This is a genomic window from Kluyvera intermedia (assembly GCF_034424175.1).
Taxonomy (GTDB): domain Bacteria; phylum Pseudomonadota; class Gammaproteobacteria; order Enterobacterales; family Enterobacteriaceae; genus Kluyvera; species Kluyvera intermedia.
The window spans coordinates 3,619,764-4,081,136 of the sequence record NZ_CP139986.1; the positions used below are offsets into that span (position 1 = coordinate 3,619,764).

Genomic DNA, 461,373 nt, shown 5'->3' on the forward strand with positions numbered 1-461,373 from the left:
CCTTCCTGCAATGGCTGCTTAACACCGCAAAATCGGAGCAGGTTGACGCCATTATTGTCGCCGGTGATATCTTCGATACCGGTTCGCCGCCGAGCTACGCGCGCGAGCTGTATAACCGATTTGTGGTCGATCTCCAGCAAACGGGCTGTCATCTGGTGGTACTGGCGGGTAACCATGATTCCGTCGCCACGCTGAATGAATCCCGGGATATCCTATCGTTCCTTAACACCACGGTGATTGCCAGCGCCGGTCATGCGCCCTTTATCTTAAATCTGCGCGACGGCACGCCTGGCGCAGTATTTTGCCCGGTTCCGTTCTTGCGTCCGCGCGACATTATCACCAGCCAGGCGGGACTTTCCGGTCAGGAAAAACAACGCCAGGTGCTGGAAAGCATCACTGATTATTATCAGCAGCAGTATCAGCAAGCCTGCGAACTGCGTGATGACCGCACGCTGCCGATTATTGCCAGCGGCCATCTGACAACCGTCGGCGCCAGCAAAAGCGATGCGGTACGCGACATTTATATTGGCACACTGGATGCTTTTCCGGCACAAAACTTCCCACCTGCCGACTATATTGCGCTGGGACATATTCACCGGGCGCAGAAAATTGGTGGCAGCGAGCATATTCGCTACAGCGGCTCGCCTATCTCCCTGAGTTTTGATGAAACCGGCAAAAGCAAAAGCGTTAACCTTGTGAACTTCAGCGACGGCAAACTGGCTGAGGTCACGCCGCTCACCGTCCCGGTTACCCAACCGCTGGCGGTAATCAAAGGTGATTTTGACAGTATCAGCGCCCAGTTAGCCGAATGGCGTGATGCCGAAGCCGAACCGGCAACATGGATTGATATTGAAATCACCAGCGACGAATACCTTCACGATATTCAGCGCAAAATCCAGACCATCACCGATGACCTGCCGGTAGAGGTGCTTCTGGTGCGTCGCAGCCGCGAACAGCGGCAGCGTATTCTGGCAAACCAGGAGCGTGAAACCCTGAGCGAACTGAGCGTCGAAGAAGTTTTCCACCGCCGACTGGCGCTGGAAACACTGGAGGAACCGCAACAACAGCGGTTGCAAACGCTGTTCAATGAAACGCTCCACGGTCTTGGCGAGGAGGAACAGCTATGAAAATTCTCAGCCTGCGCCTGAAAAACCTCAACTCACTCAAAGGTGAGTGGAAAATCGATTTCACCCAAGAGCCGTTCGTCAGCAATGGTCTGTTTGCCATCACCGGCCCAACAGGTGCCGGGAAAACCACACTGCTCGACGCCATCTGTCTGGCGCTCTACCACGAGACGCCGCGCCTCAACACGGTTTCGCAATCACAAAACGATCTGATGACCCGCGACACCGCCGAATGTCTGGCAGAGGTTGAGTTCGAAGTTCAGGGCGTTGCCTACCGCGCTTTCTGGAGCCAAAACCGCGCACGCAACCAGCCGGACGGCAATCTGCAAGCGCCGCGCGTTGAGCTGGCGCGTTGTGCCGATGGGCAAATTCTGGCCGATAAAGTCAAAGATAAGCTAGAGATGACCGCCTCTTTGAGCGGGCTGGATTATGGCCGCTTTACCCGCTCAATGTTGCTGTCACAAGGCCAGTTCGCCGCCTTCCTCAATGCCAAACCGAAAGAGCGCGCCGAACTGCTTGAAGAGCTCACCGGTACCGAAATTTACGGACAAATTTCCGCACAAGTCTTTGAAAAACATAAACAGGCGCGCGGGGAGTTAGACAAGCTTCAGGCGCAGGCCAGCGGCGTGGTGCTGTTAAGCGAAGAGCAGCAACAGACGCTACAACAGAGTTTGCAGGCGCTTACTTGCGAAGAAAAACAGTGGCAGCAGCAGCAGATTGTCGCGACACAACATCAACAGTGGCTGGCGCGCCAGGCTGAGTTGACCCAGGATGCGCAAAAAAATCAGCAGGCGCTGACTGAAACTCAGCACGCCCTTGAGGCGGCACAGCCTCAGCTAGCCGTTCTACAGCGCGCACAGCCCGCTGAGGCACTGCGTCCACGCTGGACGCAGATGCAGGAACAAGCTGCCACCGTGGCAAAAACTCACCAGCTTATAGAGCAAGTGAATACTCGCTTACATGATGCTAGCCACCTGCGCGACCGGATCCGTTACACCGCAGAGCGCCAGAGCGCAACGTTACAGCGCACGCACAGTGAGTTACAGCAGTGGTTGCAAGATCATGACAACATTCAGCGCTGGCACGGTGAACTGACCGGCTGGCGCGGTGCCTTCGCCCAGCAGGCGCGGGATCGCGCGCAGCTACAAACTCATGAGCAACGGCTACGCGAACGGGAACAACAGTTGGCCCAATTGCCGCCATCCACCTTAACGTTGACCCAGGATGAAGTAGCCGAGCACGTTGCCCAGCATGCCGCGACGCGCCCTCTGCGTCAGCAGCTTAGCCGCCTGTATCCACAGTTTATGCCGCTGCAAACGCGCCGCCAGCAGCTTATCGATGCCGGGCTTGTGCGCCAGCAGCAACTGGAAAAACTGACGACCGATCTCACTCAGCTTCGTCAGGTGTATAAAGACAAAAAGCAGCAGTTGAGCGATGTGAAGGCCATCTGTGAGCTTGAAGCGACAATTGTCCGCCTGGAAGCGGAACGTGCGCGTTTACAGCCGGGGGCACCTTGCCCACTGTGCGGTTCCACCAGCCACCCTGCGCTGGCGGAGTATCAGGCCCTGGCGCCCGACGCCAATAAAGCCCGCCGTGATGCGCTGGAAAAAGAGGTCACCCGTCTGGCGGAAGACGGCGCTACCCTGCGTGCGCAACAAGAAGCGCTGCAAAAACAGCAGCAAAAAGAGAATGATGAGCTAGCATCACTTTCTCAGCAGGAGCAAGCACTTACATCACAATGGCAGGAAACCACACAGCGCCTGGCGATAACGTTACAACCTGCCGATGACATCAGCGGCTGGCTGACCGCCCAGGACGAGGCCGAACAGCAGCGCTATCAGCACAGTCAGCGGTTAACGATTGAGGGGCAGATCCGCGAGCTTCAGACGTCAAACAAACAGTTGAGTGACGAGCTGGCACAGCGTATTACAACGCTCAAGCAAGCGCTGACGGCTTATGACCTGACGCTGCCCGTCCCCGGTGAAGACGGCGCCTGGCTTGCCGCTCGCGAAGCGGAAATTCTGCACTGGCAGCAACAGCAAAAACAAAGCCAGGAGATTCAGCAACAGTTGTCGCAGATCCAGCCACTGCTGGAGACGCTGCCAGTGGCGAAAATACCCGATGACGGAGGCCAGGCCAAGCTTGATGGCTGGCAGCAGGTGCATAACGACTGTGTGTCGCTTGAGAGCCAGTTACAGACACTACAACAGCAGAAAATTCAGGAAAATAAACGTTTAACGCAGGCTGAGCAGGACTTTGACCGAGCGCTGACCGATTCCCACTTTAGCAGCCGGGAAGACTTCCTGGCCGCACTGCTCGACGGTGATGAACGCCAGCGGCTGGAGCAACTCAAGCAATCGCTGGAGACGCAGCATCAGCAGCGTATGACGCTGACCGCTCAAGTGCAGGAAGCGCTGGCGCGTCATCTAACGCTGCGTCCGGAAAGTTTACAGGCTGAACTGTCGCTCGACGAGGTGCAGGCTTTACTGCTACAACTCGCCCGCCAGCTCCGTGAAAACAGCGAACGTCAGGGCGAACTGCGCCAGCAGTTAAAGCAGGATGATGAGAATCGCCATCAGCAACAGTCGCTGCTGTTGGCTATTGAGAAAGCTAACGCCACCCTGGAAGACTGGGCGCATCTGAATGCGCTGATTGGCTCTAAAGAGGGTGATAAGTTCCGTAAGTTCGCGCAAGGGTTAACGCTGGATAATCTGGTGTGGCTGGCTAACGAACAGCTCAGCCGCCTGCACGGTCGCTACCTCCTCCAGCGAAAAGCCAGCGATGCGCTGGAGTTGGAAGTGGTCGATACCTGGCAGGCGGATGCCGTTCGCGATACCCGCACGCTGTCCGGGGGCGAAAGTTTCCTCGTCAGCCTTGCGCTGGCGCTGGCGCTGTCGGATCTGGTCAGCCATAAAACACGTATCGATTCACTGTTCCTGGATGAGGGCTTCGGCACTCTGGATAGTGAGACGCTAGACACGGCGCTTGACGCGCTGGATGCGCTGAATGCCAGCGGCAAGATTATTGGCGTGATTAGCCACGTTGAGGCGATGAAAGAGCGTATTCCGGTACAGATTAAGGTGAAGAAGATTAACGGATTGGGGTATAGCCGGTTAGATAAAATATTTAGCGTAGAGTGATGTTTCCCTCACCCCGACCCTCTCCCAAAGGGAGAGGGAGAAAAGCGGCACCGCGCACCTTGGATTAAGGTGAAAAACAACGCCGAACAGTCCCCTCTCCCTCTGGGAGAGGGTTAGGGTGAGGGCCAAATCACGCGGGCCACAACCACGCGGCCCCGCGCACACCGCTGGAATCTCCATGCAGCGCTTTGCGAATCGGCGTTTCACACTCTGCGCCAAATACCCACGTTTTCACCAACGATGGCAACGTGTGATACAACCGCTCAACGTTGCTCATCCCGCCGCCTAATACAATCACGTCCGGGTCGAGGATATTAATCACGTGCGCCAGCGACTTCGCCACTCGCTGTTCGTAATGGCTGAACGCCTGCTCTGCCATTGCATCTCCCTGCGCGACCTTTTGCATAATCTCGCTACCTTTTAACGGCTGACCGCTTAATCGGTGATAATCCGTGGCAAACCCGGTACCGGAAATAAACGTTTCAATACAGCCCTGTTTACCGCAGTAGCACGGGACTTCCGCCCGATAACGCAACTCTTCATCATTCATCCACGGCAGCGGATTATGTCCCCACTCGCCCGCCGTGCCGTTACCGCCAATATGCACACGCCCGTTAATCGCCACGCCTGCACCACAACCGGTACCGATAATAACCGCGAACACCGTCTGTGCCCCTGCCGCCGCACCATCGACCGCTTCAGACACAGCAAGGCAATTGGCATCATTCGCCAGACGCACTTCCCGATTCAGGCGACGGCTCAAATCTTTGTCAAACGGCTGGCCGTTAAGCCAGGTCGAATTCGCGTTCTTAACCACGCCGGTATAGGGCGAAATCGAACCTGGAATGCCCATTCCGACCGTGCCGGTTTGCCCGGTTGCCGCTTCAGCAAGAGAGACAAGATGGGCAATATTCTCAATAGTTTGCAGGTAGTCACGCGGTGTCGGCAAGCGGTGGCGATAAAGCTCCTCACCGGCGTCGGAAAGCGCAATCACTTCTGTCTTCGTGCCACCTAAATCGATCCCAATTCGCATTCATCGCTCCTGTTTAAATCAATGCAAGGTCAGAGACAATTCGTTATCATTGCCCGCTGATTTAACGATAACACCGTGGAAATTATCATGCTGTGGTTCAAAAATTTAATGGTTTATCGTCTTAGCCGCGACGTCTCCCTACGCGTGGAAGAGATGGAAAAACAGCTCGCTGAGATGACCTTCACCCCATGCGGCAGCCAGGATATGGCCAAAACCGGCTGGGTATCGCCAATGGGTTCACACAGCGATGCGCTGACGCATGAAGTCAATGGTCAGATCATCGTCTGTGCGCGTAAAGAAGAGAAGATCCTACCCTCCCCGGTGATTAAACAAGCGCTGGAAGCCAAGATCCAGAAGCTGGAAGCCGATCAGGGTCGCAAACTGAAGAAGACGGAAAAAGACTCCCTGAAGGACGAAGTGCTGCACTCTCTGCTGCCGCGCGCGTTCAGCCGCTTCAGCCAGACAATGATGTGGATCGACACCGTTAACGATCTGATCATGGTCGACTGCGCCAGCGCCAAAAAAGCGGAAGATACGCTGGCACTGCTGCGTAAAAGCCTCGGCTCGCTGCCGGTGGTTCCGCTGACGCTGGAGAATCCGATTGAACTGACCCTGACCGAATGGGTGCGTTCCGGCACGGCAGCACAGAGCTTCCAGCTGCTTGATGAAGCGGAACTCAAAGCGATCCTTGAAGATGGCGGCGTGATCCGCGCGAAGAAACAGGATCTGGTCTGCGATGAGATTGCCGTGCACATTGAAGCGGGCAAGCTGGTCACCAAACTGGCGCTCGACTGGCAGCAACGTATTCAATTCGTGATGTGCGACGACGGTTCGATCAAACGTCTGAAATTCTGTGACGAACTACGCGATCAGAACGAAGATATTGACCGTGACGATTACGCCCAGCGTTTCGATGCAGACTTTATCCTGATGACCGGCGAACTGGCAGCGTTAATTAAGAGCCTGGTCGAAGGGTTAGGCGGCGAAGCCCAGCGTTAAGCTTACGTTTCCCTTCCTGCCATAACAGGAAGGGAATCTATTACAGATAGCGGCACAGATAAGAAGTGGGTTCGGCAACCTCAAGATTAAACTCGCTGTGGCCCGGCACGTTAAACACTTCCCCGGCGCTATAAACTTTCCATTCAATTTCACCCGGTAACAGCACATTCAGCGCGCCGCTAATCACGGTCATCTCTTCTGGCTGGGCGGTACCGAAGGTGTATTCGCCTTCTAACATCACGCCGACGCTAGCACGACCCGTGCTGCTGCTGGTAAAACCGATAGATTTCACTTTTCCTTCAAAATAATCGTTGCTCTGAAGCATAAACAGGCCCTTATTGTCTTATCGTAAAAAACCAATATAGGGTTGCGAACAGAAGCCTGTCACGCAAAATCATACGCTTAACACAATAATTCTGCGGCCAGCCTGGCGACCAGCACATTCGATAAGAGAACCGGAACATCCAGCGCTTTTTGTAGTAGATCCCGGTGGCGTTGGTGATAGCCAAGCGAATCCAGCACCAGGACGTCCGCCCCCTGCTCCAGCAGTGAACCGCCCGCTGAAATCAGATGTTCATCGCTATCGCGGACGGGGTTTGCTAGCGCGTAGTAAGGTGAGTTTGGCAACATCTGCCATTTTTCTTGCTGGGCACTTAAAATAGCTTCTACCGGAACAAGTACCCCGACCTGATGCCCTTCAACAATAGAAGCCACCAGTGGCGGAATAATCCGCTGAGGCTCTAACAGCATCGCATTACGTGCCACCATGCCACGCAGTTTGAACGTATTCAGTAAAAGAATGACGTCATAGGATTGATTATCAAGTACCTCGATCACCGCCTGCAGGCTGTGTTCGACTTTCAGACGAGAAACTTCGACAAACTGGTTATCTTTTAACAGGACTAATAAGCGCTCTTCACCGGGTTCTGGTGCGTACTCTTCCATCACTTCCGCACGACTCATTTTCCCCAATAAGGTCATGTGGGTGATTTGATCTTCCCTGATGTGCTCGGTTAAAAGCGGCAATACTTCACTGACGGGCACTACCCCAATCGTTAGAATCGCCATCGTTGCACTCATGTTATCTACCTTGCCTCGCAATTGTTCACTTTACCAATAGCCACCTGGATGGATGAAAAATACCGCTCAAAAGCGTAGCAGCGGATCCTCCGGCCTGAATGTAAAGATTCCAGTTATTTCCAGCACTCTCCTGATATAACTTAATTTTAACTTTTACATAACATTAATGATAAGTGATAAATGTGATTTATGCCCAAAATAGCCATGATTAATTTATGGCTATATCGGCAGTCAATGCGGGAAGATAAGCGAGATTTGGCAAAAACAGGAGGTGCCCCCTGCTAGCTGGCGGTCACCAGAGACAGGGAGTTAAGGATAAGCGTCACCACTTCGTCAGGCGTCGCAGAGGCGTCAACGATATAGTGGGCCGTTTCACGGTAAAGTGCATCACGCTGGGCCAGCACTTCGGCCACCTCTTCGCTTATCGGCTTACCGGTGAGCGTTGGACGCTGTTCCGCCTCAGGAAAAGCTTCCAGTCGACGGGCTAATACCGGCACCGGCGCATTCAGGTAGACCACAATGCCATTTTGCCGCATAAACTGACGATTTTCCGCCGCGAGGATGATTCCGCCACCGGTGGCGACGACCATTCCCGGCTGCGTAACGGCGATCAAGGTTTGCGTTTCACGGGCGCGGAATCCCGGCCAGCCTTCTGCGGCCACAATATCCGCGACGCTCATACCTGATTGCTGCTGTAAGGCAAGGTCGGTATCCACAAAGCGGAAATTGCAGGCATGGGTAAGCGCTTGACCTATCGTTGTTTTTCCGCAGCCCCTGGCTCCGATAAGAAAAATAGGCTGTGTCATTACCTGGAATTCCCCCTGATGATGCGAATGTGCGGGACGAGCATTTGAAGCGTGGATCATATCACCAAACTAGTACACACGTAAGTGTAAACTTAAGATTACAAGAAGATCGCTTTAAGATATTTACCGCCATCTCAGGCTGATAATAACTCACCTCAAAGCGTAAAAAAAAGATGCCACATGGCGTTGCGCTAACAGTACATGAAACTATCTGGCTTTGACAAGCTGGATGACGCCGCAAAAGGTAACACACTCTGGTGACAAAAATCCTGTCAAGCGCGCTTCACCGCCAACAACCACTTATCCAGTTCTGCGGCAAACTGCTGGCGATCGCGCTGGGAAAGCGCACTGGGGCCGCCGGTCTGAATACCGCTGGAGCGCATAGTGTCCATAAAGTCGCGCAGGGTTAAGCGCTCGCGGATAGTTGCGTGGCTATAGCGCTCACCACGCGGGTTCAGCGCCGCACCGCCTTTTTCCAGCACTTCTGCGGCCAGCGGAATATCGGCAGTGACCACCAAATCCCCCGGCTGGCAAAGACGGACGATTTCATTATCGGCAACGTCAAAGCCCTGCGGCACGACCATGGCACGTATGTAGCGCGATGGCGGCACACGCAAATACTGGTTAGCCACCAGCACCAACTCAATCTGCGTACGGTCTGCGGCGCGATATAGCACCTCTTTAATCACATTAGGACACGCATCCGCATCCACCCAAATCGTCATCACGACTTCCTTCTACACGGGAACGTTAAGCGAGATTATACGGTAAGCCGCCGCGATGGCGTAATAAAGTGCACACCCGTTGAACCACACTCATGGCCCTTTACTGCAAATTGAGCGAATTTGCGTGTATAACAGTAAACTACGTATAAAAACCGACAGAGGGAGAGACGTGATGGAGAAGAAAATTGGCTTCATTGGCTGCGGAAATATGGGCAAAGCCATTCTTGGCGGCCTGATTGCTAGCGGCCAGGTACTTCCTGGACAGATTTGGGTCTATACCCCATCGCCGGATAAAGTCGCCGCACTGCGCGATGAGTATGGCATTAACGCTGCGCAAAGTGCGCAGGAAGTGGCACAGGTGGCGGATATCGTCTTTGGCGCGGTCAAACCCGGTATTATGGTGAAGGTTCTCAGTGAAATTGCCTCCAGTCTGAACAAAGACTCACTGGTGGTCTCCATTGCCGCTGGCGTGACTTTAGAGCAACTGGCGCGTGCGCTGGGCCATGACCGTAAGATTGTTCGTGCGATGCCGAATACCCCTTCCCTGGTGAACGCTGGGATGACCTCAGTCACGCCGAATGCGCTGGTCACGCCGGAAGATATTGCCGACGTATTGAATATTTTCCGCTGCTTTGGTGAAGCAGAAGAGATTGCCGAAGCCATGATCCACCCGGTTGTTGGCGTGAGCGGTTCCGCCCCGGCCTACGTGTTTATGTTTATTGAGGCGATGGCTGACGCCGCCGTGCTGGGCGGTATGCCGCGCAAGCAGGCTTATAAGTTTGCCGCGCAAGCGGTGATGGGCTCCGCGAAGATGGTGCTGGAAACCGGGAAACATCCGGGCGAATTGAAAGATATGGTCTGCTCACCGGGTGGCACCACCATTGAAGCCGTGCGAGTTCTTGAAGAGAAAGGCTTCCGTTCTGCCGTCATCGAAGCGATGACAAAATGTATGGAAAAATCTGAGAAGATGAGCAAGTCGTAAGCGCTGTGACCCGGCAATGGCGCCGGGTCAAACTGACTTACCATAGAATGGAAATTAACTTTTCTTCAAACAGGTACTCATAAAGGTTTTACGCTCGTCGCCTTTTAAGGTCTTCTGAGCCGCCTGCGCGTTACAATCCTTCATCTTTTGTTGCTGTGGTGTCAGTGTTTTACCGTCGGCAGCAGCACCTGCACCTTTAAGGCAGGTACTCATATACGTTTTACGCTCATCACCTTTAAGCGTTTTGGCGGTCGCCTGTTGGTTACAGCTGCTCATACGCTGTTGCTGAGGGGTCAGGGTTTTCTCCGTCGCCGTCGCTGTCGTCGCCGCAGAAGCTGAAGCCGCAACAAACAGACCACAAAGCAGAGTCACCATTAATGTCGTTTTCATTACACCATCCTTTCGTGAGAAGTCACCGTAAGTCTGGTCTCAGAAAGACATTAAAACAACCCGGCGTCGTGAATTCGCCGCCGGATTAGCGTGATTACAACCCTAAAGCCGCTTTCATGGTGTAATACAGATCGGTTTGATCGGTAAGCCCCACCACGTTCGCCGCATGCGGGCCATAAGCCGCAATGCGCAGCTGTGTCCCGGTATGTTCCATCGACTCTTCTTCCGAGTTACCGTAGCTCATCACCATCACCGCACCGTCTTTGGTATTCAGTGCCTGAGTCAGCCCCGGCGCTTTGCTATCCGGTGGGATGATCTGGCTGGAGTGAGCGTGGTCGGCGGTCACGATAACCAGGGTGTTGCCGTCTTTTTTGGCAAATTCCAGCGCCTTTTGTACCGCTTCATCCAGGTCGACCGTTTCACCAATCTGTCCACACGGATTGGCCGCGTGATCCTGCTTGTCGATTGACGCCCCTTCCACCTGCAGGAAGAATCCTTTCTCATGGGTGCTCAGCAAGGTGATGGCCTTATCGGTCATCTGCGCCAGCGTTGGCACACTTTCATTGCGTTTCGGATTTGGCGTGCAGGTGACGGTCGCTTTATCGATATTGCCGTGGTACGAGGCCTTTGGCCCTTCCCAACGCACGGGCATATTACCGTCGGAGAACAGTCCCAGCAGCGGTTTATCCTGATTTACCTGAGTGATAGCGGCAAGCGTTGTGGCATCGTTCACCAGTTGATACCCGCGCGCTTCGGCCTGCTCGCGCAATGTCTTGCCCTGCCATTCACCCGCCGTCGCCGCTTCAGCGAAGGTTTTCGCCCCACCGCCTAACGTGACATCAGCACGCGCATTGAGCAGCTGTTCGGTAATGGATCCCTTGCCGCCTTTTTCCAGCGCATTGGTTGGGCATTTTTCTGAGGTGACGCTTGGGCCATAACATTTGCGCGAAGTGACATGAGAAACCAGTGCCGCAGGCGTGGCGTCCTGCAGTTCTGCCGTCGAGACGTTACCGGTCGCCAGACCCGCTAATTTAGCCAGCTCGAGGATTGTCTGGTGGTCTTTTTCGTGGATATCCACCCCCAGCGCGCCATTATAGGTTTTCACCCCGGTGCTCCAGGCCGTTGCCGAAGCCGCTGAGTCAGTGACATAGTCCGGTTTACCGGTTTTTTTATCCAGCGCGTAGTGGGTGTACTGACCGGTCAGCGGCAGTGCATCAATCCCTTTAAAGAAACCACCAGCACCTTGTGCATAGTTACGCGCGGCGGTAATTTCCGAATCCCCCATCCCGTCACCAATCAGCAAAATAACGTTCTTTGCCTGCTTATTATTTAACGATACGCGAATGGCCTCGGTTTGATCCGCAGATAAACGGCGAGCGCCGCCCTGCTGGGTTATATCCCCAAGCGCTGCGCGGTTATCGAGAACGGTCATATCGCTGTCGGCATGTGCAACTGACAGACTTAACAGAGGTAATATTGCGGCAAAAATTGCGCTGTATTTCACTTGAGATTCTCCATGTATAAATACCTAAAAAAGGAAACATGGAGACTGTAAGAAAAAAGCGTGACAGTTTAATGACAGCGCCAGAGGCTGTTTTACCTACTGATTTTCGTAGGTGAGAAATAACCGTTTAACATGGTTATATAATAATTCATTATTATGATCGACATCATGTTCCGCAGGTTCCAGCTTATTCAGCGTCGCCGCAATATTGCTCTCTAACGTTTGTTGGGATTCCTGCTTCATATGCTGCAAAAGCGTCGTGACCACCACTTCCAGCGCATCAACCTGAATGCGTAATGCATTGGCTTCATCTTCCTTCTCTGCCAGTTTCACCAGCAGTTCAGCAATGAAGTTTTTCATCGCACGTTATCCTTGTATGACAGATGGGCAGGGAGTCGGCCCCGAAATAAATAGACCGATAAGCACTCCGGTTCTATTCCCCTAAAGCAAGGGGGATAGAATTACAATATCCAGACAATTCTGCAATACCAACAGGTAAAAATATAATCCCCATGATTTTCATGGCATTGATTTCTTGAAAGGTCATCGAAACGTTTTGCTGGCAAAATATTGCTATTACTTATGGATAATAATGCTGACCAGAAGGAATAATGGTATCAACATTATTCCCTCCTTTTACGCAATATTACTGACGAACGGGTCGAGTCCGACGCAGCATCACCGCTAATTGCCACAGATTGATCAGGACAATCACCGCCGTCACAATAAAGACCCAACGGAATCCAGCCATCGCCGATACCGACGCGCCAATTAACGGCCCAATGACATTGCCCAGATACATAAACGACTGGTTGTAACCAAAAATGCGCCCGGTAACGCGCTCACTAATATATTTGAGCAACAGGGTTTGCACGGCAGGTAGCATTGCGCCATCGGCAAAGCCAAGAATAAATCGCAGAATGCCAAGCTGGAGCGGCGTGGTGACAAACGACATGGCGAAAAAGAGCACGACGGCAAAGATTAAGGTAGCGACTAAAATACGCGCGGTACCAATACGATCGCCGAGTTTACCCAAACGAGGTGCCGACATCAGCGCGGAGACACCCGGTACGGCGGCAATCATGCCGCTTAAAAATGCAATATTGCCCGTGTCGGGCGACATCGACTGAATAAATAACGTCAGGATAGGGCTGATGGATCCATTGCAAAGCTGAATCACCATTGTCGTGACAAACAGACTTATCACAAGGCCTGGATAGGGCAGCGAGGCAAATACCGCTTTACCGCTGAGCTTCTCGCCTTTATTCAGCTGTGGTCGTGGCCCCTCTTTAATTAAGAATAGCGTGACCATAAAGCTGACCAGCAGCAGAAAGGCGGTGATAAAAAACACCATCCGCAGCCCAACATGGTCAGCAAGAAATCCCCCGAGCAACGGCCCACCAATCACCCCGGTAATCTGCGCAGTTGAGAGCGTGCTCAGCGCCCAGCCACTGCGTTCACGCGGCACCTGTGAGGCCACCAGCGCCATCGCATTGGGAATATAGCCGGAGGTTAACCCCATGATCGCGCGCAAGATAAACAGTTGCCAGACATTGGTCGCAAAGGCCTGCAGCAAAATCGCAATCGCCATTCCGAGCGAAGCCCGTAAGAGCATCAGTTTACGGCCTTTACGGTCAGCCAGGCTGCCCCACATCGGAGAGACCACCGCCGATACCAGGAAAGTGACGCTAAACGTTAAGCCTGACCACATTGAAAGTGATTCATGCGAGGTCACCCCCATCTGCGCAATATACAGGGGTAAAAACGGCAAAATTTGACTGATCGCCAGGCCGGTGAAAAAACAACCGAGCCAAACGGAAATAAGATTAACCTTCCAGGATTCCATCACGAGATATCGTAAATTCACTTTGCGGAAACAAGTCCACAGGTTAGCAAGTTGCCGTTTACGCGGTATTGTCAGAGATGCTTAATCCATTATTTCAGAATTTTATCGGTCACTTACGACTCATTCGTGATTAACATCACACAGTGACGGCATTAATGCAGTGAATTATGCTTATCCGTCGCACGTTAATCGTGCCATTCGATATGGAAAAGGCAGATGCGCTGCAATACCCGTGATATGTTATGTGCTTTGCATTTAGAACAGATGGAATGAGAAATGGCAAAGTTGCGGGTTGGCATTGTTTTTGGTGGAAAATCAGCGGAGCACGAAGTCTCCTTGCAGTCCGCGAAGAACATCGTAGAAGCGATTGATAAGACGCGTTTTGACGTCGTATTGTTGGGTATCGATAAGCAGGGGCAATGGCATATCAGCGATGCCCAGAACTACCTGTTTAATGCCGAGGATCCTGCCCGTATCGCATTACGTCCTTCCGACACCACCCTCGCCCATATTCCGGGTAAAGAACACCAGCAGATGATCGACGCTTCCAGCGGTAAACCCCTTGAAGCGATCGATGTTATCTTCCCGATTGTTCACGGCACACTGGGCGAAGACGGTTCCTTACAAGGCATGCTGCGAATGGCCAATCTGCCGTTTGTCGGCTCTGACGTGCTGGGCTCTGCCGCCTGTATGGATAAGGACGTCACCAAACGTCTGCTGCGCGATGCCGGGCTGTCGATTGCCCCCTTCGTCACCCTGACACGCCGCAATCGCGACAGCTTTACTTTTGAAGAAATTAAAACCACGCTGGGGCTACCGCTGTTTGTGAAGCCGGCCAATCAGGGCTCTTCCGTCGGCGTCAGCAAGGTTAACGATGCCGCGCAATATCAACAAGCCGTGGCGCTGGCATTTGAGTTCGACCATAAAGTCGTGGTGGAACAAGGTATTCAGGGGCGTGAGATTGAGTGCGCGGTGCTGGGCAACGACTTCCCGCAGGCCAGTACCTGCGGCGAGATTGTGCTGAACAGCGAATTCTACGCCTACGACACCAAGTACATTGATGACAATGGGGCGAAAGTGGTCGTTCCTGCGGCGATCTCCGCCGAGGTGAACGATAAAATCCGTCAGGTTGCTGTCGATGCTTACCAGACACTAGGCTGTTGCGGTATGGCGCGTGTTGACGTGTTCCTGACGGCTGAAAACGACGTTGTGATTAATGAAATCAATACGTTGCCAGGCTTTACCAACATCAGCATGTATCCAAAACTGTGGCAGGCTAGCGGTCTGGATTACACCTCGCTGATTACCCGCTTGATTGAGTTGGCGCTAGAGCGTCATCAGGCGGATAAAGCGCTGAAAACGTCGATGAACGGTTAACAAACCCCCCGGCGTCGCCGGGAAGCGAATTACGTTTCCTGGCGACGAATAATAAACCCAGCCAACCAGAAGCTAATAACCCAGGTCACCATCCCCACCGCATAAGTTTGCCAGCCTTTCGCCTCGAATCCGAGCAGGCCAACAATCCCGTTAAGAATAAAAATCAGACCGATCGCAAACGCGTAGTAGTGCCAGTCACGGCGAATTTTGGCAGGCAGGTTCATAGCAACTCCCGAAGAAAAAAGTGATGATGCCATAAACCGCCATCCGCGTCTGTGGTGTAAACAGCAATTAGCGAATGTTAAAAAATTTTCCACGGCGGGGGTGAAACCAGGACTATTCCTGCTCAAAATTTACCATAAATCCGATGTTTGCCTAGGCAGTCCAGTGCCACACTGACTCCAGTATCACGAAATCGTCTGTGTTCACGTTATCCTGGAGGTCTCAATGACCGATTTCACCTTATCAAAGCTCATGTTCAGCAAAAAAAAGGGGACGTCCTCCACCTCTGGCAATCTGGCCTATGCGCTTTTCGTTCTGCTCTGTTTTTCGGTGGGTGCGCAGCTGTTAACGCTGGTGCTGCATGCACCGGGCGTCTATGAACACCTGATGCAAATGCAGGACACCGGTCGTCCACGCGTGGAGATGGGTCTGGGTGTGGGAACGCTATTTGGCGTGGTGCCATTCCTGGCCGGATGCGCCATCCTGGGCATTGTTTCGCTGATGCGCCGTCTGCGTCATCACGATTAATTGAGTGCCATGCATTTAGCCCGACGTTCATCAACCCGTTTGGCAAACCATGCGGTGGTTAATTTACGGGTGATCTTCGGGCTTTCCAGTTGTATACCCGGCAACATCTCTCTTGCCAGCGGTTTCCCCGCTTTCTGCTCAGCAATTTTATAGACCCCTTTGTATAACGCGGTCTTTTCAAAGGCCAGGCTGTCGCCCTGACGAAGCTGACGGTGGATTTCAGCGTCACTCATCGATAACTTGCTTGCCAGTTTTCTGACCGCCGTTTCAGTACTGCCCGGTTTATCGCTCCCGTAAAGCACCACGTCACCGTCGAGTGCCAGTTTTACCCCAGTGGCTTTACTGACCGCATACTGGAATGCCGCATTGCGGCTGGCATACCAACCGGCGTTAAAATCAGCGAAACGATAAATAGGCGCGCTGTAATTAGCCGGGTAATTGAGCAGATGATAGGTGCCAAACCAGAGTCCCCCACGTAGCGTAAACACTTCCTGGCGAACGGTGCCATCCATCTTCCATGGATAGTTGTCCTGATGATCTTCGGCAAACGCAATACTGACCTGCATCGGGCCGCCGGTATGTACCGGATTCAGAGAGCCAAAGAGCTTTTGCCCCATCGGCACCATATCGATGAAATCGTCAAAGATGGCACTAAGCTGTTTTTCCGTTTTCACGTTATCCAGCCGCTCGCTATAGCTTTTGCCGTTCGGCGAATTGATTTTCAGCGCGGTGTGGACAAGAAAGACCGGGATATGCATTTTCTCAGCACGACGGTCAATTTCCTGCCAGGCAATTTTACTTAACCCAGGGACTGCCGGGTCGGCCCGATAGTTCGATTCCTGTTGTGCAACCGCCAGCACCGAACAGATATTCTCCTCGGTCGGTGCCAGCTTCTGGCTGTCAAAGGTTTTCGCCAGCGCCTGCGCCCAGGCCTCTTTATCCTTCACGCTGGCAGGCATTTTTTGCCGCACGACGCTTGCCACATCCACCGGTTTTTCCCCTGCTTTCATTTGTGGTGCCTGTTGGCTGGTACAGGCGCTTAAAAGCGCACCGGCCAACAGCGCAAGGGGTAAAGAGCGATAACGCGTTACGGCAATCGCCATGAGCTATCCTTATCAAAATAAACGGTTATCGCTTAGCTCTGCGGCTGAACGATTTCATCTTGTAGGTCTTTATTATCCAGTTCGCGTTCAAAGCTGCGCAGACGTTTGTAGATGGACATCAGTTCCACCAGCGTAGTCCAGGAGCTGATGAGATACTGGAAAGAGCCTCGCACCTGACCAAAGACGTTGGTTATCTGCGTCATCAGGCCGAGCGTAATGGTACCGGCAACAATCGATGGAAACAGCAGGAACAAACCGAAAACGTTATCCACCTGCAGGTACAGAATGCGGGCAATATTAAAATACATATAGTGGAAATAGAGACGGAAATAGTTCTGACGTACCGCGCTGAACAGTTCGCGCAACGTAGGCGGCGTGGCACGATTCGCGTCATCCTCACCGTAAACCAGCTCTTTACGATACGCAGCTTCAACGCGCTGATTCTTAAAATTCAAGCCAGGCAGTTTAATCCCTACCACCGCCAGCAGACCTGTCCCCATCAGCGACCAGACGATGGCTGCAATCACCAGACCATAAGGCACATGACCGATAATCGGTAGATTTGGGACGTGCGCGGAGAGAGTCACCAGCACAGGGAGGAATGCAATTAACGTCATAATCGCGTTAATAAAGCTGGTACCCATGTCTTCAAGCGTGGAGGCAAAACGCATGGTGTCTTCCTGCACACGCTGCGCGGCACCTTCAATATGGCGTAGCTGCTGCCAATGCGCGGTGTAGTATTCGTTCATTGCCGTGCGCCAGCGAAAGACATAGTGGCTGACAAAGAAGTTATTCAGTACGCCAATGACAACAGCAATTAATGCAATCCCGAGGAAAATGCCGATTTCCTGATAGAACTGGTTAATCGAAACTTTGTTCGGCGAGGCCAGCGCGGTTTGGATCAGGTCATAGAACGGTGCATACCAGGCGTTGATCGCAACCCCGACTTCCACCATAAACCAGGTCACAAAGATAATCAGGGCGGTACCAAGAATTGACCAGTATTGCCAGCGGTGCGGGCTGCGGATAAACCAGTAGCCAGCGAACAGCGCTACGCACACCAGGTAATAGGCATAAAAAACCAGATAGTTCAGTGACCAAAAGCGGCGTGCACTAATCGGTACATCGTTGCCCGCTACAGCAATATGCAGCAGCCAGCTACCGCCGCCCGCCTGCCAGAAAATAACGGCAACCAGTGCCCAAATAAACACCGAGAGAAAAAACGGCCCCGGTTTTGGGAAAAAAGACTTAAACATAGTGCTCTCCTGCTAACTTCTTATGGTTTTGTTTAGTGCTGTGACAACAGAATACCGCTACGGATCATTTTTACCGTAAAGAGGTATTAGGCAATGTTACCGGGCAATCAGACCGGAAAATGTCGGCAGAGTTCGCCGGGGTCTACATTTGTATCATACGCGTTGGATCACAAAAGCGTGTAATCAGCTGAATGAATAATCATCGCATTTACGCCCGGTTACGTTTTTCCCGCTATGATACCGTTTAATGGTGCTGCACCTGGTGCCGAATAGTTATATTTTTAGTATAAATACGCGTAACTCTCCCATTTCAATTCATGATGGATGCCTCCGTTGAAACGTAGTCTGCTTTTTTCTGCCGTGCTCTGCGCGGTGTCATTGACCTCGGTGCAGGCCGCTCAGCCTCTTACCACCCCCACGTTTGCATCCGATATCGTTGACCGGTATGCCAATCATATCTATTACGGTAGCGGCGCAACCGGTATGGCGCTGGTGGTCATTGATGGCAACCAGCGTGTATTCCGCAGCTTTGGCGAAACACGTCCCGGCAATAATGTCCATCCGCAGCTCGATTCAGTCATCCGTATCGCCTCACTCAGCAAACTGATGACCAGCGAGATGCTGGTAAAATTACTCGATCAGGGTGTGGTGAAGCTAAACGATCCGTTAAGTAAATACGCCCCGGCAAACGCCCGTGTTCCAACGTATAACGGTACACCGATTACGCTGGTGAATCTGGCGACCCACACCAGCGCTCTGCCCCGCGAACAGCCCGGCGGTGCAGCACATCGTCCGGTCTTTGTCTGGCCGACTCAATCGCAGCGCTGGAGCTATCTCTCCACCGCCAAATTACGTGTGGCACCGGGTTCACAAGCGAGCTACTCCAACCTGGCTTTTGACCTACTGGCAGATGCGCTTGGGAATGCGGCGGGTAAACCCTATCCGAAGCTTTTTGAAGAACAGATTGCCCGTCCGTTGGGAATGAAAGACACCACCTTTACGCCTTCGCCTGATCAATGCGGTCGTCTGATGGTGGCCGAAAAAGGTGCCAGCCCGTGTAACAACACGCTGGCGGCCATGGGCAGTGGTGGGGTCTATTCAACGCCAGGCGATATGATGCGCTGGATGCAGCAGTATCTTTCTTCTGATTTCTATCATCGTAGCAATCAGGCTGACCGTATGCAGACGCTGGTGTACAAACGTAGCCAGTTGACGCGGGTCATTGGAATGGACGTCCCCGGGCATGCCGATGCGCTGGGACTGGGTTGGGTCTACATGGCACCTAAGAACGGTCGTCCGGGAATTATTCAAAAAACGGGCGGTGGCGGTGGTTTCATTACGTACATGGCAATGATCCCACAGTCCAATGTCGGTGCATTTGTGGTTATTACCCGCTCGCCGCTCACACGCTTTGTGAATATGAGCGACGGTATCAATGATCTGGTCACCGAGCTGAGCGGTAATAAAGCCGCCATTATTCCAGCGTCTTAATAATCGTAAGGCAAACGCGTAATACCGACGAGTTTGCCTTTTTCCATTTTGATATAGTCACCTTTTCGCAATGCGGACAGCACTTCAGCAATGACCGAGCGCGAAATACGCGTCCGTTGCTGGATGAAATTCAACACGCCAATACGGGTGCGGATACGTTCATCCCAGGCCATCATCATCAATAGCGTTGAGCGGATCTGGTGATAGTGATTGGTACCAATCAATTGTTTGTCCCGTAGCTCAAGCATTCGCGTCTGCCAGGTCATCCAATAAAAGGCTTCTCGCCACAAATGGTAGCGTTCAAGACAATGCAAGGTATCTACGGCAGGCAGGTAATATCCCCGGCACTCGGTTTCAGCAATCAGCATATAGTCGTTCTTTATTTTATTGACTGCGGCGGCAAGACCAAAAATGGCAGGGTTTTGCACGATGCCATACAACATATTGCTCTCATTGCGATGTAGGGATACTGCGCCGTGCTGAATAACAATAGTAATATCGTTAAAAGCACCGTCAGGAGGAATAAACGCCTCACCCGCGGTCAGAGTGAATCGCGTCCCTTGTTGAGATAATTTTTTATCGAGAGTAAAAAACTCGCTGAGCGGTTTACTCAAATGCGGCATGTTATGCAATCCTTGCAAAAAATGCTCGTCATCATGACGAGCATTGATAAAAAGGAAAAACAGGGAAGTTGCCTTCCCTGTATCCAGGGGGGATTACCAGGTGTATTTCACACCGGCATTTGCCGCCCAATCCTGATCAACATCACCACCACCGACGTAGTTAACACCGGTGTAGGCGCTGAAGTTCTTGGTAAAGCTGAACTGGCTACCCGCGCCTACACGTACAGCGGAACCTTCAACGCCGTTATCAATGTTATCGCCATTGATGTTGGAGTCGTTGTTGGAATCGTCATAGACGTAAGCCAGTTTGAAGTAAGGCGTCATTGCCTGGTCACCGAAGTTGAAGGTGTAACCAGCATCAACACCCAGTTCGTAGCGCAGGCTATCGTAATCCTGATCGCCAACTTTCATGCTGTTGCTCAGGCGATAGCTATCACCTGACTGGAACAGACCAGAAACAGCACCGTACGGCGTTACGTAACCCGCGTCGTTCAGTTTCAGGTCATAACCCAGTTTCATACCAAAGCCCCATGCATCAGCAGTGGTATCGCCATCGACATAATCGCCGTTGCTCATAGTCGCGGTCAGGTCGTTGTTGAAACGGCTATAGCTCAAGTTGCTGTCGAAGAAGATGTTGTTTGCAAAGCGAGCAGAAGAGTAGATATAGGCAGACTGGCTGTCTTGATCCACCTGACCAGAACCGTCGCTCATGTCACCTTTAGCAAAGCCAGCAGCAGCACCGACGATCCAGTTAGCGTTGTTACCATCAACTTTAGTATCCAGACCTACCATGATGCCGTTAACGTCCTGATCGTAGCTGATCGTGCCGTTATCGCCATTGAAGCTACCACCGAAGTAGCTCACCCATGCACCACCATTGTCTTGCAGGCCATGACGGGCAGAGTTCAGACGGGTGTTCAGGGTATCCTGTTGCAGGTTCCAGACGTTGGTGTTAGCAGACGGAATGCTCAGTGCCATATTGGCGTAGTCGGTCAGCTCCATCTGGCGCAGAACAACGGTGTTACCTTCCTGCTGTGCCTGGTAGGTGTATGCACCCAGGTCAGCACGGTTAGCGGCACTGAAGGTCGCAGTAGAGTTCGCATCGTTGACATAGATAAGTTCTTTACCTTTATAGTCAGAGATGTGGCCTTCGCCAGTAGAGTTGTTGATACGAACTTTGTAGTTACCGGACGCCGCAACAACGTTGTCAGCGGTATCATCAACGCTGAATTCCTGATCGGAGTTATTGGTGTTGCCGTTACCATTGACGGTCAGATGACCATCTGAATTCATGGCAATAACACCATAACCGTAGGTCGCATTGGACTTGTCAGTTGTGTTGGTATGGCCGTTCACCAGGTCAGCATCTAACACATAGTCGCTGCTATTGATGTTGAATACGCCACCATTAGTCAGTTCCATGGTATCAGTGCCGAACGCATTGGCTTCATAAGCGCCCGCGCCGATGCTGAATTCACCGCCGTTAGATACGGTGATGGTGTTAGCGTACAGGTATGCCGTTTCGTTGTTCAGATCAACAGTAGAGTAAGAATCTACGGTCAGGTGATCGGTCGCAACCTGGCCACCAGAGCTCAGGTTCATTGCTGAACCGTTGGTCAGGGTGATGGAGTCAGACAACAGTGAAGAACCGTTTGCTACGTCAACCTGAGAACCGTTGTTTACGGTCAGGGTATCGATATTTGATGCATTAACGGTATTCCACTGAGAACCATTGTTCAGCGCAACGTTAAGTACGCCGCTCTGGAAGGTCTGGTCATCAACAACGTTGCCCCACTTATCGTAGGTAGAGTTTGGTTCAAGGCTGTTCACCGCGACGTCATACATATCGGCAGTACCGATTGCGTTGTAGCTAAATACCGCAGCACCGGTCCACTTGCTACCGTTGTCCAGGGTGATGTTCAGCTCATCAACATTCAGGCTATCATCTGCCCAGCCGCCGTTGGTGCTGAGGAAATCGCCGTTGTCGTCATATTTACCGTTTGGATAGAAATTCGCATTCCAGGTACTAGAGAAAACAACATCACCGGTCAGCGTTGAATTGCTGAAAGCCACATTGTTTTTCATCGCATAGTTGGATGCGGAGCTGTCGTTGAAGGAGAGCGCAACATCGTTTGCGCTACCATCGCCATTGTAATCACTTGGCTCTTCAGAGTTGCCGTAGAAACCTGTATTTTCCAGCGGAGTGTAAGAGCCAGAGGTTACAGTGGAGTCAGTTACAACAATGTTGTTGTCCCAAGTATGGGCATCGATGGTGTAATCCACATTAGAAGTATCGCCCTGTGACAGCGCAATACCTGCAACACGGGAGTTATCAGTAATATTAATATTACTTTCAACATCCAGAGTCACCGCAGAACCTAAATATGCGTAGTCCGCCGTACGATAATCTTCTGACTTCGCTTTACCATCAGCGTCCAAATAGTTGTCGCTGAAATAGAAATATTCGTAATCATCATCAATGGTTGAATTAGCAACGTTCAGTGTGAATACGTCACCATCATGCCATGTGTAATCAACGTCGGTGCCATTAGTCCAGCCGTAACCTTCGTGATCGTAAACTTTCTGAGAGGTAATCATACCGTGAATAGTTGAATTTTTAACAGTCAGCGTATTATCCGTGCTGTCCGTATAGTCATTATTCAGGTAGTAAGTTGAAAGAACACCGTTTACAACGTCGCCGTTGAAGTTATTGTCGTAGTCACCATCTGCCGCATTATCATAGACATAACCATAATATGAGACATAGTCGGTATGGTCAGCGTTTGTCCAATCGTTCCAGCTGAACGCAGTAGAGGCGTCATCATGATAGCCGAAGGTATCGTATGTGGTCGCATTTGCCTGAGAAGCGATAGCCAAAGTGCAGGCCAATGCTAATTGTGATACTACAAGTTTCTTTTTCCAGGAGTGCATTTGTCATCCCTCCTCGGGGACGTATATATGTTGATCCATCAATTAACAATGCAATAAGAACATTAATACTCTGCGAGCAGAATTATGCGACGTTCCTGGCAAATGGTTCAATTGTAGTTTAACAAAAGTTCGATTTAGTACTTTTTAAATAATATATTACGTTTTGGCAAGGAATATTAAACCATACAATACATGGGGTTACTTAAATGAATCAATAAATAACACCGTTATAAACATATAAACAAAGAGTGGTAAATTCATACCGCCGATGATTTTTTCCAGACTAAAAAAACATTACTAAAAAACATAAAAACACCACCAATAATTAAAACCAAAATACTCAGATAATATATACACATAATCTATTAAACTTTCTTTCGTATTAGTTTAATTAATCAACGATGAATACCGTGCCGGTTTTCAGTGAATTTCCCACTCGGGACGCCAATAGCATAACCACCACTTTAGTAAAACATTCGCCCCATGATTCAGTTACAATAACGGCCCTTGTTTCACAAACATCAGGCATACCATGACAGACTTAATCCATCGCCCCCGTCGCCTGCGCCAATCTCCCGCGCTGCGCGCTATGTTTGAAGAGACAACACTGAGCTTAAACGACCTGGTGTTGCCGATCTTTGTTGAAGAAGAAGTCAACGATTACAAAGCCATCGAGGCAATGCCCGGCGTAATGCGTATCCCAGAGAAACATCTGGCACGTGAAATAGAACGCATTGCCAATGCCGGTATCCGGTCGGTGATGACTTTTGGTATCTCTCACCATCTCGATAGCACCGGCAGCGATGCCTGGAAAGAAGACGGGCTGGTGGCGCGAATGTCACGTATCTGCAAGCAAACCGTACCGGAAATGATCGTCATGTCCGATACCTGCTTCTGCGAATACACCTCTCATGGCCACTGTGGCGTGTTGTGCGATCACGGGGTTGATAATGATTTAACCCTGGCAAACCTTGGCAAACAGGCTGTGATTGCCGCTGCGGCAGGCGCAGACTTTATTGCACCTTCCGCCGCTATGGACGGTCAGGTACAGGCGATTCGCCAGGCGCTGGACGCGGCCGGTTTCACTGATACCGCCATCATGTCCTACTCCACCAAGTTTGCGTCATCCTTCTACGGCCCGTTCCGTGAAGCTGCGGGAACCGCGCTGAAAGGCGATCGTAAAACCTATCAGATGAACCCGATGAACCGCCGCGAAGCGATTCGCGAGTCGCTGCTGGATGAAGCCCAGGGCGCTGACTGTCTGATGGTCAAACCGGCGGGCGCGTATCTGGATATCCTGCGTGATATTCGCGAACGCACTGAGCTGCCAATTGGCGCCTACCAGGTCAGCGGCGAGTACGCGATGATCAAGTTTGCCGCTCAGGCAGGTGCAATTGATGAAGAGAAAGTCGTGCTGGAAAGTCTGGGAGCTATCAAACGCGCAGGCGCAGACCTTATCTTTAGCTACTTCGCACTCGATTTAGCCGAGAAGAAAATCCTGCGTTAATCTCATCGCATGTAGCCCGGCCAAGCGCAGCGCCGCCGGGAGCGGCTCGCTGCAAATCCCGGCGGCGCTGCGCTTGGCCGGGCTACACCTCTTCCCCAAAACATCACCGAACCGCCATACAACCGACACATCCCCCTTCTACTGTCACAGAAAGACACAGGAGGAGCCGCTATGTTTAGTCTCGACACTGTCATCGATGACCTGTGGCCTCAGGCGAGGCCGACCCCGTGGCAAAAGAAAATCCTCAAAAGATTGATGCATGAGGAAGAGTTCCAACAATTCGCGGCGCGTCACTCCCATCTGAAGGGGCTGGATACGGTCGAACAGATACTCGAACATCTGAATATTCATTGCGCAATTCCAGTCCATTGTCTGGAACAGATCCCGGAACATGGCCCACTGGTTATTATCGCCAACCACCCTACCGGCACGCTTGATGGGCTGGCTTTGCTCTACGCCGTCTCCCGCGTCCGCCGCGATGTGAAAGTCGTGACCAACCGAATGCTGAACCACCTCGAACCGCTAAAATCGCTGTTTATTCCGGTCGATAATATCAATGGTCGCACGGCCAAATCTGCGCTACAGAAAATGGACAGCCAACTGCAAAGCGGCGGCGTGCTGATCTTCTTCCCTGCTGGCGAAGTCTCGCGGCTCACCCGTCGCGGTATTCGCGATAAAAAATGGCACTCCGGCTTTATTAAACTGGCCGCCAAATATCGCACACCGCTGCTGCCTGTCTGGATTGATGCCCGCAACAGCGCCCTGTTTTACGCCAGCGCGCTAATGTCGCCAAATCTGCCGCTGTTGCTATTGGTGCAGCAGATGTTCCGTCGTCGCAACGGAAATTTACCGGTGACAATAGGCCAGCAAATTGCCTGGTCATCCTGGTTTACCCCGCAGGCGACACCCCGTGAGATGGCCGATAAATGCTACCGTCACTTACAGTTACTGGCGAAAGGAGTGCCGGGAGTCTTTAAAACCGAGAGCGCCATTGCCCGCCCTGAACCTCGCGCGTTACTCAAGCGTGAACTCAATCAGGCGGAATGTCTGGGCCAAACGACGGACGGTAAGGTTATCTATCTGTGGCAACGTAATGGTCAAGAAGACGCACCGTTGCTGCGCGAACTCGGACGTCTGCGAGAAGTCGCCTTCCGCGCCGTGGGCGAAGGCAGCGGCAAACGTCGTGACGTTGATTCCTATGATGACGACTACCTGCACCTGATCCTGTGGGATGAAGAGGATCTGGAAATCGTGGGCGCTTACCGTTTTATGCCCACCGCCATGCAGCGAGAAAAGCGCGGGCTTGCGGGGATCTACAGTGCCAGTCTGTTTCATTACGACGCGCGCATGGACGATATTCTCCAGCACGGTATCGAACTGGGACGCAGCTTTATTCAGCCGCGCTACTGGGGGCGTCGCGGGCTGGACTATCTGTGGTCAGGCATCGGCGCGTATCTGGCGCGTTATCCACACTATCGCTACCTGTTCGGCCCGGTCTCTATTTCCGGTGGTTTACCGCCGGCGGCTCGAGATCTGCTGGTCGCCTTCTACCGTTTGTGGTTCCCGGCAACGCACCCGCTGGCAGAATCGCGCCGCCCCTATCCGGCATCGTTACCGGACGTGCTGGCGCAATTCGGCGGTGAGGATTATGGCGAAGATTTAATCCGTCTGAAATCGCTGCTCGGCAACCTCGGCTGCGGCATTCCCCCACTCTACAAACAGTATTCGGAAGTATGCGAGCCGGGCGGCGTGCAGTTTATCGATTTTGGCAGCGACCCGGATTTTAACAACTGCGTGGATGGCCTGGTGTTGGTGGATTTAACGTTTCTTAAAGCTAACCGTTATCAACGGTATATTGGAGTGCATTTAACTATCCCGCAATCAGCATAAATGCCTCACCAGCCAACAAATATGCCCGAATGTAGCCCGGCCAAGCGCAGCGCCGCCGGGACTATCCCGCAATCAGCATAAATGTCTCGCCAGCCAACAAATATACCCGAATGTAGCCCGGCCAAGCGCAGCGCCGCCGGGATCTCACCCAGCACGATAATAGGGTTTATCCCCCAGAATCGTCGCCCGATGCATAATCCGCCGCTGCGGCAGATAATCAGCATTCGCATAATGCTGCGTCACACGATTATCCCAAATCGCCACATCATTCGGCTGCCAGCGCCAGCGCACCTGAAACTCCGGTTTGGTGATATGCGCAAACAGGAAGCTCAGCAGCGCCTCGCTCTCCTTCTCCGCGACATCGACAATTCGGGTAGTAAATCCTTCGTTGACGAACAGCGCCTGCTTACCGCTTACCGGATGGGTTCGCACTACCGGATGCAGTAACGGCGGGTTCTTAGCCACTGCGTCCAGCCAGCGCTGATGCTCTTCTTCGGTTTTACGGTACTTGTATTCCTGGAATGATTTACGGAAATCATGTTCAGCATGCAGACCGCTCAGTAGCGCTTTAAACGGCTCGGAGAGCGCATCATAGGCCGCAATACCGCTGGTCCACAGCGTATCCCCGCCGGTTGATGGCAGCTCTTTCGCCGCCAGAATCGCCCCGGCGGGTGGCGTGTCGATAAAGGTCACGTCGGTATGCCAGTTGTCGTTATCCGGCGGGTTATCGTCATGGGTATCCAGCACGATAATCTCTTCCACGCCCGGTGCATGCGGGTAAACCGGGTGGATGTGCAGGTCGCCAAAACGCAACGCCAGCGCGCGCTGCTGCTCCGGGGAAATCAGTTGTTCGCGCAGGAACACCACCTGATGACGCAACACCGCGTGATACAGCTGTTCAAACTGGTTATCGCTCAGTGGGCGGGTAAGATCCGCACCGCTTATCTGCGCGCCGATATACGGCCCCAGCGGGGTAATGGCCAGACGTTCACTCATTGTACTTCTCCATGCCAGGGGGTCAGACGGCGCTGTAGCGCACGCAGCCCTAATTCCAGACCAAAAGCGATAATCGCGATCACCGCAATCCCTGCCAGCACCACGTCAGTGGCTAAAAACTCCCCGGCGGATTGCACCATAAAACCTAACCCCCGGGTGGCAGCGATAAGCTCAGCGGCCACCAGCGTTGACCAGCCCACTCCTAAGCCGATGCGCAGCCCGGTTAAAATCTCCGGCAGCGCGCCGGGCAAAATCACCAGCCACAATACCTGTGCTCGATTCGCCCCCAACGACTGGGCCGCGCGGATCCGCACCTGCTGAGCACTTTTCACTCCCGCCAGCGCCGACATAGCGACAGGTGCAAAAATCGCCAGATAAATCAGCAAGATCTTCGAGGTCTCACCAATACCAAACCAGATAACCATCAGCGGCAGATAGGCCAGCGGCGGCACCGGGCGGTATAGTTCGATCAACGGGTCGAGGATCCCGCGCACCGTCGGGCTTAATCCCATGGCAATGCCTACGGGAATCCCGACGATCGTCGCCGCCAGCAGTGCCACGACGATCCTGCCAAGACTTGCCGCCAGATGCTGCCACAACGTGGCATCCATAAACCCTTGCGCGCTGGCAATGGTCAGCAGTTTTTGCAGCACCTGTCCAGGTGCGGGCAGAAACAAGGGATTGATAAGCGCTGCCGCCGTCACTGCCCACCAGATAGCCAGCAGCACCGCAAGCGTTGTCAGACTCAGCGTCAGATGACGGGAGAGCGGCCAGCGCAGCTTGAACGTGCGCTGGCGCGGTTTGTCGTTAATCACCACGCTCATGAGAAGGCCTCCCGTTGTTCAAACACCCGGCTCAGCACGTACTCGCGCTGTTCAATAAAGCGCGGGTCGGATTTAATGCTGCGGCAATCTTCCCCGGCAATAAAGCGACGGGCGAAGTCAAGCGGCAAGCGCTCCAGCACCCGTCCCGGCCCCGGCGACAGCAGTACCAATTCGGTCGCCATAAAAATGGCTTCCTCGATGTCGTGGGTAATCAGCAGCACCTTTTTGCCCGTTTCGTGCCACAGTTTCAGCAGCAGAGTCTGCATCTGCTCGCGGGTAAAAGCATCGAGCGCGCCAAAGGGCTCATCCAGCAGCAGCAACTGCGGATTAGCCGCCAACGCGCGAGCAATACCCACTCGCTGGCGCTGGCCGCCGGAAAGTTGCCAGATAAACCGCTTTTCAGCCCCCTCCAGCCCCACCTTTTTCAGCATCTGCGCCGCGATGTCCCGGCGCTCCGCTTTATTCACACCGGCAAGCTGTAAGCCCAGCGCCACGTTGTCCTGCACATTACGCCACGGCAACAGCCCTTCATTCTGGAAGACCACGCCGCGATCGGCCCCCGGGCCTTCAACACGCTTACCGTCAAGAGTGATGCTGCCGTGCTGATAAGGCACAAATCCGGCCACCAGGTTCAGCAGGGTGGTTTTGCCACACCCGGACGGCCCGAGCACCACCAGCAGTTCACCGCTGTCCAGCGTGAGATTGATATCCGCCAGCGCTGGTTTACCGCCGTAGTCGGCAAAAAGATGCGAGATTTGCAGCATCACGGCCCCCTTATTTCACAAAACGGTCGGTGACATACTGGCTGTAGTCGGTTGCCACATCCGGCACTTTGCCCTGCTCTTTGAGGAACTGTGCGGTATCGACAATCGCTTTGTTAACCGGGCCATTCAGCGCCTGCGCCTGCTGCTCGGCGGTAAGGTAGGTATTGCCTTTCACCAGCCCCGGCACGTCCGCTTCGGGTACGCCGCTCAGGCGTGACAGCTTGCTGATGTTCTCTGGCTGCGCCAGCCATTTATCCGGGTTATCGATATAACCCCGTTGGGCATCAATGGCGCTTTTAGCGAAGGCTTTTACCACCTCAGGATGTTTTTCCGCGAAGTCTTTACGCACCACCCAAACGTCCAGCGTTGGCGCGCCCCACTCACCGACTTTCGCCGAGTCGGTCAGCACGGTGCCGTCTTTTTCCAGCTCATTAACCGCTGGCGCCCAGACATAAGCCCCGTCGATATCCCCACGCTGCCAGGCGGCGATAATCGCCGGTGGCTGGAGGTTAAGAATCTGTACCTGACCGGGCTTAATTCCCCAGTGTTTTAGCGCAGCCAGCAGGCTGTAGTGAGTGGTCGAGATGAACGGCACAGCGATGCGTTTACCGATTAAATCTTCCGGTTTGGTGATGGCTTTTTTCACCACCAGCGCTTCGGAATTACCTAACTGTGAGGCCAGCAGGAACACTTCAATCGGCACCTTTTGACTGGCGGCAACCGCCAGCGGGCTTGAACCGAGGTTACCAATCTGCACGTCGCCGGAGGCCAGCGCTCGCACGATGCTGGCGCCGCTATCAAACTTGCGCCAGTCCGGTTTAGCACCGCTTAATTTTTCGAAGGTGTTATCCGCCTGCGCCACCTTGGCCGGTTCGGCTGAGGTTTGGTAGGCGATAGTGACGTCCACGGCCTGAGCCTGGAAAGTTAACAGCGCCAGCGTGGCGGCGATAAGGGTGAAACGCGATGCGATTGCCATAATGTCCTGCTCCCATGTCTTGTTATGGGTGCAGTATTTCCGGCGCGGGGTATTTGATAAAGGAATTAAAAATGCTTGTTAATACCAATTCGTTTTTAGAAAAAAAGTGGCAAAAGATAGTTGGGGGATGGGATTTCTCCCGGGTAAACCCGGCGGCGCTGCGCTTGGCCGGGCTACATTTATGCGTATTTGTAGCCCGGCCAAGCGCAGCGCCGCCGGGGAAATACAGAATCAACAATGCGCTTTCAGCGCCGCAATATCCTTCGGTGTCGTGCGACAGCAACCGCCAATCAGCTTCGCCCCCGCCGCCAGCCACTGCGGCAGATAACCCTCAAGCGTGGCACAGGCTTCGCCGTGATGATGCCAGGTTTTCGTCACCGCATCATAATGCTCGCCTGAATTGGGATAAACCACCAGCGGCAGCGGCGTCTGGCTGTGCAGATACGACAGCGCATCCGTGGTGTTTTCCAGCGCGATACAGTTAACCCCTACCGCCACAATCTGCGGATAATCCGCCAGCAGCGCCAGCACATCGCACAGCGGCGTACCATCGCTAAGATGCTGCGAGTCACGCAGGGTAAATGAGAACCACGCCTGCGCCACCGGATACTCCGCCAGCAGTTGCGCCAGCGCGCGAATCTCAGCGAATGACGGCAGCGTTTCACAGGCCAGCAGATCGACACCCGCCTCCAGCAGCGCTTCCACGCGCGGACGGTGGAATTCCTGAAACACCTGCGCGCTGCGTTGATAATCACCGCGATACTCCGAACCGTCCGCCAGGTACGCGCCATAAGGCCCGACCGATCCGGCAATCAACAACCCTTTCGCCGTCGGATTTTCCGCCAGATAAGATTCGCGCGCCTGGCGAGCCAGTTCGACGCTTTTGCCAATGAGCGATCGCGACTGCGCTTCATCCAGCCCGCGAGCGGCAAAGCCATCCGGCGTTGCCTGATAGCTGGCGGTAATCGCCACCTGCGCCCCGGCGCGGAAGTAGTCGAGATGCACGTCGTAAATCAGCTGCGGGTTTTCCATCAGCACTTTTGCCGACCACAGGCTGTCCGTCAGATCGCAGCCGCGCGCTTCCAGCTCCGTCGCCATCGCCCCGTCCAGCAGGACAAAGGGATGTTCAGCCAAAATAGCGGTTAAAGGATTATTCTGCGGCATGCTGCGGCTCCTGTTGGGTTTGACGTGAACGCGTTAAGAAGTAGGCACCATAACACAGCGCCACGAACGGCAGCCCGCACCATAGCGCAATACGCTGCGACGGATCAAAGGCCAGCCCGACGCAGGCCACCAGGCACAGAATAAAGCCTAATATTGGCACCAGCGGATACCACGGTGCGCGGTAGTGCAGTTCGCTCAGGGCTTTCCCCTGTTGAAGATGACGACGGCGGAAGACAAAGTGCGAGGCGCAGATGCTAATCCACACCGCCACCACCGCAAAACCGGAAATCGCCGACAACGCCACGAATACGGTATCCGGTGCCACAATACTGGAAAATAGCGCCAGTAAACCGCCCAGCATACTGACCGACAGCGCCACCAGCGGCACGCCATTTTTATTCAATTGCGAGAAACAACGCGGCAACGTGCGCTCGTTGGAAAGCGACCACAGCATACGCCCGGAAGCATACAGGCCGGAGTTTGCCGCCGACAAAATCGCGGTCAGAATAACGAAGTTAAAGATGTCCGCCGCATACGGAATACCGACCTTTTCAAACACCAACACAAACGGACTTTTCTCCACGCCCGCCTGCTGCATCGGGATCAACGCCGCCAGCACAAAAACGGTGCCGATAAAGAAAATAATCAGCCGCGCAATGGTGGTGCGGATCGCCACCGGAATCACTTTATGCGGATTTTGCGTCTCACCGGCAGCAATGCCGATAAGCTCGGTGCCCGAGAAGGCAAAGTTCACCGCCACCATAGTCATCAGGATCGGCAAGCCACCGTGCGGGAACCAGCCTTCAGCGGTAATGTTGGCGAGACCCGGCGCGGGTGAGCCGTCCTGCATCGGAATAAAACCAAATATCGCCGCGCCGCCCAGGACGATAAACGCGATGATGGTAATCACCTTTACCAACGAGAACCAGAACTCCCCTTCAGCAAAGAAGCGGGTGGAGATAATGTTTAGGCCAAAAATCAGCACGCAGAACAGTAAGCACCATGTCCACACCGGCACCTGCGGGAACCAGTACTGCATACAAAATCCGGCGGCGGTAAAGCTGGAACCAAGCGCCACGGTCCAGGTCAGCCAGTAGAGCCAGGCCACCGTATAGCCCGTTGCCGGGCCAAGATAGCGTGCGGCATAAACGTGGAAAGCGCCGGTTTCCGGCATTGCTACCGACAGTTCGCCGAGGCATTGCATCACCAGCCAGACCACCAGTGCGCCAATCAGATAGGCTAAGAGCGTACCCGCCGCGCCGGTGGTGGAGATGATATAGCCGGTATTGAAAAAGAGCCCTGTGCCAATAACGCCACCCAGCGACAGCATAATCAGGTGACGGGTTTTCATGGTGCGCTTTAGTTGCCCACCTTGTTGTGTTGTGTCTGTGGTTTGCATTATTACCTTCTAAACGTATGGACATCTAAACATCCAAATCAGAGGGAAGTTATACAATGATTGTCGAGGGATTGCAAAGAAGGGGGAGTACCAGAAATGGGGGATTGGCAGCAAGAGCCCCTCACCCTAACCCTCTCCCCAGAGGGGCGAGGGGATCGTTCGGCGTCGTTTGTGAGTGGGCAGTTCAGCCAGAAGCCTGCACCGCTTTTCTCCCTCTGTCCAAAGGAACGAGGGGATCATTCAGCGTCGTTTGTGAGTGGGCAGTTCAGCCAGAAGCCTGCGCCGCTTTTCTCCCTCTCCCCCAGAGGGGCGAGGGGATCGTTCGGCGTCGTTTGTGAGTGGGTAGTTCAGCCAGAAGCCTGCACCGCTTTTCTCCCTCTGTCCAAAGGAACGAGGAGATCATTCAGCGTCGTTTGTGAGTGGGCAGCTCAACCAGAAGCCTGCGCCGCTTTTCTCCCTCCCCCCAGAGGGGCGAGGGGATCATTCAGCGTCGTTTGTGAGTGGGTAGTTCAGCCAGAAGCCTGCACCGCTTTTCTCCCTCTCCTCAAGGGGCGAGGGGATCATTCAGCGTCGTTTGTGAGTGGGCAGCTCAACCAGAAGCCTGCGCCGCTTTTCTCCCTCTCCCTTCCAGGGAGAGGGCCGGGGTGAGGGTACAACGCGCACCCAACCCACTACCAAAAGACCTTATTCCGCGAAGAACCAATACCCCTGATTAATCAGGCCAGTCAGCTCAACAATAAACGCCGGGTTTTGCAGCGCCTCACCAAAGTAGGTTTTATCCAGCACGGTGTAACGGCTCAACACATCCGCCGCCTGCGGGGAGCAGGTTTCCAGACGTTCGCTGTTAATAAAGAAGCTGCCGCCCACATTCAGTACACGCAGGCCGTTCAGGCGGCGCAGAGTCTCGCCATCTTCCAGCGCTGCCGCCACTTCTTCCGGTTCAAACGGTGGCTCAGCTGGCGCAATATCCAGCTCATGGCGCGGCGTTGAGGCAAAGCTACCGAACCACTGCTTGAAATCATTCGGCTGGCGGATCATGTCGATCATCAACGTACGCAGACGCTCAAGTTCATGATCTTCAACTTTCCCTGCATGTTCACGGCAAGTGAGATCAGGATCGGTGTAATACTTCTCACCCAGATCGTTTTCCAACACGTAGTCGGCAAAACTGCTGATAAGCTCTCGACCGTTCGGCCCACGGAAACCGACGGAGTAGTTCAGCGTAGCTTCGTAAGTAAAACCGTCATGTGGGAATCCTGGCGGGATATAAAGAATATCGCCCGGCTCCATTTCCACTTCAATAATCGGGGTAAACGGCTCAACGTGCAGCAGGGCCGGATGCGGACAGTGCTGTTTTAACGGCAGCGCATCGCCCACACGCCAGCGGCGACGCCCCATCCCCTGAATAATAAACACATCGTAGGGGTCGATATGCGGCCCCACACCGCCGCCCGGTACGGAGAAGGAGATCATCAGATCGTCCAGACGCCAGTCCGGCAGCACACGAAACGGTGTGACCAGTTCCGCAGCAGGCTCATGCCAGTGGTTTACCGCCTGCGCCAGCAATGACCAGTTTTTCTCACCCAGGTGGTCAAAACTTTCAAACGGCCCATGGCTTGCAGACCAGACACCGTCGTCATGGCTTACCAGACGGCTGCTAACTTCCATCTCCATCGTCAGACCGGCCAGTTCATCCGGGGTAATCGGGTCGACGAAGTTTGGGAACGCGTTTTTTAACACTACCGGCTGCTTTTGCCAGTATTTTTCTAAAAATTCTGGCCAGTTAAGATTCAGTTGATAAGCCATGTTTCATACCATCAGTAGAGAAGTGAGCGCGATTATAAGAAGCAACCCGACAGCGCGCTTTGTGATGAATCAATTACGGGTACGTACTGATGAATGACATGCATAGCGTATTACCGTTTTAGCGGACAACTTCAGGCCACCACCACGCGGTTTCGCCCCTGCTGTTTCGCTCGATACAGCGCGGCATCGCTGCTGCTAATCAGCTCAGCGCTGATATGACCTGTGCTTTGAATATTACAGACCAGCCGCGACGCGTCCCAGGTCATCACCCCCAGACTAATGGTTAACATGCAGTCAATTGAGCTGCTTTCATGTTCAATCCCGAGCGCCTGCACCCGCTCACGCAGACGCTCGGCAACGGCCTGAGCGCCCTCGCCGTCGGTATCCGGCAATATGACCAGGAACTCTTCTCCCCCATAGCGGCTCACGCAATCCGCCGGACGCAGGCCCCCTCGAAGTGCTTCAGCGACGGAACGCAGCACCTGGTCGCCCGCCTGATGGCCGTAGGTATCGTTATAACGCTTAAAGAAATCAATATCGGCCATACACAATGAGAGTGAAGTGCCTTCACGCTGAGCACGGGTAATTTCATCATTAAGCCGTTCATCCATATAGCGCCGGTTAAACAGGCCGGTCAGATGATCCCGCTCGGCATATTGCAGCAACGTTTGGTTAGCGCTAGCCAGTTGCTCCTCTGCCAGTTTGCGGTCGGTGATATCCATCCACGCCGCAGAAATGCCCGCCACGCTGCCGCCAGCGTCATGCACTGGCATCGGTTTGATATAAAAATAACGCCCGTGGAGAAACACCTCCTGGCTGGTAATCTGATGACCGCTATCCAGCAAAATAAAATCCTGCTGCAACAACGAGTGCCATTCCGGCACAATCTCGGCGAGAGGTTTCCCTATCAGCGTTTCTTCTGTCTCCCCCAGCAATTCGCCCATCGCCTTATTCGCTCTGGTCAACTGGCCGCTGCGATTGATAACACACAGCGCCAGCGGCGTATTCTGGTAGATAGATTCGAGTTGCAGCACGCGTTCGCCAAGCAAAGAGATATCGCGATCGGTGCCGCGATAACCCGTTAATGTTCCGTGCTCATCAAACAGCGGGATCCCGCTGGTTTCGAGGATCACCACGCTACCGTCCGCGCGCAAATTACGGTTTATCAATCCTGAGAAGGGTTGTTTCGACGCCAGGATATCTTCGAAGCTTTTTTTCAGCCGTTCCGTTTCCCCGGGAGCCATAAAGTCGAACGGCGTACGGCCCAGCACCTCTTCTGGCGTATAGCCAAGCTGGTTTTTCACCACCTCCGAGACCCAGACATATCGGCTTTGGGCATCCACTTCCCACACCCAATCGGTATTGTGATGCAAAAGATCCGCCAGACGTGCCGAATTATCCCTTTCCTGCCGCGTAAACTGCTTATCCATGGCCATTCATCCTTTTCCTTAGCCGGTCACCCAGCTTAATGCACAATAAATAGCCAATTCGTCAACGACGATATAATGACTCATTATCCATTCATCGCTTATTCTTTAACGATTCGTGCTGCTGAACTATTCTTATAACAAAAATAAAGGAGGCTTGCCTGTGATTTCAATTGAATATTTATGTCCTGATTGTGCAACGGTAATAGTCATATCCAATATTGAAAAAATCAAAAATTCGCAAGATGAATACCCGCTTAAGTGTCCTGCCTGTGGCGGTCACATCAGTAAAGACGCGCTAATCACATTCGCGCGTCAAAAAGCACAGGCAATGATTGATGAAGCGTTATCACAGCTAAAAAAGACGGTGCTTTAATTTAAAAAAGAGAGTCCCATTAAATTACCATTCGCTAGATAAAGAATATTACACGTCATCTATTAAGTATTATTTCACCATATTCATTAACTATTGCTAATCCATTAATCCGGCTACTTAAAAATATGCTGAATGTTTTGAAAAATTAACAGCTAGCGCTGTACAGGTCGCCTTGCTGCGGACAATAAAAACGGATGGCCTTCTGGCTCATCCGTTGGGTTAAATCAGACACGCCCCAGCTAGGCTAACGCAGCCACTTCCATCATCACCGGATGAAAACGGCGTTTAAAGTAGACCAGTCCGTGCCCCTCTTCTTCCGCCAGCGCAATATTCTGGATCTCCACCAGATAAACCAAATGGCTACCGATGGTCTGTACCTGGCGAATTTCCCCTTCCAGACTCGCCAGCGCATTGCTCAAAACCGGTTGCGCTAACGCGCCATGCTGCCAGCCAGTGAGGCTAAAACGCTCATCCATAGCCATGCCGGTCATTCCAGCAAAATGACGCGCCATGATCTCCTGATCGTGGTTGAGCACGTTAATACACAGCTTGCCGTTCCCCTGAAATACCGGGTTCATCGCGCTATTGGCATTGATACACACCATCACCGACGGCGGCGAATCCGTCACCGAACAGACCGCTGTAGCGGTGATGCCGCAGCGCCCGGCTTCACCCTCGGTCGTGACAACGTTTACAGCAGCCGAGAGGCTGGCCATCGCATCGCGAAAACGCAGGCGTTGTTCATCTAATTGCATTGTGACCTCCCACTGCCTATGACTTCAGCAGCTTATCCAGCAGATTAATATCAGCGTTATTGTGCAGGTGCGGCACCGTCCAGCCATTCTGGTCGTATTCAGACAAGCAGCGATCGACCATCGCCATCATTTTGTCCATGTTGCCCGAGGTCTGCGCCTGACGCAGACATTGCAGACGGATCTCATCCTGGCTACCGGAGTAGTTAATTTCATACAGCTCGTGACGGCCGCCAAACTCGCTGCCGATGGCATCCCACATCAGCTTTAAGATCTTGATACGTTCTACATGATCCATACCGTTAGAGCCGCGTACGTATTTCGCCAGGTACTTGTCTATCTGCGGGTTATTCAGATCGCGGGCGCTCGACGGCAGATAAATGAGGCCGCTGGTGACGTTACGTTCGATGATATTTTTGATCTTGGCATAGGCCATCGGCGCCATCACACGATAGGTTTGCAGCGCGGCATGATCCGGCAGATACGCCCCGTTGACCCACGGTGTGGCTTCCGAGCACATGGAATCGCTTAGCGCCCAGAACATGTTGCGCCAGGCTACCACTTCGCCAAGATCCGCCTGCACACCGCGAAACTCAGATGTCCCGGTACATTCCAGCGATTTCTTCAGCAGGCCGGTGATGAAATCAAGCTTCACCGCCAGACGTACGCAAGCCTGTAACGGATACATACGGGCAAAACCGCCTTCCATCGTCCAGCGACGGCAGCGATCAAAATCGCGGTAGATCAGCACGTTTTCCCACGGGATTAAGACCTTATCCATCACCAGGATCGCATCATTTTCATCGAAGCGGCTGGAGAGCGGGTAGTCGTAAGGCGAACCGGTCGCCCCCGCCACCAGCTCATAAGATGCGCGAGAAATCAGCTTCACGCCTTCGGCATCCATCGGTGCGACGAACATCAGCGCGAAATCCGGGTTTTCGCCCATGACCTGCGCGGATCCAAAGCCAATCATGTTGTAGTGGGTCAGCGCCGAGTTAGTCGCCACCACTTTTGCACCGCTGACAATAATCCCGGCATCGGTCTCTTTTTCCAGCTTGATGTAGACGTCTTTCACTTCATCAGCGGGCTTATGACGGTCGATAGGCGGGTTGACGATAGCGTGGTTAAAGTACAGACCCGTTTCCTGAATACGCGAGTACCAGTGGCGAGCGTTCTGCTCGAACTGGCCGTAGAACGCCGGGTTCGCGCCCAGCGCGCTGCCGAAGGCAGCTTTATAGTCCGGCGTGCGTCCCATCCAACCATATGAGAGGCGTGACCATTCTGCGATGGCGTCGCGCTGCTGACGCAGGTCGTCGGCACTTTTCGCCACGCGGAAGAATTTGTGGGTGTAGCCACCGCTGCCGGTATCGGTATTCCAGCACAGCTTGTCCTGCATTTCCGGTTTGTGCAGCGCGTCGTAAAGCTGGCCGACGGAGGCCGCGGCGTTACGGAATGCCGGGTGGGTTGTCACATCTTTGACACGTTCACCGTAGATATAGATCTCACGGCCATCCTGCAAGCTTTTCAGATACTCTTCACCGGTTAACGGGCGCTTGGTGTCTGCACGGAAATCTTCAGGTTTCATTAGGCTCTCCAGTATTCATCGGATTTGGAATTGTTAATTTTATGTTTTGTTCTTGTTTCGTAATTGAAGCGCTTAACGGAGGATCGGTGAAGAGACTTTTGGGTCAACGGCGGGTACTTTTCGGGCGGGGTTGCGTTATGTGATCTGGGTTGGGTTTGGTGCCGCTCCCGGCGGCGCTTCGCTTGGCTGGGCTACATAAGGTTTGGTGCGTGTTTTCCCCTCTCCCCAAAGGGGCGATGGGGAAAACCAGAACGGCGCCGCGGCTGAAAACCGCACGGTCGGTTCCCTCTCCCCTCTGGGGAGAGGGTTAGGGTGAGGGGGCATCTACGACACCGGTACTTTTTGTGCGCGAAACACACTCGGCGAGCATCCAACTAAGCGGTTAAAAAAGCGGGCAAAATAAGCCGGATCCTTAAACCCCAGCTGCCAGGCAATCTCACTCACCGCGCTGTCGGAAAACAGCAGCAGCCGTTTTGCCTCGCGCAGTTGACGGTCGAAAATCAGCCGCTTTGGTGGTCGGTTGGCAAAGCGGCGGCAGATATCGGTCAACCGCGATTCAGTAAGGTGGAGTTCACAGGCGTAGTCCGGTACCGTCCAGTGCCGATGGTAGTGAGTGTCGATCATCTGGTTAAAGCGCTGAAATAGCTTCAGTTCGCCACGCACCCCGCTCCCCGCATGATCGTCGAGCGAAGCATTACGTAATAGCAGCGTAAATACCGCCTGCGCCAGCAGCACCAGCGTATGTTCGCGCCCCGCCAACTGAGAAGTTGATTCACGCTGTATTAACCGCCAATAGTGCGCCAGCGCCGCCAGCTCTTCCGGTTTGTCCGCTAGCGATAAGCACATTCCCGGCAGACCAAACGCCTCTCGGGTGCCGGGATACAGCACTTCCAGCAGGGGCCAGATAAGATCTTCTCTTACCGTGAGTACATGCCCGTCACTGTCCGACTCGGTAATAAACGCATGTGGTACCGACGGTGGCGTCAGCACGAACAGCGGGGCCTGAACCGAATAGCGATGGTCATCGAGCTGTAGCTCAATCTGTCCAGTATCGAGAAAGTGCATCTGGAAAAACTGATCGTGGCGATGCGCCTGCATATCGCGGCCAAAAAAATCGGCCATTCTGGCAAACGACTGATAGTGAACGTCTTTACTGCCCAGACTCTCTTCATACTCGGTACTAATATCGATATTGGTAATCGTCTGCTGGCACATGGCGGCCTCCTCTACGGCGTCGCCCGCGGACGGGAGGATTTCATCGGGATCAGCCAGACAATCACCGCCCCCACCACCAGCAACCCGGCGACAAACCACAAGCCGCTGTTAAAGCTGCCGGTGACATCTTTAAGCCAGCCGATCATAAATGGGCTTAATGCCGATCCGATGTTGCCGGTCGCATTGATCACCGCAATACCTATCGCGCGAGCGCGCAGACTAATCGACTGATCCGGCGTCGTCCAGAAGATCACCATCGCACTAAATGAGCCGGTTGAGGCCATCACGATCCCCAACAGTTGGATCAGACTATGATCGGTCGCCGAAGCCAATAACCACCCCGCCGCCGCAAACAGGAACGGCAGCGCCGTATGGTGTTTACGCTCCTGATATTTATCTGAATGACGACTCCAGTAAATCATCCCCAGAATGGTACAAATCTGCGGCACGGCGGCCAGCAGGCCGATGGTGATATTGCTGCTACCCTCATTAAAACTTTTAAGGATCTGCGGCGTCCAGATGCTAATTGCACTGAGCGTGTTGGTCAGACAAAAATAGGCTAGCGTGTACATCATGACAATCGGAGTGAACACCTCACGCCACAGGCTACGCTGTTGCATCGCATGGTGGCTGATAGCGCCTTCCGGCTGAACCAGCGTCAGGCGGTCGTTATCCATCATCTCCTGTAAGCACTTTTTATCCTCGGCGGTCAGCCATTTGGCCTTCGCCGGGGAGTCGTCCAGCCAGTACCAGACCATCACCCCCAGCAGCACCGCCGGGAAGCCTTCCAGCAGGAACAACCATTGCCAACCGTGCAAATTGAGTATGCCGTCCATTGATAAGATGTAGCCGGAAACTATCGAGCCCAGCGCGGTGGTCACCGGCATGGCAATCATAAACAGCGCATTGGCGCGGGCGCGGAAGAATGCGGGAAACCAGTAGGTCAAATAGACCAGAATACCGGGCAGGAAACCGGCCTCGGTAATGCCTACCAGCATGCGCAGCACGTACAGACTTTTGGGGCCGACGGCAAACATGGTGGCGGTAGAGGCAATCCCCCATAGCACCATGATGGTGGCAATCCAGCGCCGCGCGCCGACAATACTGAGCATCACGTTGCTGGGAATACCGAAGATGACATAGGTGGCGTAAAACAGCGTGGTGGCGAGACCGAACATGGTCGCGTTGAGGCCGAGATCGGCCCCCATCGTCAACCCGGCAAAACCGATATTGATACGGTCTAAAAATGAGAAGATAAACAGCACAAACAAGAACAGCACCAGACGGCGAAACAGCTTGTTGATAACCGACTGCTGACCCGCCGTCAGCTGCTTATGCTGCTCGGCGGGGTTGTGCTGCTTAGGGATAGCAGATGATGTGTCGCTCATTATCCTTTCCTCTGATGGGAAGTTTTGTAGGGTGAGGCAGGTTTTGCCCGCGGCGCTTCGCTTACCGGGCCTACAGTAGGCCGGATAAGCGCAGCGCCATCCGGCAGGAGTTAATAGACGCCGGAAGAACCCAGCGACGTTTTTTGCGCACCAAAGCGTGCCGCCAGCGCTTCCGCTCCCCGCGCCAGTAGCGTGGTATCCACGCCCACCGCGACAAACAGCGCGCCCAGTTCCAGATAGCGTTTCGCCAACGCTTCATTCGCCATCAGGATCCCCGGCGCTTTACCCGCCGCACGTATCTGGACGATGGCGCGTTCGATCGCCGCCTGCACTTCCGGGTGCTGCGGGTTACCGGCAAAGCCCATATCGGCGCTAAGATCCGCCGGGCCGATAAATACGCCGTCTACGCCATCCACATCCAGGATCTGCGCCAGATTGCTCATCGCTTCCCGGGTTTCAATCTGTACCAGCACGCACATTGCGTCATTGGCCTGATGGAGATAGTCCGGAATACGATTCCAGCGCGATGCTCGCGCGAGCGCACTGCCCACGCCACGGATACCTTGCGGCGGATAACGCGTTGCAGCCACTGCCGCACGCGCCTCATCGGCATTCTGTACCATCGGCACCAGCAGGGTTTGCGTGCCCACATCCAGCAACTGTTTAATCTGCACCGCATCATTCCACGACGGGCGCACCACCGGCTGGCTCAGGTATGGCGCAATCGCCTGGAGCTGAGTCAGCACGGTCTGAACGTTGTTCGGTGCATGTTCGCCATCAATCAACAGCCAATCGAAGCCTGCACCGGCTAACAGCTCGGCGCTGTAGCTGCTGGACAGCCCTAACCACAGGCCAATCTGTGGACGCCCGCCCTTGAGCGCATCTTTAAAACTGTTCTTAATCATCAGTTATCCTTTATACAAATCGGCAACTGATGGAGCCCATGTTGCCGTAGTCGACGTGGAAGGTGTCGCCTTTGCGCGCCGGAACCGGGCGGGTAAACGAGCCGCCGAGAATAATCTGCCCGGCTTCCAGTTGAACGTCGTACGGTGCAAGCTTATTCGCCAGCCATGCCACGCCGTTCGCCGGATGGTTTAGTACGCCTGCCGCCACACCGGTTTCTTCAATCACACCGTTGCGGTAGAGCAGCGCGGAGATCCAACGTAAATCCAGTTCGTCGGGCTTGATGGGCCGCCCGCCGAGGATCACCCCCGCATTCGCCGCATTATCGGAGATGGTGTCGAACACCTTGCGTGGTCGCTGGGTTTCCGGGTCGATGTTGTGGCTGCGGGCATCAATCAGCTCTAGCGCCGGGATCACGTAGTCGGTGGCGTTATACACGTCGAACAGCGTGCAGTTTGGCCCGCGCAGCGGTTTTGCCAGTACAAATGCCAGTTCGACTTCAATGCGCGGAACGATAAAGCGATCGGTAGGAATATCGCCGCCATCGTGGAAAAACATGTCGTCGAGCAGCGCGCCATAGTCCGGCTCGCTAATCTGCGAGCTGGCCTGCATCGCTTTTGAGGTCAGGCCAATTTTGTGGCCTTTGAGCGTACGACCTTCAGCAATCTTCATCTCAACCCATTCGCGCTGTACGGCGTAGGCGTCTTCGATGGTGATGTCCGGGTAGTCCAGCGAGACGGCACGGATCTGCTCACGCTGTTTTTCAGCCTGATTCAGCCGCTGGGCAATCAAGGTACGGGTCTGTTTATCGAGCATAGTGATTCCTGTGGCATTGTTTTCCCCCTCACCCTGTGGGAGAGGGCCGGAATGAGGGCATCAGGCCGCAGTGGATCCCCCTCACCCTAACCCTCTCCCCATGGGGAGAGGGAACTGAACGAGCGCGTATTATTTAAGGCACGGTTCTGTGGCCGTTATTTAAATAACGCGTGCACATTGTTCTGTTTGTAATTCAGCGTCGGGTGCAGCTCGGCAAGCTCAAACGACAGCGCCAGATAGCGGCTATCCATCAGCGCAGCAAAGTGTTTTTTGATAAGCTCAAAGAGCATTTCCCCCACCTCCTGACGGCTCTCCAGACTGCGCCCGCTGCCGATTTTCAACGTCATATGCACGAAGGCGTAATCATGCTGACCGTCGGCCATTTGCCAGGTATCCAGCCAATGTGCGCGGCTACGGATGCCGCCCAGCGGGAAAATTTCCGTGGCAGCCAGCGCGGCGTTGACCTTGCTAAACAGGCCCGGTAAATCGGCCAGCTCACGGATATTGTCGGTACATTCAGCAATAAAGTGCGGCATGGCTTATGCTCCGGCTGGCAGCGGGAAGACGGCATTCACCTGCCCGGTACCCGAGCTGGCAAACAGGTCGGTGACAAACTCAACCTTACCGGCGTATTTGTCCCAGCCCAGCATCCCCAAAAGCATCACGGTGTCGTGCATATTGCCTTCGCCGTAGCAGTAGTCGGCGTACTCCGGCAGCATGGTGCAGAACTCTTTGAACTTACCTTCACGCCACAGTTTCACCACCCGTTCATCCATCTGGTGGTCGAACTCGCGGGTATAGCTGTTCATCCCTTCTTCCGCCCGCTGATCGTCGATAAAGCGGTGAGATAGCGAGCCGCTGGCGAACACCGCGACGGTACCGTCGTACTGCGCAATGGCTTTTAAAATAGCCTCGCCTAACCGGCGACTATCGGCAAAATCATGCACGGTGCAAAAAGCGGAAATAGACACCACTTTGAAATGCTTATCGCTGTTCATATAGCGCATCGGTACCAGCGTGCCGTACTCCAGCTTCAGGCTGGGAATGTTGTGCGCTTTGGCGCGCACGCCCAGCTTGACCGCTTCATCGGCAATTAAATGCCCCAGCTCCGGGTTACCGTCATAGTCATAGGTCATGTCGCGGATAAAATGCGGCAACTCATTACTGGTATAAATGCCCTTGAAGCTGTCCGCGCAGTTGATGTGATAGGCGCTGTTCACCAGCCAGTGGGTGTCGAAGACGATAATGGTGTCGACGCCCATTTCACGGCAGCGTTTACCAATTTCGATATGTCCATCAATCGCCGCCTGTCGACAACCGAAGTTTTTCCCAGGAATTTCTGAGAGATACATTGACGGTACATGCGTGATTTTTGCTGCTAACGCTAACTTACCCATATCAGACTCCCCATTTCGGGATCGGATGGTCGCCCATCGAAATACAGACGTTCTTCATTTCAGCGAACACTTCAAAGCTGTATTCACCGCCTTCACGCCCGGTGCCAGAGGCCTTCACGCCGCCGAACGGTTGACGCAGATCGCGCACGTTCTGGGTGTTGACGAACACCATCCCGGCCTCAATTCCACGCGCCAGGCGCAGCACTTTGCTGATGTCCTGCGTCCAGATATAGGAGGCCAGGCCGTACTCAATATCGTTGGCCAGGCGCAGCCCTTCCGCTTCGTCTTTGAACGGAATCAAACAGGCTACTGGACCAAAAATTTCTTCCTGGGCGACACGCATACGGTTGTCGACATCTGCCAGCACCGTGGGGCGCAGGAAGTTGCCGTTGCGCAGATGGGCAGGTAAATCGGTCGGCTTCTCCGGGCCGCCCGCCAGCAGGGTTGCGCCCTCTTCAATGCCGAGGCGAATATAGCCGGAGACTTTTTCCCAATGTGACTGGCTAATCAACGCGCCCACCTGGGTGTTCGGGTCGGTAGGATCGCCCACACGCAGGCGATTGGCGCGTTCGGCAAAGCGTTTCACGAACTCGGGATAAATACTCTGCTGGATAAAGATGCGTGACCCCGCGGTGCAGCGTTCGCCGTTAATCGAGAAGATGGTGAACAGCGCGGCATCCAGCGCACGTTCAATATCGGCATCGTCAAAAATGAGCACCGGTGATTTACCGCCCAGCTCCATCGAATATTTTTTCAGCCCGGCGTTTTTCATGATATTGCGCCCGGTGGTGGTGCCGCCGGTAAAGGAGACGGCACGCACGTCATGATGACGCACCAGCGCGTCCCCCGCGCTGGCCCCATAACCCTGCACCACGTTCAGCACGCCCGCCGGAATACCGGCTTCCAGCGCCAGCTCGCCCAGACGATCGGCGGTCAGCGGCGACAGTTCAGACATTTTCAACACCGCGGTGTTGCCCAGCGCCAGACACGGCGCGACCTTCCAGGTGGCGGTCATAAACGGCACGTTCCACGGCGACACCAGCGCGCACACGCCAACCGGCTGTACGAGGGTGTAGTTGAGCATTTTGTCGTCAACCGGATAGGTTTTACCGTTCATCTGCTGACACACTTCGGCGAAAAATTCGAAGTTGTGGGAAGCTCGCGGGATCAACACGTTTTTGGTCTGGTGGATAGGTAGACCGGTATCGGCAGTTTCCATTGCCGCGATGTCCGGCACGTTCTGGTCAATCAAATCCCCCAGTCGGCGCATCAGGCGCGCGCGCTCTTTCATCGGCAGATTGGCCCACTTCGGGAAGGCCTCTTTTGCAGCGGCGACAGCCTGATTCACTTCCGCTTCCCTGCCGGATGCCACTTCTGCCAGCACCTCACCGGTTGCCGGGTTGGTGGTATGGAAATATTCATTACCCGCAACGTTTTTACCGTTGATCCAATGGTTAATCTTTTTCATTTTGCGCTCTCCTCGCTAATAATCCGGTTCACCAGGCGACCCACGCCTTCCACTTCCACCACCACTTCATCGCCCGGTACCACGTCGGAGAGCCCTTTTGGCGTACCGGTGGCAATCATATCGCCCGGTTGCAGCGTCATAAATTCGCTGAGATAGGCAATCAAAAAGGGAATGCTGAAGATCAAATCGGCGGTCGTCCCCTGCTGGCGTAGCTCACCGTTGACGTAGGTGCGCAAGGCAAGGTTGTGCGGGTCCGGGATAGACTCTTTTGGCACAATGTTGGGGGAGATTGGGGTGAGCCCATCGCGACTTTTTACCCGCAGATTGGGGCGGTAATAGTTTTCCAGGTAATCCCGAATGGCGTAGTCGTTACAGACCGTATAACCCGCAACAAAGTCCATAGCATTGGCTTCGCTAACGTGGCGTGCAGTTTTGCCGACAACCACCACCAGTTCCGCCTCATAGTGCATGTATTCCACGTTATTCGGGCGCACGGAAGTTTGTCCGTCGCCAGTTACCGTATTGGGTGCCTTAATAAATACCAACGGTTCTTCCGGTGGCTTAAATTCCAGTTCGCTGGCGTGATCGGCGTAATTCAGGCCGAGCGCAAAAAGCGTGCCGTGGGAAGGTGAATGGGTAACGGTAGCAACGTCATTCTCTGCCACCACCGGGTTTTCCAGAGGTGGAAAGCCGTCAGCCAGAATGCGGACGCGATCGCCTGCATGCAGCGTGACGCGGGAGTGCGGCGTGCCGATAAGAATGGAATCACCCGGTTGCAGGGTAGCGAATTCACTTAACGCGCAGAGTAATTCAGCGGCGCTGCGTTGCAGGTCTGAGGTGTTCCAGTGGTCGGCCTGTCGACCGTTGATTTCGGTAATGATGGTGAGATTGTCAACGTTATCTACGCTCACCACCTCCCCCAGCGGGCAGAAACCGTCACGGCATTTGGCTTTGATCGCCGGGCGATAAAAACTGTCTTCCGGGAGGCTAACTTCATTGGCCAGTGCATATCCGGCGATATAGCTAGCCGCCTCTTCAATACGTACCTTACTCGCCGTTTTCCCGACCACCAGCGCTACCGTGGCGCCGCTTTGTACCGTTTCACCCTGCGGATAGGGAATCGGTTCACCGCTGCGGCGCACGGTATTGTGAGGTTTGATAAACCAGACTGCCGTTTTGGGCGGTGTATTGTAGGGGGCTTGCTCAAACGCCTCACGCCAGGCATCAAGCTGGCTGCGATGGTTGAGCGCCACGGCGAAAACAGTACTTTTCATGAACAGCTCCTTAGCAAAACTCTTTTCATTAACATGTTAATGACCTGTTTTATGCCTCGACTGGTCATTTAGCAAACACAAGTAGATTATTTGTGACTTAATTAACACAAATTTTACACGATTGAATTTTATATGCTTATTATCAATAAGTTAAATAAACATACGATTTTTGATGGCTCATTTTGATAAAAATATCCTGTTGATAAAAGCAACATTGCTATATTGTTCATATATTAACGATAAGATTTAGAGGGAGGCATAATGCATGATTCGTTGACCATTGCGCTGATGCAGGCGCGCGAAGCGGCGATGAGCTATTTCCGCCCGATTGTGAAACAGCACAATCTGACAGAACAGCAGTGGCGAATTATTCGTGTGCTGGTGGATAACCCCTCGATGGACTTTCACGATCTGGCCGCCGCCACCTGTATTTTACGTCCCAGCCTGACCGGTATTCTGACGCGTATGGAGCGCGATGGACTGGTGCTGCGGTTAAAGCCCGTTAACGATCAGCGCAAGCTTTACGTGTCGTTGACCAAAGAGGGGTATGCGCTGTACGAGCGCGCGCAGGCGAAAGTTGAGGAAGCGTATTTGCAGATTGAACAGCATTTTACGCCAGAGAAAATGAAGCAATTGACGGCGTTGCTGCATGAATTTATTGCTCTGAATAAATAGCCATACCACGCAGGCGGATGACCCGTGGGAGTAGGCCGGATAAGGCAACACCGCCATCCGGCGATGTGCGCGGTTACACCAGGCAGGCCTTCACTTTCACTACCGCTTTTTTAATTCCACCCGGCTCATCCCCCTGAATGCCGGATTCATGCGGTTCACCGGGGAAGAACACGGCGAACATTTCCGCTTGTAGCGTCACCCGTTGGCAGTGCTCAATATCATCACACAGTTGATAATCCTCTTCCCGATGCCATTCATCGCACTGCCGGGCGCTGTTATATAGACCGTCATGAATCGTCTCCTCACCTGCCAAAAGAATCTGTAAATCGATATAGTCCGTGTGCAGTTTCGCCCGTTTAGCCTGCGCGGGCTGAGTCTGGATATGGAGCAATTCCTGATGATGGCAGCTGATAAAATCCCAAACCTGTCCGGAATGAAGTTTAACTCCAGCGACATGTATGAGTTCCAGCGCTGCCTGCGCGTGAATAACGGCCAGTTCGATATTCCGTTTGGCGTGGATGAATTTTTACCGGCGGGGTTGGCCTGCGGCGCGATTGGCGCAGTGGGCAGTACTTATAATTACGCGGCGCCGCTTTATCTGCGCCTGATTGACAGCTTTAACCAGGGCAATCATCAGGACGTCGCGGCCTGTATGGATAAAGTGATCGCCATTATTCGTGTACTGGTGCAGTACGGCGGCGTGGCGGCAGGAAAACTGGCGATGCAGCTGCACGGGATTGATGTCGGCGATCCGCGTCGCCCGCTGCGTCCAATGACGGCGGAGCAAAAGCAGGATGCGCTGGCGAAGTTTCGCGCGGCTGAGTTTATGTAAGGCGGGAGCGGCACCTTTGCCCCTCACCCTAGCCCTCTCCCCACAGGGGAGAGGGGACAGATCGGAGCGAATCTGTTAGGACGCTCCGACTTACGCGCCCTGACGGGTCGCAGCCAACACAATCTCACGAATACAAACATACTGCGGCTGAGAATAGGCATACTCAATCGCATGCGCCACATCTTCCGGGCTCAATACTTTGCCGCCCATATCCTGCTTCCAGCTCTGATATCCGGTTTTAATATCATCATTAGTGGTATGGCTCAGCAGCTCGGTTTCAACAGCTCCCGGCGCAATCACCACCACGCGCACGTTATGTGGCGACAGTTCTTCACGCAGGTTTTCCGACAGGCCGTGAACGGCAAATTTAGTCCCCACATATACTGTGTGGTTCGGGAAAGTTTTACGTCCAGCGATGGAGCTAATGTTAATAATAGTGCCCGCTTTACGTTCAATCATCCCTTTGGTGACCGCATGAACACCGTTCAGCAGACCTTTCACGTTGACGTCCAGCATCTGCTCCCATTCGTCCGGGTTTTGATCATCAATGTTGCCCAGAAGCATCACGCCCGCATTGTTGACCATCGCATCCACCGGCCCAAACTGTTGCTCGGCTTCGGCAATGGCTGCCGCGATGGCTTGACGATCGGTCACATCCACGGAACGGCACAGAGCATGCGGCAGATTCAGCGCCGTCATACGATCAACGCGACGCGCCAGCAACAGCAGCGCATGACCGCGTTCAGATAACAGTTTTGCGGTTGCCAGGCCAATGCCGGAGCTTGCGCCAGTAATCACAACTAAAGGTTTTGATACAGGGTTCATGGGTAAGCCTCATAAATAAAATTGATGTCGCTACTTTAAAACCGAATCAAAAAGGTTAAAAATGGTTTGTTTTTTTCACAGCCATAAAGAAAATCTATGGATAAACGACAACTCAGCGCCTTCATCTCCGTGTTTGAAGAGCGCAACATTACCCGTGCGGCTGAACAGCTAAGTCTGACACAGCCTGCTCTTTCTGCCACCGTCAAAGCGCTGGAAGAGGAGTTGGGGACTCAGCTTTTTGTGCGTAAACCTCGCGGCGTCGAGGTGACGGAAGATGCACGCGCGCTTTACCCACATGCCTGCCGGATGATTCAGGATATGGCTACGCTGACTTCACGCTTTCGTAAGCGCCAGGATAAAGCGCCGCTGACCATCGGTGTTGAGCAGGATATTGCCTCGCCGTATCTGAACTCGCTGTTACAGCAGATTAGCCCAGAGATGACGGACACGCTGGTGACGCTCACCCCAGGCTGTACGGGTGATATTCGGCTGGGCTGTGAAAGCTTGCGCTGCGAAGACGAGTTGTTTATGCCGCTATTTGACGAAGAGTATGTGCTGGCATATCCAACCTTACATCCGTTAAGTGAAGCAGGAGAACTCACCGCTGAGCAACTTTATAGTTTCCCGTGGGTGATGTATCCGACCCACGATTCTCATCAGCGTTTTTTGCCGTTTTACGGGCCGTCTGCGGGTGCGCCGAGCGCTAACGCCGGGAGCTTCACGCTGGCGCTGGATCTGGTAGAAGCCGGATTTGGATTGGCGATCGCCCCCCATTCGTTGGTCGAATCACGTTGCGCTCTTCGTTCACGCGCACTGCCGGGATATCCGTTATTGCGGCGAGTTGGCATCTGTTATGCGGTGCAGGCAGTGGAGAATCCGGCGGTCAATCGGTTGCTGGAGGGATTGAACGGCGCGTAACCGTTCACCTCAACGATTCCCGGCGGCGCTGCGCTTGGCCGGGCTACGAATCTATATTGCCACCAGTTGCCTGACCCCCTGCGCCTCCATCTCGTCCCCGCGTCCGCGCTGCACAATCGTGCCGCGCGACATCACCAGATAATGGTCTGCCAGTTCAGCGGCAAAATCATAAAACTGTTCCACCAGCAAAATCGCCATATCCCCCCGGTTGGCGAGACTTCTTATCACCGCGCCGATCTCTTTGATCACCGACGGTTGGATCCCTTCCGTGGGTTCATCGAGGATCAGCAACTGCGGCTTACAGGCCAGCGCCCGGCCGATCGCCAGCTGTTGCTGCTGTCCGCCGGAGAGATCGCCGCCCCGCCGCTGTTTCATTTCGCGCAGCACCGGGAACAGATCGTAGATCTCCTCCGGTACGCTTTTGGCCTGCGAGCCGGAAAAACGCGACAGCCCCATCAGCAAATTCTCCTCCACGGTTAAACGCGGAAAAATCTCCCGCCCCTGCGGTACGTAGGCAATCCCCTGCTGTACCCGCTGGTGCGGTTTGCTGGTATTGATAAGCTTCCCCTGCCAGTGAATAGTGCCGGACTTCGCCGGGATAACCCCCATCAGGCATTTCAGCAGCGTGGTTTTGCCCACGCCGTTGCGCCCCAACAGGCAGGTAATCTCCCCCGGCGTGGTGTCAAATGACAGACCACGAAGAATATGGCTGCCGCCGTAATACTGATTTAATTCATTAACCTGTAACATATTAGCGCCCCAGATAAACGTCGATAACCTGCTCGTTGGCCTGCACGTCGCGCAGCGAGCCCTCGGCCAATACTTGCCCCTGATGCAGCACGGTGACGTGGTCGGCGATGGTTTCGACAAACCCCATATCGTGCTCAACCACCATCAGCGAATGCTTGCCCGCAAGCGTGCGAAACAGTTCGGCGATGTAATCCGTTTCCGCATCGGTGAGCCCAGCGGCAGGTTCGTCGAGCAGCAGCAAATGCGGCTCCTGCACCAGCAGCATGCCGATTTCCAGAAACTGTTTTTGCCCATGAGAAAGCAGCCCCGATGGACGATGGCGATGCGCGGTCAAGCGCAGCAGTTCCAGCACTTCGTCAATGCGGTCACGCTGCTCACCGTTGAGTTTCGCCCGCAGACAGGTCCACACCGACTTATCCATTTTCTGGGCAATTTCGAGATTCTCACTCACGCTGAGCGCTTCAAACACCGTCGGTTTCTGGAATTTACGCCCAATCCCCGCCCGGGCAATCTCTACCGGCGACAGTCCCATCAGATCGATGTTCTGATCGTAGGTGACCTTGCCGCTGTCCGGCTGCGTTTTGCCGGTGATCACATCCATCAGCGTGGTTTTCCCCGCGCCGTTAGGGCCTATCACGCAGCGCAGCTCTCCCACGCCAATGGAGAGCGACAGGTTGGTCAGCGCCTGAAAGGAGTCGAAGGTGACGTTAATATTTTCCAGTTGCAGCACCGGATCGGTGGTTTTGCGATAGCGATCCTGCGGCAGCGTCTGGGTGAACAGGGAATCAGTCATGCTTCCTCCGTTTGAGAAGACCAATCACGCCGCGCGGCAGGAATAGCGTGACGAGGATAAACATCAGCCCAAGGAAAAAGAGCCAGAAATCCGGGAAGGCGACGGTGAAGTAGCTTTTAGCACCGTTAACGATCCCCGCGCCGAGGATCGGCCCGATAAGCGTACCGCGCCCGCCAAGCGCTACCCAGATAGCCGCTTCAATCGAGTTGGTCGGCGACATTTCGCTAGGGTTGATAATCCCCACCTGCGGCACGTACAGCGCGCCCGCCAGGCCACACAGCACGGCGGAGAGCGTCCAGACGAACAGCTTGAAGCCTTTGGGATCGTAGCCGCAGAACATCAACCGGTTCTCCGCGTCGCGCACGGCGGTGAGCACGCGGCCAAACTTGCTGCGGGTCAGCATCACGCCAATCACCAACGAACCGGCTAATAGCAGAACGGTGGCGACAAACAGCGCAATACGCGTGCCAGTGGCCGATACCGGGAAGCCCAGCAGCGTGGTGAAACCGGTAAAGCCGTTGTTGCCGCCAAAGCCGGTTTCGTTGCGGAAAAACAGCAGCATTCCGGCATAAGTCAGCGCCTGGGTCATTATCGAGAAGTAGACGTCTTTAATGCGCGAGCGAAAAGCAAAGTAGCCGAACACCAGCGCCAATAGCCCCGGCACCAGCACGATCAGGCACAGCGCCCAGGCAAAATGCTGCGTCCCCGTCCAGAACCACGGCAGTTCAGTCCACGACAGAAAGGACATAAATGCCGGTAGCCCGTCGCCGGAGGCCTGCCGCATCAGATACATGCCCATCGCGTAGCCGCCCAGCGCAAAGAACAGACCATGGCCCAACGACAGCAGCCCGGCATAGCCCCACACCAGATCCAGCGCCACCGCTACCACCGCATAGCACAGTATTTTGCCCAACAGCGTCAGCGTATAAGTGGAGACCGCCAGCGGGTTATCCGCCGGCAGCAGCGCAAAAAACGGCAGTACCAGCAGCGCCACCAGCAAAAGCGTCGCCAGCAGGCCGGTCAGGCGCGGCGCACGACGCGCGAGGGTTAACGTAATAGGTTGGCTCATCAGTCAATTACCCGCCCTTTGAATGCGAACAATCCTTGCGGCCGCTTTTGAATAAACAGCACGATCAAGACCAGAATGGCAATTTTGCCCAGTACCGCGCCGACCTGCGGCTCCAGCACTTTATTGAGAACACCCAGCCCCAGCGCGGCGACCACGGTGCCCGCCAGTTGCCCGACGCCGCCGGTCACCACCACCAGGAAGGAGTCGATGATGTACCCCTGCCCCAGTTCCGGGCCGACGTTACCCAACTGCGACAGCGCCACGCCCCCCAATCCTGCGATGCCGGAGCCTAAGCCGAAGGCCAGCATATCGACGCGCCCGGTCGGCACGCCGCAGCAGTCGGCCATACGGCGGTTTTGGGTGACTGCACGCACGTTCATGCCCAGCCGGGTTTTGTTCAGCAACAGCCAGGTCAGCGCCAGCACGCCGACGACGAAGATAATCACCGCAATACGGTTATACGGCAGCACCAGATTCGGCAGTACGTTCCAGCCGCCGGAGAGCCACGCCGGGTTCGCCACTTCCAGGTTTTGCGTGCCAAACAGCACGCGCACCAGTTGGATCAGCATCAGGCTAATCCCCCAGGTCGCCAGCAGGGTTTCCAGCGGGCGCCCATAGAGATGGCGGATAATGGTGCGTTCGAGGATCATCCCCACCGCCGCGGTGATGAAAAAGGCCACCGGCAACGCCACCAGCGGATAAAGCGCCAGCCACTCCGGCGCGTAACGTTGAAACAGGCTCTGCACCAGCCAGGTGGAATAGGCACCGAGCATCAGCATTTCGCCGTGGGCCATATTAATCACCCCCAGCAGGCCGTAGGTAATCGCCAGCCCCAGCGCCGCCAGCAATAAAATGGAGCCCAGCGAAATCCCGCTGAACGCCTGCCCCAGCCAGTCGCCCCATTTCAGGCGCTGCTGTACCTGCTTGAGACTGTCCGCCGCCGCCGCACGCACCAGTGCGTCAGGTTCGTTTTGCGGTTGTGTGAGGCGGTTAAGACTGCCCTGCACCTGCGGGTCGTTAGATTCTCCCAGCAGCTTCACCGCCTGAAGACGTTGCTCTGCCCGGCTATCGGAGAGCTGGAGATTGGCGACGGCAATCGCCAGCGCGGCTTTGACGCGGTCATCCTGCTCGGCCGCCAGGCGCTGAGTCAGCATCGGCAGTTGATCCTGCTCAGCGCTATTTTGCAGCGTTAAGGCAGCGCTCAGACGCACTTTCGCATCCTCGCTCACCAGTTGATGCGAGGCCAGCGCGCTGGCAATCAACCCGCGAATGCGGTTGTTCATAAAGATTTTTTTGGTCGCGCCAATGGGCGCGGCATTGCCTTCCAGCGGCACAAGCTGGCCGCCACGCTCACTGAACAATTGCTCATGCTCATCACTCACTATCGCTTCGGTGCTCAATGCCTGAAGCAGCGGCAGCCGTGCAGCTTGCGGTGCAGCGGCCCACTGCTGGAGCAATTTTGCCTGCGCACTACGGTTCGCCTGGCCGTAGTCGGCGGCAGGCCCCGCCAGCGCCGAGGCGCTCATGAGCAGGCAGCTTAAAAAAAGAAAACGCAACGCCGGGAGTATTTTCATGGTATCCGTTCTTAGGCTGGTTACCCGGAAAAGCCGGTGATATCAACGGCTAACGGGGGCAGCCAGCCGCCCCCGCCGCGATCGTTTGACGGTTACTGACCGCCTGTTTTCACCGGCGTATCCGGCTTTTTGTCATTACCCGCGATGTACGGGCTCCACGGCTGTGCGCGCACCGGTTTATCGGTATTCCACACCACGTTGAACTGACCGTTGTCTTCGATTTCACCAATCATCACCGGTTTGTGCAGGTGGTGGTTGGTGGCGTCCATGGTCAGGGTGAAACCGCTCGGCGCGGCAAAGGTCTGGTTTGCCATCGCGGCACGCACTTTATCCACGTCGGTAGTCCCCGCTTTTTCCACCGCCTGCGCCCACATATGGATACCGACGTAGGTCGCTTCCATCGGGTCGTTGGTCACCACGGAATCGGCGTTCGGCAGCTTGTGCGCTTTAGCGTAGGCGCGGTAGTCGGCAACAAATTTGGCGTTCACCGGGTTGGTGACGGACTCGAAGTAGTTCCACGCCGCCAGATGCCCGACCAGCGGTTTGGTATCAATGCCGCGCAGTTCTTCTTCACCGACGGAGAAGGCCACCACCGGCACGTCGGTTGCTTTGGTGCCCTGGTTTGCCAGCTCTTTATAGAACGGGACGTTGGAGTCGCCGTTGATGGTGGAGATCACCGCTGTTTTACCGCCTGCGGAGAATTTTTTGATGTTGGAGACAATAGTCTGATAGTCGCTGTAGCCAAACGGTGTATAGACCTCTTCGATGTCTTTATCCTGAATGCCTTTCGAGTGCAGGAAGGCGCGGAGGATCTTGTTGGTGGTGCGCGGATAAACGTAGTCGGTCCCCAGCAGGAAGAAGCGCTTCGCGCTGCCGCCGTCTTCGCTCATCATGTATTCCACCGCCGGAATGGCCTGCTGGTTTGGTGCCGCACCGGTGTAGAAGACGTTTGGTGACATCTCTTCCCCTTCATATTGCACCGGATAGAACAGCAGCCCGTTGAGTTCCTCAAACACCGGCAGCACCGATTTACGCGACACCGATGTCCAACAACCAAACACCGCCGCGACCTTATCCTGGGTCAGCAACTGGCGCGCTTTTTCCGCGAACAGCGGCCAGTTGGAGGCTGGGTCAACGACCACCGGTTCGAGTTTTTTGCCCAGTACGCCGCCTTTGGCGTTAATCTCGTCGATGGTCATCAGCGCCACATCTTTCAGCGGCGTTTCAGAAATCGCCATGGTGCCGGAAAGGGAGGACATAATCCCCACTTTGATGGTGTCTGCGGCGTAGGCTTGCAAGGAAAAGCCCAGGCCCAAAAAGGTGGCCGACAGGGCAAATGCTTTCAGTAAAGAACGTCTTTTCATGACCAGAACCCCTAAACGATATTGAGTGATAACGGTTTTCCCATCACGCGATGGGCCTAAGGTGAAACGGGTTGTAAACGTGCCTGCTGCAGCCGGTGTAAGGTTATTTTTCGGACCTCGGCTTTACTCTGTGAGATATGCGCAGTGAGGATCCGCTGCGCCTCCTCGGTTTGTTGTTGCGCCATCGCCTGCAAGACCTGCGCATGTTCGCTGTAGGTGGCATCCACGCGATCCTCGCGGGTGAAATCCAGATGGCGGATGATCCGCATCTTCTCGGTTAACTCCACATGGACGCGGGCCATTTCAGCGTTGCCGGTGGCGCTGACCAGCGCGGTATGAAACGCTTCGTCATGGCGCGATAACGCCTTGCCGGGCGCCATCTGCGGCGCGTCACACCAGAAGGCCATTAGCGGCGCAAGGTGCGTGCCACGTATTGCCGATGGCATGGCGCACAGGCGTTTCACCGCCTCCATTTCCAGCACAATGCGAAAGTCGTACAACGATTCGAAATAGGTAAAGTCGAACGGTTTTACCTGCCAACCGCTGCGCGAATAGACCTGCACATAGCCTTCATGCTCCAGCCAGAACAGCGCCTGACGCACCGGCGTGCGGCTGGCGGACATGCGCTCGGAGATCTCCCCTTCGCTGAAGTGCTCGCCGGGCATCAGGCGAAAATCGAAAATGTCGTTTTTCAGTTCGAGATAAATGCGCTCGGCCAGTCCCACCGCGCGCTTTTTGTCTTTCGCTTGCACCATGCCGCGCTCCTTATTCCAGCCACAACAGAGCATCACCCGGGCTGACCGGGCGGCCCGGCTGGCAGCCGATCCGCTTCACCACACCCGCCTGCGGGGCGCTAATCGCCAGCTCCATTTTCATGGCTTCGACGATGATTAAGGTCTGCCCGGCTTCCACCGTATCGCCAGGTTTCACCAGCACTTTCCAGATATTGCCGTTCATGTCGGCGGTGACCGGCAGCGCGTCGTCATCTGGCATCGCTTCCATCACCGGCATCAGGCTTTCAACGACGTCCTGCTGGTCGTCGAGCTGCCAACGCTCCACTTCCACCTCAAACGCGTCGGACTGAAGCTTGCGGAACTGCGCAATATCGTCGGCGTGGGTTTGCAGGAATTGCAGATGCGCCGGGAAGTCGAACACCGTCTCTTCAATGCGCAGCGTGGCGCGGCCTTCACGGAAATCATCGCGCAGTTGGTCCAGTTCAGCCTCGCTGACCGGGTAGAAACGCACCTGGTCGAAGAAGCGCAGCAGCCACGGCTCACCGGCGCTGAACTGTTCGTTCTTGAGGAATTTGTTCCAGATAGGCAGCGTGCGCCCCACCAGTTGATAGCCGCCCGGGGAGTCCATGCCGTAGATGCACATATACATGCCACCAATGCCTACGGTGCCTTCGGCGGTGAAAGTACGCGCCGGGTTGTATTTGGAACTGAGCAGGCGGTGGCGCGGATCAATCGGCACCGCGCACGGCGCGCCGAGGTAAACATCCCCCAGCCCCAGAATCAGATAGCTGGCGTCAAAGATCGTCTCTTTCACCGCCTCGCGGCTCGGCAGACCATTGATGCGCTGGATAAAATCGACGTTGTTCGGCAGCCACGGCGCGGTGGCGCGCACGGTGTCGGCATAGCGGCTAACCGCATCTAGCGTGGCGCTGTCTTCAAAGGCCATCGGCATATGCACGATGCGCGACGGCACCGTCATCTGCGTCACATCGCCAATCTGCGCTTCCTGCTCCAGCAAGAGCGCCACCAGCGCCTGTTGGCTGATTTCGAGGCTGTTATAGCGCACCTGTAATGACCGCACGCCTGGCGACAGCTCTTTGATACCCGGGTGCGCCCGTTCGCGCAGTTGCTCCATCAGCACGTGGACGCGCAGGCGCAGCGCCAGATCCAACACATTTTCGCCGTATTCAATGAGGATGTAGTTGTCCCCGGCCTGACGGTAAACAATTGCCGGCGTGCTGGCGGTGGCGGGCAGCGACACCAGACCAGCCGCCGAGACACCGTCGCGGTCGGCCAGCGACGGCATGGCGAATTCCGGCAGGCTGGTGGTTTGCAGAGTATCGACGCTGCGATCCATCGCTTTTTCCCGCGCGACCGCGTCTTCTACGCTGATAGGGTAGAAGCGGATGCGGTCACCCGGTTTCACCTGGCCGACCTTCCACAGTTCAGCTTTGGCGATAGTCACCGGGCAGACAAAGCCGCCGAGGCTTGGGCCATCGCGGGTGAGGATCACCGGAGAGTCGCCGGTAAAGTTAATCGCGCCAATGGCGTATTCACAGTCGTGAACGTTGGACGGATGCAGCCCCGCTTCGCCGCCGTTCGGGCGCGTCCAGCTTGGTTTTGGCCCGACTAAACGCACGCCAAGGCGGTTGGAGTTGTAGTGAACCTGCCAGTCGCTGGCAAAGAATTGGTCGATGGATTGCTGGGTAAAGAAGTCCGGTGCGCCATGCGGCCCGTACAGTACGCCAATGCGCCATACTTCACCGTAAGTGGGGATAAGCGATGTCGAGAGCGCTTTCGGCTCACTCACTGGCGCAGGCGTGGTGCAGGCCGCCAGTTCTGGGCGCGAGATAGGCAGCAGGTCGGCGACTTTCAGCGTACGCCCAGCATGACCACCAAACTGCCCCAGCGCGAAGGTCGAGCGGCTGCCGAGATATTCCGGCACATCGAGACCGTTACGCACCGCCAGATAGGCACGACAGCCCGTCTGCGCGCGGCCAAGCGTCAGCGTTTGCCCGGCGCTGACCTTTACCGGCTGCCACAATGACACCGTTTCACCCTCAAGTGTCGCCTGACAATCGGCTCCGGTGAGGGCAATCAGCGCATCGGAATGGAACAGTAAAACCGGCCCTTGCAGGGTAAATTCCAGCCCGGCTGCCGATTGATGGTTACCGACAATACGGTTGGCGAGACGAAATGCGAAATCGTCCATTGGGCCAGACGGCGGCACGCCGATATCCCAGTAACCCTGACGGCCCGGGTAATCCTGCACGCTGCTCCAGGTACCAGGCTGAATCACTTCAATCACCGGCGATTGAGCGACCACGCTGTCGAGCATTCGCGTCCACGCGGTGCCGTGAACAAAGGCGTCGCTGGCGGTGATTTGCCGCAGATAATCGAGGTTGGTGGCGATGCCGTGCAAACGCGTGGCGTTCAGCGCGGTATGCAATTTTGCCAGCGCCGCGTCGCGGGTCGGCGCATGGACAATCAGCTTGGCGATCATCGGGTCATAAAACGCCGAGACTTCGCTGCCGGTGGTGACGCCGGTATCAATACGCACGTCGTCCGGGAAAGTGACGTCGGTTAACACACCGGGGCTGGGCTGGAAGTTTTTCAGCGGGCTTTCGGCATAAAGACGGACTTCAATTGCCGCGCCCTGCGGCGCCTGTGCCAGACGAGTCCAGTCAATCGATTCGTCTGCCGCCACGCGCAGCATGCACTCGACTAAATCCAGCCCGGTAACGGCTTCCGTGACCGGATGCTCCACCTGCAAACGGGTGTTCACCTCAAGGAAATAGAACGCGTCCAGCGCCGCATCATAGATAAACTCCACCGTCCCGGCGCTGCGGTAGTTCACCCGCTTGCCTAACTGCACGGCGGCATCGAGTAGCGCCGTACGCGTGTCGGCTGGCAGATTGGGCGCGGGGGTTTCTTCGACCACTTTCTGGTTGCGGCGCTGGAGTGAACAGTCGCGCTCGCCCAGTGCGACCACGTTGCCTTTGCCGTCGCCGAAAATCTGCACCTCAATATGGCGCGCCCGATCGACGCAGCGCTCAACAAACACGCCCGCATCGCTAAAGAACTGCTCGCCCAGGCGACGCACGCTCTCCCAGCCCTGCGCTAATGCCTCGGCATCGGCACAGCGCGTGAGGCCGATACCACCGCCGCCTGCGGTGCTTTTCAGCATTACCGGGTAGCCAATCTCTTGCGCCGCCGTCAGCGCATCATCCAGCGAGTTTAAAAGGCCGGTGCCCGGCGTCATCGGCACGCCCGCTTCCGCCGCCAGCTCACGCGCCCGGTGCTTTAGGCCAAACTCACCAATCTGCTGCGCGGTCGGGCCGATGAAAACAATCCCCGCCTGTTCACAAGCGTCGGCAAACGGCAGGCTTTCGGAGAGAAAACCGTAGCCCGGCCAGATAGCCTGTGCACCGCTTTGCTGGGCAGCTGCGATAATTTTGTCGATTTTCAGGTAGCTGTCGCTGGCCTTCTCACCGCCCAGCGCCAGCGCGATATCGGCCTGTTTGACGTGCTCGGCGTTTTTATCGGCGTCGGAATAAACCGCCACGCTTACGATGCCCAGACGTTTCAGGGTTCGGATGGCGCGGCAGGCAATTTCACCACGGTTAGCAATCAGCACGGTATTAAACATGGCGAGTCTCCTTGCGGGCAATCCAGTGGCGCCAGCCCTGGTATTCGGTAATGTCGGTGGCGTCATGTAGCGCCGCCGGTTCGCAGATAAAGCCTTTCACCCAGCGGCCGTCGGTCAGCTCCAGCGAGCCAATGCCCAGTGGCGCAGGAATTTCCGCGACAAACTCACCAAAGCGCGCCAATGGGATATCCCACAGTTCAACCTCAATCGCCGCGCCGCTGGCGTCACGCGCAATGCCCGGTTTGTGCGGCAGAGTGTTGGCCAACGCATACAGGCGGTAGCACGGTGCGGTGCGGGTCGCTTCGACAAATACCGCGTTGCGGGTGGTGAGCTGGAAGTTGAGCGGCATGCCGCTGAGATGCGCACCGACCACCGCCACGCGAACGTGGTGAGGGGAAGCTGCGAGCGAGCCGCTGTCCGTCAATGGCAACCCGGTTGCGCCCAGCGGCAGCGCCAGTTGTTGTTGCCAGCGGATGCCAAAATCCGCCAGCGCCCGGTCGTGCCACGCGGGGGCAATCAGGGTGATACCGGCTGGCAAGCCGTCCTCACGCCACGGTGCGGGTAAGGCCAGCGCGCTGAGATCGGCAAGGTTGGTGAAATTGGTGTAAGTGCCAAACTGCGAGTTAAAGCGGATAGGCTCCTGCTTCATCTCTTCAAGGGTGTGGATGGTCGGTGAAGTCGGTACCACCAGCGCATCCACGTCGGCCAGCGCTTGCTGGATTTTTTGCGCCAGTTCGGCGCGCAGATATTCGGCCTTAAACGCCTCCACCGCGCTGTAGTTCAGCCCGGCAGCAATAATGGTGTGAACGGTGGGCTCCATCTGTTCCGGGTGTTGCAGCATATCGCCGACCGCCGCAGTGCGTTCCGCAACCCACGGGCCTTGATAGAGTTGCTCGGCAAGCTGGGTAAAGGCGGAGAAATCGATAGGCCGAAGCTGCGCGCCACCGGCACACAATGCGTCGAGCGCTTTCTCCCAGGCAGCCTGCGCCTGGGTATCACCATAGAAATTCAGCACTTCCGGGATGGCAAATACCGGGTTGTGCGGGATGGCTGCCGGGGCGGTTGCCGGGTGACTGCGAGAGTAGGCATCTTGCGCATCCGCGCCGCCAGCGAGCGTGGCGATAGCAAACGCATCCTCGACGGTTAGCGCAAACACCGACAGCGTGTCGTTCAGGCGACACGCTGGCACCACGCCTTTTGCCGACAGCCAGCCTTTTGTCGGCTTAAGACCGACGATATTGTTAAACCCGGCGGGCACGCGCCCGGAACCTGCGGTGTCGGTGCCAAAGGCAAACGGCACCAGGCCACGGGCAACCACAGAGGCAGAACCTGAACTTGAGCCGCCGCTGACGTAGTCGGCATTAAAGGTGTTGGCGACCGCACCGTACGGCGAACGCGTGCCGACAAGGCCGGTGGCAAACTGGTCGAGGTTGGTTTTGCCAATGACGATAGCCCCCGCCGCTTTCAGTCGGGCGACGGCAGTGGCGTCTTGTTCAGCAATATATTCAAATGCCGGGCAGGCAGCGGTGGTCGGCCAACCGGCTACGTCCACGTTGTCTTTAACTGCGAACGGGATGCCGAATAACGGCAGTGAATCTGGATTATTACGGTACTGCGGCATAAGAACCGCTAACTGCGCCTGGATTTGGGCGTCGCTGGCTATCATCAGCCAGGCGTTATCCTCAGCCGACAGAGTATCAATATGTTCTTTTAATAAAGTAAAAACCGCGTCGCTATTATGTTTAATTTGCTGACGCCAGGCGGCCAGGGTATTTCCGGTCATTAATGCCATCGTTGAATTCCTGTTGGTATACAAGATGGAATTCAATTAGCAAGGTGCATGCCAATATATTAATTAATTATTTAACAATAAGTTAAGATAAATCAGATAGGCATTAATATATTCAACGCACCGTTAAAGAACTCGAACGAACAATAACGGTGCAATTCATCATAAGAAAAACAAATATCAAGATAACTGAACCAGAATATTCTTTTATCAAAAAAAACCGTAGTCGTTTGGATATTATCAACACGGATATTGGGGACAATCCGCGCATACGCCCTTTCGTCCAGTAGGTGATGCTGCCAACTTACTGATTTAGTGTATGATGGTGTTTTTGAGGTGCTCCAGTGGCTTCTGTTTCTATCAGCTGTCCCTCCTGTTCAGCTACTGACGGGGTGGTGCGTAACGGCAAAAGCACCGCCGGACATCAGCGCTATCTCTGCTCTCACTGCCGTAAAACATGGCAACTGCAGTTCACTTACACCGCTTCTCAACCCGGTACGCACCAGAAAATCATTGATATGGCCATGAATGGCGTTGGATGCCGGGCAACTGCCCGCATTATGGGCGTTGGCCTCAACACGATTTTCCGCCATTTAAAAAACTCAGGCCGCAGTCGGTAACCTCGCGCATACAGCCGGGCAGTGACGTCATCGTCTGCGCGGAAATGGACGAACAGTGGGGATACGTCGGGGCTAAATCGCGCCAGCGCTGGCTGTTTTACGCGTATGACAGGCTCCGGAAGACGGTTGTTGCGCACGTATTCGGTGAACGCACTATGGCGACGCTGGGGCGTCTTATGAGCCTGCTGTCACCCTTTGACGTGGTGATATGGATGACGGATGGCTGGCCGCTGTATGAATCCCGCCTGAAGGGAAAGCTGCACATAATCAGCAAGCGATATACGCAGCGAATTGAGCGGCATAACCTGAATCTGAGGCAGCACCTGGCACGGCTGGGACGGAAGTCGCTGTCGTTCTCAAAATCGGTGGAGCTGCATGACAAAGTCATCGGGCATTATCTGAACATAAAACACTATCAATAAGTTGGAGTCATTACCCGTCCAGTAGACCAGAATTTGATTGGAAAATTAACAACGCATAGCGAACTAAGGATATCGCTAATATTACCAGTGATGATAATGTGTATCATTTGCATTTGAGATTTGTTAACATCCCCGCCCACGATAAACCAGTCTGTGGCATTAAAATGACCTGTAAAATGTTCTTCCTGGGCAGAGATACGCGAAAAAAAATAATCCTGACTTCTTTGATAGCGTTATCCAGTCTGAGTCTGATTTCCTGCAACCAGCCTGCATCAGTCAATCTCAATAAACCATTACAGACAGCCCATATCCCTAGCGGGCAAATAATTGATTTAAAAAGCAATAAAACCATTACCCAACAAGAGCTTTTGGCTGAACTTGCGGTTGCCCGCCAGCTTATTGTTGGCGAAAAACACGATAATGCCGAACATCATCAAATTGAGCTCTGGCTTCTTCAAAACCTGCCCACCCAACGGCCACAAGGGAGCGTGCTGCTTGAGATGCTGACGGCAGACCAGCAGCCCCGCGTTAACCAGGTTAAACGCTGGCTGAAAGATGATCCCGTAGTCCGGGATGGCCGCGTTCAGGAACTGCTTAACTGGCAAAAAGGGTGGCCCTGGGAGATGTATGGCGACGTAGTCATGCAGGCATTACGTGCGCCTTACCCTCTACTCAGTGCCAACATTGACCGGGATCGAGTCATGGCGTTGTACAAAAAAAATGAATTTCCTGAAGGAAAAAAATCCACAGCACCTGCGGTACAAGGCGCTCTGCGCGCAACCATCATCGCCATGCATGAAGGCAATATTGAAGGACAGCAACTGGCGTCAATGCTCTCTATTCAGCAGCAGCGGGATCGCTACATGGCTCGCCAACTTCTCAATGCCCCGACTCCGTCGTTGTTGATTGCAGGAGGTTATCACGCGTCAAAAAGCATCGGCGTACCGTTACACGTGGAAGATCTCGCCCCTGGCACCCAGCCTGTGGTGTTGATGCTGGCAGAAAAAGGAATGAACATCACCGTAGATCATGCTGACTACGTGTGGTTCATGACGCCAGACACTGCAAAACGGTAAATCATGGATGATGAATATTCTCTACCTTCCACGCCCAGCAAAATGGAGCAGCTGGTTTATCTTTTCACTGCTGCTTCACGCACTGCTTTTCCTTGCATTTGTCTGGCGCTTTTCCGAGGTACAGGTCGCTACGCCTCCTGCCCCGGCGATAATGTTGCAATGGGCCGATAATATCGAGGCTCCTTCTTCTCCACTTCCGCTTCCGGTGGGAATAGCTCAGCAGGAATCCGCAGCGGCAGAAGAAAAGCAGCAAGCAGAGGACAGACAGCAGCGTCCCGTCACTGAAGACAGGGATGCGACCATTGAAATAACCCGGAAAAAAAAGGCATCCGACGGGGAAAAGAAAAAGCCACGTCCGCCGCGTAAGATAAAGGATCAAACCAGCGACAGTAGCCATGCAGCCGTTTCCAGTAATGCCGCACCTCAGGCCCCGGTTGAATCATCCCGTATTGCTGCGCCTTTCAACAGTGACTCAGCAAAGCGAGACAATTCCAACACGTCCTGGGAAAGCAGAGTGAAAGGCCACCTTAACCGTTATAAACGTTACCCAGGTGATGCCCGAAAACGCGCACGAACCGGCACAGTCATAGTAACTTTTACCGTTAACGCGCAAGGCACCGTTGTCAGTCATTCTCTGGCAACATCTTCGGGAACCCTTTCTCTCGATCGCGAAGCTGTTGCTGTTTTAGAACGTGCTCAACCACTTCCTAAACCACCAGCTGAAATATTAGAAGGAGGCTTCTTTAAAGTAAAAATGCCGATCACCTTTGATCTGACGGAGATTAGGGAAAATTAGTGACGCGGGTTCGCTTAACTGAAATTTTATATTGATTTTGATGCTGAAAATTTTATCAGCCTTCACTGCTATCGAAAAATCAAGAAAATGCCAAAGGGTTGTTATTAAAAAATAAACACAGATCTGATTCTTTTATTTATTACGATATTTATAAGGATATTTATGACCATTATTAAACTGGCCATCGGCTCGGGCATTTTATTGCTCAGCTGCGGCGCTTACGCAGAATCCATCAGTGAAAAAACAGGTGGTGATAAAAAAGGAGCGGCAGAATTCAGCCCGCTCAATGTTTCTATCGGGAAGACAACCAGTGAGCAGGAAGCTCTTGAGAAAACAGGCGCGACCAGTTCGCGGACTACGGACAAAAACTTGCAATCACTCGATGCAACGCTGCGCAGCATGCCCGGTACTTATACCCAAATCGATCCGGGACAGGGAGCAGTCAGTGTGAATATTCGCGGCATGAGCGGATTTGGCCGCGTAAACACGATGGTGGACGGTATCACCCAAAGTTTTTACGGCTCCTCAACCTCAGGCACTACGGCGCATGGCTCAACCAACAATATGGCTGGCGTACTAATTGACCCTAATTTTCTGGTCGCCGTTGATGTTACACGCGGTGACAGCAGTGGCTCGGCAGGCGTCAACGCCCTGGCCGGTAGTGCAAACATGCGTACTATTGGCGTTGACGATGTGATATTTAACGGCAATACATATGGCCTTCGTTCACGTTTCTCAGTCGGCAGCAATGGGCTCGGGCGCAGCGGAATGATCGCCGTCGGTGGAAAAACCGACGCATTTACTGATACAGGCAGCATTGGCGTTATGGCCGCTGTGAGCGGCAGTTCTGTTTACTCTAATTTCTCAAATGGCTCTGGTATTAACAGCAAAGAGTTTGGTTATGATAAATATATGAAGCAGAATCCAAAATCTCAGCTTTATAAAATGGATATCAGACCAGACGAATTTAACAGCTTCGAGCTTTCCGCCCGAACCTATGAAAATAACTTCTCACGCCGCGATATAACCAGCGACGACTATTACATTAAATATCATTACACACCTTTTTCTGAATTAATTGACTTTAACGTAACGGCCAGTACCAGCCGCGGCAATCAAAAATATCGCGATGACTCGCTGTATACTTTCTACAACACCTCAGCGCAAAACCGTTCTGATGCGCTGGATATCAACAATACCAGCCGGTTCACTGTCGCAAACAACGACCTGGAGTTTATGCTGGGCAGCAAACTGATGCGTACCCGCTATGACCGGACCATTCATTCAGCAGCGGGGGACTCGAAAACGAATCAGGAATCGATAGAGAACAATACCTTCGCCCCCTCCGGTCAGCAGGATATTTCAGCGCTGTATACCGGGCTGAAGATTACGCGCGGCATCTGGGAGGCTGATCTCAATCTCAACTACACACGCAACAGGCTCACAGGATACAAGCCCGCCTGCGATACGCGCGTCATCTGCGTGCCACAGGGAAGCTACGATATTGATGATAAGGACAGTGGCTTCAATCCTTCGGCGCAGCTTTCTGCTCAGGTAACACCGTGGCTTCAGCCGTTCATTGGCTACAGCAAATCCATGCGTGCTCCGAATATCCAAGAGATGTTCTTCTCTAATTCAGGAGGTGCATCCATGAACCCATTCCTGAAACCTGAACGTGCAGAAACCTGGCAGGCGGGTTTTAACATTGATACCCGAGGTCTACTGGTTGGACAGGATGCCCTGCGCTTTAAAGCTCTGGCGTACCGCAGCAGGATCCAAAACTACATCTACAGCGAGTCTTTTCTGGTTTGTTCAGGAGGTCGTAAATGCAGTATGGCTGAAGTGATTGGCAATGACTGGGGGAACATGAGCGATGAATATAGCGATAATATGTACATCTACGTTAACTCTGCAAGCGATGTTATCGCAAAGGGCTTTGAGCTGGAAATGGATTATGATGCCGGTTTTGCCTTTGGCCGACTCTCTTTCAGTCAACAGCGAACAGACCAACCCACCTCCATCGCCAGCACTTATTTTGGCGCAGGTGATATAACCGAACTGCCCAGAAAATACATGACGCTGGATACCGGCGTTCGCTTCTTCGATAACGCGTTGACCCTGGGTACTGTCATAAAATACACAGGTAAAGCTCGTCGCCTGTCGCCTGATTTTGAGCAGGATGAACATACCGGCGCAATCATCAAACAGGATTTGCCACAGATCCCAACGATTATCGATCTCTATGGTACTTACGAGTACAACCGTAACCTGACCCTGAAACTGTCGGTACAAAACCTGATGAACAGAGATTATTCGGAGGCGCTGAATAAGCTCAACATGATGCCGGGCCTTGGTGACGAGACCCAACCGGCTAATTCCGCGCGCGGCAGAACCTGGATATTCGGCGGGGATATCCGTTTCTAATGACAATTTCTGCCTGGTTCAGGCAGTACGTATTCTCTCTTATTTCAATTTTATTGTAGGAACGAAAATGACTCTTTTTACTTTATCCAAAGCACCGCTATACCTGTTAATTTCACTGTTTTTACCGACAATGGCTATGGCTATCGATCCACCTGAACGCGAACTTTCTCGATTTGCCCTAAAAACGAATTACCTTCAGTCCCCTGACGAAGGCATCTATGAACTGGCCTTTGATAATGCCAGTAAAAAAGTGTTTGCCGCAGTCACCGATCGTGTAAATCGTGAAGCGAATAAAGGTTATTTGTATTCGTTTAATTCAGATTCGCTGAAAGTCGAAAACAAATACGCAATGCCATACAGAGCATTTTCACTGGCGATAAATCAGGATAAACATCTGCTCTATATCGGGCACACCCAGTCAGCGTCCCTGCGTATTAGTACGTTTGACCTCTCTACCGGCAAACCGGTAAGGACCAGCGACAGGTTAAGTTTTAAAGTGGAAAACGCCGCAGATTCGCGTTTTGAGCATTTGCGCCATATGGTTTACAGCCAGGATTCCAATACCCTGTTTGTGAGTTATAGCAATATGCTGAAAACAGCCGGGGGCATGAAGCCTCTGCATAAGCTATTAATGCTCGACGGAACGACGCTTGCCTTAAAAGGCGAGGTTAAGGATGCTTACAAAGGTACTGCGTACGGTCTGGCGATGGATGAAAAAACGCAGAAAATCTACGTTGGCGGCAGAGATTACATCAATGAAATTGATGCGAAAAATCAGACACTGCTGCGTACCATCCCGTTGAAAGATCCGAAACCACAAATCACAAGTGTGCAGAACCTGGCGGTGGACTCCGCTTCTGACCGTGTCTTTGTGGTGGTATTCGACCATGACGATCGCTCCGGCAAAAAAGATGGACTCTATATTTTTGACTTACGCGACGGTAAACAGCTTGGCTATGTACACACCGGAGCCGGAGCTAACGCGGTGAAATACAATCCGAAATATAATGAACTGTATGTCACCAACTTCACCAGCGGCACCATCAGCGTAGTGGATGCCACTCAATACAGCATCACCCGCGAATTTAACATGCCGGTCTACCCAAATCAGATGGTGTTATCGGACGACATGGATACCCTTTACATTGGAATCAAAGAAGGTTTTAACCGCGACTGGGATCCGGACACGTTTGTAGAAGGTGCCAAAGAACGCATTCTAAGCATTAATTTGAATAAGTCGTGATGAAAGAAAGCACATGATAATAACGCCGTTCCTCCGCTAAATGGCCGGGGGAGCGGCGTTATTATATTTCAGTAGCCCTGTCGCCGGTCGCTTCTGCCGTTTCTCTTAACCGCATTTTGGTTATTGCATTTACTCCATCGCAGAATTGCCTATTTCTGTGAGCATGATCTGCCGCTTCAACCTTCCTTTAAAACGCCAACTCGATCATGAAATTAAATCAACCCTACGATCTCAGAGTTGATAATGAGAAATATTATCGCCAATATTCGCGTTATCACAACTGATGTAAACCCATGAAATATTCATGGTTTATACGTTCCACGGCGTTTACCGCTACGGAAAACGCAGCAACTTGCTGCCTCTTTAACTCACTGAACCGCATCTTTAGGCTGATGTTTGTCAGCCCCTGCGCAGGAATGATGATGATCACCAAAAAATATACTCTCTGGGCACTGAACCCGCTGCTGCTTGCCATGATGGCTCCTGCGATGGCGCAACAAACCGATGACGAATCCATCGTCGTTTCCGCTAGCCGCAATAACCGCACCGTCGCTGAAATGGCACAAACCACCTGGGTGATTGAGAACGCCGAACTGGAGCAACAGATCCAGGGCGGCAAAGAGCTTAAGGATGCACTGGCGCAACTGATCCCCGGTCTTGATGTCAGCAGCCAGAGCCGAACCAACTACGGCATGAACGTGCGTGGACGTCCGCTGGTGGTGTTAATTGACGGCGTGCGTCTGAACTCTTCGCGTACCGATAGCCGTCAGTTGGATTCGATCGATCCGTTCAACATCGAGCATATTGAAGTGATCTCCGGGGCTACCTCGCTGTACGGCGGCGGCAGCACCGGCGGGCTTATCAATATCGTGACCAAAAAGGGCCAGCCGGAAACCCAGGTTGAGTTTGAAGCGGGTACCAAGAGCGGCTTTAACAGCAGTAAAGATCACGATGAACGCATTGCTAGCGCCGTCTCCGGCGGCAATGACCATATCTCAGGGCGGATGTCGGTGGCGTACCAGAAATTCGGCGGCTGGTATGACGGCAATGGCGACGCAACCCTGCTCGATAACACCCAGACCGGCCTGCAATATTCCGATCGGTTGGACGTGATGGGCACCGGTACGCTGAATATTGATGAGACTCAGCAGCTTCAGCTGGTCACCCAATACTACAAAAGCCAGGGCGATGACGATTATGGCCTAAATCTGGGTAAAGATTTCTCGGCACTCAGTGGGGCAACCAAGCCATACGTCAGCAGCGGCCTGAACTCTGATCGTATTCCCGGCACTGAACGCCATTTGATGAGCTTGCAGTATTCCAATAGCGATTTTCTGGGTCAGGAGCTGGTCGGTCAGGTTTACTACCGCGATGAGTCACTGAAGTTCTACCCGTTCCCCAGCATGAATAAGAACAATGAATTGACCTCGTTCTCTTCATCCCAACAGGAAACCAATCAGTACGGCGCGAAGCTGACGTTAAACAGCACACCACTGGATGGCTGGCAGTTAACCTATGGGCTGGACGCCGATCATGAGCGCTTTACCTCAAATCAGATGTTCTTCGACGTGGACAAAGCCAATGCCTCCGGCGGGCTGAATAACCAGCAGATTTATACCACCGGGCGCTATCCGTCCTACGACATCAGCAACCTGGCCGCCTTCCTGCAATCGAGCTATGACATCAACGAGATCTTTACCTTAAGCGGCGGCGTGCGCTACCAGTACACCGAAAACAAAGTCGATGATTTCATTGGCTATGCGCAGCAGCAGCAAATTGCCGCGGGCACGGTCAACTCTGCCGATGCAATTCCCGGCGGTTCCACCGATTACGATAATTTCCTGTTTAATGCCGGGCTGTTGGTTCACCTCACCGAGCGCCAGCAAACCTGGTTTAACTTCTCGCAGGGCGTGGAGCTGCCTGACCCGGGTAAATATTACGGGCGCGGCGCTTACGGTAAGGCGGTTAACGGACATCTGCCGCTGACCAACAGCGTGAACGTTGATGACAGTGCGCTTGAAGGGATCAAGGTGAACTCGTATGAGCTAGGCTGGCGCTACACCGGCGACAACCTGCGCACCCAGATTGCGGCCTACTACTCTCTGTCTGACAAGAACGTGCAGGCGAATAAAGATCTGACCATCAGTATTGTTGACGATAAGCGCCGCATTTACGGCGTGGAAGGCGCGGTGGATTACTTTATTCCCGATAGCGACTGGAGCACCGGCGCTAATTTCAACGTCCTGAAAACCGAGTCGAAGGTTGACGGTCAGTGGCAGAAATATGATGTGAAGATCGCCAGCCCGTCGAAAGCGACGGCGTACATTGGCTGGGCGCCGGATCCGTGGAGCCTGCGCGTGCAGAGCACCACCTCGTTTAAACTTCGCGACGAGGCCGGTAATCAGCTTGAGGGTTACACCACTATCGATGTGTTGGGCAGCTATCAGCTTCCGGTGGGTAAACTCAGCTTTAGCGTCGAAAACCTGTTTGACCGTGACTACACCACGGTGTGGGGGCAGCGCGCGCCGTTGTATTACAGCCCGGCTTCCGGCCCGGCTTCGTTGTACGACTATAAGGGGCGTGGGCGGACGTTTGGTTTGAATTATTCAGTGCTGTTCTAAGTACAAAACCCCTGTAGAGATACAGGGGTTTTCGCGTTTTCAGAACTTCATCGCGCTTAGTTGAAGACCATCCCACCGTCAATCAGCAAGGACTGGCCTGTCATGTAGTCTGAATCTGGGCCAGCAAGATAGGATACGCAGGCGGCCACATCTTCCGGCTCGGACAACCGGCCAAGCGTAATGCGTTTAGCAAAGGTTTCTGTACCGTAGCCGAGCGGTTTGCCTGCGGCCTCAGACACCTGACGGTCGATTTCAGCCCACATTGGCGTTTTGACGATACCCGGGCAGTAGGCATTCACGGTGATCCCAAGCGGAGCAAGATCCCGTGCAGCGGTTTGAGTTAAGCCACGAACCGCAAATTTACTGGAACTGTAGACCGCCAGTTCCGGATTACCGGTATGGCCCGCCTGCGAGCAGGCGTTGATGATCTTGCCACCGTGCCCCTCTTTACGAAATGCGTCAATAGCGGCCTGAATCCCCCAGATCACCCCTTTCACGTTGATGTTATAGACTTTATCGACAATCTCTGGCGTGATCGACTCAATTGGCGTCGAAGGCGCAATACCCGCGTTATTGACGATAACGTTGAAACCCCCTAGCGCGGTGCGGGCTTTCTCGACTGCCGCAAACACCTGTTCACGGTCAGAGACATCAACCTTCACGGCGATGGCCTTGCCACCCTTACGGATGATTTCATCGGCAACGGCGCTGGCCGTCTCCTCGTTATAATCGGCGATAGCGACGGCAAAGCCATCTTTCACCAGGCGAAGCGCAATCGCTTTACCAATCCCCTGGCCTGAGCCAGTGACGAGAGCTACTTTTTGCATTTCTCTATCCTTATCGTGAGTCACAAAATCTGGCTGAGATGGAGCTGGCCCATCAGCAGCGGGTTATCACTGTAGTCGACGGGAATGGCCACCACCGCCGGGCCGTCGACATCCATCGCCGCGCGCAGCGTTGGCTCGAGCGCGTCGGCGCTCTCTACGGCAAAACCTTTCGCGCCGAAGGCGTCGGCATAGGCTTTGAAATCGACCGGGCCAAACTCCACGCCGGAAAGACGCTGGTATTTTTTCTCTTCCTGAATCGCCACCATGTTGTAGGCGTTATCCACCCAGATGATGTGCAGTACGTTGGCGTTGAGACGCACTGCGGTTTCCAGCTCCATACTCGATTGCAGGAAGCCGCCGTCACCAGACACCGAGACCACCTTGCGGCCTGGGTTCACCAGCCATGCGCCAATCGCCCACGGCAGCGCGACGCCCATGGTCTGCTGACCGTTGGAGATCATCACCTGACGCGCCCGGAAACTGTAGAGGTAGCGGGCAATCCAGATGTGGAAGCTGCCCATATCCACCGTGAGCGTCACGTCGTTATTAACGATGTCCTGCATGGCTCGCACGATGCGCAGCGGATGCAGGGCAAACTGGTTGAGCGAAGCGCCACGACTGTCGAGCAGATCGCGCTGATGCTGGCGATCGATGAGAATTTCTGACGCATGCTGGCTCAGAGAGAGCTGGCGTTCGATCCGGTTGGCGAGTAGGTTCAGGGTTTCGGCGATGTCTCCCACCAGCTCAAGATCCGGTACATAGTGACGTTCTTCATAGGCAGGCAGCACATCAATGTGCACAAGCGTAGCGTCGCCGCCGTTCCACATCGACGGTTCGTATTCCACCGGGCTGTAGCCGATGCAGATAATCAAATCCGCAAGATGGAGTAATCTGTCGCCCGCCTGGTTATTAAACAAACCGACGCGTCCAGCAAATCGGCTGAAGTTCTCCTGGTTCACCGCCCCGGCGGCCTGATAGGTGCTGGTCACGGGGATACGGCTTTTTTCCAGCAGCTTACGCAGCGCTGCGCTATTAGCGGGTTGGCTGGCCATCAGCCCCAGCAAAATGACCGGATTTTTGGCGTTTTCGATAAGCTTCGCCACATCGTTAATGGCAGATTCCGGTGCCGGGCCCATCAGCGCCGAGCCGCTGGCAGGCAAAATGGCGCCCGTGGCGGGCTGGTCAACAATATCCTGTGGCAGGCTGACGAATGCGCCTCCCGGTCTGCCATGTTCGGCGGCGCGAAATGCGTTTGACACCACTTCGGCAATCGCATCCGACGAATTGACCTCCACGGCGTATTTGGTCACCGGGCTAAACATGGCGACGGTATCCATACTCTGATGCACCTGTTTGGCTTTATCCGCCCGTTTCACCGCCCCGCCGAGAGCGACCACCGGGTCACCCTCACTGTTGGCGGTAGCAATGCCGGTTATCAGATTCGAACACCCCGGCCCTGAGGTCACCAGTGCGACCCCAGCCTTGCCGGTCAGCCGTCCGACCGCCGCTGCCATAAACGCCGCGTTTGCCTCGTGGCGCACCGGGATAATCTCGATGGAGGAGTCCAGCAGGGAGTCAAAAACTTTGTCGATCTTCGCCCCCGGGATCCCGAATACCTGCTTCACGCCCTGAGCTTCCAACTGTCCGACAACCATATCGGCGCCGTGCGCCCACTGACGTGACTGTTTCTCACTGTTCACGATAGTTCTCCTGTTAGTTTTCGACGGAACGGATCGCTGCATCAAGATTGCTGGGGTGAAGGTTGGCCTGCAAAAAAGCGCTATCGGCAGGCAGGTCAATCATCAGCTTGTGAATTTCACCGAAAGTGAGCACCCCGCTCTCCAGCTGGTAGTCGAGCAGATGGCCCCCGCCCTGGCGGTCGTCGGTGATGAAATGTTCGTGATAACCGGCCACGTTGATGCCCTGCATATGCTGCGGCGTGCGGAACCCAACCAGCACGCCTTCGCGCTGGTTAAAGCGGAACACCGGCTGGTCATCGAGCACGTCGGTCATCGCACGGTACGGTGGCTTCTGGCGTGGGACGGTGCGAGTGTGGGCATGGCGGAAATGACCGTCGATGCGCAATGCGCAGAACAGGTTATCGGAGGGGATTTGCTGGTCGATCAGTTCGTGGATCTGCTGACGGCTGACCGGCGCATTGAAGGTTTTGCGATACTGCGGCTGGAACCAGGTCATCACCGCGAACGGCGTTTTTTGCTCAGGCTTCGCGGCCCGGGCGCTACCGTCGGCGCGCAGCTGGTACACCTGACTGCTGAAGGCAATCATTTCGCCGTCCAGCTCGTTGAAGGTGCCGAGACCAAAATCACCGTGCGCCAGCAGATCGGCGATGGTGGTTTCCCCCTCGTACACGCCGCTTAGCAGCGCGCTCATTAGCGATGTTTGATAGATAACGCTGTCAGGATGCTGAGCAGAGAACCCCCGCAGGGTCTCGCACAAACTGGCCTCACAGTCACAGGCAGATGAATGCATCATGCTCGTCCTCTTCAACTTTATTTAGAAAGGTTAAATAAATGTTGACCCGATTCAGCAGAGAGTTCCAATATAGAATCCATACTGGTTTGAGACGTTTTAGATATGGAACTTCGTTATCTGCGGTATTTTGTCGCGGTTGCACGCGAGCGACACTTCACAAAAGCAGCCAAAGCGCTGGGGATTTCACAGCCCCCACTGAGTCAGCAGATCAAACGGCTCGAAGAGGAAGTGGGCACACCGCTTTTCAGACGCCTGACGCGTGGCGTAGAGCTAACCGAAGCGGGAGAAGCTTTCTACGACGACGCCTGTAAGATCCTGGCGCTGAGTGACGCCGCGCTGGAGAAAACGCGTGGCATCGCGCGCGGGCAAAACGGTAGCCTGTCGATTGGCATCACCAGTTCAAACGCTTTCCATCCCAAAATCTTCACCTTGATCCGCCAGTATCAGTTGCAGAACATGGCGGTGCAGGTTCACCAGGTCGAGGCCAATATGTCTTCGCTGACAGCGATGCTGGCGGAGGGGGAGCTGGATATCGCCTTCGTGCGGCTGCCGTGCGAGAGCAGTAAAGCGTTCGAGCTAAGCATTCTCGACCGGGAGCCGATGGTGGTGGCGCTGCATCGCGACCATCCGCTAGCGGCATGCGGCGATCTAGCGCTGGAAAAGCTCCGCGATACGTCAGTGGTGTTGTTTCCACAGGAGGTTGCACCGGGGCTGTACGACCAGGTTTACAGCTACTGTGAGCGAGCCGGGATTGACGTGCAACATGCGTTGCAGTCATCACAGCTTTCATCTTCCCTGAGCATGGTCTCCGCAGGGGGCGGATTCGCGCTGGTGCCGAAGTCGATGGCGGCCATTTCACCGCCAAATATCACCTATCATGCGTTGAGTTCGCCTGAAATCTACACGGATATTGCCCTTTGCTGGCGGCGGTTTGAACGCTCCCACACGGTGAAACGTTTTTTATCTACGATGAATGCGCAATAACGTTGCATGCGCATTCAGTCTGGAGGTTAAGCGCCTGAGAGACTGACGCTTCGCATTTTCTCGCTTGCTAATAAAAACGCGGTTACCGAGGTCGCATCGGTAATTTTCCCCTCCAGTATTAACGATTTGAACTCATCCATTTTCATCCGTTTGACGGTCAGTCCATATTCTTCATCATCAAGCTGCTGACCGGCGAAAGTGAGCTGCGAGGCGAGGTAAATGTGGTAACCCTGTGTGGAATACCCCTGCGCCAATTTCTGATATCCCACAAACTCAAGCTTTTGGGCGATAAGCCCCGTTTCCTCACGTAGCTCTCCGGCCGCAACCTCTTCTGGCGCGGCAGAGGGCGACATTTCCCAGCTCCCCTGCGGCAGTTCAAGCGTTCTTACGCCCAGCGGATAGCGGAACTGTTCAACGACAAAGATTTCGTCGTCCTGCACCGGCACAATAACGACAAAATCCCCTTTCTCAATAACCGAATAAATCCCCTCGCTACCGTCGGCCCTGCGGATACGGTCTTCTTTGAGAGACATCCAGCGGTTACGGTAAATCTCTTTGGTGGAAAGGGTTGTTATCTCATCGCTCATGGTCATTTTCCTTTGGGCTAATACAGATGCAACGCGGTGGTGCTGTGTAGGGTACGATTAACGAATCCGCATTAAATGTTTGGTATAAAGATACGTTAACTTACCTTGTTGTTAATCAAAAGTGCCAACAACCCATTATGACAAAAGGTTGTGATGTGCCTAAGTGTGAGGTTCGAATGCTAAAAGTGATTGCTGAAGATTTTATTAAACCCGAGCATATTGAAGCCGTGATGCCGTTGTACAAGGAATTGATTTCAGCCACAAAAAGGGAGCCTCTTTGTATTGCTTACGATCTGTATATCGATGAAAAAGATCCGGGCCATTTCATTTTTATCGAGGAGTGGCCCGATCGCGCAGCGCTCGATGCGCATTGTGCCAGTGAGCACTTTAAACGGCTGGTGCCCTTAATTGATAAACATCAGCGTAAAGAGGCGCAATACATACTGATGGAGAGCCGGGTGAGCGAGGATGAATGAGATCTTAGCCGTTAACCCCGCCCCTGACTAAGCTTCGTATTGTTTAGCGTTAATTATTGTGTCGCCGTGCGGTCACCGCCGTCAGTACAGCGGCGCTTAGCAGCAATATTCCGCTAAGTTCAAACGCACACTGCCAGCCAAAATGGTCAAACACCACCCCGCCTAGCGTCGAGCCGAGCGCGATAGAGAGCTGAATTACCGCCACCATCAGCCCACCGCCCGCCTCGGCATCCTCAGGCAGCGTCCGGGCAATCCACGTCCACCAGCCCGTTGGCGCGGCTGTCGCCATCAATCCCCAGAACCCCAACAGCGAAGCAACAATCCAGACACTGTGCCCTGTCAAAACTAACGTCACCGCGATACCGGCCATGAGCAAAGGAATCACTGTCAACGTCGGGTAAAAACCGGCTTTCAAAAACGTTCCGACAACCAATGTCCCGATAAACCCTGCCACGCCAATGGTGAGAAGAATGAGCGATAAAGTGGTGATATCAACGCGGGTGACCGTTTCGAGGAACGGACGCACATAGGTGAATAGCGCAAATTGTCCCATAAAGAATATTCCGCAGGCGAGCAACCCCGTTACCACAATGGTGCGACGCAACAAGCGGAAGATGGAACCGCGTGGTGCGCGGTCTTTATCGATGTCCATCGTCGGCAAGCTAGACCACTGCCAGATGAAAGCGGCTACCGCCACAGGCACCAGGCATAAAAACGCGCCACGCCAGCCGACGGTGGCACCTAAATAACTGCCCAGTGGCGCGGCTACCACGGTTGCCAGCGCGTTACCGCCGTTAAAAATGGCTAACGCTCGGGTAACCTGATGTTGCGGGACAAGTCGAATTGCCGTCGCCGCTGACATTGACCAGAATCCGCCAATAGCGATACCAATCAGCGCTCGTCCCATCATATAAATCAGATAGCTTGAGGACAGCGCGATAATCATGGCCGATACGGCCATCAGCACGGTCATTGCGAGCAGCAGAGTCTTACGATCCACATTCCCGGCAAGGGTCGAGATAGTCAGGCTGGTCACAACCGCCAGCGCCCCGGAGATAGCAATCCCCTGACCTGCCAGCCCTTCGGTGACGAGCAAATCTTTCGCTATCGGCGTCAGTAGGCTGACCGGCATAAATTCTGAGGCGATCAGGACAAAAACACACAGGGTCATGGCAAACACACCGCTCCAGTGGGCGTGTTCTTTTTGCTGGGAGGACTGGCGAGTCAACGTGGACATTGGGCTACATCTCTGATTATTTTTCAAGCGAAGGTATTACGGCAAATGGAATGCCACCCGCTTCTTACGGGTGGCATTTTGACATCACTGACCGAAGGCTTTATTTGAGGTTGGTTTTGAAGAACTGGTCAAATTTGGCAAACGGTATTTTCCCTGCGGCATTGTCGTACAGGTCAACATGGTTTGCGCCCGGGACGACCACCAGCTCTTTATGTTTGCTGCCCACCGCTTTATAGGCGTCTTCAGCAAAGTAGCGCGAGTGTGCCTTTTCACCGGTCACAATAAGCGTCGGGATGGTGATTTCATTGGCGTAGCTCAGCAGCGGCATATTCATAAACGCTAAAGGCGTGGTCGCCGTCCAGGCACCGGTGGAGTTCACGGAGCGAGAATGGAAACCGCGCGGCACACGGTAATAATCAAAGAACTCTTTCAATACCGGATGCGGATCCGCAGGCAGTGCTTCAGGCAGAATGCGATCGCCTGCGGTGACGTTGCCCTTCTCATCGACATAAATATCATGACCAGCGTGGGCGAATGTGCCCTTTTCCGCATCTTTCCAGCGCTGTTCGTTAAGATATTGCAGTACGGCACGGCGATCGGCGGTGGAGTAGCGGTCTTTGCCGTCACCCACGCCATGGCCCATCGCCCGGCTCATGTCGTACATCACGCTGGTAGCGACCGCTTTGACACGCGTGTCCATTGCCGCATCGTTTAATGCCATCCCGCCCCAGCCACAGATACCGAGTAGACCGATACGCTCACGATCGACCTCTTTTTGTAAGCCCAGGAAATCCACCGCCGCGCTGAAGTCTTCGGTATTAATATCCGGAGAGGCCACATTGCGAGGATAGCCACCGCTTTCACCTGTGTAGGAAGGATCAAAGGCCAGCGTCACAAAACCTTGCTCGGCCAGCGTTTGCGCATACAGGCCGCTGGATTGTTCTTTGACCGCACCAAAAGGCCCGCTAACGGCAATAGCCGCAAGCTTTCGATCGCCCCGATCTTTTGGCACATAGAGATCGCCCACCAGTGTTATCCCGTAGCGGGTCGGGAAGGTGACTTTACGGTGTTCGACTTTATTGCTTTGGGCAAACGTTTTGTCCCATTTCTCGACCATCGAAACAGGCAGATTTGGATTAACAGTATCGGCATAACTCATTGTTGTGACTCCGCTTAGTGATGTGCATAACAGTAAGGCCGGTATAACGGCGGTCAGTTTTCTGGTGAAGATTTTCATCAGAGTTCCCCTAAAAAACAGGTTGTGGGTACAGGTTTCATACGGACAACGCTGCGGCGCTTTGTGGCAATGGGGGCATTATAGTGAGCAGAATGAGTGCTGATTAGAGGGGGATAAATGCTAGAATTAATACCATATTGTTATGAATAGGCAGGGTTGGTGCGATGGCAAAACGGGAAAACTACAATGAGCTGTACCTGTTTATGCAGGTAGTACGGGAAGGCAGTTTTACCGCCGCCGCCGCACGGCTTGGACTGGCACAATCCGGCGTTAGCCGTTCGATTCGCGAGCTTGAAGAGCGGCTCGGTGTCCAGCTTCTGGTTCGCACTACGCGCAAGCTCTCATTAACACAGGCCGGTGAGCAGCTTTATCAAACCGCAGAATCCGGCTTTGATGCCCTGGATTCCGGGTTGGCTACACTTGCCTATTATCGACAAACGCCTTCCGGCACCGTGCGCATCAATGCCAGTCAGCATGCGATTGATAAATGTCTTCTGCCAAAGCTGGCGGTTTTCAAGCAGCGATACCCGGATATCCGCCTGGAGCTGATGAATGAAAGCCGCTTTGTCGATATTATCGAGGAGCGCTTCGATGCCGGTGTCCGGCTTGGGCCCGAGGTTGGCAGCGGCATGATCGCCGTGCGCATTACTCCCGATATGGAGATGGCCGTGGTGGGCACGCCCGATCATTTTCGCCGTTACGGTTTTCCACAGACTCCAGCCGATTTAGTCGTCCATCCCTGTATTGCCTATCAGTTTGGCGACGGCAGTCTGTATCAATGGGAAATGGTGCAGGATGATAAAAAAATAACCCACCGACCACAGGGGCAATGGGCCTTATCTGATAGCTATATGGAAGCCGAAGCCGCCCGACTCGGCCTGGGGCTGGCGTATATTCCTGTCGAACTGGTTGCCGATGATTTAGAACGCGGGGCGCTTATCCGGGTGCTGCAACGTTATAGCCTGCGTATGGAAGGGTTGTTTCTGTATTACCCTCATCGCAATGTGTCTCCTGCGCTCAGAGTGGTGATTGATACGCTGAAAATATAAACGAGGGGATGACACCGCTACCCTCGCCTACGGGCAGCGGTGTCGGCGGTTAGAATTGATATTTTAAACCCAGCATCGCAGAGGCGTCACTGTAACCCATATCACCGATATCAACAGCCGTACCGCCCCACAGGTTGAGCGCCGGAGTCAATTGCCCCTGAACGCCCAGTTTCAGTTGACCGACATTGCGCGTACCGGACATGCTGACCGCTTCACCATCCATCCGCATGCCGTATTGCTGCGTGTTGTGGATCCAGTTCGCTTCAACATAAGGTTTGAATTCACGCTGTTTCCCCTCGTCCAGCGATGAATGACCTTTCAGATACAGACGCATGCCAAGTCGCGTTTGAAGATTATCGTTACCGATATCCTGCACTCGGGTGCCGTTATCCTCGGTAAGGGTATGATTTTTCACGCCCATCCAGATAACCTGCGCCTGCGGCTGGAGATACAGTTCGCTGTGTTGAAGCTGGGCAATAGAGGCAATATAGCCGGTCTCCAGCGACGCGGTGAATCCACGGCTTTTATAAGACGCATTTGGCTGACCATTGCTATCGACCTGATTGTTAAACCAATTGTACTGAACCCAGCTATCTGCATAGAGACCGGTTTTCGCTTGCGCATTTTCAAACCAGGTACCGTATAGACCGGTGCTGTAGCCGTTGATCTCTGATTTAGATTGATATCCGGTAAGCATGGAATGGGTATTCGCGTGCTGGTTGGCATACCCTGCCATGATGCCGACATCCCAACGGTCTCGATCGCCGAATGCCCCCTGAATCAGCTCATCGCCCAACTGCACCACATAACGATTCGTTTGGGTTTTCAGCTGATTACCGCCGCTGTTAAAGCGCGTTTGTCCCCCTTCCTGGCGTAACCACAGCTTGCTGTAACCGCGCTGTCCGGTCACTGGATCGATATACTCAGTACCACCTTCGCGATCGTCAAGCGTAAGGTTAAAGAGCGTATTGGCCGCCGCCAGGTTGGCGATATAGCCACCAATTTCAGGACGCAGCGTTTTTGGCGTCGACAACGGTGGTGCAATAGGTTTACCAGGGCTGACTGGAGGTGTAACCCGCGGATTGCGAGGGTGATCGGTGGTCACCGGTGGCGTAACCGGTTTACCAGGCTTAACCGGCGGCACGGGAGGTTTGCCGGGATCCGTTGTCACCGGTGGCGTAACCGGTTTGCCAGGCTTAACCGGCGGCACGGGAGGTTTGCCGGGATCCGTTGTCACCGGTGGCGTAAGCGGTTTGCCAGGCTTAACCGGTGGCACGGAAGGTTTGTCGGGATCCGTTGTCACCGGTGGTGTAACCGGTTTGCCAGGCTTATCCGGAGTTACCGGCGGATTCACAGGCTTACCGGGATCAACCGGTGGTTTTTCCGGCGGGATGACAGGGCCGGTATATTGGTTGGTGAGATACCAATTATTCCCTTTTTGCACCAGCGAATAATCATACAGGCCAGCCACAATACGACCCTTTTGATAGAACGCGGTCGATGACGAGTTGCCTTTTACATCAATCAGTTCAATACCATTGATAACACTCGCACCTTTGCCCCCGAGGTTGGTCACGCTCACCCCGGTACTACCGTCAGTGCTTCCTGCAATATTAACCCGATCGGCCGGGGAATCATCGCCCGCCAACACGCCATTCATTTGCAGCAGGCTGTCGCTTCCCCCGGTGTAGTCACCGGCAATATTCAATTGACTGCCCTGGGTTGTGTCATCCCGGTTAAGTTGCACCGTGCCATCATTACTCAGATTACCGTTGATGGTGAATTGGCTAGACTCCGCAGTGGTCGTTGATGCGGTATCGCCGACCGTCAGTATGGCGCCACTTGCCATCGTCGTCGCACCGACCTGCCCGGTACCCGAGAGTTGGCTATTTTGCTCTACCTTGACCGGGCCGCTAATACCGCCGGTAACGTTAAGGTTACCGCCAGCAACAAGGGTATTGCCGCTATATGTATTCTGACCCGCTAGCGTTAAACTCCCCTCTCCCGCTTTGGCAAAATCACCGCTGCCGCTCATCACCTGAGCGATTGTGGAGTCATGACCGTTGGTGTCAAACGTACCGCCGCCTGCCGCGAGAGTCACCGCACGCTCGGCGGAAAGATTGAGCGAATCATTGATAGTCAGCACGCCACCATCAAAGTGTAAAGCACCTGAAGCGACCCCCAGCGCGCTATCGTCGGCAATCGCAATGGTGCCCTGCTTTATCGTTGTACCGCCGCTGTAGGTATTGCCGTCCATTGCTTCCGGCGTCATGGTCAGTACGCCCTCACCTTGTTTAATCACCTGACCGCTACCGACAATTTGTCCAACATAGCTGCCGTCATCCGGCTGGACTAAAATCAGCGTGCCGTTGTTAATGACATTATCGTTATTGCCAGTTTTAAGGCTGTTGGTAGGCAAACTTTGCGCCCGAGCTTCAACCGTTGCTCCGGCATCGTTGTTACCTTCAGGGTTGATAATAAGCTGGCCGCTGAAGCCATCATTATTCCCGCTTAATCCCAGAGTGCCTTGATCCACGGCGACCCGGTTAAATCCTTCCAGTGAACCGCTGACGTCCCAGCGACCTGCGCCCGATTTCGTTAACGTGGTGAAGTTTTTGATATCACCTCGCAGCGAATCCAGTGAGCCTTGTTGTCCATCCAGCGTTAAATTATTGGTGCCACCGCCGCCGTTGATATTGCCGGTGACTTCCGAACCCGCATAGAAAAAGAGATCGTCATCACCACGGGAAAACTGCAGATCTCCCTCAACACGTCCACCGGTGTTATTTTCAAATCGAATACCGTTACCACCGCTAGTACCGATCACATTTCCACCACCGGGGCGCTGGATAACACCATAATTAACGACATTATTTCGCGTTCCAGATTGCGTATCCTGAAACCAAATCGCCGCAGTTGCCGATGCACTAATCATCCCGTTATTAACGATGGTGTTGCCATATCCCATCACGTTAATAGCTTCGGCCATATTATTGTTGCCGTTAACTATTACCTTACCGGTTTTATCTATATTAATAACGGTGTTATTTTGCGCTTCAATAGTATTTGGCCCCGTTCCCGGATAACCACTCAATCCGCCTCGACTACCACTTGGGGAGTTGGTTACCGTACCACTGACATTAATAGCATTGTCATCACCCACACTTATTGCAGGGTTACCACCACCGTTCAGCGTAGCGTTCTGATTAATAGTAATAGCGGCGCTGTTGGTTTTTGCACCAGCCCCGAGCATCTCATTGGTCTGGTTTTCACAGGTATATCGATTACCGTTGACGGGACACGCAGCATAGCTCTGCCTGATGGCGCTAGTGAGTAGCACCGCGCTGGCAAGTAAAATAAAAGTTTTCTTTTCCATAGGAGATCGTTATTCGATTCAATGACCGAAGCATTAGTGCTAAGCATTTTGTATGATGATAGTAAAATAGACCTCCTGAACTTATTAATCCATCGGTTCTAAGCATTTTCTTAGATTTAAAAGTGTTATATGGATTTGTGATCCAAATGTAAGCAAAACTAACCGATTATATTTTTTATGTGAAAATTAACTTCCCTGCACATCACCGGATAACCATTCAATTATTAGGTATAAATGATATCCCCTCGTTATGCGGAGTTCCTATCGATAATTATATCTTATATATATAAATATAGTTGATGAATTCTAATAACAGCCGACCTTAACTACAATTTAATCTATAGCAATTGCATCTTAATATCACCGTGATATATTCAGGCCTAATTTTAATTATTATATTAATAGTATAAAAAATTAATTATTTTTGATCTAACATTATGTTATTCACTCCCATCGAGTGAATAAACGTAGAGGGTTTACCGTGATGACAAGACGTTCGTTCATTAGACAAGGGCTGGTCAGTTCCACGAGTTTGCTTGTTGCCGGAATGACCGGCATGAGCTTAAGCAACTTTGCCAGTGCTGCACTGAGCCAACAATGGCTGATGCCAGATGAAGGCGCGCCCCATGCCGCCACCTGGATGGCATTTGGCGCGAGTACAGAAATCTGGGAGCCTGACCTACTGCCGGTAGTGCAAAAGAATCTGGCCAGTATCGCCAAAACGATCGCCGCCTATGAACCCGTGCATATGCTGGTGCGCGAAGAGGATTATAATATTGCGGCCAGGCTGTGCGGGCCAAAGGTCAATCTGCAGGTTCAGTCCATTGACGATCTGTGGATCCGCGACACGGGGCCTGTGTTTGTTAAAAATAGCGCTGGCCTGCTCGGCGGCGTTGGGTTTAATTTCAATGGCTGGGGCAATAAACAAGAACATGAATATGATGCCGAAGTGGCTGAGGCCGTGACGGATGCCGCCAAAGCGACCTTTATACGCTCATCGTTGATTCTGGAGGGTGGCGGAATTGAAGTCGATGGCGAAGGTACGGCGATCATTACCGAAAGTTGTGTTATTAACCCAAACCGTAATCCCGGCGTCAGTAAAACGGCGTGTGAGGTTGAGTTGAAGCGCCTGCTGGGGCTTGAGAAAATCATCTGGCTCCCCGGTATCGCAGGTAAAGATATCACCGATGGGCATACCGATTTTTATGCTCGCTTTGCTCAACCAGGTACCGTAGTCGCCGGGCTTGAGAAGGATTGGTCATCATTTGATTATGCCGTGACAAGACGGCATCTGGATATTTTACGCACCGCCACGGATGCCAAAGGACGACGCCTGAAAGTCATCACGCTAGAGGGGCCATCGACTATCCGGCAGAGCGATGAAAGTACTGATTTTGCAGCAGGTTATATTAATTTTTATGTTTGTAACGGTGCAGTTATCGCGCCGGAATTTGGCGACAAGCGAACAGATCGTAACGCATACGCCGCCTTACAGGAGCTGTTTGCAGACCGCGAAATTATTCAGTTAAATATTGATGGCGTGGCAGCGGGAGGCGGCGGGATTCATTGCACAACTCAGCAGCAGCCCGGTTAGTTGCAGAATGCCTGTGAGTGTCGGCTTAACGCTGACACTCACAGAACTAACGGTTCATCCTGTCAGGCGAGTTTATTTTCCTTCCTGTTCAGCAATATACGTTAGTAACTTCAGACTTGATGAATAGTAATCCTCCTGAGCAGTCAGGAAACCACCTTCATTATATTGATTACCTACTGAAATATTTCTGACCGCCATCATTCCTGGCGGCAGAGGATATTCTGCAACTTCATTACTGGTGACATCTATCCAGGCCGGAGTATTCAGCGATGGCATTGTTTGCCAATAGGCCTTGAAAATTCTATTTTGTGGCAGATTTTTCTTATACCAGTTGAGATACAGTGGAATTCGAATGGCATCAAAACTAAAGCGGGCAGGCCAGTCGGTTGCCGGAGCCACACTTCCCTCTTTATTCAACATGACCCAGTCAGTCGGCAATTTATGAGGACCGAAACGCATTGTATCAAGCAGTGATAGGCCATCATCAATGAGTTTTTTCCATTTTGCGCGATGGGAATGGGTATAGAAATCCTGCCATGCTGGGAAGATGAAATATGAAGGGTTGAGGTTAATAAAGTCTTTGTGCTGGAATCCGAATGTTCCCGGCAACATGACGGTTTTATCAGCCCTTGTCACGACCGCTTTTGATAATAATGCACTTTGGATTTTCTCAGATGCTGCAATATAGTCCTGATCGTTCCAGCGTTTTCCGGCGCGTAATAATGCCCAGCCGATGAGTATATCGCCATCGGTAGCGTTATTACGGTCGCTTGATTGGTGTTGTTCTGGGTTAAATCGCCATGCAAAAAGCCCAATATCTTCACGATAAAGATTTTTTTGCGTCCAGCGCCAGAGCTGCTCAAAGGTTGAACGATCGTTGTTAATTTCAGCCAGCAGCATCCCATACCCCTGACCTTCAGAGTGGCTGATTTGCTGGTTTCCATTATCAACTACGCGCCCCTGAGCAATGAAATGTTGCTTGTAGAGTTGCCAGTTTTCGCTATTTTGAGAGGCGAAACTTGTTGCACTGAACATCGATAAAAAACATATAGTTATAAAATACAACAGCGGCTTAATGCTCACGTTATCCTCTCTCAACTTCATATCGAAAAACGAGCAAGCTCGGCTTGCCTTCTACCAGCGTAAACGCTATTTGCTCACTTCCACCTTGAGTGCGCAGCCATTCTTTCCAACACCCTTCCATGAGGGAGGCAAAACCCAATGTCCATGTCGGTAATTCATCCATTTGTCCAGCATGGGGCCACGCAATATGATTTATCGTTAATCCTTGTTCATCCACAATAATATGGACGCGTCCCCAGTTAAATCGGGCGAGCAAATGGTTAACCTCGTCTTCCAAAAGCCCCAAGGTTTCAACTTGCCGCAGCGGAAATTTCAGGGCTAACTGGTTGCCTACGTGTTGCAGGAAAATACGCCCTTCATTTCTATCTGCCGCAGAAAGAATACTGCTGCAAAGTAAGGTACTCAGGTCTTGCCAGCCAGGTACATATTGCTGCTGACGATAATATTCGTCAGTGGTGTCAGATATCGTCATGGTGCGCCTCATTTATCATCAAATGAATATTTCAAATAAAGCTGTGCATTCGCTTCTGAATATTCTCCTACGGTGTCATAGCCCAGGGCTCCACCAACCGACATTTGCGGCGACAGTTTATAATTGCCTTGTAGCTTGACGTTGTAGCTCACACCGCGTGATGTTTTTGCAGCATAGTGAGATTCTTCACCAAATCCAGCGTCGACCAGCCAATCCAGATTGTTTTGCCATTCCGATTCAGTCGGGAAATAGTCACTCTGTTTCTGAGAGTAGGCCTGATACCCCACGGCACCGGATAGCTTGTAGCTCCAGTCACCCGCGTTCCGGCTATATTCAACAGGCACAGATAAACTGATGTAGTTTTGCGGACTGAAATAGCCGCCCTGACCAAAGCTAAAGTTGCTGAGGTTTTCGGCATAGTTCATATAGTCAGCATTAATACCGACTTTAATTTCCTTCTCATCGGTATGCAGTGGACGATAATAGAAGCCCGCATTACCCATCACCGCGCTGTTATCCGCTACGTTCTCACCCTGATATTTATAGTAAGATGCACCACCGTAAGCGCCAGCATCACCGTCGTCATAACTTAAACTCAGGCCGCCACCACTTTTGACAACGGCGCCCCAGGTCTTACCGCTGTATTTGTCTTTAGTCCCCACATAAGAGAGAAGACTGTCGGTAACGGCTCGTCGTTCCAGATTAAATGTCAGTTGAGTATTCGTCGCAACGATCGGCGACCAGCGTAGCCCGCCGACCAGATTTTTCGCGCCCTCGCCGCCAAGAGGCGTGGTTCCAAGATCGGCCTGATACGAATCGCCGCTCAGTGCAACAGAGAGTTCAGTCCCCGTTTTACGCTGCTCACCGCTTGAGTTTGCCGGGAAATCATCAGGGCCATAACTCTGCGGCTGCATGATTTTTTCCTGCGCCAGGTTATAAGCATCCTGGGCATCCGTTTCTTCGTGGGTGGCCACTTCACAAGCGGCAGACGTTGGACTTTGGCACGCTTTAATTCGGGCGTTAGATTTATCTTCCAGCGCCTTACGTGCCGCACTGGCCGCCGCTTTCGAATTGTCTGCCAACGCTTGCGATGACTGCGTCGCTCGCCATGCGGCATTAGCCTGTTGCAACGCACCGGTACCAAAACGATTGCTGGCCTTGCCGGAAGTGCTACCGGCATTCAGCAGCACCGGGGTGACGGCAAATTTCAGGCGTGACTCATCAAAGGGGACGGTGGAGAAGGCTAACGATGCTTTCGTTTCGCTAAGCGCCCCTAATCCATCATCACCATTTCGATCCCTGAGACTTAAGTTTGTTTCAACCCATGAAGAGAGCTTTTCACGCGTTTCATTGAGCATCTTCGTGACCCGGGTCAGTAACTGAGGGTTCTGTGATGATGAAACCGGCGACGAACTTCCCGACGCGCTTTCCCCGCCAACCTGCCATGGCAAGCGGGTATCAATAGGGGTTTTATTGACGAACGGGTTATCCGAGATAGGAAGTCCATCAATTGTGGCATTGTTGCCCGCACTGGCGATGCCTAGCAGTTGTTGTTTCGCCTGACGCAATAACCCCAGCGCGCGTTTTGATTCGCCATTGCTGCGGGCCACACGCGCGGCAAGGAATAAATTCTCTGGCGAGTTTTTATCCTTCAGCCCTTGCATTAATGTCATGGCACGCTGGTTGTCTTTCGCCTTGAGCGCCAGATCGATTGCGCCAGTTCGGGCATCCTGATTTTGCGGGTCCTGCGAAAGCACATATTGATAGATGCTCCCGGCGTTGTCGCTCATATTGCCCGACTGATAAACACGCGCCATCGCCAGCATCAGATCTTTGTTATGCGGATCCTGATGCAGCTGAACAATCAACATATCATAGGCATCAGCGTACTGACCTTGTTCGCGCAGACGATCCGCTTTGTTGATCACCTCACCCATTTTTATATGCGTAATATCTTGCTGGGAACTCCGCGCCAACAATGCCGGGTTACTCAGGATCTGATTGGCTTCGCTCGCGAGGCCTGCGGAATTTAATACGTTGATTTGTTGCGCATAGTCACCAACGCTACCTTTAAGACCGGAAGCCAGATTATGGTGTATAACGCCGAGTGCTCGCTCCGTTTGTCCCGCTTTATATAAACTCTCCGCCAGATGTCCGGCATCGGCAGCGGAAAGCGTTTCTATCCGGCTCAGGGCTAATAATTGCTCAGCAGCACTGGCTCTATCACCTCCCGCAAGAAGCGAGTCGGCGCGCGTAATTCCCTGGTTAAACGTGGCGCGACGATTAAGCTCGCTCATCTCTTTAGTCCACTGACTACGCGGGATCCGGCTCAAGACAGTCGCGGTATCTTCCCACTTTTTATTTTCGCTAAGAAAAATTGCGGCAGCGGTCAGGGAGTCTTTACGGGGGCTGTCTGCTAACGATGAGATTATGGACAATGCCTGTGAACTATCACCCTGCTTTTGTAATACGCGGGCTAAGTCCAGACGTAGCCAGGGGTTTGATGGCTCTTTTTGCAACGCGCTGCGTAGCAGTTGTTCAGCCTGTTGGGTTTCCCCCTGACTTAATGCCTCGGCCGCTTGTCGACGAATAGGGTCAATGCTGGCAGGTTGCCCCGCCATCACCTTCTGACGAAATGCAGGCGGCATCGATTTCAGCAAATTCGCCGCATCATCCGTTTTATGTTCAGCTTTTAAAACATAATATAAGGATTGCATAACATCGGCTGAAGGTGCCTGTTCCGCCAGCGTACGATATGCCTGTTCCGCAGCAGGCAGATCGCCACGGCGGCGCAGAATATCGGCACGGAAAAGGTCAACGGCATGTCGTTCATCACCGCTGCTATTGAGCAATGGTTCGCTGGTCGCTAATGCAGAATCCCAATCTTTATTATTCGCCTGCGCTTTTGCCTGGCTTAAAATGCCGTAGAAATTCGCTTGTCCATAAAGCGTCATCCATTTCTCTTTATCCGGCCCATTTTGAGCAGCGGCACGCTTTAGATAGTCGCTGGCAGCGGTGAAATTGCCTTTGCGCATAGCAATAATCCCCAGCCCGCCAAGAGCATTGCTGTTCCCAGGATCGGCTTCCAGTACTTTCTCAAATGATGTGGTTGCCTGGTCCAGTTGCCCATTTTCAACGGTTTTATAACCGTTCGAAATAATGCTACCGGTGACGTTTTGGGAATAATGTTCTCCGATTTCACGATCGTCAGGCTGCTGTTGTAGCCAGTTTTCAAAAAGGGGACGATCGCCGGCATTGGGATGCAGCCACAGCAGCGCCTGGCGCAGATTTTTTTTCGCCTCAGGATTTGAATGCGATAGCGTTTCCAATAGCGTAATCCCATCGCGTCGGCTCTCTTCCTGATAAGTGAGGATTTTCCCCAGCGCCAGGGTAGTCGCAACATCATGAGGATGCTGCTGATGAAGCTGGCTTAAAGCGTCAATCGCTTCAGGACGGCGCTCAGGTATTGACGCCAGAGTCTGATAATACTCACTGCTAAGCGAAGATTTCGGCTGCCCCTGTTTAAACAACTCTTCATAGATAGTGACCGCAGCAGCGTTATTGTCATGGCTTGAAAGTCGACGCGCTTCGGCTAGACGACCAGGCAATACGGCGCTGGCTGAGACTTCACCTTCCAGTTGAGCTATTTTTGCGCCATCGGGATCGGCCTGACGTAATTTCGCTTTCCAGGCTGCCGCTTCTGCTTTTTTACCCTGCTGTTGCGTATAGAGCGCCATTAAATACAGCGCATCGGTGTTGCCCGGCTCAACGCTCAGTATTTTCTTTAAGGCAAGCTGAGCATCATCTGGATGTTCGCGCTCATGCCAGTACTGCGCCTGTGTAAAAAGTTGTTCGAGTACGCTGCTATTATCTCCAGCAGCATGTACGGGGAAAGATAATGGGAACAGACAGATGCTACTTAAGCCAATCCCATGAATAATTTTATTTAGTTTACGAATTTTCATTTCATATCCATCAATATGGGATTATTTACCGTCGTTATTCTGTTGCTGCCCAATATAATTTTTGAGGCGCATTCGGGACTGGTTATGCAGGTAGAAATACAATGCCAGACCAAGAAGTACAGCAAGGCCGGAGCACAGTAGTCCGAGTACCAGGAAGTGTTGGCTGGCGTACCAGAAGATTTGCAGATACCACGGCATCTGACCGGAAACGTAGTGGGTTCCGATATGCCAGCTGTGTACGCCGTCGCTTTTACCTATCACGGCGATATCGCCTTTAATCGCCGCGTTAATTTTCGGATTACGTAAATCATCAGCCAACAGCGCAAGCTGTTCATCCTGGGTAGCGGTTGCCAGAATCACACTGCGTTTCGGGGCCCATGGCGATTTAAAACTGACAAAACCTCGCCAGTCGGTAGCCGAATTTAAGTAGCGCGATACTTCTGTGTTTTGCTGGAGCCAATTACCTTGTAAATATATTTTCACTTTCTGCAGATAATTCATTGGACGGATATCAATCATCCCGTCGTTATAGTCATAAGGACTTTTGGCGAATAATGCTGACATAAAGGTATGCTGCGTCAGACTGGCGACGACTAAAACATCATTATGTTCCAATGAATCAGATTCCTGCTTGAGAATACTTTCGCCCAGAATAATGTGAACACCATGCGCGGTAACCCCAGTCGCATTCCCTTGTCGAGCCATTAAACTCAGCAAGGTATTAATTTCTGTAGCCCCTGGATGCTCAGCCATCAGCACTACGGTTTGTGACAAATCAGCCAGACGAGAATATGGAAATCCGGCGCCAACAAAATAAGAAAGATTCGGCAACTCGCTAAAATGCCAGGTATGGCTAAGATCGAGGGTTGATGTTGGGTCAATGCTGCTTTTTATGCTGTTGTCATTAAAGACCTGACAAGGTGCCTCTTCATTGGCTTTAACGGCAAAATAGAATTCAAACTGGTTATCACCATAAATCTGCCATGGCTGAATACGCAGCGTTTGCTGCTCCTGACGTGTGTCGCCCCCCACTTTATGCCATAACTTTTCGAGCAGGCCGGTACTGTTGACCGAAACATTTCGCAGAAATCGACCATTCAGCGAAATCCCTAACGCCGACTTATCTTCATCTATCCATCGGTGGGTCGGGAAGTGATAGTTGAGCTTGACTGGCACGGCGTCGCCGTCCCACATAAAGAGATCGGGGGCGGTGCGAAAGGCAATACGAATAGCCTCGTGGCTCAAACCTTCAACGTTCAGGCGGCTGTTTTGCGCGATGAGTTTACTGAATGGAACGGGATGATGCGTATCCACCCAACGATCGGCGTCATAGGCCTGGCGTTTCGGGATATGTTGCGAGGCTACCCCGACCAGGTTCGCGGCCTCTGGCAGTGAATTATGCGTCAGCACATAGGCCGCATTTTTTAGTGCATCGCCATTTTTACCGCTGACGATCAACAATTTATAAATAGGATATTGCGGGTTATCGATAATCTGCAGCGACGCCCTTTTCTCATCAACAATCTTAAGGCTGCCAATAGTATCTCCTGGATGCGCAATAATAATGGCGTTACTTTGGGGTAGTTCACCCAGGCTAACAGGGAGATTTATCCCTTTATAATCAGCGTGGTATCCCAAAAAAGTACTGATGATTGATGCAGCATCCAGTACATCAGCGGTTGGTTTACGGCTAAACACCATCGCAACCTGCTGACGCCCCATTTCAAGAGGATCGATAAACGGCCACGGGAAGCGAGAAAGATCGGGTACGGTATTGAGTCGTATCCCCTGATAATCGATTCGGCTATCCGGCTGGATCGTCAATTGATAGCGCTTTTCACTGTCTTTTTCGCACTGCAACGTCTTGCCGTTTTCCAGCGTGACGCTGATGTTATTGATAGAGACCAGCATTGGCGCAGGAATATCCAGGCTAAACGTCGCATTGTCTTCATCAACCTGGTTCAAAGGTAGCTGGGCCAGCGGTTGACCATTGAGCATCACGTTCAGGTAATGTTGCCCTTCGACAAGCGCTGATGAAGCGTGGATCGTGAGCAGCAGCTCTGCGTTTACGATGACGCGATCATTTGGCAAGGTAAACGTAAACCCGCTTTGTGGCTGATGACCATCAATGGTTAAACCGTCAGTAATTCCGGCATCCTTTAGCGTCAGGCTACCGTTCACGACGGTTTGCGTCTCGGCTTTTGCTTGATCTTCATTTTTTTCCAGCGTATCCGCCGGGATCGGATCCTCTGGAGCAGGAACAGTTTTCTCCGTGTCCGCCGGTTTACTCACCGACTTTTGTTCTCCGGGTCTTGGGAGTAACAGGCTATCGGGAAGATCAAACGCCAGGGGACTGCCGGCGAATAGACTGGCAGCCAGAACAATGATGACACTGCACAGACGTTGAGATAGACGAGTCATCATACGGTCGCCCCCGCTTTGTGTGCCTTACGTGCCAATGCTTTATTGCGGCGCCCACGCCAGAAAATACCCCACAGTCGGCCAGCACTGCTGATAACACCGCCGATTGAACGCAGCAGGCTGTCGTTTTCCTGCGGTGATTCCAGCCATGCATCCGCCCTCGCAAGGACGACGCGAACCAATTCGCGACGCTTATGCAATGCCATATCGCCAAATTGCAGGCGTAGACTTTCATCGTTTGCAAACACTTGCTTCGCGGGAATACAGACCGCTGCCGAATTTAGCAGCAGTTCAATCGCTTCTACACCTTCACCGTTAAACCCGGGCTCTGGGTTAACAACCTGCATCCCGCCCATCGAGAGATCGCGGGATAAAGTGCGTAAGCTTGCGCCGTTGGAATAATGCACGATGGCCGGAATCGCGATATCAATACGAATGCTTTTACGGATCTGTTTGGATTCGTTAGCTACGGCAATAGAGGCCAGGAGAATAATAAGGCTATAGGTTGCCCAACCGACGTTGAGTAACAATACCCAGGGCTCAATCCCCTGATGTAGCTGAGTCGCGAAACGGACAAGGCCCGCAACAACACCAGCAGCAACCAGCGCGGCGGTAATCATGTGGGGCATAACGATGTGGCTGTCAAAATACTCTTTCTCGAGCGTATCGCCTTTATCCGTCACGTTGAATTTCCCTTTGCGTGGCGAAAGGAACGTCACAATCGTTGGGATAACCAGATGGAAACACATCACGGTTTCATACACTTCGCCCCAGAACGAAAAGCGATAGCGCCCGTTGAGACGAGAATTTAGCACCGTTGCCATCACCAGATGAGGTAAGGAATAGGCAAAAATCATGCTCGCGGAAGAGGCAATAATATTGAGATTGCAGAGCAGGTATGCCAGCGGTGCCGTCAGGAAGGCGATACGTGGCAGACCATACTGGAAGTGCAAAATCGCATTGAGGTAGCAAAGGCGTTGCTGCCACTTCAGACCTCGACCAAAGAGTGGGTTATCCAGCAACAGGATTTGTGTCATGCCGCGTGCCCAGCGAGTGCGCTGTATCACGTGCAGCGTCAGACGCTCCGTTGCCAGCCCAGCGGAAAGACGCAGGCCCAGAAACGCAGAGTTCCAACCGAGTCGCTGCATTTTTAACGCGGTATGCGCATCTTCCGTCACGGTCTCAACGGCGAAGCCACCAATTTCCTCAAGTGCACAGCGGCGAATAACCGCACAGGATCCGCAGAAGAACGTCGCATTCCAGTTGTCGTTCCCTTTTTGCACCGGCCCGTAAAAGAGCATCCCTTCATTTGGAGCCTTGCTAGCCGCCGGGAGGTTACGTTCAAACGGGTCTTTCGAGTAGAAATAGTGGGGAGTCTGGATCAGCGCAAGTTTCTCATCACGCAGGAAGCTCCCGACGGTTGCCTGAAGGAAGCCGCGTGTTGCCACATGATCGCAGTCGAAAATGCAGATCAGTTCGCCGTGCGTTTTCTTCATCGCTTTATTGAGATTACCGGCTTTCGCATGAGCGTTATCATCACGGGTGATGTAACCCACATTGGCTTCGGCGGCAAATACGGCGAACTCGCTGCGCTTTCCGTCATCCAGAATATAAACTTTGATTTTATCGCCAGGATAATCAATACACTGAGCCGCCAGAACGGTATCACGGACAATATCGAGGCTTTCGTTATACGTTGGAATATAGACGTCTACCGTTGGCCACAATGAAGTGTCGTCAGGCAGAGGTTCTATTTCGCGCTCCAGTGGCCAAATGGTTTGCATATATCCAAGCAGCATAATTACCCATGCATAAATCTCAGCAAAGAATAATCCCCAGCCCAGCGCCCATTCGATCCATGAATTGAAAGTCAGCGTCGAGGTCGCACGCCAGTAGATATAGCGGGTTGCCATCAGAAGTGATAAGGCGACCAGAGTCGTTGAAACCTTCTTATTTTGGCTGCGACCTGCAATCAAAAGCACCCCAATCATTAGCAAACCAAACAAAAATTGTTTGTGCGCGGTCATAGGGGTCAGGATGATTAATGCCGACGCGGGAACGGCAATCACGATCAATAAAAATGCATAAAAAAGATTTTTCATAATCAGATAGCCGTCAAAGAGTTAGCGAAGGGTCATTGTTACCGACGAGAATATTCAGGCGAGTTGAAATCTTTTCTTCAATGCTATCGATATCGAACAATGCCGAGCTCGCTGGACGATAAGTCCGCAGCGTTTTTTGACTCGCCAGCGCCGCAGGAACCGAGCTGTCATCATGGATTTCACCTAAGACGAGATCGCCCATGCGCTCTTTGAGATAAACCTCAATGTCATGGCTCATTTCATAGCGCGGGTCGATCTTGTTAATGACATAGCAATGCTGGTTGTGATTATCCTGTGGCGTACCTGGAAAGGTGCGATCGGCTATCTTTTCTAGCAGCAGAGGGGCAATACCATCAGCCAGTAAGGTGGTAACTTGCAAATCAATAAGGCTCTGGATTTCATGCAGCGCAAGCTGTGGGCTGGTTGGCATATCAATGATAACCACCACCCCACTTTTCGCGGTAATGTCAGAGATATTTTTCCGGAAGACATCAGGTTTTTCATGGATAAGCATCTGGAAATCAAGGTGCTGTTTCCATGTCACATCGCCATAGGGGAGTAGATACAGGTTAGTATCCACTTTTAAAATAAACTGTCCCCAATCATCGGTATTATCTATATAGGGAACAAAGCCATGCGGCCCAACAAGAGTCAGATTAAAATAGTGGCGAAGGGCATTTTGCACATTCAGATCAATTAATAAAACCTTATTTCCTCGGTAAGCATAGGCGCTGGCAAGATTTGCCGCGAGGGTAGTTTTGCCACTTCCGCCCTGAGGGGAACTAATGCAAATTACTGGCATGAAGTAATCCTCTCAAATAGCATTTTTAGCTGCACATCTCGTTGTTGATTCGAGGGGACCGCAGAATCCGATGCTGGGGTTTTCTGGCTAAAGAGTGAACTGAATCTTTTACTATTCTTCAGCTCCACAGTGGTCGTATTATTTGTGTCATTGGTTAGCAAATCCTTTGGATAAACTTGTGCCGTTGACGACTCAACTGCAGTGAGTCTATTTTCAATGCGAGGAGGTGGTGTAATATTAAAATCTACTTGTGGTTGAACCGCTTCCTCTGGGGAGTTGATATTCCACGGCGGAACATCCTGGAACTCTGTCAGACCAGGCATTTGTGGATAAATAGCACCCGCAACCGCGGCGCCATGGATTCTCTCAAGAACACTCCATTTCTTTAAAATATTGTCACTATTGTATTTCGACAATATTTTATAATTAGACACTCCTGTTGCCTTCCTGAAACCTGTAATGTCGTCATAACCTTGCATGATATATCCTGTCATATCGATGGGGCGTAATGGCGAGTATTAAGGAAATCAAAAGCCCAACGCAGTACGGAATCATTCATGTCTGCTGTATTGATTCAACTTAACAATGCCGCCAGAAAATCTCTTTTGCTGTGAGAAATTATATTTGACGGATATCACAAAAAGAATTTATATCTTAGATATCAATGATTATATGAATCTAAATCTGATTTATAGTTAATTTATAGATAATTATACCACTAGACTCAATAATTACAGAATTATACACTTTGATGGCTGATGAAATCATGAACAGAAAAGACAGGAAAAGCAGCAACTTAGAAATAAAAAAATAACGTTCTACATCAATGAATTAACAGGGATCATTATGAGGCTTTACAATTTGGCATCGTAATAATGAAGGTGACACTTTAAACTGGTTTTAAGATAAAGCTTATGGCTTCATCTTGAAAAAAGCCTTAGTTGAATTATTACCATTGTCAGGTAAAGGGAATTTAAATAAAGGCTTTGATTTGGTTACGGGATAGGTATTACTTGATAGCCATTGTCTAGCTATCGTATACTTAGTATCAAACTAAATTCAAAGGTAAGATTATGCATTATCGGATTAACGAGTCGATAATTTACACTCCTGATGATGGTACGCTAAAGCTTATCGATAACAACAACCGTATCTACTCTGGTGAAATATCACTGGCTCCCACAGCTAATCGCCTACTTGCTATGTTAATTAGCCACCATGGTAGCATTTTACAGCGCGACGAATTATTAGATAATGTCTGGGATGCACATGGTTTAAGAGCATCGAACAACAGCCTTAATCAATATATAAGTGTATTAAGAAGAAATTTCTCTGACATCGGCGTTGAAGATACGGTGATCATCACCATTCCAACCGTTGGCTTTATGTTTAGTAAAGACATATCCGTAATAAGTGAAAATATACCGCCGGATATAAAAAATACACCTATAAAGAATGCGCCATTAGACACTCAGATTCCCCCTGAAGAAACCAAGGGCTCATTCTGGGAAAGACGTAAAAAGGGTATAGTTCTGTCGTTGTTAGCAGTACTAACGGTCGCAAATTTTTGGTATTTAATGCCCTCACAATCGACGGGCCCAGCCTTTGAAAAGCGCTATCTTCTCGGTATGTTAGATTCATGTCCTGTGTACACGTTTTATCAAACGCCAGAATCAAGCACACAAAGCTATATGGAACTGGTGCGCAAAAGCATGGATAAAGCCAATTTCCACTGTCGAGGTTTCAGCGAAATCTTCTTTAAGGTGGAAGATCTGGCATTACATCGGGAAAAGGCAACGATGTTTATAGCAATATGTAGTCGCCTTGAAGAAAACTCGTATTCGAATTGCCGAAGCTATTACACAAACTAAGTGGTTGAATTAATGAAAAAAATTATAGCTATCGTTATCATTGTCAATGCGGCATTTCTTCTGTGGCTCTACGTCATCTATCCACATAGCCATCGCGGGAACCTTGATATTTTTTGTGAGTCGACATTGAATATGAGTAACGATCGCAGTGGTTCAGTCTTCACGTTTGGCGGAACGGTTATCACGCGCTTTAAATCCGATTCAACAGGATATATTGGGTTACTGGGAGCAGCAGAGTATCAGGGCAAAATCTACAATGTCTCTCGAGAGGTAGGTTTTACCTATGAACCCAAAGATGATGATGGTATCTACGCTATCAAACTAGGGACTATCTCACCGATGCAAGCTGACAATATTCCCAATGAGCTTGTTGAATACAACATCACCGGGCGAGCAGGGATTATCAACAGCTATGTGTTACGCCACGCAAATGAGAATACCTGGAGCATCGGTAATATCTATACGCCAATCGTGATGTGTGTAGATAAACGGAGGTAATAAATACGTATGGGAGCATAGAAATATGCTCCTGGTGCTGGTTATTGCTTTGTAGTAAGGCTATTCATCCAGCGGGTAAACTCTTTTCCTAATGTCGGATGAGACATTGCGTGCTCGACAAAAGCTTGCGCAAACCCCAATTTATTTCCGCAATCATGGCTTTTTCCTTCCATCGCGAACGCCTCTACTGGTTGAAGACGCATCAGATCGGCAATGGCGTCTGTTAACTGAACTTCACCACCGGCTCCGGGCTGAGTATTCTTTAGCAGTGGCCAGATGGCTGGTGAAAGCACATAGCGACCCACAATAGCTAAATTAGAGATAGCCGTACTTGGATCGGGTTTTTACACCACATCCATGATCGCCTGGCTTGCCCCCGGGAGAAGCTCCGAGTTCTGACAGTTCGCAATCCCATAGCTACCCACATCACTCCAGGGTACCGGGGAGACCATAACCTGGCTTATTTCAGTTTCCTGATAATTTTTCAACATGGAAGTCAGGTTGCTGCAACGCAAATCACTCTGATATTGATCAATAATAACATCGGGTAAAATGACCGCAAAGGGTGAATCGCCAACGAATGGCTGAGCGCACAGAATAGCATCTCCCAAACCTTTGGCACTATTCTGACGGATTGCGGTAATAGAAACGTCAGAAGGACAAATGGATCTTACTTGCTTTAAAAGCTCAATTTTAGATCTTTGCTGCAAGGTATCTTCAAGTTCATAATGGCTATCAAAGTGATTTTCAATAGCCACTTTGGATGAGTGGGTGACCAAAATTATATTCTTAATTCCTGCCGCGATACATTCCTCAACCACATATTGAATCAACGGTTTATCGACCAGCATTAACATCTCTTTCGGAATTGCTTTGGTCGCAGGTAACATGCGCGTACCAAGACCTGCAACTGGAATAATAGCTTTAGTTACCGAATTCATCATATTCACCAATGGAGATAATATCTTGTATAAACATAGAGATAAGAACCAGACAAAATAGCATGAGGTTTTTGTCTGGATGTTAAGGGTGGCGGTAAGAGGCTCATAAAAATGAGGGGGGTCCCCTTACCACCGAATAAAGACGGTCGACAGAGAGTAATCTATTTACTCAGCATGCCACTCGGCCATTCATTAAATTTAACCGGGCGGCAGAAATAGTATCCCTGTGCTTTTTCACATCCCATTGATGCAAGTTTTTCTGCCACTTCTAGCGTTTCGACACCTTCAGCAATCAGCGGGACATCAAACCCTTTAGCCAGAAGTATCACCGCAGAGATAATGGATTCATTCTTTTTATTATCAAGAACATCCATCACAAAGTTTCGGTCAATTTTTAAGGCATCAAATTCAAGTTTGTGCAAATAAGAAAGACTAGAGAAGCCAGATCCAAAATCATCAATAGAGAGTGTGATTTTATTTTTACGCAGCGTGGAGATGGTTTCTTTTAACTCATGATCGCTTTTAATCATGCTTGTTTCGGTAATTTCGATACAAATATTACTGTTCATCAAGCCAGATTCAGCAATAGTATGCAGAAGATATTCGCAAAAATCAGGTTGGTTAAGTTCAATAATAGAAACATTGATATGGAGTTTAAAATCGCGAGGGCAGAACTTACTCGCAATCTGCTCCGACAGCTCTTTACAGGCTTGCGCGATAATCCAGCGCCCAAGTTGAATTATGAATCCGGACTCTTCCGCTACGGCAATCAGCTTATCCGGTCGAACCATGCCCAGCTCACTGTTATTCCAACGGAGCAAACATTCCGCTTCTCTGACAATCGTTGAATTCAACTGAATGATCGGCTGATAGACCAGATAAAGCTCTTGATTGGCAATGGCACCATATAAATGGTTTAACATACTGATGTTCGTTAACGCTTGTTCACGCAAAACGTTATCGTACATGATGGTGTTGGTATTCTCTGCCTGACGCGCCGCTTGCAAGGCAATGTTTGCGTTAGTAAAGACCGTATTCAGTTTTAGCGTATTGTCGACTGTACTGGTGGCAATACCGATATGCCCCATAAAAACAAAACCGCTGTTTTCATATTCATTCTCTGCATCTTGCATGAGGTTAAGCAGACTAGCGACATAGTTATCCAGCTGCTGTTGGTTTTTAGCTGGACAGCAGATAACAAACCGGTCAATGGTATCGCAGGCCAGCACAACATCTTCATGGAACTGACGGTTAATAAAATCAATAAATGCCTGTAAATAACGAGTGGCATAAGATCGACCTAAGTTATTAATCATTGTTTGAATGTTACTTAGACTAACAATGCCAATGGCACCCACAAAAGTCGGTTTTGTCTGTGTTAATGCAGCCAGCAACCCTTTGCGGGTAAGTAATCCGGTTTCACTGTCGATGTTAATCTGATCTTCTAGTCGCGAAAAAGCGCTATCCAGATCGGTAGACATTTTATATAAAGCACTATTAAGTGAGTTAACTTCATTAAACGACCAACCTTTGTGGTGTTCCATTTTACGGCGTTTAGCGATATCAGGAGCCTGATCAGCAATTTTTTTCAGCGGATTGACGACAACTGAAAGAATTCTATGGGCAATAAAGCAGGCCGCTAAGAAAACTAGTGCCGCGATAAGAATTGTTATATTGCGGTAGCTAGAAATTTTCCCGACCAGTTCATTTTTGGAAACCAGCACAACCATCTGCCAGCCTTTAAGGTTCAGAGAGTCCCCCACCTTGATCACTTTGCAATAATAGCTATTACCATCAACTTCAATTTTATGTATCGCACCATTATCTTGCTTTAAAAAGTCAGCGGTCGCTTTAACTACCGGGACCTGGCTCTGGGAGACTAATGGCAAATCTTCCCCAGATTGCTTCGCCAGTCCGCGGACTTTTTCACTTTGAATGAGTTCAGAGGCAGAGCTTGCGATAATCTGCTGCCTTTCATTAACCAGATAAATTAAACTGTGTTCTGTGGTGGTTAAGTTTGTCAAGTAACGACTCAAGCGGCTTAATCGTAAGTCACTAGATACCACACCAATATACTTTCCCTTACGGTCAACAACCGGGGAACTAAATGAAATACTAACGCCCGGCTCATTATCAACATCAAGATACGCATTACTCCACATAGATGTACGCGATTTATTCACCGCTCTGAACCATGGTCGTTCAAAGAGATCATAGTTTTCAACAGAGTACATTACCGAGCTGGTATCAGTGCCATCATGGAAAAAAAATAAGCGGTTGTCTGTCTCCGCATTTTTCTTGATTTTAAATGTCCAGTTGGTTTCAAGATCACGACTAAACCCTACATAATCGCCATCTACACTACCGAAAGCAATTGAACTGAGTAATGAATCCTTCGTGAACATCTGCGTCATTACTTTATACAGATAGTTGCTTATTTCCGTAAATGTTTTGTTTTTATCATCAGCATCCAGTGTTTTAATAAACAGAGTGGCAATTGAATTTGCTTGCTGAGGAATATTAATATAGTAATTTAAAGCATTCCCAACCGCTTCACCTCGGGTGTTAATAATTCGTTCACTCATCACATTAAGTGTATCGTTTTCACGATAAAACTGGATGAACAAAACACTCACTATAGTGACTGCTGCGAATAAAAAGAAAATGATGAAAATCGCTGTACGTAATGACAGCTGAAATTTTCTGAACATCATTTTTCCTCATTAAAAGTAAATGAATTTTTACCAGATTTTTTAGAGAAATAAAGATTCTGGTCAGCCTGGATCATCGCCTTTTCAACATTGCCATCACACTTAGCGATACCGATCGAAAGCGACGGTGTAAAATTCTTTCCTTCAGGGAGAGGCAGCTTCAGTTCATTAATTGTATTTAGTAAACGATTAGCCGCGGTCTTGGCACCGACATTATCTGTTTTAAATAAGAAAATAGAAAACTCGTCGCCCCCCATCCTTAGAACAACATCATGATCTCGAATATGCGATTTCATACAACGAGCACATTCCTGAAGGACACGATCGCCAAAAGCATGACCAAAGTTATCATTAACCGATTTGAAATCATCAATATCAATGGCAAATATATAGCAAATATTTTCTCGTTCTTTTAATGTACTCATATAACGGCGATTATGGACCCCCGTCAATGCATCAATCATATAGTTCCCTCGTAAAGCACGTAAGGAATAAAAATAATATATCGCTTGAATACTACGGAATAATGCCATCAACGTCGGAATAAAAATAAGTATAATTAGCTGACGTTTATATGATAACTTAGTCTCATTTAATAGATTCTTAGCCAAGATTGTGAACTTACGGTCATCCGTATTAATATCATTATAGATATGACTCTCATTAATATTATGAGATTTCAAGAATACATTTTCAGCAAAATGTTCTTCTTCATACTTGATGGCATCACTGACAGGAGATTTGAAAATATTGCGAACGTATTCATTATAGAGTCCCGACAATTCCTTTTTATAATCCGTAGCATTGTCGTTAAATCTCTGTGAAATTAGTGAATTATTTATCTCTTCAAGGTATGACGTTTTCATGAATGAGATATTGAGAATTGCTTCAATTTCACTATTCATTTTGTTGATTGTTGTGTAAAAAAGAACAAAACAAATCAAACTAACTACGAGCGTGGTGATCGTAACCAGATGATGCCAACTTACAGAGTTGTTAAATGCGTCGTTACGGCGCTTCATAATTTCACCAAATTCGATAATAAGCAGGTGTGTGATTTAGAGTATGTATTGAATAGCCATCCATACGACTAACGGGCTCATGCTAGCGACCGTTAACGCCCTTCCTGACTACATCACTACCAAGGCAGGCATAGCGACGATATGCCTCGGGATGACAGTACAGTACCACCCAGAAACACAAACAGTAATTTATATATGCAAAACCACCATTTAAGGGATTTAAATCTTTATAAGTTGTTATTTATACTTTTTAATACTGGATAATAGCCAATTAACCAGACGATGGCTCTTTTTAGAATTTGCCGTTATTCTTATACGAAAACCTTAGACAGAAAGATTTAATCAATTAATTTTAAATGAAAATTTAAGAAAACCATCACGCCATTCATGCGTCTGACAATGCGCGTGATTGGCGTGATGTCGCGAACAAATATGTTGCGAATGTGGCGATGACGCATCTGCCTGAGGTAGCGATTAAAGAACCGGTCGCCTCTGTCCCTGTCGGGGATGAACTTCGCCGTGTCGGTACAGCAAACCAGATAAAAATCTCAGGCGCTCCCGTCCAGGGCCCGCTGTTTGATTTTGCCCCAGTGATTAACCCGTTCCTGCAAACGCATCTGTTTGGCGATATTTTCGCCCGGGATAACCTCGACTGGCAAAGCCGCGAGCTGGCAACACCACCCTTGAGCGGCTATCTAAAGAAAAATACTATGATATTCGTAACATTCGCTTCTGGCACAAAGCCGACCGTCAGCCCCAATTAAATTAATGAAAACACCTAATAAACCCTAGCTAATTACCCCATCTAATCGAATAAATCACTTTGCGTTATGCTTTTCCTACTCAACGACCAAAGGATAACGTCATGCAAACTGTAAAACTGAACAACGGTATTGAAATGCCTCTGCTGGGCTTTGGTGTGTTTCAGATGTCTGATGCCGCTGAATGCGAAAGAGCCGTTATTGATGCCATCGATACGGGATACCGCCTGATCGACACCGCAGCGTCTTATCAGAATGAAACCCAGGTCGGGAACGCGCTGAAACAAAGCGGTGTCGCCCGTAACGAACTCTTCGTCACCACCAAGCTTTGGCTTCAGGATACAAACTACGAAGGCGCGAAAGCCCAGTTCGAACGCTCTTTGAATCGGCTGCAACTTGATTACGTTGACCTGTATCTGATTCACCAGCCTTACGGTGATGTCCATGGGGCATGGCGCGCTATGGAGGAACTGCAGCAGGCTGGCAAAATTCGTGCTATTGGCGTCAGCAACTTCCATCCAGACCGACTGGCCGACCTTATCGCCTTCAACAAAGTTGCCCCTGCGGTGAACCAGATTGAAGTTAACCCCTTCAACCAGCAGCTGCATGCGGTTCCGTGGAATCAAAGCCGTGACATTCAGCCGGAAGCCTGGGCACCGTTTGCTGAGGGTAAAAATGGTCTGTTCCAGCATCCCGTGTTAACGGCAATTGGTCAGAAGTACGGCAAAAGCGTGGGTCAGGTTGTACTGCGTTGGATCTTCCAAAGAGGCATCATTTCACTGGCGAAGTCGGTGCGAAAAGAACGCATGGAAGAGAACATCAATATTCTCGATTTTGAACTCAGTTTTGAAGATATGCTGCAGATTACAGCTATCGATACCGCAACCAGCGCTTTCTTCTCACACCGCGATCCTGCCAGAGTTGAATGGTTGGCCGGCCGCAAACTTGATGTTTAAGTCGCGATAAAAGAGGTATTCATTCAATGCAAAAACGTTATCTGGGTCAATCCCGACTCGAAGTCTCCGCACTTGGGCTCGGCTGCATGGGCTTAAGCCACGGTTATGGCCCGGCGACAGATACGCGTCAGGCTATCGAGCTCATTCGCGCTGCGGTTGAACGTGGCGTCACCTTCTTCGATACGGCTGAAGTGTATGGCCCTTTCCTCAATGAAGAGGTTGTCGGTGAAGCCTTAAAACCGTTTCGTGACCGCGTGGTCATCGCCACCAAGTTTGGTTTTACTTTTGGCGACGACAACAAGCAGCAGATTTTAAACAGCCGTCCGGAGCATATCCGTGAAGCGGTGGAAGGATCATTACGCCGTCTCAAGACTGATGTTATTGATCTGCTGTATCAACATCGTGTCGATCCGGATGTCCCAATTGAAGACGTTGCGGGAACCGTGAAAGACCTGATCGCTGAAGGCAAAGTTAAACATTTCGGTCTGTCCGAAGCGGGTGCGCAAACCATTCGTCGTGCGCATGCCGTACAACCTGTCACGGCGCTACAAAGCGAATACTCCCTGTGGTGGCGCGAGCCTGAGCAGGAGATCCTGCCGTTACTGGAGGAACTGGGTATTGGTTTTGTGCCCTTCAGTCCATTAGGCAAAGGCTTCCTGACGGGATCGATTAAGCCAGGAACCACTTTTGGGAAGGATGATTACAGAAGCCAAGTGCCGCGTTTCGCCGAGCAGGCGATTGAAGCCAATGAAAAGCTGGTCTCATTGCTGGGTGAACTGGCGGCAGAGAAAGGCGTGACGTCTGCACAAATCGCGCTGGCATGGCTGCTGGCACAAAAGCCGTGGATTGTGCCTATCCCTGGCACCACGAAACTGCACCGGCTGGAAGAAAACCTGGGGGCTGCCGACATCATTCTTTCACAGGATGACTCACGGCAGATAACCCAGGCGCTTGAAACGATTAAAATCGTCGGCGAGCGTTACTCTCCTGAGCACCAGGCCCGCGTAGGCCGTTAATATCTGGACGGGTCTACGGACCCGTTATTCCTGGTAGCGAAGTGCATCGATCATCAGTGCAAAAGCGGGCGGATGCTGCTTACGGCTCGGGTAGTAGAGGTAATATCCAGGGAAAGACGGACACCAGTCCTGCAGAACCTGAATAAGCTCTCCTGACTTTATATAATCCTGCACCCTGTCTTCAGGTATACAGGCGAGGCCAAAACCGGATAACGCCGCATCAATCCTTTCTGCCTGCAGATTAAATGTGACCTGCCCTTCCACTCTGACCCGTAACGGTTTCCCATCCTTCTCAAACTCCCAGTGGTAAAGTCCACCGGCAGTCGGCAGGCGCATATTGATGCACCGATGATTTTGTAACTCGTGCGGCGTTTGGGGTGCAGGGTTTGCCGCGAAATAAGACGGTGCCCCCACTACGGCCATTCTCATGTCCGACCCAATTCTTACCGCAATCATGTCCTTATCCACGCTTTCGCCCAAGCGGATCCCGGCATCAAAACGCCCCTCGACGATATCAACAAAGCCGTTATCAACCACCAGCTCAACGTTGATTTCGGGGTATTCTCTGAGGAAGGGTTTTAACTTGGGCCACACCAGACTTCGCACGGCATGCTCCCCGGCAGATAAACGGATATTGCCGGAGGCAGTACCATTCAGTTGAACAAGCGATTCCAGTTCCTGTTCAAGATCGGCAATTCTGGGTTCAAGGCAGGCAATAATTCGCTCCCCTGCTTCCGTAGGCGCAACGCTTCGGGTCGTGCGGGTCAGAAGGCGGATATTCAGCCTTTCCTCCAGGGCCTTCATCGCGTGGCTGAGTGCAGACTGAGAAACCCCCAGTTTACCCGCTGCTTTGGTAAAACTTCGCTCCCTCGCTACCACAAGAAAGATTTGCAGTTCGTTGAAGTTTTCTTTGAGCATCGGCGATTTCCTTATGGAGGCATTCCCTTCATCGCGCACTCATGAAGGGTGTTCATAGACACAATCATTTTAGCCCTATTACTGACAATAATGATAATTGATATTCTGAGCGTATCGAAAATAGGTCCGAATTATCAGAAGGTTTATCATGAAAATACTCGTTGCAGGCGCGACAGGAAGTATTGGTCTTCATGTCGTGAATAGTGCTATTGAAATGGGCCATCAGCCCGTCGCGCTGGTTAGAAATAAGCGCAAAGTAAAACTACTTCCTCGTCGAACAGATATTTTTTACGGCGATGTTTCGCTGCCAGAAACACTCACCGAATTGCCGAAAGATATTGATGCCATCATCTTCACTCTCGGTTCGGATGGTCAGGGTCGTATTGGTGCCCGCGCTATCGATTACGGCGGCGTGCGTAATATTTTACGAATATTCAAGGATACGCCTGTTCGTATTGGTTTAATGACCACGATTGGCGTGACTGAACGGCTCAGCACCTGGAATCAGCGCACTGAGGTTCATGACTGGAAAAGACGTGCCGAGCGTCTGGTCAGGGCCAGCGGTCATCCCTATACCATCGTCAGGCCCGGCTGGTTTGATTACAACAATGATGATGAGCACAGAATCGTGATGCTCCAAGGGGATCGTCGCCATGCGGGAACGCCGGAAGACGGTGTGATATCTCGAGAGCAAATCGCCCAGGTTCTGGTCAGTGCCCTGACCAACGACGAGGCAAAAAATAAAACCTTCGAGCTGGTGGCTGAACGAGGTGAAGCACAGCAGGATCTTACCCCACTGTTTGCAGACCTAAAGACTGATGATCCACAAAAAAATGATGGCGTTTTAGACATAGACAATATGCCTCTGCGTGAAGAACCTGAGTGCATTATTAACGAGCTGAATTTGCACTCAAAAAATTAACCAATTTAAAATCCTGACAATTTTGTCATATAACGGTCAGTCTAATGACAGCTTAGGTCTGTATATTTGAATATATAGACGGGGGGAGTTTCCCTGATACGAATCCAGTTTTAAACATAGATTTTAAAAGAGGTACTAGATATGAAAGCACTAATTATTACTACATTGGTCATGGGGTTTATTTCAGTGAATGCCGCCTCTGCTGCTCAGGAAATTAACCATGCGGATGGGAAAGAAAAGATCGGTGTCGTCTCAGCCAGCAATGCCTATACGCTTGATGATTTATCGAATGCGCTGTCTCGTAAGGCTGATGAGCAAGGTGCTACATCATTCAAAATTCTGTCTACAACGGGAAAGAACAGGCTACACGGCGTTGCTGAGATCTATAAGTAAATCACTCGCCTCTCGAAAAAGAGGTGTCACCGCTCTCTTACAATGAGCCTCGATTTATATTCAGAGCAAAAGACGATGGCCTTCGCGGCAATGCTGGCGGACCTTCCCAGCCTTCTCAGTTGCACCAGGCCAAGCTTCTGGCGCATCAGCAAAAGAAGCAGCTCATTGACGCGTTGATTTATAGGAATCTTACCCAGTATTAATGAATACCACTCATAGTCCCTATCCTCTCGCCTGGGATTATCAGCATTCAAAAACCCGTTAACATATCTATATCTCTTCATGTCCAACGGATCATCATGTTTAATCAACAGCCAAGTATACAGTCGGCTACAGCTAGAAAAACCGGTCTGTCTTTTTTACTCATTCTCAGCGCTCTGATGGCTGTGACCTCTTTATCAACCGACATTTATCTTCCCGCTATGCCGGTCATGGCAAAAGATTTACAGGGTGATGCAGAGCTGACAATTACAGGGTTCCTGATCGGTTTTTGTATTGCACAACTAATTTGGGGACCGATTAGCGATCGTTATGGGCGTCGTCTACCGCTGTTTATCGGCTTAGGTCTATTCATCATCGGTTCGGTGGGCTGCGCGTTATCAACAGATATTGTGCAAATTGTCTTCTGGCGTGTTTTTCAGGCGTTAGGTGCCTGTACCGGCCCGATGCTGGCTCGAGCCATGATCCGCGACCTGTTTAGCCGTACTCGTGCAGCACAAATGCTTTCGACACTCATGATCATCATGGCAATCGCGCCAATTGCCGGGCCACTAATCGGCGGGCAAATGATTAAATTCACTTCGTGGCACGCCATTTTCTGGCTGCTGGCAGTTATCGGAGCATTAATGTTGATGTCTTTATTCTGGTTGCCGGAGACATTACCTGCCGAAAAACGCTCACAAGCCTCCGTTACAAAAGCCTTTCACAACTACTATGCCTTACTAACCAACGCCAAATACATGCGTTTCACGCTGTGCCTGACGTTCTACTACGTTGCAGCCTACGCCTTTATTACCGGCTCTCCGTTTGTGTACATCACGTACTTTGGTGTAGATCCGCAGCATTATGGTTGGCTGTTTGCGGTAAACATTGTGGGATTGATGGCAGTAAGTATGGTCAACAGACGCCTGGTTCACCGTTATCCATTGGAAACGTTGCTCAGGAATGCCGTATTCATCGCCACTATTGCGGCAATTGTGCTGGCGGTTACAACCGGCCTGGGCGTAGGTGGAATGACCGTAATTGTCGGTGCTGTATTCGTGTTCTTCTCTATGAATGGCATCATCGCAGCAACATCCACGGCTTGCGCACTAGACGCAGTGCCTAATGTGGCTGGCTCCGCATCGGCGCTAATGGGCGCATTACAATACGGCAGCGGCATCATCTCTTCACTGCTTCTTGCTCTGTTCAGTGACGGTACACCATGGACGATGGGCTGGATAATTGCGTTGTTTACAGCAGCCAGCGCCTTGATGGCACTGACCGTTCAGATAAAAAAATAACCACCACACATCCACCACGCTTATGAATTTAACTCATAGCGCCTATTTAAGCAGCGTAATTATCTTTAACCGCAACTTCGTTAATCTGGGTCTATCGCGTGAATACGCAAACGGAAAGTGGCGATAGCTCATGGACATACCCCAGCCTGCAAGGCTGGGGCTTTATTGGAGGCTAACTAAATATTCTTATCGAAGAATACGTCTAACTTTTGCATTGCCTCATCAACATATTTGGGCACCCAATACGTTTCGATATGGGTAGCGCCATCGATCAGGAAGAGTTCTTTGTCCTTCGTACCGGTGGCTTTCGCGAACGCATCTTCCGTCATATAGAGCGTATCCGCTTTTGTACCGGCAATCATCAGCAGCGGTTTATTGATGAGATTGATATGGTCCGTGACGTCAAAGCTCATCAAATCTAACAGGCTGCTGGTGGTGTATTTAAACGTGGAGTTCGGGTGCGCGTGGGTTTTCCAGTAGTACTCGTAGCCCTGGCGATACAAGGCAAAAGGTAATTTAGCAATCTGTTCATCAGTGAGGTTGGCATCGCCGGAGTAAAGCACTTCTCCTCCGGCGGCTTCCTGAGCACGTGCGTCAGATGCCTGCTGAAGACGCTGCTGGATAGTATCCAGCTGTGAATCCTGCATACCGTTGCGGCGCACAAGGCCTGAATTAAACATGCTGATGGTGGCTATCGATTTAAACCGCTTGTCAGTTTCAGCCGCAACAAGTGAATACCCGCCGCCTCCGCAAATACCCAGTAGACCAAGGCGGGCGGTATCTACACCAGGATACTGGCTGATGTAGTCAGCCATGCCGTGGATATCCTCAATGCGATTAGCGGGTTTATCCACGCTGCGCGGCATCCCGCCGCTAGCGCCCTGATACGCAGCATCGGCGGTAATCGTGATGTAGCCCTGCTCGGCGAGACGCTGGGCATACAACCCGGCGACCTGTTCTTTTACGCCGCCATTAGGATGTGCAACCACCACGGTCGGGTATTTTTTGGCGGGATCGTAGTTAGCAGGGGTATAGACATTCGCAGCGATCTGGATGCCATGCAGATCGTATTTCACGGGGTGAATGTTGACCTTACCTTTGACGTTCTCAGTAATGGCACCGTCATAAACGAGTGTGAAGGAATTTTTTTTGTAATCAGCCGCATTGACTGAGGTCACCCCAGCCATTGCCGTGAGTAGCATTGCACTGATAAGCGTGAATTTCATGGTCTCTCCCGATGAGTGTCGGCCTGGTTATTCAGGCTCGCGGAATCAAATTTGCAGGCTCAGATTAGGCGGAGAGGGCTGTCAGCATCGTGACAGAAAAATAACATTTTTGTCAGGAAACGGACTGGGATGGATAAGTGTTTCTGACAGCGCTGTCAGGTAACCGTCAGCTTTATGTTGGCAATCAGAAGGCAGAATGGTCTCGCTTAAATGAGATTCACGTTCAATTTTCTGAGAAAGGAGCAATCAATGAAAAGCCAGAATGACCCAACAATGCCAGAGCGACGCAAGCTATTAGTCGCCGGAGCGGGCATTGCCGCCGCCTCACTGATTCCGCACGTATCAGCGGCGAGCCAATCATCTCAGGTAGATTCATCCAGACAAACCCGCCAACGCAATGCTGCTCCAGGCAAGCGTAAACTCGGGCAACTGGAGGTTTCTGCCGTCGGCCTGGGCGTACAGAACATGAGCCGCAAATACGACACGTCCGTTCCCTTGCGTCCCGAGATGATCAATATCATCCACCGGGCATTTGATGAAGGAGTCACGCTCTTCGACGCCGCTGAAGCCTACGGCCCGTTTGAAGTTGAAAAAATTCTCGGTGAAGGCGTCGCCCCGTTCAGGGACAAAATCGTTATCGCCACTAAGTTTGGCTGGAACATTGACCAACAAACGGGTAAGCGTCTGCCGGGCCTTAACAGCAGGCCGGAGCATATAAAGCAAGTCGTCGAGAACATGCTCAAACGCCTGCGTACCGATCGTATCGACTTACTGTATCAACACCGTGTTGATCCGCAGATCCCAATCGAAGATGTCGCCGGCGCGGTGAAAGATTTAATGGATCAAGGGAAAGTCCTGCACTGGGGGCTGTCTGAAATGGGCATCAACACATTGAGACGCGCCCATGCAGCATTACCCGTGACCGCCGTACAAAGTGAATACTCCATGCTCTGGCGCGGCCCTGAAAAGCAGGTCCTTCCGGTGTGTGAAGAGCTGGGCATTGGCTTTGTGCCATGGAGCCCACTCGGCGTGCAGTTTTTAACGGGCTGGATTGATGAGAATACCCGGTTTGCTACCGGTGATTTTCGTGCGACAGAAACGCGCTTCTCGCCTGAAAATCTGCCACACAACTTACAGCTGGTTGAACTACTGAAATCCTGGGCAATAAGAAAAAATGCCGCCCCAGGACAAATTGCTCTGGCATGGCTCCTGGCGCGTAAACCCTGGATTGTTCCCATCCCTGGCACCACCAATAAAGACCATATGCTGCAAAACACTGCGGCTACCGGTGTGTCACTGACTCTCGCCGAGATGACCGAGCTCACCCGCTCACTGGATACCATCACTATCCAGGGGCAACGTCTGCCGGATGCCGTGCAGGTTTATTCCGATGTTGAAGCACCGTTGAAAAGTTAAGAGGAAATCCCGTTATGCGCCTGTTGTTAGTCGAAGATGAAGAAAAAACGTCAACCTATCTCAACCGTGCGTTGAGCGAGTCTGGATTTACGGTAGATGTCTCTGCAGATGGCGCGGAAGGTCTTCATTACGCGCTAGAGTTCGACTACGACGCGATAATACTGGATGTGATGCTGCCGGGGATGGATGGCTACCGTGTACTTGAGGGTGTGCGAGCAGCTAAACAGACGCCGGTGCTGATGCTCTCGGCACGCGGCTCGGTCGACGAGCGAGTTAAAGGGCTTCGTCTTGGCGCGGATGATTATCTGCCCAAGCCCTTTTCGCTTATTGAACTGGTGGCGCGTATTCAGGCGCTGGTGCGTCGTCGCGCTACGGATGGCGCAGACATTACCCAACTGCAAATTCACGATCTGCATCTCGACCTGCTGGCTCGCCGGGTATTTCGCGCCGGAACACGGCTGGAGCTGACCGCGAAAGAGTTTTCCCTGTTGAGCCTTCTTGCCCGACACCAAGGAGAGATTCTGTCAAAGATGATGATAGCTGAGCAGATATGGGACATGAATTTTGACAGCGACGCCAACGTGGTTGAAGTGGCCATTAAACGACTTCGAGCCAAAGTGGATGCGCCGTTCGATATCAAGCTATTACATACCGTTCGTGGCATGGGGTATGTCCTCGAAGTCCGGTCCGAATAAATGAAGGGGATAAGCATGCCTAAACGTTCCATCTCCGTTCATCTAGCGCTGATGTTTGCCTTATCCGCGCTGCTGATTGTGTCCGTTATCGGTATCCTGCTCAGAAGCTCCTTGCATGACTCTTTGCAAAAGCAGATGCACAACGAACTGTTGTTCCGCGAATCATTAATGAGCCCGTGGATCACTGCACGAACGTCGGCTGACGGCTGGTCAACGCTTGCCAATAAATTTACCGTATTAACCAATTCTGAAGGTGAGCGCGTTCGCTACTGGATAGTGAGCGATAACCCGCGCTTTAGCATGGGGGGAACACCACCGGTAGGGGTTCAGTGGTCTTCTTTGCAGGAGGGCTTTAATAAAGTACCCGGCGCATCGGAAGGCGCATGCTCACTGTTTCTGTTAGTGAAAAAGATCCCCGCCAACGGTGACAGACCTGAGCTGCGCTATATTGTTGCCATCGACTCCACGCCATATATGGGCACACTGAATGCCTTCACCCGGACGTTGCTAATCATAGCCGCACTGGGCGTCGTGATTGTCGCCTTGCTGGGATACATCGTATCAAGGATCGGTCTTCGTCCCGTTGAAGCACTCAGTAAAGAGGCCCAGCATCTCGCGCCGGGAGACCATAGTCAGCGCCTGAATACCCGCGCATTGCCCGAAGAACTACAGCAACTGGCATCATCATTTAATGGCGTGTTAGCGCGTCAGGAAATCGCCTGGCGGCAGCTCGAAAGCTTTAATGCCGATGTTGCGCATGAACTCCGTACCCCACTGACTAACCTGATTGGTCAGACGCAGTTAGGGCTATCACGCCGACGCTCACAGGATGAACTGGAAGAGTTATTGGGCTCTAACCTGGAAGAACTGGAACGCATGACGTCTATCGTTAACGACATGCTGTTCCTGTCTCATGCTCACGCGGGCGAACATGCTTCCCAACTTACCCAGGTGTCCCTGCGAGAAGAAACCCTGAAAACAGCGGAGTATGTTGAACCCTCATTTGCGGAAAAACAGCTTTCTCTGGATGTGGAGGGGGACATCACCGCGCATATCGACCGGCGGTTGTTCCACCGCTCACTGGCTAATTTACTGGAAAACAGCGCAAGACATTCCCCCTCCAACAGCACGGTTACGGTGCGCTTAAGCAAAAAAGGTCATCAGGCCTGTGTTGAAGTTTCAAACCCGGGCGATCCGATAGCACCAGAGCACTTACACCGACTTTTCGAGCGCTTTTATCGCGTTGACACCTCCCGGGCCAGGAGTGATACCCATCATGGGCTGGGCCTGTCGATTGTACGCGCCGTCGCCATTATGCACCGGGGAGATGTCTTTGCCCGTAGTGGAAGTGGCATCAATACTTTCGGCCTCACCTTTGCGATACAAGCGGATAAAGCGGCGGGCAATGCTCAATCCGACGCTGAACCGGGACCAGGGTTAACTGACAGAATTGTCAGGGGGGCGTCAGCCTGACGTCATCATACTCTCGATAAAATCATCGCAGGCAATCCCCTCTTCATTGATAAGGACGCTTTGCATGATTAGACATTTACGTTACCTCGGGCTGTTACTGCCCCTCTTCACATTTTCATCCTGGGCAGCGGAGCAAAATCCTGCTGTCCATATCGCCCCCGCAGGAAGTCAGAACGCGGTGTATGGGCCCGCCGAGAACTTTACCGGTCGCGTCAGGGTTGATCCTCTCTTCAAACCGGATAACGACATCCCTGTTTCCGGGGCTTATGTCACGTTTGAACCCGGTGCGCGTTCCGCCTGGCATACGCATCCGGCAGGTCAGCGGCTGATTGTGACCTCGGGTGTTGGGCTCACCCAACAAGAAGGCCAGCCGGTGCAGGTTATCCGCGCCGGTGACGTTGTCTCTTGCCCGGCGGGCGTCAAACACTGGCACGGGGCTGCTCCCGGCAGCGCGATGACGCATCTGGCGATAACCGGGATTGTGGATGGCAAAAGCGTTAACTGGATGGAGAAAGTGACAGATGAACAATACCACTCCCATTAAAGCATTGGCGGCAGCGGTACTGCTGACCTTTGGTTTTGGTCTCACGGCACATGCTGCACCCGGCAACAAAGGAGCCTCAGAAATGAACCTCGAACAAGCGGTTTCAGATACGCTGTCAGCCCGCCAGCATGCTATCCCGTTGATTGCGGCATCGATGGCCAGCAGTCAGATGGATAAGCTGAATGCAGCCCTGAATCAGGGGCTTGACGCCGGGCTCACGATAAACGAAACCAAAGAGATTCTCGTCCAGCTTTATGCCTATACGGGATTCCCCCGTAGCCTGAATGCACTTAGTGAATTGATGAAGGTCGTCGAAGCACGTAAACAACGTGGTATCAAAGACCTTGAGGGTAAAGAGCCGGTTGCCCCGATCCCTGTCGGGGATGAACTTCGCCGTGTCGGTACAGCAAACCAGACAAAAATCTCAGGCGCTCCCGTCCAGGGCCCGCTGTTTGATTTTGCCCCAGTGATTAACCAGTACCTGCAAACGCATCTGTTTGGCGATATTTTCGCCCGGGATAACCTCGACTGGCAAAGCCGCGAGCTGGCAACGGTTGGCGCATTAGCGGCAACGCCAGGCGTTGAATCACAACTGCTGTCGCATACCCGAGCCAGCATGCGGGTCGGCCTGACTGCCGCGCAGTTGCGCCAACTGGCACTGGTGCTGCGTGAACATGGCGAAAGTGATGCAGCCACGCGAGCTGAAAAGGCGCTACAGCAGGCGCTCGCAAACCATTAGGAGTAGTTGGCTATGGAGCATAATCCCACTCGCCGAATGTTAATCACCGCGCTTGCCGGACTGACGCTGGCGAACGTTTCTTTTGCATCAGCTGCGACCGGAAACGCCAACGTGCAGGGTAAAAGCCGTGTTCTGGTGGCGTACTTTTCCCGCAGTGGAAATACACGGGTCATTGCGGGCGTCATTCACCGTAGCCTCAACACCGACCTGTTTGAAATCGAACCGGCAACGCCTTATCCAGAAGACTATTTCCAGACCGTAGAGCAGGCGAAAAATGAGCGTGAGCGAGGAGTCAAACCGGCATTAAAAAATAGCGTTGCAGATATCTCACGCTACGAGACCGTGTATTTAGGCTTTCCGATCTGGGGGACCAGCGTGCCGCCTGTCGTGCAAGCATTTCTCAGCAGCCACAACCTTGCGGGCAAATTACTCATCCCCTTTATGACTCACGGCGGCTACGGTAAAGGAGACAGCGACGACATCCTTACCCGCCTCGCCCCAATTGCACGTCGGGAAAAACCGCTGGTTATTGAATGCGACCAGGAGCGAAGAACCACTGAAACGGTCACCAGCTGGTTAGAGACAACACGCAGTTAATCGTCCGCATTCATGAGTCTGCCAAATAAGGGCAATCAGGGGTGCTAAATAATTAACGCTGACAACTCAGATATGATTGAACGGCAAACATAACAGAGGATGTAATCTTGAAGACAATCTTAAAAACGCTGGCCATCTGCGTCATGGCGGGTGGCCTGGTGGCTCAGTCGGTATACGCCGAGCCGCTGGTCATTCAGGAACAGGGAAGCTTTTCTGCTGGTGGCACTATCATCACCGCGCCTGGAACATTTGACGCGAAAAAGCCGCTGGATTCTGCTGGCCAAACCTACCATGGCGATCATGCGTCTGTGTTCTACCAAATCCCAGAGAATCCGCATAAATACCCTATCGTCATGCTGCACGGCGCAGGTCAGTTCTCCCGTACCTGGGAAAGCACCCCGGATGGTCGTGAAGGTTTCCAGAACATATTCCTGCGTCGTGGATTCTCAACTTATCTTGTCGATCAGCCACGTCGGGGCAGCCCGGGCGCACGACGGTAGAAGGTACGGTTACGCCTAAACCGGATGAACAGATGTGGTTCAACCAGTTCCGCGTTGGCGTGTGGCCAGAGTATTTTAAAGGCGTTCAGTTCTCTCACGACAAAGAAGCACTGAATCAGTATTTCCGTCAGATGACCCCAAATACCGGGCCGTTTGATATCAATGTCATCTCTGATGCGATGTCCGCCGTCGTGGATAAATCCGGCCCGGCAATCCTCTTCACCCACTCTCAGGGTGGCGGACCAGGCTGGTACACGGCGATGAAAAACAACAAGGTCAAAGCCATTGTAGCCTTTGAGCCCAGCAGCAGCTTTGTCTTCCCGGAAAAAGAACTCCTAGCCCCTATGCCAAGCGCGTTCGACACACTGAAGGGTGAGCCTGTGCCAATGGAGCAGTTTATGGCACTGACCAAAATCCCGATTCTGATTATTTACGGCGATAACATACCGGATAAACCTGTCGCCATGCCAGCACAGGACAGCTGGCGCGTAAGACTGGCAATGGCTCGGGAGTGGCGTGACGTGGTGAACAAGCATGGCGGTGATGTGACGGTGACGCACCTGCCTGAAGTGGGCATCAAAGGGAATACTCATTTCCCGTTTTCTGATTTAAATAATGTGCAGATTGCTGATTTGGTGAGTAAATTTCTGAAAGAAAAAGATCTTCAATAGGACGAAGCGGTATTGAACCTTCATTAATGAGGGCTTAATACAAACATCAGTTTTATCAAACCTCGAACCGGCTTATATGCCGGTTTTTTTTACGCTAACTTTCTGGCTTTCCCGTTGATGTTGAGAGTGCATGTCTATGCTGCATGAAAACACATGAGACCCATGCATCAATTTTAGTCCCAACCCCCGTGATTCACGGGCATTGAGAACAAATCGGCAGTGCATGAAAACCTATGCATTAAGTGAAGCGTGCAGGCGGGCGGGGCTGCGCACGCTGAGGGATAAAACAAGGATAAGGTGCTTTGATTGCGGTATAGCTTAGCGGTACGATAGCTGGTTCTTGTTTGAGTGAAAAGCTTCAACGTTTGCAGTGCTCGCATATTGTTACAAGACCCATGTTGTGAAACATTTTTTTAGAATGTTTCAAAAAAAACCTTACAATAAGGGATATCGGTGTCTCTACTTTGATGAGAACGACGCATAACTCAGAGGGCGGTGAAAAATAATGAAGATTAATCCCCAAGGTGTTGAAATTCAGAATCGCGATGTACAAACGCTTTTTAAATCCTTAGAACGTTCAGAATTAAAACTGGACGATGCAGAGATATTTTTAGACTTCCCAATGTATAAAGGTGATGATGATAATCTCGTAATATCTCAGATCCTAATGGTTAGCCCTTATTACGGCGTGATTGTTTTTTATTCATCCTCTGCAAATGAATATAATATTCCTCAGCTTAACAGAGATGATAAAAGCTTAGAAAGGGTGGCAGGTTTCGTTGTCTCCAGACTAATCAAAAATGATCAGCTACGCAAAGGAATGCTGGGGTTTGCATTACCGGTAAACTCATTATTATTCGCACCATTATTAAATAGCAATGACAAAAACATTGAAAATTTGCGCAACCCTATTGTTACGACGGAAAAACAACTTCTCGATACAATAGCTTCATATGAAAGTAATTTTCCTGAGCGTTTGTTTTTTGAGTCAATATCTACGATACAAGGGGCAAAAGGTTTATTAAAACCGGAAGATCGTAATGCCGAAAGCCTGCCACCTGATTCTAAAGCAGCAAGAATAACTCAAGTTGAATCAAACATTTTAATGTTTGACAGGGATCAGCAAGAAGGATATATCCCAGCATTAGATGGTCCACAACGAATTCGAGGGCTGGCTGGTTCTGGAAAAACCGTTATTTTAGCCATGAAAGTTGCCCAAACGCTTTTAAGGGATGAGACTGGAAAGGCAACCATTCTATATACTTTTACAACTAAGAGTCTCTATCAACATGTCCTAAGGCTTATTCAACGTTTCTATCGAGAGTTTCATGATGACTCAACAAACCTTGATCGCGTAACAGTCATGCACTCTTGGGGAGGGAGATCTAATGCCGGAGTTTATTACGAGGCTTGCAAAGCTTTTGGCCATGACTTTCTCAACTTCCCAGACGCCCAAGTTGAATCAAGAGGAACATTAGATCCATTTGAATATGCATGCAAAAAACTTTTAGACAATGCACAAATCACACCTTTATACGATTATGTTTTTGTAGACGAAGCACAAGATTATGGTATTTACTTCATGCGACTCTGCACTAAACTAGCGAAAAACAAGCAAGTTTGCTTTGGTGCGGATGTCTTTCAAAATATTTTCCAAAAAAGAACACCAACAGCCACGGAAATATTTGATGATGGAACTGAATTCATTAAAGATAAATTCCTTGAGGTATGCTACAGAACTCCATTAGCTATACTTGTAACTGCTCATGCTATCGGTTTAGGTGTGTATGGAAAACAAGTTCAAAAAATTGAATCAGTTCAATACTGGAACGATTTAGGATATTCAGTTACATCCAGACAATCTGGAGAGTTTCAAGAGTCGGAAAAAGTTGAAGTGTTGCGTGAATCCAAAAATTCACCAAGCTTTGCACAACAAGACACTCGAGAATTATTAGCTTTCAATTTTAGCCATAAAGATTTAGATGAAGAAATAAATAGTTTAGTTGCAGCCATAGAAAATGACATTAAGGGTGAAGGATTACTCCCTGAAGATATCATGGTGATTTGTGCCGATGATTATAATTGCCGAAATTATTTCAATAAAGTGACAAGGGTATTGAACTCTAGAGAGATATACACCAACAATGTGCACGCAGAGAAAATATCAATTCATGACTTTAAAGTCAAAGACAGAGTAACACTCACTACAATACACAAGGCGAAGGGAAATGAAGCATATTCAGTGTATATAGTCGGCTCTGATTTCTTATGCCATAACTTGAACATTAGAAACAGAAACCTTTTATTTACAGCAATGACAAGAACAAAAGGTTGGTTATCTGTTTCAGGTATTGGTGATGTTACCAGTGGGTTGAAAAGTGAAATGGAACAATCTGTTAATAATATTCCATACATACGTTTCGATTACCCAACGAAGGAAGAAGCCCAGCAAATTGAACATGATATTACTCATGTTAAGCAAGTATCGTCCAAAGATATTAGCGAGCTTGAGTTTATGCTCAGTAAATTTGGAAGCTTCGAGAACATGCAGAAGTTCATGGAGGAACAATCAGCTAAGAAGGGGAGAAAATGATTTCCTTTCAAGATGTGAGAGCAATAAGTAAATGTACTGATTTCGTTGAGACTTCAGGCTTGCTAGCAGAGTCTAATGGAAGGGTTAATTTACCTTCAAATTACGCTCCCCTATGTAGAAACCTTGCTTATAGGGAGTACTGGGAGCTGCATAAAAGTAACTTTTGGTTTCATATTAAACTCACTGACGAGAGTGTTTTTCTATTTGAAGAAAACAGCTTTAGATTTATTATGAGTCCAATAACAGTTCCTTCTATGGAAGATTACTTTCTAAGTGAATTTGGCGAGGAATGGGATAATTTAGACAGAGAAACCAAATCAAGTTACATTGATTCAGGGTCTTTTAGCGAAGGCTATCAGAATTTTGTAGTATCTGTCTCTGATCACAAAAGTTTCACTCCAGTTCGGCTAGACCAACATCCTTCACAGTACGACCCTATAAACCACCCAGCACATCATTTACATATTGGTTATGAGAATGAGTCTCGGATACCTGTAAAAAGAATTTTAACTCCTTTAGCATTTACTGCATTTATAATATCCACTTTTTATCCTAAGACGTGGAAAGAGATGCATGAATCAGGGTATATAAACAGAGATACAGTAGGAGTATATAAAAACAATCTAGATATTCTTCCGCATATTTCCCCTGAGCATTGGAATGGTGAACTAGAGGAAAGTAGGTTCTATATTTGCTAAATTTAATAAGTGCTAAATAATATATCATTTAGCACTTATTTGTAAACAGGAAGTCCGAATACCACTGTATCATCTCCCTTCTCCCCTCAATATATACAGCATGATTATAGGTTCCTCTTATATTATTTTTATCAACATGAGCCAATTGAATCTCTACCCAAGCAGATATAAATCCTTTCTCATGTAAAATAGTAGACAGCGTGTGCCTAAACCATGCCCTGTTAGCTTTCCCCCATAACCAATACGTTTGATAACTTGGTTAATACTCGCCTCACTCTCGGCTTGTTCGGATCATTCCTCCCTGGAAAAACATAACGATAATTCCCTGTCATAATCTTGAGTTCGTTAAGTAAATCTAACGCCTGAGTCGATAATGGAACAAGATGCGCCCTGCACATTTTCATCCTTTCAGCAGGAATTTCCCAAATAGCGTTATCCAGATCAAATTCTTGCCATAATGCCGCACGTAATTCGATGGTTCTCACGCTCGTAATCATCAGTAATTTCTTGGCTATCTGGACAAGCTTACTCCCAGTGTAACTCTCTAAGGCACGCACAAAATCGGGTATCTCATCAGCTTTTAGGAACGGGAAATGATTGGATTGGTGTACTTCGAGGGCACTGGAGAGATCAGCAGCAGGATTGTACTCCGCCCTACCCGTTGTAATTGCATAGCGAAACACTTCGGAGCAACGCTGCCGCACTTTACGCATTTTCTCCAACGCACCACGTTTCTCAATTTTACGCAGAACGTTTAGCAACTCTAGCGGTTTAATCTCCCCCACTGGCCTTGTGCCAACATAAGGAAAAATGTCGTTCTTAAACGCTTCCATGATGTCTGATGCGTATCCTGTCGACCATTTAGCAGATTTAAGTTGATGCCACTCTCTGGCTATCTTTTCAAAGGCGTTCTCTGACTCTGTTTGCAGGGCCAGCTTTTGCTCTTTTCGAACCTCGCTAGGGTTCTTTCCTTCTGCCACAAGTTTTCAAGCTTCATCACGACGGGAACGAGCATCGGCAAGGGTCATCGTTGGGTAAACGCCAAACGAGATCATCTTGGGTTTACCGGCATAGCGATAGCGGAACCGCCAGCTCTTGCTTCCATTAGGTTCTATAAGCAATGGCAAGCCTTGCCCATCCCCAAGCGTATAGGGTTTATCTTCAGGCTTAGCGCGGCGAATCTGCATATCGTTTAAAGGCATGTATATAGGAATCCAAGACCGAACAGGAACATATACACATTCTGTATCGGATTCTACTGGATGGTTACGGACTACGATGGACTAAAAACTAGTAAAATCGTTATAAAACAGAGTAGTTATGGATGAATACGGACGTTTGGGGAATTTGAAATGGTGCCGATAATAGGAGTCGAACCTACGACCTTCGCATTACGAATGCGCTGCTCTACCAACTGAGCTATATCGGCCCTGCAAGACGTGTTCACGAGCGTGAATCACGGGACAAAAGGTTAAAACTAACAGGGCGATGCGTCAATAGCCTGATGAATCAAGTGCCTACTTTTGCATCGCCCATTATCAATTACGCACGAATGGTATCTTCGCCGAAGCCAATCCACTTGTAGGTGGTCAGTGCTTCCAGGCCCATTGGGCCGCGCGCATGCAGTTTCTGCGTGCTGACCGCCACTTCTGCGCCGAGGCCGAATTGGCCGCCGTCGGTAAAGCGCGTTGAGGCGTTGACGTACACCGCAGAGGAATCCACTTCGTTGATGAAGCGGTTGGCATTGCTCAGGGTGCGGGTGAGAATAGCGTCGGAATGCTGGGTGCCGTGGGCGCGGATATGCGCGATAGCACCATCCATATCCGGCACAATAACCACGTTGAGATCCAGTGACAGAAACTCGTTGTCCAGTTCTTCTGGCTTAAGAGCTACCAGCTTCGCCGGGCCTTTCAGCTCGCGCATAACCGTTTCATCGCCGTGCAGCGTCACGCCGCTTTCTGCCATCTGCTGGCTTAATGCCGGCAGGAAGCTTTCAGCAATGTCCTGATGCACCAGCAGCGTTTCAACGGTGTTACAGGTACTAGGGCGCTGGGTTTTGGCGTTAACGAGAATCTTCAGCGCCGGAGCAACCTCTGCGGAATCATCCACGTAAATATGACAAACACCGATTCCGCCGGTAATTACCGGGATCGTCGATTGTTCGCGGCACAGCTTGTGCAGCCCTGCACCGCCGCGTGGGATCAGCATGTCGATGTATTTGTCCATGCGCAGCATTTCACTGACCAGCGTGCGGTCAGGATTTTCAATCGCCTGAACCGCGGCTTCTGGCAAGCCACACTCTTTTAACGCGCGCTGGATAACGCCAACCGTGGCGGCGTTGGTGCGATAAGTCTCTTTGCCACCACGCAGGATTGCTGCATTGCCGGTTTTCAGGCACAGCGCGGCCACATCGACGGTGACGTTTGGTCGCGCTTCGTAAATCACACCAATGACGCCCAGCGGGACGCGGCGACGTTCGATACGCAGGCCGCTATCGAGCAGCCCGCCGTCAATCACCTGACCAACGGGATCCGCCAACGTGCAGACCTGGCGGACATCGTTAGCAATCGCCGTGAGGCGTGCCGGCGTCAATGCCAGACGGTCGAGCATCGCTTCGCTCAGGCCGCTTTCACGTGCCTGGGTCAAATCGTCAGCGTTGGCGCGCAGAATTTCATCGCTGTGAGATTCCAGATAATCAGCAATAGTTTCCAGAACCCGATTTTTTTCACGGCTGGATAGCAGCGCGAGTTTGTAAGAGGCCTGCTTTGCCGCAATGCCCATTTGTTCCAGCATGTTGAACTCCTTAGCGGGTAATCATGTCGTCGCGGTGAACGGCAACCGGGCCATATTCATAGCCGAGGATGTCTGCAATCTCTTGCGAGTGGTGTCCGGCAATTAGACGCAATGCATCGCTGTTGTAGCGGCTTACGCCGTGCGCAATATCACGACCTTCCAGATTACGAATGCGGATCACTTCACCACGGGAGAAGTTGCCTGTCACGTTTTTAATGCCTTTCGGAAGTAATGAACTCCCCCGCTCCAGAATCGCGCCGGTGGCACCGGCATCAACAATCAATTCACCTGCCGGTGGTGCGCCAAAGATCCAGCGTTTACGGTTTTCCAGCGGCGTGTCCTGCGCATGAAAGCGCGTGCCGACGGAGATGTTCGCCATGACGTCGCCAATCACGCCTGGCAGGCTGCCTGCGGCGATGATGGTGTCGATACCAGCACGGCAGGCAACATCTGCGGCTTGCAGTTTGGTGCCCATGCCGCCGGTACCGAGCCCGGAAACGCTATCGCCGGCAACGGCGCGCAGTTCATCATCAATGCCAAAGACATCTTTGATCAGTTCAGCGTCAGGATTGCTGCGCGGGTCAGCGGTGAACAGACCTTGCTGGTCGGTCAGCAGCAGCAGTTTGTCAGCGCCCGCCAGAATCGCGGCCAGCGCAGAAAGGTTATCGTTATCGCCGACTTTAATTTCGGTGGTGGCGACGGCGTCATTTTCATTGATGACCGGAACGATGTTGTTATCCAGCAGCGCGCGCATGGTGTCGCGGGCGTTAAGGAAACGTTCACGGTCTTCCATGTCGGCGCGCGTTAACAGCATCTGGCCGATGTGAATACCGTAAATTGAAAACAGCTGTTCCCACAGTTGAATCAAGCGGCTTTGGCCGACGGCGGCCAACAGTTGTTTAGAGGCGATAGTCGCGGGCAGTTCGGGGTAACCCAGGTGCTCACGTCCGGCGGCGATGGCGCCTGACGTCACAATAACAATTCGATGCCCAGCCGCATGAAGCTGGGCACACTGGCGAACCAGTTCCACAATGTGCGCGCGGTTCAGGCGGCGCGATCCGCCCGTTAAAACACTGGTGCCCAGTTTGACCACCAGCGTCTGACTATCACTCATGATTCTCTGCCGTTAAAAAGGAAAAAAGATACCAAGCCAACGTTGTAACAGGAGTCAGGCCGCTTGCCAACTGCCAGCATTGAAAGCAGGGATTTTGTTGCGCGGGATCAGGCAGCCTAGTGAGGATTGTTGACAGCTTTATGACAGAAAAAATTAATCATACATTTTTATAATTAATCGAATATTGTCATAAATTTTTAACATGTGCGGGATAAAAACGTTCCTGTTTTTTCACAGTGGTCTTTCACAGCAATTTAAAACATAAAAACCGGGAACGAGAAATGCAAAAAACAACGCTGGCATTAACGATGATGGGTATTATTGCGTCTTCTTCAGCAATGGCCGCCGAAGTTTATAACAAAGATGGTAATAAGCTGGATGTGTACGGCAAAGTGAAAGCCATGCATTACATGAGCGATGATTCCGGCTCCGATGGCGATAAAACATACATTCGTTTCGGTTTTAAAGGCGAAACCCAAATTAACGATCAGTTGACCGGTTATGGTCGCTGGGAATCTGAATTCTCCGGCAATAACGATGAAAGCAACTCTTCACAGAAAACACGTCTGGCTTTTGCGGGTCTGAAATTAAAACAGTTCGGTTCGTTTGACTATGGTCGTAACCTGGGTGCGCTGTACGACGTCGAAGCCTGGACCGATATGTTCCCGGAATTCGGCGGTGAAGCCTCGGCGAAAACCGATAACTTTATGACCAAACGTTCCAGCGGGCTGGCAACTTACCGTAATACCGATTTCTTCGGCGTGGTCGACGGGCTGGATTTAACCCTGCAATACCAGGGTAAAAATGACCGCAGCACCTATGCTACCGCCAACGGTGACGGTTTCGGTACTTCCCTGACCTATGATTTCGGCGGCAGCGACTTCGCCATGAGCGCGGCATACACCAACTCTGACCGTACTGATATCCAACAGGCTAAATCCCTGTCACAGGGCGGAAAAAATGCAGAGTCCTGGGGCACGGGCCTGAAATACGACGCCAATAATATTTACCTGGCGATGATTTATACCGAAACGCGCAATATGACGCCGGTAAAAGGCTTGGTTTCAGCGGATCAAGGTTTTGCTAATAAAGCGCAGAACTTCGAAGCCGTGGCGCAATATCAGTTTGATTTTGGCCTGCGTCCATCCTTGGGTTATGTCCAGATGAAAGGTAAAAACCTGGATAACGGCATTGGCGACCAGGATCTGATGAAATATGTAGATGTCGGCGCGACCTACTATTTCAACAAAAATATGTCCGCATTTGTCGATTATAAAATTAACCTGATTGATGAAGATGACGTGACTAAGCGTCTGGCTATTATGACCGACGATGTGGTTGCAGTGGGTATGACTTACCAGTTCTAATCGCGTCTCCAAAAATAAGATGGCCGGATAAGGTATTACACCCTATCCGGCCATTTGCGTTTTATTGCCCGATGGCACTTCGCTTATCGAGCCTACCTATTGTAATAGCCAATAGAAAGGCCAGCACGTTGGCTGGCCTTGTTATCGGGATGATTTACGCGGTACGTTTTAACGCTTCGTTGGCAAAGCCTTTCGCCGGTTCAAGTCCCAACTCTAACGTCTTCAGCAGATCTTTCACGCGACCATGGAAACCCTGCAATGTTAACTCCAGACGTTCCACCACCTCGGGGTCTTTGATATCCACTTCCTGCCATACCCCTTCTTTGTCAAACAGTCCGAACTGGTAGCTGTAGGTGAAGCATTTTTCATGTGCTTCCATCTCCATCCACCAGCCCCAGAACTCACGCTTCTCCGGTGCAGGCTTTACATTCACGCAAACGGCCAGGCAGTCGAAAAAAAATCGGTTCTCTTCGCACTGTTCTTCGCGGATATAGGGGCCAAGCGCAGCGAACTTCTTAATCAATCTACTCTTCGGGTGTCCACTCGGTAACGTCATTGCGATCTCCTTTAGTGATGCAACTGTTTTACCAAATCAATAGAATTTATCAATATATTAACAAAATCTATTGTTGATCCACGCGGCAATTTCTTTCAGTGCCTTGTCAAAGTTGCGATACACCGGGTTAAACGGGATCGACAGTAGTTTCCCTTGCGAAGATGACGAGACGATTAAACGCGACTCTTCTTCCGGGCTGAATGGATCGTTATCCCAGAATCCCGAAAGCATTGGCGTTGGGCAGCGACGGCCCAGTAACCCTTGGGTTTTCAGCGAGTAGCGGTTTAGTTCCACACGTAGCGCTTCGTCGGAGGCGTCGTGCATTCCCAGACGGGAGGCCAGCACATCAAGATACATTTCCGGGACGCGCCCCTGATGCAGTGGGTCACTCAATAATCCATGTACGACTGGGCCCAAACAGGCGACCGCTTTCAGATTCTGTGCTTCCAGATAAGCCAGGCGCACGGCAACGTTGGCGCCAAAGCGGAAACCAAAGGCCGCCACGCGCGTATGGTCGACCCATGGGATATTCGGCAGCGCGCGGATAACGTGCTGATGTAGCAGACTGGAGTCCTGCGTCAGCTTCCATTTTGAAGAGAAGCCGATAGAGGGCATATCCACGGTCAACATCGCGATGCCAAGCGGTGCAAAGTAGTGTTCATACAGGCTGTAGTAATCCGTCTGTAAGCCATCAAGACCACCGCACATCAGCACCGTTGGGAACGGGCCGTCGCCTTTCGGCATATGCAGGAAGCCGGTAATAGGCGCACCACCGGGGATGGTAAACTCCAGTTCACGCATTTCGCCCGGCAAACGCTTCGCCGCTTCCTGATAAGCACGGTTTCCAAGCGCCTGTGCCTGTTCTGCAAGCTCATCGCCCTTCAGGTGTGGGTAGGCCGCAATGCTATACAGGTTGGACGCGTGCAGCCAGTGGCGGCCGCTGAGCGTTTCGTCCGATTCTTGCATGGCTTTCTGCTGCCAGACCATGGCTTGCGTTGACCATTCGTAAATCCAGTTCCCGCCACGGTAGCCCACGACGGTATCAAACAGCTCTTCGTCAGTACGTTCGGCCTTGCTCATGACAATCCGTGCCTGGACGTCGAGGATCTCCTGAGGCGTCACGCCTCGCCAGATCCACATCAAGCGGTTGATCATGCGGTACCAGTGCGGAACGTTCGCACCGCTCAGCGCGGACTGCATACTGGCAGTGTTACCGGTGTTGAACCGACGCACCAGCGTGGATGTTTCGGGGTGTTTAAAACGCGGCTTGAATAGCGTTTCGCTGAGATTGGCTTCTGGCATCACAAAACCTCCATGGATACGATCTTAGGACTATTGTAACGCGTGGGGCGTTAAAAAGAACAACGCCCGGCATAACCGGGCGTTGGGAGCGCATTTAATGACTGAATTAACGCCCGGAGATTGGTGGTACGAATACCACGCCCATATCCCAGGGTTGTTCAATCCAGGTATCCTGCGGGATATCAACAACATAATCGTTGACCAGTGGGCGACCCGCTGGTTTCGCGAAGATGGTGACGAAATGCGCTTTTGGGTACATTTCACGAATCGCAACGGCAGTGCCGCCGGTATCGACCAGATCGTCGATAACAATAAAGCCTTCGCCATCGCCTTCCGCGCGCTTAAGAACTTTCAGTTCACGCTGGTTGTCGTGGTCATAGCTGGAGATGCATACGGTGTCGACATGACGAATGCCCAGTTCACGTGCCAGCAGTGCAGCCGGTACCAAACCACCACGGCTAACGGCAATAATACCTTTCCATTGTTCAGAAGGCATCAGGCGTGCAGCGAGCTTGCGCGCGTGAATCTGCAACATGTCCCAAGTGACGACGTATTTTTCGCTCATGTGAAAGTGTCCCAGCCTGTGTTATACGGCTTAAAAAGTGTTCAAGGGGGAAATGGGTTGCGCGAGATTATAGAGATCTGACGCACTAAAAACCAGTGTTTAGCGGAATCACAGGCGCTTTTTACGTGGTTTGTTCTACCGCAAGACAGAGAAAGTGGTATTCTCAACCCCATCGCGCAAGCCAGGCTTGTGGTATATGTATGTGCTAACCCTTTACCTGCAAGCGACTTTTGCAGAACGCCGTAAGGAGACTCATCGTGTCTGAACTGTCTCAATTATCCCCGCAGCCGCTGTGGGATATTTTTGCCAAAATCTGTTCTATTCCGCACCCTTCTCATCATGAAGAGCAGCTCGCTGCCCACATCATTGGCTGGGCGAAAGAAAAAGGTCTGCACGCAGAACGCGACCAGGTCGGCAACATTCTGATTCGTAAAGCCGCGACGCCGGGCATGGAAAACCGTAAACCGGTTGTGCTGCAGGCTCACCTCGATATGGTGCCGCAGAAAAACAATGACACCGTGCACGATTTCGCTAAAGACCCTATTCAGCCGTACATCGATGGTGAGTGGGTAAAAGCACGCGGCACTACGCTTGGCGCAGATAACGGTATCGGTATGGCATCCGCGCTGGCGGTGCTGTCTGACGAATCCGTCGAGCATGGCCCGCTGGAAGTGCTGCTGACCATGACCGAAGAAACCGGTATGGACGGTGCATTTGGTCTGCAGTCCGGTTGGTTGCAGGGCGAGATTCTGATCAACACCGACTCTGAAGAGGAGGGTGAGATCTACATGGGTTGCGCAGGGGGTATCGACTTTACCAGCAGTCTGCCGCTGACCCGTGAAGCGATTCCGGCTGGCTTCCAGACCTTCAAGCTGACGCTGAAAGGGCTGAAAGGCGGTCACTCCGGCGGTGATATTCACCTTGGTCTGGGTAACGCTAACAAGCTGCTGGCCCGTTTCCTGGCAGCCCACGCGGCAGAGCTGGATCTGCGTCTGGTCGACTTCAACGGCGGTACGCTGCGTAACGCTATTCCACGTGAAGCATTTGCGGCACTGGCTATCCCAGCGGATAAAGTTGATGCACTAAAAGCGCTGGTTAAAACCTATCTGGACATTCTGCAAAACGAACTGTCAGCGAAAGAGAAAAACCTAAACCTGGTGCTGGAAGCCGTTACCGTTGAAGCAAAAGCGCTGACCAACGCGTCACGCGATGCGTTTGTTCAACTGCTGAACGCCACGCCGAACGGGGTAATTCGCAATTCTGACGTGGCAAAAGGTGTCGTTGAAACCTCTCTGAACGTCGGCGTCGTTTCCTTTACCGAAGATACCGCCATCATTCACTGTCTGATCCGTTCTCTGCTCGACAGTGGGAAAGATTATGTAGTGAGCATGCTGGAATCGCTGGGCGCGCTGGCCGGGGCTCAGACCCAGCCGAAAGGCGGCTACCCGGGCTGGCAGCCAGATGCCAAATCTCCGGTGATGCAGTTGGTGCGTGAAACCTATCAGCGCCTGTTCAACAAGGTGCCGAATATTCAGATTATCCACGCGGGTCTGGAATGTGGTCTGTTCAAGAAGCCGTATCCGAACATGGATATGGTGTCGATTGGGCCAACTATCACCGGGCCTCATTCACCGGATGAGCAGGTTCATATCGAAAGCGTTGGCCAGTATTGGCAGCTGCTGACGGAACTGCTGAAAGCGATTCCGGCGAAGTAAGTTTTAAGCCGTTTCCGGCGGCGCTTCGCTTGGTCGGGCTACATTTTTGCATATTTGTAGCCCGACCAAGCGAAGCGCCGCCGGGAATATCACCGAACTACCTGACCTTTTCCATCCGATAATTCACAAACGTCTCCCCACGCGCCTGAACCTCCTGCTCTGCCACGACAACAAATCCATGACGCTCAAAACACGGCCTGGCGGTGATGCTCGCTTCGACCGTTAACGTTCCTGTTGGGATCTGAACAAATAGCGCGTTAAGCAAAGCGCTGGCAACGCCCTGTCGCGAGAATTCCGGTGCGACAAAGAGCAGATCAATATAGTCGCCAATCGCGGTGATAAATCCGACGGGACGCTCGTTTACGGTTGCCACCAGCACCTGCGATTCCACCATTTTTTGTTGCCAGCGAGCCTCATCAACCTGTGCCCAGGCGGCAATCTGTGATGGTGAGTAGTGCTGGCTTGCGGTTTCACGCACCGCTCGCAGGAAAATCTGACATAGCGCCGGGAAATCACTTTCACGGTAAGAACGGATAAACATGGTTAAATTCCTAAGAGAAGCTGTCGTTCAAGCTGCGGATCCAGCAGCGTGACATGCAGACCAACGAGACGCACGCCGCGCTCAGCGCGTCTTTCTTGCCAGGATTTCCGCGCCGTGGCAATTAAGTCGTCTTTATTGAGCTTCGGCCAGACGTGCTCCTGAGTGGTTTGCTGGAAATCATTAAATTTTAATTTGATGCCCTGGCGAGCAATCAATAAATCCGGTCTGACTTTCGCCAGTCGACGCTCAAGCTCAGGATAGAGCCGTTCGATAATCGCCTCGCAGTCCGACCACTGGTGAATATCTTCTTCCAACGTACGCTCAACACCTATCGATTTGCGTTGACGATCGTTGTTGATCTCGCGTTCATCGATCCCCTGGCTACGCTCCCACAGGATCCGCCCAAATTTACCAAAGCGTTTAAGCAGCATGGCCAGGTCGCTGTTCTGCACATCTTCGCAGGTACGCAGCCCCATGCTTTCGAGCTTCGCGGCGGAGACTTTGCCCACGCCCGGAATTTTACTTAACGGCAGGGTTTTGAGAAATGCGGGGACTTCGTCTGGTGTCAGTACAAACTGACCGTTGGGCTTATTGAGATCGGAGGCAATTTTAGCCAGAAATTTTATCGGAGCGACCCCCGCCGATGCGGTCAGTGCCAGCTCATTAAATATGGTCTGGCGAATCTCCTGTGCCATCAACGTCGCCGAACCGTGGCAGTGTGGGCTGTCGCTGACGTCCAGGTAGGCTTCATCCAGCGATAGCGGTTCAATTAGTGAGGTGTAGCGGGAGAAGATTTCACGAATGTGGTGAGAGGCTTCACGATAAGCTTCAAAGCGCCCGGGTAATAACGTGAGGTGCGGACAAAGCTTTAAGGCCATTCCCGTCGGCATGGCGCTGCGCACGCCAAATTTGCGCGCTGGATAGTTCGCAGTGCTTATCACACCGCGCTGTACGCGACTGCCGCCGATGGCGATTGGAATATCGCGCAGCGCCGGGTTATCGCGCATTTCAACCGCCGCGAAGAAGCAGTCCATATCGATATGGATTATTTTGCGCATTGTTAGCCCTCACTTACCACTGGATAAGTATACAGCACAATAATGGCAAATGAGAAGGATAAGAACTCGCCCAGCGACGCCGGGCGATAGGGATACTACAAAATGCGGTTTTGCTGGCGCTGCGCCTCACGCGCCATACGTTTTTTACGCGCATCGCAGGGTTCAGGGCAGTCGCAGACTTTTTCAATACCCAGTGATGAGATCCCGCCGCAGCTACCTTGCAAGCTTTTTCGCTTCACCAGATATCCCAGCGACATGCCGAAAATCGCTAGCGCGAAAATGCCAAATGTCGCCAGAAATACTGTTAACATCATCAGCCTCCAAAGTCGTCGAGCATGATATTTTCATCCTCAACGCCTAAGTCTTTGAGCATTTTTATCACCGCGGCGTTCATCATCGGCGGCCCGCACATGTAAAACTCACAGTCTTCAGGGGCCGGATGATCCCGCAGGTAGTTCTCGTACAGAACATTATGAATAAAGCCCGTGTACCCGGTCCAGTTATCTTCAGGCTGCGCATCAGAGAGCGCAATGTTGAAGGTAAAGTTCGGATTTTCCCGCGCCAGTTGCTCAAACTCTTCTTCATAGAACATTTCGCGCAGCGAGCGCGCACCGTACCAGAAGCTGATTTTACGCTTGCTGTGTAAGCGTTTGAGCTGGTCGAAGATATGCGAACGCATAGGCGCCATCCCGGCACCACCGCCGATAAAGACCATCTCTGCCTCGGTCTCTTTGGCAAAGAATTCACCAAATGGTCCAGAAATCGTCACCTTATCTCCGGCTTTCAGCGACCAGATATACGAGGACATGATCCCCGGCGGCGCGTCAGGCGCAGAAGGCGGCGGCGTGGCAATACGCACGTTGAGCATGATGATGCCCTTCTCTTCCGGATAGTTCGCCATCGAGTAGGCGCGAAGCGTCGGCTCTTTCACATCCGAGACATAGCGGAACAAATTAAACTTGTCCCAGTCACCGCGGTATTCATCCGGTACATCAAAGTCAGCGTAGGCCACTTTATGCGGTGGACACTCAATCTGAATATAGCCACCAGCACGAAACGGTACGTTTTCACCGGCAGGAATCGCCAGCTTTAGCTCTTTAATAAACGTCGCTTTGTTATCGTTAGAGATAACTTCGCATTCCCATTTTTTCACCCCGAACACTTCATCCGGCAGTTCAATTTTCATGTCCTGACGCACGGCAACCTGACAGGCTAAACGACAGCCTTCTTTGGCTTCACGCTTGGTGATGTGCGAAAGCTCAGTCGGCAGAATATCACCACCGCCTTCTTTCACCTTTACCCGACACTGGCCACAGGATCCACCACCGCCGCAGGCAGAGGAGATAAAGATACCGTTGCTGGATAACGTGTTCAGCAGCTTGTCGCCCGCTGGGGTCTTAATCTGCTTATCCGCTTCATTGTTGATTTCGATAACCACGTCACCTGCATTCACAAGCTTTGATTTGGCGAACAAAATCAGTAGCGATAGCACCAGCACAATCAGCGTAAACATGACTACGCCTAGTAATATTTCCATGATTAACGGCCCTTATAGCTGCACACCGGAAAATGACATAAACCCTAATGCCATCAGTCCGGTGGTGATAAAGGTGATCCCTAAGCCGCGCAGTCCCGCAGGCACGTTTGAATATTTCATTTTTTCGCGGATCCCCGCCATAGCGACGATCGCCAGCATCCAACCGATCCCGGAACCAAAGCCGTAAACGATAGATTCACTGAAGTTGTAATCACGCTGCACCATAAACGATACGCCGCCGAAGATGGCGCAGTTCACGGCGATGAGCGGCAGGAAGATACCCAGCGCGGTGTACAGCGACGGGAAGTATTTATCGAGGATCATCTCAAGAATTTGAACCAGTGCCGCAATCACCCCGATAAAAGTGATGAAGTTGAGGAAGCTAAGATCAACCCCTTCCGCCAGCGCACCATCACGCAGCACCAGGTTGTAGACCAGGTTATTAATCGGTACTGCCAGACCTAACACGACGGTCACGGCGACGCCAAGACCAAAGGCGGTAGAGACTTTCTTCGATACCGCGAGGAAAGTACACATCCCCAGGAAGAACGCCAACGCCATGTTTTCAACAAACACCGCGCGGACAAACAGGCTAATGTAATGAGCCATAATCGGTTACTCCTTTTCTTGCTGTTCCGGCTTCCAGCTACGCAGCGCCCAGATCAGCAAACCGATAATGAAAAATGCGCTCGGTGCGAGCAAAAACAGGCCGTTTGGCTGATACCAGCCGCCGTTTTTAACGGTTTCCAGTACCGTGATACCGAACAGCTTGCCGCTGCCGATAAGTTCACGCAGGAAGCCAACAATCAGCAAAATCGCGCCATAACCCAAACCGTTACCAATGCCGTCCATAAAGCTCGCCATCGGCGGTGATTTCATCGCATACGCTTCCGCGCGCCCCATCACGATACAGTTGGTGATGATAAGTCCGACGAATACCGACAGCTGTTTCGAGGTTTCGTAGGCGAATGCGCGTAATAGCTGATCGACCACGATAACCAGCGAGGCGATGATCGCCATCTGCACAATAATGCGCACGCTGTTTGGAATATGGTGACGGATCATGGAGATAAACATGCTGGAAAACGCCGTTACCAGCGTCACCGCAATGGTCATCACAAAGGCCGTTTCCAGCTTGGTGGTGACCGCCAGCGCCGAACAGACGCCGAGCACCTGTAGCGCAATGGGGTTGTTAGCGATAAGCGGGCCGACTAGCACGCGCTTCATCTCTTTCATATCGCCCTGCTCAGCCATGGTTCAGCCCTCCTTCACGTACCTGTTTCAGGAACGGGCCAAAGCCCATCTCACCCATCCAGAAATTGAAACTGTGTTGTACACCGTTGGCGGTAAGCGTGGCGCCTGACAGGCCATCAACGGCATACAGGTCACCCTGCGGCGCAGCACCTTTCATCACTCTCAGCGCCGGTTGACCGTTATCATCCAGCACCCGTTTGCCAACAAACTGCGCACGCCAGTTTGGATTTTCGATTTCCCCACCCAGCCCCGGGGTTTCGCCCTGGTCGTAGTAGGTAATGCCTTTGATGGTACGACCGTCGGTATCCAGTGCCACAAAGGCATACATCATCGACCACAGGCCGTTGCCATAAACCGGCAGGACAATTTCTTGTATCTGCTGCTTTTCATCTTTGATGAGGTAGATTTCCACCACGTTGCTGCGACGTTTGATGCCCGCCGGGTCCTGGCTCGCCTCAAGCGTCACGCTCTGTTGCGGATCTTTGAGCGCCAGCCCCTGGTTAAACTTCGCCGGGTCACTATCCAGTAGTGCACCGCTTTTTAAGTCCACCAGCCGAGGCGTCACACGCGCAGCGTAGACTTCTGCCACTGCATCGGCGGACATGTTGTCATGCATCAGCCCTGCAACTGCCAGAATATTGCGCTGTTTATCCAGCGCGCGCTGTTCCTGCTGGAGCGGTTTTAGCCCCACTGCCGAACCGGCAACCACGATGGAGCAGACCAGGCAAAGCACCAGCACCACCAGCAGCGTTTTGCCGATGCTATCGTTACTTTTCATTTCAGCCACGCGACTTCCTCCGCTTAATGTTGGCCTGCACCACCAGGTAATCGAACAGCGGTGCAAAGAGGTTGGCGAACAGAATCGCCAGCATCATCCCTTCTGGATAGGCCGGGTTTACTACGCGGATTAGCACGCACATCACACCAATCAACGCGCCGTAGCACCATTTCCCTTTATCGGTAAACGAGGCAGAGACCGGGTCGGTCGCCATAAACATCATGCCAAAGGCAAAACCGCCCAGCACCAGATGCCAGTACCACGGCATGGCAAACATTGGGTTGGTTTCGGAGCCAATCAGGTTAAACAGGGTCGCGCAGGCAATCATGCCAACCATCACCCCGGCTACAATGCGCCAGGAGGCCACGCGGCCAAAGATAATCAAGGCGCCACCGAGCAGAATCATCAAGGTCGAGACTTCACCAATTGAACCCGGGATATTGCCGATAAACGCGTCCATCCAGCTCACCGGTTGGCCGCTGACAACGTTCACCAGCGATTCACCGCCGTGGCTTGCCCACTGGGATAGCGGTGTCGCACCGGAGAAACCGTCAGCCGCAGTCCAGACCAGATCGCCGGAAATTTGTGCCGGGTAAGCGAAGAACAGGAATGCACGTCCGGCCAGCGCTGGGTTTAAGAAGTTGCGCCCGGTACCTCCAAAGATCTCTTTAGCAATGACGACACCAAAGGTGATGCCCAGCGCAGCCTGCCATAATGGCATGGTAGGCGGAACAATCAGCGCGAAGAGGATGGAGGTGACAAAGAAGCCTTCATTGATTTCATGCTTGCGGACAATCGAAAACAGCACTTCCCAGAAACCACCCACCAGGAAAACGGTGGCATAGATTGGGACAAAGAACACTGCGCCCAGCATCATCATGCTAATCCAGCCGGCGTCAGGGGCAAAACTGACGCCCAGCGCTTGTGCCACGCTGTAGTGCCAGTTGGCGGCAATGACCTGCTGTAACTGTTCCGCGCCATACAATTTATGCAGTGCAGGGATGGTTTGCAGCCCCACGTTGTACATCCCCCAGAACATCGCGGGGAAGACAGCGAACCAAACGAGAATCATCATACGTTTAAGGTCGATAGCGTCACGAACGTGCGCCGCGCCTTTAGTGACATGGCCCGGCGTATAGAGCAACGTCGCCATCGCTTCGTATAGCGGGTAGTATTTTTCCAGCTTGCCGCCTTGCGTAAAGTGCGGCTCAACTTTTTCCACTAGCTGTTTTAAGCCCATCACTTAACCTTCCTGCTCAATTTGCGTTAATACACTGCGCAATACCGGGCCGTATTCGTATTTTCCCGGACAGACATAAGTACACAGCGCCAAATCTTCTTCATCCAGCTCCAGACAGCCCAACGCCTGCGCGCTGTCTGTATCACCGGCTAGAAGGTCGCGCAGCAGCACGGTCGGCAGAATATCCAGCGGCATGACGCGTTCATAGCTACCGATCGGTACCATGGCGCGTTCACCGCCGTTGGTGTCCGTCGAGAGATTGAACCGCTTTTTCTTGAAGAAATGACCCAGCGTCGTGCGGGTTATCGAGAATTTATTCCGCCCGGGCGCAACCCAACCGAGGAGCTCTTTTTCACGCCCTTCTTTTAATACGCTGACCTGAAGATGGAAGCGTCCGAGGAAAGCATGTGGCCCGGCGGCTTTTGTGCCGTTCAGCACGGAACCGGAGATGATGCGGTTTTCGCCTTCGAGTAACGTTCCCATCAGCAGTTCGTCAAGATTTGCCCCCAGGCGGGTACGAATTAAACGAGGCTGTTTAACCTGTGGGCCGCCAAGCGCAATGACTCGTTCGGTCCACAGCTGACCTTCGAGGAACAATTTCCCGTAGGCGATAACGTCCTGGTAATTCAGATGCCAGACCTGTTTGTTCAGGCTGACCGGCTCCAGGAAGTGAATATGCGTTCCGACTAATCCCGCCGGGTGCGGGCCGGTAAACTGGTTAAAGGTGACCTGCCCCTGCGAGTGCCCTCCCAGCTTGCCACCGCTGCTCTGGCAGACGTGTACTTTGCCACCCGTCAGGCGCGTCAGCAGGGTTAAACCGGCATTAAAGTCTTCGCGATGAGCCAGAATAATCGGCTCTGGGTCGGCGGCAAGCGGGTTGGTGTCGATTGCGGTCACGAAAATTGCCGCAGGTTCGCTACCGGGCGCGGGAGTTTTACTGAAAGGTCGCGTGCGCATTGCCGTCCATAAACCAGACTCAATCAACTGCGCAGTAACGGCATCACGCGATAGGGTCGCCAATTCGTCAGGAGCATAGCGACTAAACGCGACGGACTCATCGCCATCGACGTCAATCACCACCGATTGCAGGACGCGGCGCTCACCGCGATGAATGGCGCTGACCGTGCCGCTGGCTGGGGAGGTAAAGCGCACGCCGGGAATTTTTTTATCTTCAAAGAGCAGCTGTCCTTTTACAACCCGGTCGCCCTCTTTTACCGCCATAGAAGGACGTAAACCCACATATTCTTCGCCTTTGACCGCCACACGCGTGACCGCGATGTCATCAATACGTTGCTGATCGGGCTGGCCGGCAATCGGTAGATCAAGGCCTTTAGTTATTTTAATCATACTGTTCGCAGGTATCCGTTAACGACGACGTCAACGTAACGTTGAGGTCAGCGTTTTGGTTAACGAGACAAAAGAAAGGAGTGACACCGAAAACCCAATGACATTCCATGATTGGGTAAAGCGAGAAGCTAAAGCATCCTTTCTTACACTGTTTGAGAGTTACTTCATTCACATCCGAAATGCCTATTCCAGGCAGGATAATGACGTAACGAAAGTTTACCATTTTCTCCTTCCCGGATGCAGCAGTTCCGCTTTTCAGCCGGCTAAAATGCGAGCTAATACGCAAAGTACTGAGGATTCGGACAAAGATAGCTAGTGAATCATCAGCTTATCCTACACTCTGTTTTAGACGAGCCATCGGGGTCTGCGCGCAGCACAACGCACCGAGTTGTCGGGGGAATGCGATACGAAATTGTAAACGGCAAACGCTCCTCTTGCGAAAAAATGCGGTGGTGCTAAGGTGAGCGGACAAAAACAGATTTATCTGCTTTTTCTCCCTGTTGCCTCTCCTGGCACGTTAGTTATTTTTATCAAGGAACATGTTGTATGCGCAAAATCGCATTATTTATTGCGATGCTTTTAGTGCCGTGCGTTTCGTTTGCTGGATTATTGAGCAGCAGTGGCCCGACGACGCCAGTCAGCAAAGAATATAAGCAGCAAATGATGGGCTCTCCCGTTTATATCCAGATATATAAAGAAGAGCGCACTCTCGATCTTTTCGTCAAAATGGGCGAAACCTACCAACTCCTTGATAGTTATAAAATCTGCAACTACTCCGGTGGTTTAGGGCCGAAACAACGCCAGGGCGATTTTAAGAGTCCGGAAGGGTTTTATTCGGTGCAGCGTAGTCAGTTGAAACCGGACAGTCGTTTCTACAAAGCGATTAATATCGGTTTCCCAAATGCTTATGACCGTGCGCATGGGTATGAAGGGAAATATCTGATGATCCACGGTGCCTGCGTTTCGGTGGGCTGCTACGCCATGACCGATTCCGGTATTGATGAGATTTTCCAGTTGGTCACCGCCGCGTTAGTGTTCGGGCAGTCGGGCGTTCAGGTGAGCATTTATCCGTTCCGCATGACGGATGCCAATATGGAACGCCATAAATATTCGTACTACAACGAATTCTGGAAGCAACTGAAGCCGGGTTATGACTATTTCCAGCAGACGCATCGCCCACCGATGGTGTCTGTGGCTGATGGTCGTTACGTGGTGAGCAAGCCGCTCAGCCACGAAGTCGTTCAGCCACAGCTGGCGTCAAACTATACGCTCACCGAGGCAAAATAAGCGCCATTCGCCTGGCATAATCTTGTGCCAGGTTTCATTCCCCGTCAGCGGTTGAGTGGCGATTACAGTCACCACATCGTTGGCGGTGGTCTCCTTCTGAAAATCGATTTCTACATCCTGATCCAGAAGCGTTGCGACCCCAAACGGCGCGCGTCGGGTGATCCAGTACAGATTCGTTGAGCAGAACGCCATCACGTAGCGGCCATCCGACAGCAGCATGTTAAACACGCCTTTACCACGTAACTCATCCGTCAGCGACGCGATATATTTGAACACGCCTTGCATATTCCCCGGCGTGCGAGGGTAACGCTGCGTCAGTTTGTGCAGCAGCCAGCAGAAGGCTTTCTCGCTGTCTGTTTCCCCCACGGGACGAAACTGCCCGGTCTCCAATGACTTGTAACCAGAAAGCTGCCCATTGTGGGCGTAAGTCCAGTTGCGGCCCCACAGTTCACGGGTAAAGGGATGGGTGTTTTCCAGCGCCACCATTCCCCGGTTAGCCTGGCGAATATGAGCGATGACCGAGCAGGATTTGATGGGATAGTCCTGCACCAGTTTGGCGATAGGCGATTGATAACTCGGCTGCGGATCTTTAAAGGTGCGACAACCTTTACCTTCGTAGAAAGTAATTCCCCAGCCGTCTTTATGCGGCCCGGTACCTCCACCGCGCTGAACCAGCCCGGTGAAACTAAAGCAGATATCGGTTGGCACATTGGCGCTCATCCCGAGCAATTCGCACATATCACACCCCCACAGCAATCGGGGCCGAAGCCCCGTGACTCTTATGCCTTAACCATCTCTTTTTCGATAAGCATGATCAGGATATGGATAACTTTAATGTGGATCTCCTGAACGCGGTCGGCATAGCCAAAATGCGGTACACGGATTTCGATATCCGCAGAACCTGCCATTTTGCCACCGTCTTTACCGGTCAGGGTAATCACTTTCATGCCCTGCGCACGCGCAGCTTCAATCGCTTTGATGATGTTCGCAGAGTTACCGGAAGTGGAGATGCCCAGCAGTACATCGCCCGCACGGCCAACGGATTCCACATAGCGAGAGAAAACATATTCATAACCGAAATCATTACTCACGCAGGAGAGATGGCTGACATCAGAAATGGCAATCGCCGGGTAGCCCGGACGGTTTTCACGATAGCGACCGGTCAACTCTTCTGCGAAGTGCATAGCATCACAGTGTGAGCCGCCGTTACCGCAGGAAAGCACTTTGCCTCCTGCTTTAAAGCTGTCCGCCAGCAGGACTGCTGCGCGCTGAATGGCGTGGATATTGGCTTCGTCTTTCAGGAAGTTTGCCAGCGTATCGGCCGCTTCATTCAGTTCGTTACGAATAAGATCCTGGTACATGAGGATAATCCTTCAGCATTAATAAAATGGTCATCGGTAGTGTAACGGATAGCGTGAAGACAGAGAAGCAAGCACCGTTCTATTCAGCGGATGTTTGGATTATTGGTGCGCTAAAAAGCGGCAACAATGTGAGCGAGGTTGTAATTACTTTGTAAACACATTGCTAATTAAAATCACATCAACTACAACCATATCATTACAAGTGGTCAGACCTCCTACAAGACAGAGGCATTTCTTATGATGATTTTGAGTGTGGTATTAACGATTGCTTTACTCGGTGTGCTTTTCTATCACCGTGTCAGTTTGACGCTTAGCAGCTTGATTCTGCTGGCCTGGACCGCGGCGCTTGGCGCAGCCGGGCTGTGGAATCTGTGGCTGCTGGTGCCGCTTGCCATCATCCTCGTGCCGTTTAACTTTACCCCGATGCGTAAGGCGCTGATTTCAGCACCGGTATTCCGCATGTTCAGTAAAGTGATGCCACCGATGTCACGCACGGAAAAAGAAGCGATTGATGCCGGTACCACCTGGTGGGAAGGCGACCTGTTCCGTGGCAACCCGGACTGGAAAAAACTTCACGGCTATGCCCGTCCAAAGCTGACGGCGGAAGAACAAGCCTTTATTGATGGCCCGGTTGAAGAAGCGTGTCGCATGGCGAATGACTTCTCAATCACCCACGAAATGGCCGACCTTCCACCGGAGCTGTGGGCTTACCTGAAAGAACATCGCTTTTTCGCGATGATCATTAAGAAAGAGTACGGCGGGCTGGAATTCTCCGCTTACGCTCAGGCTCGCGTACTGCAAAAACTCTCCGGCGTCTCAGGCATTCTGGCGATCACCGTCGGCGTACCAAACTCTTTAGGGCCGGGCGAATTGCTGCAACACTACGGTACCGAAGAGCAGAAAAATCATTATCTGCCGCGCCTGGCGCGTGGTCAGGAAATTCCGTGTTTCGCACTGACCAGCCCGGAAGCAGGTTCTGATGCAGGGGCGATCCCGGACACCGGCGTCGTGTGTATGGGCGAATGGCAGGGTGAGCAGGTGCTGGGCATGCGCCTGACCTGGAACAAGCGCTACATTACGCTGGCCCCAATTGCCACCGTACTGGGTCTGGCCTTTAAGTTGTCTGACCCGGACAAATTGCTGGGCGGCGCTGAAGAGTTAGGCATTACCTGTGCGCTGATCCCAACCAACACCCCGGGCGTAGAAATTGGTCGTCGTCACTTCCCGTTGAACGTACCGTTCCAGAATGGACCGACCCGTGGTCAGGATATCTTCGTTCCAATTGATTACATCATCGGCGGGCCAAAAATGGCCGGACAGGGCTGGCGTATGCTGGTTGAGTGTCTGTCCGTTGGCCGCGGTATTACATTGCCGTCTAACTCTACCGGTGGCGTGAAATCGGTGGCGCTGGCAACCGGCGCTTATGCACACATTCGTCGTCAGTTCAAAGTCTCTATCGGCAAGATGGAAGGGATTGAAGAGCCGTTGGCGCGTATCGCGGGTAACGCCTACGTGATGGATGCGGCAGCAACGCTGATTACCTACGGCATTATGCTGGGCGAAAAACCGGCAGTGCTGTCCGCCATTGTTAAATACCACTGTACCCACCGCGGCCAGCAGTCGATCGTGGATGCAATGGATATCACCGGCGGTAAAGGGATTATGCTGGGTGAAGGCAACTTCCTTGCTCGTGCCTACCAGGGCGCGCCTATTGCCATCACCGTGGAAGGCGCAAATATTCTGACTCGTAGCATGATGATCTTCGGTCAGGGCGCCATCCGTTGCCATCCATATGTGCTCGAAGAGATGGCGGCAGCGCAGAATAAAGATGTGAACGCTTTCGACAAGCTGCTGTTTAAACACATTGGTCATGTCGGCAGCAACAAAGTGCGCAGTTTCTGGTTGGGTCTCACCCGTGGCTTAACCAGCCCGACGCCAACCCGTGATGCGACTAAGCGTTACTACCAGCACCTGAACCGTCTGAGTGCCAACCTGGCGTTGCTGTCAGACGTCTCAATGGCAGTCTTGGGTGGCAGCCTGAAACGCCGTGAGCGTATCTCTGCGCGTCTGGGTGATGTGCTGAGTCAGCTGTACCTCGCCTCTGCCGTACTTAAGCGTTATGACGATGAAGGCCGTAATGAAGCGGATTTACCGTTAGTCCATTGGGGTGTTCAGGATGCTCTGAATCAGGCAGAGCAGGCGATTGACGATCTGTTACTGAACTTCCCGAACCGCTTTGTGGCAGGTGCAATGCGCGTGGTTATCTTCCCGACCGGTCGCCATTACGTTGCGCCATCCGATAAACTGGATCATGCGGTAGCCAAAATTCTGCAAACCCCAAGCGCCACCCGCTCACGTATTGGTCGCGGTCAGTATCTGACGCCAAGCCAGTACAATCCGGTGGGTCTGCTGGAAGAAGCGTTGGTTGATGTGATGGCTGCTGACCCAATCCACCAGCGGATCTGTAAAGAAATCGGTAAAAATCTGCCGTTTACTCGCCTGGATGAGCTGGCGCGTAATGCCCTGGCAAAAGGGCTGATTGACCAGACCGAGGCCGCCATTTTGACGAAAGCGGAAGAGAGCCGTCTGCGCAGCATTAACGTGGATGACTTTGCTGCAGATGAACTGGCGACCAAGCCGGTAAAGCTGCCGGACAACGTGCGCAAGGTTGAAGCCGCGTAACGTTGCCTGTTATTACCCCCTAAGCGGAGCCTGGCTCCGCTTTTTTTTATCCCATTTCCGCTAAGCCACCGAACCTCCTGATAAGGTGTTACAGTTAAAAGATGCCCTGCCCTAAAGGAGCGAATCACCGTGACTGGTTTGAAAATTACCCTTTTGCAACAACCGTTAGTGTGGATGGACGGCCCTGCTAATCTGCGCCATTTTGACCGACTCATGGAAGAGATTGTTGGGCGTGACGTGATTGTCCTGCCAGAAATGTTCACCACCGGTTTTGCAATGGAAGCCGCCGAACAGTCGATGCCGGAAGAAGATGTGATTGCCTGGATGCGAGAGCAGGCGCTGCGCACCAACACGCTGGTTGCCGGTAGCTGCGCACTGCAAACCGGACTCGGGGCAGTAAACCGTTTTCTGCTCGTGGAACCGGGAGGGCACGTGCATACTTATGATAAGCGCCATCTGTTCCGTATGGCTGACGAGCACCATCACTATATTGCGGGCGACAAACGTATCGTGCTGACATGGCGCGGCTGGCGCATTCTGCCGTTGGTTTGCTATGACCTGCGTTTCCCGGTGTGGTCGCGTAACCGGAACGACTACGATCTGGCCCTGTATGTCGCCAACTGGCCCGCCCCACGCTCGCTGCACTGGCAGGCTCTGTTGACGGCTCGGGCGATTGAAAATCAGGCCTATGTGGCCGGATGCAATCGGGTTGGCACCGACGGCAATGGTCATCACTATCGTGGGGATAGCCGGATTATTTCACCGCAGGGCGAGATTCTGGCGACGGCTGAAGCTCATCAGGCAACGCGCATTGACGGTGACTTGTCACTCACCGCATTACATGAGTATCGTGAGAAATTCCCAGCATGGCAGGATGCCGATCCCTTTGCGTTGGGTTAGCGTATTCACCTTCCGGCCTGATTATCTTTCAGGCCGCATAAAATAGTCATGATATTCAACGTGATTCTAAATTCCCTTTCAGGCTAATGGCCTCCGGTTATTAAATACGTTATTGCATCAACTAATATTTATCTGGTGTGTGTACTTTCTGTTCTACACTCATAAAGTGGATAAAATTCAACAACAATGAGCGTTTACCTTAAATATGATCCAGCGATGATTTTTCTTTTTGGCTTATTTTGCACATCAGGTCGGGGTGGTTGTGTCTGCAATATCAATTGGAACAACGATCATGGAAAATACGCATTTAATTATTGTTGAAAAAAGGCTGGTTGCGCGTTTTATGGATATGTTCATTAAGTTTGGACTTATCCTGGCATTAGCCTCTTTCTGTTTTACGGTTTTCTCTCCTTTTCTGAACATGATGCTGTGGGCGATTATTCTGGCGGTCACGCTCTATCCTCTTCATCAACGCTTTTGTGCCTATATGGGAGGCAGACAAGGCTGGGCTTCAACGTTGCTAGTAGTACTGGGGATCCTGCTTATCGTCGCGCCGACGGTCATGATGGTCAGTTCGCTGGGCGAAAGCATCAGCGGCTTGCTCAGCAAAATGGGTAATGAGAACCTGATTATCCCTCCCCCTTCTGACAATATTGCCACGCTCCCGCTCATCGGCGGAAAACTGTATGCGCTGTGGCTTAAAATCTCGCTAGATTTACCGGGATTCCTTAGCACCTATCGCACACAATTCGTTGATATTGCCAAACAGATATTAAGTTTTCTCGCCAGCATGGGAGGCGGGTTATTGGGCTTTGTGGTCTCCTTTGTTGTGGCGGGGATAATCATGGCATGGGGGGCAGCAGGTGCCGTCAGCACCCGACGTATTGCGATACGTATTACCGATGAGAGTAAAGGAACGACGCTGACCAAACTCTGTACCAGCACCATCCGTGCGGTGGCAATGGGGGTTATCGGCGTAGCGCTGATCCAGGCGCTGCTTGCAGGAGTCATCATGGTGTTGGCCGGTATTCCTGCGGTGGGCATCTTCTTTATCCTGGCGCTGATTCTAGGGATCGCCCAGATCCCGGTCGTTCTGGTGACCGCACCGGCGATCGCTATCATGTGGAGCATGGGCGATCATGCTCTGGGGATGAATATCCTTTACACCGTGTTGCTGCTTATCGCCGGGATGGCCGATAACATCCTTAAACCAATCCTGCTGGGACGCGGCGTAGATGCGCCAATGCCGGTGGTTCTACTCGGCGCGTTAGGTGGGATGGCCGCCAGCGGTATTCTGGGCATGTTTATCGGGGCGACATTGCTCTCCATCGGCTATCGCATCTTTATGGCTTGGGTGAATGATGGCCTGGCGAGCGCGTCGGGCAATAGCGATGGACAATGACGGCAAGCGCTTGCAGCCAGTGATTTTGCGGAGAGTGAATCGATGCTGTTGCCCCTACTGATGGGGATGCCGGTAATTCTGTGCAATATGCTGCTACAGTCTCTGGTGTCAGTTTGGTGTATTCGCTTTTATATCAAACGCTTTCATAACAAAGAGGGGGCTTTCGCTGGCGTATTCGCGCTATTTGGCATTATTACCATTGTGTTGCTCGGTAATCTACTGCAGATCCTGCTGTGGGGGATGCTGTTTTTATGGCTGGGCGAATTTAACACGTTGCTGGATGCGGTCTATCACTCGGGCGTGAATTTCGCGACGCTGGGCTATGGTGATATTGTGATGAGCCCACAGTGGAAGCTACTTGGCCCGCTAGAGGCGGTGAACGGAGCGTTGATGATTGGTCTGTCTGGCGCCTGTATGCTTGCAGTATTACAACACCATATTCGCAAGCAGCTAACGATATAACCGGGAAGCGCGTAAAACGACGAAAGCCTGAATCATTTCTGATTCAGGCTTTCTGAATGTGGCGGAACGGACGGGACTCGAACCCGCGACCCCCTGCGTGACAGGCAGGTATTCTAACCGACTGAACTACCGCTCCACAACGTTCCCTTCGGAACGAGGCGAATATTACGGTCTCCCGGTAAAACCGTCAACGCTTTTTCTCTACTTTTGAATCGTTTGCTGCAAAAATCGCCCGAGCGCTTATTTTACCAGCAAAAAAAGCATTTCTAAGACCGCCAGAGGCAGCTCCCACCCTTTTTCTGTACCAGGTCGAGGCGTGATTCATGATTCATCAACTCCTCGTCGGTAGCGTAAACAACGCGTAGCTGGCCTTCTGTACGCACTATGCGTTGAATACCCGTGCTTCCCGCCTGCTGTTGCCCTTCGCCTTCCATCGCAAACTTGATAGACGTTTGACCACCGGTCATCGTCAGATAGACGTCTGCCAGGATCTGGGCATCGAGCAATGCGCCGTGCAGCGTACGTTTGGTATTGTCTATTTCATAGCGCGAGCATAAAGCATCGAGGCTGTTACGCTTGCCGGGGAACATCTTCCTCGCCAGCGCCAGGCTATCGGTGACTTTACAAAAAGTATTGGTCTTTGGAATACCGCGGTTGAGCTTACCAAACTCATAGTCCATAAAGCCGATATCAAACGACGCGTTATGGATGACCAATTCCGCACCACGGATGTAGTCCATAAACTCATCGGCGACGTCAGCAAAGGTCGGTTTATCCAGCAAAAATTCATCGGCAATTCCGTGAACACCGAAAGCTTCCGGGTCCACCAGCCGATCGGGTTTGAGGTAAACGTGGAAGTTATTGCCGGTCAAACGACGGTTTATCACCTCGACGGCACCGATCTCAATGATCTTGTGGCCTTCATAGTGGGCACCGATCTGGTTCATACCGGTGGTTTCGGTATCCAGAACGATCTGTCGTGTAATTGCAGTGCTCATATCAGTCATTTATGTCAGACTTGCCGTTTTACTTTCAATTGCAGATACAGGAAGTCTACCAGAGATGATTAAGCAGGTAGAAATTTTCACCGACGGCTCTTGCCTCGGTAATCCCGGCCCGGGTGGTTATGGCGCTATTTTACGCTATCAGCAGCGGGAAAAAACCTTCAGTGAAGGTTATCGTCTGACGACCAATAACCGCATGGAAATGATGGCGGCTATCGTCGCACTCGAAGCACTCAAAGAGCCGTGCACCGTGGTGTTGAGCACCGATAGCCAGTATGTGCGTCAGGGGATCACGCAGTGGATCCACAACTGGAAAAAACGCGGCTGGAAAACGGCGGACAAAAAACCGGTGAAAAATGTCGATCTCTGGAAGCGGCTTGACGCGGCGCTGGGTAAGCATGAGATTCGCTGGGAGTGGGTCAAAGGCCACGCGGGCCATCCGGAAAACGAACGTTGTGACGAGCTGGCGCGTACTGCGGCCAACTCGCCAACCCAGGATGATACCGGTTATCAACCGGAGGCTTAAGCGTCCGGTTTACGGTATTGCCGTGTCGCTCCTACGGCCTGCTGAATTCGGCCTTTGGCTTTATTTTGTCGCATGGGATTAAGCGTAAGGGGGAAAGTCCGCTTACGTGCCACAATCACCTGCAAACAGCCTAATGCAGGTAGATGCGTGCCCAGCAACGCGCCTCCCTGCTTTGCCCACGGCAGCACCTGAAAGCGGCTGTGGTGCATCACTTCAAAATTAAGTAGGGCCAGCCAGTCTAACTGCCGCGTAAGGGTAAACATTCGGCTGTTGTATGGGACTGACTTGCGCAGAACCGGTACCAGCTTGCGTAACCCCATCAGACTCATTGGGTTAAAACTGCTAATAATGAGCCAGCCGTCGTCGATCAATACACGATCAGCTTCACGCAGCAGAAGATGGGGATCGCTACACCAGGGGAGAGTATGCGCAAGCAGGCAAGCATCGACTGACTTTTCCGCAAACGGCAGGTGCAGCGGATCAGCCATCACCTGCATCGGACTGCCTTCCAGAGAAATATTCACCTGGTGAGAAATGGCACAAGCTTCGGTATTGATCTCTGCGCTCAGATTGCCCACTTTTAATAGGTGGAAGCCATACAATTTCCCCAACCAGGGTTTGAGTTGACGATCGAGAGCCTCACGATAATATTCACCCCAGGGCATTTGCGCCCACGAGACAGGCGCTGAGACTGTTTGAGGTATCCTTGCCGGTTTCATCACAACCTTCCCTACGCTTAAGAGGTAACGAATGAATCTTAACAGTATTCCAGCATTTCAGGACAACTACATCTGGGTTCTGAATGATGAAACAGGTCGTTGTTTGATTGTCGATCCTGGTGAAGCCGCTCCGGTACTAAAAGCGATTGAAGCTAACAACTGGCAGCCGGAAGCCATTTTATTGACGCATCACCATAACGATCATGTCGGCGGCGTGGCTGAACTGCATAGGCGTTTTCCGAATTTGATCGTTTATGGCCCAGAAGAGACCCGCAACAAAGGAACAACAAAAATCGTTGCTGACGGCGATCGTATTAACATACTTGAGCACGAGTTTCATGTTTTTGCCACGCCAGGGCACACCTCAGGCCATGTTTGTTTTTACAGCGCGCCCTGGCTTTTTTGTGGGGACACCCTATTTTCCGGGGGCTGCGGGCGGTTATTCGAAGGCACTGCCGCTCAGATGTATCAGTCATTGCAGCGAATTAATGCCCTACCTGAAGACTCGCTGATTTGTTGCGCGCATGAGTACACACTCTCCAATATGAAGTTTGCTCTGAGCGTTTTACCGCATGATGTGTTCATTAACGAATACTATCGAGAAGTGAATGAGTTACGTGTAAAAAACCAAATGACACTCCCCACAACTCTCAAAAAAGAGCGCAAAATTAATCTCTTTTTAAGAACGGATGATATTGATTTAATTAACGAAATAGACAAAGAAACAAAATTGCTACAATCTGAGCAGCGTTTTGCATGGTTACGGTCAAAGAAAGACAACTTCTGACACTTCTGGGTTGCGTTTTCGAAAGTTCGCCGTTATGATCGCTCGTCTTTTAAGCAACTATTGACACACACATGAAGGCAAAAGCGATATTACTCGCCTCTGTCCTGCTCGTGGGTTGCCAGGCTTCACAGCAAGGTAACGTCCAACAGCACGCACAGAGCCTTTCTGCGGCTAGTCAAGGGGAAGCAAGTAAGTTCGCAAGTCAGGCACGTTGGATGGACGATGGGACATTCGATACGCAGAATCAAGACTTGTGGGCTTATATTGGCGACGAGCTAAAGATGGGAATACCGGATAACTCCCGGGTTCGCGAACAGAAACAGAAGTACTTGAAGAATAAGAGCTATCTCCACGATGTAACTTTACGGGCAGAGCCGTATATGTACTGGATAGCCGGGCAAGTTAAGAAACGTAACATGCCGATGGAACTGGTATTACTACCCATAGTGGAGAGCGCTTTTGACCCGCACGCAACGTCTGGTGCCAATGCCGCAGGCATTTGGCAGATCATTCCGAGCACAGGGCGAAATTACGGTCTGAAACAGACCCGCAGTTATGACGCACGCCGTGACCTCGTTGCTTCCACAACGGCGGCACTGGATATGATGCAGCGCCTGAACAAAATGTTCGATGGCGACTGGTTATTAACTGTGGCAGCGTATAACAGCGGCGAAGGCCGTGTAATGAAAGCAATGAAAGCGAACAAAGCCCGTGGCAAGCCCACTGACTTCTGGTCGCTACCGTTGCCACAGGAAACTAAACTGTACGTGCCTAAAATGCTGGCCTTGAGTGATATTCTCAAAAACAGCAAACGCTACGGGGTTCGTCTGCCTAGCGCAGATGAAAGCCGAGCACTGGCGCGCGTTCGTCTGGATAGCCCAGTTGAGATTGCTCAGTTGGCAGATATGGCAGGTATGCCAGTCAGCAAGCTGAAAACCTTCAATGCAGGCGTTAAAGGCTCAACGCTCGGCGCTACTGGCCCGAAGTACGTTATGGTGCCACAAAAGCATGCAGACCAGCTGCGTGAGTCGCTGGCCTCAAGTGATATTGCTGACCTCCAGCCTACGCTGGTTGCCGACAATACGCCGATGACCAGTCGCAGCTATAAGGTACGCTCCGGTGATACGCTGTCAGGTATCGCGTCACGTTTAGGTGTGACGACGAAGGATCTGCAACAGTGGAATAACCTGCGCGGCAGCAATGTGAAAATCGGTCAGAGCTTAACGGTAGGAGCAGGCAGCAGCGCTGCGCGTCTTGCCGATAACAGTAGCATTACGTACCGTGTACGTAAGGGTGATTCTTTGTCGAGCATTGCTAAAAGGCATGGCGTTAACATTAAAGATGTGATGCGCTGGAATAGCGGTACCGGCAATCTGCAGCCGGGCGATCAGATCACGCTGTTTGTGAAAAACAGTGACCGACCTGATTCCTGATAGGTAACAAATAAAAAGGCACCGATTCCCCCGGTGCCTTTTTTATTACTTCATCCTACTTACCTGGGCTAAATTCCACAATCAGCGGATTATGATCCGAAGCTCGAGTCACCAATACGGATGCTTCATTAACGTTAAGCCCCCGGTAGAAAACAAAATCAAGCGGTCGGCCAAATGCGCGTCGACGCTGATCGTCATCAAAGCGAACCGGACGCAATGACATGTCACGCGCAAAACGATAAAGCGCATTCATGCGTGGACGGCTCCAGGCATTGAAATCCCCCGCCATGATCACCGGACCGCTGTGCTGGGCTATCTGCTCACCAATAGGCATCAGTTGCTTACTGTAAACATCAACCCCAAGACTGAAGTTAACGGCATGGATATTCACCACCATCAGCAGTCGTGAGTCGGGAAGTGGGTAAACGGTCACTAACGCCGATTTAGCCAGCCGGAGAATGGGCTCGCGTTCACGCAGCGGGCAGCAGTATACGGGCTGGGCCGCAGACAACGTCATAACGCCAGAAGGATGATGCGGCAGCGCAAAAGCAGGGACCTGATCGGCGGCCAGATAATTAGTAGTCGCAAACTTCACCAGCTCAGGAGTGGTTTGCGCTTCTTGCAGTAAGACCAGATGAGCATCTTTACCAAACTTATTCAGCACTGACAGCCATTCGGCTCTCTGCTGTTTAAAGATGTTCCACACCAGGATACGAATATTTTCATCAGTGCTTAACGGCTTACCCACCGACATTGCCTGGCTGATGCTGGTATATGCGCCCGGTGGAGGTAAAATTCGCTCCACAGGCTGTCCGGCAATATAGCGCATGGCATAGGTATTTTTTCGCACTTTATTTAATAACCTCAATAACGAAAGAACCCGCCTGCTTCCAGGAAGGTTCTTCTTTTATAGGGGCTTTTGCGCGCGGTTTCAACGCTATTTGTGATAAAGCCGAGTTAACTTTTGTAAGCCTGTGCTTACTCTTTCAGCCTTAACTCTGTGCCACCCGAGCCGTTTTATCCAAACGCCCACTCAGGCCGGTAAGCAGCAGCGCGACAATCACAATCATCGCACCAATCCACGGGGTTTGTGCCAGGCCGTAATGCTCAACCGTTTGGCCACCAATAATTGACCCTAGTGCGATACCCACGTTGAAGGCTGCGATGTTCAGACCCGATGCGACATCAACGGCCGCCGGTGTATATTGTTCCGCTTTCTGCACAACGTACACCTGCAAACCCGGCACGTTACCAAAGGCAAAGATCCCCATCACCAGAACCGTTGCCAGCGCGGCATACTGAATTGAGGCGGTAAACTGGAATACGATTAACAGTGCAGCGAGTGCGGCAAAGATAAACTTCAGGGCTGGTACCGCACCGTGTTTATCAGCAAGCTTGCCTCCCCAGATATTACCGATAGCCACTGCAATACCGTAACCCAATAAAATCAAGCTGACTGCATTCGGTGTGAAGCCGGCAAGATCTTGCATCATCGGCGTCAGGAAGGTGAAAGCGGTAAATACACCACCATAGCCAAGTGCCGTAATCGCATAGATCATCAGCAAACGCGGATGGGTTAATACCTTCAACTGTTCTGACAAACTCGCGGCTGCGCGGCTTGGGATATTACGTGGCACAAGGATCGCGCTGGCGATAATGGCAATAACACCCAACATAGAGACTGCAAGGAAAGTTTCGCGCCAACCAAAGTGTTGGCCGATGAACGTTCCCAGCGGGACCCCCGTTACCAGCGCAACGGTCAGGCCGCCGAACATGATGGCAATTGCGGAAGCGGCTTTCTCTTTCGGCACAAGGCTCGTGGCAATCGTTGAACCGATTGAGAAGAACACGCCATGCGCGAGGCCAGTTAGCAGACGCGCAATCACTAAGGTCATATAACCTGGTGCCTGCCAGGCCAACAGGTTACCGAGGGTAAACAGTACCATTAGCGCCAACAGCAGCTGTTTGCGCGGCAGTTTTCCCGTCAAAGCCGTTAGCACCGGCGCACCGATAGCCACACCCAGCGCGTAGATAGAAACTAGCAGCCCCGCAGAGGGCAGAGAAATAGATAATTGTTCAGCAATGGTCTGAACCAGACCGACAATCACAAATTCGGTTGTGCCAATAGCAAAGGCACTGATCGTTAAGGCAAGTAGCGCCAGCGGCATAATTTACTCCACATCATCAGGATTAAGATGACACGTAGTATGCCGGGATGTTTAAATAACAAAAATATTCAAAATCTCAATATAATTTTGCTTCAGGTGCAATAATGCGAGCAACATCAGATGAAATCGCTATCTTTGTCGCGGTAGTGGAAAGTGGCAGCTTCAGCCGGGCTGCAGAACAGCTTGAGCTCGCCAATTCGGCGGTTAGCCGGGCAGTGAAGAAGCTGGAATCCAAGCTCGGCGTCAGCTTACTCAACCGTACAACGCGTCAATTAAGCTTAACGGAAGAAGGCGAGCGCTATTTCCGCCGGATGCAGGTCGTACTGCAGGAAATGGCGGCGGCAGAAAATGAGTTGCTCGATACGCGTAATACTCCACGAGGCCTTCTAAGAGTCGATGCAGCTACGCCTGTCATGCTGCACTTTCTAATGCCGCTGATTAAGCCTTTCCGTGAACGTTATCCTGAGATGACACTGTCATTAGTGTCATCAGAGACGTTTATCAATTTGATTGAGCGTAAAGTTGATGTGGCTATTCGCGCCGGGACGCTAACGGACTCCAGTCTGCGAGCGCGCCCACTGTTTACCAGCTATCGGAAAATTATTGCATCACCCGAATATATTGCGCGTTTTGGCATGCCGGAGAATGCAATAGATCTTAAAGATCATCAGTGTCTGGGCTTTACCGAGCCAACCTCGTTAAATACCTGGCCGGTATACTGCTGCGATGGGCAGTTTATGGAAGTCAGCTGTGCGGTTTCATCCAACAGCGGTGAGACGGTTAAGCAGCTGTGTCTTAACGGTAACGGTATCGCCTGTTTATCGGATTATATGGTAGATAAGGAGATTGCCAGCGGGGAATTTATCGAGCTGCTGGCTGATAAACGATTGCCTGTCGAAATGCCGTTCAGCGCGGTTTACTATAGCGACCGGGCGGTTAGTACTCGAATCAGAACGTTTATTGATTTTCTCAGCGAATATATGAAGGAAAAACGGTAGCGTTGATGCTTTATGACTCATGCCAGCCTGGAGCATCTCCAGGCGAGCAGAGGGTTTTAAGAGGGTTAAAGCACTGTTAGTCCCATTGGGGGGCAAGGCCTTCCGGGCTAACCAGCCTGTCATTCATATCCAGAGATGCAATTGCTTTCTTATCTTCTGCATCAAGCTGCAAATCCAGCGCCAGCAGGTTGCTTGCCAGGTTTTCACGCTTAGTTGAGGATGGGATCACCGCATAGCCTTCACCCATCGCCCAGGCCAGAATAACCTGCGCAGCCGTCACGTTGTGCTTATCCGCAATATGAGAAATCACTTTATCTTTCATAGCCTTACCATAGGCTAACGTCATATAAGATGTGATATGGATACCTTTTTCAGAGGCCCAATCAACCACTTTACGGTTTTGCAGGTACGGTGATAATTCTATCTGGTTGGTTGCGATATTTTCTACACCAACCGCTTTTATAGCCCGCGCCATCAATGGAATAGTGAAGTTAGAGATACCGATCTGGCGGGTCAGCCCCTGTGCTTTCGCTTCCAGAAGTGCTGCCATAAACTCTTCTACTGATACAGCATCTTTCGGTGATGGCCAGTGAATCAACGTCAGATCAACGTAGTCTGTACGCAGCTTTTCCAGACTTTCTTTCAAGCTTGAAATGAGTTTTTCTTTACTCAGATTCTCGGTCCAAATCTTGGTCGTAATAAACAACTCTTCACGTGCGACACCACTTTCAGCGATAGCCTGGCCAACAGCCGCTTCGTTATCATAAATTTGTGCAGTGTCGATAGCGCGATAGCCCAGTTCCAGCGCCGTTTTTATAGAAGCGATAACCACATCATCTTTCAGACGGAATGTACCGAGACCAAATGCAGGGATTGTCATTATTTTCCTCTTTATTTACCAATATAGGTTAACTAAGAACCATTATGACGAACGCAAGGATGGGAAAAAAGATCGTAAAACGCAGAGGATTTTTGCTAAATCAGCAACAATAAAACAGCAGATACAAAAAAGCCCTGAGCTAATGCTCAGGGCTTTCAATAAGTGGCGGAACGGACGGGACTCGAACCCGCGACCCCCTGCGTGACAGGCAGGTATTCTAACCGACTGAACTACCGCTCCACCGAATTTCTTTGTCACTACCCGGATTATTCATCCCGGTTTACTGCAATTTGATGCCTGGCAGTTCCCTACTCTCGCATGGGGAGACCCCACACTACCATCGGCGCTACGGCGTTTCACTTCTGAGTTCGGCATGGGGTCAGGTGGGACCACCGCGCTGTTGCCGCCAGGCAAATTCTGTTTATCAACACGCATCTCTGCATGTCGATTTAATCTGTCTCAAGCTGAATATCGTGTCTCATCACCAACAAAACACCTTTGGCGTTGTAAGGTTAAGCCTCACGGTTCATTAGTACTGGTTAGCTCAACGTATCGCTACGCTTACACACCCAGCCTATCAACGTCGTAGTCTTCAACGTTCCTTCAGGACTCTCAAGGAGTCAGGGAGAACTCATCTCGGGGCAAGTTTCGTGCTTAGATGCTTTCAGCACTTATCTTTTCCGCATTTAGCTACCGGGCAATGCCATTGGCATGACAACCCGAACACCAGTGATACGTCCACTCCGGTCCTCTCGTACTAGGAGCAGCCCCCCTCAATTCTCCAGCGCCCACGGCAGATAGGGACCGAACTGTCTCACGACGTTCTAAACCCAGCTCGCGTACCACTTTAAATGGCGAACAGCCATACCCTTGGGACCTACTTCAGCCCCAGGATGTGATGAGCCGACATCGAGGTGCCAAACACCGCCGTCGATATGAACTCTTGGGCGGTATCAGCCTGTTATCCCCGGAGTACCTTTTATCCGTTGAGCGATGGCCCTTCCATTCAGAACCACCGGATCACTATGACCTGCTTTCGCACCTGCTCGAGCCGTCACTCTCGCAGTCAAGCTAGCTTATGCCATTGCACTAACCTCCTGATGTCCGACCAGGATTAGCTAACCTTCGTGCTCCTCCGTTACTCTTTAGGAGGAGACCGCCCCAGTCAAACTACCCACCAGACACTGTCCGCAACCCGGGTAACGGGTCTACGTTAGAACACCAGCCATTAAAGGGTGGTATTTCAAGGTTGGCTCCATGCAGACTGGCGTCCACACTTCAAAGCCTCCCACCTATCCTACACATCAAGGACCAGTGTTCAGTGTCAAGCTATAGTAAAGGTTCACGGGGTCTTTCCGTCTTGCCGCGGGTACACTGCATCTTCACAGCGAGTTCAATTTCACTGAGTCTCGGGTGGAGACAGCCTGGCCATCATTACGCCATTCGTGCAGGTCGGAACTTACCCGACAAGGAATTTCGCTACCTTAGGACCGTTATAGTTACGGCCGCCGTTTACCGGGGCTTCGATCAAGAGCTTCGCCTTACAGCTAACCCCATCAATTAACCTTCCGGCACCGGGCAGGCGTCACACCGTATACGTCCACTTTCGTGTTTGCACAGTGCTGTGTTTTTAATAAACAGTTGCAGCCAGCTGGTATCTTCGACTGATTTCAGCTCCATGGGTAAACCACTTCACCTACATATCAGCGTGCCTTCTCCCGAAGTTACGGCACCATTTTGCCTAGTTCCTTCACCCGAGTTCTCTCAAGCGCCTTGGTATTCTCTACCTGACCACCTGTGTCGGTTTGGGGTACGATTTGATGTTACCTGATGCTTAGAGGCTTTTCCTGGAAGTGCGGCATTTGTTACTTCAGCACCGTAGTGCCTCGTCATCACACCTCAGCGTTAATAAGAGTCCGGATTTACCTAAACTCTCCGCCTACATGCTTAAACCGGGACAACCGTCGCCCGGCTAACATAGCCCTCTCCGTCCCCCCTTCGCAGTAACACCAAGTACAGGAATATTAACCTGTTTCCCATCGACTACGCCTTTCGGCCTCGCCTTAGGGGTCGACTCACCCTGCCCCGATTAACGTTGGACAGGAACCCTTGGTCTTCCGGCGTGCGGGTTTTTCACCCGCATTATCGTTACTTATGTCAGCATTCGCACTTCTGATACCTCCAGCACCCCTCACAGGACACCTTCAACGGCTTACAGAACGCTCCCCTACCCAACAACACATAGTGTCGCTGCCGCAGCTTCGGTGCACAGTTTAGCCCCGTTACATCTTCCGCGCAGGCCGACTCGACCAGTGAGCTATTACGCTTTCTTTAAATGATGGCTGCTTCTAAGCCAACATCCTGGCTGTCTGAGCCTTCCCACATCGTTTCCCACTTAACTGTGACTTTGGGACCTTAGCTGGCGGTCTGGGTTGTTTCCCTCTTCACGACGGACGTTAGCACCCGCCGTGTGTCTCCCGTGATAACATTCTTCGGTATTCGTAGTTTGCATCGGGTTGGTAAGTCGGGATGACCCCCTAGCCGAAACAGTGCTCTACCCCCGAAGATGAATTCACGAGGCGCTACCTAAATAGCTTTCGGGGAGAACCAGCTATCTCCCGGTTTGATTGGCCTTTCACCCCCAGCCACAAGTCATCCGCTAATTTTTCAACATTAGTCGGTTCGGTCCTCCAGTTAGTGTTACCCAACCTTCAACCTGCCCATGGCTAGATCACCGGGTTTCGGGTCTATACCCTGCAACTTAACGCCCAGTTAAGACTCGGTTTCCCTTCGGCTCCCCTATTCGGTTAACCTTGCTACAGAATATAAGTCGCTGACCCATTATACAAAAGGTACGCAGTCACCCTGATAAATCAAGGCTCCCACTGCTTGTACGTACACGGTTTCAGGTTCTGTTTCACTCCCCTCGCCGGGGTTCTTTTCGCCTTTCCCTCACGGTACTGGTTCACTATCGGTCAGTCAGGAGTATTTAGCCTTGGAGGATGGTCCCCCCATATTCAGACAGGATACCACGTGTCCCGCCCTACTCTTCGAGTTCACAACACATGCATTTTTGTGTACGGGGCTATCACCCTGTATCGCCGGACTTTCCAGACCGTTCCACTAACACACATGCTGATTCAGACTCTGGGCTGCTCCCCGTTCGCTCGCCGCTACTAGGGGAATCTCGGTTGATTTCTTTTCCTCGGGGTACTTAGATGTTTCAGTTCCCCCGGTTCGCTTCATTACGCTATGTATTCACGTAATGATAGTGTGTCGAAACACACTGGGTTTCCCCATTCGGAAATCGTCGGTTATAACGGTTCATATCACCTTACCGACGCTTATCGCAGATTAGCACGTCCTTCATCGCCTCTGACTGCCAGGGCATCCACCGTGTACGCTTAGTCGCTTAACCTCACAACCCGAAGATGTTTCGTAAAACATTCCGCAGTTGCGAAAATTTGAGAGACTCGAACACACCGCTTATCTGTTCTTATTACGGAGAACAGACACAGTGTGTCGTTTCAATTTTCAGCTTGATCCAGATTTTTAAAGAGCAAAACTTCGCAGTGAACCTTTTCAGGTACACTCTGAAGTTTTTTTTGTTTTGTTCGCAGTAAAAGGATGGTGGAGCTATGCGGGATCGAACCGCAGACCTCCTGCGTGCAAGGCAGGCGCTCTCCCAGCTGAGCTATAACCCCATCGTAACACTAATCTCTGGATACCCTAATTCGTTTCCGGGCAAGGCGTGGTGACGCGAAGCATACTTATGTATGTGAGCGTCGCCGCAACGCAGCACGGAGGCGAATTTGGTAGGCCTGAGTGGACTTGAACCACCGACCTCACCCTTATCAGGGGTGCGCTCTAACCACCTGAGCTACAAGCCTGCAGAGATTTTTACTGCTAATTTTCATCAGACAATCTGTGTGGACACTTCAAAGCACGTTTCTTTAAGGTAAGGAGGTGATCCAACCGCAGGTTCCCCTACGGTTACCTTGTTACGACTTCACCCCAGTCATGAATCACAAAGTGGTAAGCGCCCTCCCGAAGGTTAAGCTACCTACTTCTTTTGCAACCCACTCCCATGGTGTGACGGGCGGTGTGTACAAGGCCCGGGAACGTATTCACCGTAGCATTCTGATCTACGATTACTAGCGATTCCGACTTCACGGAGTCGAGTTGCAGACTCCGATCCGGACTACGACATACTTTATGAGGTCCGCTTGCTCTCGCGAGGTCGCTTCTCTTTGTATATGCCATTGTAGCACGTGTGTAGCCCTACTCGTAAGGGCCATGATGACTTGACGTCATCCCCACCTTCCTCCAGTTTATCACTGGCAGTCTCCTTTGAGTTCCCGGCCGAACCGCTGGCAACAAAGGATAAGGGTTGCGCTCGTTGCGGGACTTAACCCAACATTTCACAACACGAGCTGACGACAGCCATGCAGCACCTGTCTCAGAGTTCCCGAAGGCACCAAAGCATCTCTGCTAAGTTCTCTGGATGTCAAGAGTAGGTAAGGTTCTTCGCGTTGCATCGAATTAAACCACATGCTCCACCGCTTGTGCGGGCCCCCGTCAATTCATTTGAGTTTTAACCTTGCGGCCGTACTCCCCAGGCGGTCGACTTAACGCGTTAGCTCCGGAAGCCACTCCTCAAGGGAACAACCTCCAAGTCGACATCGTTTACGGCGTGGACTACCAGGGTATCTAATCCTGTTTGCTCCCCACGCTTTCGCACCTGAGCGTCAGTCTTTGTCCAGGGGGCCGCCTTCGCCACCGGTATTCCTCCAGATCTCTACGCATTTCACCGCTACACCTGGAATTCTACCCCCCTCTACAAGACTCTAGCCTGCCAGTTTCGAATGCAGTTCCCAGGTTGAGCCCGGGGATTTCACATCCGACTTGACAGACCGCCTGCGTGCGCTTTACGCCCAGTAATTCCGATTAACGCTTGCACCCTCCGTATTACCGCGGCTGCTGGCACGGAGTTAGCCGGTGCTTCTTCTGCGAGTAACGTCAATCACTGCGGTTATTAACCACAATGCCTTCCTCCTCGCTGAAAGTACTTTACAACCCGAAGGCCTTCTTCATACACGCGGCATGGCTGCATCAGGCTTGCGCCCATTGTGCAATATTCCCCACTGCTGCCTCCCGTAGGAGTCTGGACCGTGTCTCAGTTCCAGTGTGGCTGGTCATCCTCTCAGACCAGCTAGGGATCGTCGCCTAGGTGAGCCATTACCCCACCTACTAGCTAATCCCATCTGGGCACATCCGATGGTGTGAGGCCCGAAGGTCCCCCACTTTGGTCTTGCGACGTTATGCGGTATTAGCTACCGTTTCCAGTAGTTATCCCCCTCCATCGGGCAGTTTCCCAGACATTACTCACCCGTCCGCCACTCGTCACCCAAGAGCAAGCTCTCTGTGCTACCGTTCGACTTGCATGTGTTAGGCCTGCCGCCAGCGTTCAATCTGAGCCATGATCAAACTCTTCAATTTAAGTGTTTGATGCTCAATAAATTAAACTTCGTAATGAATTACGTATGTTCACTCGTTGAGACTTGGTATTCATTTAGCGTCTTGCGACGTTTAAGAATCCGTATCTTCGAGTGCCCACACAGATTGTCTGATAAATTGTTAAAGAGCAGTGCAACACGGCTTTCGCTCACTGTTGCGAGGTGGCGTATATTACGCTTTCCTCTTTCAGAGTCAAGCATTTAATTTCGCTTTTCTCTGTCGGCGTTCTCTTAAGAACCCCTGCTGCCCCGGCGGCTTGCTTGCCGTTGTTCCGTCTCAGTGGGGCCGCATTATAGGGAGTTAATTCAGGCTGACAAGAGGAAAAATGCATTTTTCTTTCAACCGCTCACCTTTTCGCCTTTTTGCCGCTTATTTCTGCTTTTTGATAGCCGCAGGCAGGTCTGCCAGGCTGTTAATCACCCAGTCGGCGGCTTTTTCAGCCTCTTCCGTCACCGGTTTGCCAGTACGCACCAGTACCTTCATGCCAACATTCGCAGCAGCGGCCGCCTGCATGTCTTCAATTTTGTCGCCTACCATATAAGAAGAAGCCATATCGATATCCAGATACTCTTGCGCTGACTTCAACATACCGGGATGCGGTTTACGACAGTCACACACCTGGCGGTATTCTTCTACACTCCCCTGAGGGTGGTGCGGACAAAAATAGATGCCATCAAGATCGACACCACGGTCTGCTAATGACCAGTCCATCCATTCCGTCAGCGTCTCGAACTGCGCTTCGGTAAATTTCCCGCGAGCGATACCAGACTGGTTGGTGACCAGCACCAGCGCATAGCCCATCTCTTTTAGTTCGCGCATAGCATCGATGACGCCATCGATAAATTCAAAATTGTCGATTTCATGGACATAGCCGTGATCGACATTAATCGTGCCATCACGATCGAGAAAAATTGCGGGTATGGACTTTGCCACCGTGTCACTCCTAATAATGCATGTGCTTTTATTATCGCATGTTTCGTCTGGCAAGAAAGTGTCGATCTTATAAAGAAGATTGATTTAGCCGTCTAGATGCCTTAACATCCGTTTTGTTGACGGTCATCGCCCGTCTCTGGCAGAACAAAATGCCGTGGATAACACCTAACCGATAATAAATAATCTAATGATTAAACTTTCGAATATTACAAAAGTGTTCCAGCAGGGGCACCGTACGATACAGGCGCTGAATAACGTCAGCCTGCATGTGCCCGCCGGGCAAATTTATGGCGTCATTGGCGCATCCGGTGCAGGTAAAAGTACGCTGATTCGCTGCGTGAACCTGCTTGAGCGCCCAACCGAAGGCAGCGTAGAGGTCGGAGGCCAGGAGCTTACTGCATTATCTGAAGCAGCTTTAACTAAAGCGCGCCGTCAGATTGGCATGATTTTCCAGCACTTTAACCTGCTCTCTTCCCGTACCGTCTTTGGCAACGTCGCGCTTCCTCTGGAGCTCGATAACACGCCGAAAGATGAAATCAAACGCCGCGTGACCGAATTGCTTGATCTCGTGGGCTTGTCGGATAAACACGACAGCTACCCAGCGAACCTTTCCGGCGGTCAGAAACAGCGTGTGGCCATTGCGCGAGCACTGGCGAGCAATCCAAAGGTGCTGCTGTGCGATGAAGCCACCAGCGCGCTCGACCCGGCAACAACTCGCTCTATTCTCGAACTGCTCAAAGACATCAACCGTCGTTTGGGTTTAACCATTTTGCTCATCACCCATGAAATGGACGTGGTGAAGCGCATCTGCGACTGTGTTGCAGTAATTAGCAACGGTGAACTGATTGAACAGGATACGGTGAGCGAAATGTTCTCCCATCCGAAGACGCCGCTGGCGCAACAATTCATTCAGGCTACGCTGCATCTGGATATTCCAGAAGACTATCAGGCACGCCTGAAAGAGCAGCAAATCGCTGATAGCGTGCCAATGCTACGCATGGAGTTTACCGGTCATTCGGTCGACGCCCCGCTGCTGTCAGAAACTGCGCGTCGCTTTAACGTCAATAACAACATTATTAGCGCGCAGATGGATTACGCGGGCGGCGTGAAGTTCGGCATTATGCTGACCGAAATGCACGGTACGCCTGAAGATACGCAAGCAGCCATCGCCTGGTTGCAGCAACACCATGTAAAAGTAGAGGTACTGGGTTATGTCTGAGGCCATGATGTGGTTACTGGCGCGTGGCGTCTGGGAAACGCTGGCGATGACATTCGTGTCAGGCTTTTTCGGCTTCGTGATTGGTCTACCGGTTGGCGTACTTTTATATGTCACGCGCCCAGGACAAATCATCGAGAACGGCAAGGTTTATCGCGTGCTTTCTGCGCTGGTGAACATCTTCCGTTCCATCCCGTTCATTATCTTACTGGTGTGGATGATTCCATTCACTCGTGTCATTGTCGGAACGTCTATTGGTTTACAGGCCGCCATTGTGCCACTGACCGTGGGTGCCGCACCGTTTATCGCCCGTATGGTCGAAAACGCCCTGCTGGAAATTCCGGGTGGCTTGATTGAGGCCTCACGTGCGATGGGTGCAACGCCGATGCAGATCGTCTGTAAAGTTCTGCTCCCGGAAGCCTTGCCGGGGCTGGTGAACGCAGCAACGATTACCCTGATTACACTGGTCGGTTATTCCGCCATGGGTGGTGCAGTCGGTGCCGGTGGTCTGGGGCAAATTGGCTATCAATACGGTTACATTGGCTATAATGCGACCGTGATGAATACAGTGCTGGTATTACTTGTTGTTCTGGTTTATTTAATTCAATTATCTGGCGATCGTATCGTTCGGTCAGTGACTCATAAATAGCGTTACACACAACACAACTCAAAAGTTTAAGGATATAAGCATGGCGTTCAATTTTAAAACCTTTGCGGCAGTGGGTGCTCTGATTGGTTCTCTGGCACTTGTTGGTTGCGGTCAAGATGAAAAAGATCCAAACCATATTAAAGTCGGTGTGATTGTCGGTGCGGAACAGCAGGTTGCTGAAGTTGCCCAGAAAGTAGCGAAAGAAAAATACGGTCTGGACGTCGAACTGGTCACATTCAACGACTACGTTCTGCCGAACGAAGCGGTGAGCAAAGGTGATATCGACGCCAACGCCTTCCAGCACAAACCATACTTGGATCAGCAGATCAAAGACCGTGGCTACAAACTGGTTTCTGTTGGTAACACCTTCGTTTACCCAATCGCAGGCTACTCCAAGAAAATTAAATCTCTGGACGAACTGAAAGCGGGTGACCAGATTGCCGTACCTAACGACCCAACTAACCTTGGCCGTACTCTGCTGCTGCTGCAGGCACAGGGTTTAATCAAACTGAAAGATGGCGTTGGTCTGCTGCCAACTTCACTGGATATTGTTGAAAACCCGAAAAACCTGAAGATTGTTGAACTGGAAGCTCCACAGCTGCCACGTTCTCTGGACGATGCACAAATTGCACTGGCCGTTATCAACACCACTTACGCCAGCCAGATCAATCTGACGCCAGCGAAAGACGGTATCTTCGTTGAAGGTAAAGATTCTCCTTACGTGAACATGATCGTATCGCGTGAAGATAACAAAGACGCTGACAACGTGAAGAAATTCGTTGAGGCTTACCAGTCTGACGAAGTTTACGAAGCAGCAAACAAAATCTTTAACGGCGGTGCTGTTAAAGGCTGGTAATTTTATTCCCCATAAATAATTTCTTATAAAGACGGGCGCATGCCCGTCTTGTCATTTATGCAATCACCTGATTCAATAGCCCTCCAGGTCTACCCTTTATAGAGGAATTATTATGCGTGCTTTACCGGTCTGTTTATTAGCACTCCTGTTAGGTGGTTGCTCCATGCTAAACAGATCTCCTGTTGAACCTGTCCAAAGCACTGCGACCCCCGTCAAAACGGAGACCGCAAAACCTAAAGCGCCACGTGCGGCACCTGTCAGAATTATAACGAACGCAGAAGATCTGGTCGGTAAACCGTTCCGTGAACTGGGTGATGTTTCCGGTGATTCATGCCAGGCGACAAACCAGGATTCTCCACCGAATATTCCAACTGCTCGCAAACGCATGCAGATTAATGCCTCCAAAATGAAGGCAAACGCCGTGTTGCTACACAGCTGTGAAGTCACCAGCGGTACGCCGGGCTGTTATCGTCAGGCGGTATGCGTAGGAACAGCTCTTAACGTAAGTGCTAAATGAGCAATTTCTCATTTGAGCAAATAGGCGTTATCCGCTCTCCTTATAAAGAGAAGTTTGCCGTACCTCGCCAGCCGGGATTGGTCAAAAGTTGCAGCGGTGAACTGCATCTGGTGCCTCCCTATAACCAGGCCGATGCCGTACGCGGTCTGGAAGCATTTAGTCATCTGTGGGTGCTATTCGTTTTCCATCAAACGATGGAAGGCGGCTGGCGCCCAACCGTACGCCCTCCCCGACTTGGCGGTAATGCGCGTATGGGTGTCTTTGCCACGCGCTCAACTTTTCGCCCCAATCCAATTGGTATGTCACTGGTTGAGTTACGGAATATCCGCTGCCATAAAGAACATGTCATTCTGGAGCTGGGTGGTCTGGATTTGGTAGATGGTACACCGGTGGTCGATATAAAACCCTATCTGCCATTTGCCGAGTCTTTGCCCGATGCCCGAGCCAGCTATGCGCAGGATGCGCCGCATGCGGGTGTCAACGTCACCTTTAGTGCCGAGATAGCCCAACAACTTATTGGGCTGGAGAAACGTTATCCGCATCTTCGTCAGTTTATTACCGAAGTGCTGGCGCAAGATCCTCGCCCGGCCTATCGTAAAAACGAGGAAGAAGGGAAAACCTACGCCGTCTGGTTGCTGGATTTTAACGTTCGCTGGCGTGTGACATTATCAGGATTCGAAGTCTTTGCCCTGGAAACCCGGTAATTTCTCCGCACTCTCTTTTGACATTTCTTTCTCGCTGGTAAACTAAATCACTTTGTTTTTGTGCCAGGCCCGTTTTGAGCCTGTTCTGTCGTCCAACTGGAACCGTAACAACATGCGTACTAGCAAATACCTGCTCTCCACCCTGAAGGAGACACCTGCCGACGCCGAGGTTATCAGCCACCAGCTGATGCTGCGCGCCGGGATGATCCGTAAGCTGGCCTCCGGGTTATACACCTGGCTGCCGACCGGCGTACGCGTCCTGAGAAAAGTCGAAAAAATCGTGCGTGAAGAGATGAACAACGCCGGTGCAATCGAGGTGTTAATGCCGGTGGTTCAGCCCTCTGAACTGTGGGAAGAGAGCGGCCGTTGGGAGCAGTACGGCCCGGAACTGCTGCGCATTGCTGACCGTGGCGATCGTCCATTCGTCCTCGGCCCAACGCATGAAGAAGTCATTACCGACCTGATTCGTAACGAGCTGAGCTCTTACAAACAGCTGCCGCTGAACTTCTACCAGATCCAAACCAAATTCCGTGACGAAGTGCGCCCACGTTTCGGCGTTATGCGCTCCCGCGAATTCCTGATGAAAGATGCTTACTCTTTCCATACTTCTCAGGAATCCCTGCAGGAAACCTACGACGCGATGTATGCGGCTTACAGCAAAATCTTCAGCCGTATGGGTCTGGATTTCCGTGCGGTACAAGCTGATACCGGTTCTATCGGTGGCAGCGCTTCACATGAATTCCAGGTGCTGGCACAAAGCGGCGAAGATGATGTGATCTTCTCTGATTCTTCTGACTACGCGGCAAACATCGAGTTCGCAGAAGCCGTTGCGCCAAAAGAACCCCGTTCTACAGCCACTCAGGAAATGACGCTGGTTGATACGCCAAACGCTAAAACCATCGCCGAGCTGGTAGAACAGTTCAATCTGCCTATCGAGAAAACGGTGAAAACGCTGCTGGTGAAAGCAGTGGAAGGCAGCAAGTCTCCGCTGGTCGCTCTGCTGGTTCGTGGCGATCACGAACTGAACGAAGTGAAAGCCGAGAAACTAGCTCTTGTTGCCAGCCCGCTGACCTTTGCGACCGAAGAAGAAATTCGCGCGTTAGTTAATGCCGGTCCAGGCTCGCTTGGCCCAGTTAACCTGCCAATTCCGGTTGTTATCGATCGGAGCGTTGCAGTGATGAGCGATTTCGCCGCAGGCGCTAACATCGATGGTAAACACTACTTCGGTATTAACTGGGATCGCGACGCTGCAACACCAGAAATTGCCGATATCCGTAACGTTGTCGCAGGCGATCCAAGCCCGGACGGTAAAGGCACCTTGCTGATTAAACGTGGTATCGAAGTCGGCCACATTTTCCAGCTGGGCACCAAGTACTCTGAAGCGATGAAAGCCTCAGTGCAGGGTGAAGATGGTCGTAACCAGACTCTGACCATGGGCTGCTACGGTATTGGGGTGACTCGCGTGGTGGCTGCAGCCATCGAGCAGAACTTTGACGATCGCGGCATTCTGTGGCCAGAAGCGATTGCACCGTTCCAGGTTGCCATTCTGCCAATGAACATGCACAAATCCTACCGCGTGCAGGAGCTGGCTGAGAAGCTGTACGCTGAACTGAGTGGTCTGGGTATCGAAGTGTTGATGGACGATCGTAAAGAACGCCCTGGCGTGATGTTTGCGGATATGGAACTTATCGGTATCCCACACACTATCGTGCTGGGTGACCGTAATCTCGACAACGACGACATCGAATACAAATACCGTCGTAACGGTGACAAACAGCTGATTAAAACCGGCGACATCGTGGATTACCTGGTGAAAGCAATCAAAGGTTAATCCGGTGACACTCCCGGAGTCGGTGCTAACGCACCTCGTCCGGGCTACCAAATATAGGTCTCGTATTCTACGAGGCCTTTTTGTTAGTTATTGCAATCCTTACCCGGAACAAACTTACCTTCTTTACTGGCGGCAAGCGTTTTCACCATCGCACCGGTATCCGGATTTGGCTCAAGGGTAAAGTGCCCTTCCACCACCAACAATACCGGTTTGCTGTCGCTACCTTTCGCGGCAGCGTAATCACGTTCGAGCTGCGCGTTATTGGCTACCGCGACGCGCTGTCCAGTTGCACAATCGGTAAAGGTGGCAGCATCTGCCATATAGAAGTACATCCCGCGCATCGCCATTGGCGTCTTCGGCAGGCTGGCTTTCACCGGCTCAAGCGTATAGTTCAGCTTAGATTCGATGGGATTGCCTTCTTGGTCGAGCATCTCAAGCTTGTCACCCTTCGCCCGGTAAAAGGATTTCTCGCCCTCACTGTCGGTCAGTACCAGCTTATCAGCGGTACGAGCCCACTTACCGTAAGAACCAAATGAAGATGGCTCGCGATCCACGCCCTGATAGCGTTCATTCATGACCCAGGTGCCGTCCTTATCAAGGAACAGCGATGTTTCGATGCCTTCACAGTCGGCACACGGAATAACACCACGCCAGCTCTGCTGCATTGGCGTTAATTCAGCGGGTTGTGTCGGTTTTGAAGCGGCCATATCCGCATTGTTGCAGCCGAAAAGGCCAAACAACATCCCCGTGGCCGCAATGGCTAATATCGCTTTTTTCACCCTCAATTCCTTATTCTTATGACATCCACGTTCAGCTTAATAGCTAACTTTCCCGCGCATCGATTTCACCGAAGATTTCTGCGCTTTTGAGGTTAATCGGCGCTCTTTTGACGCCCGGGTTGGGCGCGTAGGGCGACGACTCTTCTGTTCTGTGGTTAACGTTTGAAAAAGCGCAACCAGGCGAGCGATTGCCGCTTCGCGGTTCATCTCCTGGCTACGATACTCCTGCGCCTTAATGATAATCACACCGTCAGCAGAAATTAAGTGGTGACTGGCGGCAAGAAGGCGTTCTTTATAATACTCTGGCAGGCTGGAGGCCCGGATGTCAAAACGCAAATGAATCGCCGTCGAGGTCTTATTTACATGCTGACCGCCCGCGCCCTGCGCCCGGATGGCCGTAATGGTCAACTCATCATCCGAAATACTCACCTGCCCGGAAAGCGTAATCATGCAGGCGTCTGCCACGCAGTAAAATGAATTTCCAGATTATTCTGAGCATCAGATAACCAGATAGCGCCCTCTTGAAGTGTAGCCTGTAGCGTCATGGTGCGTTCAGCGAAAGCACTCACTTTTGCCAGCTGTTCATCATCCAGATACCAGATGCTGAGGTTCTTAAAGCCCGCCAGTTTGCTTTTATTCTGCTGCCACCAGATCTCTGCCGAACGGCTGTTATACGTAAACAATGCGACTTCCTGCGATTGGCTACAGGCTTTCTTGATCCGGCGTTCGTCCGGCAGACCCAGTTCAATCCACAGGTCGATACCCAGGTGATCGTTGCGCAGCCACACTTCAGGCTCATCCTCAGACGAGAGGCCACGGGTAAACTGCAGACGCTCATCTGCATATTTAATCCACGCCAGCAGGCGCAGCATCATGCGCTCCTGAGTTTCGGAAGGGTGACGAGCCAGCGTTAAAGACGCATCCAGAAACTGGTTACGATCGATATCCGCTACATTGACCACCGCTTTATAAATTGTTGCTTTCAGCGCCATGGGGAAACTCCTGCAAAAAATGGGGCTCATTGTAGCGAAATTAGGGGCAAAAGGCTGTCCCGAATTACATCCGCCGATGCTCATCTCGCTGATAATGCTTAAATGAGTATGATATAGTCACCTTGCTAAACGGAGATTATCTTCATAGGCTTAATTGAAGCGCTGACAGGAGGGCATGTGGACAATTATTGTGAATTAATTCGTCAACGCTATGCGGAAATTGCCAGCGGTGACTTAGGGTATATCCCGGATGCGCTGGGCTGTGTGCTTAAAGTTTTGAACGAAGTTGCGGCGGATGACGCCCTTTGCGCGTCAGTCAGGGATAAAGCTGCTTATGCAGCGGCAAACTTACTGGTGAGCGATTATGTCGATGAATGATACTTATCAACCCATCAATTGCGATGACTATGACAATCTCGAGCTTGCCTGCCAGCACCATCTTGTTCTGGCGCTGGAACTAAAAGACGGTGAAGTGCTGCAAGCCAAAGCGCACGATCTGTTATCTCGAAAGAACGTCGAGTATCTGGTTGTCGATAGCGCGGGCGAACTCCGCGAATTGCGCCTTGACCGTATTACCAGCTTCAGCCACCCGCAAATCGGCACCGTGGTGGTTAGCGAGTCATAATGTCACAACGGGTAGCTTAGCTGCCCGTTCTTTTCCATCTGAGCTGTATCCCATTACCAGCATCACAAGCCCCCTCTTGCGTCACAAAATAACCCGCTGCCGCAATGAATGTTTCACCATAAAAAAGCAGCGGCGTGGTATCACGCAACCAGGGCGGTACACCGAATTCCTGCCAGATCTTCTTCAGCTTGCGTCCTCCGTTACGCCCGACAATATGCAGCTTTCCCGACGCACTAAAACGCACCGTGACCACTTCATATTTGTGCGGGGCGCGGATATCTCCGCCAGCCACCAGTGATAACTCGCCAAGGTTATCCGGCAGGGAAAGGGGGGACGCAATATCAGGCCATGTCAGCACCGTCTCAGTTTGACTGATTTGCGTTTTTACCCACCACAATTGCTGCTGGAAGCGGCGCACTTCAAAATCGCCTAAATTCAGACACGGCGAGGCATCTTCCCGCGCTAGCGCGACTTCCTGCCACAATCGTCCAAGCATCGCGCGAGACGGCATTGGCGCATGATGTAAGGATAACCAGCGCCGCAGGATGGCGGCACGCTTCGGCGCACTCATCTCTATCATCGGCGCAATGGTCAGCGCCCCTTCGTCTGACAGCAACCGCGAAAGTTCATCTGCCAGCAGTTCGTCCAGTAACTGTTCCTGTTCGCCACACAACGCTGCGCTGCGCGCCAAAGCCCTGGCAAAATGTGGCCAGCGGGCATTGAGCTGCGGTAAGACCCGCAGGCGCAGGAAATTGCGGTCGTAAGCATCGTCCTGGTTACTCTCGTCCTCGATCCACGTCAGCGCATGCTTTTGCGCCCAGGCCAGAAGGGTCTCACGCGAATCATGCAGCAAGGGACGAATCAGCCGCGTATTGCCAAACGCCGCATCGACCGGCATCGCCGATAATCCCGCGGGGCCACTACCGCGCTTGAGTGCCAGTAGCAAGGTTTCACTCTGATCGTCCAGATGCTGAGCGGTCAGCAACACCTCCCCCATCTGCAACGTCTCGCGGAATGCCTGATAGCGCGCTTGTCGGGCTTCAGCTTCCAGCCCTGCGCCACTTTGCACAAGCTGTACTCTTTCGACCACCAGCGGCACCTGCCATTCTTCACATACCCGCTGGCAATGTGTCTCCCAGCTATCTGCATTAGCGCTGATTCCGTGGTGGATATGAATCGCCCGTAGCACCACGGAAGAGTCCTGCTGTCGCCAGCAGACTAGCTGATGCAGGAGCACCGTTGAATCCAGCCCACCGCTAAATGCCACCAGAAACTGGCGGTGCGGAGAGAGTCGTTGCACAAGTGAAGGTTGAGTCATCGTCATATCATGAAAGAGAGTATCGCCCGGCACGTTACCCGCCCGGGCAGGCGCTGACAAGCCTTACTGCTGATATAACTCCAGCGGCAGGCCATCAGGATCGTTGAAAAACGTAAAACGCTTGTCGGTATACGGATCGATACGAATATCTTCACAGGCCACGCCGTGCGTGTTCAAGTGTGTGACGGCAGCGTCGATATCATCAACGCTGAATGCCAGGTGGCGCAGCCCACAGGCTTCCGGGCGGCTAGGACGCGCGGGAGGAAATGGGAACGAAAACAGCTCAATCACATACTGGCCGTTTAATGCCAGATCGCCCTTCCACGAATCACGGGCTTCACGGTACACCTCACTTTGCAGCGTAAACCCGAGGATGTCGCAGTAAAAAGCCTTACTGGCGGCGTAATCGGTCACAATAATCGCCACATGATGAATCTGTTTTAATCCCAGCATTATCTTTCTCCGTTAACCTTGTCCCAGCACGTTACCCGCGCAGACAGCTATCACGCAACCCCTTCAGGGGTTTTTAGGACTCGCACACGGTAGACGCCATTTTCATCGCGCTTCGCACCGTGAATATCGGTCTCAAAGCCCGGATAATGTCGCCCAACGGAACAGAGCATCAGCAGAAAATCGAGCACAGAGCGGCTCTCTGCGGTGATCATCTCCCCCGGCATCAACAGCGGCACGCCCGGTGGATAAGGCAGGATCATGTTAGCCGAAATACGTCCGACAAGGTCCTCCAGCGCGATGGTTTCCACCTCACCTTTAATCTGCTTTTGCCAGGCGCGGTGCGGCGTGAGTTTCATTTCCGGCAACACATCAAATGCCCGCAGCATCAGGCTTGGCAGATCGTGTTGACGGATCAAGCGGTGGATCCCTTGCGCCAGATCCTGAATACGCATATTACGATAAAAATCAGGATCTTCGGCATAGAGATCCGGCAACATATTCTTCACCCGCAGGTTGAGATCGTAGGCTCGCTTAAATTCGGTCAGACCGCGCAATAATCCCATTGCTCGGGTTTTATCAATGCCGATACTAAACAAGAACAGCAGGTTATAGGGGCCAGTCTTCTCTACAACCACGCCATGTTCGTCGAGGTATTTCGCCACTAGCGCCGCTGGGATCCCTTCGTCGCTCATGTTGCCTGACTCATCCATACCGGGAGTCAGAATAGTGACTTTGACCGGGTCGAGGAACATATGCTCGGCGTCGGCATCGCTAAAACCATGCCAATTTTCACCCGGCGACACCGGCCAGCATTTTGCTTCATCAATCTCCTCCGGCTGCCAGATATCGAAGAACCAGCTGTCGGACTCTTCGCGCAGACGCTGCACTTCTTTGCGAAAATGCAGCGCTCGCTCCACCGAACGGTTAATCAATCGCTTTCCTGCATTGCCGCGCAACATCGCCGCCGCCGTCTCTATTGAGGCCACAATCGGGTAACTTGGCGATGTGGAGGTGTGCATCATAAAGGCTTCGTTAAAGGTGTCCTCATCGTAATCACCTTTAATGTGGATCAGCGAGGCCTGTGATAACGCGGCCAACATCTTATGTGTCGACTGGGTTTCATAGATGACTTTCCCCGGTACGCGCTCACCGCTCATCCCGCTTTTACCCTGGTAGATCGGATGGAAATGGGTATAGGGCACCCAGGCAGAGTCAAAGTGAATTGAGGGCACATCGAGAGTCTGTTTGATCCAATTCGTGTTATATAGCAAGCCGTCGTAGGTCGAGTTGGTGATCACCGCATGTACCGGCCACTGCGCATCAGCGGTGTTATCAACCTTCTGTTGTAGGCTGTCGCGCGTAAATTCTCGCTTCGGAATACCGCCCAAAATACCCAGCGCATTGCGTGTTGGCTTCAACCACAGCGGTACAACGTCGCTCATCATCAGCAGATGCGCCAGTGATTTATGGCAGTTACGGTCAATCAGCAGCGTACTGCCGCTGGGTGCGGCATACATGCCAACAATTTTATTCGAGGTTGACGTGCCATTGGTGACCATATAGCTCTGCTCTGCCCCAAAGGTGCGGGCAATATATTCCTCAGCCTCAAGATGCGGGCCGGTATGGTCAAGCAATGAACCTAATTCGGTCACAGAAATAGAGACATCGGCTTTTAGCGTATTAGCACCAAAGAAATCATAAAACAGGCAGCCTACCGGGCTTTTCTGGTAGGCCGTGCCCGCCATATGGCCCGGCGTACAGAAGGTATATTTGCCTTCGGTAACATAGGTAAATAGCGCTTTGGTAAAAGGAGGGGTGATGTTATCGAGATATTCAGTGGTGTACTGGCGGATGCGTGTCGCAATATCGTCGGCCTGGCCCAGCGCATATTCAAAGAACCACAGCGCCATGCGCATGTCATGCGCACTGACATCCATGGTGGAGTGAGCATTAATGAAGGCATAGAGTGGCAGGTATTCATTGAGCTGGTTTATTTCGCCGCAGAGATCGACGCTGTATTCATCCCAGTCGAAAATAACGCCGCTAATACGCGGGTTGTGCTCAATTAATTTCAACAGGTCAGCGCTATTTTGTGGCCAGATGATTTTAAAACCTTGTGCTAGCAGCGCGGTCTCAAGCTCTTTTATCGGCTCATCTTTATAGTAAACGCCGTGTGGCCCCATAATGGCGATAATATTCATGCTTCCCTCCTGGATAATCCTGATGAAAGCATAATAGCAATCATGCCAGTGCATCGCACTGGCATGATTCTGGATCTTACATCGCCTTCCAGGCATCTCCCCACGCAATACCTGCGCCCGGTTCGTAGTATGTCGGTGCAACATTGCACCACGCACCTTCTGGCAACGGTTTACATTGGTACAGCGCGCCGTGGTTATTGACGATATCCCCCGCCTTCCAGGTCTGTCTTGCGCTCCAGGATGGATAGCTGACAGAACCGCTTTCATCTTCCCCAGTAGCTTCATCCGTGCCCGCCGCTTTAGCCTTTACATTCAAGGTATAGGTGGTGGTAGTGGATAATGAGCCATCGCTTACCGTCATGCTCACGACATACTGCGCATCTTTATCGCTTTCAGGTGCCGCAAAAGAGATAACAGCTTTGTCCTGGCCGCTCAGCGTCTGTCCATCTTGTGACATCCAGGTGTAGCTCAGTTTGTCACCATTGGCATCGGTTGAGCCTGCGGCACTGAGGGAAACCTGGCTACCCGCTTCAACTGCGCCCACCGGGCCAGCAATCTGCGCTACAGGAGCCACGTTGACGGTTGGGGCTGGCGTGGTATCTTCAGTGGTATCAGCGGCCGTATCCGCCTCGCCGTTATCATCAACCACATTCACGTTGAAGTGCTTCTGAACACACTTCGTGTAGTCGCCTTCTTTAAAGGCGCTATAAGGTGTCTGATAACCGACCAACTGACACGTATTGGTTTTACCATCTGGGGTCTCAGCGCTCCATCCCCAATCCATTTCCCAGTAGATTGGCAGAGCACCCGCACCGCCTTCATCAAACTGCTTCATGTTCTTACAACCAAGAACTTCATCGTCAGCAATCGGTACTTTAAGATAGTTGGCGAACTCTTTGTAGTAAGCAATACGATTAAGTGATTGCGCATTTTCAGCCGCACCACCGCACTCAACGCCGCCGTTAATAATCTGGATGGTTACGCCAAACCCGTCGACTAAACCATTCGCTTTATCGTGATCGTTCGGCTGCCAGGTGCCATCAATAACGTGCAGCATGGATGGCTTCGGCGGCTGTGGGTAAACAAAGAAGAAGACGGCGCTGGCCAGGTTCATCCAGGTATCAGCCACCAGCTCTGGTTTATCCAGCAGTGGTCGCACGTCACCGCCATACATGGCGTCAGAGAATGGACCATAGTTGTAGTTATAGGAGAGCTGTTTCGCTCCACGGCCAAAGTAGCTCAGATAATCACCATCTTTATCTTTACCACAAGGCCAGGTTTGTCCCTGCCAGATATCCGGGTTACACTCGCCGTTATAGCCGCCCTTCTGCCCTTCAACCCAACCCATTTCACGCAGATAGACCAACGCCTGACGCCATTCTGGAATATCACGCCAGCTTTCATGTCCACCTGTTTCCTGGGCGAAGTGCGCAAACATCGTTGCCAGAGATTTACGACATATGGCATCGCTGTCACGACCATCGGTATAGGTGCCACAAACGGCTGGGAATTTACCAATCGCTTTCAGGAAGTTAGCATAGGTGTATTCCGGTGCTCGCATGGGGAACAGATATTCCCAGTCCTTCTCGGTCAACATACTCTCAACGCGTTTGACGTTTGCAGGGTTAGCCGCTCGACCCGCTTCAATCTTCTCAACGTCGCTGTTAGAGAGCGTTTGAATGGAAGATTTGACTGAATTCATCAGCGGGAAATCGGTTAAAGCTTTTTCTTTTGCCGCGAGTTCACTCGCCTTAATGGTGGTTGCCTCGGTTGCCCCCAGCAGCGGTGCCGCATGAGCAGCCCCAAGACTTAACATAATCCCTGCGGCCACAGCGCTTAGTGAAATAATTTTAGATGATGCCATAGTTGTTCTCCTTTTCTCCTTGTTGGCTGCCTGTACTGGCTTAATGCCCGGCAGTTGTTGCAGTGTTGTCGGAGAACGACATCATTGGCTAATCACTTTCCCTCTTTTCAATCTCAGCAAACATCACATAAAAAAAGGGCCGGAAAATCCGGCCCTTAGAAAAATAAATGATGTGATAATCAGGCGTAGCCGTAGCTCATCAGACGCTGATAACGGCGATTGAGCAGATCTTCTTTGCTCAACACATCGAGATCGGCAAGATCGGCAAGAATCTGCGCTTTCAGCGATGCCGCGATGGCTTCCGGGTTACGATGCGCACCGCCCAAAGGTTCCGGGATGATGGAATCGATAAGCTTCAGCTCTTTCAAACGCGGGGCAATGATACCCATCGCTTCAGCCGCCAACGGCGCTTTATCTGCACTTTTCCACAGAATAGAAGCACAGCCTTCGGGAGAGATAACGGAATAGGTGCTGTATTGCAGCATATTCACTTTATCACCCACACCAATGGCCAGCGCACCGCCGGAACCACCTTCACCGATAACGGTACAGATAACCGGAACGCTCAGACGGGACATTTCACGCAGGTTACGGGCGATAGCTTCAGACTGACCGCGTTCTTCTGCGCCGACGCCTGGGTATGCACCCGGGGTGTCGATGAAGGTCACGATAGGCATGTTGAAGCGCTCGGCCATTTCCATCAGACGCAGGGCTTTACGGTAACCTTCCGGTGCCGGCATGCCGAAGTTGCGACGAATCTTCTCTTTGGTTTCGCGCCCCTTCTGATGACCAATGATCATCACCGGACGACCGTCCAGACGTGCGATACCACCGACGATAGCTTTATCATCAGCATAAGCGCGATCGCCCGCCAGTTCGTCAAATTCATCAAACGCCAGACGGACATAATCCAGGGTGTACGGACGCTGTGGGTGGCGCGCCAATTGGGCTACCTGCCATGCGCCGAGATCGGCAAAGATTTTGCGCGTCAGCTCTACGCTTTTTTCGCGCAGACGATGCACTTCTTCGTCGATATTAATATCCAGCTTCTCATCATGACGGCTAACCGCAGTCAAAGAATCGATTTTTGCTTCCAGCTCTGCAATCGGCTGTTCAAAATCAAGGAAATTCAGACTCATAGTATTCCTGTATTAGTCAAACTCCAGTTCCACCTGCTCCGAACCGATGAGGCCACGCAAATCGTTGAGTAAACGATCGCTCGGAGAGACACGCCAGGTTGCACCGAAACGCAACCGCGCACGTGCATCCGCCCTCTGATAGTAGAGATGTACTGGAATGGTTCCCGAACGATGGGGTTCCAGAGACTGACGGAGTCGGTTTAAAAGCTGGTCATCAATTTGCCTGTCCGTCAGCGAGATAGCAAGCCCGCGAGCGTATTTTTCCCGGGCTTCGTCAATGTCCATCACTTCGCGGGCCATCATTTTAAGGCCGCCGCTGAAGTCATCAAAGCTGACCTGTCCGCTGACGATAAGTATGCGGTCGTTTTCCAGCAGATGCTGGTATTTTTCCAGGGCTTCGGTGAATAACATCACTTCTAGCCTTCCGGATCGGTCATCCAACGTACAGATGCCGATACGATTGCCTCGCTTGGTGACCATAACCCTTGAGGCAATCACGAGCCCCGCAGCCGTGGTGACTTTACCACGTTCTGTCGGATGCATGTCTTTTAGCCGATAGCCGCCGACATAGCGCTCAATTTCTTTCAGGTATTGGTTGATTGGGTGACCCGTTAAGTATAACCCTAACGTTTCCCGCTCACCTTCCAGTACCGTATGTTCAGGCCAGGGCATACAGTTAGCATAAGACTGCTCAATCTGCTCTGGCTCTTCGGCTAACACACCGAACATATCCGCCTGACCAATAGCTTCCGCTTTCGCATGCTGATCGGCCGCTTTTAACGCATCGCCCAGCGAATTCATCAGCGCCGCACGGTGTGGCCCAAGGCGGTCGAACGCCCCGGACATAATCAATTTTTCCAGCACTCTGCGGTTAAGCTTTTTCGTGTCGGTACGCGCGCACAGGTCAAACAGCTCGCGGAAATAGCCCCCGTTATTGCGCGCTTCAATGATCGCTTCAATCGGGCCTTCACCGACGCCTTTAATCGCGCCGATACCATACACGATTTCCCCGTCCTGATTAACGTGGAAATGATATAAACCGGAATTGATATCTGGCGGCAATATTTTCAGCCCCATCCGCCAGCACTCATCCACCAGCCCTACCACCTTCTCGGTGTTGTCCATATCGGCAGTCATTACCGCCGCCATAAACTCGGCCGGGTAGTGCGCTTTCAGCCACAGCGTCTGATAAGAGACCAGCGCATAGGCTGCGGAGTGAGATTTGTTAAACCCATAACCGGCGAATTTCTCCACCAGGTCAAAGATTTTCATCGCCAGTTCGCCATCCACGCCGCGGCTCTTCGCACCATCTTCAAAAGTGCCGCGCTGCTTGGCCATCTCTTCCGGCTTTTTCTTACCCATCGCACGACGCAACATATCCGCGCCGCCGAGAGTATAGCCGGAAAGCTCCTGGGCAATCTGCATAACCTGTTCCTGGTACAGGATAATGCCATATGTCGGTTCCAGCACCGGCTTCAGACATTCATGCTGCCACTGAACATCCGGGTACGAGATTTCTTCACGTCCGTGCTTACGGTCGATAAAGTTATCTACCATTCCCGACTGTAGCGGGCCCGGGCGGAACAGGGCCACCAGGGCTATCATATCTTCGAAGCAGTCAGGTTGTAGACGTTTAATCAGATCTTTCATGCCGCGGGATTCAAGCTGGAAGACCGCAGTGGTTTCCGAGCGTTGCAGCATGTCGAAGCTTTTCTTATCTTCCAGTGGAATGGTCGCGATATCCAACGGCGGCTCACCGTTGCGTTCACGGCGGGCGTTGATCATCTCCAGCGCCCAGTTGATGATAGTAAGCGTACGCAAACCCAGGAAGTCGAACTTCACCAGACCGGCGTATTCCACGTCATTCTTATCAAACTGGGTAACCGGGTGCAGCCCCTGTTCATCACAGTACAGCGGCGCAAAATCGGTAATTTTAGTCGGAGCGATAACCACACCACCGGCGTGTTTACCGGCGTTACGGGTGACCCCTTCAAGCTTGCGAGCCATATCGATCAGCGCGCGAACTTCTTCATCTGCCTCGTAAATTTCGGGTAACTGGGGTTCCGCTTCAAAAGCTTTCGCCAGCGTCATCCCTGGGTCTGGCGGCACCAGTTTTGAGATACGATCAACGAACCCGTACGGATGCCCCAGTACGCGACCCACGTCGCGGATAACCGCTTTCGCCGCCATCGTACCGAAAGTAATAATCTGCGATACCGCATCACGCCCGTACATTTCGGCCACGTGTTCGATAACCAGATCGCGTTTCTCCATACAGAAGTCAACGTCGAAGTCAGGCATCGAGACACGTTCTGGGTTCAGGAAGCGTTCGAACAGCAGGTCAAACTCCAGCGGATCGAGGTCGGTAATTTTCAGCGCATAGGCTACCAGCGAGCCCGCGCCCGAACCACGTCCCGGCCCAACCGGTACGCCGTTGTCTTTTGACCACTGGATAAATTCCATCACGATCAGGAAGTAGCCCGGGAAGCCCATCTGGTTGATAACTTTAAGTTCAATTTCCAGACGTTCATCGTAAGGCGGGCGTTTCTCCGCGCGCTCTTTTGGATCGGGGAACAGAAATTCCAGGCGTTCTTCCAGACCTTCATGCGATTTGGCTACGAGGAAATCCTCGGTGGTCATTTCACCTGTCGGGAACTGTGGCAGGAAGTATTCGCCAAGACGCACCGTAACATTACAACGTTTTGCTATCTCAACGCTGTTTTCCAGCGCTTCCGGGATATCGGAGAACAGCTCGCACATCTCGTCTTCGCTACGCATATACTGCTGCGTGGAGTAGTTGCGCGGGCGTTTAGGATCATCGAGGGTGAAACCATCGTGGATCGCCACGCGAATTTCGTGCGCGTCAAAGTCACCGGGTTCAAGAAAACGAACATCGTTGGTGGCCACAACCGGCAGGCCGCGTGTTTCCGCGAGCCTGACCGCTGCATGAAGGTAAGCCTCTTCATCCTGACGACCGGTACGAATGAGCTCAAGGAAATAAGCGTTTGGGAAATGTGTTTCGTAAAACTCGGCGCATTGCTCAACCAATGCCATATTGCCGCGCAGTAAAGCACGGCCGACGTCGCCCATACGCGCACCGGAGAGCAGAATTAACCCTTCTTTTAATTCCACCAGCCAATCACGATCGATAATTGGCCCTGCCGCACCGTAACCGCGCTGATAGGCTTTCGAGATGAGCAGCGTCAGATTTTGATAGCCAACGTTGTTCGCCGCCAGCACCGTCAACTGGGTGAGTTCATCACCAAACAGTTCGCTCTGGACGTGAAAGTCGGCGCCAACAATTGGTTTGATACCAGCACCATGCCCCGCTCCGTAGAACTTCACCAGGCCGCAGAGGTTGGTAAAATCGGTGATCGCCAGCGCAGGCATGCCCAACGCGGCCGCCTTTTTTACCAGCGGCCCGGTTTTCGCCAGCCCATCGATCATGGAGTAGTCGCTATGCACCCGCAGGTGCACGAAACGTGGTTCAGCCATTATTAAATTCCGGTTTACTTATCTCGGTACGGATATCAGGACATCAGTCCCAATACGCGTTTGACGGGAGCAAAGCTGCGTCGATGATGCTCGGTAGCGCCATATTGCGCCAGCGCTTCAAGATGGAAAGCGGTTGGATAGCCTTTATGCTTGGCAAAGCCATACTGCGGAAGCACGCTGTCTAGCTCAGTCATTTCCGCATCGCGCGTCACTTTAGCGAGAATAGACGCGGCGCTGATTTCTGCCACGCGGCTATCCCCCTTGACGACCGCCATCGACGGCATGGGCAATGCAGGGCAGCGATTACCGTCAATCAGCACATATTCTGGCGCAATTGAGAGCCCCGCAACGGCGCGCTGCATCGCCAGCATGGTGGCGTGCAAAATATTCAGTTCGTCGATTTCGTGCGGCTCTGCGCGGCCAAGACTCCAGCACAGCGCTTTCTCCTTAATTTCGTCGAACAGCGCCAGACGGCGTTTTTCACTTAACTTTTTTGAGTCATTCAGCCCAATAATAGGGCGCGTGGGATCCAGGATCACCGCCGCCGTCACGACGGCGCCAACCAAAGGGCCCCGTCCGACTTCATCCACACCGGCAACTAAGTGGGTATGGGGGTAAACAAATTCAATCATTGTGCTAGCTCCAGCACCGCATCCGCAGCCTGTTCATCGGCATTGCAGCGAATTTGCAGGTGCAGTTCACGGAACGTGTCATGCATCGCATGGCTGGTTTTACCATTCGCCAACAGCGGCTGTAGCGCCTCAGCAAGCCGCTGCGGCTGACATTCGTCCTGTAACAGCTCTTTGACCAGTTCGCGACCGGCCAGCAGGTTTGGCAGAGAAACGTAGTCGGTTTTCACCAGACGTTTTGCCAACCAGAAGGTAAAAGGCTTCATGCGATAGCCGACAACCATCGGGCATTTTGCCAGCATGCATTCCAGCGCCGCCGTACCAGAGGCAAGGAGCGCTGCATCGCTGGCGATCATCGCTTCACGCGCCATGCCATCCAGCATATGCACGGATAGGTCGGGCGCCACTTCGGCTTTGATACGCTCAAACTGTTCACGACGTTTCGCATTCACCAGCGGCACCACCACTTCAAGGTCGGGGTACTGCTGGCGCAACAGCTGTGCGGTTTTTAAAAAGTCGGCGCTGAGCATTTCCACTTCGGCGCCACGGCTGCCAGGCAGCATCGCCAGACAGTGGACGTCGTGGGCAATGCCCAGCGTATCGCGCGCGGCGTTTTTATCGGGATCCAGCGGCATAGCATCTGCCATGGTATGGCCGATAAAGCGGCACGGGACGTTAAATTTGTCATAAAACGCTTTTTCAAAAGGCAGAAAAGCCAGCACCATATTGGTGGATCTGCCAATTTTGAAGACGCGTTTCTGGCGCCAGGCCCAGACTGATGGGCTGACATAGTGGATAGTTTTGATCCCCTGCTTCTTGAGATTACCCTCAAGAGTAATGTTGAAATCGGGGGCATCAATGCCGACAAAGACATCGGGCTTGAGATCGGTGAAGCGTTGGGTCAGGTCAGCGCGAATGTGCAGCAAACGACGCAGTCGCCCCAGCACTTCAACGATGCCCATCACTGCCAGCTCTTCCATTTCATACCAGGCTTCACAACCTTCGGCCTGCATCAGCGGGCCGGCAACGCCGACGAAGCGTGCGTTAGGCACTCGCGCCTTGAGAGCGCGAATGAGACCTGCACCAAGAATATCGCCGGAGGTTTCTCCGGCGACCAGGGCAATCGTTAAAGGACGCTGCTCTGTCATTAACGAATCAGGCCACGCGTAGAGCGGGCAAAGAAATCGCTAAATGGCTGAACTTCCGGATATTGCTTCGCCAGTTCGGCGATTTCCGGTTTTGCTTCGTCCAACGTTTTGCCACTGCGGTACAACGCTTTGTAGGCATTGCGGATCGCGGTGATAGCTTCACGGCTAAAGCCGCGACGCTTCAGGCCTTCGATGTTGACGCCAAACGGCGTCGCATGGTTGCCCTGCGCAATAACGTACGGCGGAACGTCCTGAGCAACGCCAGAACAGCCGCCAACCATCACGTGTGAACCAATAATGCAGAACTGGTGCACAGCGGTCATACCGCCAATGATGACAAAATCATCAAGCGAAACGTGTCCCGCGAGGGTTGCGTTATTCGCCAGAATACAGCGGTCACCTACGGTGCAATCATGCGCCACGTGGGCGTTGATCATCAGCAGGTTATCGCTGCCCACCTTCGTCAATCCACCGCCCTGTTCTGTGCCACGATGAATGGTGACGCTTTCGCGGATGCGGTTGCGATCGCCAATTTCCACGCGAGTTGGTTCACCAGCATATTTAAGATCCTGGTTAACTTCCCCGATAGAGGCGAACTGATAGATCTCGTTATCACGACCAATTTTGGTATGGCCGTTAACAACAACATGAGACTTCAGTACGGTACCTTCGCCAATTTCGACGTTAGGTCCCACAATACAAAACGGGCCAATGTGAGCTTTAGCGCCAATAACGGCACCGTCTTCCACAATGGCGGTAGGATGGATAAAGGCGGTTTTATCAATCATGGATTAGGACTCCCGGCTACGCGCACACATCATCGTTGCTTCGCAAACCACTTTACCGTCGACCAGCGCAACGCCTTTAAAGCGAGTCAGGCCACGGCGGGTTTTCTCGAAGGTGACTTCCATAATCATCTGATCGCCAGGCACGACAGGACGCTTGAAGCGCGCTTCATCAATACCCGCGAAGTAATACAGTTCGCCTGGCTCCAGTTTTCCAACGCTTTTAAACGCCAGAATACCCGTTGCCTGCGCCATGGCTTCCAGAATCAGCACGCCGGGTAAAATCGGCTTGCCAGGGAAGTGTCCCTGGAAAAACGGCTCATTTACGGAAACATTTTTCACTGCGCGCAGAAAACGACCTTCTTCAAAATCCAGCACACGGTCTACCAGTAAGAACGGGAAACGGTGCGGCAGAAGTTCTAAAATCTCTTCAATGTGCAGAGTATGAGTGTCAGTAGTCAAAATACTCTTCCTGTCTAAATATACTAAGGGGCAATAATAACACGGCCTGGCGGATTACAAGAATACCGACAGGCCGGAAATGAAAAGCTAAAAATGATGATTAGTCTTGATTATCGAGTTTGCGTTCAACAGCTTTTAAACGCTTGCTCATTTCACCAATATTCATCACTAGTGCAGCGGTTTTACGCCAGGCCTTATTCGGCTGGAGCGGGATACCTGACGAGTAAACGCCCGGTTCGGTAATAGGACGCATCACCATACCCATACCGGTCACTGTCACTTTGTCGCAAATTTCCATATGACCGTTAATCACGCTGGCACCGCCAATCATGCAGTAACGACCAATTTTCAGGCTACCGGCCATGATAACACCGCCAGCAACGGCGGTATTGTCACCAATCACCACGTTATGCGCGATCTGGCACTGGTTATCAATGATAACACCGTTACCGATCTGCGTATCGTCGAGTGCGCCACGGTCGATCGTCGTACATGCACCGATCTCCACGCGGTCGCCAATGATCACGCGACCCAACTGAGGGATCTTCACCCAGTTGCCACGATCGTTAGCGTAGCCAAAACCATCCGAACCAATAACGGTGCTGGATTGGATCAGGCAATTCTCACCGATCTCGACTTCGTGGTAAATGGTAACGTTCGCCCACAAGCGTGAACCGGCACCAATTTTTGTTTTTTTACCAACGAAACACCCCGCCCCAATCACAACGTTATCGCCAAGCACAACGTCAGATTCAATCACCGCGTTCGCGCCGATCGAAACGTTGTTGCCGAGCAATGCGGACGGACTGACCACCGCGCTCGGAGCGATATCCTGCGCCGGCTGTGGCGTGGTATCTAAAATTTGAGCCATACGTGCGTAAGTCAGGTAGGGATTCTTCACTACCAGCGCAGCGCCTTTGGCAAAAGGCAGTAAGTCTTGCGTCAGAACAATCGCCGACGCTTCGCAAGCGGACAGATGATCACGGTACTTGGGGTTAACCAGGAACGTGATATGACCCGCCTTAGCGGATTGCATGGACGCGACAGCGGTGATGACGATATCGCCATCACCGTGTAATTCCGCATCCAACTGCTGAGCTAGATCAGCCAGTCGAATAGAAGGCATTACTTATTTAACCTGTTTCAGTACATCAGCGGTGATGTCTTTTACATCGCTGCTGTTGAATGCAACGGCATTAGCGTCAACCACCAGGTCGATGCTCTGGCTTGCAGCAACGGATTTCACAGCAGTCTGGATACGAGTAACCAGTTTGCCACGTTCTTCGTTGGTGCGACGCTGACGGTCCTGTTCAAAGGACTGTGCTTTCTGAGAGAAAGACTGACGCTGTGAAGAGATGTCTTTTTCCAGTTTAGAGCGATCGCTACCGGCTTTCATAGACTGCAGACGCTGCATTTTAGACTGCAGGTCGCCTTCCATACGCTGAAGTTCACCAGCGCGGCCTTTGAATTCGTTTTCCAGCGTGCTGGAAACACCGGTTTTCTGTGCAACTTGCTGGAACAGGCTACCCATATTAACAATTGCAATTTTGTCTGCTGCCTGAGCAGATGCGGCCATTGCTAAACCCAGACCCGCTGCGACTAACCACTTTTTCACAATAATACTCCTTACCATCCCATATGTACCCGAAGGTACTGTTCTTTTGGTGGCCCGGAGGCCACCTGACGCTATGCCTAATGTCAGCAAAACTGCACTGAACACGCATTCCTTTGCAATGAGCAATTACCAGGTTTTACCAATGTTAAACTGGAACTGCTCGGCTTTGTCTCCACTGTATTTCTTATACGGCTGGGCGTAGGAGAAGACCAACGGCCCTAATGGGGACATCCATTGTAATGCGATACCTGCGGACATACGGATATTGCCTGGATCGCTGTAGTCTGGAACGCCCGCATTTTTCATATCTGCCGTGTTCTGCCAGTTGGTATCCCAAACGGTACCTGCATCCCAGAAGAACGACGTACGCACGGAGTTCGCGTATTTATCACTGATAAATGGCGTTGGTACAATCAGCTCAAGGCTGGCAACGGCCATGGCGTTACCGCCGACGGCGTCATCAGACTTACAGTAACCACCGGACTGGTTACAGTTATCCAGACCAGACGCACCGTAATAAACCGCTTTCGGACCGATGGTGTTGGACTGGAAACCACGCACGGTGCTAGAACCACCGGCATAGAAGTTTTCATAGAACGGCAATTCTTTGCTGCCGATCCCGTCACCGTAACCCCACTTGGTACGACCCAGAACCACCCACTGATGATCGTCATCAATTGGGAAGTAAGACGCCGTATCCATGGTCACTTTGTAGAACTCGTTATCGGAGCCCGGGATCGTCACTTTACCATTCAGGTTGACACGCGAACCGTCCGTCGGGAAGTAACCGCGGTCGAGTTTGTTGTATGTCCAACCGTAGTTGAAGGTGAAGTCGTTTGCCGAGAAACCGTTATCGTCGCTGGTTTTACCCGCCGTCTGACCGATAGAGTCCAGATAACGCCACATCGCTACCTGCGGTTCCATATTGGACAGGTCGTTATGGACATAGCCCAGACCCGCACGCAGTGAGTTGTATTCGTTAATCGGGAAGCCTAACGTGCCATCTACACCATAACTTTTGTTGGTATAGGAAGACAGGTCAGCATCATCAGCTTTAAAGTCATTGTAGAAGACACGACCGCCAAGGCTAACGCCATCAACCGTAAAGTACGGGTTGGTCACAGAAAGCTCGGTGTAGGTCTGGTAGTCGTTCTTGGTACCGTTGATACCGACAGAGTAACCGGTACCTAACCAGTTATCCTGCTGAACGCCCGCCTGGAAGCTCACGCCGCTTTCAGTACCGTAACCGATACCGAAGTTGAAGCTACCGGTGTTACGTTCTTTCACCTTGTAGACTACGTCAACCTGATCCGGGCTACCCGGTACACGCTGAGTGTCAGTGTCGACGGTTTCGAAGTAACCCAGACGGTTCAGACGATCTTTACCCTGGTCAACTAAATCGCCGCCCAACCACGCCCCTTCCATCTGACGCATTTCGCGACGCAGAACGGAGTCTTTAGAGGTGTCGTTACCTTCAAAGCGAATGTTACGTACGTAGAAACGGTTACCCGCATCGACGTTGATGTGTAACTTAACGGTTTTATCCGTATCGTTAATTTCAGGCTGTGACTGTACGCGTGGGTACGCGTAGCCGTAGCGACCAAGAAGTTTCTTAATGTTATCTTCCATTTTGGTCACTTTCGCGCCGTTATACAGCTCGCCCGGCTCGATCTTGGTCAGACCCTCAATTTCCGCTGAGTGCCCAGCCAGATTCCCCGTCACCTGCACGCCAGACAGTTTGTACTGGTCGCCTTCGGTGATGTTAACGGTGATGTAGATGCCTTTTTTATCTGGCGTCAGGCTCACCTGCGTGGAATCGATGTTGAAACGGGCGTAACCGCGATCCAGATAGTAGCTGCGCAGGGTTTCCAGGTCACCCGACAGCTTCTGTTTCTGGTATTTACGATCGCCGACCACGTTCCACCACGGCACTTCATCACGCAGCTGGAAAGTGGAGATCAGATCTTCCGTGCTGAACGCGTGGTTACCCACGATGTTAATCTGCTGGATCTTCGCGGAAACCCCTTCCTGGAAGACCAGTTTCAGGTCAACACGGTTACGTGGCAGCGGAGTCACCACCGCTTTCACGCTCGCACTGTACTTACCGACGCTGTAGTAGAAGTCTTCCAACCCCTTCTCAATGTCAGACAGTGTAGTACGGTCGAGAGATTCACCCACGCGGACGCCAGAGGCTTCAAGGTTCTGCTTAAGCATGTCATCTTTCACCGACTTGTTGCCGGAGAAGGTAATGCTAGCAATGGTTGGGCGTTCTTTGAGTTGCACCAGCAATACATCGCCGTCTCTCAGAACGCGGACGTCCTCAAAGTTGCCCGTCGCAAACAGGGCACGGATGGTATTACTGATATCGTCGTCATTGACGGTATCGCCAGGACGTACAGGCATGCTGAGAAGGGCCGCACCAACAGCAACTCGCTGCAAGCCTTCGAAATGAATGTCCTTCACCACGAACCCGTCAGCACCGTATACGGTCGCGCTGCTAAAAAGCAGCGTCGCTATAAGCAACTTTTTCATCGCCATCGTTATTATGCGTTCTTCCTAACACTCTCTTACAACCGAGAGAAATCATTGAAAAGTGCAAGCCCCATTAACATCATCAGCAATATCGAGCCGATGCGATAACTAAAGTCTTGAACTCGCTCGGATACCGGGCCGCCTTTTAGCTTCTCTATCGCCAAAAACAGCAAGTGACCCCCGTCTAATACGGGGAGCGGGAACAGGTTGATAATGCCTAGATTCACGCTGATGAGTGCAAGAAACATCAGATAGTAAATCAACCCAAACTCCGCAGACATCCCAGCCCCTTGAGCGATAGAAATCGGCCCACTGAGGTTGTTCAGTTTGACGTCACCGGTGATCAATTTTCCCAGCATACTGACCGTCAACTTCATCAACTGCCCGGTTTTCTCCGTAGCTTCGACGATTGCGCTAAACGGCCCATACTGGCGCACTGTTTTGTATTCCTCAGGCAGCGGGATAATTTTTGGTACTACCCCTGCGAACCCTTCTGCCTTTCCGCTACCGGGTTTTGTATCCGGTATCAGAGTCAAAGACAAGAGACTCCCTTGTCTTTCGATCCCCAACTGTAACGCTTTGCCTGGGTTGTCACGCACCAGCGTAACAAACGTCAGCCATTGTGTCAGCGGTTGACCGTTGACTGTAACGATCCGATCCCCTGCTTGTAAACCGGCTTTACGTGCCGCAGAGCCAGATTGCACTTCCGCTAACACAGACTCAATTTGCGCACCACGAGGACGAATCCCCAGCGAGGCCACAGGATCTTCTTTATCTGGCTCAAACGCCCAGTGACGGAGATTTAGGATTTTATCCTGCCGCTGGTCACTGCCGAAAGGGGCAACGGTGAACGTAGTGCTTTCATCACCGATTTTCGCCACTAACGCCATGCGAACAGCATCCCAATCAGGCGTTTCGATACCATCTACCGCTTTTAGTTCCGTGCCTGGTGCAATTTGTGCTTCCGCTGCGATCGAGTTGGCGGTTATTTCACCAACAACCGGACGAACGCCAGGGACACCGATGATAAACACCAGCCAATACGCGAAGATGGCAAAAAGGAAGTTTGCAATGGGACCGGCAGCAATCACGGCGGCACGTTGACCGACCGTTTTATTATTGAACGCCATATGGCGCATTTCTGGGGCAACGGCGTCAACACGCTCATCAAGCATTTTAACGTAGCCGCCCAGAGGAATGAGGGCAATAACAAATTCGGTACCGCGTTTATCAACGCGGCGCCAGAGCGCTTTCCCAAATCCAATGGAGAAGCGCTCTACACGGATACCACAGCGCCGAGCAACCCAGAAATGACCAAATTCATGTACGGTGATCAATACGCCTAGCGCGATAATAAACGCGGCCAGGTTCCAGAGAATACTCAGCATAAGTCCATCCGTTAAATCGTCCTGAAAACCAGCAGCAACAGACACGCGAAGACTGGAACCGCCGCCGTCAGGCTGTCAATTCGGTCAAGTATCCCACCGTGACCTGGAATCAAATTGCCGCTGTCTTTAATACCCGCTTCACGTTTGAACATACTCTCAGTGAGATCGCCCAATACCGAAGCCAACGCAGCAATGATGGAACAGGTTAACAGGATGGATGGTGCAACGTCCAGATTTGCCCATACGCCATAGGCCCAGGAGATAACCGCCGCCGTGACCAGTCCCCCGATAAAGCCCTGCCAGGTTTTCCCTGGAGAGACCTTCGGTGCCAGCTTATGTTTGCCAAACAATTTACCAAACATATAGGCGCCTGAGTCTGCGCCCCACACCAGGATCATCACGTAGAGCAGCCACAGCGCACCACTGTAGTGGTTTTCGTCATAATGCCAGGAACGCAGTGCCAGCATTCCCCAGAAGAAGGGAACAATCGTAGCAATACCGAAAATCAGACGCAGCGCTTTTGAGTGACGCCAGAACGCAGCGGATGCCGGATATGAGAGAACAAGCACCAGCGCAACCACCCACCAGATAAGGGAAGCCCATAGCGATCCCTCAACGACAGGTTGATGAATATTGTGGTGATATTCCGGAATCAAAAATAGCATCACCGCCAGCAATAGGCCGCATAATACCGCTAACCACACGCGCTGAGTACGCGAAGTGAAACCGCTAAATTGCCCCCATTCCCATGCTGCCAGCATGCAAACAACCAGCGTGACAATAGCAAAGCCACCGGGTGGCAGCAAAAACAGGGCTGCAATAACAACCGGTATTAAAATCAATGCAGAAATCAGGCGATACTTCAGCAAAAGCTACCCCCATCAGGCTTTGTCGCCACCAGGCTCGGTACCGCCGAAACGTCGCTCTCGATTAGCAAAAGCATACAGCGCACCCTCAAAGTCTTGTTCATCGAAATCGGGCCAAAGCACATCTGTAAAGTAAAGTTCAGCATAGGCAATTTGCCAGATAAGAAAATTACTGATCCGATGTTCTCCCCCGGTCCTAATCACTAAATCAACGGGAGCCAGTTCATGCATACAGATTTGCTCAGTGAGCAACTCTTCACTGATTTGATCGGGGCGGAGTACCCCTTCCTGAACCTGTTCGGCTAAGCGCTGAACTCCCTGAATAATATCCCATCGGCCGCCGTAATTTGCAGCGATGTTCAATGTTAACCCCGTATTATTTTCCGTGAGCGCTTGCGCTTTACGGATCCGCTCTTGCAGACGCGAATTAAACCGACGGGTATCGCCAATAATCCGCAACCGAACGTTATGGCGGTGCAGGCTTTTCACTTCGCTGTCCAGAGCCCAAACAAACAGCTCCATCAACGCACTCACCTCTTGTTCCGGGCGGTTCCAGTTTTCACTGCTGAATGCGTAGAGCGTCAGTGCCTCAATACCATGACTCGCGGCGTAAGCGACAGCACGGCGTACGGATTTCGCCCCGGCTTTATGTCCAAAGGCGCGAATCTTACCTTGCTTCTTCGCCCAGCGGCCGTTGCCATCCATAATGATCGCCACATGACGGCAACCGTGGGTAGGCTGATTCTCACTGGTTGGTTGATTAGCAGACAACATAACGCGTTATTAATCCATGAAAAGGGATGAGCGGTACCCCGGAATACAGCTATACATTTTATCCTCCGGTTAGCCTGAAGGATTTTACGTATCTTTGTCTCGCAAAAAAGCCGTGCTAAATCACGGCTCTCCCAATCACACAGCCAAAATGCAGGGCGATTGGGTGGCGCAGACTATATCACTGAAGCCAGATGCTAACAAATGCCGTGATGGTTTGAATGCTGATTCTGTTCTCATTACCGGACGAAATGCTTCGCCTGCGCAGTCGCTTCTTCGCGCGCCCTGACATCAATAGCCAGCACCGCCTCCACGCTCTGCGGTTCGCTGAGGTCAAGGTGTTCGAGCACGGCCAGATTGACCGCCGCAATATCAGTAAAGCGAATTTGACCGTCGAGGAAAGCGGCTACCGCAATCTCATTTGCCGCATTCAATGCGGTGGTCGCTGCCTGTCCTTGTTCAAAGGCTTCCATCGCCAGTTTCAGGCAAGGATAGCGGGCATAATCCGGCTCACTGAAGCTCAAAGCGCTCATCTTGCAGAAATCCAGCGGTTTAGCACCGGAGACCACGCGCTGCGGCCAGGCCATTGTGTTCGCAATTGGCGTTCGCATATCAGGCTCACCCAACTGTGCCAGCACGCTTCCGTCCTGATAACGCACCATTGAGTGAATAACCGATTGAGGATGAATCAGTACTTCCATCTGCTGCGCTGAAGCATTAAACAGCCAGCGGGCTTCGATGTATTCCAGACCTTTATTCATCATAGTGGCCGAGTCGACGGAGATTTTACGCCCCATTGACCAATTCGGGTGGCGACATGCCTGCTCAGGCGTCATAGCGCTCAGCTCGGCGATTGGCGTTTCCCGGAACGGACCACCAGATCCGGTCAGCAGAATGGAGGATACTCCATGCTGTGCGAGGTCAGCGTACCCTAAGTCACGCTGAAAACTTTGCGGTAAACTCTGAAAGATAGCGTTATGTTCACTGTCCACCGGTAAAAGCTGGGCATTATGTTGTTTTACCGCTTCCAGGAACAGTCGACCGCAGGTGACCAGCGACTCTTTATTCGCCAGTAGAATAACCTTGCCCGCGCGGATGGCCGCAAGCGTTGGCAACAGACCGGCCGCACCAACAATCGCCGCCATCACCTGATCCACCTCGTCCAGCGCGGCGACATCACAAGCCGCCTGCTGACCGCTCAGGACTTCCGTTTGGCTACCGTGTTCACGCAATGCCAGCATCACGGCGTGGGCGCTACGTGCGTCATCCATCACCGCGTAACGTGGAGAAAACTCCAGACATTGTTCGATCATTCGATCGACGTTTTGGCCAGCCACCAGCGCCGTCACCGTAAAACTTTCGGGATTGTGGCGCACCACGTCCAGCGTGTTGCAGCCAATCGAGCCTGTTGAGCCCAGAACAGTTAATCGCTTCATGAGAGGTCCGGAATAGATAAATTTACTCTATGGATTTCAAGCTGGCGGAAAGCGGCAAGTGATCGCACCTACGGCTTGAAAGACGACGAGTAAAAAGCAAAACGCCGCCAGCAAAGCGGTTACGCTTCCTGTACGGCGTTTATCACACAGCTTGCAGACAGATTAGAACTGCATCAGTTCCGCTTCTTTCTCTGCCAGTGCCGCTTCAACTTTCTTGATAGCAGCATCGGTCATTTTCTGCACGTCTTCCTGAGAGCGGCGATCGTCGTCTTCGCTGATCTCTTTATCTTTCAGCAACGCCTTCACTTTATCGTTCGCATCGCGACGGACGTTACGCACGGAAACGCGCGCCTGTTCAGCTTCACCGCGAACGATTTTGGTCAGGTCTTTACGACGTTCTTCGGTCAGCGCTGGCAGTGGGACGCGAATGTCGGTGCCCGCAGAGCTTGGGTTCAGACCGAGGTCAGATGCCATAATCGCTTTTTCAACGGCTTGACTTAAAGAACGGTCAAATACGTTAATTTTCAGCGTACGGGAGTCTTCTACCGTCACGCTTGCCAGCTGGCGAAGCGGAGTTGGGGTGCCGTAATACTCAACGACAATGCCGTCCAGCAGGCTAGGAGAAGCACGACCGGTGCGAATTTTGCTGATTTGGTTTTTGAATGCTTCTACGCATTTTTCCATGCGTACTTCCGCATCTTTTCTGATGTCGTTAATCACGTTACGAATCCTTGAAAACTAGTCTCAGTCAGACCAGACAATGACACATTGCAAAGAATGCGCTAAGTATAGTCTCGTTTAAATCAGGCCACAGAATATACTCGTCGTCTTTCAAGCCGCGGATGCGTTTTGTCCCGCAACTCGAAATCCATAGAATCAATCAATTCTGCCAGGTAAATGTGAATCTTACCCGGAAATGGCCGCAACGGAAATTATTCCGTAATTAAAGTGCCTTCTTTTTCGCCCATGACCACGCGACGTAATGCGCCTGGTTTGTTCATGTTGAATACGCGAATTGGCAATTTGTGGTCACGGGCTAGCGTAAATGCAGCCAGATCCATAACTTTCAGTTCTTGTTCCAGTACATCGCTGTAGCTCAGCTGATCGTACATGGTCGCGGACGGATCTTTTGCCGGGTCAGCGGTGAATACACCGTCAACTTTCGTGGCTTTCAGCACAACGTCAGCTTCGATTTCGATACCACGCAGGCACGCTGCGGAGTCGGTGGTAAAGAACGGGTTGCCAGTACCGGCGGACAGAATCACGACGCGGTTGTTACGCAGCAGGCTAATAGCCTCTGCCCAGCTGTAGTTGTCGCACACGCCATTCAGCGGAATCGCTGACATCAGGCGGGCGTTCACATAGGCGCGATGCAGTGCGTCACGCATTGCCAGGCCGTTCATGACCGTTGCCAGCATGCCCATGTGGTCGCCCACAACGCGGTTCATACCCGCTTTTGCCAGACCTGCGCCACGGAACAGGTTGCCACCACCAATGACGACACCCACCTGAATGCCCAGCTCAACGAGTTCTTTAATCTCTTGCGCCATGCGGTCAAGAATACTTGCGTCAATCCCGAAGCCTTCAGTCCCCTGCAATGCTTCACCGCTAAGCTTAAGCAGAATACGTTTGTAGACAGGTTTTGCGTTGGTAGCCATTTTCTTTCCTGAGAGTGTCACGAATGGGATGGTAAAAATTCAGGTGACATCATGCGATCCTTGCCGGTAAGCCCCTATAGGAGCTGGCTGATTTCCACATGACGATTTTCGTTACTGTATAAATCTTTGCAACATAAAAGAGAGCCGCCCTCAGGCGGCTCCTTTACAGCAATTAAGACTGCTTAGACATTGCAGCAACTTCTGCTGCGAAGTCAGTCTCAACTTTCTCGATGCCTTCGCCCACTTCAAAGCGGATGAAACCAGTCACGTCAGCGTTGTGCTCTTTCAGCAGCTGGCCAACGTTTTTGCTTGGATCCATAACGAACGGCTGACCGGTCAGAGAAACTTCGCCGGTGAATTTCTTCATGCGGCCTTCAACCATTTTCTCTGCGATTTCTTTTGGCTTACCGGACTGCATCGCGATATCCAACTGAACCTGGTATTCTTTCTCTACCACTTCAGCAGATACGTCTTCTGGTTTAACGAATTCTGGCTTGCTTGCAGCAACGTGCATTGCCAGATGTTTAACCAGTTCTTCGTCAGCGCCAGTTGCAGCAACCAGAACGCCGATGCGAGCACCGTGCTGGTAGTTACCCAGAACTTCACCTTCCAGGGCAGCTACACGACGGATGTTGATGTTCTCACCGATTTTAGCAACCAGGGCAACACGTTCTTCTTCGAACTGTGCTTTCAGAACGTCAACATCGGTGATGTTACCAGCAACCGCTGCGTCCAGTACTTTCTCAGCAAAGGCCTGGAAACCGCTATCTTTAGCAACGAAGTCAGTCTGGCAGTTAACTTCCAGAATGAATGCGATGTTGCCATTGATTTTAGTTTTGATCACGCCGTCAGCAGCAACGTTGCCTGCTTTTTTCGCTGCTTTGATAGCACCGGATTTACGCATGTTTTCGATTGCCAGCTCGATATCGCCGTTAGCTTCAGTCAGTGCTTTTTTGCAATCCATCATGCCTGCGCCAGTACGCTCACGCAGCTCTTTTACCAGGGATGCGGTAATTTCAGCCATTCTAAAATCCTCGGAAGATTTGATCTGCCCGGCCTAAACCGCACAGATTTAAAAGTAAAAAAGGGGGCCATAGACAGGCCCCCTAACCAAACGTGTACTACCTGGTTTATAAGGGCTCTAACGAGCGTGCCTTATTACTCAGCTTCTACGAAGCTTTCTTCCGCTTGGGAAGCCAGATCCTGGGAACGGCCTTCACGAACGGTAGCAGCAACTGCGCTCAGGTACAGGGTCACAGCACGGATTGCATCGTCGTTACCAGGGATAACGAAATCAACGCCATCTGGATCAGAGTTGGTATCAACGATAGAGAATACTGGGATACCCAGGTTGTTCGCTTCTTTGATAGCAATGTGTTCATGGTCAGCATCGATTACGAACAGTGCGTCCGGCAGGCCGCCCATGTCTTTGATACCGCCCAGGCTGTTTTCCAGCTTGCCCAGTTCACGAGTGCGCATCAGCGCTTCTTTTTTGGTCAGCTTGTCGAAAGTACCGTCTTGAGACTGAGTTTCCAGATCTTTCAGGCGTTTGATTGACTGACGAACGGTTTTCCAGTTAGTCAGCATGCCGCCCAACCAGCGATGGTTCACGAAGAACTGGTCGCAGCTGTTAGCAGCTTCTTTCACAGCTTCGCTTGCAGCGCGCTTAGTACCAACGAAAAGGATTTTGCCTTTGCGAGAAGAGATCTTGTTCAGTTCAGCCAGAGCGTCGTTGAACATTGGTACAGTTTTCTCAAGGTTGATGATGTGAACTTTGTTACGTGCGCCGAAGATGAAAGGCTTCATTTTCGGGTTCCAGTAACGGGTCTGGTGACCAAAGTGTACACCAGCCTTGAGCATGTCGCGCATGGAAACAGTTGCCATGGTAAAAACCTCTATAGATAAAGTTGGGGTTAAGCCTCCACGTATCCCATATTACCGACCCCTAAGGGCACCCCGGAATATGTGTCGATACGTGTGTGTTATTACACAAAGTGAGATTTGTCGCTTCCAGCCAAAACATTGAGCGGAAGTTCGGCGCGCTTTATACCATAAAATAGACCAAGACACCAACAGTTGTTATCACCACAGCAGGGCACGAAAGGCGAAGTTCAGAATGATTCTCAATTTGGCAGGGGGTGCTCCTGGCTGTTAACATTGACATCACTAATACTCAATTATTGTCGAAACAATCGACACTGATGGACATATTCCATGGCAATCTCTATTAAAACCCCTGAAGATATTGAAAAAATGCGCGTTGCCGGCCGTCTGGCTGCCGAAGTGCTTGAAATGATCGAACCGCATGTGAAACCTGGCGTCACCACTGGTGAACTGGATCGCATCTGTAACGATTATATCGTCAACGAACAGAAAGCAATTTCTGCTTGCCTGAACTATCACGGCTTCCCAAAATCGGTCTGCATCTCGATTAACGAAGTGGTCTGCCACGGTATCCCTGATGATGAAAAACACCTGAAAGATGGTGATATCGTCAACATTGACGTCACGGTCATTAAAGACGAGTTCCACGGCGACACTTCCAAAATGTTTATCGTCGGCAAACCGACCATTCTGGGCGAACGTCTGTGCCGCGTGACCAAAGAAAGTCTGTACGTCGCACTGAGAATGGTTAAACCTGGCGTCAACCTGCGCGAAATCGGCGCAGCTATCCAGAAATTCGTCGAAGCCGAAGGTTTCTCCGTCGTCCGTGAATACTGCGGTCACGGTATCGGCCGTGGTTTCCATGAAGAGCCGCAGGTCCTGCACTACGACTCTCGCGAGACCGATGTTGTATTGAAGCAAGGCATGACCTTCACCATTGAACCGATGGTTAACGCCGGCAAGAAAGAAATCCGCACCATGAAAGACGGCTGGACGGTAAAAACTAAAGACCGGAGCTTGTCTGCGCAGTACGAGCATACTATTGTGGTGACAGACAACGGCTGCGAAATACTGACATTACGCAAGGATGACACCATCCCGGCGATAATCTCGCACGACGAATGATAAGAAGCCGGCGAAAGCCGGTTTTTTTTTAGGTAATCGTTTTTTCTTATGGGTGGTGTGATGACGAATTTTATACCTGAACTGGCCTGCACAATTCTCCCCACCCTACCCGGCCAACCTGAGTACCCGGTCACCTGGTCGGAGAGTAGCCTGACCTGCGCGGAGATCAAACCCCGCCTGGATGATTTCCAGCATTGGCTGGGCGAGGCCTTCGACAATGGCACATCAGCCGAACAGTTGCTTGAAGCCCGCACCGAATTTATTGACCAATTGCTACAACGCCTGTGGTTACTCTACGGCTTTGGTGAAGTTGACGACGCCGCGCTGGTCGCCGTCGGGGGATATGGCCGCGGTGAACTACACCCGCTCTCTGATGTGGACTTGCTGATCCTAAGTCGCACCAAACTCGCCGACGACCAGGCGCAGAAAATTGGTGAGTTACTCACGCTGCTGTGGGATCTCAAGCTGGAAGTGGGTCACAGCGTGCGTACACTGGAAGAGTGCCTGCTGGAAGGGCTGTCAGATTTAACCGTCGCCACCAACCTCATCGAGTCACGCCTGTTGATTGGCGACGTCGCGCTGTTCCTCGAATTGCAAAAAAACGTCTTCAGTGAAGGCTTCTGGCCCTCAGAAAATTTCTTCCCGGCGAAGGTTGCCGAACAAGAAGCGCGCCACCAGCGTTATCACGGCACCAGCTATAACCTCGAACCCGATATTAAAAGCAGCCCCGGCGGCCTGCGTGATATTCAGACTCTTCAGTGGGTCGCACGCCGCCACTTTGGCGCCACTTCGCTCGACGAGATGGTCAGCTTTGGCTTCCTGACTGAGGCCGAGCGTAATGAACTCAACGAGTGTCTGCACCTGTTGTGGCGCATTCGGTTTGCTCTGCACCTGGAACTGACTCGCTACGACAACCGTCTACTGTTCGATCGCCAGCTCAGCGTTGCCCGCCGCCTGAAATACGAAGGCGAAGGCAACCAGCCGATTGAACATATGATGAAGGATTTCTACCGCGTCACCCGTCGGGTGAGTGAACTCAATCACATGCTATTGCAGTTGTTTGATGAAGCAATCCTTGCCCTGACCGAAGATGAAAAACCTCGCGCCATCGATGATGATTTTCAGCTACGCGGAACGCTTATCGACCTGCGCGATGACTCGCTGTTTATCCGCGAGCCGCAGGCTATTCTGCGTATGTTCTATATGATGGTGCGCAACAGCAATATCACGGGGATCTATTCCACCACCCTGCGCCATCTGCGCCATGCGCGTCGCCACCTGACCGAGCCGCTGTGCTATATCCCCGAAGCACGTTCTCTATTCCTGAATATGCTACGCCACCCCGGTGCAGTCAGACGTGGCCTTCTGCCGATGCACCGCCACAGCGTACTATGGGCCTATATGCCGCAGTGGTCCTATATTGTCGGTCAGATGCAGTTTGACCTGTTCCATGCTTATACCGTTGATGAGCATACGATTCGCGTGCTGCTGAAGCTGGAAAGTTTTGCGAATGAAGAAACGCGCCCGAATCACCCACTGTGCGTTGATCTCTGGCCTCGCTTGAATCATCCGGAACTGATCCTGATTGCCGCGCTGTTCCACGATATCGCCAAAGGACGCGGTGGCGATCACTCGGTGCTTGGCGCACAAGACGTGCTGAAATTCGCCGAACTGCACGGTCTAAATTCACGTGAAACGCAGCTTGTTGCCTGGCTGGTACGCCAGCATTTGCTGATGTCGGTCACCGCGCAGCGTCGTGATATTCAGGATCCGGAAGTGATCAAACAGTTCGCCGAAGAGGTGCAGACCGAGCACCGCCTGCGCTTCCTGGTGTGCTTGACGGTGGCCGATATCTGCGCCACCAACGAAACCTTATGGAACAGCTGGAAGCAAAGCCTATTGCGCGAGCTGTACTTTGCCACCGAAAAACAGCTCCGTCGCGGCATGCAAAACACGCCCGATATGCGCGAACGCGTGCGCCATCATCAGATGCAGGCGCTGGCGCTGCTGCGTATGGACAATATCAATGAGGAAGCGCTGCATCAGATCTGGAATCGCTGTCGCGCCAACTACTTTGTGCGCCACACGCCAAACCAATTGGCATGGCACGCCCGTCACTTGCTTAAACACGACTTAACCCAGCCGATGATCCTGCTGAGTCCGCAGGCGACCCGTGGCGGCACGGAGATCTTTATCTGGAGCCCGGACAGGCCATATCTGTTTGCCGCCGTCTGCGCAGAACTCGACAGACGCAATCTCAGTGTTCATGACGCGCAAATCTTTACCACCCGCGACGGTATGGCGATGGACTCCTTTATCGTTCTTGAGCCCGACGGTAGCCCGCTCTCCGGCGATCGCCATGAGGCGATTCGTTTAGGGCTTGAGCAGGCGATTACTCAGCACAGCTGGCAGCCACCTCAACCGCGTCGTCAGGCAGCCAAACTGCGCCACTTTTCCGTCGATACCGAGGTCAATTTCCTGCCAACCCATACCGACCGTCGGTCGTTTCTTGAGCTTATCGCCCTCGATCAGCCCGGGCTACTCGCCCGCGTCGGACAGGTGTTTGCCGACCTCGGAATTTCGCTCCACGGGGCCAGAATTACGACAATTGGTGAACGAGTAGAAGATTTATTTATAATCGCCACCGCCGACCGGCGTGCCCTTAATAATGTGCTGCAACAAGAAGTACAACAACGGTTGACAGCAGCCCTCAATCCAAACGATAAAGGGTAACGATTTTTTATTAGTAAATGGAAAGAGTAAACAATGCAGCAATTACAGAACGTTATTGAGTCCGCCTTTGAGCGTCGCGCCGACATCACGCCGGCAAATGTGGATACCGTAACCCGCGAAGCGGTCAACCAGGTTATTTCTCTGCTGGATTCCGGCGCGGTGCGTGTCGCTGAAAAAATTGACGGCCAGTGGGTCACTCACCAGTGGCTGAAGAAAGCGGTTCTGCTCTCTTTCCGTATTAACGATAACCAGGTTATCGACGGTGCGGAAAGCCGCTACTTCGATAAAGTACCGATGAAATTCGCCGACTACGACGAAGCGCGTTTCCAGAAAGAAGGTTTTCGCGTGGTGCCACCGGCAGCCGTTCGTCAGGGTGCTTATATTGCACGTAACACCGTACTGATGCCGTCCTACGTAAACATCGGTGCTTACGTTGATGAAGGCTCTATGGTGGATACCTGGGCAACCGTGGGTTCCTGCGCGCAGATCGGTAAAAACGTTCACCTTTCCGGCGGCGTAGGTATCGGTGGTGTACTGGAGCCTCTGCAGGCTAACCCAACCATCATTGAAGACAACTGCTTCATCGGCGCACGCTCCGAAGTCGTTGAAGGTGTGATCGTGGAAGAAGGTTCCGTTATCTCCATGGGCGTCTACCTGGGCCAGAGCACCAAAATCTACGACCGTGAAACCGGTGAAGTCTTCTACGGCCGTGTGCCTGCAGGCTCGGTTGTCGTTTCCGGCAACCTGCCGTCTAAAGACGGTAAGTACAGCCTGTACTGCGCGGTAATCGTGAAGAAAGTAGACGCGAAAACCCGCGGTAAAGTGGGTATCAACGAACTGCTGCGTACTATCGATTAATAAGATATGAAAAGCGGGGGCTACCCCGCTTTTTTTTATCCTCACGCTGGCGGAAAATGATTTTTTCGTTAATTATTCAATAGTTAATTTAGATCAAGGGTACCGCTATGTACGATAATCTGAAAAGTTTGGGCATTACCAATCCTGATGAAATCGATCGTTACAGCCTCCGGCAGGAAGCCAACAACGATATCCTGAAAATCTATTTTCAAAAGGATAAGGGTGAATTTTTCGCCAAAAGCGTGAAGTTCAAATATCCACGCCAGCGTAAAACCGTGGCCGCCGATGGCATTGGTCAGGGCTTTAAAGAAGTTCAGGAGATCAGTCCTAACCTGCGCTACATTATTGATGAGTTAGATCAAATCTGTCAGCGCGATCGCACGGAAGTCGATCTGAAACGTAAGATCCTTGACGATCTGCGTCATCTTGAAAGCGTCGTCACCAATAAGATCAGCGAAATTGAAGCGGATCTGGAAAAACTGACACGTAATAAATAAGTTTTAGTGCCATTTTTCCCCGGCGGCGCTGCGCTTAGCCGGGCTACAAATAGGCACGATTGTAGCCCGGCTAAGCGCAGCGCCGCCGGGTTTTATCACCGTTGTTCATCTAACTGCAACGCAATATACAACAGCAAACGATCGTCAAAATTCCCCAAATCCAGCCCAGTCAGTTCCGAGATTCGATTGAGTCGATACTCCAGCGTGTTACGGTGAATAAACAGCGCCTTCGAGGTCGCTAATGGCTGGACGTTATGGCGGAACCAGGCAGCCAACGTACGACGCAGCAGGCCGTTGTTATCCATCGCTTTCAGGCGCAGTAATGGGCGGGAAAGCTCGTTAGCTTGCCAACCGCCACGCAAACTGTCCAGCAGCACCGGTAACATCAAATCCTGGTAAAAATAGCTGCGGCTTTCGGGCATGCGCTGCTTGCCGACCATCATCGTAGTGCGAGCAGTACGATAAGAACGAGCAATACTCCCTGGGCCAGTGAAGTAGTTACCCAGCGCCACGCGAAAACGCAGATGCCCGTTCTCTTTCATCCGCGATATTAACTGCTCAACCCGTTTCTGATGATCTTCCGCATCCCAGCGCCCAAACGGATTTAATGCCGGTTTCAGCACTACCATTTCGGTCAGCGACACAATTGCAATCAGGTTATTCCGCTCCGGGGTCGTCAGCGCGTTTTGCAGTTGCTGTAGCTCCGCCATCGCGCTATCCACGCCCAACTGCCCGCTATCGACCTCCACCACCGCAGCCACACGCGGCTGGTTAAGGTCAATGCCCAGACGCTGAGCCCACTCGGTCAGCGCAGGGGTATTCTCCTCGGCCTGAATAAGGTTCATCACCAGCTCTTCACGCAGGCGGCTATCCTGGGCTAAAAGGTGCATCAGACGCGACTGCTCTAGCATCATCTCCGCCGTCATGCAGACCAGTTCACCGTATTTGCGCAGCGTCTCCGGCTCACCGGTCAGCCCAATAACGCCGACAATCTCGCCTTCAAGACGCAGCGGCAGGTTAATCCCCTGGCGTACTCCATGCAGGTGACGGGCGACCGCATCATCGATATCGACCACACGTCCCTGAGACAGCACCAGCAACGCACCTTCGTGCAATTCACCAATACGCTCGCGATCGCCGCTACCAATAATGCGCCCACGGGCATCCATTACGTTGATATTGGTATCGATAATGCGCATGGTACGCGCCACGATATCCTGCGCCATTTTAGTATCGAGATGCCAACTAGCCATGAACCCCTCCTGTGAGCAGGTTACATGATAAGAAAGAAGATAAAGACCCGCACTGTGCAAATGCACAAAGCAGGGTTGAGATCTATGGAGTTGTGGGGAGCTTCACATTACGGCGGGATAAACCCTTCCCCCAGTATGGGGAAAGGGTTTGATTTTAGATTACTGCATCAACAGGTAGATAGAGGTATCGCCACGCTGGATATTCAGCGCCAATACCGAAGGTTTGCTATCGAGGATTTTACGCAGCTCGGCGATGTTTTTCACCGCTTGCTGGTTAGCGCCAACAATAACGTCCCCTTTCTTCAGGCCAATTTGCGCCGCTGGCGTACCCGCCTTCACGGTGCTCACGACCACGCCCTTATCCTGACCCTTGTTGCTCATCTCAGCACCTTCAATACCGCTGAAGATAGAGCTGGAATCAACCTGATTCTGACTGCTCTGCTGCAGTTCGATTTCCACCGTCACCGGTTTACCATCACGCTGCAGGCCGAGGCTGATTTTGCTGCCGATTGGCATTGTACCTACCTGCGCGCGCAGTGCTGCAAAGCTGCTGATAGGTTTGCCGTTCAACGTGGTAATCACATCACCGGCTTTAATACCCGCTTTCGCCGCAGAAGAGTTTGGCAGAACCTGGCTTACGAACGCGCCGCGCTGAGCGTCAACTTTCATCGCTTTCGCCAGCTCAGAGTTCAGCTCGGTCCCCATAATGCCCAATTCACCGCGTTTAACCTGACCAAATTTCACCATCTGGTCAGTCAGGTTTTTCACCATGTTGCTTGGGATAGCAAAACCGATACCGATGTTACCGCCGTCCGGTGCGAGGATCGCGGTGTTAATACCGATAAGCTCGCCGTTGAGGTTAACCAGCGCGCCGCCGGAGTTACCCCGGTTGATCGCCGCATCGGTCTGAATAAAGTTTTCATAGTTTTCAACGTTCAGGCCGCTACGGCCCAGCGCGGAAACAATACCGGAAGTCACGGTTTCACCCAGACCAAACGGGTTACCGATTGCCACGGTGTAATCACCGACGCGCAACGCGTCAGAGTCCGCCAGCTTAATCGCCGTCAGGTTTTTCGGATCCTGAATTTGGATCAGCGCAATATCAGAGCGCGGGTCTTTACCCACCACTTTCGCGTCAAATTTGCGGCCATCGCTCAACTGAACCTTAATCACGGTGGCGTTATCAACCACGTGGTTGTTGGTGACGACATAGCCTTTCGCCGCGTCAATCACCACCCCAGAACCCAGGGCCATAAATTTCTGCTGCTGTGGGTTGCCACCGCCGTTACCGCCCTGAGGACCACCGCCCTGGCAGAACGGAGAACTCTGGAACGGTGAACCGTCCTGACAGAATGGTGAATTGTCACCAAAGAATTGCTGGAAGTTACGCCCCATGCGCGGGGTATTTACCGTTGTGCTGCCTTCAACATTAATGCTGACGACAGACGGCATCACTTTTTCCAGCATCGGCGCCAGGCTCGGCATTGGCTGCGCAGCAGACGCGGTTGAAGATGCCGTCTCGGCCGCGCTAGCGGACAACGGAGACAGAGCCAGACTTAAACTAAGAGCCAGTGCACTCATTGCTAACGTGGTTTTTTTCATGTGTTTCAATCTCAATTTCAGATTACGCAAAGTTACGATGTTCGTGACTAATCAGATTCACTTTATGGCACTAAGTTCCCTGCAATTGCACTTGGGAAAGTAAAAATTTATTGAGCGTCTTTACAAAACTTATGATTATTCTACCGCCATCAAGCGACGATATTCATCCCATGCGTAGAGGTCAGTCATTCCGCTGATATAATCCTGAAGCAGGCGACAGCGATAATAATATTCCATGACCGGAAATTCCACATCGTCACGTGATATTTTATTAACTGCCTCAACGTAAGCTAAACGATGACGCGTTGAGAGCTTGCAAAAAAGCCGGGATTCTATTGGCAGGTGCCTTACTCGCTCATGTTCAACCAGTTCACTAAATTCACTCAGCGATAATTTTAACAGCGGCGCATAAATATCGAGTAAACCACCGATCACCCGGTAGCCCTGCAATTCAAGCTGCTCGACCTCCGGATGGCTAAACACATGTTTTATTGCCACATTTTTATATAAGGCCAATAACTCGCTATAGCTACTTTCATCTTCAAGAAGCGCGTGATTAAAATCACCATCAAAAATCTGCGGCAGATTATCGATAAAGCGCTGTGCAGCATACGGCACCAGCTTATTTAATGTATTCACGCGCAAATACATAAAGAACTGATCTTCAGCACTCCGACTTAATGAATTCGCCCGAGATTTATCCCACGCACTCTCGACAACCTGTGCGAACAGCGAGCCTTTTGTATGAGCGGGCCAGGCATCATATAAGTGCTGGTAAAGCTGTTCAACGCTAAAGATTCGTTTTTCTACTGCATCTTCAAGGTCAGCAACGCAATATGAAATATCATCCGCTGCTTCCATAATCCAGGTTAATGGGAAACGATTGTAAGGCGCCAACTCCAGTTCTTTACGCAGGCGCTCAATATACTGTTCTTCTGCCAGGTAATAACCCGGCTTTTTCATTAAGTAGCTATGCGTTTTCGGTACATCATTCGCCCACCAGGCGGGACGGGTGTATTTTAAAATACACCCTACCTGCGCCCAGGTCAGATTCATGCGCATCAGGGTATGTACCAAGCGGATGCCCTGGGCATTCCCTTCAAAATGACACAAATCCTGCCGTACTTTGCTACGCAGCAGGTTAAGCGCGTCTTCACCTTCCCGCAGCTTGAGATCGATAACTTCACAGCGATCATGGCTTTGCGGCTGCTGCCGTGCATCTTTCGGCGCCAGACGCTGGCTAAACCAGTCGTTGATCGCCGCCTCGCCAAAGTGACCAAAAGGCGGATTGCCAATGTCATGCATCAGGCACGCCATCTCAACCACGCTTTCAAACGGCCCGGTCAGTTCATCAAGTCCGTAGGTCGCGAGCAGATTTTTCTCTTTCAGGCGGCTCAGAATCTCTTTGGCAATATAGCGACCCACCTGCTGCACTTCCAGCGAGTGCGTCAGACGTGTGCGCACTGCGGCATTGCGCTCCAGAGGGAATACCTGCGTTTTCTGCTGCAAACGACGAATAGCCGGCGAGTTAATAATGCGCCCGCGATCGCTTTCAAAAATGCGCAGAACTTCATGTTCTGAACCTACGCCTTGAGGTGAACGATAGCGCCGACGCCAGTTAATTTTATTGCGGAAATCAATCTTAGCCATAACCTCTCCGTCGCGAGAAATGCGCTTCCCCTGAACCGCATGATAGACTATGCCTTTAAACATGGCACATCGCGAGTAAATCTATGAAAATCGGCATTATTGGCGCAATGGAAGAAGAAGTTACGCTGCTGCGTGACAAAATCGAAAATCGTCAGACCATCACCCTTGGCGGTAGCGAAATCTACACCGGGCAGTTGAACGGCGTTGACGTCGCGTTGCTGAAATCCGGCATTGGTAAAGTCGCCGCCGCAATGGGCGTAACCCTGTTGCTGGAGCGCTGCCAGCCGGATGTCATCATTAATACCGGTTCCGCAGGCGGCCTCGCACCGACTCTGAAAGTGGGCGATATTGTGGTCTCTGACGAAGCGCGCTACCACGATGCCGACGTCACCGCATTCGGCTACGAAATAGGTCAAATGGCCGGGTGCCCTGCGGGCTTTAAAGCGGACGACAAACTGGTTGCCGCCGCTGAAGACTGCATTAAATCTCTCGACCTGAACGCAGTTCGTGGCCTTATCGTGAGCGGCGACGCTTTCATCAACGGTTCCGTTGGGCTGGCAAAAATCCGCCACAACTTCCCGCAGGCGATTGCCGTTGAGATGGAAGCCACGGCGATTGCTCACGTTTGTCACAGCTTTGCCGTACCGTTTGTGGTCGTACGCGCAATCTCAGACGTTGCCGACCAGCAGTCCCATCTGAGCTTTGACGAGTTCCTCGCGATAGCGGCGAAGCAGTCAACGCTGATGGTTGAAACGCTAGTGCAGAAACTGGCGCGTGGCTAAGCGACTCATGACAGGGCTACTGGCCCTGCTGCTTAGCGCTCCGGCGTGGCTATACGCCGCGCCGCGGGTTATCTCCCTCTCCCCAGCCAATACCGAACTGGCCTTTGCCGCCGGAATAACGCCCATCGGCGTGAGCGCCTGGTCTGACTATCCGGCCGAAGCCAAAAATATTGAGCAGGTAGCTTCCTGGCAGGGCATTAATCTGGAACGCATTGTCGCGCTGCATCCCGATCTGGTGCTGGCGTGGAAAGAAGGCAATGCCGAACGCCAGGTGAATCAACTGCGAGCGCTTGGGATCACCGTATTATGGGTCGATAACCATCGTATTGAGGACATTGCCGCCTCATTACGTCAGTTGGCGAAATGGAGTCCTACGCCCGATAAAGCCGAGCAGGCTGCCGCCGCACTGCTACGCGACTACACGCAGCTCAAAGCACAGTACGCCAACGCGCCGAAGAAACGAGTGTTTATGCAGTTTGGTTTCAATCCCATTTTCACCAGCAATAAAAGCGCGATTCAAAACCAGGTGCTGGAGATTTGCGGCGGTGAAAACATCTTCGCCGATAGCCGCGTCTCATGGCCGCAGGTGAGCCGTGAACAAGTGTTAATGCGCCAACCGCAGGCCATTGTCGCCGCAGGCGATGAGAGTCAAATTCCGAAAATTCAGCATTACTGGGCCAGTCAGCTCACAATCCCTATTATTCCCCTTAATAGTGACTGGTTTGAGCGAGCAAGCCCACGTATTATCCTCGCCGCAAAACAACTCTGTACTGCGTTAGAGCAGGCTCATTAACGGGATAATTGGTCATGCTGGTTTACTGGCTGGATATTGTAGGCACCATCGTTTTCGCGGTCTCTGGCGTATTGCTGGCGGGCAAGCTGCGCATGGACCCGTTTGGTGTGCTGGTGTTGGGCGTAGTCACCGCCGTCGGCGGCGGGACTATCCGGGACATGGCGTTGGCCAACGGCCCGGTATTCTGGGTTAAAGATCCAACCGACCTGGTCGTCGCCATGGTGACCTGTATGTTAACCATCGTGCTGGTGCGTCAGCCGCGCCGCTTACCCAAATGGGTGCTGCCGGTTCTGGATGCTGTCGGCCTGGCGGTATTCGTTGGCATTGGCGTCAACAAAGCGTTTATCGCTCACTCTGGGCCACTGGTTGCAATATGCATGGGTGTAGTCACCGGCGTCGGCGGCGGGATCATTCGTGACGTGCTGGCGCGTGAAATACCGATGATCCTGCGCACTGAAATCTACGCCACGGCCTGTATTGCTGGCGGCATTGTTCACGCCACGGCCTATTACACCTTCAATATTCCGCTGGAAAACGCCAGTATGATGGGGATGGTCGTCACACTCGCTATTCGCCTGGCGGCGATCCGCTGGCATCTGAAGCTGCCCACCTTCGCGCTGGATGATAACGGGCGCTAACAGCAACGCCTGTGGTAGCCCGGCCAAGCACAGCGCCGCCGGGATGAGCACCGAGCCGGCCCCGGCGGCGCTGCGCTTGGCCGGGCTACATGTGAAATTGCCCGCCAAAAGGCGGGCAATTAGAATTCACAGCGTAGTGCCACTCAACGCATCAGATGCTGAACGACGAACCACAGCCGCAGGTGCTGGTCGCGTTCGGGTTAGTCACGATAAAGCGTGAACCTTCCAGCCCTTCAGTGTAATCCACGGCACCGCCCACCAGATATTGCAGGCTCATTGGGTCAACTACCAGGCCTACGCCCTGTTTCTCGATAGTCATATCGCCGTCGTTGATCTGGTCATCAAAAGTAAAACCATACTGGAAGCCACTGCAACCGCCGCCCGTGATATACACGCGCAGTTTCAGGTTTGGATTTTCTTCATCCGCTATCAGGAATTTTACTTTTTTGGCTGCGGCGTCGGTAAACTCCAGCGGCAGCACTACGTCATCACTCATTTTTTGCTCCCATTAATACTGCAGGTCCAGGTTAATATTCACCCGACTCTTTGTGTCATTATCTAATACCCGAGTAAATCGTTCAAGTATTCTCCGGCGCCGACTGTCGGGCTTTCGCCTCTTGCTCGGCTTCTTGCTTGGCCAGGGTTCGCGCCAGGATCGTGGCGTAGAGCGGCTGTCCGCCGAGGAACTGCGCTAATAGCGTGGCACCGAGTCCGGTAATAATCATTGGCAAAATGAGCTGGTAATTATCGGTCATCTCCAGCACCAATACGATTCCGGTGAGTGGAGCACGCACCGAGGCCGCCAACAGCGCGCCCATTCCGGCAATAGCAAAAGTGCCCGCTTCCAGATGGTAGGCTGGAAACAGACTCATCGCCGCCATGCCAAATGCCGTCCCCAGCAGCGTGCCCAATGCCAGCATCGGCGCAAAAATCCCGCCAGGCGCACCAGAAGAGAAACACAGCAATGTGGTTAATACGCGGGCAACAAATAAGAACAGCAGCGCGCCAACGGTATAGTTTCCTGCGGCGGCAATCGGGATAAGGCTGAATCCACCGCCTGACGCAGCCGGTTGAAACAGTCCAAGAATGCCGCAGCCGCCGCCAATCAGACCGCCAATCAGCACCCATTTCTTAATATTGCCGCCATGAATGCGAAAGAACATATCCTGGGTTTTCAGCACCAGCGTGTTGAACAGCGGCCCGACGCAACCAAAGATAATCCCCAGCACCAGGTACAGCCACAGCGTATTCACCGGCGCATTGGTCAGTTTACCGACTTCAATCACCGGCGTTTCACCATTGAAGATACGGAACACCACGCTCGACATAATGACGCCGACGAACACCGCTTTAATCGAAATCAGGCTATAGCGAAACTGCGGACGCATCTCTTCGATGATAAACAAGATGCCTGCCAGCGGCGCATTGAAGGCCGCCGACAGCCCCGCCGCCGCACCGGTCGCCAGCAGCGTATGACGCGACTCTTCGCCACGCTGGCGGAAGATGTCTCCGACCATGCGCCCGATATTGCCACCGATTTGTACCGTCGGCCCTTCACGTCCAAGCACCATACCCGCACCGAGCGTGCCCATGCCACCGACAAATTTTACCGGCAACACGCGCCACCAGCGCACCGGACGCAGTTCTTCCAACGCACCTTCAATTTCGGGGATCCCCGAACCGCCAGCCTCTGGCGCAAAGCGGCGTACCAGCCAGTAGCCGAGCATAGCCAGCAGGGCTGATAAAATAAATGCCAGCGGCCAGACGATAAACCAATGATCGGCAACTTGCGCCAGCGTGCCAATGCGAATGTTTTGGACCCAGTTCACCGCATGTTCAAATGCGACGCCCACTAACCCAACCAGGGTACCGACAATTGCCGCCGACAAGAGCACCATCAGCGGCGTTTTATCGCGGTTCAGCAGTTTACGCACCACATCGCGGCGGCGTAAACGAACAATCCGTTGTGCCTCTAAAGGGGTTATCTCAGCTTTCATACCGTTATCATTAATTGGTAATACAAATAGGAAGGGAGGGTATTTTACCCAGACATGTGCGCTACGTCGCGAAAAAATTGCGCCATGAATGCTTTGTTACTGCGAGGTGAAATTTTAGTTCATTACCGGTTAGCGTGAACCAAAAGAAAATGGAATTGAGGGACTTTCAAATTGAAGATGCCTCCCAAAGGGAGGCATCTGTTACTTAAAACGATGGCTTACTCTTCAACAACAACTTTCTTTTTGCCGACAAAGTTATAGATAACCAGCAGGGCAAAGATACCAGTAATCGTCATGGTTATCGTGCCTGGCGTCATAAAACGAGCCATGTTGCCAAGGATAATCCCGACGACGCCGAAATCGGTATCGGAGAACGTGGTGTTGGTTAACCCGAGCGCACCGAGCACCGGAATCAGCGCAACAGGTAAGAACGTGATGAGAATACCGTGCGCAAATGCCCCGATAATCGCGCCGCGTTTCCCGCCAGTCGCATTACCAAACACGCCCGCAGTCGCACCACAGAAGAAGTGAGGAACAACGCCTGGAAGAATAAGTACCCATTTCAGTTGGCCCAGAATAAACAGCCCAACCAGCCCGCCGATAAAGCTCGAAATAAAGCCAACCAATACCGCATTAGGGGCATAGGGGAAAACAATTGGGCAATCCAGCGCTGGTCGTGCATTCGGGACCAGACGTTCAGAGAAGCCGGTAAACGCTGGCACGATCTCAGCCAGGATTAAACGCACCCCTTGCAGGATAATGAATACCCCAGCCGCAAACGTGATCGCCTGAATAAACGAGTACACCAGGTAGTTCTGACCGTTACTGAAATGACTTTCAACGTACTCTTTACCGGCTGAAATCGACAGCACCAGATAAATGATCATCATGGTCAGCGAGATTGAAATCGTACTATCGCGTAAGAAGCTCAGGTTCTTAGGCATATTCATCTCTTCGGTAGATTTAGAACCTTTACCGACGACAGAGCCAATCCATCCAGAAAGCACGTAGCCAATCGTACCGGTGTGCGCCAAAGCAACCTGATCGCTACCGATAATTTTACGCATATAAGGTTGCGCAATGGCAGGAAAAAAGGCCATCAGCATACCCAGCGCCAGCGAACCGGTATAAATAAGCTGTACGCCTTCGAAACCAGCAACAGAGAGAATAATCGCCACCATACAGGCCATGTAGAAGGTCACATGCCCGGAAAGGTAGATATATTTCAATCGTGTGAAACGAGCAACAACGATATTCGCGACCATACCAAACGCCATAATCAGCGTAGTAGGCGCACCATATTTCTCCAGCGCAATGGAGACCATGGCTTCGTTGTTTGGGATAATACCCTGTACATCAAAGGCTTGTTTAAAGATATCACCGAGTGGCGTTAGTGAGCCAACCAGGACCATCGCCCCGCCGGATAACACCAAAAAACCCAGTATCGTTTTAACGGTACCTTTAATCACATCAGGGAAGGATTTTTTTTGGGCAACCAAACCGAATAATGCGACCAACCCGACCAGGATTGATGGCACCTTCAGGATATCGACAATAAGTTGTACTAAGTTTTGAACAAACATATTAACCTCTGTAGCAGGGTATTTTTCTTGCCCGACTTAATTATTGCTGATCAAAGTAGTCTTTTATTTTTTGTTCAACTTCGTTCAAGTCGATAATATTATTGATAATAATAACTTTATCGGCTGGAAGGTTGGCGCTGAAGGCGATGTCTTTTGCCATCACGAAAACATCCGCCAGATCCGGGGTTACTGAACCCAAATCAGAATGGTCAACGTCAGCCGTCACATTAATTTTTTTGAGCACTTTCTTGATGTTCATTTCCATCATAAAGCTGCTACCCAGACCGGAGCCACATACCGCCATGATTTTCATAGTAGACCTCGTTATTTTTCGCTTAAGGTATATTTAACAAGAAGCTGGCGCTTCACCGAGCAAAATCGCCTGCAACTGCGCTGAACTTTTGCTATCAAAAATTTGCTGCATGACTTCGTCATCAGAAAGCACTTCGGCCAACTGCGAAATCATTTCAATATGGCTGTTACTGTCCGGTGCTGAGAACATAAAAATCGCATCAACCGGATCGTTTTCTTCAGAATGAAACTCCACCGCCTGACCCAGTTTCACAATAGACAATCCCAGCGCCATTGCCCCCTGTTCTGGCCGCGTATGCGGCATCGCAATACGTGGTGCAATAACAAAATAGGGACCGATCTCTTCTTTCTGTTTGATAATCGAATCGATATAGGCCGGGGAAATCGCCCCTTCCTCCAGCAGTGGACGACCTGCAATCTGAATCGCTTCTTTCCAGTCCGCGACGGACTCAACATACTGAACTTTGTCTTTATTCAGCCAGTTAGATAATGTTGGCATGGATGTTACCTATCGTTCTTAATAAGAAAAAAGGGGTGGCTAAAGCATGTTACGTGCCGTTTCAGTCACATTTCCTACCGTAAAACCAAAGTATTTGAAGAGCACGCTGGCTGGCGCTGACTCACCGAATGAGTTCATGCCAATCACTTTTCCATCAAGACCTACGTAACGCTCCCAGAACCCTTCAATACTGGCTTCAACGGCCAGGCGGCGGCGAACCTGCTTCGGCAAGACGGATTCTTTGTACTGTTCGTCCTGCTTATCAAAACGTTCGGTACAAGGCATCGACACTACACGGATCTGATGACCTTCCTGCTGCAAGGTACGAGCAGCGGCAACCGCCAGTTCAACCTCAGAACCTGCTGAGATCAATATCAATTCCGGCACACCTTCGCAATCCACCAGCACATATCCACCGCGGGAAATCGCCTTGAGCTGCTCGTCGTTGCGAGACTGTTGCTCAAGCGGCTGACGGGTCAGCACCAGCGCCGACGGCCCATCTTTTCGCTCAATCGCCTGCTGCCACGACACCGCCACCTCAACCTGATCGCACCCGCGCCAGGTTTCCATATTCGGCGTTAAGCGCAGTGACGCCAGCTGTTCGACCGGCTGATGCGTTGGGCCATCTTCACCGAGACCAATCGTGTCATGGGTATAGACAAACACCGAGCGAATCTTCATCAGCGCCGCCATGCGCAGCGCGTTGCGGGCATATTCCATAAACATCAGGAACGTACCGCCGTAAGGAATAAACCCACCGTGTAGCGCCAGACCATTCATGATGGCTGACATGCCAAATTCACGGACGCCATACGAGATATAGTTTCCAGCGGCATTGTCAGCGCTAAAATCGACGGACTTCTGGTGCCGGGTCAGGTTTGATGGCGAGAGATCCGCCGACCCGCCCATCAACTCCGGCAGCATATCCGCAAGGAAATTCAAACATTTCTGGCTAACCTGACGCGTAGCCAGCGCTGCCGGATTTGCCTGTAAATCATGTACATACTGATGGATATTTTCGGCCCATTCCGCAGGCAGTTCGCCCTTCATACGGCGAGTAAATTCAGCGGCCAGTTCAGGCCACTGCTTCGCATAATCGGCAAACAGGGCATCCCACGCTTGCTGATCCTGCGCCCCTTTTTGCGTCGCATCCCAAGCGTCATAAATATCTGCCGGGATCTCGAATGCAGGATACGGCCACTGCAATTGTTCGCGAACCCGTGCAACTTCATCGGCACCCAGCGCCGAACCGTGGCACTCATGGCTGTCCGCTTTATTCGGTGAACCGAAACCGATAATCGTTTTGCAGCATAAGAGGCTTGGCTTATCAGTGACCTTTTTGGCTTCCTGAACAGCGGCATCAATGGCCTGCGAATCGTGGCCATCAATACCATCAATCACATGCCAACCGTAGGCGCGAAAACGTGCCGCAGTATCATCTGCAAACCAGCCTTCGACATGACCATCGATAGAGATACCGTTGTCATCCCAGACGGCAATCAGGTTCCCCAGCCCCAGAGTACCGGCAAGGCTACAGGCTTCATGGGAGATGCCTTCCATCAAGCAGCCATCGCCCAGGAACAACCAGGTGTGGTGATCGACGATATCAAACCCAGGTTTATTAAATTCAGCGGCCAGCGCTTTTTCGGCAATCGCCATCCCAACGGCATTGGCAACCCCCTGCCCCAACGGGCCGGTGGTGGTTTCCACGCCTGGGGTATAACCATATTCTGGATGGCCCGGCGTACGAGAATGGAGCTGACGGAAGTCACGAATATCATTCATGCTCAGGTCATAGCCGGTAAGGTGCAACAGAGAGTAAATCAGCATGGAGCCATGACCATTCGACTGAACATAACGATCGCGGTTGAACCATTGCGGATTTTTCGGGTTATGGCGAAGGTGACGACGCCAAACCACTTCAGCAATATCGGCCATTCCCATCGGTGCGCCCGGGTGACCGGAGTTGGCTTTTTGAATCGCATCGACGCTCAGGATCCTGATGGCATTCGCTAACTTTCTGCTGCTCATACGTCTCTCTCTTAACCTGGATTTTACGTTCAATAATCACGTTTCTGGGGTTTTGTCCCCGGGCCAACATGAACAGACATGTCGTCAGAAACCTTTGTTTTTATGATGATAAATTATGGCTTACTGACATCTACCGCCTATACGAACTCGGTAAAAACGGGAAGAATAAACATTAAAATACAATTGATTACTTATATTTATTCCGTTTTTACTGCATTCTTACGAGCAACAACATAAGTCTATACATGTTTCACTTGTCTAGTCATCTCGATGATGCACATAGACGTGTCCAGATACAATATGCAAAAATGGATTTTATTGAGATGCGGTGTTTGTTGATCCAAATTCGTTAACTTGCTCACAATCTGACGTGAACGGTCTGGTCGATAGAAAACAAAGTCAGGCATACATGTAGGCAGGATTCAGCTCACCTTGGTTAGGAACAAAGTCGATGGTCGATGGCATCACAGAGAAGCAAAAAGAGGTAGTCGATTACATTCTCAGGAAAATAAAGACCGACAACCTTTTACCTGGGGATAAACTGGATACCGAGATTGCGATTGCCAAAAATATCGGCATCACGCGGGCGACGGTGCGGGAAGCGACGCGTCTGCTTATCGAGCAGCAGCGTATTTATCGCGTGAAAGGCTCCGGTCTATTCGTCGGTTCTATTGGTAAAAGTAATCATTCGGGACGGTTTCATGCCCTCTCCCCTTTTGATTTTCAGGCGCAGAAGAATGGTCACAAAGGCGTCAGAAAAGTCATTAAATTCAGCATAATGAAAGTGCCAACCCCGGAAATGGCGCAGTCATTACGCATCAAAAATAGCGACCAGATTTATAAAATTTTACGCCTGATGTGCTTTGACGATATTCCCGTGGCGCTTGAGCATATCCATCTGCCGGTTAATATGTTCACCAGCATGGAATTAAGTCAGCTCGAAATATCAAAATATAGCTATATCGAAAGTATCACAGGGAAAAAAGTCCAGCGCCGCGATCAGAATTTAACGGCCCTCAATCTTCACGATGAAGACATTATTAATCTCTTGAATCTTCAAGATAATGACGCCGTGATGGAACTGGATGAAACGGTTTATCTGGATGATGGGACGCCTTGCGAGGTCAATATTGCCATCATTAACACGCGTATTTTCCCACTGCGACAAAATTCGAGCCGCTCGTAAACCGACTCTTAACGATTAAGCTCCCGCTACGTAAAATCTGGCCGTAAGATCTCAGAGGCGTTAAACCCCGCCTGGTGTTCATCCAAAACGGCCAAAAATTTCATAACCTCCGCGGAATAATTTAGAATAACGGGCAACACCTTCTTCACAAACCAGGATCCTGGCAATGAGCAAATCTGAAAATCTGTATAGCGCTGCGCGTGAACTTATCCCGGGCGGCGTGAACTCGCCAGTACGTGCCTTCACCGGCGTGGGCGGTACGCCACTGTTTATCGAGCGTGCGGACGGCGCGTACCTGTATGACGTTGATGGCAAAGCCTATATCGATTATGTCGGTTCCTGGGGGCCGATGGTACTGGGCCACAACCACCCGGCTATCCGCAACGCGGTCATCGAGGCGGCAGAACGCGGCCTGAGCTTCGGCGCACCGACCGAGATGGAAGTGACCATGGCGAAACTGGTGACCGAACTGGTGCCGACCATGGACATGGTGCGTATGGTGAACTCTGGTACGGAAGCGACCATGAGCGCCATTCGCCTGGCTCGCGGCTTCACTGGTCGTGACAAAATCATCAAATTCGAAGGCTGCTACCACGGCCACGCCGACTGCCTGTTGGTGAAAGCCGGTTCCGGCGCGTTGACGCTCGGCCAGCCAAACTCACCGGGCGTGCCAGCCGATTTTGCTAAACATACCCTCACCTGCACCTATAACGATCTGGCCTCCGTTCGCGCCGCGTTTGAACAATTCCCGCAGGAAGTGGCTTGTATCATCGTTGAGCCGGTCGCGGGCAACATGAACTGCATTCCACCACAACCCGATTTCCTGCCGGGCCTGCGCGCGCTGTGCGACGAGTTTGGTGCACTGCTGATTATTGACGAAGTGATGACCGGTTTCCGCGTGGCGCTGGCGGGTGCTCAGGATTACTACGGCGTGGTACCTGACCTGACTTGTCTTGGCAAAATCATCGGCGGCGGGATGCCGGTGGGTGCATTTGGCGGTCGTCGTGACGTGATGGATGCTCTGGCACCCACCGGCCCTGTCTATCAGGCGGGGACGCTGTCCGGTAACCCGATTGCTATGGCGGCGGGCTTTGCTTGTCTGACCGAAGTGGCGCAGCCGGGCGTACATGAAACCCTGACCGCGCTGACCAACCAGCTGGCGCAAGGTCTGCTGGATGCGGCTCGCGAAACGGGAATCCCACTGGTCGTGAATAACGTCGGCGGTATGTTCGGGATCTTCTTCACCGATGCCGAAGAAGTGACCTGCTATCAGGACGTGCTGAAATGCGACGTTGAGCGCTTCAAGCACTTCTTCCATCTGATGCTGGAAGAAGGTGTGTACCTGGCGCCATCGGCGTTTGAGGCGGGCTTTATGTCTATCGCCCACAGCGAAGATGACATCAATAACACCATCGACGCCGCGCGTCGGGTGTTTGCGAAGCTGTAGTTTGAGTGTCGCCCCGGCGGCGTTACGCTTGGCCGAGCTACCGCATAGAATGTAGCCCGGCCAAGCGCAGCGAAGCCGGGAAACCTACCGGCTTTGCTTTCTCAACAAATAGATAAAATACGGCGCGCCGATAAAGGTCGACAGCAGTCCCGCAGGAATCTGATACGGAAACATCAGCATCCGTCCACACCAATCAGCAAACACCAGCAGCAAACCACCAATTAGTGCCGAAATCACAATGTGCGGCATCGTGCGTCGGAATCCCATCATTCGCGCAATATGCGGCGCCATCAATCCAACAAAGCTTAACGGGCCAATGGTCAACGTAGCCGCGGCGGTCAGACATGCCGCCAACAGCAACAGGCCAACACGCGCAGGCGTTAGCGCCATACCAATTGAACGCGCCGTCTCACCGCCGAGCGGTAAAATCGTCAGCCATCGGCGGCACAGCGGAACCAGCATCAACAGCACGGCCATTGCTATCGCCGATTGCACCACCTGTTTACCCGTAGCGTTATAGGTTGAGCCCGAGATCCACGTCAGAATTTGCGCCATTCGCGGGTCGCCGCTGGCCTGCAACATCATCAGCAACATGGTAAACGCGGTGCTCAGCGCCATCCCCGCCAGCAGCATACGGTGTGGCGAGAAACCGCCGCGCCCGGCGGCAATCAGGATAACCAGCAGCGTCACCGCAGCGCCAACGCTTCCGGCCGGCAGCAACCAACCAAAAGCGTTACCCGGCACCATAAACAGCATCAACACCACGCCGAACGCCGCACCAGAGCTTATCCCCAGGACTTCCGGGCTTGCCATCGGGTTACCGGTCAGGCGCTGGATAATACAGCCCGCCACCGCCAGCATCACCCCGGCAATCAGCGCGGAAGCGATACGCGGCCAGCGCCACTGCAACAACTGGTCGAGCAACTCACCGCTAGCCCAGTGCCAGCTAGTGGCATCACGCCCCAGCGACAGCGCGACAAACACCGCCGCCAGTAAAATCGCCACCCCGCCCAGCGCAAACCACTGCACATGATGACGTTCACTGGCAACGCTATCGCTCGCATTCATCGACGGCGCGCTCATACTGCGCAGGCGTGGCAGAAGCCACAGCAGTAGCGGTGCGCCAATCAGCGCCGTCACCGAGCCGGTGGAAACTTCCATCCATACGCGGGTCAGCCACAAAATTAACTGGTCAGAAAGCCACAGAATCAGCGCACCAATCAGCGGAGCCAGCAGCAAACGCGAGAGTAAACGTCGCGCGCCGAGCATTTTCGCCAGTAGCGGTGCAAACAGGCCGATAAAACCGATAATCCCCACCGCGTTAACCAGGAAAGCACTGATCACAATCGCCAGCGTTAACGCTCCCAAACGCGCTAATGACAGCGCCAGGCCGAGGTTACGCGCCACGCCATCGTCCAGCCCCATTAAGGTCAACGGGCGCAACAGCAGCAGCGTCAGCATCACGCCGCCCAGCAGCTGTGGCCACAGACGCTGTACCACGCTCCAGTCGGTTTGCGTCAGCGTACCGGTGCTCCACAGGAACATGCTCTGCAATTGGTCGTGATGGAAAAGTACCATCAGTTGGTTGATGGCCCCACAGTAGAGGCTGACCACCAGCCCCGCCAGAATCAACGTCACCGGCGAGAGACGTTTACCCCACGCCACGCCAAACACCAGCGCTCCGACGATACACGCGCCCGCCAGTGCGGCAAACTGCGAGGTCAGCACATCCGGCACCGCCCACAGCGTCGTGACGGTCATGCCCAACTGTGCGCCGGTGGCAACGCCGAGCGTCGTCGGCTCGGCCAGCGGGTTACGCAGCACTTGCTGGAACAGTACGCCGACCAGCCCTAATCCAGCGCCGACTAATAGCGAAATCGCCAGACGCGGCAGCAGGCTGTAATGGAACAGCATCTGGTCGATGGCGTCGATATCCGGCTTGCTTGCCGCCTTAAACCACTGCGCGTTAGGCAACGCAATGTTGAAGTTAAACCAGGTCAGTACCAACGCGGCAATAAACAGCGTCAGTAACAGGATGGCGGCAAACGGTGAGAATTTTGCGTTCACGCTTTGCCTCCCAATGCGTTATCCAGAATGCGGGCAAAGTGCATCGCCGACAGCGTAGCGCCGTAGAACCATACCGCCGGAACCACCTGCATACGGTTGGCACGAACGAACGGCATCGCCTGCCACAGCGGGGTGGCGGTAAGCTGACGCATTTCAGCGGCATTACCGTGATCGAAACACAGGACGTCGACATCTTTGTAAGCCGCCAGACGGTCGATTCCAACCGCCGTGCTGCCCCAGAAGTTTGTTTCCCCCTGCCAGGCGTTTTTGACGCCTAGGCGGTCGAGCACTTCCTGGAACAGACAGTTGGGGCCGAATACCAGCATATGGCGCGGGTCGAGCAGCGACATCATCAATAATGGGCGATCGCCACGCTGTTGAAAGCGCGGTTTCAGGCTGTCGATAAACGCATCAAATTCAGCCAGATGGCGCTGTGCCACCGCCTGTTTGTCGAGCATATCAGCCATCTCTAGCAGCGAACGCTGTGCCTGAGCCAGCGGCTTTTTACCGTCGCTGAAGGCAAAGCTGCGACCGGGCGCGATTCTGGCGAGGATCTCCGGCGAGGGGCCATAACCCGCTGACCAGACCAGCATGGAAGGCTTCATCTGCGTCAACAGTTCGAGATTAGGTTCGGTGCGTAGCCCCACATCAATGACCGAGTCCGGCAGTGCTGGTTCGTTAACCCACATCCGGTAGTTCGGGATATCCGCCACGCCATAGGGGGTGACGCCCAGCGCCAACATCAGTTCAACGGGTAGCCATTCCAGCGCCACGATACGTTCAGCGCTAATCGGCGCGGCCTGCGCCTTTTGCATCTGCCACAGCAGCGGCGAGAGCGCCATCGCCGTCAGCAAACGGCGGCGGCTAATCAGGTTTGAAGCGGTCATCAGTAGACAAAACTTACCGGTGCGGCACCGGCTGGATGAGGCAGGATCCCCATTGGGATACCGTAGATTTTTTCCAGCGTTTCACTGCGCATCAGCTCATCAGGCGTGCCCTGAGCAATCATCTCACCGCCGCGCAGCGCGACCAGATAATCACAGTAACGCGCCGCCATGTTGATGTCGTGCAGCACGGCAATGACCGTCAATCCACGCTGTTCGCTCAAGCGATGAATCAGCGCCAGCACGTCAACCTGGTGCGCAATATCCAGCGCTGAGGTCGGTTCGTCGAGCAGCAGGCAGCGGCTATCTTGCGCTACCAGCATGGCAATCCACGCGCGTTGACGCTCCCCGCCAGAGAGGCTGTCCACCAGGCGCTGCGCCAGCGGTTTCAGGCCCACCAGCGCTATAGCTTCATCGACTTTTTCACGGTCAGCTACGCCAAATCGCCCTAACGCGCCGTGCCATGGATAGCGACCAATCGCCACCAGTTCACGCACCGTCATCCCTTCTGCGGGCGGCAATTGCTGCGGCAGATAGGCAACCTTGCGGGCAAACGCTTTGCTGTTCCAGCTCGCCAGCGGCTGGCTATCCAGCAGAATCTCGCCTTCCGACGGTGGCTGATGGCGGCCCAACATTTTCAACAAAGTTGATTTGCCCGAGCCGTTGTGGCCGATAAGTCCGGTCACTTTGCCCGCAGGGAAGGTTAAGGAGAGTGGATGTAACAGGGTGCGACCAGGCACACGGAAAGCCACCTCGTCCAGAGAAAAAGTGGTGTCGGAATGAGTAGTGTTGTCCTGCATAACCGTCAACATGTTAAAGGGCGCGGAAAACCCGCGCCCTTGAGGTGGTTAGAAACGGAACGTTGCGGTGGCAACAACCTGACGCTCTGCGCCCCAGTAGCAAGCGTATTCGCTATAGCAGCTGGAGACGTATTCACGGTTAAACAGGTTATTGACGTTAACAGCAACGGATGAACCCGGCAGGCCGAAGCGAGACAGTTCGTATTTCACCATTGCGTCAGCCACGGTGTAGCCGCCGACGTTAAACGAATCATTTTTCTTCGCCGCGTCATTTTTGTAGTAGCTTACCGTCGAACCGGTGTAACGCACGCCCGCACCAAAGGTCAGTCCGCTGAGCGCCGTGTCGTAGAAGGTGTAGTCAGTCCACAGAGAGGCTTGATTACGTGGAACCTCTGCCGGGCGTTTACCCTTGAAGATGGTGTCCTCAGTGTATTCAGCATCGTTATAGCTATAGGCTGCCGTCACGTTGATATTTTCGTTAACTGCCGCTTTTGCTTCCAGCTCAAGACCACGGGAACGAATTTCGCCTGCCTGTACGCTGTACAGACCGGTTGAGTCGTTCGGGTCAGACGTAAGGTTTTTGTCTTTGGTGAGCTGGTAAATTGCCGCCGTCAGGACCACCGGCATATCTTTCGGTACGTACTTCACGCCAGCTTCATACTGCTTGCCGCGAGACGGATCGAACGGCTTGCCATCTTTTGTTGAGCCAGACGTCGGTTCGAAAGATTCGCTGTAGCTGAAATACGGAGAGATTCCGTTATCAAACAGATAGTTCAGACCACCACGCCAGGTAAATTGCTGGTCATGATTCTGCGCCAGAGAGTTGCTGGAGCGGGTCAGGGTTGAGGCCATCGCGTAGTCATAGCGACCACCCAGCGTCAGCACCCATTTGTCCCATTCCATCTGATCCTGCGCATACAGACCGGTCTGTTCCATACGGTTAAGTACCGCATACGGGAAGTTAACGGAAACGTTCGGATTACCGTACTGCGGGTTGCTCATATCCAGCGGGCTGGCTGAACCATACTGAGCGTCAATATCGTTACGCATGCGTGAATAATCCACGCCGGTCAGCAGCGTATGCGCTACATCGCCAGTCGCGAAGTTAGACTGCAGTTGGTTATCAACGGTGAAAGTATTGAGGTCTTCATCAGAACGAACGTACTGACGATTAATTTTACCCGGCGCGATATAGCCATAACCGTAAACGGAACGATATAGTGTTTTCACCTGGTCGTAGCGCAGGTTCTGGCGCACGGTGAAGGTATCGTTAAATTCGTGCGAGAAGTTGTAGCCCACCATCTGCTGACGGCGCTGCATCTTATTATCACGCTCACCTTCGTTGAAATCGGTCGGCAGCTTGTGCGCATTACCGTTAGCATCGTAATAAGGCACAACCGTACCTTCGCGCGGTAACCAACCGTAGTAACCCGCATTCGGGTCGCTCTGGAAGTTGCTCAGGAAGGTGAAGTCGGTTTTATCATCCGGGCGCCAGCTAAAGGATGGAGCAATGGCATAGCGATTCGATTTCGCCATCTCCTGCTGCGTATCCTGGCTGCGGCCTAAACCGGTCAGACGATAGGACCATACACCATCGTCATCAATTGCATCACTGAAGTCAAAACCGGTCTGCCAGAGGTTATCTGTGCCCATTTTGAACTGAATTTCACGCAGCGGCTCGGTCGTCGGACGCTTGCTGACCATGCTGACGATACCGCCCGGGTTGCTGTTGCCGTACAGCACGGACGTTGGCCCACGCATCACTTCAACACGTTCGAGGAAATACGGGTCCATCGAAATTTCAGAGTAGTTATTGCCCTGAAGCTTCATGCCATCCAGATACTGGTTGGTGTTAACGGTGGTCGGCGCAGTAAAACCACGAATAGAAACAACATCATATGTTGATGAGCTACCACGAGTCGAGAACACGCTTGGCGTATAGGCCATCGCATCTTTGACGGTCGTCGGCTGACGAATATCCATCTCTTGACGGGTAATCACAGAGACAGACTGCGGGGTCTTCTCAATCGAGGTATCCGTTTTGGTTGCCGTCGCAGAATGCTTAGCGGCAATCGTTGCTGCCGGGCCCCAGGCGCTTTCCTGAGAAACAGGAGCGGCGGTAACGGTGATGGTTTCTTCTTTCGGTTCAACTGCCGCCTGTGCGTAAACAGACATGCCGCTAACCGCTGTGGCGACTACGACTGCGATTTTACGCAGCGAGTTGTTTGGCTGAGCAGTTTTAAGACGCGCCATTGGTATATCTCTAATGAAGTGAATGATAACGTAAACGAGAATTATTATTATAACCGAAGCATAATAGGACAGCCGACGGACGCATAGCAAGTGATATAAGCCCCTACCATAATTAAGGGGTTAAGAAATAAACAGATGAAATAAAGGCGTTAAGAAAACGATAAAAAAAACCTCTGCGGTTAACAGAGGTTCAGTGTCGATGGGTGCCCGAGGCCCCGGGGGCGGCGTAAACGCCTTGCCCGGGCTACAGATTGGTGTAGGCCGGATAAGGCGTAGCTGGCATCCGGCAATCTGCTCTGGTGTCCACAGTATCGACTAGTTACCGCCGAACATATCTTTAATCCAGCCCGCTACGCCGTCGCTGTCTTTCTTCTCTCCCGCAGGCGGCTGTTGTTGTTGCTGCTGCTGTTGCGGTTGAGAAGAGGACGAATCAAACGGATTCGCTGACTGCTGCTGTTCAATCGCCTGCTGGCTCTGCTGGCAGAGCGCATCCGGGTCGGTTGTCCAGACCGGCAGCATACGCATTCCGCCACCACCGCAGATAAAGTTGCCGTTTTCATCGACGCCCATATCCACCACATCTTCCGGCGCGGTGAGATTCAGCGCGATAGGCGACTGGCTGGTCAGGTAGCGTTGATAAATAGACATCGCTCCGCTAGCACCGTACAGCTTGGTCGGCTGGTTATTATCACGACCCACCCAAGTGATCACCACTTCACGACCATCAATCCCGGCAAACCAGGTGTCGACGTTGTTGTTGGTGGTCCCGGTTTTACCGGCCAGATGCAGATTCGGGTATTTCGCTCCCAGTTGACGACCAGTACCGCGTTGAACAACCTGCTGCATCGTCCACAGCGTCATATACGCCGCCTGTGCCGGAACGGCACGCTCAGCCTGCGGGAAGCTTTGATACAACACGGTACCGTCTTCTGCAATGACCGAGCGCAACGCTGACAGCGTCGCACGGTTACCACCGCTAGCAATGGTCTGGAACGCCTGCGCCACTTCAATCGGCGTTAGGTTCAATGCCCCCAGCAGCATTGCTGGAACCGGATGCAACTGATCTTTTGGTGCACCCAGCTTCTGCCAGGTATCGGTGACCGCCGGCAGACCCAGCGCCATCCCGAGGTTAACGGTTGGCACGTTCATCGAACGGGTCAACGCATCCACTAGCATCACTTGACCACTGTAGCGACGATCGTCGTTCTGCGGTGACCAGACCTGACCATTTGGCTGGCGCAGGGCAATCGGTGCATCGGCAATCCAGGTGTTGAGGCGATACTGATTCGGCTGGCTGAGCGCGGTCAGATAGGTTGCCGGTTTTGCCAGAGAACCAATCGAACGACGCGCCTGCATCGCACGGTTGTAACCGGCGAACTGCGGCTCGGCACCGCCAACCATCGCGCGAACTTCACCGCTGAAGCGGTCAACGACCACCATCGCAGTTTCCAGATCGCTCAGCTTGCGCTGTTTCTTCAGTACCGGAATACCTTCAGTTGCCGCTTTTTCTGCCGCATCCTGCGCCACCGAGTCAAAGGTGGTGAAGATTTTCACCCCGGACAGGTCTTTGACCTTATCGCCCAGTTTTGCCTGCAGTTCCTGACGCACCATCTGCATAAACGCTGGCTGTGGTGAAATCACCCCACCGCGCGGCTGTACGCCCAACGGACGTGCGCTCAGCATGTCGTAGAGTTCCTGGTCGATCACTTTCTGCTGTTGCAGCAAGCGCAGCACCAGGTTACGACGTTCCAGCGACAGTTTCGGGTTACGCCACGGGTTGTAGATCGACGCCCCCTTCACCATCCCCACCAGCAGCGCCTGCTGGTCGAGGCTCAGCTCTTCCACCGGGCGGCCAAAGTAATAAAGGCTTGCCAGCGGGAAACCGCGAATTTCATTGTCGCCGCTCTGACCGAGATAGACCTCGTTCATATACAGCTCAAGGATACGGTCTTTGCTGTAGCGCGCATCCATGATCAGCGCCATATAGGCTTCGTTAGCCTTACGCCAGTATGAACGCTCGCTGGAGAGGAACAGGTTCTTCACCAGCTGCTGCGTCAGCGTACTCGCCCCTTGCACCGTGCGTCCGGCGGTCAGGTTGGCCAACATCGCACGACCAATCGAGTAGAAGCTGATGCCGTCATGCTCGTAGAAGTGGCGGTCTTCGGTGGCGATAAGCGTGTCCACCAGCAGATCCGGGAAACCGTTACGCGGCACGAACAGACGCTGCTCGCCGTTTGGCGAGGACATCATGGTAATAAGCCGCGGATCGAGTCGGAAGAAACCGAACTGGCGGTTGCTGTCCATATTCTCGATGGTTTCCAGATGATCGCCATCAAAGGTCAGACGCGCGCGCACCTGCCCTTCTTTACTGTCCGGGAAATCGAACGGGCGGCGGATCATCTCGATGCTGTTGGCCTGCACGGTAAATTCACCGGGACGCGTCATCGCCGTCACCTGGCGATACTGCGTTGCCGTCAGCAGCTGAACCATCTCTTTCTTACTGATGGACATATCCGGCTCAAGGTTGACCATGCGGCCATATACCGCCGCCGGAAGCTGCCAGACTTTGCCATCAATACGGCTACGGATTTTTTGATCCAGGTAGACACCGTAAATCGCGATCAGTACCGCAAAGACAATGCCCAGTTTGACCAGGAACCACAGCCAGCGGCGTTTGCCACGGGGTTTGCCGCCTTTGCCGCCACCTTTACGCGAGCGCGGTTTTTCTTCTTCGTAACCATCATCATCGTCATAATCGTCGTCATACTGCTGGCGACGGCTTACCTTTTGTTTTGCCGGACGTGCAGGCTTTCCTTTACGTCCAATTGGCTCGCGGTCATTCCCCGCCATGCTTTCTCTCCGCAACATTCAGGCATAAAGGCCTGATTCTCAATTCTTCTGTCGTTTGACAGAAGAAGATATCTCTCAATTTTGTGCAATACGTCCCCTCTCCCTTGAGGGAGAGGGAGAACATCACGAATACTTTTTCGTCCGCCGCGTCGGTGCTGTGTTCGCCGGATCGTCAGGCCAGACGTGTTTCGGGTAACGCCCTTTCATCTCTTTTTGCACCTCGCGGTATGCCCCTTGCCAGAACGCGCTTAAATCACGCGTAATTTGTAATGGACGTTGCGCGGGTGAAAGCAGCTCCAGCACCAGCGCCACTCGCCCTTCGGCAATCGTCGGCGTGCTGGCTTCGCCAAACATCTCCTGCATCCGTACGGCTAATGCCGGAGGATTTTCATCATCGTAACGAATCGGTATTCGGCTTCCCGTCGGCACAGTGTAATGAGTTGGCAGCGAACTCGCCAGACGTTGTCGTAATGACCAGGGCAAGCGTTCGAAAAGCGCCTGCTGAATATCCAGCGATTTCAGCCCACGCAGGGAGTGAACGCCGGTCATATGCGGCAGTAGCCATTCCTCAAGCGAATCCAGCAATGAGGCATCATCCACCGCAGGCCACGCCTCTTCCGGCAGCCAACGCGCCGCACACCGTAAACGCAAGCGTAGCTGCCTGGCCTCGCTCGTCCAGTTAAGCACGTCCAACCCTTTCTCGCGAATTCCGGTCAGCATCGCCTGATGAAGTTCACTCTCAGACGGCTTTGCTAGTGGACGTACGCTCAGCGTTAATTGGCCAATCTGGCTACGGCGCAGCGCTTTGAGCGTGCCCTGGGCATCATCCCACTCGACGGTGTCAGATTGTTGAAGCAATGTTGGGCAGCGGGCGATTAATGCGTCGATGTCCAGCGCACAGGCCTGCAAAATCCGCGCATCCGGCGAGGCATTTCCTTGCAGCAGCAGCGGCGCTATCAGCCACTCGTGGCGATTTAACGCATCGTCGGCGTCGAGCATCGCCCCCATGCCGTTTGCCAACTGGTAGCGCCCTTCCTGCCCACGCTTGCGGGCGATTCTATCCGGGAATCCCTGTGCCAGCAGCGAGGGAATCGCCTCACTGTCCACCTGCCCTGCGAGGCGATTAAGCCTTTTGCACAGTTGCTGGCTGCGCTGTTGCCACTGACCCTGCGGGCGCGAAAATGCCTGGAGCAGATCATGGTTTGTTCCGCGCGGCGGCTCTTCGAGAATCGCTGCCAACCGTGCCGCTGTAGCGACTTCATCATCGCTGTTTGCCGCCACCAGCATCGCCGCCAGACGTGGATCGTTCCCCAACGAAGCCATTTTCTGACCTTTCGCCGTTAAACGTTCATCTTCCAGCGCATCAAGCTGCATCAACAAGCGACGCGCTGCCGCCAGGTTAATAGCAGGCGGGTTATCCAGCCAGCTCAACTGGACCGGATCGGTACATCCCCACTGCATCAACTCCAGCAGCAGCGAGGAGAGATCGCTTTGTAAGATTTCCGCATCGCTTTGCGCGCTCGCGCGCTCGGCCTGATCTTTTGCCAGCAAATGCACGCACACGCCGGGCTCCAGTCGCCCGGCGCGTCCGGCGCGCTGGGTCATTGAGGCCTGGCTTATCCGCTGGGTGAGTAAGCGCGTCAAACCGCTACGCACATCGAAACGGGCAACGCGCTCCTGAGCACTGTCGACCACCAGACGAATACCTTCAATGGTCAAACTGGTTTCGGCAATGTTAGTCGCCAGCACCACTTTGCGCTTCCCGGCCGGGGCAGGAAGAATCGCCTGCCGCTGTTCATTAAGCGACAGCGCTCCATATAAAGGACAGAGCAGTACATCATCCGCCACCCGCTCGGCAAGATGGTTTTGTACGTGCTGAATTTCCCCCACGCCGGGCAAAAATAGCAGCAGCGAACCGCTTTCATTGCGCAATAGCTCCGCCGTAGCGATGGCGACCGCTTCATCAAAACGTTGATGTGAGGGCAATGACTGATAGCGGCGCTCGACCGGGAACGCGCGCCCTGCGGAAATAATCGTTGGTGCGTGGGGCAGAAGACGCTGGAGCTTGTCGTTATCAAGCGTAGCCGACATGATGAGCAGCTTGAGATCGTCACGCAGCCCCTGCTGCACGTCGAGCAGCAACGCCAGTGCAAGATCCGCCTGTAAGCTGCGTTCGTGAAATTCATCAAGGATCACCAACCCCACGCCCGACAGTTCGGGATCTTGCTGGATCATGCGCGTCATGATCCCCTCGGTCACAACCTCCAGCCGGGTTTTCGCACTCACGCACGTTTCGGCACGCATCCGGTAGCCTACCGTTTCCCCCGGTTTTTCGCCCAGCAGTTCCGCCAGACGCTGTGCGACGTTACGCGCCGCCAGACGACGTGGTTCGAGCAGTAATATGCGCCCCCGAATCCCGCCATCGCGTAAAATTTGCAGCGGCAGCCAGGTCGATTTACCCGCTCCCGTTGGCGCATTGAGCAGTACCTGCGGGGATTGTCGTAAAGCGATAAGAAGTTCTGGGAGGATGTTTGCGACCGGCAACAGGGACACGAATGGCTCCAGGGGTTAACATTAAACGGCGGACATTGTAGCATCGCGTCAATTCATAACCGAGTACCCACGATGTCTGAGTCTAAAAGACTGTTTTTCGCCGTTGAGATCCCCGCGAAAATTCAGAAGCAACTGGTGCAATGGCGAGCGGATAATTTCCCGCCCGATGTCGGTGTGCCGGTAACAGCCGCCAACATGCATATGACGCTGGCGTTTCTTGGCGACGTCAGTGCGGAAAAACAACGTGCGCTGGCCGCGCTTGCTGGACGCATTCGCCAGCCGGGCTTTACGCTGCATCTGGATGATGCCGGGCAGTGGTTACGTTCGCGCGTTGTGTGGCTCGGTACGCGCCAGCCGCCGCGCGGCTTGTTACAGTTGGCGAATATGTTGCGCGCTCAGGCCGCCCGTAGCGGCTGCTATCAAAGCCCGCAACCGTTTCATCCACACCTCACGTTGTTGCGCAATGCCGGTCAAGCGGTGCCTATTCCCGCCCCCGGTTTTCATTGGGACTTTCCCGTTACCGAGTTTGTGCTCTACGAATCGCGTTATGCCGCAGGCCGCACCCGATACACGCCAGTACAGCGCTGGACGCTCAGCGAATAATTAAGGAATTCCGATGCAGTTTATGCCGCCGCTCCAGTCCGCCACGCTCATCAAACGCTATAAGCGTTTCCTGGCTGACGTCATCACTTCGACGGGCGAAATCTTCACGTTGCATTGCCCTAATACCGGCGCAATGACCGGTTGCGCAACGCCAGGCGATACCGTGTGGTATTCCACATCAGAAAATACTAAGCGTAAGTATCCGCATACATGGGAATTAACTCAGACCCAGAATGGGGCTTTTATATGCGTCAATACGCTCCGGGCGAATACATTAGCTAAAGAGGCGATAACGCTTGGGAACATACCCGAACTTACTGGCTACAACACCCTGAAAAGTGAAGTGAAATATGGCGAAGAAGGTAGTCGAATCGATATAATGTTACAGGCAGATGATCGCCCTGGATGCTATATTGAAGTGAAGTCAGTGACACTTGCCGAAAATGAGTTTGGCTACTTCCCCGATGCAGTCACGGTGCGGGGTCAGAAGCATTTACGCGAACTGATGGGCGTTGTGGCGAACGGAGAGCGCGCCGTTTTACTGTTTGCAATCTTGCACTCAGCCATTGAATATTTCTCTCCGGCACACCATATTGATGCTAAATACGCAAAGCTATTGAATGAGGCCCACAAAAAGGGGGTAGAGATTTTGGCTTATAAAGCGGAACTTTCTGCCGATAATATGACTCTGATATCGCCGTTACCCGTCTCGTTATCCACGGGTGAATTTGCATAGAAAGTGTTCGGGCTGCGGCGCAAATACGCTTTTCCTCACAGCATTGTCAAGTGTTACGTTTAGATAATTGCCATACGGAAAAGCATCTGTTATTTATAGCGGCCTGATTTTTCCCCCGAACACGGGGATCGATAGTGCGTGTTAAGGAGAAACAACATGCAAGAAGGGCAAAACCGTAAAACATCGTCCCTGAGTATTCTGTCCATCGCAGGGGTGGAGCCGTACCAGGTGAAACCGGGCGAAGAGTATATGAACGAAGCCCAGCTAGCGCACTTCCGACGTATTCTCGATGCGTGGCGTAATCAACTTAGGGATGAAGTCGATCGCACCGTGACCCATATGCAGGACGAAGCGGCAAACTTCCCGGACCCGGTAGACCGTGCCGCGCAGGAAGAAGAATTCAGCCTCGAACTGCGTAACCGCGATCGTGAGCGTAAACTCATCAAAAAGATCGAGAAGACGTTGAAGAAAGTCGAAGATGAAGATTTCGGCTACTGCGAATCCTGTGGTGTTGAAATTGGTATTCGTCGTCTGGAAGCACGTCCAACGGCTGACCTGTGCATTGACTGCAAAACGCTGGCAGAAATCCGCGAAAAGCAGATGGCAGGTTAATCGAACGCTAACACTCTATCTTCAAGGCGGGAGTCACTTCCCGCCTTGTTGTTTTTTGTTGCTATAAAATCATGTTATCAAAACCGTATATCGGGCGTTTTGCCCCCTCACCTTCCGGTGAACTGCATTTCGGTTCGCTGATTGCCGCACTTGGCAGTTATCTGCAGGCTCGTGCCCAGCAGGGCGTCTGGCGAGTTCGTATTGAAGATATCGATCCTCCTCGTGAAGTTCCCGGTGCTGCAACGACCATTTTGCAGCAGCTGGAACATTACGGCCTGCACTGGGACGGCGACGTTCTGTGGCAGTCTCAACGTCATGATGCCTACCGTGAGGCGCTGGCGTGGTTAAAAAATCAGGACCTGTGCTATTTCTGCACCTGTACGCGGGCGCGAATTCAGAGTGTGGGTGGCACCTACGACGGCCACTGTCGGACGCTGGGCAACGGCCCTGAAAACGCCGCATTACGCTTGCGTCAGGTGCATCCGGTTCTGGCCTTTAACGACAGGCTACGCGGCACGATTCAGGCCGACGAGCGACTGGCGCGCGAGGATTTTATTATCCATCGCCGTGATGGTCTTTTTGCTTATAACCTGGCGGTGGTGGTCGATGATCATTTCCAGGGGGTGACTGAAATCGTCCGTGGCGCAGATTTAATTGAACCCACTGTGCGGCAAATTTCGCTCTACCAGCAGTTTGGCTGGCAGGCCCCTGACTATATTCATCTACCGCTGGCATTGAACGAGGAAGGTGCTAAACTTTCCAAGCAAAATCATGTACCTGCTTTGCCCATTGGCGATCCACGTCCTGTTCTTATACAGGCGCTGCGCTTTCTGGGGCAGGTGATTCCAGCGCAATGGCAGGATTTAAGTACGGCGCAATTATTGCAAAATGCCGTCATTCACTGGTCGCTCACTGCGGTGCCCGATACAGCGAAGATCAATCCGCCATTCTCAAATGGGTTATGCTGAGCTATGATTAGCCGCTATTTTTTTGTCCTGGATACTGATATTACCGAGGTGCACCATTTTTACCCGAGTCGCTAATTTCTGCCGCAAGGTGCTAAGCCGTGAGGAGAGCGAGGCTGAGAACGCCGTTGCTAAACCTGCTATGACCGTCATTCCGCGCGAGCAGCACGCTATTTCCCGCAAAGATATTAGCGAGAACGCCCTCAAGGTTCTTTATCGTCTGAATAAATCAGGCTACGAGGCTTACCTCGTCGGCGGCGGTGTCCGCGACCTGCTTTTAGGCAAAAAACCGAAAGATTTCGATGTGACCACCAGCGCCACTCCAGATCAGGTGCGCAAGCTATTCCGCAACTGCCGTCTGGTCGGTCGCCGTTTCCGTCTGGCCCACGTTATGTTTGGCCCGGAAATTATCGAGGTCGCCACTTTCCGTGGTCATCATGAAGATGGTCAGTCTGACCGTACCACCTCCCAGCGTGGGCAAAACGGCATGCTGCTGCGTGATAACATCTTCGGCTCCATCGAAGACGATGCCCAGCGCCGCGACTTTACCATTAACAGCCTTTACTACAGCGTGGCCGACTTTACCGTTCGCGACTACGTCGGCGGCATGCAGGATTTGTCAGATGGCGTCATTCGCCTGATTGGCGATCCTGAAACTCGCTACCGTGAAGATCCGGTACGCATGCTGCGCGCCGTACGTTTCGCCGCCAAGCTGTCTATGCGTATCAGCCCGGAAACCGCAGAGCCTATCCCACGTCTGGCGACCTTAATGCACGACGTGCCGCCGGCACGCCTGTTTGAAGAAGCGCTCAAGCTGCTTCAGGCCGGCTATGGCTACGAAACCTACACGCTGCTGCGTGAATACAATCTGTTCCAGCCGTTGTTCCCGACCATCACCCGCTACTTCACCGAAGAGGGTGATAGCCCGATGGAGCGCATCATTGCGCAGGTGCTGAAGAACACTGACAACCGTATTCACAATGATATGCGCGTCAATCCAGCATTCCTGTTCGCTGCGATGTTCTGGTATCCACTGCTCGAAATGGCGCAGAAAATTGCCCAGGAAAGCGGTCTGGTCTACCACGACGCCTTTGCGCTAGCGATGAACGAAGTGCTGGATGAGGCCTGTCGTTCACTGGCGATACCAAAGCGCATTACCGCGCTGGTGCGTGATATCTGGCAGCTACAGCTGCGTATGTCCCGTCGTCAGGGGAAACGTGCCTGGAAGCTGATGGAGCATCCAAAATTCCGCGCTGCCTACGACCTGCTGGCATTGCGTGCTGAAGCGGAAAACAACCACGAGCTACAGCGTCTGACACAGTGGTGGAGTGAATTCCAGGTCATTGCGCCACCGGCGCAAAAAGAGATGCTCAATGAGCTGGATGAAGAACCCGATTCCCGCCGCCGTCATCGTCGCCCACGTAAACGCGCACCGCGTCGCGAGGGTAGTGCGTGACGCTGGCGTATATCGCACTCGGCAGCAATCTCGCCTCTCCGCTGGAGCAGGTGAATGCTGCCGTACAGGCCATCGGGGAAATCCCTGACAGCCACGTGGTTGCCGTTTCATCGTTCTACCGCACGCCGCCGCTCGGCCCACAGGATCAGCCAGATTACCTGAACGCCGCCGTGGCGCTGGAAACCGCACTAGCACCCGAGGTGCTGTTAAGCCATACCCAACGCATTGAACTCCAGCAAGGTCGCGTACGCAAAGCCGAACGCTGGGGGCCGCGCACTCTCGACTTAGATATCATGTTGTTTGGTCAGGAAATTATCCACACCGATACGCTGACCGTGCCGCATTATGACATGCACAACCGCGGCTTTATGCTGTGGCCGCTGTACGAAATCGCCCCTTCTCTTCATTTCCCTGACGGTATCACTCTGCAACAGCGTCTTGATGCTCTGGCGGCCGAAAAACCGGCTCGTTGGTAGTACACACCTCTCATTTTTAGCGATCCCTGCTTTACGCGTTATCGGTTGCCTAAAATAATTGCCCCCCTGAATACGGCTGTTAAAATGCCGGATAATTCGACCTTATCATCAGGATTTTTTATGAAACCGACCACCATCGCTTTATTGCAAAAATACAAGCAAGAGAAGAAACGCTTCGCGACGATTACGGCCTACGATTTCAGTTTCGCCAAACTGTTCGCGGACGCGGGTATTAACGTCATGCTGGTCGGTGATTCACTGGGTATGACGGTGCAGGGGCACGACTCTACGCTGCCGGTGACCGTTGAAGATATTAGCTATCACACCCGTGCGGTACGTCGTGGTGCACCGAACTGCCTGCTGCTGTCCGACCTGCCGTTTATGGCTTATGCCACACCCGAGCAGGCATTTGAAAATGCGGCAGCGGTGATGCGTGCCGGTGCCAACATGGTCAAAATCGAAGGTGGCGCATGGCTGGTTGATACCGTCAAAATGCTGACCGACCGCGCGGTGCCGGTTTGCGGACACCTGGGGCTGACGCCGCAATCAGTGAATATCTTTGGCGGCTATAAAGTGCAAGGCCGCGGCGATGCCGGGCAAGTGTTACTGGACGACGCTCTGGCACTGGAAGCGGCGGGTGCGCAGCTGCTGGTACTGGAATGTGTACCGGTTGAACTGGCAAAACGAGTAACTGAAGCGCTGTCTATTCCCGTCATTGGCATTGGTGCAGGCAACGTGACCGACGGGCAGATTCTCGTCATGCATGATGCATTCGGTATTACCGGCGGCCATATTCCTAAATTTGCTAAAAATTTCCTCAGCACGGCAGGCGACATGCGTGCAGCGGTAGAGCAATATATGGCTGAAGTAGAGTCCGGGGTTTATCCGGGCGAAGAACACAGTTTCCATTAAGGAGTCATGTTGTGTTGATTATTGAAACCCTGCCGCTGCTGCGTCAGCATATCCGCCGTCTACGTCAGGAAGGTAAACGCGTTGCGTTGGTGCCAACAATGGGCAACCTGCACGATGGCCATATGACGTTAGTTGAAGAGGCAAAAACGCGCGCCGACGTCGTGGTCGTCAGTATCTTCGTTAACCCGATGCAATTTGACCGTGCCGAGGATCTGACTAACTATCCGCGCACTCTTCAGGAAGATTGCGAGAAGCTGAACAAGCGTAAAGTGGATTACGTCTTTGCGCCTGCCGTCGCAGAAATCTATCCGCAGGGTACTGAAAACCAGACTTTCGTGGAAGTTCCTGGTCTCTCAACGATGCTTGAAGGGGCCAGCCGTCCGGGGCATTTCCGTGGCGTTTCCACCATTGTCAGCAAGTTATTCAATCTGATTCAGCCGGATATCGCCTGCTTCGGTGAGAAAGATTTCCAGCAGTTGGCGCTGCTGCGCAAAATGGTGGCCGATATGGGCTACGACATTGAGATCGTTGGAGTGCCAATTATCCGCGCCAAAGACGGTCTGGCATTAAGCTCCCGCAACGGTTATCTGACCGCTGAACAGCGAAAAATCGCTCCAGGGCTATATAAGGTGTTAAGCAGCGTATCCGCGAAGCTGAAGGCCGGTGAGCGAGAGCTCGAAGAGATCATCGCCATCGCCGAGCAGGAGCTGAACGAAAAAGGATTCCGCGCCGACGATATTCAGATCCGCGATGCAGATACCCTGCTCGACCTCACCGACAACAGCAAGCGGGCGGTGATTTTGATGGCGGCGTGGTTGGGCAAAGCGCGGTTGATTGATAACCAAAGCGTAGAGCTATAAAAAAGTAGCCCGGCCAAGCGAAGCGCCGCCGGGAGTGGTTCGGTGCCAATCCCGGCGGCGCTTCGCTTGGCCGGGCTACAGGAATATTTTCAGCGTGTAATACGTGACGATACGCAATTTATGGTAAGCAGGCTTAATCGCATCTAGACACCTGGTTTAAATGGGGCAATACTGCTTGCGAAATTTCTCAAGGCAGTCGAGAACTGCTTTGTTTCCGTTAAGAATTAAAGGTAGACGCTATGATTCGCACTATGCTGCAGGGCAAACTCCACCGCGTTAAAGTTACGCAGTCTGACCTGCACTACGAAGGTTCCTGCGCCATCGATCAGGACTTCCTTGATGCCGCCGGGATTCTGGAAAACGAAGCTATTGATATCTGGAATGTGAACAACGGCAAGCGTTTCTCAACCTACGCCATTGCGGCAGAACGTGGCTCTAAAATCATCTCGGTTAACGGTGCAGCGGCTCATAATGCTGATGTCGGCGATATCGTGATTATCGCGAGTTTTGTAACCATGTCTGACGAAGAAGCGCGGACATGGCGTCCGAACGTTGCCTATTTCGAGGGCGACAACGAAATGAAGCGTACGGCTAAAGCCATTCCGGTACAGGTTGCATGATAATAGAATAGCCTTGATATATCCATCGAGGCTATTATTTATTAAATCAATACCACTTAATTTCAAAATATATATAATACAAGAACCATTAATAATATTTATTTTAATAAAACCGATTTTACCACCCCCATAAAAAATACTCAACTTCGCAATTCTAAATCTCACTTCAATTAAATATCATCGTTATTTCTTTCCACACCACGATAGAATGCCCACTCCTAATATATTTAGGTGACTCCCGACGCTGTATTTCTCGGGGATATATAATTTTATATGGATATTAATAACATGAATAAATTGACCATTGCTGCCGCCTCCGTTATTTTCGCACTTGGTTCTGCCTCTGCGTTTGCGGATGATATTGGTCTGATTACCTTTGATGGCGCCGTTACCGACACCACCTGCACCATTACTACCAACAACGGCGTCGACGCCAACAACGTCACCATCACCATGCCGGTGGTGAAAAAAATCGACGTTGAAGGGACAACTATTGATGCGGGCGTGGGTTCTAAAGAGTTCGAACTGAAGCTGACCGGCTGCCCAACAACGCTGACTAAAGCCTCAGCAACCTTCACTTCCCAGCAGTTCGCAGAACTGTCTAACGGCACATTGAAAACAGATCCAAGCGTAACGGGTCATGCGGACAACGTTAGCCTGGCACTGTTCAACAACAGCACTAGCAACACCGACCGTATCCAGGTTGGCCTGCCTGCAAACAACACTCAGATTGCTGCGCTGGAGGAAGGCGTTGGCGTACTGGCCTACCGTGTTGTCTACGTGCCAAGCGCTGACTGGGTCAAAGGTACTAACGACATCACTGCAGGTAAAGTCAGCAGCAACGCCACCTTTACCATGACTTACCAGTAATCGCGACGTCGTTTAATGGAATATGCGCCCGCCTCCGTTTGTGGGCGCATTGCAAGGAGCAATGATTATGAACCGAGTTATTCACCAGACTCTCGTCTCGCTGGTTTGCATTAGCGCCGCGCTCAGCGCATCGCGCGCCAGTGCTGATATTGTTATTTCTGGTACCCGTGTTGTTTACCCGCAGTCATCCAAAGACGTAACCGTCAAAATGGAAAACCGCGGTAATAAACCGCTACTGGTACAGTCATGGCTGGACGATGGCCGCGATACGGTGAATCCGCAAGAGCTGAAACTGCCGTTTATCGTGACCCCGCCGGTATCACGCGTTGACCCATCAAAGGGCCAGACCGTGCGTATTACGTGGACCGGCCAGCCCCTGGCCCAGGATCGAGAATCGCTGTTCTGGTTTAATGTGCTGGAAGTCCCGCCGAAAGCGAAAGACGCCGACGCCCAGAACGTCCTGCAGTTGGCTTTCCGTACCCGTATAAAGATGTTTTTCCGCCCGGATGGTTTGCAGGGCGATCCCGCCGTTGCTGCTGGTAATCTGAAATGGTCGCAACAGGGTACGTCGTTAATAGCCAATAACAGCAGCCCTTATTATATTTCCATGGCGAGCGCCACCATCACCATGAATGGCAAAAAAATCGAAGTGGATTCTCACACTATTCCACCACTCTCAAATGAGACCGTTCCGGTCAAAAATACGCCCAATGCTTCAGGCGGGAAAATAGAATACACCGCAATTAATGATTTTGGTGGAACAGAGAAACACCAAGCCACCATTAATTAATTTAAGTGCTGAGGGATATCAGCCTTTAAGAAGAGACAGGGAAATATGCTTTTTCGTCGTTCATTATTGTGTACAGCTATCTATATTGCATTCCAGTCTTCAGTAATGGCGGAAGAAGCACCTTCATCTCCGGCAGATGATGTTGAATTTAACGATCAGTTTTTATTCAACACCGGTGCAAATATCGACGTTGGTCGTTTTTCGAAAGGCAATCCGGTTCCACCTGGCACCTATAAAACGCAGATTCTACTCAATGGTCAACGCAAAATGCTGGGCGATTTTACCTTCAACGATAACGGCACATCGCGCGCCACCCCCTGCTTTACCAGCAAGCTACTCGCGCAAATTGGGGCTAAAACCGAAGGGATGGATCTCGAATCTGACGCCTGTATCGATCTCGCCCAACAGTATCCGCAATCTACATGGAATTATGATATCGGCACGCAGGAGCTATCGCTCTCAATGCCGCAGATATACGTCCTTAACCGACCTAATGGCTTTGTTGATCCCTCGCTTTGGCAGGATGGTATTCCCGTTGCGATGTTTTCCTATGACCTCAATAGTTGGCACTCAGAAAACAGCGGCAGCAACTCAGATTCAGCCTATGCCGGATTAAAATACGGTGCCAACCTCGGCGCATGGCATCTACGCGCCAAAGGGAACGCGAACTGGGATCAAGATAACGGCAGTGAATACACCAGCCAGGATATCTATCTGCAGCGCGATATATCTTCACTACGCTCACAGTTTCTGGTCGGTGACTCATTCACCCGTGGCGAGGCCTTTGATTCCTTCAGCCTGCGCGGCGTGCGTTTTTATAACGATGATCGCATGCTTCCGGGAGGTGCCTCCAACTACGCGCCAGAAATTCGCGGCGTCGCCAAAAGCAACGCCAAGGTCACCATTAAGCAAAGCGGTAATAAAATTTACGAAGCGACCGTCCCGCCTGGGCCGTTTGCTATCAACGATCTCAGCACCACCGGCTACGGCAGTGACCTGGAAGTTGCGATTGAAGAGGCTGACGGCAGCGTCCGTACCTTCTCCGTTCCCTACTCTTCCGTCACGCAGATGCTGCGCCCGGGCTATGGTCGTTGGGATATCGGTGCGGGCGAGCTGCATGATAATGGCTTAAAAGAGAAGCCCCGTCTGGGCTATGCCACCGGCTATTACGGTCTGAATAACACCTTTACCGGCTATGCGGGCGTTCAGTATATGGACGTTGGCTATTACGCGGGTCTGCTGGGTATTGCCACCAATACGCCGGTCGGCGCGTTTGCCCTCGACGTGACGCACTCAAACACGTCTATTGACGAACTAGACACCCTCACAGGTCAGAGCTACCGCGTGACCTGGAGCAAGCTGATTGAAGATTCGCAAACCTCTTTCAACATTGCCGCCTATCGTTTCTCGACTGAAAACTATATGTCCCTGCGCGACGCTGCCACGCTGAACGACAACGTAAAACATAACCGCTCAGATTCAAATAATGAATTCAGCAACTTCCAGCGCATGAAAAACCAGTTCCAGATCAACATCAACCAGCCGGTATCCCTGTGGGATTCCAGCAGCGGTAACCTGTATGTCAATGGAAGCTGGGAGGACTACTGGAACAAGACTTCACCAACCTCACAATACTCGGTTGGCTATAGCGATTCTTTTTCGTGGGCCAGCTACAGCCTTTCCATTCAGCGTACTTATAACGAATACGGTGATAAAGACGACAGCGTTTACTTAAGCCTGAGTATCCCGCTGGAAAACTTGTTCGGTCGTAACAAAAGGCCGCTCGGTTTCTCCACCGTGAACATGAGCGTCAACAGTGACATGAAGTCGAACAATAACTTCGCCACCAGCGCCAACGGTAATACCGATGACTATCGCTTTAACTATAGCGTTAACACCAGCGCCAACCGTAGCGACAGCGGCTCGATTAACCAGGTCGGCGGTTACGGCAGCTACAACAGCCCGCTGGGGCCACTGAGCGTGTCGGCTTCCGCATCCGATGATAGCAGTCGTCAATATTCATTAAGTTACAGCGGCGGCATGCTGCTGCACTCCGGTGGCCTGACGCTGGCACCGAACAGCATCGGCGATACCGACACGCTGGCGCTGGTTCACGCGTCCGGTGCCAAAGGCGCACGCTTAACCAATGGCGATGGCGAAATTAACCGCTTTGGCTATGCCATCCAGCCTTATCTGTCCGCTTATCGGGAAAATAATGTGGGCGTGAATATCGACAAAATGGAACAAGACGTCGAGGTGAAAAACACCAGTACCGTCGTGGTTTCCCGCAGCGGCGCCGTAGTACGGGTGGATTTCGAAACCGATGAAGGTCGTTCACTGCTGCTGGAACTGCAACGTACCGATAACGGCTTTATCCCGCTCGGTGCGGATGTACAAAACGAAAAAGGTGAATCTATCGGGACCGTCGGACAGGCCGGTATGGCATACGTTCGCGGTGTCGTTGATAGCGGCAAACTGCTTGTCATCTGGGGCAGCGGCAGCGACGGACGCTGCACCGTCAACTATCAGCTCGATAGCGAGAAAGCTGAACAGAAAGTTGGCCTTACCCGTCTACTGAGTAACCAACGTTGCCAGATGTAATGGCATTATTTTTACAGGGATTATGAAGATAATGAGACTGAAAAAACTCTACCTACTGGGCTGTAGCGGACTGCTGTTCGCCACCGCATACCCAACCCAGGCGACATCGCTGGATGTCACCTTTACCGCAACGCTGCGCGAAACCACCTGTGATATGGCTATCGAAGGCGGCAGTGGTAGTGGTCAAAACAACACCATCCCCATTGGCTCGGGTGGAACCGTCAGCCTCGATAAGATTGTCAACGGCGACAGTTCAGCACAGGCGACCTTTAAGCTGAAAATCACCGAATGCCCTGATAGTTTACAGGGGTTAAAAACCACCATTACGGGAACAACCACCACGTCCAACACCGTTATTGATAACGGTTCATCAGCGAGCAATGCCGCAGAATCTATCGGTATTAGCATCGCCAGAGTCTCCGCCACCGATGCACCTTTTACGATTAACGCCAGTTCAGATAATGGCCGGATAGTCTGGAGCAGCCAGGAAATCAGCGGTAAAGAAGTACCGTTAGTCGCCATGCTAGTTGAAACCTCTTCGGGCAAAGGTTCTACCGGTGACTTTAGCGCCGTGGCGACCTTCAACTTCACCTACGAATAATCATCAGAAAAGGGATCTCTTGATGAAAAAATTATCATTTCTGGGCGGTGTTGCCGGTGTAATGCTTTTCTCCGCTCACTCTTTTGCCACAATATCCGGTACCACCAGCGTTTCGGCTACCTTTACCACGACTATCTCGGCGGGCACCTGTACGGCGCAAATTCAGAACACCGGTGGTCAGGCTATCAGTACACTGGATTTCGGCGAGGTCTTTAAATCAGATCTGGTCAATCAAAGTCGCAGCGAGCCGTTCAAAGTGGCCTTTACCGACTGCGCGGGTGTCAAAACCGCCAGCTATCAGGTCGTCGCCGGTACCGGGGGTGGGTGTTCAGGGCCAAGCACTAACGGAGATTCATTCTCTGCTGGCAACGCCACCGGTTTTGAAGTCTGGCAAGGCGTAGCCGGAACAGGAACGCTGCTAAGCTGCAATACAAAACCCGCGCAAACGCTCACCATGAGCGGCAGTAAGCTCGATGTTGCTTTCGCCTCCCGTATTGTTATCGCCAAGGATAGAACGATTTCCAACGTCACGGCAGGCAGCGTCAGCGCGCCGGTCACGTTTGTTGTCACCTATCAGTAAACCAAGAGGAGTAGAGCCGTCATGCCATTCAACATCCAAATACTCTCTTCACTAGGGAGAGCACTACTGATAATGGGAGTGACTGGCGGACTCTACACTGCCCCCTGCTTTGCGGATGAGGACGCGGGAGGTCTGGACGTTACCCTCACCGCTAACGTCGTGGAGAACACTTGCCAGATCTCCCTCTCAGATAACGGATTAGTTCATTTACCTATCGTTTCACGGAGTTGGTTTTACAACGGCGACGGCACAACACGCCTGCAGCCGGGCGATGCCGATAGCGGCACGCTGTTTAGTGTCAACGTTGAAAGCTGCACTAATGATACGGCAACGGTTAACACAATGGTGTTCCGCTTTCAGCCGCAAAACGGCACCTGGCCTGCCGAGAGCCAGCAGGTATTTATCAACGACACCCCCGCGGCCACTGGCGGAGCGGAAAACGTCGGTATCGTGATTTTCTCCAGCAGCGATAACCGTAACGTCGTCAATAGCGACGGCAGTTCATCCGTCGCCATTGATGTTTCAACATCAGCCAACTATCTGACCCGTTACGACTTTTACGCCCGCTACCAGAATACCGGCATCGTGAGCGCCGGAAAGGTCACCAGCCATGTGCTGGTCGATGCTATTTATCAATAATCAAGGAAGATGACATGATTAAATACCTACTACTCCCGGTAACGTTATTAGTCCTGAGTTTTAATGTTAGCGCGAGAGAGTGTCACCTCGGACAAAATGGCCAAGCTGGCACCATGGCGCTGAACGGCGGGGGGACATACCCAATTTCATTTCACTCTGTGGCCGACGACATCTCAGGCTCCATACACGAACTCACCTATTTTGACCCGTCACTTGACCATGAGCTCTGGACCTATTGCGATGCCGGAAATGACGGTATGGCATTTTATATGAATACCACTGAAGCCTCGAGAGTCAGCGCGGCCGATGGCAGGGCGCTTTATCCTACCAATATCGACGGTATTTACTATGCGGTAAAACTCTACAGCACCGGCGGTGGCAGCGGTTATTTCCCATCGGCAAATGGGGGGTCATGGGTCATGGTCGACAGCGGCAGCGAAAGCTATTGGAGCAGTAAGCAAATGAAAGCTACCGTGACGCTATATCAGGGCGGTGGGTTTGCTGGAAACGTTAACAACGTCAGCGCGATTACGCCAAAAGACTCTCGCACGCTGGGACAAATCCGTATTGGTACAGCAGATTCTGATGATAACAACCCGTGGACCATTAACGTTACGCCCACCAGCTTTAGCGTGCCGGTTTACGCAGCGACGTGCAGCGCGGTATCAGTCAATAGTGGCACTAACAACGTTGATTTCGGTGAGCTCATGATGTCATCGCTGCGAGATCTGTATTGGCCCGGCAGGGACTTTACCTTCCAGTTGAAGAACTGTAGCAATACGGTCTGGACGCGTTTTAAGCTTACCTCAACTAACAGCACTACTGACGGCAACGGCTTTACGCTGCTTAAAAATACACTTAGCGGCAGCACGGCTGCGACGGGTATTGGCATTTATGTGCAGGCTAACATACTGACTCGTGATGGTAACGGAGCCTTCAAGCCCGGTGCAGAGATATGGAGCCCAATGACGACCGTGAGCAACAGTGTCAGTTTTGATTTACCCTTTCATGCCAGTATTTACCCGCTAAATGATGGCAGCACGATAACCCCCGGCAACTTCAAAGCCATCGGCACCTTCACCATCGACTACTTTTGATTACCCCTGCGGCTGGTTACTGACCAGCCGCGACATGGTCTCCAGCGAATCCGTTCTTAAAATATACAGTCTCTTCAATAAGAACGGATTATCCCCCGGCTTCACCTTCCCTTTCACCGTCGTCACCGCCAGATGGAAACCTGCATCATTCGCCGCCTTTATCGCCGTGGCGTTGTAGCCGCCAAACGGGTAAGAAAGGTACAGCACATGCGGGTTAAACTGCGCCAGCGCGCGCCGCGAATGTTTAAAATCAAACAACACATTATGATAGCTGCGGCTAAGCAGAATGGGTCTGCGGTAACCATCAACACGGTGCAGGAAATGGGTGTGTGACTGGAAATCGAATACGTCCTTGATCCCTTCTAGCTCAGAAACGCTCATAAACTGTAGCGATTTCGGTGCCCATTTTTGCGGGTGACGCTTAATGCGCGATGAAACAATAAATGCCGTCGCTTTCATCCCATATTGCTTCAACACCGGGTAGGCATAGCGGCTGACCGATTTTAGCCCATCATCAAAGGTTACCACCACCGCACGCGCGGGCAGGTTAGCCCGGTTATGCACGTAATCTTCGAGCTGGTATATCGTCAACGTGGTGTAGCCCATATCACGCAACCAGGTCATCTGGTTGCTGAAGGCTCGCACCGACGTGGTGGTGGAAGTATGGCGAAAACGGGTATTTTCTTCGTCACGTAGAATATGGTGGTAGGTCAGGACAGGAATGCCGTTATCAAGCTGGGCATCTAACGCGCTGACATAAGCCAGACGCTCGCCAATACGAATTTGATACCAGGTTTGATTGAGACGGTCTTTAAGCCGGTTAATCACCGGGTAACGGAGGTTTTCGGCCAGCATACCAAATGGCGCGCTGCCAACGTCCGGCGCGTTATAGACCGGGGTATCTTTCCAGGTCAGCAGATTCTGGTTGCTCAGCGGTTTATTTAAATCGCCCAGCCCATCCTCCACCCGCTGACGCCCCTGCACCGGTTCCAGATGCCCCTTATCAATAAAGCCTTTGCCGAAACCAAAACTGAACGTGTTGTAATCCTCAACGCCCGGCTCAATGGCAATAATTTGCCCCGCCCGCAGATTGCCGACCGTCACGGTCTTGTTACCAATCTGCGCCCAGATGGTGGCATCCTCGGTCGTTTGCATATAGCGCGCAGGCAAGGCAGCAGCAACGCTGCCGGAAAACAACAGAAGAACAATGATAATACGTATAGCCATGAGCAATAACCGAAGCGGGAACCGACTACCTCATTGTAACAAAAGCGACATCAATACCAATGTTTAAGGCTTATACAGATCATGAAGTAAAACGAAAGGCGGATTTTTCTGCTGCTGATGCCATAGGCTGGTAACTCCCGGTGTTCCCAGCTCCACGATATGCTGACGAAAGACGCTACTGCTCATCGACTCCCGCAGGGGAATCATTTGCTCCAACAATGCATAGTGGATACCGGCGATCACTTCGCAGCCGCTGTGTTTATGGCTCATCTGCGACGCCACGCGATAAGGTGCGGCTCCCGCGTTGTCCGTCAGGAAAATGACCCCGTCACCAGAATCGGTTTGGTACAGCGCTTCACACATCATGCGACTGAGCATATTGGCACTCAATCCGCGCCAATAATTGACGGCCCGGCACTGTGGCAACGGCCCATATTTTTTTTCCAGACGATCCAGCAGTTCCTGTGCTGTATCGTCATGGCAGGAAATCACCCAACCCAACATAACTTGCCTCCTTAGCAGGCAAGTAGTTTAGCGGAGCAATCGATTAAGAGGGGTGATGACTGTCAAAGAACGCTTCCCGGCAGGATTTACCTGCCGGAAAATACAGCAGATTTAGCTACGCAGACCGCGTCCACGTTGGATCAGATACCAACACAACAGGTAGAACGCCACGATGAATACCACCAGCACACCAACGGTTGTCACCAGCGGCACATCGTTAATACCAAGGAAACCGTAGCGGAAACCGCTAATCATGTAGACGATTGGGTTTAAGTGCGACAGCGCCTGCCAGAATGGCGGCAGCAGCGTCAGCGAGTAGAACACCCCGCCCAGATAGGTCAGCGGCGTCAGCACGAAGGTCGGAATCAGGCTGATGTCATCAAACGTTTTGGCAAACACTGCGTTGAGTAACCCCGCCAGTGAGAACAAAATGGCCGTCAGCACCAGCGTCAGGGCAACAAACACCCATGAGTGAACCTGGAATGGCACGAAGAACAGCGAAATCGCCGTGACCAGAACCCCCACGCACAATCCTCGCGCAACACCACCGCCGACAAAACCGGCGATAATCACATGCGTCGGCACCGGCGCCACCAGCAGTTCTTCAATGTTGCGCTGGAACTTGGCACTAAAGAACGACGACGCCACATTGGCGTAGGCGTTAGTGATCACCGCCATCATGATAAGGCCCGGCACGATAAACTGCATGTAGGTAAAACCATGCATTTCACCAATCCGTGAACCAATCAGATTACCAAAAATAATAAAATAGAGCGTCATGGTGATGACGGGCGGCACCAGCGTCTGGATCCAGATACGCATAAAGCGGTGGATCTCTTTCGCCCAGATGCTTTTCAGCGCGACCCAATAAAGGTGCATCATGCGCGATCTCCTTGTTTTTCATGAACCAGCGATACGAACAGTTCTTCGAGTCGGTTGGCTTTGTTACGCATACTCAACACCTGAACGCCCTGTGCGCTCAACTGCGCAAAGACGCTGTTAATCCCCTGCTCACGCAGCACTTCAACTTCCAGCGTTGAAGTATCCACCAGGCTGTACTGGTAGCCTTCAAGCTTCGGCAGCGGGCTTTTTGGCGCAAGGTCGAGAATAAAGGTCTCTGATTTCAGCTTGGAGAGCAGATTCTTCATCGAGGTGTTTTCCACCAGTTCGCCGCGCTGGATAATGCCGATATTACGGCACAGCATTTCTGCCTCTTCCAGATAGTGGGTGGTGAGAATAATGGTGGTGCCTTTGTCATTGAGATCTTTGAGGAATCCCCACATGGAACGGCGCAACTCGATATCCACGCCCGCCGTAGGTTCATCCAGGATCAGCAGTTTTGGCTCATGCATTAGCGCACGGGCAATCATCAGGCGACGCTTCATCCCGCCGGAGAGCATCCGCGCGCGTTCGTTGCGTTTTTCCCACAAATCAAGCTGCTTGAGGTATTTTTCGCTGCGGATAACCGCATCTTTGTGCTCTACGCCGTAGTAACCCGCCTGGTTCACCACGATTTGCTGCACGGTTTCAAATGGGTTGAAGTTAAATTCCTGCGGCACCAGTCCCAGCTGGCGTTTGGCATTCACCACGTCCTTTTGCAGGTCGTAGCCAAAGACGCTGACGCGCCCGGAAGTTTTATTCACCAGCGAACTGATAATGCCGATGGTCGTTGATTTACCTGCGCCGTTCGGCCCCAGAAGCGCGTAAAAATCACCGGCTTCGACTTTTAAATCTATCCCACGCAGCGCCTGTAAGCCGCCAGGATAGGTCTTCGTCAGTTGCTCTAATTCCAGTGCAATGGTCATCGGTTTTTGCTTACCTTACATTCTGATACTTGATATCTGGTTTTAAAAAATCAGGAGTTGCCCTATATTAGCCCAACGCAAATTACTGGGTTAATGCCTCCATGAACGACATAGATACACTCATCAGCAACAATGCACTATGGTCAAAGATGCTGATAGAAGAGGATCCCGGATTTTTTGAGAAACTGTCGCAAGCGCAAAAGCCGCGCTTTTTATGGATTGGGTGCTCAGACAGTCGCGTACCCGCCGAACGTCTGACCGGGCTCGAGCCAGGCGAACTGTTTGTTCACCGCAATGTGGCGAACCTTGTCATCCACACCGATCTTAACTGCCTTTCCGTGGTGCAGTATGCCGTTGATGTGCTGGAAGTTGAACACATTATTATCTGCGGGCACTACGGCTGCGGTGGCGTTCAAGCGGCAATCGAAAACCCGGAACTGGGTTTAATCGACAACTGGCTGCTGCACATCCGCGATATCTGGTTCAAACATAGCTCATTGCTGGGCGAGATGCCGCCGGAACGTCGTCTTGATACGCTTTGCGAGCTGAACGTAATGGAACAGGTGTATAACCTGGGACACTCCACCATCATGCAATCAGCATGGAAGCGTGGTCAGAAAGTGATGATTCACGGATGGGCTTATGGGATTCATGACGGCCTGCTGCGCGATCTTGACGTAACAGCCACCAGCCGCGAAACCCTGGAGCAGCGTTACCGCCACGGGATTTCCAATCTCAAGCTCAAGCACATCAACCATAAATAAGGGCAATAACCCCTTGTAGCCCGGACGAGGCGGAACGCCGACTCCGGGGCAGTTCGGTGCATATCCCGGCGTCGCCATGCTCGGCCGGGCTATACCACCGTCAGCGCCATCAGGCACCGCGACAAACTTACTCGTCCAGCATCACCACTTTGCCCACATACGGCAGATGACGATAACGCTGAGCGTAGTCGATACCATAACCGACCACGAACTCATCCGGGATGGCAAAGCCGACAAACTCAACCGGCACTTCAACTTCGCGGCGGGTCGGTTTATCCAGCAGAGTACAAATCGCCAGTGACTTTGGTTCACGCAAGCGCAGAATCTCGCGCACTTTCGACAGGGTGTTACCTGAGTCGATAATGTCTTCAACGATAAGCACGTCTTTGCCACGAATATCTTCGTCGAGATCTTTGAGGATTTTCACATCGCGAGTGGTAGACATACCGCTGCCATAGCTGGAGGCCGTCATAAAATCGACTTCGTGCGGAACCTGCACTTCACGGCACAGGTCAGCCATGAACATGAACGAGCCACGCAGAAGACCCACCAGCACCATTTCGCTGCCGCTATCTTTATAGCGCTCGTTAATCAGATGACCTAATTCGGCGATACGCGCTTTGATCTCCGCTTCCGGGATCATCACTTCAACAGTATGTTTCATTTAACTAACCACATGATTTTAAATGTACATCACTCAACCTGTTAGCCCAGAGCCACAAGGTTGATCAGCAAGCGGGAAAGTATACCAGCAAAACGAATCAGGCGGCTAATTCGATAATAAAGCTCAATTTGTGATTTCGATCACACTTGTTAAATCCTATAATGAAATGAAAGCAATAATTAACAAAACAAAACGGGCACATTTCTATGGCAGAAACAAAATATCAACAATCACGGTTACTCGTGAGGCTAACAGCCCTCTTTGCCGCATTCTGCGGGCTGTATCTGTTAATCGGCGGTATCTGGCTGGTCGCTATCGGCGGCTCCTGGTACTACCCTATCGCCGGCGTGGTGATGTTGGGTATTACCGCAATGTTATGGCGTGCGAAGCGCTCGGCGCTGTGGTTGTACGCCGCGCTGCTGCTCGTCACCATGATTTGGGGCGTCTGGGAGGTCGGCTTCGATTTCTGGGCGTTGACCCCGCGCAGCGACGTACTGGTCATCTTCGGCGTATGGCTGATTTTGCCGTTCGTCTGGCGTCGACTGGTCGTTCCTTCCAGTGGTGCCGTTTCCGCTCTCCTCGTCGTGCTGTTGATCAGTGCCGGTATCCTCACCTGGGCGGGCTTTAACGACCCGCAAGAGGTTAACGGCACGCTGAGCGCTGACGCCACGCCTGCCGAACCTATCTCACCGGTTGCCGACCAGGATTGGCCAGCCTACGGACGTAATCAGGAAGGTCAGCGTTTCTCGCCGCTCAAGCAGATTAACGCCGAGAACGTGCACAAGCTGAAGGAAGCGTGGGTATTCCGCACCGGCGATCTGAAGCAGCCAAACGATCCGGGTGAAATTACCAACGAGGTCACGCCGATTAAAATCGGTAACATGCTCTACCTGTGTACCGCTCACCAGCGCGTGTTCGCGCTCGACGCGGCCACCGGTAAAGAGAAGTGGCACTTTGACCCACAACTGGGTACCGACCCGAGCTTCCAGCACGTGACCTGTCGCGGCGTGTCTTACCATGAAGCCACCACCGACAATGCGTCACCTGACGTGGTTGCCGATTGTCCGCGCCGCATTATTCTGCCGGTCAACGACGGTCGCTTGTTTGCGCTGAATGCTGATACCGGTAAGCCGTGTGAGTCCTTTGCCAACAAAGGTATTCTCAATCTGCAAACCAATATGCCGGTCACCACGCCTGGCATGTATGAACCGACTTCACCACCTATCGTCACCGATAAAGTGATTGTGATTGCCGGGGCGGTCACCGATAACTTCTCTACTCGTGAGCCGTCTGGCGTTATCCGTGGCTTCGACATCAACAGCGGTAAGCTGCTGTGGGCGTTCGATCCGGGTGCTAAAGATCCGAATGTTATCCCGGGTGATGAGCATCATTACTCCCTGAACTCGCCGAACTCCTGGGCACCTGCTGCCTATGATAAGAAGCTGGATCTGGTTTACCTGCCGATGGGCGTGACCACGCCGGATATCTGGGGTGGTAACCGTACGCCGGAGCAGGAACGCTACGCCAGTTCGATTGTGGCGCTGAATGCGACGACCGGTAAACTGGTGTGGAGCTATCAGACCGTTCACCACGATCTGTGGGATATGGACATGCCGTCACAGCCGACGCTGGCGGATATCACCGTCAACGGTAAAACCGTTCCGGTGGTTTATGCTCCAGCAAAAACCGGCAACATCTTCGTGCTGGATCGTCGTAACGGCGAACTGGTGGTTCCGGCTCCGGAAAAACCGGTTCCACAGGGTGCGGCAAAAGGCGATTACGTCAGCAAAACCCAGCCATTCTCTGATTTGAGTTTCCGTCCGAAGAAAGATCTGACCGGCGCGGATATGTGGGGCGCCACCATGTTTGACCAACTGGTGTGCCGCGTGATGTTCCACCAGATGCGCTATGAAGGCATCTTCACCCCACCGTCTGAGCAAGGCACACTGGTATTCCCGGGTAACCTGGGGATGTTTGAATGGGGCGGTATCTCTGTCGATCCGAACCGTCAGGTAGCAATTGCCAACCCAATGGCGCTGCCGTTTGTGTCAAAACTGATCCCACGTGGCCCGGGTAACCCGATGGAGCCGCCGAAAGATGCGAAATCCAGCGGTACCGAGTCTGGTATTCAGCCACAGTATGGCGTGCCGTTTGGCGTCACGCTAAACGCATTCCTGTCGCCGTTTGGCCTGCCGTGTAAACAGCCAGCCTGGGGTTACATTTCTGCGTTGGATCTGAAAACCAATCAGGTTGTGTGGAAAAAACGTCTGGGTACGCCGCAGGATAGTCTGCCCTTCCCAATGCCGGTTCAGCTGCCGTTTAATCTGGGTATGCCGATGCTGGGCGGCCCAATTTCCACAGCCGGTAACGTCCTGTTCATCGCGGGTACCGCAGATAACTATCTGCGTGCGTTCAACATGAGCAACGGCGAGAAACTGTGGCAGGGACGTCTGCCAGCGGGCGGTCAGGCGACACCAATGACCTATGAAGTGGATGGCAAGCAGTACGTGGTCATCTCCGCAGGCGGTCACGGCTCGTTTGGCACCAAGATGGGCGATTATATCGTGGCTTACGCTTTACCTGACGACGCGAAGTAAGTTTCCTCTCTCGTCATCATTAAAAACGCCCGCAAACCATGCGGGCGTTTTTTTATGGGTGGATAAGTAGTAGCGCTTATTGAGTAAATTTCAGCGACAGTAACGAAGCCTTCGCCGCATCCTGATACTGCTCAACCAAATCTTTGGTCATATTGAACGCCACCTGCACCGCTTTATCGTTTTGCGATGTCATCAACATCATATTCAGGATTTCAGTATCCGGGGCCTGGGAGCGGAAGGTAATTAGCCAGGCTTTATGCCCGTCGACCGTCACGGCTTCCGCCTGCGGTTTGAAGTTGGCGAGCATTTTCACCGTCGCCTCTTTGGCCATATCGATCTGTGAAGCAGGTAGCGCATGACGTCCGGCGCTAATCCCTAACGACGCTTTACCACGCTCATCGCCGTAAATCACCTGCGGGCGGTTTTCAGAAGGGTATTTAATTTTCGCCATGTCGTCAGACATTGGCGTCAGCGTTTGCGGAATTTCGATACTCAAATTGAGCTGCGGGATATTCTGGCGTTGCATTTTCATTTCAGCATGCGCTGAAATCGCCACCATCATGACAAAAGATGCGGTGAGTACCTTGCGGAAAAGATCCATTCTAACCTCATGATTTATTGTTAATCACGTCAGTATATCCGCAGGGCTAATGAATGAAATGACCGATGTCCATTTTAAGAACATCCTGTTTTACCGGATGGCAAATATGCCATCCGGCCATTTTGTTACACGGTAAATCCGAGCATCATGCCGGTATCTTCATGCTCCAGCAGGTGACAGTGCGCCATATACGCCTGCTCTTTCGATGCCTCATGGTCAAACTTCACCAGCACTTCACTGACGCCGCCTTCGACGCGTACCGTGTCTTTCCAACCTGAACGGTGCGCCGCAGGAGCCTGACCGTTTTCACGCAGAATACGGAATTGGGTGCCGTGGATATGGAATGGATGCAGCATCATGTCGCCCTCGCCGGAAATCACCCAACGCTCGTACTGACCTTTGGCGGCGGCAAACATCGGGACGTTCATATCAAACGCTTTGCCGTTGATCCGGTTCGCGTTGTGGAAATCAAATCCACCACCGCCGTGATGCATGTTGCCCATGCCGCCGTGATCCATTTTCATACCGCCGTGGCCCATCATATTGCCGTGATCCATGCCGCCCATGGCCTGGTTGCCGTATTTCTTCATCAGCGCCTGCATCCCCATCATGTCGAGCATCGGGTCCATAGAGAGCTGAAGCTTACGTTCCGTCAGGCCATCGAGCGCCGGGATTGAAGGCATTGAAACCAGCGAATCAGGCAGCTTGCCGGAGCCCGGAATGCCCACTGGTTGGATGCGCAGTATCGGCAGCGCTTTATCGAACGGCGCAATCGCCATCCCCATTTGGTTAACCGGCAGCGTGACGAGATCAAACGGCTTGCCGTCACGGGCATCAACCAGCACTTCAAAACGTTCGCCCATCAGCATCGGCAGTTCACTTACCTGCACCGGTTCTGGCAGCAGGCCGCCGTCGCTGGCGACCACGTACAGCGGACGCTTATCGCTGGCGGCAAGCGTCAGTGAACGGGCATTACAGCCGTTTAGCAGACGTAAACGCAGCCAGCCGCGTGGTGGCGTGTGCTGTGGGTACTGCACGCCGTTGGTCAGTAGCATATCGCCAAACCAGCCCACCGCCGCGCTCATGATGTCCAGTTGGTAGTCAATCTCACCGGCTGGCGTGAATTTTTTATCCTGCATGATCACCGGAATATCATCGATACCCCACTGTTTTGGCAGCAACAGCATCTGGCTGTCTTCGTCTTCAATAAGCACAAGCCCCGCCAACCCCATGGCGACCTGATAGCCGGTTTTACCGTGCTGATGCGGATGGAACCAACAGGTCGCGGCGCGTTGGGTCGGGGTAAAAGTGACCGTCCGACTGGCGCCCGGTTTAATAATCCCCTGCGGCCCACCGTCCACATCCCCTGGGACTTCCAGACCATGCCAGTGCACGGTGGTCTCTTCCGGAAGATGGTTACGGATATTGACCGTGATAGTTTTGCCCTGCTGAAGCTTGATGGCGGGCCCTAATAGGTCGCCGTTATAGCCCCAGGTGGTTGCCGCTTTACCGGCAAATGAGGTCTTTCCAGACTGCACGTTCAGCAGGATTTGATTATTCGCGTCAGCGGTAAGTAAGGGAGGAATGGGCAGCGTGGTTCTCTCAGCGGCAAAGACCGCTCGACTCCACAGAGGCAAGGCGCTGGCGACGCTAATAGCGGCACCTAATTTGATAAAATCACGACGATGCATCGTTACATCCTTTTCGGCTGCTGGTGGTTATTTGAGCTTAAACCCTCCCCCTGCAGGAAGGTCAAGCATAAAGCATTGAATAATGCTCCCCGTCCCCTTGGGAAGTATGTTAACGTTGAATATCGACGATGTAAGGTAGAAGAAATGAAGACGTTTTTCCGCACTGTACTGCTTGGATCGCTGCTGGCGATGTCCAGTTCCAGTTATGCATTAAGCGAGTCTGAAGCAGAAGATATGGCCGATCTTACGGCTGTGTTTGTGTTCCTGAAAAACGACTGTGGGTATCAGAATCTCCCTAACACGCAAATTCGTCGCGCCCTGGTCTTTTTTGCCCAGCAAAACCAGTGGGATCTGAGTAATTACGACACGTTTAACATGAAGGCGCTGGGTGAAGACAGCTACCGCGATCTCAGCGGCATTGGCATCCCAACGGCGAAGAAGTGTAAAGCGCTGGCGCGCGATTCGTTAAGCCTGCTGGCTTACGTTAAATAGTTCGTGTGGCGGAGCCCGCAGGCTCCGCATCAATTACCGTTGCTGTAAAAACTCACGGTACGCTGCAACAACCTGCAGAAAATCCTCTACGCCGCAAAGCGACAGGCTTTCTTCGTCGTAGTAGTTCATCCCGTCTTCCATCTCGTCACCCGAAAACTCCAATTGATTGGCGCGAACCATCACTTCTTCGCCGTCCAACCACAGAGTGTATTCATGCCCGGTGCGCTGCCATGAACGTTCGCTGCCTTTTACCGTACGTGCGGCCTGCTCGACTTCATCCAGCAGCGAGAGGTTATCTTTAACCTCTTCATTAAACCAGTGACCGACCACTTCGTGGCCCATCGACATACGTACTTTTACCCCTCCGGTAACGTCGCGCAGAAATTCGTATTCCATGATCTGTTCCTCAACAAAGGCAATGCGTCACCGCTGCATTGTACCTATAGGTAATTATCGCAGTCTGGAGGAATAAAAAAAGCGTAGCGGCAGGAGTAATAGAAAATAAAAAGGGTGAGAGCCAAAACCCTCACCCTTGTAGCCCGGCCAAGCGCAGCGCCGCCGGGGACCCCGGAGTCAGCGCTTGCGCGCCTCGTCCGGGCTACGATATTTAGACTGCGGTCTGGAAAATCACGCTGTCCGCTTTCTCGGTGTACTCAGAAAGCTGGTCGAAGTTCAGATAACGATAGGTATCGACAGCCGTCTTATCAACCTGCGCAACATAGGCCTGGTATTCATCCGGCGTAGGCAGCTTACCGATAAGCGCCGCAACCGCCGCCAGCTCAGCCGAAGCCAGGAAGACGTTAGCACCGGTGCCTAAACGGTTCGGGAAGTTACGGGTTGAAGTGGAAACCACCGTCGCGCCGTCAGCAACACGCGCCTGGTTACCCATACACAGGGAACAGCCAGGAATTTCAATACGCGCACCGCTCTTACCAAACACGCTGTAATAACCTTCTTCGGTCAGCTGTGCCGCATCCATACGGGTTGGCGGAGCCACCCACAGACGGGTTGGCAGCTGGCCTTTGTGGGTATCCAGCAGCTTACCGGCAGCACGGAAGTGGCCGATGTTGGTCATGCAGGAACCGATAAAGACTTCGTCGATCTTCTCACCCTGCACATCAGACAGCAGACGTGCATCATCAGGATCGTTAGGCGCACACAGGATTGGCTCTTTAATATCCGCCAGATCGATTTCGATCACTGCCGCATATTCTGCGTCAGTATCCGCTTCCAGCAACTGTGGATCCGCCAGCCATTTTTCCATCCCCTGAACACGACGTTCCAGCGTACGGCGATCGCCGTAACCTTCCGCGATCATCCACTTCAGCAGGACGATGTTAGAGGTGAGGTATTCAGTGATTGGCGCTTTATCCAGCTTGATGGTACAGCCTGCCGCAGAACGCTCAGCAGAGGCATCCGCCAGCTCAAACGCCTGCTCAACTTTCAGCTCCGGCAAGCCTTCGATTTCAAGGATGCGGCCAGAGAAGATATTTTTCTTCCCTTTCTTCTCGACGGTCAGCAGACCTTCGCGGATGGCATACAGTGGGATCGCATGAACCAGATCGCGCAGGGTGATGCCTGGCTGCATTTTGCCTTTAAAGCGCACCAGCACAGATTCAGGCATGTCCAGCGGCATCACACCCGTCGCCGCAGCAAACGCGACCAGACCGGAGCCTGCCGGGAAGGAAATCCCAACCGGGAAACGGGTGTGGGAGTCACCGCCAGTGCCAACGGTATCTGGCAGCAGCATACGGTTCAGCCATGAGTGAATAATGCCGTCGCCTGGACGCAGAGAAACACCGCCGCGGTTCATAATAAAATCAGGCAGCGTATGGTGCGTCGTCACGTCAACCGGCTTCGGATACGCGGCGGTATGACAGAAAGACTGCATCACCAGATCGGCTGAGAAGCCCAGACAAGCGAGGTCTTTCAGCTCATCACGGGTCATTGGGCCGGTGGTGTCCTGAGAGCCAACCGAGGTCATTTTCGGTTCGCAATATTCGCCCGGGCGAATACCGGTCACGCCACAAGCGCGGCCAACCATTTTCTGCGCCAGAGAGAAGCCTTTGTTGCTGGCTTCAACCGGTTTCGCGATACGGAACACATCACTGTGCGGCAGACCCAGCGCTTCACGCGCTTTGGTGGTCAGGCCACGACCGATAATCAGTGGAATACGACCACCCGCACGGACTTCATCAATCAGTACGTCGGTTTTCAGTTCGAATGTCGCCAGCAGTTCATTGGTTTCGTGGTTACGCACTTCACCTTTGAATGGGTAAACGTCAATCACGTCGCCCATGTTCAGCTTATTCACGTCAACTTCAATTGGCAGCGCGCCCGCATCTTCCATGGTGTTAAAGAAGATAGGTGCAATTTTGCTGCCCAGCACCAGACCGCCGCCACGCTTGTTTGGCACGTGCGGAATGTCGTCGCCCATGAACCACAGAACGGAGTTGGTTGCTGATTTACGTGAAGAACCGGTGCCGACAACGTCGCCAACATACGCCAGCGGGAAGCCTTTTTTCTGCAGCAATTCGATCTGCTTGATAGGACCCACAACGCCAGGTTCATCCGGGCTAATGCCTTCACGGGCGTTTTTAAGCATCGCCAGGGCGTGCAGTGGAATATCCGGACGGGACCATGCATCCGGAGCCGGAGACAGGTCATCAGTGTTAGTTTCACCGGTCACTTTGAAGACGGTAACGGTAATTTTATCAGCAAGCGCAGGACGATTCAGGAACCATTCGGCATCGGCCCAGGACTGGATAACTTGTTTAGCGTAGGTATTGCCCGCTTTGGCTTTCTCTTCTACGTCGTAGAAGTTATCAAACATCAGCAGCGTCTGAGACAGCGCTTTAGCAGCGATAGGTGCCAGTTTGGCATCGTCAAGTGCATCAATCAGCGGATGGATGTTGTAGCCACCCTGCATGGTACCCAGCAGTTCGACGGCTTTTTCAGGGGTAATCAATGGGGAAGTGGCTTCGCCTTTCGCGACGGCAGCAAGGAAGCCCGCTTTAACATAGGCGGCTTCGTCCACGCCCGGCGGTACACGATTGATCAACAGGTCTAGCAGGAATTCTTCTTCGCCAGCAGGCGGATTCTTTAGTAGCTCAACCAGGCCGGCCATTTGGGTTGCATCTAAGGGTTTGGCAACAATCCCTTCGGCGGCACGTTCAGCTACGTGCTCACGGTATTCTTTTAGCACGACGGTATCTCCTCGCTCTCATTGTCATATGCGGTCGGCGATCTCTTCACGCTCCTGTGAGACAGCAGTTTGTAGGGTAAAAGCCCGATACCGCGAGGGCCAGCATAGCAGGATTTCTGAAGGGTGTTAATCCGTTTACAAAAAAGCAACATTAAATATTTGCTGAATCGTTAATGTTGATATAACAGATTAAAAAAAGCCTTTTTACGATGGAAAAAAACCATTCCATACGCAGGTGATTCATCGTTTTGTTACGTCTGTATTACAGATAAACGAAGATAAATGCGGCGTGCGGTCGTGACTTTTCGTCCTCGTCACATCCTGAATTTATTTTTATACAGTCTGATTTCCTACCAACGATGAAAATCCCTGCTTTAATCAAAAAATAAACAATAGCCTCATTATACTCGCGGCATATCCGACTCTCTGATACGGACAGCGTAGTTCCCTGGAGAACCACCATGAATTTGCCCACTAAGTCCTACTCGAGTATCGCACTGATATGCTGTGGCGGGATACTCGCCGTCGCCGCCACGCTTTATCTCAAAAGCCGCGAGCCCGTGACGCCAGACGCGCCACCAGCCGCTGCTGTGGCGGCACCCGTGACACCATCGGTAACGTTGCCGGCACCAGAAGCGCCGCCTACTGTTGCGGCGACATCCACTAATACTCAGCCCTTTACCAAGGCCCAAATCACCCAATGGGTGGCGCCTATTGCGCTCTATCCGGACTCCTTGCTCTCACAGGTACTGATGGCCTCAACCTATCCGGCAAGCGTCGTTCAGGCGGTTCAGTGGTCTAAAGATAATCCCAACCAACAAGGAGATGCCGCCATCAAAGCCGTGGCGGATCAACCCTGGGATGCGAGTGTGAAATCGCTGGTCGCTTTCCCACAGCTAACAGGAATGATGGGTGAAAATCCCCAGTGGGTGGAAAATCTCGGTAACGCCTTCCTTGCCCAACCGCAAGATGTCATGGATGCTGTGCAGGATTTACGTAAGCTAGCCCAGCAAACCGGTTCGCTAAAATCGACCTATCAACAAACCGTCACCACGACCTCTGCCCCTGCGCCGACCTCCACCGCTAACGCTGGCACAACCTCGGTTTCAACCACTAAGGTTGCCGCAAGCCCCGAACCGACGGTGATCCGCATTGAATCAGCGAATCCTGAAGTGGTGTACGTGCCGAATTACAACCCAACGGTCGTTTACGGCAGCAACTGGCCTTATTCTTCCGCCCCACCGGTCTACCTGCCGCCACCTCCTGGGCAACAGTTCGCCGACAGCTTCGTTCGCGGTTTTGGTTACAGCCTGGGCGTCGCCACCACTTATGCCATTTTCAGCAATATCGATTGGGATGACGACGATCATCATCACGATGATGACTATCATGGCGGCGGTCGGGGCTATCAGCACAACGGCGACAACATCAATATTAACGTCAATAATTTCAACCGCATCTCCGGGGAAAACCTGAAAGGGCAGAATATCGCCTGGCAGCATAATTCGGCTTATCGCGGCAACGTGCCCTATCCAAATGATAACGTCGCCCAACGCTTCCATCAGACAAACGTACCTGGCGGACTGAGTAGTACGCGAAAAGAGCCGGGCATCGTGTCTACCCGCCCGACGAATGTCGCTAGTGGGCTAAGCTCCCCGAACCGCGATAGCCAGCGGCAAGCAGCGATGTCGCAAGTACAACAGCGTACCCGAAACGATAACTACGCCGCTGCACCGGGCTCACGTGATGCCCAGCGCCGCGCAGCATCACAGCAGTTAAGCCAGAAAGTTCAACGGGATAATTTCCGTGGCTATGACGCACCGGTTAGCCATTCCCAGCGCCTGGCCTCACAAACTCGCTCATCGCAGACGCACGCCGCGCCATCTCGTGCTACCGCACAGCGCGTTCAGCAGTCAAATCTGAATGCAGCTCAACGTCGCACCAGCAATGAATCTCCGCGACTTAAAACAGAACAGCGCAGTACGCAGCAGCCAGGCAACGCGGGACGACGGAACAGTGCGCTCAGCGGCAACGAAAGCCGGGCACCAAACTGGCAAGCACAGCAGTCTCGTGGCCTGCAAAGCCGCCAGGCCTCCGGTCTTAGCAGTGAGCGGCAGTCTCGCGCTTCACAGGGTAACCGTGCCTCCAGCGTAGGCGGCGAACGAAATGGCGGTGGGCTTTCCGGGCACCGAGAGCTTCATCGACGCTAGAGGATAATGTGATGAAAAAGCAGATAAAAATAGCTTTGCTGGCGCTGGCCATGTCGCCACTAATGAGCTTTGCCCAACAGAGTTTTAGCAGCCCCGATCTCGCGGCCAGCGCGTTAGTTAACGCGGTAACAAACAAAGATCATGTCGCGTTAACTAACCTGCTCGGCGATGACTGGCAGCAGTTTTTACCCCCGGACGGCGTTGACCCAGAGGCTGTAGACCGTTTCCTGCGCGACTGGAAGCTTAACCACCATATCGTCACCACATCCACTACCGCCTGGCTGGACGTGGGCAACGATGGCTGGCGTCTCCCCATTCCAATGGAAAAAAATGATCAAGGCTGGATGTTCAACATCGCCGCCGGAGAAGATGAGATTCAGACCCGCGCCATTGGACGTAATGAGCTATCGGCCATTCAGGCAATGCATGCCTATGTCGATGCTCAGCAGGATTACTACCAGTTAAACCACGCCTGGGCGCAAAAAATCATCAGTACCGACGGTAAGAAAGATGGCCTCTACTGGCCAATCGCACCGGGAGAAGTTCCAAGTCCTCTAGGGCCAAACTTCAGCCCCTCAGTACCGGGCGAAGGCTACCACGGCTACCGTTTTCGCATCGTTAGCACAGGTGATAAGGGTGACGTTGCCCTACTCGCCTGGCCGGTTGAATGGGGTAAGTCTGGAGTAATGAGCTTTATGGTCAATCAAGACGATCGCGTGTATGAGGCAGATTTGGGGGAGGAGACTGAGCAGAAGGTGCAGGCGATGAATCAGTTATCACCTGATGCCAGCGTGGGATGGAAAGTGTCAGATGAGCCGTTAAACAATCAATAATATCACTATGCTTACGGGTACGCTGGTACCCACATAGCCTGTCAATCTCGCTACGCGCTTCACTACAGATAGACAGAACTTGGGAATATCAGCATAAAAAAAGCGGCCGTTAAGCCGCTTTTTTCTATGGTAGCCCGGACGAGGCGCTACTGGTCAGAAGAATTACTTCTTCTTCGCTTTCGCGTTTGGCAGGTCGGTAATGCTACCTTCAAAGATTTCAGCCGCCAGGCCCACAGACTCGTGCAGAGTCGGGTGCGCGTGGATAGTCAGCGCGATATCTTCAGCATCACAGCCCATTTCGATCGCCAGACCGATTTCACCCAGCAGCTCGCCGCCGTTGGTACCGACAATCGCACCACCGATAACACGGTGAGATTCTTTGTCGAAGATCAGTTTGGTCATACCGTCTGCGCAGTCGGAAGCGATAGCACGGCCAGAAGCAGCCCACGGGAAGGTGGCGGTTTCATAGCTGATGCCTTTCTCTTTCGCTTCTTTCTCAGTCAGACCCACCCAGGCAACTTCTGGATCAGTATACGCAATCGATGGAATCACTTTCGGATCGAAGTAGTGTTTCTTACCTGCGATAACTTCAGCAGCAACGTGGCCTTCGTGAACACCTTTGTGCGCCAGCATTGGCTGACCGACGATATCGCCGATAGCAAAGATGTGCGGTACGTTGGTGCGCAGCTGTTTGTCGACGCGGATGAAGCCACGGTCGTCAACTTCTACGCCAGCTTTGCCCGCATCGAGGTTTTTACCGTTCGGTACGCGACCGATAGCCACCAGTACGGCGTCATAACGCTGTGCTTCTGCAGGTGCTTTTTTGCCTTCCATGGAAACGTAGATACCGTCTTCTTTTGCTTCAACGGCGGTCACTTTGGTTTCCAGCATCAGGTTGAATTTCTTGCTGATGCGTTTGGTGTAGACTTTAACGATGTCTTTGTCGGCTGCCGGAATAACCTGGTCGAACATTTCAACCACGTCAATCTCTGAACCCAGCGCGTGGTACACAGTACCCATTTCCAGACCGATGATACCGCCGCCCATAACCAGCAGACGCTTTGGTACTTCTTTCAGTTCCAGCGCGTCAGTGGAATCCCATACGCGTGGATCTTCGTGCGGAATAAATGGCAGCTCAATCGGACGGGAACCCGCCGCGATGATTGCGTTGTCGAAGTTAATTACGGTTTTGCCGTTTTCGCCTTCAACTTCCAGGGTGTTTGCCCCGGTGAATTTACCCAGACCGTTTACCACTTTCACTTTACGGCCTTTCGCCATACCAGCCAGACCGCCGGTCAGTTGAGTGATAACTTTTTCTTTCCAGGTACGAATTTTGTCGATATCGGTTTTCGGCTCGCCGAAGACGATACCGTGTTCAGCCAGCGATTTGGCTTCTTCGATAACTTTTGCTACGTGCAGCAGCGCTTTAGAAGGGATACAGCCAACGTTCAGACAAACACCGCCCAGGGTGCTGTAACGTTCTACAATGACGGTCTCCAGACCTAAATCCGCGCAACGGAAGGCAGCAGAATAACCTGCCGGGCCCGCCCCAAGTACCACGACCTGAGTTTTAATTTCAGTGCTCATCATGACCTCTATCATTTGTATCCGGCGGTCTGACGTTATTGTTATGACGCCCATCTTCCACCGGGTCGTTCTATCCGCAAGTATTTTACAAAATTGTTAACAATTTTGAAACAACAAACGGCAACCGATTTGTCTTTAGCACGATAACCTCATTAACTTCATGAGATTACCAGAAAAAAGCCGGCCGTCGGGCCGGCTTTTTCACTTACATCACCAGACGGCGAATGTCAGACAGCGTGTTGTTGATGATGGTAATGAAGCGAGCACCATCAGCACCGTCAATCACGCGGTGGTCGAAGGACAGAGAAATCGGCATCATCAGACGCGGAGTAAACTCTTTACCATTCCACACCGGCTCAATGGCAGATTTAGAAACGCCGAGGATAGCCACTTCAGGCGCGTTAACAATCGGTGCGAAGTGGGTAGTACCCAGGCCGCCGATGCTAGAGATAGTGAAGCAACCGCCCTGCATTTCGCCGGCAGTCAGCTTACCATCACGCGCTTTCTTAGAGATCACCGTCAGTTCACGAGACAGCTCAGTAATGCTCTTCTTGTTCACGTCTTTGAAGACCGGAACAACCAGACCATTTGGCGTATCGACCGCAACACCGATGTTGATGTATTTCTTCAGCGTCAGACGCTGCGCATCTTCAGACAGTGAGCTGTTGAAGCGTGGCATCTGTTCCAGAGCGGCAGCAACGGCTTTCATGATGAAGACCACTGGGGTGAATTTCACATCCAGTTTGCGCTTCTCAGCTTCGGCGTTCTGCTGTTTACGGAACGCTTCCAGATCGGTGATATCGGTTTTGTCGAAGTGGGTAACGTGTGGGATCATCACCCAGTTACGGCTCAGGTTCGCACCGGAGATTTTCTGGATACGACCCAGTTCCACTTCTTCGATTTCACCAAACTTGCTGAAGTCGACTTTCGGCCAAGGCAGCATGCCCGGGATACCGCCACCCGCTGCTGCCGGTGCAGATTCCGCACGTTTAACCGCGTCTTTCACGTAAGTCTGAACGTCTTCGCGCAGGATACGACCTTTACGGCCAGTCCCTTTCACTTTCGCCAGGTTCACACCGAATTCGCGCGCCAGGCGACGAATCAGTGGCGTTGCATGGACGTAAGCGTCATTTTCAGCAAAGTCAGATTTACCCGCAGCTTTCGCAGCCGGTGCAGATGCCGCGGCTGGAGCTGGTGCTGCGGCCGGAGCCGGAGCAGCGGCTTGCGCCGGAGCGGCTGCAGGTGCAGCGCCTTCAACTTCGAAGACCATAATCAGGGAGCCGGTAGACACTTTGTCGCCAGTGCTGATTTTGATTTCTTTCACGGTACCCGCGAACGGTGCCGGAACTTCCATAGAAGCTTTGTCGCCTTCTACGGTAATCAGTGACTGCTCAGCGGCAATTTTATCGCCGACTTTAACCATCACTTCAGTGACTTCAACTTCATCACCACCGATATCCGGTACGTTCACTTCTTTCGAGCCAGACGCTGCCGGAGCCGCTGCTGCCGGTGCAGCAGCCTGAGCTGGTGCCGCGGCTGGCGCGCTACCCGCCACTTCGAAGACCATAATCAGCGAGCCAGTAGACACTTTGTCACCGGTGTTGATTTTGATCTCTTTAACCGTACCCGCGAACGGCGCTGGGACTTCCATGGAAGCCTTGTCGCCTTCTACGGTGATCAGAGACTGCTCAGCCGCTACGGTGTCGCCCACTTTAACCATGATCTCAGTGACTTCAACTTCGTCGCCACCGATATCAGGTACGTGTACGTCTTTCGCCGCAGCCGCAGCAGGTGCTGCTGCCGGAGCCGCTTCTTTCTTCTCTTCTGCCTTGGCAGGTGCAGCAGCTGCTGCACCGTCGGCGGAATCGAAAATCATGATCAGTTTGCCAGTCTCGGTTTTGTCGCCGACAGAGACTTTGATCTCTTTAACAACGCCAGCCTGTGGAGACGGGACTTCCATAGAGGCTTTGTCGCCTTCTACGGTGATCAGCGACTGTTCAACTTCAACTTTGTCGCCTACTTTGACCAGGATCTCGGTGATTTCAACTTCATCAGCCCCGATGTCCGGTACATTGATTTCGATAGCCATGTTTCTTTTACCTCTTACGCCAGACGCGGGTTAACTTTTTCTGCATCGATATTGAATTTAGTGATGGCATCAGCAACCACTTTCTTATCGATTTCGCCACGTTTAGCCAGTTCGCCCAGTGCCGCTACAACCACGTAAGAAGCATCAACTTCGAAGTGGTGACGCAGGTTTTCACGGCTGTCAGAGCGGCCAAAGCCGTCGGTACCCAGTACGCGGTAATCATCAGCCGGTACATAAGTACGAACCTGCTCAGCAAACAGTTTCATATAGTCAGTGGAAGCTACCGCTGGAGCGTCGTTCATCACCTGAGCGATGTACGGAACGCGCGGAGTGTCCATTGGGTGCAGCATGTTCCAGCGCTCACAATCCTGGCCATCACGCGCCAGTTCAGTGAAGGAAGTCACGCTATACACATCAGAACCTACGCCGTAGTCTTTCGCCAGAATCTCTGCCGCTTCACGGACGTGACGCAGGATAGAGCCTGAACCCAGCAGCTGAACTTTACCTTTGCTACCTTCGATGGTTTCGAGTTTGTAGATACCTTTACGGATACCTTCCTCGGCACCTGCAGGCATTGCCGGCATGTGGTAGTTTTCGTTCAGGGTGGTGATGTAGTAGTAAACGTTCTCTTGTTTCTCACCGTACATACGTTCCAGACCATCATGCATGATGACCGCAACTTCGTACGCGTAAGACGGATCGTAAGAGATACAGTTCGGGATAGTCAGAGACTGAATATGGCTGTGACCATCTTCGTGCTGCAGACCTTCGCCGTTCAGCGTCGTACGACCGGAAGTACCACCGACCAGGAAGCCGCGAGCCTGTTGGTCGCCAGCCTGCCAGCACAGGTCACCGATACGCTGGAAACCGAACATAGAGTAGTAGATGTAGAACGGAATCATCGGCAGGTTGTTGGTGCTGTAAGAGGTCGCAGCCGCCAGCCAGGATGCGCCTGCACCCAGTTCGTTGATCCCTTCCTGCAGAATCTGACCTTTCTCGTCTTCTTTGTAGTAAGCAACCTGCTCACGGTCCTGCGGGGTGTACTGCTGACCGTTCGGGCTGTAAATACCAATCTGACGGAACAGGCCTTCCATTCCAAAGGTACGCGCTTCATCGGCGATGATCGGCACGAGGCGGTCTTTGATGGATTTGTTCTTCAGCATCACGTTCAGAGCACGAACGAACGCGATAGTGGTAGAAATTTCTTTGTTCTGCTCTTCCAGCAGCGGGCCGAAATCTTCCAGAGTCGGCAGCTCAAGCTTCTCATCGAAGTTAGGCTGACGAGTCGGCAGGTAGCCGTGCAGCTTCTGACGCTGGGCGTGCAGATAGGTATGCTCTTCAGAACCTTCTGGGAAGGTAATGTAGGACAGTTTTTCAACTTGCTCATCGGTAACAGGCACATTGAAACGATCGCGGACGTAGCGTACGCCGTCCATGTTCATTTTCTTAACCTGGTGAGCAATGTTTTTACCTTCAGCGGTATCACCCATGCCGTAACCTTTGATGGTATGGGCCAGGATGACGGTTGCTTTGCCGGTGGTTTCCTGCGCTTTTTTCAGTGCAGCGAAGACTTTCTTCGGATCGTGACCACCACGGTTCAGCGCCCAAATCTGCTCGTCGCTCCAGTCAGCAACCAGGGCAGCAGTTTCTGGGTATTTACCGAAGAAGTGCTCACGAACGTAAGCGCCATCTTTGGATTTGAAGGTCTGGTAGTCGCCGTCAACGGTTTCGTTCATCAGCTGGATCAGTTTACCGCTGGTGTCTTTACGCAGCAGTTCATCCCAACGACCGCCCCAGATAACCTTGATAACGTTCCAGCCAGCGCCTGCGAAGATGCCTTCCAGTTCGTTAATGATCTTGCCGTTACCGGTGACCGGGCCATCAAGGCGCTGCAGGTTACAGTTGATAACAAAGACCAGGTTGTCCAGTTTTTCACGGGTGGCGATGGTGATCGCACCTTTAGATTCTGGCTCATCCATCTCGCCGTCGCCCAGGAAGGCGTAAACGGTTTGCTTAGAGGTATCTTTCAGGCCACGGTGTTCCAGATATTTCAGGAATTTAGCCTGGTAGATTGCACCGATTGGACCCAGACCCATAGAGACGGTCGGGAACTGCCAGAAGGTTGGCATCAGTTTCGGGTGCGGGTAAGAAGACAGACCTTTACCGTGAACTTCCTGACGGAAGTTGTTCATCTGCTCTTCGGTCAGACGGCCTTCCAGGAATGCACGTGCGTATACGCCCGGGGAGATGTGACCCTGGAAGTACACCAGATCGCCGCCATCTTGTTCGTTGCGAGCGCGGAAGAAGTGGTTGAAACACACTTCATAGAAAGTCGCTGAAGACTGGAATGAAGCCATGTGGCCGCCCAGCTCGAGGTCTTTTTTAGACGCACGCAGCACGGTCATGATGGCATTCCAGCGGATAGCAGAACGAATACGACGCTCCAGCTCCAGATTGCCCGGGTATTCCGGTTCATCTTCAACGGCAATAGTGTTGACGTAACCGCTCGCCCCTGCACCAGCAGCTACCTGAACGCCGCCTTTGCGCGCTTCAGAAAGCAGTTGGTCGACCAGATACTGAGCACGCTCAACACCTTCTTCACGGATGACCGATTCGATCGCCTGTAGCCAGTCGCGAGTTTCGATCGGATCCACGTCATTTTGTAAACGTTCTGACATGGGGGGTATTCCTTATCTATCTAATACGTTGAGTTATCTGGAACCTGTCCCATTGTGTTCTTGGGTAAGAGCACAATAAGACAGGTTCTGCGTTTAGTTGCCGCGCGTTAATGAGCGCTTTATTTACAACATCTTCTGGTTAACTTGCTGCCAGAAAAATCATTAATTCTTGCGTTGCTCCAGGCGGCGTAAGGCGCGTTCACGACGGCTTTCCTCACGGCTTCGGTCCAGGAGAATCTCTTCGATAAACGCCAGGTGACGATGGGACGCTTCACGCGCTTCCTCCGGCTTCCCGGCGACAATCGCTTCAAAAATACGGCTTCGATGGCTGCTCACTAACGGCAGCATCTCCCGACGCGCGTATAACAATTCAAAGTTTTGGCGAACGTTTTGCGCCAGCATCGGCTCCATACAGCGGAGTAGATGGAGCAACACCACGTTATGTGCCGCTTCGGTGACTGCGATTTGATACTGGAGAACCGCATCAGACTCACCGTCAAGGTCGCCGGACTGTTGAGCAAGCTCGATAGCATGGTGGAGTTCACGGATACGCGTTTTGTCTTCATCCGTGCTACGTAATGCAGCGTAATACGCGGCAATACCTTCCAACGCATGGCGCGTTTCAAGCAGGTCAAACTGGGATTCAGGATGGTCGGAGAGCAGTTCTACCAGTGGGTCGCTAAAACTCTGCCACAGGCTGCTCTGAACAAAAGTGCCACCACCCTGACGACGCAGCAGTAACCCCTTCGCTTCGAGACGTTGGATCGCCTCGCGTAAGGAGGGGCGGGAAACGTCGAACTGTTTTGCCAGTTCACGTTCCGGGGGGAGTTTTTCTCCGGGACGTAAAGTGCCCTCGAGAATTAAAAACTCCAGCTGCTGCTCAATCACATCGGAGAGTTTTGGTTGGCGAATTTTGCTGTAGGCCATGATTTCCTGTCTTAAGCCATTTGCCCGGAGTCAATTGGTCTTACCAATTTCATGTTCTTGACGCTAAAGTAACAAAGTATTCACCTTCTGTCCATACAGGTTTTGATTGAAATCAGTAAACCGGGTGCTTTTTAACAACATTACAGAAATGATGTTTCAGAATTGTAACTTTGCACAAAAAATAGTTTTACCTATAAAGAAGTACAATTAACGTAATAAAAACAAAATTAAGCAAACTGAACCGTTTCAATTTCATTATTAATGAATTTATTTTCATTTAATTGCTTAAATATGCATTTTTACTGCAATGTAAAATTTGCACACTCACGTGACAGTTGTCGGCTTTTTATCCAACCCCACTTCATCCCTGCATAAAGCAGGTGCATTCCTCCGCGCTTACCACTATTCTGCTCATGACGAAAGAGTCTTACCTCTTTTTAAGAAACGCTTTTCGTAAACAAAACAATACAGAAAACGGAATTTCTTAAGTACACACGCCAACAGCGTCACAATAATAACCACACACGAGGTTTTACAATGGAAGGTCAACAGCAAGGCTCCCAGCTTAAGCGCGGCCTTAAGAACCGCCATATACAGCTGATCGCTCTGGGCGGCGCTATCGGCACAGGTCTGTTTCTCGGCAGCGCCTCCGTCATCCAATCAGCAGGCCCGGGGATTATTCTCGGTTACGCCATTGCTGGTTTTATCGCCTTTTTAATCATGCGCCAACTGGGCGAAATGGTCGTAGAAGAGCCGGTAGCTGGCTCCTTTAGCCACTTCGCCTATAAGTACTGGGGCAACTTTGCGGGCTTTGCTTCGGGCTGGAACTACTGGGTACTGTATGTCCTGGTTGCCATGGCTGAGCTGACGGCGGTCGGTAAGTACATCCAATTCTGGTGGCCTGAGATCCCAACCTGGGTATCAGCAGCCGTATTCTTTGTTGCTATCAACGCCATCAACCTGACCAACGTGAAAGTGTTCGGTGAGATGGAGTTTTGGTTTGCCATCATCAAAGTGATTGCCGTTATCGCCATGATCCTGTTCGGCGCCTGGCTGCTGTTCAGCGACACCGCAGGCCCGCAGGCGACCGTGCGTAACCTATGGGAACAGGGCGGCTTTCTGCCTCATGGCTGGACCGGACTGGTGATGATGATGGCAATCATTATGTTCTCCTTTGGCGGCCTGGAACTGGTCGGGATCACGGCGGCAGAAGCCGATAATCCTGAGCAGAGCATTCCCAAAGCCACCAACCAGGTTATCTACCGTATCCTGATTTTCTATGTGGGTTCACTGGCGATCCTGCTGTCACTGATGCCATGGACGCGCGTCACCGCTGACACCAGCCCGTTCGTCCTGATCTTCCATGAACTGGGCGACTCGTTTGTAGCTAACGCCCTGAACATCGTGGTACTGACCGCTGCGCTGTCCGTTTACAACAGCTGCGTATACTGCAACAGCCGTATGCTGTTCGGCCTGGCACAACAAGGCAACGCGCCAAAAGCGCTGCTTAACGTCGATAAGCGCGGCGTACCGGTGAACACCATTCTGGTTTCTGCCATCGTCACCGCACTGTGTGTCCTGATTAATTACCTGGCACCTGAGTCTGCTTTCGGCCTGCTGATGGCACTGGTGGTCTCCGCACTGGTGATCAACTGGGCGATGATAAGCCTCGCACACCTGAAGTTCCGCAAGGCTAAGCAGCAGCAAGGGGTGACCACTCGTTTCCCTGCGCTGTTCTACCCGCTGGGTAACTGGGTCTGTCTGGTGTTCATGGCAGCGGTGCTGGTCATTATGGTGATGACGCCGGGTATGGCGATTTCCGTGTGGTTGATTCCGGTATGGATCGTGATTCTGGGTGTGGGCTACATGTTTAAACAGAAAAACGTGAAAACAGCCAAAGCACACTAATACGACTCCGGGCGACTCGATTATGCACAGGCCTCTCCATACGGAGAGGCCTTCCTTCCCGATGTTACCTGCTTCACACTTTCCCTTCAGCAGCAATTTTGTCCATATCAATAACGTTATCCTGCTACGCTTTTTTTGAATTAACAGCCAATAATCGTTGCTATACAACTCAACCGAGATCTGGCGATGAATTCAAATAAACTGTCAGTAAGAGAAAAAATTGGCTATGGCATGGGCGACGCCGGATGCAATATCATCTTCGGCGCTATCATGTTGTTCGTTAACTATTTTTACACCGATATTTTTGGCCTCGCGCCGGCGCTGGTTGGTGTACTCCTGCTCTCCATTCGCGTAATTGATGCGGTGACTGACCCTATCATGGGCGCAATGGCCGACCGTACGCGCAGCAAATACGGTCGTTTTCGACCATGGCTATTGTGGATAGCGTTCCCATACGCCCTGTTCAGCGTGCTGATGTTCACCACGCCGGAATGGAGTTACAGCAGCAAAGTTATCTATGCGTTTGTCACCTATTTCCTACTCTCTATCACCTATACCGCGATCAACATTCCGTATTGCTCACTGGGTAGCGTCATCACCAACGATCCCAAAGAGCGCGTTGCCTGTCAGTCTTACCGCTTTGTACTGGTGGGTATTGCTACCCTGCTGCTGTCGCTGACTCTGCTGCCGATGGCCGACTGGTTCGGCGGCGAAGATAAAGCCAAAGGCTATCAGATGGCGATGACCGTGCTGGCCTTTATCGGCATGTGCATGTTTCTGTTCTGCTTTGCCACCGTACGCGAACGTGTGCGCCCGGCGGTACAAACCAACGATGAACTCAAACAGGATTTAAAAGACGTCTGGAAAAACGACCAGTGGGTGCGCATCCTGCTGCTGACGTTGTGCAACGTCTGCCCAGGCTTTATCCGCATGGCCGCCACTATGTATTACGTCACCTGGGTGATGGGCGAAAGCACCCACTTCGCCACCATCTTTATCAGCCTTGGCGTGGTGGGCATGATGATCGGCAGCATGCTGGCAAAAGTGTTGACCGACCGCTGGTGTAAACTGCAGGTATTCTTCTGGACCAATATCGTGCTGGCGATTTTCTCCATCGCCTTCTACTTCTTTGACCCGCATGCGACGACGCTTATCGTAGTGCTCTACTTCCTGTTGAACGTACTGCATCAAATTCCATCCCCGTTGCACTGGTCGCTGATGGCTGACGTTGATGACTACGGCGAGTGGAAAACCGGTAAACGTATCACCGGGATCAGCTTCTCTGGCAACCTGTTCTTCCTGAAACTGGGGCTGGCGATTGCCGGTGCGATGGTCGGATTCCTGCTCTCCTGGTACGGTTATGATTCAGGGGCTAAAGCGCAGAGTGAAACCACCATCAACGGCATTATGCTGCTGTTCACGGTTATTCCTGGCGTAGGCTATTTGATTACCGCAGGCGTCGTTCGTCTGTTGAAAGTTGACCGTACGCTGATGAAACAGATCCAGGAAGATCTGGAAAAACGCCGTATCAACTACCGCGAACTGAATGAATACCAGCAAGAGCTGCAAACGACTGAACAAGCAAGGAAAGTCTGATGAAGAACTGGCCCAATCCGTTTATTGAGCAACGTGCCGACCCCTTTATTCTGCATCATCAAGGAGAGTATTACTTTATCGCCTCGGTGCCGGAATACGATCGGCTGGAGATCCGTCGCGCCGCAGACCTCGATGGTCTGCGGCACGCAGAACCGGTCATCGTCTGGCGTAAACCTGACAATGGCCCAATGGGCAACCTGATTTGGGCCCCAGAACTGCATCATATTGATGGAAAATGGTATATCTACTTTGCCGCTACCCATACGCAAGAACTTGATAAATTGGGTATGTTCCAGCACCGCATGTTTGCACTGGAGTGCAGCGATGCCGATCCGCTAAGCGGGACATGGGTAGAAAAAGGCCAGGTGAAAACGCCGTTCGATACTTTCTGCCTCGACGCCACCACGTTCCATCATCAGGGAAAGCAATGGTATCTGTGGGCACAGAAATCCCCAGATATTGCCGGAAACTCCAATATCTATCTGGCAGAGCTAGAAAATCCGTGGACGATAAAAGGCGAGCCGGTGTTGCTGAGCAAACCGGAGTTCGATTGGGAATGTCGGGGCTTTCTGGTCAACGAGGGGCCTGCCGTTATTACCCACGGCAACCGCCTGTTTATCAGCTATTCCGCCAGCGCCACTGATGAAAACTACTGCATGGGGCTGCTGTGGATTGATAAAGACGCCGATATGCTAAAGCCAGAAAACTGGCATAAATCTCCGACGCCCGTATTCACCACCAGCGATGAAAACCGTCAGTACGGCCCAGGCCACAATAGTTTTACGCAAACACCAGAAGGTGAGGATGTGCTGGTCTATCACGCGAGGAACTACACAGAGATTGAAGGCGACCCGCTGTATGACCCGAATCGCCACACCCGTTTGAAGACGGTGTGCTGGCGGGAAGATGGCATGCCGGACTTTGGCATTCCACCGGCAGATACACTTTAAGCAGATTGCCGGATGGCGGCTACGCCTCATCCGGCCTACATCAATCGGTAGCCCGGGCAAGGCGTTCACGCCGCCCCGGGTCGCTGTCAAATCTACACCAACGTCCCATAAATAGTCAGCAGCGCCATCACCACCACCACCGCATAAGACGTCTTCTTCGCCATCGACACCGCCGCCTTTGGCGTTTCAACCTTATCAACATGCGGCTCGCGCGCCAGTGAATACTGTGCCAGTGTCGTCAGCACTTGATACTGAGACGAATGGCGATCGCCTAATGACGCAAACCACGCCGGAAGCGCTCGCTCACCATGGCCAATTAACGCATACACCACGCCGACCAGACGAACCGGCACCCAATCCACCACGTGCAAAATAGCGTCAATTCCAGACTGCAAACGCTGATGCGGCGTCCGATAACGTGCAAGCCAGGACTGCCAGGCGCGCAGGAATGCGTAGCCTATTAACGCAACAGGCCCCCAGGAGCCACCAACTACGAACCAGAATAGCGGCGCGAGATAGAAACGATAGTTGATCCACAGCAGTGCATTTTGCAGCTCACGTAAGAATTCACGCTGATCGCAGCCCGCAGGGACACCGTGAATCATTGTCAGCTCACTCGCCATGGCCTCACGAGCATGAACGTCATCGCGAGAAGCGGCCTTCAGATAGGCATGATAATGCAGACGCACGCGTCCGGCACCGATACAAAGCAGCCCCAACAGAATCCAGAAAATCAGCAAAGGAACGTTAAACAGCAGCCCCTCCAGCGCCTGCTGAACAACCGCCACCACGGCCATGATGACCAACGTCATCACCAGCGTACCGGCTAGCGAGTAATGCTTCACCCGCCGAAATAGCGCTTCCAGCCGGTGGTCGAGCTGCCAGTGTTCGCCCAGTTTAAATAGACGCTCGGCGAACAAAACCAAAAGCGTGGTAAACAACGTCATGTCATCTCCTTATTTGACCAGCGCGCGGAAGCGGGCCCAGTCAAACGCCGGGCCAGGATCGGTTTTGCGCACGGGAGCAATGTCACAGTGGCCGGTCATATTATCGGTAATCGCCGGATATTCGGTGATAAGCAGCTGGGTTAACGCCGCCAGCTGTTGATACTGCGCATCGGTATAAGCCAGTGTATCCGTACCTTCCAGCTCAATCCCGATAGAGAAATCATTGCAACGCTCACGCCCGTGATAATTCGATACACCTGCATGCCAGGCGCGTTTATCAAAAGGGACATACTGCACAATTTCCCCGTCACGGCGGATCAGGCAATGAGCAGAAACTCGCAGATGGGAAATCTCAGCAAAGAAAGGATCGGCGTTGGGATCGAGCGTGCCGGTAAACAGCGCGTCTATCCAGGGACCGCCAAACTGACCCGGTGGCAGACTGATATTATGCACAACCAACAGTGAAGGGGCTTCGTCCTCCGGGCGGTCATCATGATGGGGGGACGGCACCTGCCGAATGCCCACCAGCCAGCCCTTCTCTAAGCGCATTAGGGATCTCCTTATGAGTGGTTATGCTACTCGGTTCAGAGTAGCATGTTTCAATCTTTCGCATCGTTACCATTTTGGAGCTTAATCATGCCGCCTCGCCGCTATAACCCAGACCATCGACGTGACGCGCTGCTAGAACGTATCACCCTTGATATCCCTAATGCAGTTGCCCAGGCGCTGCGCGAAGATTTAGGGGGCGAAGTTGATGCCAATAAAGATATTACCGCACAACTCTTGCCTGAAAACAGCCATTCCCATGCGGTGGTCATCACCCGCGAAGACGGCGTATTCTGCGGTAAACGTTGGGTTGAAGAGGTCTTTATTCAACTCGCCGGTGATGATGTTAAGCTCACCTGGCATGTTGCTGACGGCGATGTTGTCACCGCTGACCAACCGCTATTCGAAATTGATGGCCCTTCACGCGTTCTGCTGACCGGTGAACGTACCGCGCTGAATTTCGTGCAGACGCTCTCAGGCGTTGCCAGCGAAGTGCGCAAATATGTCAATTTGCTCGAAGGCACCCACACCCAATTGCTGGACACCCGTAAAACGCTGCCGGGATTACGTACCGCACTGAAATATGCCGTGCTGTGCGGCGGCGGGGCTAACCACCGTCTGGGGCTCTCCGACGCATTCCTGATTAAAGAAAACCACATCATTGCCTCCGGTTCGGTACGTCAGGCGGTGGAAAAGGCCTTCTGGTTGCACCCTGACGTTCCGGTAGAAGTGGAAGTTGAAAGCCTCAAAGAGCTGGAAGAGGCGCTAAAAGCCGGCGCAGATATCATCATGCTCGATAACTTCGATACCGAGAAAATGCGCGAAGCAGTGAAAGTAACCCAAGGCCAGGCACAGCTGGAAGTCTCGGGAAATGTCACCTTCGACACGATTCGTGAATTTGCCGAAACCGGCGTCGATTTTATCTCCGTCGGCGCGCTAACCAAGCATATTCGCGCCCTCGACCTCTCAATGCGTTTTCGTTAATCCCCGCTAATGCCCTCCGCAACGAGGGCATTTTTTCGAGCACCCTTCCAATTTCCTACTGCACTGCTGCAACCCCATTTGAAACATTCGAACCCGGCTTCCTGAGCTCTTTTTTGCCCCTCGCGGTATTTTCTGTGCTCTGACACTGTAGCGCCATATTCAGCAAGGAGCAGAAAATGGAAAGACAGCGAGGTTTCACCCTTATCGAATTAATGGTCGTTATTGGCATCATCGCCATTCTTAGCGCCATCGGCATTCCGGCCTATCAAAACTACCTGCGCAAAGCGGCACTAACCGACATGCTGCAAACCTTCGTCCCCTACCGTACCGCCGTTGAATTATGCGCACTTGACCGTGGCGGTACAGATAACTGCAATGCCAGCAGCAACGGCATTCCCTCCCCCACAACCACCCGTTGTGTCTCAGGCATGAGCATTGCCAAGGGCACCGTCGTGCTGACAGGCCAGGAAAGTCTCAACGGGCTGACCGTCACCCTGGTTCCTGGGTGGGATAACGCCAACGGCATTACCGGCTGGCAACGTACCTGCGACATTCAAAATGACAGCGCGCTCCAGCAAGCCTGTGAAGATGTTTTCCGTTTTGACGCCCAGTAAACTCAGGAGTCGATAATGAAGCATGAACAATTACTCACCCTGTGCCAACGCCATCACGCGGTACTATTGGAAAACGGTGCAGAGGAATTAAGCATCGCCGTAGTGGGTTCTCCGCCGGGCGAGTTGATGGACTCTCTACGATTTGCGACACAAAAACGCATCGATATTGAGTGTTGGGATCAAACGCGAATGGACAAACACCTCCAGCAAAACGCAAGCATTATGCCGTCTCTACGTTCCGACGAACGCGACAACGCGGTAGACCTGCTGAACAATTTGCTCGCGCAGGCTCTAATGCAGCGTGCCTCCGATATCCATTTCGAGCCCACCGAACATCATCTCCGGATACGGTTACGGGTTGATGGCGTTCTGCATGCGCTCCCGGTTATCTCATTACCACTGATGGCTGCCGTCATTGCCCGGCTAAAAGTACTTGGCGGGCTGGACATTGCCGAACGTAGACTCCCACAGGATGGACAGTTCACAGTCAAGATTGCCGACAATCCACTCTCCTTTCGCATAGCCACACTCCCCTGCCGCTACGGTGAGAAAGTGGTATTGCGCCTGCTGCATAAGGTCGAACAGTCGCTGGACCTCAAGCAGCTTGGTATCTCGCCGGAGCCGTTGGCACAGTTGCAGTCGGCATTAAACCAACCACAGGGATTAATTCTGGTCACCGGGCCGACCGGAAGTGGAAAAACCGTCACGCTTTACAGTGCACTACAAAGCCGTAACCGCAGCAACATCAATATTTGTAGTGTGGAAGACCCAATAGAAATTCCCCTTGAGGGGCTAAACCAGACTCAGGTGAGCCTCAAAGCAGGATTGACGTTTCAGAGCGTTTTGCGCTCGTTGTTACGACAGGATCCGGACATCGTGATGGTCGGTGAGATCCGCGACTGCGAAACGGCCGAGATTGCCATAAACGCGGCACAAACCGGGCATCTGGTACTCTCCACTCTGCACACAAATTCAACGGTAGAAACGCTGGTACGTCTGGAACAAATGGGGGTTGCCCGCTGGATGGTCTCATCGGCACTGTTAATGGTGGTCGCACAACGCCTGGTGCGTAAACTTTGCCCGCACTGCCGCAAAAAGGGCACTGACGAATTTCCGCTTCCCCATACGCTTTGGCCCCGCCCGCTACCGCAGTGGAGCGCGCCGGGCTGCCAGCACTGCTTTCATGGTTATCAGGGCCGCCTTGCGCTGTTTGAAATCCTGCCACTTACGCCTGTGCTACGTGAGGCAATAGCTCATGGCGTCAGTCCGGCGGAGCTTATGCAGCAGGCCAGGCAATCAGGGATGTCTACGCTATTTGAAAATAGCTGCCTGGCGGTAAAGCAAGGTGCCACCACCGGCGAAGAGCTTCTGCGCGTGCTGGGTATCCCGCAAGATGAGTGAAAAACTGTGGAGCTGGCGCGGTCTGAACGTTAGCGGAGAAGAGCTCAGTGGCGCGGTCTGGGCCAGCCATCGCCCGGCGGTACTGTTCGAGCTACAGCAGCGTCATATCACCGTGGTGATGCTAACGCGTCAACGCGTGAATCCTGCATTATGGCGAGCGCAGCACAGTTGTTCGGTGATTAGCCAGTTAGCCACGCTGCTACAAGCCGGGCTGACGCTATCCGACAGCCTGACGCTTCTGTCCCAGCAGCATCCAATAGCACAGTGGCGCGCACTGCTCAGTACGCTTGCCAACCGTCTGGCACAGGGCACATCGCTATCAGAAGGGTTAGGACAATGGCCACAGGCATTCCCTCCGCTGTATCTGTCCATGATCCGCACAGGTGAAATAACCGGTAGGCTGGAGCACTGTTGCATCGAACTTGCGCGCCAGCAGAAGGCGCAGCTACAGCTCGCAGCGAAGGTTAAAAAAGCACTGCGTTACCCGATGATTATTTTATCGCTGGCGGTCCTGGTGGTTATTGCCATGACCGGATTTGTGCTGCCTGAATTTACGGCTATCTACCGTACCTTTAATACCCCGCTCCCCGCGCTAACCCTTGCGGTGATGGTGACGGCCTCGTTTATAGAGCGGTGGTTTATTCCCTTATTGGTCGTCCCTGTGCTCCCAATTATGTTGAGCGTCACGCTAAAAAAACATCCCCCCTGGCTACGTGCTCGTCAGCAAATACTGCTGGCGCTACCGGTAATGGGAAAGCTCGCGCGCGGGCAGATGCTGAGCCAAATCTTTACCGTGCTGGCGCTAACTCAACGTGCCGGTATCGCATTTTTACAGGGGCTTGAAAGTGTTGAGGAGACGCTCACCTGTCCATGGTGGCATGACGTTATCCACCAGCTGCATCAGGAAATATCCCAGGGCAGCGCCATCTGGCAAGCCATGGAGAAAAGTCAGGTATTCACACCACTGTGTTTGCAGCTTGTGAGAACCGGGGAGGCATCAGGTGCGCTGGATGATATGTTGGATAATCTGGCACGACATCACAATGAGAGCACACAAAATCTGGCGGAAAACCTGACATCACTGCTAGAACCTGCGCTGCTTATGGTGACGGGATTGATTATTGGGACGCTGGTGGTGGCAATGTATCTGCCCATTTTTCATCTGGGGGATGCGATTAGCGGGATGGGATAATGCTGGCGCACAGCGCCAGCATAGGTCCGAAGGCTTACAGGCTATTGAACACGCGGTTCTCTTGTTCCTGTACCCGGATAAAGGTCGTGCGCTTAGTCAGCTCTTTCAGACGGGATGCCCCTACGTAAGTACATGCAGAACGCAAGCCACCGAGTATATCACGTGCAGTGAACTCAACCGGCCCACGCAATGGCAGCTTAACGGTTTTACCTTCTGCAGCACGGTACTGTGCAACGCCGCCAACGTGACGGTTCATCGCAGACTCTGAGCTCATACCGTAGAACAGCATGAATTTCTCACCGTTTTCTTCAACCACTTTACCACCGCTTTCATCGTGACCGGCCAACATACCGCCCAGCATCACGAAATCAGCGCCGCCGCCAAAGGCTTTTGCGACATCGCCCGGCATGGTACAACCGCCGTCACTGACGATCTGACCGCCAAGACCGTGCGCGGCATCAGCGCACTCGATAACAGCAGAAAGTTGTGGATAGCCAACACCGGTTTTCACGCGAGTGGTACAAACGGAACCAGGGCCGATGCCCACTTTCACGATATCTGCACCGGAAAGCACCAGCTCTTCACACATCTCGCCGGTAACCACATTACCTGCACAAATCGTTTTGGTCGGCCATGCTTCACGAGCTTTGGCAACAAATTGAACGAAATGCTCAGAGTAACCATTGGCCACATCAATACAGATAAAGGTCAATGCTGGGTTCAGTTTAAGGATCTGCTGCGTTTTTTCGAAATCAGTGTCGGAGGTGCCCGTTGAAACCATCACGTACTTAAGCACATCTACCGACTCGGCCTGCACAAACGCTTTCCACTCTTCAACGGTGTAGTGTTTGTGTACGGCGGTCAGAATACCGAAAGTCGACAAAGCTTTTGCCATTGCGAAAGTGCCCACGGAGTCCATGTTCGCCGCAATAATCGGTACGCCAGACCAGCGTTGTCCTGAATGTTTAAAGGTGAAATCGCGCTCCAGCTCAACATCGGAACGGCTTTTAAGGGTAGAACGCTTAGGACGGATAAGGACGTCTTTGAAACCTAACTTCAGATCTTCTTCGATACGCATGTGCGGATTCCTGGGGTTAATGGCAATTAAATTGAGAGCACAACTCCAGTAATGCAATCATACGCACTAATCAGGGCTTCGCAAGACTGCGATTTTCACTTTTTTTACGCTACAATCCCATAAATTTACCTGGCGAATAGTACCGCGCAGATCAAACGACGTGTCTCAGGTTGTCAGTTTTTTAACCAAATGATTTTCATACTAAAATTTCAGGGCAAAGCGGTATGACTTACACAGTAGCGTTAACAGGCGGCATTGGTAGCGGTAAGAGCACGGTCGCAGATGCTTTTTTTCGCCTGGGAATTTACGTTATTGATGCAGATATTCTCGCACGCCAGGTCGTTGAACCGGGTACGCCAGCGCTTGCTAAGATAGCTGAATATTTTGGTCCACAGATTTTAACGTCTGAAGGTGCGCTTAATCGTCGGGTTTTACGCGAACGTATTTTTGCTCATCCTGATGATAAAAGTTGGTTAAACGCCCTCCTGCATCCTTTGATTCAACAGGAAACACAGCGCCAGTTTGCGCAGGCCACGTCGCCCTATGTGCTCTGGGTGGTCCCATTGCTGGTAGAAAACAAACTCTATCATCGGGCAGATCGTGTGCTGGTCGTCGATGTCTCGCGCGACACTCAACTTCACCGAACCATGCAGCGTGACCAGGTGTCACGAGAGCATGCGGAAAATATTCTTGCAGCCCAGGCCTCTCGTGAAGAGCGTCTGGCCGTGGCTGATGACGTTATTAATAACAACGGCACACCAGATGCAATCGCATCGGATGTCGCTCGCTTGCACGCACTTTATCTTAGACTTGCGTCGCAGGCTGTATCACAGGAAAAATCGTAATGCACACCCACATCCTTTTTGAGCATCCTTTAAATGAAAAAATGCGTACCTGGCTGCGTATTGAATTTCTGAATGAGCAATTGAATGCCAATTTACCCATCAGGGATCACGCCAGCGCGCTGCATTTTTTTCGTAATTTAGGGGATTTACTGGATGTGTTCGAGCGCGGCGATATCCGCACTGAACTCCTCAAAGAACTAGAACGTCAGCAACGTAAGCTCAATGCCTGGACTGAAGTTGCCGGCGTTGATCTTGGTCGAATTGATGCCTTGCGCCAGCAGCTCAAAAACAGCAGCAGTATTCTAATGGCAGCGCCGCGTATCGGGCAATTTCTGCGTGAAGACCGCCTGATTGCACTGGTACGCCAGCGACTGAGCATTCCCGGCGGCTGCTGTAGTTTCGATTTACCGACCCTGCATGTGTGGCTACATTCAAAACAACATCAACGCGATGCACTGGTCGAATCATGGCTAGACAGTCTGGAGCCGTTGAACCAGGCGCTGACGCTAATTTTGGATCTGGTGCGTAACTCTGCCCAGTTCCGTAAACAAACCAGTCTGAACGGTTTTTATCAGGACAACGGTGACGATGCGGACCTTCTGCGACTGAAACTGGATCTGGTATCACAGCTCTACCCGCAAATTTCGGGCCATAAGAGCCGCTTCGCCATTCGTTTTATGCCGCTGGATAGCGAGAATGGTGTGGTGCCTGAACGTCTGGATTTTGAACTAGCGTGCTGCTAAGGAGTGATGATGTCAGATGTAACAACGGTTAACTGCCCGACCTGCAACAAACTGGTAATCTGGGGCGAACAGAGCCCGTTCCGCCCGTTTTGCTCTAAACGCTGCCAGCTGATTGATCTTGGCGAATGGGCGGCAGAAGAGAAGCGCATCCCAAGCAGCAGCGACCTCTCCGACAGCGATGGCTGGAGTGAAGAACAGCAGTAACGTGTAGTGTCCCCGAAGTCGGCGCAAGCGACTGGCCCGCGCGACTTCGCGCACATTGCCGGATGGCGGCTTCGCCTTATCCGGCCTACAACGGCTGCCGAATCGTAGATACTGTGAATACCCGCAATGGGTGGCCTTCCAATCGGTAGCCCGGCCAAGCGCAGCGCCGCTGGGAACGCCACCTACTTCACCCAAGAATGAGTTTTTCAATCACCGGAGCATTCGCCGGTGGAAACTCCCCGGCGACTAATTCCCGTTGCGCAACCCAGCGCCCCGGTTGTCCCTCTTTGCCCCATGGTTCCCCTTTCCAACCATCAACCAGCCAGAACCACAGCGTGATGTGGCGATCCGGAAACTGATATTCCAGTTTATCGAATTGCTGTAGCGAAGTGACCGTAATCCCCACCTCTTCTTGTAACTCACGAATCACCGCCTGTTCAGGCGACTCCTCCGCTTCAATCTTTCCGCCAGGAAACTCCCATTTATGCGCCATGTGCGCATCGGCAGCACGCTGGGTGATATAAATTTCGCCCTCTGCGTTACGAATGATACCGACGGATATTTGCAGTATTTTCATCGTGTTTTACCCATAAAAAAGGCGCAGTTCTCTGCGCCTTTTGATTTCTTATTTGCCCTTAGCTCAAACGGCCATGGCACTGTTTGTATTTTTTACCGGAACCACATGGGCACGGATCGTTACGACCCACTTTGCGCTCACCGGTTTGTTCTGCCAGATCCTGCGCGACCAGCTCATCATCGCTCTGATGGCTCAACTGCTGCATCTGTGCCAGACGTTCAGCTTCTTCGCGACGCTGCTGTTCCATCTCTTCAACTTCTTCTGGCATACGTACCTGAACTTTGCTCAGCGTACTGATCACTTCATATTTCAGTGATTCCAGCATAGAGGCGAACATAGCGAAGGATTCACGCTTGTACTCCTGCTTTGGATCTTTCTGCGCATAGCCACGCAGGTGGATACCTTGACGTAGGTAATCCATTGCCGCCAGGTGCTCTTTCCACAGGGAATCGAGAGTCTGCAGCATGACGCCTTTTTCGAAGTGGCGCATCATCTCGGTGCCCACGACTTCTTCTTTGCGCTTATACACTTCGATGGCATTTTCCAGGATACGCTCACGCAGCGTCTCTTCGTGCAGCTCAGGCTCTTTATCCAGCCACTCGGAGATTGGCAGTTCCAGGTCAAAGTCATTTTTCAGACGTTCTTGCAGGCCCGGAATATCCCACATTTCTTCCAGCGACTGTGGTGGAATATGCGCGTCGATAGTGACTTTGAAGACGTCTTCACGGATGCTGTTGATGGTTTCGCTAACGTCGGACACATCAAGCAGTTCGTTACGCTGACTATAAATAGCGCGACGCTGGTCGTTAGCAACATCATCATATTCCAGAAGCTGCTTACGAATATCAAAGTTGCGGCTTTCAACTTTACGCTGAGCGTTGGCAATCGCTTTTGTTACCCACGGGTGCTCGATGGCTTCGCCCGGTTTCATACCCAGTTTACGCATCATGCCAGACACACGGTCAGAGGCAAAAATACGCATCAGCGCATCTTCCATAGACAGGTAGAAACGGGAAGAACCCGCATCACCCTGACGACCGGAACGACCGCGCAACTGGTTATCAATACGGCGAGATTCGTGACGCTCGGTACCAATGATGTGTAAACCACCTGCTGCCAATACCGCATCGTGGCGAACCTGCCAGTCAGCTTTGATCTTCTCAATTTGCTCAGGGGTTGGATCTTCAAGCGCGGCAACTTCAGCCTGCCAGCTACCGCCGAGCATAATATCGGTACCACGACCGGCCATGTTGGTGGCGATCGTCACAGCGGCTGGGTAACCCGCTTGTGCAACAATGTCAGCTTCGCTGGAGTGGAACTTCGCGTTCAGGACGTTGTGCTTAATACCGGCTTTCACCAGTTCGTTTGAAACGACTTCGGATTTCTCAATAGAGATAGTACCGACCAGTACTGGCTGGCCTTTCGCGGTACGCTCACGGATATCTTCGATAATTGCCTGAATTTTTTCCGCTTCGGTCATGTAGACCAGATCCGGCATATCTTTACGGATCATCGGGCGGTTGGTTGGCACAACCACGGTATCCAGTTTGTAGATGGAGCTAAACTCGAACGCTTCGGTATCTGCCGTACCGGTCATACCGGCCAGTTTCTCGTACAGACGGAAGTAGTTCTGGAAGGTGATAGATGCCAGCGTCTGGTTTTCGTTCTGGATATCCACGCCTTCTTTCGCTTCAACAGCCTGGTGCAGGCCATCGGACCAGCGACGACCCTGCATAGTACGGCCGGTGTGTTCATCGACGATAATGACTTCACCGTCTTTAACGATGTAGTCCACATCACGAGTGAACAGCACATGGGCGCGCAGCGCAGCGGTAACGTGGTGCATCATCATGATGTTAGATGGCGAGTACAACGACTCTCCTTCATCCATAATGCCTTCTTTTACCAGCAGCTCTTCAATCAATACCAGACCACGTTCGGTCAGGTTCACCTGACGTGCTTTTTCGTCTACGGAGAAGTGGCCTTCACCCGTGAAAGTATCGGAGTCCTCTTTCTCCTGGCGTACCAGGTGAGGAATGATTTTGTTCATTTTCTTATACATTTCCGAGCTGTCTTCAGCCGGGCCGGAAATGATAAGCGGGGTACGTGCTTCATCGATCAAGATGGAGTCAACTTCATCCACCAGCGCATAGTGCAGTTTACGCTGTACGCGTTCTTCAGGGCTGAACGCCATGTTGTCACGCAGGTAGTCAAAACCGTATTCGTTGTTGGTACCGTAGGTAATATCAGCGTTGTAAGCTTCGCGCTTCGCCGGAGCTGGCAGGCCAGACATGTTGATACCCACGCTCATGCCGAGGAACTCGAACAATGGGCGGTTGTTTTCAGCATCACGCTGTGCCAGATAGTCGTTGACGGTGACGACGTGTACGCCTTTGCCGGACAGCGCATTCAGGTAAGCAGGCAGCGTTGCGGTCAGGGTTTTACCTTCACCAGTACGCATTTCCGCGATGCAGCGGTCATTCAGCACCATACCGCCCAGCAACTGGACGTCGAAGTGACGCATACCGAATACGCGCTTACTCGCTTCACGCACTACGGCAAATGCTTCAGGGATCAAGCTCTCAACGCTTTCACCTTTTTCGATGCGCGCACGAAATTCGTTGGTTTTCGCTTTCAGCTCATCGTCGGAGAGTTTTTCCATCTCCGGTTCCATCGCGTTGATCGCGGTAACGGCTTTGCGCATACGGCGCAGGGTACGGTCATTACGACTGCCAAAAACTTTGGTCAATAATTTGATTAACATAATAAAATCTCAAACGCCCCGACATTTCGGAGTCAGAAAAATAAAAGAGTAATACGGCTATTTTCAGACGAGGCGTTGCGGTCCAGCGCGGATCCCTTGCACCTGACTAACCCAGGCGGGGATGTTGAAAGCACAAGGGGATGAAACAGGTAAAACCGCGGCCTCTGCGATAACAACCGGCGGCTGGCTTTCTACGTTCAGTAACGCATTCAGCGAATCAAGCAAAGCCAGGTGCTGCGCCTGCAACGGCGAAGCGCTTTCCGCAACCGGCAGCGTTGTCGGCACCATGGCAAAAGAGAGATGACGGATAACCGTACGGATGGCATGTTGGTGCCAGTAATCGACGTTAAAGGAAGGACGACGATTGTTTTCCAGCCGTGCCAGCTGGGTGAAATCTATTTTTTGCGACGGGCTATGATTGCTGGACGTCGCGCGGGCAGGAAGGGACGACTCGGTATTATTCGCAAGTGCAGGCAGGCCAAATCCAGCAGCAACCATCCCCAAAAGGAGATGAGGCCAGAAGTAGCGTCTACCAAACTGTCGCCAGCGCGTCAGCATTCCACTCACGTAATGTTCCACCTTCGTTTTACTGTCATTATTTTATTTTTGCGCCCAGATATTACCATTAATGCGCCACTACATCAGTAGGAATGACAAATTGATTGGCGAAAATAGATTAAGAAAGCAGCGGTTGCGCAGGGGTGTCGTCTTTATAAAAAGACAAATGACAGAAATGGGAGTTTACAGAGGCAAAAAGAAAAAACGACTGGTTCCCTGACCGGAGAGAGTGCCAGGTTGCCAGTCGAATTTACGAGATGGTCGGGCTTATGCCAGAACCATTGTCGGTGCTTTGAACGCCAGCGGCAGTTCAGCGTCGTCTTCGAAGGTCACGTATTCCCAAGCTTCCTGTTTTGCCAGGACTGCTTGCAGAAGTTTGTTATTGAGCGCATGACCGGATTTAAACGCGGTAAATGCACCAATAATGTTGTGACCACACATGAACAAGTCACCGATAGCATCCAGCATTTTGTGACGAACGAATTCATCTTCAAAACGCAGGCCGTCTTCGTTCAATACGCGATAATCGTCAACAACGATGGCACAATCGAAGCTGCCGCCCAGGCACAGGCCGCGGGACTGCAGATATTCGATATCACGCATAAAGCCGAAGGTACGTGCACGGCTGATCTGGCGCATAAAAGCGTCTGCGGAGAAGTTCATCGCATAACGCTGGGTGCTTGCATCAATCGCCGGATGGTTAAAGTCGATGGTAAAGTCCAACGAAAAACCATTGTACGGTTTGAATTCAGCCCATTTATCGCCATCTTCAACACGAACGGTATCTTTAATACGAAGGAATTTCTTCGCGCAGTTCAGCTCATCAATGCCAGCATCCATCAGCAGATAAACGAATGGCGCAGCACTACCGTCCATAATCGGGATTTCTGGTGCATCGACTTCAATAACGATGTTGTCGATACCCAAGCCCGCCAGAGCGGCATTGAGGTGCTCTACGGTAGAGATCCGCACGTCATGCTCGTTGACAAGGCAAGTACAGAGCATTGTATCACGCACAGATTTGGCATCAGCCGGAAAATCTACCGGTGGATTCAAGTCGGTGCGACGATAGATGACCCCGGTATTTGCCGGCGCAGGGCGCAACGTCAGTGTGACCTTTTTGCCGGTATGTAAACCGACGCCAGTCGCCTGAACGATACGTTTAAGTGTCCTTTGTTTGATCATCGTATAATCTCGCCAAATTAACTATCCAACCGAAGTGTACTATACATTCGGTAGGCCAGTTTAGCACAAAGAGCGCAGATTCCCAAATTCCAGCTAATTCTTAATCAGCTTGCTTACGCAGGAACGCAGGGATATCCAGGTAATCCGGTTCTTTGGTGGTCTGCGGCGTATTGTCGTTAACCACTTTAGCTGCCGGTTTCTGTTCTTGCGTCAGCGGCGCCATACCGTGTTGCTGATAGCGATCCAGCACCGGTTGTTGCGTCTGCTGCTTGTTCGTCACCAGGGTAATTTCTGGACGTTTGTCCATACCAATACCGGTGGCAACAACGGTTACGCGCAGTTCGTCGTTCATATCCGGGTCAAGTGAAGTACCGATAACCACGGTCGCGTTATCCGAAGCAAACGCACGGATGGTGTTACCGACAGTTTCGAACTCATCAAGACGCAGGTCGAAGCCAGCGGTGATGTTGACCAGAACGCCACGTGCGCCGGACAGATCGATATCTTCCAGCAGTGGAGAAGAGATAGCCATTTCAGCCGCTTCTTCTGCACGGTCTTCACCGCTTGCGATACCTGAACCCATCATCGCATAGCCCATTTCGGACATCACGGTGCGCACGTCTGCAAAGTCGACGTTCATCAGGCCAGGACGAGTAATCAGCTCAGCGATACCCTGCACTGCGCCTTTCAGCACGTCGTTTGCCGCGCCGAACGCGTCAAGCAGGGAAATCCCACGACCCAGCACTTTCAGCAACTTGTCGTTAGGAATGGTGATCAGTGAATCCACGTGCTTGGACAGCTCGGTGATACCCTGCTCCGCAAACGCCATACGCTTCTTGCCTTCAAAGTTGAAAGGCTTAGTCACGACAGCAACGGTCAGAATACCTAAATCTTTAGCCACTTCAGCAACCACTGGCGCCGCACCGGTACCGGTACCGCCACCCATGCCTGCTGCGATGAAGACCATGTCTGCACCTTCAAGTGCTGCGCGCAGCGCTTCACGGTCTTCGTCAGCCGCGTTACGGCCCACTTCCGGGTTAGCCCCAGCACCCAGACCTTTGGTAATACCGTTACCAATCTGGATAGTCTGGCCAACCGCGGTTTTACGCAGTGCCTGCGCGTCGGTGTTGACTGCAAAAAACTCAACACCTTCAATGCGCTCGCGCACCATGTGTTCAACAGCGTTACCGCCGCCGCCACCGACGCCGATGACTTTAATCACCGCGTCGTTGGTCAGTTCCATAGGTTCAAACATAGTTTCTCTCCGTTTTGTGCCTGTCGCCTGAGACCGCTAACTGTCTTCGGTCTCTTTAAAATTTAAAACTCTTTTCGTAACCAGCTATTGAGTCGTTTGATCCATGATCCGACCGATGCGGTTACGCGCTTTTCTACTTCTGCTTCACCACTCAAGTGGGACTCTTTCCCGTAGTGCAGCAGGCCCACGGCCGTTGAATAATACGGCTCCTGAGCATAGTCCGTCAGACCAGTGATATTGAGCGGCGCACCAATACGAACTTGCGTATGGAACACACGCTGTGCGCAAGCAGCTAACCCTTCAATCTGCGCCGCGCCACCGGTCAACACAATCCCCGCCGCCAGGTGATGTTTCACCCCTTGCTGACGAAGCTGTTCTTGTAACTGTAAAATCTCTTCATTGACGAGGTTCAAAAGCTCGGTGTAACGCGGCTCAATGACTTCTGCCAATGTCTGGCGCTGCAGGCTACGCGGTGGACGTCCACCGACGCTCGGCACTTCAACGCTCTCATCTTTGCCCACAATGGAGCCTAACGCGCACCCGTGGCGCACTTTAATGGCCTCGGCATCGCTCGGCGGCGTACCGAAGGCGTAGGCGATATCGCTGGTCACCACGTTCCCGGCATACGGGATCACTTTGGTGTGGCGCAATGCGCCGCCAGTATAAACCGCGATATCCATTGTACCGCCACCGATATCAACCACACAGACGCCTAGTTCACGTTCATCTTCCGTTAACACGGAATAACTGGACGCCAATCCAGCGAAAATCAGCTGATCAACCTTCATACCACAACGTTCGACCGCTTTGACAATGTTTTTTGCCATATCGTTGTGGCAGGTAATCAAATGTACCTTGGCCTGCATACGCACGCCGGACAAGCCGACCGGATTTTTGATCCCTTCCTGGTAATCAATCGCGTATTCCTGCGGGATAACGTGCAAAACACGGTGCTCATCACGGACACGAACAGATTTCGCCGTATGCACCACGTTTTCAACATCTTCCAGCGTGACCTCTTCTTCTGAGATTGGCACCATCCCTATCTCATTTTGACAGCTAATGTGCTTACCGGAAAGCGCCAGATACACAGAAGAGATCTGGCAATCCGCCATCAGCTCGGCCTGATCGATAGCGCGCTGTACGCATTTCACTACCGACTCAAGGTCGTTCACTCCGCCTTTATCCATACCTCGGGATGGGCAACTGCCAACCCCAATGATATTAATCACTCCGTCGGGCAGAACTTCCCCTACTAAAGCGGCCACTTTCGCAGTGCCGATCTCCAGTCCAACTACCAGTTTTCTGTCCGTCGCCTTGATCATTGTTATTCTGCCTGTGCCTGATTCTGTTGTTGATTAGTGTCCGCTGCAGGAGCAGGTTCCCAGCCTACTGCCGCCCCCGAGTCATAACGTAAATCAACATAGCTAATCCGATTACCCTCTGTTTGCGCCTGCTGCTCCAGAACCGGATACAGTTCTATAAAACGCGCCAGCCGCTTCATCGTATCGCCCCGTCCCAGATTCAGCTTGATACCGTTATCAAGCGTCAACTGCCACGAACGGCGCGCGGTCATCGCCGCAACCTTCAACGTGAATTTCCCTTTCGCGAGCACCGCGCCCATGTCGTGATAACCCTGCAAGACTTCGCTTGCGGAACCTTCAGGGCCATAGAGCATCGGCAAATTCTGCTTATTGGTACGACTGGCTGGGACGCTAAAAGCAGTGCCTTCGGCGTCCACCATGTGTTGATCATTCCAACGCGCAATGGGCACATATTCAACCAGATGAATCTTCAATTCGTCCGGCCATTGTTTTCTTACGCTTGCCTGTTTAATCCAGGGTAGGCGTTCAATCTGACTTTGGACGATGTTCACGTCCTGAGTCATAAAGGTACCGGGCGATCCCAGCGCCAGGATGTTCTGTCGGATATCATCGTTACGCGTGTAATGACGATCGCCAGTCACCACCAGTTTTGAGATAGGCAAACGTTGCGCATCTTCCATCCAGCCCAGCACGATCCAGCCGCTAACAAACACGGTACACAACACCGTCAGCAGGAAGATAATCCCCGCCAGACGCGTTCCATTATTGCGCCGTGAAGACTCATACTCATCTTCTTCTTCACGGTTGGGCGTATTCAGCGCAGCCTGCGACATATCACCCCGCTAGATCCAGAATTCGTACAACCAGCTGCGAGAAGCTCATTCCCGCCTGACGCGCCGCCATCGGAACCAGACTATGACTGGTCATCCCTGGTGACGTATTCGCCTCCAGCAGATAATACTGTCCATCATTGTCCTGCATCACATCAATACGCCCCCAGCCGCGACAGCCTAAAACTTTCCAGGCTTTCAGTACCAGAGACTGCATTGCTGCTTCCTCGGTTGATTCTTCACAACCAGGGCAGAAATATTTTGTCTCATCAGAGAGATACTTCGCTTCATAATCATAGAAGGTTCCAGCAGGTTGGATGCGAACTGACGGTAAAATTTCTTCACCGAGCACCGCAACCGTAAATTCTGGCCCACTGAGCCATTTTTCCACCAGAACTTCGTCATCATGTTGAAACGCTTGTGCTAACGCCGTGGTCAATTGCTCACTCTCAGTGACTTTCGACATACCGACGCTTGAGCCTTCACGACTCGGTTTGACAATCAGCGGCAAGCCTAATTCAGCCACCTGGCTTAAAAGCTCATCAGTCAGTCCGCTTTCAAACATGTCGGAGGTGATTGCCACCCAAGGCGCAACCGGCAGTCCAGCGCCCTGCCACAGCAATTTGCTGCGCAATTTGTCCATGGAAATCGCCGATGCCATGACGCCACTACCGGTATAAGGCAGTGAAATCAGCTCCAGAAGCCCTTGCAAGGTACCATCCTCGCCGCCACGGCCGTGAAGCGCAATAAACGCTTTCTTAAAACCCATGTTTTTCAATTGAGTAACATCGGTCTCTTTCGGGTCAACCGGATGAGCATTCACGCCCGCTTCACGCAACCCAGCCAACACTGCGGCGCCGGAGTTGAGCGAAACCTCGCGCTCAGCGGAAGTGCCGCCGAGAAGGACCGCGATTTTATCAGCCATGACGCGGTTCCTCCTGAGTTTGCGGCTTCAGTTTGATTTCAGCTAAGTTACGCGCGATTTTACCAATATTTCCCGCGCCCTGAATTAAGACGAGATCATTACCCGTCAGCACTGAAGCCAGCATTTCTGGGACCTGCGCCGGGTCGGAGACCAGGATAGGGTCCACTTTTCCACGACCACGAATGGTACGACACAGCGAGCGACTATCCGCCCCAGGAATCGGGGATTCACCGGCTGCGTAGACATCCAGCATCAAAAGCGCATCAACCTGGGTCAGCACGTGGGCGAAATCGTCGTACAGGTCGCGCGTACGGGTGTAACGGTGTGGCTGGAATACCATCACAAGTTTCTTGTCCGGCCAACCTGCACGTGCGGCTTTAATCGTGGCATCCACTTCCGTTGGGTGATGACCGTAATCATCAACCAGCATCGCCGTCCCCTCTTTGCCGTTAACTTCAGCCAGCGGATACTCACCTAGGAAATCAAAGCGACGCCCCGTGCCCTGGAAGCTTTCCAGCGCATGCAAAATAGCGTCGTCCTCAATCCCTTCTTCAGTCGCTACCGCGACAGCCGCTGCTGCATTCAGCGCGTTATGACGGCCAGGAGCATTCAGCGTCACGCGCAGATTCTCTTTATCCTGGCGTATCAGCGTAAAGTGCCCCTGAGGGCCAATCTGCTGGTAATCTTCGACGCGCACGTCAGCATCATCACTAAAGCCATAGGTGGTTGTCTGACGGCCCACGCGCGGCAATAGCTCGCGGATCACCGGATCGTCAACACACATCACGGCACGACCATAAAACGGCAAGTTATGCAGGAAATTAATAAACGTCTGCTTTAAATTTTCGAAGTCGCCCTGGTAGGTATCCATGTGGTCGGCTTCAATGTTGGTGACAATCGCCACCATCGGCTGCAGATGCAGGAACGACGCATCGCTCTCATCGGCTTCCGCAATGAGATAACGGCTATGGCCCAGACGCGCATGCACGCCCGCCGCCTTTACCAGACCGCCGTTGACGAACGTCGGATCAAGTCCTGCTTCCGCATAAATACTGGAAACCATCGCGGTAGTAGTGGTTTTCCCGTGCGTCCCGGCAATGGCGATACCGTGACGAAAACGCATCAGTTCTGCCAGCATCTCCGCGCGGCGGATCACCGGAATACGCGCTTCATGTGCTGCCACGATTTCCGGGTTATCGGCGGAAATCGCCGTCGAGACCACCACAACGCTCGCATTGAGAACGTTTTCCGGGCGATGGTTGAAATAAATGGTGGCGCCCAACTTAGCCAACTGCTGCGTCACCGGGTTCGGCGCGAGATCGGAACCACTGATCTGATACCCTTCGTTGGCCAGAACTTCGGCAATACCGCCCATTCCGGCGCCGCCGATGCCAACAAAGTGAATGTGCCGGACGCGACGCATCTCGGGCACGATAGAACGCAGTTTCGCCAGTTGTTGTGTATTCATTCTCTAAACGCCATCACTTCTACAATTCGGGCGACGCAAATGCGCCGCGATGATTAAGCCTTTGCTGCCAGGCTCACTTCTTTCGCTACCCGCTCGGTAGCGTCCGGGATCGCCGCCGCGCGAGCGCGTTCAGCCATCTCTAATAATGTGTTGCGATCCCAGCTTGCCAGGGTGTCGGCTACCGCTTGCGCAGTGAACTGAGGTTGTTCAAAAATTTTGGCCGCGCCCGCTTTTTCCAGCGGAAGCGCATTCCAGTACTGCTGCCGGTCTTTATGCTGGAATGGCACAAAGATCGCGGGCAGACCGGCGGCGGCAATTTCGCTCACCGTCAATGCACCGGAGCGGCACACTACCACGTCAGCCCATGCGTAAGCGGCCGCCATGTCATCGATAAATTCGGTCACTTTGTGTTGCGGTTGACCAGCATCGGCATAAGCTTGCTCCACGGTCTGCTGACCGCCTTTTCCGCTCTGATGCCAGATAGTGATCGTCTCTCCCAGCAGCGCTGCAACCTGCGGCAGCGTTTGATTCAGGACGCGTGCGCCCTGTGAACCGCCAATCACCAGCACTCGCACCGGGCCGTCGCGACCGACCAGACGCTGTTGCGGCAGCGGTAACGCCAGCACATCTACGCGCACCGGGTTACCGACGACTTCAGCGTTAGCAAATGCACCGGGGAACGCCTGCATCACTTTAGTGGCGATTTTTGCCAGCCACTTATTGGTCAAACCCGCAATACCGTTTTGCTCGTGCAGGACCACTGGAATACCCAGCGACCATGCCGCCAGACCACCAGGGCCTGAAACATAACCGCCCATGCCCATCACCACGTCCGGCTTAAAGCGTTTCATGATGGCGCGAGCCTGACGCCAGGCGTTAAAAATACGCATCGGCGCCAGCAATTGTGCTTTCAATCCCTTTCCGCGCAGCCCGGAGATATGAATGAAGTCGATTTCAATACCGTGTTTCGGTACTAAATCGGCTTCCATACGGTCAGCGGTTCCCAGCCAGCGTACCTGCCAGCCCTGTTCCATTAAATGGTGCGCAACCGCAAGCCCCGGGAACACATGTCCGCCCGTGCCGCCTGCCATCACCATTAACCGCTTTGTTTGACCGCTCATCGTGAACCTCGGGTAAACGCCTGGGCTTTCTCCAGACGCGTTTCATAATCAATTCGTAACAAGAACATAATCGCCGTCGACATAATCAGCAGACTGGAGCCGCCGTAACTTATCAACGGCAGGGTCAGACCTTTGGTCGGTAACATACCAGCCGCTGCCCCAACGTTTACCAACGCCTGGAAGCTGAACCATACGCCGATGGCGCAAGCCAGGAAGCCTGAGAAACGTTGGTTGATTTCCAGCGCTTTGCGACCGATGGACATGGCGCGGAAAGCGACGAAGAATACCATTAAAAGGGCCAGTACCACACCGATATAACCCAATTCCTCGCCGATGATGGCGAAGATAAAGTCGGTATGGGCTTCCGGCAGATACTCTAATTTTTGTACCGAGTTGCCTAAGCCCTGCCCCCACATTTCGCCGCGACCGAAGGCCATTAGCGATTGTGTCAGCTGGTAGCCGCTACCGAATGGATCTTCCCACGGGTTCCAGAAGGAGGTCACGCGGCGAATACGGTACGGTTCGGCTAAGATCAGCAGCACCACCGCAGACATCCCCATACCGATGATGGCGATGAACTGCCACAGCTTGGCACCGGCTAAGAACAGCATCGCCAGTGTGGTCACGAACAGCACCACCACGGTACCGAGGTCAGGCTGCGCCAGCAGTAAAATCGCCAGCACGAAAATCACGCCCATCGGCTTTAAGAAGCCACGCAGGTTGTTACGCACTTCGTCCGCTTTGCGCACCAGATAGTTGGCGATGTAGCAAAACAGCGACAGCTTGGTCAGCTCAGCAGGCTGAATACGCAGCGGGCCAAAGGCAATCCAACGCGATGCCCCGTTAACCGAGCTACCTACCACCAGTACAATCAGCAACATACCAATCGAGGCAATCAGCATAAAGGTACTATGGCGCTGCCAGAACGACATCGGCAAACGTAAGGTAATCAGTGATAAGCCAAGCGCCAGCAGCAGGTACAGGCCATCACGTTTGGCGAACAGGAACGGATCGTTCGCCAGACGTTGTCCCACCGGCATCGACGCCGAGGTCACCATGATAAAACCAATCGCCGCAAGACCTAACGTCAGCCACAGCAGCATACGGTCGTACATAATCAGGCTGTCAGAGTCTTTCTCCCGAGAGCCCATCACCCAGCCTTTCAGCGCGGCAAAAATCCATGCGAAAACACGCATGCCCGGCAGACGCGGCAACCTCAGTTGAGGCAATCTCAGGCGCGGGAGCGATAAACGCATCAACCTAACTCCTTCGCCAGACGAGCAAACACGTCACCGCGTTGCTCAAAACTTTTAAACTGATCGAGGCTGGCACAGGCAGGCGACAGCAACACCATATCGCCACTTTTCACCTGAGGCGCGAGCAGACGCATTGCCTGTTCCATGGTGTCAGTCTGTGTAGCCACTTCTGGACGAAGTGCGGCCAGTTCACCGCCGTCACGGCCAAAGCAGTACAGACGAACGTTGTCGCCGGTCAGATAACGTTGCAGCGGCGCGAAATCAGCAGATTTACCATCGCCGCCCAGCAGCAGGTGCAGCGTTCCGTCCACATGCAGGCCATTTAACGCAGCCTCGGTGCTCCCGACGTTGGTTGCCTTGGAGTCGTTGATCCAGCGCACGCCGTTATGTTCCAGCACAATCTGAAAACGGTGAGCCAGCCCGGTAAAGGTGGTCAGCGCTTTCAGACTCGTCGCACGTGGCAGGCCAACGGCATCCGCCAGCGCCAATGCCGCCAGGGCATTGCTGTAGTTATGCTGGCCGGTGAGCGGCATCTCTTTGACGTTCAGAACTTTTTCACCCTTCACGCGCAGCCAGGTTTCGCCCTGTTGGCGGTTAAGGTGATAGTCGCCCACATCCACGCCAAAGCTTACGCAGCGTTCGTCGGCACCGCGTACCGGCATGGTCAGGCCATCGTCGGCGTTAACTACGCAGATTTTGGCATTTTCATACACGCGCAGTTTCGCCGCACGGTACTGCTGTAATCCCAGCGGATAGCGATCCATATGATCTTCAGTGACGTTTAAGATCGTCGCAGCCGTCGCACGCAGGCTGCTGGTCGTTTCCAACTGGAAGCTTGAGAGTTCAAGGACGTATAATTCGCGAGCGGGATCTAAAAGCATCAGCGCTGGCAGACCAATATTGCCACCAACACCGACATTTACGCCTGCCGCTTTCGCCATTTCACCCACCAGCGTGGTGACGGTACTTTTACCGTTCGAGCCGGTAATCGCCACAATCGGCGCCTGTGCTTCACGGCAGAACAGTTCGATATCACCAACGATTTCAATACCCGCATCCGCCGCACGAGACAGTGCCGGGTGCGCCAGTGCAATACCGGGGCTGGCGACGATAAGGTCAGCCGCCATCAGCCAGTCTTCATTCAGACTACCGACGTAACGCTCTACCGTTTCCGGCAGTTTATCCAGACCGGGTGGCGTCGCTCGGGTATCCATGACGCGCGGCGTCACGTTCTGCGCAAGGAAGAAATCCACGCAGGACAGCCCGGTCAGTCCAAGACCAATGATGACGACGTTTTTACCCAGATAATCTGCCATGATTAACGTACCTTCAGCGTTGCCAGGCCAATCAGCACCAGCATCAGCGAAATAATCCAGAAGCGCACGATGACGCGCGGTTCCGGCCAGCCTTTCAGTTCATAGTGGTGATGAATCGGTGCCATCCGGAAGATGCGCTGACCGCGCAGCTTGAAGGAACCGACCTGCAAAATAACCGACAGAGTCTCTACCACGAAGACGCCGCCCATGATCACCAACAGGAATTCCTGGCGCAGCAGCACGGCAATAATGCCCAACGCACCGCCGAGTGCCAGCGAGCCAACGTCGCCCATGAAGACCTGCGCCGGATAAGTGTTGAACCACAGGAAGCCTAAGCCCGCACCAACGATCGCCGTACAGACAATCACCAACTCCCCCGCGTGACGCAGGTAAGGAATATGCAAATAGCTGGCAAAGTTCATGTTGCCGGTCGCCCACGCCACCAGCGCAAAGCCCGCCGCCACAAACACGGTTGGCATGATAGCCAGACCGTCGAGGCCATCGGTCAGGTTGACCGCGTTGCCGGTACCGACGATAACGAAATAGGCGAGCAGAACGTAGAACAGACCCAGCTGCGGCATCACGTCTTTAAAGAACGGCACCACCAGTTCGGTCGCGGGCGTATCTTTGCCAGCCAGATACAGCGCGAAGGCCACGCCTAACGCAATCACCGACATCCAGAAATATTTCCAGCGGGCAATCAGGCCTTTGGTGTCTTTACGCACCACTTTGCGGTAATCGTCGACAAAACCAATAATTCCGTAACCGATAAGTACCGTCAGTACGCACCATACATACGGGTTAGAGGGGTAAGCCCACAGCAACACGGAAACGGTAATGGCGGTCAGGATCATGATCCCGCCCATGGTTGGGGTGCCGCGTTTACTGAAGTGTGATTCTGGACCGTCGTTACGCACAACCTGACCAAAGGACATTTTTTGCAAGCGGGCGATCATGCGCGGGCCCATCCACAAAGAGATGAACAGCGCGGTCAGCAGGCTGACGATGGCGCGAAACGTCAGATAGGAAAAGACGTTAAAGCCAGAATAATATTTGACCAAATGTTCGGCCAGCCATACTAACATGTCCCGATCTCCTGTAATGCGCGTACAACCTGTTCCATGGCGGCACTGCGTGATCCTTTCACCAGAATGGTGATAGTTTTATGTTCGTTAATCAGCGTGTTAAGGCGTGCAATTGCCGAGGCCTTCTCGGTGAAATGCTCTCCTGCCCCGCTGGCAGCACTGATTGCCTGGCTTAATGTGCCAACGCTCAGTACGCGGTCGATACCCGCGGCTTTTGCCGCAGCACCGATCTGAATATGACAATCTTCACTTTCCGCACCCAGCTCTGCCATATCACCGACAACCAGCACGCGGTAGCCCGGCATTTCAGACAGCACCTGCACCGCTGCGGTCATTGAACCGACGTTCGCGTTGTAGGAGTCATCCAACAGCAGTTGAGTTTCCGACAACTGAATCGGGAATAAACGCCCCGGAACCGCTTTAAGCTGCGCTAATCCGGCTTTCACCGCATTTAAATCGGCTCCCACCGCCGTCGCCAGCGCGGTTGCGGCCAGCGCATTAGCGATGTTATGACGACCCGGCAGTGGCAAAAGTACCTCTGTGTTGCCATTCGGCGTATGCAGCGTGAAGACGGTGCCCTGTACGGTAATACGGATATCGCTCGCGCTAAAATCGCTGTCAGCCGCATCCGGCGAGAAGCGCCAGACGCGACGATCGCCAATGATCTGCTGCCAGTTTGCCCAATCGTTGTTATCCGCATTCAGGATCGCAACGCCGCTTTCCGACAGGCCGGAGAAAATCTCCCCTTTGGCCTTCGCAACACCCGCTAATGAGCCAAAACCTTCCAGATGCGCTGCCGCCAGGTTATTCACCAGCGCCGCTTCCGGAAGGGTCAGCCCCACGGTCCAGGCAATTTCACCCTGGTGGTTTGCCCCTAACTCAATCACCGCAAACTGATGTTCCGGCGTCAGGCGCAGTAATGTCATCGGCACGCCGATGTCATTATTAAGGTTGCCTGCGGTATAAAGCGTGTTGCCGCACTGTGCCAAAATAGCGGCGGTCATCTCTTTTACCGACGTTTTGCCGGAAGAACCGGTCAGCGCCACAACGCGTGCCGGAACCTGTTGACGAACCCAGGCCGCCAGTTCACCGAAAGCCAGACGGGTATCGCTGACCACCAGTTGTGGCAGATTGATATCCAGCTTACGGCTGACTAACAGCGCGCCCGCGCCGTTATCCTTGGCGGTTTGCGCAAAATCGTGCGCATCAAAACGTTCACCTCTCAGCGCCACAAACAGGCAACCCGCAGTGATTTTACGGGTGTCGGTGGTGACGTCTTCAATCAGCAGATCGTCACCCACAAGTTCAGCGTTAAGTACGCCGGAAAGCTGGCTTAGCGTTACGCCAATCATGCCACCACTCCCAGCAGACGCGCTGCGGTGATACGGTCTGAGTAGTCCAGACGGCGGTTACCCACAATCTGATAATCTTCATGGCCTTTGCCGGCCAGCAGCACAACGTCATTCTCTTTGGCCTGCATGATGGCGTTGGTCACCGCTTCGGCGCGGCCTTCCATCACCTTCACGTGCCCAGCGTCAACCATGCCCGCCAGAATGTCGTTGATGATCGCACGAGGTTCTTCGGTACGCGGGTTATCATCGGTGACGACCACAATATCGGAGAACTCTTCGGCAATCGCACCCATCAGCGGGCGCTTGCCTTTATCACGGTCGCCGCCGCAGCCAAACACGCACCACAGCTTGCCAGCGCAGTGCAGACGCGCGGCCTGCAAGGCTTTTTCCAGCGCATCAGGGGTGTGAGCGTAATCGACAACAACCGTCGGTTTACCCGGTGCTGCGAAGACTTCCATGCGCCCACATACCGGCTGCAAACGCGCGGCGGTTTTCAACAGATCGGCCAGCGGGTAACCCAGCGCCAGTAATGTTGCCAGCGCCAGCAGCAGGTTGCTGACGTTAAACGCGCCCATCAGGCGGCTTTCAATTTCGCCTTCGCCCCAGGTGGAGTCGAAACGAATGGTGGCGCCGCTATCGTGGTAATCCACAGCGATAGCTTTCAGCCAGCGACCGTGACAGTTTGGGTTGATATGGTCTTCCATTGACACTGCGACCGCGTCCGGCAAACGCGCCAACCAGCGGCGGCCCACTTCGTCGTCGGCATTCACAATCGCCTGGCCGCAGTGGTGGGTCGAATACAGCAGCCATTTGGCGGCTTCGTAATGTTCCATATCACCATGATAATCAAGGTGATCGCGGCTGAGGTTGGTGAACACGGAAGCCGCAAATTTCAGTGCCGCTACGCGGTGCTGTACCAAACCGTGAGAAGAGACTTCCATCGCTGCCATCGTCGCGCCCTGCGCAACCAGACCGGCGAGCACGTGCTGAACGTCAACCGCCGAACCGGTGGTGTTCTCCGTTGGGATAACTTTGTCCAGCAGGCCGTTGCCGACGGTGCCCATCACCGCGCTGGTTTCACCCAACAGTTGGCACCACTGTGCAATCAACTGCGTGGTGGTGGTTTTACCGTTGGTACCGGTGACGCCAATCAGGCGCAGGCTGTCCGACGGTTCTTGGTAGAAACGCCCGGCCAGTGCCGATAAGCGTTCGTTTAACTGGCTGAGGTAAATAACCGGCACGCCGTGAATTTCACGGATTTCACCGTCGGTCGCTTCATCTTTTGCCTCGGCTACAACTGCCGCGACGCCTTGCGCAATTGCCTGCGGGATATAACGACGCCCGTCCGCCTGATGACCTACTACCGCTACGAAAAGATCGCCCGATGCAGCCACACGGCTGTCGAGCGTCATCTCCCGCAGTACTCGCTCCGGTGCATTTGGCACCCACGGAGCAAGAAGGTCGCGCAAATTACGATCTGCCACCTGATCCCTCGCCTTGATTCGTTACTAAATCATTTTTATCGCCCGTTGCCAGCGCGTCCGGTTCAATGTTCATCGTGCGCAATACACCGCCCATGATGGCTCCAAAGACCGGCGCGGAAACGGCGCCGCCGTAGTATTTACCCGCCTGCGGGTCGTTGATGACCACCACCAGCGCAAAACGCGGCTGGCTGGCTGGCGCAACGCCTGCGGTGTAAGCAATGTATTTGTTGATGTAGCGCCCGTCCGGGCCAACTTTTTTCGCCGTACCGGTTTTAATCGCAATACGGTAGCCTTTAATCGCCGCCTTCACGCCACCGCCGCCAGGCAGCGCCACGCTTTCCATCATATGTACGACTGTACGGACGGTAGATTCAGGGAAGATGCGCTCACCGGGAACCGGCGGATCAACTTTGGTTATCGACAGCGGACGGTAGATCCCGTAGCTGCCAATCGTTGCGTAGACTCGCGCTAACTGTAACGGGGTTACCATTAGCCCATAGCCGAAAGAGAAGGTGGCCCTCTCTATGTCAGACCACCGTTGTTTTTGAGGGTATAAGCCACTGCGTTCTCCGACCAACCCCAAATTGGTCGCTTTTCCCAGCCCAAAACGTGAGTAAGTATCTACTAACGCTGAGGACGGCATCGCTAACGCCAGCTTGGAAACACCGACGTTACTCGACTTCTGTAGAACCCCGGTCAGGGTTAATTCGCTGTAGCGCGCCACGTCTTTGATTTCGTGACCGTTAATTCGATATGGAATAGTGTTCAGCACGGTGTTTTCACGTACGACGCCGCGCTGCAAGGCCGTCATGACGACCATCGGTTTTACCGTTGAACCGGGTTCGAACACGTCAGTGATCGCCCGGTTACGCATGGTGTCTTTCGCCGTGCCGGTAAAGTTATTCGGGTTGTAGGATGGGCTGTTGGCCATCGCCAGTACTTCACCGGTTGTCACATCAACCAGTACGGCGCTGCCGGATTCCGCCTTGTTAAAGGCGACGGCGTTATTCAGCTCACGGTAGACCAGCGCCTGTAAGCGCTCGTCGATGCTCAACGCCAGATTGTGCGCGGCCTGGCTGTCAGTTGAGGAAATATCTTCGATGACTCGGCCATAGCGGTCTTTACGGACAATTCGTTCTCCCGGCTGGCCGGTGAGCCACTTGTCGAAGCTCTTCTCAACCCCTTCAATGCCCTGGCTATCAACGTTGGTAAAACCAATTAAGTGAGCGGTCACTTCGCCGGAAGGATAGTAACGGCGCGATTCTTCACGCAGGTAAATCCCTGGTAACTTCAGTTTTTTGATGTAATCTGCCATGTCAGGGTTAACCTGACGCGCCAGATAGATAAAACGCATGCGTGGATTGGTGTTGATACGTGTGGCCAACTGGTCGAGCGGCATATTCAGCGCATCGGCCAATGCCTTCCAGCGGTTATTCAGTACCACACCACCCGCTTCGTGCAGCTCTTTCGGATCGGCCCAGATAGCTTTCACCGGTACGCTCACCGCCAGCGGACGACCAGAACGATCGGTGATTAAGCCTCGCGAGGTCGCCACTTCCTGCACGCGTAACGAACGCATGTCGCCCTGACGCACCAGCATGTCAGGTGCGATGATCTGCAACCAGGCGACACGCCCCAGCAAGAAGCCCAATGCAATCAGAATACAGCCGCAAAGCAACGCAAAACGCCAACTGATAAAGTTGGCCTGTTCTTCCTGACGTTTCGGTTTAAGCGTTTTTTTTGCCGCCGGTTTCATGCGTTGCAATAATCCTTATTTTTGAACAACAATGTTTTCTTTTGATGGATCAACATGTTGCATCTGCAACTTTTCAGTAGCGATACGTTCGACACGGCTATGATCGCCAAGAGCATTCTCTTCGAGGATCAGGTTTCGCCATTCAATATCTAACGCATCGCGCTCCAGCACCAACTGTTCACGTTGGGCTGTTAACAGGCGAGTATGGTGAGCGGTCGTCACCACCGTTACCGCCGTCACGATAATGCAAATGAACAGACAGAGTGGCAGCTTCCCATGTTGCAAAAGGTCGTCGCGAATAACGCCAGGCAAGGCATGACGTTCGCCATTTCCTAACGACCCGGTCACTTTGCTTAAGGCTTCTGTCACTCTGCTGATCATGCGTTCGTCCTTTCTGCAATACGCAGCACTGAACTACGAGCACGTGGATTCTCAGCCACTTCTTCTTCGCCCGGCATCAACTTGCCTAGCGCTCGTAAATGACGGCCACCCAGTTTCCTGAGTTGCTCTTCAGTCATCGGTATCCCAGCCGGAACCTGTGGACCGCGGCTCTGTTCACGCATAAAGCGTTTCACAATGCGGTCTTCCAGCGAATGGAAGCTGATGATTGACAGCCGCCCACCCGGGGCCAGCACGCCAAGCGAGCTTTTTAGCGCTTGCTCTATCTCCTCCAGCTCACTGTTCACCCAAATACGCACCGCCTGGAAGGTACGGGTTGCGGGGTGTTTGAATTTGTCTTTCACCGGCATCGCAGCGGCAATCACTTCTGCCAGCTCTTTGGTACGCGTCATCGGCTCAATACGGTTGCGATCCACGATGGCGCGCGCAATGCGTTTACCAAAACGTTCTTCACCGAAGGTTTTAATCACCCAGGCAATATCCGCTTCTTCTGCCGTTTGCAGCCATTCGGCCGCCGACTGACCGCGCGTCGGATCCATACGCATATCCAGCGGGCCATCACGCATAAATGAGAAGCCGCGTTCAGCATCATCAAGCTGCGGTGAGGAGACGCCAAGATCGAGCAGAATGCCGTCGATCTTGCCGACCAGGTCGAGTTCGGCTACGTAATCCGCCAGCGCCGAGAAAGGACCATGCACGATGGAAAAACGCGGATCATCAATGGTTTTAGCCACCGCAATCGCTTCAGGATCGCGGTCGATCGCGATCAAACGCCCCTGCTCACCAAGCTGCGAGAGGATGAGACGTGAGTGACCACCACGGCCAAAAGTGCCATCGATGTAGATACCATCTGGACGGATATTCAGGCCGTTTACGGCGTCGTCCAGCAGTACCGAAGTATGTTTAAAGTTTTCCATCATTTTATAAGGACAAATCCTGCAATCGCTCCGACAGCGCCCCTGAAGCAGATTGCTCAGCGTCGATATCTTCCTTGACCCGTTGATACCAGGCCGTTTCATCCCACAGCTCAAATTTATTGAACTGCCCGACCAGCATCACTTCTTTGGTCAATCCGGCATGTTGCCGTAAAACCGGCGCAATCAATAATCGCCCCGCATTATCCATCTGACATTCGCTGGCATGCCCTAACAGCAACCGTTGTACACGGCGCTCGGCGGGATTCATGCTCGACAGACGCGATAGTTTTTGTTCGATAATTTCCCATTCAGGCAAAGGGTAAAGCAGTAGGCAGGGGTGATGGATGTCAATGGTGCAAACCATTTGACCGGTAGCGCTCTCGAGCAGCGTATCCCGATATCGGACAGGGACGGCTAAGCGCCCTTTGCTGTCAAGATTGACTAACGTTGCCCCTCGGAACATGCCAGCCTCTCCCCTTATCACCACTTTACCCCACAAATTCCCACTTTAAGGAGCAGAGGAAAAGCTTGTCAAGCCAGCATCAATGCCAACGGAGTCCAAAAACCACTATTTACAGCCGATATTAGCCATGATTAAAAATCATCCAACCTGCGAAGCAAATTAACGTCATGAATACCCGCAAGAAAAATACAGGGTGATTCACACCACGTTAACGTGACGAAATATCTTCAAAAGAATATATAAAGTGTCAGTTTGCGACGCGAGCGGCATTTTAGGACATTCTGCAGTTGGTTAACAGTCCTTGTGGCAAGCCCCGACAAGGAATTCGCGGGCGACTGGCTGCGCATTCTGGTAGGTGGGTGATGAAGTGTTTGTTATTTCGGCAATCCGCCCGGAAAATGTAACAAAATAATACACAAATAATATATTTTTACTTTGTGTTCACATTAATAAACAACAAAACGCTCAAAAAAGAGAAATTAAATAGAGGGCTAATAAAAATTAAGGAATTATCTGAATATCCACACGGGAATAATGTTTAAAAGGATGAAGGTAATAACGTGTACCTTCATCCTTTAATGTTTATCGACGGCTCAGGCTGCCACGATGGTAAAGATTACGACGAATACGGCTGAGGCCCGGTTTTGGCTTACGAGGTTCGTCAAGACTTGCCAGTACAATCTCCAGCACACGCTCCGCAACATCACGGTGGCGCTGGGCTACGGCCAGCACTGGGCATTGTAAGAAGTCGAGCAACTCGTTATCGCCAAAGGTGGCAATGGCTAAATCGGTCGGCAGCTTACCTTCACGACGCAGCGTAACATCCATCACCCCTTGTAATAGCGCAAAGGAGGTAGTGAATAACGCCTGTGGCATAGGATGAGTCTCAAGCCATTTTTCAAACAGCGCCGCCGCAGCTTCGCGTTCATAACTATTGGCATAGAGGAAATGCACTTCTCGCGGATCCTCTTTCCAGGCCGTACGGAACCCCTGCTCACGCAGATAGCTGACCGACAGCTCCGGCAACGCGCCGAGATAAAGCACCGTTTCCGCCGGGAAGGTACGCAACTCAGCGGCGAGCATTTCAGCATCGTCCTGATCGGCGCCCACTACGCTTGTGAAGTGTTCACGGTCGAGTGCGCGGTCAAGCGCAACAATCGGGAACGAGTCATTAGCCCAGCGTTGGTAGAACGGATGTTCTGGTGGCAGAGAGGTTGAGACAATAATGGCATCCACCTGACGTTGCAGCAGATGCTCAATACAGCGCATTTCGTTATCCGGCTGATCTTCAGAACAGGCGATCAACAGCTGATAACCACGCTGACGAGCCTGACGCTCAAGATAGTTGGCGATGCGCGTATAGCTGGTATTTTCCAGATCCGGAATCACTAATCCGATGGAACGCGTACGTCCTGCACGCAGGCCGGCGGCAACCGCGTTAGGATGGTAGTTGTGCTCACGCACCACGGCCATCACTTTTTCGACAGTCTTGTCGCTTACACGGTACTGCTTCGCTTTGCCGTTAATCACATAGCTGGCGGTGGTTCGGGAAACACCGGCAAGCCTGGCGATCTCATCCAGTTTCACAATTGCCCCTTGCTTTATAAGTATAATCCGTAACATCTAAACGCAGAATGATCTCATCGGCAATAGCTTTTCGTCGCACTTACTGCGGGTTTCGCAAAAAAAAGCCCGACATCGGGGTCAGGCTACGATAAAGCGATGAGATCCAGCCTAGCGCATAATCTTGTCGCCACGCGACAATCCCACCACACCTGAACGTGCCACTTCAACAATTCGGGCAACGTCACGCAGCGAGGCCAAGAAGGCGTCCAGTTTATCACTGGTGCCCACCAGTTGTACGGTATAGAGCGATGGCGTGACATCAATAATCTGCCCACGGAAAATTTCCGTGTTGCGTTTAACCTCATCGCGACCATAACCGCTGGCCTGAACCTTCACCAGCATGATTTCACGTTCAACATGACCGCCTTGCCCAAGCTCGGTCACGCGCAGCACATCGACCAGCTTGTGCAGCTGCTTTTCAATTTGCTCGATGGTTTTCTCATCGCCGACCGTCTGAATGGTCATTCGCGACAGCGTTGGATCGTCAGTGGGCGCGACGGTCAGGCTCTCAATGTTGTAACCGCGTTGTGAGAAAAGCCCAATCACGCGGGATAGCGCCCCGGACTCATTTTCCAGCAATACCGATAATATCCGACGCATAATCAGGTTCTCTCCGTTTTACTCAGCCACATCTCGTCCATTGCCCCACCGCGGATATGCATCGGGTAGACATGTTCGCTTCCATCAACGCAAACATCGACAAACACCAGGCGGTTATTGCGCACCTGTTCTAGCGCTTCAGTCAGCTTGCTCTCAAGCTCAGAAGGTTCGGTGATACGGATCCCCACATGACCATAAGCCTCAGCAAGACGAACAAAGTCCGGCAGCGACTGCATATACGACTGGGAATGTCGGCCAGAGTAGATCATGTCCTGCCACTGCTTCACCATCCCGAGATAGCCATTGTTCAGGTTAAGCACCAGCACCGGCAGATTGTATTGCAGCGCGGTGGACAGCTCCTGAATATTCATCTGAATACTGCCATCCCCCGTGACGCAGACCACCGTCTCATCCGGCAGCGCCATCTTAACGCCTAACGCCGCGGGCAGACCGAAGCCCATGGTGCCCAGACCACCGGAGTTTATCCAGCGGCGCGGCTTATCAAACGGATAGTAAAGCGCGGCAAACATTTGATGCTGACCGACATCGGAGGTCACGTAGGCGTCACCGTGGGTCAATCTCCAGACGGCTTCCACCACAGCCTGCGGCTTAATCTTGCCACTTTGGGTGTCATACTTCAGGCACTGACGAGCACGCCATTGCTCTATCTGCTGCCACCAGTCGCGAATATCATCCAGCGGTTGCGCGGCGCTCTCTTGATCCAACAGTTCGAGCATTTGATCCAACACTAATCCCGCGTCACCCACGATCGGAATATCGGCGGGTACCGTTTTTGAGATCGAGGTTGGATCAATATCGATGTGCAAGACCGTTGCATCCGGGCAGTACTTCGCCAGATTGTTGGTTGTACGATCGTCAAAGCGGACGCCGACTGCGAAGATCACATCGGAGTGATGCATGGTCATGTTGGCTTCATAAGTGCCATGCATACCGAGCATGCCCAGCGCCTGACGGTGCGTCGCTGGGAAAGCGCCCAGCCCCATCAATGAGGAGGCGACCGGTAAATTAAGTTTTTCGATAAGCGTACGCAGCTGTGTATGGCATTCAGCATTCACCACCCCGCCGCCCACGTATACCACCGGTTTTTTCGCAGCGATAATTGTTTGCAGCGCGCGTTTAATCTGCCCTTTGTGACCCGTCGTTGTAGGGTTGTACGACCGCATACTCACCGAATCAGGCCAGACGTACGGTAGCTTATTCGCCGGATTAAGAATGTCTTTTGGCAGGTCTACCACCACCGGGCCGGGACGTCCGCTAGCGGCCAGCCAAAAGGCTTTTTTTAACACACCGGGAATATCTTCAGTTTGTTTCACCAGGAAGCTATGTTTCACGACCGGACGCGAGACACCGACCATGTCGCACTCCTGGAAGGCGTCGTAACCGATTAATGACGTCGCCACCTGGCCTGACAGCACAACCAGGGGAATGGAGTCCATATAGGCTGTCGCAATCCCGGTGATAGCGTTAGTTGCCCCCGGGCCCGAAGTCACCAGCACCACGCCAACTTCCCCGGTGGCACGAGCCAGACCGTCGGCCATATGCACCGCCGCTTGTTCATGACGCACCAATACATGGTCAATACCGCCAACCGTATGTAGCGCATCATAAATATCGAGAACCGTGCCTCCCGGGTAGCCAAATACCTGCTTCACGCCCTGATCGATTAACGATCGGACGACCATCTCGGCTCCAGACAACATCTCCATGGTTTGCCTCCCGGCTTAATCTTCTTGATGACGGGGAATTCATTTTCCCGAAGTCATGTGCTGACGGCAAAACGGTATCCACCAGCGCTGAATAATCTATAACGAACTAACATAACCGCTCGCCACCAGGCAGGCAATTCGCACATCGGGAGTAGGTCCGGTACTAAAAAGAGGAAAAATAAGGGGAAAAGAGAAAATGATGGAAGATTACTTCAGTAATAAGAAAAGGAGGGCGTAGATACTCGGACGAAACGCCTCATTACAGGTAAACCTGAATTTTTAACTTTATCGCCGGACGAACCGGCGATAAACAACAGGATAATATTTTATATTTCTGAGGATTTACAAAATAAATATGACATTAATAGCGACTATCTACGGATACGAATCACTGCTGACGACATGCGTTAATCAGAAGCTCTTCCATCCATTGATGGCCTTTATCTCGCCCTGCCGCTTCATGCCAAGAAAGGTAGCAAGTACGACTATTGAGCTTCATTGGCAGCGGTAATACTTGCAGACCCAGTTGCTCAGAGAATTCTTCAGCCAGACGGCGCGGAGCAATAGCCACCAGATGAGTTTGAGAAACGACATTCAGTACGCTTATTAATGCCATTCCCTGATAGGCAATACGGCTTTGTTTATCAATCGAGTCATACCATGGCTGGCTAAATGAGGCATAACGATCGAGGGAAACAACGGCATGTTCTTCCTGATAAACCACTGCTTCTGTGACGGGGCCATTAATGCGCGGGTGTTTCTTACTGACCACCAGCACCATCTCATCATTAAATAATGGTACACAGGCAAACTCAGGACGACGGAACTCCTCATAGCCAAGAACAAATTCAATTTCCTGGTAACGAAGCTGATGTTCTGTATTTTGATTTAAGGATGACTTAAACACCATGTGAATATGTGGCGCTACTTCATTCACCTTATTGAGGATAATTGAGGTGAGGTAATTATCCAGTGGGCTACATACGCAGATATTAAATACCCGCTCGCTGCTCAATGGTTCAAAGCCTGAACCCGGTAACTCATTTTGCACTAGCTGCAGCGCCTGGCGTACTGAACCGAACAGCTGAAACGCCCGGGCCGTCGGCTGAATACCACGACCATAACGAACAAACAGTTCATCATTAAACATCACTTTCAGACGAGCAACAGCGTTACTTACCGCCGGCTGTGACATGCCAAGGATATGGGCGGCACGCGTGATGTTCTGCTCCTGCATCACCGCATCAAATACGGTAAGCAAATTTAAATCGACCATCCGAAGCTGCGGTTTAGTTCCTTCATTAGCGGATACACGCTGTTGCCCTGAGGCGTTAATTACGCTATCAGACTCCACTGTCATACAAAACTCCCTTTGCAAAATCGCAGAAATATATTGAGGCTATATGATTTACCATGCATATAAGATCCAAAAAAGAGAATTCAATAAAAATAAGAATATATAAAGATGAAAAAAGCAGCTTCTGGAGGACAAAAGTTGCTCTTATTTATATCACCAAGTTGATAGCACGCAGTTTACCCATAGATCGCGCGAATATACAACATGCCTAAAGTGGACCCCACTTTTAAGGATTTATTAAATTGTATTTTTTAAATCTTAATTTAAATTAACATTTTATTATCAGAGATACTCTTTATTAATCTACAACCCCCAACAGCAAGCATGACAAATTCATAACTATCATAATGATAGCGGCATCAGAAAAGCATGACGAAGACGTGTTTGATTACAATAAATCATGTTTAAATGCGACAAAGTATGAAAATCATGAATTAACATAAAAAATGATCCGCTATAAAATGAGACCTTCGTCAGCACAATTAGCTAATCCTGCCGTTTCGTTAACGCCGGTAATTCTCCTGGTTTCTCCAGACAGGGTTGACATCAGAAAGCATATCCAGTACCACTAATAGCATATCGAATTCATCTGGAGAATGATGACCATGTTCCGTACAACTCGCTTCAACGGCCTACTACTACTAAACGCCTCTTCTGTGCGCGGTAGGCTGGTGTGCGACGTTCTGCGTTAGTCATCATCAGTTAAACAAAAACCCGCGCCACTGCGCGGGTTTTTTTATGCTCGTAGCAAGGCGCCCAAATTCAACCAAGGACCTAAACCATGAGCCAACAAGTCATTATTTTTGATACGACCTTACGTGATGGTGAACAGGCATTACAAGCAAGCCTGAGCGTGAAAGAGAAGCTGCAGATTGCTTTTGCCCTCGAACGTATGGGCGTTGACGTGATGGAAGTCGGGTTTCCGGTCTCTTCGCCGGGCGATTTCGAGTCTGTGCAAACTATCGCGCGCAATATTAAGAACAGCCGCGTTTGTGCTCTGGCGCGTTGTGTAGAGCAGGATATTGATGTCGCCGCCGAATCTCTGAAGATTGCCGAAGCATTCCGGATTCATACTTTTATTGCGACCTCACCGATGCACATCGCCACCAAGTTACGTAGCACGCTGGAAGAAGTCATCGAACGTGCGGTGTATATGGTGAAACGCGCGCGTAACTATACCGACGATGTCGAATTCTCCTGTGAAGATGCGGGCCGCACACCAATCGATCAGCTGTCCCGCGTGGTTGAAGCGGCAATTAACGCCGGTGCCACCACCATCAATATTCCCGACACCGTCGGCTACACCCTGCCGTTCGAGTTCTCCAACATTATTACCGGCCTGTACGAACGCGTTCCAAACATCGATAAAGCGATTATCTCCGTGCACACCCACGACGACCTGGGTATGGCGGTGGGTAACTCACTGGCGGCAGTTCATGCTGGCGCACGCCAGGTTGAAGGCGCGATGAACGGTATCGGTGAGCGTGCAGGTAACTGCTCGCTGGAAGAGGTCATCATGGCGATTAAAGTGCGCAAAGACATCATGAAAGTGCACACCGCCATCAACCACAATGAAATCTGGCGTACCAGCCAGACCGTCAGCCAGATTTGCAACATGCCAATCCCAGCAAACAAAGCGATTGTTGGCACCGGTGCCTTCGCTCACTCTTCCGGCATCCACCAGGATGGCGTACTGAAGAATCGCGAAAACTACGAAATTATGACCCCAGAATCCATCGGCCTGAATCAGGTGCAGTTGAACCTGACCTCTCGCTCCGGCCGCGCCGCCGTGAAGCACCGTATGGAAGAGATGGGTTACAAAGACACCGACTACAACATGGATCACCTGTACGACGCATTCTTGAAGCTGGCGGACAAAAAAGGTCAGGTCTTCGACTACGACCTGGAAGCGCTGGCGTTCATCAATAAACAGCAGGAAGAGCCAGAGCATTTCCGTCTGGACTACTTCAGCGTCCAGTCCGGCTCCAGCGATATCGCTACCGCCTCCGTGAAACTGGCCTGCGGTGAAGAGACCAAAGCCGAAGCCGCCAACGGTAACGGCCCGGTTGACGCGATTTATCAGGCAATTAACCGCATCACCGGCTACGACGTTGAGCTGGTGAAATATGACCTGAACGCCAAAGGCCAGGGCAAAGACGCGCTGGGCCAGGTGGATATCGTGGTGACCTACAACGGTCGTCGCTTCCACGGCGTCGGTCTGGCAACAGATATCGTCGAATCCTCCGCAAAAGCGATGGTCCACGTACTGAACAACATCTGGCGCGCCGCCGAAGTCGAAAAAGAATTGCAACGCAAAATTAAGAATAACGAGAACAACAAGGAAACTGTGTAATGTCGAAGAACTACCATATTGCTGTGTTACCCGGTGACGGTATTGGCCCGGAAGTGATGACACAGGCATTGAAAGTCCTGGAAGCCGTGCGTCAACGTTTTGATATGCGTATTACCACCAGCCATTATGACGTCGGTGGTATCGCCATCGACCGCCACGGTGAACCATTGCCGCAGGCCACTGTAGACGGCTGCGACCAGGCCGACGCGATTTTGTTCGGCTCCGTGGGTGGCCCGAAATGGGAAAACCTGCCGCCAAACCAGCAGCCAGAACGCGGTGCGCTGCTGCCGCTGCGTAAACATTTCAAGCTGTTCAGCAACCTGCGTCCAGCGAAGCTGTACCAGGGGCTGGAAGAGTTCTGCCCGCTGCGCGCTGATATCGCCGCTAACGGCTTCGACATTCTGTGCGTCCGTGAACTGACCGGCGGCATCTACTTCGGTCAGCCGAAAGGCCGCGAAGGCAGCGGTCAGCACGAGAAAGCGTTTGATACCGAGGTGTATCACCGTTTCGAGATCGAACGTATTGCGCGCATTGCATTTGAATCTGCGCGCAAGCGTCGTCACAAAGTGACCTCTATTGATAAATCCAACGTGTTGCAGTCCTCGATTCTGTGGCGCGAAATTGTTAGCGAAATCAGTAAAGAGTATGCCGACGTTGAACTGGCGCATATGTATATCGACAACGCTACGATGCAGCTGATTAAAGACCCGTCCCAGTTCGACGTGTTGCTGTGTTCCAACCTGTTCGGCGACATTCTCTCCGACGAATGCGCAATGATTACCGGTTCTATGGGGATGCTGCCATCCGCCAGCCTGAATGAAGAAGGCTTTGGTTTGTATGAACCTGCCGGTGGTTCAGCGCCGGATATCGCCGGTAAAAATATCGCTAACCCGATTGCGCAGATCCTGTCTCTGGCGCTGCTGTTACGCTACAGCCTGGACGCCAACGATGCCGCTACCGCCATTGAAGCCGCCATTAACCGCGCGCTGGAAGAAGGCGTACGGACCAGTGATTTAGCCCGCGGCAGTGCGGCAGTCAGTACCGATGAAATGGGCGATATCATTGCCCGCTATGTTGCCGAAGGGGTGTAACCATGGCGAAGACCTTATACGAAAAATTGTTTGAAGCGCACGTGGTCTATGAAGCGCCAAACGAAACGCCGCTGTTGTACATCGACCGCCATCTGGTACACGAAGTCACGTCACCACAGGCGTTTGACGGCCTGCGTGCGCACAAGCGCCCAGTGCGTCAGCCGGGTAAAACCTTCGCCACCATGGATCACAACGTCTCTACGCAGACCAAAGACATCAACGCCTCCGGCGAGATGGCGCGTATCCAGATGCAGGAGCTGATTAAGAACTGCAACGAATTCGGCGTTGAACTGTATGATCTGAACCACCCGTACCAGGGCATCGTACACGTAATGGGGCCAGAGCAAGGTGTTACCCTGCCAGGCATGACCATCGTGTGCGGCGACTCCCACACCGCCACCCACGGTGCGTTCGGCGCGCTGGCGTTCGGTATCGGCACCTCAGAAGTCGAACACGTACTGGCGACCCAGACCCTGAAACAGGGCCGCGCCAAAACGATGAAGATTGAAGTCAACGGCAAAGCAGCACCGGGCATCACTGCCAAAGATATCGTGCTGGCGATTATCGGTAAAACCGGCAGCGCGGGCGGTACCGGTCACGTGGTGGAATTCTGCGGCCAGGCGATTCGCGACCTGACCATGGAAGGCCGTATGACCCTGTGCAACATGGCAATCGAACTGGGCGCCAAAGCGGGCCTGGTCGCGCCAGATGACACTACTTTCAACTACGTTGAAGGCCGTCTGCACGCGCCAAAAGGCAAAGATTTTGACGATGCCGTCACCTACTGGAAAACCCTGAAAACTGATGACGGGGCCACCTTTGATAGCGTCATTACTCTGCAAGCAGAAGACATTGCACCGCAGGTCACTTGGGGCACCAACCCCGGTCAGGTCATTTCCGTTAATGACAACATTCCAGACCCGGCCTCCTTTAGCGATCCGGTCGAACGCGCCAGTGCCGAGAAAGCGCTGGCTTATATGGGACTGAAGCCGGGTATCCCGCTGACCGACGTCGCTATCGACAAAGTGTTTATCGGTTCTTGCACCAACTCACGCATTGAAGATTTGCGCGCGGCGGCGGAAATTGCCAAAGGCCGTAAAGTTGCTCCAGGCGTGCAGGCGTTGGTCGTGCCAGGCTCTGGCCCGGTGAAGGCGCAGGCGGAAGCGGAAGGTCTGGATAAAATCTTTATCGAAGCCGGTTTTGAATGGCGTCTGCCGGGCTGCTCTATGTGTCTGGCGATGAACAACGACCGCCTGAATCCGGGCGAGCGCTGTGCCTCCACCAGCAACCGTAACTTTGAAGGTCGTCAGGGCCGCGGTGGACGTACTCACCTGGTCAGCCCAGCAATGGCCGCTGCGGCCGCAGTAACCGGCCATTTCGCCGACATTCGTAGCATGAAATAAGGAAACCATCATGGCAGAGAAATTTACCCAACATACGGGACTGGTGGTGCCACTGGATGCCGCGAACGTCGATACCGATGCGATTATCCCAAAGCAGTTTTTACAGAAAGTGACCCGCACTGGCTTTGGCGCGCACCTGTTTAACGACTGGCGCTTCCTTGATGACAAAGGTGAACAGCCAAACCCTGAGTTCGTGCTGAACTTCCCGGAATATAAAGGCGCGTCGATTCTGCTGACACGCGAAAACTTCGGCTGTGGTTCGTCGCGTGAGCACGCGCCGTGGGCGCTGACCGACTACGGTTTTAAAGTGGTTATCGCCCCAAGCTTCGCGGATATCTTCTACGGCAACAGCTTCAACAACCAGCTGCTGCCGGTGACGTTGAGCGATGCGCAGGTTGATGAGCTGTTTGCACTGGTGCAAGCAAATCCGGGGATTAAATTCGAAGTTGATCTGGAAGCGCAGGTGGTCAAAGCCGGGGAGAAATCCTACAGCTTTAAAATCGATGATTTCCGTCGCCACTGCATGATTAACGGCCTCGACAGCATCGGTTTGACCTTGCAGCATGAAGGCGCGATTTCCGAGTACGAGAATAAGCAACCGGCGTTTATGCAGTAATTTGTTACGCCGAGCCTCCCCGGCGTCGCAGCGCTCAGCCGGGCTACCGTTTAATGTAGCCCGGACAAGGCGCGAACGCGCCGCCTCCGGGGAGGCTCAACTGCTCTATACGTCCTTCACCCGCCACGTCATCGCCAGCGTCACCACCGAAATCCCCGCAATCACCCAGTACACTGAGAAGTGGCCAAAATTCTGCGCCAGCGCTCCCTGAATAATCCCGGCTAAAATCACCCCAGTTGAGATGCTATTGGTAAACAGCGTGGTCGCCGCCCCTGCCCGTCCCGGCATCAAATCCTGGAACCACAGCATGCCAATCCCGGCGACAATACCAATAAAAACAGCGTTAAATAGCTGCAATACCAGCAACGACGTATGGCTGTGGAAGAAAATCAGGCCGATATAAAACAGCACGCCAGCGGCCACCGCCGTCACCATCATCCGCCGCTTACCAAAGCGCTTCACGTAGTAACCTGCAAGGATCATCGCCGGAATCTCCAGCCCAGCTGCCGTACCCATCAAGATCCCCGCCAGGCTATCCTGCAGGCCAAGATCGCTGCTGATCCACAATGGCATATCGATGATATACATGGTGTTGCAGGTCCACATCAGCGTGGAGGCGATAAACAGCATACGAACGTTGCTGTCCTTCCAGCCACTGATAGGAAGCTGCACGGTGTCAGCAGGCTGCTCAACTCGCGCCACCGAAGGCAGCGTCAACGCGATTAGCGCAAGGCTGATGGCAAAAATAGCCGCTGCAATCGAGAACATGGCGGTAAAGCCGTAGTTCAGCGCCAGCATAAAGGCCAGCGGCGGGCCAATAACCCACGCCAGCGATAATTGCGCACGCATCACCGAGCTGAACATCACCACTTCACGCGCTGAACTGTCAGCATACTCACGCGCCAGCGCAAACAGCTGTGGCATGGCAGCGTTAGCAATCGAGGCCAGCAGTACGCCGCAGGTAATCAGCGTTAAATAATGCCGATTAAAAGCGAACAGCAGCGCGTTACCCACCGCCATCAGACAACAGAACATAATCAGTTTACGACGATCGCCCCGGCTATCGGATCGCTTTGCCAACCCAAGACTGACGACGATCCCGGCTACCGCGTTGACGGTATAAAACAGGCCAACCCAGAACGGCTGTACGCCCACTTCCCGGCTGAGATACAGGCTTAACGTTGGTGCCTGTAGCGCCCCCGCGATCCCCATCATAAACGCCACCATCATAAAGGCAGCATAAACACCGTTGAGACGTCGTCCCATCGTCATTAACCAGAGCATGTGAAATCCTTTGTGCACGCGAGAGAATAAAAAAAGCCAGCAGATGATACCTGCTGGCAAATACTCAGTCACACATGATTAGGCGAATTAATGTTCAGAGGTCGGTTTCGTAACTTCCCACTGCATCAGATAGTTCAGCATTTCAAGCCGTTGTGCCGTTGCCAGGCGGGCCAGCCAGGAAACATGTTTGGTGGCAGAGAAATATCGCTGATAGAACTGATACATGGTGACCTCCTCGCTTCATCGAAAGCAATTATTGGCTTAATATAGGGATTAATAAATTGCTGAGTTTTTATCAGGAGTTCCCCTTTTATGTCCTCAGGTCGATTGCAACAACAGTTCATCCGCTTATGGCAGTGCTGCGAAGGAAAATCGCAGGAAACCACGCTAAATACTCTGGCCGAATTACTGAGCTGTTCACGCCGCCATATGAGGACGCTATTGAATACTATGGAAGCGCGCGGCTGGCTGACCTGGGAGGCGGAGGTCGGGCGCGGCAAGCGTTCAAAGCTTACCTTCCTCTACACCGGGCTGGCGTTGCAGCAGCAACGTGCGGAGGATCTGCTGGAGCAAGACCGGATCGATCAACTGGTTCAACTGGTCGGCGATAAAGCCGCGGTACGCCAGATGCTGGTTTCGCATTTAGGCCGCAGTTTCCGCCAGGGTCGGCATATTTTGCGCGTGCTTTACTACCGTCCGATGCACAATTTACTGCCAGGAACCGCCCTGCGGCGTTCTGAAACCCACATCGCGCGGCAAATTTTTAGCGCATTAACCCGAATCAACGAGGTAAATGGGGAACTGGAAGCCGATATTGCGCACCATTGGCAGGCAATTTCCCCATTACACTGGCGTTTTTACCTCCGCCCCGGCATTCATTTCCATCACGGCCGTGAATTGGAGATGGAGGACGTCATCGCGTCACTGCACCGCAGCATGACGCTTCCGCTGTATTCGAATATTTCGCGTATCGACTCCCCTACCGCCTGGACACTGGATGTCCACCTTACGGAACCCGATCGCTGGCTGCCGCTGTTATTAGGTCAGGTCTCAGCGATGATCCTGCCGCGCGAGTGGCAGTCACTGCCCAACTTCTCACGCATGCCGGTTGGCACCGGCCCGTACTCGGTCGCCCGTAACAATCAAAACCAGCTTAAGATCCTCGCCTTTGATGATTACTTCGGTTTCCGGGCGCTTATCGATGAGGTTAACGTCTGGGTCTTGCCGGAAATCAGCGAGGAGCCCAATGGCGGGCTGACGCTACAGGGTACCACCGAGAGCGAAAAGGCGGTCGAAAGCCGCCTTGAGGAGGGATGCTATTATTTACTGTTCGACGCCCGCAGCCCACTCGGCAACAACCCGGCAGTACGCCAGTGGCTGAGCCATATTTTTCATCCGAACAATCTTCTATACCACGCAGGCGAACAACACCAAAGCCACTGGTTCCCGGCCTATGGTCTGCTGCCGCGTTGGCACCACGCCCGCAGCCGCGCCTGTGAAAAACCGGCCGGGCTGGAATCGGTGACGCTGACCTATTATCGCGAACACATTGAACACCGAACGATTGGCCTCATTATGGAAGCCCTGCTGGCGGAGCATCAGGTCAAACTGAATATTCAGGAAGTGGAGTATGAGGAATGGCACCAGGGCGAGGTGGTCAGCGATATCTGGCTCAACAGCGCCAACTTTACGCTGCCGCTGGATTTCTCGTTATTTGCCTTTCTGTATGAAGTACCGCTTATCCGCAACTGTATTCCCATCGACTGGGAGCAGGACGCCCAGCGCTGGCGCGCCAATGCGCTCCCGCAGGCCGACTGGTGCCAACAACTTATGGAGAATCAGTCCGTTGTGCCGCTCATTCACCATTGGCTGATGTTACAGGGGCAACGCAGTATGCGCGGCGTGCGAATGAACACGTTAGGCTGGTTTGACTTTAAATCAGCCTGGTTTGCGCCACCGGATCCATAAGGCTTTTGATTTATTCACGTTATCATTACAATGTGGCGTTCTCAACGGGGTGCTAAACACAAACGCGTGTATTGGCTGAGAAAGACCCGTCGAACCTGATCCGGATAATCCCGGCGAAGGGATTTGGGGCTCACTCAAAATCCTTTGCCACCATGAATAAAGGTGCAAAGTGCTCAAAAAATTACTCCCACTGCTGGCCCTCATTGCCGTGCCAGCCTTCGCTAAACCCGTTCTCACGGTCTACACCTACGATTCCTTCGCCGCCGACTGGGGCCCTGGACCTGCGGTCAAAAAAGCGTTTGAGGTCGACTGTCACTGCGAGCTGAAATTCGTCGCGCTGGAAGATGGCGTATCGCTGCTTAACCGTCTACGTATGGAAGGCAAAAATAGCAAAGCCGACGTAGTATTGGGGCTGGATAACAATCTGCTTCAGGCTGCGACTGAGACTAAACTGTTCGCCAAAAGCAACGTTCCGGCAAGCGCCGTCAACGTGCCGGGCGGCTGGAACAACGACACCTTCGTGCCGTTCGACTACGGCTACTTCGCTTTCGTCTACGACAAAAACAAACTGAAAAACCCGCCAAAAAACCTGAAAGAACTGGTCGAAAGCGATCAGAAATGGCGGGTGATTTACCAAGATCCTCGCACCAGTACGCCGGGCTTAGGCCTGCTGCTGTGGATGCAGAAAGTCTATGGCGATAAAGCACCGGAAGCGTGGCAGAAACTGGCGGCGAAAACCGTTACCGTCACCAAGGGCTGGAGTGAAGCCTACGGTCTGTTCCTGAAAGGGGAAAGCGACCTGGTACTGAGCTACACCACCTCACCGGCGTATCACATCATCGAAGAGAAGAAAGATAACTACGCGGCGGCAGCCTTTAGCGAAGGTCATTACCTGCAGGTGGAAGTGGCAGCGAAAACCGCCGCCAGTAAACAGCCCAAACTGGCGGATCAATTCCTGAGCTTTATGGTTTCCCCAGCATTCCAGAATGCGGTGCCAACCGGTAACTGGATGTACCCCGTGACTCAGGTTGCGTTACCGGAGGGCTTTAACAACCTGGTGAAACCACAAACTGCACTGCAATTTACGCCGCAACAGGTCGCAACCGATCGTCAAAACTGGATTAACGCATGGCTCCGCGCCGCCAGCCGCTAACTCCTCACTGGCTCTTTCCGGGGCTTGCAGCCACCACGCTGATGGTGGCCGTCGCCCTGGCGGCATTTTTGTCGTTATGGCTAAACGCACCAGAAACCTCATGGTCGACGCTGCTTGCCGACAGCTATCTGTGGCACGTGGTGCGATTCTCCTTCTGGCAGGCGTTCCTTTCGGCGCTGCTGTCCGTCATTCCTGCCATTTTCCTTGCCCGCGCGCTCTACCGCCGACGCTTCCCCGGCCGCCAGCTGTTACTGCGGCTGTGTGCCATGACGCTTATTTTACCGGTGCTGGTCGCCGTATTCGGTATTCTGAGCGTTTACGGTCGTCAGGGCTGGCTGGCTCAGCTTTGTACCTGGCTCGGCTGGCAGTGGAATTTCTCACCCTACGGCCTGCAAGGCATCCTGCTGGCGCATGTGTTCTTTAATATGCCGATGGCAACCCGCCTGTTGCTGCAAGCGCTGGAGCAAATTCCCGGTGAGCAGCGCCAAATTGCGGCTCAGCTTGGCATGCGCGGCTACCCGTTTTTCCGCCTGGTAGAGTGGCCATGGCTGCGGCGTCAAATTTTACCCATCGCCACGCTTATCTTTATGCTCTGTTTCGCCAGCTTCGCCACCGTGCTATCACTGGGCGGCGGGCCGTCGGCCACCACCATCGAGCTGGCTATCTACCAGGCGCTGAACTTTGATTACGACCCCGCGCGGGCAGCGATGCTGGCGATCATTCAAATGGCCTGCTGTCTGTCGCTGGTGTTATTAAGCCAGCGCCTGAGCCGAGCGATTGCGATTGGCAACACGCAGGTTCACGGCTGGCGTGACCCTGACGATCGCTGGCACAGCCGAATCGCCGACATGCTACTGATTTTGCTGACGTTGTTATTACTGCTGCCGCCGCTGCTGGCGGTGATTTTCGACGGCATCAACCCCACGATGTTCCAGGTGCTGGAGCAACCCATTTTATGGCAGGCGCTGACGACATCCCTGCGCATTGCCCTCGCCGCTGGCCTGTTATGCGTGATACTGACCATGATGCTGCTGTGGAGCAGCCGCGAGCTGCGAGCGCGCAACCGACCACTCGCCGGTCAGGCTATGGAGCTCAGCGGGATGTTGATTTTGGCAATGCCGGGGATCGTGCTGGCAACCGGCTTCTTCCTGCTGCTGAACAACACCATCGGCTTGCCCGACTCCGCCGATGGCATTGTGATTTTCACCAACGCGCTGATGGCGGTGCCGTATGCCATCAAAGTGCTGGAGACGCCGATGCGCGACGTCACCGCCCGCTACAGTATCCTGTGCGAATCGCTGGGGCTTTCCGGCATAAATCGGCTACGGGTCGTAGAACTGCGCGCCCTCAAACGCCCCCTGGCGCAAGCGCTGGCGTTTGCCTGCGTGCTATCAATTGGTGATTTCGGCGTGGTGGCGCTGTTTGGCAATGAAGAATTCCGCACTCTGCCGTTTTATCTCTATCAGCAAATTGGCGCCTACCGCAGCCAGGACGGCGCGGTGACCGCGTTAATTCTGCTGATACTGTGCTTCGTACTGTTTACCGTGATTGAAAAAATACCCGGACGCCATGCTAAAACTCAATGATGTCACCTGGCTGTATCAGCATTTACCGATGCGTTTCACCACCACTATCGCGCAGGGCGAGAAGGTGGCGATCCTCGGCCCCAGCGGTGCGGGTAAATCCACGCTGCTCAACCTGATCGCCGGTTTCCTGCCGCCTGCCAGCGGCACGCTAATACTTGAAGGACGGGTACATACCGATACACCGCCATCGCAGCGGCCAGTGTCGATGTTGTTTCAGGAAAATAATCTCTTTAGCCATCTGACGGTACGGCAAAATATTGGTCTCGGGATGAGCCCACGCCTGAAGCTCAACGCCGAACAGCAGCGAAAGCTCGCGGTCATTGCTCAGCAGATGGGCATTGAAACAATGCTGGACAGGCTGCCCGGCGAGCTTTCCGGCGGCCAGCGTCAACGCGCGGCGCTGGCGCGCTGTCTGGTGCGCGAGCAGCCAATATTGCTATTGGATGAACCCTTTTCCGCGCTCGACCCAGCGCTGCGTCAGGAGATGCTCCAGCTGGTTGACGATGTCTGTCAGCGTCAGCAATTGACGTTATTGATGGTGTCACACAGCGTAGAAGATGCCGCGCGCATCGCAACGCGGGCGATGGTGGTGGCCGACGGACGTATCGCCTGGGATGGTGATACGCAGGAATTGTTAAGCGGTCGCGCCAGCGCGTCTGCACTGTTGGGCATTCGCGGGTGAGTTTTGCCGGATGGCGATGCTGGCGCATCTTATCCGGCCTACGCCACCTAACATCCCGCGAACACACGGGCACATTACAGCCCCACCACCTTGCGCAAAATCCCAACATACACCGGCATCAGCGGATGACGTATCACGCTCACCAGTGCGACCACCGCCACGCCCATCACCAGAGGTGATAGCCACAACAGACGCTGGCGCGGCAATAGCGCGCTCAGCTTGTCGTGACTCTCTTTCGCACTACGCCACAGACGCCAGCACAGCCAGCCCGCAACCCACAACAGTAGCGCCGCCGCCAGCAGCAGCCACTTAAAGCTGGCGCTGTTTTCATCCGCCGGAATATCAATCGCCGCGCCAGCAAGAATCCCCGGCAGGAAGTACAGCGGCGGCCATAGCACGCAGCCGATAATATTGGGGGTAATAAACTTGGATACCGGCAGGTCGAGCATCCCCGCGACCATTGGCACCAGCGGTCGCGTCGGGCCGACAAAACGACCGAGCAGAATGGTAAACATGCTGTGTTGATGCAGCGCATGCTCGGTTTTATCCAGCAGCGCGCGATTCTTCTTCATAAACGACCAGCGGTGCAGCGGCTTTTTAAACCGCCAGCCCAGCCAGAATGAGATCCAGTCGCCAAGCAGGCAGCCAATAATCCCCACCAGCCATGCCTGCCAGAAATTCACCTCGCCGCTGCCAATAAGCGCGCCAAGCCCGGCCATCATAACGGTACCCGGCAGAATCAATCCGACTAACGCCAGCGATTCCAGAAACGCCACCAGCGCGACCGCAATCAGCGAATAGGTCGTAGATTGCGTAATAAAGTGTTCCAGCATTTCTTGCATAGTGTGCCCGGTTTGAAAACGAAGCAGGGATTCTCCAGAGCGCCTCCCGCGACGTCAAGCCTTCAATTATCAGTAAAGTTTACTGGCAAACACAAAACCCGACACACCACATTTCCGTTTCTTTACTTTTTATTCACATCCCGCACGAAATTCACTCGGGCTAGCACCGGTACACTTCTTAAAAACGCGCGAGAAGTAGAGCTGATCTTCAAAGCCGACATTGCGCCCTACGCTAGCAATTGGCATCCGCGTGGTACTGAGCAGCAGTTTCGCCTGGCTCATACGTTGATCCTCACGCCAGCTCAATACGCTGACGCCCAATTGCTGACGAAAGAGATGCGATAAGCGCGATGGTGAGAGACAAACATGCTGCGCGACGCTTGCGATATCAAAGTGGCTGTCCGCCAGATGGTCGCTGATGTACTGACAGGCGTCGCGCACCCGGTTATCCATCGGTGGATGCAGCGATTCATTAATCGCCTCCATGCGGCGCAGCAGCAACTGTTCCAGCAGGTTGATGGCCAGGAGCTCCGAATAGCGCCCAACGCCCTGCCCGGCATCGATAATCTTGCCGAACAAACTGGTTATCTCCGCCTGATGCGCTTCATCCGGGCGATAAAAACCGGTTTGCGCCACGATAGCGGGCCAATGCAGCCATTCATGCCAGTAGGCGCGTGGGCGGAAGTAAACCCACTGGTGATACCACTCACTGGCGTCGGGATGGCGACCATAATGATGAATCTCCCCCGGCGGGAACATCAGCATATCGCCCTGACGGCAGACAAACTGTTTGCCCTGGTTTTCAATCACCCCTTCACCACGCACCGTCATATTGAGAATAAAGCCTTTCATGCCTAGCGGCCGGTCGATAAAGAAATCCAGATAGCCTCCGGCTTCAATCGGCGTTAATCCCGCCACCAGATGGGCGTTAAACGAATAGCCGGGCAACAAGGGATCGTTTTGCATTTCAGCCATTTCTGTTCACTCTCATTGTTACCAGAAGAAACCAATTATCCATATTCATCTTTTTATCCTTATTGCCACCGCACGATATCAACAACAGAACCTGCACCACAGTCAAGCCCGTTATTTCAAGGCACTTAGAGAATCAGTCGGGGAATTCCCTGCGCTCAGGGTAACAACTGAAGTGTCTATAAAGACGACAGAAAAGTCCACATTGATTATTTGCACGGCGTCACACTTTGAGAGGTGACAGCAATATTGTCCATAAGATTAGCGGTTCCCGCCTGACGGTTTTGTGCGGAGATATCTACTGTTTCACTATCACGTTTTCTTTGAGATGGAGTAACACGATGGCAATCGCAATTGGCCTCGATTTTGGTAGTGACTCAGTACGCGCTCTGGCCGTAAATTGCGCGACGGGCGAAGAAATCGCTACCAGCGTTGAATGGTATCCACGCTGGCAGGAAGGGCGTTTCTGCGACGCGCCAAATAACCGCTTCCGCCACCACCCTCGCGATTATATTGAGTCGATGGAAGCGGCGCTGAAAAGCGTGCTGGCGGAACTCTCAAGCGACCAGCGCGCGGATGTGGTAGGTATTGGCGTCGACAGTACCGGCTCAACGCCCGCCCCTATTGATGCCGACGGCAACGTGCTGGCGTTAAAAGAAGAGTTCGCCAACAACCCCAATGCGATGTTCGTGCTGTGGAAAGACCACACTGCCGTCGAAGAAGCCGAAGCCATCACCCGCCTGTGTCATCAGCCGGGCAAAGAAGACTACTCCCGCTATATTGGCGGCATTTATTCCAGCGAATGGTTCTGGGCCAAAATTCTCCACGTAACCCGCGAAGACCGCGCCGTTGCTGAGGCCGCCGTATCGTGGATCGAACTGTGCGACTGGGTTCCCGCACTGCTTTCCGGCACGACTCGTCCGCAAGATATCCGCCGTGGTCGCTGTAGCGCCGGGCATAAATCCCTGTGGCACGATAGCTGGGGCGGCTTACCACCAGCCTCCTTCTTCGACGAGCTGGATCCTATTCTCAATCAGCATCTGTCTTACCCGATGTTCAACGAAACCTGGACGGCAGATGTACCGGTCGGCACGTTAACCGCCGAGTGGGCAGAGCGCCTGGGCCTGTCCGCAAAAGTGGTCATTTCCGGCGGGGCGTTTGACTGCCATATGGGCGCAGTTGGCGCAGGCGCACAGCCAAACGCGCTGGTGAAAGTGATTGGCACCTCCACCTGCGACATTCTGATTGCCGATAAAAACAGCGTGGGTAACCGCACGGTGAAAGGCATTTGCGGCCAGGTTGATGGCAGCGTCGTGCCGAACTTTATCGGCATGGAAGCGGGTCAGTCAGCCTTTGGCGATATCTACGCCTGGTTTGGTCGCGTGCTTGGCTGGCCGCTGGAGCAGCTTGCCGCCCAACATCCTGAGCTGAAAGAACAGATCAAAGCAAGCCAGAAACAGCTTCTCCCAGCGCTGACCGAAGCGTGGGCCAACAACCCGTCGCTCGACCATCTGCCAGTGGTGCTCGACTGGTTTAACGGTCGCCGCACGCCAAACGCCAACCAGCGCTTAAAAGGCGTTATCACCGATTTGAATCTGGCCACCGACGCCCCGGCGCTGTTTGGTGGGCTGATTGCCGCCACCGCCTTCGGCGCACGCGCCATTATGGAGTGCTTCACCGAGCAAGGTATTCCGGTCAACAACGTGATGGCGCTGGGCGGCATCGCCCGTAAAAACCGCGTCATCATGCAGGCTTGCAGCGACGTGCTGAACCGTCCGCTACAGATTGTGGCCTCCGATCAATGCTGTGCGCTAGGCGCGGCCATTTTTGCCGCCGTCGCAGCCCGCGTTCATGCCGATATTCCGAGCGCGCAGCAACAGATGGCCAGCCGCGTCGAACATACCCTACAGCCGCGACCACAGCAGGCTCAGCGCTTTGAAGAACTTTATCAGCGCTACCAGCAGTGGGCCGTGACAGCCGAACAACATTATCTTCCCGCTGCTCCTGCGGAAAAATCCGCGACCTCCTCTGCGGCGTTGACTCATTAAAGGATACGACTATGACCGTTTTTGATAATTATGAAGTGTGGTTTGTGATTGGCAGCCAGCATTTATATGGCGCAGAAACTCTGCGTCAGGTAACCCAAAACGCAGAGCACGTGGTGAATGCCTTAAACGCCGAAGCCAAGCTGCCGTGCAAACTGGTGCTGAAACCGCTGGGTACCCGTCCGGATGAAATTACCGCTATTTGCCGCGATGCCAACTACGATACCAAATGTGCTGGTCTGGTCGTCTGGCTGCACACGTTCTCACCGGCGAAAATGTGGATCAATGGCCTGACACAGCTGAACAAGCCACTGCTTCAGTTCCACACTCAGTTCAACGCTTCCCTACCATGGGACAGCATTGATATGGACTTTATGAACCTGAACCAGACCGCGCACGGCGGCCGCGAGTTTGGCTTCATCGGCGCACGTATGCGCCAGCAGCACAGCGTCGTCACCGGCCACTGGCAGGAAAAACGCGCCCAGGAACGCATCGGCGACTGGATGCGTCAGGCGGTGTCCAAACAAGATACTCGTCAGCTGAAAGTGTGCCGCTTTGGCGACAACATGCGTGAAGTAGCAGTGACCGACGGCGATAAAGTCGCCGCACAGATTAAGTTCGGTTTCTCCGTCAATACCTGGGCGGTGGGCGACCTGGTGCAGGTGGTTAACGCCGTGACCGACGGTGAAATCAGCGCGCTGGTTGATGAATATGAAAGCAGCTACCGTCTGACGCCCGCAGCGCAAATCCACGGCGACAAACGCCAGAATGTGCTGGATGCCGCGCGTATCGAACTGGGGATGAAACGCTTCCTCGAAGAAGGCGGTTTCCACGCCTTCACCACTACTTTTGAAGATTTGCACGGACTGAAACAGCTTCCGGGTCTCGCCGTGCAGCGCCTGATGCAGCAAGGCTACGGCTTTGCGGGCGAAGGCGACTGGAAAACTGCCGCCCTGCTTCGCATTATGAAAGTGATGTCGACCGGTCTACAGGGCGGCACCTCATTTATGGAAGACTACACCTACCACTTCGATGGCGGTAACGACCTGGTGCTCGGCTCGCACATGCTGGAAGTGTGCCCGTCTATCGCGGTAGAAGAGAAACCGCTGCTCGACGTACAGCACTTAGGTATTGGTGGCAAAGCGGATCCGGCGCGTCTGATCTTCAACACCCAGACGGGTCCGGCGATCGTTGCCAGCATGATCGATCTTGGCGACCGCTACCGCTTGCTGGTGAATACCATCGAAACGGTAAAAACCCCGCACAACCTGCCAAAACTGCCGGTGGCTAACGCTCTGTGGCAGGCGCATCCGAATCTGGAAACTGCATCTGAGGCGTGGATCATTGCCGGTGGCGCGCACCACACCGTGTTCAGCCACGCGCTGACGCTGGACGATATGCGCCAGTTCGCTGAGCTGCACGATATCGAAATTGCCGTTATCGATAACGATACGCGTCTGCCAGCGTTTAAAGATGCGCTGCGCTGGAACGAGGTGTATTTCGGGTCTAAACGCTAAACCGCTTGCCCCTCACCCTAACCCTCTCCCCACAGGGGAGAGGGGATATTCCGAGTGCGTACTCTTCCTTGCTCCCTCTCCCTTTGGGAGAGAGCCGGGGTGAGGGAAATCCAGACACGGAGCCAACAATGTTAGAAGAACTTAAACAACAGGTGCTGGACGCCAATCTGGCGCTCCCTAAACACAACCTGGTCACCTTAACCTGGGGCAACGTCAGCGCCGTCGACCGCGAGCGCGGGGTGCTGGTGATTAAACCGTCCGGCGTCGACTACAGCGTGATGACCGCCGACGACATGGTGGTGGTGAGCCTTGAAACCGGCGAAGTCGTGGAAGGCAAGAAAAAACCGTCTTCAGACACCCCGACCCACCGCCTGCTGTATCAAGCGTTTCCCACACTCGGCGGCATCGTCCATACCCACTCGCGCCACGCCACCATCTGGGCACAGGCGGGGCAGTCCATTCCGGCAACCGGCACCACTCACGCCGACTATTTCTACGGTGCGGTCCCGTGTACTCGCCTGATGACCGATGCGGAAATTAACGGCGACTACGAATGGGAAACCGGTGCGGTAATCGTCGAAACCTTCCGCGAGAATAAGATTGATCCGGCGCAAATGCCTGGCGTACTGGTGCACTCCCACGGCCCATTTGCTTGGGGTAAAAATGCCGAAGATGCGGTACACAACGCTATCGTGCTGGAAGAGATTGCTTATATGGGCATCTTCTGTCGCCAGCTGGCACCGCAATTGCCAGATATGCAGCAAACGCTGCTGGATAAGCACTACCTGCGCAAGCACGGGGCAAAAGCATATTACGGGCAGTAATCCGTAGCCCGGCCAAGCGCAGCGCCGCCGGGATCCTCCATACCTGTATAAATCTCCAGCATCAAACCATAAACCAGGCTATAATCAAGCCTGGTTTTTTATTGATGAGAGCACGCGTGACGCAGCCACAAGCCGGTTTTCTACTGACCCGTCACTGGCGGGATACCCCGCAAGGCACAGAGCTGACCTTCTGGCTTGCGACCGACAACGGCCCGCTCCAGGTCACGCTACCACCGCAAGAATCGGTAGCGTTTATCCCTGAAGCCCAGCGTGCACAGGTTGAACGTCTAATACACGGCGAAAATGGCCTGCGTCTGGCACCCCTCACCCTCAAAGATTTTCACCGCCAACCGGTGTTTGGCCTTTACTGTCGCGCGCATCGCCAACTAATGCGGCTAGAGAAGCTGTTGCGCGAAAACGGCATTACCGTGTATGAAGCCGATATTCGCCCGACGGAGCGTTACCTGATGGAGCGCTTTATCACCGCGCCCGTGTGGGTCGAAGGCGAGATGCGCGGCAGCGTGCTGCGCAACGCACGTATGAAGCCCAATCCAGACTATCGCCCACCGCTGAAGTGGGTGTCTCTGGATATCGAAACCAGCCGCCACGGCGAGCTATATTGCATTGGGCTTGAAGGCTGCGGGCAGCGCACCGTCTATATGTTAGGGGCGCAGCCAGACCAAGCGCCACAGGTCGATTTCCACCTCGAATACGTTGCCAGCCGCCCACTGCTGCTGGAAAAACTCAACGCCTGGTTTGCCGAACACGACCCGGATGTGCTGATCGGCTGGAACGTCGTGCAGTTTGATCTGCGCGTACTGCAAAAAAGCGCTGAACGCTATCATGTCCCTCTGCGATTAGGCCGCGGCGGCAGCGAACTGGAATGGCGCGAGCACGGCTTTAAAAACGGCGTCTTCTTTGCCCAGGCTGCCGGACGACTGATTATTGATGGCATCGATGCCTTAAAATCCGCCTTCTGGAGCTTCTCTTCTTTTTCATTAGAAAACGTCTCCCGGGAGCTGCTAGGCGAAGGGAAAGCGATTGATAATCCGTGGGACAGAATGGACGAAATTAACCGCCGCTTCGCCGAAGATAAGCCTGCGTTAGCCACCTATAACCTCAAAGACTGCGAACTGGTCACCCGTATCTTTCATAAAACGGAAATCATGCCTTTCCTGCTGGAACGCGCCACGGTCAACGGCCTGGCGGTCGACAGGCACGGCGGCTCGGTTGCTGCCTTTGGCCATCTCTATCTCCCGCGCATGCATCGGCTGGGCTACGTTGCGCCAAATCTTGGCGAAGTCCCACCACAGGCCAGCCCCGGCGGCTATGTTATGGACTCCCGCCCCGGACTGTATGATTCCGTACTGGTGCTGGATTACAAAAGCCTATACCCATCGATTATTCGTTCGTTCCTGATAGACCCGGTTGGCCTGATTGAGGGCATGGCACACCCTGAACAGCAGCACAGCACCGAAGGGTTTCTTGATGCGTGGTTCTCCCGCGACAAACACTGTCTGCCAGGGATTGTCGGCCAAATCTGGGATGCGCGTGATGAAGCCAAACGCCAGCACAATAAACCGCTATCGCAGGCGCTGAAGATCATCATGAACGCCTTCTACGGCGTGCTGGGAACCAGCGCCTGTCGCTTTTTCGATCCACGTTTAGCGTCGTCGATCACCATGCGCGGTCATGCGATCATGCGCCAGACCAAAGCGCTGATTGAGTCTCAGGGTTATGACGTCATTTACGGTGATACTGACTCCACTTTCGTGTGGCTTAAGTGTGCGCACAGCGAGGAAGACGCCGCCGTGATTGGGCGTTCGCTGGTAACGTTTGTCAACCAGTGGTGGGCCGACGAGCTACAAAAAAGCAATCTCACCAGCGCGCTGGAACTGGAGTTCGAAACTCACTTCTGCCGTTTCCTGATGCCCACCATTCGCGGTGCCGATACTGGCAGTAAAAAGCGCTATGCCGGGATGATTCAGGAAGGTGATAAGCAGCGGATGCTCTACAAGGGGCTGGAAACGGTACGTACCGACTGGACGCCGCTCGCTCAGCAATTCCAGCAGGCGCTCTATTTGCGTATTTTCCGCAATGAGCCTTACCGCGATTTTATCCTCGACACCATCAATAAATTGATGGCAGGCGAGCTGGACGAACAGCTGGTTTACCGCAAACAACTCCGCCGTCCGCTGGCGGAATATCAACGAAATATTCCACCGCACGTGCGCGCCGCCCGGCTGGCTGATGAACACAATGTGCGGTTAGGTCGTCCGCAACAGTACCAACAACGCGGCAGCATTCGCTACGTCTGGACCACCAATGGCCCGGAACCGCTGGCCTATCAGCAATCCCCGCTCGATTATAATCACTACCTGGATAAACAATTAGCACCTGTCGCCGAAGGAATTCTCCCCTTTGTTGACGATGATTTTGCTACAATAGTGACAGGGCAACTGGGTCTATTTTGACAGGTGACTAACGTCGCGCCATCCAGTACCATAGCGCCCTTTCCATTCCTGGACCTCATTCACTCGCCGCCTTCCTTTAGGTGGTGGATGGATATTGCCTGCAATTTATTAAAGATAGAGCCGAACGCATATGCCTTTTACACTTGGTCAACGCTGGATAAGCGATACAGAAAGCGAACTGGGACTTGGTACTGTTGTTGCAATGGATGCACGCACCGTCACCCTGCTCTTTTCGGCAACCGGAGAGAACCGTCTGTATTCCCGTAGCGACTCCCCCGTGACCCGCGTAATGTTTAATCCCGGCGACACGATTACAAGCCATGAAGGCTGGCAGTTGCAGGTTGATGAAGTAAAAGAAGAAAACGGTCTGCTGGCGTACATTGGTACCCGCCAGGACACCGAAGAAGCGAACGTTATGCTGCGTGAAGTGCTGCTCGACAGCAAACTGGTATTCAGCAAACCACAAGACCGCCTGTTTGCCGGGCAAATCGACCGTATGGATCGTTTCGCCCTGCGCTACCGTGCGCGTAAATACCAAAGCGAGCAGTACCGTATGCCGTGGAGCGGCTTACGCGGCCAGCGTACTAGCCTGATTCCGCATCAGCTCAACATCGCACACGATGTTGGTCGTCGCCACGCGCCACGCGTTCTGCTGGCGGATGAAGTCGGTCTGGGTAAAACCATTGAAGCAGGGATGATCCTGCACCAACAGTTACTGTCTGGTGCCGCACAGCGCGTGCTGATTATCGTCCCGGAAACCCTGCAACATCAGTGGCTGGTCGAAATGCTTCGCCGCTTCAACCTGCGCTTTGCGCTGTTTGATGACGAACGCTACGCCGAAGCCCAGCACGACGCCTACAACCCGTTTGAAACCGAACAGTTAGTCATTTGCTCATTGGACTTCGTGCGCCGGAGTAAGCAGCGCCTTGAGCACCTGTGCGATGCCGAATGGGACATGATGGTCGTGGATGAAGCCCACCACCTGGTGTGGAGCGAAAACGCGCCAAGCCGCGAGTATCAGGCAATTGAACAGTTGGCTGAACGCGTACCAGGGATCCTGCTGCTGACCGCGACCCCGGAACAGCTGGGAATGGAAAGCCACTTTGCCCGTCTGCGCCTGCTCGACCCAAACCGCTTCCACGATTTTGAGCAGTTTGTTGAAGAACAAAATAATTATCGTCCGGTTGCCGATGCCGTTGCACTGCTGCTGGCAGGTAATAAGCTCAGCAACGATGACCTGAATATGCTCGGCGAGCTGATTGGCGAGCAGGATATTGAAGCCCTGCTGCAAACCGCCAACAGCGAACGCGACGGCGCAGAAGCCGCGCGTCAGGAACTGGTTTCCATGCTGATGGACCGCCACGGCACCAGCCGCGTGTTGTTCCGTAACACCCGTAACGGCGTGAAAGGCTTCCCGAAACGCGAGTTCCACACCATCAAGCTGCCGCTGCCAGCTCAGTACCAGACAGCCATTAAAGTCTCCGGCATCATGGGCGCACGTAAAAGCGCTGAAGAACGCGCTCGCGACATGCTGTACCCGGAGCAGATTTATCAGGAGTTTGAAGGAGACACCGGTACCTGGTGGAACTTCGACCCACGCGTCGAATGGCTGATGGGCTACCTGACCAGCCACCGCTCGCAGAAAGTACTGGTGATCTGCGCCAAAGCCACCACTGCATTGCAGTTAGAGCAGGTTCTGCGTGAGCGCGAAGGTATCCGCGCCGCCGTGTTCCACGAAGGCATGTCAATTATCGAACGCGACCGCGCAGCGGCCTGGTTTGGTGAAGAAGACAGCGGCGCGCAGGTACTGCTGTGTTCAGAAATCGGTTCAGAAGGCCGTAACTTCCAGTTCGCCAGTAACCTGGTGATGTTTGATCTGCCGTTCAACCCGGATCTGCTGGAACAGCGTATTGGCCGTCTTGACCGTATCGGTCAGGCGCACGATATTCAGATTCACGTCCCATACCTTGAAAAAACCGCCCAGTCCGTGCTGGTGCGCTGGTATCACGAAGGTCTGGACGCATTCGAGCATACCTGCCCAACCGGTCGTACCATTTACGACAGCGTGCACGATAAGCTGACGACCTATCTGGCCGCGCCAGAAACCGTCGAAGGTTTCGACGATCTGATCAAAACCAGCCGCGACCAGCACGAAGCGCTGAAAGTGCAGCTGGAACAGGGTCGCGACCGTCTGCTGGAGATCCACTCCAACGGCGGCGAAAAAGCGCAGAAATTGGCAGAAAGCATCGAAGAGCAGGATGACGACACCAATCTTATCGCCTTTGCGATGAACCTGTTTGATATCGTTGGTATCAACCAGGATGACCGTGGTGAAAACCTGATCGTCCTGACCCCGTCCGATCATATGCTGGTGCCGGACTTCCCGGGCCTGCCGGAAGATGGCTGTACGGTGACCTTTGAGCGTGATATTGCCCTGTCGCGTGAAGATGCGCAGTTCCTGACCTGGGAACACCCGCTGATTCATAACGGTCTGGATCTGATCCTCTCCGGCGATACCGGTAGCAGCACCATTTCACTGCTGAAAAACAAAGCGCTGCCGGTCGGTACATTGCTGGTTGAGCTGATTTACGTGGTGGAAGCACAAGCGCCTAAACAGCTTCAGCTTAACCGCTTCCTGCCGCCGACGCCGGTACGCATGTTGCTGGATAAGAACGGAACCAACCTCGCCGCACAGGTCGAGTTTGAAACCTTCAACCGTCAGCTTAGCGCGGTTAACCGCCACACCGGCAGTAAGCTGGTGAATGCGGTTCAGCAGGACGTTCACGCGATTCTGCAACTGGGCGAAGGGCAGATTGAGAAAGCGGCGCAGGCATTGATTGACGCCGCACGTCAGGAAGCGGACGACAAGCTCAGTGCGGAACTGTCGCGTCTGGAAGCGCTGAAGGCGGTGAACCCGAACATCCGCGATGACGAATTGTCTGCCATTGAAAGTAACCGCCAGCAGGTGATGGAAAGTCTGTCGCAGGCAGGATGGCGTCTGGACGCGCTGCGTCTTATCGTCGTCACTCACCAGTAACGGAGAGCCGCAATGGGAATGGAAAATTACCATCCACCACAGGATCCATGGCTGGTTATCCTCTATCAGGATGAGCATATCATGGTGGTCAACAAGCCCAGCGGCTTGTTGTCCGTGCCAGGCCGTCAGGAAGAGCATAAAGATAGCGTGATGACGCGCGTCCAACGTGATTATCCGCAGGCGGAGTCCGTTCACCGCCTTGATATGGCGACCAGCGGCGTGATGGTAGTGGCCCTGACCAAAGCGGCAGAGCGCGAGCTTAAACGTCAGTTCCGCGAACGCGAGCCTAAAAAGCAGTACGTTGCTCGCGTGTGGGGACACCCACAGCCGGAAGTGGGTTTGGTGGATTTACCGCTGATTTGCGACTGGCCGAACCGGCCAAAGCAGAAAGTGTGTTATGAAACCGGGAAGTCGGCGCAGACGGAATATGAAGTGCTGGATTACGCGGCGGATAACACCGCACGCGTGCAGCTCAAACCGATTACCGGACGCTCCCACCAGTTACGCGTGCATATGCTGGCGCTGGGGCATCCGATTCTTGGTGACCGCTTCTACGCCCACGATGAGGCGTTAGCAATGGCGCCACGTTTGCAACTGCATGCGGAGACGTTGACGATTACCCATCCACAATTTGGCAATAGCATGACGTTTAAGGCACCGGTCGATTTTTAAATCGTGCCAGTGTTTTCCCGGCGGCGCGCAGCGAAGCCGGGCTACCATCGAGTGTAGCCCGGCCAAGCGAAGCGCCGCCGGGTTTTCGCACCTTACTTAAATCCTTTCTGTTCTTTTATCAGCTCGTACGCTTTCTGAATTTCCTGCGCCTTCTGCTTAGCCATCTCCATCATCTCCGGGGGTAACCCCTTCGCCACCAGTTTATCCGGGTGATGCTCGCTCATTAACTTACGGTAAGCGCGTTTGATGGTTGTCGCATCGTCGTCAGGCTTCACGCCCAGCACATTGCAGGCATCTTCCAGCGTTGGGCCGCGTTGCGCTTGTTGCCAGCCACCGCCGCCCTGAGACTGCTGATAGCCGCCGCCAAATTGTGCGCCACCATGCATCATACGCAGGAACTGGTCGAACTGGGCACGAGAGATACCCAACTCTTCGGCAATCACGTACAGTACATCGCGCTCATTTGGATGCAAAGAACCGTCGGCGAACGCCGCCTGAATCTGAATTTCAAGAAACATCCGAATCAAATCAAAACGACCAAAGCAGACGCTACGGAACTGGCGCATCTTCTCGCGCAGCGGGTAGTTGTCGGCTTTACCGACGCGAAACGCCTGCTGTGCCGCCGTGCGTGAATCACCGTGCAGATTCATCCTGTCCATAAACACACTGGCGATATGAATATCCGCTTCGGTGACCCGCCCTTTTGATTTGGTCAGGTGGCCCATCACTTCAAAGGTGGTGGCAAAAAACAGCGACTGACGCTGCTGTTGATTGGCAAACCAGTTCATGCGACGGCTGCGTGCCTTATCAAACATGTGTCCTACGAGCAGCCCGAGGACTACGCCCCAGAACCCTCCGCCCATCATTAGGGCGACGGCCACACCAATCACTTTTCCCCAATACTGCATATACTCCCCAAATCGTCATGCCAGCAGCTAGAATATGCATTATCATACCTGTCATTCAATGCCGTGCATAACACCTCTGGCGAGAACGGGCAGGATACCCGTCATACTTCAAGTTGCAGGTGCGTTGGCCGCACTCGCGCACCCCAGTCACTTACTAAAGTAAGCTCCTGGGGATGTGCTCCCTTGCCGCCTTCCTGCAACTCGAATTATTTTGGGTATAAAACTAGCGTGAGAACGATGAGTACGTTAGTCTCTGACCGTTTGCAAGCCGCAATGCTATAGATGACGGAACAACAAATACAACGTATGAAAAAACGTATTCCCACTCTCCTCGCGACCATGATCGCCAGCGCCTTGTACAGCCAGCAGGGAATGGCTGCAGATCTCGCATCTCAATGTATGCTTGGCGTACCGAGCTATGATCGTCCGCTCGTCAGCGGTAAAACTAACGAGCAGCCGGTTACCATTACCGCCGATCATGCTAAAGGTAACTACCCTGACAACGCTGTCTTTAAAGGCAATGTCGATATTAATCAGGGTAATAGTCGCCTCCAGGCGGACGAAGTTCAGCTGCATCAGAAGCAACCTGAAGGCCAAGCCGTACCGGTACGTACCGTTGATGCGCTGGGTAACGTCCACTATGACGATAATCAGGTGATCCTTAAGGGGCCAAAAGCCTGGTCAAACCTGAATACCAAAGACACCAACGTCTGGGACGGTAACTATCAGATGGTCGGCCGTCAGGGCCGTGGCGACGCCGACGTGATGAAACAACGCGGCGAAAATCGCTATACCATTTTAGAGAACGGTACCTTTACCTCCTGTCTGCCAGGTTCCAACACCTGGAGCGTAGTCGGTAGCGAAGTCATTCACGACCGCGAAGAACAGGTTGCCGAAATCTGGAATGCGCGCTTTAAACTTGGCCCGGTGCCGGTTTTCTATAGCCCGTATTTACAGCTTCCCGTCGGTGATAAACGCCGCTCAGGTTTCCTGATCCCGAATGCCAAATACGGTAGCTCAAACTATTTTGAGTTCTCGCTGCCGTATTACTGGAACATTGCGCCCAATATGGACGCAACCCTGACGCCGCATTACATGGACAAACGTGGCGGCGTCATGTGGGAAAACGAATTCCGTTACCTCTCGACGCTGGGTCAGGGCCTGTTTGAATTCGATTATCTGCCGTCAGATGATGTCTACGAACATGATAACCCTAACGATGATAACAGCCGCCGCTGGCTGTTCTACTGGCAACATGCAGGCGTTCTTGATCAGGTATGGCGTTTTAACGTCGACTACACCAAGGTCAGTGACCCTGGTTACTTTAACGACTTTGACTCGAAATACGGCTCCAGTACCGACGGCTATGCCACGCAAAAGTTCAGCGTAGGCTATGCGGTACAAAACTTTGACGCCACCGTGTCGACCAAACAGTTCCAGGTCTTTGACCGCGCCAACAGTAACTCTTATGCCGCTGAACCGCAGTTGGACATGAACTTCTACCAAAACGACGTAGGGCCGTTTGACACCCGCCTCTACGCGCAGGCGGTGAAATTTGTGAATACCAACGGCAACAGTCCTGAAGCCACACGTTTGCACATGGAGCCGACCATCAGTCTGCCGCTGGGCAACCGTTGGGGCAGTATCACCACTGAAGCGAAGCTGCTGGCCACGCACTACAACCAGACTAATATCGACAAATATAACGCCAGCAACCCAGATGCCCAGTTATCCAGCTCGGTTAACCGCACCATGCCGCAGTTTAAAATTGACGGCAAAATGGTCTTTGAGCGTGATGTTGAACTGACTCCTGGTTATACCCAGACGCTGGAACCGCGAGTGCAGTACCTATACGTGCCATATCGCGACCAAAGTGACATCATGGCCTACGACTCCACCTTCCTACAGTCGGACTATTCAGGCCTGTTCCGCGACCGTAGTTACAGCGGCCTTGACCGTATTGCGTCAGCGAACCAAATTACGACTGGCGTCACATCGCGTATTTATGATGACGCTGCCGTTGAACGTTTTAACGTTTCTGTGGGTCAAATCTACTATTTCACCGAGTCTCGTACCGGTGATACGAACACGATTCCATGGGAGAAAGACGACAAAACGGGCTCATTGGTGTGGGCAGGTGACACCTACTGGCGCATGACAGACAAATGGGGCTTACGCGGTGGAATCCAGTACGACACACGTCTGAATAACGTTTCCACCAGCAGTTCGGCCATTGAGTATCGTCAGGACAGCGACCGTTTAGTGCAGCTAACCTATCGCTATGCTAGCCCGGAATACATACGCGTAACTCTGCCGAGTAACCAATCCAGTCAACAGCAGTACCAGGATGGGATTTCACAAGTCGGCGCAACGGCAAGCTGGCCGATTGTTGACCGTTGGTCCGTAGTCGGTGCTTACTACTACGATACCAACACGCATAAACCAGCCGATCAGATGCTGGGCGTGCAGTATAACTCCTGCTGCTACGCTATCCGCGTCGGCTACGAGCGTAAGCTCAACGGTTGGGACTACGACAACAACAAGCCTAATGGCCAGGCAAAATATGATAACTCCATCGGCTTCAATATTGAGCTGCGTGGTCTGAGCTCAAATTACGGTCTGGGTACCCAGCAGATGCTGCGTTCCAATATCATGCCGTACCAGAGCTCACTGTAATGTCACTGGTTAGATACATCATCCGCATTGCGGTTAATTGAAATGGAAAAAGTATGAAGAACTGGAAAATGCTGCTTGTCGGTATCGCCTTCGTTGCGAATACCAGCTTCGCTGCCCCGCAGGTTGTCGATAAAGTAGCAGCCGTCGTTAACAATGGCGTCGTACTTGAGAGCGACGTTGATGGTCTGATGCAGTCCGTCAAAATGAACTCTGGCCAGGCCGGCCAACAGCTGCCGGATGACGCAACGCTGCGCCACCAGATTCTGGAGCGTCTGATCATGGATCAGATTATCCTGCAAATGGGGCAAAAAATGGGCGTCAAAGTCACTGACGAGCAGGTTGATCAAGCGATTGCCAACATTGCTAAACAGAACAATATGACGCTGGATCAGATGCGTAGCCGCCTGGCGTATGATGGGCTGAACTACAGCACCTATCGCAATCAGATCCGTAAAGAAATGCTGATTTCCGAAGTGCGTAACAACGAAGTGCGCCGCCGCATTAGCGTGCTGCCGCAGGAAGTTGAGGCACTGGCAAACCAGATTGGTACGCAGAATGACGCAAGCACCGAGCTCAATCTCAGCCACATCCTGGTACCACTGCCGGAAAACCCAAGCTCTGATCAGGTTAACGAAGCGCAAAGTCAGGCTGAGTCTATCGTCGAACAGGCGCGCAACGGTTCTGATTTCGGTAAACTGGCCATCACCTACTCAGCTGACCAACAGGCACTGAAAGGCGGCCAGATGGGCTGGGGTCGTATTCAGGAACTGCCAGCTATCTTTGCTCAGGCGCTGAGCACGGCGAAAAAAGGCGACATCGTGGGCCCAATCCGTTCAGGCGTTGGCTTCCACATTCTGAAAATCAACGATATGCGCGGCCAGACTCAGAACATCTCTGTCACGGAAACGCATGCACGCCATATTCTGCTGAAGCCATCGCCAATCATGACCGACGATCAGGCACGTGCAAAACTGCAGCAGGTTGCAGCGGATATTCGTAGCGGCAAAACCACCTTTGAGAAAGCGGCAAAAGAGCTGTCTCAGGATCCAGGCTCTGCTAACCAGGGCGGTGATTTAGGTTGGGCCACGCCGGATATCTACGATCCATCATTCCGTGATGCGCTGATGAAGCTGAACAAAGGCCAGATGAGCGATCCTGTTCACTCTTCCTTCGGCTGGCACCTGATCCAACTGCTGGATACCCGCAACGTCGACCGTACCGATGCCGCACAGAAAGATCGTGCCTATCGTATGCTGATGAATCGTAAGTTCTCCGAAGAAGCAGCAACATGGATGCAGGAACAGCGCGCAAGCGCCTACGTTAAAATCCTGAGCAACTAATGACTCAACATCGCGTTGTCATCACTCCCGGCGAACCCGCCGGGATTGGCCCGGATCTCGTTATCCAACTGGCTCAGCGCGACTGGCCGCTCGAACTGGTCGTCTGTGCTGACGGCGGCCTGCTTACCGAGCGGGCCAGGCTCCTTGGCCTTCCTCTTACGCTTTTACCCTACTCTCCTGACCTTCCCGCCAACGCGCAACGCGCCGGAACGCTCACACTGCTACCGGTTCCACTGCATAGCGATGTCACGCCCGGCGTTCTGGACGTCAACAACGGCCGTTACGTCGTCGAGACCCTGGCGCGCGCCTGCGACGGTTGTCTGAACGGAGAGTTTGCGGCATTAGTCACCGGGCCGGTACACAAAGGCATTATTAACGATGCCGGCATCCCGTTCACCGGGCACACCGAGTTCTTCGAAGAACGTTCAGGCGTGCCGAAAGTGGTGATGATGCTGGCCACCGAAGAACTGCGCGTGGCGCTGGCGACCACCCACCTGCCGCTAAAAGCGGTCAGTGACGCCATCACGCCGGACTTGCTGCGCGAAGTCATCACCATCCTGCATGATGATTTACGCAATAAGTTTGGCCTTGCCGAGCCTCACGTGCTGGTCTGCGGCCTGAATCCTCATGCCGGTGAAGGTGGACACATGGGCACGGAAGAGATCGATACGATCATTCCCGTGCTCAATGAAATGCGCGCAAAAGGGATGAATCTTAGCGGGCCGCTGCCTGCCGATACTCTCTTCCAGCCCAAATATCTGGACCATGCCGATGCCGTGCTCGCAATGTTCCACGATCAGGGCTTACCCGTGCTAAAATACCAGGGCTTTGGCCGTGGCGTGAATATTACGCTCGGTTTACCCTTTATTCGCACTTCCGTTGACCACGGCACCGCCCTTGAACTGGCAGGTCTTGGGAAAGCGGACGTCGGCAGTTTTATTACGGCGCTTAATCTCGCCATCAAAATGATTGTTAACTCTAATGAATAATCGAGTCCATCAGGGCCACTTAGCCCGTAAACGCTTCGGGCAGAACTTCTTAAACGATCAGTTCGTGATCGACAGCATTGTTGCGGCCATCAATCCGCAAAAAGGTCAGGCGATGGTTGAAATCGGCCCGGGCCTTGCCGCGCTGACCGAGCCGGTTGGCGAACGTCTTGACGAAATGACCGTTATCGAACTTGACCGCGACCTCGCGGCACGTCTGCAGACTCACCCGTTCCTGGGGCCAAAGCTGACTATTTATCAGCAAGATGCCATGACCATGAACTTTGGCGAGCTGTCTGAGAAACTCGGTCAGCCGCTGCGCGTGTTCGGTAACCTGCCGTACAACATCTCTACGCCGTTGATGTTCCATCTGTTTAGCTATACTAATGCTATTGCAGACATGCACTTCATGCTGCAAAAAGAGGTGGTTAACCGTCTGGTGGCTGGGCCAAACAGTAAAGCCTATGGTCGTCTGACCGTCATGGCGCAATACTACTGCAACGTCATCCCGGTACTTGAAGTGCCGCCGACTGCGTTTACGCCAGCACCAAAAGTCGATTCCGCCGTGGTGCGTCTGGTGCCTCACAGTACTATGCCGTATCCGGTTAAAGATGTCCGCGTACTGAGCCGTATTACGACTGAGGCATTTAACCAGCGTCGTAAAACCATTCGTAACAGCCTGGGCAACCTGTTCAGCGTTGAGCTGTTGACGGAATTGGGCGTTGACCCAGGTATGCGGGCAGAAAATATCTCTGTTGCGCAATACTGCCGGATGGCTAACTATCTGTCAGAGAATGCGCCCTCCAAGGAGAGCTAGACCATGATCGATTCGCCACGAGTTTGCGTCCAGGTTCAGAGCGTCTACATTGAGACGCACTCTATGCCGGAAGAAGAACGTTATGTCTTCGCCTATACGGTGACCATTCGCAATCTCGGGCGAAGCGCGGTTCAGCTTCTTGGCCGTTACTGGGTTATCACTAACGGCCACGGCCGTGAAACCGAAGTCCAGGGGGAAGGTGTGGTCGGCGTTCAGCCGCACATTGAACCCGGCGATGAATATCAGTACACCAGCGGTGCCGTGCTGGAAACTCCACTTGGCACCATGCAAGGCCACTATGACATGGTTGACGTCGACGGTGTGCCGTTCGCTATCGACATTCCTGTGTTCCGTCTTTTCGTTCCCACGCTGATCCATTAATCATGTCTACATACCTTATTGGCGACATTCACGGTTGCTTTGATGAGTTAATCGGTCTTTTGCAGCAGGTTGAGTTCACGCCGGGCAAAGACACCTTGTGGCTTACGGGCGATTTGGTTGCTCGTGGTTCCGGCTCGCTGGAAGTGCTGCGTTACGTCAAATCCCTGGGCGACAGCGTGAAAATCGTGCTGGGTAATCACGACCTGCATCTGCTGGCCGTGTTTGCGGGCATCAGCCGCAACAAGCCTAAGGATCGCCTGAATGCACTGTTGGAAGCGCCTGACGCCGATGAACTGCTCAACTGGCTGCGTCGTCAGCCACTGATGCAGATGGATGAAGAGAAAAAGCTGGTGATGGCGCACGCGGGCATCACGCCACAGTGGGATATTGAAACCGCTAAACAGTGCGCGCGCGACGTTGAAGCCGTACTTTCAAGCGATTCCTATCCCTTCTTCCTCGACGCCATGTACGGCGATATGCCGAACAATTGGTCGCTGGAGCTCAGTGGTTTAGCGCGTCTGCGTTTTATCACCAATGCCTTTACCCGTATGCGCTACTGCTTCCCGAACGGCCAGCTGGATATGTACAGCAAAGAGTCACCGGAAAACGTTGCTGCGCCGTTGAAGCCATGGTTTATGCTGCCAGGGCCGATTACCGCTGAGTACAGCGTGGCGTTTGGTCATTGGGCATCGCTGGAAGGCAAAGGCACGCCAGATGGAATTTACGCGCTGGATACCGGCTGTTGCTGGGGCGGCGATCTGACCTGTTTGCGCTGGGAAGATAAAACGTATTTTGTGCAGCCGTCGAATCGTCGGTTGGCACCGGGTGAGAGTGAGGCGGTAGCTTCATAATCGGTGCATTCCCGGCGGCGCAGCGCCGCCGGGACAAGCTCAGTCTTATCGACGTTCGAGCACTTCAAAACAATAGCTATGCGAGTTCTGCTCATCCGCATCATGGAACTCGCTAAACACAGATTCCCACTGGTCTGGTGCGTAATCCGGGAAATGGGTGTCGCCTTCCACTTCTGCATCAATATGCGTCAGGTACAGCTTGTGCGCTTTCGGCAGGAACTGCTCATACACGCGACCACCGCCAATCACCATAATCTCTTCGACGTCGCCACACGCCGCAATCGCTTCATCAACCGATTTCACCCACTGCACGCGCTCGTCGGTACCCGGCTGGCTGCTGATAACGATATTTTTACGGCCCGGCAATGGACGACCGATGGATTCCCAGGTCAGGCGCCCCATCACTACCGGTTTGTTTAAGGTGTTGCGTTTAAACCAGGCCAGATCGGCCGGCAGGTCCCAGGGCATGGCGTTTTCCATACCGATAACGCGATCTACCGCGAGTGCAGCAATCAGACTGATCATTGAGTGTGTCCCAGATGCAAAAAAATTGTCGCCACTATACGGAAAGCATAAACTTTCGTCGACTGGCAGCCAGGTAAAGAATAAGAATATTTTTAGATTTGCTGGCAAGCCCACGAATGAAAAGTGGACAGCCAGCATTACACCACCGCAGTCTTTACGAAGCAGGCTTCACTTCCGGCTCATCTTCTGGGTTACCGCTGTGCTTCCCTTCTTCCGTTCCTTGCCAGCCGTGGCGCTGGACCAGCGACAGATGATTTCGGTCTTCATTGATGATTTCCGTCAGCATGGCGCTGGTGCGTTTATAAGCCGCCGCGCGTGACGTCGCGTCGTTTTCCGCCATCGCCACCATCTCTTCCATCAATTGAATATTAAACCGGCGGAACAGATCGGCACGCTCACGAGCCTCATAAGCGCCGAGACCGAGGGACTCAAGCGCCTGACGCCCCGACTTCAGCGCAGCTTCAAAGGTTTCACGCTCAGGTGCATCAACACCGGCCTGACGCAATTGAATGTAGTGCTCAACGTCGCGGGCGCGGGCAATCACGCGCAGATGCGGGAAATGCTCTTTCGCCAGTTCAGTCAGTGCCAGGCTGGCCTGTGGATCATCAATGGCGTTAATCAACACCTCCGCCTTTTCTGCTCCCGCAGACTCGAGCAGATCCGCCCGAGTGGCATCGCCATAGAACACTTTCATCTCGAATTTACGCAGCGTATCCACGTGGTCAGGATCATGATCGAGAACCACCATTTTCACGCCGCTGGAAAGCAGTAAACGCCCGGCAATCTGACCAAAACGACCGAATCCGGCAATAATCACCCGCGGCTGTTCTTCATCAATCTCATCGGCTTCGCGCGCATCTCCTGAGCGGGTGCGTTTTTCCAGACGTGTCAGCAGCACCAGCAGAATTGGCGTCGCCGCCATCGACAGCGCTACCGCCAGGGTCAGGGCTTTTGCCCAATCGGCATCCAGCACGTTAGCCATCTGCGCCGCACCAAACACCACAAAGGCAAATTCACTCCCCTGCCCCAGCAACGCCGCAAACCACAGGCGTTGAGAACGCGGCACCTGCAACGGCTTGGCAATCAGCCACAGTAGCAGCGATTTGATCACCAGGAAGCCCACCAGCAGTGTGATAATGCGTAGCGGGTTGTGGATTAGCGTACCAAAATCGATAGACATGCCGACGCCGATAAAGAACAGCCCGAGCAGCAGCCCCTTAAATGGCTCAATGTCACTCTCCAGCGCATGGCGGTATTCGGAGCTTGCCAGCAGAACACCCGCAAGGAACGCCCCCATCGCCATCGACAAGCCGACCTCTTCAAGCAGCAGCCCGAAACCGAAGACCAGGAACAGGGCCACGGCGCTGAACACTTCCCGCAGACCGGAACGGGCCACGAAGCGTAACAGCGGACGTGTAACATAGCGCCCAAGCACCACGACCAGCGCCAGCGCACCGGCAACTTTCAGCGCCGAGAACGCAAAGGCACCAAGAGTCGTGGTGCCACCGCTGGTTGCCAACAGCGGGATCATCGCTACCAGTGGGATCGCAGCAATATCCTGGAACAGCAGCACTGCAAAGGTGCTGCGCCCAACCTGCGTCACCGTCAGGTTACGCTCGTTCATCGCCTGCATGGCAATCGCGGTGGATGAGAGCGCCAGCGTCATCCCAATCAGTTCCGCCACCTGCCAGCGCAGGCCGAGGAAGATGCAGAACGCGCCAATCAACGCCCCACAGACCACCATTTGCAGCAGCCCGCCGCCAAATACCGCGGCACGCAGCTTCCATAGCCGTTGCGGATCAAGCTCAAGACCAATCACAAACAGCATTAACACCACGCCAATTTCAGCGAAGTGCAAAATAGCTTCGGCATCGGTCACCAGTCGCAGCCCCCAAGGGCCGATAATACAACCGGCAATCAGGTAGCCCAGCACCGAGCCCAGCCCTAAACGCACGGCAATCGGCACAATTAGCGCCGCCGACCCAAGATAGATCAGCGCCTGTATGAGCGTATGGCTATCCATTGTTATGCTCCTCCTGCCAGGCCAACAGTCGTTGTTTATAGTGACGAGCCTGCGTCTGTAGCGTTTCGTCATCGCAGATAAACGTACAGTGCACAGCAAACGGCGGCAGCCATTTCATACCGCAGTAAACTGCCGTTGCCTCAAGCGGTTGCCCCAGCACCTCAAAGCCCGGGTGCGAGCCAATATCGAAATGACTTTCCCCGCCTCCGGTCGTCACCGCCCACAGAATGCTCTTGCCATGCAGCGCCGAGCCACCGTGACCATAGGCCCAACCGTGCGACAGCACTTTATCCAGCCACAATTTAAGCAGCGGCGGCGTGCTATACCACTGCATAGGATGCTGCAGAATAACCAGATCCGCCCGGGAGAGCGCTTCCTGTTCTGCGGCAACATCAATATTAAAATCGGGATAGAGGTGATAAAGAGAACGGATTTCAACTCCGTCAAGCGTCCTTACCTGCTCAAGCATCCGTTTATTCGCATGCGAGTGATGCGGATAAGGATGCGCATAAATAATTAAAATCATGATTAGCCTGTCTTACTGCATTATTTTATCGCTAAGTTTAGACAGTTAATGCTGACACTTACAGGATCAGTTCGCGTAAGCGCAGGAATTGGGGGGCGTCAGACGCCCCCGCGAAGGTTCACGAAGGTTGGTTAGCCGGTTTATCCGTCATCGGGGGTACATCCGGCGTCGGTGCCAGGTCACAGTTTTTCGGCAAGAAGAAGGTAATCGTCCCGGCGATAATCAGCGAGCCGGCCAGCGCACAGACCGCAACGTTCTGACCGTATAGGTAAATCATCACCCCGACCAGATACGGGCCGCAGAAGCCGCCAAGATTACCGAGGCCGTTAATCACACCACGCGCGCTGCCCGCCACTTCCGGCATCGCAATCCGCCCTGGTATCGACCAGAATGGGCTGGTTGCCGCCTTCAGGAAGAAGCCACACACCACCAGCGCGATATAGGCCGCTACCACGTGGTCACGCAGCACCACCGACGCCAGCAGCGCGGCGGCAAAGCCGTAGAGTGAGAAGCGTACCCAAAGCCGACGTTTACCGCTACGATCGCTGAACAGGGAGATGATATAGATCCCGGCAAGCGTGGCGACGAACGGCAGGATAGCCAGCACGCCAACGCTTGCCATATTGGCTCCGGTCAGATTTTTGAGAATCGTCGGAAGCCACAGCGTATAACCATAATCCCCGGTCTGATAGAAGAAGTTCAGCAGCACCAGTTTCATCAAGCCGGAATTGCGGAATACTTCCCGCACCGGCGCTTTACTGACCGGCGCTTCTGAACGGCGCGCCTCCCGTTCGGCGCTAAGCGCCGTCAGCAGGTATTCGCGTTCACGAGCAGGTAGCCAGCGAGCCTCTTCCGGGCGGTCGCTAATCATCAGCCACCACACCAGCAACACCACCAGCGACAGTAACCCTTCGATGATAAACAGCCAGCGCCAGTCTAATGCGGCGATGATCGCGCCAGATACCGGGGCGGTTAACATGCCGCCCAGCGGCGCGAACATCATCACAAACGCGTTAGCGCGGCCAATTTCTTTCTCCGGGAACCAGTTGCTGATCATGGTCAGCACCACCGGCAGCATCCCACCTTCTGAGATACCGAGAATAAAACGCAGCACCAGCAGTTGATATTCATGGGTCACAAAACCGGTCGCTATCGAGACCACCGCCCACGCCATCAACGACCAGGCGATAAAGCGTTTACCGCTGCCATTCACGGCAATACGTCCGCCCGGTATTTGCAAAAATAAATAACCAATAAAAAATATGCCGCTGGCCACACCAGCCATCTGACTGGTAATACCGAGATCGGACTCCATCCCACCGGGCAGCGCAAAGCTAATATTGACTCGGTCCATAAACGAAATAATGCACGCGATTAAAACGGGCGCAATAATGCGCAACCAGCGGGTGCCGGGGATTTTCTCATTCATTATTCACACACTCTCTCGAGGGAAAAAGGACGCTATTTATTGGCGAGAAAAACAATCATCAATCAATGGCATTCGGTAATGGCGCATGGGCAAAATAGGCGGCAACGTTAGTAAACACCACCTCGCTCATACGCTGACGCGTTTCATGGGTAGCGCTGGCGACATGCGGCTGCAAGACCACATTATTCATTGCGATAAGCGCGGCGGGCACATTCGGTTCATCTTCATAAACATCCAGCGCGGCGCCGGCAATCACACCGTTTTGTAACGCGTGAATAAGTGCCTTTTCATCGACCAGCGTGCCGCGCGCGATATTTATCAACCATGCATGGTTCGGCATGACATTAAAAACGCTGGCATCAATCAACCCACGGTTTGCCGCGCCACCGGAAGCGGCAATCACCAGAAAATCACTTTCATGGGCAAGCGTGTGCAGATCAGCACACCACTGATAATCAACGTGGTTAAGTTTTTTGCAGTCGGTGTAGAGAATTTCCATATCGAAACCGCTGGCGCGACGGGCGATTGCCTGGCCGATATTGCCCATGCCGAAGATGCCGATACGTTTGCCGCTCACCTGAGTTGCCAGCGCGGGAGCTTGCTTGAGCCATTGACCTTCACGAACAAACTTATCGCCCTGGCACAGCTGACGCGCACCGCTTAGCAGCAGCCCCATCGCTAAGTCGGCGACGTCGTTGGTCAACACACCGGAGGTGATAGTCACGGCAATGTTATGCGCACGGGTATAGTCGAGATCCACCGCGTCAGTGCCCACGCCAAATACCGCCACCAGCCCCAGATTCGGCAACTGTTCCAGCACCGCACGCGTCACACCAATATCACCACGGGTAACCACCGCCTGCACCTCACCCCCCACCTGCTGCAAAAATGCCTGTGGATCGGCCTGTTCATACAAACGATAGACCTGGAACTCAGTTGCGAGTTTATCCAGCAGGCCGTCAACCACCGGCGCAATTAACAACACAGTATTCGGGTTTGCAGTATTCATCGTTTTACCTGTTTGAGAGTTCGAAAATTCGTTACGCCTATCAAACGGGTTTTCACGCTGCCATTTTGCGATCTGCATCACGCTGGATCGTGTTAGAAATCCGTGTTACGGATGACGTGATCGTGGAAGCAAAAGCCCGCGCTGGTGCGGGTTAACTGACAACAATCACGTAACAGTGAAAATGGGGAGGGTGGGTATCAGATGGTTTCGCCCATCGACAGTCGATAATGCAGGTCGACCTTCTCGATAGTGGGTAAGCCTTTTATTTTTTTGATTAAAATCTCGGTGGCAACTTTACCCATTTCGAAACGTGGCGTTAATACGCTGGCCAGTCTCGGACTCACAATTTGCCCAATCTCCAGCCCGTGGAATCCGGCAATCGCCATTTCCTGCGGCACCGAAATACCCGAAGCGAGGCACTCTTGTAACACGCCAACCGCCAGGTCATCGTTAGTGCAAAGAATGGCATCCATCTCTTTATACATTTGCCGTGCTAATGTCATCATACCGGTGCCAATCGACACCGAAGAGACTTTGTTCGGCGCAATGCGCCCGACCGTAAACCCCGCCTCTTCCATCGCTTTGCAATAGCCAGCATAACGCTGCTCATCGCGAATATCTGACATTGAACCGAAATAAATAATCTGCTTTTTGCCACTGGCCAATAACATGGCGGTCATGTCGAACCCGGCGCGATAGTTATCAAAGCCAACGTTAATGCGCCCAGCGTTATCAGATAGCCCCATCACTTCGGCTACCGGTATTTTCGCAGCCTTAAGGTATTTCTCAGCGCGTAGAGTATGCACAGATTCTGTTAATAGCAGTGCTTTAACGTTCAGCGCCAGCACGGTGGCAATTTGTTCCTCTTCGCGCTGGCTGTCGTAATCGTAATTGACCACCAGCGTTTGATAGCCGTGGGCCGTGGTAACTGATTCAATTCCGGACAAAACATCAGCAAAAATCTGGTTATTAAAGGAGGGAATTAACACACCAATACGCGGCGCGATATTACTGCTGATGGCGGGATTATCGGCGTCAGGTTGATAACCGACCTCCTCAATAACGCTAGCAATGCGTTCCGCCGTTTCGGGTTTCACCTTTTCCGGCGTGCGTAAATAACGGCTGACGGTCATTTTGGTTACGCCCGCCAGCGTGGCGATATCATCTAACGTTATCCGTTGTGCTTTCATTACCCTGCCCGTCATTGCCGCAATCCTGTCCCGCTATTATGCCTGTTGACGCCCTAAAAGAGAAAGCAGCATCTTCGCAGCCAAGCCGCGTATGACGCGGTTTTTCCTGCATTTTCCCCTTCAGGATCACACATGCTGTAACCCCTTTTTGTAACATGGTTGACGGTGATCTCCATCACAGTTTCACAGACGTAAAAACCGTGAGATAGACAGCATCTTCTCAGGGCCAATTCCCGTCGTGAAACAGGAAACAGTGATGAACAATTTATTCAGCTTACAAGGCAAGCGCATTTTAATTACCGGCTCCGGCCAGGGTATCGGCTACGTGATGGCGCAGGGGCTGGCGCAATATGGCGCAGAAATTATCATTAACGATATTTCCGCTGAGCGGGCAGAACAGGCCGCGATGAAATTGCGTGACGAAGGCGCCACCGCTCATACCGCGGTCTTTAACGTCACCGACCCGGATTCTGTTGAAACCGCCATTGCGCATATTGAAGAAAATATTGGCGCTATCGACGTGCTGTTTAATAACGCCGGTATTCAGCGCCGCCACCCCTTTACTGAATTTCCGGTCAAAGAGTGGAACGATGTCATTGCCGTCAACCAAACGGCCGTATTTTTGGTCTCGCAGGCCGTTGCCAAACGGATGATGAACCGCAAAGCTGGGAAAATCGTCAATATCTGTTCGATGCAAAGCGAGCTGGGACGCGACACCATTACGCCGTATGCCGCCGCCAAAGGTGCGGTCAAAATGCTGACCCGCGGAATGTGCGTGGAGCTGGCACGCCATAATATCCAGGTCAACGGTATTGCCCCCGGCTACTTCAAAACCGCCATGACTCAGGCGCTGGTCGATGATAAAGCGTTTACCGACTGGTTGTGCAAACGTACCCCGGCAGCACGCTGGGGTAATCCAGAAGAGTTGGTCGGCGCAGCGGTCTTCTTATCGTCGAAAGCCTCTGATTTTGTTAACGGGCATCTGCTGTTTGTTGATGGCGGCATGCTGGTTGCCGTGTGAGAAAGGAGCCACCAATGGCAGGGCAATGCATTATTTTAATGGGCGTTTCCGGCACCGGAAAAACCACCGTCGGACACGCGCTGTCACAGGCGTTAGGGGCGAAATTTATTGATGGCGACGATCTCCATCCACGGCAAAACATCATCAAGATGGCCGCTAGCCAGCCGCTGGAAGACAGCGACCGTCAGCCATGGCTTGCGCGCATCAGCGATGTAATTTTCAGTCTTGGGCAGAAGAATGAGTCTGGCGTACTGGTCTGTTCAGCGCTGAAAAAGCGTTATCGCGACCAGCTTCGCGAAGGTAATCCACAACTGCGTTTTTTGTGGTTGACCGGTGATTACGACTGCATTTTGCAGCGCATGCAGGCACGCAAAGGCCACTTTATGCCGGAGGCGCTGCTGCGCAGCCAATTTGCCGCTCTGGAAGTCCCAGACGCCAGCGAGCCGGATATCATGCCACTCGATGTCTCAACCGATGTTTCAAGCATCGTGGGGCGTGCGTTAACCCTTTTAGCCCACCAACCTTCACAGGAAGTCCCGGCATGATTATCGATACTCTCTCTCGCGCAGAGAAAACTACATTCTATCCCGCGGTTATTCGTCAAGCACTGCACGCTGTCATTGCGCAAGATCCGCATACCCTGCCGCCGGGTAAATATATCGTCGATGGCGACAACCTGTTCTTTAGTGTGGTGGAAGGAGAAACCAGGCCGCTCGCCGAGCAGCGCCCGGAATATCATCAACAATATATTGATATTCATATAGTGCTGACGGGTGAGGAAATCATTGGTGCAGGAAATAAGGGGCTGGAAATTATCCCAGATGGCGCGTTTAACGATGCGCATGATATTGGATTTTGTATGCAAATCAGCAGTGAAACGTTAATTCACCTGCATCCTGAAGAGATAGCGATTGTCTTCCCGGGTGAACTGCATCGTCCAATGGGTAGCCTTGGCGCGGGCGCGCCACTGCGTAAAATCATCGTCAAAATTAATCGTGATTTGCTATAAGCGCTGGCCCCGCGCTATTCATTGCGGGGCCGCAAATCACTTAGTTATCAAGCTCGCCCATGCTTTTCACCTGGTCGCGGTTGATTTGCTCAGTCTGGCCGGTTTCGGCATTTTTATACGATACCAGACCAGTATCGTCATCAACCTGCGGTTTACCGTCGGTCACGATGGTTTTGCCATCCGTCGTTTTTACCGCCTGGTTAGATGAACACCCGGCAACGGTAAAAAGTACACCTGCGGTCAGAATCGCTACGGTCAATCGCTTATATTGCATCATGTTTCCCTCCAGCCTTTCAGTCTAAATTCGTTATCACTCTAACCATTTTAGGTTAACGGCTGGATAACGTGAGGGAAACCAGAACACTCCTAAGCTTTAATATGAGTGGCTTACGCCATGCTGCTGGGCAAAACTCACCGCAGCACCAATCAAATTGGCATTGTTACGGTGCTGGCAAAGCAACAGGGTCGGCATAAATTCAGCCAGCTGCTTTTCATTCACCAGCGCGGTTAGGCGAGCCTGAATTCCGGCGAAAATCGCCTCATTAGAAGAGATGCCACCGCCAATAATTAAACAGTCAGGATCGTAACAGACCTGCAAGTTGAATAGCCCCACCGCCATCCAATGGTAGAACTGATTCACTTCCTCCTGAGCAATGGCATCGCCTTGTTCGGCTAGGCGGAATACCTCAGCACCGGTGACGGAATCTTCTGCCAAAGACATGCGCAGCGCGTAGCGTTTGGCCATCGCAACCGCCGTACCCAGTTCGCTAAATGTTTGACCATCCTGTAAGGTCATCAAACCAAACTCTCCGGCATAACGGTGGCTGCCGCGACGCAAAACCTTATCTTCCAGTATCGCCCCACCCACACCGGAGCCGACAATCACAAACAGCACGTGGCGATGATCACGCCCCGCCCCCACCGCCGCTTCGGCAATACCCGCCGCATTGGCATCGTTTTCAATACTTACCGGCAGGCCAAACAGCGCCGTTAGCTCGTCAACGATAGGAAAATGGTGGATATAAGGGATCGCGCTAAGCCCGCCAATCACCCCGCGTTCGGCATCAACATTGCCGGGCGCACTAACGCCAACCCCTTGAATATCATAGTGCTGCTGAAAGTCACGGTAGACCTCCAGCAGCTGTACTTTCATTTCTTCCCAGCTTGCAGGAGTTTTAACCGACCCGGTATCCATCAAAGTATCCTGCGCCCAGACGCCGTATTTTATGACGCTACCGCCCCAGTCAAATAATAGAGTAGCCATATCAATCCCATAGTTAACTAATAATCACAATATGTTATCAGGCTATTATGCCGGGAAGTGCGCTGGCAAAACTTGCGCACTCTCCCAACAATGTATTTCATGAAACGCCGCAGCGTTTGTTTGCATGCTGCGGGGGAATGCTGTGAAGATGGGAGATATTCTGTTGGCTTGGTGTTTCCCGGCGGCGCTTCGCTTGGCCGGGCTACCTCCGCATCATTGCGTGACGGCTACAAACAAAAACGCCGGACAGTTGTCCGGCGTTTTTTTGAGGTTTGCGCTTATTTTTGAATCTGCGCGTGCATTTCCTGCACTGATGTCACCTTCTCGGTCGCATCCGCATTTAGCGCCATCGCGGTGGCAAAGCCGCCGTTCAGGGTGGTGTCGTAATGCACCTTGTATTGCAGGGCGCTGCGACGAATCAGCTTGGAATCCTGAATCGCCTGGCGGCCCGCGGTGGTATTGATGATGTAGGTGTATTCGCCATTCTTAATACGGTCCTGAATATGCGGACGACCTTCATGCACCTTATTCACCAGACGCGGGTTGATACCGGCTTCGCCCAATACCACTGCGGTACCGTGGGTCGCATCCAACTCGAAGCCCTGTTTCAGGAGTTTGGCCGCCAGGTCAACCACGCGCTCTTTATCGCCTTCGCGAACGGAGAGCAGCGCACGGCCCTGTTTTTTCATGGTAGAGCTACTGCCCAGCTGTGCCTTAGCGAACGCTTCCGCGAAGGTGCGGCCTACGCCCATGACTTCGCCGGTAGAGCGCATTTCTGGCCCTAACAGTGGGTCAACGCCTGGGAATTTGTTGAACGGCAGCACCACTTCTTTTACCGAGTAGTACGGTGGGATAACTTCTTTGGTCACACCCTGCTGTGCTAGCGTCTGACCCGCCATGACGCGCGCCGCCACTTTTGCCAGCGGCACGCCGGTGGCTTTGGAGACGAACGGTACGGTACGTGCCGCACGAGGGTTGACTTCAATCAGGTAGACTTCGTTATCTTTGACCGCAAACTGCACGTTCATCAGACCGCGTACCTGCAACTCGAAGGCCAGTTTCTGCACCTGCTGGCGCATCACGTCCTGAATTTCCTGGCTCAGCGTGTAGGCTGGCAGGGAACACGCGGAGTCACCGGAGTGAACGCCAGCCTGTTCGATGTGTTCCATGATGCCGCCAATCAGCACCATTTCGCCGTCGCAGATAGCGTCAACATCGACTTCAATCGCATCATCAAGGAAGCGGTCCAGCAGCACCGGCGCATCGTTAGAGACGCTGACGGCGGTCTGGAAGTAGCGTTTAAGGTCGATTTCGTCGTAAACGATTTCCATCGCCCGGCCGCCAAGCACGTAGGACGGACGCACCACCAGCGGGTAGCCAATCTCTTTTGCCTTCTCAACGGCTTGTTCGATAGCGGTGACGGTGGCGTTCGCCGGTTGTTTCAGCTTCAGGCGGTCAACCGCGTGCTGGAAACGCTCACGGTCTTCTGCACGGTCGATGGCATCCGGGCTGGTGCCGATAACCGGTACGCCAGCGGCTTCCAGCGCACGCGCCAGTTTCAGCGGAGTCTGACCGCCATACTGCACGATAACGCCTTTTGGCTTCTCGATGCGCACGATTTCCAGCACATCTTCCAGCGTCACCGGCTCGAAGTACAGGCGGTCGGAAGTGTCGTAGTCAGTCGAAACGGTTTCCGGGTTACAGTTGACCATGATGGTCTCGTAACCGTCTTCACGCAGCGCCAGCGAAGCGTGTACGCAGCAGTAGTCGAATTCAATACCCTGACCGATACGGTTCGGGCCGCCGCCGAGGACCATGATTTTATCGCGGTCTACCGACGGGTTGGACTCACACTCATCTTCATAGGTGGAGTACATGTAGGCGGTGTCTGTCGCAAATTCTGCCGCACAGGTATCCACGCGTTTGTAGACCGGGTGCAGGTCATACTGGTCACGCAGCTTGCGGATTTCCGCTTCGCGTACGCCCGCCAGTTTAGACAGACGCGCATCGGCAAAGCCTTTACGTTTCAGGTGGCGCAGGAAGTCTGCGTCGAGACCGGTGATACCCACTTCCGTGACTTTCTCTTCCAGACGCACCAGCTCTTCAATCTGCACCAGGAACCAGCGGTCAATGTTAGTCAGGTTGAAGACACCGTCAATGGACAGGCCAGCACGGAAGGCGTCGGCGATGTACCAGATACGCTCGGCGCCCGCGTCTTTCAGCTCGCGACGAATTTTGGTCAGCGCTTCCGGGTCATCCAGACTCACTTTCGGGTCGAAACCGGTCGCGCCCACTTCCAGGCCACGCAGCGCTTTCTGCAACGATTCCTGTTGGGTACGACCAATCGCCATCACTTCACCGACCGATTTCATCTGAGTGGTCAGACGGTCGTTCGCACCGGCGAATTTCTCGAAGTTAAAGCGTGGGATTTTAGTCACAACGTAGTCGATAGACGGCTCAAACGACGCCGGAGTACGGCCGCCGGTGATGTCGTTCATCAGTTCATCAAGGGTGTAACCCACCGCCAGTTTCGCCGCCACTTTAGCAATCGGGAAGCCGGTGGCTTTCGAGGCCAGCGCAGAGGAGCGGGAGACGCGCGGGTTCATTTCGATAACGATCAGGCGACCGTCTTTCGGGTTCACCGAGAACTGGACGTTGGAACCACCGGTCTCAACGCCGATTTCACGCAGTACCGCCATCGAGGCGTTACGCATGATTTGATATTCTTTGTCGGTCAGGGTCTGCGCCGGGGCGACGGTGATGGAGTCACCGGTGTGAATACCCATGGCGTCAAAGTTTTCGATGGAGCAGACGATGATGCAGTTGTCGTTTTTATCACGCACTACTTCCATCTCGTACTCTTTCCAGCCAATCAGCGACTCATCAATCAGCAGCTCTTTAGTTGGGGAAAGATCCAGACCGCGTTCGCAAATTTCTTCGAACTCTTCACGGTTGTAGGCGATACCGCCACCGGTGCCGCCCATGGTGAAGGATGGACGGATGATGCACGGATAGCCAACGTCAGCAGCAACTGCCAGCGCTTCTTCCATAGTGTGGGCGATGCCAGAGCGCGCGGTGTCGAGGCCGATTTTCTTCATCGCCACGTCAAAACGGCGACGGTCTTCGGCTTTATCAATCGCGTCAGCAGTGGCGCCAATCATGGTTACGCCAAACTCTTCAAGTACGCCCTGACGTTCGAGTTCCAGCGCACAGTTCAGTGCAGTCTGGCCGCCCATGGTTGGCAGGACAGCATCCGGACGTTCTTTTTCGATAATTTTACGCACCACTTCCCAGTGAATCGGCTCGATATAGGTTGCATCGGCCATTTCCGGGTCGGTCATGATGGTCGCCGGGTTGGAGTTCACCAGAATGACGCGGTAGCCCTCTTCGCGCAGCGCTTTACACGCCTGGGCACCGGAGTAGTCAAACTCACACGCCTGACCGATAACAATCGGGCCCGCGCCCAGAATCAGGATACTTTTTATGTCTGTACGTTTTGGCATGGCTCATTAACTCCTGATTATTTCGCGGACTGACGGTATTGCTCAATTAACTCGATAAAATGGTCGAACAGCGGCGCAGCGTCGTGTGGACCTGGGCTCGCTTCAGGGTGACCCTGGAAGCTGAACGCCGGTTTATCGGTACGATGGATGCCTTGTAAGGTGCCATCAAACAGCGATTTGTGGGTTACGCGCAGGTTAGCTGGTAGGGAAGCTTCATCTACCGCAAAACCGTGGTTCTGCGCAGTAATCATCACCACGTTGTTATCGATATCTTTCACCGGGTGGTTGCCGCCGTGGTGACCGAATTTCATCTTGATGGTTTTCGCACCGCTCGCCAGCGCCAGCAGCTGATGACCCAGGCAGATGCCGAATACCGGGACATCGGTCTGGAGGAATTTTTCAATCGCGTCGATGGCATAGTCACACGGAGCCGGGTCACCGGGGCCGTTGGAGAGGAAGATACCGTCTGGATTCATTTTCAGGACGTCTTCTGCGGAGGTTTTAGCCGGTACTACCGTCAGGCGGCAACCGCGGTCTACCAGCATGCGCAGAATGTTGCGTTTCGCACCAAAATCATAAGCAACCACGTGGAAAGGCAGCTCTTCTTCGGACTTCGCTTCCGGCAGTTCACCTGCCAGCGTCCAGCTACCTTGCGTCCAACCGTAGGTTTCCGCAGTGGTGACTTCTTTTGCCAGGTCCATCCCATTTAAGCCCGGGAACGCTTTGGCTTTTTCCAGTGCCAGCGTCGCATCCAGGTTATCGCCTGCAATGATGCAGCCGTTCTGAGCGCCTTTCTCGCGCAGCAGGCGGGTTAACTTACGGGTATCGATATCGGCAATCGCCACGATGTTATGGCGCTTTAAGTAGGAAGAGAGGTCTTCGGTATTGCGGTAGTTGCTGGCAATCAGCGGCAGGTCGCGAATGACCAGGCCTTGCGCATGTACCTGAGAGGATTCTTCGTCAGCAGCATTGGTGCCGACATTGCCGATATGAGGATAAGTAAGAGTAACGATTTGGCGAGAATAGGAAGGATCAGTGAGGATTTCTTGATAACCGGTCATTGAAGTATTGAAAACGACTTCCCCAACCGCCGAACCTGTTGCCCCGATGGCCCGACCGTAAAACTGGGTTCCGTCTTCCAGAACCAATAGCGCTGACTTAATCAAAACACCCTCCAGAGAATATTTACTCGCTTTATTTGCATATTAATGCATAACAATGGTGCAAATCAATGCAAATCTGCTTACCGACGTATTTCTGGCAAACGGCGGCATTCTAGAGACAGCCTCGGCAAAAGTCTACCTTAAAGGACAATTTTTATCATTATTTTGTGGTGTTGGCTAAATCACTCGTTAAAAGCGCCCAAAAAGATCAACTAAGTCATCATAGAAAACGCTTGCGGGGGATGAAGAATGGTAAACCGTTGGAAGGGGCAGTGAAAAGTAGACCAGATGGTCAAAATTTACATTTAAACAACAGAATTAGACATCAAAACACATTAAAACAAGCGACTGACAAATATAATAAGCAAAAAATAGATAAAATAAAGGGCAATAAAATATTGCCCTTTGTAATCAATTAACTATGACTACAATAACCACATCACGATGGGTAATAAGTTGCTATAGATCATTCAAATTCAGCACATCACGCATATCAAAAAGACCATTTGACTTAGCATTAAGCCACAATGCCGATCTGACCGCGCCGTTAGCAAAGGTCATCCGGCTGGAAGCCTTGTGAGTAATCTCCACACGCTCGCCAATATCGGCAAACATCGCGGTATGTTCACCAACGATATCGCCCGCGCGCACGGTGGCAAATCCGATGGTGCCCGGTACACGCTCGCCGGTATAACCTTCGCGGGAATAGACCGCGCAGTCTTTCAGATCTTTATCCAGCGCCCCGGCAATCGCCTCCCCCATCGCCAGCGCCGTCCCTGACGGTGCGTCGACTTTATGACGGTGGTGCGCTTCAATAATTTCGATGTCGGTGTAGTCGCCCATCACCTTCGCCGCTTTCTCCAGCAGTTTAAGCATCACGTTCACGCCAACGCTAAAGTTGGCGGCAAACACAATGGCAATATCCTGCGATGCATCGCGAATGGCCTGCTTACCGGCATCATCAAACCCGGTCGTGCCAATCACCATGCCTTTTGCGTGCTGCCGACAAAATGCCAGATGCGTCAGCGTGCCTTCCGGGCGGGTAAAATCGATAAAGACATCGAAATCGTCTTTTACCGCTTCGAGGCTGCTCTGAACGGTTACGCCAGATTTTCCAACGCCCGCCAGTTCACCGGCATCGCTGCCCAGTAAAGAGGAGCCATCACGCTCGAGTGCCGCCCCCAGTTGTACTCCTTCCATCGCCATCGTGGCCTGAATTAACTGCCGTCCCATGCGGCCACCGGCGCCTGCAATGGCGACGCGGATTTGTGCATCATGCATAGCTATTCTCTTTTGTTAAAATTGCGTAAATCGTTTTCAGAGTAACCAGCCCGCGACAGGGTCGCCAGCCGAAAACGTCCATAATTAGAAATTAATGATAAACAGAGAGGAATATCAGTAAAAGACATGATTCATCCCGCAGGATGAATCATTGCCGCAGTCGGGGAAAGAAGTCAAACTCGCTCAGAATGGCGACAGACGATAAGAAAAGCACTTTAAAACCCGGCGACAGGTAGCCAATTCGCATGACCGTTTCCGCCAGCCCAGTTTCAGGCCGCTAGAGTATAGCTCACCACCATCTGCCCTTTTTTCAGCTTCACCTGTGTAATGATCACCTCACCCAACTCGGATAAACGGGCCACGTGCGTACCGCCACAGGGATATCCCGGTAGATCACCAAAACCGACCTGGCGTAAGCCGCCGTCAAAAGTAATTCGGCGCGCAAGATTGTCGGCCTGCCATTGGCCAATTTTAGCCATCAGTTGTGCCGCTTCCGGCAAAGTGCTGCCCTCACCTATCGCAAAAGTAATGCGCCCTTCATTCGGCCAATGGTGGGCTTTAACCGGTCGCCAACCAAATATTTCACCGGCCTGACCAATCATGTGCCCGGCAGAGTGCAGACGGGCGTGAAGATGGCGGACAGCAGCATCAATATGCAGCGTCGTTTCGCCAGGTGGCAGCGGTTGCGCCACAATATGCACCACCTCTTCACCGCGCGTCATCACGCCTTCAACCGGGACGCCGCCGATCGCGCCACTGTCCGAGGGTTGTCCGCCGCCCTGTGGATGAAACAGCGTGCTATCGAGCGTAATCGCATAGCGCCCATCGGGTTCTGCCGTGCAGTGTGTGATCGTCGCATGGCCACGGGTGTCATCGCTGGTGTAATAAAGACGTTCAGTCATGGTTGTTCTCCTCTTGATGAGCAGAGTATATTCACTTTACCAGCACCGATAATCCCATCAACATTCAATGCATCTTTGCCCGGTACGCACAAATGAATCCCAACCTGCTTCCTGATCTTGCCACCTTTGTGTTGATTGTCGACCAGGGGAGTTTCTCCGCCGCCGCCAAAATATCCGGCGCAACGCCTTCCGCTATCAGCCGCAGCGTCTCGCGGCTTGAGCAGGCATTAGGCAGCAAACTGTTGCACCGCACCACCCGTAAGCTGGCACTAAGCGAGACCGGGAAGATGGTTTATGAACACGCGCAAGAGATGCTAAACGCTGCGCAAATGGCGGTAGACTCCGGCAGCAGCCGCCAGACCATTGCCCAGGGGAAGCTAACGGTCAGCGTGCCAAAGGCGGTCGGGCGTTTTGTTATTCATCCCTTAATGGCGGAGTTTTTCACCCGCTTCCCGGGCGTGGATGTCTGTCTGAGGCTGGAAGACCGCTATATGGACTTGATTGATGATGGCGTGGATCTGGCACTGCGCATCAGTCAGTCGCCGTCGCCGGGTTTGTACGGCAAGCCGCTGATGCCGGTCAGTCACGTTATCTGCGCCACGCCGGAATATTTGCGCCAGCACGGTACGCCCGATACCCCACAAGCCCTGCGCGATCATAGCTGTATTAGCCTTGGCGAAACGCCCGCCGATTCGCGCTGGAAGTTTCGCCGTGGGGATAAAATTGAAACTCTGCAAACTCATGGGCGTTATGCAGCCAACCATACCGGCGTGCGGCTGGACGCGGTAAAGCATCATCTGGGGATTGGCAGCCTGCCGCTGTTTACCGCCCGTGAAACGCTTGCCAGCGGCGAAATTGTCCAGGTATTACCGGAGTGGGAATTTATCAGCGATTACAGCGGCGACCTGTGGCTCTTATGGACACGCAACCAACATATGCCCGCCAGAATGCGGGCCATGATTGATTACCTTAGCGAGAAATTGCCTCAGTCTGGCCGTTGATTATGGCGCGCGTGACAGCACCTCAGCGACCCACTGGCGGAAGCCGTCAACATCCAGCGCCAGCGCGACCTGCGCGTTGGCGGGCTGCCCCAGGCGACCCTCGATATCCACCACGGTCGTGCCCGCCGTGTACTGTCCTTGCGTTTCGACCGCCACAAAACACGATTGCACGGTAAACAGTTCAGGACGAACCAGCCAGGCAATGGCGCAAAGGTCGTGCATCCGCAGACCGCTTTGCATACTGCCGCTGCGGTAGTGGCTAAACAACGCGTGCAGCATGCTGCCGGTCTTATTGAGCGTTGGCAATGCTGCCAGATACGTCGGCGTCAGCACCGCCTCATTGGTGACGTCCAACCCGCACATCACAATCTCCAGCCCGCTACGGAAAACCAGCGCGGCGGCCTCCGGGTCGATGGCGATATTAAACTCGGCATTAGGCGTGAAGTTACCGCGCCCGGCAGAACCACCCATGATCACCAGCCGGCGAATATTGAAACGGCACTCGGGATACTGCGTCAGCAATAAGGCAATATTGGTCAGCGGCCCAATCGCCACCAGCGTGACCGGTTCCGGCGCGTGCATCAGCGCATCACGAATTGCCAGAATCGCCGGTTTTGCCAGCGGCTGGCGATTGTGTTCCACAAAGTCATACCCTTCCATGCCGGACTCACCGTGTACCGAGGCGGCATCGCGCAATGGGCGCACCAACGGCGAGGAAGCGCCCTGGGCTAAGGGAACATCGGCGTTCCAGAAATGCAGCAGCTGTAGCGCATTGCGGGTAGTTTTTTCAACCGAGACATTACCCGCGACGGTAGTCATCAACTGGAGATCCAGTTCGGGTGCAAAGAGAGCAGCAGCAATGGCAGCGGCATCATCAATGCCGGGATCGGTATCAAGAAAGATAGGCAGGCGCATGATTTCTCCATAAAAAATGCCAGACGTTAAGCCTGGCATTTTTTCACATCCGTGGGAGAATTAATTTACTCGACTTCACGAACATCAACACGCAGTTCGCGCGGCACTTCAAAGACGATATTCTCTTCGCGGCCTTCCAGCGTGACGGCTTCACCACCGCCCAGCGATTGCAGGCGGGCAATCACGTTTTGCACCAGAATATCCGGCGCAGAAGCCCCGGCAGTTACGCCGACGCTGGCTGCGTCTTTCACCCATGCTTCCTGAATATCAGCGGCATCGTCAATCAGATAGGCGGCCTTGCCCATCCGCTGCGCCAATTCAGCCAGACGGTTGGAGTTGGATGAGTTTTTCGAACCCACCACCAGCACCACGTCCGCCTGCTGGGCGAGCGATCGCACGGCTTCCTGACGGTTGGTGGTGGCGTAGCAAATATCATCTTTGCGCGGGCCGACGATTTTCGGGAAACGGACTCTCAGCGCGTCAATAACGTCAGAAGTGTCGTCAACCGACAGCGTGGTCTGAGTCATAAACGACAGCTTGCTTTCGTCTTTGACGGAGAGCGTCAGTACATCTTCCGGCGACTCGACCAGATACATGCCGCCTTTCGGGTTGCTGTACTGGCCCATCGTTCCCTCGACTTCCGGGTGACCGGCGTGGCCGATAAGAATCGACTCTTCGCCACGGCGGCTGGCGCGCGCCACTTCCATATGCACTTTGGTCACCAGCGGACAGGTGGCATCAAAGACCGTTAAGTCGCGCCCCTTCGCTTCGTTGCGCACGGCTTGAGATACGCCGTGGGCCGAGAAAATCAGGATCGCGCCATCCGGCACTTCACTTATCTGCTCGATAAAGATCGCGCCACGCTCGCGCAAGCTCTCCACCACGTAGCGGTTATGCACCACTTCGTGACGCACGTAGATTGGCGCGCCATAAATGGCGAGCGCATTTTCAACAATGCTGATAGCGCGGTCAACGCCTGCACAAAAGCCGCGTGGGTTGGCCAACAGGATCTGCATGTTACGCCTCCAGTACCGGATCGACTTCCAGTACTTCAATATCAAAATGAACGGTATGGCCCGCCAGCGGGTGATTGAAATCAACCGTGATGGAATCACCGTTAATCTCGCGGACAACGCCCGGCATTTCACTGCCATCCATCGCGGTAAACAGCATGATGGCACCGATTTCCGGTTCGCCCGCATCCATAAATTCGCGGCGGGAGAAATACTGGATAAGGTCAGGTGAAGAGACACCAAACGCCGCATCCGGCTCCAGTGAGAACGCTTTTTTATCACCGGCCTTCAGGCCAAGAAGATGCTGTTCCAGCCCTTCAGACAAGGAAGCATCGCCCAGACGGAATAGCGCCGGTTTACCGTTGTTACGGGTTGATTCGGCGGTAGAGCCATCGTCTAGTTTCAGCGTGAAGTGCACCAGCACTGCGCTATTGCTTTGAATCGAGTTAGACATGCAGGGACAGCCTTTTATCTTACGACATTGGAATGACGATTATTGTTATTAGGATAGTGCGCTTTGTGGCTTCCCGGCGGCGCTTCGCTTGGCCGGGCTACAATCTGGAGTAGCCCGGCCAAGCGAAGCGCCGCCGGGGAAGTCACAGAACTACGCCTGCTTTTTCGGCAGGAAGCCTTCCAGCACAATCAGCGCCGCGCCGATACAAATTGCGGTATCGGCCAGGTTGAAGGTGGCAAAGTGCCAATCGCCGACGTAGAAATCGATCATATCGACGACAAAGCCGTGCCACAGACGGTCAAACAAGTTACCCAGCGCGCCGCCAATAATCAGCGCGTAGGCGATATTATTGAGCTTCTGCGTGGCTTTAGAGCGGTACATCAGCACCGCCAGAATCACACAGATACCCACGGCAATACCGGCAAAGAACCAGCGCTGCCAGCCGCCGCTGTCAGCCAGGAAGCTGAAAGCGGCACCATAGTTACGCGCATAATGCAGATTAAGCGACGGGAACAGCGACACCGTATCCCCCAGAGCAAAGTTCTGGAGGATCAGGTATTTACTGCCCAGGTCGATAATCAGCACGACTACTACCAGCCACAGCCAGCGCAGTCCTGTTGAACAGATCGATTGACTCATCAGGCAAACTTACGTTTTTCGCCGTCACCGGCCACGTTACTCACACAGCGGCCGCAGAGTTCTGCGTGTTCCGCCACCTTGCCGACATCGGTGGTGTAATGCCAGCAACGCGGGCATTTCTCACCTTCGGCTTTATTCAGCGCTACTTTCAGCCCTTTCAGCAGTTCGCTCGGCTGAGCATCAGCGGTAGCTTGTGCATAATCGGCAACAGCGGCACCGGAGGTCAACAGGACAAATCGTAATTCGTCACCCAACGCCGTCAGTTTGGCCGCCAGTTCCGGCTGGGCGTACAGCGTGACTGCCGCTTCCAGAGAACCACCGACTTTCTTGTCAGCACGCGCCTGTTCGATAACCTTGTTCACTTCGCCACGCACCTGCAGCAGCTCATCCCAGAAGGCATCGTTCATCTCTTCGGCATCGGCCAGGCCAAACAGACCTTCGTACCATTCACCGGTGAAGACGTATTTTTCACGCTCGCCCGGCAGGTAAGCCCAGATTTCATCTGCGGTGAAGGACATGATTGGCGCCATCCAGCGCACCAGCGCTTCAGAGATATGATACAGCGCGGTCTGGCAGCTACGACGCGCCACGCTGTCCGCTTTCGCGGTGTACTGGCGGTCTTTGATGATGTCGAGGTAGAACGAGCCCATTTCGATAGAGCAGAAACGCATCAGGCGCTGCACCACTTCGTGGAAATCGTAAGAAGCGTAGGCTTTCATGATGTCTTCCTGCGCCGCTTGCGCGCAGCCTACTGCCCAACGATCTAGCACAACCATCTCTTCCGGTTTCACCATGTCTTTGACCGGATCAAACCCATTCAGGTTCGCCAGCAGGAAGCGCGCGGTGTTACGGATACGACGATAGCTGTCGGCAGCACGTTTGAGGATCTCATCCGAAACGGCCATTTCGCTGGTGTAGTCGGTTGATGCTACCCACAGACGCAGGATGTCAGCGCCCAGTTTGTTCATCACGTCCTGCGGCGAAACGGTGTTGCCGATAGATTTGGACATCTTACGGCCCTGACCATCGACGGTGAAGCCGTGGGTCAGTACCTGGCGATACGGCGCTTTGCCTTTCATGGCAACGCTAATCATCAGGGAGGACATGAACCAACCACGGTGCTGGTCAGAACCTTCCAGGTACATGTCAGCCGCATGACCGCCAAATTCAGGGCGCGCGTCGACAACCGAATAGCTGGTTGATCCGGAATCGAACCATACGTCGAGGGTATCCGGGACTTTGACGTAGTTGTCTGCGTCGTCGCCGAGGATTTCACGTGCGTCGAGATCCCACCATGCCTGAATACCGTCTTTTTCAACGTATTTAGCCACGGCTTCCATCAGTTCGGTGGTGCGCGGATGCAGCTCTTCGGTGTCTTTATGCACGAACAGCGCCATCGGTACGCCCCAGGTACGCTGACGGGAGATACACCAGTCAGGACGGTTCGCCACCATGGATTCGATACGTGCTTTACCCCATGCAGGGATCCAGCCGCTCAGGTTTTCTTTGGTCACGCCGTCCTGCTCAATACGGTCGATCTCTTTGAGAGACTGAATGCGCAGGCCTTTTTTATCCATGCTGATGAACCACTGCGGGGTCGCACGGAAGATAATTGGTGACTTGTGACGCCAGCAGCATGGGTAGCTGTGCTGCATTTTTTCAACGTGCAGCAGTGCGCCTTTTTCGGTCAGCAACGCCACCACAACGTCGTTCGCTTTGAACACGTTCACGCCATCAAGCGTTGGGTATGTACCCGGCAGGTAAGTCCCATCCGGGCCAACCGGGTTAGCCACTTCCAGATTATATTTCTGACCGATAACGTAGTCGTCCGGGCCGTGACCAGGCGCGGTATGAACCGCACCGGTACCCGCGTCCAGCGTAACGTGGTCGCCGAGGATTGCCGGAACGTCGAAGCCCATGAACGGGTGCGTAAAGCGCAGCAGTTCCAGCTCAGCGCCTTTAACGGTGCCGAGAATGGTGTAATCGCTGACGCCAATGCGCTTCATGACGCTTTCAACCAGATCGCTTGCCAGAATGACTGCCTGGCCGTCGATTTGCACCAGCGCGTAGTCGAAGTCTGGTGCTAAAGAGATAGCGCGGTTAGCTGGCAGGGTCCACGGGGTGGTGGTCCAGATAACCAGCGAGATTGGGCCAGTTACGTTTGCCGCACCAAATTTCGCTTTTACCGCGTCGGTATCCACCGCGTGGAATGCCACGTCGATAGACGGAGACGTTTTGTCGTAATACTCAACTTCCGCTTCTGCCAGCGCAGAACGACAGTCAACGCACCAGTGCACGGGCTTCGCGCCTTTGTGCATATGGCCGTTAGCAATGATTTTGCCCAGCGCACGAATGATGTTGGCTTCAGTTTTGAAGTCCATCGTCAGGTACGGTTTCTGCCAGTCGCCCAGCACGCCCAGACGGATGAAGTCGTTACGCTGACCATCAACCTGAGTGGCAGCGTATTCGCGGCATTTCGCGCGGAATTCGGCGGCGGTGAATTTCTCACCCGGCTTACCGAACTCTTGCTCAACTTTCAGTTCGATAGGCAGGCCGTGGCAGTCCCAGCCAGGGACATACGGAGAGTCGTAACCGGAAAGTCCTTTGGACTTCACGATAATGTCTTTCAGAATCTTGTTAACCGAGTGACCAATATGAATGCTGCCATTCGCATAAGGAGGGCCATCATGCAGAATGAAGGTTTTCTTGCCTTTTTTGGCTGCACGAATGATGCCGTACAGGTCATCATCGGTCCAACGCGCCAGCATTCCCGGTTCACGCTTGGCGAGGTCGCCGCGCATCGGGAACCCTGTTTCCGGCAAATTCAGGGTTGATTTAAAGTCACTCATCAGATTCTCGGTTCCGTATTTTTACGTAGGCATTTAAGCCGGGTTTGAAAGCCCAAAAAACTCGCGGGCCGTTAATTCATCTCGCGCAATCTGCGCCTTTAGTTCATCCAGCGACGCAAATCGCTGTTCGTTGCGTATTTTTTTACGCAGCACTACATCTATATGGCGACCGTAAAGGTCCATTACAACGTCTAACACATGCACTTCTAGCTGCTGGCGACTGCCTGCAACGGTCGGGCGCGTACCGATATTTGCCACGCCCGGCAGAGGCTTTTCGCCCAGCCCCATCACTTCCACCGCATACACCCCTTTTACCGGGGAGACCTGACGACGCAGCGGTAAATTCGCCGTTGGGAAACCGATGGTACGCCCCAGTTCATCGCCATGCACCACACGCCCGGAGATGATAAAGGGATGCCCTAACAGGTTTTCGGCTTGCACGAGGTCATCCTCGGCCAGCGCCTGACGAACGGCAGTGCTGCTGATACGCACGCCGCCATGACAGAAAGTTTGCGTGCTGGTGATATCGAAACCAAACTCCGCGCCAGCCTTCTGTAATAACAAGAAATCACCCTGACGACCAGCGCCAAAGCGGAAATCATCACCAACGGCCAGGAATTGTACGCCAAGGCGTTCCACCAGCAGGTCGCTGATAAACGTCTGCGCGGTTAAGGCCGCAAAGCGTCGGTCAAAGCGCACGCACAAGACGTAGTCCACGCCGCTTTCAGCCAGATAGCGCAGTTTTTCGCGCAGTCGGGTCAAGCGGGCGGGGGCTTTATTCGCCGCGAAAAGCTCCAGCGGCTGCGGTTCAAAAATCATCACCACCACAGGCAATCCACGCGCTTTACCTTCAGCACGTAAGCCCTGCAGTAGCGCCTGATGCCCACGATGCACACCGTCGAAATTACCAATGGTCAGTACGCACCCATGTGGTGCCTGACTGAGATTATGTATGCCGCGTATCAGCTTCATGTCTGGCTCAAAAGAGTGAAAATCGTCAGAGTATACCTTGTACAGCAGCCCACGTTAACCCGCTATTGCACCTCATCTCTGAAAGAGGGAATGATTTCATCAGCATCCGCATTAAAGGCAACAAAATATGGTCGAGCCGCATGATTTTTGTGCCGGAAAGACTGTATTCATCTGCGACAAGCTGGTAGAATCCTGCGCCATCAATACGTAAAGCAGCGTTTTTATTTTGCGACGCTTATTTGCACAAATCCATTGACAAAAGAAGGCTAAGCGGGCATTCTCCTCGGCCTTTGAATTGTCCATATAGAACACATTTGGGAGTTGGCCTTGGCTAATATCAAATCAGCTAAGAAGCGCGCCGTTCAGTCTGAAAAGGCTCGCAAACACAACGCTAGCCGTCGCTCTATGATGCGTACTTTCATCAAGAAAGTATACGCAGCTATCGAAGCTGGCGACAAAGCTACTGCACTGAAAGCATTTAACGAAATGCAACCAATCGTGGACCGTCAGGCTGCTAAAGGTCTGATCCACAAAAACAAAGCTGCACGTCATAAAGCAAACCTGACTGCACAGATCAACAAACTGGCTTAATTGCCTGCTTGTTAATCAGCTTTGAAAAAAACCCGCGAAAGCGGGTTTTTTTATGTCTGTAGTAAAGACGTAGGCTGGATAAGGCAAAGCCGCCATCCGGCATCGAAACGCCTGATGGCGCTTCGCTTATCAAGCCTACGAAGCGGAGGCGTTATTTGGCTGGCAGAGTAAACAACGCTGAATAATCGCGATGGCAAATACGCTGTACCGCCGGGTGCTGAATCATTCGTTCGGCAAAAATCGCGTGATACTCTTCCATCACGCTATCCATGCGACCAATTTCTACAATGCTATCATCGGCATAGAAATCATGTACATATAGCGTGGGGGCGACAAAAATCGCATTGTGCGCCGCCCCGAAGGCTTTCATCAGCGCCGCATCATCAAACTCGCCAAGAATCTCAACCTTCAGCCCCTGCACGTTAAACCAGTTCAACAGCTTGCGTCCCAGCATGGAGCGGCGGCCAGGTATCAGCAGACGCCGTTCCTCAAGGCAGGCCGGGAAGGGTTTCTCCGGCGGCGGATTCATGCACCAGAAGCTGACGCTGCATTCGCCGATTTTCACCGAGAACAGGCCTTCCTGCTGCGTAGAATCGATTGGGCAGTCAGAGATAATCATATCCAGTTTGTGCTGGCTTAACTGCTCCAACAGCATCTCGTGGGTCGACTCAAAGCAGCGCAGGTGGATTTGTTCGTCTTCCACCACCACCGCATCCAGCACACCGCTCACTAACCGTTTTGATAGCGCATCGGCCACGCCAACATCGAACAGCAGGTTCGATTCCTTGCGGTAGTTGACGATATCCAGCATCTCCTGGCTTAGAGTGAACATTTTGTCGGCGTAACGGAACACCAGCTCTCCCAGTTCACTCGGCTCAATGCCACGTCCTTTACGTTTGAATAGCTTCCCCTGTAGGCGCTCTTCCAGCGCCTTGATCTGTCCGGTAATGGTCTGCGGCGTAAGGTACAAAGCCTCCGCCGCGCCCACCACAGATCCTTCCTTGTAGACATGCCAGAAGTAATAAAGATGATTGTAATTAATATGCGACATGCCCTGTGCTCCCCTCTCCTTTGGTTACTGTTTTATTCAGGCCGTCTGTGGCTTTAGATGTGCACGCAACAAGCTATAACCCACCACCGCCGACAGCACTGATCCAATCAAAATGCCCAGTTTCGCCCAGTTAATCAGCGACGGGTCAATGCTGCCAAAGGCCAGACTGGCGATAAAGATAGACATCGTAAAGCCAATCCCGCACAGCAGGCCCACCGCCATGATCTGCGAAAAATTCGCTCCTTCCGGTAATTTCGCCAGCTTCAGCTTCAGCGCCAGCCAGCAGAACAGGCTGATGCCCAGCGGTTTACCAATAAACAGACCGGCAATAATACCCAGCGGTAGCAGCGAGGTCAGGCCGCTCAGGGTGACGCCTTCCAGTGATACGCCCGCGTTGGCAAAGGCAAACAGCGGTAAGATCATAAAAGCGACCCAAGGATGCAGCACATGCTCAAGCTGTTTAGCCGGGGAATGACCCTGTTTCTCCCGCAGCGGAATAAAGAAGCCGACAATCACCCCGGCAAGCGTCGCGTGTACGCCCGACTTCAACACAGCCGTCCAGAGAATAACGCCGACCAGAATGTAGATCCCCGTGCGGCGCACTCCGCTGAGGTTCAATATTGCGAGCACAGCAATGGCGACGGCAGCGACCGCCAGCGACAGCAGTGACAAGTCGCTGGTATAAAACAGCGCAATAATCACAATCGCCCCCAGATCATCAATGATCGCAAGCGCCATCAAGAAGATCTTCAACGAGGCCGGAACCCGGCTGCCGAGTAATGCCAACACCCCTAACGCAAAGGCGATATCGGTCGCCGCAGGAATTGCCCAACCGCTGCTGGCAACCGGATCCTGGCCGTTAAACGCCAGGTAGACCAATGCAGGCACCACCATACCGCCCAATGCGGCAATCACCGGGAATATAGCCTGGCGACGGGTCGCCAGCGAGCCTTGCATCATCTCGCGTTTGACCTCAAGTCCAATCAGCAGGAAGAAGACCGCCATCAACGCGTCGTTTATCCATAACAACATGTTTTTATTAATCTCGAGCGCACCCACGCGAAGCTGTACCGGCGTTTCAAGGAACGCATGATACAGGCCGCTGGTTGCACCGAGGTTTGCCATTAGCATAGCCAGCACGGCTGCAATAATCAGGATGATGCCACCTGAGGCATCGTTGCTAAAAAAGCGCTGAAGATGCTTCACTTTTACTCTCTCTATCACGGTAAATTGTTCGTTAAAACTATTCTATCCGCCTTAATTGCTCGAAAAAACAAGTTTATTACTACATAATAGCTCGGTTTTTACGATAAAAAGCCCAACCAAAGGCTGGGCATATAAGAGGATGCTTTTAAGTGAGGCAAGAAGTGAGATGCGCCAGCGGCAATAGTAAAAGCACGCCTTAATCATAGACAATGCGCAACAGCGTGAGCTGTTTATCTTCATCCAGATACTGTGTCTCCACGGCCGCATATGGCTCTACAATAGGCGTGGTCATATTCTCGACAATAACATGGCGCGTCACCGTATCCTGGCGATGACACTGGATTTCCAGTACCTGAGTATCATTCCAGCAGCCCATTTCCACCACGCTACCGGAAAAGGCTATTTTTCCCATGACCGCCGCCGAGCTTCCATCAAACAGCAACAGCGACAGTAGCCATGCGCCGCTACGCACTTTATTTATCATGCAGACACTCCTGTGAGCTGCGATGGTGGAGTTAGCCTTTGGCTTTCTGAATCGCCATCTGTAGCGCATCTTGTGAAGTGCTTCCCGGCACCACAGAGACCCGTTTAATATCCGTCGTCGCCGCTTGTGGCATTACGACGAAGGCCGGGGTTCCAGTAAAGTCCATATGCTGTGCCAGCGCCTGATTTGTCATCAGTGCATCGTGCACCGCGCCACTATCCTGTGCCGTTTTTACCGCCACAATCTGCGCAGGTGTCAGATACGTCTTCGCCAGGGTATACACATCCTGTTCCGTGAGCGCCCCTTCCACTTTCCCCGTTGCGTACAGCGCATTATGCCAGCCCAGATACTTATCGCCGCCCTGTGCCAGCCAAACCTGTTCACCCAGTCTGGCCGCCAGACCAGAGACCGGCCAGCGTGAGGCAAAGATCGGGAACTCTTTGAAAATAAAGCGGGTATCCGGATTGGCTTTGACCAGCGCTTCCACTTCCGGCGCCATTTTGCTGCACCATGAACATTGATAATCAAAGAACATCACCACTGCCGCTTTGGCGTTAGCTGGCCCGACTGATGGGCTGTTGACGCTGAGAAGATCGTCTCGATACTGCAATGCAAGCTGTACATAGGCCTGCTGTTGGGCAATCTGCTGGCGTTGATGCAGGGTTTCGCTTGCGGCAATCAGAAATTCAGGGTGATCCGCCAGATAGGTCGCCACCGCCTGCCCGACTTTGTCTGGATGGCTTGCGATGTACGCTTCAGCGGTTTGTCCTATCTGGTCAGTCTGTACGGTTTGTGCCGCAAGCGCGGGAGTCGATATCATGCCAAGCAGCAGCAAACTCGTTAACCGGGAACGTGTTAATCGCGGATATTGCATAGTCAAAGTCTCTTAATTGAAGGGTCAAATAGCTGCGACACGCGACAAGCGGGACGCAAAATTTTAGCGGCGGCGCACCACATTTATCTCTTCTTCGGGCATCACCCGGCCATAATCATTAATGCTTTTCCAACGTAAATGGCAGGCCGTCGCCTGTAAGCACCAGCGAGTTTCGCGGCTGGAAAACGGCGCAACCACCCCTGCGCTATCAACGTGTGCATCGTTGGTGCGTAACATAAACAGCGTGACGTAGTAAGGTGTCGGGTTGCGCACCGTCAGTCCCGTGGCGTGGAGCGTCCAGCGCAACTGCTGATAGGCGTGTTGCGGATCTCCCGTTAGCCCTAGAGGGCGATAAATCAGCTTCATTGCCGAGCGGTAAGCCATCTGCACGCTATTGCTGCTCACCTTTCCAGAGGGGATGGCGGCAATGCTCAACGTCATCAGGCTTTCCCGGTTTTCCGGCAGCGGCGGCCCGCTATGGATGATACGGAGCGTATTTTCCTGCCCGCCTGCGAGGGTAAAAAGCGGTGGCGTTACCCACCACGATGACGCTGGCGATGACGCGTTTTCAGCGCCCGCCCAACGGCTTGCAGATTGGATATGGCTACTGATAAGCCACGCGCTGGCAGAGGTGTTGTGTAGTGGAATACTCAGTGACGACATGCCCTCGCTATAGATAAATCGCGTTCCTCCGATCACCACTCCCGCCGTGGCATGTGCGCTGAGGAGCGTCAGCCAGAGCATCATCGCACGCAAAAGAGACTTATTCATAAGCGAGCACAAACGTGGCTGAGGCATTTGCGATGCCGGGGCCTACGACCCCGCCATCAGCAATATAGCGGGCATAAAATTGCAGATGTACCGATGCCTGGCCGGAGGAGATCGCCTGGCTTGCGCTTTCGTCGCCAAGTGGGATCGCCGCTTTATCTTTGTCGTAAAACCCAATGGCTACGCCGGTGGCATCGCCATCTCCTGGCGTGAGGGCCAGTAAATTAGGGTTGTGACTATTGGCGGTGCCGCTAAAACTGACTGTGACGCCGCTGGCCGTTGAGCCACAATCTTGCAAATCAATAGAAAACGGCTGCCAGTTTGCGCCATCACCCGCGTGCGCAAACTGTCGATTGCTCACCGCCCCCATTTCCACGTCAATATTCTCCGAATTCGGGGACAACGTGCAGGTATTGTCGGTTATCGTGCCAGAGACATAAACCCGTCCATCATGGGCACTGGCAACACAAAGCAGGCTGCTACCGACCATGACGCAGGCGATACATAAACGCAGATTAATCACAGGCCCTTACTCATATTGCAGATCGAAATACATTACCGCCGTCGCATTTCCGGAGGTGACGATGGGGCGGGTAGATTTGTAGCGAATATAAAACGACAGTGTATTTCGTCCCGCTTTTAGCGAATAGTCGATGGAGCTGGTGTTATTGATCGCAATGGCATCATCACCATCAGAAATTTCCACCCCTACGCCTGTGGCCAACAAATTCGTTGACCCCATTCCGGTTTCGCTCAGCGCCAGCAGCGCCGGGTTGTCGCTATCTGCGGTACCGGTAAACCAAATTTTGGTGCCGCTAATGCCACGGGAACAATTTTTGAGATTGATATTGAAAGGTTTGAATTTGGTGGTCGTGCCGGTGGAGGAGAAATCTGCCACGGCAAATTGCCCTAAATCAATGCTTTGACTCAGACTCGAAACCTCGACATCACAGGCCTGAGCCATGATGGTGCCGGTAAATTCCAGGTTGTAGCCGGTATCATCCGCCCAGCATCCCGGCTGCCAAAGCAGTGCCAGCATGAACATCCAACAATGCTTCATTTAATCAAAATCCACTCGTAGGTTAGCCAGTGCGGTAAATGTCCCTTCAGCAGGAACTTCCCCGGTCGTGCTCACCGGATAAGCCTGTAGTGCAATATTGGCTTTCCCCGCCTCATCCGTGACAAACGGCACGGCGCTGCTGGTATCATTTGGCGTTAACGCCACTCCGTCACGGTTTTCCACAACTACGCCCACGTCAGGGTTATCTGACGCAATCGCCTGCGTAAAGTGAGTGTCTGCGGTTGCCTGCAAGCTCAGATTAAGACTGACCGTTGAATCCACGCCGCTGCACGTGACCGGTACATTAAAGATACGCGTTCTGACGCCCGTCGGCTTTTCGCCGGCATGGGTGAAGTTGCCGCTATATAGCGATCCAAAGTTCACCAGGATGGTTTGTCCGGCATTAATCTCACAACTTTGTGGGACGGTCACCGTGCCGCTATAGGCAATGTTGTAAACCACATTTGTTAAAGGATCGTTGGGCAAGGTGGTGACATAAACGCTGAACAAGTTTTTTGGTGGAATGCTGACCGAACCAATAAACGGTTTCGCAATTTTGAGTTGGAAGGTCAGGTTGGCATCGCGAATCGCAAACGGTGCCCCTTTATTCGCCTCATCGCTGTTATCTTCCGCTGGAACGTATTTCTGCGGCGGGTAAATTTCCCCTACCGCAGAATTATCGATACGCATCGCCGCTTCAAGGTAGTCAGGATCCAGCTTTATGTATTTCCAGCGCCCATCGGTCTCGACAACGGGATACTGCGAAACATAAGAGCGCAGCGTCCGGTGAGCGAGCGCAGAGCCACTCGGGCACGTCACCTGAACATTCCCGCTCTGGCTCTTTACCAACGGCACGGTTTCACCAGCCCGGTTTTGTGCCGCCGTTAAGGTGGTGGTGAGGTCATAATCCACGGTGGATGGGGTGTTATTCACATTCTGGCAAACTTGCGCGTAGCCAGTTTGGCTTAGCAGCATTCCCACCAGCGACAGGCCTAAACGGGAGAGTTTCATTTAGCGACATTCCACTTTTTGGCGAATCAAGGCTTGCGTCGATTCAGGCAATTGATAAGGCGCATCACAACGCTGAGTCGCCTGCGTTCCCCAGCGCACGTGTAGCGTTCCCTGGGGAACCAGACCGGACAGATAGGTTTCACCGTCATCGCCGACGATGCTTTCCGTCGCTCTTTGGTTGATGGATACCGTTGCGCCAAACGGCACCGCTTTACCGCGATAGCGCAAATTCAACAGCGCCCGGACACCGACATGAGCATCAAAATGCGCCAACGCCAGCGCCCCTTCGGTCGGCACCACATTAGTGACGGCATCATCGATATCCACGTTATCCGCCAGCGTGTTTACGTTTAGCGCCATTCGGTTTTGTCGATAGGTGGTCGCATAGGGAACCACCGCATAGCCCCTGTTATCGGTATGAATACCGGGTTCGTCTTCAATCCCGACCTCTGCCGCACCGGGCGCGGCGATAAGAATATTGGTGTTACCCAGCGGCTGGCTTAACGTGATGCCGTGGGAATGCATCACCACGCCACCGCTGAGGCCATAGTTCACCTGTTGATAATCACCGTTATTGTTGACGTTATAGCCCATGTTCGCATTGCCCCGGGAACCGTCATATTCCATGCTCGCAGACCCGCTTTCGCCGCCGCCATGATTCTGTACCCCCTGCTGAACGCTGTAGCTGAGGTTATTTTCATCCAGCAATGTGCCGTTAATACCGGTGCTTTCGGTAACGTTATGGTTCCTGTCGCTGCTGGTATTAAACGTGGCATACACTTTATGCCGTTTATGGGTGATGTCATCGTCATGGCTCAGCCACTGACTCAACGGCAGTGAAATATTCAGCGCAATAATACGGTCGCTTTGCGGCTCACCCGGCGAGCGGCTGCTGTTATAGGACAGGCTCCAGGACATCCCGTTGAAGGTTGCGCTGTATCCCACCTGGAGCAGTGAGTTAGTCTCATCGGTATGCCAGTAGCGTTCTCTGCTGGCGGTGACAAACAAGGAGCCGAACTGTGCCAGCGGCTGGGTGATATTCAGCTGAACCTTGCCGCGCTTGGTGTAATAAAGGTCGTAATAGTTTGCCCAGTCAGCGCGCGCGTCATCGTCGTTGGTTTGTCCGTTATAGCCAGACATATGCTTCCACGTGGTTTCGTCGAGGGTATAAAACGAAGACGTTGAATAGCGATACCCCAACAGCTGTAGATTGGTGCCGAGCTGACTGAGCGATTTGGCATACAACAAGCGCAGCGACTGCCCTTGATGAGCACTATCATCAACCAGGGTGCTGTAGGCTTGGGTGATATCCAGCGATACCGCGCCCCAGTCTCCCAGGTTAGCGCCGCTGCCTAGCGCTATCGCTTTGTAGTTATTTGAAAATTGTGCGCCGCCATAAAGAGTGACCCCATGCGCCAGCCCCCACATCAGCGTGGCCTGACCAAACTTCACGTCCTCTTTCTGACTACTGTCACCGCGATATTCCGCTATCGTGGCCGCATATTTTACGCGGCCCTCACGCTGTAAAACCGGCACCGCTGAATACGGCACGTTATAGCTATGGGTGCTACCATCCGACTCTTTCACCTCGACCACCAAATCACCGCTCGCCGCCGTCGGGTAAAGATCATTAAAAGTGAAGGCGCCGGGTGGGACATAGCGCTGGTTGATGATGTAGCCATTCTGGCGAATAGTGACCTGCGCGTTGCGCCTGGCGATACCGTGAATAGTCGGGGCAAAGCCCTTCATGCTGTCAGGCAGCATATTGTCATCAGAGGCAATCTGTATCCCGCGAAACGGCAAGCTATCAAACACGGCGGAAGGCGTGTAGCTATCACCTACCGTCATTTCGCTTTTCAGCGTCGCGATGTCGCGTTCCAGGTAGGTGCTGATGTGCTGCCAATCGGCCTGACTATCCTGACCGCTGCTGTCATTCCATGTCGAGTAGTCGCGTAAGCGCCAGGCCCCCACGTTTAACCCGCTGTTCAGCCCCAGAAAATGATTGGTCTGATCGGCGCTTTCAGCGCTGCGATCATGTGTTTTTGAGCCGGTAAACGTGTAGTTCAGGAGTAACGCGTTCACCCCCTCATCCCAGTTCTCTGGGGGAATGTAACCACGGGCGTTGTTGATCATCGCCGCCTGAGGAATGCTGATGTTCAAGCGCTGCTGAGCAAAGTCGAAACGTGAGGTCGCGTCCGGGATCGCGTGCGCCAGATCGACACAGGCAGCCGGGGCGGCCTTGGCCAATTCAGGCTGAGCCGCCACGTTGACGCCCATCTTTTGCAACATCTCAGACGTCAGGCAAGCACTAAGCCCGCTTTCATCACCCACAGCCTCGCCAGGCGTTGAGGCGTTAAATGGCAGATCCTGGCTAGACTGGAGGACATCATTCAGATAGATATCAACGCGATATACGCCAGGCGCCTGCACGTTACGGCTGAAGGTGGAAAGATCGGCCACGGCAGAAGGATCATCAGATAAAAAAGCGGGATTGAAATAGTTATCCGCCCAGCTTCTTGGGGCCGTTAAAACACCCGCCAGCGCCAAAACCAGGCTTGGCAGCGCAGGTTTGGTGGTGCGACAGGCGCGGCGCATTATCACATCAGCCTCTGGCAACATTTCAGTTTGTCTGACAGAGCTGCTTCGGCGTCGTTGCGCCAAAATCATTGACCGCGCGGAACGTCACGCGTCCTGCTGGCGCGTTTAGCGTTAAGGTCCCTTTTGGGGGCGCCATCGTGTTTGCCAGTTTTTTGCCGCCCACATACAACTCGACTAAAGAGACATAATAAGGCGAGCTATTGGTAATGGTCAGGCGGCTACCTTGGGCATGGCAACGTAGTGCGGCTGGCGCATCAATCGACGACGATGGCAGGTTATCAGGACGAATAAACAGCTTTATCACGCTTTGCGTGGCGATTTGTAAGGTGTTACTCGCCAGCTTATGTTTGTCCACCGACGGAATGGCTTTACTGTTGAGATAGAAAACACTCTCTCGGTCCGTTGGCAGCGTGGGGCCGACGTACATAATACGCAGCAGATTCTCTTTTTTCGGCTGCATCACAAACAGCGGTGGAGTCAGGATAAAATCGGTTGAACGAATACCATCGGCATTCGCTACCCAGGATTGGATCAGAAAGACGTTGGTTGCCGAGGAGTTAATAATAGGCAGAGAAACCTGCTTGCTACCCTGCGGATAAATCACGCGCGTCGAGCCCAGCGCAATACCGCCCGCCTGCGCCACAGTTGTCGTACCCAATACGAAAAGCAGCAGCAGCGACTGTATAATCTGAATGGTTTTGGTGCACATACTCAATATACTCAGGTGACTTTGGGTTGTTATCGCGGCTCCGCGCGCAACAACCCTCCGGACGTCACGTACGGAGGGATAGCCTGATATCAAATCAGGAATAGACCATGCTGAACGTTGCGGTTGCGGCGACGTTACCGGAAGTGGCTTCGCCGGTAGCAATGTAGTCGACGCTCAGCGGGATAACGTTTTCACCGTTAATCAGAGTGACCGTTGAGGAGGTTTCGCCGATATTCAGCACTTCACCGTCAGGCCCGTACAGCTGCAAAGCGACGTTGGTTGCCGCACCCGCACCAGCGGTGTTAGCCAGCGTATTATCAAGGCTTGCATCTTCCTGCCCGTTAAAAATAACCGCCGCATTCTGACTCACGCTGGTATCACAATCTTCAAGCTTGATGCTGAAATCTTCTTTCTGATTGGCGACCATACCGGCTGCCGTTAATTTAACCGCGCGAACCTGACCAAGGGTGACGGTTTGATCAATAGAGTCAGCCGAAACGGAACAGGCCGCATCGACAACCTGACCAACAAAATTAACGGTACCGCCGGAAACAGTCGCGGTGGAATCACCAATTTCAGCAGCAGAAGCCAGCGTAGGAGCACCAATAATTAACGCGGAAACAACCATGGCATAGACGTGATTTTTCATACATTCCCTTAAATACAATAAGTGGTGAATAGTTTTTATGGCGATACCAATATCAGCAGACAGATTCCTGACTCTGCATAAAATTAAACATTGCAGGTCATCGAATAATAAATATATAGTTTCACCAGTGATAATAACGAATACCTTACAATGACATGTAAATCATTATTTCTGACTGGTAATTTTAATAAAAATAATTATTAACGAAACGACTATCCACATGCAATAACGGTTTCATGGTTTAAAAGGACTTGGGTTAACTTACTGTTTTAGATAGAAGTTAATCCTCACGATCCCCATACGAAACACCATCCATTGATAAATAAATAATTTTATGATAAATCCATATTTCGTTCAGAGACACGCGAGTATAAATATCGTACTAAAATCATCGTTAGCGATAAAAAAGGGTCAATAAGCCGCAGGTAACTTCCAGATAGATATCAATCGGCCATTTTCAATATTGATATAGCCGCCTTTTTTTAGCTCCGAAAGCAATTTTAGGGTTCGGCTACGTGAAATGCCGGTACGCCGCTGGACAAAATTAAGCACATTAATACTCTGGCGGTAGTCATCAGGATAGGCCCAAATTTCTATCAATAGCGCACGAACTTTCAAATACGAATCGACGCCGACCAGCTCCCTGTCACGCACGCACATGACCATCAAGCGATACGCCAGGAAGCGTGCAACGTCGTGCCAGAGCTCACACTCTTCGACGATCCGCACGAAATCCTCCAGTAGCACCGCGCGGCCGCTGCAAGCCGTTTCTGCGACCAGAAAGTGTTCTGGCCGGGCGGGCACATCATAGGTTATTCCATAACTGTCCGTCAGCCCGAGTATTGAAGGGGCAAATCCCGAGGTGATCTGCATCCGGTCGTCGCTGCGGCAGTATGAGATAACGCCACTTTCCAGAAGCACGATGCGGTTCCCATGCTCAGCAGAATTAAGCAGAAGTTCATCCCCTGCTTCTAGCAAAAATGGCTGACCAAACGGTAACAGTGCAGAAAACAAAGCATCGACAACCGCAAAGGGCTTTGCCTGCTGAGCGAAAATAAACGAATGCAAAACATTTTCATTCTCACTGAAGTCTAGTTTCATTGTTTTTTTGATATGGTTTGCGGAAAAAGATAGACGAAAGATATAGTTCCAATCGAACCGCTTCAATTAATAATAAATAAGTTTATGTTGTAGTATTTATTATTTATAAAAAGCACAAATACACCATCAATTTCTAAATAAGATAATTCTCAATGCATTTAACGAAATAAAAAACAAACAATAATTAAGAATAAAATTAACATATATCGTAGATACAAAAATACAACTACTAAAAATAATATAAAAAGATGGCAGTCGGCGGTGTTTCAGAGAGGATTTAACTGAACCATCACCGCTGCCACTCATTACACTACGGGTTAACACTCACTAAAATAACGTGGGAATGCGTAGTATTCGCACATTTTTTCTGCCAGCCAGCCGCCGTCCTCACCGTTTGAATGGATGGTGGTGATACTGACCGTCGAGCCACCACCCCATAACACGGCGAAAACATTATAGTCCGGCAGGTTAAGCGCCTGCATTTGTCCCCAGTCATAACCGCTGTCCCGACGTAAAAAATCGCCCACGCTGGATACACCATAGGTGGTGCTGTTAACCGGCATGTCCAGGAGTTCAGAGGTTATTACATTGATATCTTTACCAATACGAGAATCCCCCATAAAGAAACTGCCACCGGAAGCAAAGTGAGTTGCCGCCATTTTGCTGCTCCCTTCCTCGGTAGTCGGCATATGGCCGCCAGGAATTTGCCACAGCATGGCCGGTGTATGCAGATCCTTTGCCGCCTGTTTAACCATTCCCAGATAATGCAGCCAGCAGGTGGCATTCCAGCCATAGTGCGCCAGCGCATCCGGGCTAAAGCAGTCGCGTTCAAACTTATCAAAAGCGATAAAATCTGGCGCATAGTCACCGCTGTAGACGCCGAGTTCTTCGATAAATGCCGCGATAGCCGCACCGTGAGCGACAGGATCGGCATCGGCTTTGAGCAGCCAATCCGCTGTTCCGGTGGCCCAAACGTTAGTTTGCCAGCCGAATGCGACATCCGGAGCAAACTGACGCACGATGTAGTTAATCGCCTGGACATAGCCATAGAGGTCATTACTAAATACCGGCAATGTCGGTGAACTCATCCCTGGCAGCGCAGGTAATGCGTTGATGGCTGCCGCCAACTGGACGTTAACATCTACGCTGTTCGCCTGGCGTACCCCGGTATAACAGTAAGGCTCTTGTTGCATCGCGCCAAGAAAATCGGGGTTCAGCACAAAGGTAGCAGGGACGGCATGGTCACTGTCTTTGTAGGATTGTGCCGCCAGACATTGAGTGATGAAGTTGCCAAAGTGATTGCGTAAACGCTGACTGTTCTGCAAGTCGGATACCGCACTGCCCCCGCTGGCATTGGCGGTATACACCACCATCACTGGCATCACCGGACGCCCTGCCTCTTTTTCAATTTCGCGCACCAGCGGCACGGTTTTATGAATGGGAAGCGAGTCATAATCAAGGAAGCCGTCGCCATTGGCATCCACTTCAGCCGCAGGAATAGGGTCTCCGCCACCATCAAACCCATCGTATTTAAACAATGCACTCACTGGGACATCGCGATAGCGCGAGACGGTCTCGGCAGCATTTACGGTAACCCCGCCATGCGCCAGATAGTTCGGCCAACCTTTCACCTGTAACGCAACGCCCTGGATAAATTCGAGCGTCACATTGTTATAGCTTTTCAGCAGGCGTAATGGCGCATCAAGTTCGCAACGCCATGGTGCATCGCCCACAAAAATGTCAGTCGCTTCAAGCGTATACATCCCCGGAGCAATACGCATCGGCAGAGTCTGGGGTTGAGTGCCACTTTCCAGCATAAAGGTATATTGATATTGCGCGTTGCAAAGGCGATAACGCTGTGGGGCAACGCCTGTCGGTAAGCCCAGAATAGTCACCTGGACGTTGACAAAATCCTCGCTCTCGACGGCAGCCTGCCTGAAAGGCACGTTAACCTCTTTAAGCTCACCCGCCACCGGAGTGAAAGGTTCCGAGAACTCTGTCGTTGTAATTGATTGATTATTAATAATAGTTGGCTGAATGCTAAGGGCGTAATCATGATCCGCCAGCAGCTGTTTGACCCACTGCATCTGATTAACGTCCATGGTGAGCGTTTTTTCGCATATGCCCGCTTCGTTCCACAACTCGACGACCAGTTCCGCGCCGGCAAATTCAGGCGCCTCGACGTTAAGACAGACCGAAGCCAGCAGAACCGGCGATTGGTAGTCAATCACACAGGTCTCGTTATCATGGCCCGATGCCAGCGTCAGCGCACAGTGGCTATTTACTGGCGCGATCTTCATCTCATCGTTGTTTAATTCCAGCACCGTGATGGCGTAATCACCCGTGCTGAGATCGCTAATTGTCAGCATCTGCCCCCATTCACCCACGAAGCGCTGGGAGTGGGCGTCCGGGTAAAGCAAGTCAAAAGCCGGTTTGAGCGCCGTATTAACCGACATTGCGGGAAACTGCACCGCAATCGAGCCCTGTCGCGCCGGGTCATGCACCAATACCGCCTTCAACTCTCCCATCGCAACCGGGGTTTGTGTGGCGGCCAGGTAAAATTGCAGCTCAGCGCTGTCGCCTGAGGCCAGCAGCAGCTCACCGTCATTATTGATAATGATGTTGTTCTTCTCGGTAGGCCAGCCGCCGTCGCTGCTCAAGGTCACAGGCTGATTCCCCAGCATTGAACCGCCGAACGAGCTGTACTGATCGGGATGCCCTGTCGCGCTAAAACTTAAAGTAAGTTTATTTAAATCAATTGATTGTGAGTATCGATTGGTCAACGTCAGCGTCACTCGTTGATACCAGCTATTTGGATTGAGTGCACCGATGCTAAGAAGCGGACTATCGCCTTCAACGTTATCATCAACGGGAATTTCCGGCTCAACCACTGTATCATCTGCCGGGATTTCCGGCTCAGGTTCAACCACCGGCTCATCTGCAGGAGCATCGGGTTCCACCTCATCTTGCGTTGATGATGCCAGCGTTAGCGTAAAAGTAGAGATCTTTACCGGTACCTGTGTGGCTGCAAAGCTAAAGAACAGCGTTCCGCTCTGCCCCGGCATTAGCCATAATGCCTCGCTGTTATTAATGATAATTTCATTAACATCCAGGGTACCTTGCGCCTTGCCGCTGAGCGTCAATGGCAAATTACCGTTCAACGTACCGCCAAAAACACCCCATGGGTCCTGGTGGCCGGAAGCGGTGAAGCTGATGACAGCATTATTCATATCAACGGCACTTTTACCGTTATTTAAGACCGTTAAGGTGATTTTTTGATACCAGCTGTTAACGTCAATGTTACTGTTTGAAATAGAAAGGGCCATTACCGATATTCCTCGTTCCCTGGTGGAAAAAGCCCCGGAAAACCGGGGCTTACGTTATGGGTTAATGCTTATTATCAGTAAGCGCCCAGATCGGTCCATGCTCCACCTGAAGCGCAGTTCAGGTCTGGCTGGTCGCCCTGAGACCACCATTTCACCTGGTAGTTATGGCCTTTCCAGCTAACGGTCTCGAAGGTGCCCCAGTTGCTGCCGTAGACGGTGCTGGTATTCCACAGCGCGTAAGGAGTTGTTTCATCCGCCGCGGCTGAGTCGTCTTCCTCTGGCGTGACGTCTTCTTCAGGTTCTACTGGTACCACAATATCTTCTTCTTCCGCGTCGCCTTCAGCTTCAGACTGAGCGATAGCAGGTACTGCGGTCAAAACAAAGCGCTGCTGAGTAGACGGTTCGTTGTAGCAATCGCGAACGAATAGAGTGAACTGGAAGGTGGTTTTTGCAGTCACTTCCGGTACCACAAACTCAATCACTTCTGCTGTTTTATCAGCCACGGTGATATCAGACGGTACGCCCCAGCTAAAGGTCAGTTCGTCCTCATCTTCATCAGAAGAACCGGCACCCGACAGCTGTACAGTAGAACCGCCAACGATAAGCAGCTCGATTGCCGCTTTCGGTGCATGGTTCACATCTGGGGTGACGACTTCTTCTTCATCAGCTTCATCTGCTTCAGCGGGTTCAACGTTGATACCTTCGAAGTAGAACGGATCCATCTCAATCACTTCAGAAGAGATTTCATAGCCCAGACCTTCACGAGCGGCGTTAACCAGCACGCCGTTGTCTTGATCGATAGTCCAGGTGAACATGCCGCCCAGACCCAGGCTCGCTGCGTATTTGCCCTTCGCTTTCACAGAACGTGGGGTATCCAAAGACATGAACAGCTTGGATTCTGGGTTGTACAGGTAATCCGCATCAGCCACCTGGTCGGTATAGACGTTGAAACCGTTACGACCTTTCTGGTTTTCCAGATCCAGGTAGTTGTAAATCACGTCATACCATTCGCTGGTACCGGATTCAAAAGTCCCCGTCGTCGTGCCAGTTCCTGCGTTATAGGCACCTTTCAGTGGAGACAGAGATTCCAGTTCAGCACCGCGTGCATTACGGGTATAGCCCGCGTAACCGATGTTGATGCGATCGGATGGGAAGCCTTCTGACAGCAGGTGATCAACGATGGTATCCACTGCCCAGCCGCCCGCTTCCAGCGCTTTCAGGTTAGTGTGGTGAGTGACGTTCTCAGCCCATGGGGTACCGAAGAAGTCATAGGTCATCAGGTTGATGCCGTACAGGCCGGCATTCAGCAGCGCTTTCACGTTGGAATAGTCGAAAGTCGCAACCACTGCGGAGCTGGCGATGGAGATTTTAACGTTGCTCAGGCTTGCGGCATCCAGCTGTTTACGCAGTTCACCAATCAACAGAGCATAGTTTTCGCCATCTTCTGGACCACATGGGTTACCTGCGCCTTCCGCATTTGGGTATTCCCAGTCGATATCCACTTCGCTAAACATTGGGAACTGTTTGAACAGTTTCACCACACCTTTAGCGAAAGCTTTACGCGCCGCATCAGACGCTGCGGTTTCATGGAAACCATTACTCATGGTCCAGCCACCGATACTCATAGAGAGCGCCAGTTCATGGCCCTGTGCTTTGGCTTTTGCCTGCAGGTCACGCAGACCGCCGAGCAGACCTTTACAGTTAGCCTGAGTCACCGTTTTTGCATCAACATCCCAGCCGCTAACATCGTGGCCGACGTTTACGTAAGACTGGAAGTCGCCCCACGGATCGAGGAAAGTTGGCTCGTACTGAACTTTGCCGCACTGTTCTGCGCCTTCAGCAACCACATCACGCCACAGGCCATCCACTTTATGGAAACCTGTTACACCGACGAAACCGAAAATAATTTTATCGTAGGCGGTAGGAGAAACATTGGACAGATCGTAACCACGACCACGGTTATCTTTTGAATCATCACCCTGCAGGCGACCGTCATACTGAGACCAGTCAGTGTAGTAACCAAATACCTTCGGTTTGGTTGTAGAAGACTTATATTGGTTATAAACAGGTTTAGCGACACGTGCAGAAGTATAGCTATATGCGCTAACTTCTTTTGCTGGGTTAAAACCGTCAGCTGCGTTGCTGGTTTCAGTAAGAGTATCGCCTTTAATCAGTTTGCTGGTAGCCATTTTAAATTTCCTTTTAAGTTTAAAAATTATCGCAGTTCGTTCTGCGGGGTCCATAATTCAACGACCAGGAAAAAATGGCTAATCACTAAACATCACGTTTAAAGCACTCACTCTCACACATCCGGATGATGCTGATTTTAGATATCTCTATAAGACATCATCGGCGCGTTTACGTAGCTCACAGCGTAAACATGAACAACAAACGATCAGCATATTAAATATCATTTATAAAGCCATTAAGCGTCATTTACTTTAGAAGAGATAATGTGATGAGCATCGCTCGATCCAATGATAATACAATTAAATCGATGAGTATTAATGGATTGAGATGATCCTCGTACCTTATATTCACCGCAGACAATTAGGATGTGTATAACTAAAGGATGACGTTATGAAAAACTATCTCATAAATGAAAGCTGCATTTATAATGAAGGGAAATACGAGCTGAGAACAAAAGCGAATTCTCAGGTTATTAAGATGACCGCGATGAGAGCCAAGTGTCTTAGTTTTATTATCGAAAACGCACATGAAGGTATCATTGAACGGCAAAAGATTGCGGCTGAACTTTGGGGCAGCCGTAGTCATTTCGTCAATGATGCTAACCTGACACAAATACTCTACTTAATCAGACGAGATTTAAAGATGCTAGGGATTAGCGATCTTTTTATCACCATTCCGCGTCAGGGCATTCAGGTTAACAAAGACATCGCCATTAAGGCGATTGAGGATAAACCAAAGGTACAGAAAAAGCAGGTGGTGAGAAAAATGCTGGCAGCGTTAACCACCGTGTTTTCTGTCACCTTAGGCACCGCTATGTATTTGCATATTCATTAATTCAAGGAGCAGAAAATGAACCCAATTATTGATGGGATTATCGTTATGGAAGGCGGCTATACCGCAAATGCCAAAGACAAAGGTGGAAAAACCAATTGGGGTATCACCGAAGCCGTTGCTCGTGCCCATGGCTATTCTGGTGATATGCAAGACCTGACTCGCAGTGAGGCCTACGCCATCCTGGAGGAAGATTACTGGATTAAACCGGGGTTTGAAGAGGTAGCAAAAATATCCTACCCGGTGTCATTTGAACTGTGTGATGCCGCAGTCAACATTGGCGCCCACTCTCCTTGCCTATGGCTACAGCGTTGGTTAAATGCGCTAAACCGGGAAGCAAGAAACTACAGCGATCTCAAGGCTGACGGTCGTATTGGTCCGCAAACGCTCGCCGTACTAAAATCCTTCTTATTGTGGCGCGGGAAAGAAGGCGAAGAAACGCTGGTGAAGGCATTAAATTGCAGCCAGGGTGCGTACTACTTAGATATAACCGAAAAGCACAAACATAATGAAGAGTTCATTTATGGCTGGATCAAAAACAGAGTAGCCTGATAACAAGCATAAAAGATAAAAGACTCACGGATGAGCCTTTTATAACTAGAAAAGCAATGGAACGGTATTCACTAACGCAGCCCCGCATCGTTAATGTATTTTTTTATTTTGTCGCCAAGGATTTTCAGTATTGGCGCTGAAAATACACCGCCCAACCCGGCAGCCAACAATACCATATTAAAACTTAGCCCTTGCTCAATCGCAATTGCGCTGAGTAAGAAACTGGTAAAACAAGAAATAATCACTTGTACTAAGCAATTCATCACATTTTTATGAGAATCGCTTTGTGCCGATTTATCCTTGCCAATAAAGTAGCTAACAAAACCGCCCCATGCCCCCACAGAAATAACGGTCAACAATATTTCGATTTCTAGTAAAACAACTTCAGTATTAGGTAAATGATTCGGGATAGCCATATTAAACTCCTGTATAAATATGAGTGATTGACAACAGGAGTTTACGTATTGCCCAGTAACGAAGAAAATCATATGCTCCTCACATCAGCTCATTATTATGCAATGAGCCATCGATGAGAGGCATCAGCGACGAAATGATGAAAGGGTATGTAACATAGACACGGTGCCGTTTATCACGGCCAGGTTACGGCTGTTTTTTTTCCATGATGCATACACTTGAATTGGTCGGAAGGTTAACTCCGGCGGCGGCTGGATGATTTTAATATCGTATTTACGCTGATTTTTATAGAACAAGGCAATTTTTAGCGGTATCAGTGCAATCAGCGAGGAACGTTCAACCATGCCAATCAGGCCATTGATTGAATCACTGCGGTAACCAATATTTCGCTTCGCTTTATACCACCGTTCATCGGCCTGTAAGGCGCTATCATTGATAACCATGGGAATACTGGTACCCGATTGATACTGCGCGTGACGCAAGGTATAGAAATGATGAAGTGAAAGCTGTGACAACTGGCTCAACATATGGGAACCCGAACAAATACAGACAAAGCTTTTAAAGCTATCAATAAGCTGATTATCGATACCAGGAACAATAACGGGATCAATGCTAATCAATAAATCACACTCAGCGGTGAATAAGCGCTCGATAATCTGTTCTCGATCTATATTCCGGGAGGAAAAATGGCTCACTAAAATCTGTTCAAAATCATCACGTCCGGAAAGCTGAGAAAGATAATAGCTTTCAATAACATCGCTGCCCAGGATAGTGATTTGCGTTTCTTCGTTTTTTTTATTAACAGAGTGAAAAGTCTCACCGACCAGTTCTATCACCTGACGAAAACTGTAATGGATCTCCAGAGCTTTCGCCGTCGGGAGCAGCCCATCCTTGCCCCTGATAAACAGTTCTTCATGGTAATGGCTTTGTAAACGCTTAAGGGCGATAGAGACAGCAGCTGGCGTGATACCCAGTCGCTTCGCCGCTTTTGTCGCGTTGCCAGCTGAGATTATGGCGTCAAGAATTTTGATTAAATTATAATCAAAATCCTTATTGGCGCCTTTCGATCCCATTCGCCGTCAGCCTCTATAAATAATTAGTATTAATAATACTCAATACGAATCAATTCGCTACCGTTATTAATGAGCCACAGCGGACAGGTCAACACACGAAAGGATAATATTGAGATGCGCAGAAAAAAGCCTGAGCAAAAGGCTCAGGCTTTGGATTAATTTAAGAAATAATAGTGACTAACGGGTCAAATCGTCAAAGAACTTTTTCACACCGTCAAAGAAGCTTTTTGAACGCGGGCTGTTGTTTTCACCCGTTGGGCCGCCAAAACTTTCCTGCAGATCTTTGAGCAGCTGTTTCTGCTTCTCGTTAAGACCTACCGGTGTCTCGACCACTACGCGGCACAGAAGGTCGCCCTGTGCACCGCCGCGCACGGACTTCACGCCCTTGCCACGCATACGGAACAGCTTGCCAGTTTGCGTTTCGCCCGGAACTTTCAGCTTCACGCGACCATCAAGCGTCGGCACTTCAATCTCGCCGCCAAGAGCCGCCATTGAAAAGTTGATCGGCACTTCACAGTACAGGTTGTTGCCTTCACGCTCGAAAATAGCGTGCTGCTTCACCTGCACCTGAACGTACAGATCGCCTGCCGGTGCGCCGTGCTCACCAGCTTCACCTTCGCCAGTCAGACGAATACGATCGCCGGTATCAACGCCTGCCGGAATTTTTACGGACAGGGTTTTGGTTTTCTCTACGCGACCATGACCGTGACATTTGTTGCACGGATCTTTGATCAGCGTACCGCGGCCCTGGCAGTGTGGACAGGTCTGCTGTACAGCGAAGAAGCCCTGGCGCATCTGTACCTGGCCTGCACCGTGACAGGTAGGACAGGTCTGCGGCTTCGAACCGGCTTTTGCGCCGCTGCCGTGGCAGATATCACACTCTTCCAGCGTTGGAATGCGGATCTCTTTGGTCACACCACGAACCGCTTCTTCAAGCGTCAGATCCATGTTGTAGCGCAGGTCGGCGCCACGGGACGCACGCTGGCGACCGCGACCACCACCGAAGATGTCGCCGAATACGTCACCAAAGATATCGCCAAAGTCTGCGCCGCCGCCAGAATAACCGCCGCCGCCGCCCATACCACCTTGTTCAAAGGCAGCATGACCGTATTGATCGTAGGCCGCACGCTTTTGCGCGTCGGTCAGGATCTCATACGCTTCTTTGATTTCTTTAAACTTGGCTTCGGCCTCTTTATCCCCCTGGTTGCGGTCCGGGTGGAATTTCATGGCCAGGCGTTTGTACGCCTTTTTGATCTCACGCTCTTCCGCTGTTTTGGAAACGCCCAAAATCTCGTAATAGTCTTGCTTTGCCATTGTTTTTTGTCAGCCCCTTAACATGCGAGCACGGGCGGAGAGGAAACCTCTACGCCCGTGCTGATTAACTACCCTGCATCAGGGCGATTATTTTTTGTCTTTCACTTCTTCAAACTCAGCGTCAACAACGTCGTCGTCTTTCGCATTGTTTGCTGAAGCGTCAGCGCCTGCTGCACCAGCCTGCTGCTGTGCGTGCTGCTGCTGAGCGATTTCCATCAGTTTCTGGGAAACCTGCGCCAGTTCCTGCATCTTCGCTTCGATGTCTGCTTTGTCTTCACCTTTCAAAGATGATTCCAGCGCAGTCAACGCAGACTCGATGGCAGTTTTGTCGTCAGCTGGCAGCTGTTCGCCGGCTTCTTCAACCTGCTTACGGGTGCTGTGCAGCAGATGGTCGCCCTGGTTACGGGTCTGAACCAGCTCTTCAAACTTACGGTCAGACTCTGCGTTCGCTTCTGCTTCGCGAACCATTTTCTGAATTTCTTCTTCGTTCAGACCAGAAGAAGCCTTGATGGTGATCTTCTGCTCTTTACCGCTGTTTTTGTCTTTCGCGGACACGTGCAGGATACCGTCAGCATCGATGTCGAAGGTGACTTCGATCTGTGGCATACCACGTGGTGCCGGGCTGATACCGTCCAGGTTGAACTGGCCGAGATCTTTGTTATCCGCAGCACGTTTACGCTCACCCTGCAGCACATGGATGGTTACCGCAGACTGGTTGTCTTCAGCGGTAGAGAACACCTGGCTGTGCTTGGTCGGGATGGTGGTGTTTTTGTTGATGAGTGCAGTCATCACGCCGCCCATGGTTTCGATACCCAGAGACAGCGGGGTAACGTCCAGCAGCAGTACGTCTTTCACTTCACCAGTCAATACACCACCCTGGACAGCAGCACCGATAGCAACGGCTTCGTCCGGGTTAACGTCTTTACGCGGCTCTTTACCAAAGAATTCAGCCACTTTCTTCTGAACCATTGGCATACGAGTCTGACCACCGACCAGGATAACGTCCTGGATATCAGAGACAGACAGGCCAGCGTCCTGCAGTGCAACTTTCAGCGGCTCGATTGAACGGTTAACCAGGTCTTCTACCAGGCTTTCCAGTTTCGCACGGGTCACTTTGATGTTCATGTGTTTCGGACCAGACGCGTCTGCAGTGATGTACGGCAGGTTAACGTCGGTCTGCTGCGCAGAAGACAGCTCAATTTTCGCTTTCTCTGCGGCTTCTTTCAGGCGCTGCATAGCCAGCGGATCGTTACGCAGGTCAATGCCCTGATCTTTCTTAAATTCGTCAACGAGGTAGTTGATCATACGGCTGTCGAAGTCTTCACCACCGAGGTGAGTATCACCGTTGGTTGCCAGAACTTCGAAGGTTTTTTCGCCGTCAACTTCGTCGATTTCGATAACGGAGATATCGAAAGTACCACCACCGAGGTCGTAAACCGCGATAGTACGGTTGCCGACTTCTTTATCCAGACCGTAAGCCAGTGCCGCTGCGGTTGGTTCGTTGATGATACGTTTGACTTCCAGACCTGCAATACGACCGGCATCTTTAGTTGCCTGACGCTGAGCATCGTTGAAGTATGCAGGTACGGTGATAACCGCTTCAGTTACCGGCTCACCCAGGTAATCTTCAGCCGTTTTCTTCATTTTTTTCAGCACTTCAGCAGAGATCTGCGGCGGTGCCATTTTCTGGCCTTTAACATCAATCCATGCATCACCGTTGTCAGCACCGATGATTTTGTACGGCATGATGGCTTCATCACGCTGCACTTCTTCGTCTTGGAAGCGGCGACCGATCAGGCGTTTAATCGCAAACAGGGTGTTTTGCGGGTTTGTCACTGCCTGACGTTTAGCCGGCTGACCAACCAGAGTTTCACCATCCTGGGTATAGGCAATGATAGAAGGTGTGGTGCGATCGCCTTCGGCGTTCTCCAGCACACGTGCAGTAGTGCCATCCATAATCGCTACACAAGAGTTGGTAGTACCCAGGTCGATACCAATAATTTTACCCATCTAAACGTCTCCACTAAAAATTCATTCAACATGTGGTTGTGAGTCTGTAATAAGGGCGAAACCTGCGGTTTCAACTGCCCAGAATCGTTTTTTTTCAGACTCATTCACTGCGGTTGTCTACAAGATGGGGGCTCAACGTCATCCATCAAGGGGCTGACTAAAATTTTTTTCATTCAGTGCGCTTTAAATTTGAGACTTCCGGAGGAAACTTACGCCAATTTATTCACGTTGATTATAAATAAAGATAAATACATTCAACAGATTACTGTCATATGAAGACATAATTAAGCGCTGAAAGCCCTCACGGAGAGCGATAAAATTCAGGCTTACGTTTCACCTCCTGAAACGGTCTTTTCGGTAAGGAATATCATGAAAGCCATTATAAACGCCTCAACATGCATGGCGTTCGGCCTGCTGCTGGCCACATCTGCTTATGCCAACGACCACAAAACCCTCGGCGTTGTGGCGATGCCGCGCAATGAAACAAATGACCTGACGCTGAAACTTCCTATATGCCGCGTCGTCAAACGCATTCAACTCACAGCCAGCCGCGGTGATATTTCGCTAAGCGGCGCTTCCGTCTATTTCAAAGCCGCACGCAGCAGTAGCCAGAGCCTGAACGTCCCGTCTTCGCTAAAAGAAGGGACCACCACGGATTGGATCAATATTAATAGCGACAACAGTAATAAACGCTGCGTATCAAAAATCACCTTCTCCGGGCATACGGTGAACTCCTCCGATATGGCCTCGCTGAAAATTATCGGCGACGATTAATCCGCCTCTGACAGAAGCTGCATACTTAATGAAAGTTTCCTACCTGAACGATGATGACCTGCTTTTCCTCCAGCATTGCAGCGAAGAGCAATTGGCAAATCTGGCGCAGTTGTTGACGCACAACGAAAAGGGCAAACGCCGCTTGTCGAGCACTCTGTTGCACAATGAACTGTATATGTCGATGGATGGGCACCCGGAACAACATCGCCGTAACTGGCAACTGATTGCCGGTGAGTTCCAGCACTTTGGCGGCGACAGCATCGCCAATAAATTTCGCGGTCACGGCAAACTATACCGTGAGATTCTGCGTGACGTCGCCAAACGCCTGAGCCTCAAAACGGAAAAAACGATGCCAACGGCAGCGATTGAAAAAATCTTGCTGGAGCATTTTATTCGCCACACATGGCAGCGACTGGATGATGAACAGAAAGCCCGCTTTCATGCCGCCGTCGAGATGAAAGTGATGGAACTGGAGAAGTTATTGCCCCAGCTTATTGATCACCATCGTCTGGAGCAGGGTGTATCGCATCTGTTAGCCGACCAGTTGGGTCACATTCTGCATAAGCATGCCGCGGTCAGCGTTATCGGTCATGGGCTAATACGCGGCGCGGCGCTTGGCGGCCCAGTAGGGGCTGCGGTCAACGGCGTGAAAGCCGTCAGTGGCACTGCTTATCGAGTCACGATTCCAGCAGTGCTACGTATCGCCTGCCTGCGTCGTATGGTCGCACTAGAATCACTAAAACACGCAGGTTAAGCGAGAAAGGGGCAAAATAGTTCATTTTCCCCTCATGAGATCATAGACAGCCCGTTGACTCCTGATTATTATGCCGCGCCCCCAGCACTGGGGAGATAACTTCACCATTCAATCATGATTTGAGGAATTATGGGCAACACTAAGTTGGCTAACCCGGCACCGCTGGGCCTGATGGGCTTCGGCATGACCACCATTCTGCTTAACCTGCACAATGCGGGTTTCTTTGCTTTTGACGGTATTATTCTCGCCATGGGTATTTTCTACGGCGGTATTGCACAGATTTTTGCAGGTCTGCTGGAATACAAAAAAGGGAATACATTCGGTCTGACGGCCTTCACCTCTTACGGCTCCTTCTGGCTGACGCTGGTCGCCATTCTGCTGCTGCCGAAGATGGGTCTATCCGACGCACCTAACGCCCAGTTCCTTGGCGTTTACCTGGGTCTGTGGGGCGTGTTCACGCTGTTCATGTTCTTCGGTACGCTGAAAGCGGCCCGCATGCTGCAGTTTGTGTTCCTGAGCCTGACCGTGCTGTTCGCCCTGCTGTGTATCGGCAACATCAACGGCAACGAAGCGATTATCCACGTTGCCGGATGGGTAGGCCTGATCTGTGGTGCTAGCGCAATTTACCTGGCAATGGGTGAAGTGCTGAACGAGCAGTTCGGTCGCACCGTGCTGCCGATTGGTGAAAAACACTAATCCCCCCGCATGTTTTAAAAGCGCCGGTCAGTCCGGCGCTTTTTTTGGGCCTGCTACTACCGATCCTGGGGTTATCGCTTTCTCATTTTTTAGGTTATTTTCAACCACTCCCCGTAATAAAAAGGATTGTTGTTGATGATGCGGCTGACCCCTGCCTGCTGTATGGCTCTTACCTTACTTCCCGCCAGCGTCTATGCCGTACCGGCCAATTCCGTCACCGACATTCTCTGGGATAAAGACAATACCGTCCGCGTCGGTGAAAGTATCAATACCGTATATCGCATCGCGATGGCCGACGGTTCAAGCAACCACCTCTGGCTAAATGTCGATTGCGCTACGCAGGCTAAAACCCTGCTGTACATGAATCTGCAGCTACCGGGCGGTAAAAAAATCCGTGCTTACGGCGGTAATTCTTTTGCTCGCTATATCCCCGGCGTCCCTTTTGAACCCGATGCAGACAGCCCGCTGAGCACCGATCCAGTACTGGATATCTGTCAGCAAAAGGTGCCACAAACACGCTGGGTCGCGTTGTCTGGCACAGATAAAGCTGGCGACCAGCCCTTGATCGATGTGAATAACAGCCATCGTGAGGGCAATATTCTCACTCTGAGATTGGCAACGGATTACGCGCAAATTCATCGCGAGGATAAATACGCTGCCCCTTATGATTTTAAAATCAGCCAGATGCAGGTGAACTGTAGCCGTCGCCAGGCTCGCGTGGAACGGACTTTCTCGCTGAATAACCAATTTGTTACCGATGATAGCGCGACGCCGGACACGGCTTTCACCCCGCTACCTTCACCGCTTGCGGCTTCAGTGCAGACGCTATGTTCCCTGGAAAATATTGGTCAGTTCACCGGTAGCGGCCCGCGGGTAGAACGGCAAAAAACCGCGGCGGATGCCCCGCTGGTGATCCCTGACTTTGAGAATAACGACCCGAGCGCTCTCGCGCATTTCCCCCTTCCCGCTGCGGTAAACGGTGTGATCCAGCAAGCACTGAAAGGTGAGAATGCGGCACCAACATTTTCCCGCCTGACCTTTACGCAGGTGTGGCCCGGCAACGACGACAGCCATGCCGTGACGCGCATTGACCGTCTGCCTGATGGCAGTACATTGACGCTCGACACCTTGATGCTCAAAGGGGTTACGTTCTATAGCCAATACCAGCGCCTGTTTAATATCGTGAATCTGAAAGAGTGGGATTCAATGCAAAACAGCCCGCTCATCGGCCAGTCAGTTGAAACCAACTTTAGCGCCGCGCCGGTGGTGGGCCAGCAATATCGCTGGAAGACGGTATTGAAAAATGAAAAGGAAACGGGAAACACCAAAACGAAAAGCCAGGCCTGTCTTGTCGAGAGGCAGTGGCATGATGCCTCCATGCTGAACGAGAAATTCCCAGGACGCTATATCGAGGTGAGCTGTACAGACGATCGCGGTGATGATCGAGCAATGAGCAGCGACTATGCCTGGCTTGAGAACCTGCGCATTTTTATTCGCATTGGTTATCAGGAGGAGGGGCAGAAAAAACGCTTTACGTTCAAGGATGTTGCAATTATTCGCTAGCGGATGCTCAAAAGGATTGCCGCAGGATGATTCGGCAATCCTCAGATGTTGGTTTACGCTTGGTCTGGACTTGCTGAAGGCAGTTTGCTGCCTTCAGCGAGGTCATTACGTAACCAAATCCCCAGAGCCAGCCCCAGCAGCGACAGCGCCAGTACATACCAGGCCGGAGCCATCGGCGATACGCCCATCAGCATGGTGACGGCAATCGGCGTTAAGCCACCAAAAATGGCATATGAGACGTTATAAGAGAACGAAATACCGGTAAAGCGCACTTCCGCCGGGAAGGCTCGCACCATGACATACGGTACCGCCCCCACGACACCAACGCACAGCCCAACCAGACCATATAACAGGAATAATTGTTCAGGATGGGTTCCGGCCAGGTGGTAGAAAAGCCAGCTTGAGCAGGCTAAAAGGACACTACCGACGATAAAGGTTTTGCTGGCACCCACACGATCCACAATCAATCCCGCCAGTAGGCAGCCAACGCAGAGCATCACCGTTGCAACGCTGTTGGCTTGTAAGGTCAGAGCGGGCGCGAAGCCATACTGCTTTTGTAGCCAAACCGGAGACATCAGGATAACGACCACAATGCCCGCCGACAGCAGCCAGGTTAGCAGCATAGAGACGACGACCGCCTGCTTGTGCTTCAGGACAACGGACTTTATCGGTAACTCCTGCGCCAGGGCTTTACGCTGCTGCATTTCGAGGAATATCGGTGTTTCCTGTAGCCAGCGGCGCAGATACATCGCCATCAGGCCAAACACACCGCCGAGCAGGAAAGGAATACGCCAGCCGCCATCATGAATAGCCTGCGGGGTCAGTTGGGTATTAATCAATGTCGCCACGACAGAACCCAGCAGGATACCCACCGTTAGCCCAGCCGTTAGCGTACCGCAGGCAATACCAATACGGCGAGCCGGGACGTGTTCCGCCACAAATACCCAGGCTCCAGGCACTTCCCCGCCAATCGCCGCGCCCTGCAAAATACGCATCAACAGCAACAATATTGGCGCGGCCAGCCCGACGCTGGCATACGTTGGCAGCAGGCCAATCGCCAGGGTTGGAACAGCCATCAGGAGAATACTCAGGGTAAACATTTTCTTGCGCCCAACCAAATCGCCGAAATGCGCCATGATAATGCCGCCTAGTGGGCGGGCGAGATAGCCTGCGGCAAAGATGCCGAAGGTCTGTACCTGACGTAACCATTCAGGAATATCGGCTGGGAAGAAAAGCTCCCCGACCACAGCAGCAAAGAAGACGAAGATAATGAAATCATAAAACTCCAGCGCGCCGCCTAACGCCGCCAGCGTCAGAGTTTTATAGTCTTGTCGATTCAGAGGTCGGGTATAATTTGACATAACAAACCATTCGCAAAGTGGAAGTGTCGATAAAAGTTTACGATTTTGTAAAGCAAAAATGACTATACCGTAAACCTTACCCTACTCCAGCGGAATGAAAGGTTATGTCAGGAATGAATTACATTCAGGATAATGTCTCGCGACGAGCGCTTTTAGGGCGAAATGCTGCTACCACATCGGCATTCGTCTCGATGTAAGGCCCCTCAAGCAACTGTACACAATACGGTACACTTGCAAAGATGCCATTCACCAGGACTTTACCTTCTGCATCTTTAACCCCTTCCAGCGTTTCCTGGATAGCCTTCGGCTGACCAGGCAAGTTAAGGATCAGCGCCTGCTTGCGGATAACCCCAACCTGTCGGGAAAGAATCGCCGTTGGCACAAAGTGCAAACTCACCTGGCGCATCTGCTCGCCGAAACCTGGCATCACGCGGTCGGCAATCGCCAGCGTCGCGTCCGGGGTCACATCACGGCGCGCAGGGCCGGTACCGCCGGTAGTCAGTACCAGGTGGCAGCTCATTTCATCCACCAGCTCACACAGAGTTTGCTCGATGATGGTTTGCTCATCGGGGATCAGGCGGGTTTCCACTTTGAAAGGCGTGGTCAGCGCCGACGCCAGCCACTCTTCAAGAGCTGGAATACCTTTATCCTGATACACGCCGCTGGAAGCGCGGTCAGAGATAGAAACTAAGCCAATGCGTAAAGTGTTCATGATTATTCCATTAAAACGGTACTGTTAAGGCGAATGATACACGCGAATGCTCGGCAATACTAAATCCCCAAACGAGTTATGTTGCAGGGTTTTCCGTGGCGCGCCGCATTATCCGCAAGTGGATAAATCTTCCGCTACCGCGCAGGACATGAGAGTGGCAGACTCCAGAAAATTGCTTCCACGGAGGGCCAGCTATGCGGAAAAACAGGACGCCTACACCTCATGACCTGGTGTTTAAAACATTTCTATCGCGCATGGAAACGGCACGGGACTTCATCACTCTTCATCTCCCACCCGCCCTGTTAAACCTTTGCAATCTGGATACGCTGCGGCTGGAATCCGGCAGCTTTATTGAGGATGATTTACATCCCTACTACAGCGATATGCTCTATTCGTTAAAAACGGCCTGCGGTGATGGCTATATCCATGTGCTCATTGAACATCAAAGCTCACCGGATAAACATATGGCCTTTCGCCTTATGCGCTATGCCATTGCGGCTATGCAGCGCCATCTGGAAGCCGGAAATAAAACGCTCCCCCTGGTCATCCCAATCTTGTTTTATCAGGGGCGAAAAAGTCCTTACCCTTACTCAATGAATTGGCTAGATAACTTCGCCGACCCAGCGCTTGCGAAACATCTTTACAGCCAGGATTTTCCTTTGGTGGATATCACGGTCATTCCTGATGAAGATATTATGCGCCACCGAAGCATGGCCGCCCTGACGTTAATTCAAAAACATATTCGCCAGCGCGATCTCACCCGCTTTCTCAATAAGCTTGCAGGTCTGCTAACCCGTAATCACATCAGCGGACAGCAGGTCATTGCGCTGGTAAACTATATGCTCCAGGCGGGAGAGGCACAGGATGCCCGCACATTGCTATATGAAATGGCGCAGCATGCGCCCCAGTATGGAGACGAACTGATGACATTAGCAGAACAGTTGAAGCAGGAAGGACGGCTTGAAGGGATACAGCAGGGCATGCAGAAAGGATTACAAACTGGCGAACAGGAAGCATCACGTAAAATCGCACGAGCGATGCTCGAAAAAGGCTTTCCGACGGCCGATATCATCGAATTAACTGGCGTTAGCGCAGAAGAACTCCCATCACTCCAGCATTAAAAAAACAGCCCGCTCTCGGCAAAGAGAAGCGGGCTGTTGTCATGCAACAATGCTGTCTTACAGCAGGTCGCCGATCATTTTTTCCAGTTTTTCCTGGTCGATTGCAAACTTACGGATACCTTCCGCCAGTTTATCAACGGCCATTGGATCCTGGTTGTGCTGCCACAGGAACTCGGACTCAGTGATGCGAGCTGGGCGCGCTTTCACTTCACCGGTAAAGGTCAGTTTACGTTCCAGTGCGCCTTCGCTTTCTGCCAGCTCTTTCAGCAGTGCAGGAGCGATAGTCAGACGGTCGCAGCCAGCCAGTTCGAGGATTTCACCGATGTTACGGAAGCTTGCGCCCATAACGACGGTCTCGTAACCGTGCTGTTTGTAGTATTCGTAGATTTCGCTTACGGAAACCACACCTGGATCTTCTGCTGGTGCGTACTCTTTTTTGTCGGTATTGGCTTTGTACCAATCCAGAATACGGCCCACGAATGGAGAGATCAGGTAAACGCCAGCTTCGGCACAAGCACGCGCCTGAGCGAAGGAGAACAGCAGCGTCAGGTTACAGTTGATGCCTTCTTTTTCCAGCTGCTCTGCGGCGCAGATGCCCTGCCAGGTAGAAGCCAGTTTGATCAGGATACGGTCGTTGCTGATGCCAGCATCGTTGTACATTTTGATCAGACGTTTTGCTTTCGCAATTGACGCTTTGGTGTCGTAAGACAGACGCGCATCAACTTCCGTTGAGATACGGCCCGGGACCAGCTTCAGAATTTCCAGACCGATATTTACGGCCAGTTTGTCGGTAGCATCTACAACCTGCTGAGCACGATCGCTGCTCTGGCTACGCGCCCACTCTACCGCATCATCAATTAGTTTACGGTACTCAGGGATCTGTGCTGCGCCCAGAATCAGAGAAGGGTTGGTTGTCGCATCCTGAGGCTGATACAGCTTCATTGCTGCGATGTCTCCGGTGTCAGCCACTACGGTTGTGTACTGACGCAGAGATGTCAATTTATCCGTCATGATAGTGTTTCTCTTTAAACAGCTGTTAGGGGGATGTAACCGGTCTGCCTCGATAATATCACGCCCCTCTCTCAGCGCAACCGCCGACATCGCGAGAGCGCAGAGTATGATAAACTGAAGCATCAAACTTTGAGGGTTGAGATTCTTCGCCCTGAATGTGGTAGCGCTTACATTGGCTGAATCGAATCGTGCGAAGCAACCTTACCTTCCCGCGTTCAGCCCTCTATTTTGGCATAGACAAGAGGACGTTTAATGCCTGATTTCCTATCGTTTATCAGCGAGATACTGTGGGGTTCGGTAATGATTTACCTGCTCCTCGGCTGTGGATTATGGTTCACATGGAGAACCGGCTACATCCAGTTTCGCTACATCCGTCAGTTTAGCAAAAGTCTTAAAAGAAGCCTGACGCCTCGCGAAGGTGGACTGACATCATTCCAGGTTTTGTGCATTAGCCTTGCGGCGCGCGTAGGCAGCGGCAATCTGGCGGGCGTGGCGCTGGCAATCACCGTGGGTGGCCCCGGAGCCGTGTTCTGGATGTGGGTTGCCGCGATTATCGGCATGGCCAGCAGCTTCGCGGAATGCTCTTTGGCGCAGCTGTATAAAGAGCGTGACGCCAGCGGTCAATTCCGCGGCGGCCCGGCCTGGTACATGTCTCGCGGGCTGGGAATGCGCTGGATGGGCGTTGTCTTTTCGCTATTATTGCTGCTCGCCTATGGGCTGATTTTCAATACTGTTCAGGCTAACTCCACGGCCCACGCGCTGGAGTACGCTTTTGATATTCCGAAAATAGTGACCGGCGTGGTCATGGCGCTACTCTCATTACTGGTGATCATGCGTGGCTTGCGTGGCGTGGCAAAATTCAGTCAGTGGCTGGTGCCGTTTATGGGAATGCTTTGGGTGGTGGCATGTCTGCTTATCACGCTGTGGCATATCGTTGAACTGCCCGCCATTCTTGAGATGATCATTCGCAGCGCCTTCGGTTGGCAAGAAGCGGCAGCAGGCGCGGTGGGCTATAGCGTCAGTCAGGCTATTACCAGCGGTTTCCAGCGCAGCATGTTCTCAAATGAAGCGGGTATGGGCTCAACACCTAATGCAGCAGCATCAGCGTCCTCTTTCCCCCCGCACCCGGCGGCGCAAGGGATAGTGCAGATGATTGGCGTGTTGATTGATACCATTGTCATCTGTAGCGCCAGCGCGATGGTGGTGCTACTGGCAGGTCACGGAACCAAAACCACCAGCTACGACGGTATCCAGCTGATTCAACACGCCATGAACGTGCTGGTCGGTGAATGGGGAGCGAGCTTCGTGGCCTTTGTGATGATGCTATTCGCGTTTACCTCGATAGTCGCCAACTATGTCTACGCCGAAAACAACCTCATCTTTTTACGCTGTAATAAACCCTGGGCTATCTGGCTGCTACGCATCGGCACGCTACTGATGGTGGTTGCGGGCAGCTTGTTAAATCTTCCGGTGGTCTGGCAAATGGCGGATGTCATTATGGCGCTGATGGCGATGACCAACCTGACAGCAATTTTGCTGCTCTCACCCGTGGTACGCATCATTGCCATCGACTATCTACGTCAGCGTAAACTGGGCGTCACGCCGGTATTCGACCCCGATTATTACCCGGAGATTGCCCAGCAGTTAGCGCCGGAAAGCTGGGATCAACCGCCGCGCCAATGACAGCAATCGATCACCTGATGCCATTTTTTTGTTAAAGTTGAGTGAAATTTTCTGCAAGGACTGGATATGCTGATTCTGATTTCTCCTGCTAAAACGCTCGATTACCAAAGCCCGCTGGCAACGACGCGCTATACCCAGCCCGCGCTACTGGAGCATTCCCAACAGCTCATCGGCGTGGCGCGTAAGCTTTCCGCGCCACAAATCAAAAAGCTCATGGGGATAAGCGACAAACTGGCAGATTTGAACGCCACACGCTTCCACGACTGGCATCCGGACTTCACGCCCGATAATGCTCGTCAGGCAATTCTGGCGTTTAAAGGTGATGTGTATACCGGCCTTCAGGCAGAGACGTTTAGCGAAGCGGATTTTGACTTTGCCCAGAAGCACCTGCGTATGCTTTCCGGTCTGTACGGCGTGCTGCGCCCGCTGGATCTAATGCAACCGTATCGGCTGGAAATGGGGATTCGTCTGGAAAACCCACGCGGCAAGGATCTGTATCAGTTCTGGGGTGAGGAGATCACGCAGACACTGAATGCTGCGTTGCAGGCTCAGAGCGATGAGATTGTCATCAATCTCGCATCCGATGAGTATTTCCGTTCGGTGAAACCAAAAGCGCTGAATGGCCGAATCATTAAGCCTGTGTTCCTCGATGAGAAGAACGGCAAGTTTAAGGTGATTAGCTTCTATGCCAAAAAGGCGCGTGGATTGATGAGCCGCTATATCATTGAAAACCGCCTGACAAAACCCGAGCAGTTAACCAAATTTAACAGCGAAGGCTATTTCTTTGACGCCGAAAGCTCAGCCACCGATGAACTGGTCTTCAAGCGTCACGAGCAGTAACGCCGCTCCCGGGAATTCCCGGCGGCGCTGCGCTTGGCCGGGCTACACAAGCATCATGAGCGCCCCCTGTAGCTCGGGCAAGGCGTTTACGCCGCCCCCGGGGAGTTCCCGTTCGACGGGGCTACAAGCTGTTAATGGTGTTTTGACGGCGGGCGATGATCGTTCGAGTGATCGTTGCCATGCCCACGATTATCATGATGATCGTCGTGGTGACCGTTATGATGGCCATTATCGTGATGCGGCGGTGGTGTATGGGCATGCCAGCGGTTGTCATGCCACTCGTAGTGATTATTCCACCAGCTATGGTCGCGCCAGTTGCCACCGTCCCAGTAGTAACCCCGATTATCCTGATCGCCAATCTGTAACTTCACCGCTGGAATCAAGGTGATCTCCGCGGCCTGTACCATTACCGGAGCCGCCAGCATCATCGCCAGTGCAAGCATCGCAGGTTTTAACATGGATAACTCCTTTGTTCTTCAAGTGCCAATGTGGCCGATGGACAAAGCTTATCGTGGTGGAACCCGCGTTGTTATTCTCTGCAATCCTATATTGTAAACACCCGCATTTATTGGGAATTCGTCCTTATTCCCTGTCGAATTTCTACATAATTTCTCCCTATTTCCCCCTCCATCAGGAAGGGGAAATGAAGATATTACGCGTTGCTCATCATCAGCTTACGCAGCGCAGCATAGTCAGCTGGCAGATTATGAGATAACAGCGGCAGATCAGCGCGATCCGCCAGCGCTTTCGGCAGCGGCAGCGTTTCTTGCAGGATCTCTTCCACACTCTCTTTAAACTTCGCCGGATGTGCAGTGCCAAGGAAGAGACCGTACTCACCCGGTTGCAACTGGTCACGCAGCGCGCGATAAGCAATCGCCGCGTGCGGTTCTGAGGTGTAGCCCAGCGCCTGCAACTCGCGCATGGTTGCTTTGGTGGTTTCGTCGTCCACTGCCGCATAGCCCAGCTCGTTCAGACGCCAGATTTTACGACGGAACAACTCTTCCACGCGCGGCCAGTTGTTCGGCTGGCTCACATCCATAGCATTTGAGAGCGTCGCCTGAGTGGCTTTCGGTGTCCACTTACCGTCCTGCAAGAAGCGCGGCACGGTGTCGTTGGCATTGGTCGCCGCGATAAAGCGTTTCACCGGCAGCCCCAAAGATTTCGCCAGCAGGCCCGCGGTCAGATCGCCAAAGTTACCGCTTGGCACCGACACCACCAGTTGATTACGCGCTTCCTGCGGCAGCTGTGCTACCGCTTCAAAGTAGTAGCAAATCTGCGCCAGCAGACGGCTGATGTTGATGGAGTTAGCCGAGTTCAGACCCAGCGCAACCTTCAACTCTTCGTCATCGAAGGCCTGCTTCACCATCGCCTGGCAAGCATCGAAATCGCCGTCGATCGCCACGGTTTCAATGTTGCCACCCAGGGTACAGAACAGTTTTTCCTGCAACGGGCTGATTTTGCCGCGCGGATACAGAATCACCACTTTGACGTTCGGCAGGCCGTAGAAAGCATGCGCCACTGCCGCACCGGTATCGCCTGAGGTCGCGGTCAGAATAGTCACCGGCTTGTCGCCGGCAATCAGCGTCAACATCTGCGCCATAAAGCGGCCGCCGAAGTCTTTGAATGCCAGAGTCGGACCGTGGAAAAGCTCCAGACAACCGATGTCTTCCTGCACCTTATTCACCGGTGCCGGGAAGGTGAACGCGTTAGCAATACGCTGTTCCAGCTCGGCCTGCGGGATTTCATCACCAATAAACGCAGAGAGAATTTTGGCGCTGCGGGTGACGAAATCCTGCGTCAGCAGGTCATCAATGTCGGTCAGGTTGAATTCCGGCAAATCGTGCGGGAAGAACAGCCCCTGATGCTTACCCAGGCCTTGAGTGATGGCCTGCGCAAAGCTGACCTGTTCATTGTGATCTTTTAAATTGTAGAGTTTCATCGGTTATCCCACGACTCGTGCGCCTGCTGTATCCAGCCGGCAAATATGAACAAAACCTTCTTGATTCTGAAGATAATTCTGGCTCAACCAATCGGCAACGCGCTGCGCGGTATCCGGTTTATCGCACAGGGCAAACAGCGTTGGCCCCGAACCCGATATCCCACACGCGACGGCACCAATCCCGGCCACTGCCTGACGTGCTTCGCTAAAGCCTGGCAGCAGCTTGGTGCGATACGGCTCGGCAATCACGTCTTTCATCAATTTCGCCGCCAGCTGCGGCTGACGGGTATAGCAGGCGTGAATAAAGCCTGCCAGGTGACGGCCGTGGGCGATGCAGTCCTGACGACGATATTGCGCAGGCAGAATCGCCCGCGCCTCCGCCGTAGAGACCTTAATCCCCGGATAGGCCAGCACCCACAACCACTCATCAAAACAAGGAACCTGCTGGCTGATGATCCCGTTCTCTTCGATCATCAACTGCATCCCGCCCAGATAGCACGGTGCGACGTTGTCGTAGTGAACGCTGCCGGAGATGCGCCCTTCCAGCTCACCCATCAGGGCCAGCATTCGGGTTTCATTCAACGGCTTGCCACAATGCTCGTTCATTGCCACCAAAGCAGCGACTACCGAACAGGCGCTGGAACCCAGCCCAGAGCCTATCGGCATGTTTTTTTCCAGCGTCATCGCCACCGGGATCTCTTTGCCTATTTCACGGCAGAACAGTTCCCAGCACTGATAAACGATATTCTCACGGGGTTCGCTTGGCAGTTTGTCCGCAAAGCGACCCAGATTTTGCAGGCTGAAGCTCTCAGCCGCCTCAACCGTCACATTGTCGCCCAGCAGACTGCCGTCAATCGGCGTGACAGCCGCGCCTAATACATCAAACCCGACGCTCATATTGGCACTGGAAGCCGGGGCATACACCTTAACCATTTTAAACTCCTAACTTCCAGGACAGCGTGCGCAGAAGATCGGCAAATACCCCTGCCGCCGTAACATCGTTACCTGCGCCATAGCCGCGCAGCACCAGCGGAAGCGGCTGATAATAGTGGCTGTAGAACGCCAGGGCATTCTCACCGTTTTTTACTTTGAACAGCGGATCGTTGCCATCAACGACCGCGATCTTCACCCGGCAAACGCCGTCTTCTTCAATATTGCCAACATAGCGCAGCACTTTGCCTTCATCACGCGCGACAGCCACGCGGGCGGAAAATTCGTCATCCAACTGCGGTAAACGCGCCATAAAACTGTCGGTATCACCCGACGCGTCGAAGCTTTCCGGCAGCACCGATTCCACCACGATATCACTCAATTCGAGGTGACGCCCGGTTTCACGGGCCAGAATCAGCAGCTTACGCGCAACGTCCATCCCCGACAGGTCATCGCGCGGGTCCGGCTCGGTGTAGCCCATCTCACGCGCCACTTTGGTCGCTTCCGACAGGCTCATGCCTTCGTCAAGCTTACCGAAGATAAACGACAGCGAACCGGAAAGAATACCGGAGAAGCGTTGCAATTCGTCACCCGCATTCAGCAGGTTTTGCAGGTTTTCGATAACCGGAAGACCCGCACCGACGTTGGTGTCGTACAAGAATTTGCGGCGCGACTGCCCGGCGGCATGACGCAGTTGATGGTAATAATCCATCGACGAGGTGTTGGCCTTTTTGTTTGGCGTCACCACGTGGAAACCTTCACGCAGGAAATCGGCGTACTGGTCGGCAACGGTCTGATTGGACGTACAGTCAACAATCACCGGGTTCAGCAGGTGATACTCTTTCACCAGACGGATTAAGCGCCCCAGATTAAACGGCTCTTTCGCTTCTGCCAGTTCTTCCTGCCAGTTATCCAGATTGAGTCCGTGTACGCTGGTCAGTAGCGCACGCGAGTTCGCGACACCGCAGACGCGCAGGTCGATATGCTTTTTCTTAAGCCAGGCCTGCTGACGTTTGATCTGCTCAAGCAATGCGCCACCGACACCGCCAACGCCAATCAAGAACACTTCAATTACCTGGTCAGTGTTGAACAGCATCTGATGAGTGACGCGCACGCCGGTTACCGCATCATCGTTGCTCACCACCACCGAAATAGAGCGCTCAGAAGACCCCTGAGCAATCGCCACGATATTGATATTGGCGCGAGCCAGTGCTGCGAAGAACTTCGCCGAGATGCCGCGCAGGGTGCGCATACCATCGCCGACAACAGAGATAATCGCCAGGCGCTCCATGATGGACAGCGGCTCCAGCAACTCTTCTTTGAGCTCCAGATAGAACTCATCTTCCATGGCCTTTTTCGCTCGCGCACAGTCGCTCTGCGGTACGCAGAAGCTGATGCTGTACTCGGAAGAAGACTGGGTGATCAGCACCACGGAGATACCTGCGCGCGACATGGTCGCGAAGACGCGTGCCGCCATGCCGACCATACCTTTCATTCCCGGGCCGGAGACGTTGAACATCGCCATGTTATTCAGATTGGAGATGCCTTTCACCGGCAAATCATCTTCATCCCGGCTGGCGCCAATGAGCGTGCCCGGCGCCTGAGGGTTGCCGGTGTTCTTAATCAGGCAAGGGATCTGGAACTGGGCGATCGGGGCGATAGTGCGAGGATGAAGGACTTTAGCGCCAAAGTAGGAAAGCTCCATCGCTTCCTGATACGACATGCTTTTCAGCAGTCGGGCATCCGGCACCTGACGCGGGTCGCAGGTATACACCCCGTCGACGTCGGTCCAGATTTCACAACAGTCAGCGCGTAAACAGGCGGCCAACACGGCAGCGGAGTAGTCAGAGCCGTTACGGCCCAGCACCACCAGTTCGCCTTTCTCATTGCCCGCGGTGAAGCCGGCCATCAATACCATATGGTCTGATGGGATCTGGCTTGCCACGATGCGACGCGTTGACTCCGTAATATCGACGGTTGATTCCAGGTAATGGCCAACGGCCAGCAGTTTTTCAACCGGATTGATGACCGTGACTTTATGACCACGCGCACTCAGTAGCCCCGCCATAATGGCGATAGAGAGTTTTTCACCCCGGCAGATAAGACCGGCGTTGACGCTGTCGGGACACTGCCCCAGCAAGCTGATGCCATGCAGAATGTGTTTGATCTGAGCAAATTCAAGTTCGACTGCCACTTTCAGATCGGCATGCGGGAAGCCCGGCTGAGCGTCAGCAAGCCCAGAGAGTAATTCAGCAAAGATACGTTCGGCGTCGGCGATATTGGTTAGCGCATCCTGGCCACCAATCGTTTTTTCAATCATCGCCACCAGATGGTTGGTGATTTTTGCCGGGGCAGAGAGCACGGTTGCTACCTGCCCCTGCCTGGCGTTGCTTTCCAGAATATCGGCTACACGCAGAAACCTTTCCGCGTTTGCCACTGATGTACCGCCGAACTTCAAGACTCGCATGGTTTTTTACCCCTTGACCTTTAGTCGAAAAAAAAGCCCGCACTGTTTAGGTGCGGGCTTTTTTCTGTGTTTCCTGTACGCGTCAGCCCGCACCGTTACCTGTGGTAATAGTGGTGGTTGTAATTGTCATAATGCTGCTGATGCGAATCATGGATGTTGTGTACTCTGTATTTTTACTGTCTGTGCCTGATACCCCTATTGGTTAAAGTATCCGGCCTGCTAAGTCAATGAATTTCTAACTTCGTCACGTTTCGCAATCATTTCATATCAGCCCGCACAAGCACAGACAAACCACCACAACAGCCATAAGTTAAGCAAAATACTGGGGTATAACACCATACATAAACACGATGACAGAGTTTTACTCTGGGAGATTTTTTTCAATATCGTGCAGCAATCGGTGCAACATTGCCGTATCACGATGCTCAAATAAGCCAATACGCTGTTGCAGCCAATCAGCCAGTTTTACATCTCCGGCGACATCGAGTCGTTCAAGCAAAGCCGTGATACGTGCCCGTAACGCAATCAGTTGATTTTCGTCACCAGCCGTTACTATCGGGTTTGCCGTTTGTAATAACGAGGAGAGTTGGTAACAATAAACCATCACCGCCTGACCGAGATTAAGCGATGGGTAATCCGCCACCATCGGTACCCCGGTAAGTACATCTGCTAATGCTAACTCTTCATTGGTTAGCCCGGAATCCTCACGACCAAACACCAGTGCCGCATGGCCTAACCACTGTGCTTTTTCCTCTAGCATCGGCACCAGTTCCTGTGGCGTTGCATAGTAATGGAAGCGAGCACGGCTGCGAGCTGTGGTCGCTACCGTGAAATCAACATCGTGTAAAGCCTCTTCCAGCGTAGGGTAACAGGTGATCCCATCAATGATATCGCCCGAGCCATGCGCCACCCAGCGGGTCGCTGGCTCCAGGTGCGCAACGCTATCCACGATCCGCATGTCGTTAAAGCCCATGGTTTTCATCGCCCGGGCGGCCGCGCCGATATTTTCGGCCCTTGCTGGGGAAACCAGCACAATAGATAAGCGCATTTTAAGTTCTCTTACTTGATTGTTATCAGGCAATAATGTGATGCAGTTCAACATATTGCGCAGCGCGAATTTACAAAAACGCAACAAAAATCAATGAAATGGCGTTTCATAACATATAAATAAAGTTACACTATACTCTCAGAAACTATCAGTTTTGAATGTTAACAGAAGACCGATATCCCTATGTTTATACGAACTATTTTCATTACCATAGTTCAATAATAATTGGATTCACCACATTTATCAGTTAACCTGTGCAACTACTTGAGTTGTGGAAAAAATGTGATAGGCGTTATCATTCAGGCGTGATAATTTCACCAAACTGTTAACGTGCTACAATTGAACTTGATATATGTCAACGAAGCGTAGGTTTATTGGCGGTCTGGTGCCTCTTTGCCTGTTATGTTGCTGTTAAAATGGTTAGGATGACAACCGTTTTTGACACTGTCGGGTCCTGAGGGAAGAGTACCCACGACCAAGCTAATGATGTTGTTGACGTTGATGGAAAGTGCATCAAGAACGCAATTACGTACTTTAGTCATGTTACGCCGGTCATGTTAATTTTCGACATGCATCAGGCAGGTCAGGGACTATTGGTACTTCCTGTTTCGATTTAGTTGGCAATTTAGGTAGCAAACATGCAGACCCCGCACATTCTTATCGTTGAAGACGAGTTGGTAACACGCAACACGTTAAAAAGTATTTTCGAAGCAGAAGGCTACGATGTTTTCGAAGCGACCGATGGCGCGGAAATGCATCAGATCCTGTCTGATAATGATATCAACCTGGTGATCATGGATATCAACCTGCCAGGGAAAAACGGCCTCCTGCTGGCACGCGAACTGCGTGAACAAGCAAATGTCGCCCTGATGTTCCTGACCGGCCGCGACAATGAAGTCGACAAGATCCTCGGTCTGGAAATTGGTGCAGATGATTACATCACAAAGCCTTTCAACCCACGTGAACTGACTATCCGCGCACGCAATCTGCTGTCTCGTACCATGAACCTGGGTACCGTCAGCGAAGAACGCCGTAGCGTTGAAAGCTACAAGTTCAACGGCTGGGAGCTGGACATCAACAGCCGCTCTTTGGTGAGTCCTAACGGTGAACAGTATAAGCTGCCGCGTAGCGAATTCCGCGCGATGCTGCACTTCTGCGAAAACCCGGGCAAAATTCAGTCTCGTGCTGAACTGCTGAAGAAAATGACCGGCCGTGAGCTGAAGCCACACGACCGTACGGTTGACGTGACCATCCGTCGCATCCGTAAACATTTCGAGTCTACGCCGGATACCCCGGAAATCATCGCCACGATTCACGGCGAAGGTTACCGCTTCTGCGGCGAGCTGCAGGAATAAAAACGAAAACGGCGCATTCAGCGCCGTTTTTTTTTGCCTCTATTTCGCTGAACCGACCTCTTCTCCCCACGGCATAATTGGCACCGCGCTTATGGCGTTTTTCGGTGAACCATCAACCACTTTATCGGAATAAGTCAGATAGATCAGAGCATTTCGTTTCGCGTCATAAAAACGCACCACCTGCAGCTTTTTGAAGACCAGCGATGTCCGTTTCTGGAAAACCACTTCTCCTTCTGATTTGCCTTTCTTAATTTTATCCGTCAGTTCGATAGCGCCAACTTGCTGACAGGAAATTGCCGCATCAGAGGTGTCTTCCGCCAGTCCCAGACCGCCCTTAATCCCACCCGTTTTCGCACGGCTAATGTAGCAGGTCACGTTTTTAACATCCGGATCATCAAAGGCTTCCACCACAATCTTATGATCGGGGCCAAACATTTTGAAAACCGTATCAACAGAACCAATCTGCTCTGCATGTACACCCAGGCTTGCGGCACCCAGTAACAGGCCAGCCATTAACTTCTTGTATTTCATATTGTTACCATTTTCATCGATTGAGTGAAGTGACTATTCAACATTAGAGAATAAAGTGTTTAAAGATCACAGCTTTACAAAAATCAGCGTTCTATCTAAGACATTAACGCACTTATGCATAAAAAAAACACTGAATGCTAAAACAGCAAAAGATGCTATTATCCGCTACTTTGGTAACAGGCACCTAAAAAATTAAGGATGAGGGCATTTTATGGATCAGGCAGGAATTATTCGCGATCTCCTCGTTTGGCTGGAAGGCCATTTAGATCAGCCTTTATCGCTGGATAATGTGGCGGCAAAAGCGGGTTATTCCAAATGGCACCTGCAACGTATGTTCAAGGATGTTACCGGCCATGCCATTGGCGCTTACATCCGCGCACGTCGACTGTCAAAATCAGCCGTTGCGTTGCGACTGACCGCACGCCCTATTCTCGATATCGCCCTGCAATACCGCTTTGACTCTCAGCAGACCTTTACCCGCGCGTTTAAAAAACAGTTTTCGCTGACGCCTGCCCTGTACCGCCGTTCTCCAGACTGGAGTTCATTTGGTATGCGTCCGCCGCTGCGCCTGGGTGAGTTCACCATGCCAAAATATGAGTTTATTACTCAGCCAACCACAGAGTTGGTGGGCGTAACGCAAAGCTACACCTGTAAGCTGGAAGAGATTTCCGAATTCCGTCAGCAGATGCGTATTCAATTCTGGACCGACTTCCTCGGCAACTCGCCGTCCCTTCCGCCGATTTTGTACGGGTTGCATGAGCCACGTCCGAGCCTTGAAAAAGACGATGAGCAGGAGGTGTTCTACACCACCGCGCTTGCGCCAGAGTTGGCCAATGGTCATATCAGCAACGCCCATCCGGTTATCCTGGAAGGTGGCGAATACGTGATGTTTACCTATGAAGGTCTGGGTACCGGTCTGCAGGAGTTTATCCTGACGCTGTACGGCACCTGCATGCCAATGCTTAATCTGACTCGCCGTAAGGGCCTGGATATTGAGCGCTTCTTCCCACAAGATGAAGCCCGGAACCAGGAACCGCCAATTATGCTGCGCTGCGAGTACCTGATCCCGATTCGTCGTTAACGCTGTAGTTCATCCAGCGCAGGGGCATCCAGATGCGAGATGTCCCCTGCGGTTTCCACGATCCATCCCGGCGCCAGCCACTGACTTTCCTGATAGTCCACCCGCGAGATTGAGCAGTTACGCAGTCGTAAACGACGCTCAGCATGCGCTGGCAAACCCAAAATTGTACTGACCAGACACCCCAGCGCGATACCGTGACTGACCAACAATGGACGGCTTCCGGCGGGCAGATCAAGGCAAGCGCTCAGCCCGGCAAACATACGCTCACTCAGTTCTTGCATCGACTCCCCTTCAGGAATACGACCGTTTGGCGTACCGTTCACCACCAGCCGACGCCACTCTTCTTCCTGCGCACTGAGCGAGTCAAGATGACGCTGTTCCAGTACCCCCATGTCCAGCTCACGCAGACGGGCATCCAGCGTGACGCCACAGCCACAGGCATCGGCAATAATCTCGGCGGTCCGGCGCGTACGCCCCAGATCGCTGGCGATAACATGGGTGATGCCATAGGTGCGAACCCGCTCACCTACCTGCACTGCCTGGGACTCACCTTTAGCCGTCAGAGAGCTATCGGACTGGCCTTGAATACGCCGTTCGGCGTTCCACTGCGTTTCGCCATGGCGAACAAGATATACCTGTAACATGTTTTTTATCCGTTATACTGCGGTGACAATTTATTATCTGAGTGTGTAGATTATGCATCAAGTTGTGGTTGCTACCACCAATCCTGCCAAAATTCAGGCGATTCTTGCCGCATTTGACCAGATTTTTGGTGAAGGATCCTGTCATATCGACGCAATTTCCGTAGATACGGGGGTGCCAGAGCAACCTTTTGGCAGCACCCAAACGCGCACCGGCGCGCGTAATCGCGTCGCCAATGCCCGTCAGGCACGTCCGGATGCAGATTTTTGGGTGGCCATCGAAGCGGGAATTGACGAAGGTGCAACTTTCAGTTGGGTGGTGATTGAAAGCCGCGAGCAGCGCGGGGAGTCGCGTTCGGCTACGCTACCACTGCCTGAGGTTATCCTTGAACAGGTACTGGCGGGAGAAGCGCTGGGGCCGGTCATGTCGACACTTACTGGCATTGATAAAATTGGCAACAAGGAAGGGGCGATTGGCGTCTTTACCGCCGGCGTGCTTACGCGTAGCAGCGTTTACCATCAGGCGGTGGTGTTAGCGTTAAGTCCTTTCCACAACGCACTGTATCGCTAAAACCGTGCCGGATGGCGGCTTCGCCTTATCCGGCCTACGGCTAGGTTTTAGGTAATGTTTCTTCCAGCCACTGGCGCAGTTCAACAGGCGCCGATTTCAGGCTGTTCGATCCACGAGTGATCGTCGCGATCCCCGCGCCAAGCTCATTTTTCAACTCCCGCTGGCTCATTTCACCACGCAGAAGCTCTTCAATAATTCGCACGCGCGTGCCCAGCGCTTCACGCTCATCCGGCGTCATGATGAGGTTAAGCAGCGGTAACGCGAGATCATCGTTATACGCCAAACGCAGAAGCTCCACATAGCGAAGCCACTCCTGGTGACGCTGTTCAGCCACCGAGGCGGAATAAGGGGATTGTTGGGTCATGACAGGCCACCATGTTATGCATGTACTCTTAAACGAGTACAAGCATAACACAGGTATGACGCATCAGTAACGTCGTTGCCACTCATTACGGGTCAGGACGTCCTCTTTCTCGCCCATAAAGTGGCGATAATAGGCGTCGTAGGCCAACACGTTTTTCACATAACCGCGAGTTTCCGAGAACGGGATACTTTCAATAAAGGCAACCGCATCGATACGCCCAGCGCTGTTGCCAAGCCAGGTGCGCACCCGTCCAGGCCCCGCGTTATATGCCGCCGAGGCAAAGATACGGTTGTTTTCAAACTGCTGATACACGTATTGCAGATAGCTAGTACCGATATTGATATTGGTTTCCGGATCTAACAACTGCACCGGATTGGTATAGCCCGGAAGGCTAAACATTTTCACCGTATGCGTCGCCGTGCCCGGCATAATCTGCATCAGTCCGCTGGCCCCAACCGGTGATTTCACCTTCGGGTTCCACGCACTTTCCTGGCGGGCGATCGCCATCGCATAGCTTTGCGGGATGTCTTTGTCAGCGGTATAGCGAACAAACAGATCCTTATAGGCCAGTGGGAAGCGCTCTTGCAGGTTATCCCACAGCTTGCCGGCGATGGTCGCCTGCACGCTAAGATCCCACCAGTTTTGATCAAAGGCGTAGCGCGCTAGCTGCGCTTGTTCAGTTTGGCTCCGGCTACTCACCAGGTTAGCCCACTCGCTACGCGCGGTATTATCCTGATTCCAGTACATTAATTCACGTACGCGAGCCATTTCTGCACCGCTGGTCAGCGTCGATGGTATCGCGCCCGGCGCTTTCTCTATACGTAGCGTATAGGGTTCGTCCAGGCGCTGAGCGGCGACCATCGGGTAAAAGCCGCGCTGCTGCATCAGCGTACGCCAAATCTGTCGAGCCTCATCAGCGCGGCCCTGCTCCATCAGCAGATCGGCCTGCCAATAGCGCCATTCGTCTTTCTCTTTGGCTTCCATCGGCAAGCGGGCAAGCCAGGTATTGAGCCCTGCACGGTCACCGTTGCCGAGCGCCATACGTACCCGGCGTTCAATCAGAGAGGTCGACTGGGAGCGCATAATTGCGTCATCACGCCAGCGCATCTGCTCGTCGGTCACATCAGTGCCCATCAAACGCCAGGCAACGATATCCCGCAGCTCCTGCGTTTGGTCTTCATTGAGCTGTTGCACCTGCACCAATGATGGGATCATCAAGCGCGCATTTTCTGCATCCTGACGGGCAACGCTACTAAATGCGATGGCCGCAAGCTGGCGGGTAAAATCCGTCGCGCCGGTCGTACGCGCGAAAGTCAGGACGTTATTGGGGTTATTCGCCAGATCGGTAATCGCAGTCGCTATCGTCTGATATTCCGACGGCATCTGAGACGCCAGCGCCTTCACCAGCCCGGTGTTACCCGCTTTCATCACCAGTCGGATACGCTCCAGATAAGCGAGTGGATCCTGAGTACCAGAGGATCGCCACACGCTAAACAGCTTATCGCAGGCATTAGGGCGGTTCTGCCCGGTCAGCCACAACGTTTTGGCCCCTTCCCATGCCCCTTGCGCATCGCCAACGCTATATTTGGCGTAGTAATAGTTACACTGTGCTTCCGTCGTACCCGGTTTATCCGGGCTAAACGCCAACAGGCCACGCCAGTCTTCACGTCGCGCCAGCTCGTTCACGAAGCGGTTTTTTAACGTCCGGGCGGGGGGCAGCGTAGGATTCGCCTGCACAAAATTCGTAACCGCCAGCGAAGGGGTATTCATCAGATCGCCGGATAGCTGGCGATATTCCAGATACGGGTACAACGGATAGTCGCGCAGGGTCGGCATTAAGCTCTCAACCACATCCATCTGGCGGTTATCCCAGGCCTGTTTAATTTGGGCGTAACGGCTGCGCTGCTGGTCCAGCGAATCCGCGTGGGCCGCACTGCTGACGGTCAACAGGCAAGCACCTGCTGCCAGCAGACGCCACGTATAATGTTTGGCTGTATCCACAAGCTCTTCCTCGTTTTCACGTTACGTCAGTGCAGCATCATGCCGCGTCATTAATTGATGCTAACGACTGATGGCGAAATGTTCCACGTTATGAACACTTTTTTACGTTTTAGCGGTGGTGTTGCACACCTGTGTTTACCCGCTGGGATTGGGCGTTGAAAACAGCTACACTTCGCCTTTGATACACTCTATTCATCACCTACCCTAAATAATTCGAGTTGCAGGAAGGCGGCAAGGGAGTGAATCCCCTGAGCGTACATCAGTACGTGACTGGGGTGAACGAGCGCAGCCAACGCATCTGCAACTTGAAGTATGACGGGTAGATAAAAGAGGCGAAGTCCAACGTGGCTCAATTCGTTTATACCATGCATCGTGTCGGCAAAGTGGTTCCGCCGAAACGTCATATTCTTAAAAACATCTCGCTGAGCTTCTTCCCTGGCGCAAAAATCGGGGTTCTGGGCCTGAACGGCGCCGGTAAATCTACCCTGCTGCGCATCATGGCCGGTATCGATACCGACATCGAAGGCGAAGCTCGTCCACAGCCAGGTCTCAAAATTGGTTACCTGCCGCAGGAACCAAAGCTGAACCCGGAACATACCGTTCGTGAATCGGTGGAAGAAGCAGTAGCCGAAGTGGTTAACGCCCTGAAAGGCCTGGACGAAGTGTATGCGAAATACGCGGAACCGGACGCTGACTTCGATAAACTCGCCGCGCAGCAAGGCAAGTTCGAAGAGATTATTCAGGCACACGACGGTCACAACCTGAACGTGCAGCTTGAGCGTGCGGCTGATGCTCTGCGTCTGCCGGACTGGGATGCCAAAGTAGAGAAGCTCTCCGGTGGTGAACGCCGCCGCGTCGCGCTATGTCGCCTGCTGCTGGAAAAACCAGACATGCTGCTGCTCGACGAACCTACTAACCACCTGGATGCTGAATCCGTGGCTTGGCTGGAACGCTTCCTGCACGATTTCGAAGGCACCGTCGTGGCGATTACCCACGACCGTTACTTCCTCGATAACGTTGCCGGTTGGATCCTTGAGCTTGACCGTGGTGAAGGTATTCCATGGGAAGGTAACTACTCTTCATGGCTGGAGCAAAAAGATCAGCGTCTGGCGCAGGAAGCCTCTCAGGAAGCCGCTCGTCGTAAATCGATTGAGAAAGAGCTGGAGTGGGTTCGTCAGGGCGCTAAAGGCCGTCAGTCTAAGGGTAAAGCCCGTCTGGCACGCTTTGAAGAGCTGAATAATACCGACTACCAGAAACGTAACGAAACCAACGAACTGTTTATTCCACCAGGCGCACGTCTGGGCGATAAAGTCGTTGAGGTTACCAACCTGCGTAAATCCTACGGCGACCGCGTGCTGATCGACGATCTGAGCTTCTCAGTACCGAAAGGCGCTATCGTCGGTATCATCGGTCCAAACGGCGCGGGTAAATCGACCCTGTTCCGTATGATGTCCGGTCAGGAACAGCCTGATAGCGGCACCATCTCGCTTGGCGAAACCGTGAAACTGGCGTCCGTTGACCAGTTCCGTGATTCCATGGATAACAGCAAAACCGTGTGGGAAGAAGTTTCCGGCGGGCTGGATATCATGAAGATCGGCAACACCGAGATGCCAAGCCGTGCCTACGTTGGCCGCTTCAACTTCAAAGGTGTTGATCAGGGTAAACGCGTCGGCGAACTGTCCGGTGGTGAGCGTGGGCGTCTGCATCTGGCGAAGCTGCTGCCGGTTGGCGGCAACATGCTGCTGCTCGATGAACCTACCAATGACCTGGATATCGAAACCCTGCGCGCACTGGAAAACGCCCTGTTGGAGTTCCCAGGCTGCGCAATGGTTATCTCGCACGACCGTTGGTTCCTTGACCGCATCGCTACCCACATTCTGGACTACCAGGATGAAGGGAAAGTTGAGTTCTTCGAAGGTAACTTTACCGAATACGAAGAGTACAAGAAACGCACCCTCGGCGCAGATGCGCTGGAGCCAAAGCGTATCAAGTACAAACGTATCGCGAAGTAATACCGTTAAGGCGAATGATGAAAATCATTCGCCTTTTTTTAAGACCCAAAAACAGTTATTCATCGCCCATCAATCCTTTCACCAGCTCCACGCATCGCAGGAACCGCGAGTCGTAATCCGCTTCTTCAACATGCACAAAATCAATGTTGTTCTTCTCAAGCATCGATATCAGTAGCGTCTGAAACTCTTTACGATCCACAGAACTACCGAGGCTGCGCAGGCCATCCGCCACCCACGGCGTGTTGTTTTCCAGCAAGATAACCAGGTCAAAGCGATACTCATCAATCAGCGCCTGAACGAACGGATGTTCGCGCCCTTCATACTTTTTACAGAAGGCCTGGGTGCTGACAAAATCGGTATCAATGAAAGCGACCTTGTTGGCATATTTTACTGCAAAATCAATGTACTGCGCGTGCCCCAGGGCAATTTTATCGTAGTCAGAATACTGCAGCGCCATCTCGTCACCGCCCAGGTGTGAGAAGACATAGTCTCGCCCATATTCCCAGGCACTGGTGGTATTGAAGATGTTTGCCAGCTTGTTCACTAGCGTCGATTTTCCGCTGGACTCACCGCCAAGAATCGCTACCGTGCGCACAAAAAAGGGCTTCACTTCGGTAGGAACGTAATCCCAATAGCGGAACGGGTTCTCACGTATTTGCCCACCGCTGATATTCATAAACGTGCGTTTAGGGTCGATCAGTACCGTTTCAATCCCCAGATGCTCAAGATACTGCGGGGCATCAGCCTCTTCTGAGCTGTAGATCCAATTGGGCTGGATCCCCTTCTCTTCCATAAAGTTTTTAATCCCCGCACTCCACACGTCCCAGCCGTGTGGGTACGGTTCCATCCCTTCTTCATTGAAGGCATGAATGCGGATATTCTTCTGGTATTTAAACGTCTGGAGGAGCCAGCGAAGCCGATCGGGCACCGTCGGTTGCTGGGACATGGCGCTATCTTCAAACAACGCACGGTCGCGCGTGTCGTCATAGCCCATGATGATATGCAGTTCATCCACCTGGCTACAGGCGCGCTGGATAAGGTAGATATGGCCCGTATGCAGCGGATAAAATTTACCGAATACCACACCGATATTTTTCTGCTGTCGTGGGAATTCCAGATTCAGGAAACGATGTAACGCCTCAAGCTTTTGCGCGCTAGGACTTTTAATTTTGGCGTTCAGAAGCTGGCTTAAATAGCCCTTGGTCATGCCGCTAGCGTCTGCGACCTGCTGTAAAGTGCAGCCTTTCTGACGAATAGCAGTTTTAAGATAGTCGAACGACGACACAAGAGCCTCCTGCAAAATTAGGGTAAATCATCTACCCATTATACAAAAAACCCGGAAGCACTTTCCGGGTAAATATGGTCGATACTAACGAGCAATATCGGATTCTATGAGTATAGGTCGTCAAATACGCCCAGTGCATCGGCGAGTTTTTTCACACCAAACACCTGCATCCCCTCCGGGAGTTTCTTCGGCACGTTAGCTGCCGGGACAATCGCCCGGCGGAAGCCGTGCTTCGCCGCTTCCGAAATACGCTCCTGGCCACTGGGTACAGGACGAATCTCACCGGCCAAGCCAACCTCACCAAATACCACGAGATCATGCGGAAGCGGTCTGTCACGCAGGCTAGAAACCATTGCCAGCAACAGCGCTAAGTCTGCACTGGTTTCAGTAACTTTTACGCCGCCGACCACGTTCACAAAGACGTCCTGATCCGACATCTGCAAACCACCATGACGGTGTAAAACCGCCAGCAAAATCGCCAGACGGTTCTGTTCAAGACCCACCGCAACGCGTCTTGGGTTCGCCATCATCGATTGATCGACCAGCGCCTGAATCTCCACCAGCAGTGGACGTGTTCCTTCCCAGACCACCATCACCGAGCTGCCGGATGTCACTTCATCACCACGGCTTAAGAAGATGGCAGACGGGTTGCTGACTTCACGTAGCCCCTGCTCGGTCATCGCGAATACGCCCAATTCGTTCACCGCACCAAAACGGTTCTTATGACTTCGCAGGGTACGGAAACGAGAGTCAGCATCACCGTCGAGCAGTACTGAACAGTCGATACAGTGTTCCAGCACTTTCGGCCCCGCCAGCGAACCGTCTTTGGTCACGTGGCCGACCATAACGATGGCGACGCCGCGCGTTTTAGCAAAACGAGTAAGATAAGCGGCCGTTTCACGAACCTGTGCCACGCTGCCCGGCGACGACTGAATATCCGCCATGTGCATCACCTGGATGGAGTCGATAACCATCAGCTTCGGCTGCTCTTCCTCAGCAATCAGGCAAATCTGTTCGATACTGGTTTCCGAAAGCATATTCAGGTTGGCGGTCGGCAGACCCAGACGATGCGCGCGCATCGCGACCTGCTGTAAGGATTCTTCGCCGGTGACGTACAGCGTTTTCATCTGCTCGGACAGTTTGCACAGCGTTTGCAGCAGCAGCGTTGATTTCCCCGCCCCCGGGTTACCCCCGATGAGGATAGCGCTTCCCGGAACGACACCGCCGCCTAATACGCGGTCGAACTCTTTAAAGCCGGTCGAAAAGCGCGGCAGTTCCTCAAGACTGATATCCGATAACTTTTGCACCTTCGCCACGCCCGCGTTACCCGCATAGCCGCTCAGGCGCTCATTACGCGCAACCGTTGGAGAAGCCGCAACACGCACCTCAGTGATGGTATTCCAGGCCTGGCAGGCGCTACATTGACCTTGCCAGCGCGGATAATCCGCACCACATTCATTACAAACAAATGCGCGTTTAGGAGCTTTCGCCATGGTTTACCTCTTTATTTCTGATTCATGCTGCCAGAGAGAATACAGAATACTCCCATCAAGTCGGCATGACGGATAGTGACTTCCGTCTGTTCATTCACTTTCGGCTTGGCATGATACGCAATGCCCAGTCCAGCGACTTTGATCATCGGCAGATCGTTAGCACCATCGCCGATAGCTACCGTCTGTGCATGCGGGATTTCATATTTTTCTGCCAGTTGCTGTAGCGTGTTGGCTTTATACTGCGCATCAACAATATCGCCAATCACTTCGCCGGTCAGCTTACCGTCACGAATACCCAACTCATTCGCCACCGCTGCGGTTAAGCGCAGCTTGTCACGCAGGTATTCAGCAAAGAAGGTGAAGCCGCCGGAGGCAATTGCCACTTTCCAACCGAGCGTTTCCAGCTTCAGCACCAGTTGGGTTAACCCTGGCATCAACGGCAGGGTATCGCGTACCTGACGCAGAATATTGGCATCGGCATCTTTGAGCGTCGCCACGCGCTGGCGCAGGCTGGCGCTAAAGTCCAGCTCACCGCGCATCGCACGTTCGGTGACCTCAGAAACTAATTCACCCGTGCCCGCCAGTTTGGCAATTTCATCAATGCATTCGATCTGAATCGCGGTGGAGTCCATGTCCATCACCAGCAAACCCGGCGTACGCAAGTGTGGGATTTTACCCAACGGCGCAACATCCAGCTCCGCTTCGTGCGCCAGACGTGTCGCCCGCAGAGTTAACGACCCCGCCAGACGAATCACCTGGTAGTCTTCCACGCACCAGGCTGCTACGATCACCATAGCGGCACCGAGATTACGCTGGTAGGTAGTCAGACGTTCTTTGTTGAGGCCACGGCCATACAGCAGCCAGCCGCTGCGCCCGGCATGATAATCCAGCGGCATCACTTCATCGCCACTGAGTGAAAGCGGCAACCCAGGCCACAAGGAGACATCTTCAGGCAGGTCGCACCAGGTCAAACTGTTTGGCATTACAGCTCCAATCTTCTCTATTAAGCCCAGGAAAATAACGCATGAGGCTACCTTGTAACCAGCGCTTCTGGCAACATTAAGCTGTAAATTTTCAAAGGTGGAATATGCTTCGCGCAAAACTGAAATTTAGACTGCATCGCACCGTGATTGTTCTGATATGCCTCGCTCTGCTGGTCGCTCTGATGCAGGGGGCATCCTGGTTCAGTCAACAAAGCCAAAAACAGCGAAATCCGCAGCTCGAAGAACTGGCAAGAACGCTGGCTTGGCAGGTTTCAGTAAACCTGGCGCCGATGATGAAAAGCGAGTCGCCGGATGAGAAAAAGATCGGTGACGTGCTAAAGCAACTCACCGAGAAAAGCCGTATTCTCGATGCCGGGGTTTACGATGAACAAGGCGATCTTGTGGCGCGCGCCGGTGAGCAAGTGGATCTTCGCGATCGGTTGGCGCTGGACGGTAAAAAGGCCGGTAGCTACTTCAACCAGCAGATCGTCGAACCCATTTTAGGAAAGAATGGTCCGCTGGGTTATTTACGCCTGACGCTGGATACGCACACCATCGCCACCGAATCCGGACAGGTAGATAACACCACCAATATTTTACGCCTGATGTTACTGCTGTCGCTGGCCATTGGCGTCGTGCTTGCCCGCACCCTGCTGCGCGGTAAACGCACCCGCTGGCAGCAGTCGCCGTTCCTGCTTACCGCCAACAAGCCGGTGCAGGACGAAGATAAAGATGATTAAGAAAAGGAAATCGTAATGACAACGCTGCGCCTGCTGCTTTCAGACTCCCACGATCCGTGGTTTAACCTGGCCGTTGAGGAGTGTATTTTTCGCCAGATGCCTGCAACCCAGCGGGTATTATTCCTGTGGCGCAACGCAGATACCGTCGTTATCGGCCGGGCACAGAACCCATGGAAAGAGTGCAATACCCGGCGCATGGAGGAGGACAACGTCCGCCTGGCGCGCCGGAGTAGCGGCGGCGGCGCGGTTTTCCACGACCTCGGCAATACCTGTTTTACCTTTATGGCCGGAAAGCCGGAATACGATAAAACCATCTCAACCGCCATTGTGCTAGAGGCGCTGAACTCGCTTGGGATTACAGCAGAAGCGTCCGGACGTAACGATTTGATCGTCAAAACGGAAGACGGCGATCGTAAAGTGTCCGGTTCGGCCTATCGCGAAACTAAAGATCGCGGCTTCCACCACGGTACGCTGTTGCTGAATGCTGACCTCAGCCGCCTGGCAAATTACCTTAATCCTGATAAGAAAAAGCTTCAGGCTAAAGGCATCACTTCCGTGCGCGGGCGCGTTGCCAATCTGGTTGAACTGCTGCCGGATATTACTCACGAACAGATTTGCGAAGCCGTCACCGATGCGTTTTTCCAACACTACGGGGAACGCGTTGATGCAGAAATTATCTCCCCCGATAACCTGCCCGACTTGCCAAACTTCGCGGAAACTTTCGCTCGTCAAAGCAGCTGGGAGTGGAATTTCGGTCAGGCCCCCGCCTTCTCTCACCTGCTGGATGAACGCTTTACCTGGGGCGGCGTAGAGCTGCATTTTGACGTTGAGAAAGGGCTTATCACTCGCACGCAGGTCTTTACCGATAGTCTGAACCCGGCTCCGCTGGAGGCGCTGGCCGAGCGTTTACAGGGTTGCCAGTATCGGGCTGACGTCCTGCAACAAACCTGTGAAGCGCTAGTTGCAGAATTTCCAGAGCAGGAAAGTGAACTGCGGGAGCTAGCAAATTGGATCGCGGGGGCGGTGCGTTAGAGAATTGCCGGATGGCGGCTACGCCTTATCCGGCCTACAGGAGAACCGTAGGCCCGGTAAGCACAGCGCCACCGGGCACAGCACGGTCTTACGCTTTATCGCCCAGCAGGACAGATTCCAGCGCAATTTTAATCATGTCGTTGAACGTCGTCTGACGTTCAGCCGCAGTGGTCTGCTCGTGGGTACGGATGTGGTCGGAGACGGTGCAGATGGTCAGCGCTTTTGCACCGAATTCTGCTGCAACACCGTAGATGCCCGCTGCTTCCATTTCCACGCCCAGGATGCCGTATTTTTCCATCACGTCGAACATAGTTGGATCCGGCGTGTAGAACAGGTCAGCAGAGAAGATGTTACCCACGCGAGCATCAACGCCCAGCGCTTTTGCCGCGTCAACTGCATCACGTACCATGCCGAAGTCAGCGATAGCAGCGAAGTCGTGGTCTTTAAAACGCAGACGGTTCACTTTGGAGTCGGTGCAAGCACCCATGCCGATAACCACATCACGCAGTTTCACGTCTGCGCGTACCGCGCCGCAGGAACCCACACGAATGATTTTTTTCACGCCAAAGTCGGTAATCAGCTCTTTGGTGTAGATGGAGCACGATGGAATACCCATGCCGTGACCCATGACGGAAATTTTACGGCCTTTATAGGTACCGGTGAAACCTAACATGCCGCGAACGTTGTTCACTTCACGGACATCTTCGAGGAAAGTTTCAGCAATGTGCTTCGCACGCAGTGGGTCGCCTGGCATCAAAACTACGTCAGCGAAATCGCCCATTTCTGCATTAATGTGTGGGGTAGCCATCATTTTATCCTTATTAAAATTGTCAGTGCCGGATGGCGGCTGCGCCTTATCCGGCCTACAAACGATTCCTCGTAGGCCGGATAAGCGTAGCGCCATCCGACAATCGCATCACAGCATGTTTTTGCCGTAGTCCATTGGTGACGTATCGAAGTAGGTCGCCAACGTCTGGCCGATATCCGCGAAGGTTTCACGGTGGCCCAGCGAGCCCGGTTTCACTTTCGGGCCGTATACCAGCACCGGAATGTGCTCACGAGTATGGTCAGTACCGGTCCAGCTTGGGTCGCAACCGTGGTCAGCGGTCAGGATCAGAATATCATCTTCCCCTACCAGCTCCATCAGCTCAGGCAGACGGCGGTCGAACAGTTCCAGTCCGGCAGCATAACCGGCGATATCGCGACGGTGGCCCCAGGAAGAGTCAAAATCAACGAAGTTAGTGAAGACGATAGTCTCGTCACCGGCTTCTTTCATCTCTTTGATGGTCGCGTCAAACAGCGCATCCAGACCGGTCGCTTTGACTTTTTTGGTGATACCGCAGTTCGCGTAGATATCCGCAATCTTACCCACAGACACCACGTGGCCGTGTTTTTCGTCCACCAGTTTCTGCAGTACGGTCGCGGCTGGCGGCTCGACTGCCAGATCGTGACGGTTACCGGTACGCTGGAAGTTACCTGCTTTGTCACCAACAAACGGACGCGCGATCACGCGACCAATGTTGTAGCCGCCTTCGGTCAACTCTTCACGGGCGATTTCGCACAGTTCGTAGAGTTTATCCAGGCCGTAGGTTTCTTCATGGCAGGCAATCTGGAACACGGAGTCCGCAGAGGTATAGAAAATCGGCTTGCCGGTTTTCATATGCTCTTCGCCCAGTTCGTCCAGAATAACGGTACCGGAAGAGTGGCAGTTGCCGAGGTAACCCGGCAGGTTGGCACGCTTAACCAGTTTATCCAGCAGTTCCTGCGGGAAGCTGTTCTGATGGTCGCTAAAGTAGCCCCAGTCGAACAGAACCGGCACACCGGCGATTTCCCAGTGGCCTGACGGCGTATCTTTACCGGAAGAGAGCTCATGCGCCCAACCGTACGCGCCAACGACTTCAGCGTTGCCATCCATGCCGGCGGCAATTTTACCGGTAGAACCTTCATGCGCTTTCACCAGACCCAGGCGGGTCAGGTTAGGCAAATTCAGAGGGCCTTGACGACCTTTGTCAGCCTCGCCTTTGGCACAGGCTTCTGCAATGTGGCCCATGGTATCGGCGCCAACGTCGCCAAAGCGGTCAGCGTCTTCCGTTGCACCAATCCCGAAGGAGTCCAGCACCATAATAAATGCACGTTTCATCTTGTTCTCCATACATCTTGCGCTGCAAAAAAGCGATCAGATCAGTATATAACTATTCGGTGATGCGACGATAGACGGTCGGCGTAATTTCAGGCGCTTTGTCGTCCAGTTTAATTGCCGCTTTAACGGCTTTCGCCGCGTCCTGCCAGCTGGCTTCATCTTTAGCGTGGATAACGGCCAGCGGACGTTGTCCGTCAATGCTGTCGCCCAGACGAGCCATGTCGGTAAAGCCGACGCTGTAATCAATGGTGTCGGATGCCTGACGACGACCGCCACCCATAGAAACCACGGCCATGCCCAGCGCACGGGTATCCATCGCGCTGACAAAGCCTTCGGTATCGGCATAGACAGCTTTGCTGAGCATCGCCGTTGGTAGATATTTCGCATAGTTTTCAACGAAGTCGGTCGGGCCTTTTTGGGCTGCGACCATGCGACCAAAGATATCCGCCGCTTTACCGTTATCCAGTACTGCCTGCAATTTGGCGCGCGCTTCGGCGTCATCTTTTGCCAGGTTGCCGGAGATGAGCATTTCTACACACAGCGCCATGGTGACGTCGAAAAGACGCGGATTACGGTATTCACCGGTCAGGAACTGTACGGCTTCGCGAACCTCAACGGCATTACCCGCGCTGGAAGCCAACACCTGGTTCATGTCGGTTAGCAATGCGGTGGTGCGCACGCCCGCGCCGTTAGAGACGCCCACAATCGCTTCTGCCAGCGCTGCGGAGAGTTCGTAGGTCGGCATAAATGCGCCGCTACCCACTTTCACATCCATGACCAGCGCATCCAGACCTTCAGCCAGTTTTTTGGCGAGGATTGAGGCGGTAATCAGTGGGATGGAGTCCACCGTTGCGGTAATGTCGCGGGTGGCATAAAAACGTTTGTCCGCCGGTGCGAGCGAGCTGGTCTGCCCAATAATCGCCACACCCACGTCTTTAATAATTTCACGGAAACGGCTGTCATCAGGGAAGATGTCGAAGCCGGGAATCGCTTCTAATTTATCAAGCGTACCGCCGGTATGACCGAGGCCACGGCCGGAGATCATTGGAATATAGCCGCCGCAAGCCGCGACCATTGGGCCAAGCATCAGAGAAGTCACGTCACCGACACCGCCGGTAGAGTGCTTATCGACAATCGGGCCGTTCAGATTCAGGCTCTTCCAGTTCAGGACGGTTCCTGAATCCCGCATCGCCATGGTCAGCGAGACACGCTCCGGCATGCTCATATCATGGAAGAAAATGGTCATCGCCAGGGCGGCAATCTGCCCTTCGGAAATGGTGTTATCGCGAATACCGTTGATAAAGAAACGAATTTCTTCATCACTCAGCGCCTGACCATCACGTTTTTTACGAATAATTTCTTGAGCGAGAAACAAGGTACCCTCCTGTGGAGTTATTAGCGAGGCTGGGGGGGATGCCCCCTCACCCTAGCCCTCTCCCCCGAGGGGAGAGGGAACCGCATGACATCGTTTATACGTCATCACGTTACCCGGTTTTCTCCCTCTCCCTTCCAGGGAGCGGGCCGGGGTGAGTTCCTGTAGCCCGGCCAAGCGTAGCGCCGCCGGGGGGAACCCGGAGTCGGCGCGCATGCGCCTCGTCCGGGCTACGTTAATGCTTAGTAAGCGCTCGCGCTTTTACCGTCGCCGTGACCCAGCGCTTTCAGCAGGCTCGCCAGCAGAGAGGAAGCACCGAAGCGGTAGTGACGAGAGTCAGCCCAGTCAGCGCCAAACAGTTCGTCAGCGATAGACAAGAACAGCTGAGCGTCTTCAGCAGTACGCACGCCGCCCGCTGGCTTGAAGCCCACGGTTTTCTGGACGCCCATATCGCGGATCACTTCCATCATGATGCGCGCGCTTTCTGGGGTCGCGTTGACCGGTACTTTACCGGTCGAGGTTTTGATGAAATCTGCACCCGCTTTGATAGCGATTTCAGATGCTTTACGAATGAGCGCCTCTTCCTTCAGTTCACCGGTTTCGATGATCACTTTCAGCAGCACGTTAGCCGCCGCACACGCGTCTTTACAGGCTTTAACCAGGTCAAAACCAATCTGCTCATTACCGGCAATCAGCGCACGGTACGGGAATACCACATCAACTTCGTCAGCGCCGTAGGCGATAGCTGCACGAGTTTCCGCCAGCGCGATATCGATGTCGTCGTTACCGTGCGGGAAGTTGGTCACGGTGGCGATGCGAACGTTTGGCGTACCCTGCTCGTTCAGCGTTTTACGGGCAATCGGGATGAAACGCGGATAGATGCAGACTGCGGCAGTATTACCCACCGGCGTTTTCGCCTGATGACACAGCGCGATCACTTTCGCATCGGTGTCGTCTTCATTCAGAGTGGTTAAGTCCATCAACTGCAGCGCGCGCAGGCTGCTTGCTTTTAAATCAGTCATTTTTCTCTCCGACGGCGCATTGCCGTATAAATCGTTACCTTGCGGGTCTGTGATTATTGTAACACCGCCCCGCACTCACACTTCGACTTTCATCACACTTAGTGAAAACTTCGTACAAATTTGCATAACAACAACGAGACATGCATCAAGATTTCACACCAAAGACGACGATTAAAGCACCGTTTCGACCGCTGGGATCAAAAGATAACCTCATCGTTTTTCATACACTTCGCTTATCGCTCGTCTGAGGAACCGACCATGCCAACATCGATAGATTCATCGTTGCTGCAACACTGCCAGCAAATTGTGACAAGCTCCATGTTAACCCCGGAACAAAAACGCCATTTTTTGGCGCTTGAAGCAGAAAACGCCCTGCCGTACCCCGAACTGTCTGACGATGCCCGCGCAGCGCTGGCTGACGGGGTGATCTGCGATATGTTTGAAGGGCATGCGCCGTATAAACCACGTTATGTCCTGCCGGACTATGCACGCTTTCTCGCTAACGGCTCCGAATGGCTGGAGCTTGAAGGCGCGCAGGATCTGGATGATGCGCTTTCGCTACTGACAATTTTGTATCATCACGTCCCTTCCGTGACGGCGATGCCGGTGTATCTGGGTCATCTTGATGCGTTGCTGTCACCTTATGTTAGAATTCTAACACAAGATGAAGTCGACATTCGAATAAAACGTTTCTGGCGCTATCTCGACCGCACGCTGCCGGACGCCTTTACCCACGTCAATATCGGCCCTCAGGATACGCCCATCACTCGCGCCATTTTGCGGGCAGATGCAGAATTAAAGCAGGTTGCGCCGAATCTGACCTTTATCTACGACCCGGAAATTACGCCTGACGATCTGTTGCTCCAGGTGGCACAAAATGTTTGCGAATGCAGCAAGCCGCATATCGCTAATGGGCCAATAAATGATAAAATTTTCACAAAAGGTCAGTACGGCATCGTCAGCTGTTACAACTCACTACCGGTCGCGGGTGGCGGCAGTACGCTGGTTCGCCTGAATTTACAGCAGGTTGCCGAGCGTAGCCGCTCTATTGATAATTTCTTCACGCAGCTCCTGCCGCGTTACTGCCAACTGCAAATTGACATCATCGACGCACGTTGCCGTTTCCTCTATGAACAGTCGAACTTCTTTGAGAATAGCTTCCTAGTCAGTGAGGGGTTGATTAGCCCTGAGCGATTTGTCCCGATGTTCGGCATCTATTCACTGGCGGAAGCGGTCAATATTCTGTGTGAACGTGAAGGCATTGCCGGTCGCTACGGTAAAGACGAGCAGGCCAATCAGCTGGCCTACCGTATCAGCGCCGAACTGGCAGAATTTGTCGCCCACACACCCGTTCAGTACGGCTGGCAGCAACGTGCGCTGTTACACGCGCAGTCGGGGATAAGCTCAGATGCCGGGACGACCCCCGGTGCACGTCTGCCGTATGGCGACGAGCCGGACCCTATTACCCATCTACTGACCGTGGCGCCACACCATGCGCATTACGCTGCGGGGATCAGCGATATTCTGACGCTCGATGAAACGGTAAAACGCAATCCGCAGGCAGTGATGCAGCTATGCCTCGGCGCTTTCAAGGTCGGTATGCGCGAGTTCAGCGCCAACGTCAGCGGGAATGATTTGGTTCGCGTAACCGGCTATATGGTGCGCCTGTCGGACCTGGAGAAATATCGCGCGGAAGGCTCACGCATCAACACCACATGGCTGGGTGAAGAAGCCGCGCGCAACACCCGTATTCTGGAACGCCAACCTCGTGTCGTGAGCCATGAACAGCAGATGCGCTTTAGTCAGTAAAATCATCCCCTTTTCCTGCGTTGATGGGCCGGGCAGCCGCCTGGCCCTGTTCCTGCAGGGCTGCAATTTGCGCTGTAAGAACTGTCATAATCCGTGGACGATGGGTCGTTGCAATGACTGCGGCGAATGCGTTCCCCAGTGTCCTCATCAGGCACTGAGTTTGCGGGAAGGAAAAGTGGTGTGGCAGGCGGAGGTTTGCCAGCAGTGTGACACCTGTCTGCACCTGTGCCCACAGCAGTCCACGCCGATGGCACAGGTCATGAGCGTTGAGCAGGTTATTGAGCAAATTAGCAAGGTCGCGCCCTTTATTGAGGGCATCACCGTCAGTGGTGGCGAAGCCACAACGCAGCTGCCGTTTGTCTGTGCGTTGTTCCAACAGATAAAGCAAACGTCCGGGCTCGAACATCTGACGTGTTTGGTCGACAGCAACGGTGAGCTACCGATATCCGGTTGGGAAAAGCTGCGCACGATGTGCGACGGCGTGATGGTGGATTTAAAGTGCTGGGATAACGAGCGTCATCTCGCTCTGACCGGACGCGGTAATACGCGCATCAAACAGAGCCTCCACTGGCTGGCACAGCGAGGAATGTTAAGCGAGCTACGGCTGCTGGTGATCCCTGAACAAACGGATTACTTGCAAGAAGCGACGGCATTGAGCGCGTTTATCGCTGAGCTGGGGGATATTCCGGTACGCCTGAATGCGTTTCACGCCCACGGCGTTTATGGAGAGGCAAAAACGTGGCGCAGTGCCGGGCCACAGGACATTGAGGCCTTAAGCCAGGCACTACGAGCCGGAGGAATCACGAGACTCATTCCTCCGGCGCTTTACTTATAGTGAAAGGAAAATCCCAGCAATGGTGGCGCTCATCAGGTTAGAGAGCGTCCCCGCTGCCACGGCTTTCAGGCCCAGTTGGGCAATTTCCTGACGGCGATTCGGTGCCATACTGCCCAGACCGCCAATCAGAATGGCGATAGAGGAGAGGTTGGCGAAGCCACACAGCGCAAAGGAGATAATTGCCTTGGTGTGGTTGGAGATGACTTGCAACCCGGCAGCAGCAACATCGGCATCGGCCTTCAGGTATTCACCGAAGTTCATGTAGGCCACAAATTCGTTGATAACCAGTTTCTGACCGATAAACGACCCCGCCACCGTGGCTTCATTCCACGGCACGCCAATGACCCACGCCAGAGGCGAGAAGATCCAGCCCAGAATCAGCTGCAACGACAAGTTCGGATAATCAAACCAACCGCCGATCCCGGACAAGATGCCGTTCAGCAGCGCAATCAACGCGATAAATGCCAGCAACATCGCACCAACGTTCAGCGCCAGTTGCATCCCTGACGCCGCGCCCGATGCCGCAGCGTCCAGCACGTTTGCAGGTTTATCCGGGTTGTTAGCTTCATTTTCCAGCGTCGGAGAATCGTTGGGTTTTTCCGTTTCCGGTATCATGATCTTGGCAAACAGCAACCCACCAGGAGCCGCCATAAAGGAAGCCGCGATCAGATATTCCAGCGGCACCCCCATTTGGGCATAGCCCGCCAACACGGAACCGGCAACCGACGCCAGACCACCACACATCACAGCGAACAGTTCAGAACGCGTCATGGTGGCAATGTAGGGACGCACCACCAGCGGCGCTTCAGTCTGCCCAACGAAAATATTGGCTGTCGCAGAGAGTGACTCCGTACGTGACGTTTTCAGCACCGCACGCAGCGCGCCACCCAGAATACGAATCACAAACTGCATAATGCCGAGGTAATAAAGCACGGCAATCAGCGAGGAGAAGAAGACGATAACCGGCAGAACGCGCAGCGCAAACACGAAGCCGCCACCGCCGAAAACTTCAAACATCTTATCGGAAACCAGCCCGCCGAACAGAAAACCGATCCCTTCATTGCCGTAGGCAATAACGTTGGCGACGCCTTCAGACATCGCTAACAGCACTTTACGCCCTGCGGGAACATAGAGAATTAACGCACCGATACCGACCTGAATCAGCCATGCACCAAGTACCGTTCGGAGATTAATCGCTTTACGATTACTGGAAAGCAGTAAGGCGATGGCAAGCAGCACCACCATACCGATGAGTCCCATGAGGATTTGCATACAGAGTCCCTGTGTATTGAAAAATATGACCATTCCAACAAACTAACCGCAGCGATTATAACGCTACGTCATTATATTTTTCGGTCAATGTCACAGGTTTAACGCAAGTGGAACGAGGTAATAACGAATAATGAGAGATCAGTCACTCTACAAGTTCAAGAAGAGTGCATAGGTGTTGTTATAGAGCGTTTGGGCAATCTGTTCAGGCGACTCTGACCGTAGCGAGCACAGGCTGCTGAACACATCCGCAATCCGTTCTGGTCGATTCGGTTGTCCCTGAAAACCGTTCAGCGGCATATCTGGCGCATCCGTTTCCAGTATCAGCGCTTCCAACGGTAATGCCGCCATCACCTCACGGGTTTTGCTGGCGCGCGGGTAGGAGATTGTCCCGCCGACACCAATTTTGTAGCCTAACTGGATGAAGCGTTCAGCTTGCTGCAAGCTACCGGAAAAACCATGCACCACGCCGGTTCGCGGCAGATTGTGTCGTTTCAGGTGCATCGCCAGTTTATCGTGGGTGCGACGCGAATGCAGGATCACCGGCAGGTCATAGCGCTTAGCTAACCGTAGCTGTTCATCCAGCAAAAACGCCTGGCGTTCAAATTGCGGATTGTCCCGATACAGGTCGAGCCCAATCTCCCCGATAGCGACCAGTTTTTTCGGCTTAGCGGCCAGCACCGCCTCTAACGCCGCCAGACTCCCATCATCATGACGTTCTACCACGATCGGGTGCAGCCCAACGGCGGCATACAATGGCGCGAACTGTTCGGCCAGCGCCAATACGCGGGTAAAATTCTCCGCCTCGGTGGCCGGAATAATGATCTTGCCCACGCCCGCATCGGCGGCGCGCTGGAGACTGGCGGCTTCATCTCCACTAAACGGCGGGAAATCAAAATGGCAGTGCGTATCAATAAAACGGCCGTTCACGCCAGATCCTCATGATTAAAAATTGTGTCGTTTGCCTGCGGCACATCAGTCATTGCCGCCACAGGAATATCATTCGCCACCGGAGCTGGGGGAGTGAACAGCGGCGCAGACGTTATGATTGGTGAAATATGACGGACTAACGGGGGTTCATCCGCCAACAACTTGCCCACGGTCGCCAGGAAATAGCGCCCGCATAAACGTCCTGTTTTGTAGTCTTGCCGTAGCGCTGGAATCCGGCTACCTAACGCCATGCTCAGCAGCGGCTTCGGCGGATAGATTTCAAAAATACGCAGCTGACCGGGTGGATTTTCAATGAATTGCTGAATTTCGCTATAGCTGGTTTCATGATGCTGCACCAGATTGACCAGCGGTTGCAGACTGCTTTCACCCAGCCAGCGTTCCATACGCTTGAACCATTGCGGCGTGTAATACATTTGCGACGGAACGGTACGGATCACCACCAGCGTCTTCGCGCCCTGCTTTGCCGCTTCACGAACCGGGATCGCATCGCTGACGCCACCATCCAGGTAGTTGATGCCATCCAGCGCAACACCGGTACGATAGAAGCCGGGAATAGCGCTGGAAGCGCGAATAACATCGAGCCAGTTCTGCTTAGTGGGCGAGAAATAGCTGGGGGTGTAATCATCCCCTCGACAGGCGCAAATATAAAACGATTTTCCCGTTTCAAAAAGACGCTCGGCCGCCTCCATCGCCAGCGGCATTTGGCCTGCGGTAGCGTCGACGAGCCAGTCGAGATCGATAAGATTGCCACCACGGACAAACCGCACCGGGTCGAAAAACTCGCGCCGGGTGGTGTAACGCATGATCACTCTACGTCCGTAACCCGGCTGGTTACACAAATAAGCGGAAAGGTTTTGCGCCCCTGCAGAGGTGCCATAATAGAGATCGAAAGGGTTGAACTGTGCTCGCATAAACTCATCAAGCACGCCTGCGGTGAAAATTCCGCGCTGTCCCCCACCCTCACAAACCAGCGCCATGCGACCGGGGTTAAAACGACTCAGCGATAATGGCGCAATATTGCCGAGCGTGACGGGTATACGCTGCCCCACCTCTGCCTACCTGTTTTTTAGTCTTAAGACTTACAAAGTAGCCTAATTTTGCAGCCGCTAAAACTAATAAAGCCAGTCCTATGGACTGGCTTTGATGCTAGTTTACTTTACGTTTACGCTGCGCGTTACGTGCTAAGGCCGTTTACGCCCGGTAAACAGGCTGACCAGGAAGAGGATAATCCCCACAACGAACACGACTTTCGCTGCCCACGCAGCGGTACCCGCCAATCCACCAAACCCTAATGCGGCGGCAATTAACGCGATAACCAGAAATATAATGCCCCAACGAAACATAAGCTTCTCCTTGACCAAAGTTAATGTCGACCGCTTGCTGTGAACGTTCAAGCCACTCACATGCAATATTTTTAGTGTGGTGCACATTTTGCCTCCTGCCAAATATCAGGAGGCAAAATATCGCCCAATTACTTCGTTTTCAGATCATTTTTGACGCTTTTCACACCATCAACTGCCTTGGCAATACTTTCGGCACGATCGCTTTGCGCCTGAGACTCCACGGTACCTGAGAGCTGTACAACGCCATCGGTGGTCTCAACTTTTACGTGACGCGAAGGGACGATGTCATCTGCCAGCAGTTTAGCTTTTACTTCGCTGGTCGTTGCCGTGTCACCGGCATAGCCTTTCATTGAACTTTCTTTGCTGTCGCGAACGTGAAGTTTGTCACTCACTGAGGAGACACCTTCAACCGTTTTCGCCGCGGCAACAGCCGCTTCGGCCTGAGCCTGGCTTTGTACAAAACCACTCAGCGTCACGACTTTTTTGTCTGTTTTGACCGAGATATCGGTGCTCTTAATGCTATCGTTATCCACCAGAGCAGCTTTTACTTTCGCTGTGATGGTGCTGTCATCCATAAAGTTACCCACTTTATTACCGGCACTTTCAGCACTCGCCTGAGCCTTGTCCATGGTGGACGTTTCGGCGTAGACGGAACCGGTAGCGACAGCAGAAGTCAGCATCACGGCAAGCAGCGTTTTAGAAATCGTCAGTTTTTTCATCGTCATCAATATATTCCTGTATGTTTTGCTCGCAATTTGAGCATTTGCAACACGCAGGTTGCATTGCTGAATAGGGCCAACATCGCCCTGCTCAAGTTTTGATAGCGGTCATCCCAAGTATCCTAGGCAATCAATCACCGCTAAATTTTGCTCTGAGCCAGTTATTAATATTGCGATAGAAACAAACGTTGGCGATAAGCGCCTAACCAAACGAGATTATCGACATTTAAAGCCAACGTAGATGTCATCGCTTTGTTAAATATAGATCACAATTTTGAAATCGCCCGCTTCGTTGGGCAAAAAGAAGGTAATTAAGAACTTTCCGTAAGCGGCTAAAAAGGAAGGGAAAGTATCAGGGCGCAGCGGCTGCCGCGCCCTGTGGGGGATTTTAGTGCTCGCGCGTTTTGCGGAACTCAACTTCAGGATAACGCTCCTGAGTGAGGTTGAGGTTTACCATGGTAGGCGCGATATAGGTCAAGTTATCACCGCCATCCAGCGCCAGCTGAATCTCATTCTTACGTTTAAACTCTTCGAATTTCTTCACGTCTTTGCTCTCTACCCAACGGGCGGTGGCGACGTTAACAGATTCGTAGATAGCTTCGACGTTGTATTCGCTTTTCAGGCGAGCAACGACCACATCAAACTGCAGCACACCCACTGCGCCAACAATCAAATCGTTGTTGGAAATTGGGCGGAATACCTGAACCGCACCCTCTTCTGATAGCTGAACCAGCCCTTTCAACAGCTGTTTCTGCTTCAGCGGATCTTTGAGGCGAATGCGACGGAACAGCTCTGGCGCGAAGTTCGGGATACCGGTGAACTTCATCATCTCACCTTGTGTGAAGGTGTCGCCAATCTGGATGGTGCCGTGGTTATGCAAACCGATAATGTCGCCCGGATAAGCTTCTTCCACGTGAGAACGGTCACCCGCCATAAAGGTCAGCGCGTCAGAGATCACCACGTCTTTACCAATACGCACCTGACGTAGCTTCATGCCCTTTTCATATTTGCCGGATACCACGCGCATAAACGCCACGCGGTCACGGTGTTTAGGATCCATATTGGCCTGAATTTTAAACACGAAACCGGTAAATTTCTCATCCTGCGCTTCTACCAGGCGGGTGTCGGTTTTACGTGGCATCGGCGCAGGCGCCCACTCCACTAAGCCATCCAGCATATGGTCAACGCCGAAGTTACCCAGCGCGGTACCGAAGAATACCGGGGTAATTTCACCTGCCAGGAACAGCTCCTGGTCGAATTCGTTGGACGCACCTTGGACCAGTTCCAGTTCATCGCGCAGTTGCTGAGCCAGCTCCTCACCCACGGCGACATCCAGATCCGGATTGTTCAGGCCTTTAACAATGCGCACTTCCTGAATCGTGTGACCTTTACCGGTCTGATACAGGTAGGTTTCATCTTTATAAAGATGATAAACGCCTTTAAACAGCTTGCCGCAGCCAATCGGCCAGGTGATCGGCGCACAGCCAATTTTCAGCTCGCGCTCAACTTCATCCAGCACTTCCATCGGATCGCGGATGTCGCGGTCAAGTTTGTTCATAAAGGTCAGGATCGGCGTATCACGCAGACGGGTAACTTCCATCAGCTTACGAGTACGATCCTCGACGCCTTTCGCGGCATCGATAACCATCAGACAGCAGTCAACCGCCGTCAGGGTACGGTAGGTATCTTCCGAGAAGTCTTCGTGCCCCGGGGTATCCAGCAGGTTCACCAGACAGTCGTGATACGGAAACTGCATCACGGAGGTGGTAATGGAGATACCACGCTGCTTTTCCATCTCCATCCAGTCGGATTTCGCATGCTGGTTGGAGCCACGGCCTTTTACGGTACCGGCGGTCTGAATGGCCTGTCCGAATAACAGAACCTTTTCAGTAATCGTCGTTTTACCGGCATCCGGGTGAGAAATAATGGCAAAAGTGCGGCGTTTGGCCACCTCTTGCAGATAAGGAGACAACGTCATAATTCATTCTTCTTAGTAAACGTAGCAATGCGCCACGCATGTTGAATACGAAAAAATTGCGGCTATTTTACCCATCAATAGGGGGCTGGCAATCACTGTTTACACAGGAGTCGCTCCAGTTCCGGTAATGAAGTTACCGTCCAGTCAGGCTTAATGCCTGCCGGCAACGGCAGCTGGTGCGCATTCAACCAGCAGGTTGCCCAGCCAGCATTCATGCCACCGCGAATATCAGACTCGGCGGTATCACCGACCATCAGGACGCGGGAACGGTCAGGATGGCCGGCTTGTTCGAGGGCGTAATCAAAGATCTGACGATCCGGTTTGGCAACACCCACTTGTTCAGAAATAATAAGCAGATCAAAGAGATCGCTAAAACCGGTACGTTCAAGGCGGGTCTGCTGCAACGAGGTAAACCCGTTGGTGATAATGCCCATTTTAACCTTACCTTTCAGCGCATCCAGCAGCGAAGCCGCACCCGGCAGGGGCGCGCAAATCTCGGCCATCGCATTCATAAAGGCATCGTTGAGGTCGCCCGGATGCACGTTCAGGCGTTCAGCCCAACCGGTAAAGCGCTGATGCTGAAGCTGGAGCGAAGTAATAGCCCCATTCTGGTAATCCACCCACAGCGGTTTATTCACCGCCTGGTAGTCCTGAAAATCTTCCGCGGTAAACGTCACGCTGTAGTCGAGAAACATCCGCTGTAAGCCGCTAAACGAGTCAAACGTAAACAGCGTCTCGTCGGCATCGAAGAAAATCCAGTCCCACTTCATCATCTTTTCACCTTGTCTTACATACTGATGGGCAGCGCCATAATAATGGCATCCTCATGACCTTCGGCCGTCGGATAATAGTTGCGACGAATGGTCGCTTCGTTAAAGCCTAAACTCTCATACAGGGCGATAGCGGCGTGGTTTGACGCGCGCACCTCAAGCCACAACGTCGCCACGCCACGCGCTTCTAACGTATCAATGAGATGTTCAAGCAGTTCACGTCCCAGGCCACGGCGCTGAAACGCAGGATCGACGGCAATATTAAACAGCGTCGCTTCGTCCAGCACTATTTGCGTAATAGCAAAGGCCGCCATCTCGCCGTCAACGGACATCTGGAGATTCAAATAGCGCTCGCCCTGATTGCTGGCGAAGGTCTGTTCACTCCAGGGAAATGCATGAGCGCGCTTTTCAATCTGAAAGGCGCGGGGTAAATCAGTCGTGCTGAGGGTAGAAATCGTGTTCATGAGCGCAAATTTGTCGCCAAAGCGCGGCGCGCGCAGGCGCGCTGGCTTGCAGTTCATTAAATGAAGGCGTCGATAGCGTAACCCCTTCCAGGGTCGTCGGCATATCGTTGCCAAGATGCCAGCAGTGACAGCGGCTACCTTCCGGTAGCATCGCTACGCGATCGGGCGTCAGCGGTAAAACCTGGTCTGGCGTCATACACAAAGCGCGTAGAATATCGCTCACCAGCGACTCCGTCAGCGCGGGTAACGCCTCGCCAACCATCACTAAACGGACGTGCGGCGGAAGCGTAATGGCGATTTCACCCTGTAGCGCCCCGGGGCGGCGCAGTGACCACTGGGTAATACCCAACTGTTGTAATTGCCAGTCTCGCCGGGATGTCATGTGAAACGCTCCTGTCTATCAAGGGCGCAAATATAGCAAATTCATCGAAACTGCGCCAATGACACTCTATCAACGTAGAGGCAACTTGCAGGATGACGTGTATAATCGTCGCCTAAGTTTATTGAGGATTAATTCATGTCTGCTTTTACCCCGGCAAGTGAAGTCTTGCTGCGCCACAGTGATGATTTCGAACAGAGCCGTATTTTCTTTGCCGGCGATATGCAGGATGACCTGCCCGCTCGCCTGGAAACCGCCGCGAGCCGTGCGCATACTCAGCAATTACACCACTGGCAGGTGCTGAGCCGCCAGATGGAAGAGAATGTCCGTTTTAGCCTTGTTGCCGAAGCGCAAGATGTCGCGGATAGCGATACCTTTATTTACTACTGGCCGAAGAATAAGCCGGAAGCTCAGTTCCAGTTGATGAACATTCTGTCTCTGCTGCCGGTCGGTACGGATATTTTCGTGGTTGGCGAAAACCGTAGCGGCGTACGTAGCGCAGAGCAAATGCTGGCGGAATACGCTCCGCTGAACAAAATTGACAGCGCGCGTCGTTGTGGTTTGTATCACGGTCGTCTGGAAAAACAGCCAACGTTTAATGCCGAGACTTTCTGGGGCGAATACACGCTGGAAGATCTGACGATCAAAACTCTGCCGGGCGTATTCAGCCGCGATGGCCTGGACGTGGGTAGCCAACTGCTGCTCTCCACGCTGACCCCGCATACCAAGGGTAAAGTGCTGGATGTTGGCTGCGGCGCGGGCGTGCTGGCGGTATCGCTGGCAACTCACTCACCGAAAGTTCGTCTGACCTTGTGTGATGTCAGCGCAGCAGCGGTCGACGCAAGCCGCGCTACGCTTGCAGCAAACGGTATTGAAGGTGAGGTTCTGGCGAGCAACGTCTTCTCTGAGATTAACGGTCGTTTTGACATGATCATCTCCAACCCACCGTTCCACGATGGCATGCAAACCAGTCTGGACGCAGCACAAACGCTGATCCGCGGCGCAGTGCGTCATCTGAACAGTGGCGGTGAGCTGCGTATCGTCGCCAACGCCTTCCTGCCGTATCCGGCCATTCTCGATGAGATGTTCGGCTTCCACGAAGTCATCGCGCAAACCGGTCGTTTCAAAGTCTACCGCACCGTTTTGACCCGCCAGGCGAAAAAAGCCTAGTGAATGTTGGCCGGGTTGGGCGTTTACGCCCCCCGGCCTGCCCCCCATGCTGAAACGTCTTTTTTTTCGACGATTGCACAAGCATTAACAATTATCTATTGACGCCCAGCGTAAAACCACTAGAATGCGCCTCCGTGGTAACGATACTTTTTAAGTGTCGATGGTATGCGATGGTGGCGGAATTGGTAGACGCGCTAGCTTCAGGTGTTAGTGTCCTAACGGACGTGGGGGTTCAAGTCCCCCCCCTCGCACCATAAACCACGTTATATCGCTCGCACTGTGCGAAGGTGGCGGAATTGGTAGACGCGCTAGCTTCAGGTGTTAGTGTCCTTAGGATGTGGGGGTTCGAGTCCCCCCCCTCGCACCAACGAGGGCGATATAATAGCAACGAGATTACTGTGCGAAGGTGGCGGAATTGGTAGACGCGCTAGCTTCAGGTGTTAGTGTCCTTAGGATGTGGGGGTTCGAGTCCCCCCCCTCGCACCAGCTTCTCGTTCTCTTCTCAAATTTTCCTTTCTAATTATTCCATCAGCTTTAAATTCATCGATATCAGTACCATGCCGCCAATCAACGCAATGCACGATGGCAATAAGACAAAATGACGCAGTTGACGATGCCAGATCATCGCACCGCTCAGCAACAGCCCGCACGTAATCATCCCTCTCCAGACATCCGCCGACAGCCCCAGAGTGCTGAGTATCACAATTGCGATGCCAGGAATAAGAACGCCCCAGCCACTGCCTAATGTTCGCCGTAACATAACTCAATCCGCAAATGATAATGATACTCAATATCATATGTTATTTTTTGTTATTTGTCTTCTTGTACACCAAGTTTTCATAATCATTAATGACATGAATATTGTATGGTGATAGGTTGTACTGAAAATAATATGTCGAATATTTGAATATTCGCGTTTTGCCTCATGTTTTATTCTTGTTTTTTATGCACTTACTTATTTAAGGCTCACTACAACTATTAAATATGACAGTACAATCATGGCGCACACTGCGCGCACAAAAATATCAGCTCACGTTCCGGCTGTTTTTGTTTCTTAATCTGGTCTCGTCGGCGCTGTCTGTCTTCAGCCCGATATTTGACACCAACATTTTTCCTCTGCCCGCAGCGTTGATTGCGATAAGCAGCGGTGTGCTGCTGCTATGGAACTGGCGGTACGCCCGTATCCGTCTGAATGTCCCGATAATTTCGGCGGTTTTTGGCTGTTTATGGGCCTGGCATATTTTAAGTAAAACTCATACGCTGCCGTCGATAAATGATAATTTCCAACTCGTTGCGCTATTCAGCGTACTATTTGTCGGGACAATTGCATTCTCAAATAATATCGTTGCGTTTGCGCTTCATTCACTGCCAACCTTTATTGTCTGCCTGTTTACCAGCGATGCGGAACAATGGTGGCGGATGGCCTACTGTTTTGCCCTACCATTAATTGGGATTGCTATTCAGTATGTTATTCAACGGCGTAATGACAGTTTTGCCCAAGGGTTAATGTATAAACTGCTGGAAGAGCGAGAAACGCTTAACGGCCTGAGCATGCTTGATCCCCTTACCGGCCTTTATAACCGCCGCGGTTTTCAGTTCCGTCTGGATTCACTGATGGCATTAGGTCCCGGGCAACACTCGGTGCTGCTGCTGGATATCGACCATTTTAAGGCCTACAACGATCACTATGGTCATATGATGGGCGATCAGGCGCTGATGCGCGTCTCTGCCGCCATTCGCAATTCCGTGCGTTCTCGCGACATCGTGACCCGTTTTGGTGGCGAAGAATTTATGGTACTGCTGCCTAACTGTGATATGCCAACAGCCATGCTGGCAGCAGAGCGGATTCGCCAGCATATTTATGACCTTAGAATCTCACATATGTTTAATGCCAGCGTCGCGACCCACGTGACGGTCAGCATTGGCGTCGCCCCATTAAGCGATAACAATATCGACGCGGCAATGCAAATGGCGGATAAAGCGCTGTATGAGGCCAAAAATATGGGGCGTAATAATATCCTGACCAGCGACCAGGTACCGGCTGTCTAAGTTCACAAAAACCAAGCACGGGCCATAAAGCGCTTGCGCTTGGTTTTATCTATAGCTAGGATTGCTAATCATTATCATTTAGGTTTGTATCCAGCTAATACTATGGCTTACCGTTCCGCTCCCATCGCCGAAGACCTCATCTGGCGAACGCCGCTTCCTGCGAGGGAAAATGCGTTCGCAGAGTCTCTGCGTGCGAAAATTGCGGAACAGCGTCCTCATATGCTGGAACTTTTCCGTCTGAATGAAGCGGCCCCAGACCGGGCTAAAACGCTGAGCGAATGGGCCAAGCCCACGGAACTGAGTTCTCTGCTGGCCATCTACTCGGATCATATCTACCGCAATCAGCCGCTGCAGCCACGGGAAAATAAGCCACTTATTTCGCTGTGGGCGCAGTGGTACATCGGCCTGCTGGTACCGCCACTGATGCTGGCGCTGCTGACCGAAGAATCCGCAATTTCACTCTCTGCTGAACATTACCGCGTGGAGTTTCACGAAACCGGTCGTGCCGCCTGCTTCTGGGTCGATGTACACCCTGACCTGGGAACTAGCCAAAAACCGATCGCCAACCGTATGGACAATCTGGTGACGCAAACGCTGATCCCGGTTATTCAGGCGCTCGAGGCGACGGGAGAGATCAACGGTAAGCTCATCTGGAGTAACACCGGTTATTTAATTAACTGGTATCTCGGGGAAATGATCGCTCTGCTTGGCGAGGAGCGGGTTAACCTGCTTCGCCAACGCTGCTTCTTTAATAAAACGCTGGATGATGGTCAGGATAATCCGCTGTGGCGTACCGTGGTGATGCGTGATGGTCGCTTAGTGCGTCGCACCTGCTGCCAGCGCTACCGCCTGCCTGACGTTCAACAATGCGGTGACTGTACCCTCAAATAATCAACGGGGCTTTCGCCCCGTTAATTTTTTACTCATTATGCAACCTGTTGGCTCTCTTCTGCCGCCACACGCTGCGCTTCTTCATTTTCCTGCTCAAGCAACTGTTTTTCATACACTTTGAAGAACGGATAATAGATAATTGCCGATACGCAGACTAACAACACCACCAGAATCGCCGCACGGAAATCCCAGCCTAACGCCCATGGGCCGCCTATAGGTGCTGGAGCCGTCCACGGTACCACTGAAATGACGCGACCAATCAGATCCAACTTCGCCGCCGACCAGGCGATAACGGCGTTCACCATCGGTGCCAGCAGGAACGGAATAAAGAACACTGGGTTCATCACAATTGGCGTACCGAAAATCACCGGTTCGTTGATGTTGAATAAGCTAGGTACCACGCTCAGACGACCAATGGCGCGCAGGTGCGCTGAACGACTACGCAGATAGCAGAATACCAATCCCATCGTCGCCCCAGACCCGCCGACTACGATAAAGAAGGTCCAGAAAGCTTCCATAAAGATATGTGGCAACGGCATACCCTGTGCCAGCGCCGTTTGGTTTAAACCGAGGTTGGTTAACCAGAACATCTGCAGCATACCGGAAACAATTGCTGCGCCGTGGATACCCGCAAACCACAGCAGGTGACCGATCAGAACTGCCAGCAGAATCGCGGGTAAAGAGTCAGCCGCAGAAACCAGCGGTTTAAACAGCGACATAATAGCCTGAGGGATCAGCATATCGAACTGGCTCTGGATAAACAGACTCAGCGGATACAGCGTCAGCACGACGACTAATACCGGGATCAACAGATCGAATGAGTTTTTGATCATCGGCGGCACCTGATCCGGTAATCGGATCCCGATGTTGCGGACTTTCAGGAAACGCATCAGCTCAACACAGTAAACAGCCACCAGAATCGCGGTAAAAATACCGGTGCCTCCGAGGCTATCAACCGGCATATGCCCACTGGTTTTTGGTGCGGCTACCAGCAGGAATGCCATGATCGACAGCATCGAGCACATGAAAGGATCAAGCTGGTTGGTTTTTTCGTAGTGTTTACCGAGGTTGTAGGATATTGCCGCGCAGATATAGATGGACATGATGCCCATTGTCATATCAAACGGTGTCAGAATGCGGCCTTCAAATTCTTTCGCTAAATCTAACCACGCGCGGGCAAAGCCCCAGGTCGTATCCGGCGAGAAAGGCGGATAAGCGAAGACAAGCAGAAACGAACCCACAATCATGAAAGGCATAGCAGAGATAAAACCGTCACGGATAGCCATGACGTGGCGCTGAGAGGAAATTCGTCCTGCCACAGGACTTATGTAATTTTCTACAAAACGAAATATTAAATTAAATGCAGCGTGATTAGCAGACATAGCAGCCCTCCTGACAGGCTTTAGACGTAAGCACAGCAACGATGATTTTGCCGACGCATAACTGGGCATACGATGAACTACCATGACGCACGGGTGTGTGGCCCGCATTGATGTTCATTTGAATACAGTTCATACACGGCTCTTATTATAGATACAAAGGAAGTTACCTCCGCAGTATCATTCGCCGCGCGAAGAACAGCAACCGGTTACAGTAACCGGTTGCATTGATTGTGAAGGAGATCCAGAAATCAAACATTTTTTGCACAACTCAGGTGCAATATTTACAACCCTGCTGGCTTTATGACAGAGTGGCTCGCCGAAATATCAGGAGAAATCGATGAGCCTACAGTCCGTACGAGAATTCTTTGCCGAGCACGCACCCGATATTGCCATTATCGAGCTGGAGCAAAGTACCGCAACCGTTGCGCTGGCGGCGGCCGCACACCAGGTTGAACCCGGGCAAATTGCTAAAACACTCTCATTAAAGATCAAGGATAAGGTCATTCTGGTCGTTGCGAAGGGCGATGCCCGGCTGGACAACAAGAAGTTGAAAGAGACTTTCGGGGCAAAAGCGCGGATGCTCAGTTGTGACGAAGTCGTCGAACTCACCGGGCACCCCGTCGGTGGGGTTTGCCCGTTTGGCCTGGAAAACCCTTTGGCCGTTTATTGCGACGTATCACTTAAACACTATGATGAAGTGCTTCCTGCCGCAGGAGCAATCCACAGTGCCGTTCGCATTTCCCCTCAGAGGATGGCTAGCCTCACCGCTGCGACGTGGGTGGATGTTTGTCTCTGAAAGATCACTTCTAAAGCGGACGGAGTAGAGACTGGGTGTAGGCAATATTTCTATCGGGCAACGATACCAATAAATCGGCCGCACTCAGTAGATCAACATCAGAATTTGCACCCAGCTTAGTCATCGCATTAAATTTGTGCGCACGAATAGTTTTGATGTTGCGGCCCAGCTGCTCGGCGATATCCATTAAAGAATAGCCATAGGTCATGTAGCGCAAAATCATATTTTCAGTCGGACTGAGAAAATGGCTATCACTATGTTGTATAGAAGCATCTGTCCCTTTTTGCCCCTCAGCCTCAATAAACAGCGCTAGAATGCTTTGTCGCAGGCTAGACAACTCATTGGACTTGTTTAACACGCCATGAATGTAGATAGGTGAAAGCTGCTTGATAAGCTCAACCTCAGCTTTATCGTTAGCCAGAATTATACGTATCATCTCAGGGTAGCGACGGGCTATTTCACCCATGGTGAATAAGCACTCGATGCGCATTTCTCGTGAACCGGATAAACTGCACACGACCGTATCAAACTGGGTTTGGCGGAGTGCCTGCTTAAAGCTGGCAATAGAGCGAAAATAGTGAAATGTACAGTCGCCATCCTGGGTGCTTTTGAGCAGATGACGGAGGCCAACCTCTGTCATGATGCAATGTTCTATAATAGCGATGCACTGCTTCCTGCTGTGCTTTTCCATTCGGCCTGTTCTCCATAAGCTGAGTAGAGATTAAGTTCCTTCATCCCTTGATTGCTATTGATCCAAGCGTACATTTCAGCATTACTGCGCAGGGAAAGACGGCGCATCGCGCTATTTTTCTGTGCACTAATGGTTTTATTACTCTTTTTCAACAATGCAGCAATCTGGTTGATTCCCCATCCTTTCGCTAATAAACGCAGTACTTTACGTTCTGAGAGCGTCAGTATCACTAAACGGTCGCTGTCACTTTCAATCTCATCATTATTTTGTAATGAAAGCAGCGTCTGGCTGATGTTTTCTGTACTGACACCACTCTGCTGGATGGCCTTTATGACGCGATCAACCGAATCAGAATCGGAGAGTAAGGTACTTTCCGGCCGCATAAGAAATTCAACCGCTAAGGAATAATATTGCCGGCTAATCATAAATACCCAATGGATATCACGATACTGCGACAATAGCGTATAGTATTGTTCACAGAGCGCACGCGGGTGTCTGATATCGCCTGAGAAATCAATAATAACAACATCAGTACGCCGAAGTTGAAGCAGCGTTAACTCTTCCAGAGACTGACAAAAATTAAGTTCATAATCGGGAAAATGTGCTCCCATGATGGTACTAAGCCCGGACTGCATAACCGGTATCTTGCTAATTATCACCGCGAACTTACAGAACTCTGGCGACATAAAACCTCCGTATCCATTCGAAGATTCACTTCCTGAATATAAAACTCTTTTACGTGGGAGAAAATATTATCAGAAAAATAAACCCATCCGTTTCCATTTCCTTTGGTGCAATTTTATTTCGATAATCAAAAGCCAATAAATTATGTTGCTACACGGATGTACTGGCAGGATTGATTCGTGGAGTATGGCATATCAAATTACACGCAATAACTTAGAAAATATTAATAATGTCGTAAGCAAAATTAAAATAGATGGATTATATTTCCTACCTTAGTTACATTCTCAGCTTGAATTCTTTTGGGGTCATACCTCCCCGCTTGCGGAAAAAACGAGAGAAGTAAGTTACATCACTAAATCCTAGATAATCAGAGACCTGCGTGATCGTCATACTGGTGTACTGCAGGCTTCTTTTTGCCTCCAGTAACAGACGCTGATGTAATACCCCCAGCGCACTGGTACCGTGAAACTCCCGGCATAGGCTGTTCAGGTAGGTGGTCGATATTCCCAGTTTTTGCGCGTACTCCGCCAGAGAAAGATGTTCACGATAGTGACTTTCAATCAGCCGGGCAAATTGACGCAGCACTCCGCGTTTACGTTCACTTTTATCCTCCACAGCCACAGGCTTCGTCCCTTGCCTGTTTAACCACACCAGCAACGCGCTTAGCAATGAATAGAGCATCATCTCCCGCGCATCATTCTCCTGTGTATACTCGTCAAGCAGCGCCGCGAAGACGGTATGGATATGCCTGCTCGAAAGCTTAACCGGAATACAGATTGGTAAGTTGAGCACATCAAGTTGACGGCCAAACTGCGTCTCAAGCTGGCTCAGCAGCGGCAATGCCAATGAGAGAACATATCCCTGAGTCCCCGGCGAAAAGCGAAAACCATGGACACACAGCGAGGGCACGACCTGAATGCTCGCTTCGTTAACCACTCGTCGCGTTCCCTCAATATCAATCTCCGCCTGGCCTTTATGCAGGTACAGTAATTGCACCAGCTCAACGTGCTGATGCACCCGGATATGCCAGGAATACAGGCTGCTGCGTTTAAGAATCGATTCGCAGTGCAACAGGTCGGGCGTCGGCCAACCGCGATGTTCGCCATAGAGCTTAAACACCGGCACGCTATCTGGTGTCATCTGCGCAACGCCCACTCGTTTCATCTTTTACTCCACCGTTTCATAGGGCAACCCGACATAGTTTTCAGCAATAGTTGTCAGGCCCGCACGCGACCCCAGATAGTACTGACGATCGGCTTCCTGCATTTTCTTGTCAAACGCGTTCTTGTTCTGAAAGTCATGCAGCAAGTGGGTCATAAACCAACTGAAGCGCTCGCCTTTCCATACCCGGTTCAGCGCCAGTTGCGAATACTGACTCAGCAGGTCTGCACGCCCGTGATGGTAATACTGACGCAGAATACGCCACAGATAGTTTACGTCCGACACCGCCAGATTCAGCCCCTTGGCACCGGTGGGTGGAACGATATGCGCAGCATCCCCAACAAGGAACATACGACCAAACTGCATCGGTTCCACCACATAGCTGCGCAGCGGCGCAATGCTCTTCTCAAGTGAGTGACCAGTCACTAACTTTTGGCCTAATTCATCCGGTAATCGGCATTTCAGCTCGTTCCAGAAACGTTCGTCCGTCCACTGCTCCACCTTATCGGTAAGCGGCACCTGCAAATAATAGCGGCTTCTGGTTAGTGAGCGCTGACTACACAAAACAAACCCACGCTCATGATGGGCATAAATCAGTTCCGGATTCACCGGCGGCGTGTCCGACAGAAGACCCAACCAGCCGAACGGCCAGACGCTTTCATACTCCCGCAAAATTTCACGGGGAATGTTTTGCCGTGAAACGCCATGGAATCCATCACAGCCTGCGACAAAATCACACTCAATTTTGCCTCGCTCGCCATTGTGCATAAATGTCACGGATGGCTTATCACTTTTCAGGTCATGCAGTTCAACCTGCTCAACACCATAAATCGTCGGTGCGCCGCTGGACTGCCGCGCTTCCATAAGGTCGCGGGTCACCTCTGTTTGGCCATACACCATCACGCTCTTACCGTGCGTCAGTTCACTCAACGCGACCGGAATACGTTGTCCGGCAAACAGAAATTCGACACCGTGATGAATCAACCCTTCAGCGTCCATCCGGCGGGAAACACCCGCTTCACGCAATAGCTCAACGGTGCCATTTTCCAGGATGCCTGCGCGAATACGTCCCAGAACATACTCTGGCGTCTGGCGCTCAAGTATCACGGTTTTAATCCCGGCATTATGCAGCAACTGCCCAAGCAGCAGCCCGGAAGGTCCAGCACCGATAATAACGACTTGCGTGTTCATAGGATGGCCTCACACTCTGGTTAATTATTTGTTTGTTTTTTGTATTTATAAAGTTTCAGAGTGCATTTTTGATAACTCGATGATGAAAAAGAAGGCCAGAATCCGTTCAAAAATTGCACTTTCGAACAGTTTTGCAAAAGTGTGGGCGGCATCAACTCTTTGACTCTGCGTAAATGTCGCCGAATTTTTGCACATTGTTTGATCACGACCGGATAGCCCCATCGCGCGCTTCGGGTACAAGTAGGTGATACACAGGCGTTCTCGGTATCAGGATCATTAATGGAAATCGATCAGTCAGAACAGCGCATCATTACGCGGCTCTGTATTCAGTGCGGAATTTTCCTGTTACAACACGGAGCGGAAAGTGCGCTGGTAGAAGAGTTATCCACGCGGCTTGGCCTTGCGCTAGGCATGGACAGCGTCGAAAGTGCCATCTCGTCCAACGCCATTGTGCTCACCACGATTAAAGACGGGCAGTGTCTCACCTCGACGCGTAAAAATAGCGATCGCGGCATTAACATGCACATGGTGACTGAAGTTCAGCACATCGTCATTATGACCGAGCATAAGTTGTTGGATCATAAAGATGTTGAGAAGCGCTTCACGCACATTAAACCCCTGCGCTACCCTCGCTGGTTGGTGGTGCTGATGGTTGGGCTATCCTGCGCCTGTTTCTGCAAGCTCAATAACGGCGGCTGGGACGGAGCATTTGTCACCCTCTGCGCCAGCACTGTCGCCATGTATATCCGCCAGTTGCTTACCCATCGCTCAATGCACCCGCAGATTAACTTCGGCCTGACGGCCTTCGTTGCCACCACGGTTTCCGGTCTGATGCTGCAACTTCCCGCTTTCCAGCAGACCTCAACCGTCGCCATGGCGGCAAGCGTACTGCTATTGGTTCCCGGCTTTCCGCTGATTAACTCGGTAGCCGACATGTTCAAAGGCCATATCAATACCGGTCTGGCGCGCTGGGCAATTGCCAGCCTCCTGACGCTTGCGACCTGCGTCGGCGTGGTGATGGCCATGACCTTATGGGGGCTGCGCGGATGGGTATAATCGATTTTCTATTACTGCTGGCACAGGATATGGTGCTATCGGCCATTCCGGCCGTCGGCTTTGCGATGGTGTTTAACGTCCCGCACCGCGCGCTGCCCTGGTGTGCGTTGCTGGGTGCCATTGGCCACGCATCACGCTTTGTGATGATGACGGCGGGCTTTAATATTGAGTGGGCCACTTTCCTGGCCGCGATGTTAGTCGGCAGCATCGGTATTCAGTGGTCGCGCTGGTATCTGGCGCATCCTAAAATTTTTACCGTGGCCGCAGTTATCCCCATGTTCCCCGGAATCTCCGCCTACACCGCAATGATATCTGCGGTCAAAATCAGCCATTTTGGTTATTCCGAAGAGATGATGATCACACTGCTGAGCAACTTCCTTAAGGCCTCATCCATCGTCGGCGCGCTCTCCGTCGGCCTGTCAATTCCAGGACTGTGGCTGTATCGCAAGCGCCCGCGGGTTTAACATCAAGGGCGGTACACGAGAGTGCCGCCCTGACTCAACCTTGTGCTACTATGTGCAGTATTCGTGCGGATTTCCCCGCATCCTTCCCGTTGTTTTTTCTGTATTGAGATAGTGTTATGTCTTCTCGTATTTTAACACCTAACGTGATTGGTATTGACGCATTCAGCGCCGATCCCGTGGCGATTCTTGCGCAAACCCAGGGCGGGGCGCTCGCGGTGTTTGCCAATAATCAGCCCGCGTTCTATGCCATTACGCAAGAACGACTGGCGCAACTACTGGCACTGGAAGAAAAGCTATCGCGTCCTGGCAGCGACGTGACGCTGGATGCACAGTTCTTTGAAGAACCGGCCCCCGCCCCCATTTCAGTACCGATGGGTAAATTTGCCATGTACGCGGGCTGGCAGCCAGATGCAGAATTTCTGCGCCTTTCTGCGCTGTGGGGCATTGCCCTTAGCGAACCGGTGACGCCGGAAGAACTGGCCTCGTTCGTCGCCTACTGGCAGGCGGAGGGGAAAGTGTTCCATCACGTCCAATGGCAGCAAAAGCTGGCGCGCAGCGTACAAATGGGCCGAGCAAACAACGGCAATCAGACGCGCCGCGATATCAATACGGTCAGTGAACCTGACAATCATATTCCACCGGGTTTCAGAGGTTGAGCATGAAAGACGTTGGCGAATTAATGAAACGCTTGCAGAAGATGATGCCAGCACACATCAAACCGGCATTTAAAACCGGTGAAGAACTGCTGGCCTGGCAAAAGGAACAGGGTGAAATACGCGCCGCCGCGCTGGCGCGTGAAAATCGCGCCATGAAGATGCAGCGCACCTTTAACCGTTCCGGCATTCGTCCACTGCACCAGAACTGCTCGTTTGATAACTACCGCGTTGAAAATGAAGGCCAGATGAACGCCCTGTCGAAAGCCCGTCAATACGTTGACGAGTTCGACGGCAACATCGCGAGCTTTATCTTTTCTGGCAAACCGGGCACCGGCAAAAATCACCTCGCCGCCGCCATTTGTAACGAGCTGCTGCTGCGCGGGAAATCAGTATTGATCATCACCGTTGCCGACATTATGTCAGCGATGAAAGAGACCTTCGGCAACCGGGAAACCAGTGAAGAACAACTGCTGAGCGATCTCAGTAATGTTGATCTGTTGGTGATCGATGAGATCGGTATGCAAACCGAATCGCGCTATGAAAAAGTGATCATTAACCAGATCGTCGATCGCCGTTCTTCCTCTAAGCGCCCGACCGGTATGCTAACCAACAGTAACCTCGAAGAGATGAATAAAATGCTGGGCGAACGAGTGATGGATCGTATGCGTCTGGGCAACAGCCTTTGGGTTATCTTTAACTGGGACAGCTACCGCAGCCGCGTTACCGGGAAAGAGTATTAAGATAAATCTGGTGAATGAGAAGCGTATACTCATCAGGTTAACTTTTACTAGCACACACGAGTACAGCCATGAAATCAGTAAAATCGATGCTTTGCCGCGCCATCATTGCTAGCGCATTTATTTCTACGGCGGCAGGTGCCGTATCGTTAAATGATCTGAGCAGCGCGGCAAGTCAGCTTACCGGCGGCAGCAGTACCTCCCAAAGCGGCGGAACTTCTCTGTCTTCACTGACCAGCCTGCTTAACGGCGGCAGCCAATCCCTAAGCTCAAGCACCATGAACAACGCAGCCGGCATCATGCAGTACTGCGCTAAGCAGAAACTGGCTTCAGTGACTGACGTGAACAACGTGAAAGACCAGGTGCTGGATAAACTCGGCCTCAACACCCAGGCTGAACAGAAAAAAGATACCGGTTATATGGACGGTATTGCAGGCTTGCTGAACGCCAAAGACGGTCAGAAGTTGGATCTCGATAGCCTGGGCAACTCCGAACTGGGTAAAAAAGTGAAAACCAAAGCCTGTGATCTGGTGCTAAAACAGGGCGTTAACTTCCTCTCCTGATGCCTTTCCTGCGACGAACGGGCCTCTATCATCCGTTCGTCGTCGAAACCCGCACAAAATATCGGTTATTTCTAAACCAATTCTGAACAACAACACACTTTCACCACGTTAGAATTGCAGACAGATGACAGCACAATTACATTGTGATGTTAATTTCTGTTCCGCCAGCGCGTCTGGCACTGTTGAGGACGTGTAGTGTCAGAGATGTTATCCATCGCGCTCTTTCTGGCTTCCATTGCTATTTATGCCTGGAAGGCGGGGCGAAATAGATGGTGGTTTGCCGCCACCCTAACGGTACTGGGCCTGTTTGTAGTCCTGAATATCACCCTGTACGCCAGCGACTACTTCACCGGCGATGGGATCAACGATGCGGTTCTCTACACCCTCACCAATAGCCTGACCGGCGCGGGTATCGGCAAATATATTCTCCCTGGGCTTGGCATTGTCGTCGCGCTTATCGCCGTATTTGGCGGTCTGGGCTGGCTGCTACGCCGACGTCGTCATCATCCTCATCACTTTGGTTACAGCCTGCTGGCGCTTATTCTTGCCGTTGGCTCAGTGGATGCCAGCCCGGCATTTCGCCAGATCAGCGAGTTGGTCAAATCGCAGTCTCGAGACGGCGATCCGGATTTTGCGGCCTACTATAAAGAACCGTCGAAAACGATCCCCAATCCCAAACTCAACCTCGTCTACATCTATGGCGAGAGTCTTGAGCGCACCTATTTTGACGATCAGGCCTTCCCGAACCTCGCGCCGGAACTGGGGGCGCTGAAAAATGAAGGGCTAGACTTTAGCCATACCGCGCAGCTACCGGGCACCGATTACACTATCGCGGGCATGGTTGCTTCTCAGTGCGGCATCCCGCTGTTTGCCCCGTTTGAGGGGAACGCCTCCGCGTCACTGTCGAGCTTCTTCCCGCAGAATATCTGCCTTGGGGATATCCTGAAAAACTCCGGCTACCAGAACTATTTTGTGCAGGGTGCTAACCTGCGCTTTGCCGGTAAAGACGTGTTCCTGAAATCCCACGGCTTCGATCACCTGTATGGTGCGGAAGAACTGAAAGCCACCGTCGCCGATCCCGCTTACAAAAACGACTGGGGCTACTACGACGATACCGTGCTCGACGAGGCCTGGAAGAAATTCGAAACACTCTCTCGCGAAGGTAAACGTTTCTCGCTGTTCACCTTAACCGTGGACACCCACCACCCGGACGGCTTTATCTCGCGCAGCTGTAACCGTAAGCGCTATGACATCAACGGCAAAGCGAACCAGTCGTTTAGCGCGGTAGCCTGTAGCCAGGAAAACATTGCCGAATTTATCAATAAGATAAAAGCCTCCCCGTGGTTTAAAGACACCATTATCGTGGTTTCTTCCGACCATCTGGCGATGAAAAATACCGCCTGGGATGAACTCAATAAACTGGACCGCAGCAATCTCTTCTTTGTGATCCGTGGCGATAAACCGGATGCGCAGGATTTACTGGCCGTGAAGCGCAGCACCATGGATAACGGCGCGACGGTGCTGGATCTGCTCGGTGGCGATAACTACATCGGGCTGGGTCGCAGCAGCCTGTCCGGGCAATCGCTCTCTGAAGTGTTCCTCAACATGAAAGAGAAAGTGCTGGCCTGGAAGCCCGACGTCATACGTTTGTGGAACTTCCCGAAAGAGATCAAGAAGTTCTCTATCGACACGCAGAAAAACATGATTGCGTTTTCCGGCAGCCACTTCCGTCTGCCGCTGTTACTGCGCGTGTCGGATAATCGCGTGGAGCCGCTACCTGAAAGTGAATACTCCGCCCCGCTGCGTTTCCAGCTGGCAGAATTCGCCCCACGCGATAACTTCGTCTGGATTGATCGCTGCTACAAGATGGCGCAGCTATGGTCGCCGGAGCTGTCGCTTTCCACCCAATGGTGCGTTTCACAGGGCCAGCTTGGCGGTGAACAAAAAGTGCAGCAGGTTGATAAAGCGCAGTGGGACGGCAAAACCGAGTTTAAAGATACGGTTATCGACATGGTGCGCTACAACGGCAATGTCAATTCACTGAAAACCGTCGATAACGATATCCGCTATAAAGCCGACAGCTTCATCTTCAACGTCGCCGGTGCGCCGGAAGAGGTCAAAAGCTTCAGCGGTATCTCACGTCCTGAGTCGTGGGGGCGCTGGTCGAATGCGCAGTTGGGCGAGCAGGTGAAGATTGAGTATCAGCATCCGCTTCCTAAACAGTTTGATCTGGTGATCACCGCTAAAGCCTATGGCGCGAATGCCAATAAGCCTATCCCGGTACGCGTGGGCAAAAACGAGCAGATACTGACGCTCGGCAATGATGTCACGACCTCTACGCTGCATTTTGATAACCCGTCAGACGCCAGCACGTTGGTGATTGTGCCACCTGACCCGCAGTCGACTAACGAGGGGAATATTCTGGGTCATTCGCCGCGTCAGCTGGGGATTGGGATGGTCGAGATTAAGGTTGTGGCTTCGGAAGGTTAATCACTCATAGCCTGGCGTCTGTTACGCCAGGCTATGCATCAGAATATGCGTCAAAATGGGATGAACGCGCCCGGAGAGGGCGCGCGGGTATTAGAAGGTTTCCCAGTTTTCCCCAGTATCGGTAGCCGCCGCTTTACGCAGCGTTGCCGGCGCAGGTGCAGCCGCGCTTACTGACTCACGCTCAGCATTAGCCTGACCTTGCTGAATACGGAATACCGCTACGGCCTGAGTCAGACGGCTTGCCTGCTCTTCCAGCGCTGCCGCTGCCGCCGCAGATTCTTCCACCAGCGAGGCGTTCTGCTGGGTCACGCGATCCATTTCAGCCACCGCCAGACCAACCTGGTCAATGCCCCGGCTCTGTTCATCAGAAGCCGACGCGATTTCACCCATGATATCGGTCACGCGGGTCACCGCATTAACAATCTCACCCATGGTTTCACCGGCGCTTTCCACCAGCGTAGAACCGAGGTCAACGCGGTTAACCGAGTCTTCAATCAGACTTTTGATTTCGCGAGCTGCCTGGGCGCTGCGCTGGGCAAGGTTACGTACTTCACCGGCCACGACCGCAAAGCCTCGCCCCTGTTCACCGGCACGCGCAGCTTCCACCGCGGCGTTCAGCGCCAGAATATTGGTCTGGAAGGCAATACCGTCAATCACGCTAATAATGTCGGCGATTTTCTGCGAACTGGCGGTGATGTCACGCATGGTCTGCACCACGTTATCCACCACTTTACCGCCCTTCTGCGCGGTTTCCGACGCGGAGAGCGCCAGATGGCTGGCTTGGCGGGCGTTTTCGGCGTTCTGCTTCACGGTTGCGGTCAGCTCTTCCATGCTGGCAGCAGTCTCTTCAAGCGAAGCGGCCTGCTCCTCGGTACGTGAAGAGAGGTCGTTATTGCCCATGGCAATTTCGCTCGCACCGCTGTAAATCGCATCGGCACCCTGACGCACTTCCCCCACCGTGCGGGCGAGTTCACCCTGCATGTGGCGCAGAGAATGAGCCAGCTCGCCCATTTCGTTATGACTTTCAACATCAATGCGTTTCACCAGATCGCCACCGGCAATGTGGCGAATGCTGTCGATTAAACGATTCAGTGGTGCGATAAGCGTTTTACGCACGCCCAGCCAGACAAAGATGATCACTGCCAGTACCGCGATCATGACGCTAAACAGGATCCACATCGCCTGGGTGTAAGAGCTATTACTGTCTTTCACTGCTAGATCGTACAGGCTGTCATTTTGCTGCAGGTAGTTGACGTAAGCTTTCTCAAAGCCGTCCTGATAGCCCTGGGTTGGCTGGTCGAAGAAGTCGTTGATCTTGCCTGCCCCGAGCAGTTGGATCAGTTCAGACAACGCGCCGTGGTAAATATCGTAGTTACGCTGGATCTCCAGCGCCGCCGCTTCACTTTGACGCGGATCGCGTGGCATTGCCTGGTATTCAGTCCAGCGTTTTTCTGCTTCGGCCAGAGATTTAGTGGCAATCTGCATCAGCTCGGTCACGGTTGCACCGCTGCCGATATTGTTCTGATCCATCATGTAGCGGATACCCGCACGGTTTAGGGTATTGCGGGTTTGCAACAGTGCAACCCAACTGCCGTTTAGACCGGATTGCTGCTGACGTACGGTTTGTAGGATGGTGAAGTTTTCTTTGTCATGCTTGAGTGAGTTAAAGAACAAACCACCCGATGCCAACTGCAACAGACCAAATAACACCAAAACCAGCACGAGGCTGGTGACGATTTTAAGACGGTTTAACATGTTTCTCTTTCCTCCAGGCGAATAACAAATTTTCGGCGGGAAAAAGAAAAACTTTATAGAAATTGTGACTATTAATACGGGGAATGGCACGATTTTACATCAGCGTGCGTCTTTTCCCGGGGGTCGGCGTAAACGCCTCGCCCGGTCTACAATTTCGATGTAGCCCGGCCAAGCGCAGCGCCGCCGGGAATACTCAGGATTATCCACGCAGCGCGCAAATCTCATCGTACAGGCGACGAGAAACCTCCAACCCCAGCTTCTCACTCTGCTCGCGCGCCTGATAACGACGCTCACCAGGCAGCCTTGCCCCCTGCGCCTGCATTCCGCTAAACAGCGTCTCTGCGCGGGCCAGATGAGAAGCCGCCTCACCGCCCAGGAAACGTTGCGGGTCGAGCGCTAAAATCAGCTCGCCGCCATACGGCAGGCCACCCGCACCGTTATCCCACGCCAGTGATTCAGCGCTGGTCATATCGCCAATCAGCGGCCCGGCGAACAGTTCAACCATGGCTGCCAGCGCAGATCCTTTATGACCGCCGAACGTCAGCATTGCCCCATCCAGCACCGCCTGTGGATCGGTGGTAGGCTGCCCGTCGCTATCAATCCCCCAACCTTCAGGAATCGATTTTCCCGCCCGCTGATGCAGCTGAATTTCACCACGCGCCGCGGCACTGGTCGCCATATCAAAAATAAACGGCGGCTTATCACCACGCGGCCAGCCAAAGGCTATCGGGTTTGTACCAAACAGTGGCTGAGTACCGCCCGCTGGTGCTACCCAGGCGTGGCTTGGCGTACAGGCATAACCCACCAGCCCGACATCAGTCAACGGTTCCACATCGGCAAATAGCGCAGAAAAATGCACACAATGATTAATCGCCAGCGCCGCGATACCACAGTGACGCGCTTTCTCAATCAGCAGCGGCAGCGCCTGTTCGTAAGCACACAGCGAGTACGCACCCTGCGCATCCGCTTTGACGATAGCCGGTGCCTGGTCAACGATAACCGGCTCCGCATCAGGTGACACTTTGCCTTTGCGCAGCGTCTCCACAATCCCCAATAGACGCCACAAACCATGCGAGGCACAGCCGTCGCGCTCACCTGCCGTTACATTGCGCGCAATCGCGTCGGCGTGAGGTTGGGAAAATCCATTCGAGCGCAGAACCTCAAAGGCGAGCGCATAGGCATCCTTGAGCGCGATGTTTATCGTTGTCATTCTTCTTCTCCAGATTGTCGGGCAGGTATAAAGCGTAGACACAGGCGCGGGTTTTACTTGGTTAACGCAGTGATTTACATCACATTTATAGGAATACGCGCCCGTCATGTTCTACCCGAACTCTATCACGCCTTTAATCAGCTGTGGATTATTGATGACCTCCCGCTCATAGGTGCTACCCAGCTCCTCAAAGCGCAACCGGTGAGTCAGCAGCATCTCCGCTCGCAACAGCCCGCGCTGCATCAGTTCCCCGACTCGAGCAAAGTCCTCTGCCGTCGCATTACGGCTGCCCATTAGCGTGGTCTCTTTTTTATGGAATTCAGGGTCTGAAAACTGTAAGTCACCTTTAAACAATCCGACAAAGACGATACTGCCGCCGTGACGGATCAGATCCACCGCCTGATTCATTGACTGCGGGCTGCCGGTGGCGTCGATCACCGTTTGCGGTAAATGACCGCTAAAGCCATCACGTAATTGATCGTGGAAGCCCGACGCTAGCGGATCGAGCGTCGGCAGATCCAACTGGAGAGTCACATGATCGCGCCGTTGCAAGCTGGTATCCGCAACCATCACCTGCGCCCCTTGTGCTTTCGCTATCGCCGCCGCCCCCAGACCAATCGGCCCCGCGCCCACCACCAGTACCGAATCCCCTGCTTGAACCGCCGCCCGCCGTACCGCATGCGCACTGATGGCGAAGGGTTCAATCAGCGCCACGGCGGCTGGCGCAATGCCCTCGGCAAGCAGGATATTTTGCTGCGGCACACTGAGGTATTCACTAAAACCGCCGTCACGATGTACACCAATTACGGCGATATTTTCGCAGCAGTTGCTTCGCCCACTGCGGCAGGCGCCGCAATCATTGCAGGATACATACGGGATCACCGCCACCTGCTGGCCCACGCACCACGATGTGACACCGCGGCCCAACGCCACAATATCACCGCAGATCTCATGCCCCAGCACTCGCGGATAACTGAAAAAAGGCTGTTTACCGCGCCAGGCATGAATATCGGTTCCGCAAATCCCCACCGTTTTAACTTTTATTAACACCTCATCTTGTTGTGGTTTTGGAATATCCCGAGATTGCCACGTTAATTCACCCGGCTGCTGACAAACTAATACTTTCATTATTCCCTTCTCCGCATCTTATTTTTCGTTACTCTGTTATTGTCGATAAACAGACGTTTTCGCAGCGGCGTTATTCATTGTTGTGAATATCAGCGCAGAAAGATGTTTTAAATTCGTCTTTAATCATCACCAGGAGGATGCGCAATGAGCCGTTCGCAGAATTTACGTCGTAGCGTGGTTAACCAAATTATTGAGGGTATTGCGAAGGGGCATATCCCCTCACCGCTGCCGGTACAATCGGCGCTGGCAGAGATGTATAACATCAGCCGCACTACCGTCAGGCATATGCTTTCACACCTTGAGCAGCGCGGCGTGCTGGAAAAAATCGGCAGTGATTACATCATCATACGCAAGCCCGACATGCTGGACGGTTTCGAGTGTACTGAAGCCCCGCTGGAAGAGCAGACGCGGATCTTTGAGCAGGCATTTTTCTCAATGATTAATCAGCGACAGCTTAAAGCCGGGGAAGTGATGAGTGAAATTCAGCTGGCAAAAATGGCCGGAGTCAGCCCGGTTGCCGCCAGAGAATATTTACTAAAATTCGGTCGTTATAATCTGATCGTCAGCGAGAAACGTGGACTGTGGCGGATGAAAGAGTTCGACCGTCCCTATGCCGAGCAGCTTTTTGAATTACGCGAAATGTTAGAATTACATGCTCTGCAACGTTTTTTAAGTTTGCCCGATGGCGACCCCCGCTGGTTACAAGCAAAAACCCTGCTGGAATATCACCGGCAATTAAGAGACAGCATTGGTGATAATGTCAAAACCTTCTCGCAGCTTGACCGTGATTTTCATACGCTAATACTGTCAGCCGCTGATAATATATTTTTCAACCAGTCGCTGGAAATTATCTCGGTTATTTTCCATTTCCATTATCAGTGGGATGAAAGCGATCTGAAACAGCGCAATATTATTGCGATTGATGAACATATGATGATCTTGATCGCCCTGATCTGCCGTAACGATCTCGATGCCACGATGGCGCTGCGCAACCATTTGATGACGGCGAAGCAGTCAATGATCCGTTCAATCGATCAGACTGCTCGCCGCTTATCCACTTAGCGCAACTTATTCACCCGCTGACCGGGGACGTCCTGGTCGCCAACAAAATGGCTGATAGCGAGCATCATCTCCAGCGCTTCATGGCGGCGCAGATAGCGACGTGGACGAAAACGCCCTTCGTCATCGCAGCTTAAAAAGCCGAACGCGACTGCCCGCTGGGCGTTGGTTAAATAGATATCACGCAGAATACGTCCGTCGGTAAAGGTCGATTCCAACATGGTGGAGGCATTACGGTAGGAGACTCCGCAGCTCATCATCGCTACCGTCGCCGCCTCTTCACGGCGAATTGGCCGGTCAGGGAGGAATTTACCCTGCTGTAGCGCCATCATGCCGCGGCGGATCAGCGCATCAATTCCCGGATACCAGACCGAATCTGCCGGAACGTCGGCAATCGCCAGCCCGCTTGCGGGTTGATACTGTAGCCCCCACAGCCGAATCACCATCTGCGCCAGCTCGAAGCGAGTGATACATTCACCACTGCTCTCAGTTGTGATAATCCCCCGAGCTCGCAGAATACCGGCATTCACCGACTCGCCGTTTTCTAGTGGGATACTGCCCTCCGGCTGGATTTGCCAGGCTTTACTCACCAGCTGCATATCGCCGTACTTCACCTGGCAGCGAACAAAGCGCCCGGCCATCGTTGGCGTTAGCGCCAGAATATCCCCTTCTGCCAGTGCCGCCATCGGGCCATCCGCCGTTTTGCCAAGCCACCAGCAATAGTGCAGCTCGGCGTCATCGTTACCGGGCAGCTGTGCCGAGGCCCGCAGATAATCACCCGCCTGCGGTAGCCCGCGAATAAACAGCTGTACCGGGCGCGGGTAGGCCAGCCCGTTGATGGTGACGTTTTCCATCTGTACGCCGCTGCCCCAGTGGGCGGCATGCAGCGGGTTTTCTACGTCGGTGATGCGAATATCTTTCAGCACCAGCCCATCAATTGGCGACTGCGGCAGCCCTTCAATAAACAGGCCGTACTCACCACCGCTGGCTTCCAGATCTTCAATGACGATATTGCGAAAACGTGGCAGATGGTCGCCGTATATCCCCTCGGCATAGTTCATGGTGGCGTGGGCCACCGCATCACGTACCCGTTTCACCCGCGAGTGACGCAGCCAGACGTTTTCGATGATTCCACCGCGCAAGGCGTTGGCCTTCAGGCGCAGCGGATAGGTTAGCGCCGGGCTGTCGAACTCATTACCGGCGGCGAACACGTTACGGATCCCACCGCTCATTTCGCTGCCCAGCGCAATGCCGCCGTGGCCGTCGGCAAAACGGTTATTGCGGATAATAATGTTTTCACACGGAATATTCGCCTCGCGCCCATCGCGATCGCGCCCGGACTTAATGGCGATGCAGTCATCGCCGGAGTCGAACAGGTTATCTTCAATCAGCACATCGCAGCAGCTTTCCGGGTCGACACCGTCATTGTTATGGCCGTGGGAACGCAGCGTCATGCGCCGAACGGTAACATTGCGACACATCACCGGGTTCACTTGCCACATCGGTGAATTGCGCAGCGTCACCCCCTCCAGCAATACATTCTGGCAGTGTAGCGTCTGGATAAACATCGGCCGCAGATAGAAGCCATCGCCAAAACGGCGCTCGGCTACTGGCACACCGCTTTGGTTCATCTCACGAAGTCGCAGGCTACCCGCCCGCTGTAGGTTTTGAGCATGGGTCGACCAGGCGTGTTCAATCTGATGCGTCCAGTGCCACCAGACGCTTTCGCTGGCTTGACCGTCCAGCACGCCGCTGCCGGTCAGGGCGATATTGTCCGCACGATGCGCATAGATGAGCGCCCGGTAGTTCCACAGCGGCGAACACTCCCAGTGACCGAAGGCCAGAGGATAGTGCGCTTCGCTGGTGTCGGTGGTGAACAACAGCACGCTGTCGCGGTTTTCCAGATACAAATTGACGTGACTGAGCAGTTCTAGCGAACCGGTCAGGAAACGGCCGGAAGGGATCACCACCCGGCCACCGCCCAGCGCATGGGCCTTTCTAATCGCCCGCTGGATAGCGTCGGTATCCAGCGTTGTACCATCGCCAACCGCGCCGCAGTCCCGCACGTTAACGTCACGCGCCGGGAACAGTGGGTCACTGATCCGTGCCAGGATTTTTTTCTCTTCCTCCACGCTCAGCATTACGCTGGGGTTTGTTGTCATGACCTTGTCCTTAAGTTACGAGTTCAAATGGGCAAGCGCTTCCCCTAATGCCAACATGGCCAGCGACTGCCCGTAGGCGCGCTGACGAACGCGAATGTCCAGATAGTGCTGAAGATCCCGCCCTACCGACGTTCCTGCCGACACATCCGCCACTTCCCCTTGTTCACTAATACGCGCAATCAGCGCCTGCACGCCCGCCCAGCCAGCATCCCGACAGCGGTCATCCAACAGGCCAAGACGCGCGCCTTTTAACAGCGCGTAGGTCAGCCCAGCGGTTCCCGATGCTTCCTGATAGCTTTCTGGGTGATCAATCAGGGTCGACCACATACCGTTGCTGTGCTGGTAATGCACCGCCGCCTGCATTTGACGAATAAACGCCTCGCGGATAAAACGGCTATTTGCCGTCTCCTGAGTCGCCATCTCGAGAAAATCAACGCTGCCTACTGCCGCCCAGCCGTTGCCGCGTCCCCACAGCGCTGCACCGTAGTTATTGCGATCGATAAAGCTCCAGCCGTGCATCCACAGCCCGCTGCGGCGGTCGACGAGGTATTTGATGTGCAGTAAAAATTGATACGCCACATCATCCATGTACTGCGGCTGGCCCAGCAGTTGCGAGGCTTTGGCGTGGAACAGACCGCTCATAAACAGCGTGTCGACCCACAGTTGTTCTTCATTCAGATGGTCGCTGGTGCAGTGGGTAAAGCCGTTTTCCTGAGTGCGCAGCAGCCGCTTGTCGATCCAGTCAGCATACTCGGCGATATCCGCCAGCCAGCCCGTTTCGCCCAGTTCGGCGGCCATACAGGTTGCGGTCAGCATGGGCGCCATGCGGTTAATATTCTTCTCCGGTAGCCCTTCCGCCTGCCGACGGGCAAACCAGCCGTTCAGGTATGCCAGATAGCGGGGTTCGCGGGTAATCTGGTACAAACGCCAGATGCCGTAAATCCCCACGCCCTGCGACCAGTCCCAGTTTTCAATCGACAGGTCGGAAGCGATAACCTTCTGTTTTTTAAGCTCGGCGTCGTTAGTGCGCACCACAATCACTTCATTAAACAGCGTATCCAGCTTGCTTAAAATGGTCTCTTTTAATAATTGCGACATAACCACCTCATTCACATGATCTTTTTCAGTACACGCTGTGCGCGCTGCGGGAATTCATCGGCCAGCTGTTCGAGGGTCAGTTGCCCGTAGTCGTAGCGCTGTACCGCGTCGAGAAAATACGACAGTAGCTGAGGATTTTCGAACCACGGCGACGGCTCAATGCTGCCCGCCAGCTTTTCAACCTGCGCCAGCCCCTGCACCTGAATCTGGCTGCTATCCAGCACGCCGTCTTGTTGCAGCACTTTCACCGCCTCCGCGCTCAGCGGCACGCCGCGCTGTAAGCCCATGGCCTTCACGCCCTGCGGGTCGTTCAGCAGGAAGTTAATCAGCTTAGCCGCCAGCTCCGGGTGACGGCTGTTCTTACCAATGGAGAACATCATCGACGGTTTAAAGAAAATACCGGCATCGGTCGCGCCGGGGAGCATCGGATACGGTCCCACTTCCAGATGGGCAGGGGCACGCAGGCTTCCGGCAAACGTGCCGTCGGTACTCCAGGTGTGAACGCCGCCAATCTTGCCGTCGAGCCACGGTTTAATTTCCCAGGCGTTGGCTTTGCCGAATGACGACAGGTATTTCATCGACGGAATAACGTGGTTATCCACCAGTTTTTTGTACATGCCGAAATAGTCGAGCCACTGCTCGCGGCTGTAGTTGAAGGTCTTTTTCTGCGGGTCAATCATTGGGATATTGTATTTCTGCACCATGTAGGAGTTCAGAAACGTCATGATGGTGGTGTCATGGTTGGCGAGGATAAACGGGTAATAATCATCGCCAAGCGTTTTTTTAAACACCGGCCCTGCGGCGATCATCTGCTCCCAGGTTTGCGGGTACGCCACGCCAGCTTTTTTCCACAGCACCGGGTTGTAGTACATCGACCGCCCGGTCATGGCGACCGGCACGCCGTTAAGTTTGCCATTCACCGTGACCAGTTGCATACCCTGACGGGAGAACTGACTGAGATCGATAACGCCCGCCTGGCGGTTGATATCATAGAAACCGTCACCGTTTTTAGAAAACATCACCAGCCAGTTCCAGTTAATTTGCATCACATCCGGCTCGGTATTGCCCGCCAGTTGAGTACTTAGGCGTGAGAGATAACCATCCCAGCCGCTGGGCTCAGTATTGATTTTGACGTCAGGGTTTTGCGCTTCAAAGGCTTTTATCGCCTCGGTGGTTGCCTGATGACGCTGGTTACCGCCCCACCACGACATACGTAATTCAGTGGCTGAATAGCTTATCGCCGGACACAACATTCCCAGGCCCAAAACGCAACATATGGCTTTTATCCGCACATTTTTCATTGTGTTAATCCTTTTTATAAAGACAGGTCGGCGGCCGACGTCGCTCACCGTCCAGAGGTGAGTCAAATAGTCGGAAAAAAGGCGCGGCATGGGGTGGGTCATCAACCGGAGTTGTGATCAATTAGTGACAATAGTGTTTTTTATTGGTTTTTAATCATACGAAGAAGATTGTAGTTCGGCGGGTCGGGGAAAAAAACTTGCGATCTCAATCACATATTTCTCTGGCGCTCAGAGCTTGTCCAACCGCTTACCTTCGCACGTAACCGCTTAGCCCTCAGTTTCAACCGCTCACCCACTTACCCAACTTTACACGCGCGTCTGCTGGCAAACTTGTCGTCAGCATCACCATCAATACCTCCTCAAAACAAATTCAATAACGGCAGCTTCGGCTGAAAATTCATCCTAAATAGCCAGGTTTTACTATGGATACTAAAAAGCTATTCAAGCACATACCCTGGGTGATTCTCGGAATCATCGGTGCGTTTTGCCTTTCGGTCGTCGCCCTGCGCCGCGGTGAGCACGTCAGTGCCCTGTGGATCGTCGTGGCGTCGGTTTCTGTTTATCTGGTGGCGTATCGCTACTACAGCCTCTACATCGCCCAGAAGGTGATGAAACTTGACCCGACGCGTGCGACGCCAGCGGTCATTAATAACGACGGCCTGAACTACGTGCCGACCAACCGCTACGTGCTGTTCGGCCACCACTTCGCCGCTATCGCCGGTGCCGGTCCGCTGGTCGGCCCGGTTCTGGCCGCACAGATGGGCTACCTGCCGGGAACCCTGTGGCTGCTGGCGGGCGTGGTGCTCGCGGGTGCAGTGCAGGACTTTATGGTGCTGTTTATCTCCACGCGCCGTAACGGTTCGTCGCTGGGTGAAATGGTCAAAGAAGAGATGGGCCGTGTACCGGGTTCTATCGCCCTGTTCGGCTGCTTCCTGATTATGATTATCATCCTGGCGGTGCTGGCGTTAATCGTGGTGAAAGCGCTGGCGGAAAGCCCGTGGGGCGTGTTCACCGTCTGCTCGACCGTGCCGATTGCGCTGTTTATGGGTATCTACATGCGCTTTATCCGCCCGGGTCGCGTGGGTGAAGTGTCGATCATGGGGATTATCCTGCTGGTGGCCTCCATTTACTTCGGCGGCGTGATTGCTCACGACCCGTACTGGGGTCCGGCGCTGACCTTTAAAGACACCACCATCACCTTCGCGCTGATTGGCTACGCCTTTATCTCCGCGCTGCTGCCGGTGTGGCTGATTCTGGCCCCGCGTGACTACCTCGCCACCTTCCTGAAAATTGGCGTGATCGTCGGCCTGGCGCTGGGTATTGTTATCCTAAACCCTGATCTGAAAATGCCTGCAGTGACCCAGTACATCGACGGTACCGGCCCGCTGTGGAAAGGCGCGATGTTCCCGTTCCTGTTTATCACCATCGCGTGTGGCGCCGTCTCTGGCTTCCATGCGCTGATCTCCTCCGGTACTACACCGAAACTGCTGGCAAACGAGAACGACGCTCGCTTGATCGGTTACGGTGCAATGCTGATGGAATCCTTCGTGGCGATTATGGCGCTGGTCGCAGCTTCCATTATCGAGCCAGGTTTGTACTTCGCGATGAACACCCCGCCAGCGGGCCTTGGCATTACCATGCCAAACCTGCATGAAATGGGCGGTGAGAACGCGGCGATGATTGCGGCACAGTTGAAAGATGTCACCGTACATGCGGCAGCAACCGTCAGCTCCTGGGGCTTCGTCATTACCCCTGAGCAAATCCTACAAACGGCGAAAGATATCGGCGAACCGTCGGTTCTGAACCGCGCAGGCGGCGCACCAACGCTGGCTGTGGGTATCGCACACGTGTTCCACAAAGTCCTGCCGATGGCCGATATGGGCTTCTGGTATCACTTCGGTATTCTGTTTGAAGCGCTGTTTATCCTTACCGCACTGGACGCGGGTACCCGTGCCGGTCGCTTTATGCTGCAGGATTTGCTGGGTAACTTCGTGCCGTTCCTGAAGAAAACCGACTCTCTGGTGGCGGGTATTGTTGCTACCGCGGGTTGTGTGGGTCTTTGGGGTTACCTGCTGTATCAAGGCGTGGTCGACCCGCTGGGCGGCGTGAAGAGCCTGTGGCCGCTGTTCGGTATTTCTAACCAGATGCTGGCGGCAGTAGCGCTGGTTCTGGGTACAGTTGTGTTGATTAAGATGAAACGCTCCAAATACATCTGGGTCACCACGATTCCAGCGGTATGGCTGCTTATCTGCACCACCTGGGCGCTGGGCCTGAAATTGTTCAGCACTAACCCGCAGATGGAAGGCTTCTTCTACATGGCGGGCCAGTACAAAGAGAAGATTGCTGCCGGTGGTGAGTTGACCGCTCAGCAGGTCGCTAACATGAACCATATCGTTATCAACAACTACACCAACGCAGGCCTGAGTATTCTGTTCCTGGTGGTGGTGTACAGCATCATCTTCTACGGCTTCAAAACCTGGATGCAGGTGCGCAATAGCGATAAACGTACCGACAAAGAAACACCGTATGTGCCGGTACCGGAAGGCGGTGTGAAGACCTCTTCACACCACTAACCCGCCCAATCCGCCCTCTCCCTCCGGGAGAGGGCTGGGGTGAGGGAAAACGTGTTCCCAAGCCCGATAGAGATAACCTCTTCGGGCTTTGTCTTATCAGGATGGTCTATGTTTGGTAACTTAGGACAGGCAAAAAAATATCTCGGTCAGGCAGCGAAAATGCTGATTGGCATTCCGGATTACGATAACTACGTCCTGCATATGCAGACCAACCATCCGGATAAGCCGTACATGACCTATGAAGAGTTCTTCCGCGAACGCCAGCAGGCACGTTATGGCGGCGATGGAAAAGGCGGCATTCGCTGCTGCTAAAGGAGACAACATGACCCCGATTGCAGTTACCTTACTGACCGGTTTCCTCGGCGCGGGAAAAACCACCCTC

The 461,373-nt window shown here is 52.7% G+C and carries 396 protein-coding genes, 8 tRNA genes, 3 rRNA genes, 6 pseudogenes, 1 riboswitch and 1 other annotated feature (2 of these 415 running past the window's edge); of the genes and pseudogenes, 160 read left to right on the forward strand and 253 right to left on the reverse strand.

Annotated features, from left to right (window positions below; genetic code table 11):
* Both sbcD and sbcC read left to right on the forward strand, forming a co-directional pair.
* A protein-coding gene (sbcD, locus tag U0026_RS17610; RefSeq protein WP_062773962.1) for an exonuclease subunit SbcD crosses the window boundary here: on the forward strand, positions 1-1,127 show its 3' portion. Its footprint begins 76 nt before the window's first position; the window shows 1,127 of its 1,203 coding nt (coding positions 77-1,203); its start codon lies off the left edge, out of view; the stop codon is at positions 1,125-1,127.
* Complete coding sequence (gene sbcC, locus U0026_RS17615) at positions 1,124-4,264, forward strand: exonuclease subunit SbcC (protein WP_062773964.1); 3,141 nt, start codon at positions 1,124-1,126, stop codon at positions 4,262-4,264. Before sbcD ends, sbcC begins: the two co-directional genes overlap by 4 nt.
* A gap of 130 nt (positions 4,265-4,394) precedes the next feature.
* Here sbcC and mak read toward each other — a convergent pair whose 3' ends face one another.
* Positions 4,395-5,297, reverse strand: a complete 903-nt coding sequence (gene mak, locus U0026_RS17620) for a fructokinase (RefSeq protein WP_062773966.1) — start codon at positions 5,295-5,297, stop codon at positions 4,395-4,397.
* Positions 5,298-5,384: 87 nt separating this feature from the next.
* Between mak and rdgC the strand changes: the two genes are divergently transcribed.
* On the forward strand, positions 5,385-6,296 hold the full coding sequence (rdgC, locus tag U0026_RS17625) for a recombination-associated protein RdgC (protein ID WP_062773968.1): 912 nt from the start codon (positions 5,385-5,387) through the stop codon (positions 6,294-6,296).
* Positions 6,297-6,336: 40 nt separating this feature from the next.
* Here rdgC and ppnP read toward each other — a convergent pair whose 3' ends face one another.
* The 4 genes from ppnP to U0026_RS17645 form a co-directional block, all read right to left on the reverse strand.
* A complete protein-coding gene (gene ppnP / locus U0026_RS17630; protein WP_062773970.1) occupies positions 6,337-6,621 on the reverse strand; it encodes a pyrimidine/purine nucleoside phosphorylase in 285 nt (94 codons plus the stop codon).
* A gap of 77 nt (positions 6,622-6,698) precedes the next feature.
* Positions 6,699-7,376: an AroM family protein gene (locus tag U0026_RS17635; protein WP_062773972.1), complete on the reverse strand. Its 678-nt coding sequence runs from the start codon at positions 7,374-7,376 to the stop codon at positions 6,699-6,701.
* 281 nt (positions 7,377-7,657) lie between these two features.
* Positions 7,658-8,182, reverse strand: coding sequence for a shikimate kinase AroL (aroL, locus tag U0026_RS17640; protein ID WP_062773974.1), 525 nt, complete (start codon positions 8,180-8,182; stop codon positions 7,658-7,660).
* A 272-nt stretch (positions 8,183-8,454) separates the two neighbouring features.
* Positions 8,455-8,907 (reverse strand): YaiI/YqxD family protein, encoded by a 453-nt coding sequence (locus U0026_RS17645; protein ID WP_062773976.1) that lies wholly within the window; start codon positions 8,905-8,907, stop codon positions 8,455-8,457.
* A gap of 172 nt (positions 8,908-9,079) precedes the next feature.
* Here U0026_RS17645 and proC point away from each other — a divergent pair, with 172 nt between their 5' ends.
* Positions 9,080-9,889, forward strand: coding sequence for a pyrroline-5-carboxylate reductase (gene proC / locus U0026_RS17650; RefSeq protein ID WP_062773978.1), 810 nt, complete (start codon positions 9,080-9,082; stop codon positions 9,887-9,889).
* A 54-nt stretch (positions 9,890-9,943) separates the two neighbouring features.
* Here proC and U0026_RS17655 read toward each other — a convergent pair whose 3' ends face one another.
* The 4 genes from U0026_RS17655 to U0026_RS17670 form a co-directional block, all read right to left on the reverse strand.
* On the reverse strand, positions 9,944-10,279 hold the full coding sequence (locus U0026_RS17655; RefSeq protein WP_062773979.1) for a PsiF family protein: 336 nt from the start codon (positions 10,277-10,279) through the stop codon (positions 9,944-9,946).
* Positions 10,280-10,373: 94 nt separating this feature from the next.
* Positions 10,374-11,783, reverse strand: a complete 1,410-nt coding sequence (gene phoA / locus U0026_RS17660) for an alkaline phosphatase (RefSeq protein WP_062773981.1) — start codon at positions 11,781-11,783, stop codon at positions 10,374-10,376.
* A gap of 96 nt (positions 11,784-11,879) precedes the next feature.
* On the reverse strand, positions 11,880-12,143 hold the full coding sequence (locus U0026_RS17665; protein ID WP_062773983.1) for a sigma-S stabilization anti-adapter protein IraP: 264 nt from the start codon (positions 12,141-12,143) through the stop codon (positions 11,880-11,882).
* Between the two features lie 286 nt (positions 12,144-12,429).
* Entirely contained in the window at positions 12,430-13,629 is a 1,200-nt protein-coding gene (locus U0026_RS17670) for a multidrug efflux MFS transporter (protein WP_062773984.1), read from the reverse strand.
* A 276-nt stretch (positions 13,630-13,905) separates the two neighbouring features.
* Here U0026_RS17670 and ddlA point away from each other — a divergent pair, with 276 nt between their 5' ends.
* Positions 13,906-15,006, forward strand: a complete 1,101-nt coding sequence (gene ddlA / locus U0026_RS17675) for a D-alanine--D-alanine ligase (RefSeq protein WP_062773986.1) — start codon at positions 13,906-13,908, stop codon at positions 15,004-15,006.
* A gap of 29 nt (positions 15,007-15,035) precedes the next feature.
* Here the strand turns inward: ddlA and U0026_RS17680 are convergent, their stop codons facing one another.
* Positions 15,036-15,230, reverse strand: a complete 195-nt coding sequence (locus U0026_RS17680; protein WP_062773988.1) for a DUF2754 family protein — start codon at positions 15,228-15,230, stop codon at positions 15,036-15,038.
* Positions 15,231-15,453: 223 nt separating this feature from the next.
* Here U0026_RS17680 and U0026_RS17685 point away from each other — a divergent pair, with 223 nt between their 5' ends.
* Positions 15,454-15,756 (forward strand): DUF2755 family protein, encoded by a 303-nt coding sequence (locus U0026_RS17685; RefSeq protein ID WP_062773990.1) that lies wholly within the window; start codon positions 15,454-15,456, stop codon positions 15,754-15,756.
* Here U0026_RS17685 and U0026_RS17690 read toward each other — a convergent pair.
* On the reverse strand, positions 15,753-16,859 hold the full coding sequence (locus U0026_RS17690) for a DUF1615 domain-containing protein (protein ID WP_062773991.1): 1,107 nt from the start codon (positions 16,857-16,859) through the stop codon (positions 15,753-15,755). The genes U0026_RS17685 and U0026_RS17690 overlap by 4 nt on opposite strands.
* 32 nt (positions 16,860-16,891) lie before the next feature.
* A complete protein-coding gene (gene sbmA, locus U0026_RS17695; protein WP_062773993.1) occupies positions 16,892-18,115 on the reverse strand; it encodes a peptide antibiotic transporter SbmA in 1,224 nt (407 codons plus the stop codon).
* 333 nt (positions 18,116-18,448) lie between these two features.
* Here sbmA and ampH point away from each other — a divergent pair, with 333 nt between their 5' ends.
* A complete protein-coding gene (ampH, locus tag U0026_RS17700) occupies positions 18,449-19,606 on the forward strand; it encodes a D-alanyl-D-alanine-carboxypeptidase/endopeptidase AmpH (protein ID WP_062773995.1) in 1,158 nt (385 codons plus the stop codon).
* Here the strand turns inward: ampH and U0026_RS17705 are convergent.
* Both U0026_RS17705 and U0026_RS17710 read right to left on the reverse strand, forming a co-directional pair.
* Positions 19,603-20,229 carry a helix-turn-helix domain-containing protein gene (locus tag U0026_RS17705; protein ID WP_062773997.1) on the reverse strand — a complete coding sequence of 209 codons (627 nt, stop codon included), beginning with the start codon at positions 20,227-20,229 and terminating at the stop codon, positions 19,603-19,605. The genes ampH and U0026_RS17705 overlap by 4 nt on opposite strands.
* A gap of 93 nt (positions 20,230-20,322) precedes the next feature.
* Positions 20,323-23,160 (reverse strand): autotransporter outer membrane beta-barrel domain-containing protein, encoded by a 2,838-nt coding sequence (locus U0026_RS17710; protein ID WP_062773999.1) that lies wholly within the window; start codon positions 23,158-23,160, stop codon positions 20,323-20,325.
* A 532-nt stretch (positions 23,161-23,692) separates the two neighbouring features.
* Here U0026_RS17710 and hemB point away from each other — a divergent pair.
* Both hemB and olsF read left to right on the forward strand, forming a co-directional pair.
* Complete coding sequence (gene hemB / locus U0026_RS17715) at positions 23,693-24,667, forward strand: porphobilinogen synthase (protein WP_062774001.1); 975 nt, start codon at positions 23,693-23,695, stop codon at positions 24,665-24,667.
* A 171-nt stretch (positions 24,668-24,838) separates the two neighbouring features.
* Entirely contained in the window at positions 24,839-26,557 is a 1,719-nt protein-coding gene (gene olsF, locus U0026_RS17720; protein WP_062774003.1) for a bifunctional ornithine lipid synthase OlsF, read from the forward strand.
* 144 nt (positions 26,558-26,701) lie between these two features.
* On the opposite strand, the gene tauD is transcribed toward olsF, so the two are convergent.
* The 8 genes from tauD to U0026_RS17760 all read right to left on the reverse strand — a co-directional run bounded on the left by tauD (position 26,702) and on the right by U0026_RS17760 (position 35,916).
* Positions 26,702-27,553 carry a taurine dioxygenase gene (gene tauD / locus U0026_RS17725; RefSeq protein WP_062774005.1) on the reverse strand — a complete coding sequence of 284 codons (852 nt, stop codon included), beginning with the start codon at positions 27,551-27,553 and terminating at the stop codon, positions 26,702-26,704.
* Entirely contained in the window at positions 27,550-28,377 is an 828-nt protein-coding gene (gene tauC, locus U0026_RS17730; protein WP_062774007.1) for a taurine ABC transporter permease TauC, read from the reverse strand. The genes tauD and tauC overlap by 4 nt, the downstream gene beginning before the upstream one ends.
* A complete protein-coding gene (tauB, locus tag U0026_RS17735; RefSeq protein ID WP_062774009.1) occupies positions 28,374-29,141 on the reverse strand; it encodes a taurine ABC transporter ATP-binding subunit in 768 nt (255 codons plus the stop codon). Before tauB ends, tauC begins: the two co-directional genes overlap by 4 nt.
* 10 nt (positions 29,142-29,151) lie before the next feature.
* Positions 29,152-30,117, reverse strand: coding sequence for a taurine ABC transporter substrate-binding protein (tauA, locus tag U0026_RS17740; protein WP_062774011.1), 966 nt, complete (start codon positions 30,115-30,117; stop codon positions 29,152-29,154).
* Positions 30,118-30,348: 231 nt separating this feature from the next.
* Positions 30,349-31,281, reverse strand: coding sequence for a homocysteine S-methyltransferase (gene mmuM, locus U0026_RS17745; RefSeq protein WP_062774013.1), 933 nt, complete (start codon positions 31,279-31,281; stop codon positions 30,349-30,351).
* Positions 31,268-32,680, reverse strand: a complete 1,413-nt coding sequence (mmuP, locus tag U0026_RS17750) for an S-methylmethionine permease (RefSeq protein ID WP_062774014.1) — start codon at positions 32,678-32,680, stop codon at positions 31,268-31,270. Before mmuP ends, mmuM begins: the two co-directional genes overlap by 14 nt.
* Positions 32,681-33,364: 684 nt before the next feature.
* Positions 33,365-34,486, reverse strand: a complete 1,122-nt coding sequence (locus tag U0026_RS17755) for a ribosomal protein uL16 3-hydroxylase (RefSeq protein WP_062774018.1) — start codon at positions 34,484-34,486, stop codon at positions 33,365-33,367.
* A gap of 131 nt (positions 34,487-34,617) precedes the next feature.
* The gene (locus U0026_RS17760) at positions 34,618-35,916 is read right to left on the reverse strand and encodes a sensor domain-containing diguanylate cyclase (protein ID WP_241973903.1); all 1,299 of its coding nucleotides are present in this window, start codon (positions 35,914-35,916) and stop codon (positions 34,618-34,620) included.
* 160 nt (positions 35,917-36,076) lie between these two features.
* On the opposite strand from U0026_RS17760, the gene U0026_RS17765 reads away from it, so the two are divergent.
* Positions 36,077-36,289, forward strand: a complete 213-nt coding sequence (locus U0026_RS17765) for an ECs_2282 family putative zinc-binding protein (protein WP_062774021.1) — start codon at positions 36,077-36,079, stop codon at positions 36,287-36,289.
* Positions 36,290-36,528: 239 nt separating this feature from the next.
* On the opposite strand, the gene U0026_RS17770 is transcribed toward U0026_RS17765, so the two are convergent.
* From U0026_RS17770 to hpaG, 10 genes are all read right to left on the reverse strand, one after another.
* Complete coding sequence (locus tag U0026_RS17770; RefSeq protein WP_062774022.1) at positions 36,529-37,044, reverse strand: 4-hydroxyphenylacetate 3-monooxygenase reductase subunit; 516 nt, start codon at positions 37,042-37,044, stop codon at positions 36,529-36,531.
* Positions 37,045-37,060: 16 nt separating this feature from the next.
* Entirely contained in the window at positions 37,061-38,626 is a 1,566-nt protein-coding gene (gene hpaB, locus U0026_RS17775; RefSeq protein ID WP_062774024.1) for a 4-hydroxyphenylacetate 3-monooxygenase, oxygenase component, read from the reverse strand.
* Between the two features lie 324 nt (positions 38,627-38,950).
* Entirely contained in the window at positions 38,951-39,841 is an 891-nt protein-coding gene (hpaA, locus tag U0026_RS17780) for a 4-hydroxyphenylacetate catabolism regulatory protein HpaA (protein ID WP_062774026.1), read from the reverse strand.
* Positions 39,842-39,852: 11 nt separating this feature from the next.
* Positions 39,853-41,229, reverse strand: coding sequence for a 4-hydroxyphenylacetate permease (gene hpaX, locus U0026_RS17785; RefSeq protein WP_062774028.1), 1,377 nt, complete (start codon positions 41,227-41,229; stop codon positions 39,853-39,855).
* A gap of 110 nt (positions 41,230-41,339) precedes the next feature.
* Positions 41,340-42,131: a 4-hydroxy-2-oxoheptanedioate aldolase gene (gene hpaI, locus U0026_RS17790; RefSeq protein WP_062774073.1), complete on the reverse strand. Its 792-nt coding sequence runs from the start codon at positions 42,129-42,131 to the stop codon at positions 41,340-41,342.
* Between the two features lie 13 nt (positions 42,132-42,144).
* Positions 42,145-42,948, reverse strand: coding sequence for a 2-oxo-hept-4-ene-1,7-dioate hydratase (gene hpaH / locus U0026_RS17795; protein WP_062774030.1), 804 nt, complete (start codon positions 42,946-42,948; stop codon positions 42,145-42,147).
* A gap of 155 nt (positions 42,949-43,103) precedes the next feature.
* Positions 43,104-43,484, reverse strand: coding sequence for a 5-carboxymethyl-2-hydroxymuconate Delta-isomerase (locus tag U0026_RS17800; RefSeq protein ID WP_062774032.1), 381 nt, complete (start codon positions 43,482-43,484; stop codon positions 43,104-43,106).
* 3 nt (positions 43,485-43,487) lie between these two features.
* Positions 43,488-44,345, reverse strand: a complete 858-nt coding sequence (hpaD, locus tag U0026_RS17805; RefSeq protein ID WP_062774033.1) for a 3,4-dihydroxyphenylacetate 2,3-dioxygenase — start codon at positions 44,343-44,345, stop codon at positions 43,488-43,490.
* A 1-nt stretch (position 44,346) separates the two neighbouring features.
* A complete protein-coding gene (gene hpaE, locus U0026_RS17810) occupies positions 44,347-45,813 on the reverse strand; it encodes a 5-carboxymethyl-2-hydroxymuconate semialdehyde dehydrogenase (protein ID WP_062774035.1) in 1,467 nt (488 codons plus the stop codon).
* Positions 45,810-47,087 carry a 4-hydroxyphenylacetate degradation bifunctional isomerase/decarboxylase gene (gene hpaG / locus U0026_RS17815; protein ID WP_062774037.1) on the reverse strand — a complete coding sequence of 426 codons (1,278 nt, stop codon included), beginning with the start codon at positions 47,085-47,087 and terminating at the stop codon, positions 45,810-45,812. Before hpaG ends, hpaE begins: the two co-directional genes overlap by 4 nt.
* A gap of 261 nt (positions 47,088-47,348) precedes the next feature.
* Between hpaG and hpaR the strand changes: the two genes are divergently transcribed.
* Complete coding sequence (gene hpaR, locus U0026_RS17820) at positions 47,349-47,762, forward strand: homoprotocatechuate degradation operon regulator HpaR (RefSeq protein WP_062774039.1); 414 nt, start codon at positions 47,349-47,351, stop codon at positions 47,760-47,762.
* Between the two features lie 73 nt (positions 47,763-47,835).
* On the opposite strand, the gene U0026_RS17825 is transcribed toward hpaR, so the two are convergent.
* On the reverse strand, positions 47,836-48,153 hold the full coding sequence (locus U0026_RS17825; RefSeq protein WP_082806306.1) for a YhcH/YjgK/YiaL family protein: 318 nt from the start codon (positions 48,151-48,153) through the stop codon (positions 47,836-47,838).
* On the opposite strand from U0026_RS17825, the pseudogene U0026_RS17830 reads away from it, so the two are divergent.
* Positions 48,124-48,594, forward strand: a pseudogene (locus U0026_RS17830) (dihydrodipicolinate synthase family protein); the annotation flags it as partial. The gene U0026_RS17825 and the pseudogene U0026_RS17830 sit on opposite strands and share 30 nt — an antisense overlap.
* Before the next feature lie 90 nt (positions 48,595-48,684).
* Here the strand turns inward: U0026_RS17830 and U0026_RS17835 are convergent.
* The gene (locus U0026_RS17835; RefSeq protein ID WP_062774045.1) at positions 48,685-49,419 is read right to left on the reverse strand and encodes an SDR family oxidoreductase; all 735 of its coding nucleotides are present in this window, start codon (positions 49,417-49,419) and stop codon (positions 48,685-48,687) included.
* 96 nt (positions 49,420-49,515) lie between these two features.
* Here U0026_RS17835 and U0026_RS17840 point away from each other — a divergent pair, with 96 nt between their 5' ends.
* Positions 49,516-50,337: a LysR family transcriptional regulator gene (locus U0026_RS17840; RefSeq protein ID WP_062774047.1), complete on the forward strand. Its 822-nt coding sequence runs from the start codon at positions 49,516-49,518 to the stop codon at positions 50,335-50,337.
* Between the two features lie 51 nt (positions 50,338-50,388).
* On the opposite strand, the gene urtE is transcribed toward U0026_RS17840, so the two are convergent.
* The 8 genes from urtE to atzF all read right to left on the reverse strand — a co-directional run bounded on the left by urtE (position 50,389) and on the right by atzF (position 62,062).
* Positions 50,389-51,087 (reverse strand): urea ABC transporter ATP-binding subunit UrtE, encoded by a 699-nt coding sequence (gene urtE / locus U0026_RS17845; RefSeq protein ID WP_062774049.1) that lies wholly within the window; start codon positions 51,085-51,087, stop codon positions 50,389-50,391.
* A 1-nt stretch (position 51,088) separates the two neighbouring features.
* Entirely contained in the window at positions 51,089-51,880 is a 792-nt protein-coding gene (gene urtD / locus U0026_RS17850) for an urea ABC transporter ATP-binding protein UrtD (protein ID WP_062774051.1), read from the reverse strand.
* Positions 51,873-52,949 (reverse strand): urea ABC transporter permease subunit UrtC, encoded by a 1,077-nt coding sequence (urtC, locus tag U0026_RS17855; protein WP_062774053.1) that lies wholly within the window; start codon positions 52,947-52,949, stop codon positions 51,873-51,875. Before urtC ends, urtD begins: the two co-directional genes overlap by 8 nt.
* Positions 52,949-54,523, reverse strand: a complete 1,575-nt coding sequence (gene urtB, locus U0026_RS17860) for an urea ABC transporter permease subunit UrtB (RefSeq protein WP_062774055.1) — start codon at positions 54,521-54,523, stop codon at positions 52,949-52,951. The genes urtC and urtB overlap by 1 nt, the downstream gene beginning before the upstream one ends.
* Positions 54,524-54,615: 92 nt before the next feature.
* On the reverse strand, positions 54,616-55,887 hold the full coding sequence (gene urtA / locus U0026_RS17865) for an urea ABC transporter substrate-binding protein (RefSeq protein ID WP_062774057.1): 1,272 nt from the start codon (positions 55,885-55,887) through the stop codon (positions 54,616-54,618).
* A 56-nt stretch (positions 55,888-55,943) separates the two neighbouring features.
* Positions 55,944-56,642 (reverse strand): GntR family transcriptional regulator, encoded by a 699-nt coding sequence (locus U0026_RS17870; protein WP_062774059.1) that lies wholly within the window; start codon positions 56,640-56,642, stop codon positions 55,944-55,946.
* A gap of 10 nt (positions 56,643-56,652) precedes the next feature.
* Positions 56,653-60,270, reverse strand: coding sequence for an urea carboxylase (gene uca, locus U0026_RS17875; protein WP_062774061.1), 3,618 nt, complete (start codon positions 60,268-60,270; stop codon positions 56,653-56,655).
* Positions 60,263-62,062, reverse strand: a complete 1,800-nt coding sequence (gene atzF / locus U0026_RS17880; protein ID WP_062774063.1) for an allophanate hydrolase — start codon at positions 62,060-62,062, stop codon at positions 60,263-60,265. Before atzF ends, uca begins: the two co-directional genes overlap by 8 nt.
* A gap of 341 nt (positions 62,063-62,403) precedes the next feature.
* Between atzF and U0026_RS17885 the strand changes: the two genes are divergently transcribed.
* The 6 genes from U0026_RS17885 (at position 62,404) to iutA (ending at position 71,261) form a co-directional block, all read left to right on the forward strand.
* Positions 62,404-63,101, forward strand: a protein-coding gene (locus tag U0026_RS17885) for an IS1-like element IS1B family transposase (protein ID WP_241973917.1) whose coding sequence is annotated in 2 segments (ribosomal slippage) — positions 62,404-62,653 and positions 62,653-63,101 — 699 coding nt in all. Because the reading frame shifts where the segments join, the coding sequence is not laid out codon by codon here.
* Positions 63,102-63,277: 176 nt separating this feature from the next.
* Complete coding sequence (locus U0026_RS17890) at positions 63,278-64,177, forward strand: ChaN family lipoprotein (protein ID WP_062777316.1); 900 nt, start codon at positions 63,278-63,280, stop codon at positions 64,175-64,177.
* A 7-nt stretch (positions 64,178-64,184) separates the two neighbouring features.
* The gene (gene tolA, locus U0026_RS17895; RefSeq protein WP_062777180.1) at positions 64,185-64,973 is read left to right on the forward strand and encodes a cell envelope integrity protein TolA; all 789 of its coding nucleotides are present in this window, start codon (positions 64,185-64,187) and stop codon (positions 64,971-64,973) included.
* 162 nt (positions 64,974-65,135) lie between these two features.
* Positions 65,136-67,397 (forward strand): TonB-dependent receptor domain-containing protein, encoded by a 2,262-nt coding sequence (locus U0026_RS17900; RefSeq protein WP_062777182.1) that lies wholly within the window; start codon positions 65,136-65,138, stop codon positions 67,395-67,397.
* A 67-nt stretch (positions 67,398-67,464) separates the two neighbouring features.
* Positions 67,465-68,640 (forward strand): enterotoxin production-related protein TieB, encoded by a 1,176-nt coding sequence (gene senB / locus U0026_RS17905; protein WP_062777183.1) that lies wholly within the window; start codon positions 67,465-67,467, stop codon positions 68,638-68,640.
* Between the two features lie 419 nt (positions 68,641-69,059).
* A complete protein-coding gene (gene iutA, locus U0026_RS17910) occupies positions 69,060-71,261 on the forward strand; it encodes a ferric aerobactin receptor IutA (protein WP_062777185.1) in 2,202 nt (733 codons plus the stop codon).
* Between the two features lie 56 nt (positions 71,262-71,317).
* Here iutA and U0026_RS17915 read toward each other — a convergent pair whose 3' ends face one another.
* Genes U0026_RS17915 through budA form a run of 3 tightly spaced genes read right to left on the reverse strand, consistent with a single transcriptional unit; the run spans position 71,318 to position 74,581 of the window.
* On the reverse strand, positions 71,318-72,088 hold the full coding sequence (locus U0026_RS17915) for a (S)-acetoin forming diacetyl reductase (protein WP_062777187.1): 771 nt from the start codon (positions 72,086-72,088) through the stop codon (positions 71,318-71,320).
* Positions 72,089-72,108: 20 nt separating this feature from the next.
* A complete protein-coding gene (gene alsS, locus U0026_RS17920) occupies positions 72,109-73,743 on the reverse strand; it encodes an acetolactate synthase AlsS (protein WP_267238870.1) in 1,635 nt (544 codons plus the stop codon).
* 58 nt (positions 73,744-73,801) lie between these two features.
* Positions 73,802-74,581, reverse strand: coding sequence for an acetolactate decarboxylase (gene budA, locus U0026_RS17925; protein ID WP_062777191.1), 780 nt, complete (start codon positions 74,579-74,581; stop codon positions 73,802-73,804).
* Positions 74,582-74,683: 102 nt separating this feature from the next.
* On the opposite strand from budA, the gene U0026_RS17930 reads away from it, so the two are divergent.
* Positions 74,684-75,565: a LysR family transcriptional regulator gene (locus tag U0026_RS17930; RefSeq protein ID WP_062777193.1), complete on the forward strand. Its 882-nt coding sequence runs from the start codon at positions 74,684-74,686 to the stop codon at positions 75,563-75,565.
* A gap of 26 nt (positions 75,566-75,591) precedes the next feature.
* On the opposite strand, the gene U0026_RS17935 is transcribed toward U0026_RS17930, so the two are convergent.
* The gene (locus tag U0026_RS17935) at positions 75,592-76,152 is read right to left on the reverse strand and encodes an NUDIX domain-containing protein (RefSeq protein WP_062777195.1); all 561 of its coding nucleotides are present in this window, start codon (positions 76,150-76,152) and stop codon (positions 75,592-75,594) included.
* 176 nt (positions 76,153-76,328) lie between these two features.
* Between U0026_RS17935 and U0026_RS17940 the strand changes: the two genes are divergently transcribed.
* Complete coding sequence (locus tag U0026_RS17940; protein WP_062777197.1) at positions 76,329-76,628, forward strand: putative quinol monooxygenase; 300 nt, start codon at positions 76,329-76,331, stop codon at positions 76,626-76,628.
* A 49-nt stretch (positions 76,629-76,677) separates the two neighbouring features.
* Here U0026_RS17940 and U0026_RS17945 read toward each other — a convergent pair whose 3' ends face one another.
* Positions 76,678-77,865 (reverse strand): MFS transporter, encoded by a 1,188-nt coding sequence (locus tag U0026_RS17945; RefSeq protein ID WP_062777199.1) that lies wholly within the window; start codon positions 77,863-77,865, stop codon positions 76,678-76,680.
* Positions 77,866-77,965: 100 nt separating this feature from the next.
* Entirely contained in the window at positions 77,966-79,102 is a 1,137-nt protein-coding gene (locus tag U0026_RS17950) for an alpha/beta hydrolase (protein ID WP_073971177.1), read from the reverse strand.
* Positions 79,103-79,266: 164 nt separating this feature from the next.
* Between U0026_RS17950 and U0026_RS17955 the strand changes: the two genes are divergently transcribed.
* Positions 79,267-80,151, forward strand: coding sequence for a LysR family transcriptional regulator (locus U0026_RS17955; protein ID WP_062777203.1), 885 nt, complete (start codon positions 79,267-79,269; stop codon positions 80,149-80,151).
* A gap of 49 nt (positions 80,152-80,200) precedes the next feature.
* Here the strand turns inward: U0026_RS17955 and U0026_RS17960 are convergent, their stop codons facing one another.
* Positions 80,201-83,527 carry an autotransporter outer membrane beta-barrel domain-containing protein gene (locus U0026_RS17960; protein ID WP_062777205.1) on the reverse strand — a complete coding sequence of 1,109 codons (3,327 nt, stop codon included), beginning with the start codon at positions 83,525-83,527 and terminating at the stop codon, positions 80,201-80,203.
* Between the two features lie 481 nt (positions 83,528-84,008).
* Here U0026_RS17960 and U0026_RS17965 point away from each other — a divergent pair, with 481 nt between their 5' ends.
* Entirely contained in the window at positions 84,009-85,121 is a 1,113-nt protein-coding gene (locus U0026_RS17965; protein WP_062777207.1) for an agmatine deiminase family protein, read from the forward strand.
* A 72-nt stretch (positions 85,122-85,193) separates the two neighbouring features.
* On the opposite strand, the gene U0026_RS17970 is transcribed toward U0026_RS17965, so the two are convergent.
* From U0026_RS17970 to U0026_RS18000, 7 genes are read right to left on the reverse strand one after another with little or no spacing between them, the layout of a single operon-like run.
* Positions 85,194-86,204 (reverse strand): glycosyl hydrolase family 8, encoded by a 1,011-nt coding sequence (locus U0026_RS17970; RefSeq protein WP_241973908.1) that lies wholly within the window; start codon positions 86,202-86,204, stop codon positions 85,194-85,196.
* 1 nt (position 86,205) lies between these two features.
* Complete coding sequence (gene bcsD / locus U0026_RS17975) at positions 86,206-86,676, reverse strand: cellulose biosynthesis protein BcsD (protein WP_062777211.1); 471 nt, start codon at positions 86,674-86,676, stop codon at positions 86,206-86,208.
* An 8-nt stretch (positions 86,677-86,684) separates the two neighbouring features.
* On the reverse strand, positions 86,685-90,641 hold the full coding sequence (locus U0026_RS17980; protein ID WP_062777212.1) for a cellulose biosynthesis protein BcsC: 3,957 nt from the start codon (positions 90,639-90,641) through the stop codon (positions 86,685-86,687).
* A 21-nt stretch (positions 90,642-90,662) separates the two neighbouring features.
* Positions 90,663-93,065, reverse strand: coding sequence for a cellulose biosynthesis cyclic di-GMP-binding regulatory protein BcsB (bcsB, locus tag U0026_RS17985; RefSeq protein ID WP_082806326.1), 2,403 nt, complete (start codon positions 93,063-93,065; stop codon positions 90,663-90,665).
* The gene (gene bcsA, locus U0026_RS17990; RefSeq protein WP_062777216.1) at positions 93,062-95,164 is read right to left on the reverse strand and encodes a UDP-forming cellulose synthase catalytic subunit; all 2,103 of its coding nucleotides are present in this window, start codon (positions 95,162-95,164) and stop codon (positions 93,062-93,064) included. Before bcsA ends, bcsB begins: the two co-directional genes overlap by 4 nt.
* Positions 95,165-95,177: 13 nt before the next feature.
* On the reverse strand, positions 95,178-95,966 hold the full coding sequence (gene bcsQ, locus U0026_RS17995) for a cellulose biosynthesis protein BcsQ (RefSeq protein ID WP_062777218.1): 789 nt from the start codon (positions 95,964-95,966) through the stop codon (positions 95,178-95,180).
* Positions 95,957-96,445: a hypothetical protein gene (locus U0026_RS18000; protein WP_062777220.1), complete on the reverse strand. Its 489-nt coding sequence runs from the start codon at positions 96,443-96,445 to the stop codon at positions 95,957-95,959. The genes bcsQ and U0026_RS18000 overlap by 10 nt, the downstream gene beginning before the upstream one ends.
* A 594-nt stretch (positions 96,446-97,039) precedes the next feature.
* Between U0026_RS18000 and U0026_RS18005 the strand changes: the two genes are divergently transcribed.
* Both U0026_RS18005 and U0026_RS18010 read left to right on the forward strand, forming a co-directional pair.
* Positions 97,040-97,837 (forward strand): winged helix-turn-helix domain-containing protein, encoded by a 798-nt coding sequence (locus U0026_RS18005; protein ID WP_062777222.1) that lies wholly within the window; start codon positions 97,040-97,042, stop codon positions 97,835-97,837.
* A 12-nt stretch (positions 97,838-97,849) separates the two neighbouring features.
* Positions 97,850-98,335 carry a hypothetical protein gene (locus U0026_RS18010; RefSeq protein WP_062777224.1) on the forward strand — a complete coding sequence of 162 codons (486 nt, stop codon included), beginning with the start codon at positions 97,850-97,852 and terminating at the stop codon, positions 98,333-98,335.
* A 41-nt stretch (positions 98,336-98,376) separates the two neighbouring features.
* Here U0026_RS18010 and galU read toward each other — a convergent pair.
* The 3 genes and pseudogenes from galU to U0026_RS18025 form a co-directional block, all read right to left on the reverse strand.
* Positions 98,377-99,276 (reverse strand): annotated as a pseudogene (gene galU / locus U0026_RS18015) (UTP--glucose-1-phosphate uridylyltransferase GalU).
* Between the two features lie 161 nt (positions 99,277-99,437).
* Positions 99,438-101,990: a bifunctional diguanylate cyclase/phosphodiesterase gene (locus tag U0026_RS18020; protein ID WP_073971178.1), complete on the reverse strand. Its 2,553-nt coding sequence runs from the start codon at positions 101,988-101,990 to the stop codon at positions 99,438-99,440.
* Positions 101,987-103,009, reverse strand: a complete 1,023-nt coding sequence (locus U0026_RS18025; protein WP_062777228.1) for a GGDEF domain-containing protein — start codon at positions 103,007-103,009, stop codon at positions 101,987-101,989. Before U0026_RS18025 ends, U0026_RS18020 begins: the two co-directional genes overlap by 4 nt.
* A gap of 473 nt (positions 103,010-103,482) precedes the next feature.
* Here U0026_RS18025 and U0026_RS18030 point away from each other — a divergent pair.
* From U0026_RS18030 to U0026_RS18040, 3 genes and pseudogenes are all read left to right on the forward strand, one after another.
* Positions 103,483-103,686: pseudogene (locus U0026_RS18030) on the forward strand (carboxymuconolactone decarboxylase family protein); the annotation flags it as partial.
* 188 nt (positions 103,687-103,874) lie between these two features.
* Positions 103,875-104,726 carry an aldo/keto reductase gene (locus U0026_RS18035; protein ID WP_062777231.1) on the forward strand — a complete coding sequence of 284 codons (852 nt, stop codon included), beginning with the start codon at positions 103,875-103,877 and terminating at the stop codon, positions 104,724-104,726.
* 26 nt (positions 104,727-104,752) lie between these two features.
* A complete protein-coding gene (locus U0026_RS18040) occupies positions 104,753-105,742 on the forward strand; it encodes an aldo/keto reductase (RefSeq protein WP_062777233.1) in 990 nt (329 codons plus the stop codon).
* A gap of 24 nt (positions 105,743-105,766) precedes the next feature.
* Here the strand turns inward: U0026_RS18040 and U0026_RS18045 are convergent, their stop codons facing one another.
* Complete coding sequence (locus U0026_RS18045; RefSeq protein WP_062777234.1) at positions 105,767-106,660, reverse strand: LysR family transcriptional regulator; 894 nt, start codon at positions 106,658-106,660, stop codon at positions 105,767-105,769.
* Positions 106,661-106,808: 148 nt separating this feature from the next.
* Here U0026_RS18045 and U0026_RS18050 point away from each other — a divergent pair, with 148 nt between their 5' ends.
* The 3 genes from U0026_RS18050 to U0026_RS18060 all read left to right on the forward strand — a co-directional run bounded on the left by U0026_RS18050 (position 106,809) and on the right by U0026_RS18060 (position 109,477).
* Entirely contained in the window at positions 106,809-107,582 is a 774-nt protein-coding gene (locus U0026_RS18050; RefSeq protein ID WP_062777236.1) for an SDR family oxidoreductase, read from the forward strand.
* A 141-nt stretch (positions 107,583-107,723) separates the two neighbouring features.
* Positions 107,724-107,975 (forward strand): YdgH/BhsA/McbA family protein, encoded by a 252-nt coding sequence (locus U0026_RS18055; protein ID WP_062777238.1) that lies wholly within the window; start codon positions 107,724-107,726, stop codon positions 107,973-107,975.
* Between the two features lie 299 nt (positions 107,976-108,274).
* Positions 108,275-109,477 (forward strand): multidrug effflux MFS transporter, encoded by a 1,203-nt coding sequence (locus U0026_RS18060; RefSeq protein WP_062777242.1) that lies wholly within the window; start codon positions 108,275-108,277, stop codon positions 109,475-109,477.
* A 176-nt stretch (positions 109,478-109,653) separates the two neighbouring features.
* Here U0026_RS18060 and U0026_RS18065 read toward each other — a convergent pair whose 3' ends face one another.
* A complete protein-coding gene (locus tag U0026_RS18065; protein ID WP_062777244.1) occupies positions 109,654-110,703 on the reverse strand; it encodes a CocE/NonD family hydrolase in 1,050 nt (349 codons plus the stop codon).
* A 249-nt stretch (positions 110,704-110,952) separates the two neighbouring features.
* Between U0026_RS18065 and U0026_RS18070 the strand changes: the two genes are divergently transcribed.
* The 9 genes and pseudogenes from U0026_RS18070 (at position 110,953) to U0026_RS18110 (ending at position 120,629) form a co-directional block, all read left to right on the forward strand.
* Positions 110,953-112,119, forward strand: a complete 1,167-nt coding sequence (locus U0026_RS18070; protein WP_174525774.1) for an aldo/keto reductase — start codon at positions 110,953-110,955, stop codon at positions 112,117-112,119.
* Positions 112,120-112,133: 14 nt separating this feature from the next.
* Complete coding sequence (locus U0026_RS18075; RefSeq protein ID WP_012606387.1) at positions 112,134-112,814, forward strand: heavy metal response regulator transcription factor; 681 nt, start codon at positions 112,134-112,136, stop codon at positions 112,812-112,814.
* Between the two features lie 15 nt (positions 112,815-112,829).
* Positions 112,830-114,287, forward strand: coding sequence for a heavy metal sensor histidine kinase (locus tag U0026_RS18080; RefSeq protein WP_062777246.1), 1,458 nt, complete (start codon positions 112,830-112,832; stop codon positions 114,285-114,287).
* Positions 114,288-114,351: 64 nt separating this feature from the next.
* Complete coding sequence (locus U0026_RS18085; RefSeq protein WP_062777248.1) at positions 114,352-114,831, forward strand: (R)-mandelonitrile lyase; 480 nt, start codon at positions 114,352-114,354, stop codon at positions 114,829-114,831.
* Positions 114,809-115,570 (forward strand): carboxymuconolactone decarboxylase family protein, encoded by a 762-nt coding sequence (locus U0026_RS18090; protein WP_062777250.1) that lies wholly within the window; start codon positions 114,809-114,811, stop codon positions 115,568-115,570. Before U0026_RS18085 ends, U0026_RS18090 begins: the two co-directional genes overlap by 23 nt.
* 12 nt (positions 115,571-115,582) lie before the next feature.
* Positions 115,583-116,167, forward strand: coding sequence for a flavodoxin (locus U0026_RS18095; protein WP_062777252.1), 585 nt, complete (start codon positions 115,583-115,585; stop codon positions 116,165-116,167).
* A 107-nt stretch (positions 116,168-116,274) separates the two neighbouring features.
* Positions 116,275-117,338, forward strand: a pseudogene (locus U0026_RS18100) (alpha/beta hydrolase).
* A gap of 505 nt (positions 117,339-117,843) precedes the next feature.
* A complete protein-coding gene (locus U0026_RS18105) occupies positions 117,844-119,931 on the forward strand; it encodes a DEAD/DEAH box helicase (protein ID WP_062777254.1) in 2,088 nt (695 codons plus the stop codon).
* Positions 119,928-120,629 (forward strand): DUF2290 domain-containing protein, encoded by a 702-nt coding sequence (locus U0026_RS18110; protein ID WP_062777255.1) that lies wholly within the window; start codon positions 119,928-119,930, stop codon positions 120,627-120,629. Before U0026_RS18105 ends, U0026_RS18110 begins: the two co-directional genes overlap by 4 nt.
* Positions 120,630-120,657: 28 nt before the next feature.
* On the opposite strand, the pseudogene U0026_RS18115 reads toward U0026_RS18110, so the two are convergent.
* The 4 genes and pseudogenes from U0026_RS18115 to proB form a co-directional block, all read right to left on the reverse strand.
* A pseudogene (locus U0026_RS18115) lies at positions 120,658-121,831 on the reverse strand (tyrosine-type recombinase/integrase).
* Between the two features lie 151 nt (positions 121,832-121,982).
* A tRNA-Thr gene (locus tag U0026_RS18120) sits at positions 121,983-122,058 on the reverse strand.
* 113 nt (positions 122,059-122,171) lie between these two features.
* Complete coding sequence (gene proA, locus U0026_RS18125) at positions 122,172-123,422, reverse strand: glutamate-5-semialdehyde dehydrogenase (RefSeq protein ID WP_062777257.1); 1,251 nt, start codon at positions 123,420-123,422, stop codon at positions 122,172-122,174.
* A gap of 10 nt (positions 123,423-123,432) precedes the next feature.
* Positions 123,433-124,536: a glutamate 5-kinase gene (proB, locus tag U0026_RS18130; RefSeq protein WP_062777259.1), complete on the reverse strand. Its 1,104-nt coding sequence runs from the start codon at positions 124,534-124,536 to the stop codon at positions 123,433-123,435.
* A gap of 281 nt (positions 124,537-124,817) precedes the next feature.
* On the opposite strand from proB, the gene phoE reads away from it, so the two are divergent.
* Complete coding sequence (phoE, locus tag U0026_RS18135; protein WP_062777261.1) at positions 124,818-125,903, forward strand: phosphoporin PhoE; 1,086 nt, start codon at positions 124,818-124,820, stop codon at positions 125,901-125,903.
* Between the two features lie 154 nt (positions 125,904-126,057).
* Here phoE and crl read toward each other — a convergent pair whose 3' ends face one another.
* The 3 genes from crl to gpt all read right to left on the reverse strand — a co-directional run bounded on the left by crl (position 126,058) and on the right by gpt (position 128,326).
* Entirely contained in the window at positions 126,058-126,459 is a 402-nt protein-coding gene (gene crl, locus U0026_RS18140) for a sigma factor-binding protein Crl (RefSeq protein WP_062777263.1), read from the reverse strand.
* Positions 126,460-126,516: 57 nt separating this feature from the next.
* The gene (frsA, locus tag U0026_RS18145) at positions 126,517-127,761 is read right to left on the reverse strand and encodes an esterase FrsA (RefSeq protein WP_062777265.1); all 1,245 of its coding nucleotides are present in this window, start codon (positions 127,759-127,761) and stop codon (positions 126,517-126,519) included.
* Between the two features lie 106 nt (positions 127,762-127,867).
* Entirely contained in the window at positions 127,868-128,326 is a 459-nt protein-coding gene (gpt, locus tag U0026_RS18150) for a xanthine phosphoribosyltransferase (protein ID WP_062777267.1), read from the reverse strand.
* A gap of 257 nt (positions 128,327-128,583) precedes the next feature.
* Between gpt and pepD the strand changes: the two genes are divergently transcribed.
* Positions 128,584-130,041: a cytosol nonspecific dipeptidase gene (gene pepD / locus U0026_RS18155; protein WP_062777269.1), complete on the forward strand. Its 1,458-nt coding sequence runs from the start codon at positions 128,584-128,586 to the stop codon at positions 130,039-130,041.
* A gap of 97 nt (positions 130,042-130,138) precedes the next feature.
* Here pepD and U0026_RS18160 read toward each other — a convergent pair whose 3' ends face one another.
* The 9 genes from U0026_RS18160 to U0026_RS18200 form a co-directional block, all read right to left on the reverse strand.
* Entirely contained in the window at positions 130,139-130,582 is a 444-nt protein-coding gene (locus U0026_RS18160; protein ID WP_062777271.1) for a GNAT family N-acetyltransferase, read from the reverse strand.
* A 2-nt stretch (positions 130,583-130,584) separates the two neighbouring features.
* Entirely contained in the window at positions 130,585-131,640 is a 1,056-nt protein-coding gene (gene dinB / locus U0026_RS18165; RefSeq protein WP_062777273.1) for a DNA polymerase IV, read from the reverse strand.
* Positions 131,641-131,735: 95 nt separating this feature from the next.
* Positions 131,736-131,951 carry a (Na+)-NQR maturation NqrM gene (gene nqrM, locus U0026_RS18170; RefSeq protein ID WP_062777320.1) on the reverse strand — a complete coding sequence of 72 codons (216 nt, stop codon included), beginning with the start codon at positions 131,949-131,951 and terminating at the stop codon, positions 131,736-131,738.
* 2 nt (positions 131,952-131,953) lie between these two features.
* A complete protein-coding gene (nqrF, locus tag U0026_RS18175; protein ID WP_062777275.1) occupies positions 131,954-133,177 on the reverse strand; it encodes an NADH:ubiquinone reductase (Na(+)-transporting) subunit F in 1,224 nt (407 codons plus the stop codon).
* A 12-nt stretch (positions 133,178-133,189) separates the two neighbouring features.
* Entirely contained in the window at positions 133,190-133,786 is a 597-nt protein-coding gene (nqrE, locus tag U0026_RS18180) for an NADH:ubiquinone reductase (Na(+)-transporting) subunit E (protein ID WP_052284364.1), read from the reverse strand.
* A gap of 6 nt (positions 133,787-133,792) precedes the next feature.
* A complete protein-coding gene (locus U0026_RS18185) occupies positions 133,793-134,431 on the reverse strand; it encodes an NADH:ubiquinone reductase (Na(+)-transporting) subunit D (RefSeq protein ID WP_062777277.1) in 639 nt (212 codons plus the stop codon).
* Entirely contained in the window at positions 134,424-135,218 is a 795-nt protein-coding gene (locus U0026_RS18190) for a Na(+)-translocating NADH-quinone reductase subunit C (RefSeq protein ID WP_062777279.1), read from the reverse strand. The genes U0026_RS18185 and U0026_RS18190 overlap by 8 nt, the downstream gene beginning before the upstream one ends.
* Positions 135,211-136,449, reverse strand: coding sequence for an NADH:ubiquinone reductase (Na(+)-transporting) subunit B (locus U0026_RS18195; RefSeq protein WP_062777322.1), 1,239 nt, complete (start codon positions 136,447-136,449; stop codon positions 135,211-135,213). Before U0026_RS18195 ends, U0026_RS18190 begins: the two co-directional genes overlap by 8 nt.
* Positions 136,450-136,452: 3 nt before the next feature.
* On the reverse strand, positions 136,453-137,796 hold the full coding sequence (locus tag U0026_RS18200; protein ID WP_062777281.1) for a Na(+)-translocating NADH-quinone reductase subunit A: 1,344 nt from the start codon (positions 137,794-137,796) through the stop codon (positions 136,453-136,455).
* A gap of 546 nt (positions 137,797-138,342) precedes the next feature.
* On the opposite strand from U0026_RS18200, the gene dpaA reads away from it, so the two are divergent.
* Positions 138,343-139,083 carry a peptidoglycan meso-diaminopimelic acid protein amidase gene (gene dpaA / locus U0026_RS18205; RefSeq protein WP_062777285.1) on the forward strand — a complete coding sequence of 247 codons (741 nt, stop codon included), beginning with the start codon at positions 138,343-138,345 and terminating at the stop codon, positions 139,081-139,083.
* Here dpaA and U0026_RS18210 read toward each other — a convergent pair.
* Both U0026_RS18210 and lpcA read right to left on the reverse strand, forming a co-directional pair.
* Positions 139,054-139,821 (reverse strand): class II glutamine amidotransferase, encoded by a 768-nt coding sequence (locus tag U0026_RS18210; RefSeq protein ID WP_062777287.1) that lies wholly within the window; start codon positions 139,819-139,821, stop codon positions 139,054-139,056. The two genes, dpaA and U0026_RS18210, sit on opposite strands and share 30 nt — an antisense overlap.
* Before the next feature lie 41 nt (positions 139,822-139,862).
* Positions 139,863-140,444 (reverse strand): D-sedoheptulose 7-phosphate isomerase, encoded by a 582-nt coding sequence (gene lpcA, locus U0026_RS18215; RefSeq protein ID WP_062777289.1) that lies wholly within the window; start codon positions 140,442-140,444, stop codon positions 139,863-139,865.
* Between the two features lie 237 nt (positions 140,445-140,681).
* On the opposite strand from lpcA, the gene fadE reads away from it, so the two are divergent.
* The 4 genes from fadE to U0026_RS18235 all read left to right on the forward strand — a co-directional run bounded on the left by fadE (position 140,682) and on the right by U0026_RS18235 (position 145,890).
* Positions 140,682-143,126, forward strand: coding sequence for an acyl-CoA dehydrogenase FadE (fadE, locus tag U0026_RS18220; RefSeq protein WP_062777291.1), 2,445 nt, complete (start codon positions 140,682-140,684; stop codon positions 143,124-143,126).
* A gap of 129 nt (positions 143,127-143,255) precedes the next feature.
* Entirely contained in the window at positions 143,256-144,026 is a 771-nt protein-coding gene (locus U0026_RS18225; RefSeq protein WP_062777293.1) for an amidohydrolase, read from the forward strand.
* 292 nt (positions 144,027-144,318) lie between these two features.
* Entirely contained in the window at positions 144,319-145,428 is a 1,110-nt protein-coding gene (locus U0026_RS18230; RefSeq protein WP_062777294.1) for an AI-2E family transporter, read from the forward strand.
* A gap of 42 nt (positions 145,429-145,470) precedes the next feature.
* Positions 145,471-145,890 (forward strand): ion channel, encoded by a 420-nt coding sequence (locus U0026_RS18235; RefSeq protein WP_062777296.1) that lies wholly within the window; start codon positions 145,471-145,473, stop codon positions 145,888-145,890.
* 59 nt (positions 145,891-145,949) lie between these two features.
* On the opposite strand, the gene U0026_RS18240 is transcribed toward U0026_RS18235, so the two are convergent.
* A tRNA-Asp gene (locus U0026_RS18240) sits at positions 145,950-146,026 on the reverse strand.
* A gap of 130 nt (positions 146,027-146,156) precedes the next feature.
* Positions 146,157-146,888 carry a DNA polymerase III subunit epsilon gene (gene dnaQ / locus U0026_RS18245; protein WP_126440859.1) on the reverse strand — a complete coding sequence of 244 codons (732 nt, stop codon included), beginning with the start codon at positions 146,886-146,888 and terminating at the stop codon, positions 146,157-146,159.
* On the opposite strand from dnaQ, the gene rnhA reads away from it, so the two are divergent.
* Positions 146,842-147,420: a ribonuclease HI gene (gene rnhA, locus U0026_RS18250; protein WP_164717411.1), complete on the forward strand. Its 579-nt coding sequence runs from the start codon at positions 146,842-146,844 to the stop codon at positions 147,418-147,420. The genes dnaQ and rnhA overlap by 47 nt on opposite strands.
* On the opposite strand, the gene U0026_RS18255 is transcribed toward rnhA, so the two are convergent.
* Positions 147,417-148,139 (reverse strand): class I SAM-dependent methyltransferase, encoded by a 723-nt coding sequence (locus U0026_RS18255; RefSeq protein WP_062777302.1) that lies wholly within the window; start codon positions 148,137-148,139, stop codon positions 147,417-147,419. The two genes, rnhA and U0026_RS18255, sit on opposite strands and share 4 nt — an antisense overlap.
* 31 nt (positions 148,140-148,170) lie before the next feature.
* Between U0026_RS18255 and gloB the strand changes: the two genes are divergently transcribed.
* Both gloB and mltD read left to right on the forward strand, forming a co-directional pair.
* Positions 148,171-148,926, forward strand: coding sequence for a hydroxyacylglutathione hydrolase (gene gloB / locus U0026_RS18260; protein WP_062777304.1), 756 nt, complete (start codon positions 148,171-148,173; stop codon positions 148,924-148,926).
* A 71-nt stretch (positions 148,927-148,997) separates the two neighbouring features.
* Positions 148,998-150,359: a murein transglycosylase D gene (gene mltD / locus U0026_RS18265; protein WP_062777306.1), complete on the forward strand. Its 1,362-nt coding sequence runs from the start codon at positions 148,998-149,000 to the stop codon at positions 150,357-150,359.
* A gap of 55 nt (positions 150,360-150,414) precedes the next feature.
* On the opposite strand, the gene U0026_RS18270 is transcribed toward mltD, so the two are convergent.
* Positions 150,415-151,209, reverse strand: coding sequence for an endonuclease/exonuclease/phosphatase family protein (locus U0026_RS18270; RefSeq protein WP_062777308.1), 795 nt, complete (start codon positions 151,207-151,209; stop codon positions 150,415-150,417).
* A gap of 142 nt (positions 151,210-151,351) precedes the next feature.
* On the reverse strand, positions 151,352-152,527 hold the full coding sequence (locus U0026_RS18275; protein WP_062777310.1) for an MFS transporter: 1,176 nt from the start codon (positions 152,525-152,527) through the stop codon (positions 151,352-151,354).
* Between the two features lie 104 nt (positions 152,528-152,631).
* Between U0026_RS18275 and yafC the strand changes: the two genes are divergently transcribed.
* The gene (yafC, locus tag U0026_RS18280; protein ID WP_062777312.1) at positions 152,632-153,525 is read left to right on the forward strand and encodes a DNA-binding transcriptional regulator YafC; all 894 of its coding nucleotides are present in this window, start codon (positions 152,632-152,634) and stop codon (positions 153,523-153,525) included.
* A 76-nt stretch (positions 153,526-153,601) separates the two neighbouring features.
* Here the strand turns inward: yafC and dkgB are convergent, their stop codons facing one another.
* The 8 genes from dkgB to gmhB all read right to left on the reverse strand — a co-directional run bounded on the left by dkgB (position 153,602) and on the right by gmhB (position 160,855).
* Entirely contained in the window at positions 153,602-154,405 is an 804-nt protein-coding gene (gene dkgB / locus U0026_RS18285; protein ID WP_062777314.1) for a 2,5-didehydrogluconate reductase DkgB, read from the reverse strand.
* A gap of 163 nt (positions 154,406-154,568) precedes the next feature.
* Positions 154,569-154,645, reverse strand: a tRNA-Asp gene (locus tag U0026_RS18290).
* Between the two features lie 55 nt (positions 154,646-154,700).
* Positions 154,701-154,816 (reverse strand): 5S ribosomal RNA (gene rrf, locus U0026_RS18295).
* A gap of 97 nt (positions 154,817-154,913) precedes the next feature.
* A 23S ribosomal RNA gene (locus tag U0026_RS18300) occupies positions 154,914-157,823 on the reverse strand.
* A gap of 210 nt (positions 157,824-158,033) precedes the next feature.
* Positions 158,034-158,109: transfer RNA gene (locus U0026_RS18305), tRNA-Ala, on the reverse strand.
* Between the two features lie 109 nt (positions 158,110-158,218).
* Positions 158,219-158,295: transfer RNA gene (locus U0026_RS18310), tRNA-Ile, on the reverse strand.
* 69 nt (positions 158,296-158,364) lie between these two features.
* Positions 158,365-159,904 (reverse strand): 16S ribosomal RNA (locus U0026_RS18315).
* The 16S, 23S and 5S rRNA genes sit together here with 3 tRNA genes alongside, the layout of an rRNA operon.
* A gap of 387 nt (positions 159,905-160,291) precedes the next feature.
* A complete protein-coding gene (gene gmhB / locus U0026_RS18320) occupies positions 160,292-160,855 on the reverse strand; it encodes a D-glycero-beta-D-manno-heptose 1,7-bisphosphate 7-phosphatase (protein WP_062772256.1) in 564 nt (187 codons plus the stop codon).
* A 187-nt stretch (positions 160,856-161,042) separates the two neighbouring features.
* Between gmhB and metN the strand changes: the two genes are divergently transcribed.
* The 6 genes from metN to proS all read left to right on the forward strand — a co-directional run bounded on the left by metN (position 161,043) and on the right by proS (position 166,628).
* On the forward strand, positions 161,043-162,074 hold the full coding sequence (gene metN / locus U0026_RS18325; RefSeq protein ID WP_062772253.1) for a methionine ABC transporter ATP-binding protein MetN: 1,032 nt from the start codon (positions 161,043-161,045) through the stop codon (positions 162,072-162,074).
* Positions 162,067-162,720 (forward strand): methionine ABC transporter permease MetI, encoded by a 654-nt coding sequence (locus tag U0026_RS18330; protein ID WP_062772250.1) that lies wholly within the window; start codon positions 162,067-162,069, stop codon positions 162,718-162,720. The genes metN and U0026_RS18330 overlap by 8 nt, the downstream gene beginning before the upstream one ends.
* Positions 162,721-162,760: 40 nt before the next feature.
* On the forward strand, positions 162,761-163,576 hold the full coding sequence (locus U0026_RS18335) for a MetQ/NlpA family lipoprotein (protein ID WP_062772247.1): 816 nt from the start codon (positions 162,761-162,763) through the stop codon (positions 163,574-163,576).
* A 112-nt stretch (positions 163,577-163,688) separates the two neighbouring features.
* Positions 163,689-164,093 (forward strand): Rcs stress response system protein RcsF, encoded by a 405-nt coding sequence (rcsF, locus tag U0026_RS18340; RefSeq protein WP_062772244.1) that lies wholly within the window; start codon positions 163,689-163,691, stop codon positions 164,091-164,093.
* On the forward strand, positions 164,090-164,797 hold the full coding sequence (tsaA, locus tag U0026_RS18345; protein WP_062772241.1) for a tRNA (N6-threonylcarbamoyladenosine(37)-N6)-methyltransferase TrmO: 708 nt from the start codon (positions 164,090-164,092) through the stop codon (positions 164,795-164,797). The genes rcsF and tsaA overlap by 4 nt, the downstream gene beginning before the upstream one ends.
* 112 nt (positions 164,798-164,909) lie before the next feature.
* Positions 164,910-166,628, forward strand: coding sequence for a proline--tRNA ligase (gene proS, locus U0026_RS18350; RefSeq protein WP_062772238.1), 1,719 nt, complete (start codon positions 164,910-164,912; stop codon positions 166,626-166,628).
* Positions 166,629-166,711: 83 nt separating this feature from the next.
* Here the strand turns inward: proS and nlpE are convergent, their stop codons facing one another.
* From nlpE to U0026_RS18365, 3 genes are all read right to left on the reverse strand, one after another.
* Positions 166,712-167,371, reverse strand: a complete 660-nt coding sequence (gene nlpE / locus U0026_RS18355; protein ID WP_407658314.1) for an envelope stress response activation lipoprotein NlpE — start codon at positions 167,369-167,371, stop codon at positions 166,712-166,714.
* Between the two features lie 72 nt (positions 167,372-167,443).
* Entirely contained in the window at positions 167,444-167,857 is a 414-nt protein-coding gene (gene arfB, locus U0026_RS18360) for an alternative ribosome rescue aminoacyl-tRNA hydrolase ArfB (RefSeq protein ID WP_062772232.1), read from the reverse strand.
* Positions 167,854-168,399, reverse strand: a complete 546-nt coding sequence (locus U0026_RS18365; protein ID WP_062772229.1) for a YaeQ family protein — start codon at positions 168,397-168,399, stop codon at positions 167,854-167,856. Before U0026_RS18365 ends, arfB begins: the two co-directional genes overlap by 4 nt.
* 177 nt (positions 168,400-168,576) lie before the next feature.
* Here U0026_RS18365 and U0026_RS18370 point away from each other — a divergent pair, with 177 nt between their 5' ends.
* A complete protein-coding gene (locus U0026_RS18370) occupies positions 168,577-168,777 on the forward strand; it encodes a YaeP family protein (protein ID WP_062772226.1) in 201 nt (66 codons plus the stop codon).
* Positions 168,764-169,024: a Rho-binding antiterminator gene (gene rof / locus U0026_RS18375; protein WP_062772223.1), complete on the forward strand. Its 261-nt coding sequence runs from the start codon at positions 168,764-168,766 to the stop codon at positions 169,022-169,024. Before U0026_RS18370 ends, rof begins: the two co-directional genes overlap by 14 nt.
* A 16-nt stretch (positions 169,025-169,040) precedes the next feature.
* On the opposite strand, the gene tilS is transcribed toward rof, so the two are convergent.
* The 21 genes from tilS to rpsB all read right to left on the reverse strand — a co-directional run bounded on the left by tilS (position 169,041) and on the right by rpsB (position 194,668).
* On the reverse strand, positions 169,041-170,348 hold the full coding sequence (tilS, locus tag U0026_RS18380; protein ID WP_073971070.1) for a tRNA lysidine(34) synthetase TilS: 1,308 nt from the start codon (positions 170,346-170,348) through the stop codon (positions 169,041-169,043).
* Between the two features lie 57 nt (positions 170,349-170,405).
* A complete protein-coding gene (locus U0026_RS18385) occupies positions 170,406-170,795 on the reverse strand; it encodes a VOC family protein (RefSeq protein ID WP_062772217.1) in 390 nt (129 codons plus the stop codon).
* Positions 170,796-170,845: 50 nt separating this feature from the next.
* Positions 170,846-172,996: a lysine decarboxylase LdcC gene (locus U0026_RS18390; RefSeq protein ID WP_062772214.1), complete on the reverse strand. Its 2,151-nt coding sequence runs from the start codon at positions 172,994-172,996 to the stop codon at positions 170,846-170,848.
* Between the two features lie 76 nt (positions 172,997-173,072).
* Positions 173,073-174,860 carry a chitinase gene (locus U0026_RS18395; RefSeq protein WP_062772211.1) on the reverse strand — a complete coding sequence of 596 codons (1,788 nt, stop codon included), beginning with the start codon at positions 174,858-174,860 and terminating at the stop codon, positions 173,073-173,075.
* A gap of 179 nt (positions 174,861-175,039) precedes the next feature.
* Positions 175,040-175,999: an acetyl-CoA carboxylase carboxyl transferase subunit alpha gene (gene accA, locus U0026_RS18400; RefSeq protein WP_062772208.1), complete on the reverse strand. Its 960-nt coding sequence runs from the start codon at positions 175,997-175,999 to the stop codon at positions 175,040-175,042.
* A 12-nt stretch (positions 176,000-176,011) separates the two neighbouring features.
* The gene (gene dnaE, locus U0026_RS18405) at positions 176,012-179,494 is read right to left on the reverse strand and encodes a DNA polymerase III subunit alpha (RefSeq protein ID WP_062772205.1); all 3,483 of its coding nucleotides are present in this window, start codon (positions 179,492-179,494) and stop codon (positions 176,012-176,014) included.
* Between the two features lie 35 nt (positions 179,495-179,529).
* Entirely contained in the window at positions 179,530-180,126 is a 597-nt protein-coding gene (rnhB, locus tag U0026_RS18410; RefSeq protein WP_062772202.1) for a ribonuclease HII, read from the reverse strand.
* Positions 180,123-181,271: a lipid-A-disaccharide synthase gene (gene lpxB, locus U0026_RS18415; protein WP_062772199.1), complete on the reverse strand. Its 1,149-nt coding sequence runs from the start codon at positions 181,269-181,271 to the stop codon at positions 180,123-180,125. The genes rnhB and lpxB overlap by 4 nt, the downstream gene beginning before the upstream one ends.
* Entirely contained in the window at positions 181,271-182,059 is a 789-nt protein-coding gene (gene lpxA / locus U0026_RS18420) for an acyl-ACP--UDP-N-acetylglucosamine O-acyltransferase (RefSeq protein ID WP_062772196.1), read from the reverse strand. Before lpxA ends, lpxB begins: the two co-directional genes overlap by 1 nt.
* Before the next feature lie 3 nt (positions 182,060-182,062).
* On the reverse strand, positions 182,063-182,518 hold the full coding sequence (gene fabZ, locus U0026_RS18425) for a 3-hydroxyacyl-ACP dehydratase FabZ (RefSeq protein WP_062772193.1): 456 nt from the start codon (positions 182,516-182,518) through the stop codon (positions 182,063-182,065).
* Between the two features lie 100 nt (positions 182,519-182,618).
* Positions 182,619-183,644 carry a UDP-3-O-(3-hydroxymyristoyl)glucosamine N-acyltransferase gene (gene lpxD, locus U0026_RS18430; RefSeq protein WP_062772190.1) on the reverse strand — a complete coding sequence of 342 codons (1,026 nt, stop codon included), beginning with the start codon at positions 183,642-183,644 and terminating at the stop codon, positions 182,619-182,621.
* A 3-nt stretch (positions 183,645-183,647) separates the two neighbouring features.
* A complete protein-coding gene (gene skp, locus U0026_RS18435; RefSeq protein ID WP_062772187.1) occupies positions 183,648-184,133 on the reverse strand; it encodes a molecular chaperone Skp in 486 nt (161 codons plus the stop codon).
* Between the two features lie 126 nt (positions 184,134-184,259).
* The gene (gene bamA / locus U0026_RS18440; protein ID WP_062772184.1) at positions 184,260-186,671 is read right to left on the reverse strand and encodes an outer membrane protein assembly factor BamA; all 2,412 of its coding nucleotides are present in this window, start codon (positions 186,669-186,671) and stop codon (positions 184,260-184,262) included.
* A gap of 29 nt (positions 186,672-186,700) precedes the next feature.
* Positions 186,701-188,053, reverse strand: a complete 1,353-nt coding sequence (gene rseP / locus U0026_RS18445) for a sigma E protease regulator RseP (RefSeq protein ID WP_062772181.1) — start codon at positions 188,051-188,053, stop codon at positions 186,701-186,703.
* An 11-nt stretch (positions 188,054-188,064) separates the two neighbouring features.
* Positions 188,065-188,922, reverse strand: a complete 858-nt coding sequence (cdsA, locus tag U0026_RS18450) for a phosphatidate cytidylyltransferase (RefSeq protein ID WP_062772178.1) — start codon at positions 188,920-188,922, stop codon at positions 188,065-188,067.
* A 12-nt stretch (positions 188,923-188,934) separates the two neighbouring features.
* Positions 188,935-189,693, reverse strand: a complete 759-nt coding sequence (ispU, locus tag U0026_RS18455; protein WP_062772175.1) for a (2E,6E)-farnesyl-diphosphate-specific ditrans,polycis-undecaprenyl-diphosphate synthase — start codon at positions 189,691-189,693, stop codon at positions 188,935-188,937.
* Positions 189,694-189,929: 236 nt separating this feature from the next.
* A complete protein-coding gene (gene ispC / locus U0026_RS18460; RefSeq protein ID WP_062772172.1) occupies positions 189,930-191,126 on the reverse strand; it encodes a 1-deoxy-D-xylulose-5-phosphate reductoisomerase in 1,197 nt (398 codons plus the stop codon).
* Positions 191,127-191,288: 162 nt separating this feature from the next.
* Positions 191,289-191,846, reverse strand: coding sequence for a ribosome recycling factor (frr, locus tag U0026_RS18465; RefSeq protein WP_062772169.1), 558 nt, complete (start codon positions 191,844-191,846; stop codon positions 191,289-191,291).
* A 212-nt stretch (positions 191,847-192,058) separates the two neighbouring features.
* Positions 192,059-192,784 (reverse strand): UMP kinase, encoded by a 726-nt coding sequence (gene pyrH / locus U0026_RS18470; protein ID WP_062772166.1) that lies wholly within the window; start codon positions 192,782-192,784, stop codon positions 192,059-192,061.
* A gap of 172 nt (positions 192,785-192,956) precedes the next feature.
* Positions 192,957-193,808 carry a translation elongation factor Ts gene (gene tsf, locus U0026_RS18475; protein WP_062772163.1) on the reverse strand — a complete coding sequence of 284 codons (852 nt, stop codon included), beginning with the start codon at positions 193,806-193,808 and terminating at the stop codon, positions 192,957-192,959.
* A 134-nt stretch (positions 193,809-193,942) separates the two neighbouring features.
* Positions 193,943-194,668, reverse strand: a complete 726-nt coding sequence (gene rpsB / locus U0026_RS18480; RefSeq protein WP_062772160.1) for a 30S ribosomal protein S2 — start codon at positions 194,666-194,668, stop codon at positions 193,943-193,945.
* Positions 194,669-194,998: 330 nt separating this feature from the next.
* Between rpsB and map the strand changes: the two genes are divergently transcribed.
* From map to U0026_RS18500, 4 genes are all read left to right on the forward strand, one after another.
* Positions 194,999-195,793, forward strand: a complete 795-nt coding sequence (map, locus tag U0026_RS18485; protein ID WP_062772157.1) for a type I methionyl aminopeptidase — start codon at positions 194,999-195,001, stop codon at positions 195,791-195,793.
* 60 nt (positions 195,794-195,853) lie between these two features.
* Complete coding sequence (gene glnD / locus U0026_RS18490; protein WP_062772154.1) at positions 195,854-198,526, forward strand: bifunctional uridylyltransferase/uridylyl-removing protein GlnD; 2,673 nt, start codon at positions 195,854-195,856, stop codon at positions 198,524-198,526.
* Between the two features lie 33 nt (positions 198,527-198,559).
* Positions 198,560-199,384 carry a 2,3,4,5-tetrahydropyridine-2,6-dicarboxylate N-succinyltransferase gene (gene dapD / locus U0026_RS18495; protein WP_062772151.1) on the forward strand — a complete coding sequence of 275 codons (825 nt, stop codon included), beginning with the start codon at positions 198,560-198,562 and terminating at the stop codon, positions 199,382-199,384.
* 107 nt (positions 199,385-199,491) lie between these two features.
* Positions 199,492-199,881 (forward strand): DUF3461 family protein, encoded by a 390-nt coding sequence (locus U0026_RS18500; protein WP_062772148.1) that lies wholly within the window; start codon positions 199,492-199,494, stop codon positions 199,879-199,881.
* 95 nt (positions 199,882-199,976) lie between these two features.
* Here the strand turns inward: U0026_RS18500 and cdaR are convergent, their stop codons facing one another.
* From cdaR to dgt, 3 genes are all read right to left on the reverse strand, one after another.
* Positions 199,977-201,134 (reverse strand): DNA-binding transcriptional regulator CdaR, encoded by a 1,158-nt coding sequence (gene cdaR, locus U0026_RS18505; protein ID WP_062772145.1) that lies wholly within the window; start codon positions 201,132-201,134, stop codon positions 199,977-199,979.
* 159 nt (positions 201,135-201,293) lie between these two features.
* On the reverse strand, positions 201,294-202,736 hold the full coding sequence (gene degP / locus U0026_RS18510; RefSeq protein ID WP_062772142.1) for a serine endoprotease DegP: 1,443 nt from the start codon (positions 202,734-202,736) through the stop codon (positions 201,294-201,296).
* A 135-nt stretch (positions 202,737-202,871) separates the two neighbouring features.
* Positions 202,872-204,386 (reverse strand): dGTPase, encoded by a 1,515-nt coding sequence (dgt, locus tag U0026_RS18515; protein WP_062772139.1) that lies wholly within the window; start codon positions 204,384-204,386, stop codon positions 202,872-202,874.
* Positions 204,387-204,469: 83 nt separating this feature from the next.
* Between dgt and mtnN the strand changes: the two genes are divergently transcribed.
* From mtnN to U0026_RS18530, 3 genes are read left to right on the forward strand one after another with little or no spacing between them, the layout of a single operon-like run.
* Positions 204,470-205,168, forward strand: coding sequence for a 5'-methylthioadenosine/S-adenosylhomocysteine nucleosidase (mtnN, locus tag U0026_RS18520; RefSeq protein ID WP_062772136.1), 699 nt, complete (start codon positions 204,470-204,472; stop codon positions 205,166-205,168).
* A complete protein-coding gene (gene btuF, locus U0026_RS18525) occupies positions 205,161-205,961 on the forward strand; it encodes a vitamin B12 ABC transporter substrate-binding protein BtuF (protein ID WP_062772133.1) in 801 nt (266 codons plus the stop codon). The genes mtnN and btuF overlap by 8 nt, the downstream gene beginning before the upstream one ends.
* Positions 205,962-205,975: 14 nt before the next feature.
* On the forward strand, positions 205,976-206,599 hold the full coding sequence (locus U0026_RS18530; RefSeq protein WP_062772130.1) for a TRIC cation channel family protein: 624 nt from the start codon (positions 205,976-205,978) through the stop codon (positions 206,597-206,599).
* Positions 206,600-206,750: 151 nt separating this feature from the next.
* Here U0026_RS18530 and erpA read toward each other — a convergent pair whose 3' ends face one another.
* The 6 genes from erpA to tkt all read right to left on the reverse strand — a co-directional run bounded on the left by erpA (position 206,751) and on the right by tkt (position 213,021).
* Entirely contained in the window at positions 206,751-207,095 is a 345-nt protein-coding gene (gene erpA / locus U0026_RS18535; protein ID WP_062772127.1) for an iron-sulfur cluster insertion protein ErpA, read from the reverse strand.
* Positions 207,096-207,177: 82 nt separating this feature from the next.
* Positions 207,178-208,596, reverse strand: a complete 1,419-nt coding sequence (clcA, locus tag U0026_RS18540) for a H(+)/Cl(-) exchange transporter ClcA (RefSeq protein WP_062772124.1) — start codon at positions 208,594-208,596, stop codon at positions 207,178-207,180.
* A 218-nt stretch (positions 208,597-208,814) separates the two neighbouring features.
* Entirely contained in the window at positions 208,815-210,179 is a 1,365-nt protein-coding gene (locus U0026_RS18545) for a PTS ascorbate transporter subunit IIC (RefSeq protein ID WP_062772121.1), read from the reverse strand.
* 40 nt (positions 210,180-210,219) lie between these two features.
* Entirely contained in the window at positions 210,220-210,492 is a 273-nt protein-coding gene (locus tag U0026_RS18550; protein WP_062772118.1) for a PTS sugar transporter subunit IIB, read from the reverse strand.
* Positions 210,493-210,525: 33 nt separating this feature from the next.
* Entirely contained in the window at positions 210,526-210,990 is a 465-nt protein-coding gene (locus U0026_RS18555; protein ID WP_062772115.1) for a PTS sugar transporter subunit IIA, read from the reverse strand.
* Between the two features lie 39 nt (positions 210,991-211,029).
* On the reverse strand, positions 211,030-213,021 hold the full coding sequence (gene tkt, locus U0026_RS18560; protein WP_062772112.1) for a transketolase: 1,992 nt from the start codon (positions 213,019-213,021) through the stop codon (positions 211,030-211,032).
* A 451-nt stretch (positions 213,022-213,472) separates the two neighbouring features.
* Between tkt and U0026_RS18565 the strand changes: the two genes are divergently transcribed.
* Both U0026_RS18565 and hemL read left to right on the forward strand, forming a co-directional pair.
* Positions 213,473-214,207, forward strand: coding sequence for a GntR family transcriptional regulator (locus tag U0026_RS18565; protein ID WP_062772109.1), 735 nt, complete (start codon positions 213,473-213,475; stop codon positions 214,205-214,207).
* A gap of 166 nt (positions 214,208-214,373) precedes the next feature.
* Entirely contained in the window at positions 214,374-215,654 is a 1,281-nt protein-coding gene (gene hemL, locus U0026_RS18570; RefSeq protein WP_062772105.1) for a glutamate-1-semialdehyde 2,1-aminomutase, read from the forward strand.
* An 84-nt stretch (positions 215,655-215,738) separates the two neighbouring features.
* Here hemL and fhuB read toward each other — a convergent pair whose 3' ends face one another.
* The 6 genes from fhuB to hrpB all read right to left on the reverse strand — a co-directional run bounded on the left by fhuB (position 215,739) and on the right by hrpB (position 227,061).
* A complete protein-coding gene (gene fhuB, locus U0026_RS18575; RefSeq protein WP_062772102.1) occupies positions 215,739-217,721 on the reverse strand; it encodes a Fe(3+)-hydroxamate ABC transporter permease FhuB in 1,983 nt (660 codons plus the stop codon).
* Complete coding sequence (fhuD, locus tag U0026_RS18580) at positions 217,718-218,608, reverse strand: Fe(3+)-hydroxamate ABC transporter substrate-binding protein FhuD (protein WP_062772099.1); 891 nt, start codon at positions 218,606-218,608, stop codon at positions 217,718-217,720. The genes fhuB and fhuD overlap by 4 nt, the downstream gene beginning before the upstream one ends.
* Positions 218,608-219,405 (reverse strand): Fe3+-hydroxamate ABC transporter ATP-binding protein FhuC, encoded by a 798-nt coding sequence (gene fhuC, locus U0026_RS18585; protein WP_062772277.1) that lies wholly within the window; start codon positions 219,403-219,405, stop codon positions 218,608-218,610. The genes fhuD and fhuC overlap by 1 nt, the downstream gene beginning before the upstream one ends.
* A 48-nt stretch (positions 219,406-219,453) precedes the next feature.
* A complete protein-coding gene (gene fhuA / locus U0026_RS18590; RefSeq protein WP_062772096.1) occupies positions 219,454-221,658 on the reverse strand; it encodes a ferrichrome porin FhuA in 2,205 nt (734 codons plus the stop codon).
* 315 nt (positions 221,659-221,973) lie between these two features.
* On the reverse strand, positions 221,974-224,508 hold the full coding sequence (mrcB, locus tag U0026_RS18595; RefSeq protein WP_062772093.1) for a bifunctional glycosyl transferase/transpeptidase: 2,535 nt from the start codon (positions 224,506-224,508) through the stop codon (positions 221,974-221,976).
* Positions 224,509-224,631: 123 nt separating this feature from the next.
* The gene (hrpB, locus tag U0026_RS18600; protein ID WP_062772090.1) at positions 224,632-227,061 is read right to left on the reverse strand and encodes an ATP-dependent helicase HrpB; all 2,430 of its coding nucleotides are present in this window, start codon (positions 227,059-227,061) and stop codon (positions 224,632-224,634) included.
* 72 nt (positions 227,062-227,133) lie between these two features.
* Between hrpB and thpR the strand changes: the two genes are divergently transcribed.
* The 16 genes from thpR to U0026_RS18680 all read left to right on the forward strand — a co-directional run bounded on the left by thpR (position 227,134) and on the right by U0026_RS18680 (position 241,479).
* The gene (gene thpR / locus U0026_RS18605) at positions 227,134-227,664 is read left to right on the forward strand and encodes an RNA 2',3'-cyclic phosphodiesterase (protein WP_062772087.1); all 531 of its coding nucleotides are present in this window, start codon (positions 227,134-227,136) and stop codon (positions 227,662-227,664) included.
* A gap of 13 nt (positions 227,665-227,677) precedes the next feature.
* A complete protein-coding gene (sfsA, locus tag U0026_RS18610; RefSeq protein WP_062772084.1) occupies positions 227,678-228,400 on the forward strand; it encodes a DNA/RNA nuclease SfsA in 723 nt (240 codons plus the stop codon).
* Positions 228,401-228,556: 156 nt separating this feature from the next.
* Complete coding sequence (dksA, locus tag U0026_RS18615; RefSeq protein ID WP_062772081.1) at positions 228,557-229,012, forward strand: RNA polymerase-binding protein DksA; 456 nt, start codon at positions 228,557-228,559, stop codon at positions 229,010-229,012.
* Positions 229,013-229,083: 71 nt separating this feature from the next.
* On the forward strand, positions 229,084-229,980 hold the full coding sequence (gene gluQRS / locus U0026_RS18620) for a tRNA glutamyl-Q(34) synthetase GluQRS (RefSeq protein WP_062772078.1): 897 nt from the start codon (positions 229,084-229,086) through the stop codon (positions 229,978-229,980).
* A gap of 55 nt (positions 229,981-230,035) precedes the next feature.
* The gene (gene pcnB, locus U0026_RS18625; RefSeq protein WP_164717446.1) at positions 230,036-231,433 is read left to right on the forward strand and encodes a polynucleotide adenylyltransferase PcnB; all 1,398 of its coding nucleotides are present in this window, start codon (positions 230,036-230,038) and stop codon (positions 231,431-231,433) included.
* A complete protein-coding gene (folK, locus tag U0026_RS18630; RefSeq protein ID WP_062772072.1) occupies positions 231,430-231,909 on the forward strand; it encodes a 2-amino-4-hydroxy-6-hydroxymethyldihydropteridine diphosphokinase in 480 nt (159 codons plus the stop codon). The genes pcnB and folK overlap by 4 nt, the downstream gene beginning before the upstream one ends.
* A 120-nt stretch (positions 231,910-232,029) precedes the next feature.
* Positions 232,030-232,821: a 3-methyl-2-oxobutanoate hydroxymethyltransferase gene (gene panB, locus U0026_RS18635; RefSeq protein WP_062772069.1), complete on the forward strand. Its 792-nt coding sequence runs from the start codon at positions 232,030-232,032 to the stop codon at positions 232,819-232,821.
* Positions 232,822-232,832: 11 nt separating this feature from the next.
* Positions 232,833-233,681 (forward strand): pantoate--beta-alanine ligase, encoded by an 849-nt coding sequence (panC, locus tag U0026_RS18640; protein WP_062772066.1) that lies wholly within the window; start codon positions 232,833-232,835, stop codon positions 233,679-233,681.
* Positions 233,682-233,920: 239 nt separating this feature from the next.
* Positions 233,921-234,301, forward strand: a complete 381-nt coding sequence (gene panD / locus U0026_RS18645; protein ID WP_052282994.1) for an aspartate 1-decarboxylase — start codon at positions 233,921-233,923, stop codon at positions 234,299-234,301.
* Between the two features lie 288 nt (positions 234,302-234,589).
* Positions 234,590-235,171: a fimbrial protein gene (locus U0026_RS18650; protein ID WP_062772063.1), complete on the forward strand. Its 582-nt coding sequence runs from the start codon at positions 234,590-234,592 to the stop codon at positions 235,169-235,171.
* A 67-nt stretch (positions 235,172-235,238) separates the two neighbouring features.
* On the forward strand, positions 235,239-235,961 hold the full coding sequence (locus tag U0026_RS18655) for a fimbrial chaperone (protein ID WP_062772274.1): 723 nt from the start codon (positions 235,239-235,241) through the stop codon (positions 235,959-235,961).
* Positions 235,962-236,006: 45 nt separating this feature from the next.
* Positions 236,007-238,562 (forward strand): outer membrane usher protein, encoded by a 2,556-nt coding sequence (locus U0026_RS18660; protein ID WP_062772060.1) that lies wholly within the window; start codon positions 236,007-236,009, stop codon positions 238,560-238,562.
* A gap of 22 nt (positions 238,563-238,584) precedes the next feature.
* Entirely contained in the window at positions 238,585-239,163 is a 579-nt protein-coding gene (locus U0026_RS18665) for a fimbrial protein (protein ID WP_062772057.1), read from the forward strand.
* Positions 239,164-239,185: 22 nt separating this feature from the next.
* Entirely contained in the window at positions 239,186-239,743 is a 558-nt protein-coding gene (locus tag U0026_RS18670; protein ID WP_062772054.1) for a fimbrial protein, read from the forward strand.
* A gap of 21 nt (positions 239,744-239,764) precedes the next feature.
* Complete coding sequence (locus tag U0026_RS18675; protein WP_241973909.1) at positions 239,765-240,382, forward strand: fimbrial-like protein; 618 nt, start codon at positions 239,765-239,767, stop codon at positions 240,380-240,382.
* Between the two features lie 14 nt (positions 240,383-240,396).
* Entirely contained in the window at positions 240,397-241,479 is a 1,083-nt protein-coding gene (locus U0026_RS18680) for a fimbrial protein (protein ID WP_062772048.1), read from the forward strand.
* Here the strand turns inward: U0026_RS18680 and U0026_RS18685 are convergent, their stop codons facing one another.
* From U0026_RS18685 to U0026_RS18700, 4 genes are all read right to left on the reverse strand, one after another.
* Positions 241,480-242,706, reverse strand: a complete 1,227-nt coding sequence (locus U0026_RS18685) for a polysaccharide deacetylase family protein (RefSeq protein ID WP_062772045.1) — start codon at positions 242,704-242,706, stop codon at positions 241,480-241,482.
* 63 nt (positions 242,707-242,769) lie between these two features.
* Positions 242,770-243,210 carry a PTS sugar transporter subunit IIA gene (locus U0026_RS18690; protein ID WP_062772042.1) on the reverse strand — a complete coding sequence of 147 codons (441 nt, stop codon included), beginning with the start codon at positions 243,208-243,210 and terminating at the stop codon, positions 242,770-242,772.
* A gap of 111 nt (positions 243,211-243,321) precedes the next feature.
* Complete coding sequence (locus U0026_RS18695; RefSeq protein ID WP_062772039.1) at positions 243,322-244,092, reverse strand: ABC transporter permease; 771 nt, start codon at positions 244,090-244,092, stop codon at positions 243,322-243,324.
* Positions 244,089-245,015, reverse strand: a complete 927-nt coding sequence (locus tag U0026_RS18700; protein WP_062772037.1) for an ABC transporter ATP-binding protein — start codon at positions 245,013-245,015, stop codon at positions 244,089-244,091. The genes U0026_RS18695 and U0026_RS18700 overlap by 4 nt, the downstream gene beginning before the upstream one ends.
* A gap of 101 nt (positions 245,016-245,116) precedes the next feature.
* Here U0026_RS18700 and can point away from each other — a divergent pair, with 101 nt between their 5' ends.
* Positions 245,117-245,779 (forward strand): carbonate dehydratase, encoded by a 663-nt coding sequence (gene can / locus U0026_RS18705; RefSeq protein ID WP_062772034.1) that lies wholly within the window; start codon positions 245,117-245,119, stop codon positions 245,777-245,779.
* Positions 245,780-245,906: 127 nt separating this feature from the next.
* Here the strand turns inward: can and hpt are convergent, their stop codons facing one another.
* Complete coding sequence (hpt, locus tag U0026_RS18710) at positions 245,907-246,443, reverse strand: hypoxanthine phosphoribosyltransferase (RefSeq protein ID WP_062772032.1); 537 nt, start codon at positions 246,441-246,443, stop codon at positions 245,907-245,909.
* Positions 246,444-246,649: 206 nt separating this feature from the next.
* On the opposite strand from hpt, the gene U0026_RS18715 reads away from it, so the two are divergent.
* The gene (locus U0026_RS18715; RefSeq protein ID WP_062772029.1) at positions 246,650-249,040 is read left to right on the forward strand and encodes a glucose/quinate/shikimate family membrane-bound PQQ-dependent dehydrogenase; all 2,391 of its coding nucleotides are present in this window, start codon (positions 246,650-246,652) and stop codon (positions 249,038-249,040) included.
* Between the two features lie 76 nt (positions 249,041-249,116).
* Here the strand turns inward: U0026_RS18715 and U0026_RS18720 are convergent, their stop codons facing one another.
* Together U0026_RS18720 and cueO are read right to left on the reverse strand one after the other, a co-directional pair.
* Positions 249,117-249,641, reverse strand: coding sequence for a hypothetical protein (locus U0026_RS18720; RefSeq protein ID WP_062772026.1), 525 nt, complete (start codon positions 249,639-249,641; stop codon positions 249,117-249,119).
* A gap of 125 nt (positions 249,642-249,766) precedes the next feature.
* Positions 249,767-251,332, reverse strand: a complete 1,566-nt coding sequence (cueO, locus tag U0026_RS18725) for a multicopper oxidase CueO (protein WP_062772023.1) — start codon at positions 251,330-251,332, stop codon at positions 249,767-249,769.
* 144 nt (positions 251,333-251,476) lie between these two features.
* Between cueO and U0026_RS18730 the strand changes: the two genes are divergently transcribed.
* Positions 251,477-251,824 carry a YacC family pilotin-like protein gene (locus U0026_RS18730; protein ID WP_062772020.1) on the forward strand — a complete coding sequence of 116 codons (348 nt, stop codon included), beginning with the start codon at positions 251,477-251,479 and terminating at the stop codon, positions 251,822-251,824.
* Positions 251,825-251,857: 33 nt separating this feature from the next.
* On the opposite strand, the gene yacL is transcribed toward U0026_RS18730, so the two are convergent.
* Both yacL and acnB read right to left on the reverse strand, forming a co-directional pair.
* A complete protein-coding gene (gene yacL / locus U0026_RS18735) occupies positions 251,858-252,220 on the reverse strand; it encodes a protein YacL (RefSeq protein WP_062772017.1) in 363 nt (120 codons plus the stop codon).
* A 211-nt stretch (positions 252,221-252,431) separates the two neighbouring features.
* A complete protein-coding gene (gene acnB, locus U0026_RS18740) occupies positions 252,432-255,029 on the reverse strand; it encodes a bifunctional aconitate hydratase 2/2-methylisocitrate dehydratase (protein WP_062772014.1) in 2,598 nt (865 codons plus the stop codon).
* Between the two features lie 461 nt (positions 255,030-255,490).
* Between acnB and U0026_RS18745 the strand changes: the two genes are divergently transcribed.
* Complete coding sequence (locus U0026_RS18745) at positions 255,491-257,239, forward strand: DUF3300 domain-containing protein (RefSeq protein WP_073971066.1); 1,749 nt, start codon at positions 255,491-255,493, stop codon at positions 257,237-257,239.
* 11 nt (positions 257,240-257,250) lie between these two features.
* Entirely contained in the window at positions 257,251-258,072 is an 822-nt protein-coding gene (locus U0026_RS18750; RefSeq protein ID WP_062772011.1) for a DUF2950 family protein, read from the forward strand.
* Positions 258,073-258,234: 162 nt separating this feature from the next.
* Here the strand turns inward: U0026_RS18750 and lpdA are convergent, their stop codons facing one another.
* The 4 genes from lpdA to pdhR form a co-directional block, all read right to left on the reverse strand.
* A complete protein-coding gene (lpdA, locus tag U0026_RS18755; protein ID WP_062772271.1) occupies positions 258,235-259,659 on the reverse strand; it encodes a dihydrolipoyl dehydrogenase in 1,425 nt (474 codons plus the stop codon).
* 205 nt (positions 259,660-259,864) lie between these two features.
* Entirely contained in the window at positions 259,865-261,748 is a 1,884-nt protein-coding gene (aceF, locus tag U0026_RS18760; protein ID WP_062772009.1) for a pyruvate dehydrogenase complex dihydrolipoyllysine-residue acetyltransferase, read from the reverse strand.
* Positions 261,749-261,762: 14 nt separating this feature from the next.
* Complete coding sequence (aceE, locus tag U0026_RS18765; protein WP_062772007.1) at positions 261,763-264,426, reverse strand: pyruvate dehydrogenase (acetyl-transferring), homodimeric type; 2,664 nt, start codon at positions 264,424-264,426, stop codon at positions 261,763-261,765.
* Positions 264,427-264,588: 162 nt separating this feature from the next.
* Positions 264,589-265,353, reverse strand: a complete 765-nt coding sequence (gene pdhR / locus U0026_RS18770) for a pyruvate dehydrogenase complex transcriptional repressor PdhR (protein WP_062772005.1) — start codon at positions 265,351-265,353, stop codon at positions 264,589-264,591.
* A 537-nt stretch (positions 265,354-265,890) separates the two neighbouring features.
* On the opposite strand from pdhR, the gene aroP reads away from it, so the two are divergent.
* From aroP to U0026_RS18785, 3 genes are all read left to right on the forward strand, one after another.
* Entirely contained in the window at positions 265,891-267,261 is a 1,371-nt protein-coding gene (aroP, locus tag U0026_RS18775) for an aromatic amino acid transporter AroP (RefSeq protein WP_062772002.1), read from the forward strand.
* A gap of 186 nt (positions 267,262-267,447) precedes the next feature.
* Positions 267,448-268,857, forward strand: coding sequence for a glycoside-pentoside-hexuronide (GPH):cation symporter (locus U0026_RS18780; RefSeq protein ID WP_062771999.1), 1,410 nt, complete (start codon positions 267,448-267,450; stop codon positions 268,855-268,857).
* Positions 268,857-269,807 (forward strand): glycoside hydrolase family 43 protein, encoded by a 951-nt coding sequence (locus U0026_RS18785; RefSeq protein ID WP_062771996.1) that lies wholly within the window; start codon positions 268,857-268,859, stop codon positions 269,805-269,807. Before U0026_RS18780 ends, U0026_RS18785 begins: the two co-directional genes overlap by 1 nt.
* Before the next feature lie 92 nt (positions 269,808-269,899).
* Here the strand turns inward: U0026_RS18785 and ampE are convergent, their stop codons facing one another.
* Together ampE and ampD are read right to left on the reverse strand one after the other, a co-directional pair.
* Positions 269,900-270,754, reverse strand: coding sequence for a beta-lactamase regulator AmpE (ampE, locus tag U0026_RS18790; protein WP_062771993.1), 855 nt, complete (start codon positions 270,752-270,754; stop codon positions 269,900-269,902).
* Between the two features lie 9 nt (positions 270,755-270,763).
* Positions 270,764-271,303 (reverse strand): 1,6-anhydro-N-acetylmuramyl-L-alanine amidase AmpD, encoded by a 540-nt coding sequence (ampD, locus tag U0026_RS18795; RefSeq protein ID WP_062771990.1) that lies wholly within the window; start codon positions 271,301-271,303, stop codon positions 270,764-270,766.
* A gap of 87 nt (positions 271,304-271,390) precedes the next feature.
* Here ampD and nadC point away from each other — a divergent pair, with 87 nt between their 5' ends.
* The 4 genes from nadC (at position 271,391) to hofC (ending at position 275,491) form a co-directional block, all read left to right on the forward strand.
* Positions 271,391-272,284, forward strand: coding sequence for a carboxylating nicotinate-nucleotide diphosphorylase (nadC, locus tag U0026_RS18800; protein ID WP_062771987.1), 894 nt, complete (start codon positions 271,391-271,393; stop codon positions 272,282-272,284).
* 176 nt (positions 272,285-272,460) lie between these two features.
* The gene (gene ppdD / locus U0026_RS18805) at positions 272,461-272,898 is read left to right on the forward strand and encodes a prepilin peptidase-dependent pilin (protein ID WP_062771984.1); all 438 of its coding nucleotides are present in this window, start codon (positions 272,461-272,463) and stop codon (positions 272,896-272,898) included.
* A 15-nt stretch (positions 272,899-272,913) separates the two neighbouring features.
* Positions 272,914-274,299, forward strand: coding sequence for a type II secretion system protein GspE (gene gspE, locus U0026_RS18810; protein WP_062771981.1), 1,386 nt, complete (start codon positions 272,914-272,916; stop codon positions 274,297-274,299).
* A complete protein-coding gene (hofC, locus tag U0026_RS18815; RefSeq protein ID WP_062771978.1) occupies positions 274,292-275,491 on the forward strand; it encodes a protein transport protein HofC in 1,200 nt (399 codons plus the stop codon). Before gspE ends, hofC begins: the two co-directional genes overlap by 8 nt.
* 34 nt (positions 275,492-275,525) lie before the next feature.
* Here the strand turns inward: hofC and U0026_RS18820 are convergent, their stop codons facing one another.
* Positions 275,526-276,569: a GMP reductase gene (locus U0026_RS18820; RefSeq protein ID WP_062771975.1), complete on the reverse strand. Its 1,044-nt coding sequence runs from the start codon at positions 276,567-276,569 to the stop codon at positions 275,526-275,528.
* A gap of 224 nt (positions 276,570-276,793) precedes the next feature.
* Here U0026_RS18820 and coaE point away from each other — a divergent pair, with 224 nt between their 5' ends.
* From coaE to yacG, 3 genes are read left to right on the forward strand one after another with little or no spacing between them, the layout of a single operon-like run.
* Entirely contained in the window at positions 276,794-277,414 is a 621-nt protein-coding gene (gene coaE / locus U0026_RS18825; RefSeq protein ID WP_062771972.1) for a dephospho-CoA kinase, read from the forward strand.
* Positions 277,414-278,157 carry a cell division protein ZapD gene (gene zapD / locus U0026_RS18830; protein ID WP_062771969.1) on the forward strand — a complete coding sequence of 248 codons (744 nt, stop codon included), beginning with the start codon at positions 277,414-277,416 and terminating at the stop codon, positions 278,155-278,157. Before coaE ends, zapD begins: the two co-directional genes overlap by 1 nt.
* Positions 278,158-278,166: 9 nt before the next feature.
* Positions 278,167-278,361, forward strand: coding sequence for a DNA gyrase inhibitor YacG (yacG, locus tag U0026_RS18835; protein ID WP_062771966.1), 195 nt, complete (start codon positions 278,167-278,169; stop codon positions 278,359-278,361).
* A 187-nt stretch (positions 278,362-278,548) separates the two neighbouring features.
* Here the strand turns inward: yacG and mutT are convergent, their stop codons facing one another.
* From mutT to leuO, 23 genes are all read right to left on the reverse strand, one after another.
* The gene (gene mutT, locus U0026_RS18840; protein WP_062771963.1) at positions 278,549-278,938 is read right to left on the reverse strand and encodes an 8-oxo-dGTP diphosphatase MutT; all 390 of its coding nucleotides are present in this window, start codon (positions 278,936-278,938) and stop codon (positions 278,549-278,551) included.
* Positions 278,939-278,996: 58 nt separating this feature from the next.
* Complete coding sequence (gene secA / locus U0026_RS18845; RefSeq protein WP_062771960.1) at positions 278,997-281,702, reverse strand: preprotein translocase subunit SecA; 2,706 nt, start codon at positions 281,700-281,702, stop codon at positions 278,997-278,999.
* 63 nt (positions 281,703-281,765) lie between these two features.
* Positions 281,766-282,269: a secA translation cis-regulator SecM gene (gene secM, locus U0026_RS18850; RefSeq protein WP_164717415.1), complete on the reverse strand. Its 504-nt coding sequence runs from the start codon at positions 282,267-282,269 to the stop codon at positions 281,766-281,768.
* A gap of 258 nt (positions 282,270-282,527) precedes the next feature.
* Positions 282,528-283,445, reverse strand: a complete 918-nt coding sequence (gene lpxC / locus U0026_RS18855) for a UDP-3-O-acyl-N-acetylglucosamine deacetylase (RefSeq protein ID WP_062771955.1) — start codon at positions 283,443-283,445, stop codon at positions 282,528-282,530.
* 100 nt (positions 283,446-283,545) lie between these two features.
* A complete protein-coding gene (gene ftsZ, locus U0026_RS18860) occupies positions 283,546-284,700 on the reverse strand; it encodes a cell division protein FtsZ (RefSeq protein ID WP_062771952.1) in 1,155 nt (384 codons plus the stop codon).
* A gap of 62 nt (positions 284,701-284,762) precedes the next feature.
* Positions 284,763-286,025, reverse strand: a complete 1,263-nt coding sequence (ftsA, locus tag U0026_RS18865; RefSeq protein ID WP_062771949.1) for a cell division protein FtsA — start codon at positions 286,023-286,025, stop codon at positions 284,763-284,765.
* 2 nt (positions 286,026-286,027) lie between these two features.
* Positions 286,028-286,858 (reverse strand): cell division protein FtsQ, encoded by an 831-nt coding sequence (ftsQ, locus tag U0026_RS18870; protein ID WP_062771946.1) that lies wholly within the window; start codon positions 286,856-286,858, stop codon positions 286,028-286,030.
* Between the two features lies 1 nt (position 286,859).
* Positions 286,860-287,780 carry a D-alanine--D-alanine ligase gene (locus U0026_RS18875; RefSeq protein ID WP_062771943.1) on the reverse strand — a complete coding sequence of 307 codons (921 nt, stop codon included), beginning with the start codon at positions 287,778-287,780 and terminating at the stop codon, positions 286,860-286,862.
* Entirely contained in the window at positions 287,773-289,248 is a 1,476-nt protein-coding gene (gene murC / locus U0026_RS18880) for a UDP-N-acetylmuramate--L-alanine ligase (protein ID WP_062771940.1), read from the reverse strand. Before murC ends, U0026_RS18875 begins: the two co-directional genes overlap by 8 nt.
* Positions 289,249-289,301: 53 nt before the next feature.
* Positions 289,302-290,369 carry an undecaprenyldiphospho-muramoylpentapeptide beta-N-acetylglucosaminyltransferase gene (gene murG, locus U0026_RS18885; RefSeq protein ID WP_062771937.1) on the reverse strand — a complete coding sequence of 356 codons (1,068 nt, stop codon included), beginning with the start codon at positions 290,367-290,369 and terminating at the stop codon, positions 289,302-289,304.
* Positions 290,366-291,625: a cell division protein FtsW gene (gene ftsW / locus U0026_RS18890; protein ID WP_062771934.1), complete on the reverse strand. Its 1,260-nt coding sequence runs from the start codon at positions 291,623-291,625 to the stop codon at positions 290,366-290,368. The genes murG and ftsW overlap by 4 nt, the downstream gene beginning before the upstream one ends.
* Entirely contained in the window at positions 291,625-292,941 is a 1,317-nt protein-coding gene (gene murD / locus U0026_RS18895) for a UDP-N-acetylmuramoyl-L-alanine--D-glutamate ligase (RefSeq protein WP_062771931.1), read from the reverse strand. The genes ftsW and murD overlap by 1 nt, the downstream gene beginning before the upstream one ends.
* Before the next feature lie 2 nt (positions 292,942-292,943).
* On the reverse strand, positions 292,944-294,026 hold the full coding sequence (gene mraY, locus U0026_RS18900) for a phospho-N-acetylmuramoyl-pentapeptide-transferase (protein ID WP_062771928.1): 1,083 nt from the start codon (positions 294,024-294,026) through the stop codon (positions 292,944-292,946).
* Positions 294,020-295,378 carry a UDP-N-acetylmuramoyl-tripeptide--D-alanyl-D-alanine ligase gene (murF, locus tag U0026_RS18905; protein ID WP_062771925.1) on the reverse strand — a complete coding sequence of 453 codons (1,359 nt, stop codon included), beginning with the start codon at positions 295,376-295,378 and terminating at the stop codon, positions 294,020-294,022. Before murF ends, mraY begins: the two co-directional genes overlap by 7 nt.
* Positions 295,375-296,862 carry a UDP-N-acetylmuramoyl-L-alanyl-D-glutamate--2,6-diaminopimelate ligase gene (gene murE, locus U0026_RS18910; RefSeq protein ID WP_062771922.1) on the reverse strand — a complete coding sequence of 496 codons (1,488 nt, stop codon included), beginning with the start codon at positions 296,860-296,862 and terminating at the stop codon, positions 295,375-295,377. The genes murF and murE overlap by 4 nt, the downstream gene beginning before the upstream one ends.
* Positions 296,849-298,618: a peptidoglycan glycosyltransferase FtsI gene (locus U0026_RS18915; protein ID WP_062771919.1), complete on the reverse strand. Its 1,770-nt coding sequence runs from the start codon at positions 298,616-298,618 to the stop codon at positions 296,849-296,851. Before U0026_RS18915 ends, murE begins: the two co-directional genes overlap by 14 nt.
* Before the next feature lie 15 nt (positions 298,619-298,633).
* The gene (ftsL, locus tag U0026_RS18920) at positions 298,634-298,999 is read right to left on the reverse strand and encodes a cell division protein FtsL (protein ID WP_062771916.1); all 366 of its coding nucleotides are present in this window, start codon (positions 298,997-298,999) and stop codon (positions 298,634-298,636) included.
* Positions 298,996-299,937: a 16S rRNA (cytosine(1402)-N(4))-methyltransferase RsmH gene (gene rsmH / locus U0026_RS18925; RefSeq protein WP_062771913.1), complete on the reverse strand. Its 942-nt coding sequence runs from the start codon at positions 299,935-299,937 to the stop codon at positions 298,996-298,998. Before rsmH ends, ftsL begins: the two co-directional genes overlap by 4 nt.
* A 1-nt stretch (position 299,938) precedes the next feature.
* The gene (gene mraZ / locus U0026_RS18930) at positions 299,939-300,397 is read right to left on the reverse strand and encodes a division/cell wall cluster transcriptional repressor MraZ (RefSeq protein WP_062771910.1); all 459 of its coding nucleotides are present in this window, start codon (positions 300,395-300,397) and stop codon (positions 299,939-299,941) included.
* A 582-nt stretch (positions 300,398-300,979) separates the two neighbouring features.
* Positions 300,980-301,984 carry a catabolite repressor/activator gene (gene cra / locus U0026_RS18935; protein WP_062771907.1) on the reverse strand — a complete coding sequence of 335 codons (1,005 nt, stop codon included), beginning with the start codon at positions 301,982-301,984 and terminating at the stop codon, positions 300,980-300,982.
* 147 nt (positions 301,985-302,131) lie between these two features.
* Entirely contained in the window at positions 302,132-302,623 is a 492-nt protein-coding gene (gene ilvN, locus U0026_RS18940; RefSeq protein ID WP_061282266.1) for an acetolactate synthase small subunit, read from the reverse strand.
* A 2-nt stretch (positions 302,624-302,625) separates the two neighbouring features.
* A complete protein-coding gene (gene ilvI / locus U0026_RS18945; protein ID WP_062771904.1) occupies positions 302,626-304,350 on the reverse strand; it encodes an acetolactate synthase 3 large subunit in 1,725 nt (574 codons plus the stop codon).
* A gap of 388 nt (positions 304,351-304,738) precedes the next feature.
* Positions 304,739-305,710 (reverse strand): transcriptional regulator LeuO, encoded by a 972-nt coding sequence (leuO, locus tag U0026_RS18950; protein ID WP_062771901.1) that lies wholly within the window; start codon positions 305,708-305,710, stop codon positions 304,739-304,741.
* Between the two features lie 602 nt (positions 305,711-306,312).
* Here leuO and leuL point away from each other — a divergent pair.
* The 5 genes from leuL to leuD all read left to right on the forward strand — a co-directional run bounded on the left by leuL (position 306,313) and on the right by leuD (position 311,170).
* A complete protein-coding gene (gene leuL, locus U0026_RS18955) occupies positions 306,313-306,399 on the forward strand; it encodes a leu operon leader peptide (protein WP_126441015.1) in 87 nt (28 codons plus the stop codon).
* 89 nt (positions 306,400-306,488) lie between these two features.
* On the forward strand, positions 306,489-308,060 hold the full coding sequence (gene leuA, locus U0026_RS18960; RefSeq protein WP_062771898.1) for a 2-isopropylmalate synthase: 1,572 nt from the start codon (positions 306,489-306,491) through the stop codon (positions 308,058-308,060).
* Positions 308,060-309,151 carry a 3-isopropylmalate dehydrogenase gene (gene leuB / locus U0026_RS18965; protein WP_062771896.1) on the forward strand — a complete coding sequence of 364 codons (1,092 nt, stop codon included), beginning with the start codon at positions 308,060-308,062 and terminating at the stop codon, positions 309,149-309,151. The genes leuA and leuB overlap by 1 nt, the downstream gene beginning before the upstream one ends.
* A 2-nt stretch (positions 309,152-309,153) precedes the next feature.
* A complete protein-coding gene (leuC, locus tag U0026_RS18970) occupies positions 309,154-310,554 on the forward strand; it encodes a 3-isopropylmalate dehydratase large subunit (protein ID WP_062771893.1) in 1,401 nt (466 codons plus the stop codon).
* Positions 310,555-310,564: 10 nt separating this feature from the next.
* Entirely contained in the window at positions 310,565-311,170 is a 606-nt protein-coding gene (gene leuD / locus U0026_RS18975) for a 3-isopropylmalate dehydratase small subunit (RefSeq protein WP_062771890.1), read from the forward strand.
* A 105-nt stretch (positions 311,171-311,275) separates the two neighbouring features.
* On the opposite strand, the gene U0026_RS18980 is transcribed toward leuD, so the two are convergent.
* Both U0026_RS18980 and sgrT read right to left on the reverse strand, forming a co-directional pair.
* The gene (locus U0026_RS18980) at positions 311,276-312,454 is read right to left on the reverse strand and encodes a sugar efflux transporter (RefSeq protein WP_062771888.1); all 1,179 of its coding nucleotides are present in this window, start codon (positions 312,452-312,454) and stop codon (positions 311,276-311,278) included.
* An 87-nt stretch (positions 312,455-312,541) separates the two neighbouring features.
* Positions 312,542-312,679, reverse strand: coding sequence for a glucose uptake inhibitor SgrT (gene sgrT, locus U0026_RS18985; RefSeq protein ID WP_073971065.1), 138 nt, complete (start codon positions 312,677-312,679; stop codon positions 312,542-312,544).
* Positions 312,680-312,766: 87 nt separating this feature from the next.
* On the opposite strand from sgrT, the gene sgrR reads away from it, so the two are divergent.
* The 4 genes from sgrR (at position 312,767) to thiQ (ending at position 317,843) form a co-directional block, all read left to right on the forward strand.
* Positions 312,767-314,422 carry an HTH-type transcriptional regulator SgrR gene (sgrR, locus tag U0026_RS18990; RefSeq protein WP_062771885.1) on the forward strand — a complete coding sequence of 552 codons (1,656 nt, stop codon included), beginning with the start codon at positions 312,767-312,769 and terminating at the stop codon, positions 314,420-314,422.
* 35 nt (positions 314,423-314,457) lie between these two features.
* Positions 314,458-314,562, forward strand: a riboswitch (TPP riboswitch).
* Between the two features lie 29 nt (positions 314,563-314,591).
* The gene (thiB, locus tag U0026_RS18995; protein ID WP_062771882.1) at positions 314,592-315,575 is read left to right on the forward strand and encodes a thiamine ABC transporter substrate binding subunit; all 984 of its coding nucleotides are present in this window, start codon (positions 314,592-314,594) and stop codon (positions 315,573-315,575) included.
* The gene (gene thiP / locus U0026_RS19000) at positions 315,551-317,161 is read left to right on the forward strand and encodes a thiamine/thiamine pyrophosphate ABC transporter permease ThiP (protein ID WP_062771879.1); all 1,611 of its coding nucleotides are present in this window, start codon (positions 315,551-315,553) and stop codon (positions 317,159-317,161) included. The genes thiB and thiP overlap by 25 nt, the downstream gene beginning before the upstream one ends.
* Positions 317,145-317,843 carry a thiamine ABC transporter ATP-binding protein ThiQ gene (gene thiQ / locus U0026_RS19005; RefSeq protein WP_062771876.1) on the forward strand — a complete coding sequence of 233 codons (699 nt, stop codon included), beginning with the start codon at positions 317,145-317,147 and terminating at the stop codon, positions 317,841-317,843. The genes thiP and thiQ overlap by 17 nt, the downstream gene beginning before the upstream one ends.
* 74 nt (positions 317,844-317,917) lie before the next feature.
* On the opposite strand, the gene U0026_RS19010 is transcribed toward thiQ, so the two are convergent.
* Complete coding sequence (locus U0026_RS19010) at positions 317,918-318,685, reverse strand: DedA family protein (protein WP_062771873.1); 768 nt, start codon at positions 318,683-318,685, stop codon at positions 317,918-317,920.
* 129 nt (positions 318,686-318,814) lie between these two features.
* Complete coding sequence (gene araC, locus U0026_RS19015; RefSeq protein WP_062771870.1) at positions 318,815-319,660, reverse strand: arabinose operon transcriptional regulator AraC; 846 nt, start codon at positions 319,658-319,660, stop codon at positions 318,815-318,817.
* Positions 319,661-319,998: 338 nt separating this feature from the next.
* On the opposite strand from araC, the gene araB reads away from it, so the two are divergent.
* From araB to rluA, 6 genes are all read left to right on the forward strand, one after another.
* A complete protein-coding gene (gene araB / locus U0026_RS19020; RefSeq protein WP_062771863.1) occupies positions 319,999-321,705 on the forward strand; it encodes a ribulokinase in 1,707 nt (568 codons plus the stop codon).
* Between the two features lie 11 nt (positions 321,706-321,716).
* Positions 321,717-323,219: an L-arabinose isomerase gene (gene araA / locus U0026_RS19025; protein WP_062771860.1), complete on the forward strand. Its 1,503-nt coding sequence runs from the start codon at positions 321,717-321,719 to the stop codon at positions 323,217-323,219.
* Between the two features lie 128 nt (positions 323,220-323,347).
* Positions 323,348-324,043, forward strand: a complete 696-nt coding sequence (araD, locus tag U0026_RS19030; protein WP_062771857.1) for an L-ribulose-5-phosphate 4-epimerase — start codon at positions 323,348-323,350, stop codon at positions 324,041-324,043.
* Positions 324,044-324,147: 104 nt separating this feature from the next.
* The gene (gene polB / locus U0026_RS19035) at positions 324,148-326,517 is read left to right on the forward strand and encodes a DNA polymerase II (protein WP_062771854.1); all 2,370 of its coding nucleotides are present in this window, start codon (positions 324,148-324,150) and stop codon (positions 326,515-326,517) included.
* Positions 326,518-326,647: 130 nt separating this feature from the next.
* The gene (gene rapA, locus U0026_RS19040) at positions 326,648-329,554 is read left to right on the forward strand and encodes an RNA polymerase-associated protein RapA (protein ID WP_062771851.1); all 2,907 of its coding nucleotides are present in this window, start codon (positions 326,648-326,650) and stop codon (positions 329,552-329,554) included.
* 12 nt (positions 329,555-329,566) lie between these two features.
* Positions 329,567-330,226 carry a bifunctional tRNA pseudouridine(32) synthase/23S rRNA pseudouridine(746) synthase RluA gene (gene rluA, locus U0026_RS19045; RefSeq protein WP_062771848.1) on the forward strand — a complete coding sequence of 220 codons (660 nt, stop codon included), beginning with the start codon at positions 329,567-329,569 and terminating at the stop codon, positions 330,224-330,226.
* A 92-nt stretch (positions 330,227-330,318) separates the two neighbouring features.
* Here the strand turns inward: rluA and djlA are convergent, their stop codons facing one another.
* A complete protein-coding gene (gene djlA / locus U0026_RS19050) occupies positions 330,319-331,134 on the reverse strand; it encodes a co-chaperone DjlA (protein WP_062771845.1) in 816 nt (271 codons plus the stop codon).
* A 306-nt stretch (positions 331,135-331,440) separates the two neighbouring features.
* On the opposite strand from djlA, the gene lptD reads away from it, so the two are divergent.
* From lptD to apaH, 6 genes are read left to right on the forward strand one after another with little or no spacing between them, the layout of a single operon-like run.
* Entirely contained in the window at positions 331,441-333,810 is a 2,370-nt protein-coding gene (gene lptD, locus U0026_RS19055) for an LPS assembly protein LptD (protein WP_062771842.1), read from the forward strand.
* A 53-nt stretch (positions 333,811-333,863) separates the two neighbouring features.
* The gene (gene surA / locus U0026_RS19060; protein ID WP_062771839.1) at positions 333,864-335,150 is read left to right on the forward strand and encodes a peptidylprolyl isomerase SurA; all 1,287 of its coding nucleotides are present in this window, start codon (positions 333,864-333,866) and stop codon (positions 335,148-335,150) included.
* Entirely contained in the window at positions 335,150-336,139 is a 990-nt protein-coding gene (gene pdxA / locus U0026_RS19065) for a 4-hydroxythreonine-4-phosphate dehydrogenase PdxA (protein ID WP_062771836.1), read from the forward strand. The genes surA and pdxA overlap by 1 nt, the downstream gene beginning before the upstream one ends.
* Positions 336,132-336,953: a 16S rRNA (adenine(1518)-N(6)/adenine(1519)-N(6))-dimethyltransferase RsmA gene (rsmA, locus tag U0026_RS19070; protein WP_062771833.1), complete on the forward strand. Its 822-nt coding sequence runs from the start codon at positions 336,132-336,134 to the stop codon at positions 336,951-336,953. Before pdxA ends, rsmA begins: the two co-directional genes overlap by 8 nt.
* Before the next feature lie 3 nt (positions 336,954-336,956).
* Positions 336,957-337,334, forward strand: a complete 378-nt coding sequence (gene apaG, locus U0026_RS19075) for a Co2+/Mg2+ efflux protein ApaG (RefSeq protein WP_062771830.1) — start codon at positions 336,957-336,959, stop codon at positions 337,332-337,334.
* Positions 337,335-337,336: 2 nt separating this feature from the next.
* Positions 337,337-338,185 (forward strand): bis(5'-nucleosyl)-tetraphosphatase (symmetrical) ApaH, encoded by an 849-nt coding sequence (apaH, locus tag U0026_RS19080; protein ID WP_062771827.1) that lies wholly within the window; start codon positions 337,337-337,339, stop codon positions 338,183-338,185.
* Between the two features lie 45 nt (positions 338,186-338,230).
* Here apaH and folA read toward each other — a convergent pair whose 3' ends face one another.
* The 6 genes from folA to U0026_RS19110 all read right to left on the reverse strand — a co-directional run bounded on the left by folA (position 338,231) and on the right by U0026_RS19110 (position 344,887).
* On the reverse strand, positions 338,231-338,710 hold the full coding sequence (folA, locus tag U0026_RS19085) for a type 3 dihydrofolate reductase (protein WP_062771824.1): 480 nt from the start codon (positions 338,708-338,710) through the stop codon (positions 338,231-338,233).
* 154 nt (positions 338,711-338,864) lie between these two features.
* Complete coding sequence (gene kefC / locus U0026_RS19090; protein ID WP_062771821.1) at positions 338,865-340,733, reverse strand: glutathione-regulated potassium-efflux system protein KefC; 1,869 nt, start codon at positions 340,731-340,733, stop codon at positions 338,865-338,867.
* A complete protein-coding gene (gene kefF, locus U0026_RS19095) occupies positions 340,726-341,259 on the reverse strand; it encodes a glutathione-regulated potassium-efflux system oxidoreductase KefF (RefSeq protein WP_062771819.1) in 534 nt (177 codons plus the stop codon). Before kefF ends, kefC begins: the two co-directional genes overlap by 8 nt.
* Before the next feature lie 118 nt (positions 341,260-341,377).
* Positions 341,378-342,688, reverse strand: coding sequence for an MFS transporter (locus tag U0026_RS19100; RefSeq protein WP_062771817.1), 1,311 nt, complete (start codon positions 342,686-342,688; stop codon positions 341,378-341,380).
* Between the two features lie 58 nt (positions 342,689-342,746).
* Positions 342,747-343,697: a 2-hydroxyacid dehydrogenase gene (locus tag U0026_RS19105; protein WP_062772268.1), complete on the reverse strand. Its 951-nt coding sequence runs from the start codon at positions 343,695-343,697 to the stop codon at positions 342,747-342,749.
* 197 nt (positions 343,698-343,894) lie between these two features.
* A complete protein-coding gene (locus U0026_RS19110) occupies positions 343,895-344,887 on the reverse strand; it encodes a LacI family DNA-binding transcriptional regulator (RefSeq protein WP_062771815.1) in 993 nt (330 codons plus the stop codon).
* Positions 344,888-345,143: 256 nt separating this feature from the next.
* Between U0026_RS19110 and idnO the strand changes: the two genes are divergently transcribed.
* From idnO to U0026_RS19125, 3 genes are read left to right on the forward strand one after another with little or no spacing between them, the layout of a single operon-like run.
* Complete coding sequence (gene idnO, locus U0026_RS19115; RefSeq protein WP_062771812.1) at positions 345,144-345,908, forward strand: gluconate 5-dehydrogenase; 765 nt, start codon at positions 345,144-345,146, stop codon at positions 345,906-345,908.
* A 14-nt stretch (positions 345,909-345,922) separates the two neighbouring features.
* Complete coding sequence (locus U0026_RS19120) at positions 345,923-346,453, forward strand: gluconokinase (RefSeq protein ID WP_062771809.1); 531 nt, start codon at positions 345,923-345,925, stop codon at positions 346,451-346,453.
* Positions 346,450-346,917: a YhcH/YjgK/YiaL family protein gene (locus tag U0026_RS19125; RefSeq protein WP_062771806.1), complete on the forward strand. Its 468-nt coding sequence runs from the start codon at positions 346,450-346,452 to the stop codon at positions 346,915-346,917. Before U0026_RS19120 ends, U0026_RS19125 begins: the two co-directional genes overlap by 4 nt.
* A 40-nt stretch (positions 346,918-346,957) precedes the next feature.
* Here U0026_RS19125 and U0026_RS19130 read toward each other — a convergent pair whose 3' ends face one another.
* From U0026_RS19130 to carA, 4 genes are all read right to left on the reverse strand, one after another.
* Complete coding sequence (locus U0026_RS19130) at positions 346,958-347,191, reverse strand: YgdI/YgdR family lipoprotein (protein ID WP_062772265.1); 234 nt, start codon at positions 347,189-347,191, stop codon at positions 346,958-346,960.
* 99 nt (positions 347,192-347,290) lie between these two features.
* Positions 347,291-348,181: an ROK family protein gene (locus tag U0026_RS19135; RefSeq protein WP_062771803.1), complete on the reverse strand. Its 891-nt coding sequence runs from the start codon at positions 348,179-348,181 to the stop codon at positions 347,291-347,293.
* 278 nt (positions 348,182-348,459) lie between these two features.
* Entirely contained in the window at positions 348,460-351,684 is a 3,225-nt protein-coding gene (gene carB, locus U0026_RS19140) for a carbamoyl-phosphate synthase large subunit (protein ID WP_062771800.1), read from the reverse strand.
* 17 nt (positions 351,685-351,701) lie between these two features.
* On the reverse strand, positions 351,702-352,850 hold the full coding sequence (carA, locus tag U0026_RS19145) for a glutamine-hydrolyzing carbamoyl-phosphate synthase small subunit (RefSeq protein WP_062771797.1): 1,149 nt from the start codon (positions 352,848-352,850) through the stop codon (positions 351,702-351,704).
* 170 nt (positions 352,851-353,020) lie between these two features.
* On the opposite strand from carA, the gene U0026_RS19150 reads away from it, so the two are divergent.
* On the forward strand, positions 353,021-353,266 hold the full coding sequence (locus U0026_RS19150) for a hypothetical protein (RefSeq protein WP_156484199.1): 246 nt from the start codon (positions 353,021-353,023) through the stop codon (positions 353,264-353,266).
* A gap of 40 nt (positions 353,267-353,306) precedes the next feature.
* Here the strand turns inward: U0026_RS19150 and dapB are convergent, their stop codons facing one another.
* Both dapB and U0026_RS19160 read right to left on the reverse strand, forming a co-directional pair.
* Positions 353,307-354,128, reverse strand: coding sequence for a 4-hydroxy-tetrahydrodipicolinate reductase (dapB, locus tag U0026_RS19155; protein WP_062771794.1), 822 nt, complete (start codon positions 354,126-354,128; stop codon positions 353,307-353,309).
* Between the two features lie 269 nt (positions 354,129-354,397).
* Positions 354,398-355,030: an alanyl-tRNA editing protein gene (locus U0026_RS19160; protein ID WP_062771791.1), complete on the reverse strand. Its 633-nt coding sequence runs from the start codon at positions 355,028-355,030 to the stop codon at positions 354,398-354,400.
* A 92-nt stretch (positions 355,031-355,122) separates the two neighbouring features.
* On the opposite strand from U0026_RS19160, the gene U0026_RS19165 reads away from it, so the two are divergent.
* Entirely contained in the window at positions 355,123-356,031 is a 909-nt protein-coding gene (locus tag U0026_RS19165) for a LysR family transcriptional regulator (RefSeq protein WP_062771788.1), read from the forward strand.
* Here U0026_RS19165 and rihC read toward each other — a convergent pair whose 3' ends face one another.
* The 6 genes from rihC to ribF all read right to left on the reverse strand — a co-directional run bounded on the left by rihC (position 356,032) and on the right by ribF (position 362,873).
* Complete coding sequence (gene rihC, locus U0026_RS19170) at positions 356,032-356,946, reverse strand: ribonucleoside hydrolase RihC (RefSeq protein ID WP_062771785.1); 915 nt, start codon at positions 356,944-356,946, stop codon at positions 356,032-356,034. It abuts the gene before it with no gap.
* 65 nt (positions 356,947-357,011) lie between these two features.
* Complete coding sequence (gene ispH, locus U0026_RS19175; protein ID WP_062771782.1) at positions 357,012-357,962, reverse strand: 4-hydroxy-3-methylbut-2-enyl diphosphate reductase; 951 nt, start codon at positions 357,960-357,962, stop codon at positions 357,012-357,014.
* A 1-nt stretch (position 357,963) separates the two neighbouring features.
* Positions 357,964-358,413 (reverse strand): FKBP-type peptidyl-prolyl cis-trans isomerase, encoded by a 450-nt coding sequence (gene fkpB / locus U0026_RS19180; protein WP_062771779.1) that lies wholly within the window; start codon positions 358,411-358,413, stop codon positions 357,964-357,966.
* 150 nt (positions 358,414-358,563) lie between these two features.
* Positions 358,564-359,052, reverse strand: coding sequence for a signal peptidase II (gene lspA / locus U0026_RS19185; protein ID WP_062771776.1), 489 nt, complete (start codon positions 359,050-359,052; stop codon positions 358,564-358,566).
* The gene (gene ileS, locus U0026_RS19190) at positions 359,052-361,901 is read right to left on the reverse strand and encodes an isoleucine--tRNA ligase (RefSeq protein WP_062771773.1); all 2,850 of its coding nucleotides are present in this window, start codon (positions 361,899-361,901) and stop codon (positions 359,052-359,054) included. Before ileS ends, lspA begins: the two co-directional genes overlap by 1 nt.
* A 33-nt stretch (positions 361,902-361,934) precedes the next feature.
* On the reverse strand, positions 361,935-362,873 hold the full coding sequence (gene ribF / locus U0026_RS19195; RefSeq protein ID WP_062771770.1) for a bifunctional riboflavin kinase/FAD synthetase: 939 nt from the start codon (positions 362,871-362,873) through the stop codon (positions 361,935-361,937).
* A 327-nt stretch (positions 362,874-363,200) separates the two neighbouring features.
* Here ribF and rpsT point away from each other — a divergent pair, with 327 nt between their 5' ends.
* On the forward strand, positions 363,201-363,464 hold the full coding sequence (gene rpsT, locus U0026_RS19205) for a 30S ribosomal protein S20 (RefSeq protein WP_003018940.1): 264 nt from the start codon (positions 363,201-363,203) through the stop codon (positions 363,462-363,464).
* Between the two features lie 151 nt (positions 363,465-363,615).
* Here the strand turns inward: rpsT and nhaR are convergent, their stop codons facing one another.
* The 14 genes from nhaR to U0026_RS19275 all read right to left on the reverse strand — a co-directional run bounded on the left by nhaR (position 363,616) and on the right by U0026_RS19275 (position 380,490).
* Positions 363,616-364,515 (reverse strand): transcriptional activator NhaR, encoded by a 900-nt coding sequence (gene nhaR, locus U0026_RS19210; protein WP_062771767.1) that lies wholly within the window; start codon positions 364,513-364,515, stop codon positions 363,616-363,618.
* 36 nt (positions 364,516-364,551) lie between these two features.
* Positions 364,552-365,721 carry a Na+/H+ antiporter NhaA gene (gene nhaA, locus U0026_RS19215; RefSeq protein WP_062771765.1) on the reverse strand — a complete coding sequence of 390 codons (1,170 nt, stop codon included), beginning with the start codon at positions 365,719-365,721 and terminating at the stop codon, positions 364,552-364,554.
* Positions 365,722-365,917: 196 nt separating this feature from the next.
* Positions 365,918-366,205 carry a hypothetical protein gene (locus U0026_RS19220; RefSeq protein ID WP_062771762.1) on the reverse strand — a complete coding sequence of 96 codons (288 nt, stop codon included), beginning with the start codon at positions 366,203-366,205 and terminating at the stop codon, positions 365,918-365,920.
* Between the two features lie 31 nt (positions 366,206-366,236).
* Positions 366,237-367,079: a DsbA family protein gene (locus U0026_RS19225; RefSeq protein ID WP_062771759.1), complete on the reverse strand. Its 843-nt coding sequence runs from the start codon at positions 367,077-367,079 to the stop codon at positions 366,237-366,239.
* A gap of 63 nt (positions 367,080-367,142) precedes the next feature.
* The gene (locus U0026_RS19230; protein WP_062771756.1) at positions 367,143-367,850 is read right to left on the reverse strand and encodes a pili/flagellar-assembly chaperone; all 708 of its coding nucleotides are present in this window, start codon (positions 367,848-367,850) and stop codon (positions 367,143-367,145) included.
* Positions 367,843-368,337 carry a fimbrial protein BcfF gene (locus U0026_RS19235; RefSeq protein ID WP_062772262.1) on the reverse strand — a complete coding sequence of 165 codons (495 nt, stop codon included), beginning with the start codon at positions 368,335-368,337 and terminating at the stop codon, positions 367,843-367,845. The genes U0026_RS19230 and U0026_RS19235 overlap by 8 nt, the downstream gene beginning before the upstream one ends.
* 39 nt (positions 368,338-368,376) lie before the next feature.
* Positions 368,377-368,907, reverse strand: a complete 531-nt coding sequence (locus U0026_RS19240) for a fimbrial protein BcfE (protein ID WP_062771753.1) — start codon at positions 368,905-368,907, stop codon at positions 368,377-368,379.
* Positions 368,908-369,918 (reverse strand): fimbrial protein, encoded by a 1,011-nt coding sequence (locus U0026_RS19245; RefSeq protein WP_062771750.1) that lies wholly within the window; start codon positions 369,916-369,918, stop codon positions 368,908-368,910.
* Positions 369,919-372,537, reverse strand: coding sequence for a fimbrial biogenesis usher protein (locus U0026_RS19250; RefSeq protein WP_062771747.1), 2,619 nt, complete (start codon positions 372,535-372,537; stop codon positions 369,919-369,921).
* A gap of 1 nt (position 372,538) precedes the next feature.
* A complete protein-coding gene (locus U0026_RS19255) occupies positions 372,539-373,225 on the reverse strand; it encodes a fimbria/pilus periplasmic chaperone (RefSeq protein WP_062771743.1) in 687 nt (228 codons plus the stop codon).
* A 94-nt stretch (positions 373,226-373,319) separates the two neighbouring features.
* On the reverse strand, positions 373,320-373,874 hold the full coding sequence (locus U0026_RS19260) for a fimbrial protein BcfA (protein WP_062771740.1): 555 nt from the start codon (positions 373,872-373,874) through the stop codon (positions 373,320-373,322).
* Positions 373,875-374,285: 411 nt separating this feature from the next.
* Positions 374,286-374,987: a winged helix-turn-helix transcriptional regulator gene (locus tag U0026_RS19265; protein ID WP_373859476.1), complete on the reverse strand. Its 702-nt coding sequence runs from the start codon at positions 374,985-374,987 to the stop codon at positions 374,286-374,288.
* A gap of 305 nt (positions 374,988-375,292) precedes the next feature.
* Positions 375,293-378,301 carry a hypothetical protein gene (locus U0026_RS19270; protein WP_062771734.1) on the reverse strand — a complete coding sequence of 1,003 codons (3,009 nt, stop codon included), beginning with the start codon at positions 378,299-378,301 and terminating at the stop codon, positions 375,293-375,295.
* Positions 378,302-378,375: 74 nt separating this feature from the next.
* A complete protein-coding gene (locus U0026_RS19275) occupies positions 378,376-380,490 on the reverse strand; it encodes a glycosyl hydrolase family 18 protein (RefSeq protein ID WP_062771731.1) in 2,115 nt (704 codons plus the stop codon).
* A 391-nt stretch (positions 380,491-380,881) separates the two neighbouring features.
* Between U0026_RS19275 and U0026_RS19280 the strand changes: the two genes are divergently transcribed.
* Together U0026_RS19280 and U0026_RS19285 are read left to right on the forward strand one after the other, a co-directional pair.
* Complete coding sequence (locus U0026_RS19280; RefSeq protein ID WP_062771728.1) at positions 380,882-381,325, forward strand: winged helix-turn-helix domain-containing protein; 444 nt, start codon at positions 380,882-380,884, stop codon at positions 381,323-381,325.
* Positions 381,326-381,340: 15 nt separating this feature from the next.
* Positions 381,341-381,874, forward strand: a complete 534-nt coding sequence (locus U0026_RS19285; RefSeq protein WP_062771725.1) for a glycoside hydrolase family 108 protein — start codon at positions 381,341-381,343, stop codon at positions 381,872-381,874.
* A 71-nt stretch (positions 381,875-381,945) separates the two neighbouring features.
* Here U0026_RS19285 and U0026_RS19290 read toward each other — a convergent pair whose 3' ends face one another.
* The 4 genes from U0026_RS19290 to dnaK all read right to left on the reverse strand — a co-directional run bounded on the left by U0026_RS19290 (position 381,946) and on the right by dnaK (position 386,685).
* Positions 381,946-382,290 (reverse strand): phage holin family protein, encoded by a 345-nt coding sequence (locus U0026_RS19290; protein ID WP_062771722.1) that lies wholly within the window; start codon positions 382,288-382,290, stop codon positions 381,946-381,948.
* Positions 382,291-382,413: 123 nt separating this feature from the next.
* On the reverse strand, positions 382,414-383,361 hold the full coding sequence (locus U0026_RS19295; protein WP_062771719.1) for a LysR family transcriptional regulator: 948 nt from the start codon (positions 383,359-383,361) through the stop codon (positions 382,414-382,416).
* A gap of 177 nt (positions 383,362-383,538) precedes the next feature.
* Positions 383,539-384,675, reverse strand: coding sequence for a molecular chaperone DnaJ (gene dnaJ, locus U0026_RS19300; RefSeq protein WP_062771716.1), 1,137 nt, complete (start codon positions 384,673-384,675; stop codon positions 383,539-383,541).
* An 87-nt stretch (positions 384,676-384,762) separates the two neighbouring features.
* Positions 384,763-386,685 (reverse strand): molecular chaperone DnaK, encoded by a 1,923-nt coding sequence (gene dnaK, locus U0026_RS19305; protein ID WP_062771713.1) that lies wholly within the window; start codon positions 386,683-386,685, stop codon positions 384,763-384,765.
* A 369-nt stretch (positions 386,686-387,054) separates the two neighbouring features.
* Here dnaK and U0026_RS19310 point away from each other — a divergent pair, with 369 nt between their 5' ends.
* The 4 genes from U0026_RS19310 (at position 387,055) to U0026_RS19325 (ending at position 390,472) form a co-directional block, all read left to right on the forward strand.
* Positions 387,055-387,459: a DUF2541 family protein gene (locus U0026_RS19310; protein WP_062771710.1), complete on the forward strand. Its 405-nt coding sequence runs from the start codon at positions 387,055-387,057 to the stop codon at positions 387,457-387,459.
* Between the two features lie 28 nt (positions 387,460-387,487).
* On the forward strand, positions 387,488-388,213 hold the full coding sequence (gene msyB, locus U0026_RS19315) for an acidic protein MsyB (protein ID WP_062771707.1): 726 nt from the start codon (positions 387,488-387,490) through the stop codon (positions 388,211-388,213).
* Between the two features lie 129 nt (positions 388,214-388,342).
* Entirely contained in the window at positions 388,343-388,909 is a 567-nt protein-coding gene (satP, locus tag U0026_RS19320) for an acetate uptake transporter (protein WP_062771704.1), read from the forward strand.
* Between the two features lie 135 nt (positions 388,910-389,044).
* Positions 389,045-390,472: a hypothetical protein gene (locus U0026_RS19325; protein ID WP_062771701.1), complete on the forward strand. Its 1,428-nt coding sequence runs from the start codon at positions 389,045-389,047 to the stop codon at positions 390,470-390,472.
* A gap of 53 nt (positions 390,473-390,525) precedes the next feature.
* Here U0026_RS19325 and U0026_RS19330 read toward each other — a convergent pair whose 3' ends face one another.
* Both U0026_RS19330 and mog read right to left on the reverse strand, forming a co-directional pair.
* Complete coding sequence (locus tag U0026_RS19330) at positions 390,526-391,833, reverse strand: MFS transporter (protein ID WP_062771698.1); 1,308 nt, start codon at positions 391,831-391,833, stop codon at positions 390,526-390,528.
* Between the two features lie 124 nt (positions 391,834-391,957).
* Positions 391,958-392,545: a molybdopterin adenylyltransferase gene (mog, locus tag U0026_RS19335; RefSeq protein WP_062771696.1), complete on the reverse strand. Its 588-nt coding sequence runs from the start codon at positions 392,543-392,545 to the stop codon at positions 391,958-391,960.
* 194 nt (positions 392,546-392,739) lie between these two features.
* Between mog and U0026_RS19340 the strand changes: the two genes are divergently transcribed.
* Positions 392,740-393,666 carry an Rpn family recombination-promoting nuclease/putative transposase gene (locus U0026_RS19340; RefSeq protein ID WP_062771693.1) on the forward strand — a complete coding sequence of 309 codons (927 nt, stop codon included), beginning with the start codon at positions 392,740-392,742 and terminating at the stop codon, positions 393,664-393,666.
* Positions 393,667-393,723: 57 nt separating this feature from the next.
* Here the strand turns inward: U0026_RS19340 and tal are convergent, their stop codons facing one another.
* On the reverse strand, positions 393,724-394,677 hold the full coding sequence (gene tal / locus U0026_RS19345) for a transaldolase (RefSeq protein WP_062771690.1): 954 nt from the start codon (positions 394,675-394,677) through the stop codon (positions 393,724-393,726).
* A gap of 252 nt (positions 394,678-394,929) precedes the next feature.
* On the opposite strand from tal, the gene U0026_RS19350 reads away from it, so the two are divergent.
* Both U0026_RS19350 and yaaA read left to right on the forward strand, forming a co-directional pair.
* On the forward strand, positions 394,930-396,360 hold the full coding sequence (locus tag U0026_RS19350; protein WP_062771687.1) for an alanine/glycine:cation symporter family protein: 1,431 nt from the start codon (positions 394,930-394,932) through the stop codon (positions 396,358-396,360).
* A 66-nt stretch (positions 396,361-396,426) separates the two neighbouring features.
* A complete protein-coding gene (gene yaaA / locus U0026_RS19355; RefSeq protein ID WP_062771684.1) occupies positions 396,427-397,200 on the forward strand; it encodes a peroxide stress protein YaaA in 774 nt (257 codons plus the stop codon).
* 131 nt (positions 397,201-397,331) lie between these two features.
* Here the strand turns inward: yaaA and U0026_RS19360 are convergent, their stop codons facing one another.
* The 7 genes and pseudogenes from U0026_RS19360 to yjjY form a co-directional block, all read right to left on the reverse strand.
* Positions 397,332-397,658 carry a DUF2502 domain-containing protein gene (locus tag U0026_RS19360; RefSeq protein WP_062771681.1) on the reverse strand — a complete coding sequence of 109 codons (327 nt, stop codon included), beginning with the start codon at positions 397,656-397,658 and terminating at the stop codon, positions 397,332-397,334.
* Between the two features lie 194 nt (positions 397,659-397,852).
* Complete coding sequence (gene thrC, locus U0026_RS19365; protein WP_062771678.1) at positions 397,853-399,139, reverse strand: threonine synthase; 1,287 nt, start codon at positions 399,137-399,139, stop codon at positions 397,853-397,855.
* A 3-nt stretch (positions 399,140-399,142) separates the two neighbouring features.
* The gene (gene thrB / locus U0026_RS19370) at positions 399,143-400,072 is read right to left on the reverse strand and encodes a homoserine kinase (RefSeq protein WP_062771675.1); all 930 of its coding nucleotides are present in this window, start codon (positions 400,070-400,072) and stop codon (positions 399,143-399,145) included.
* A 1-nt stretch (position 400,073) separates the two neighbouring features.
* Positions 400,074-402,536, reverse strand: a complete 2,463-nt coding sequence (gene thrA, locus U0026_RS19375) for a bifunctional aspartate kinase/homoserine dehydrogenase I (protein WP_062771672.1) — start codon at positions 402,534-402,536, stop codon at positions 400,074-400,076.
* A gap of 26 nt (positions 402,537-402,562) precedes the next feature.
* Positions 402,563-402,680 (reverse strand) — a sequence feature (Thr leader region).
* The gene (thrL, locus tag U0026_RS22800) at positions 402,619-402,687 is read right to left on the reverse strand and encodes a thr operon leader peptide (RefSeq protein ID WP_072129079.1); all 69 of its coding nucleotides are present in this window, start codon (positions 402,685-402,687) and stop codon (positions 402,619-402,621) included. Its footprint overlaps the feature before it by 62 nt.
* 210 nt (positions 402,688-402,897) lie before the next feature.
* Complete coding sequence (locus tag U0026_RS19380; RefSeq protein ID WP_062771669.1) at positions 402,898-403,584, reverse strand: tRNA/rRNA methyltransferase; 687 nt, start codon at positions 403,582-403,584, stop codon at positions 402,898-402,900.
* Between the two features lie 400 nt (positions 403,585-403,984).
* Positions 403,985-404,126, reverse strand: a pseudogene (gene yjjY, locus U0026_RS19385) (YjjY family protein).
* A gap of 96 nt (positions 404,127-404,222) precedes the next feature.
* On the opposite strand from yjjY, the gene arcA reads away from it, so the two are divergent.
* Positions 404,223-404,939, forward strand: a complete 717-nt coding sequence (gene arcA / locus U0026_RS19390; RefSeq protein WP_062771666.1) for a two-component system response regulator ArcA — start codon at positions 404,223-404,225, stop codon at positions 404,937-404,939.
* 39 nt (positions 404,940-404,978) lie between these two features.
* Here arcA and creA read toward each other — a convergent pair whose 3' ends face one another.
* Positions 404,979-405,470 carry a protein CreA gene (creA, locus tag U0026_RS19395; RefSeq protein WP_062771663.1) on the reverse strand — a complete coding sequence of 164 codons (492 nt, stop codon included), beginning with the start codon at positions 405,468-405,470 and terminating at the stop codon, positions 404,979-404,981.
* Between the two features lie 211 nt (positions 405,471-405,681).
* Here creA and robA point away from each other — a divergent pair, with 211 nt between their 5' ends.
* Positions 405,682-406,551, forward strand: a complete 870-nt coding sequence (robA, locus tag U0026_RS19400; protein WP_062771660.1) for an MDR efflux pump AcrAB transcriptional activator RobA — start codon at positions 405,682-405,684, stop codon at positions 406,549-406,551.
* Here robA and gpmB read toward each other — a convergent pair.
* Positions 406,548-407,195 carry a 2,3-diphosphoglycerate-dependent phosphoglycerate mutase GpmB gene (gene gpmB / locus U0026_RS19405; RefSeq protein WP_062771657.1) on the reverse strand — a complete coding sequence of 216 codons (648 nt, stop codon included), beginning with the start codon at positions 407,193-407,195 and terminating at the stop codon, positions 406,548-406,550. The genes robA and gpmB overlap by 4 nt on opposite strands.
* A 52-nt stretch (positions 407,196-407,247) precedes the next feature.
* Here gpmB and yjjX point away from each other — a divergent pair, with 52 nt between their 5' ends.
* Positions 407,248-407,763 carry an inosine/xanthosine triphosphatase gene (yjjX, locus tag U0026_RS19410; RefSeq protein WP_062771654.1) on the forward strand — a complete coding sequence of 172 codons (516 nt, stop codon included), beginning with the start codon at positions 407,248-407,250 and terminating at the stop codon, positions 407,761-407,763.
* 40 nt (positions 407,764-407,803) lie between these two features.
* Here the strand turns inward: yjjX and trpR are convergent, their stop codons facing one another.
* Together trpR and sltY are read right to left on the reverse strand one after the other, a co-directional pair.
* Positions 407,804-408,127: a trp operon repressor gene (trpR, locus tag U0026_RS19415; RefSeq protein ID WP_062771651.1), complete on the reverse strand. Its 324-nt coding sequence runs from the start codon at positions 408,125-408,127 to the stop codon at positions 407,804-407,806.
* A gap of 63 nt (positions 408,128-408,190) precedes the next feature.
* Positions 408,191-410,128, reverse strand: coding sequence for a murein transglycosylase (gene sltY / locus U0026_RS19420; RefSeq protein WP_062771648.1), 1,938 nt, complete (start codon positions 410,126-410,128; stop codon positions 408,191-408,193).
* Positions 410,129-410,472: 344 nt separating this feature from the next.
* Between sltY and ettA the strand changes: the two genes are divergently transcribed.
* On the forward strand, positions 410,473-412,140 hold the full coding sequence (gene ettA / locus U0026_RS19425; RefSeq protein WP_062771645.1) for an energy-dependent translational throttle protein EttA: 1,668 nt from the start codon (positions 410,473-410,475) through the stop codon (positions 412,138-412,140).
* Positions 412,141-412,195: 55 nt separating this feature from the next.
* On the opposite strand, the gene nadR is transcribed toward ettA, so the two are convergent.
* The 3 genes from nadR to serB form a co-directional block, all read right to left on the reverse strand.
* On the reverse strand, positions 412,196-413,425 hold the full coding sequence (nadR, locus tag U0026_RS19430; protein ID WP_062771642.1) for a multifunctional transcriptional regulator/nicotinamide-nucleotide adenylyltransferase/ribosylnicotinamide kinase NadR: 1,230 nt from the start codon (positions 413,423-413,425) through the stop codon (positions 412,196-412,198).
* A 104-nt stretch (positions 413,426-413,529) separates the two neighbouring features.
* Positions 413,530-414,918, reverse strand: a complete 1,389-nt coding sequence (gene radA, locus U0026_RS19435) for a DNA repair protein RadA (protein WP_062771639.1) — start codon at positions 414,916-414,918, stop codon at positions 413,530-413,532.
* Between the two features lie 11 nt (positions 414,919-414,929).
* Positions 414,930-415,901 carry a phosphoserine phosphatase gene (gene serB / locus U0026_RS19440; protein ID WP_062771636.1) on the reverse strand — a complete coding sequence of 324 codons (972 nt, stop codon included), beginning with the start codon at positions 415,899-415,901 and terminating at the stop codon, positions 414,930-414,932.
* 104 nt (positions 415,902-416,005) lie between these two features.
* Between serB and U0026_RS19445 the strand changes: the two genes are divergently transcribed.
* Positions 416,006-416,641: a YtjB family periplasmic protein gene (locus U0026_RS19445; protein WP_062771633.1), complete on the forward strand. Its 636-nt coding sequence runs from the start codon at positions 416,006-416,008 to the stop codon at positions 416,639-416,641.
* A gap of 15 nt (positions 416,642-416,656) precedes the next feature.
* A complete protein-coding gene (gene lplA / locus U0026_RS19450) occupies positions 416,657-417,673 on the forward strand; it encodes a lipoate--protein ligase LplA (protein ID WP_062771630.1) in 1,017 nt (338 codons plus the stop codon).
* A gap of 88 nt (positions 417,674-417,761) precedes the next feature.
* On the opposite strand, the gene deoD is transcribed toward lplA, so the two are convergent.
* From deoD to deoC, 4 genes are all read right to left on the reverse strand, one after another.
* A complete protein-coding gene (gene deoD, locus U0026_RS19455) occupies positions 417,762-418,481 on the reverse strand; it encodes a purine-nucleoside phosphorylase (protein ID WP_035894565.1) in 720 nt (239 codons plus the stop codon).
* A gap of 108 nt (positions 418,482-418,589) precedes the next feature.
* Complete coding sequence (gene deoB, locus U0026_RS19460; protein WP_062771627.1) at positions 418,590-419,813, reverse strand: phosphopentomutase; 1,224 nt, start codon at positions 419,811-419,813, stop codon at positions 418,590-418,592.
* 52 nt (positions 419,814-419,865) lie between these two features.
* The gene (gene deoA / locus U0026_RS19465) at positions 419,866-421,188 is read right to left on the reverse strand and encodes a thymidine phosphorylase (RefSeq protein WP_062771624.1); all 1,323 of its coding nucleotides are present in this window, start codon (positions 421,186-421,188) and stop codon (positions 419,866-419,868) included.
* Between the two features lie 239 nt (positions 421,189-421,427).
* Positions 421,428-422,207 carry a deoxyribose-phosphate aldolase gene (gene deoC / locus U0026_RS19470; protein WP_062771621.1) on the reverse strand — a complete coding sequence of 260 codons (780 nt, stop codon included), beginning with the start codon at positions 422,205-422,207 and terminating at the stop codon, positions 421,428-421,430.
* Positions 422,208-422,465: 258 nt separating this feature from the next.
* On the opposite strand from deoC, the gene U0026_RS19475 reads away from it, so the two are divergent.
* Positions 422,466-424,016, forward strand: coding sequence for a YjjI family glycine radical enzyme (locus tag U0026_RS19475; protein WP_062771618.1), 1,551 nt, complete (start codon positions 422,466-422,468; stop codon positions 424,014-424,016).
* A complete protein-coding gene (locus U0026_RS19480) occupies positions 423,988-424,851 on the forward strand; it encodes a YjjW family glycine radical enzyme activase (protein WP_062771611.1) in 864 nt (287 codons plus the stop codon). Before U0026_RS19475 ends, U0026_RS19480 begins: the two co-directional genes overlap by 29 nt.
* Here the strand turns inward: U0026_RS19480 and U0026_RS19485 are convergent.
* The 9 genes from U0026_RS19485 to U0026_RS19525 form a co-directional block, all read right to left on the reverse strand.
* A complete protein-coding gene (locus tag U0026_RS19485; protein WP_062771608.1) occupies positions 424,846-426,123 on the reverse strand; it encodes a NupC/NupG family nucleoside CNT transporter in 1,278 nt (425 codons plus the stop codon). The genes U0026_RS19480 and U0026_RS19485 overlap by 6 nt on opposite strands.
* A gap of 147 nt (positions 426,124-426,270) precedes the next feature.
* Positions 426,271-427,050, reverse strand: a complete 780-nt coding sequence (locus U0026_RS19490; protein ID WP_062771605.1) for a metal-dependent hydrolase — start codon at positions 427,048-427,050, stop codon at positions 426,271-426,273.
* The gene (locus tag U0026_RS19495; RefSeq protein WP_062771602.1) at positions 427,047-428,120 is read right to left on the reverse strand and encodes a patatin-like phospholipase family protein; all 1,074 of its coding nucleotides are present in this window, start codon (positions 428,118-428,120) and stop codon (positions 427,047-427,049) included. The genes U0026_RS19490 and U0026_RS19495 overlap by 4 nt, the downstream gene beginning before the upstream one ends.
* Positions 428,121-428,252: 132 nt before the next feature.
* Positions 428,253-428,414, reverse strand: a complete 162-nt coding sequence (locus U0026_RS19500; protein ID WP_065426276.1) for a DUF1328 domain-containing protein — start codon at positions 428,412-428,414, stop codon at positions 428,253-428,255.
* A 128-nt stretch (positions 428,415-428,542) separates the two neighbouring features.
* Positions 428,543-429,139, reverse strand: coding sequence for a molecular chaperone OsmY (gene osmY, locus U0026_RS19505; RefSeq protein WP_062771599.1), 597 nt, complete (start codon positions 429,137-429,139; stop codon positions 428,543-428,545).
* Between the two features lie 382 nt (positions 429,140-429,521).
* Complete coding sequence (gene prfC, locus U0026_RS19510) at positions 429,522-431,111, reverse strand: peptide chain release factor 3 (RefSeq protein ID WP_062771596.1); 1,590 nt, start codon at positions 431,109-431,111, stop codon at positions 429,522-429,524.
* 92 nt (positions 431,112-431,203) lie between these two features.
* The gene (gene yjjG, locus U0026_RS19515; RefSeq protein ID WP_062772259.1) at positions 431,204-431,881 is read right to left on the reverse strand and encodes a pyrimidine 5'-nucleotidase; all 678 of its coding nucleotides are present in this window, start codon (positions 431,879-431,881) and stop codon (positions 431,204-431,206) included.
* Positions 431,882-431,898: 17 nt separating this feature from the next.
* The gene (gene rimI, locus U0026_RS19520) at positions 431,899-432,345 is read right to left on the reverse strand and encodes a ribosomal protein S18-alanine N-acetyltransferase (protein WP_062771593.1); all 447 of its coding nucleotides are present in this window, start codon (positions 432,343-432,345) and stop codon (positions 431,899-431,901) included.
* Complete coding sequence (locus tag U0026_RS19525; protein WP_062771590.1) at positions 432,314-432,727, reverse strand: DNA polymerase III subunit psi; 414 nt, start codon at positions 432,725-432,727, stop codon at positions 432,314-432,316. The genes rimI and U0026_RS19525 overlap by 32 nt, the downstream gene beginning before the upstream one ends.
* 135 nt (positions 432,728-432,862) lie before the next feature.
* Here U0026_RS19525 and rsmC point away from each other — a divergent pair, with 135 nt between their 5' ends.
* The 4 genes from rsmC to U0026_RS19545 all read left to right on the forward strand — a co-directional run bounded on the left by rsmC (position 432,863) and on the right by U0026_RS19545 (position 434,380).
* Positions 432,863-433,894, forward strand: coding sequence for a 16S rRNA (guanine(1207)-N(2))-methyltransferase RsmC (gene rsmC, locus U0026_RS19530; RefSeq protein ID WP_062771587.1), 1,032 nt, complete (start codon positions 432,863-432,865; stop codon positions 433,892-433,894).
* 167 nt (positions 433,895-434,061) lie between these two features.
* Positions 434,062-434,148: transfer RNA gene (locus U0026_RS19535), tRNA-Leu, on the forward strand.
* A 27-nt stretch (positions 434,149-434,175) separates the two neighbouring features.
* Positions 434,176-434,261 (forward strand) — tRNA-Leu (locus U0026_RS19540).
* A 33-nt stretch (positions 434,262-434,294) separates the two neighbouring features.
* Positions 434,295-434,380, forward strand: a tRNA-Leu gene (locus tag U0026_RS19545).
* Between the two features lie 34 nt (positions 434,381-434,414).
* Here U0026_RS19545 and U0026_RS19550 read toward each other — a convergent pair.
* Positions 434,415-434,654 (reverse strand): DUF1435 domain-containing protein, encoded by a 240-nt coding sequence (locus tag U0026_RS19550; RefSeq protein ID WP_062778641.1) that lies wholly within the window; start codon positions 434,652-434,654, stop codon positions 434,415-434,417.
* Between the two features lie 224 nt (positions 434,655-434,878).
* On the opposite strand from U0026_RS19550, the gene U0026_RS19555 reads away from it, so the two are divergent.
* On the forward strand, positions 434,879-435,943 hold the full coding sequence (locus tag U0026_RS19555) for a GGDEF domain-containing protein (protein ID WP_062778640.1): 1,065 nt from the start codon (positions 434,879-434,881) through the stop codon (positions 435,941-435,943).
* A gap of 102 nt (positions 435,944-436,045) precedes the next feature.
* Positions 436,046-436,834 carry a siderophore-iron reductase FhuF gene (fhuF, locus tag U0026_RS19560; protein WP_062778639.1) on the forward strand — a complete coding sequence of 263 codons (789 nt, stop codon included), beginning with the start codon at positions 436,046-436,048 and terminating at the stop codon, positions 436,832-436,834.
* 35 nt (positions 436,835-436,869) lie between these two features.
* Here the strand turns inward: fhuF and U0026_RS19565 are convergent, their stop codons facing one another.
* A complete protein-coding gene (locus U0026_RS19565) occupies positions 436,870-438,216 on the reverse strand; it encodes a PTS sugar transporter subunit IIC (protein ID WP_062778637.1) in 1,347 nt (448 codons plus the stop codon).
* Positions 438,217-438,553: 337 nt separating this feature from the next.
* On the opposite strand from U0026_RS19565, the gene U0026_RS19570 reads away from it, so the two are divergent.
* Entirely contained in the window at positions 438,554-439,012 is a 459-nt protein-coding gene (locus U0026_RS19570) for a YbaK/EbsC family protein (protein ID WP_062778635.1), read from the forward strand.
* Positions 439,013-439,022: 10 nt separating this feature from the next.
* Here the strand turns inward: U0026_RS19570 and bglJ are convergent, their stop codons facing one another.
* The 4 genes from bglJ to pobA form a co-directional block, all read right to left on the reverse strand.
* Positions 439,023-439,703: a DNA-binding transcriptional activator BglJ gene (bglJ, locus tag U0026_RS19575; protein WP_073971218.1), complete on the reverse strand. Its 681-nt coding sequence runs from the start codon at positions 439,701-439,703 to the stop codon at positions 439,023-439,025.
* Complete coding sequence (locus U0026_RS19580; RefSeq protein WP_062778631.1) at positions 439,664-440,389, reverse strand: helix-turn-helix transcriptional regulator; 726 nt, start codon at positions 440,387-440,389, stop codon at positions 439,664-439,666. The genes bglJ and U0026_RS19580 overlap by 40 nt, the downstream gene beginning before the upstream one ends.
* Before the next feature lie 274 nt (positions 440,390-440,663).
* Positions 440,664-441,527, reverse strand: coding sequence for a helix-turn-helix domain-containing protein (locus U0026_RS19585; protein WP_062778643.1), 864 nt, complete (start codon positions 441,525-441,527; stop codon positions 440,664-440,666).
* Positions 441,528-441,554: 27 nt separating this feature from the next.
* Complete coding sequence (pobA, locus tag U0026_RS19590; protein WP_062778629.1) at positions 441,555-442,739, reverse strand: 4-hydroxybenzoate 3-monooxygenase; 1,185 nt, start codon at positions 442,737-442,739, stop codon at positions 441,555-441,557.
* Positions 442,740-443,018: 279 nt separating this feature from the next.
* Here pobA and U0026_RS19595 point away from each other — a divergent pair, with 279 nt between their 5' ends.
* The 6 genes from U0026_RS19595 (at position 443,019) to opgB (ending at position 448,705) form a co-directional block, all read left to right on the forward strand.
* Entirely contained in the window at positions 443,019-443,795 is a 777-nt protein-coding gene (locus U0026_RS19595; RefSeq protein WP_062778628.1) for a threonine/serine exporter family protein, read from the forward strand.
* The gene (locus U0026_RS19600) at positions 443,786-444,259 is read left to right on the forward strand and encodes a threonine/serine exporter (protein ID WP_062778626.1); all 474 of its coding nucleotides are present in this window, start codon (positions 443,786-443,788) and stop codon (positions 444,257-444,259) included. Before U0026_RS19595 ends, U0026_RS19600 begins: the two co-directional genes overlap by 10 nt.
* 116 nt (positions 444,260-444,375) lie before the next feature.
* On the forward strand, positions 444,376-444,915 hold the full coding sequence (dnaT, locus tag U0026_RS19605; RefSeq protein WP_062778625.1) for a primosomal protein DnaT: 540 nt from the start codon (positions 444,376-444,378) through the stop codon (positions 444,913-444,915).
* Positions 444,916-444,917: 2 nt separating this feature from the next.
* A complete protein-coding gene (gene dnaC / locus U0026_RS19610; protein ID WP_062778623.1) occupies positions 444,918-445,655 on the forward strand; it encodes a DNA replication protein DnaC in 738 nt (245 codons plus the stop codon).
* Between the two features lie 68 nt (positions 445,656-445,723).
* Positions 445,724-446,215 carry a YjjA family protein gene (locus U0026_RS19615; RefSeq protein ID WP_062778621.1) on the forward strand — a complete coding sequence of 164 codons (492 nt, stop codon included), beginning with the start codon at positions 445,724-445,726 and terminating at the stop codon, positions 446,213-446,215.
* Between the two features lie 195 nt (positions 446,216-446,410).
* Positions 446,411-448,705: a phosphatidylglycerol--membrane-oligosaccharide glycerophosphotransferase gene (gene opgB, locus U0026_RS19620; RefSeq protein WP_062778620.1), complete on the forward strand. Its 2,295-nt coding sequence runs from the start codon at positions 446,411-446,413 to the stop codon at positions 448,703-448,705.
* Between the two features lie 90 nt (positions 448,706-448,795).
* On the opposite strand, the gene tsr is transcribed toward opgB, so the two are convergent.
* The 3 genes from tsr to U0026_RS19635 form a co-directional block, all read right to left on the reverse strand.
* Positions 448,796-450,460: a methyl-accepting chemotaxis protein gene (gene tsr / locus U0026_RS19625; RefSeq protein ID WP_062778618.1), complete on the reverse strand. Its 1,665-nt coding sequence runs from the start codon at positions 450,458-450,460 to the stop codon at positions 448,796-448,798.
* Between the two features lie 199 nt (positions 450,461-450,659).
* A complete protein-coding gene (locus U0026_RS19630) occupies positions 450,660-451,670 on the reverse strand; it encodes an Ldh family oxidoreductase (protein ID WP_062778616.1) in 1,011 nt (336 codons plus the stop codon).
* Between the two features lie 111 nt (positions 451,671-451,781).
* The gene (locus U0026_RS19635; RefSeq protein WP_062778614.1) at positions 451,782-452,798 is read right to left on the reverse strand and encodes a zinc-binding alcohol dehydrogenase family protein; all 1,017 of its coding nucleotides are present in this window, start codon (positions 452,796-452,798) and stop codon (positions 451,782-451,784) included.
* Positions 452,799-452,942: 144 nt separating this feature from the next.
* Here U0026_RS19635 and U0026_RS19640 point away from each other — a divergent pair, with 144 nt between their 5' ends.
* Positions 452,943-453,860: a GntR family transcriptional regulator gene (locus tag U0026_RS19640; protein WP_062778613.1), complete on the forward strand. Its 918-nt coding sequence runs from the start codon at positions 452,943-452,945 to the stop codon at positions 453,858-453,860.
* Here U0026_RS19640 and U0026_RS19645 read toward each other — a convergent pair.
* From U0026_RS19645 to U0026_RS19655, 3 genes are read right to left on the reverse strand one after another with little or no spacing between them, the layout of a single operon-like run.
* The gene (locus U0026_RS19645; protein ID WP_062778611.1) at positions 453,857-456,019 is read right to left on the reverse strand and encodes a glycosyl hydrolase family 28 protein; all 2,163 of its coding nucleotides are present in this window, start codon (positions 456,017-456,019) and stop codon (positions 453,857-453,859) included. The genes U0026_RS19640 and U0026_RS19645 overlap by 4 nt on opposite strands.
* A 15-nt stretch (positions 456,020-456,034) precedes the next feature.
* Positions 456,035-457,117 carry a glycoside hydrolase family 88/105 protein gene (locus U0026_RS19650; RefSeq protein ID WP_062778610.1) on the reverse strand — a complete coding sequence of 361 codons (1,083 nt, stop codon included), beginning with the start codon at positions 457,115-457,117 and terminating at the stop codon, positions 456,035-456,037.
* Between the two features lie 11 nt (positions 457,118-457,128).
* Positions 457,129-458,418: an ABC transporter substrate-binding protein gene (locus U0026_RS19655; protein WP_062778608.1), complete on the reverse strand. Its 1,290-nt coding sequence runs from the start codon at positions 458,416-458,418 to the stop codon at positions 457,129-457,131.
* A 422-nt stretch (positions 458,419-458,840) separates the two neighbouring features.
* Between U0026_RS19655 and btsT the strand changes: the two genes are divergently transcribed.
* From btsT to yjiA, 3 genes are all read left to right on the forward strand, one after another.
* Positions 458,841-460,991 carry a pyruvate/proton symporter BtsT gene (btsT, locus tag U0026_RS19660; protein WP_062778606.1) on the forward strand — a complete coding sequence of 717 codons (2,151 nt, stop codon included), beginning with the start codon at positions 458,841-458,843 and terminating at the stop codon, positions 460,989-460,991.
* Between the two features lie 108 nt (positions 460,992-461,099).
* Complete coding sequence (locus U0026_RS19665) at positions 461,100-461,303, forward strand: YbdD/YjiX family protein (protein WP_062778604.1); 204 nt, start codon at positions 461,100-461,102, stop codon at positions 461,301-461,303.
* A 10-nt stretch (positions 461,304-461,313) separates the two neighbouring features.
* A protein-coding gene (gene yjiA, locus U0026_RS19670) for a GTPase (RefSeq protein ID WP_062778602.1) crosses the window boundary here: on the forward strand, positions 461,314-461,373 show its 5' portion. 894 nt of this gene lie beyond the right edge of the window; the window shows 60 of its 954 coding nt (coding positions 1-60); its start codon is at positions 461,314-461,316; its stop codon lies beyond the right edge, outside the window.

Excerpts from the sequence above, each read along its gene's own strand:
- leuL (WP_126441015.1), top strand. The coding sequence starts at position 306,313 with ATGTTCCGTACAACTCGCTTCAACGGCCTACTACTACTAAACGCCTCT.
- U0026_RS18745 (WP_073971066.1), top strand. The coding sequence starts at position 255,491 with ATGAATTTGCCCACTAAGTCCTACTCGAGTATCGCACTGATATGCTGT.
- U0026_RS17900 (WP_062777182.1), top strand. The coding sequence starts at position 65,136 with ATGACCATTATTAAACTGGCCATCGGCTCGGGCATTTTATTGCTCAGC.
- tsr (WP_062778618.1), bottom strand. The coding sequence starts at position 450,460 with ATGTTAAACCGTCTTAAAATCGTCACCAGCCTCGTGCTGGTTTTGGTG.
- araC (WP_062771870.1), bottom strand. The coding sequence starts at position 319,660 with ATGGCTGAAATGCAAAACGATCCCTTGTTGCCCGGCTATTCGTTTAAC.
- atzF (WP_062774063.1), bottom strand. The coding sequence starts at position 62,062 with ATGGCATTAATGACCGGAAATACCCTGGCCGCCTGGCGTCAGCAAATT.
- U0026_RS17710 (WP_062773999.1), bottom strand. The coding sequence starts at position 23,160 with ATGCACTCCTGGAAAAAGAAACTTGTAGTATCACAATTAGCATTGGCC.
- U0026_RS19485 (WP_062771608.1), bottom strand. The coding sequence starts at position 426,123 with ATGCAAATCCTCATGGGACTCATCGGTATGGTGGTGCTGCTTGCCATC.
- U0026_RS18670 (WP_062772054.1), top strand. The coding sequence starts at position 239,186 with ATGAAAAAATTATCATTTCTGGGCGGTGTTGCCGGTGTAATGCTTTTC.
- ppnP (WP_062773970.1), bottom strand. The coding sequence starts at position 6,621 with ATGCTTCAGAGCAACGATTATTTTGAAGGAAAAGTGAAATCTATCGGT.
- cueO (WP_062772023.1), bottom strand. The coding sequence starts at position 251,332 with ATGCATCGTCGTGATTTTATCAAATTAGGTGCCGCTATTAGCGTCGCC.
- U0026_RS18080 (WP_062777246.1), top strand. The coding sequence starts at position 112,830 with ATGCCTAAACGTTCCATCTCCGTTCATCTAGCGCTGATGTTTGCCTTA.
- rcsF (WP_062772244.1), top strand. The coding sequence starts at position 163,689 with ATGCGTGCTTTACCGGTCTGTTTATTAGCACTCCTGTTAGGTGGTTGC.
- rsmH (WP_062771913.1), bottom strand. The coding sequence starts at position 299,937 with ATGATGGAAAACTTTAAACATACTTCGGTACTGCTGGACGACGCCGTA.
- murF (WP_062771925.1), bottom strand. The coding sequence starts at position 295,378 with ATGATTGGCGTAACGCTAAGCCAGCTTTCCGGCGTACTTAACGCTGAA.
- fhuD (WP_062772099.1), bottom strand. The coding sequence starts at position 218,608 with ATGACCGCTTCAAACCTGATTAGCCGCCGCCGTTTGCTGACGGCGATG.
- dgt (WP_062772139.1), bottom strand. The coding sequence starts at position 204,386 with ATGGCTAAGATTGATTTCCGCAATAAAATTAACTGGCGTCGGCGCTAT.
- U0026_RS18005 (WP_062777222.1), top strand. The coding sequence starts at position 97,040 with ATGCATTATCGGATTAACGAGTCGATAATTTACACTCCTGATGATGGT.
- hpaX (WP_062774028.1), bottom strand. The coding sequence starts at position 41,229 with ATGAGCGACACATCATCTGCTATCCCTAAGCAGCACAACCCCGCCGAG.
- lptD (WP_062771842.1), top strand. The coding sequence starts at position 331,441 with ATGAAAAAACGTATTCCCACTCTCCTCGCGACCATGATCGCCAGCGCC.
- trpR (WP_062771651.1), bottom strand. The coding sequence starts at position 408,127 with ATGACCCAACAATCCCCTTATTCCGCCTCGGTGGCTGAACAGCGTCAC.
- leuA (WP_062771898.1), top strand. The coding sequence starts at position 306,489 with ATGAGCCAACAAGTCATTATTTTTGATACGACCTTACGTGATGGTGAA.
- mraZ (WP_062771910.1), bottom strand. The coding sequence starts at position 300,397 with ATGTTCCGAGGGGCAACGTTAGTCAATCTTGACAGCAAAGGGCGCTTA.
- U0026_RS18000 (WP_062777220.1), bottom strand. The coding sequence starts at position 96,445 with ATGCAAGGTTATGACGACATTACAGGTTTCAGGAAGGCAACAGGAGTG.
- U0026_RS17705 (WP_062773997.1), bottom strand. The coding sequence starts at position 20,229 with ATGCCGCATTTGAGTAAACCGCTCAGCGAGTTTTTTACTCTCGATAAA.
- araA (WP_062771860.1), top strand. The coding sequence starts at position 321,717 with ATGACCGTTTTTGATAATTATGAAGTGTGGTTTGTGATTGGCAGCCAG.
- polB (WP_062771854.1), top strand. The coding sequence starts at position 324,148 with ATGAGAGCACGCGTGACGCAGCCACAAGCCGGTTTTCTACTGACCCGT.
- serB (WP_062771636.1), bottom strand. The coding sequence starts at position 415,901 with ATGCCAAACAGTTTGACCTGGTGCGACCTGCCTGAAGATGTCTCCTTG.
- araD (WP_062771857.1), top strand. The coding sequence starts at position 323,348 with ATGTTAGAAGAACTTAAACAACAGGTGCTGGACGCCAATCTGGCGCTC.
- U0026_RS19280 (WP_062771728.1), top strand. The coding sequence starts at position 380,882 with ATGAAAAACTATCTCATAAATGAAAGCTGCATTTATAATGAAGGGAAA.
- U0026_RS18010 (WP_062777224.1), top strand. The coding sequence starts at position 97,850 with ATGAAAAAAATTATAGCTATCGTTATCATTGTCAATGCGGCATTTCTT.
- mltD (WP_062777306.1), top strand. The coding sequence starts at position 148,998 with ATGAAGGCAAAAGCGATATTACTCGCCTCTGTCCTGCTCGTGGGTTGC.
- nhaR (WP_062771767.1), bottom strand. The coding sequence starts at position 364,515 with ATGTCGCATATTAATTACAATCATCTTTATTACTTCTGGCATGTCTAC.
- lpdA (WP_062772271.1), bottom strand. The coding sequence starts at position 259,659 with ATGAGCACTGAAATTAAAACTCAGGTCGTGGTACTTGGGGCGGGCCCG.
- bamA (WP_062772184.1), bottom strand. The coding sequence starts at position 186,671 with ATGGCGATGAAAAAGTTGCTTATAGCGACGCTGCTTTTTAGCAGCGCG.
- bglJ (WP_073971218.1), bottom strand. The coding sequence starts at position 439,703 with ATGGAAAAGCACAGCAGGAAGCAGTGCATCGCTATTATAGAACATTGC.
- U0026_RS18020 (WP_073971178.1), bottom strand. The coding sequence starts at position 101,990 with ATGATGTTCAGAAAATTTCAGCTGTCATTACGTACAGCGATTTTCATC.
- U0026_RS18500 (WP_062772148.1), top strand. The coding sequence starts at position 199,492 with ATGTACGATAATCTGAAAAGTTTGGGCATTACCAATCCTGATGAAATC.
- surA (WP_062771839.1), top strand. The coding sequence starts at position 333,864 with ATGAAGAACTGGAAAATGCTGCTTGTCGGTATCGCCTTCGTTGCGAAT.
- U0026_RS18780 (WP_062771999.1), top strand. The coding sequence starts at position 267,448 with ATGAATTCAAATAAACTGTCAGTAAGAGAAAAAATTGGCTATGGCATG.
- tilS (WP_073971070.1), bottom strand. The coding sequence starts at position 170,348 with ATGACGATGACTCAACCTTCACTTGTGCAACGACTCTCTCCGCACCGC.
- yjjX (WP_062771654.1), top strand. The coding sequence starts at position 407,248 with ATGCATCAAGTTGTGGTTGCTACCACCAATCCTGCCAAAATTCAGGCG.
- murD (WP_062771931.1), bottom strand. The coding sequence starts at position 292,941 with ATGGCAGATTATCTGGGTAAAAACGTCGTCATCATTGGTCTTGGACTG.
- U0026_RS19235 (WP_062772262.1), bottom strand. The coding sequence starts at position 368,337 with ATGGTCGGTAGCAGCCTGCTTTGTGTTGCCAGTGCCCATGATGGACGG.
- leuC (WP_062771893.1), top strand. The coding sequence starts at position 309,154 with ATGGCGAAGACCTTATACGAAAAATTGTTTGAAGCGCACGTGGTCTAT.
- U0026_RS18085 (WP_062777248.1), top strand. The coding sequence starts at position 114,352 with ATGATTAGACATTTACGTTACCTCGGGCTGTTACTGCCCCTCTTCACA.
- U0026_RS19250 (WP_062771747.1), bottom strand. The coding sequence starts at position 372,537 with ATGTTGCCAGAGGCTGATGTGATAATGCGCCGCGCCTGTCGCACCACC.
- U0026_RS19110 (WP_062771815.1), bottom strand. The coding sequence starts at position 344,887 with ATGAAAGCACAACGGATAACGTTAGATGATATCGCCACGCTGGCGGGC.
- U0026_RS18040 (WP_062777233.1), top strand. The coding sequence starts at position 104,753 with ATGCAAAAACGTTATCTGGGTCAATCCCGACTCGAAGTCTCCGCACTT.
- thrA (WP_062771672.1), bottom strand. The coding sequence starts at position 402,536 with ATGCGAGTCTTGAAGTTCGGCGGTACATCAGTGGCAAACGCGGAAAGG.
- glnD (WP_062772154.1), top strand. The coding sequence starts at position 195,854 with ATGACGAATTTTATACCTGAACTGGCCTGCACAATTCTCCCCACCCTA.
- U0026_RS19635 (WP_062778614.1), bottom strand. The coding sequence starts at position 452,798 with ATGAAAGTATTAGTTTGTCAGCAGCCGGGTGAATTAACGTGGCAATCT.
- radA (WP_062771639.1), bottom strand. The coding sequence starts at position 414,918 with ATGGCGAAAGCTCCTAAACGCGCATTTGTTTGTAATGAATGTGGTGCG.
- U0026_RS19285 (WP_062771725.1), top strand. The coding sequence starts at position 381,341 with ATGAACCCAATTATTGATGGGATTATCGTTATGGAAGGCGGCTATACC.
- kefC (WP_062771821.1), bottom strand. The coding sequence starts at position 340,733 with ATGGATAGCCATACGCTCATACAGGCGCTGATCTATCTTGGGTCGGCG.
- dpaA (WP_062777285.1), top strand. The coding sequence starts at position 138,343 with ATGCGCAAAATCGCATTATTTATTGCGATGCTTTTAGTGCCGTGCGTT.
- U0026_RS18385 (WP_062772217.1), bottom strand. The coding sequence starts at position 170,795 with ATGCTGGGATTAAAACAGATTCATCATGTGGCGATTATTGTGACCGAT.
- U0026_RS19555 (WP_062778640.1), top strand. The coding sequence starts at position 434,879 with ATGACAGTACAATCATGGCGCACACTGCGCGCACAAAAATATCAGCTC.
- U0026_RS18555 (WP_062772115.1), bottom strand. The coding sequence starts at position 210,990 with ATGCCAACATTATCTAACTGGCTGAATAAAGACAAAGTTCAGTATGTT.
- btsT (WP_062778606.1), top strand. The coding sequence starts at position 458,841 with ATGGATACTAAAAAGCTATTCAAGCACATACCCTGGGTGATTCTCGGA.
- satP (WP_062771704.1), top strand. The coding sequence starts at position 388,343 with ATGGGCAACACTAAGTTGGCTAACCCGGCACCGCTGGGCCTGATGGGC.
- tolA (WP_062777180.1), top strand. The coding sequence starts at position 64,185 with ATGATGAATATTCTCTACCTTCCACGCCCAGCAAAATGGAGCAGCTGG.
- urtD (WP_062774051.1), bottom strand. The coding sequence starts at position 51,880 with ATGACTGATTCCCTGTTCACCCAGACGCTGCCGCAGGATCGCTATCGC.
- U0026_RS17870 (WP_062774059.1), bottom strand. The coding sequence starts at position 56,642 with ATGGTGCAAGCGAAAGACAAAAAGCGCGCGGTGGGACTGGCCGAGCGC.
- U0026_RS18365 (WP_062772229.1), bottom strand. The coding sequence starts at position 168,399 with ATGGCGCTGAAAGCAACAATTTATAAAGCGGTGGTCAATGTAGCGGAT.
- crl (WP_062777263.1), bottom strand. The coding sequence starts at position 126,459 with ATGACGTTACCGAGTGGACACCCGAAGAGTAGATTGATTAAGAAGTTC.
- ftsQ (WP_062771946.1), bottom strand. The coding sequence starts at position 286,858 with ATGTCGCAGGCTGCGCTGAATACGCCCAACCGTGAAGAAGAAGATGAG.
- U0026_RS18330 (WP_062772250.1), top strand. The coding sequence starts at position 162,067 with ATGTCTGAGGCCATGATGTGGTTACTGGCGCGTGGCGTCTGGGAAACG.
- U0026_RS18275 (WP_062777310.1), bottom strand. The coding sequence starts at position 152,527 with ATGCCGCTGGCGCTACTTGCCTTAACGATCAGTGCCTTTGCTATTGGC.
- osmY (WP_062771599.1), bottom strand. The coding sequence starts at position 429,139 with ATGACGATGAAAAAACTGACGATTTCTAAAACGCTGCTTGCCGTGATG.
- U0026_RS17680 (WP_062773988.1), bottom strand. The coding sequence starts at position 15,230 with ATGAACCTGCCTGCCAAAATTCGCCGTGACTGGCACTACTACGCGTTT.
- U0026_RS19550 (WP_062778641.1), bottom strand. The coding sequence starts at position 434,654 with ATGTTACGGCGAACATTAGGCAGTGGCTGGGGCGTTCTTATTCCTGGC.
- U0026_RS18820 (WP_062771975.1), bottom strand. The coding sequence starts at position 276,569 with ATGCGTATCGAAGAAGATCTGAAGTTAGGTTTCAAAGACGTCCTTATC.
- U0026_RS17755 (WP_062774018.1), bottom strand. The coding sequence starts at position 34,486 with ATGGCTTATCAACTGAATCTTAACTGGCCAGAATTTTTAGAAAAATAC.
- phoE (WP_062777261.1), top strand. The coding sequence starts at position 124,818 with ATGCAAAAAACAACGCTGGCATTAACGATGATGGGTATTATTGCGTCT.
- frsA (WP_062777265.1), bottom strand. The coding sequence starts at position 127,761 with ATGCCAGAAGCCAATCTCAGCGAAACGCTATTCAAGCCGCGTTTTAAA.
- U0026_RS17980 (WP_062777212.1), bottom strand. The coding sequence starts at position 90,641 with ATGAAAATTCGTAAACTAAATAAAATTATTCATGGGATTGGCTTAAGT.
- lpcA (WP_062777289.1), bottom strand. The coding sequence starts at position 140,444 with ATGTACCAGGATCTTATTCGTAACGAACTGAATGAAGCGGCCGATACG.
- U0026_RS17690 (WP_062773991.1), bottom strand. The coding sequence starts at position 16,859 with ATGGCGATTGCCGTAACGCGTTATCGCTCTTTACCCCTTGCGCTGTTG.
- U0026_RS18915 (WP_062771919.1), bottom strand. The coding sequence starts at position 298,618 with ATGAAACCGGCGGCAAAAAAAACGCTTAAACCGAAACGTCAGGAAGAA.
- U0026_RS18685 (WP_062772045.1), bottom strand. The coding sequence starts at position 242,706 with ATGGCTATACGTATTATCATTGTTCTTCTGTTGTTTTCCGGCAGCGTT.
- clcA (WP_062772124.1), bottom strand. The coding sequence starts at position 208,596 with ATGAAAGCTGAGATAACCCCTTTAGAGGCACAACGGATTGTTCGTTTA.
- rpsB (WP_062772160.1), bottom strand. The coding sequence starts at position 194,668 with ATGGCAACTGTTTCCATGCGCGACATGCTCAAGGCTGGTGTACACTTT.
- U0026_RS19615 (WP_062778621.1), top strand. The coding sequence starts at position 445,724 with ATGAAATCAGTAAAATCGATGCTTTGCCGCGCCATCATTGCTAGCGCA.
- yafC (WP_062777312.1), top strand. The coding sequence starts at position 152,632 with ATGCGAGCAACATCAGATGAAATCGCTATCTTTGTCGCGGTAGTGGAA.
- U0026_RS19665 (WP_062778604.1), top strand. The coding sequence starts at position 461,100 with ATGTTTGGTAACTTAGGACAGGCAAAAAAATATCTCGGTCAGGCAGCG.
- urtC (WP_062774053.1), bottom strand. The coding sequence starts at position 52,949 with ATGAGCCAACCTATTACGTTAACCCTCGCGCGTCGTGCGCCGCGCCTG.
- urtB (WP_062774055.1), bottom strand. The coding sequence starts at position 54,523 with ATGAAAATACTCCCGGCGTTGCGTTTTCTTTTTTTAAGCTGCCTGCTC.
- U0026_RS18200 (WP_062777281.1), bottom strand. The coding sequence starts at position 137,796 with ATGATTAAAATAACTAAAGGCCTTGATCTACCGATTGCCGGCCAGCCC.
- mrcB (WP_062772093.1), bottom strand. The coding sequence starts at position 224,508 with ATGGCGGGGAATGACCGCGAGCCAATTGGACGTAAAGGAAAGCCTGCA.
- ftsL (WP_062771916.1), bottom strand. The coding sequence starts at position 298,999 with ATGATCAGCAGAGTGACAGAAGCCTTAAGCAAAGTGACCGGGTCGTTA.
- U0026_RS19325 (WP_062771701.1), top strand. The coding sequence starts at position 389,045 with ATGATGCGGCTGACCCCTGCCTGCTGTATGGCTCTTACCTTACTTCCC.
- U0026_RS19360 (WP_062771681.1), bottom strand. The coding sequence starts at position 397,658 with ATGTTAAAACCTGCGATGCTTGCACTGGCGATGATGCTGGCGGCTCCG.
- proB (WP_062777259.1), bottom strand. The coding sequence starts at position 124,536 with ATGAGTGATAGTCAGACGCTGGTGGTCAAACTGGGCACCAGTGTTTTA.
- rnhB (WP_062772202.1), bottom strand. The coding sequence starts at position 180,126 with ATGATTGAATTTGTTTACCCCCATACCCACTTAGTTGCCGGTGTGGAT.
- rsmC (WP_062771587.1), top strand. The coding sequence starts at position 432,863 with ATGTCTGCTTTTACCCCGGCAAGTGAAGTCTTGCTGCGCCACAGTGAT.
- U0026_RS19245 (WP_062771750.1), bottom strand. The coding sequence starts at position 369,918 with ATGAAACTCTCCCGTTTAGGCCTGTCGCTGGTGGGAATGCTGCTAAGC.
- deoB (WP_062771627.1), bottom strand. The coding sequence starts at position 419,813 with ATGAAACGTGCATTTATTATGGTGCTGGACTCCTTCGGGATTGGTGCA.
- dksA (WP_062772081.1), top strand. The coding sequence starts at position 228,557 with ATGCAAGAAGGGCAAAACCGTAAAACATCGTCCCTGAGTATTCTGTCC.
- U0026_RS19160 (WP_062771791.1), bottom strand. The coding sequence starts at position 355,030 with ATGACTGAACGTCTTTATTACACCAGCGATGACACCCGTGGCCATGCG.
- U0026_RS18075 (WP_012606387.1), top strand. The coding sequence starts at position 112,134 with ATGCGCCTGTTGTTAGTCGAAGATGAAGAAAAAACGTCAACCTATCTC.
- U0026_RS18785 (WP_062771996.1), top strand. The coding sequence starts at position 268,857 with ATGAAGAACTGGCCCAATCCGTTTATTGAGCAACGTGCCGACCCCTTT.
- U0026_RS18875 (WP_062771943.1), bottom strand. The coding sequence starts at position 287,780 with ATGGCTGATAAAATCGCGGTCCTTCTCGGCGGCACTTCCGCTGAGCGC.
- U0026_RS17760 (WP_241973903.1), bottom strand. The coding sequence starts at position 35,916 with ATGGATAAGCAGTTTACGCGGCAGGAAAGGGATAATTCGGCACGTCTG.
- dapD (WP_062772151.1), top strand. The coding sequence starts at position 198,560 with ATGCAGCAATTACAGAACGTTATTGAGTCCGCCTTTGAGCGTCGCGCC.
- U0026_RS19135 (WP_062771803.1), bottom strand. The coding sequence starts at position 348,181 with ATGGCTACTCTATTATTTGACTGGGGCGGTAGCGTCATAAAATACGGC.
- U0026_RS18720 (WP_062772026.1), bottom strand. The coding sequence starts at position 249,641 with ATGGATCTTTTCCGCAAGGTACTCACCGCATCTTTTGTCATGATGGTG.
- U0026_RS17635 (WP_062773972.1), bottom strand. The coding sequence starts at position 7,376 with ATGAGTGCAACGATGGCGATTCTAACGATTGGGGTAGTGCCCGTCAGT.
- hpaH (WP_062774030.1), bottom strand. The coding sequence starts at position 42,948 with ATGCTCGATAAACAGACCCGTACCTTGATTGCCCAGCGGCTGAATCAG.
- lpxC (WP_062771955.1), bottom strand. The coding sequence starts at position 283,445 with ATGATCAAACAAAGGACACTTAAACGTATCGTTCAGGCGACTGGCGTC.
- U0026_RS19165 (WP_062771788.1), top strand. The coding sequence starts at position 355,123 with ATGAATCCCAACCTGCTTCCTGATCTTGCCACCTTTGTGTTGATTGTC.
- hpaG (WP_062774037.1), bottom strand. The coding sequence starts at position 47,087 with ATGAAAAGTACTGTTTTCGCCGTGGCGCTCAACCATCGCAGCCAGCTT.
- hpaE (WP_062774035.1), bottom strand. The coding sequence starts at position 45,813 with ATGAAAAAGATTAACCATTGGATCAACGGTAAAAACGTTGCGGGTAAT.
- ppdD (WP_062771984.1), top strand. The coding sequence starts at position 272,461 with ATGGAAAGACAGCGAGGTTTCACCCTTATCGAATTAATGGTCGTTATT.
- rihC (WP_062771785.1), bottom strand. The coding sequence starts at position 356,946 with ATGCGCCTGCCTATCTTTCTTGATACCGATCCCGGCATTGATGATGCC.
- U0026_RS19565 (WP_062778637.1), bottom strand. The coding sequence starts at position 438,216 with ATGTCTGCTAATCACGCTGCATTTAATTTAATATTTCGTTTTGTAGAA.
- U0026_RS18210 (WP_062777287.1), bottom strand. The coding sequence starts at position 139,821 with ATGTGCGAATTGCTCGGGATGAGCGCCAATGTGCCAACCGATATCTGC.
- yjjG (WP_062772259.1), bottom strand. The coding sequence starts at position 431,881 with ATGAAGTGGGACTGGATTTTCTTCGATGCCGACGAGACGCTGTTTACG.
- dnaC (WP_062778623.1), top strand. The coding sequence starts at position 444,918 with ATGAAAGACGTTGGCGAATTAATGAAACGCTTGCAGAAGATGATGCCA.
- rsmA (WP_062771833.1), top strand. The coding sequence starts at position 336,132 with ATGAATAATCGAGTCCATCAGGGCCACTTAGCCCGTAAACGCTTCGGG.
- U0026_RS19100 (WP_062771817.1), bottom strand. The coding sequence starts at position 342,688 with ATGAATGAGAAAATCCCCGGCACCCGCTGGTTGCGCATTATTGCGCCC.
- ilvI (WP_062771904.1), bottom strand. The coding sequence starts at position 304,350 with ATGGAGATGTTGTCTGGAGCCGAGATGGTCGTCCGATCGTTAATCGAT.
- lpxB (WP_062772199.1), bottom strand. The coding sequence starts at position 181,271 with ATGACAGAGCAGCGTCCTTTAACGATTGCCCTGGTCGCCGGAGAAACC.
- hpaA (WP_062774026.1), bottom strand. The coding sequence starts at position 39,841 with ATGTGCCAGCAGACGATTACCAATATCGATATTAGTACCGAGTATGAA.
- fadE (WP_062777291.1), top strand. The coding sequence starts at position 140,682 with ATGATGATTTTGAGTGTGGTATTAACGATTGCTTTACTCGGTGTGCTT.
- U0026_RS18390 (WP_062772214.1), bottom strand. The coding sequence starts at position 172,996 with ATGAATATTATCGCCATTATGGGGCCACACGGCGTTTACTATAAAGAT.
- U0026_RS18750 (WP_062772011.1), top strand. The coding sequence starts at position 257,251 with ATGAAAAAGCAGATAAAAATAGCTTTGCTGGCGCTGGCCATGTCGCCA.
- aceF (WP_062772009.1), bottom strand. The coding sequence starts at position 261,748 with ATGGCTATCGAAATCAATGTACCGGACATCGGGGCTGATGAAGTTGAA.
- yaaA (WP_062771684.1), top strand. The coding sequence starts at position 396,427 with ATGCTGATTCTGATTTCTCCTGCTAAAACGCTCGATTACCAAAGCCCG.
- U0026_RS17670 (WP_062773984.1), bottom strand. The coding sequence starts at position 13,629 with ATGGAATCCTGGAAGGTTAATCTTATTTCCGTTTGGCTCGGTTGTTTT.
- U0026_RS18090 (WP_062777250.1), top strand. The coding sequence starts at position 114,809 with ATGAACAATACCACTCCCATTAAAGCATTGGCGGCAGCGGTACTGCTG.
- lspA (WP_062771776.1), bottom strand. The coding sequence starts at position 359,052 with ATGAGTCAATCGATCTGTTCAACAGGACTGCGCTGGCTGTGGCTGGTA.
- urtA (WP_062774057.1), bottom strand. The coding sequence starts at position 55,887 with ATGAAAAGACGTTCTTTACTGAAAGCATTTGCCCTGTCGGCCACCTTT.
- U0026_RS18395 (WP_062772211.1), bottom strand. The coding sequence starts at position 174,860 with ATGGCATCATCTAAAATTATTTCACTAAGCGCTGTGGCCGCAGGGATT.
- gpt (WP_062777267.1), bottom strand. The coding sequence starts at position 128,326 with ATGAGCGAAAAATACGTCGTCACTTGGGACATGTTGCAGATTCACGCG.
- nqrF (WP_062777275.1), bottom strand. The coding sequence starts at position 133,177 with ATGGAAATATTACTAGGCGTAGTCATGTTTACGCTGATTGTGCTGGTG.
- U0026_RS19295 (WP_062771719.1), bottom strand. The coding sequence starts at position 383,361 with ATGGGATCGAAAGGCGCCAATAAGGATTTTGATTATAATTTAATCAAA.
- ispH (WP_062771782.1), bottom strand. The coding sequence starts at position 357,962 with ATGCAGATCCTGTTGGCCAACCCACGCGGCTTTTGTGCAGGCGTTGAC.
- U0026_RS18070 (WP_174525774.1), top strand. The coding sequence starts at position 110,953 with ATGAAAAGCCAGAATGACCCAACAATGCCAGAGCGACGCAAGCTATTA.
- mog (WP_062771696.1), bottom strand. The coding sequence starts at position 392,545 with ATGAACACTTTACGCATTGGCTTAGTTTCTATCTCTGACCGCGCTTCC.
- U0026_RS18105 (WP_062777254.1), top strand. The coding sequence starts at position 117,844 with ATGAAGATTAATCCCCAAGGTGTTGAAATTCAGAATCGCGATGTACAA.
- U0026_RS19480 (WP_062771611.1), top strand. The coding sequence starts at position 423,988 with ATGAACAGCAGATGCGCTTTAGTCAGTAAAATCATCCCCTTTTCCTGC.
- pdxA (WP_062771836.1), top strand. The coding sequence starts at position 335,150 with ATGACTCAACATCGCGTTGTCATCACTCCCGGCGAACCCGCCGGGATT.
- tal (WP_062771690.1), bottom strand. The coding sequence starts at position 394,677 with ATGACGGATAAATTGACATCTCTGCGTCAGTACACAACCGTAGTGGCT.
- hpaR (WP_062774039.1), top strand. The coding sequence starts at position 47,349 with ATGCATGATTCGTTGACCATTGCGCTGATGCAGGCGCGCGAAGCGGCG.
- U0026_RS18660 (WP_062772060.1), top strand. The coding sequence starts at position 236,007 with ATGCTTTTTCGTCGTTCATTATTGTGTACAGCTATCTATATTGCATTC.
- coaE (WP_062771972.1), top strand. The coding sequence starts at position 276,794 with ATGACTTACACAGTAGCGTTAACAGGCGGCATTGGTAGCGGTAAGAGC.
- tauB (WP_062774009.1), bottom strand. The coding sequence starts at position 29,141 with ATGCTGCAAATCTCGCATCTTTTTGCCGACTACGGCGGTAAACCAGCG.
- ispC (WP_062772172.1), bottom strand. The coding sequence starts at position 191,126 with ATGAAGCGATTAACTGTTCTGGGCTCAACAGGCTCGATTGGCTGCAAC.
- U0026_RS17945 (WP_062777199.1), bottom strand. The coding sequence starts at position 77,865 with ATGTCCACGTTGACTCGCCAGTCCTCCCAGCAAAAAGAACACGCCCAC.
- prfC (WP_062771596.1), bottom strand. The coding sequence starts at position 431,111 with ATGACGTTGTCTCCTTATCTGCAAGAGGTGGCCAAACGCCGCACTTTT.
- bcsQ (WP_062777218.1), bottom strand. The coding sequence starts at position 95,966 with ATGCCAGTAATTTGCATTAGTTCCCCTCAGGGCGGAAGTGGCAAAACT.
- U0026_RS18025 (WP_062777228.1), bottom strand. The coding sequence starts at position 103,009 with ATGAAGCGCCGTAACGACGCATTTAACAACTCTGTAAGTTGGCATCAT.
- U0026_RS17770 (WP_062774022.1), bottom strand. The coding sequence starts at position 37,044 with ATGCAATTAGATGAACAACGCCTGCGTTTTCGCGATGCGATGGCCAGC.
- U0026_RS19275 (WP_062771731.1), bottom strand. The coding sequence starts at position 380,490 with ATGGCTACCAGCAAACTGATTAAAGGCGATACTCTTACTGAAACCAGC.
- proS (WP_062772238.1), top strand. The coding sequence starts at position 164,910 with ATGCGTACTAGCAAATACCTGCTCTCCACCCTGAAGGAGACACCTGCC.
- fkpB (WP_062771779.1), bottom strand. The coding sequence starts at position 358,413 with ATGTCTAACTCGATTCAAAGCAATAGCGCAGTGCTGGTGCACTTCACG.
- U0026_RS18110 (WP_062777255.1), top strand. The coding sequence starts at position 119,928 with ATGATTTCCTTTCAAGATGTGAGAGCAATAAGTAAATGTACTGATTTC.
- arfB (WP_062772232.1), bottom strand. The coding sequence starts at position 167,857 with ATGATTACGCTTTCCGGGCAGGTGAGTATTTCGGATGATGAGTTGACC.
- idnO (WP_062771812.1), top strand. The coding sequence starts at position 345,144 with ATGAACAATTTATTCAGCTTACAAGGCAAGCGCATTTTAATTACCGGC.
- deoD (WP_035894565.1), bottom strand. The coding sequence starts at position 418,481 with ATGGCTACCCCACACATTAATGCAGAAATGGGCGATTTCGCTGACGTA.
- metN (WP_062772253.1), top strand. The coding sequence starts at position 161,043 with ATGATTAAACTTTCGAATATTACAAAAGTGTTCCAGCAGGGGCACCGT.
- tauC (WP_062774007.1), bottom strand. The coding sequence starts at position 28,377 with ATGAGCGTGGTGATTAACGACAAACCGCGCCAGCGCACGTTCAAGCTG.
- mmuM (WP_062774013.1), bottom strand. The coding sequence starts at position 31,281 with ATGCCGCAGAATAATCCTTTAACCGCTATTTTGGCTGAACATCCCTTT.
- U0026_RS18035 (WP_062777231.1), top strand. The coding sequence starts at position 103,875 with ATGCAAACTGTAAAACTGAACAACGGTATTGAAATGCCTCTGCTGGGC.
- U0026_RS17655 (WP_062773979.1), bottom strand. The coding sequence starts at position 10,279 with ATGAAAACGACATTAATGGTGACTCTGCTTTGTGGTCTGTTTGTTGCG.
- thrB (WP_062771675.1), bottom strand. The coding sequence starts at position 400,072 with ATGGTTAAGGTGTATGCCCCGGCTTCCAGTGCCAATATGAGCGTCGGG.
- mutT (WP_062771963.1), bottom strand. The coding sequence starts at position 278,938 with ATGAAAATACTGCAAATATCCGTCGGTATCATTCGTAACGCAGAGGGC.
- accA (WP_062772208.1), bottom strand. The coding sequence starts at position 175,999 with ATGAGTCTGAATTTCCTTGATTTTGAACAGCCGATTGCAGAGCTGGAA.
- ftsA (WP_062771949.1), bottom strand. The coding sequence starts at position 286,025 with ATGATCAAGGCGACGGACAGAAAACTGGTAGTTGGACTGGAGATCGGC.
- ileS (WP_062771773.1), bottom strand. The coding sequence starts at position 361,901 with ATGAGTGACTTTAAATCAACCCTGAATTTGCCGGAAACAGGGTTCCCG.
- secA (WP_062771960.1), bottom strand. The coding sequence starts at position 281,702 with ATGTTAATCAAATTATTGACCAAAGTTTTTGGCAGTCGTAATGACCGT.
- U0026_RS17940 (WP_062777197.1), top strand. The coding sequence starts at position 76,329 with ATGCTAAAAGTGATTGCTGAAGATTTTATTAAACCCGAGCATATTGAA.
- U0026_RS18655 (WP_062772274.1), top strand. The coding sequence starts at position 235,239 with ATGAACCGAGTTATTCACCAGACTCTCGTCTCGCTGGTTTGCATTAGC.
- U0026_RS18195 (WP_062777322.1), bottom strand. The coding sequence starts at position 136,449 with ATGGGCTTAAAACAGCTAGTGGAAAAAGTTGAGCCGCACTTTACGCAA.
- U0026_RS19255 (WP_062771743.1), bottom strand. The coding sequence starts at position 373,225 with ATGTGCACCAAAACCATTCAGATTATACAGTCGCTGCTGCTGCTTTTC.
- dkgB (WP_062777314.1), bottom strand. The coding sequence starts at position 154,405 with ATGACAATCCCTGCATTTGGTCTCGGTACATTCCGTCTGAAAGATGAT.
- yacL (WP_062772017.1), bottom strand. The coding sequence starts at position 252,220 with ATGGAATACGAATTTCTGCGCGACGTTACCGGAGGGGTAAAAGTACGT.
- nqrE (WP_052284364.1), bottom strand. The coding sequence starts at position 133,786 with ATGGCTCATTACATTAGCCTGTTTGTCCGCGCGGTGTTTGTTGAAAAC.
- apaG (WP_062771830.1), top strand. The coding sequence starts at position 336,957 with ATGATCGATTCGCCACGAGTTTGCGTCCAGGTTCAGAGCGTCTACATT.
- U0026_RS19105 (WP_062772268.1), bottom strand. The coding sequence starts at position 343,697 with ATGAATACTGCAAACCCGAATACTGTGTTGTTAATTGCGCCGGTGGTT.
- leuB (WP_062771896.1), top strand. The coding sequence starts at position 308,060 with ATGTCGAAGAACTACCATATTGCTGTGTTACCCGGTGACGGTATTGGC.
- dnaE (WP_062772205.1), bottom strand. The coding sequence starts at position 179,494 with ATGGCTGAACCACGTTTCGTGCACCTGCGGGTGCATAGCGACTACTCC.
- U0026_RS18695 (WP_062772039.1), bottom strand. The coding sequence starts at position 244,092 with ATGATGCACCTTTATTGGGTCGCGCTGAAAAGCATCTGGGCGAAAGAG.
- robA (WP_062771660.1), top strand. The coding sequence starts at position 405,682 with ATGGATCAGGCAGGAATTATTCGCGATCTCCTCGTTTGGCTGGAAGGC.
- proC (WP_062773978.1), top strand. The coding sequence starts at position 9,080 with ATGGAGAAGAAAATTGGCTTCATTGGCTGCGGAAATATGGGCAAAGCC.
- leuO (WP_062771901.1), bottom strand. The coding sequence starts at position 305,710 with ATGACAGTGGAGTCTGATAGCGTAATTAACGCCTCAGGGCAACAGCGT.
- U0026_RS18690 (WP_062772042.1), bottom strand. The coding sequence starts at position 243,210 with ATGTTGGGTTGGGTGATTTCCTGCCATGACGATACAGCACAGGAACTG.
- ftsW (WP_062771934.1), bottom strand. The coding sequence starts at position 291,625 with ATGCGTTTATCGCTCCCGCGCCTGAGATTGCCTCAACTGAGGTTGCCG.
- U0026_RS18255 (WP_062777302.1), bottom strand. The coding sequence starts at position 148,139 with ATGAAACCGGCAAGGATACCTCAAACAGTCTCAGCGCCTGTCTCGTGG.
- dnaK (WP_062771713.1), bottom strand. The coding sequence starts at position 386,685 with ATGGGTAAAATTATTGGTATCGACCTGGGTACTACCAACTCTTGTGTA.
- U0026_RS19290 (WP_062771722.1), bottom strand. The coding sequence starts at position 382,290 with ATGGCTATCCCGAATCATTTACCTAATACTGAAGTTGTTTTACTAGAA.
- ftsZ (WP_062771952.1), bottom strand. The coding sequence starts at position 284,700 with ATGTTTGAACCTATGGAACTGACCAACGACGCGGTGATTAAAGTCATC.
- U0026_RS19270 (WP_062771734.1), bottom strand. The coding sequence starts at position 378,301 with ATGGCCCTTTCTATTTCAAACAGTAACATTGACGTTAACAGCTGGTAT.
- dnaJ (WP_062771716.1), bottom strand. The coding sequence starts at position 384,675 with ATGGCAAAGCAAGACTATTACGAGATTTTGGGCGTTTCCAAAACAGCG.
- rof (WP_062772223.1), top strand. The coding sequence starts at position 168,764 with ATGTCGATGAATGATACTTATCAACCCATCAATTGCGATGACTATGAC.
- thiQ (WP_062771876.1), top strand. The coding sequence starts at position 317,145 with ATGCTAAAACTCAATGATGTCACCTGGCTGTATCAGCATTTACCGATG.
- ribF (WP_062771770.1), bottom strand. The coding sequence starts at position 362,873 with ATGAAGCTGATACGCGGCATACATAATCTCAGTCAGGCACCACATGGG.
- tsaA (WP_062772241.1), top strand. The coding sequence starts at position 164,090 with ATGAGCAATTTCTCATTTGAGCAAATAGGCGTTATCCGCTCTCCTTAT.
- tauD (WP_062774005.1), bottom strand. The coding sequence starts at position 27,553 with ATGAGTGAACGTCTGGCCATTACCCCGCTGGGGCCGTATATCGGCGCG.
- ddlA (WP_062773986.1), top strand. The coding sequence starts at position 13,906 with ATGGCAAAGTTGCGGGTTGGCATTGTTTTTGGTGGAAAATCAGCGGAG.
- U0026_RS19445 (WP_062771633.1), top strand. The coding sequence starts at position 416,006 with ATGCTTCGCGCAAAACTGAAATTTAGACTGCATCGCACCGTGATTGTT.
- U0026_RS17930 (WP_062777193.1), top strand. The coding sequence starts at position 74,684 with ATGGAACTTCGTTATCTGCGGTATTTTGTCGCGGTTGCACGCGAGCGA.
- U0026_RS19500 (WP_065426276.1), bottom strand. The coding sequence starts at position 428,414 with ATGTTTCGTTGGGGCATTATATTTCTGGTTATCGCGTTAATTGCCGCC.
- U0026_RS19220 (WP_062771762.1), bottom strand. The coding sequence starts at position 366,205 with ATGATAAATAAAGTGCGTAGCGGCGCATGGCTACTGTCGCTGTTGCTG.
- sgrT (WP_073971065.1), bottom strand. The coding sequence starts at position 312,679 with ATGTATCAGTTCTATCAGCGATATTTCTCTGCCACCAAACATGTTTCC.
- proA (WP_062777257.1), bottom strand. The coding sequence starts at position 123,422 with ATGCTGGAACAAATGGGCATTGCGGCAAAGCAGGCCTCTTACAAACTC.
- U0026_RS19640 (WP_062778613.1), top strand. The coding sequence starts at position 452,943 with ATGAGCCGTTCGCAGAATTTACGTCGTAGCGTGGTTAACCAAATTATT.
- U0026_RS18045 (WP_062777234.1), bottom strand. The coding sequence starts at position 106,660 with ATGCTCAAAGAAAACTTCAACGAACTGCAAATCTTTCTTGTGGTAGCG.
- folA (WP_062771824.1), bottom strand. The coding sequence starts at position 338,710 with ATGATCAGTCTGATTGCTGCACTCGCGGTAGATCGCGTTATCGGTATG.
- mak (WP_062773966.1), bottom strand. The coding sequence starts at position 5,297 with ATGCGAATTGGGATCGATTTAGGTGGCACGAAGACAGAAGTGATTGCG.
- U0026_RS19350 (WP_062771687.1), top strand. The coding sequence starts at position 394,930 with ATGCCTGATTTCCTATCGTTTATCAGCGAGATACTGTGGGGTTCGGTA.
- zapD (WP_062771969.1), top strand. The coding sequence starts at position 277,414 with ATGCACACCCACATCCTTTTTGAGCATCCTTTAAATGAAAAAATGCGT.
- gluQRS (WP_062772078.1), top strand. The coding sequence starts at position 229,084 with ATGTTATCAAAACCGTATATCGGGCGTTTTGCCCCCTCACCTTCCGGT.
- U0026_RS18530 (WP_062772130.1), top strand. The coding sequence starts at position 205,976 with ATGCTGGTTTACTGGCTGGATATTGTAGGCACCATCGTTTTCGCGGTC.
- U0026_RS18050 (WP_062777236.1), top strand. The coding sequence starts at position 106,809 with ATGAAAATACTCGTTGCAGGCGCGACAGGAAGTATTGGTCTTCATGTC.
- U0026_RS18160 (WP_062777271.1), bottom strand. The coding sequence starts at position 130,582 with ATGTTTATCCGTTCTTACCGTGAAAGTGATTTCCCGGCGCTATGTCAG.
- hpaD (WP_062774033.1), bottom strand. The coding sequence starts at position 44,345 with ATGGGTAAGTTAGCGTTAGCAGCAAAAATCACGCATGTACCGTCAATG.
- bcsA (WP_062777216.1), bottom strand. The coding sequence starts at position 95,164 with ATGAAAAATCTTTTTTATGCATTTTTATTGATCGTGATTGCCGTTCCC.
- deoC (WP_062771621.1), bottom strand. The coding sequence starts at position 422,207 with ATGACTGATTTAAAAGCAAGCAGCCTGCGCGCGCTGCAGTTGATGGAC.
- U0026_RS19570 (WP_062778635.1), top strand. The coding sequence starts at position 438,554 with ATGAGCCTACAGTCCGTACGAGAATTCTTTGCCGAGCACGCACCCGAT.
- U0026_RS19260 (WP_062771740.1), bottom strand. The coding sequence starts at position 373,874 with ATGAAAAATCACGTCTATGCCATGGTTGTTTCCGCGTTAATTATTGGT.
- tauA (WP_062774011.1), bottom strand. The coding sequence starts at position 30,117 with ATGGCAATCGCATCGCGTTTCACCCTTATCGCCGCCACGCTGGCGCTG.
- dinB (WP_062777273.1), bottom strand. The coding sequence starts at position 131,640 with ATGCGCAAAATAATCCATATCGATATGGACTGCTTCTTCGCGGCGGTT.
- U0026_RS19010 (WP_062771873.1), bottom strand. The coding sequence starts at position 318,685 with ATGCAAGAAATGCTGGAACACTTTATTACGCAATCTACGACCTATTCG.
- ampE (WP_062771993.1), bottom strand. The coding sequence starts at position 270,754 with ATGACGTTGTTTACCACGCTTTTGGTTTTGTTCGCCGAGCGTCTATTT.
- U0026_RS18700 (WP_062772037.1), bottom strand. The coding sequence starts at position 245,015 with ATGACCATTGCACTGGAATTAGAGCAACTGACGAAGACCTATCCTGGC.
- U0026_RS19630 (WP_062778616.1), bottom strand. The coding sequence starts at position 451,670 with ATGACAACGATAAACATCGCGCTCAAGGATGCCTATGCGCTCGCCTTT.
- U0026_RS18060 (WP_062777242.1), top strand. The coding sequence starts at position 108,275 with ATGTTTAATCAACAGCCAAGTATACAGTCGGCTACAGCTAGAAAAACC.
- lpxA (WP_062772196.1), bottom strand. The coding sequence starts at position 182,059 with ATGATTGATAAAACCGCCTTTATCCATCCTACCGCCATTGTGGAAGAC.
- arcA (WP_062771666.1), top strand. The coding sequence starts at position 404,223 with ATGCAGACCCCGCACATTCTTATCGTTGAAGACGAGTTGGTAACACGC.
- dnaT (WP_062778625.1), top strand. The coding sequence starts at position 444,376 with ATGTCTTCTCGTATTTTAACACCTAACGTGATTGGTATTGACGCATTC.
- creA (WP_062771663.1), bottom strand. The coding sequence starts at position 405,470 with ATGAAATACAAGAAGTTAATGGCTGGCCTGTTACTGGGTGCCGCAAGC.
- apaH (WP_062771827.1), top strand. The coding sequence starts at position 337,337 with ATGTCTACATACCTTATTGGCGACATTCACGGTTGCTTTGATGAGTTA.
- U0026_RS19585 (WP_062778643.1), bottom strand. The coding sequence starts at position 441,527 with ATGACACCAGATAGCGTGCCGGTGTTTAAGCTCTATGGCGAACATCGC.
- hpt (WP_062772032.1), bottom strand. The coding sequence starts at position 246,443 with ATGAAACATACTGTTGAAGTGATGATCCCGGAAGCGGAGATCAAAGCG.
- U0026_RS17915 (WP_062777187.1), bottom strand. The coding sequence starts at position 72,088 with ATGCAAAAAGTAGCTCTCGTCACTGGCTCAGGCCAGGGGATTGGTAAA.
- murC (WP_062771940.1), bottom strand. The coding sequence starts at position 289,248 with ATGAATACACAACAACTGGCGAAACTGCGTTCTATCGTGCCCGAGATG.
- U0026_RS19655 (WP_062778608.1), bottom strand. The coding sequence starts at position 458,418 with ATGAAAAATGTGCGGATAAAAGCCATATGTTGCGTTTTGGGCCTGGGA.
- mtnN (WP_062772136.1), top strand. The coding sequence starts at position 204,470 with ATGAAAATCGGCATTATTGGCGCAATGGAAGAAGAAGTTACGCTGCTG.
- ilvN (WP_061282266.1), bottom strand. The coding sequence starts at position 302,623 with ATGCGTCGGATATTATCGGTATTGCTGGAAAATGAGTCCGGGGCGCTA.
- U0026_RS19475 (WP_062771618.1), top strand. The coding sequence starts at position 422,466 with ATGCCAACATCGATAGATTCATCGTTGCTGCAACACTGCCAGCAAATT.
- sgrR (WP_062771885.1), top strand. The coding sequence starts at position 312,767 with ATGTCCTCAGGTCGATTGCAACAACAGTTCATCCGCTTATGGCAGTGC.
- U0026_RS18335 (WP_062772247.1), top strand. The coding sequence starts at position 162,761 with ATGGCGTTCAATTTTAAAACCTTTGCGGCAGTGGGTGCTCTGATTGGT.
- U0026_RS17955 (WP_062777203.1), top strand. The coding sequence starts at position 79,267 with ATGGCAAAACGGGAAAACTACAATGAGCTGTACCTGTTTATGCAGGTA.
- U0026_RS18055 (WP_062777238.1), top strand. The coding sequence starts at position 107,724 with ATGAAAGCACTAATTATTACTACATTGGTCATGGGGTTTATTTCAGTG.
- rapA (WP_062771851.1), top strand. The coding sequence starts at position 326,648 with ATGCCTTTTACACTTGGTCAACGCTGGATAAGCGATACAGAAAGCGAA.
- dnaQ (WP_126440859.1), bottom strand. The coding sequence starts at position 146,888 with ATGAGCACTGCAATTACACGACAGATCGTTCTGGATACCGAAACCACC.
- carB (WP_062771800.1), bottom strand. The coding sequence starts at position 351,684 with ATGCCAAAACGTACAGACATAAAAAGTATCCTGATTCTGGGCGCGGGC.
- U0026_RS17950 (WP_073971177.1), bottom strand. The coding sequence starts at position 79,102 with ATGAAAATCTTCACCAGAAAACTGACCGCCGTTATACCGGCCTTACTG.
- sfsA (WP_062772084.1), top strand. The coding sequence starts at position 227,678 with ATGCAGTTTATGCCGCCGCTCCAGTCCGCCACGCTCATCAAACGCTAT.
- U0026_RS19525 (WP_062771590.1), bottom strand. The coding sequence starts at position 432,727 with ATGACATCCCGGCGAGACTGGCAATTACAACAGTTGGGTATTACCCAG.
- fhuC (WP_062772277.1), bottom strand. The coding sequence starts at position 219,405 with ATGCAGGACAACACTACTCATTCCGACACCACTTTTTCTCTGGACGAG.
- rseP (WP_062772181.1), bottom strand. The coding sequence starts at position 188,053 with ATGCTGAGTATTCTCTGGAACCTGGCCGCGTTTATTATCGCGCTAGGC.
- U0026_RS19330 (WP_062771698.1), bottom strand. The coding sequence starts at position 391,833 with ATGTCAAATTATACCCGACCTCTGAATCGACAAGACTATAAAACTCTG.
- erpA (WP_062772127.1), bottom strand. The coding sequence starts at position 207,095 with ATGAGTGATGACGTAGTGCTGCCGCTGGAGTTTACCGACGCCGCAGCC.
- U0026_RS19310 (WP_062771710.1), top strand. The coding sequence starts at position 387,055 with ATGAAAGCCATTATAAACGCCTCAACATGCATGGCGTTCGGCCTGCTG.
- U0026_RS18715 (WP_062772029.1), top strand. The coding sequence starts at position 246,650 with ATGGCAGAAACAAAATATCAACAATCACGGTTACTCGTGAGGCTAACA.
- thpR (WP_062772087.1), top strand. The coding sequence starts at position 227,134 with ATGTCTGAGTCTAAAAGACTGTTTTTCGCCGTTGAGATCCCCGCGAAA.
- U0026_RS19600 (WP_062778626.1), top strand. The coding sequence starts at position 443,786 with ATGGGTATAATCGATTTTCTATTACTGCTGGCACAGGATATGGTGCTA.
- U0026_RS19130 (WP_062772265.1), bottom strand. The coding sequence starts at position 347,191 with ATGCAATATAAGCGATTGACCGTAGCGATTCTGACCGCAGGTGTACTT.
- U0026_RS19645 (WP_062778611.1), bottom strand. The coding sequence starts at position 456,019 with ATGACAACAAACCCCAGCGTAATGCTGAGCGTGGAGGAAGAGAAAAAA.
- pobA (WP_062778629.1), bottom strand. The coding sequence starts at position 442,739 with ATGAACACGCAAGTCGTTATTATCGGTGCTGGACCTTCCGGGCTGCTG.
- U0026_RS18980 (WP_062771888.1), bottom strand. The coding sequence starts at position 312,454 with ATGCTCTGGTTAATGACGATGGGACGACGTCTCAACGGTGTTTATGCT.
- U0026_RS18545 (WP_062772121.1), bottom strand. The coding sequence starts at position 210,179 with ATGTTTGTTCAAAACTTAGTACAACTTATTGTCGATATCCTGAAGGTG.
- araB (WP_062771863.1), top strand. The coding sequence starts at position 319,999 with ATGGCAATCGCAATTGGCCTCGATTTTGGTAGTGACTCAGTACGCGCT.
- hofC (WP_062771978.1), top strand. The coding sequence starts at position 274,292 with ATGAGTGAAAAACTGTGGAGCTGGCGCGGTCTGAACGTTAGCGGAGAA.
- aroL (WP_062773974.1), bottom strand. The coding sequence starts at position 8,182 with ATGACACAGCCTATTTTTCTTATCGGAGCCAGGGGCTGCGGAAAAACA.
- panB (WP_062772069.1), top strand. The coding sequence starts at position 232,030 with ATGAAACCGACCACCATCGCTTTATTGCAAAAATACAAGCAAGAGAAG.
- U0026_RS19230 (WP_062771756.1), bottom strand. The coding sequence starts at position 367,850 with ATGAATAAGTCTCTTTTGCGTGCGATGATGCTCTGGCTGACGCTCCTC.
- U0026_RS19340 (WP_062771693.1), top strand. The coding sequence starts at position 392,740 with ATGCGGAAAAACAGGACGCCTACACCTCATGACCTGGTGTTTAAAACA.
- hemL (WP_062772105.1), top strand. The coding sequence starts at position 214,374 with ATGAGCAAATCTGAAAATCTGTATAGCGCTGCGCGTGAACTTATCCCG.
- gloB (WP_062777304.1), top strand. The coding sequence starts at position 148,171 with ATGAATCTTAACAGTATTCCAGCATTTCAGGACAACTACATCTGGGTT.
- sbcC (WP_062773964.1), top strand. The coding sequence starts at position 1,124 with ATGAAAATTCTCAGCCTGCGCCTGAAAAACCTCAACTCACTCAAAGGT.
- U0026_RS19225 (WP_062771759.1), bottom strand. The coding sequence starts at position 367,079 with ATGCAATATCCGCGATTAACACGTTCCCGGTTAACGAGTTTGCTGCTG.
- thiP (WP_062771879.1), top strand. The coding sequence starts at position 315,551 with ATGGCTCCGCGCCGCCAGCCGCTAACTCCTCACTGGCTCTTTCCGGGG.
- rimI (WP_062771593.1), bottom strand. The coding sequence starts at position 432,345 with ATGAACACGATTTCTACCCTCAGCACGACTGATTTACCCCGCGCCTTT.
- nlpE (WP_407658314.1), bottom strand. The coding sequence starts at position 167,371 with ATGTTGTTTGGCCTTTTCGGCTGCAACAATGCGGATATGGCCGCTTCA.
- senB (WP_062777183.1), top strand. The coding sequence starts at position 67,465 with ATGACTCTTTTTACTTTATCCAAAGCACCGCTATACCTGTTAATTTCA.
- sbmA (WP_062773993.1), bottom strand. The coding sequence starts at position 18,115 with ATGTTTAAGTCTTTTTTCCCAAAACCGGGGCCGTTTTTTCTCTCGGTG.
- U0026_RS18235 (WP_062777296.1), top strand. The coding sequence starts at position 145,471 with ATGCTGTTGCCCCTACTGATGGGGATGCCGGTAATTCTGTGCAATATG.
- yacG (WP_062771966.1), top strand. The coding sequence starts at position 278,167 with ATGTCAGATGTAACAACGGTTAACTGCCCGACCTGCAACAAACTGGTA.
- rluA (WP_062771848.1), top strand. The coding sequence starts at position 329,567 with ATGGGAATGGAAAATTACCATCCACCACAGGATCCATGGCTGGTTATC.
- U0026_RS18230 (WP_062777294.1), top strand. The coding sequence starts at position 144,319 with ATGGAAAATACGCATTTAATTATTGTTGAAAAAAGGCTGGTTGCGCGT.
- U0026_RS18650 (WP_062772063.1), top strand. The coding sequence starts at position 234,590 with ATGAATAAATTGACCATTGCTGCCGCCTCCGTTATTTTCGCACTTGGT.
- U0026_RS18675 (WP_241973909.1), top strand. The coding sequence starts at position 239,765 with ATGCCATTCAACATCCAAATACTCTCTTCACTAGGGAGAGCACTACTG.
- ispU (WP_062772175.1), bottom strand. The coding sequence starts at position 189,693 with ATGTTGTCTGCTAATCAACCAACCAGTGAGAATCAGCCTACCCACGGT.
- budA (WP_062777191.1), bottom strand. The coding sequence starts at position 74,581 with ATGATGCATTCATCTGCCTGTGACTGTGAGGCCAGTTTGTGCGAGACC.
- degP (WP_062772142.1), bottom strand. The coding sequence starts at position 202,736 with ATGAAAAAAACCACGTTAGCAATGAGTGCACTGGCTCTTAGTTTAAGT.
- U0026_RS18680 (WP_062772048.1), top strand. The coding sequence starts at position 240,397 with ATGATTAAATACCTACTACTCCCGGTAACGTTATTAGTCCTGAGTTTT.
- U0026_RS18730 (WP_062772020.1), top strand. The coding sequence starts at position 251,477 with ATGAAGACGTTTTTCCGCACTGTACTGCTTGGATCGCTGCTGGCGATG.
- aceE (WP_062772007.1), bottom strand. The coding sequence starts at position 264,426 with ATGTCAGAACGTTTACAAAATGACGTGGATCCGATCGAAACTCGCGAC.
- U0026_RS19380 (WP_062771669.1), bottom strand. The coding sequence starts at position 403,584 with ATGCGCTTATCTATTGTGCTGGTTTCCCCAGCAAGGGCCGAAAATATC.
- dapB (WP_062771794.1), bottom strand. The coding sequence starts at position 354,128 with ATGCATGATGCACAAATCCGCGTCGCCATTGCAGGCGCCGGTGGCCGC.
- U0026_RS17935 (WP_062777195.1), bottom strand. The coding sequence starts at position 76,152 with ATGAGCGATGAGATAACAACCCTTTCCACCAAAGAGATTTACCGTAAC.
- hpaB (WP_062774024.1), bottom strand. The coding sequence starts at position 38,626 with ATGAAACCTGAAGATTTCCGTGCAGACACCAAGCGCCCGTTAACCGGT.
- lplA (WP_062771630.1), top strand. The coding sequence starts at position 416,657 with ATGACAACGCTGCGCCTGCTGCTTTCAGACTCCCACGATCCGTGGTTT.
- U0026_RS19650 (WP_062778610.1), bottom strand. The coding sequence starts at position 457,117 with ATGTCGCAATTATTAAAAGAGACCATTTTAAGCAAGCTGGATACGCTG.
- U0026_RS19240 (WP_062771753.1), bottom strand. The coding sequence starts at position 368,907 with ATGAAGCATTGTTGGATGTTCATGCTGGCACTGCTTTGGCAGCCGGGA.
- iutA (WP_062777185.1), top strand. The coding sequence starts at position 69,060 with ATGATGATCACCAAAAAATATACTCTCTGGGCACTGAACCCGCTGCTG.
- murG (WP_062771937.1), bottom strand. The coding sequence starts at position 290,369 with ATGAGCGGTCAAACAAAGCGGTTAATGGTGATGGCAGGCGGCACGGGC.
- U0026_RS19120 (WP_062771809.1), top strand. The coding sequence starts at position 345,923 with ATGGCAGGGCAATGCATTATTTTAATGGGCGTTTCCGGCACCGGAAAA.
- bcsD (WP_062777211.1), bottom strand. The coding sequence starts at position 86,676 with ATGACGATATCTGACACCACTGACGAATATTATCGTCAGCAGCAATAT.
- rdgC (WP_062773968.1), top strand. The coding sequence starts at position 5,385 with ATGCTGTGGTTCAAAAATTTAATGGTTTATCGTCTTAGCCGCGACGTC.
- djlA (WP_062771845.1), bottom strand. The coding sequence starts at position 331,134 with ATGCAGTATTGGGGAAAAGTGATTGGTGTGGCCGTCGCCCTAATGATG.
- can (WP_062772034.1), top strand. The coding sequence starts at position 245,117 with ATGAACGACATAGATACACTCATCAGCAACAATGCACTATGGTCAAAG.
- map (WP_062772157.1), top strand. The coding sequence starts at position 194,999 with ATGGCAATCTCTATTAAAACCCCTGAAGATATTGAAAAAATGCGCGTT.
- pdhR (WP_062772005.1), bottom strand. The coding sequence starts at position 265,353 with ATGGCCTACAGCAAAATTCGCCAACCAAAACTCTCCGATGTGATTGAG.
- hemB (WP_062774001.1), top strand. The coding sequence starts at position 23,693 with ATGACAGACTTAATCCATCGCCCCCGTCGCCTGCGCCAATCTCCCGCG.
- U0026_RS18565 (WP_062772109.1), top strand. The coding sequence starts at position 213,473 with ATGGTCGATGGCATCACAGAGAAGCAAAAAGAGGTAGTCGATTACATT.
- U0026_RS17645 (WP_062773976.1), bottom strand. The coding sequence starts at position 8,907 with ATGACGATTTGGGTGGATGCGGATGCGTGTCCTAATGTGATTAAAGAG.
- U0026_RS17665 (WP_062773983.1), bottom strand. The coding sequence starts at position 12,143 with ATGAAAAACTTCATTGCTGAACTGCTGGTGAAACTGGCAGAGAAGGAA.
- U0026_RS17685 (WP_062773990.1), top strand. The coding sequence starts at position 15,454 with ATGACCGATTTCACCTTATCAAAGCTCATGTTCAGCAAAAAAAAGGGG.
- kefF (WP_062771819.1), bottom strand. The coding sequence starts at position 341,259 with ATGATTTTAATTATTTATGCGCATCCTTATCCGCATCACTCGCATGCG.
- U0026_RS18185 (WP_062777277.1), bottom strand. The coding sequence starts at position 134,431 with ATGGCTGAGCAGGGCGATATGAAAGAGATGAAGCGCGTGCTAGTCGGC.
- tsf (WP_062772163.1), bottom strand. The coding sequence starts at position 193,808 with ATGGCTGAAATTACCGCATCCCTGGTAAAAGAGCTGCGTGAGCGTACT.
- urtE (WP_062774049.1), bottom strand. The coding sequence starts at position 51,087 with ATGTTACAGGTTAATGAATTAAATCAGTATTACGGCGGCAGCCATATT.
- U0026_RS19580 (WP_062778631.1), bottom strand. The coding sequence starts at position 440,389 with ATGTCGCCAGAGTTCTGTAAGTTCGCGGTGATAATTAGCAAGATACCG.
- nadC (WP_062771987.1), top strand. The coding sequence starts at position 271,391 with ATGCCGCCTCGCCGCTATAACCCAGACCATCGACGTGACGCGCTGCTA.
- mraY (WP_062771928.1), bottom strand. The coding sequence starts at position 294,026 with ATGTTAGTATGGCTGGCCGAACATTTGGTCAAATATTATTCTGGCTTT.
- thrC (WP_062771678.1), bottom strand. The coding sequence starts at position 399,139 with ATGAAACTCTACAATTTAAAAGATCACAATGAACAGGTCAGCTTTGCG.
- fhuF (WP_062778639.1), top strand. The coding sequence starts at position 436,046 with ATGGCTTACCGTTCCGCTCCCATCGCCGAAGACCTCATCTGGCGAACG.
- U0026_RS17800 (WP_062774032.1), bottom strand. The coding sequence starts at position 43,484 with ATGCCGCACTTTATTGCTGAATGTACCGACAATATCCGTGAGCTGGCC.
- U0026_RS19595 (WP_062778628.1), top strand. The coding sequence starts at position 443,019 with ATGGAAATCGATCAGTCAGAACAGCGCATCATTACGCGGCTCTGTATT.
- nqrM (WP_062777320.1), bottom strand. The coding sequence starts at position 131,951 with ATGTTAACAGTATTTCTGGCGACATTTGGCATTTTCGCGCTAGCGATT.
- U0026_RS19125 (WP_062771806.1), top strand. The coding sequence starts at position 346,450 with ATGATTATCGATACTCTCTCTCGCGCAGAGAAAACTACATTCTATCCC.
- leuD (WP_062771890.1), top strand. The coding sequence starts at position 310,565 with ATGGCAGAGAAATTTACCCAACATACGGGACTGGTGGTGCCACTGGAT.
- U0026_RS17890 (WP_062777316.1), top strand. The coding sequence starts at position 63,278 with ATGTTCTTCCTGGGCAGAGATACGCGAAAAAAAATAATCCTGACTTCT.
- U0026_RS17960 (WP_062777205.1), bottom strand. The coding sequence starts at position 83,527 with ATGGAAAAGAAAACTTTTATTTTACTTGCCAGCGCGGTGCTACTCACT.
- gspE (WP_062771981.1), top strand. The coding sequence starts at position 272,914 with ATGAAGCATGAACAATTACTCACCCTGTGCCAACGCCATCACGCGGTA.
- fhuA (WP_062772096.1), bottom strand. The coding sequence starts at position 221,658 with ATGGCGCGTCTTAAAACTGCTCAGCCAAACAACTCGCTGCGTAAAATC.
- pyrH (WP_062772166.1), bottom strand. The coding sequence starts at position 192,784 with ATGGCTACCAACGCAAAACCTGTCTACAAACGTATTCTGCTTAAGCTT.
- panD (WP_052282994.1), top strand. The coding sequence starts at position 233,921 with ATGATTCGCACTATGCTGCAGGGCAAACTCCACCGCGTTAAAGTTACG.
- alsS (WP_267238870.1), bottom strand. The coding sequence starts at position 73,743 with ATGGTTGTCGGACAGTTGGAAGCTCAGGGCGTGAAGCAGGTATTCGGG.
- tkt (WP_062772112.1), bottom strand. The coding sequence starts at position 213,021 with ATGAGCAGCAGAAAGTTAGCGAATGCCATCAGGATCCTGAGCGTCGAT.
- gpmB (WP_062771657.1), bottom strand. The coding sequence starts at position 407,195 with ATGTTACAGGTATATCTTGTTCGCCATGGCGAAACGCAGTGGAACGCC.
- U0026_RS17835 (WP_062774045.1), bottom strand. The coding sequence starts at position 49,419 with ATGAACCCTGTATCAAAACCTTTAGTTGTGATTACTGGCGCAAGCTCC.
- olsF (WP_062774003.1), top strand. The coding sequence starts at position 24,839 with ATGTTTAGTCTCGACACTGTCATCGATGACCTGTGGCCTCAGGCGAGG.
- msyB (WP_062771707.1), top strand. The coding sequence starts at position 387,488 with ATGAAAGTTTCCTACCTGAACGATGATGACCTGCTTTTCCTCCAGCAT.
- aroP (WP_062772002.1), top strand. The coding sequence starts at position 265,891 with ATGGAAGGTCAACAGCAAGGCTCCCAGCTTAAGCGCGGCCTTAAGAAC.
- U0026_RS18095 (WP_062777252.1), top strand. The coding sequence starts at position 115,583 with ATGGAGCATAATCCCACTCGCCGAATGTTAATCACCGCGCTTGCCGGA.
- U0026_RS17840 (WP_062774047.1), top strand. The coding sequence starts at position 49,516 with ATGGATAAACGACAACTCAGCGCCTTCATCTCCGTGTTTGAAGAGCGC.
- U0026_RS18065 (WP_062777244.1), bottom strand. The coding sequence starts at position 110,703 with ATGAAATTCACGCTTATCAGTGCAATGCTACTCACGGCAATGGCTGGG.
- bcsB (WP_082806326.1), bottom strand. The coding sequence starts at position 93,065 with ATGATGACTCGTCTATCTCAACGTCTGTGCAGTGTCATCATTGTTCTG.
- U0026_RS18550 (WP_062772118.1), bottom strand. The coding sequence starts at position 210,492 with ATGAAAATCATGGCGGTATGTGGCTCCGGTCTGGGTAGCAGCTTTATG.
- uca (WP_062774061.1), bottom strand. The coding sequence starts at position 60,270 with ATGTTTAATACCGTGCTGATTGCTAACCGTGGTGAAATTGCCTGCCGC.
- ampD (WP_062771990.1), bottom strand. The coding sequence starts at position 271,303 with ATGCGCTTAGAGAAGGGCTGGCTGGTGGGCATTCGGCAGGTGCCGTCC.
- cdaR (WP_062772145.1), bottom strand. The coding sequence starts at position 201,134 with ATGGCTAGTTGGCATCTCGATACTAAAATGGCGCAGGATATCGTGGCG.
- lpxD (WP_062772190.1), bottom strand. The coding sequence starts at position 183,644 with ATGCCTTCTATTCGACTGGCTGATCTAGCTCAGCAGTTGGATGCGGAA.
- mmuP (WP_062774014.1), bottom strand. The coding sequence starts at position 32,680 with ATGCAAACCACAGACACAACACAACAAGGTGGGCAACTAAAGCGCACC.
- U0026_RS18665 (WP_062772057.1), top strand. The coding sequence starts at position 238,585 with ATGAAGATAATGAGACTGAAAAAACTCTACCTACTGGGCTGTAGCGGA.